The following is a 453,068-nucleotide window of genomic DNA, read 5'->3' as shown; positions in this document are numbered from 1 at the left end:
GGTGCTGCTATGGCAGGTGATCCCCTGGACGCCGACCGTCACCTCGCTCCGGGCGGCCGACCCGGTCTTCGTCGGGCTCGCTGTTCTTTGCCTCGTCGCGTCGCTCATTGCAAAGACTGTCCGGTGGCGCCTGCTCCTGCCCGAGGCATCGCCGGTGACGACGCCGCGCCTTTACCGCATTCTCCACATCAGCTTCCTGCTGAATAACGTCCTGCCGGCAAGACTCGGGGACGTCGCCCGCGTGGCGATGACCTCCCGGCAGCCAGGAATCCGGCTGGGCCACGTCCTCTCGTCGATGCTGACCGAGCGCGTCACCGACACGATCACCCTGATGTTGTGCTTTCTCGCGGTGGCCCCGTTCCTGCCCGTCCCGGCGCGGTACGAGGGTCTCAAGACTGCGGCGTGGGTCGTCATCGCGGGGCTTGCGGTTGCGATCGCAGTCGCTGGGGTTTTCCGCACCCGCCTCAACGCGGTGGCGCATTCGGAACGGCTGCGACGCCGGCTCCCGGCGAACCAGCGCGTCCGGGCGGAAGCGGCATCGTTCGTCGATGGAATCGCCCGGCTGTTTGCCCGCGACCGCGTCGTCCCCATCTGGGGCTGGTCATGGACGGCGTGGGTCGCTGCTTTCGCCATCAACTATCTGCTGATGAAGGCGCTGAACATCGACGCGCCGTTTGCCGTGGCCGTCCTGCTCACCTGCACGACCAACCTGGCGATGCTCCTCCCGAGTTCCCCGGGCGCTATCGGGGTCTTTCATATCGCTGCGACGGCATCGCTGCTCCCCTTCGGCGTTCCTGAGGCGCGGGCACTGAGCTTTGCCATCCTCGCGCACCTGGTCAACGTGGTCCCGGTGAGCCTCATCGGTGCGGCCCTGCTTGTTATCGGGCATGAACGGCTCTCGCCGTGGGCGCTGCGCCGCGAGGCCGAGCTCGCGACGCAGCGGGCAAACGACGGCTGACGCTTACCCCCAGAGCTCTTGGGCTTCCCTTCGGAGCTCCGCCCGGAAATCCGGGTGGGCGATCGAAATCAGCTCTTCGGCACGCTGCCGGTGGTTCTTATCCAGCAGGCGAGCCACCCCGTACTCCGTGATGATGGTGTCCGCGAGGTAGCGCGGGATGGTGACGAGCGTCCCGGCTTCGTGCTTCGCGACAACCTTCGAGATGGTCCCGTCCATCGCGGTCGAGCGCATGACGGTGATGGCGCGGCCGTTCTTGCACATGGCGGCGGCCATGTGGGTATCGGGCTGGCCGCCCGTGCCGTTCACCATGTGGCCGCCGAACCGGTCCTCGCTCGCGATCTGACCGAGCAGGTCCACAGCGATGGCGCTGTTTATCGAGGTCATCTGGTGGTTCTGCGACATGAAGGCCGGGTTGAGGATGATGTCGTGCTGGTGCAGTTCGAAGGCCGGGTTGCCAGCGATGATCTTGAGGTCCTCACCGTCGCAGCCGGTCCACGCCACCGCCACGGACTTCCCCGGGAAGAGCGTCTTCTTCGAGCCGTCGACGATGCCCCGCGCCCACAGCTTTGCCAGGCCCGGTGAGCCGAGTTCCGTGTGGATGCCGAGGTGCTTCGCGTCGTCGAAGGCGCCCGCCAGGAACATCAGCTGGCTCGGCTGGCCGACACCAACCTGGATGGTGTCGCCGTCGCGGATGATCTGCCGCAGGTTGTCGGCGATGGCCTGGGCCGCTGGGTCGACCTCCGCGATGCCGAGCGCCGCCCCGAGGAGCGACGGCGGGAAGGTATGAAACGTCGTTTCGACGAGCGCGAGCTGGTCGGGCGTGGCCCGCTTCATGATGTCGAGCAGCGCCGGCCGGTCCTCCTCTTTCGCAAGAGTGCGGACGCGCTCCTCCATCGCCGGGATGTCGACCGGCTTCATCACGCCCTCGACGAAGGTCTCAATCTCGGAGACGTGCATCCAGACATCGCCGTATACCGGCGTAATGTTCGGGTCGACGATGGCGATGGTGTGCTTGCACCGCTTCGCGTAGCTCTTGCGCTGCCACATGTGCGGCCCGAAGTGGACGTAGCCATGCTCGTTCGGGGGGCTGCACGGGGTGAGGAAGACGTCGGGGATGCGGGCTTCCGGCCGGCCATTGTCGAAGGCCTTCATGCCGAGCATGAAGGTGTTCGGCAGGTAGGTTGCAATCTTGGCATCGTGGGCCGGCCGCATGGCATCGCCGATGAAGAGCTCGATCTCCCGCTCACCTTTGAAGAGGTCCGGGTTGAAGAGGTCCGGGTAGTTGGGAGCGAGGGTGCGGATATTGACGTTGCCGAGCTGCTTTGCCCGCTCGATGAACGCCTGCACCAGCGGGCCGGGGCACAGGATGGTGATGCCGACGAGGTCGCCTCCCTTGATAACCTGCATCGCCTCGTCGAGGGATTTCTGGCGCGACTTGTACTCGTCGCGCCAGTTCTGGTAGCGGACAGCCATAGGGCGCTCCTCCGTGAGATGTGCGGGCGGAAGGACCGCCCGGGCTGACGGGGGATTCTACCTGCCCGCATCGCAAGAGGCAGTTCACCCGGGCCGGTCACTCTGGTAGATTCCGCGTGCCGCCGGGCAGGCGGCAGAGCAGGAGGTGAATCCGATGCAGGCGCTGGATGACGTGCGCGTCCTCGACCTGACGCACCATATCGCCGGCCCCTACGCGACACGGCTGCTGGCCGACCTCGGCGCGGATGTGATCAAGGTCGAAAAGCCCGGAGGCGACATTGCCCGCATGCTCCCGCCCTTCAAAGGCGGCGAGCCCCATCCCGAGCGGAGCGGGCTGTTCTTCTACCTCAACTGCAACAAGCGATCGGTCGTGCTCGACCTGCGCGAACCAGCCGGGAAGGCTGCGCTCGAGGCGCTTGCGAAGCGGTCTCACATCGTGGTCGAGAGTTTCGCACCCGGCACGCTCGACCGGCTCGGGGTCGGTCTCGACTTCTTCCGCCGGATAAACCCTTCGCTGCCGGTGGTGTCCATCTCGAACTTCGGCCAAACGGGCCCCTACCGCGATTACCGGCTGAGCGAACTCACCCTCTACGGGTTCGCCGGCGAGATGTACTCCATGGGCTTGACTGAGCGGGAGCCGGTCAAGATGGCCGGCACCGCTGCGCTGTTCGAATCGGGTGCAGCGGCGTCCGTTGCAATTATGGCCGCGCTCTGGGCAGCAAAGCGGTTCGGCATCGGCCAGCACGTCGACATCTCGCTCGCGGAGACCCATTTCGGGGGAGTCGACCGGCGCCACGCGACTGCTATCGCCTACCAGTTCAGCGGACGGAAGACCATCCGGGCAGCCGGCGGCGGGGCCGGCATGCCCCAGGGCATCTATCCCTGCGCCGATGGGTACGTGGAGTTCACCAACGCAGCGCTCCGGCCGGACCGGGTCGATGATATGCTCGGCCACCCCGACTGGAACCAGCAGCCGCAGTTCCAGGACCCGGTCAAGCGGCTGGACCCCTACGTCATCGAGGAGTGGAACACCTACTTCCTCACCTGGTGCCTGGAGCGCACCAAGCGCGAGATCTGGGCAGAGGCGCGGAGAGCAAAGGTGCTCTGCGGGCCGCTCTTCAGCATGGAGGACCTCTTCGAGGACGAGCATTTCCGCGGGCGCGGCTTCTGGGCACACACGCGCCACCCGGAGCTCGGCGACGTCGAATTCCCCGGCCGCCCGTTCATCATGGGAAAGGGCGGCTGGAAGCTCCGAAGGCCCGCCCCGCTGCTCGGTCAGCACACCGAGGAGGTCCTCCGGGAGGCCGGCCTCGATGACGCGACCATTGCGCAGGTTTGTGCTGCGGGAGGTGCACGATGAGTCCAAAGCCGCTGGAGGGCATCCGGGTCATTGACCTGTGCGTAGTGTGGGCCGGCCCGTTCGCGACGATGCTGCTCGGCGACCTCGGCGCGGAGGTAATCAAGCCTGAGAATCCGTTCGTCTTCCAGCCGATGACCCGCGGGATGATGGCCCGGCCGCCGCAGATTCTGCTTGAGCGGTCGATTGCCTGGAGCGGCGGCCTCCCCCGCAATGAGGTGGGGCCGCGGCCGTGGAACTACAACCCGACGTTCGTCAGCCTCTACCGGAACAAGAAGAGCTTCACCGTCGACCTCCGGCGGCCCGAGGGAAAGGACATCCTTCGCCGGCTGGTCGCCATCTCCGACGTCGTTTATGAGAACAACGCCGTCGGAACGCTGGAGAAACTCGGCATCACGGAGGAGTGGCTCCGTGATACGAACCCGCGACTCATCATCGTACGGGTGCCGGCTTACGGGCTTACCGGGCCCTACAAGGACGCGCGCGCGCTCGGCGTCCACCTCGAGGCGGTGATGGGCCACACCCTCCTCCGCGGGTACGACGACGCCGACCCCTCGGCGAACACGGCCATTTACTCCGGTGACTACATGGCGGGCGCCCAGGGGGCATTCGCGGTGATGGCAGCTCTCTGGTATCGCGACCGGACGGGCGAGGGACAGACGATTGAGATCGCCCAGGCCGAGAACGCCGCCGCGATGTTCACCCACGCCATCATGGACTATTCGATGAACCGGAACGTGCAGTCGGCCATCGGGAACCGCGACGTGCACGGGCGGTACCCGTGCGGTGTCTACCCGGCAAAATCCCCCGGCGACGCGACAACCATGGACGACCACTGGATCGCCATCCACATCGAGAACGATGCCCAGTGGCAGCAGTTCGTGGAGGCGATGGGGTCGCCGGGGTGGGCGCTCGACCCGCGCTTTGCGACCAACGAGGGCCGGGCCGCGCACTTCCGCGAGATCGATGCCCACATCGCCGAGTGGACCCGCGAACGGGACGACTACGAGATGATGCACCTGCTCCAGTCCCGCGGGATCGCTGCGACGCCGGTGCTCGAAGCGTCGCGAATGTTCGACGATCCTCACTTGCGGGCGCGCGATTTCTTCCGGCAACAGACCGTCCGCGACGCGGGGACGCACGAGTACGTTGGTCCGCTCTGGAAGTTCGAAAAGACCCCGGTCGAGTTCTACCAGCCGCCGGTCTGCTTCGGCGAACACAACGAGTACGTCTACCGCGAACTGCTGAAGGTGAGCGACGCCGAGTACGACGCGCTGAAGGCCGGTGGACACATTGCCGAGGAGTACGACCCCAGCGTGCCCTGACGCTGATGCAGCATCGCCCTTCAGTAGAATTCACCGCTGAGACCCTACCCGTGCACGCAGCACCAGGAGGATGACCCATGGCCGACGTTGGACTCCCCGTCGACGAGGTGTACGAGCCGCCGGCCCGCGTCCGCGATGGAGCGCTGGTGGCCGACATGGAGACCTACCGCGAGATGTACCGCCGGAGTGTCGAGGACCGGGACGCGTTCTGGCGGGAGATGGCCGAGCGCTTCCTCACGTTCTCGAAGCCCTTTGACCGCGTCGTGGAAGAGGACCTCCGCACGGGAACGATCGCCTGGTTCATCGGCGGCAAGCTGAACGCCTCGGTGCAGTGCATCGACCGGCACCTGGCGGCACGCGGCGACAAGACGGCCATCCTCTGGGAAGGCGACGAGCCGGGTACCAATCGCCGGGTGACCTACCGGGAACTCTCGGAGATGGTCAATCGACTGGCAAACGCGCTTCGCCGCCGCGGTGTGCGAAAGGGCGAACGGGTTGCGATTTACATGGGCATGGTGCCGGAACTGGCGGCGGCGATGCTCGCGTGCGCCCGGGTCGGCGCCATCCACTCCGTCATCTTCGGCGGCTTCTCCCCGAGGTCGATTCGCGACCGGGTGGACGATTCACGCTGCAAGGCGATCATCACCCAGGACGAGGGGCGGCGCGGCGGGCGCGCGGTGCCGCTCAAAGCGAACGTCGACGAGGCGCTCGCCGAGCCCGGCCATTCGGTGGAGTTCTGCATCGTGTACCGCCACACGGGCACGCCGGTGAACATGGTGGCCGGCCGCGACGAATGGTGGCATGACGCGGTGGCCAACGAGTCAACTGATTGCCCGCCGGAGGAGATGGATAGTGAAGACCCGCTGTTCATCCTCTATACGTCGGGGTCTACCGGGAAGCCGAAAGGCGTCCTCCACACCCACGCTGGTTACCTCGTGCACGTGATGTGCAGCCATAAGTACGTCTTCGATATCCGCGAGGACGACATCTACTGCTGCGCGGCGGACGTCGGATGGATCACCGGGCACAGCTACATCGTCTATGGACCGCTCGGCAATGGGTCCACGACGGTGATGTTCGAATCGATCCCGACCTACCCCGACGCGGGACGGTACTGGGACATGGTGGACCGCCTCGGGATAACCGTGTTCTACACCGCGCCGACGGCGATCCGCGCCATCGCGCGGGAGGGCAATGACTTCGTAAAGAAGTATCGGCGCACGTCGCTGCGCGTCCTGGGCACGGTCGGGGAGCCGATCAACCCCGAGGCCTGGCGCTGGTACTTCAATGTGGTGGGCGAAGGCCGCTGTTCCATCGTTGACACCTACTGGCAGACGGAGACGGGCGGCCACATGATCACCGGGCTCGCCGGGGCGACACCGATGAAGCCGGGCTCGGGCTCGCTGCCCTTCTTCGGCGTCCAGCCGTGTGTGGTCGACGAGGAAGGGCGCGAACTCGAGGGCAACGGGGTGACGGGCCGACTTTGCATGAAGGCGTCGTGGCCGGGGATGATGCGCACCGTCTACGGCGACCACGACCGGTTCGTCCAAACCTACCTGACGGCCTACCCCGGGAAGTACTTCACGGGCGACGGGTGTCACCGCGACAAGGATGGGTACTACTGGATTACGGGGCGCGTCGACGACGTCCTGAACGTCTCGGGGCACCGCCTCGGCACGGCCGAGATCGAGGGTGCGCTCGTCGGGCACCCGGCCGTCGCGGAGGCCGCCGTCGTGGGCTACCCGCACGACATCAAGGGCACCGGTATCTACGCCTACGTGATGCTGAAGGCCGGGTACACGGCTTCGGACGAACTGGCGAAGGAGCTGCGCGACGCCGTCCGCCGGGAGATCAGCGCCATCGCCACTCCCGACAAGATCCAGTTCGTTGAGGGGCTGCCGAAGACGCGCTCGGGCAAGATCATGCGCCGCATCCTGCGCAAGATTGCCGAAGGCGAGCCGGAGAACGTCGGCGATGTCACGACGCTTGCGGACCCGGCGGTCGTGCGGGAGATTATTGCCGGCGCGGGCCAGGCGCGGTAGGCAGGCGTTGCAGGCCGTTCGCGCGGGGCGAACGTTCCTGTTACAATCCGGCCGCAACAAGGACACCGGGCCGAACCGGGTTCGGCGGACCGCGCGGGGCGCGGTCACGACACATCGAAAGGGACGCAGAACGAATGGACCTTGGCCTCAGCGAAGAACAGGAACTGCTGAAGAACTCCGCCCGTGAGTTCCTCGAGAAGGAGTGCCCGGAAGAGCACGTCCGCGCAATGGAAGAGGACGAAAAGGGCTACAGCCCTGAGCTCTGGAAGAAAATGGCGGAGCTCGGCTGGCACGGCCTGATGATCCCGGAGGAGTACGGCGGCGCCGGGTTCTCCTTCCTCGACCTCTGCATCCTCGTCGAGGAGTTTGGGCGGGCGCTCGTGCCCGGGCCGTTCATCCCGAACCAGGTCTGCGCGGCTGAACTGATCCTCGCCGGGACCGACGAGCAGAAGAAGAAGTACCTCCCCAACATCGCAAACGGGACCGCGATCCACACCTACGCGATCACCGAGCCCTCCGGCCGCTGGGACCGCGAAGGCGTCGAGATGAAGGCCACGCAGAGCGGAAGCGAGTACGTGCTCAACGGCACCAAGTTGTTCGTTCCCGATGCGCACGTCGCTGACTACCTGCACGTCGTTGCCTGGAAGCCGGACGGCCGGCTCAGCACGTTCATCGTCCCACGCACGGCAGAGGGCATCAGCATCACCGTCCTCAAGACCATCGCCAGCGACAAGCAGTGCGAAGTGGTCTTCAAGGATGTGAAGGTGCCGGCCGCTGACGTCATCGACATGGACGACAAGACAGCGTCGCGGCTCCGCAACATGGCGACCTGCCTCGAGTGCGCGTATCTGGTGGGCCTCGCCCAGCGCGACTTCGAGATCTCGGTCAACTACGCGAAGGAGCGCGTCCAGTTCGGCCGCCCGATCGGCTCGTTCCAGGCCATTCAGCACAAGGCCGCAGACATGGTGACCGACGTCGACGGCATGCGGTTCATCATGTACAAGGCAGCCTGGGCGACCAGCGAAAACGAAGATTCGCAGGACATGGACACCGCCATGGCCAAGGCCTGGTGCAGCGATGCCAGCCGGCGGGTGGTCGCCCACGGCCAGCAGATTCACGGCGGCATCGGCTTCACCAAGGACTACATCATCCAGCTGTATTTCCGCCGCCAGAAGCGCGCGGAACTCTTCTGGGGCGATGGTGACTACCACCGCGAGCGCGTCGCCCAGATGCTGGAGATCTGAGTCACTGCTTCGGTACAGCATGTGAGTGCGGGGACCCAGCAACGGGTCCCCGCACTGTTTGTCCGGAAATCAGCGGTCCTGCCGCAATCCGGTCTTCAGCGCGCGCGGATGCGGCCGAACATTTGCTCGTAGGCTGCTGCGGGAACAGCATGACCCCGGGGCATGGCCTCATCGAAAGGAGACACGAGTTTGAAGAGATTTGTCCACCTACGGGCCGGGTTCATCCTTGTGCCCGCCCTCCTCGGGGCGCTGCTGCTCGGCGCGTGCGGAGGCGACAGTGACGGAGGCGGAGGAGGCGGCACCGGCTCCGACGAGAAGTTCGTCGCCGATATCTGCAAGGCCGGCGCCCAGTTCCAGGATGACCTGACGAAGCTCTTCGCGAGCCTCGCCAACGTCCAGAGCGAGGAGGAAGCTGTCAAGAAGCTCGCCGAGCCGTTCGAGAGCTTCGCGAAGTCGTTTAAAACCGCGAAGCCCCCATCCGACCTCAAACAGTGGCATAGCGAAGCGAGCAAGTCGCTCGACGAGGCTGTCGCCGCCATGAAGAAGGGCGACGCGAACGCCGCCATCTTCCAGCAGGACTCGCCCTTCCCCGAGCCGCCGAAGGGCGCCGAGGAGCGGCTGAGCAAGATTGCTGCCAGCAATGCCGACTGCCAGAAGGCGGAGCTCTTCACGAACTGAGCCCGACGGCTCCTTACGGCCAATGGCGCGGGACCGGCCCAGGCCGGTCCCGCCTGCTTTTCCTCGAGTTGACGCTTTCTGGTAGCGCGCCCTGGGGCGGGTGACGCATAGTTCCTGACGATGAGGCAGACGACTCCGCCCCTCGAGACCCCGGTACCGCCCAGGCGGATGCGCTCGACGGCGCTCACAGTGGGGCTTGTTGCAGCCTTCACGCTCGCCGTCGTCCTTGCCGCCGGCCAGGTCCGCGAAGGGATTCCGGGGACGGCGCCTGCCGCAGCGGGACTGTACACGACGGTACACGTGCTGACCTGGGCCGGCGATGACGACCTTTCGCCACCTCCACCGGACAGCTCAGCGGCGTTCAGGCTGAATCCGAATCGCTGGGCGTCGTCGGCGTTGCCGGTCGCGGTGTGGTACAACCCCACAGGCGCCCCGCAAGGCATCCCGGTGGAGGATTTACTCCGAAATGCGGTGGACCAGTGGTCGAACATCCCTGGCTCGGCATTCGCATTCTCCTACTCGGGCACGACCTCAGGCGGGTCTGGGGCATGCGATGTGGGCAACCGCCAGCTCGACGGGCGGAACACGGTCACTTTCGTGACCTCCCTGCCAACGGGCACGCTCGGCATCACCTGCACGGTCTGGTCGGGCGGGCCGAACGGCAATCTCGTCGAATTCGACATTCAGCTCAACGCGAACGTCGACTGGGGGCAGAGCGACAGCCTGGGGCCGGGGCAATTCGACCTCGCGTCGACGATCCTGCACGAGCTGGGGCACGGCGCGGGCCTCGGCCACCCCTGCACCGGCAGCAGCAGCTGCACCGATGCTGAGCGACAGGCGGTGATGTACCCGTCGCTCAGGGCGCGTGAGCAGCGGAATGTGCTGAAAGAGGACGACAAAGCAGCAATGGCTGCGGCCTACCCGGGTCCGCCGCCCGAAGGGAGCGGAGCAGTCGGACCGTTCCGGGCCGTGCTCCCCAGCGTGGGCCGCGACTGACCGGCGAGGGCTCGGTCAATCGAGGTCGACGTCATCCCAGCTGTGCGAGTGTGAATGGCCACCCGGTCCGTGGCTGTGACCGTGGCTGTGCCCGTGGCTGTGCCCGTGCGAGTGAGTGTGACCGCCCCACTCGTGGGAATGCCCTTCGGCTCGCTCCCCGTTCCCGCCGTCTTCCCAGGGGGCCGGGCCGTCCTCGACGCCCGGTTGTGCAAGGCCTACGAGAACGAACCGCCCGAACGCCTTCGCCGCCTGCCTGCCGCACTTCGGGCAGGGGATGAACTGGAGAACTTCGGACATCGGCATCCGCTTCTCGGTCCGGGTGCCGCACGACGCGCAGACGTATTCATAGAGTGCCATGGCCCGATCGTCCGCCCCGGCAGCTGGTCCGTCAACGGCCTCGGTCGGGCCGGTAGGCCCACAGCCTGCGCTCCCATGGCGCCGGCGGCACGGTGTCCCACCCGGCCGGGAGTTCGGGAACAGTCCACTCCGCGGGCGGCTGCCAGCCGACCCAACCGCCATCAAACGGGGCTGCCCGCCGCTCAATCGCCGTGATGACCCCGCCCGCCTCGGCGCGAACCGCCCGGGCGAAGTCAGGTGTGAAGACACCCGATGCAACGAGTGCCTCGAACTCATCGAGGTCTTTCCACTCCCAGCGGAAGTCCGGCCAAACGACGATGTCAAGCGCATGGTCGTTGGTGTCGAACCCGATCGCCGTCCGCCGGAACGGCTCTTCGAAGTTGACGTAGTACATCCGGAACCGGCGGCCGGGGTCTTCCCAGGAGCACCAGACGGAATGGGCAGCCCCGGGGAACATCAGCCGCAGCGTCTCCCGCCGCCAGCGCGTGGGGACGAGCCGGCGGGGCTCGCCCGGCGGCCGGTGCCAGGCTCGATATTCAGCGCCGGCAGGAATCCAGAGCGCCACCAGCGCGTCAGTATCGGCGACGACCCGTGCCGGCCAGCTCATGCCAACGGTGCTGTCAGCGCGGGTGATATACCGGAGTGCGACGACGGCTCCCGGCTCGAATCGGTTCACGTTCGGCGATCGTGCCAGCTCCGGGCTGCAGCGAACAGGGCTCAGTAGGCCCGCGGCAAGGGCGTCGGCGTGGCCTTTGGCGGCACTGGCGTTCGCGTCGGTGTGGGCGTCCGGGTCGGCGTCGGGGTGATGGTGGGCGTCGGGGTCGGCGGCTCCGGCGTCGGGGTTGCCGTCGGGGGCGCGGGCGCTGTCGGGGTCGGCTCCGACGGGCCGCCGCCAGGGGTGCCTCCCGACTCAGGAGGTGCGCTCCTGGGCGTGCTCGTGGCCGTCGGCTCGGGAGTTGGCGTCTCCTCTGGCTTTGGGGTCGGTGTGGGCGTGGGTGTCCACGGGATGACTTCCCGGCCCGGGATCTGCACGAAGTCGGCCGGGTCAACGGGATGGCCCTGGTAGCGGATTTCGAAGTGCAGGAAGCCGCCGGGTTCACCGATGCCGATGACGGTCGACTTGCTGACCAGGTTTCCCTTCGCCACCCGAAGACCCTGCAGCCATCCATAGACCGTTGTGAACCCGCCGCCGCAGTCGACCACAACGTGGGTCCCGTACCGCTCATCGCTCCCTGTCGAGACCACCTCACCTTCGCACGCCGACTGGACCGTGATGTTCTTCAGGCCGACGAGGGAAAAGTCGACCCCGGCGTGGCGGAGGCCGTTGCCCCGGTCGGTGCCAAAGTAGTCCTCCACGCCCGCATGGGCGGTCAGGGGAAGCGCGAACCGCTTCCCGCCGGCGATCAGATACTCCCGGATGTCGGGTTTTGGCGGGTTGGCGGCGGGCCGGTAGGTACCTTCTCCCATGCCGCCGGCGCGCGACGACGGGTGGCGGGTAGGCGCCGGGGTGTTGGTTGGGCTGGACCCGGCTGCAGGGCTACCGCCGGCGGTCGGGCTCCCTCCGCCGGGGACCGCGGCCGGCGGAGCATCCTGGCCGCCGGTGAGCTGCATTCCAATGAACGCGAACAGCGCGAGTACAGGAACAGCCGCGAGCAGGTAAAAGGGGGCAAGCCGCCGCTCATTTCGCCGGGACCGGTAGTCCCTGCCGTAAAACCCGCGCCCTGGTGGCATGGCGATTCCTCGGTGCTGCGAGCAGGCCGCCCCGCGGCGGCCGTGGCATCTCGCGAAATTCCTACATCTCAGGTATCGGCGGGGTAGCCCTCGACCGACAGACATGCGGCACGGCGTCTCGGTGGTTTAGGGCGTCCACCGGGCACGCGCATTTCGGTGCCGGTTCGGGTACTATTTCGGCCGACGCTAAAGACCCCGGCACCGCCGGGGAGGGAGAGACGGCACCATGACCTACCGCCCCGCGCGCATGCGCTTCGGCATCTTCCTTGCACCGTTCCACCGGCTGGGCGAAAACCCGACCGTCGCGCTCCAGCGCGACCTCGAGCTCATCGACCACCTCGACCGGCTCGACTACGACGAGGCGTGGTTTGGCGAGCACCATAGCGCCGGCTGGGAACTGATCGCATCGCCCGAGCTGATGATCGCGGCCTCGGCGCAGCGGACGAAACACATCAAGCTTGGGACGGGCGTCAGCTCGCTGCCCTACCACCACCCGTTCATGCTGGCCGATAGGATGGTGCAGCTCGACCACATGACGCGCGGCCGGGCGATGTTCGGCGTTGGCCCGGGCGCGCTGACCTCCGATGCGTACATGCTCGGCATCGACCCAATGACGCAGCGGGCACGGATGGACGAGGCGCTCGGCGTCATCCTCCGGCTCTTCCGCGGCGAAGTGGTCACGATGGAGACGGAATGGTTCACGCTCCGCGAGGCTCGGCTGCAGCTTGCGCCGTACACCCATCCGCATATGCCGGTGGCGGTGGCGAGCACCTTCTCGCCTGCCGGCCCCGTAACGGCCGGCAAGCACGGCGTCGGCATCCTCAGCGTGGCGGTATCCCAGCCGGGCGGCCTCATCTCGCTCTCGAAAACCTGGGAGATGGCTGAGGAGGCAGCGACAAAGGCCGGGAAGACCATCAACCGCGACGACTGGCGCCTGGTGATGCCTATTCATCTCGCCGAGAGACGCGAACAGGCCTTTGCGGATGTCGCCGAGGGCATGATGCGCTGGAACAAGGAGTACTTTGAGAACACCCTCGGGCGGCCGGCCGACCCCTCGAACCCCGGCGATGTCGAATCGACGGTTGCGCGGGGCGGCGCCATCATTGGGACCCCTGACGATGCCATCGAAGCCATTGAGCGGCTGCTGGAACTCTCTGGCGGATTCGGCTGCCTGCTCGGCCTGGCTCACGAGTGGGCGACGTGGGAGAAGACGCTCCACAGCTACGAGCTTTGGGCGCGGTACGTGGCTCCCCGGTTCCAGGGCCAGTACGAACGGATTGCCGCGAGCCAGAAGTTCGTCGCCGACAACCGGGCGACCATCTTCGGCCCCAACGCCGCAGCAATTGGAAAGGCGTTCATCGACGCCGGCGTCCAGCTGCCTGCCGAGATGCTGAACCGGATGCAGCGCGGCAACGTCTAGCCCGCCAAGGTTGCCCGCCCGCCCCCTTGCCCACATGATGGGCCGGGAAAATGAGCATGGTGCGAACGGTCCAGGTCCTCGCGGCGGCAGCGTACACGGCCGCGCTGCCATTGCTGATCGTGACCGCGCCGGTGCGATGGCTGGCGAGCGACGTTGCGGTCTACGAGCGCGGCTTCCGGGCGCACGACTCGGCCGCGCGCACCGAACTGCCACTGGCTGAACTCGACCGGGCAGCCCGCGACATCATCGATTACTTCGAGAACGACGCGCGCGACTTGCGGATTGTCGTGACCGTCAACGGCGTGGAGGAAGCGCTGTTCAACGACCGCGAAGTCGCCCACATGCGCGACGTCAAGCAGCTGCTGCGCGCGCTCTACCGAGTTAACGAGGTCGCGCTTGTCGTGGTTCTCGGGTACATCGCGCTGGCCGTCGTCTGGGCGGGCGAGCGGTCGGTGCGCGGCCTGGCGAAGCTGTCGCTCGGTGGGCTGGCAGCAGGTTCGGTCGTCGTCGGAAGCATTGCGGTGTTCGCGCTCACCGGTTTCGACCAGGCCTGGACCACCTTCCACGAGATTGCATTCCGCAACGACCTCTGGCGGCTCGACCCGGACACGGACCGCCTCATCCAGATGTTCCCGGAACCGTTTTGGCAGGAGACGACCTACCTTGCGGGCGGCGTCATGGCAGTAGAGGCGCTGGCCGTCCTGGCGCTGTGCGCCGGCTACCTTGCCAGGACCCGGGGCGAAGGCAGGTCAGTTCGCTGACGCGCAGGCGCACGCGCCCCCTCCGCAGCACCCCCCGGCGGGTGAATCGGCTGTTGCGACGGCGCCGCGCGGTGCGGCGAACATCGAAAGCACCCGCTCCGCACGGTGGCCGCGCGAGCAGGACGCCGGCTCGTTGACCGCCGACATCGGGCGCCGCTGCTCGAACTTCTCGCGGCAGGTCGGGCAGTAGAACTCGTAGATCGCCATACAGAGAGTATATCGCCGCGAGGCTCCGTTCAGGCGGCGCGGTTGGCCCGCCGGCGGCGAGTCCGCTGGCCGGTTCGGGTGACGGGCTGCTGGCGCGCATTGAGCGCGATGATGCTGGCGGTCCGCCGCTGCCGGCGTACTGGCGGCTCGATAGGCGGCAGGGCGATTGACGACGGGGCCGCGAGCACCGCGCGCGTGATGGCATTGGACGGCTCGACCCAGCCGTCATCGCGCTGACGGCGCAGCAGGGCGTCGACGATCGCCCGGTAGAACCGCATCAGCCATGCCATGGGGAGTAGACGATAACCGGGGGATTCCCCTACTGGCAACCACTCAGCAACTCAGCAGTTTCCCCGCTGAACGGCCTCGAGAAACTCGCCGACGACGGCATTCCACTCGGCGGCGCGTTCGAAGTAACACGAATGCCCGGCCCCAGCGATGACGTGCTCCCGGGCCCCGCTGACGAGCGAAGCCGCTTCGAGAATCATCTCCGGCGGCGTGATGGCGTCGTGCTCGCCGACGACATAGAGGATCGGCACGCCCAGCGAGGAGAGGAGTTCGTGCATGGAGCCGCGATAGCCGGGCGGGGGCGGACCCAGCAGTCCACGGGGCCTCGGCGGATTGAGCGCATTAATCTGCCGGTAGAGCAGGGCCAGGGCGGGCTCTTCCGCTTCGAACCCGGGCGCGAGCGCCTGCTCCCGGAGGCTCGCGCCGCCGCGGTCCTCGCGCAGCTCCTGCTGCATCGCCCTGATGCGGTCGTTCGTGGCGCCGGCGGTCGTCCCGCACAGCACGAGCGAAGCGATGCGCTCCGGCGCGAGGCGGGCGAGCCCTGCCACCGCCCGGCCGCCCATCGACTGGGCAACGATGTGGGCGCGCTCGATGCCGAGATGCTGCAGCAGTGCAAGGAGGTCGGTCCCGAGGGTTGTGCGGCCCACGGCCATGTCGCCCCGCGACAGGCCCCAGCCCCGCGCATCGTACGTCGTCACCCGGTAGCGGGGAGTGAAGGCCGCGACCTGCTGCCACCAGGCCAGGTGGTTGCCGCCTGCCCCGTGGATGAACACAAGGTCTGGCCCGGAGCCGTGCTGCCGGTAGTAGATGTGGGCGCCGTTCACGCGTGCGTAGGGCACAGACCGCAGTCTAACGCGAGCCGGCGCTTCACCGGAGCCGAGGGGATGCGTAGGCTCAGCCCCACATTCAGGAGGTACGCAATGAAGATCGGGCTCGGCATCGGCATCACCGGCAACGAGGGCATCGACGACGTCATCCGACAGATCCAGCGAGCCGAAGAGGCAGGGTTCGATTCTGCCTGGCTTCCGAACATCTTTGGACTGGACGCCATCACCACCATTGCTGTGGCAGGCAGGGAGACATCGCGGATCGAACTCGGGACATTCGTGGTCCCGACATACCTGCGGCACCCGGTCGCGATGGCGCAGCAGGCGCTGACGGCGGCGGCGGCAACTCGAGGCCGCTTTACCCTTGGGATCGGGCTCAGTCACCGCGTGGTCATCGAAGGCATGTTCGGAATGGATTATTCGAAGCCGGTCCGCCACATGCGGGAATACCTGTCAGTCCTCATCCCGCTGCTCGAAGGGAAGCAGGTCCAGTTCCGCGGCGAGGAGTACCGCGTTCAGGCCCAGATTACGGTTCCCGGGGTATCCCGCCCATCGGTGGTCGTGGCGGCGCTGGGGCCGCAGATGTTGAAGCTAGCGGGGCGGCTCGCCGACGGCACCGCGACCTGGATGGGCGGCGCCAGCTATCTCCGCAACACGGCGATCCCGGCAATCCGCACGGCCGCAGCCGAGTCCGGCCGGCCGGTGCCCCGGGTGGTCGCTGGTTTCCCGGTCGCGGTGACGGACTACCCGGACCGGGCGCGTGAGTCGGCGGCCCGCATCTTTGCGGTCTACGGGCAGCTGCCGTCCTACCGCGCCGTGCTCGATGTCGAGGGAGCGGCCGGGCCCGCGGACGTGGCCATTGTCGGCTCGGAAGCGGAGGTCGAGGCCCGGCTCCGCGAACTGGCCGATGCCGGAGTCACCGACTTCAACGCCTCACCGTTCCCGGTCGACGGGGACTCGGACGCCGTTCGCCGGACGATCGAGTTCCTCGCAGCGGCCCGGCGCGAGGGGCGCATCTAAGGCAGGGAGTTTCGCGCCGCAGCAGCGTTCGATACGCTCGAATTGCATGAACGACCACACGTTGCGCGTTCTCGAGTTCGACCGGGTCCTTGACATGCTGGCCGCCGAGGCAGCGTTCAGCATCGGCGCCGAGAAGGCTCGCGCCTTACGCCCGGCAACGACCTGGGCGCGGGCGCGCGAGCTGGCCCAGGAGACGGCGGAGATGCGTCTGCTCGACCAGCAGGGCATCGACATCCCGTTTTCCGGTGCGCGGGACATCCGGCCGCACCTGCGCGCTGCAGCGATTGGGCAGATGCTGGAACCAGGCGCCCTCCTGGAGTGTGCGCAAGTACTCACGACCGCGCGCCGCGCCCGGCTCGTCCTGGAGAAGGTGCGCGACCGCGTGCCAACGCTCGCCGCGATTGGGGACCGCATCGGCGATTTCCGCAGCTTCGCCGAGGAGGTCGTGAGCGCTATCTCGCCGCGGGGCGAAGTGACCGACGCAGCCAGTGACCAGCTGGCGCTCGTACGGCGCGAGCTCCGGGCAGCCGAAGCCCGCCTCGAACAGCGGGCGCAGGCTGCGCTCGCTGATGCCCTGCGCAAGGGTGCCGCCCAGGAGGGCCTCCTCACCGAGCGGAACGGCCGGAAGGTCATCCCGGTACGGTCCGACAGCCGCTCCGCCGTCCCCGGGATTGTTCACGACGTCTCGTCGAGCGGCGCTACGCTGTTCATCGAACCGCTCTCGGTGGTGGAGGCGGGTAACGCCGTCCGGGAACTCCGGCTGGCAGAGGAGCGGGAGGTTCGCCGGGTTCTGCAGCGGCTGACCGACCTGCTCGGCGCGCGGGCTGAGGAAGCCCTTCGCTCGGTTGAGTCACTCGGAGACCTCGACCTGGTCCATGCAAGAGCGCGCCTCGCGCGGAAGATGGGCGCGGCCCTCCCGCCGGCCGGCGAGGTTGACCAATGGTTCGGCCCGGGAGGGTCGACGCAGCTCCGCCGCGCCCGCCATCCCCTGCTGCGCGGCAATGTGGTCCCGATCGATGTGGCAGTCGGTGAGTCGCCGCAAGGGATCCTCATCACCGGCCCCAACACAGGAGGGAAGACCGTCGCCCTCAAGACCATCGGCCTGCTCACGTTGATGGCGCAGGCAGGTATGGGCGTGCCGTGCGACGACGGCAGCCGGGTCCGGTTCTACCCGCGCATTTACGCGGACATCGGCGACGAACAGTCGATCGAGCAGAGCCTCTCTACCTTCTCCTCGCATCTGCGGAACATCATCGACATTCTCGGGGATGCCGACCGCGATACCCTCGTGCTGCTCGACGAACTCGGCGCAGGGACCGACCCGGCCGAAGGAGCGGCCATCGCCCGGGCAGTCATCGAGGAACTGCTCGACCGCGAGACCACCCTCGTCGCAACAACCCATCACGGCGAGCTGAAAGTCTTCGCGCACAGCGACCCGCGGCTTGAGAACGCCTCAGTGGAATTCGACCTCGAGACGCTCAGCCCAACCTACCACCTGGTGGTCGGCCTGCCGGGGCAGTCGAACGCCCTGGCCATCGCCCGGCGGCTTGGACTCGATGCCCGGGTGGTCGACCGGGCCTCACAGCAACTGGCGCCCGGCCACTTCGAGCTGGAGGGGCTGCTCGCCGAAATCCGCACCCAGCGGCGCGAGGCCGAGGCAGCCCGGGCCGCAGCCCAGGCCGCGCGCGAGGAGGCCGAGCGGCTCCGCCGGGAACTCGCACTGGAGCGTGAAGCAATTGAACACGAACGCGCCGCGGTCATCGCCGAAGCGAAACGCGAGGCTGACGACACCCTCGCCCGGATGCGGCGGGAGCTCGAGCAGCTGCGGAGGCGCGCAGCGGAGCGCCAGTTCGACCCGGTGGCTGCCCAGGAGGCCCTTCGGCAGGCCGAGCGCGAACGGGAGCAGCTGGCGCGCGCGGCCGTGGTGCGGCGGGCCGCCGCTGCCTCACCCGTCATCACCCGGGAGGTCGAGCCCGGCGACCTGGTTCACGTGCGGGACATCCCGCAGCTCGGCGAGGCACTGACCGCACCCGGGGAGGATGGCCGGCTCGAGGTGCAGTTCGGCAGCCTGCGGATGAAGGTGAGTATCGACCGGATTGACCGGATCGAGAAGCCGAACCCGGCCGGCGGGAGGGTGGTTGTTCCTGCGGGTCCCCAGGTCAGCCATGAGCTCGACCTGCGCGGGCAGCGGGCCGAAGCCGCGCTGGAGCGGTTCGAGAGCTACCTCGACGCGGCGTACCGCGCGGGGTTGCCGTTCGTGCGAATCATCCACGGGAAAGGCACCGGCGCCCTTCGGGCGGCAATTCGCGAGGCCCTGGCGAGGCACCCGCTCGTCCGGAGTTACGAATCGGCGCCGGCAGCGGAAGGCGGCGATGGCGTCACCATCGCCCTGCTTGCAGGCTAGCGGCCATGGAGCGCCCGCCGCTGCAATCCGGCTTTGATTTCGGCAGCGACGAGCCGACCGTCGCGGGAGGGGCCGATGCCCCGCTGGCTGCGCGGATGCGGCCCCGGACGCTCGACGATGTATTCGGGCAGGATGCTGCAGTCGGGCCGGGGTCGATGCTCCGCGAGCTGACCCGCCGCGGCAGGTTGCCGTCCGTGATCCTCTGGGGGCCGCCCGGCTGCGGGAAGACGACGATTGCCCGGCTCCTGGCCAGCTCCGTCGATGCCGCGTTTGTTCCGCTCTCTGCAGTGACCTCCGGCGTGGCCGACCTTCGGCGGATCATCGGCGACGCCGAGCGCGCCCGCCGCGCCGGGCGGCGGACGGTCATCTTCATCGATGAAATCCACCGCTTCAACCGCGCGCAGCAGGATGTGGTGCTTCCGCACGTGGAAGAGGGGACCATCACGCTCATCGGTGCGACCACCGAGAACCCGTCGTTCGAAGTGGTTGCCCCGCTGCTGAGCCGGGTTCGCGTGGTCCGGCTGCAGCCGCTCAGCGAGGACGCCATCGGCAGCCTGGTCGACCGGGCACTGAGCGACCAGGAGCGCGGGCTCGGCAAACTCGGCCTCGCTCTCGACCCGCAAGCACGGGCGCTGCTCGCGCGGAGCGTGCATGGCGATGCCCGCGCGGCGCTGACTGCGCTGGAGGTTGCTGCCGACCTGGCGCTTGCGCGCAGGAGCGCAACGATTGACGCCGGGGACATCACCGGGGCGCTGCAGGACCGGCGGCCGTACCACGACCGGCAGGGCGACGCCCACTACGACACGATCTCAGCGTTCATCAAGTCCGTGCGGGGGAGCGACCCGCACGCGGCGCTCTACTGGCTGGCCCGGATGATCGAAGCGGGCGAGGACCCGCTTTTCATCGTTCGCCGCATGGTCATCCTCGCGGCAGAGGACATCGGGCTCGCCGATCCGCAGGCGCTGGTTGTTGCCACCGCCTGCCAGCAGGCCGTTCACTTCGTGGGCATGCCCGAGGGCGCGATCCCGATGGCGGAATGCGCGGTCTACCTCGCCCTCGCCCCGAAGAGCAACAGCGCCTACGCCGCTCTCGGCCGGGCCCTCGAGGATGCCCGCGCGACCGCGGGCGAACCGGTCCCGCTGCACCTGCGCAATGCCGCAACGGGGCTGATGGCAGCGTTCGGCTACGGCGCAGGCTACCGGTACGACCACGACGAGCCGGGCCACGTTGCCCGCGGACAGGCGCATTTGCCCGAACGGCTCGCCGGCAGGGAGTATTACCAGCCGGGAGCAGCCGGGTGGGAAGCGACCGCGTCCGAGCGATGGCGCAACCTGCTCGCCGGGCTTCCGCAAGCCGACGCACCACTCCCGGAAGGAGCCGAATCGACGCCAGATGACCGTGAAGATTGAGTTCCTGTACTCGAAAGCAACCGGGCGCAGCCCCGAAGCGGAAGAGGCGCTCCGCCTCGCGCTTGAGGCGACCGACCCGTCCATTGAGGTGACGTACATCGAAGTTGACGGGATGGAGGATGCGCGGGCGAAGCGATTCCTCGGTTCACCCTCAATCCGCGTCAACGGCATCGACGTCGAGTACGGCGAACGGGAGCCGGACGAGTACCAGAGCGGCACGCGCTACTACAACACGCCGCAGGGGTGGAAGCCCTACCCCCATGCACGGCTCATCGCCAACGCAATTCTCGAAGCGCAGACGCGCGCAGGCCGGTAGCTGGTTAGCCGGTATCGAAGGCTGTGACGAGCCCATCGAGATGGCAGGCGTCGTTGTGCCGGGTGAGGACCAGCCGCCCTGTGCGGTCCCGCTCGATGACAGTCAGCGAGCAGTTGCCGACGTGAAAGACACCGCGCCGCACCGGGTCGACGCCGGTCACGATATGGCAGGCGGCGGAGACGATGCCCCCATGGGTCACCGCGACGACGTCACCGTCGAACCGCGTCAGGAAGTCGAGCGCGCGGCGCACGCGCGCCTGGAACCGGTTCCGCCCTTCCTCGCCGGGGAACTCAACGCGCTCCCCTCGCCGCTGCGCCTCGAGGATGCCCGGGTACCGCTCCCGGACCTCGGCAATAGTCAGCCCGGAAGGCTCGCCGATGTCGTACTCTGAAAGCTCCGGCAGCGGAACGGCGGTGCGGCCGAGGGTCGAGCCGAGGATCTCGGCCGTCAGGCGCGCCCGGCGCTGGGGACTGGTCGCAAAGTGGACGACTTCCATGCCGGACAGCCTCGCTGCCAGGCTGCGGGCCTGCAGCTCGCCACGGGGTGTGAGGCCGTAGTCGAGCCGGCCCTGGAAAACCCGGCGCGCATTCCCCTCCGATTCGCCATGGCGAACGAGAAACAGGCGCATCGCTACTCCGTCAGCCGGCGGTAGAGCGCAGGCAGACGGCTGGGCAGCGACTCGATGTCTGCGACCACCTCGTACCCCATGTCTTCACACATGGTCTTCAGGTAGTCATGGCCAGCACGGTCGACGGTGAGGGCGAAGGGGGTGATGCCTTCGCGCTTGGCCTCATTCAGGGCCTGCTTGGTGTCGTGGATGGCGTATTCCTTCTCGGTTCGGTCGCGCCCGTAGCCGTGGTCCTGGGGCCGGCCATCGCTAAGCAGGAAGAGGATTTTGACCTTCGCGTCGGTCTGGAGGAGTTTGTAGGTTGCGTGGCGGATTGCCGGCCCCATTCGTGTCGAGCGAATCGGGACGACCTTGTCAAGCCGGTTCTTGATTTTCTGGTCGAGCGTCTCGTCGAAGTCCTTAATGACGAAAAATTCGACGTTATCGCGTCCGTAACCGGAGAAACCGTAAATACCGTACTGGTCGCCAATCGTCTCCAGTGCAGTCATCAGGAGAACGGTCGACTCCTTCTCAAGGTCGATGATACGCTTCGGCGGTGACGTAAGCTCCTGACGACGTTTCGATACCCACCAGCTCAGATACTTCCGGGGGTCGTCATAGTCGTCATCGTCGAACTGCTTGTCGCGCTTGTTGATTTCCTCGTCAGTGCTGGCGGACATGTCGATGAGGAACGCGACGGCGACGTCGCGCTCGATTTTGTTGCGGCGCCAGTAGATCTTTTCTGTCGGGTTTGCGCCGGCGCGCTTTTCGACCATCCATTCGATTGCTGAGTCGAGGTCGAAGTCCTCGCCATCCGGGAGGCGCTTGATTTTCCGGAACATCTCCGGCTTCATCAGCTCGAACTGCTTGCGGGTCTGGGCGACGAGCCCGGCGTGCTCGCGCAGGGCCTTTTCGTAGAAGCCTTCGTCGCCTTCCTCGAGTTTGGCCTCTTTGACGGCGCACCAGCGTGGCTTGTAATCCTGGGCCCGGAAGTCCCACTCATCGTAGTAGTAGACAGTGACCACCGGCTTGAGCGGCTCTTCTCCCGGGCTCTCGCCCGTCGACTGGTCGCTGGTCGGCTGGCCTCCCTGTTCACCCTTTTCCGAAGCCGGGGTCCCGGCCTCCTTCATCAAATTCGAGAGGAACATGCCGGTGGAGGCGTCGAGGTCGCCTTCGTCCATTGCGTTGAGGTCGATCTCGACGCTCTTCGCAAGCAGCTCGGCGAGCTGTTCCGGGGTCAGCGGCATGGTCTGCTGCTGGCCCGCCTGCCCACCCTGGGCGTTTTCCCGGAGCTTCATCAGCAGGTCAACGAGCTCCGGCTTGAAGTCGCCCCGGAAGTCGATCTCCTGCGGGCTCTCGTACTCCTCGTCGCCCTCGCCGCTGCCGCCGAGCTGCGCCTGTGTGCCCTGTCCACCCTCCTCCCCGGCAGCCTCCATCGGCATCGCCTGCCCGGCCTCCATCGGCTCGACGGAGTCCCAGTCAGCGGGATCGAGGTCATCGCGGATGTTCGGGATGGAGATGGCGATTTCGTACAGCGCAAGGGCCGCCTCCGCGGCGTCCTCCACGGTCGCCGCTGGCTGCTGCACGGCGCGGAGGATGCCCAGGGCACGGCTCATTTCATCCGCGCGCTCACGCGGCCACCGCACCCGGTGGAGGCCGTCGAGGCTGGCGCGGACGAGGTTCTCGACAAAGGCGTTGCGCAGCGGCATCAGTTCAATCTGGGGGCGCCGCTCGAGTTCTTCGGCCTGCATGCGCACCAGCTGCCGCCGGATGCCGCCGTATTCGTGCTTCACCCGCGCATCGATGCGGGCATCTTCCGCGATGGTAAAGAGGTCGCTTGCCAGCTGACGGTCCGGGAAGAGGTCGAAGAACTCTTCCATGTCAGTCGTCGCCGGCCGCTCGCGCTCGCGCGCGAAGGCGACGCGACGGAGCGGGAAGACGTTGCCCGGCCGCCGGAACTCGAAGGCGAAGCTCCCAAACTCGATGTGGGCCGCCTGGTGGGTGGCAAAGACCTTCATGGCGGCGAAGTTGTCTTCCTTCGCGGGGAACCGCTCCATGAGCTCAGGCAGGAAGATTGTTGACCCATCGGTGCTTGCCCGGTGCTCGTCGACCCAGCCGATGCCTTTTTCGGCAAGAGCTTCGGCTGTCTGGATGCTCACATTCCGGCCGGTAAGCGCCTTGCAGTAGAGACGCAGCACCTCGCCGACTCGCGACAGCTCAACGCGTGAGGACAGGTTTTCGAGGATCTCCTCGGCGCGGGTCGACTGGAGGCGGAAGTACGCCTCTCCGCCTTCCTGGCTGACCTGGAGGACGCGCAGCCCGGCCTGCTGCCAGGCTTCGAGCTCGTCAATGCGGATCCGCTGGAGGACAGTCGGCATGACGGTGATGAAGTCCATCGCGGCGAACGGCGAGTACGGGGCGAGCTGCTCGGCGAGCATGATGATCTGCTGATGGTCCGTCGGTTCGAGCTCTCCGAGCGCGTTGGCGGCATCCTCGAAGTACTGGAAGACCGAGCGCTGGTGGCCCCGGGCTGCCTGGGCTGCAAGCAGCAGGAACCGTTCCCGGAGGGGGGCGTGGATCTTTTCGAGGAGCGGAACGCCGCGGTCGAAATAGAGGCGCGAGTCGGCCCACGAGCTCTGGGCCAGCTCGGTCGCGAACGTGATGAACGGGAGCCGGTCGTCCTCTTCCAGCCGGGCGAGCACCGCCGGTGCCGAGGCAAGGCAGGCGCTCGCCAGCTCGTAACTGTGCCGGGCCAGCTCATCGATGAAGATGACCAGCCGGGAGGCCTGGCCCATGCGGATGATGCGGAAGAGCTCGGGCGCGACTTCGTAAAACTGGGCAGCGAGGGAGGAGCTCTTCCAGTTGCCCTTGTACAGCCGCCGGCCGAGCTCGGCCCAGGCGTGCATGTGGCCGGGACCAATCGCCTGCATGGCAGCCGGGGCAGCGCGAAGGAACGACACGGCCAGCGGCGCCGATTCGGCCGCCATCTGCAGCGCGTCGCGGCCGACGGTCTCGATCGCATCCCAGGTCGCCAACTCGGGATAGGCCGTGCCGGCCTTGAAGTACTCGACAGCGGCTTCCCAGCTGCGGAGGCTGAGGGCGGTGAGCTCCATGCCGGTCTCGGCCCAGGCCTGGAGCTGTGAGGGGCTAAGCCGGCCGGCCAAGGCACGGAGGCCGGCTTCGAACTGCTGCTGGAGCGGCGCGGGGAAGCCGGAAAGGCGTTCCTGGTGGCGGGCGAGGAGTTCGGTCACGATGGACATAGGCTGGCTTCGGCGACGACCTCCTTGCCGTGGCGATGCGCTGAGTCGGCGGGGGATGGAGCAAATGCGGAGAAGGTGCGGGTCACTGCTCCCCCGAATGCCGGACGAAATTGCGGGTCGGGTCAGGGTAATCGTAGAAGACGACTTCCCCGGTTGTCGTGTCCCAGGTCGCGCAGGAGAGCTGGAAGTCGTTGCGGTGGTCCCGCGGGTCCCCGGCCGAGCCGGGGTTAATCACCAGAACGTCCCCCACGCGGAGTGCCATCTTGTAATGGGTGTGGCCCACGATGAGCACGTCACAAGGCAGCTCGGCTGCTCGCGCCCAGATCGGTTCGTGCGGGTAGTGGTAGTCCTTCCAGGGCTCCCACGGGGAACCGTGGGTCATCATGACCTTCTTGCCGTCGACCATCCGCTCGACCCGGTACGGCTGCTGCCGGAGCCAGGCCACCAGGTCCTGGTCGACCTTTGGGCTGGAGAGCGCGCGCTGGCCATCGGGGCCGAGCAGGGTCTCTTCGTGATTGCCGAGCACGACCACGGCATCCAGCTCACGGAGCCGGGCGACCACTTCGTTCGACCAGCGGAACTGGAAAACGCTGTCCCCGGCACACCAGAGCTGGTCGAACGGTGCCATCAGCTCAAGCGCCCGTTCGAGGCCCTGGATGTTGCAGTGGATATCGGAGACGATGCCGAGGCGCACAGCTGCCCCTACTCGAAGATGCTCGTCACCACCTCTTCGATGGAGCGCTGCACTTCGGAGTCGTCGGTGAGGGCCCAGGTGATGGCGACCTGGCAGGCGCGCCGAGGGGCGATGCCCTGCGCAATGAGGCGGCCTGCGTAGACCAGCAGACGGGTGCTCACACCCTCGCCGAGCCCGTGCTCCTTCAGGTTTCGCACCTTTTCGCCAAGGCGGGCGAGGTCCATCGCGGTGCGCTCATCGCAGCCTGACTCGCGCGCGATGATTTTTGCTTCGGCGTCGCGCGGCGGGTAGTTGAATTCGATCGCGATGAAGCGCTGCCGCGTCGAGTGCTTCAAGTCCTTGAGCGCGCTCTGGTAGCCGGGGTTGTAGCTGATCACCAGCAGGAAGCCCTCGGCCGCCTCGATCACCTGGCCGAGCTTCTCGATCGGGAGGAGGCGGCGGTAGTCGGTGAGCGGATGGATGAGGACGGTGGTGTCCTTGCGCGCTTCGACCACCTCGTCGAGGTAGCAGATTGCGCCGACCTTGACCGCTCGGGTGAGCGGACCGTCGACCCAGCGGGTGCCGTCGGTGTCGAGAAGATACCGTCCCACCAGGTCGCTGGCGGTGAGGTCTTCGTGGCAGGCGACGGTAATAAGGGGCATCCGGTGCTCAACTTCCTCGCCGGTACGGGAAGAGATTTTCATCATGGGGCGACCCAGCCGGTAGGCCATGTATTCAACGAAGCGGGTCTTGCCGGCACCGGTCGGGCCCTTCAACAGTACCGGGATGCGCTGCCGGTAGGCGGTTTCGAACAGCTGGACTTCGTCGCCGATCGGGAGGTAGTAGGGTTCCTCCTGTACGGTGTACTCCTCGACGGCGTAGATGGTTGCTCCCTGGACAGACCCGTTGTCAGCCACTGGCTAATTCCTCCCGGCTGCTGCCCGCAGCCGTTCCTGAAGTGAATCCCAAGCCTGCTGGATGCGCGCGTTCAGCTCGTCCAGCGTGCCGTTGTTTTCGATGATGACGTCACCCCGGGCAATGCGCTCTTCGTTCGTAAGCTGCGAGGCGATGCGGGCGCGCGCGGCATCAGGGTCAAGTCCGTTGCGGGCGGCCAAGCGCTGGACCGCGATTTCCGGGTCGACCACGACGACCCAAATCTCGTCGACCAGGTCTTCCCAGCCCGCCTCCAGGAGCACCGCCGCCTCGAGGACAACAAGTTCGTTTCCCGCGGCCTCGAACTCGGCGAGCTGCTCGCTGGCAAGCCGTCGGATGCCGGGCCAGACGATATCGGTGAGCTTTTTCAGCTCCTCGGGCCGGCCGAATACCTTGCTCCCCAGCACCTTCCGGTCGATCGTCCCGTCGGCGGCAACCACGTCCTGGCCGAACGTTTCGACAACCTTCTGGTAGGTTTCGGTGCCCGGGTCATAGGTGCGGTGACCGAGGATGTCGGCATCGATGACAGGGATGCCGCGTTCACGGAAGAAACTGGTCACGGTTGACTTGCCGCTGGCGATGCCGCCCGTCAGCCCGATTACGTGCACGAGGGACTCCGGCTGCGATGTCTGAACTACCAGTCTACCGCGACGGTAAGGGGCTCACAAACGAAACGTTATCGGCGGACCGGGTTCCCGTCTTTGTCGTATAGCACCTCAGGGGTCCCGAACTTCCGGTTCAGGTACCCGTACCCCACAAGCGCCAGGGCGCCGCCCACGGCCCCGATGACCACGCCGAGCATCACATCGGACGCGTTGAATCGCACAAAGAGGAAGGCGATGAAGGTCGCGATGAAGCCAAGGAGGAAGGCGTTGACGTAGGGCCGGAGCAGGCGGGGCATGGGTGCATTCTACGCCTTGCGGGCGCGGGCGTAGCGGGCCTCGAGCCGGGCAGCCTCGTCGATGATGTGGCGATAGCGGGCGTGGACCTCGCGGTCGGCGGCGCGCGCGGCAGCCAGGTCCTTCGCCGAAAGCAGGCCGGCACCGGCGAGCGCTTCGAACTCCTCCCGGTCCTCCTCCAGGAGCACGTCTCCGGGGAGCACCCACCAGTCGAGCACGAGGTCGCGGTAGGTGACGCTTTCCGGTGCGATGGCGACGTCGGCCACAGCGTCGAAGCGGTGCGCGATCAGCCGGCCGCTCGGGTCGCGCCAGCGGTAGAGGTTGTAGGGCCGGCGCGCCCAGAAATAGCCGAGAGAGACGGAGCCGGGCGGCACGGAAACCGGGATATCGGGCGGACCGCCTCCGCGTTGCATCTCGAATCGCACGATGACGAAGCCGCGGCCGAGGTGCACGAGCCGGGTCGGGTATTCGCGGCGCTCACCGCCGGGCTTCAGCTTTACTTCGAGGTAGACATCCATCGCAAGGGCGACTCCCGCGGAGTATTCTGCCGCCGAAGACCTGCAGGAGCCCGATGATGTCTGAGCCCGGCTTCTCGAACATCCGTTATGAAAAACGTGATGCGATTGCGCTCATCACCATCAATCGCGAGCAGGCCCTGAACGCCATCGATGCGCAGACCTCGAGCGAGATGTACCGCGCCTGGTGCGACTTCCGGGATGACGATGCGCTCCGGGTAGCAATCCTGACCGGTGCCGGGGAGAAGGCGTTTTCCACGGGGATGGACCTCGTCGCGACTGCACGCGGAGAGAACCAGTTTGAGGGCGGGAAACCGGTGCCCTTCGGGGGCTTCACCCGGCGGATGACGATTGACAAGCCGATCATCGCCGCCATTCACGGCTACTGCCTTGCGGGCGGCCTCGAACTCGCCCTCGCCTGCGATATCCGCATCTGCACACCGGATGCCCGGTTCGGCCTCCCGGAAGTGCGGTGGGCGATTATGCCGGGCGCTGGAGGCACACAGCGACTGCCGCGGGCGATCCCGGCGGCGTGGGCAAACTACATGATCCTGACGGGAGAACAGATCGACGCCGAAACCGCGCTCCGCATCGGTCTCGTTTCCCACATCGTGCCGAAGGACGAGCTGATGGACCGCGCCCTTCAGATCGCGGGCGTCATCTGCGAGCGCGGCCCGCTCGCCGTCCGGGCGGCGAAGGAGGCAATCCGGCGGGGGCTCGATATGCCGCTCGACCACGGTCTCGCGTTCGAAGAGCTGCTGTTGACACGCCTCATGGCCACCGAGGATGCAAAGGAAGGGCCGCGCGCCTTCGCCGAGAAGCGAAAACCGAACTACCGGGGCCGCTGATATGGGCGGGACTCGCGCTCGCCTGCTTCTCGGGTTGAGCGGATGGGTCCTGCTTGTCCTGTTGTCGGGGTGCAGGGAGGAACGTGCGGCGCCTACCATCCCCGGGGTTGTCTCCGTAACCGCTGAGCGCGTGCGAGAGGATGGCCTGGCAACCACACGAACCGCCGTGACCGTCACATTCGATGGCCCGGCGGTCCCCGCCGAGTCCCGGATCCCGCTCGCATCCCATTTCGAGGTTGATGTGCTGCAGGCCGACGGCAGCACGAAGCGTGTGCTGGTCAGGCATGCCGAACGGAGCCCGGCCGACCGGCGACAGGTAGTGCTCGAGGTCGACGCACTTGTGACGAGGGGGAGCACGCTGCGGATTTCGCGGCGGGCGTTCGCTCCGGGCGCCGCCGGGACCATTGATGCTGAGGTGACCGGTGGACTCGAGCCAGTCATCGCGCTGCTGGCATCCGCCGCGCTCACGCCGGCGGACCCAGCGTTCTTCGACCCGCCATCACCGCGCCCGCCGGACCCGGCCGCCGATGACCCCGCCATGATGCGGCTCGAGCTCGAGCGCCACCTCCGGCAGCGGGGGATGGCTGCGGCGAGTATCGTCGAAGCCCTCGCGATCTATGACGCAATCCCGGCTGCGGTCGTGCCGTCCCCGAAACTCCGGGCTGCGCTCGCCGGGCTTGTCGGCACATTCGCCGAACCTGCCCTCGCCGATCTCCTGACAGCACAGAACTGTACCGGGCTCCCGGCAGCGTCGATCGACTTTCGCCCTCCGCCGGGGAGCGAGCGGCTGCTCGCCCGGGTGACCTACGCGGGCAACGGCGCCCGGGTTCTATCGGTCGACCCGGGCCTGCGTGACGAGCGGATCGAGCTCCTCATGCCGCTCCTCGCGCATGAGGCCGTGCACTGCGACCGTTTCGACAGCAAAGTCGAAGAAGTGGCTGCGACGGCCTTCGACACCCTCCTGTATCTACAGCTCCTCGCGGCCGACCCATCACTGGTCAGGGAGCGTACCCGGCTCGCCAGAGAGCTGCGGATTGATGCTCTCGCCTTCATCAACAGTGGAGGTGTGTGGCCCGAGTCGATCGGCGTGCTCCGCTCTCCGGGAGTCATGAAAGTTCTCCCCGACACGAACGCCCCGCAGCGCTCATTCGCGGAATTTGTCGCGCAGGCGTACCCGACGGTCACGACCCTCGAGTCGCCGACGGAACCGCTGGCGGCTGCATACATGACCGTGCTCGCAACCGCAGCGGGGATTGGCGCGGGAGACCCATTCGACCTGCGCCAGCTCGATGACCTGCTCGGCCGGGTGTTTGACATCGCTGACCTGGTCGAGGTCATCCGCGCTTTGGGCCTGGAGCCGGTAACCTGAGGCATAACTGGTTGTCGCGTTAGCACGCCGTCGTGCTAGCATTGGTAGAAATCCCGCGAACGTGGCCGCTCGTATCGAGATGGGGTTGAGGGACCGGCCCGATGAAACCCCGGCAACCTGCCCGGATGGGTAAGGTGCCAAGTCCGGCCTCCCGGGTTCTCCCTGGGGGAAAGATGAGAGCGACTTCGCTCCGAAACACGGCCCACGCGGAACGAGGAGATGCCGAGATGGTTGAGTTCCTGGGCCGAATGGTCATGCTCTAGCCCCTCACGAGGAGGGGCCTCCCGTACCGTCGACGCCGTTGCCCGCCGAGCACTGCGCAGCCGCGCCGGGGCTGCTGCGGGCCCACCGCTCAGGGAGGAAGAGCATGAGCTTTGCCAAAAATCTCCGTTGTCGCGAGTGTCACCGTGAGTACGCGCTCGAAGCGCGACACGTGTGCGACTTCTGCTTCGGGCCGGTTGAGGTTACGTACGACTACGACGCCATTCGGAAGTCGGTTTCCCGGGACCGGATCGAGCGCGGGCCGGCCTCACTGTGGCGCTACCGGGACTACCTGCCGTGCGACCCGGATGCTGCCATCGATATCGGGGCCGGATTTACTCCGCTCATTCGGGCGAAGAACCTGGGCAAGGCGCTGGGATTGAACCACCTGTACATCAAGAACGACACGGTCAACCCGACCTGGTCGTTCAAGGACCGCGTGGTGGCGGTCGCAGCCAGCCGCGCCAGGGAGCTGGGGTACGACAAGCTGGCCTGCGCCAGCACGGGCAACCTTGCGAACAGCGTGAGCGCGCACGCCGCTGCAGCCGGGATGGAGGCTGTCGTGTTCATTCCGCACGACCTCGAACTGGGGAAGGTGCTCGGTTCGAGCATCTACGGGCCGACGCTGGTGAAGGTGCGCGGCAACTACGATGCGGTGAACCGCCTCTGCGCCGAGCTGGCCGGCTCGTACAACTGGGCGTTCGTCAATGTGAATGTCCGCCCGTACTACTCGGAAGGCTCGAAGACGCTCGGCTTCGAGGTTGCCGAACAGCTCGGCTGGCGGGCCCCCGACCATTGCGTCGTACCGATTGCGAGCGGTTCGCTCTTCGTGAAGATTCGTAAGGGGCTCCAGGAGCTCTGGAAGACCGGACTCATCGATGAGCCGAAGACGCGGATGAGCGGGGCACAGGCTGCCGGCTGCTCGCCGGTCGCGACCGCGTGGCAGGAAGGTTCGATGAACTTCCGTCCGCAGCGGCCGAACACGATCGCCAAATCGCTCGCAATCGGCAACCCGGCCGACGGCTATTACAGCCTCGTGCAGCTCAAGGAGACGGGCGGCGCCTGCGGGAGCGTGACCGACGACGAGATCGTTGCCGGGATGAAGCTGCTGGCCGAAACGGAAGGGATCTTCGCCGAGACGGCAGGCGGCGTCACCATCGCCTCGCTGAAGCAGCTGGCCGAACAGGGCAGAATTCACCCTGACGAGCTCACCGTGGCGTTCATCACGGGCGCCGGGTTCAAGACGGTCGAAGCAGTGGCCGAGGCGCTCAACCCGCCGCTCGAGATTGACGCCACGATTGAGAGCTTCGAAGCTGCCTACGGTGCCCGTTTGGCACAGGGAGTCGCCTGATGGCCGTCAAACGTGTCCGGTTTACCTTTCCCGAAAACCTCATCCGGGAGCCGATCATCTACCGCCTCGGCCACGAGTTCCAGGTCATCACCAACGTCCGGATGGCCGACGTTGACGAGAAAACGGGGTGGGTTGTGCTCGAGCTCGAGGGTGAACCGGATGAGATCGAACGCAGCATCGCCTGGGCCCAGGAGCGCGGGGTCCGGGTCGACCCGGTGACGGGCGATGTGGTCGAGGGTTAAGCAGGCCCCTCCGCGTTGCAATCACTATGCCGCATGTGATCAATTTCCGAAGACGCAAGGAAGGAACAGACCGTGCCGATTCATGTCCGCATTCCCCAGCCGCTCCGACCGCTCACCGGGAATCAGCCGACGGTGACGGCGGAAGGAGCGACCCTCGCGCTGCTCGTCGACAACCTCGAGAGTGCCTACCCGGGCATCAAGGAGCGGATGGTCGACGAAGCCGGGCAGATTCGGCGGTTCGTCAACATTTATGTTAACGGCGACGACGTCCGGTTCCTGGACGGGCTCCAGACGGCCCTCAAGGACGGGGACGAGGTGAGCATCGTGCCCGCGGTCGCCGGCGGCGCGTCCTGAGGCCAGCGCCTCAGGCGTTCCGGACCGCTTCTTCCAGCCGCCGCGTTGCCTCCTGGTACGAGGTCCCGGGTTCGAACCGGATCGGCTCGCCGATGCTGACGCGCACCCGCGCCCGCGGGTGGGGCAGCCACTTCCCTTCGTAGAAGCCCGGCCGGAGCACATCGATCCGCATCGGCAAAACCGGGACGCCGGTCTCGACCGCGAGCAAGCCCGTGCCCGACTTGAAGGGCTGCATTGGACCGATGACGGTCAGCTTCCCCTCGGGGAAGATCAGCACGTTCCACCCCTCGCCAAGCATCTTCGCGACGTATTCCAGGCTCTCGCGGACGCCGGACCCCTCTTTGGCGAACGGGAAGGCGTTCCCCAGCAGACTGGCGAAAAAGCCGCGCAACCGGTTTCCGAAGATGTCGCTGGCCGCGGCTGCGATCGCCACCCGGCGCCGGAAGCCGGGGGGCATGCTCCGCAGGAGCATCGCCTGGTCGAGGTGCATGTTGTGGTTGGCGATGATGAGACAGGGCTGCTGAACGGTCGCGAACCGCTCCCGGCCGCGCACCTCCACGCTGTAGCCAATACGGAGGAGCGGGAACACAAAAAAGGAGAGGAGGGCGTGCCGAAGCCACTGGACCGTGCGCCAGCGCGGCCAGGTGGGGAACTTTCGGATGCGCACCTTCCGTTCGCCTTTGGCTACCATGCGCCGAAGCTCACCGATGGTAGTCTGCGGGCCGACGTCGGCATCGTCCACGTAGACGCCCAGCTCGTCTTCAACAGCAGAGAGCAGCTCGACCCGGGCCAGTGAATCGAGCCCGAGGTCTGCCCCAAGGTTCGTCGCATCGTCGAGCGGTGCGTCGGTGCGGCGGAGCGCCGCGATGATGCGGAGAAGCGGGTCGGCAACCTCCTGCTGCGGGGGTGCCGGCGGCGGCTGGTGTTCGCGGAGGTACGCCTCGACCAGCGGCCGGCGCACCTTCAGCGTGTGTGTCCGCGGGAAATCCGGCTCCGGCCAGGTGCTCCAGCCGAGGATCTGCTGGCGCGCATCGAGCTGCTGGTTCGCGCGCCGGACTGCTTCCGCAGCTGACCCTGGCGCGGCCTCCGCAATGACGGCGTGAAGACGAACCTGCCCATCGACGGCGAGCCCGAGGACGACTGCGTCGGTTACGCCTGGCTGCCGCCGGAGGACCGCTTCGATATCCTCCGGGTACACATTTTGTCCGTCGGCGAGGACGATGAGGTCCTTCTTCCGGCCCTTGAGGTAGAGGTAGCCATCCTGCAGGTAGCCAAGGTCACCGGTGCGGTACCAGTCGCCATCGAACGCCGCTGCGGTCGCCTCGGGCGCCTGCCAGTAGCCGATGAAGACATTCTCCCCGCGCGTCAGGACCTCGCCGTCATCGGCGATACGCACCTGCTGGCCCGGCAGCGGTCGCCCGACGCTCCCCACGCGCCGGTCTTCGCGCGGGTTGATGGTGACGATGGGTGCGCACTCGGTCGTTCCGTACCCCTCCACGACGGCGATGCCCATCGCTTCCCACTTGAGCTGGACCTCGGGGTCGAGGGGGGCGCCCCCGCTGGCGACGAAGTCCAGCGCACCACCGAACCGCGAAAGAACAGGGTGGAAGACGAGCCTCCGCCCGCGCGCAGGGAGCGGCTGGGAAATGCGGCGCATCATCCGGAGGAGGCCCAGGCGGCCGTGGGCCGCCGCCTCCCGCTCGATGCCGGCCATCAGCAGGCTGAGCACCTGCGGCACGCCGATAATCACGGTCGGCTTCCCTTCCTGCATGACGCGGCTCAGGGATGCGGGCTGCCGGCTCGCCGGGTAACAGACGGCGGCGCCGGCTGCGATGGGCGCGAAGCAGCCGGCAGTCTGTTCGAACATATGGCTCAGCGGAAGCAGCGACAGCATGCGCGTCCCCGGGCCGATATCGATGACCGACAGGCCGGATTCGACATTGGCGACAATGTTCCGGTGGGTCAGCATCACGCCCTTCGGGTCGCCGGTGGTGCCGGAGGTGAAGATGACTTCTGCCAGGTCGGCTCCCGACAGCGGAGGGCCAAGGAACGGCCCATCGAGCGGCGGGCGCACGCCCTCGAGAACGAGGGCCGGCACCTCGAGCCGGGCAAGTTCCTCGGCCTGGCTTCGTCCGGCGAAAGCTGCCTTCGGCTCAACCCTTGCCACAACGCGGGCAACGAACTCCGGCGAGCTGCGCACATCGAGCGGCACCAGCACGCCGCCGGCGATGAACGTGCCGAACATCGCGGCGACCCACTCGGGCTGGTTCGGGGCCCAGGCGATGACCCGGTCCCCCTTGCTCACTCCGCGGCTGGCCAGCAGGCGGGCCCAGGCGTGCGAGCGTCGCAGCAGCTCGGCGTAGGTGTACCGCGTGGCGCGCACGCCGGCCCGCATCGTCAGCGCCACGCGGTCGGGGTAGCGCGCTGCCGAAGCTTCGAGCAGCTCGACGAGCGTGTTCATGCAGGCAAGGAGCGCGCGAACTCGCGCACCTTCAGGTCGGCGTCACGGACGATGGGCCGGAAATGGCTGAAACAGAGGGTGTCGAAATCCAGCTCCGCCAGCCTGCGGATGGAGGCGGTAGCCTGGGCCATATCACGGGTGAACAGGCGGTGCGGGGGCATGAGCCTGCCGAATCGATACTGCATAGCATCGCCAACAATCAGCACACCGCGCTCGGGGAAGTGAAGGGCGATGGAGCCCGGCGTGTGACCGGGGACGTGGATGATGCGCATCCCGCCAAGCGCCGGGAATTCGTCGCCATCACGGAGGTAGACGTCGATGCGCGCGGGGCCCGGATCGACCCGCAACAGATACGGTTCACAAATCCGCGCAAGCAGGGCGTGCGCGAACGGATTTGGCAGGGGTTCGTCGCTTTCGACGTCGCGCGCCTCAGCCAGGTGAATCCCGGTGCGCGCCGGCACCCACCGCTGGAGTTCAGGGAGGCCGCCGACATGGTCGATGTGCGCGTGGGTGATGATGATGTCGCGGATGTCTTCGGGCGAACGGCCGATGTCGCGGACGGCTTCGAGAATACGCTCCCCCGACCCCGGGGCGCCGGTATCAATGACGGTGATGCCCGCATCGACGACCAGGTACGCGCGGGATGCCCGGGTCCGAACCTGGTAAAGCCCGGGAACGACCTCTATGCAGGGGCGAAAGGGCAGAGGCCTGAGCTCCTGCCACGCGGGACGACGATTGAGGGCTGGTTTGGTCATGCGCCGGAAGGATAGCAGAGGGAGGGGCGGTGCGGTGGCCGGCCGGAGGGCAGATGGAAGCAGAGCAGTAGGAGAAGGGACAGAACCAATTCCGGCCACCGCACCCGGGTGGGACAATGTGAAGGTTATCACGAGCGTCGCGAGCCGGGAAGCGGGCGTCCATTGAAGTTTCTCGAGGAAGCTATCGAGAGCGCGCTCACAGAATTCGAACGGCGTTCGCTTGCGGGCCGGGGACCTGTCATCCACAATCGGGAAACGGAACTCCCCTTCCGGGAGACACGACAGCAGCAAAGGAAGACGTATGGCCATCAATCTCGGCGATAACGAACGCGAAGCGGCATGGCGCAAGGAAGTCCGCGAGTTCATCGAGAAGGAGGCGCCTGCTGCCCTCCGCGCCGGCAGCGAGGGTGGCGGAGAAGGCGGCCTCTTCGCGCGGATGGGCGCCATTAAGGAATGGCGCGACAAGCTGGCAGCCAAGGGCTGGATCGCACCCGCCTGGCCGAAGAAGTACGGCGGTGCTGACATGAGTGTCGTCGAGCAGTTCATCATGAACGAGGAGTTCGCCGAGGCCGGGCTGCCCGCCAACGTCGGCGGCTTCGGCGTGATGATGATCGGGCCGACCCTCATCGAGCATGGCACCGAGGAGCAGAAGGAAGAGCACCTCGGCAAAATCCTGCGGGGCGAGGTGATCTGGTGCCAGGGCTACAGCGAACCCGGGGCCGGCTCCGACCTCGCCAGCCTGCAAACCCGCGCCGTCCGCGATGGCGATGATTATGTCATTAATGGCCAGAAAATCTGGACGACGGGCGCCCAGTTCGCGGACTGGATGTACATGCTGGTGCGCACCGACCCGGACGCGCCCAAGCACCGCGGCATCACCTACCTGCTGGTGGACATGAAGTCGCCCGGCATCACCGTGCGGCCCCTGACGACCCTTGCCGGCACCCAGACGTTCAACGAGGTGTTCTTCGAAGACGTGCGCGTGCCCGTCAAGAACCGTGTCGGCGAAGAGAACCGCGGCTGGTACGTCGGCACCACCACGCTGGACTTCGAACGCTCGTCCATCGGGTCTGCTGTGGGTATCCGCAAGCAGCTCGAGGGGCTGATGCGCCAGGCGAAGCAGGGCAAGGAGGCGAAGTTCCACAGCGACAGCGTGCGGCGCGAGTTCGCCGACCGCTGGATTGAGGCTGAGGTCGCGAAGATGCTGAGCTACCGCGTTGTCTCGATGCAGGCCGCGGGGAAGATCCCGAACTACGAGGCGAGCATGTGCAAGCTCTTCACCAGCGAGCTCAGCCAGCGCATCGCGAACCTCTCCATGCACCTTTACGGGATGTACGGCAACATCCGAAACCGCGCATCGATGGGCTACATGCAGGCGGTTTCCGCGACGATTGCCGGCGGCACCACGGAGGTGCAGAAGAATATCATCGCCACTCGGGGTCTCGGCCTGCCGCGCGGCTAATTTCGGCGCTGTTCGAGCCATCCCACGGCGCCGGGGAAAGGCTTCCCCGGGGCCGTGCTCATTGGGCGGCACACTGTGCTGACGGTCGACGGGACTGGACGAATACGCATAATGGCGGGTGGTGGGCAGGCTGCGTACGCTGGCAACCGTCGCGTGGAGGACGGCCGAATCCCTGGCCCTCGCGGTATCGGCATACCAGTCGGCTGTGACCCTGGCCGGGTACCTGAAGCGGAAAACGGCAGCGGCGCCGGCCGAGCCGCCGCCCGGCTGGCGTCCGCGTTTCGCCCTGGTCGTGTGCGCCCGCGACGAGGAACGCGTCGTAGGACGCGTCGTGGGGGACCTGCTCGGACAGGAGTATCCCTCCGAACTGCGCGACGTCTTTGTTGCGGCGCACAATTGCACCGATCGGACGGCTGAGATCGCGCGGGCCAGTGGCGCGGAGGTGATTGACGTGCACTCGGCGGTCCCCGGGAAGGCGCTGGCCATCCGGGCCGCGCTGGAGCGTATCGGTGACGGCTACGACTTCATCGGCATCTTCGACGCGGATGCGCGGGCTGAACCGGGCCTCCTGCGCGCGATCGCCGGGCGCGGGCCCGGGACCGATTGCCTCCAGGTCGAAACCGTTCCCATCGGCGACCCGGAGTGGACGGCGGAGGGGTACGGGTTCGGCCGCAAAGCCCGCAACCTCTTCTGGTGGCAGCCGCGTGAGGCCCTTGGCCTCGGAACCACAATCAGCGGCTGCGGTTGGTTCATCCGGCCCGAGCTCCTGCGGGAAGAGCTTCCGAAGGTGACGACCCTGACTGAGGACCTCGAGCTGACGGCCCGGCTGGCGCTGCGCGGCGTTCCCGTCACGTATGTCTCCGATGCCCGCGTCGCCGTCGGAGAGGCACGCGACCTCCGTACCTCCGTCCGGCAACGGCTGCGGTGGGTTCGCGGCCACCTCCTCGTGGTTGCGCGGTACTGGCCGGCCCTTGCCCTGCGCGCGGCGCGGGGCGACCTGCGCGCGCTCGACCTGGCGGCCTACCTGCTCGTCCCGACCCGGATGCTCACCCGGCTCGGCGCAAGCATGGTGGCTCTCCATGCGCTTACGCGCCGGGCAGGCGCACTGCCGATGGCCATCGCCCTCCCGGTAACGGCTGCGGAATGGCTGGTGCCCGGCATCATCGCCGTCCGGGAGCGCCTGCTCACACTAAACCGCCGCGGCGTCGAACTCGCGTTGCGGCACGGCGTGCTCAGCCTGCTCTGGTTCCCCATCGGCATCTGGGCCCTGGCAACCGCCCGGGTGCAGGCGTGGGATCCAACCCGGCGGACCCCGGCGGAGGTTTCCGATGGCCAACGCGCGCCCGGACGATAACCTGCTGGGGCTCAGCTGGACAGCCGGCGTGTTCGCCGGGGGCGTTCTGCTGCTGGCGACTGTGCTGTTTTTCGGTATCGCGACGCGGGTGAGCCTGGCAAACGACATCGACGTCGTGGCGCGGGCCGGTATCTCGCGGGTCCTGCGCGGCGGCATCCCGGACCTGATCGACACGTTCGTGCTGATCGTCCTGATGTTCGTCGGGTACGCCGCGGCGCTCTGGGCGCTGGCGCAGGGGTTCCGCTATGCGCTCCCGGCCACCATCGGCGGGATCGTCCTGTGCAGCGCGGCGATGCTCCCGGCGATGCCGCTCACCTCCCCGGACGCCGTGCACCTCGCTGCGGACGTGCGGACGTTCTGGCTGCACGGCAAGTGGCCGGCCGACTTCGGCGGCACCCCTTCGAAGGTCGATGACCCGGTCGCGAACGAAGTGCGGGTCTACCGCGACAGCCCAAGCGGCTACGGCCCGCTCGCGTACGTCATCGGAGGTGCGCCGCTCCCGTTCGTCGGCGATGGATTCCGGGCCAATCTCCTCGGCCAAAAGGTCGTCGCCGGCGTGTTTCTCCTGGCGACGGCCATCACCGCGGCCATGGTTGCACGACGGCTGGGAGGGAACGCCGCTTTCACCGCCGGGTTCATCGGGCTCAACCCGATGATGCTCTGGCAATACCCTGGCGACGGCCATAACGACACGCTGATGGCATTCTTCGGCGTCGTGGCACTCGGCCTTGCGATCGAACCCGGCTGGCGCCACCGGGCCGGAGCAGTTGCTGCCGGCATCGCATCGGTGCTCTGCAAATACGCCCTGCTGCTGGTCGCTCCGCTGCTCGCGGCGTACTGGTTTCCCCGCTGGCGGAAGGCGGTCGTCGCGGCCGCCGCCGGGCTGGGGCTGCTGCTGCTGGCGGCCTACGCATTTGATTTTGCACCAGTGCGCAATGGGACACTCGGTCCGGCCACTGCGGTGGCCCCGACGAATCCGTGGGGCGTGGTCTCGGGGTTGTTCTCACTCGGGGAGCTCGGGAACGACCGCCTGGTCTTGTTCGGCTACGTCATCGCCCTGGCCATCCTTGCTGCCGTAGCAGCGGTACACCCCCTGCAGACGGGCCGGGACCTTGCCTGCGCGGTCGCGCTTGTCGTGGGACTGTTCCTCTTCGCTGCGTCGCCGGGGTATCTGCCGTGGTACCTGGTCTGGTTTCTGCCGTTCGCGGCGATCGGCGCGAGCCGCTGGCAGCTCTGGTGGGCCGCGAGCTGGAGCGCAGCCGCCTTCCTCCCCATCCTGGCGCTGAACTGGCAGATCTCCATCAACCGGGCGTGGAACGTTCCGGAGCCGGTCCGCTGGTCGGTCGTGCTGGCCTGGACCCTGACGATCGTCGCAACCTGGCTCGGCACACGCCTGGGCGGGGGCACGACGCAAGCTTCGGACGCCCGTACGAGGCCGGGACCCCGCTTCAGCCCGCGCAAGCGAACCGACCGCACCGCCCGCCGGCGGGCCGCCCGGGCATCCAGCCGCTAACTGCCGACGCGCCGGGCGCGAATGGCAAGGTCACGCGCGAGCCGGGGATACCGGGCAAGGTCGTCGCGCCGCAGCCGCCAGAGGTCGGACCAGCGGACCGGCGCCAGCCAAATGAAGAGACCGATTGCTGCGAAGCCGGAGACGAGGTAGCTCAGTGTTGTCGCCCACGCGGCCCCGACGAATCCATATGCGGGGATGAGGATCAGGCCAGCCCCGACGCTGATGGCGAGCGCAATGAGTCCGAGCAAAAGGGCAATGCCCGGGCGTCCGAGCTGGTTGGCGAAGTAGTTGTTCAGCAGCGACTGGGGAGCGTAAAGCAGCGTGCCGATGCACAGGATGCGCAGCGGGAGCGCAGCTGCTCGGTAGTCGGGCCCAAAGAGGAACACCACGGCCCAGGGCGCCACCAGCGCGAGCGCGGCCGCCCCGGCTGTCACGATGAGGCCCGTGTGACGCACCCCGGCCGCGGTAATCCGTGCTGCCTCCTCGCGGGATTCCGCCCCCACCCGCGCAAATGAGGCCATCGCGATCGACGAAGAGAACAGCCAAAGCGCCTCAGCGCCGGCGATGGCGGAGGCGTAGATACCGGCCGCTTCGCGGCTATCGAGTGAGACAACGAGGAGCAGGTCGATACGGTAGTTGAGCAGGCCCACTACCCCCGCGAGACCGCTCACTGCCGTAAATCGCAGCATGCCAACGATGAGGTCGCGCCGCGGACGACGGTGCAGCGGCCAGGTCAGCCAGTCCCTGCCCTGGAGCACAAACGGAGCCAGCCCAACGTACTGGGCCAGTGTCCATGCTGCGAGCGCGGCCTCGGCGGTGCGGTTTGACCACACAAGGAGCACCAGCGTGAGCAGGACAAACCCGGCAGCCACTGGCAGGTTCGCCAGGAGGTTGAACCGCAGGAGTCGCCCCTCCCCGAGGACGACGCCGTTCAGGCTATTGCGGACGATGTTCGGCGGCAGGAGCAGCCCGGCGAGCAGCGCGAGCCGCCCGATTTCCCCCGGCACGAGCAGCCACACGGCCACGCCGCATAGCGCAGAGACGGCCGAAGCCAGCAGGGCCAGCAGGAGCGCGTTGCCCGCGACCTCGGCCGGGTCGCGCTTCCGGTTGGCGACGAAATAGCCCGTGGCCGCGCCGAGGCTTGTAATTCCGCCGACAGCCGAGGTGAAGACGACGGCCGAGGCATAGGCGCCGCGGTCCTCGACCGTAAGCGTGCGGGCCGTCAGGACCCCGATGACCGCCCAGAGAAAGGTGGACCCGAAGCGAAAGATGAGCGCGACCAGGCTGCCGGCGGCGATGCCCACGCCGGCATGGTAGCGCCGGCCGGCCTTACGCCACGGGGGAGAGAGCCTCGATGAGCTGTGGACCGACCGACGACGGGGCGAATCGCTCGACGTTGCGGCAGCCCGCGAGCCGCAGCCGTTCCGCCAATCCGGACTCACCCAGTACTCGCGCCAGCGCCCGGGCAAATTCTGCCGCCGGGTCGGCGGAAGCAAGAGAGATGACGATGGCACCATCTCCTGCGATTTCGGGGAGCGCCCCACCATCGCTGCACACCACCGGCAGGCCACAGGCTTGAGCTTCAATGACGGGATAGCCGAAGCCTTCCGCCACGCTCGGCTGGGCCAGGACGTCGCACGCGGAGTAGGCGGCCGACAGGCACTCACCCGAGAGGGGACCCAGCTCAACCAGGCGGCCTTCAGCAATGAGCGCTCGGGCTTTTTGTCTGAGCTGACGGTTGAACCGCTCGCCAACCCGCACGAGGACGGCGCCGCGCATCCGGGGCTCGGACATTGCGTCGATCAGCAGCGGAAGATTCTTGTAGCCGACGGTGTGTCCCACTGAGAGCACACGGGCACCGCCCGGGAGCGGATGCCCATTGCGAGCCAGGGTCTCCTCAGCCACCTCCCGAGGCATTCGTATGAGACCTCCTGGCAGAGCGTTCGGCACAATGCGGGTCCGGGCCGGGGGTACAGAGAGTCGGTCCCGGACATCCCGGGCGACGGAGCCGGAGACCGCCAGCAGGGCATCGGCGGCCCGCAGCCGGGAAAACGGCACCTTCAGGGCGAGTGGTTTCGTCACCCGCTCGAGCCGGCCAGCCCAGTACCGCTCGGGGTCAAGAGCGAGGAGCCCGTGCACTGCCACCACCACGCGGGTGCGGCGGAAGAGCGGCGCATGGTGCGCCAGCGCCACGTCGGCGATGAGGACGCTGTCGATGCCGCCGGCCATGGCTGCCCGAACAGCCGACGCTCTCCGCCATCCCGCGGCGGACGGATGGCGCAAAACATACCACCCCCACCACGGCGCCCTGGCCCGGGTCACGTCCACGCCGAAGTCTCTGAGGATTGTCGCCGTGGTCTCCGCGAAGCGGTGAATGCTGACCCACCGCCATCCCGGGTACGGCTCAAGGATCAGGACGCGCACGGCGTTGAATCGTACGATCGGTGCGGGACGCGTGCCCAGGGCGCAGGTCTGGTAGCATCATACCGAGCGACCCGAGCACATCGGGCCGATGCGGGCGTGGCGTAGTGGCAGCGCGCGACCCTTCCAAGGTTGAGGTGCGGGTTCGATTCCCGCCGCCCGCTCCAGTTTCCCCGAATCGAACACTTCCCAACCGGGTAGACAGAGCCGGGATACAGCCATCTGCTGTGCGACGGCCACGGCCCTGCCTGCGTTGCCGGGGAACCTCCCAAGGCTCCAGAGTGCCCTGAGTTTGCCACCGCTTCTCGGAATATTTGGCTTGCGATCCTCAGACGAGGGCGAGGGCGTCGACCGGTGTGCCACGCAGCGAGAACGGCCCGGCATGGTCTATCCGCACCCTGACGAGCTCGCCGATGCGGGCCGGTGCGTCGAGATGCGTCAGCTTGCCCGTCCGGGTCCGGCCGAACGGCTGCCCGTTCCGGATGCCCTCGACAAGGATCTCCTGTTCCGTGCCGACGTACGCGCGGTTCAGCTCCTCCGAGATGCGGGCTTCGAGTGCTTCGACGCGGTGCAGGCGCTCCGACTTGACATCGGCGGGCACATCATCAGGGAGCTTGCGCCACGCGATCGTTCCTGGCCGCGGGGAGTAGGCCGCCACATGCACTTTGTCGAACCGCACCTCTTCGAGAAGCGAAAGCGTCTGCTCGAAATCGGCTTCGGTTTCGCCGGGGTAGCCGACGATGACGTCGGTGGTGATACCGGCGCCAGGCATCAGCTCGCGCACCTCGCGAATCTTCTCGAGGTACTCCTCCCGCGTGTACCCGCGGCGCATCGATTCGAGGACCGCGTTGCTGCCCGCCTGGACCGGGAGCGAGAAGCACTCCATGACCTTCGGCAGCTCTGCGACCGCCTCGAGGATCGGCCGGGTCATATCCTTCGGGTAGGACGTGAGGAATCGAATGCGGTCGAGCCGTTCGAGCTTCGACAGTTCCCGCATGAGGTCGCCGAGGTCCGGCTGGTCGGGCAGGTCGTGTCCGTACGCCTCGACAGTTTGCCCCAGCAGGGTGACTTCGCGTACACCGTGGGCCGTGAGGTAGGCCACCTCGCGCACGATCTCATCGATCGGCCGGCTCCGTTCCCGGCCGCGCCGGTACGGGACGATGCAGTACGTGCAGAACTTGTTGCAGCCGTGCACCACGGGAACGTACGCCGTTGGCCCCTCGGGCACGGCGTAGGTGCGCGGCCAGAACTCTCCGCCGAGGTCCTCGGCGGGTTCTTCGACGAGCGCCATAATCGGGTCGAACTGCTGGGGCCGGGCGAAGACATCGACCTGCGGGAACCGTTTTTCGAGTTCGTCGGTCTTGAGTCCGACCATGCAGCCCATGACAGCGACCTTGATGCCGGGCCGCTCCGCCTTCAATTGCCGGATGCGGCCGAGCTTGGAGTAGGCGCGGTCTTCGGCGTGCTGGCGGACGCTGCAGGTGTTCAGGACAATGATGTCGGCCCGTTCCATGCGGTCGACCTGCCTGAGCCCGAGGCGCAGGAAGCCGGCGGCCAGCTTTTCGCTGTCCGCCTTGTTCATCTGACAACCGACCGTCCAGAGATAGAAGCGTTGGGTCATGGGAACCAGGTGAAGCGTGGCGGAGGGGGAGGGATTCGAACCCTCGACCGAGTTACCCCGGAACCCGCTTAGCAGGCGGGCGCACTAGACCACTATGCGACCCCTCCAGTGCCGCCTCAGCCTCATTGTATGGCCGGCCGGGGAGTACCGTCACCAGCAGCAGGGCAGACCGTTGCGCAGGCCGGGATACACTCCATCCGTGGCCGTCGCCGTTGTGGTCGTTATCTTCACAGTCCGACAGGACCGCCTCAACGTTCTGCTCATCGAACGGGCGGCGGAGCCGTGCAAAGGAGAATGGGCGCTCCCCGGCGGCCTGCTCCTGCCCGGCGAGACGCTCGACGCGGCAGCCCGCCGGAAGCTGGAGGACGAAACGGGCGTTTCGGATGTCTTCCTGGAGCAGCTGTACACCTTCGATCGCCTGGGCGAAGGGAAGGCAGAGGTGGTCGTTTCGTATTTCGCGCTGGTCGACATCGGGCGGACACGGCTGCGCAGCGAGAGCGAATGGCGCCCGGCGTGGCATCCGGTCCACCCGACGCCGCCGACCGCCTTCGAGAACGACCGGGTCATCGCCTATGCCGAAGAGCGGCTGCGCAACAAGCTGGAGTACACGAATGTCGTGTACAGCCTGCTCCCGGAGCGGTTTACGCTGACTCGGATGCAGCAAACGTACGAGGCGATCCTCGGCGAACGGCTGGACAAGCGGAACTTCCGGCGACGAGTCGTGGGGCTCGGCATCGTGCGGCCCACCGGGCGGTTCGAGAAGCAGGGAGCGCACCGCCCCGCGATGCTGTATGAGTTCACCAGCCGCAAGCCGATGATTCTCTAGCGAATTGCGGGGCGCCGGTTATGCTGTGGCTGTGTTGAGCTGGCCGGGCCACTCGTTCACCGCTTACCGGTTTTCAGACTCGCCTGCTCAGAAACCCAACCCGGGGCGCGGCAGTCGACCTGCGGGCCTGCCTCGAGTTGCGTGGGAGGGCGAAGCGCTGCCGAGTTCGGCTCCAACGCAGCCCTTGTCCCGGGGGAGGCCTCAACCCGGCAAGGAGGCGGTTCACCCTGCTTCGGGTCCAGGCAACTGGCCTGGTCGAACGGCAGCTCCCGCTGGCAGGCCCGGACGGATGGCACCGCTCAGGGGCACACTGGAGTGCCGCCGGGTGCCGCCCGCGAGCGCTGCCGCGGCGGAAACCGGGAGGAGACTTCAGGCCGGGCCAGCCGGGGTGGTGGCGTGAGGCGGCTGTTTCCCGTCACCAGGATCCCGTTGCTGGTCTTCCTCGCTACGATTGCCGGGTGCGGCACCGGCGGCGACAGAGCCGGGCCGCCGGTTGCGTATGTCACCGACGTCGCAGCTGGTGCGGCCGCCGATGAGCGGTCCTCCCCGCGCCTGGCAGTCGCAGCAGCGGCAGACCTGCGGCTCGCGCTCGAGGCGCTTCGCCCCGCCATCGAGGCCCACTGCGCGACGGCTATGACGACGACGTACGGCTCCTCGGGCCAGCTGGCGCGGCAGATTTCCTCCGGGGCACCGTTTGCCCTGTTCCTTTCAGCCGACACGTCCTACGTCGCGGAAGTTGTTCGTTCGGGTCGGGCTGCCCCGGCTTCCGCGGCGATCTATGGGCGCGGCCGCCTGGCAGTCGTTACCCGGGCCGGCGTGCCGTTGCCGTCATCACTGGAGGACCTCTCCGATGCCCGGTATCGGACCATCGCCATCGCGAATCCCGACCACGCCCCGTACGGCCGGGCCGCCTATGATGCGCTTCGCAGCGCCGGCATCCTCGACCGGGTGGAGGGCCGCCTCGTCCTGGGCGAAAACGTCCGCCAGGCGGTGGAATATGTCGACAACGGGAACGCCGATGCCGGAATCGTCGCGCTTGCGCTGGTGATTGGCCGCGGTGCGGACGGTTACCTGCTGGTCCCTCAGGCTCTCCATGAGCCGATTACCCAGGCGGGCGTCGTCATTCGGGGAACAGAGGCCGAGCGTACCGCCCGCTGCGCGCTGCAGTACCTGCTCGACCCCGGCGGCCAGCGGGTGCTGGCAACCTACGGCTTCGAGCCAGCCAGGGAGTAGGTCGTTTGGACACCTGGGGCGACCCGCTCCGGATCTCCCTGCTTGTCGCAGCCTCGGCCACAGCGGCGTGTGTCGCGGTGGGCACGCCGCTCGCATGGCTGATTGCCCGGGCGCGGCCGCCTGTAGCCCAAGTGCTTTCGGCGGCAAGTCTTCTGCCACTGGTGCTGCCGCCGACAGCCGTTGGCTACTACCTGCTCTGGCTCCTGGGTCGCGAAAGCCCGGTGGGCCGGTTCCTGCTTGACGACCTCGGTGTGCAGCTTGTTTTCACGTGGCCGGGCGCAGCGCTGGCGGCAGCCGTGGTCTCGCTGCCGCTCTACGTACGGACCGCGACGGCCGGGTTTGAACAGCTCGACGAGGAGATCCTGTTTGCGGGCCGGACGCTTGTCGCTCCGTGGCGGCTTTTCCTGTTCGTCGTCGTTCCGCTGGCCTGGCCGGCGCTGGTGGCGGCATCGCTCATCGCATTCGCCCGCGCCCTGGGCGAATTCGGCGCCACCGTGGTTGTTGCGTCCAGCATCCCCGGCCGGACGCGGACGCTTCCGGCCGCGATCTACGACGCGCACCTCGCCGGGGACAATCGGCTTGCGAACGAACTTTCGCTCATTGCGCTCATCATCGGGTTCGTGCTGGTCACGCTCCTGACGGTCGCCCTCCACGCCGCAGTCCGGCGGAGCCACGGCCAGGATGCTTGAGGCACGGTTTCGCCTGGAGCGCGGAGCTTTCGAGCTCGAAATCCAGCTCGAAGCGCCTCCGGGTGTCACAGTCCTGTTCGGACCGTCAGGGTCGGGGAAATCGCTCACTCTGCGGGCCATCGCCGGGATTGTCGAGCCCGACGCGGGGCGCATTGCCGTTGAGGGGGCCGCAGTGTTCGACCGCGCGGCAGGCATTTCCGTTCCGCCGCACCGGCGAGGATTTGGGTACGCGGGCCAGCGTCCCGCACTTTTCCCCCACCTGACGGTTCGCCAGAACGTTGCTTTTGGGCTGCGAGACCACAGCCGGGCGGACAAGGATGCGGTGACCTCAGCGCTGCTTGCGCGATTCGGCCTGGCCGGGTTCGAACAGCGGCGGATCGGGTCGCTGAGCGGAGGCCAGGCGCAGCGTGTTGCGCTGGCCCGGGCGCTTGCCCCCGGTCACCGGGTGCTGCTCCTGGATGAGCCGTTCTCGGCCCTGGACGAGGCGCTCCGGCAGGACTTGCGAGTGCTCCTGAACGACCTGGCCCGGGAGCGCGAGCTCGTCATCATCTTCGTGACGCACGATCTGCGGGAGGCGCACCTGCTCGCCGATCGGCTGGCGGTCCTCGATGGCGGCCGGGTGCTCCAGGCCGGGCCCCGCGACGCGGTCTTCCGGGCGCCCTCAAACCGGCGGGTAGCCGAGCTGCTGGGGGCGGTGAATGTGTTCCCGGCCACCGTCATCCGCCGAAACGAGTCGACGCTGGTCTTCACTGCCGCCGGCTGGGAAGGCCTGGCAGCCAGCTGGAGCGGCGACCCGGCACCGGGCCAGGCGGTGGACGTGATGATTCGGCCGGAGCGTGTGGTGATGCGCCGCGGCACTCCGACCGTCAACGCGCTGCCGGCGCGCATCGTTCGGGAGTTTGACTACGGGAACAGCCGCATCCTTCACTTCGAACCAGACGGTGCAGGCCCGCGCCTAGTAGTCGAACTTGCCTCGCGGCCGTACGACGTGCTCGATGTCCGGTCGCGGAAGAGCTGGACACTCGAGCTTCCGCCGGAGGACCTGCACGTTATGCCGGCACCGGCTCCCGCTGCGCGATGACGCAATAGAGCGGGTCCGCACCCGGTCCGGGGCTGAGGTTAAATGCCCTGGGCTGTCCAAATCCCCTGGCATGGGCAAGGTAGAGCGCTATCAGCTCAGCATGGTCGCGGTCGTCGAGAGCGCGCCAGACCGCTACCGCCTTGGTAGGGAAGCATCGGTTCGAATAGGCCACGGCAACAATGCCGCCCGGGACCAGGACCCGGGCAACCTCAGCGAAGACCTCCGCCGGCCTGGTGAGGTACTGGACTGAAAGGGAACAGATGACAGCGTGGAAGGTGGCATCCGGCCACGGGAGCGCCGGCTCGCGGTTCAGGTCCTGGACGACCCGCTCGGTCAGGCGGGGGTTCTCTTCCAGCTCGACGCGGTTCATGCCGAGCCCGGCCACCGGACCGAGCTGGAGCTCCTCCGGGAGGTGGGAGACCCAGCTCGACATCAGGTCGAGCACCTGGCTGCCGGGCGGGATGATGCGGCCGTAAAAGTCGGTCAGCGCTGCCGTGGCCGCGTCGTCGAGATGGGTGACCAGCCGGGGCTCGCGGTAGAAGAGGGCGTCGTCGGACTCGTCCTCGCGCGCGAAGTACTCGGGGCGCAGTTCGGGAAGTTCTTCGGCGGCGTCAGGCACGGGAAGCCGCCAGCGGGGCACCCTGCTCCAGCACGGCCTCGTAGAAGCGGGCGCGCGGGTGGGTAGCGAGGATGCCGTCCGGCATGCCGCCGGCGTGCGCCCTGCGGAAGGCGTCGGACTGGGTCCAGTTGACGAACGCCTGCCGCGACTCCCAAATGGTGTGGGAGATGTAGTCGCCGGGCTCGTCGCCCTTCAGCAGGGCGAAGTGGATGAAGCCCGGGACTTCGGAAAGATAGCTCTCACGGGTCCGCCAGCCGGCTTCGAAGTCGGCCTCGCGCCCGGGATTCACCTTGAACTGATTCATCGCAATGAACACAACGCACCTCCGAGTGCCGCACTGCCGCCAGTGTATCCCAAGGAGCGGAGAACGGAGCGCAAGCCTCACCTGCCGCCGAAACCGCGACGGAGGACCCGCGGCCGGAGCACAGGCCGCAGGGTGACAGCCGGGCCAGACAAGCTTCGAACACCCGACGGGGCCAACCGGGGTGGCGGCGTCTGTTGCACGGGGCGCGGCCGCACCGGCCGCCGAGCGGTTCAAGCCCGGCTCTGCGCCGTGGTGCCGCCTCCACCGGTCTCGCAATCGAGGATACGTCACAGTTCAAAATACCATCCCCCATGCCGGAAAGGCGCTGCGAAGCGGCCATCACCTGGAAGTCAGCGCACGGTCAGCTGGTCGTGGACCGCGCGGGCAACCCGCCTTACGAGTTCCCAGTTCCAGTCGCCCTCGGCCATGACCGCAATCACGTATGCGCCGCGCTCGGTCTGCACGAACGCGACATCACGGGTGGCGCCGGGCCAGGTGCCGGTCTTATTTCCGACGCGGAGCACGCCCGGCATGCCGTCGAGCGCAGCGGGGATTCCGGCCCGCACCTCCTGAGCGGTAAGGAGCTCCAGGGCGTGGTCGCGCTGCGCCGCCGACATCCCGTCACCGCGGGCGATGGCCGCAAGGACGAACGCCAGGTCGCGAGCAGTCGTGGGGAGGCCAGGGTCGTTGACTGAGAACCGCTCAGCCCCGAGCGCGCGGAGTGAAGCGTCGATCTCTCCCGGGCCAAGGAACCGCAACAGAGCGACCGCGGAGGCGTTGTCGGAGAACGTGATCATGGCCTCCAGCGCCTCGCCAAGGGAGACTGTCCCATCGGGTGCGACGGGCAACCGGTCAATGGTGCCGAGGTCTTCGGCGCGGGCCTCATCGGTGACCGGTATGCGGTCGGTGTAGCTGAGGACGCCGGCGCTGACGCGTCGCTCGGCTTCCAGCAGGATGGCGAGCTTGAAGGTGCTGGCGGCGTATCCCGGGAGGTCGGGGTTGAGCCCGCCGAGCCATTCGCCTCCTGGGGTCATCACCGCGACGCCAGTGGATGCCGCTTCGTCTGTCGTGAGGACGGCCCGGATGGCCGCTTCAAGGGCAGCGGCCTGGTCGCCGCCGGACGGGCCGGCGGCACGGGAAGCGTCAACCAAATGCCCGGCGGACCCGCCCGTCCCGGCGGCGCGTGTTCCGGCGCCGGTGGAGTCGGGCACCATGTGCCCGGCGACGACGGCGAGCAGGTAGACGAAGGCTCCGGTCGCGGCGGCCACGGCCAGCAGGAATTCCCATGGTGTCCGTTCAGCTGGACCGCCCGGAGGGGAGGTACGGTTCACCGGCAGGGCCATTGGTTGCCCCCAGGAATGCCCCCGCCGTCGCGATCATACCGCGCCGAGCGCAGGAACGCTGGCGATCGAGCGGAGGCGGCCGTAGCCTTCGGGGCCGTGGAACCGCTGCCGCTCCAGTTCGCCGACATCCTGCGCGCGTACGACCGGGTCGCGCCCGTGGTGCACCGCACCCGGTTCGCGACGAGCCGCCACCTGGACGAACTGACAGGGCTGCGGGTGTTCCTGAAGTGTGAGAACGAGCAGCGGACCGGTTCGTTCAAGATTCGCGGAGCCTACAACCGGCTCGCCCAGCTCTCGGCCAGCGAGCGCGCCCGCGGGGTCGTGGCTGCCTCAAGCGGAAACCACGCCCAGGGAGTGGCGCTGGCTGCCCGCCTGCTCGGCGTGCGGGCGACCATCTTCATGCCGGACGACGCCCCGGCGGCAAAGCTGGATGCGGCCCGGGCATACGGCGCATCGGTTGAGCTGTACGACCGGCGCTCGGCGCTCCCCGCGGACCTCGTGGCGCACTACACAGCCGAAACCGGCGCGGTACCGGTACCGGCGTTCGATGATGTGGCGGTCATGGCGGGACAGGGCACGCTGGCGCTCGAACTGCTGGCAGAAACCGGCCCGCTCGAGGCAGTTGTGGCACCGCTGGGCGGCGGCGGCCTTCTCTCCGGCATCGCGACGGTCGTTCGTACGCTCATCCCTTCAGCGAACGTCTTCGGCGTAGAGCCGGCGGACGGCGACGACTGGGTGCAGAGCCTAGCCGCCGGCCGGCCGGTGCTCATCGACCCGCCATCGACCATCGCGGACGGGGCGCGGACCCGGCAGCCCGGGGAGCTCACTTTCGCCGTTGTCTCGAAGCTGGTCTCGGGGGTCGTGACCGCGACGGACGATGAAATCCGGTCGGCGGTGCGGTTCCTCGCCCTGCGCGCAAAGATGGTCGTGGAGCCGACCGGCGCGCTCGGCGTGGCCGCCCTCATGGCAGGCCGGCTGGCCATTCCGCGCGGCAGCCGGGTCGGCGTGGTCATTTCGGGCGGGAACGTGGACCCCAGGGCGCTCGGGGCGCTCCTCGCAGGGAGCAGGTAAGGGCAGTCAGCCGCGGGACGGCGATGCTGCGATGCAGCTGGTACCCCCGGCAGGAATCGAACCTGCGCCTTCGGCTCCGGAGGCCGACACTCTATCCGCTGAGCTACGGGGGCCTGCCGTTCATGTTATCGCGTGGGGCGGCTCCGCGCACGGCTCAAGGGGGCGCCTCAGGCATTAGCAAATGCGATAAGTGCCGCTCCGAAGAGCACGGCCTGCAGGAGCGCTCCGCTTGTGAAGAGCCAGAGCCCGGCTGCGCGCTCGAAGGCGTGCAGCGCCGCCCCGGCAAGGACGTTGCCGGCGTAGATGGCGGCGGCGAGGTAGGCGATGCCCAGGAGTTCCGACCGGTCACCCACCCGGACGATGCCGCCAAGGGCGGGGAAGGAGAGTTCGACGACCTCCGGCAGCCCGGGGTAGGAAGCGAACACGTACCCGCAGACCACTGCACAGAGTGCGCCGCCAAGCCCGACAGCCCAGAGCGCAACCCGGTCCTGCCAGAGGGGAAGGGCAGCCGGCCCAACGCGCAGCGACCGCTGTTCGCCCCGCTCTTCAACGGGCGCGAGCGCGGCGCGAGCCTGGATCGCTTCGGCAAATGCCGCCTGGTCCTGCACCGTGAGCCCGTATGCCTCGCCGTCGGTGACGACGTACAGCAGCTCCTCCGGCTCAGCGTGCGTCGAGTAGAACAGCGTGTAGCCGACACGCTTCACGTCGCCAGCGCCGACGTGGCAGCCCCACCAGTTGAGCCCCTGTACCTCCGGCGGCTCAAGGGTCCGGCCGGGGACCAGCCGCTGGATGGAGGCGATGGGTACGACGACCCGGCGCCACCCCCAGCGGATCTCGAGGGCGTCTGGACGGATGGTGTAGGCCAGCGAACCTACCGCATAGGCCCAGGCGGCGAACAACAACGCCAGCAGGAAGGCGCCTGCCGCCACGAGCCAGGCGAGAAATGTCTTGAACTCTGGCGAGGCGCCCCACGCGATATTGCCGGCAATCACCGCGACGGCTGCCGCCCAGGCTGCGAAGGCGCCACCAATGATGACGCCCATTGCGCGGGGCGGCCGAAAAACGGTCGCAGTCAGTTCGCGACGCGGATGCGTGCCGGCGTGCACCATGCGCGGTACTTTTCGTTCTTGCCCCGGATGCAGTCGTAGTAGAGCTGGCTGAGCTTCTGGGTGATAGGGCCGGGCCGGCCGTCCCCAATGAGACGGCGGTCGATTTCGACGACGGGGGTGAGGTGCGCGGCCGTGCCGGTCATAAAGACCTCATCGGCGATGTAGAGCTCCGTGCGGTCAATCTCCCGCTCAACCAGCTCGATGCCGAGTTCGTTCCGGGCGAGTTCGATCACACTCTTCGCGGTGATGCCTTCGAGCACGTTATCGGCCGGGGTGGGCGTAATCAGCCGACCGTTGCGCACGATGAAGATGTTCTCGCCGCTGCCCTCGGACACATGGCCGTTTTCGTTGAGCATGATGGCCTCGTCGAAGCCATTGGCGTTGGCTTCGGTCTTGGCGAGGGCGCTGTTGACATAGATGCCCGTCACCTTGGCGCGGGGCGGGATGCCGGTATCCTGGACGCGGCGCCACGTGCTGGTATGGCAGCGCGCGACCTCGGGGAGGTAGGCCGGGAACGGCGTGAGGAAGATGAGGGTGTCGCTTTCAAGGTTATGCAGGCGCACGCCGAGCTGCTCACTCGACAGGTAGACCATCGGCCGCAGGTAGACGTCCTCAGTGAAGCCGCTCCGTTCGACGAGCTCGACCGCGATTTCGCACAGGCGGTCGACCGAGTCATGCATCTGGAGCATGAGGATCTTGGCGCTCTGCTGGAGCCGCTCGAAGTGTTCGCGCATGCGGAAGAGGTAAACCGTCTGGTCCTCTTCGTTCCAGTTTCCCCGGATCCCTTCAAATACCGCCGTACCGTAGTTGAAGGCGTGGGTCATGACGCCGATCTTGGCTTCGCTCAGCGGCACGATTTTTCCCTGGAAGTACGCGTACGGTGTCGGCATGGGTCTCCTCGTCCCGGCGGCCCGGGGTTTCCGAAAGTATACGCCTGCGTTCCGTTTCGGGGCGCCCTACTCGAGCCCGCGGCTGAAGAAGGTGGGCTCCCGGCACTCCGGGATTTGCGGCTCGAGCTGTGCCAGCCGCCGCCGGACGTCGTCGGGCGGCAGCGGCGGCGGTGTAGTAACGACCGACGTCGGGTCTTTCAACGCTGCCTCGAGATAGGCGACAAACTGCCGGTTGTACTCGGTGAGGTCCGGCGGCGGGTCGATTTGCCGCATGGTCGCCGCGAATTCTTCAATGACCGCGGCGATGGCCTCGGGCGTGGTCGCGCTGATGAGTGCATCGGTGACGCGGTCAATGCCAATGCAAACCGCCCGGAGGTAGTCGGTGTCGTTGCCGGTTCCGCGGGGCTCGCTGCCCTCGTCGTCGCCGCCGCACGCAGCGGCAACCAGGAGCACCAGGAGGAGGACGGCGGCAACGAATTGCGAACGCACGGAGGCATGGTACACCGTCCACCGGATGCGGGCGTTCAGGCCCGTTGACGCCCGCGAGACCTTGTCACAGCAGGATGCGTTTCATGGCCGAGCGCGGCTCCCGGCGCCAGTTGACGATGAGCGCCCGTTCGACACCGTCCCGCTCGACCCGCTCGATGCGGCAGCGGTCCCGGCGCGCCAGCGCCGTTGCTGCGCGCCCGCACCATGCCGCGGCACCCTCAGGGGCCGCTGGAAGCGGCGCATCGCCCGGGAAGCCTTCCCAGTGCGCCACGCCGAGCCGGAGCAACCAGCCGAGGATGAGCTCGGCCAGCCCGAGATGGAAGTCACGGTCACCGAAGGTCGCAAGGTAGCGCTCGCGGTTCGAATCGGAGGCAGTCAGCAGGGCAGTCGCACCAAGGTGTGGAAGTGCGAAATCAGAAGCTTCCCGGTAGACCTCGCCCAGCGGCGGGACGCGCGCCAGCGACTCGGCGGAGCGGAAGGGGTGAAGCCGAAATTCTGCCGCGTGGAGGTCGGGCGCTTCGCCGATCCCGTCCCCGTCCAGCCAGCCGGACCACTCTTCGGCCGCCGACTGGAGGTGCGACAGCGCGGCAGCCTCGAAGTCGGCTGCTGCCCGCACCAGCACGGCCGCCGAGGAGTAGTCGCCCCATTCGAGGGCATGGAGAGCCTGGAGGCGTGCGAGCCAGCCGCGTGACCACGGGCCCAAGGACGCTGCCATTACGCGGTTTCGGTACTTCGCGCCGGCGCAGGCCTCGGCGTGCTGCCCTTCGATCTCCAGACCTTCGAGGACGAGAGCGACGTCCTCCCCGAGGACGAAGGACGTCTGGCGGTACGCATCGCTACTCCCGGGCAGGTCAGCGGGCGGCCGCGGAGCGCGGGCGGCCCGGCCGTTGACGCGCGGCGGCGAAATCCTGCGGGCGCTCATGGTCCCGGGTTCATCGCCGCCTGGTAGCGGGCCACTACGGGGTCCTCCAGCCACGCGCCGAGCTGTTCGGCCCGGCCCGGCAGCGCCCGGCACATGTCGACCACATGCATCGGGTCGTGTTTGCACCAGCCGCGGAGGTAGGCGCCAAGGGATACTGTGGCCGGGGGACGTTTCGTGTCGCCGGCGAACCGGATCGGTCGCCCCAGGTCATCGTCGGTTAGTGCAAGGAGGTCCCGCTTGAGCAGGTCGCGCTCCCGCCGGGCCTCTTCCAGGAGCGCTGCGACCGAATGTTCCCGACGCTCCCGGACGCGGTGCTCGTTCCACGCGTCAACATCGAACCGGTTGCCATCGGCAGTGCGGAGGCCGGCGTCTTCGCCCCGCCGGACGGCGCGGAACATCTCGGCAACCGGCGCGTCAATGGTGGCAAGGTGGGCGATAAAGTCGCGGATGAGCCAGGTTGAACCCGGAACGGGCCGCTCAAGCTCTTCCGCGGTCAGCGAGAGGCAGAAGTGCTCGAACCGTGTGCGATGGGCATCCAGTTCAGCCACGATGGCGTCCAGCTGGCTCATTGCGCAGCCTCCGGTTCTGTCGTTTCCGCGTACTCTACCCGCCCGGCGCAACGGCATCGGATTGGGCATTCGCGAGCCGGGGCTCGGAAGGCGGCTCAGGGGCCTTCTTCCACCTCGCAACGATGGCGTCGTCGGCCGCCTCGGGCAGGGCCTCAAGCAGGGCATCGCGCTCGCGGGTGAAGAGGGCAGCGCGCTTCCACAGCTCTGCGAGCGGACCGGCCGGGAGCGTCTCCGGGAGCTGGCCGGCCGCGGCAGCGGCGGCACGGAGCGCAGCGCGGAGCCGTTCGAGCGCGGAATCGAGGGTGGCCGAACCCCCGGACTCCGCGGGGGCGCACGGGAGTTCGGCAGGCATACCATCCCCGAGCCACCCGGCCAGCGCCTCCTCATCCGCGGCCAGCTGCCCCACCAGCCCGGCTACCGTCGTACCGCGGGCCGGTACCGGCCGCTGCCAGGCATCGGGCGGGGCCAGGCTGAGCAGGCGGATGGTGACGGCCTGCTCGTACATCAGGCGGTCGACGGCCGAACGGACGATGACGTGCATGTCAGTGGCGCGACCGCCGGCGCTCGGCGCGGGCCCGGGGCCGCGGGGCAGCGGCCGGTTCACGAGCAGGCGCCGGCCCGAGCTGGGGAATGGCGTTCCAGCCGGCATATTCCGCCTTCCGGCCGAGCTCGCGCTCAATTTCGAGGAGGCGGTTGTACTTGGCGGTGCGCTCGCTGCGCGCCGGGGCGCCGGTCTTTATCTGCCCCGACCCAGTGGCGACGGCCAGGTCGGCGATGAAGGTATCCTCCGTCTCACCCGAGCGGTGGCTGATGACGGTTGTCCAGCCGGCGCGGTGGGCGGCCCCGACAGCCTCGAGGGTTTCGGTCAGCGTGCCGATTTGGTTGAGCTTGACCAGGACGCTGTTGGCGGCCCGCCCCGTGATGCCGCGCCGGATGCGCGCCGGGTTGGTCACGAACAGGTCGTCGCCCACCAGCTGGCAGCGCTGGCCGAGCCGCTCCGTGAGCAGCTTCCAGCCGTCCCAATCGTCCTCGGCAAGGCCGTCCTCAATTGAGCGGATAGGGTACTTCTCTACCCAGGCGGCCCAGTGCTCGACCATTTCGGCCGAGGTCAGGGTGCGGCCTTCCTTGGCGAGCGTGTACGTGCCATCGGCAAAGAGCTCGGTAGTCGCCGGGTCGAGGGCAAGAACGACGTCCTGGCCGGGGCGGTAGCCTGCACGCTCAATTGCCTGCATGACGACAGCGACCGCGGCCTCGTTCCCCGGCAGCGACGGCGCAAAGCCACCCTCGTCACCAACCGAGACGATGTGGCCTGCATCGTGAAGGACCGCTTTCAGCGCGTGATAGATTTCGACGCCCATGCGCAGCCCTTCGGCGAAAGTCGGCGCTCCGACCGGCATCACCATGAACTCCTGGAAATCCGTGCTGTCGGGAGCGTGCTTGCCGCCGTTCAGAATGTTGAACATCGGGACCGGGAGCAGGCGGGCAGTTGGGCCGCCAAGGTAGCGATAGAGCGGGACACCCCACGATTCGGCCGCCGCCCGCGCAACTGCCAGTGAGACCCCGAGGATGGCGTTCGCCCCGAGACGCGATTTGTTCGGCGTGCCGTCGAGTTCGCAGAGGATGCGGTCGACCATCACCTGGTCACTCGCGTCGACGTCAGCGAGCGTCTCAGCGATCGGCTCGTTGACATTGCGGACGGCCTTGAGCACTCCCTTTCCGCCGTAACGGGTGCCGCCGTCGCGCAGTTCGACAGCTTCGTGCGCACCCGTGGAGGCTCCCGAGGGCACCATGGCGACGCCGACCGTGCCGTCATCCAGGGCAACGAGCACGCGAAGGGTGGGATTGCCCCGGGAGTCGAGGACTTCCGAGGCTTCGATGTGTTCGATGTGCATGGCGTTCTCCTTACCCCCGGACCTCGGGCGCGTCGCCCAGTGGGATAAGCGCATCCGGGCTCGGGAGGTAGTCGATGTAGAGGATTCCGTTGATGTGGTCGATTTCGTGCTCGAGCGCCTCGGCCATCAGGTCGTTCTCGGCCTTGATGCGGACGAGTTTGCCGGTGTAGGGGTCGGTACCCTGGGCGACGACGCGCACAGAGCGAGGGATCTGGCCGCGAAAACCGGGGACCGAGAGGCAACCTTCATCGCAGGTCCGCTGCCCGGCCCGCCGTACGATCTCGGGGTTGACCAGCGCGATGGGCTGGTACCGCTCGTCGTGCACGTCGATCACGATCACGCGTAGCGGAACACCGATCTGCGGCGCAGCCAGCCCTACGCCGGGGGCGTCGTACATCGTTTCCCACATGTCCTCGATGAGCTTGTGAATCGAGCGGTCGATGGTGCGGACGCGCCGGGCCGGCTCGCGGAGGACCGGGTCGCCCGCACGGCGGATGGGAATGATGGCCACGTCTCCAGGGCTCCAAGGGTAGGTCGCTGCGCGCCGCTCGCCAGTGTACCGCGGCCCGGAGCTACGGGGGCAGCAAGGACGGACCTCTGGTAGACTTTGCCCGCCCGGCCCGAGCCGGGCTTTCGTGCGCCAAGAACCACCCGGAGAAGCGACGTGCCAGACGCCCCCGCCCTCGATTTCATCTTCCACCCGAAGTCCATCGCCATCGCCGGCGTCTCGGCGAAGGAGGGCGCCGGGTTTGGCGGCGGGGGGTTTGTGGCTTCGCTGCAGGAAATCGGCTTTCGCGGGCCGATTTACCTCATCCACCCGACGGCGCCGGCGATACGCGGCCTGAAGTGCTACCCGTCGCTCCGTGATATCCCCGACGATGTGGACTACGTCATTTCCTCGGTCCCGGCCCGGTTTGTGCCGCAGCTCCTCGAGGACTGCATCGCGAAGGGCGTGCGGGTGCTCCACCTGTTCACGGCCGGGTTCACCGAGACCGGCGATGCGGAGCGGGCCAAGATGGAACAGGCCATCGTCGCCCGGGCGCGCGAGGCCGGGATTCGCATCATCGGGCCGAACTGCATGGGGCTCTACGTGCCGGCTTCGCGGCTGGCGATGATGCCGGGCCAGCCGCCCGAGCCGGGACCGGTGGGCATGGTCTCGCAATCCGGGATGAACGCCGGCGAGTTCGTGCGGTACGCCACGCCGCGGGGCGTGCGCTGCTCCAAGGTCATCAGCTTCGGCAACGGCGCTGACCTCAAGGCTGCCGACTTCCTCGAGTACCTCGCCGACGACCCGGAGACGGGCATCATCGTTTCCTACCTCGAAGGTATCCAGGACGGGCCCCGGCTGGCGCGCGTGATCCGGAGGACGGCGGCCCTGAAGCCGCTGGTCATCCTCAAGAGCGGGCGGACTGAGGCGGGCTCCCGGGCCGCGAACTCCCACACCGCCTCGCTCGCCGGTTCGCTCCAGGTGTTCGACGCCCTGTGCCGGCAGGCGGGAGCCATCCGGGTCGAGAGCCTCGAAGAGCTGACCGACATGGCCGTGACCTTCCAGTTCGTGAAGCGGCTCAGCGGGCCGAATATCGTCGTCGTCGGCGGAGGCGGCGGCGCGAGTGTGCTGGCCGCCGATGACCTCGCTGCCGCCGGGCTGGTGCTCCCTCAGCTCCTGCCCGAGACGCAGGAAGCGCTGGCAAAGGTCACCGACGAGGCTGGCACGAGCATCCGGAACCCGATCGACACGACCTCGGTCTGGGAGGACGAGGGGTTTGAGGCCACCTTCCGGCCGGTGGCCGAGGCCCCGAACGTCGACGTCATCCTCTACCACACCGGCTTCGGCACCGGCCCGATGGCACGCGTGGGCGACGTGCGCACCCGGATGGCGCGCCAGGCGGAAACGCTCGGGCGGGTCCAGCGCGAATCTGGCAAGCCGGTCGTGGTGGCGATCCGCCCGGCCACGAACGTCGAGGGATTCCAGCAGTCGCTCGACTTCCAGGAGCTGTGCTGGCGGGCAGGCCTGGCCACCTACCCGTCGATCGCGCGGGCGGGGGTTGCCCTCGGGCACCTGCTGCGCTGGCAGCGAATGCGGGGCGACATTCCGCCAACTCCCTGAAGTTGATAGACTTGCTCGACAAATGGAAGGCCCCTCCTGGCTCCTGGGGTTCCGCGTCTGCGCCTGGCGAGTCGTCTCGCTCGACGCTGTCACCATGGCTGCCCTCGAGGGCGATGTACGGACCGCGCACCCCGGCGCCGCCATCGTGACCAGCTGCCAGCGGCTGGAGGTGTACGGGTTCGAACCGTGCGAATGCGGCGCTCCGGTACGGCTCGAAGGGTTGGCGGCGCTCGAGCGGCTCGCGGGTGTTGCGGCCGGGCTTGATTCGGTGGTCATCGGCGAGGCGCAGATCGCGGGGCAGGTTCGTGCTGCCTTCCGCGGGACGCGCGGGCCGCTCCGGGCTGCCGCAGATGTGGCGCTGGCCGCAGCCCGCGACGCCCGCCGGGCGTTTCCCAAGCGGAGCCATGCCGGCCACCTGCTCGACCGGGCCCTGGCCACGGCACAGGCTCAGCCCGGCGGACGGCTGCTGGTGCTCGGCACGGGCGCGATGGGTCGGCTCATCGCCGCGCGCGGGCGCGAACTCGGATTCGAGGTCCTGCTCGCAGGCCGGCGCGACCCGGAGATTGGCGTCCCCTTCCTGCCGCTGGCAAACGTTTCCGGGCTGGGACCGGTCGACGTCCTCGCCGGCTGTCTCGGGTCCGGCGCCGGCGCGGTCCGGCTCGAGGCGCTGCCCCCGGCGCGTCTCGCGATCGACCTGGGAACTCCGCGGAATTTCACCGGAGAACCCGCCGGGATGGTTATCCGGCTCGCCGACCTCCTGGCAGACGAATCCCGCAGGCCTCACGCGGTCGCCTTGCGGTCCCGCCTGGCGCAGGCAGTCCGGGCAGCAGTCGACCGGCGGCTGGCACGGGTTACTGAGGACTCCCAGCACCCGATTGGGCGATTCCGCCTGGCCCTCGAGCGCGTGCGCCAGGCAGCGCTTGCCGCCGCCCTGGCGGAACAGCCCACGGCCGACCGTGATGCCCTCGACCGGACCCTGCGCTCGGCGGTCAATCGGCAGTTTCATGACCTCACCGAGCAGCTGCGCCGGGAGCGCGCGTATGACCGGGCGCTCAGGCTCGCTGCAGCGCTCGAGTCCCATATCACCCCGGCCGGTGCGGAGCCTCCGGCGGCGGCGGTGCGCTGACCGAACCGGCAGCAGGCGCCTGGCAGGTCGGACACCAGGTGGTGTAGCGGATATCAACCCCCTGCCGCGCGGAGCGGAGCCGGGTGCCGCAGCGACGGCACGGCTGGCCTGCGCGCATGTAGACGTACATCGCCGGCCTGCGCTGAAGGCCGAAGGCGTTCGGCCGGCCGACGCTGGCCAGCAGCAGGTTGCGGGCCGTCTCGATGAGCTTCAGCAGCTGCTCGTCGCTCAGGTCCCGGACGCGGGCCCACGGGTACTGGCGGCAGCGGAAGAGCGTTTCGTGCTTCCAGATGTTGCCGACCCCGGCCATCACCCGCTGGTCCATGAGCGCGTCGCCGATGGTGAGGTCGGCACGGAGCGGGTCGCGGAACCGCGCAAGCGCCTCGGCCGCATCGAACTCCTCGGCGAGGAGGTCGGGACCGAGACCGGCAAGCGGCCGGTAGACTGGAAGCGCGCGTGTTTCGAGCAGCTCGACCACGGGCGCGCTGAAGTTGACGACGACGGCGTCGTCGACTTCGAGGACGAGGCGGGCCTCCCGCTCAGGGCGGGACCACCTTTGGCCCGGCCGGTAGACGTGCCAGGTGCCGTACATCCGCAGGTGGCCGCGGAGCGAGAGCCCGTTATCGAACTCGATCACGAGGTTCTTCCCAACGGACCGGGCACCCAGGCAGGTCGCACCGATCAGCCGCTCCACCTGCGGAACCGGCCCGGGGCCGTGCGATCGCGCGGCTCGGATCACCTTCCCGGCCAGGGCGCCGTGGACCCGGCCAGCGAACCGGTAGAGGGCGTCACCCTCGGGCATAGGTCATGGTCCCCAGAGCAGCTGGGCGGAGCGTGAGGCCCCGGTAGCCTGCTGCGAAGCCGCGCCGGGCGAGGTGCTCCGCCAGCGGGGATTCGGCGGCGGGCGCCCCGTCGATGCGTTCGATGGCCAGGCCGCGCGGGGCGAGCCATGGGGCGGCCCGGCAGAGGCAGTCGAGCGCGGCATCCAGCCGCTCCTCGCCGTCGGGGTCATCAGCCGGCAGCTGCAGGAGCGACTTTCCCCACCGCTCGAGGGCGAGCACGGGCCGGCCATCCACCAGGATCACGAAGTTCCCGGCAGTGCGGGCAGGTCCGCGGGCGGCGGCATCGCCAGCCGCGGGCCAGGGCAGCAGCTCGCCGTAGGGCTGGGCCGGGTCGACCGCGGCAAGGATAACGGCCTGCAGCCGGTCCGCGGGCTCCCGCTCCGCACGGATGCGGTCGACGGTGCCGGGCAGTGCGAACTGGGCGCCGCCAAGTCCTTCGACGAAATATCCGCGCCGGACGCGGCCGCGCTCTTCCATCTCGCGGAAGACCGGGTAGAGCGCCGAGAACCCGCCGCGGAGTGCCTCAGCGTTCACCGCCTCGCGGGCCGCAACGCCGCGGCGTTCGAGCACGGCGGAGGCCCAGGCGTGGAGCGCCCGGGTCCGGCCGAGCGGGGGCGGGAGGACAGACCACCGACCGGCGGCCTCCGGGGGAAGGCCGCGCAGGCGGCCGCCGGGGGCTGCGCCATCCCGGCCGCGCCGCGCCCACGCGCGGAGTGGAGCGAGCGTGTCGTTGGTGATGAACCCGCCCCAGACGAGGTCCCAGAGCACTCCGAGGACGTCCCGCAGCGGGGCGCCGGTAGCGGCGACGATGTCCGTGAAGAAGAGGGCGCCGCGTTGACGCAGGAGGTCGAGGACTGCCCGGGCAAGCGGGTCGTCCGGCGGTTCGGGAGCGGGCGGGACGAAGGCTGGTAAGCGCTCACGGGCCGCCAGCACAACCTTCCCGTCCTCGGACCGTAGCCGCCCGGCCCCGAACCATGCGACTTCGCCGGTGGCGCAGAGCGTATCCAGCATCGCTGGTGTGTAGTCCTCGACCCGCGCGGGCAGTATCACGCGCTCGAGCATCGATGCGGGGAGCGGGTACCCCTCGAGCTGGGCAATGGCATCCCGGAGCGCATCCAATCCGCGGCGGGGCCGAAGCAGGCCGTGCCAGCCGACGACGAAGCGCGCGTACGTCGCAGCGTCGACCGGCTCAACTTCCTCGCGCAGGCGGGCGATGGCGCGCCGTTTGATGGTCCGCAGCACCCCCACGTCGCACCACTCGGAGCCGCCGGTCCCCGGCCTGAACGTCCCGGCGACCACGCGGCCCTCCCGTTCGAGCTGCCGAAGGGTATCGGCAACGAGGGCGACGGGCAGATTCCAGCGGGAGGCGGGCTGCCCGGTGTCGAAGGGTCCGTGGGTGCGGGCGTACCGCGCCAGGAGCGACGCCAGTGCGCCCTCGGCAGGGGGCGCGAACGCGCCCGGCACACCCTGCGGCAGCGCAACCCCGAGTGCATCCCGGTAGCGCGCCGCATCTTCTGCGGGAATCCAGCGATCTTCGCCGGCGATGCGGACGGCGCAGACCCGGCCGGAGCGAGCGAGTTCGGCAAGCAGCGCACCGGCAAGCCCGGGCTCGGCGATGCGGGCCGCAACCTCGTCGGCCGTAAGGTCGCCGAGGCGGCGGAGGAGGTCGTGGAGGGTGTCGGCATCGGCTGGTTTCCGGGTCGCCGCCAGGGCCTGGAGCTCGAGTTCGACCTCGTCGATGAGGCGCGCGTCGAGGAGGTCGCGCAGGTCGGCCTCGCCGAGGAGGTCGCGGAGGAGCGACCGGTCGAGTGTCAGCGCCTGGGCCCGCCGCTCGGCCAGTGGGGCATCGCCCTCGTACATAAAAGCGGCGACGTATTCGAAGACGAGCGAGCGGGCGAAGGGCGAGGCATCGCGAACGGCCACTTCGCGCACCTCAACCTCGCGCTGCTGCACCCGCTGGAGCAGGCGATGGAGCGCGGGGAGGTCAAAGACATCCTGGAGGCACTCGCGGTAGGTCTCGAGGATGATGGGGAAGGAGCCGTACCGGCTGGCAACCGCAAGGAGGTTGGCTGCGCGGAGCCGCTGGAGCCAGAGGGGCGAGCGCGCGCCGGGCCTGCGGCGCGGGAGCAGGAGCGCGCGCGCGGCGTTCTCGCGAAAGCGGGCGGCGAACAGCGCGGTCGAACCAAGGCGCGAGAGGAGGAGGTCCTCGAGCTCGTCGGGGGCCGGGAAGAACACATCGAGTGGCGGGACGTCCTCGCCGCCGCCGAGCCGGATGGCGATGCCATCGTCACCCCAGATGACCTGCGACTCCGGGAAGCCGGCCTCCGCAAGCCTGGCCTCGATCGTCATCGCCCACGGCGCGTGGACGCGGCCGCCGTACGGCGAGAGGATAACGACCCGCCAGTCGCCGAGTTCGTCAAGGTACCGTTCGACCACGATGCGGCGGTCGGTCGGAAGACAGCCGGTGGCCTCGCGCTCTTCGACGAGGTAGTCGACGAGGTTCCGGGCGGCGCGCTCGTCGAGGTCGGCCTCTGTGGTGAGCCAGCCAATGGCCTCGTCCGGGCTTCGGAACCGCTCGAGTTGACGGGTAAAGGCGCCGACCGCCTCGCCGAGCTCTGCGGACCGCCCGATACCATCGCCCCGCCAGAACGGCATCTTGCCCGGCTGCCCAGGGGCCGGTGAAACGATCACGCGGTCGCGGGTGATCTGTTCAATCCGCCACGTGCTCGCGCCGAGGACGAACGTTTCGCCCGGGCGGCTTTCGTAGACCATCTCCTCGTCGAGTTCGCCGACACGCGGTCCCCCATCTCCGAGGAACACGCCGTACAGGCCGCGGTCGGGGATGGTCCCTGCGTTGACGATGGCAAGGGTCCGGGCGTCACGGCGGGCGCTGATGGTGCCGGTCTCGCGGTCCCAGGTGATGCGCGGGCGAAGCTCGGCGAACTCATCCGACGGGTACTGGCCGGCCAGCATCGCGAGGACGCCTTCGAGCTGCTCACGGCTCAGCGAAGCGAAGGGGTACGCCCGGCGGACCATCCCGAGCAGATCTTCGATGCTGAACTCCTCGACGGCGCACGCCGCGACAATCTGCTGGGCGAGGACATCGAGTGGATTTTTCGGGACCCGGGTTTCCTCGATCAGGCCCTCGCGCATGCGCCGGGTCACCACCGCACATTCGAGGAGGTCGCCGCGGTGTTTCGGCAGGAACCTGCCCCGGCTGACTGCGCCCACCTGGTGGCCTGCCCGCCCGACGCGCTGGAGACCGCTGGCGACCGATTTCGGCGATTCGACCTGGATGACGAGGTCGACCGCACCCATATCGATGCCCAGCTCCATCGAGCTTGTGCAGACGATACCCGGCAGGCGGCCGGCCTTCAGCTCCTCTTCGATGGCCAGCCGCTGTTCGCGCGCGACGGAGCCGTGGTGGGCGCGGAGGAGCTCCGCCCCGGCGAGTTCGTTGACCCGGGCTGCGATGCGCTCCGCAAGCCGGCGGTTGTTGACGAAGATGAGCGTCGATCGGTGTGCCCGGACCTGTTCGAGGATCTCCTGGTAGAAGGCGGGCCAGACTGAGCTTCGCTGCTCCGGGGACAGTTCGCTTTCCGGGACCGGACCGGCGAATTCCGCCGGCCGGCTCAGGTCCTCGAGCGGAACCACGACCTGCAGGTCGAGCGGGCGGCCGCTGCCAGCGTCGACGATGCGGACCGGGCGGTCGCCGCCGAGAAACCGGGCAATTTCGTCGAGCGGGCGCTGCGTCGCAGAGAGGCCGATGCGCTGAAACTCCCGCCCGGTGAGCCGTTCGAGGCGCTCAAGGGTCAGCGCAAGATGCGCCCCGCGCTTCGTGGCTGCCAGGGTGTGGATTTCGTCGATGATGACCGTTTCCGCCGTAGCCAAGACCTCGCGGGCGGCCGAGGTGAGCATCAGATAGAGCGATTCGGGCGTCGTGATCAGGATGTCAGGCGGATGGCGGCGGAGGTCTTCGCGTTCACGGGCAGGCGTGTCGCCGGTCCGCACTGCGACGTCGATTTCCGGGTCGGGTCGTCCATCGCGCAGGGCTGCGAGGCGCAGGCCGGCGAGCGGCGCGCGGAGGTTCCGCTCGATGTCGTAGGAAAGCGCCCGGAGCGGCGAGACGTAGACGACGCTCACACCGGGTCGCACCGGGCGCCCGTCGCGGCCGCGCGGGAGGGGTTCGCGCTGGACGAGGCGGTCGAGGCAGGCAAGGAACGCGGCGAGCGTCTTCCCCGACCCAGTCGGCGCGAGAAGGAGCGTATGTTCGCCGGTCGCGATTGCCTGCCAGCCAAGCTCCTGTGCGCGCGTCGGCCGGGCAAAGGCTGAGGTAAACCAGGACCGGGTGGCCGGGCTGAAGATTGCGAGGGGGTCGGCGGCCGGGGACCTGACCATGGGACGATTGTGCCAGAACTACCCGGTACCGAACAGATGTTCGCCATGCGGCGAGGGCGGAAACCCTACTGCTGTTCGGCCGCGGGTCTTGGCCTGGCGCGGTCGGGCGCGGATTTTGCCGATTTGGACGTTATGGCGTCGGTGATGAAGCCGAGGCGGTGGCGCCGGACATCGTGCTCAGGGTGGATTTCGACGCGGAAGATGGTCTGGTACGGGATGAAGACCTGGGTCGGATGGTCGTGGTCGGGGCTGGAGGTCTGCAGGGCGACCCACTGGTCGCCGACACCGCTGATGCCGTTGACGTAGTGGGTGACACCGTCAATGGTTGTGAGTTCAACGACAGGGACTTCGCAGTTGACCTGCGTGCAAAAGGCGGCAATGGCCGGCGGGAGAACCTTCTCGAAGAAATTTCGATCGAACGGTGCGCCATTTGCGGCGACTGGCGCGGCGGCAGGGATGGCGGCCACGCCCGGGGGCAGGTAAATGATGCGAGATGGCTGGGTCACCGGGGCAGCGTAGCCCTAATGATCGGCGGCTGGCAACCGCGCCCCAGGACGCTCCACAATCCGGACCCGCCGTCGCGGTGCCTGCCGTTCGCAGGTTGGGCAGTGGTAGACGACGCTGATGCCGTGGCCGCATTCGCCGTCGACCAGGGCGAGGTCGGCGTCCGCGTAGCGCTGGCCCCAGTCAGCGAGCGCCCCGACCACGACACCGAGAGCGTGGCCTTTGGCGGTCAGGCGGTATTCGTAGCGGGGCGGGTGGTCGCTGTACGGTCGGCGTTCGAGGACTCTGGCAGCCTCAAGCGCGCGGAGGCGGGCGGTCAGCACTGCTGGAGGGATGCCCTCCACCGATTCGCGCAGTTCATTGAATCGCCGGCGCCCGCGGAGGAGGTCACGGACGATGAGGAGCGTCCAGCGGTCGCCGACGAGCTCGAGCGTGGCAGCAACAGGGCAGCGGACGGCGTCGGCCATGGTAGCCTCCCGGGGTTGGTTGCGTTATGCTACGCGCGCGCAGGGGTAAGTTCAAATAATGAAGTGACCCCCAATCCCGGCGCAGAGACCGCCCCATGCTGCCATCCACCCGCACCATCCTCGACCGTGCGCTCGACGGGCTTCTCCCGACAGAGCCCGAGGCGCTCGCCCTCGCCGATGAGACCGACCTCGGGCCGCTGCTCGAGACGGCCGCAGCGCTCCGCGACCGCGCTCACCTGAACGTGATTTCCTACTCGAGGAAGGTGTTCATCCCGCTGACCCAGCTCTGCCGGGATGTCTGCCACTACTGCACGTTCGCGAAGCCGCCGCGGCCCGGCCAGCGGGCCTACATGACCCCGGAGGAGGTGCTGGAGATCGCCCGTGCCGGGGCAGCCGCCGGCTGCCACGAGGCGCTCTTCACGCTCGGCGACAAGCCCGAGCTGCGGTACCGGGTCGCGCGCCGGGAGCTCGACGAGATGGGCTACCCGTCGACCATCTCCTACCTTGCCGCCATGGCTGAGCTGGTCCAGCGCGAGACGGGCCTGCTCCCCCACGCGAACCCGGGCGTCATGACGCCGGACGAGATTGCGATGCTCCGCCGCGTGTCCGTCTCCCAGGGCATCATGCTCGAGAGCGTGGCGGAGCGGTTGTTCACGGAGAAGGGCGCAGTTCACTACGGCTCGCCCGACAAGCGCCCGTCGGTCCGGCTGGCCACGATTGCCGAGGCCGGACGCCAGCAGGTGCCGTTTACCTCGGGCATCCTCATCGGTATCGGCGAGACCCGCCGGGAGCGGATCGAGTCGTTGCTCGCGCTGCGCCGGCTCCACGAGGAGTACGGGCACCTCCAGGAGGTGATTATCCAGAACTTCCGCGCCAAGCCGGACACCAGGATGGCGAACGCGCCGGAGCCGGACCTTGACGACCTGCTCTGGACGATCGCCGTGGCCCGGATCGTGTTTGGCGGGGAGATGAACATCCAGGCTCCGCCGAATCTGAGCTACGACGACTACCCGCGGCTGGTCGCAGCAGGACTGAACGACTGGGGCGGGGTCTCGCCAGTAACTCCTGACCACGTCAATCCCGAGGCACCGTGGCCCCACCTCGAGCAGCTCCGCCGGCGGACGGCGGAATGCGGCAAGGTCCTCGTCGAGCGCCTGCCGGTCTACCCGGCCTATGCGCTAGACGCCGACCGGTGGCTGGACCCCGCGCTGCGGACGTCCGTCATCCGCGCCATTGACGCCGACGGGTTTGCACGCACGGAGTCCTGGTCACCGGGCGATGCCACAACGCGCCCGCCTGAAGCCGACATCCCGCGCCGGCTCGACCCGGCCCGGCAGATCGATACGTCGACGGCGGAGGTGGGCGAGATTCTCGCGTGGCGGGCGGCGGGCCATGACCTGACCGAAGCACAAATCGAGCGCCTGTTCCGCGCCCGCGGAGATGACTACCACCTCGTTTGCGAAGCGGCCGACGAGCTGCGGCGTGCAGTCAACGGCGACGTTGTGAGTTATGTCGTAAACCGGAACATCAACTATACGAACATCTGTTACTTCCGCTGTCAGTTCTGCGCCTTTGCGAAGGGAAAGCTGAGCGAAAGCCTGCGGGGCGTCCCGTACGACCTGGACACGGCGGAGGTCGCCCGCCGGGTGCGAGAGGCCTGGGAACGCGGCGCCACCGAGGTGTGTATGCAGGGCGGCATCCACCCGGAGTACACCGGCGAGACCTACCTGGATCTGGTGCGGGCGGCAAAATCGGCCGTCCCGGAGATGCACATCCACGCGTTTTCCCCGCTCGAGGTTGCGCAGGGTGCGGAGACGCTGGGCATCTCCGTTCGCGAGTTCCTGCTCCGCCTGCGTGAGGCGGGGCTGGGGACGCTCCCCGGTACCGCGGCCGAAATCCTCGATGATGAAGTTCGCGTGACCCTCTGCCCGGACAAGCTTTCGACCGAGCAGTGGCTCCGCGTCGTGGAGGAGGCCCACCGGGTCGGGTTCAAGACGACATCGACCATCATGTATGGGCACATCGACCGGCCGCGGAACTGGGCGCGCCATCTTGTGCGGCTCCGGGAGCTGCAGAAACGCACCGGGGGGTTCACGGAGTTCGTGCCGCTGCCGTTCGTCCACATGGAGGCGCCCATTTACCTGAAGGGGCGGGCACGCCGGGGTCCTACGTTCCGTGAGGCGGTGCTGATGCACGCTGTCGCCCGGCTCGCCCTCCACCCGTACATCACGAATATCCAGGTCTCCTGGGTGAAGATGGGCGTGGAGGGCGTCCGCGCCTGCCTGAATGCGGGCGTGAACGACATGGGCGGGACGCTGATGAACGAAAGCATCTCGCGCGCCGCCGGCGCCGGGTTCGGGCAGGAGCTGCCGCCGGAGGAGATGGAGCGCACCATCCGGGAGATGGGCCGGACACCCCGGCAGCGCACGACGACCTACGGGAGTGCGCCCGAGGAGCGGGTGATCGCGTCGTTCGGGGCACCGCCGCTGGCCCCCATCGTGCTCACCCCGGTCAAGAAGTACGAACGAAAGCCGGCAGCAGCCGGAGCGGGCGATTAAACCGTTGCGCCTCGGCTGGCGCCGGTCAGCTCGGCCATGAGCTTCAGCGCCTCGGGGTCGCGCGACTGGACGAGCAGCGTGGTGACGCCGGCATCTTCCCAGTCGCGGAAGCGCTCCCGAATGCGGGCCACCGGTCCAACGAGCGACATCTCGTCGGCGAGCTCGTCGGGCACCGCCTCCTCAGCCTCGCGCTTTCGGCCGGCGAGGTATAGCTCCTGAATGCGCTTCGCGGCGTCACCGTAGCCGTATTTCACGGCCATCTCATTGTGGAAGTTCTTCTCGCGGGCGCCCATGCCGCCGATGTAGAGGGCAAGGAACGGCTTCTGCGCGGCGAGCAGGGCGCCGACGTCGTCGCCGATGGCGACCGTGCAGCCGGCTGCGATGTCAAAGTCCTTCCAGCTCTTCCCATTGCCGGCGCGGCGGAATCCTTCTTCAAGATGCGGCCGGAACATCGGCATGCGGCGCGGCGAGAACCAGATGGGGAGCCAGCCATCGGCAAGTTCCGCGGTGGCACGGATGTTCACGGGCCCCATCGTCGCCAGGTAAATGGGGAGCTGCCGGCCGTGGAGGATGCTCTTCAGCGGCTTGCCGAGCCCGGTGGCGCCGGGACCGCGATAGGGCAGCTGGTACTCCTCGCCGTCGAAGGTGACCGGTTCGTCGCGAGCCCAGATTTTTCGCAGAATCTGGACGTATTCGCGCATCCGAACAGCCGGTTTGCCGTACGGCACTCCGTGCCAGCCTTCGACGACCTGGGGACCGCTCAGCCCGAGGCCGACCATCACGCGCCCGCCGGAAAGGGCGTCGAGGGTCGACATGGTCATTGCTGTCATCGCCGGGGTACGGGCCGGGATTTGCATGACAGCGGTGCCGAGGCGGATGCGCGTCGTCAGGGCGGCGATATATGCCAGCGGCGTGACGGCGTCGGAGCCGTACGCCTCAGCCGTCCAGACAGAGTCATAGCCGAGCGATTCGGCGTAACGGATGAGGTCGATGGGCAGGTCGATGCGGGAGCCGGAGTAGCCGATGTTGATGCCAAGTTTCATGGCGTCAATCTTTTCACACTTCGGTCAGCTATCCAAGAAATCGGCTGGTAATCCTGACCGATCAGGCGATGAACCGGTAGCCCTTGCCCCGGATGGTCTGAATCGCGTCGGAGGTGCCGAGCACCTCGCGGAGCTTGCGCCGGAGGTTGCTGACGTGGGCACGGACGAGCGTGCTGGCGCCTGCAGCGTCGTGATACTGCCATACATCGACCAGGAGGTCGCGCGGATGAAGCGTCTCGCCTTCGTGTTCCATGAGGTAGGCGAGGAGCGTCGCCTCGATGTTCGTGAGGTGCACCTGCCGTTCGCCACAGCGCAGGGTGTTGGAGGCGAGGTCCAGGTCGAGGCCACGCTCGTTGCCGCGGTGGCGCGGCAGACCGATCCGCTCGCGCAATGCCTCGCCGATGGCCTCGAGGGGAAAAGGTTTCTTTACGACTGCGCCTTCGATGCGGAAATGGGGACGGCGTGCCCCCTTGTGGAGCAGGTAGATCATCGCCGGCGGTTGCTTTTGGAGGACCTGGGCGAGCCACTGGTTGAACTGCGCGAAGCTGGCCCCGTTCTCGCCCCGCGGTACCCCCTGCACATCGACGATGAGCGCATCGAAAACGGAACTGCCCAACGTCTCCATGGCACGGTCGTAGCTGTCGGCCGTCGCCGCATCATACCCCCGAGCCCGCACGTAGTCGGCGATAGCAGACCGGGTGCGCGGCTCACGACTTATGACAAATACCGATGGCATAGCTGTTATTCGCCGACCTGGCCGACCGGCTGGTAAAGGAGTTGACGCATCTTCGTGACCGGGCAGGCCGGTGTCAAGCTAACGGAAGCCCCAAGCCAGAACATCATCAACGACTCCTCCCGACGGCAGCACCGCGAGGTCACAGGCGTGTCGGCCGGGGGCCGGGCCAACTGCGGGTGAGAGCATATCGCCCCGGCGTTTGCCGGGTCCTGCATGCTTTCATTAGGGTGCGCTGGCTCCGCTCAGCACGTAGTCAACGTCCTGGAGCCCGTGCACACGGGCCTTGATGATGCGGTGCGGCGCATCTCGTTCGACCCAGGCGAACTGGGTTATGGTGGAGGTGCTGATGCGCACCTTCCAGGTACGGAAGGTGCCCGCAGGTACGGTGACTTCTTCTTCGCCCTCGACACGCAGCCTGACATCGAAGACCGCACCGGTCGCGGCCGAAACGTTTCGGTAGGTGCCCTCGTAGCCGGTCTGGAGGTCGATCCCGCGAACCAGCCAGAGCATGGATTCATCGTCGTAATAGGCCGGGTCGGGGTTCTTCTCCGTCGCCCGGGGCAGGTCGCGCTCAGTTTGGCGGACCTTGCCGTTGTCGTTCGCTTCAAACTTCACTACAGGGTATGCGTACGTCGCTGTGAACGAGATGCGGCGATTTTTTTCGGCGTCGGTCTGCACGCGCGTTGACGAGATTGGTTCAAGGGTCTGGGCCTCGACGGTGGCGATGCCGTCATCGCGATGGGGCCCAGGCTCATCGGAGCAAAGCCGGCTGAGCCTGGTCACGCCCGGCTCGAACTCGACGTCGGTCTCGAGGACACAGGTCCCGTACGGTTCGCGCCCGCTGGCGAGCAGGTCGTAGACAAACCGCTCGTCGGCGGTCCATGGCGGGCCGAGGAAGACCCGCTCGGCCGGCGGGTCTTCGGAGGCGGTGCAGGCAGCGAGCAGGGCGCCGGCCAGGGCGAGGGGCAGGGCAAGAGAGGGAAGACGATTCAATGTACCGTTGCTCCAGCGACACGTGAAATTCTGGCGAGCGCCTCGTCGATGTCTGTGCGGCTGACGTCGAGGTGCGTCACCATGCGGAAGCGGCCCGGACCGAAGCTGACGGCGAGAACGCCCGCCTGTTCGAACTTCCGCAGCCAGTCGTCGACGTCGCCCTGGAGGACCTCGACAACCACGATGTTGGTCTGCGGAGGAACAGGGCGGAACGGCCCGATGGCTGCGAGTCCGCTGGCGAGGTGTCGGGCGTTAGCGTGGTCATCAGCGAGCCGGCCAATGTGATGGTCCAGCGCATACAATGCGGCCGCAGCAAGCACGCCTGCCTGCCGCATGCCACCGCCCAGCAGCTTGCGGAACCGCCGGGCACGGGCGATGAACTCGCGGCTCCCGCAAAGGACGGACCCGACGGGCGCCCCGAGTCCTTTGGAGAAGCAGAAGGAGACTGAATCGCATGGCGCCGCGAGAAGCTCGACAGGCGTCCCCAGCGCAACCGAGGCATTGAACATGCGGGCGCCATCAAGGTGCACGGCCACGCCGCGGGCACGGGCGACCCCGGCCAGTTCGGCCGTGGCGGCAGCGGAGAGCGCCGCGCCGCCGCAGCGGTTGTGGGTGTTCTCGAGGCAGAGCAGGCGGGTTCCGGGGGAATGGATCGTCTGCGGGCGGATGGCCCGCTCGACCTCATCGGGCGCGAGACTTCCGTCCGCAAGATTGGGCAGGGTACGGGTCACGAGCCCGGCGACGCGTGCAACGCCCCCGACCTCGTACTGAAAGATGTGGGACTGGTCGCCCAGGATAACTTCATCGCCCGGGGTGGTGTGCGCGAGGAGGGCGACCAGGTTCGCCATAGTACCGCTGGGAACGAAGAGCGCGGCGTCCTTGCCAACCAGTGCTGCGGCGCGGGCCTCGAGGCGGTTGACCGTCGGGTCATCGCCGAAAACATCGTCGCCGACTTCGGCAGCAGCCATCGCCGCACGCATGGGCGGCGTCGGCCGTGTGACCGTGTCGCTGCGCAGGTCGATGACCCTGGTCACCGGGAGCGGCGCTCCCAGAGGGTCTGATAGTGTGACGCCCCGGTGATGGCGGCGATGACTTCCTTACGCTCGAGTGCCATGAGCTCTTCGAGTGCACGCGCGCAGGCGTCCGTCGTTTCATCGGAGCCGAGCGAGGAGGCGCGGTCGACGAGGCGCTGCCAGGCTCCGCTCGCTAGCAGGACGGGGACCGACCTCGGCCAGTGGAACGTCATAACACGTTCAGGAAGCGGGAACTCCGGGCGCAGGCGCTTGATGGAACGGAACCGCTCTTCGACCGACTCGGCGCGGGGCACGACCCTAATAAGCGGTTCGATGCCTGGGCGAGTGCGGAAATCGACGAGCAGGCGACGATCAATGAAGTGGAAGCGAACGACGAGGACATCGGCCGTGTCGATGACCCGGAAAACTTCGTCGAGGTCGACGCCGTACTCGTCACTCATCTTCAAGCCCCGCGGGCGGCCCAGGGACGCCCGTTGTCGGCGGCCCGGCCGCATATCCAGTGGTCGGGGTGCCGCGATTCGAACGCGGGACCTCCTGGCCCCAAACCAGGCGCTCTGCCAAGCTGAGCTACACCCCGCTGCCGACAAGGGTACGCTGGCAGCGGGTTCCGCGCGAAACCGTGTCGGCGTGGTGGCGGAGAGGGTGGGATTCGAACCCACGGTGGGTTGCCCCACGACCGTTTTCAAGACGGTTCCCTTCAACCACTCGGGCACCTCTCCATCCACCATTGTACCGATGGGCGGCCCGAGGCGCCCGGTTAGCACTCTTGACACGTGAGTGCTAACCGGCCGAACATTGGATCACGTTGATCCCCATCTCGAGGTGCGCCGTTGCCGACCTACGAGTACCACTGCCCGGCCTGCGATGCGACGTATGAGCTGCGCCAGGGTTTCGATGCGCCTACCACGCACCCGTGCGAAGAATGCGGCAAGGGCACGGCCAAGCGCGTGCTTCACGCCCCCCCGATCGTGTTCAAGGGTAGCGGCTGGTACATCACTGATAGCCGGAACAAGTTATCGGCGGTGAACGACAGCGAGTCCTCGGGCAGCGAGGCAACAGTCGGCTCGGCATCGGAGTCGACCGGAGAGGCGGCGGCAGCGTCCTAAGCTGGTTGCGGAGGTCGACGCTTCTGTCATGCCCCCGGCGGCGGATATACTCCGCCCATGGCGCGTGAGGTCCAGCCGGTCCGCACTCCCAGGACCCCCGAGGCCATCGCTACCCGCGACCGAATCCTCAAGGCGGCGCGCGAACTGTTCAGCGAACGCGGCTTCGATGGTACGTCAGTGCGGATGATCGCGAACCGGGCGGGCGTGAGCGACCCGGCCGTTCACTACTATTTCCCCAGCAAGTACGACCTCTTCCGGGCGCTGATGGTTCAGCCCGACTACCGCACCCCGCCGGTGGCACGCTCGCTGGATGAGGCGGTCGACGTGCTCTCCGCGATGTTCGACTGGTGGGCGGAGAACGCTCCGCTTGTCCGCATCCTCACCCAGCAGCAGCTCCGGGGCGACCCGGAAGCCATCGAGTACTTTCACGACGGCGAGGCCCGTTACCGGGCCGAGGTGGCATCCATCCTAGGCTCGGCCGGGTACGAGGGGGATTGCGAGACAGCGGCGGACCTCCTTTTTCATACCCTCTCGGGGTTCATGTGGGATGCGGTCATGACGTACGGCAACGCCGCAAGGGAGGTGCTGGCCCAGCCCGTGTTCAAGGACCGTATCCGGTTCGCCATCCGCTGCGCCCTCGGGATGGAGGGCTGCTGTGGCGGGTGAACGCGAGGCACGCGGGTTCGAGGCCCACGCAAACGATACACCGCGGGACGACACGCGTGCCCGCATCCTGGCGGCAGCGATGGAGGCCTTCGCCCGGGACGGCTTCGACGGGACGTCCGTGCGCTCGATCGCGCGGCGCTGCGGCATATCGGACGCCGGCGTGTTCTACTACTTCCCGACAAAGCGTCACCTCCTCGAGGCGCTCTGGAACGAGGCTCCGGCAGGGTCGTTCCCGGTTGGCGAGCCCGGGGCTCCGCTGACCGCCGAACGGCTGGCGGAGCTGGTGCGCGCGACGATTCACATCTCGGCCGAAAACTTTACGTACCTCCGGCTGGTTGCACGGCAGGCGCTGAGCTCCGATGAAACGGCGATTGCGCTCCGCAACGCGTCGCGCGCTCGGTGGCGGACGGCGCTCATGAAGCATTTCCAGGCAGCGGGGCCGCACGCCGCAGAACTCGTCGAAACGTTCGCAGCTGCAGTCACCGGGTACCTGTTGCGGCTGGAAATCGAAACGGGCGACGCGTTCCCGGAGGCCGTGCGCGATGAGCGGTTCCAGGGACGGGTCATCCGCGCGGTCCAGCGGCTCCTCCCGGTAGCACCCGGCGAACCCGCGGCTGCCGGCTGATGCGGGCGGTGATCCAGCGCGTCCGGCGGGCAGCGGTGTCGGTCGCCGGGGAGCAGGTTGCCAGTATCGGACCGGGGATGGTCGTGCTGCTCGGCATCGCCCGCCATGACGACGCGGCGACGGCCGCGCGACTGGCCGGGCGAGTTACAGGGCTCCGAATCTTCGATGATGGTGCCGGGCACATGAACCTCGACCTGGCCAGTATCGGCGGGGCCGTACTCTGCATCAGCCAGTTCACCCTCTACGGCGATGTGCGCCGGGGGCGCCGTCCATCATTCGAGGCTGCTGCGCCTGCGGAGCAGGCCAGGCCACTCTATGAGGCGTTCGTCGCTGCCATTCGCGCGGCCGGCATCCCTTGTGAGACGGGCGTCTTCGGTGCGGAGATGCAGGTCGAGCTGGTCAACGACGGCCCGGTGACCCTCATTGTCGACTCCGCCGACCTCGAGCGGCCGCGCCGGGCTTGACCGGAACGCAGCCCGGCGCCCAACGTTCACTTCATTCACTTCGCACCTGCTGCCCGGAGGAGTTCCATGCGCATACGCCAGCTGCTCGTGAAGACCTTGCGCGAGGCGCCGGCAGAGGCTGAGCTGCCCAGTCACCGCCTGCTGCTGCGGGCGGGGCTGGTGGTGCCGCTCGCGGCCGGGCTGTACTGCTTCACACCGCTCGGCTGGCGCGTGGTCCGGAGCATCGAGCGGATTATCCGGGAAGAGATGAACCGTTCCGGCGCGCTGGAAGTCCACCTCCCTGCGCTCCACCCAATCGAGCTCTGGGAGCAGAGCGGCCGGGCGGCGCTCATGGGCCAGACGCTGTTCCGTCTCTTCGACCGGAAGGAGCGAGAGTTCGCCCTCGGACCGACTCACGAGGAGGTCATTTCATACCTCGCGTCGCGCGCTATCCAGAGCTACCGCGACCTGCCGGTCACGCTCTACCAGATTCAGACAAAGTTCCGCGACGAACCGCGGCCGCGCGGCGGGCTGATCCGGCTGCGCGAGTTCACCATGAAGGACGCCTACAGCTTCGATACCGGCTGGGACACCCTCGACGCCTCGTACGATGCCGCCTTCGCAGCCTACCAGCGCATCTTCCGCCGGGCCGGGGTGCCGGTCATCCCGGTTGCTGCCGACTCGGGCGCCATCGGGGGTAAGGACTCGCAGGAGTTCGTCTTCCTGACCGAAAGCGGCGAGGACACGATCCTGCTCTGCCCGGGCTGCGGGTATGCCGCGAACGCCGAGAAGGCTGAGTTTGTCCCGGCCCCTGCCGTCCCCGGCGAGCCGGCGCCGATGGAGCGCGTGCACACCCCGGGCAGGCGGACCATTGCCGAGGTCGCGGAGTTCCTCGGTGTGGAGCCCCGGCAGACATTGAAGGCGGTGTTCTACAAAGCCGACGGAAAGCCGGTCTTCGTGGCAATTCGCGGCGACCTCGAGGTGAACGAGGTCAAGCTGAAGAACGCCCTCGGTGCGCGCGAGGTTGAGCCGATGGACGAGGCAACTGTCCGGGAGCTCGGGCTGGTCGCCGGGAGCGCTTCGCCGGTCGGCGTTTCAGGCATCCCGGTTATCGCCGACCGGAGCGCCGTCGATTCCCCGAACCTGGTCGGCGGGGCGAATGAGCCGGATTACCACCTCCGGAACGTGAACCACGGCCGCGACTGGCAGGCGACGCTGGTCGCCGAGATCGCGCTGGCGCGGACGGGCGACGCGTGCCGCACGTGCGGCCAGGCCCTCGAGACCCGCCGGGGGATCGAAATGGGCCACGTCTTCAAGCTCGGCACGCTCTACGCCGAGAAGATGGGGGTGTACTACCTCGACGAGCACGGGGAGCGCCGGCCGTGCGTGATGGGCTGCTACGGCATCGGCGTGGAGCGCCTGCTTGCGGCGATCATCGAAGCCAACCATGACGCCGACGGCATCCGCTGGCCGTGGGAGGTCAGCCCGTTCGACGTCCATGTCGTTGTTATCGGCGCCGGGGAGGCGGCGGTCGATGCCGCGCTTTCTGAGCTTGAACAGGCGCTCCAGAGATCGGGCCTCGAGCCGCTCATCGACGACCGCGACGAGTCGCCCGGCATCAAGTTCAAGGACGCGGACCTCCTCGGCATGCCGATGCGGGTGACGGTGAGCCCGCGGGCCCTGGAGCGCGGCGGCGTCGAAGTACGCGACCGCGCGACGGGCGAAACCCGGGTGCTCAGCCCTGCCGATGCGGCAGCCGCGATCGCCGCGGCCCGCTCCAAGGCGATCGAAGCGGGCCGCTGAATCGTCCGGGGTAGGCCGGGGTTAGTCGCCGCCGGCGAGCGCAGGCTGACGGATGAACTCGTAATCGTCGGGGTTCGGCTCGCGCGTCTGCTGCCAGTACTCGATGAGGTTGAACGGCCAGTTCTGGGCCGACCGCCCCTTCTCGTTGCGGTACCAGCTGTTGACCGTGGCCACGCCCCAGACGCGCTCGAGGTTGCCGCGGTCGATTCGCTCGTTATAGGCATCGTGGACATCCTTGCGGACGTCCAGGGCGCGCTCGCCGCGGTCGAAGAGCATCTTGAGGCAGCCCATGACGTACTGCACTTCGCACTCGGAGAAGTAGATGATGCTGCCGTTGACGACGATGTTGGTGTTCGGGCCGTAGAGCATGAAGAAATTCGGGAAGCCCGGCACGGTGATGCCGAGGTAGGCGCGGGCGTCGCCGTCCCATTCGCGGTGGAGGTCCTTCCCGCCGCGGCCGAGCACGCGCATGGGCGTAAGAAACTTCGAGGCCTGGAATCCGGTGCCGTAGATGAGCACGTCGGCCTCGTAGAGGGTTCCGTCCGCGGTTACGACGCCGGCCTCGGTCACCTCGCGGATCTTGTCGGTGATGAGGCGGACATTGGGACGCTTGAGCGTCGCCGCCCAGATGCCGTTATCCAGGATCAGGCGCTTGGCGGCGGGCGGGTAGTCCGGCATCACCTTGGGCAGCAGGTCGGGCCGGTCCGCGAACTGCATCTGCAGGTAGGCGGTCAGCAGCTGGCGGAGATTCTCGTTCTCAGGGCCGACCGAGCGGGACTTGTCGGGCCAGTTAGGGTCGACCTTTGCGGCAGCGAGGAGGCCGTCGGTGGTGTTCCAGAACAGCCAGAACCGGTACCAGTGGGCGTAATGGGGCACGTGCGTGAAGAGCCACCGGAGGCCAGCCGGGACCTCATCGTGATAGTGCGGCACCGGCACGTACCAGTTGGGCGTTCGCTGGAAGATCGTGACTTCGCCGGCGACCTTTGCCACTTCTGGGATGAACTGGGCGGCGCTCGCCCCGGTCCCGATGACGGCGACCCGCTTGCCGGCGAGGTCGACGGAGTGGTCCCAGCGGGCAGAGTGGAACTGTGGACCGCGGAACCGCTCGAGGCCCGGGATATCGGGTATCTTGGGGCGATTCAGCTGGCCGACGGCGCTGATGACCGCGTTGGCGCGGAGCTCTTCTTCGGTGCCATCAGCCCGGCGGACATGGACGACCCACTCGGCGCGGTCCTCGTCCCACTGCAGGAGGGTGACCTCGGTGTTGAACTGGACGTGCTCGCGAACGCCAAACTCGCGGGCGCATTCCTGGAAGTACTCGAGGAGCACGGGCTGCGTGGAGTAGTGGGTCGGCCAGTCGTTCTTCTGGGCGAAGCTGTAGCTGTAAAACGCGTTCGAAACGTCGACACGCGCGCCCGGGTAGGTGTTCTCCAGCCAGGTGCCGCCGATGTCGTGGTTCTTTTCGAGGATGGTGAAGGGGATGCCCGCCTGCTTGAGACGGATGCCGGCGAGGATGCCGGACATCCCTGCACCGATGATGATGACGCTGAACGGAACCGAGGGGTCCTTCCGCCAGGCGGGAGCGCGGGGGTCCTGGCCCTCGGGCGCGAGTTCTTCGAGCAGGAGCGGGACGTAGTCCTCGGAAACCGGAGAGCCGGTCATCCACGCCGTAATCCGGAGCAGCGCCTCCTCGACCGGGACCTCGCCGGAGACCTGGCCGTCCCGGAGCCGCTTGAGCGCTTCGAAGGCGACCTCCTTCGCCTCGGCCTGCTGGGCGGGCGTCATGCCGCCCTGCTGGACTCCCGGTGCAACGCCCGGCGGCCGGAGGGATTCACGCAGGATGGAAAAGTCACCGGTAGCCTGTGCAAGGGCAGGCAGCAGCGCCGGGAGGAAGGCGTCCTCGAGGGCGGCGCGCAGTTCATCATCGGTGGCGACGAGCGGTTCAATGGGGCGGCTGATAGGCATCGGTGCTGTCTCCTTCTCACGGCGGCCGGGGCCGCGGTGCTTCCGCGGAAAGGTTAGCGTCTCCCGAAGGATTTTGCTCGTGACGCGTGTCCGGGCCGGCACAGTTTCGCGCGCCGGGCGGCATTTCGCTCCTGACCGCAGCGAAACGTCGAGTGGTGGGCCCGCCAGGATTCGAACCCGGGACCGATCGGTTATGAGCCGACTGCTCTCACCGCTGAGCTACGGGCCCTCCGCCGGGCATGATAGCAGCAGCGCCTGGCCGGAGCTGGCCGGGCGGGCTACCAGCGACGGCCCTTGCCGCCTTTGCGGTCGTTCCAGCCGCGTCCACCGCGGCCGCCGCCACGGTCCATCGGCTCGAAATCGCCCCAGCTCCCGAAGCCGCTCGAGCGAGGCTCCCGGGGAGCACTGCGGCCCCCGGAAGATGCGAGGCCGCGGGGCTGGGGCTGGAAGCAGTCGCTGCAATAGACGGGACGCCCGGTGGTCGGCTCGAAGGGGACCTTCGCGACCTTGCCGCAGGAGGCGCAGACGGCGTCGTAGAGCTGACGCGGCGGCCGGGAGTCGGCAGCAGCTGAGCTTCCGCCCTGCTGGGCCTTGCGGGCTCGACGGCAGGACGGGCAGCGCCGCGGTTCCTGCGTGAACCCCTTGGATGCGTGGAACTCCTGCTCGCCAGCAGTAAAGGTGAAGGACGCTCCGCAATCGATGCAGGCGAGCGACTTGTCGGCAAACGACACTCGATGACCCTCCAAGATGTGGTGGAACCTGCGGTCATCGAGCGTTTCCGGGACTGGCGAGAATGACCTCTCCGTGAGGCCGATGGAACCTGGTTACCGCTTGGAGGGTAACAGGTTCAGGCGGAGCGTGTCATTAGCGCGAGCCGCCAGCAGCCCGCGAGGACCGGCAATTCGGCCGGAACGCTGCTCCGGGCGTATACTTGCGATTGGCCATCTCGTTCAGTGCCGCTCCGGGCCCAACGGTCTCCTCCTGGGGAGAAGTCGCGGACTCCGGCCGGATGGCCCCCCGCGGAGGCAGCGCGGGAAAGGGCCCAAGTACCGCCACACGCAACGTGGAAGGAGGCTTGGGACATGGGCACCGGTCCGCCACGCAATACCCGGTGATTCGCAGCCCGCCGGCCGCTCAACCTGCCGGCCGATTCCGTCCTCAATTCGCCGCGACTCACCCTGGAGGTCACAGTGGCTCACCCTGATTCGTTTGGTGCAAAACGCCGCCTTGAAGTCGGCGGCACGAGCTACACCATCTTCGCGCTCGACGCCCTGCGCGACCGGGGATTTCCCGGCGTCGACCGACTCCCGTTCTCTCTGAAGATCCTGCTCGAAAACCTGCTCCGGCTGGAGGACGGGCGCGCGGTCACCGCCGAGGACATCGCCGCACTTGCCGGCTGGCAGCCGAATTCCGGTGCCGACCGCGAGATCGCCTTCACGCCGGCCCGCGTCCTGCTCCAGGATTTCACCGGGGTCCCGGTGGTGGTCGACCTCGCCTCGATGCGCGACGCGATAGTCGCACTCGGCGGCGATCCCGCGCGCATCAACCCGCTGCAGCGGGTCGACCTCGTCATCGATCACTCAGTCCAGGTCGACTACTACGGCCGCCCCGATGCGTTCGAAAAGAACGTCGAGCTCGAATTCGAGCGGAACCGGGAACGCTACCAGTTCCTGCGCTGGGGTCAGCAGGCGTTCCGGAACTTCCGCGTGGTGCCCCCGGGGACCGGCATTGTGCACCAGGTGAACCTGGAATACCTCGCCTCGGTCGTCTTCCAGAACGAGGTTGACGGAGAGCTGCAGGCGTACCCCGATACCCTCGTCGGCACGGACTCGCACACGACGATGGTGAACGGCCTGGGGGTGCTCGGCTGGGGCGTCGGCGGCATCGAGGCCGAGGCGGCGATGCTGGGCCAGCCGGTAGCGATGCTAATCCCCGAGGTGGTCGGCTTCCGGCTGACGGGCCGCCTCCGCGAGGGGGCAACGGGCACCGACCTCGTCCTCCGGGTGACGCAGATGCTGCGCGAGCGGGGTGTTGTCGGGAAGTTCGTGGAGTTCTACGGGACCGGCCTGACGGGCCTGCCGCTCGCGGCCCGGGCCACCATCGCCAACATGGCGCCTGAGTACGGCGCCACCATGGGCTTCTTCCCCGTTGACGAGGAGACGCTGGCCTACCTTCGCTTCACCGGCCGGGACGAGCATCTCGTTCAGCTGGTGGAGGCGTACTGCAAGGCCCAGGGGCTCTTCAGGACCGATGAGACCCCAGACCCGGTATTTTCGGAGACGCTCGAGCTGGACCTCGGCGATGTCGAGCCGTCGATCGCCGGGCCGCGACGGCCGCAGGACCGCGTTCCCCTGCGGCTCGCGAAAGCCGACTGGGAGAAGAACCTCTCGGCAATGGTCCCGCCCGAGAAGCGGGCCGCCACGGCGGTGGTCGGGAACGGGACGTCATTCGAGCTCCGGCACGGGTCAGTGGTCATCGCAGCGATTACGAGCTGCACAAACACCTCCAATCCCGAGGTGATGCTTGGCGCGGGGCTGCTCGCACGAAAGGCGGTCGAACGCGGGCTTTCGACCCCTCCCTGGGTGAAGACGAGCCTGGCGCCGGGTTCCCAGGTGGTCACCGAGTACCTCGCTGAGGCCGGGCTCACGCCCTACCTCGACCGGCTCGGCTTCCAACTTGTCGGCTACGGGTGCACGACCTGCATCGGCAACTCCGGTCCGCTCGACCCGCGTATCAGCGACGCGATCCGGGAGAACGACCTTGTGGCCGTGGCGGTTCTCTCGGGGAACCGGAACTTCGAAGGACGCGTCAACCCGGACACGCGGGCGAACTACCTCGCTTCGCCGCCGCTGGTGGTCGCGTATGCGCTGGCGGGGCGGATAGATATCGACTTCGCCACCGAGCCTATCGGAACCGGCAGCGACGGCACGCCGGTCTTCCTCGCTGATATCTGGCCATCGCAGGCTGAGGTCGAGGAGGCGATTCGCACATCGGTCCGCTCCGAGATGTTCCGCAGGAAGTACGCCGATGTATTCAAAGGCGATGAGCGGTGGCGAAATCTTCCGACGCCCTCGGGCGACCTCTTCGCGTGGGACCCGAAGTCGACGTACATCAAGCGGGCGCCCTACTTCGACAACCTGTCGCTCGAGCCGACGCCGCTGACCGACATCGAAGGCGCCCGCGTGCTGGTTATGGTGGGCGACTCGGTCACGACGGACCACATCTCGCCGGCCGGCAACATCAGCCCGAACAGTCCGGCGGGGGTCTGGCTCCGGGAGATGGGCGTGGCCAGGGAGGACTTCAACCAGTACGGCGCGCGCCGGGGCCACGACGAGGTGATGGTGCGCGGCACCTTCGCGAACATCCGCCTGCGCAACCTGCTCGTTCCCGGCAGTGAAGGTGGCGTGACCCGCCATCTGCCGGACGGCGAGGAGATGACCATCTTCGATGCGTCGTTGAAATACCGGGCGGAGGGGGTGCCGCTCATCGTGCTCGCAGGGAAGGAGTACGGGGCCGGCTCTTCCCGCGACTGGGCGGCGAAAGGCGTGAAGCTACTCGGGGTTCGAGCCGTCATCGCCGAATCGTACGAACGCATCCACCGAAGCAACCTGGTCGGCATGGGCGTCCTTCCGCTTCAGTTCCTGCCCGGGGAGAACCGGGAGACGCTTGGTCTGAGCGGAACCGAGGTGTACACCATCCGCGGCATCGCGCAGGGGCTTGCGCCGCGCGCGCTGCTCGATGTCGTTGCCCGCGGGGACGACGGCAGCGAACGGACCTTTAAGGTCGTGTGCCGAATCGATACGCCGGTGGAGCTCGACTACTACCGGCACGACGGCATCCTGCCGTACGTCCTGCGCCAGATCGCGGCCCAGCCCGCCAGCTAACCCGGGAGCAGCACCATGGAGAAGATCAAAGTCCTCAGTCCGGTCGTCGAGCTCGACGGCGACGAGATGACGCGCATCATCTGGCGCTTCATTAAAGAAAAGCTCATCCTGCCGTACCTCGACATCAAGCTCGAGTACTACGACCTCGGCATCGAGAACCGGGACGCGACCAACGACCAGGTCACCGTCGAAGCTGCGTACGCCATCAAGAAGTACGGCGTCGGGGTGAAGTGCGCCACGATCACGCCGGACGAAGCACGGGTCAAAGAGTTCAACCTGAAGCAGATGTGGAAGTCTCCGAACGGGACGATCCGCAACATCCTCGGCGGTGTGGTCTTCCGTGAGCCGATCATCTGCCGGAATATCCCGCGGCTCGTACCGGGTTGGACGAAACCGATTGTGATCGGGCGCCACGCGCATGGCGACCAGTACCGCGCGACCGATTTCCGGGTGCCAGGGCCGGGTACGGTCACGATCAGCTGGACGCCGGCGGACGGCGGCGAACCGATGCAGTTCGAGGTCGCAACGTTCGACGGCCCAGGCGTGGCGATGGGCATGTACAACTTTGATGACTCGATTCGCGACTTCGCCCGCGCCTCGTTCCGCTACGGCCTGGAGCGAAACTACCCGGTCTACCTTTCTACGAAGAACACGATCCTGAAGGCATACGACGGCCGCTTCAAGGACATCTTCCAGGAGGTGTTCGACACCGAGTTTGCGGAAAAGTTCAAGGCGCGCGGTCTGACCTACGAGCACCGGCTAATCGACGATATGGTCGCCTCAGCGCTGAAATGGGAGGGCGGCTACGTGTGGGCGTGCAAGAACTACGACGGTGACGTCCAGTCCGACACCGTGGCCCAGGGGTTCGGGTCACTCGGACTGATGACGTCGGTGCTGCTCACGCCGGACGGAAAGACCTGCGAGGCGGAAGCCGCCCACGGGACGGTGACCCGGCATTACCGGGCCTATCAGCGGGGTGAGAAAACCTCGACCAACCCCATTGCGTCGATCTTTGCATGGACCCGCGGCCTTGCCTTCCGGGCGAAGCTGGACGGCACGCCAGAGGTCGCGCGGTTCGCGGAGACGCTCGAACGAGTCTGCGTCGAGACGGTCGAGAGCGGCAAGATGACGAAAGACCTCGCCATGCTCATCTCGCCGGACACACCGTGGCTCACCACCGAAGAGTTCCTCGACGAACTCGACCGTGGCCTCCGGGCGAAAATGGCAGCCTGGACGAACGCCTAAGCTGGTCCTCCTGCCAGCTGGCGGACGAACCAGATTCCCCCTTCCGGCCCCTCACCATGGAGGGGCCGGAAGCCCATTCGCATCCAGAAGTAGACGGAGAGTCCGAACCGCGGGTGCGCGCGCGCCCGGAGACGGGTCCAGCCCGCCTGCCCGGCGGCGAGGGCAAAGAGCCGGGCTGCCTCCGAGCCGGCGCCATAGCCGCGCTCCGCTTCGTCGATACAAAGCTCCCAGGCGATCAGTTCGCCCGGTCCGCCAGGCAGCACGTCCAGGCGGCCGACACGGCAACCATCCTGCAGCCGGACAATTGCCAGGCTGCCGAGACCGGCCGGCTCGAGTGCAACCCGTTCACCTCGGATGGCAAGCTGCTGTGCAAGCTCAGCCACGTGAGAGCCACTCCTCAATGGCGGAGGCGACTTCATCGGTCGAGCCACGGAAGCGGGTGCACCGCGGGAGCGAATCGATAAACTGGCGCCCGTACCGCTTCTCCCAGAGACGGCGGTCGAATACTGCGACAACGCCGCGGTCGCGCCGGTCGCGGATGAGCCGGCCGAACCCCTGGCGGAAACGGAGGATGGCCGCCGGGACCTGGTACTGGTTGAACGGGTCGTCGTACTGCTCGGCGCGGGCGCGGCCGACGGGGTCGGTCGGCACATCGAAGGGCAGGCGGGTGATCATCACAAGCGAGAGCGCATCGCCGCGGATATCGACACCCTCCCAGAAGCTGGCGCTTCCGAGGACGAGGGTTTCGGGATTTTCGCGGAGCTGTTCGGTAATCCACCTGGGGGTGCCATCGATGCCCTGGGCGAGGACCACGATGCCGGACGGCTCGAGCATCGGGCGGACGAGCCCGGAGACATGCCGCAGGAGCACATTTGAGGTGAAGAGCGCAATCGCGCGGCCGCGGGAGGCGAGGGCGAGCGTCCCGATCGCGCGGGCGAGCCTGCCGGGGAAGTCAGGATGGTTCGGCTCGGGAAGGTCGTCGACTGCAGCGAGCAGGGCGGCGCGCTCGTAGTCGAACGGGGACCCGAGTTCGAGCATGCGCGGCGAGTCAAGGCCGAGGCGGCCGGCCGCGAACGACATGTCGTGATTGGCGCTCAGGGTTGCGCTGGTTGCGACCACGACGCGGCGGGGTTCGAAAAGCTGTTCGCGGAGGAGCGGTCCGACATCCAGAGGCGCCATATGAAGCGAGCCGATCCCTTCGGGCTCACGGGCGGCCCAGGTGATCGTCTCCGGGCCGGCCGGGTTGACGAGCACCTCACCGAGCGCGCGAACATCGCCGATCTTCCGGAAGGCTGCCCGGAACTCGGCGGCGAGCTCGTCGGACAGTTCAACCGGCGCCTTGGCAAGCAGCTTCGCAGCCTCTTCGCCGGCGCGTTCGATGCGCTCGAGCTGGGCATGGAGCGCCTGCCAGCGCTCTTCGGCCTCTTCCCAGGCGGGCTCGCGCCTGACGAGGGGTGTCAGCAGAAGGCGGTCGCCGTCGCCGTCACGGGCAGGGAGGGCTCCCACCGCCCGGAAAAACGGGCGGGCTGCCTCGCGGGCCGCAGCGACGAGCCCGGCCAGCGCCCTGGCAGAGGATGCGTACGGCTCGCCATCGAAAGAGCGCAGGAGCATGACGGCGCCGCCCTCCCGGTGGTCGCGAGTGCCGGGCCGATGGATAGCGTCGAGGGACTCGGTCAATTTCCGAAGCGTGAGCGTTCCGCCGAACTGCTGGGTCGCGACGTCCTCGAGGTTGTGCGCCTCATCAACAACCAGGTGGTCGAATTCGGGAATCGCGCTGCCTTCCGATGCGAGGTCGGCGAGCAGCAGCGCGTGGTTGACGATAACCAAGTGCGCCGATTCCGCGAGCTTTCGTGCCCGCCAGAGGAAGCAGTTGCCTTCGCGGACGTGGCGATGCTGGCGTGAAAGGCAATCAGCCTCGGATGCGGAGAGGCGAGCCCAGGCGGCCGACTCCTCAGGACCGAGCCGGAGTTCAGACCGGTCGCCCGTTTCCGTCTGTTCCAGCCAGAGGAGGATGCTGGCGCTGAGCCGGGCGACGTCCGGGTCGCGCGTGCCGGCCACGTAACTTGCCGCCCAGCGGGCGTAGCACAGGTAGTTCCCGCGTCCCTTCAGGAGAGCGACCCGGAGGTCCTCTGGTGCATTGATGAAGCCTGCTGCAGCCAGCGCCCGGCGGAGCACGGGGATGTCCTTCTGGATGAGCTGCTCCTGGAGCGCAATGGTGTTGGTACTGACCACGACCCGGCGGCCGTTCCGGATGGCATCCAGCGCGGCTGGCACGAGGTAGGCGAGGGACTTCCCGACGCCTGTCCCGGCCTCCACGAGGAGGTGTCCGCCCTCCACGAATGTTTCGCGGACCGCCTCGGCCATGGCGAGCTGCTCATCGCGGTGCTCGAACCCCTGCACCACGCGCGCAAGGCCGCCGAAGGCCGCCTCCAGGTCCTGCCGCCGGATCGGTTGCGGCGGATTCCGCGAGGTAAGCACGGGGACGGGACGGAATGGCGGAGGCGCCGGCAGCCCACTGCGGGGTGCCGGCGATGCCTCGGCGCCGCCAAGGGTGCGCCCGAGCGCCGGCGCATCGGTGAGCACCAGCCGGCCAAGCTGCGCGCGCCGGGCCGGGTCGAGGCGTTCGGCGAGCTTGCTGAGCTCGAGGAAGACCCTGGCCGCCAGGCGGGCATCGGCCAGCGCGCGGTGCTGGTCGGTCACCGGAAGGCCCAGGGCTGCAGCTACCTCGCCAAGGGTAAAGTTCTTCAGGTCGGGCAGGAGGAGGCGGGCAAACTCCGCGGTGTCGATGGCATCAGCGTGCTGCAGCACGCCCGAGTTGCGAAGGAACTCGAGGTCAAATTCAATATTATGTCCAATAATCACGGCGCCATCGAGGAACCGCACGAGGTCGTCGCGGACCTGGTCGAGCGGCGGCGCGGACGCGACGAGGGCGTTCGAGATGCCGGTCAGGCGCTCGATGAACGGCGTGAGCCGCCGGCCGGGATTGACGAGGGTGCTGAACTCGGCTTCGACGCCGCCGGCCGTGAACCGCACGGCGCCCACCTCGATGATGCGGTCGCGCTCGGGCTCGAGGCCGGTGGTTTCGAGGTCGAGCGCCACATAGGTTGTCATGGTTCGAACATCCGTACTGATGGCATCGCCCAGTCTACCGGGCGGAATTGAGAGGCGCGACGTTAACCAGCTTCTTCCCCGCGGACGACACCTGCTGCCGCATCGCGCATTGAGGGGCGGATCGGCGGTGCGTAGACTACGGGCCACTTCGCGGGCCGGAGGAGGTTCACGTCGATGAAGGTGTATCCCACCGAAGCCATCCGTAATGTGGTCCTGGTGGGCCACGGGAGCGTCGGCAAGACGAGCCTTGCCGAAGCAGCGCTCTATGAGAGCGGCGCCATCACCCGGCTCGGCTCCGTCCAGGACCAGAATACGGTCACCGACTACGACGACGATGAGCACCGACGGAAGTTCAGCCTGAACCTTGCGCTGGCGCCGCTCGAGTGGGAGGGCCGCAAAATCAACATCATCGATACCCCCGGGTACGCCGATTTCGTGACGGAGGTCATTTGCGGGGCACATGCCGCGGACCTGGCGGTGGTGGTAGTTGACGCGGTGGCGGGCCCGGAGGTTGGAACCGACAGGGTGTGGAGCATCGCCGAGAAGCTGGGGCTGCCGCGCCTCATTGTCATCAACCGGATGGACCGGGAGAACGCAAACTTTGCACACGTCCTCGCGGCACTCCAGCAGCGATGGGGGCACCGTGTGATGCCGCTCCAGCTCCCCATCGGGGCGCACGATTCGTTCAGGGGCGTCGTGGACCTCCTCCACATGAAGGGCTACGTGAACGAGCAGGCCGACGAAGTTGACGTGCCGGATGAGCTGCGCGAGGAAGCGGAGCGGCTCCGGGCGCAGCTGATCGAGGGCATCGTCGAAACCGACGAAGAGCTGATGACCAAGTACTTTGCCGATGAGGAGCTCTCGGAGGACGAACTTCGCCGGGTGCTCCACGGCGGCCTGGACCACAACCTGATCTTTCCGGTGGTCTGTGTCTCGGCAACGAAACTCATCGGTGTGCGGCAGCTGCTCCACACCATCGCATTCAGCGGCCCATCGCCCGCCGACCGTGACCCGATCGAGGCCGGCGGCATCAAGGTCACGGCCGACCCCTCGGCGCCGCCGGTCGCGCTGGTATTCAAGACAGCGGCGGATCCGTTCGTGGGCCGGCTGAGCTACCTGCGCGTCTTTTCGGGGCGGGTGACCGCCGATTCCCACCTGTGGAACGCGAATCGGCAGGCCGATGAGCGGCTCGGAACGCTGTACATGCAGCGCGGCAAGGAACAGGTCCCGGTGCAAGAGATTGTCGCCGGCGATATTGGCGTCGTCGCCAAGCTTGCGCATACGGGGACCGGCGACACGCTCGGCAGCCGGGAGCGGCCGGTCACGCTTCCCCCGATGCAGTTCCCCGCACCGGTATTCAGCATGGCCGTCCGGCCGGTCGGCAAGGCCGCGGTCGATAAGCTCGGACCGAGCCTGCAGCGGATGGTCGAAGAGGACCCCGGTCTCCGCCTCGACCGCGACCCCGCGACCGGTGAGCTCATCCTCTCAGGCCTGGGCGACGCCCACCTCGAAGTCACCGTTGAACGGCTGAAACGGAAGTTCAATGTCGAAGTTGAACTGGCGCTGCCGCGCGTCCCCTACCGGGAGACCGTCACGAAGAAGGCCTCGGCGGAGTATACCCACAAGAAACAGACTGGCGGCCATGGCCAGTACGGCCGTGTGCTGCTCGAAGTTGAGCCGCTGCCGCGTGGCTCCGGCATCAGGTTTGCCGAACGGGTCGTGGGCGGCGCGGTGCCGAAGGAGTTCATTCCGGCAGTCGAAAAGGGCGTCATGGAGACAGCTGCCGGCGGCATCATCGCCGGCTACGAACTGACGGACTGCCAGGTCACCCTGGTCGACGGCAAGCACCATCCGGTGGACTCCAACGAGATGTCATTCAAGCTCGCCGCGTCCCAGGCACTGAAGGAGGCCGTGCAGGGTGCGGGGCCGATTCTCCTCGAGCCGATTATGCTGATTCGGGTGTATGTCCCGGACGAATTTGCCGGCGACATCGTGGGCGACCTGAACACGAAGCGCGCCCGCATTCATGGCATCAACCCGGACGGCGGCATGAGCGTGATCGAGGCAGAGGTCCCGCTGGCGGAGGTGCAGCGGTATGCGTCCGACCTCCGGTCGCTCACCCAGGGCCGCGGGGTGTTTGAGCTTACCTTCGACCACTACGGCGAGGTGCCGGCGAACATCGCCCAGCGTGTCATTTCCGAGCACAAGAAAGCGCTTGAGGAGGCCCACGCCCACTGACTGCCCGGAGTCCGTCGGGCGTCAGGGACTGCCTTCGGCAGTAACGTTCGGCAGGATGCGCCTGAACGGGAACTGCGGCGGGCCGCTGGCGGAGCCGGAGCGCTGTACTGTCACCGTGATGGTGACCGGCTGAAGCGTGCCGAGGAGCGGTTCGATGAGGACCGTCCCGCCCGTCGCCCCCTGTGGGAGGAGAGCCGGATTAATGCGGATTTCGAGCACGGAGTCCAGACCGGCCTGGACAGACCGCGGGCTCGTTGACACGACGACCGGGAGGTCTTTTCCGATAGCGACTCCGCCATCGACGACGCGGCCTGGCGGATCGTTCGGGTGGCGGACCACGAGCCAGGCCGCTGACGTGCGCACCCGGAATGGGCCGATGCCCGTCCCGAGATTACGAACAGTCAGTGACGCCGCCGTGGAGCTGCTCGCCGTCACCTGGAGCGTCACCGCTCGCTCGCCGATGACCTGGAGCTTCGGTGCGCCGAGGAAGGCACCGGCCAGCGGTGGGGCAGGCGCCGGGGTCGGGTCCGTGTGCGGCGTGATGCCCAGTTCAGGAATCGTGGTGGGGAAATCCATGGCGGCACAGCCGCCGGCGAAACCTCGGTCAGCGCACTCGCTGTAGGCGGCGGGCGCGAACGCCGCTGCGACCGCGGGCACCGAGAGGGAGGGCATCGCAACCTCGAGTGGCGGCCACATGCGGCCGGCGGGGTTGACGGGTGCATCGGCGGCCGGGGGCGGCTGCACCTTGACCAGGTATTGCCCCGCCGACCAACCGGTGACCTGCCCGTTCGTCACCTGCCACCAGGTGATGCCGTCCAGTTCCTGCGGTCCGCCGACGATGGTGACTCGGGTCTCCTCGGGGAGGCAGGTGAGCGGCGGGTTTGCGGCCGGGGCCGGACGGACGTTGAGACACTGGCCATCGGCGCGGACGACGGCGGTGTCTCCAACAGCCAGGGACGGGGAGGACGGGGGCTGGTCCGGCCCCCCCGGGGCGAGCGGCGGCGGGTAGCTCTGGCCTTTCGGCACCGGAGGGTAGCGGACGCAGCCGTAGACTTTCTCCTGGTAGGTGTAATCGCCCCAGGTGAAGGTGCCGAAGCCGGGCGCGTTGGGATCGTTGCAGTGCCAGACCTCACCCCGGAGGGGGTTACGGTTTGGATTGAGCGGGTGGTTGATGAATGCGAAACCGTTGTAACTCCAGACTGCGTAGTACCAGTCCTCGAGTGCAGCGGGGTCGCCATTGCCGGCCACGGGCCGGAATTCCGGCGCGGAGTTCCATTTGTCGGCGAAGATGCGCACCCCTTCGGCGAGGTTGAAGAGCGGGTGCGTGCCGATCATCGCCTGGCGGGCCGACGGAACCCGGATGTCGAGGGCCGGCGGCGAGGCGAGGTGGCCCATTCCCGTCGTGATCTGGCCGAGCCCGTATCCGCAGTCGATGGCCACGAGGACCGGGCCCACTCCGCCGTACGGGACGGAGCCACCGGCGTGTGCCCAGCCGGACTCGACCCAGACCATCGCCTTGTAGAGGCTCGGCGGGACAGTGGCTTCGTGACTTCGAGGCTGACGAGCATTGCGCGGGCCAGTTTCGAGCCCGGGATAGCTGACGTCGACCCACTCGCCCGAGGGCAGCCGGTATGGCGGGGGAACAGCCAGGCCGGCGGCGGCCAGCTCAATCATGTGGTTGTACACCGTGACGTAGTCTTCGTACTCGTAGGTATCAAATCCGAAACCGTAGTTCGGCACGTGACACGGATAGTGGTCGGCATGGGCGGACTGGCGTGGAACCGTCGCAGCCAGCGCCAGGAGGCCGAGCAGTCCGCCCAGCAATACGGACCTCAACGCCGCGCCCATCCGAGGAATCCTTCGAACCCAGGGATGGCGGCCCGGCCGGCGGGCCCGATGACCTGCAGCTCCGGCCGCCCGGGCGACGCGAAACTCGAGCCGTTCCAGTGCATCACAACCAGGTGCGAGCCGTCGGGGCTGTAGCCGAGGGGCACGTCGAAACCGGGAGCGTCTCGAAGTGACTGGGCAGAGGCATCGCCCATAACGACGTCGTGGCGTGGCACAGCGCCGAATGTCGGGCTTCCGCCGGGCGCCCAGGCAGCTCCAAGAGCTTCGATGCCGGGAGCGGAAAGCGCCTGTGCCCGCGCCGCGACCGCGCCATCGAGCACTGCCACCCGCGCGCTGTACCTGACACCCGAGTCGGTCGAGACCTCGACGAAGGCGATGGCTGAACCATCCGGGGCAAGCGCCCAGTCGCGGGTAATCGACGTCGACAGGTGGAGCAGGTCCTGTCCGTCGGCCTGGAGCGTGGAGCCGCGCGCGTCAACTGCCACCGCCAGCAACCGCCCGTCCTTCCAGCCGACCGGCGCCAGCGCCAGGGCGGCCTGTGACCAGCGGAGGCGGACCGCGCCGTCGAGGCGCACTTCGAGCAGGTCGACTGCTGCGCCGCCGCTCGAGGGGGCAGCACTTGGGCGGGTCACGATGACGGCGTCCCCGGTGGTGGTCCACAGCGGCATTTGTAGAGGGTCGATACCGGAGACGAGGCGTTCCGCGACCCCGCGCTGGAGATCGACGACAATAAGCGACGCGTGGGGCTGAACCGGCGAGCCGCCGTCGACTACAACGAGGGCTGCGAAACGCCCGGAGGGGTCGACGGCCCCCCGGGTCCGAAAACCCTCGAGGTGGGGGACGCGGGCGATTTCGATGGGACTGGCCGGCTGATCGACCCGTACGGCCGCGATGACATCGACCGAGCCTTCGGTCCGCGTGACGAGGGCGTAGGTGCCGGGCGGCGCGGCTGCAAAGGCCGAGCCGGGCCCCTGTTTCGCATCGCCGGCGATTATGCCCCAGAGGATAGGGCCGATGGCGAGCACAGCGACGAGCCCCGTCAGAACAAGGACGAGCCGTGCCAGGCGACCCGTGCCGGGTTGGTGCCGGGTTCGGTAACGGACGGGGGAGACGGGTGTCGATGCCATTACTCTCCCCTCACCCAGCCAACGAACGACGCGGCCGGGACGTCGGTAAGCAACTCCCGGGATTCAGGCGAGGCTATCCAGAGGGCCGCCTCCGGGCGGGAGGAAGGGTCGGTGCCGGCGCCGACGGTGGAGATGACAACGTAATCGCCGAGCGGGGCATAGGCGTGGGGAATGACCCAAGCTGCAGAAGGGTTCGGGTCTTCGAGCTGGAGGGAACCCCCGGGCCCACCGAAAACCGGGAGCGGGTTGCCCGGCTGCCACGCGGCGCCGACCTGGTTCCTGCCGGATGGGAGCGCCGTCACCGCGCCGGTGGCGATGGTCAGCGTCTTGCCGATATAGGTCCGCGAGGAAGCGCTCAGGATGTCCACAAAGGCGACGCGCGAGCCGTCGGGGCTGAGCGCCCAGTCGCGGGTTCGGCCGGGCGAGAGTTCTGCGACTCGCTCGGTGACGCCGCCTCTGGCCATCCAAAGGCTCGAACCGGACTGGTCGACGACGACGATGTAGAGCCGGCCGCCATCGAGGCTGTAGCCCAGCGGGACAACCTGGAACGCACCAGTAAAGCGGGCAAGCTCGGACAGGCGCAGCGTGCTGGGGTCGACCTCAATGACACGCACCGCTCCCGGTTCGGCGGTCGCGGTGACAGCGAATTTCGAGCCATCGCGCGCCCAGGCAAGCGAGGAAAGGTAGTCGAACCCGCCGTCCGCCACGCGTACGGTGCCATCGAGCTCGACCAGCGAGAGCGTCGCCGCGCTCCCCCGCGTGCCGTCGACGGCGAGAACGGCTATGCGGTCACCGGCTGGCGAGGCTGCGCCGCGCGCGTGGAGCCCGGTGAAGGTGTACGGAAAGGTGGCGATGATGCGGGCGGGGGCGCCCTGCGCCAGGGCGCGGACGCGGAGATGGTCGGCACGCAGGGCGGGGTCCGGCTCAAGGTAGGCGACGGCGCGGATCTCCGATGCGGGGATGGCCGGGAGTGCTGGCCCGTCGGTTGAGACAGGCCGGGAGGACGACGCCACCCATGCGCCGATCCCCGCGACCACCGCGAGGACGGTGAGCACGAAGGGAACGAGCGTTCGGGACGAGCCGGGAATTCGACGCAACCCGGGAGCGAGCACGCGGCAACCTCGCGCTTGCGGGCGGATAGTCCGCCCTGGTCTTACACCGGGTCTCGACACCCCGGCGCTCGGCCACCTGGCAAGGCGGTCGGTACACCCCGCAGTACCGCCGGGTACGCCCCGAGAGGCGTGCCAGCACCCCTCGTACGGAAGGGCCGTGGGGCGAACGTAACAAGGGCCCCCGGTCCCGTCAATGCGGATTTCCCACAACGTTTTCCTGACGGCGGCCAGTGTAGCCCTGCCGTATGCTAGCGTTCGCCTGATGATTTGGTATCTCAACGCGCTCCAGGACAACCCTGCAGTTTTCTTCGTCTACGTTGCGGCGTGGCTGGTCGCGATTCTCACCGGCCTCGCGTTCCATGAGTTTTGCCACGCCTGGACCGCCTACCAGCTGGGTGATGACACGGCGCAGCGGAACGGCCGACTGACGCTCAATCCGCTCGCCCACCTTGACCCGGTCGGATCGACGCTCCTGCTCCTCTTCGGGTTCGGGTGGGCCAAGCCGACCCCGGTGAACCCCTGGCGGCTGCGGACCGGGCCCCGGCAGGGGTTCGCGCTGGTTGCGCTTGCGGGGCCGGCCTCGAACTTCTTCTTCGCGGCGCTGGCGGCGATTCCGATTCGTTTCGGGCTCGTCGAGACCGCCTTTCCAAGCATCGAAGCCGTCATCCGGCGGGGCTCCGGCGAGGATTACCTCTGGCTGTTCCTGTCGTTCATCATCACACTGAACGTGCTGCTGGGGATTTTCAACCTCATTCCTATCCCGCCGCTCGATGGGTTCAAAGTGGTCACCGGCATCGCTCCCCGCGAGGTCGCGCAGGCGCTCGAGCAGCTCGCACCTTGGGGCCCGGGCATCCTGATGACACTCATCGCGTTCGGCTTTCTGACCGGGTTCAGCCCGCTCGGCTGGCTGATTGGGCTGGTATATGACGACGTGCTCCGGGTCATCGTCGGCAGCTGACGGCGCGACCAGGGGAACCGTCGAGAACCGCCGTTGTGGTAGCCTACAGGGAGCGGCAGGAGGCACGGCCTGCGCGTTCGCGGGTGGGTTCCATGGCTGAGAATCGCATCGCCATTATCGGCACCGGCCTCATCGGCGCCTCGATCGGGCTTGGCCTCGCAGCGCGGCCGAACCGGAACTACGAAATTGTGGGCGTCGACCGCGACCGCAGCCACGCCCGGACGGCGAAGAAGCTCGGAGCACTCGACCGCGAGGTCGGGTCACTGGAGGAGGCCGTCGACCGGGCAGGGATGGTCATCGTTGCCACGCCGGTGATGGCAGCGCGACGCATCCTCGAAGACGTCGGGCGTTACCTGGTGCCGGGAGCCGTCGTGACTGACGTGTGCAGCACCAAGGCGGAGGTGATGCGCTGGGCGGCCGAATATCTCCCGGAGAACGTGCACTTTGTTGGCGGCCATCCGATGGCCGGGCGGGAGAAAAGCGGACCGGAGGCGGCCTCTGCGACGCTCTTTCAAGGGGCCACGTGGGCCGTGACCCCGTCACCGCGTGCCGACGAGCGCGCGGTGCAGGCCGTCCTCGGGCTGGTCGAAGCGCTCGGGGCAGTCCCGCTGTACATCGACCCGGCAGAACATGACCAGTACGCAGCCGCCGTCAGTCATGTGCCGCTCCTCGCATCGGTCGCGCTCTTCCGCATGGTGCGCGACAGCCAGGGCTGGGAAGATGCCGCACTCCTGGCAGGCCCGGGCTTCCGGGATGTCACCCGGCTCGCGAGCGGCGACCCGACCATGGCCCGGGACATCATGCTCACGAATCGTGAGGCGGTTCTCCACTGGATCGGGCGGCTCCAGCAGGAACTCTCCACGATCAGGGCGGCGCTCGAAGCCGGGCCGGAACCAGTCTTCGACCTTTTCAAGTCCACGCAGCTTGATCGGGATACGTTCATCCAGAACCCGCCGCAGCGGCGGCGCCCCGAGGGGATCGAGCCGCCCTCGGCCCGCGACGCCATCGGGCGGATGTTCGTGGGCGGTCTCTACGACAAGATCAAGGAGACCACCGAGCGGCTACCGGCCACACCGCGCGATGATGCTGACCTCAAGCGCAAGCTTGGCATTGAGGACGACCGGCTGTGAGAGTGAGCCGGCCGGCCCGCGTGCGGGCCACCATTCACGTCCCGCCCGATAAGTCGGTCTCGCACCGGGCGCTCATCTTCAACGCGGTCGCAACCGGGCGGGCAACCATTGAGCGGATTCTCGATTCCGATGACGTCCGGTCGACAGCGCAGTGCCTCGCGGCCCTCGGCGTGCCGATCGAGTGGCCGGAAGGCTCCCAGGTTGCGCACGTGACCGGGCAGGGGCTTCACGGGCTGTTCGAGGCCGAGGACGTCCTCGACTGCGGCAACAGCGGGACGACGATGCGCCTGCTGCTCGGCCTGCTCGCCGGGCATCCGATCCTTTCAGTCCTCACGGGAGACAGCTCGCTCCGGTCTCGGCCCATGGGACGGGTCATTGCGCCGCTCCGGGCGATGGGAGCGAGCCTGGCGGCTCGCCGGGGCGATACTCTCGCACCGGTCGTCGTCAAGGGGGGCAGTCTCCGCGGAATCGCCTACCACTCGCCGGTCGCAAGCGCACAGGTGAAGTCGGCCGTTTTGCTCGCGGGGCTCTACGCCGAGGGGGAGACCGCAATCACCGAGCCCAGCCGCTCGCGTGACCACACCGAACGACTGCTCACCGCGATGGGCGCGCCCCTGGCGATCGACGGGCTGACGGTCCGGGTGCGGCCGGCAGAGCGGCTGAGCGCTGTATCGGTCCGGGTGCCCGGGGACATCTCCAGCGCTGCGCCGTGGCTGGTGCTCGGCGTGTGCCATCCGGATGCAGAGATCGTGCTCGAAGGCGTCAACGTCAACCCGACGCGGACCGGCATCCTCGACATCCTGCGGGCGATGGGGGCCGACCTCGAACTGGTCGAGGAGCGGACCTCCGGGGGCGAGCCGGTCGCCGACATCGTCGTGCGGTCGAGCCAGCTCCGGGCGACGTCGGTCAGCGGTGAGCTCGTCCCGCGGGCAATCGACGAGCTTCCGCTCGTGGCGCTGGCGGCGTGTTTCGCTGAAGGGACAACCGTTGTACGAGATGCCTCTGAGCTCCGGGTCAAGGAGTCTGATCGCGTGAAGGCCGTCGTCGATGCGCTCGGGCGGCTCGGCGCCGAAATCCGGGAACGCGAGGACGGCTTCGAAGTCGATGGCCCGGTCCGGCTCCGTGGAGCGCGCGTCCATGCGCACGGCGACCACCGCATCGGCATGCTGGGCGCAATCGCCGGCTGCCTCGCCGAGGGCGAGACGGAAGTGCTCGACGATGCGGTGGGCGTCTCCTACCGGACGTTCTGGGACGACCTCCGGACGGCCACTTCAAGCGAGGCAGTCTCGGGATGAGCGACAAGCCGCTCGTCGTTGTTTTGCATGGTCCTTCCGGTGCTGGCAAAGACACCGTGATTGCCGAGCTGAAAAAGCGTCTCGGCATCCACCGGGCCACAAGTTCGACCAATCGCGCACCCCGGGACGACGAACGCCACGGCGTCGACTACTACTTCATCAGCGACGCCGAGTTTCGCCAGAAGATTGCGAACGGCGAGTTCGCAGAATGGGCGGAGGTGTACGGCGATCTAAAGGGGCTGGAGCGGTCGGAAATCGAAGGTCCGCTCGCCGAGGGCCGGGACGTCATTATCCGCACCGACGTCCAGGGGGCGCGGACGTGGCGGAAGAAGCTCGAAGGCGCCGTGTTCATCTTCCTGATGGCGGAGGACAGGGAGGCGCTTCGGGCGCAGCTCCTCGGGCGCGGCAGTGAGGATGCGGAGAGCCTGGCCAGGCGCATCGCGGCCCTCGAAGACGAGCTCGACGACATCGAGAACAATGATTACGTCGTCATTAACCGGCACGGGCGGCTCCAGGACACGGTGAACGAGATTGCAGAAATCATCCGGCGGGAGAAGGCGAATCCGAATCGGCCGCCCGCGCGGCTCATCGGGTGACCCCGCCTCGGGAAGGCACGTAAGATCCGCGCAACCCCTGCACCCGGAGACGCACCGATGGACCCTGCGCTCGCCCAGCTGTTCAGCCTTGACGGCAAAGTCGCCCTGGTGACGGGGGCGTCGAGCGGGCTTGGGGTAGCCTTCGCGCGGGGGCTCGCCCGGGCCGGGGCGAATGTCGTCGTCACGGCGCGGCGACAGGAGCTCATCGAGCAAACCGCTGCGATGCTGCGGCGATACGGCGTTGAGGCCGAGGCGTACCCGGCGGACATCACCGACGAGGAGCAGTTCGAGCGGCTGTTCGAACGGACCGTCGAGCGGTTCGGGCGGATCGACATTATGGTCAACAATGCCGGCTACACCGACCGCTCCGGCCTGCGGCACGACCTCGGCAGCTTCAAGCGGATGCGGTCCGTGGTCGAGCTGGACCTGCTTGCGACCATCAACGGCTGCCGCCTCGCTGCCCGGCAGATGCTGGCGCAGGGCACTGGCGGGGTCATCATCAATATCAGCTCCATCCTTGGGCGGGTTGGAAGCGAGTTCCGGGCAGCGTCCTACCACGCGGCCAAGGGCGGCGTCGACGCGCTCACCCGGGTGCTGGCGCTGGAGTATGCACGGGAAGGCATCAGGGTGAACGCCATCGCGCCGTCGTACTTTGACGGCACGGAGCTGATGGGCAAGGTTTTTGAATCGACCCCGGGCACGCGGGACCACGCGATTTCCCGAACGCCGATGGGGCGGCTCGGCCAGCCGGAGGACCTTGAGGGAGCGATTATCTACCTGGCTTCGGATGCCTCGAAGTTCGTGACCGGGCACATCCTGTACGTGGACGGCGGCTGGACTGCAGGCGGCGGCTACCATCAGATCGCCCCGCCGTGGGAGACCGAGCCGGGCCACCAGCGGCTGGGGTAGCACTCGCGCCAGAGCAATGGGCAGCGTTGCTGGTGAGCACGAAGAAGCCCGGGCTTTCCCGGGCTCCTGTGCGGCTGACCTGGCGACCCCGAGCGGATTCGAACCGCCGATCTCCACCTTGACAGGGTGGCATGTTAGACCACTACACCACGGGGCCAGACTCGCTCATGTTACGGTCGCGCCGGCTCCCGGGCAAGCCGAGTTTGCCCCGGGAACGCTGGCTTCGAGGACCTCACGGGCCGCGTCGAAGATGCGCCGGGCGACGGGTGCACCGGGGCAGTGGGACTCAACCGGGCGCCCCTCGAACTCGCCGTAGTAGCGCGTGAACAGGCTATCGCGGCCAGGAGCAAGCCGCGCAGACACTTCGGCGAGGGCCGCCCGCTCGGCGGGGCCCGGCGCCCAGCCGGGGCTGCCGTCATCCGTCCAGCAGCAGGACGCGAGGAGCGCCTCGACCGCATCGATGCCAATGCGGATGGCGGCGAACCCGTCATCATCGATCGCACCGGAGTGCCGGGCGTCTTCGAGCGCGCGGTCAGCGGCGGCACGCCACGCACGAACGCCGCCGACGCCCTCCGGCGCGAGGAGCTGGAGCGCTCCGGGAGACGAAAGCGCGGGGACCCGTTCGACCGCATCCAGCACGGACCCGGGCAGCCCGGGCGGAACTTTCGAGAGGACGATACGTTCGCCACCGACTGCTGCGAGGCGCCGGCCGTGGTCGGGTCCGAGAAGCCCCTCGAGCCAGTCTTCGAACCCAGGGAGGTCGGCGATGCTCATCCCGGTACTTACCCACAGCGCATGGAGTTTCGCTTTGAGGCCCACGACCCAGCCCGGGCCAAAGCCCGTACTTGCCGTCGGTCGTTGACAGTCTTGCGTGGAGACCGGGCGACGGGCGCCGTCGGCATCGTACACGGTCTTCGGCGGCGCTGTGCACCTGTACGAGGCATGGGCGCCGCGTGGATTTGGCGGCTAGCCTCCGGCGAGCATCCGCCGAAGGTCGCCGATGGCGGCGTGCGGGCCGTCGCCCCCGGCGGCGGCAATCCGGGTCGCGAGTTCCCGGACGAGGCGGTTCGCCGGGGTCGGGACGCCATGGAGCGCACCGAGCAGGACGATCTCGCCGTTGAGGTAGTCGACTTCGGTGACGGTGTGCCCTCGGAGCACGCTCTGAAGGGTCGAACTCCCGGCCCGGCCTTCGCCCGTGACCGTTACCGAGCGGTAATGGCGGGTGACACGCTCGGCGTATTCGGCGGGGGAAACCGCGCGGATGCCGGCAGCCTGGTAGCAGGCCTCGCCTTCGGCGCGCAGCAGGGCAAGGAATTCGCCGACCTCGCCCCCTGCACCCCAGGAGCTGGTCCCGAGGATGACGTCGAGCCCATTGCCAAGGTTCAGCAGCAGTTTGCGGTACTTGAGGGCCAGGGCATCGTCGACGGCCTCGCTGCGGAAGCCGGCACCGTCGAGCGCGCCGCAAACAGCGCGAATCAGCGGGTCGGTGCCCCGGGGGTAGCGCCCAGCGTGGAGGCAGCCGCTGAGCGGCGCTCCAGAGGCGACAACGACTCCCGGCTCGAGGTGCACGGCCGGGAGCGCGACGAGCATTGCGTAGACATCGGTAAACCGGCGTGCTGCGAGGCGCTCGTTCTCGACGCCGTTTTGGGCGCATATTACCGGAACCCGGCAGCCGACCCATCGTTCCAGCTCGACGAGTGCGGCCGCGGTGTCCTGGGTCTTCATGCACAGGAGGACAACGTCGCCAGCGCGCCACGCCACCTCTGCGGGGCTTCCCGCAGCAGGGATGCGCAGCCGCCGTTCGCCCTCCGGCGTGCGGAACAGCAGGCCTTCCGAGCGGATGACATCGAGGTGACTGCCGCGGCAAATGAGGACCACCTCGTGCCCGGCTTCGAACAGGCGGGCGCCGATGGTCCCTCCGACGGCGCCGGCACCATAGACGACGAAGCGGGTCACCGCTCGCTTCCCCCGGCGTGGTCGGGGGGCAGATCGGCCGCGGGCCGGGGAACCGGGGCCGGCCGGAGCGCCTCGAAGGCCGCCTGCAGCACGATGAGGCCCAGCCCGGCGAAAAGAACAAAGTCGCCCAGGGAGTAGATGTTGGTCCCGTAGAGCGGCAGGTCGACGATGTATCGGTCGGAGAGCCAGAAGAAGCGGATTTCGTCGCGCCGAAGGACGATGTCTTTCCCGTGGTTGGTCTGGCGCCCGATGTCAGCTTCGGTGACTTCCGGGAAGGCGCCGGAGCGCTCGATGATGGCGTAATCGATTGGCATCGCTCCCCCGTGAGCCATCATCGGAATGAGGTTGAACAGGATGCCGGCGGCAACGAGCCAGGCACCGATGAAGCGGCGGAAATGAAGCGCAAGGCCAGCAAGGGCGATGGTGGTGACGAGGAAGAGCAGCCGCCGGGCGGCTCCGGCGGCGCCGTCGAGCGGCATGTACGAGATGGCGAGCTGCTGGGCGAGGAAGATGGCGGCAGCGACCCCGAGGACAGCCAAATCGCCCGCATGGCGTTTCATGCGGGCGATTGTCGCGAATTTCCTGACCGGCTGCAGGGGCCCCGTTACCCCCGCGGACTACCAGGACTGATAGGGGGCCGCGCCAGCGAGGGCGATGATGGCGAGCGCCGAAACGGAGATGGCGAGGGAAACGAGGCGGCGAGTCACGAGCGGGTTCCTCCAGGACCGTGTTGTCGGGCCCGAAGGTAAGCACCCGGTTATCGCGAAATTCTCGCGAGCTGCACAGCCGGCCCGGGATTACACCGCTACGCCGGCCGCGATGGCAGCGCGCAGCTCGAAGAAGCGCTCGGGCAGGGGCTCGCCCAGCTCCTGCTCGTACAGCTCGGCATACTGGTCGATGAAATGCAGCGCCTGGACCGCCTGCCCGGCGCGGCTCCGGTAGCGGGCAAGCTCGTAGGCGGCCTCTTCGTTGAAGCGATCGTTGCGGAGGATGCGTTCGAGGCAGAGAACGGCCGACTCGAAATCGTTCCGCGCGGCGAAGTACCCGGCGAGCGCAGCAAGGGACGCGTGCGCCGCTTCGTGCAGGCGCGCGCGCACCCCCGCCGCCCATTCGGACTCGAACACCTCCGCGAACGGACCCTCGTAGAGCTCGAGCGCCTCCTGGAAGGCGAGGGCCCGCTCCTTGCTGCCCGGCTGCGCCCGGTGGGCCCGCTCGACGGCAGCCTCGAACTTCTCGACGTCCCACTCGAACTGGCCCTCAGGGTTCAGGAGATATGCACCGTCCTGCTTGATGACGCAATCCTGGTAGAGAGCACGCCGGACCCGGTAGAGGTTGGAGTGGAAGGCAGAGTTGCACTTCTCCCGCGGCAGCTCGGGGTAGAGCATTTCAACCGCCTGCTCCTTGCGGATGCCATCGCGGTGCGCGAGGAGAAGGAAGAACAGCTCCTTCGCACGGATGCTGGCCCACTGCTCGTCGCTTACCTGCCGCCCGCCAACGGTGACCGCCACGCGCCCAAGACTCCGCGCCACCACGCGTGGGAACCGGCCAGTGCCGGGCTCGGGCTCGGGTTCGGCGGCATCGCCGCTGACGAGGAAGCTCTGTCGCTCGAGGATGTCGCGGAACCAGCGACCTGCAGCAGGGCGGGAAGCAGCCCACTGGGCGAACATCGGGTTCTCGCGGACGAGCGGGATGAGGGATTGCGTCATCCACGGCTGGCGGATCGCTTCAGCGCACTTCGCGAGTGAATCCTGGGCTTCGGCGCGCCGGTTCGCGCGGAACTGGGCCATGGCCACCCGATACCAGCCGGCGGCCGCCATCGGCGCGACGTCCATCTGCTCGAACGCCTCGGCGGCTTCACGGGCCAGGGAGACAGCTGAGGCGGCGTTCCCGGCCGCGAGATCGACGGCGGCCTGGCGAAGCCGGCAGTACGCGATTTCGTAGGGGTTGCCAGAGGCGAGCGCCACGAGCATTGCCCGGCGCGCGAAGAAGTCGGCCTGCTGGAGGTCGCCCTGGCCAAGGTACGCAGCAGACAGGCCAGCAATGGCGAGCGCTGCAAGTGTCTCGTCGAGGGCCTCGTTGGCGCAGATGCGAATAGCCTCCTCGAAGTGCTCCTGCGCCTTGCGGAAATGTCCGAGGGCGAGTTCGGCATCCCCGAGGGACCCGGTAGCATACGCGACGTTCCGGCGGTTGCCGCAGGCGATGCCTTCGGCCACGGCCTCTTCGAGGACGGCGACGGCGCTCCGGAAATCACCGGCGTCGAGATGCGCCATCCCGAGGTTGTTCAGGGTCCAGCCGAGATTGGACGAGCGCCCAAGGGCACGCCAGCCCTGGGCCGCACGAGTCAGCATCGTTACCGCTGCGGGCGCGTCGCCGTGCATGGCGAGGGCCTGGCCGAGCGTTGAACGGGCGAGCAGGTCGAGGGGTGAGACCTGGTGACGCTCGGCCTCATCGATAGCCAGGCGGAGGAGCTCTTCGGCGCGCTGGAAGTTCCGGGTAACACTGAGCTCTATCTCGGCGCGCTGGAAAACGACTTCGGCGCGGAGTGCCGCATCGCCGGACCAGTCGATGGCACGGAGATGTTCGGCCTCGGCAAGCAGTTCCTCGTGTCGGCCGAGGAGGCGGAGAGCACGCAGGCGGGCAAGGTGTGCATGGATGCGGGCCGGGCCACACGCCCCCGGTGCGGCAATCAGCTGCGCCGCGAGACGAAGCGCCTCATCGGGGTCGCCGATGTGGGCTTCGACCCGCGCTTTCAGGGCATGCAGGAGAGGAGACCGTTCAAGCGTGGCATGTCCGAGCGAGGCAAACGCTTCCTTCAGGAGGGAGAAGGAGCCGCGAATGATCAGGTGGTGCCCGTAGCGGGTCAGCAGGTCGGCGAGCTGCAGCTCCGTGCCCTGGACCCGGGCCATCTCCACCGCCTCGGCGTACCGCGCCATCCTGGTGAGGGAGGAGAGCACGCCCTCCATGGCCGATTGGAATCCTTCGGGGTCGGTGGCAGCAAAGTCGTCGGCGATGAACTGGCGCAGGAGCGGGTTCAGGCGGAACTCCCGGGCCGAGAGGTGTTCGCAGAGGAAGTCGCGCCGGTTCAGCCACGCGACGAGGTCCCGCCAGGCGCGGAGGCCGAACTCGATTTCGACGAAGGAGCGTTCAATCGAGGGTTGAAGCGCCAGGCGGTGAAGCATCTGGCGGAGGTTGGCCGGGACGCGGGACCAGACTTCGCTGGCGAGGTACCGATGGAAATCAGCGGGGGAAACCCCTGGGACGGCATCACCGGCAAGGGTCGCCATCACGCCAACCGGCCAGCCCCCGGTCTGCTCGAGCACGTGCCGCGGGTCCGCCCTGGCGCCGGTGACATCGATGGCGGCCCGGACCTCATCGGCCGAGAAGGCGAGCACGGTGGCATCGATGACCGTTACCTCGCCGGTCGCGACCCGTTCGTTTATCGACGGGAGGAACGGGAGTTCGCGGCCGACCAGCACGACCTCATGTCCATCGCTCATCGCCTCGATGAGCCAGCCGAGGAGATGGAGGGACTCGTGCGAGTCGGCGAGTTCGTGCACGTTATCGATGACGAGAAGGATCGGGCGCGGCGTCGATGCGGCGACGTCGTGCACAGCGGCTCCGATATATGCCTGCAGGTCGCTCAGCCGGAGGGCGGTCGGCGGAGGGGGAGCAAGCCGGTTGCGGTAGAGCGCGCAGCCGAGCTGGTGGGCGAGCGCCTCGGGCGCGTGGGCGGTGCTGTCGAGCGACACCCATCGCGGTTCGTAGTCGACTTCCTCCAGCGCGAGGGCCACGGCCGTCGACTTGCCGTAGCCCGCCGGGGCAATGACCCCAATGACGCCATTGCCTATCGCTTCCTGGATGCGGCCAACAAGGCGCGGCCTTGGGACGAGACGACGCGGGAGGCGAGGAACGGCAATCCGCCCACCGGGGTTTGCGCGGGGCCGCGTCGAGGTCGTGAGCGTTGCCGTCATGTTCCTGCGCAATGGTACGCCGGCAAACGGCGGGTCGCCAGACGGTTTCCGTTGACGTTGATCGTCAACCGGGTGTTATGGTGAGAGCGCCAGCGCCCCCGCTGTTGGTGATGCCCATGCGATGGTTGTTTCTGCCTGCGCTCGCTGCCGGGACGGCCCTGCTCGCTGCCGCTGCCGCCCTCCACGCACCGGCCAGGGCGGCGGGCCCCTGCGGCACAAGTCACGACGCCCTCGACGCCGAGGAGACGCAGTTCATCCAGCTCGTGCAGGCTTGGCGGGACCAGCGCGTCTCGCCGTCGACGCCGCTCCAGGTTTCGGGCGCCCTGAACGCCGCCGCGGCATGGTTCGCGCAGTGGCAGGTCGACAACGGCGCGCCGGGCGGCCACACCGATGGTTTCGGGCGCTCCTGGCCGCAGCGGGCCCTCGACTGCGGCTATTCGGGCACGACCTCGTCAGGTACGCCTTACGCGTACGGGAGCGGCGAAGGCATCCGCGCGTACGCGGCGAGCCAGCCGCTGGTCATCAGCGCGGCCCAGGCGGCAGCGGACATTACCTATCCGGGGAGCGGAGCCTGGGCGTCAACGCCATCGTCGTCGCTCCCGTTCAAATGCGTTGGGGCAGCCAGGGCATCCAGCGCGGACGGCCGGCGGGTTGCCTGGGTCATCGTGATCGCGCAGTACCCCGCAAACCAGCCGTGCCCGGGAGCAGTGACCCTGCCCCCGGCTTCGCCGAGCGTCACCTCGACGCCGACTCCGACCCGGACGCCGACATCAACGCCCACCGCGACACCATCACCCACGCCCACACCGGGCCCGCGGGGCGACGGCGCGTCAGTCACGATCTGGCAGGGGTGGAACCTGGTGATGCTTCCAGCCGGGCCGGTCGAGCAGGTGCTCGCCAGGGCTTCGGGGTGTTACGCGGCGGTGTACCGGTTCGACGGGGAGCAGTGGCGGAGGTACATCCCGGGGGCGCCGGGGTACGTCAATTCGCTGCGTGTACTTGACGGCGGGCCGGCCTGGGTCGCCGGCACCATGGCCAACTGCGGACTGATCCTGCTCTGACTCGGGGATGAGCTACAGGGAGCCGGGGAGCACCGTAAACCCGGGGGAGTTCGCGATGGCCTGGCCGAGCGTCGCCAGGGCAGCGACACACACGAGGGCGATGAGAGCGAGGATGAGGGCGTACTCGGCCAGTCCCTGCCCTTCTTCGCGGGCGTGCGCAGCGGAGCGGGCAGCGAGCCAGGTAGCGAGTCGTTTCATGCAGGCAACCCCCCGGGTAGTCTCTCCCTGCAAAGAAGTTCGGCCCTTCCCGACGGTTGGAGCCGGGCGGGGCCGGGAGAGATTGCGTAACGCAGCCGTGAACCCGGTTTACCTGGGGTTTACATCAACCGGGGCGGAGTAAGCCCGGAGCGCTGCCGCCACCGCAATCGGGACATCGGTGATAACCGTGGCCACGCCGGCGGCCCACAGCCGCTCGAGCGTCGGCTGCACCGGATCGCGCTCCTGCAGCGTCCATGCAGCGAGTTCGATGCCGTGCCGGGCCAATTCGTCGCCGAGCGCAATGCCCAGGTCGGCGATACGGAGCACCGTCCCGATGTCGACCATCCACTCGATGGCCGCCGGTACGAGACCGCGCAGCTCTTCTAAGCGGGCTTCGAGGTAATCCTGAGGTGTTGTGTATGGGTTGCGGGCGAGAGGCGAATCGTCCCAGAAGCCATGAATTCCGCGCTGGCGCGGATACGGCGCCTGGCGCCGGCCGGGGGTGTAGTTGAGGAAAAGGGTCGGGTCGAAGGCAACCGGGACACGCGAGAACTTGCGCAGGTTCCAGGGTGACTGGGAGCCGACGACCACCTGCGACGCAACGGGGGCGAGGGCCTGCTCGAGCCGCTTGACGCGGTCCGGCGAGATTGGGCGGCTCAGCTTGAGGTCGACCTGCAGCATGGTCGACGAGCCCCGGATTGCATCGACGACCTCTTCGAGGAGCGCAAGACTTTCTCCGGCGGAGCGATAGGTGAGCGCGCGAAGTTCCAGGGTGGTGTGGTCGGCGATACGGCCAGCGCCGGTGGTCTGCGCATCGAGCGACGCGTCGTGGAAACAGACGAGGCCGTCGTCCGCTGCGAAGCGGACATCGACCTCGAGGCGTGGAACGCCGGCGGCAACACACTCCTGGACAGCTTCGAGCGAGTTGGGGGCGTGGTCTCCGGAGAGCGTGGCGGAATGGCAGCAGATGGTGCGCTGCCGGCCCGCGACCCCGGGGAGCAATGCGCGCCGCAACCCTTCGTCGTCGCCGTCCACGGTAGCAGCCTACGCCGGCGGGGGTTAACGAACGAGGATAATGCCGCACCCACCCGGGCGGGATGCTGGACCCGGATAGCGGGGCGAGGTAACGTAAAGGCAGCGGTATCGGCACGTCGCGAGTTGCCGCGACGCGAAAGGCCCGTGATATACTCCCGCGCGTCCTGAGGGGGCCGCTAGCTCAACTGGCAGAGCAGCTGACTCTTAATCAGCCGGTTGGAGGTTCGAGTCCTCCGCGGCTCACCAGCTCCCTGTACGACCGCCGGGCAGCCACGGGGCCGCCCGGGCACTTCGTGGGGAAGTGTCGGAATCGGCAGACGAGCATGACTTAGGATCATGTGCCGCAAGGCGTAGGAGTTCGAGTCTCCTCTTCCCCACCACTCGAGCTCAGCCGGGCGGCGAGTACCGGTCACTGCCGGCAATGCCGGGCGCGAAAGGAGAAGGGATGCCGCTACTCGAGGTCAAAGACCTGCGCACGTATTTCTACACGCAGGAGGGCGTCGTCAAGGCGGTCGACGGCACCTCGTACGTGGTCGAAGAGGGGGAGACCCTCGGGCTCGTCGGGGAATCCGGGTGCGGAAAGAGCGTTTCGGCGCTCTCGATCCTTCGGCTTATTCCGCAGCCGCCCGGCAAAATCGTCTCCGGCGAGATCATCTTCAAAGGGCGCGACCTCCTGAAGCTCGACGAGGACGAAATCCGGAAGGTCCGCGGCAATGAGATCGGGATGGTCTTCCAGGAGCCGATGACCTCGCTCAACCCGGTCCTCACCATCGGGCGCCAGCTGACGGAGACGCTCGAGCTTCACATGAACCTCCACGGCCAGGCGGCTCGCGACCGCGCCGCGGAACTGCTGGAAATGGTCGGCATCCCTGAGGCGAAACGCCGCCTGGACGATTACCCGCACCAGTTCTCGGGTGGGATGCGCCAGCGCGTCATGATCGCCATGGCGATGAGCTGCAACCCCAAGCTGCTCCTCGCCGACGAGCCGACGACGGCGCTTGACGTGACGATCCAGGCGCAGATCCTCGAAGTCATGAACCGGCTGAGCCGGGAGTTCGGGACGGCGGTCATCATCATCACCCACAACCTCGGCGTGGTGGCACGCTACGCCGACCGGGTGAATGTGATGTACGCGGGCCGGGTCATCGAGACCGCCTCCGCGGTGGAGCTGTACCGGAATCCGAAGCACCCGTACACGGTCGGGCTGCTCAACTCCGTGCCGCGCCTCGATGAGCGGCGCAAAGAGAAGCTCATTCCGATCGAAGGCCTTCCGCCGGACCTCGCGCATCTCCCGCCGGGCTGCCCGTTCTACCCGCGCTGCGCGTGGCGGGTGGACCGCTGCCGCGAAGAGTATCCGCCCTTCAACCTCGTAGGCGAGAAGCACTACGCCGCCTGCTGGGAATCTGAACGTGTCCGCCGGGAGGTGCCCGTTGGCGCAGCAAACTAGCTCCACCGCACGGCAGGGTCGCGCCGCCATCGGCGATACCCTCGTCAAGGTCGATGGCCTGAAGGTCTACTTCCCTGTGACTTCGGGCATCATCTTCCAGCGGAAGGTTGCCGACGTCCGCGCTGTGGACGATATCTCGTTTGAAATTCGACGCGGCGAGACGCTCGGGCTCGTGGGTGAGTCGGGCTGCGGCAAGAGCACGACCGGCAAAGCCATTCTCCAGCTGATCCGGCCGACGGAAGGGTCGGTGATTTTCGACGGAACCGACCTGACGAAGGTGAAGGGCGGGGAGCTGCGCCGCTTCCGCCGGCGGATGCAGATGATCTTCCAGGACCCTTACGCGAGCCTGAACCCGCGCATGTCCGTGGGGAGCATCATCAGCGAGCCACTGACCATCCATAAGCTGGCGAGCGGCAAGGAAAAGAAGGAGCGGGTGCAGCAGCTGCTTCAGACGGTTGGCCTGAACCCGTATTTTGCGAACCGGTTCCCGCACGAGTTCTCGGGCGGCCAGCGCCAGCGTATCGGTATCGCCCGCGCGCTTGCCGTGCAGCCGGACTTCATCGTGTGCGACGAGCCTGTCTCGGCGCTCGACGTGTCGATCCAGGCCCAGATCATCAACCTGCTGCAGGACCTGCAGGACCAATTCGGGCTGACCTACCTGTTCATCGCCCACGACCTTTCGGTCGTCCGGCACATCTCGGACCGGGTCGGCGTCATGTATCTCGGTCACATGATGGAGCTGACGGACCGGGACTCGATTTTTGAAAACCCGCTTCACCCGTACACCAAGGCACTCCTCTCCGCGGTCCCGATCCCGGACCCGGACGTCGAGCGGAAGCGCGAGCGGATCATCCTCCTCGGCGACGTTCCGAGCCCGCTGCGGCCACCGCCCGGCTGCGTCTTCCACACGCGCTGTCCGATCGCTATCGACGAGTGCCGCGCCCGGCGCCCGGAGTGGCGGAACGTGGGCACGGCCGATCGCGAGCACTGGGTCTGGTGTCACCGGGTGTAGCGTCGGAAGATTGTGCGGAGCTGACCTCACCGTAAGGGGGCTCCATGGTGGAGCCCCCTTTCTGGTTGCCCGGCGACCGGCAGGACGAGGCAGTATCAGGCGGGCGCAGGCTGGAGCGCCCGGTTCACACGCGGCATGACCTCGCGGGCGAGGACCTCCATCGACTGGCGCCACGGCCCGGGCTGGTCGGCGTAGTCGAACCCGAGGACGAGCAGCGTCCCAAAGCCGCCCACCTGGCGGTCCATTTCCAGCAGCTTTTCGGTAACCGTTTCGACCGAACCGACCAGCCAGCCGTGGTCGACGAAATACTCGGGCGTGAGGTCAGCAGGGGAGACGTTCGGGTCGGACGTCATCCATTGCGCGAAATCGAACGCGCGGAAGAGGGGCAGCAGGTATTCGCGCTCCTGCCGCCCCATGTTCCCTTCGAGGCACCAGCGCCGGGCTTCGGCATCCGTCTCAGCGACGAACACCTCGCGAACGATGCGCCAGCTGGCACGGTTGGGGTCGCGCCCGGCCGCTCGCGCGGCTTCTTCGTACACCTCCCAGTGGGTGGAGATGTAGTGAGGGCTGAGATTGAGGCTCATGGGGATAAAGCCTCGCTCGCCGGCCAGCCTGAGGGTATCTGAGCGGGGGCTCAACCCTGCGATGCCGATCGGCGGGTGGGGTTTCTGGAACGGCTTGAGGTGGTGGTAGAGCAGGCCATCAACCATTGGCGGGGGAACGTGCACGGTCCAGTACTGGCCTTCGTAGCGCATCTCGCCCTCGGCCTCCCAGATGCGGAGGATGATCTCGAGGGCCTCGGCGGTCATCCTGCGGTTTTCACCGGCCGCACCGTCCACGTTGAAGAGGTGCCAGTCGGAGGGCAGGCCGCTCGACCCGATCCCGAACATGAATCGCCCCCGGGCGAGGTGGTCCAGGTAGGCGACGCGCGCGGCGAGCTCCGCCGGGTGGTGGTAGGGGAGCAGGTGCGCGCCCGGCGCCAGCTTGATGCGGCTGGTCTGGAGGAGGGCCTGCGCGATGAGCAGGTCCGGTGCGGGGACAGGCTCCCAGATGGCCGTGAAGTGCTCGCCGATCCAGGCCTCGTCGAAGCCCAGCTCGTCGGCCCACCGGATCATCTGCAGGTCCCATTGGGCGCCGTCGTATGGAGAGCGCTCCGGCGGATGGGTAGGCATCATGAAGAGTCCGAGTTGCATGGTCACCTCCGCCGGCGAGCCTAGCACACGATAGCCGTGTTCAATACTGGTGATGCGAATTTTTGACAGACGTCAAGGTGTTGGCGTGGGGGTCGCCACTGGGGTCACGGTCCCCGCAGGACCGGTCGGGGTGGACGTCGGCGGCGGGGTGCCTGTCGCTGGTGTGCGCGTCGGGCTCGGCGAGGGAGCCGGCGAGGGAGAGGGGACAGGGGACGGCTCCCGGGTGGGCGTGGCTGTCGGCTCGGGTCGCGGCGTCGGGGTCGCCGTCGGCTCCGGCACACTCGTCGGGACCGGGGTGGGGACCGGGGTCGGCCCGGAGGGGCGTTCATCTCCGGTAATCAGGGCGGCTCCGAGAACACCCAGGCCGATTGCGAACAGGACCACGCCGGTCACTGCCAGAACGGTGTACCAGGCCGGGCCGCTGCGCCCGCGGTGCGGCGAGGCGGACCCTCGCGGAACCCTGGCGGTCGGATGCCCCCGCAGCCGCGGTGGCCGGCCCGGCGGCACGGAAGGAGGCGCGCTCCCTGCGGCAGCAGGAGGGTTGACCCCGGCGAGTGCTGCTCCAAAGGTCTCCATACCCGGAAAGCGGGCAGCCGGTTCGATCGCCAACCCGCGGGCCAGGACGGCTTCGAGAGCGGCGGACGCACCGGGCGCGAACCGCCGGAGCGGAGGGGCGGGCGCAGCGAGCCGCTGCCCGGCGACGGCGGCCGGGCTGACCCCCGACCACGGGAGGCGACCCGCGGCAGCCTCGTAAAGGGTGAGCGCGAGGGCGTACTGGTCGGCTGCGGGCGAGGGCCGCTCGCCCTGGATCACCTCCGGGGCGAGGTAGGCGATGGTACCCAGGATGTCGTTCGCCATCGCCGGCGAAAGGGTGCGCCCGAGCGTTTCGGCCACGCCGAAATCGGCGAGCTTGGCGACGCCCTGCTCATTGAGCAGGATGTTCTCCGGCTTGACGTCGCCGTGGACGACGCCCTGTGCGTGGGCGTAGGCGAGCGCAGATGCCACCTGGCGGCCAAGCCGCACAACCTCGCGCTCAGTCAGCCGGCCCTGGGTGGCGATGAGCTGGCGCAGCGTGTAGCCGTGGACGTATTCGGTCACGATGTAGCGGCGCCCGGCGAACTCACCCGCGTCGTACACTGCGACGATGTTCGGGTGCTGGAGCCGGGCGACCACGCGGGCTTCGCGCTCAAAGGCAGCCACGGCCTCGGGGTCGATTGCCTCGGTGAGCGCGGAGTGGAGCGCCTTGACCGCGACCCAGCGGCCGAGACGGAGGTCCTCTGCGAGCCAGACCTCGGCCATGCCGCCGGTTCCGAGCAGCCGCTCGAGGCGGTATCGTCCCTCAATGATGTCCGCTGCTGAGAGCGTCAGGTGATCCTCCGGCACGCGTTCTCCCGGGAACGGGCGGTCGAGCTCGCGCTCCTCACCGGACCGCTGCTGCTGCTCGGGATCGGATGGCGGTCGCTCGCGGCCGCCGGGTTTGAGCTGCCCGGGAGCATGGCTCGCATCGTAACGCAGGCAGCGCTTTGCGTGATCGGGATGCACGCTGCGTCGCGCCTGGTTGCGCCGCGGGCCCGGCCCGAGCCGTTGCCCCTCGTCGCGCTGGTCGCTCTGCTGGGCATCGTGATGGTAAGCCGGCTGGCGCCGGCTTCGGCATCGCAGCAGGCGAACTGGCTCACTGTCGGGTTTGCCGCCTTCACGATGGGGCTGGCAGCCGGCCGCATGCCCAACCGTCTCCGCTCGCTGACGTACACGAGCGGCCTGCTGGCAGTGCTGGTGCTTGTTGCGACCGGCCTCTTCGGGGAGACCATCAACGGTGCCCGCCTGTGGGTGCGGGTTGCGGGGCAGTCGGTGCAGACCACCGAGTTCATCAAGGCGTTCCTCGTCCTGTTCCTTGCCGGCTACCTCGCGGACGCCGGCGGTGCGCTCAGCCGGCCGCTGCCCAGGGTTCGCAGTGCGGCCGTGCCGGGTGCGGTTTACGTGCTGCCGCTGGCGCTCGTCCTGGCGGGGGCCATCCTGGCGCTGGCGCTGCTCCGCGACCTCGGGTCGATTGCGCTGCTGCTCTTGCTGGCCGTGGCGCTGGTGTACCTTGCTACCGGGAGGGTGGCGTTCGCCGCCGCCGGCGCCGGGCTGGTCGTCGCAACCGGGGTGATCGGATATGCGGCGTTCGGGCACGTCCAGGCGCGCATCGACGCCTGGCTTGACCCCATGGCTGACCCCGCGGGGTCCGGCTACCAGTCGCTCCAGGCGACGTATGCCATCAACGCCGGGGGGATCCTGGGCATCGGCCTCGGCCGGGGGATGCCGGACGTGGTCCCGGCATCATCGACTGATTATGTCTATGTTGCAGTTGCCGAGGAGCTGGGGATGGCCGGCGCGGCCGGCGTCGCCCTGGTCTACCTGGCGCTGCTGCACGCCGGGCTGCGGGTGGCTGCCGAGGCACGCGATAGCTATTGCCGGCTGCTCGCGGCGGCGGTTGCGCTGCTCGTCGGAATCCAGGCGGCCGTCATCATTGGCGGCAACCTGCGGCTGATCCCAACGACAGGCATCACGCTGCCGTTCGTCAGCTACGGCGGGTCGAGCCTCGTGGTTAACCTCGGCCTGGTCGGGCTGCTTCTGGGACTTTCGCACACCGCCAGGGCAGAATCGGTTTCGCCTGCCCCTTAAAGGCGCACAAGGCGGACGTTGTAGATGCCGTCGATCGCCTCGACCTGGGCCAGCTGGTCCGGCGTGGGCTCTTCATCGACAGCGATGAGCATGAGTGCCCTCCCCCGGCGCGCCCGGCGGCCGACCTGCATGGACTGGATGTTGATGTCGAACTGCCCGAGGAGCGTACCGACGCGGCCAATCATCCCGGGCCGGTCCTCGTTGTCGCAGACGATGATGCACATCCCGCGCTCGGGGGCAATGTCGACATCAAGCCCGTTGATGAGAACGATGCGCGGCTGGCCGCGCTCGACCGTGCCGGAGACGGCGACCTCGGCCTGGGTGGTGCGAACCCTGACGCTGACGAGGTTGTGGAAGACCTCGTGGGACGCGCGCGTCGTCTCACGGATATCCCAGCCGCGCCCGGCCGCAACGAGGTGGGCGTTGACGATGTTGACGTTCTCTTCGCTGATGGGCCGGAGCAGGCCGCGGATGACGGCCGCGCGGAGGGGCGTGGTGTCATGCTCCGTGATCTCGCCGTAGTACTCGATTTCGATCGCCTCCAGCTTGCCGGTCACGAGCTGGGTAGCGACCATGCCCAGCTGCTCGGCGACGCCCATGTACGGGCCGACCACCTGCAGCGTCTCGGGGGCGAGGAGCGGGGCGTTGACGGCGTACCGGGCAGGGCGCCCTTCGAGCACGTCGATAATCTGCTCGGCCACATCGATGGCAACGCGCTCCTGCGCTTCGGCGGTCGAGGCGCCGAGGTGCGGAGTTGTGATAATGCGCGGGTCCCCGAGCAGGGGGTTATCGGGTGGCGGCGGCTCGGCAGTGAACACATCGACCGCGGCGCCGGCAACCTTACCGTTGCGGACCGCCTCGGCGAGCGCCGCCTCATCGATGATGCCGCCACGGGCCACGTTGATGATGCGTACGCCGTCCTTCATCCGGGCGATCTCGGCAGCGCCGATCATCCCCTGGGTGGCGGCGGTGAGCGGCGGGTGAACCGAGATGAAGTCGGAAAGCATGAGGAGCTGCTCGAAATCGACTGATTCAACGCCAAGCGCGCGCGCCCGCTCGACCGGCACGAAGGGATCGACGGCGAGGACGCGCATCTCCATGGCAACGGCCCGCCGCGCAACTTCGGAGCCGATTTTCCCGAGGCCGACAATGCCGAGGGTCTTGCCGCGCACTTCGGTGCCGATGTAGCTCTTCCGGTCCCACTTGCCGGCGCGCATCGATGCATCTGCCTGGGGGATGTGGCGGGCGAGCGCCAGGAGGAGGGCGATGGTGTGCTCAGCCGCCGCGATGGTGTTGCCCTGGGGGGCGTTGACGACGATGACGCCCCGCTCGGTGGCGGCGTCGAGGTCGATGTTGTCAACGCCGACACCTGCGCGGCCGACGACCTGGAGCTTCGATGCGGCCTCAATGACCGGCCGGGTGACCTTCGTCTCGCTGCGCACAACGAGGGCCTCGTAGTCAGGGATGGCAGCGATGAGTGCGTCCTGCTGGAGGCCGGTGCGCACGTCAACGTCGGCCACCCGGCGCAGCAGTTCGATACCCTCCGGTGCGACAGGGTCAGCGACGAGGACGCGGGGACGGCGAGGGGCGGTCATTGGGTGCAGCTTCTCCTTTAGGGTGGCAAGGGCGAGTTCGATGGCGGGCGGAATGCGGGTCTTGCCGGCTTCCCAGCGGCTGATAGTGCCCTGGTCGACGCCGAGGGCCTCGGCGAGAGCGCTTTGCGAGAGGCCAAGCGCGTTACGCTCGGCGATGAACTGTTCGGGGGTCATGGCGCTATGCAGTATGCATGACGAAGGCCCGGTCATGCAAACTGCATGACCGGGCCCGGAGGCAGGGCCGCGCGGGTGCAGCTAGACCCGGGCGCGAGCCTCAGCGAGAAGCTTTTCGACGACGTCGAGCGCCTCAGCGACATCGGCCTGATGCACCCAGCCGAGATGCCCGACGCGGAAGATCTTGCCCTCGAGTTTGCCCTGGCCGCCGCCGAGAACGACCCCGAACTCCTCGCGGGCGCGGCGGCTGATCGCCTTGCCGTCCACACCCTCCGGCCACCAGACGGCGGTCACGGTGTTCGATGCGTACCGCTCATCGACTGGGACGAGCTTCAGGCCCATGGCTTTCACGCGTTCGCGGGTATAGTTCGCGACCGCCTCGTGGCGGGTGAAGATCCCCTCGAGCCCCTCGGCGCGCATCAGCTCGAACGCCTTGTCGAGTGCGTAGTAGACCGACATGGCCGGGGTCCACGGATTCTGGAGTTTCGCAAGCGAGTCACGCGTTTTTGCTGCATCGAAGTAGAAGCGTGGCATCTTCGCCTCGGCGTTGGCGGCCCAGGCGCGCTCGCTCATGTACACGAAGGCAAGGCCCGGCGGCACCATCCAGCCCTTTTGCGACCCGGAGACGACGACATCGAGCCCCCAGCGCTCCACCGGGCACGGGATTGAGCTCATGCTGCTGACGGCATCGACGAGGATGAGCCGGTCCCGGGCGCGGACTTCGCGGGCGATGGCTTCGAGCGGGTTCGTCACGCCGGTCGAGGTTTCGTTGTGAGTGACCAGGACGGCCTTGATCGACGGATCGTCGTCGAGCATCCGCGCGATGACGGCGGGGTCGGCCGCTTCGCCCCATTCGGTGGCGTAGCTGACCACATCGGCGCCGTACGCCTTGGCAATCGACTTGAAACGGTCGCCGAAGGAGCCGATGGAGACCGAGAGCACGCGGTCGCCCGGGCTGAGGGTGTTGACGATGGCGGCTTCGAGGCCGCCGGTTCCGGAGGTCGTGAACGAAAGGACATCGGTCGAACTGCCGAAGACCCAGTTCAGGCCATCGGTGACACGGCGAAGGATCTGCGCGAACTCGGGGCCGCGGTGGTTCATCATCTGCCGCGCACCCGCCGCGAGAACCTCCTCTGGGCAGGGCGTTGGGCCGGGGATCCGCAGGTTCACAGTCAACTCCGGAGAAGTGGTGCGTTCATCGTCAGCGGTCATCGGCGATGGGTCAATCGAAGATGGACGGGCATTCCATCGGCATATTCGAACTCGCTGTCTGCATCGCGCTGTGCAGTCGCTTGTACGACCCTCGCGAATGTCTGAGTTGACCGGCAGACGAACTCAGGCATATAGTCCGCCGAAAGTTACGGATTTCACAACCCCCGCTATGACGCTCGAAATTCCCGAAGTCGTCATCAACCGCCTGCCGGTGTATGCGCGCGCACTGGCCGACCTCGCAGCGCGCGGGGAAACGGTCGTGAGTTCGCAGGCGCTGGGCGAGATGCTCGACGTGACGCCGGCGCAGATCAGGAAGGACCTGAGCTACTTCGGCCGGTTCGGGAAACAGGGTCGCGGGTACAACGTGCAGGGGCTGCTCGCCAAGCTGCGGGAGATTCTCGGCATTGACCGGCAGTGGCGGGTCTGCCTTGTTGGCGTGGGCCGGCTTGGCCAGGCGATTGCCGAGTACGGCGGGTTCGGACCGCAGGGATTCCAAATCGTGGCAGCCTTCGATGCGAACCCGGACGTCGTGGGCAAGCAGGTCGGCGGGGTCACTGTCCGGCACATCGACGACCTGGACGCCTACCTTCGTGCGAACCGGGTCGATATCGGCATTGTGGCGGTGCCGGCGTCGGAGGCGCAGTCGGTAGTCGATCGGCTCGTCAATGCCGGCATCAAGGCAATCCTGAACTACGCACCGATTACGGCGCACGTGCCGCGCGATGTCACCATCCGGCATATCGACCCGGTGCTGGCGATGCAGAGCATGACCTTCTACATCAAGCGGAGCGAGAGCAGCGGGGCGAAGTAGGCGGCACCCACGTGCCGGTTGACGGCGAGCGGCGGGCGATTCCCATCTGTATTGACACCGTTCCGGGACAGGCGCAACAGTAGCGGGAGCGCCGCCCCGGCGCGGAGTGGAGCTATGGAGCGGAAGCTCACCGCCCGCGAAGAGCAGATCGTGCGGCTGATCGCCGCAGGGAAGACGCGGAAAGAGACCGCCAGGGAGCTCGGGATTTCGCCGCACACGGTTCGCACACACCTCCAGCGGACCTACTCCCGGCTGGGCGTGCGGTCCAACGTCGAACTCGCGAACTGGCTGGCGAAGCAGGACGACGGGGTGCTGCCCGGACAGGAATACGACAACGATCGGACTTCCCGCCAGCACGGGCCGCGCCTACCGTGGCGGGCGATGGATATCGCGAGAGTGCTCCGCGAGCGCCGGACCATGTTCCTCCTCGGGACCGCGGCAGCCGCCGCCATCGCCCTCCTCGTGGCCGTGAGCGGGGGCGGAGAAGAGCCGGCCGGCGGCGTGCTGCCCGAGCTGGATGTCCGGCAGTCGGCGGTCGCGGAGGATGCAGGGGTCACAATCGCGGCGCGGCGGTCGCATTTCAGCGGTACCGCAACCGTCCTCGAGCTGGAGGCCCGGCTGGAGGGCACCGAGACCGCGGCGCGCCTGGCGATCGAACCGACCGGCATCAGCTGGAGCGGCGGGCCGCTCCCGGACGGGTACGGCTGGTGGAGCGCCCCGGCCGGCTCGCCGGGCATCCTCCGGCTCACGCCGGCGGTGCCCGGCCAGGAGGCCTCGCTCGAGATCCGCCGCATTACGGTGTTCTCGGCGGAAGCCAGTACGCCGGAGGTGCGCAACGGCACCTGGAAGCTGGCGCTGGACCTCCCGGCCGACCTCCCGAAGCGGGTGCGCACTGAATACCTGCGGGGAGCTTCCGTCACCGACGGGGGTGTTACCGTCACGCTCGAAGGGGCAGTGCGCTCTACCTCTGGAACGCTCATTACCGTCCGCATTCAGGCAGCGGGCCCGGTGAGCCATGTCGGCGAGCCGACCATGGTCGTCGACGGGAAGGTCCTGTACGGAGCTCTCGCGGCTACTCGCGAAGAGGGAACCCTGCTGACGTACACGTTCCCACCAACGCCGTTTGGGGGCGGCGTGGAAGTGCGGTTCGGGCCGTTCGAGGCGCATGGAACGGCCGAGCTGGCGAGCGGCTCAGTAACCATCGACCTCGGGGCGGTGCTGCGGCGGGCAAACGTGACGGCGCCCCTCTCGCCGCGCGAAACCATCCCGATCCCGCCGACCGACGTGCTGCGGCGGGACGGACGCGACCTGACGCCGCGCTGGGTGGGCTTCTCCTGGGGGATGACTGAGAACAGTGGGCCCGGCGGTCCGACACGGACCCATTACAGGTACCTGGTACTGGCGTTCGAGGGCATCCTCGAGGACCCGGTCGGCCCGAGGGCGGAATGGACCGCGGTAACGGCAGCGGGCAAACCCATGCAGGCCGGAGGGTGGGGAACGGGCTACTCGAAGGATGCAACCGGCACTATCTGCTGCCCCCGCACCGAGATTACCCTCACTTATGACGATTTCAACGACCTGCTGGGTCCGGTGACGATTACCTATCGCGGGGCCGCCGCGCCGATCATCCGGGGAGACTGGCGCCTCAAACTGGAGCCCTGACCATCGAGGCTCGAGGCGCAACCGGGAGCGCGCCCCTGCGCAGCCGAAGGGCGGGGCCGCCCCCGGTCAGCGCTGGTCGGCCTGGGGGAACATCCCGACGAGGTTCTCCTCCTCGGTCGGCAGGCTGCGCTTGATGACGTCGAGGTGGTCGAGCGCGATTCCGGCGCCGATGGCGACGCACTCCAGTGGGTTATCAGCCACGTAACACGGGACGCCGGTCTCCTGGGTCAGCAGTTCATCGAGGTGACGCAGGAGGGCGCCGCCGCCGGTGAGCACGATCCCGCGGTCGATGACGTCGGCGGCGAGCTCGGGCGGAGTCTTTTCGAGGACCGCCCGGACCGTCTGGACGATCGTCCCGAGGCAGTCCTGGATCGCCTGAGCGATCTCCGTCGAGGTGAGCGAGATTGTCTTCGGAAGGCCGCTGAGCTGGTCGCGGCCGCGGACTTGCGTGGCGAGCCCTTCATCGAGCGGGAGGGCGCTGCCGATGGCGATTTTGATCTCCTCGGCGGTCTTCTCGCCGATGATCAGGTTATGTCGCCGGCGCACGTAGGCCATGATGGCCTCGTCGATGCGGTCGCCGGCCATGCGGACCGACTCCGAGACGACGATGCCATACAGCGAGATGACCGCCGCCTCGGTGCGGCCGCCGCCGATGTTGACGACCATGTTGCCGCGGGCCGTGCCGATGGGAATCCGTGCGCCGATCGCGGCGGCGAGCGGCTCGGGGACGAGGTGGGCCGGCTTGCGGGCACCTGCCTGCTCTGCGGCATCGCGGACCGCGCGCTGCTCGACGCTGGTGACGCCAGCGGGGACGGTTACCATGACCTCGGGGCGGATGAGATTGAACCGCCCGGTGATGAGGCCGATGAAGTAGCGGAGCATCGCCTCGGTGGTGAGGTAGTCGGCGATGACTCCGTCGCGCATCGGCCGGATGACGCTGATGGAGCCGGGGGTGCGCCCCTGCATCGCGCGCGCTTCGTTGCCGACGGCGACAATGGCATTGTCGCGGTTATGGCGCGCGACAACGCTCGGTTCATTGACGACGATCCCCTGGCCTTTGACGTAGACCAGGATGTTTGCGGTGCCGAGGTCGATGCCAACTTTTTTCGGGGCGAGGAACTCGAAGGCCATCAGGCTCGTTCCACCTCGACCCCCATGGTACGCAACTTTTCGTCGAGCCGCTCATATCCCCGGTCGAGGTGGTAGATGTCATCGATGATCGTGGTGCCCTGGGCGACGAGCGCTGCCAGCAGGACGGCAGCGCCGGCGCGGACATCGAGCGCGCGCACGCGGGTGCCATGGAGCTGGGTCGGACCGGAGACGATGGCCGACGAGCCGGTGGACACGATTTCGGCGCCCATTTTGCGCAGTTCGCTTACGTAGAGCATGCGGTTGTCGAACACGCGCTCGTGGATGATCGACACGCCGTTTGCCTGTGTGAGGAGCGCGCCGAACGGCGCGTGGAGGTCGGTGGCGAGCCCGGGGTATGGCAGAGCCTGGAAACTGACGGCGCGGATCGGCCGCCCGCCCCGGACGTGCATGCCGCCGGGTTCCGTGGTGATTTCGGCGCCTGCCGCGCGGAGCTTATGGAGGAGGGCATCCATCACCTCCCATGGCGCCTCATCGAGAAAGAGCTCGCCGCCGGTCATCACCGCGGCGATGGCCCAGGTCCCGGCTTCGATCCGGTCGGGCATGATGCGCGCCCGGACACCGTGCAGCCGCTCAACGCCATCAATTTCAAGCATCTGGGTGCCGACGCCGGTGATGCGGGCGCCCATGGCATTGAGGAGGTGGCAGAGCTCCTGCACCTCAGGTTCGGTCGCGGCGTTGACGATGGTCGTCTTCCCGCGTGCGACGACGGCCGCCATCATGACGTTTTGGGTGCCCGAAACCGACGGGTAGTCCATGAAGACGCGGGTACCGGTCAGCCCGGCCGGAGCGCGCGCAACGAACCGTTCGCCTTCGCGGGTGACGGCAGCACCCATCGCCTCGAACCCGGACAGGTGCACATCGATCGGCCGCTGGCCGATGACGTCGCCGCCGGGAGGGGCTGACGCAGCGAACCCGTAACGGCCGAGCAGGGGGCCCATCACCTGGAATGAGGCCCGATTTTCGCTGATGAGCTCAGTCGGCGCTTCGAAGGTGGCGACCCGCGCAGCGTTCAGGAGGAGGGACCCGTCGGGCAGCCGCTTGACTACGGCGCCGAGCGCCCGCAGGAGGTCCGCGAGCGAGTCGACATCGGAGATGTAGGGGACGTTCTCGAGGATGACGTCCTCGTCGGTCAGAAGGGCGGCGCACATCGCGGCGAGGGCGTGGTTCTTGGCGCCGGAGATGCGGACGCGACCGTGCAGGACTGCCTCACCCTGCACGATGTACCGTCCGCCGCGGACTCGTGTGGTCATGTCGATGGCCAGTCTAGGGCGCCCGGTCGCATGAGGCGAACAGGACGCCGCACCGGAACGCGCAGCTAGGCAGGCCCCGCCGTCGCGCCGGGGGCTACACCTGTGGGCGGCCAGTGGTCCGGCGGCGGCGCTGCTCGGCGACGCGGAGGCGGAGGAGGGCGCGCTGGAGGGCAGCCTGGGCGCGGGCGAGGTCGACATCGCGGTCAGCCTGCTCGCGGTAGCGCCTGATGCGCTCTTCGGCGCGCCGACGGGCTTCTTCGGCGCGGGCGATATCGATCTCCTCGGCAGCTTCCGAGGCGTCGGCCAGGATGGTGACGTGGTCGTTCCGGACTTCGAGGAATCCGCCGGTCACGACGAACGCTTCTTCCTGACCGGCCCGGCGGATGATCATTTCGCCGGGCTCGAGCGTCGTCATCAGGGCAGCATGCTTGGGATAGATGGCGAGCTGCCCTTCGGCACCCGGGACGATGAGGGCATCGACGCCCTGTTCGACGCGGACCACGCGCTCGGCCGTAATGAGTTCGACCGTGAGCGGCATCGGTTACTCCTGAGCCAGGCGCCGGCCTTTTTCGACCGCGCTATCGATGTTCCCGACCATGTAGAACGCCTGCTCGGGCAGGCCGTCGTGCTTTCCTTCGAGAATCTCTTTAAAGCCGCGCACGGTTTCGCGGACCGGCACATACTGGCCCGGGTTGCCAGTGAACTGCTCGGCGACGAAGAAGGGCTGAGTCAGGAAGCGCTGGATCTTGCGCGCGCGGGCAACCGTCAGCTTGTCTTCGTCGGAAAGTTCGTCGATGCCGAGGATGGCGATGATGTCCTGCAGGTCCTTGTAGCGCTGGAGAACGCGCTGGACACCGCGTGCAACCTCGTAGTGCTCCTGGCCGACCACGCGAGGCTCGAGGGCGCGGGAGAACGAGGCCAGCGGGTCCATGGCCGGGAAGAGCGCCTGCTCGGCGAGGGAACGCTCCAGTGCGACGACGGCGTCGAGGTGGCCGAAGGTCGTGGCCACACCAGGGTCGGTGTAGTCGTCGGCGGGTACGTAGATTGCCTGGAACGACGTGATCGAACCTTTCTTCGTGGAGGTGATGCGCTCCTCGAGTTCGCCCATCTCGGTGGCGAGGGTCGGCTGGTACCCCACAGCCGAGGGCATGCGGCCGAGGAGGGCGGAGACCTCCATGCCCGCGAGGGTGTAGCGGTAGATGTTGTCGACGAAGAAGAGGACGTCGCGCCCCTCTTCGTCACGGAAATATTCCGCCATGGTGAGGCCGGTGAGGGCGACGCGCAGGCGCACGCCGGGCGGCTCATTCATCTGGCCGAAGACCATGGCCATCTTGGCGAGCACGCCGGATTCCTTCATTTCATGCCAGAGGTCGTTACCCTCACGGGAGCGCTCACCCACGCCGGCGAAGACGGAGTAGCCGCCGTGCTCGCGGGCAATGTTGGAGATGAGCTCCTGGATAACGACGGTCTTCCCGACGCCTGCGCCTCCGTACAGGCCAACCTTCCCGCCGCGGACGAGCGGGGCGATCAGGTCGATGACCTTGATGCCGGTCTCGAGGACGGAGGGCGCGGTCTCCTGCTCCTCGAAGGTCGGCGGGTCGCGATGGATGGGCCAGCGGGGTGCGTCGTCGGGCGCGGGGAGGTCGTCGATCGGCTGGCCAAGGACGTTGAACATGCGGCCGAGCGCCTTCGGACCGACGGGCACCGAGATCGGCGCGCCGGTATCGACCGCGCGGACACCACGGCGAAGGCCGTCGGTCGAGTCCATTGCGAGGCAGCGCACCCAGTTGTTGCCGAGGTGCTGCTGGACCTCAGTAACGAGGACCGAGCCATCCTCGCGGATGATATTCACCGCGTTGAAGAGCGCCGGGAGACGGTCAGGCGGGAACTCGACGTCGATAACGGTACCGATGATTTGGACAACGCGACCTTCGGTAGCAGTCATGACCATGCGTAGACCTCCGCGAATGTAGGAACGGGCGTGGGGTGCGCCGTGTTCATGCGGCAGCCCCCGTGAGAAGTCCCAGGTCGACCTGGGTCAGCGATTCGAATTCCCGGTCGGGGTCGGGGAGCGGCAGCCCTCGGGTGTACGGGGTGCGAACGGCCCAGACCGTCATGCCGGCAGCGCGTGCCGAGAGGATGCCTGCGGGCGCATCTTCGAACGCCAGGCAGCGTGCCGGTGGGACCTCGAGTCGTCGGGCAGTGAGCGCATAAATCGCCGGGTCGGGCTTCCCTTCCGCGACATCGCTGCCGGTCACCACTACCGAGAAGGCGTCGAGCAGGCCAATTCGCGCGAGGCAGGCTTCGACCCAGGGCTGAATCGAAGACGAGGCAACTGCGAGCGGCACGCCAGCCCGCTGCAGCGCGCGGACCAATTCGACGGCGCCCGGCAGCGGTTCCGCTTCTGAGCGGTACTTCTCCAGCATGATCTCGCGGTAGAGAGCCGAGTATCCATCGAGCGGCCGGCGCAGCCCGAGGTCGCGCGCCATATCCCGCCAGCCTGTCTTGGTTCCCATGTACGGCTTGTACGCTTCGAGGGAGATGGAGAGGCCCTCTTCGGCGAGGAGCTCGTTGACAGCGCGGAAATGCAGCGGCTCGCCGTCCACGAGGACGCCGTCCATATCGAAGATGACCGCTGCAAACCCGGCCAGTGTCAACCCTCCAGCGCGGCGGCGCCGCCGACGATGTCGAGCAGCTCCTTGGTGATCTGCTCCTGGCGTGCCTTGTTGTAGGTGAGCGTCAGGTCACGGGTGATTTCATTTGCGTTGTCCGTCGCGTTCTTCATCGCAACCATCTGCGCGCTCTGGAAGCTGGCGGCGTTCTGGAGCACCGCTTCGTAAATTTGCATCTCGACGTAGCGCGGCAGCAGCTGGGCAAGCACCCGGTCAGGCGACGGCTCGAAGATGAAATCCTGGGCGAACGTCGACGCGCCCGCCTCGTCCTCCTCCATGCGCGGCGGCTCGATTGGCAGCAGCTGACGGATGACCGGCCGCTGCGTGGCCGTCGAGACAAACTCGGGGTAGCTCACGTAGACGCGGTCGAACAGGCCGGCGAGGTAGTCGTCGATCACGAGCCGTGCGATGGGCGCGACCTGCGCCTGGCCGGGATAGTCGCCGAGGTCCGTGAACTCTGCGATGACGTTGACGCGGGCGCGGATGAAGAAGTCGCGGCCCTTCTTGCCGACGGCGATGACTTCGACAGGCTCGCGCTGAGTCGCAACGAAGGTACCCGCGCTCCGGTTGAGGTTTGAATTCAGGCCACCGCAGAGGCCGCGGTCGGGCGTGATGTGCAGGAGCGCGATGTTCTTGACTTCGCGGGTGACGAGGAGCGGATGTGCCGGTTTTTCCGGGTCGACGGTCGCGGCCGCGAGGCCGGCAATGACGGTCCGCAGCTTCTCGGCGTACGGCCTGGCCTGGAGCGCGCGGTCCTGGGCGCGACGCATCTTAGAGGCAGCGACGAGCTGCAGCGCGTTCGTGATCTTCGCCGTGTTCTTGACGCTCTGGATGCGTCGTCGGAGCTGCCGGATGGTGGCCATAGTTCCCTACGTTCCCTTCGCGGTGACCGTCTGCCGGGCGTGAGGTTCGCCTAGTACGGCACCGTCTCCTTGAAGGTCTTGATGACGTTCGTGATGCGCTCCTGCAGTTCGGGCGTCATCACCGGGTTCGCCTGGATTTCGTCCATGAGCGCCTTCTCGTTGCTCGCAAGGTACTTGCGAAGCTCGTTCTCGAAGGAGCGGATTTTCGGGACCGGCACATCGTCCAACATGCCGCTCGTGAGGGCGTAAATCACGAAGACTTCCTCAGCGAGGCTCAGCGGCTGGAACTGGTCCTGCTTGAGGATCTCGGTGGCGCGCTGGCCGCGCTCGAGCTGGCGGCGGGTGGCGGCGTCGAGATCGCTGGTGCCGAACTGGGCGAAAGCGGCGAGCTCCCGGTACTGCGACATCTCGGCCTTGAGGCCTGCGGAGACCGCCTTCATCGCCTTCGTCTGGGCCGCCGAACCGACGCGGCTCACCGAAAGACCGGTGTTGATCGCGGGCCGGATGCCGGCGTTGAAGAGGTCCGTTTCGAGGTAAATCTGGCCGTCCGTGATGGAAATGACGTTTGTCGGGATGTAGGCCGAGACGTCGTTTGCCTGCGTCTCGATGATTGGCAGTGCGCTGAGCGAACCACCCTTCTCAAGACGAGCCGCCCGCTCGAGGAGGCGGCTGTGGAGGTAAAAGACGTCGCCCGGGTACGCCTCGCGGCCAGGCGGCCGGCGCAGGAGAAGGGACATCTGGCGGTACGCCCAGGCGTGCTTGCTCAGGTCGTCATAGACGATCAGCGCGTCGCGGCCCGATTCCATGAACTCCTCGCCCATGGCACACCCGGCATACGGGGCGAGGTACTGGAGCGCGGCCGACTCGGAGGCATTGGCGGCGACGACGATGGTGTGCTCCATCGCGCCGTACTCTTCGAGCATGCCGACGACCTGGGCGACCTTGGCCGCTTTCTGCCCAATCGCAACGTAGATGCAAATGAGGTCGCCGCCCTTTTGGTTGATGATCGTATCCAGCGCGATCGCGGTCTTACCGGTGGAGCGGTCGCCGATAATGAGCTCACGCTGGCCGCGGCCGATTGGGAACATCGCGTCGATCGCCTTAATGCCTGTCTGCACCGGGACCGAGACGCTCTTCCGGAGGGTTACACCAGGCGCGATGCGCTCAACGGGGCGTGTCTTCGTCGTATTGATGGGCCCCTTGCCGTCGATCGGGTTGCCGAGCGGGTCGACTACTCGCCCGATGAGCGCATCGCCGACCGGCACCTCGATGACGCGGCCGGTGGAGCGAACTTCATCGCCTTCTTTGATGCCCGAGTAGTCGCCAAGAATTACGGCGCTGACCGATTCCTCTTCCAGGTTCAGCGCGATACCCATCGTCCCGTTCGCGAACTCGAGCAGCTCGGAGTACATCGCTCCTGAGAGCCCGTGGATCCGAACGACGCCGTCGCCGGCTTCGATGACGGTGCCGACGTCGGTGGCGGTGACCTTCGAACCAAAGTGTTCGATTTGCTCGCGAAGGATGGACGCGATTTCTTCAGCGCGAACTGCCATACGGCACTACCCCTTCCTGACTGCCGTGCCCGTCACCGGGCACCCTCCAGTTCACGACGCAGCAGCTTGAGCCGCGTCCGGATGCTTCCATCGATAAGGCGGTCGCCGACACGGATGATGGCGCCCCCGATGATGGTCGGGTCCACCTTTGTCGTCGCGATGACCTTTTTCCCGAACCGTTCGCTGAGCTGGCGCTCGATCGAGGCGACGCGTTCGGCCGGCAGCTCGACAGCCGTGGTGACTTCGGCATGGGCGATGCCCTCGTAGTCGTCGGCGAGCCGGTTGAAGGCATCGGCCACGGCGCGGGCGTCGAGTGACCTCCCCTTCTGCACCAGTAGTTTCGCCAGGTTCATGACCAGCGGCGAGACGACCAGGACACGCTCGAGGGCCGCAAACTTTTGCTCTAGCGGGATTTTCGGGTCGGCGAGCATGGGTGCGAGCTGGGATTCACTCAGCACCGTGGCGACATCGTTGACCTCCGACCGCCAGGCCGAAACTTCGCCGCGGTCGCGGGCGAGTTCGAAGGCAGCCTGTGCGTAACGCCGTGCCGCAGCGACGTTCGCCATCGTCAGTTCCCGCTGAACCGGGACTCGGCCAGCGTTTCTTCGATGACACGCTGGTGAGCCTGGGGGTCGAGCGACTGGTTGATGACCTTTTCCGCCGCGGCGACGGTGATGGCGGCGAATTCCCGGCGGAGCTCGGCAATAGCCCGGTCCCGTTCGAGCTGGATTTCGTTGCGGGCCTTCTCAAGGGCGGCCTCGCGCTCGCGTGCGGCCTGCTCCTTTGCCTCGGTCTCGATGCGCGTCGCGATCGCCTGAGCGTTCGCAACGATCTCCTGGCCCTCCTTCCGGGCGGCCTCGAGCTGCGCCTGGATGTTGGCCTGCGCAGACGCTGCCTCGCGCCTCGCGATCTCAGCGGCGTTGAGCCCCTCGGCAATTCGCTGCTTCCGCTCGTCGAGCATCCGCAGGACAGGCCGGTAGAGGGTAAACCGCAGGATGACCAGCAGGATGGAGAAATTGACCAGCTGGGCTACGAGGAGCGGGACGCTGATACCGAGGGCGGAAAATGCCTCGCCCATGGCGAAACCCCTTTCGTGCGCCCGGCCGCGTTTGCAGCCGGGGAGGCCGGACTAGATGACGAACGCGATGATGAGCGCGGAGAGGAGCGCGTAGATGCCGATGGCTTCGGCGAACGCGACCGCCAGGATCATATTCGTCTGGATTGCCGCGCGGGCCTCTGGATTGCGGCCAAGGGCTTCCATGGCCTTGCCAGCCAAATTGCCGATTGCGAGCGCGGGGGCGATGCCACCGACCGCCATGGCGAGCGCTGCGCCGATGGCCTTCGCCGCGTCGGTCTCAAGGATGACGAGGAACGGCAGGTAGCTGAGAAGGTTCATGACTGATATGCCTCCGTTGCACCTTCCTGAGGTGCCATGATCTGGGATACTCGCGAACAGGCGTTAGTGCGCCTGGACTGCCCCCGGTTCAAGGTGGTGCGCGGTCTCATGCCCCTCTCCTCCGTGGTGGTCGCCGTCGTGGTGCTCCTCATCACCGTGATGCTCCACAGCGCCGACAGCGAAGACGAGGAGCAGGAGGGAGAAGACGATCGCCTGGATGAGGCCGACGAACAGCTCGAGCCCATAAATGCCGAGCGGAGCGACGAACGGCGCCAGGAATGTCAGGATCAGCAACAGAACACCGCCGGCGAAGATGTTGCCGAAAAGACGGAATGAGAAGCTGATAATGCGGATGAACTCTGAGATCAGCTCAAGGAGTCCGACAAATGTGAGAACCGGGTTCTTCAACGGGCTGATGAAGAACTTGCCGAGGTAGCCGATGCCGAGCGACTGGAACCCCCAGAATTCGATTGCAAGGAAAGCGAAGATTGCAAGAGCAAGGGTATTGTTCAGCTCACTGAAAGCTGCGCGGAAGAACGGGTACACTAGCGCAATTTTGTCGCCCGGGAATTCGAGGGCGGTGAAGGTGACGCCCAGCGCATGGCTGGTTACGCCGTGGTGTTTCTCGCCGTCCTTCGCGTGCGCGTCCTTGTCCGCGGCGATGAACTTGGGAGCCTTCGGGTCCGCCTGGAGCGCGGCGAATGCCGCCTCCACATCCTCCCTGGAGGCGTGCCCCTCGCCATGCGCAGCATCGGACTGCGCCTCGAAGTCCGTGTAGAACTCGGCGAGGGCCACGATGTACCGGTCCACGACGTCAGCTGGGTCGTCGCCTTCGTGAATTTCGAACTTGAAGGTCCTGGCGCCGGGCGCGGCGACTCCGACACCACCGGCATCCTCCATCTGCCAGGCGAGGAAATGCTTATTCTTGTCGAAAACCTTTCCCTTCTCGGCTTTCTCCTGAATTTCGTGGAAGATTTCGTGACCGTAATCCTTGGTCCAGCCGATGGATTTAAAAATCGGCGTCAGAGCGATCCAGTTGGCTACGAGAATGAACAGGAAAAAGGTGCCGACGACGGGGAAAAAGCGCCGGGTGTTCTTCTCACCGGCGATTTCTTCAACCTGACCGTAGAGGAATTCGATGATGGATTCGATAAAGTTCTGGGCACCGGAGGGGATGAGCTTCATGCTCCGCGTCATGAGGAAGGTGCCGAGGATGAGGACGGCCATCGCCAGCCACGACGCCATTAGGGTGGAGGTTATTGGCATGAAGCCGACCTTCCACACCACCTCGCCAGGGATGACGATGTGGGGTTCGGGCCCCGCCGCGACGAAAAAGCCGGTCGCAAGGACCGCAAGGACGACGACAGCGATGAGGATGATCTTCAAGCCGACCTCACTCCGGTGGCTCGTCGCCGAGCCGGCCCATCAGGGGCTGGAGCATACGGTAGCCGCCGATGAGTGCAACAGCTAAGCCGATGACAATCCCGATGAGCGTGAATGTGGGCTCGAGGCCGGTCCGGTCATCGGCCCACCGGCCGATGACCACCCCGAGGATAACGGCGGTCGCGAAGAACCACCCGGCTCCGAGCAGGCTGGCTGCAGGAACGAGCCACCTGTTCATGCACCATCCCGGGAGCGTCCGGTCTCAAGACCCCGCGCATCATAGAGTGATTGTGAAGCAATGCGCAAGCGGACCCGGGAAATAACTGGCCCGCCAGGGAGGCGGGCCACGTTACTAGCGCTTGCCGAGGTCATCGAGGTCAAGCCCCTCGATGAACTCCTTGAAGACGCCCAGCTTTTCGAGCTCCTCGGGGTCGGCCGGTTTCGTCTCTTCGAGCGGGCGGGACGGCGCTGACCGCTCTTCGCTCTCGTCATTCTCCTCGAGGATCACTCCGGCGCGGTCGAGCACGGACTCTTCAGCGAATATCGGCGCATCCACCCGGACGGCAAGCGCGATCGCATCTGAGGGTCGGCTGTCGACTTCGAGCGTTCGGCCGTTCACGTCGAGGACGATCCGCGCGTAGAAGGTGTCGTTCTCGAGGTCGTTGACGACGATATAGGCAACGCGGGCGCCGAGCTGCTCGATCATATTCCGGAGCAGGTCATGCGTGAGGGGCCGGGCCACTGCGACATCCTGGAGGCGGACGGCGATGGCGTCGGCTTCGGCGGGCCCAATCCAGATAGGGAGGTAGCGGTCTGAGTCCTTCTCGCGAAGGATGACGACGCGCTGGTAGTTCATGAGGCTCAGCCTGATGCTTTCGATGCTCAGCTCTCTCATGTGAGCCCTCCCGGGAGGCTGCGGGTGATATCCTCCCAGCCTCGATGATAGGTTCGCGCGGATCGGGCAGTCAACGATGCGAAAGGGCGGCCAGCCGCGGCCCGCTGTCGGCTCCCCTGCCGCTGCGGAGGTTCGCTACGGCGACGGCGCCGATCGCGAGCGCCACGATGGCGAAGACGGGCCCGACGCCGATGACGTCGCTTAAGGCGCCGGCCGCTACAACGGGAATCGATGAGGCGACCGCGGCCATGGCCGCCTGTGTTGCGCCGACCCGACCCCGAAGGGTCAGGGGGACCCGGTCATCAATGACGGTCTGGGCGGCGACCGACACGACTGCGTAGGCGAATCCGAGCGGCAGCATGACTGCCATGGCTAATACGCCGCCACCATCGAACCGGCCGATGGAGACGTTATTCAGCCAGGCGAAGAGACCGAAGCCGCCGAGGAATGCGGCGAGCTGGTTGACAATGGCCAGCAGGCCAAGGCAGGTGACGAAGACGATGAATCCGGAGCTGCTGAGCAGCGAGTGCGGCACGCGCCGGGCGAGCAGGCCCGCAATCCGCAACCCGGCGGCAACACCGATTACTGCGGGCAGCAGGACGATGGCGCCAAAGTCAATGCGGACGCCGAGGACGTCGGTGATATACGTCGGGATAAGGCCGCTCAGGATGATGACGGTCGCGGAGATGAGCGTCAGCTCAACGGCGGCGTGCAGTACGGCGCGGTCGCTACGCATCGCGCGCCAGCCTGCAGTCCACCAGCGGCCGCCGGGCTCCCCACCGACCTCGCGACGCGCAGGCGCGGCCGTGCTTCCGATCAGCAGCGCCTGGACGGCGGCAATGGCGAAGAGGCCTGCACCGAGAGCGAAGAGGGCATCGCGCGATTCAATCAGGCGAAGCACCACCGGTGTCACGACCCCGAGGCCGATTGCCTGGGCAGCACCACCGACGGCCTGGCTAATGGCATTGGCGCGGGCGAGGTCGTCTTTGCGGACAATAGCCGGGAGGATCGCGCTTTCGGCTGTGCCCGCGAATTGCGACGTCGTGGCGAGCAGGACGGCGAAGGCGTAGTAGCTGAGCGTGCTGCCGCCCTCGCGCAGGAAGGCCAGGCAGATGAGCACGCGGGCGACATCGGCAAGGACGACGATGAGCCGTTTGGGGAGGATATCGGCTGCTGTGCCGGCCACGATCCCGGCGACTGTCGAGGGGACAACCAGGGCGAGCACGAGGAGCGAGGTGTACACCGCTCGCCCGGTCTCCTCGGTGATGAGGAGCACGAGACCGAAGTTCAGGGCGTTTTGGGCGACCCGGGATGAGAACCGGGTGTAGCTGAGCATCCGGAACGGACGCTGCTGCCACAGCGGGACTGCCGGGTGTCCGACGGTCTCAGTCCGCATGGCGGGCACGCCCCTTGACCCTGCTCTCGAACTTTCTCCGCTCGAGGAGGACGCGACGTCCGCAGGTGAGGCACTCGATGCCGATATCGGCGCCGACACGGTATATTCGCCATTCCCAGCCGCCGCAGGGATGCTGGCGCTTCATCCGGACAACGTCGCCCTCGGCGAGGTCAACGTCCATCTCGAGCGGCACGAAGCGCGTCGCGCAGAGCGCAGGCTGCGTCAGCGGCTGCCCCCGGGCTTGAGCCTGCGTAGAGGATGCTCCGCGAGGCATTGACCAGGACATGACCGTGGCGGTAGCCGGCGGCGCGGATGACGTCTTCGGGCGTCCCGCCCTGGGAGCCGACGCCCGGGATGAGCAGCGGGAGTCCGGGGACGAGTTCCCGCACGCGCGCCAGCTCAGCGGGGGCAGTCGCGCCGACCACGAGCCCGGTGTTCGCGCCCCACCCGGCGACGGTTGCGGCGACGTACTCGAAGAGCGGCGTGCCATCGGCGAGCTGGAGCGACTGGAAGTCCCTGGCGCCAGGGTTCGACGTGCGGCAAAGCAGATAGACACCCCGGTCGCCGTAGGCGAGGAAGGGCTCGACCGAATCACGCCCGAGGTAGGGATTGACCGTCACCGCGTCAAAACCCCAGGCCTCGAACAGGGCACGGGCATAGGCTTCGGCCGTCGAACCGATATCCCCGCGCTTTGCGTCGCCGATGACCGGCACCTCGCCCGGGATGGCTTCGAGGGTCATTTCCAGCGCTCGAAGGCCAGGGACGCCCCATTGCTCGAAGAAGGCGACATTGGGCTTGTAGCAGGCGGCATAAGGCAGCGTGGCGGCGATGATGTCGCGGAGAAAGGGGGCGACCTCCTCAACGCGGTGACGGCGAAAGTCGGGGTCCAGGCCGACGCAGACGAGCGAGTCGAGCGCGCCTGACCGTTTTTCCAGCCGTTCAAAAAATGTCATGGCACGGCCTCCTCTGTCGCCGGCGGAAAGCCGAGCCGGGCCATGCGTTGCCGAAAGTCCTCCGGGTCCTGGCTCACGATGAGGTCGATACCGCCCGGCCCGGGGCCAAGCGCATCCATCTCCCGCAGCAGGTCGACCGCCCGGCGGGCGACAGGCTCGGAGGTGTCGACGAGGGTGACACCGGGGAACTCCTCCGCGATGACCGGGGCGAGGAAGGCGTAGTGGGTGCACCCGAGGACAACGGTGTCGGCGCCGGCCGCAATTTCGGGCCCGAGGAGTTCCCGAAGGCGTGCGCGGACGGCAGGGGAGGTGTGGACTCCCTGTTCGACCGCCTCGGCGAGCCCGTGACCGGCGACCCTGGCCACCTGCGTTCCGCGCCCATATTCGTCAACGACGCGCCGCAGGAGTTCGCCGTCGAGCGTCCCCGGGGTCGCAAGGACGACCACCCGGCGGCTTTGCGACCGCCGGGCAGCGGGCTTTACGCCGGGGACCATACCGACAAACAGCACGCCGGGGAAAGCCTCCCGGAGGTCTGCCAGGGCGGCAGCGGAGGCCGTGTTGCAGGCGACGACGATCAGTTTGACGTCGCTCTCCAGCAGGCGATGGGTGATGGCGAATGCCCGCTTTCGGACCTCAGGGGCCGGCCGTGGGCCGTACGGAAACCAGGCCGTATCGGCGAAGTAGAGGACGCGCTCGGCAGGGGCGAGCTCACGGAAGGCGCGGAGAACGGCGAGCCCCCCAACGCCGGAATCGAACATTCCCACGGGCCTTTCGTCCATCGGTGGCAAGGGTACCACGGGCAGGTTGCTGGCCCTCGTCCAAATCCATGCACGATAGTTGGCCTGATGGTTTCGGAGCTTGACGTCCTGCTTCTGCCGCCGGCGCACCAGTGGCCGGCCGCCGATGCGTACGCAGTGGTCGATGCACTCAGAGCGACGACGACGGCGGTTCTGCTGCTTCATCATGGGGCCAGGGCCGTTATCGCGGCCGAGAGCGAAGCCGGGGCGAGGGCAGTCGCGCAGGAACGGGGCGCGCTGCTGGCCGGAGAGGTTGGTGGGCTGCCGCCGCCCGGGTTTGACATGGGGAACAGCCCGGCCGAGGTCGGGAGCCATGCGGTCGCCGGCCGGGAGGTCGTGCTCTTCACCACGAACGGCACGCTTGCCCTCTGCGCCGCTGCGGCGAGGGGCCCGGCTGCAGCCGCGTGCGCGCTCAACGCGGCGGCCGCTGCACGATGGCTGGCGGAGCGGCATCGGGTTGCCATCGTCTGCGCGGGGGAAGAACACGGGACGGTCTTCGCCCTGGAGGACCTGGCGGCCGCCGCCTGCATCGTCCGGGCGCTGGTCGCTGCGCGGCCCGACCTCGAACTCGGGGATGGGGCACGGCTGGCGCTGATGCTCCCGGACCCCGTGACGGCCATCGGAGCGAGCGCGCACGCGGACGCGCTCCGGGCACTGGGCCTCGGGGAAGACATCGCTGCAGCGCAGGCGGTCGACACGGTACAGCTCGTGCCGGTCGTCACGGCCCTGGGCGCCGGGTGGGTCCGCCTGGAACCGGTCCGCGCCTGACATCCCTCCAGCGCCGCTCGAGCTCGGCCAGCTCGGCGGGTCCGGGCTCGCGGCCGCCGTAGCGCGCCGATTCGAAGGCCCGGGTGATGTCGTCGGTCACCTCAGTCATGAAGGTCTGGTGGAGGACCGGGGCAAACTCGTGCGGGGTTTGCGACGGCTGGCGGGGACGTCCCCGGTGTTCGGCATCATCGAGCACCTCCAGGTAGAGGCGCGCAGCGGCTGAGTCGCCGGGGGACGGCCGCCCTCCCGCGCGGCCGCGGAACAGCGCACCAAGCATCGACCGGAGATCGTCGCGAAGGCTCCCGGCGGCGCCAGCAGGGGCAGACGCTTCGCGGAGCCGGGCGTAGCGGCGCCGCGCCCGTGTCCAGGCGAGGACGATGCCGGCGACCAGGCCGACAAAGGCCAGGAGCGCCAGCGTGCGGAGGCCGAACAGCCCGATCTGCTCGGCGACCGAGGTGTCGCCGGCGGGCTCGTCCCGAGACTGCTGGCCCGCCTGTTCGATGGCGCGGTTCAGTCCTTCGAAGGGGTCGATGCCGCCGAACAGGCGCTCGAAGATGGCCGTGAGCACCCAGGCGACGGGCGTCAGGACGACGATCAGCACCGCCTCCACGGCAGCGCCGAGGGCCGGCAGGACGGTCGGGCCCAGGAGCCTGGCCGCGACACCGAAGATCAGAAAGCCCACGACCGCGATCGCGCCCACGCCGCCGAGCAGGGCGCCGGCGAGTCCTCCTGACCGAAGGGTGCCGAGGGTCGCACCCCCGAGCGCGAGCTGCGCACATGCCAGGGAGAGGACGGCAACCGCGAAGAACGCGGCCGTGAGCGTTGCGAGGTCGCCGGCGCGGGAGGAGCCGGCGCCCAGGACCGCGGCGGCGATGACGATGGCAAAGGGAATGAAGAGCGTCCGGGGGTGCCCTTCGAGGTCGAAATCCTGGTCGCTCCGGATGGCGCCGCGGGCCCAGGCCGCCGCAAGGACGAGCGTGGCGGCGATGGCCGGTGCGCCCGAACGCATCGTCGACTCCGGCTCGCGGTAAAAGTCGGGGAGCCAGCGGAACGTCCAGGCCGAGAAGTCGCCCGTTGTTGCGAGGCCCGCAGCCGTGTAGACGACAGCCAGACCCAGCCCGAGCAGCGCAGCCGTCGCGCGGCCCTCGTCGAGGGTGGCACCGACCACCCGCGGCAGGACGAACCCGGCCCCCAGCACGGCGAGCACTGCGGCGAGCCCGGCAGCCGGTGCGTCAGGGCCGAACATGAGGCTGACGAGCAGCCCGAGCACGGCGAGGGCCAGGGCATCGGCGAGGAGCGCCAGTGCGATCGCCGCCGCGCCGATCATGCGAGGGCCTCGGCCGGCTGAAACGCGGCAGCGACCCGCTCCACCGTCACGCCGGGGATGTCCGCGCGGGCAGCGCGGTCGGTCGTTGCCAGGAGATGGACGCGGTGCCCCTCGGCCGCCAGCCGTGCCAGCGCCTCTGCGAGCGGCGCCGGGACGAGCGCGGCCACGGCGATGAGCGTCGAACCTGCTTCGATGCGACCCATCTCGCGGCGGATGGCGCCGGCGAGATCGCCCATGGTGAGCGGCTGCACGACGGCTAGGGCTTCGAGGAGACGAACGAGCTGGTCGCGCGAACGGGACGGCGGCAGGCGGATAGGGCGATCGGCGTCGGGGTAGGCACCGTTAGCGAGCAGGCCCACCGCGTAGCGCGCGCCGGCAGCCCAGGCGATGACGGAGGCAGCGACGGAGACGAGCCGTTCGAGCTCATCGGAAAGGTAGCCCTCCCAAGCGTGCTCGAGGGTATCGATGTTGAGGAGCACGTAGAGCTGCCGGGTAGCGGAAGGCTCATAGACCCGAGAGCGGAGGTCGCCGGCCCGGGCCGTGGCCTTCCAATCGATACGCCGGAGGGGGTCGCCGGGGCGGAACTCGCGAAGACCGGCGATGCGCAGCGGGTCTTCGAAGATCCGCTCGCCGCCGCGCGCATCGCCGAATGGCCGCTCCGCGGGCAGGCCCAGGTCGGGCAGGCGGTACACCCGCGGATAGACCACCAGGTGGTCCAGTTCGGTGTCTTCGGTCCGGGCGGGCCAGGCCCCGAGGATGTCGGAAGAGCGGATGGATGCCGGCCCGAGCTGGTGGTAGCCGCGGCGGGCCGCGGTGAGCGTGAAGGTCCACCGTTCGACGGCATACCAGCCGATGGCGCCCCGGCGGACGAGGTAGTGGAGGCCCGGCACCGCGGACGCGGCAAGCCGTTCCCCGGCAGCGCGGAGATGCTCGCCCAGTGCGAGGCGCCACTCGAACCAGGGCAGTGGCAGGGGCTTACGGTTGACGAGCCTGACCTCGAGCTCGACCGGCTCGTCGATGAACACGCGCCGCTCCGCGAGCGAGCGCCGGAGTTCGAGGCGGTCGAAGAGGTGGTTCGACCACCAGCGGGAGGTCACCCCGAGCGCCATCGTTCCGAGCCCGACCATGGCGACGAGCGGCAGCCCCGCGCCGAAGCCGATGATGAAGAGCAGCCCACCAAGCAGGGGCCACGAATCGCGGAAGGGCATGGTCAGCCCTCCAGCGGGACCGGGACACGCTCGACGACGTCGGCGAGCAGCTGCTCGACATCGCGGCCGCGGAGCCGGGCCTGGGTCGAGAGGATGAGGCGATGGGCCAAGACCGGCCCGGCCAGGGTTTTCACGTCATCGGGGAGCACGTAGTCGCGCCCTTCGAGCGCAGCATGGGCCCGCGCGGCGCGGAAGAGCGCCAGGGCTGCGCGGGGACTGGCGCCGAGCTCGAATGCAGGTTCAGCGCGGGTGGCCTGAACCAACCGGACGATGTAGCGGCGGACCGGCGGCGCGACGTAGAGCCGCTGGAGCCGGCGCGCGAGCGTGACGAGCGCCGGGGCATCGATGACTGGGGCGAGCGCCTCGAGCGGGCTTGCAGCTTCGAAGCGCTGGAGGATCCGGTCCTCGTCCTCTTCGCTGGGGTAGCCGAGGCGGAGGCGCAGGAGAAAGCGGTCGAGCTGGGCTTCGGGCAGCGGGAACGTGCCTTCGAGTTCGACCGGGTTCTGGGTGGCAATGACCAGGAAGGGCGAGGGCATGCGGACAGTGGTGCCCTCGACGGTAAGCTGGCGCTCCTCCATCGCCTCGAGGAGAGCGGCCTGGGTCCGCGGAGTCGCGCGGTTGATTTCGTCGGCGAGCACGATCTGGGCGACGAGTGGCCCTTCGCGGAAGACGAATTCGCCGAGCTTCTGGTTGTAGTACGTGATACCGGTGATATCCGACGGCATCAGGTCGGGCGTGAACTGGATGCGCCGAAAGGAGCAATCAAGCGACCGTGCGAGCGCCTTGGCGAGCGTTGTCTTCCCGGTCCCGGGCACATCCTCGAGGAGGATGTGGCCCTCGCAGAGGAGCGCCACGAGCGCGAGGTCAACGACGCGGTGGTTGCCGACGATGACCCGTTCGATGTTGGCGCGGAGGCGCTCGGCGGTGTCGCGCACCTGTGCGACCTCGGCGGGAGACAGGCGGTCCGGTTCGGGAGATTCGGCCATCGGTGGCGGGATGGTACCCGGTTCGGCGGAGGGCCGCGAATGCCCGTCGCCGGGCGGCCCCGTAGACTGCTGCCGTGCGAGACGTTACGGCGGTGTCCCTCGGCGACAATAGCGTCTACCTGGTCACCCTCGATGGCGCGCGCGTACTCATCGACACCGGGCCGGACTTCCGCGGTGCTGCAGCAGCGATCGAGGAGGTACTCGGGCGCAGGCTGCCTGACGTTGTTGTCGCGACGCACGGCCACCTCGACCACGCCGGTCTCGGGGCGTGGTGGCAGGCGCGCGGCGTGCCGGTGGCGATGCACCGGCTGGACTGGCCGCTTGCAACGGGCGAGGAGCCGTCAGCCGAGGAGTTCGCCGCCCTCGAACGGTTCGTGCAGGACTGCGGAGCGCCTGCCGACGTTGCGCTGGAGGCGCTGGCCGGCATCGAGGCGCGGCGGCGGTGGTCGGCTGAGGCGCGGAGCGGCGACTACGGCCCCGCCGGGAGAGACCGGCGTTGGCCGACAGGACTGCGGTACGTTCCTTTCACTCCGTCTAGAGGTCTTGAGGCGGCCGTGGTGCCCGGGCTCGAGCTGATTCACCTGCCGGGGCACACGCCTGGCAACGCTGTGGCCTGGGTGCAATCGGAAGGGTGGCTGTTCTCGGGCGATCAGCTCCTGCCAGGGCTGACGCCGACGCCGGCACTCCAGGGACATCACGGAGCCGGCGGGCCGGACTGGCGGCTGCGGAGCCTGCCGCTCTTTCTCGACGGTCTCCGGCGGATCCGGGAGCTGGCGCCGGTGCGGTGCTTTCCCGGGCACGGCGAGCCGTTCGGCGACGTGACCGCCGTGGTGGACACGAACCTCGCGCAGACCAAGCAGCGCGCCGAACGGGCGCTCGACATCCTGCGGGCGGCCGGGCCCTGCACGGTTTACCAGCTCGCCGAGGCGCTCTACCCTCGGGCGGTCCGGCGGCGCTTCTGGCAGATTGTGGCGACGGTCCAGGGGCTGCTCGACCTGCTCGAAGCCCGGGGACAGGCGGTCAACGACGGCGTTCGCTGGGAAGCGGCTCAGGCAGCGAGCGCTTCGCGCTCCTGACCCGGTTCGACAAGTTCGGCGCTCATGAGCCAGCCGACCAGCTCATCCCGGTGCTTGAGCACAACCCGCCGGGCAGCGCCGGGGATGCGCACCAGTTCGAACTCCTCGGGCCGGGCCGTCGTGACCTCTTCGACCGCATCGACGAGGAGCGCAGCCGCACCTTTGCCAGCTGAGACGACGATGAGCCGCCGGTCGGGCGAGGTCTCCGCGTGGCCGAGGCCGAGGCGCGCGGCGAGGTCGATGACCGGGACCGCGTTGCCGCGGACCTGCGTGAGACCGAGGACGTGCGGAGGCGCCCCGGGAGAGGGCGTCAGCGAGCCTGGCACGAGGATTTCGCGGACATCGTCGATGGGAAGCGCCTGGAGCGTCCGCCCAACGCGAAAGATGACGCACTGGACCGGCGCCGAAGGAAGAGCTGCTTGTGCCATGACATCCGACCTCCCGCCGCGGTTATCGGATGGCCGCAGGCGCCGATGGAGGCTCCGGACGGCCGTTTGCTAGGATTGTCACGTGGGGTTTACCGAACTCGCCAACGCACGGCTTGAGACGATCGGCTTCCGGTCGACGGCGCCAAGGAGGGCCGTGCTGCGGGCAATCGAAGCGGCGGGCGCCCCGTTTACGGTGGAGGACCTTTTGGCAAGCCTCCCTGATGTCGGGCGGGCGACGGTGTTCCGCACGATCAAGCTCCTGCACGAGCTGGACCTGCTCTGCCGTGTGCCGCTCGAAGACGGAAGCGTCCGCTACCAGCTGAGCGAGGGCGGACATCATCATCACCTCGTCTGCCGCGGCTGCGGGCGGTTCACCGAGTTCACAGACCTCGAACTCGACGCCCGGATCCAGGAACAGGCGCGGGCGCATGACTTTATTCTCGAAGGGCACGCCGTCGAGCTGTACGGTCTGTGCCGCGAGTGCCGCGGGCAGGGCGCATAGGCCGGGGTGGCGGAATGGCAGACGCAGCCGGCTTAAACCCGGCGGCCGCGAGGCATGTGGGTTCGAATCCCTCCCCCGGCAGAACCCCATCCCGGGCTTGACGCGATATCTCGATGGTGAGGGCCGGCGCCGGCCGCAGGGCAGGCACGGGCGGGCGCGCTCTGCCCGGCTGAACCAGCGGGCTGGCGGGTCGAGCACCGGTCCGGGCCCGGCGCCGGCCCTTCAGGCGCGCACTTTACTCCCATGCAGGAATTGGATAAGGCGCTTATGGCAAATCCCAGGGGTGAATGTTCGCGTCGCGAATTATGGCGACCGGCGGCCGCTACGGGGTGCCCGCATGGGGAGCGACGTCGCCCTCGTAAGGCGTGGCCGAGTGCGCGACCTGGCGGAAGGGCTCGAACATGGTATCGAAACGGCGCACCTCGGCCGGACGCCGAATGCCCTGGTGTTCGCAAGCTGACCCGACTGAGCAGCTGGCGCAGCAGTACTTCCGGCCGGCCATAATGTGCGGCGGAGACGTGTAGACTGCATGGCAGCGGATGCAGCGCTGAGGCTCGGCGTTCGTCATCGGGCTCCCCGGGATGTCGATTCGCTCACATTCTGCGCAGGCACGGCACTCCGCGAAAGTTGATCAATCGCGCAGGTACCAATGGTTCGCATCAACCGCGTTTACACCCGAGCCGGGGACACCGGCACCACCGCCCTGGGGGGCGGCCAGCGCGTTCCGAAGGAGAGCCTCCGCATCGAGGCGTACGGGACAGTCGACGAGCTCAACAGCGTGCTTGGGGTGGCAATCGCCTCCGGGCTCGATCCATCGATGCGGGAGCGGTTCCACATCATCCAGCAGGTGCTGTTCAACCTCGGGTCCGATCTCTGCATCCTCGAGGAGGATAAGGAGCGGCTGCCGGTGCCGCGGGTCGAGCCGCGGCACGTCGAACAGCTGGAGGGCTGGATCGACGAGTGGAACGATGCGCTGGAGCCGCTCACGAGCTTCATCCTGCCTGGAGGGGACCTCGCGGCGGCCCAGCTCCACGTCGCGCGGACGGTTTGCCGCCGTGCCGAGCGGGCGGTGGTGGCGCTCTCGCGGGAGGAGCCGATCGGCGCGGAGGTGATCCCGTTCCTGAACCGCCTCTCAGACTTCCTCTTCGTCGCGGCCCGGTACCAGGCAAAGCTCGCCGGTGTGGGCGACATCCTCTGGGACAGCCGGAAGTACTGAGGAGGCGGCGACGATGGGGCCATTCGAGGGAAAGGTCGGCGTTGTGACCGGGGGCGGCACCGGCATCGGACTGGCATGCGCCCGGGCAATCGTCGAAGGCGGCGGGAGGGTGTTCCTTGCGGGCCGGCGCGAGGCGGTCCTCCGGGCGGCGGCCGAGCAGCTCGGACCGGCTGCAGGTTACGTCGTGTGCGACGTCACCGACGACGCGTCAGTCGCTGCCGCGTTCGCGAGGCTCGAGGAAGCCGCCGGGGCACTCCACCTGGCCGTCAACGCAGCGGGCACTGGAACGGTCGGGAGCGTCCTGAATGGGCCGGTCAGCGAATTCACGCGTGTGCTGGAGACAAACCTGACTGGCGCCTACCGGGCGATGCAGCACGAGGCGCGGCTGATGGCCCGCTCCGGGGGCGGGAGCATCGTGAACATCAGCTCGATTGCCGGGACGCACACGCACCGGTGGATGACGGCATACTGCGTGGCCAAGGCGGGGCTCAACATGCTCACGCGCTGCGCCGCGGACGACCTCGGTGAGCTGGGTATCCGGGTGAATGCGGTCGCTCCAGGGCTGGTGCCGACCGACCTGGCGGCGGGGCTCATCGCGAACGAGGAGACGGTAGCGGAATACCTCCGGAGGATGCCGCTGGCCCGGCTTGGCACGACTGAGGACATTGCGAATGCCATTGCCTTCCTCCTGAGCGAGGAGGCGAGCTGGATTACCGGAATGGTCGTGGCAGCCGACGGAGGCCACCACCTCCGCCAAGGGCCCGACCTGCTCCACCAGTTCCGGCCGCTGTTCGAAGGCGTCGCCGGCAGCCCGGCTCCGGGCCGGGCTTGACACGCCCGCGGCCGGCCCTACGCTAAGCCTGCCCGGCAGCCCTACACCTACCGGCCGGGAAACAAGGAGTGCACAGGAATGGCGGATCTCAAAGAAGCGGCAGAGCAGTTCGCGAAGGACCTCGTGAACCAGAACATCGCGGGCCTCATGATGGCCTTCACCCCAAACGGGATGGGGCAGGCGATGGCTCTTCAGTCGCAGATGCAGGCTGCGGGCGGCCCACAGCCGACCGGAACCCCGACCGTTACGGTGGAGCTGCAGGGCCAGGAAGGCGACGACCACCTGGTGGACATCGTGATGTCGTCGGATGCCGGGACCCGCACCATCGCGACCCGCTGGAAAGACGTGGCGGGCTCGTGGAAGGTTGACGGCATCGCGCTGAAGGCCTGACCGGCCGGCGCGCGGTTGTGTCACCGGGCCGCCCGCGTGGGCGGCCTTTCGCATGCCTGCAGGGTCGGCCTGCTACCCTAGGTGGCATGGCGGAGACTCTGACTGGAGCGCGGCCGCTGCCCTGGCCGCAGCGTGTTCGGCGGTTCATCGACGTCGGCTGGACGTTCCTCGTCATCTACCTCACGTACAAGCGGCTGCAGAAATTCCCGGCGCGGGACCCCGAGGAACGCGCCCGGCGGCTTTCTAACGCGCACCTGGCGAATGCCCGGCGGATTTATGCGCTCGCGACGCGGATGGAGGGACTGCTGATCAAAACGTGCCAGTTCATCTCGAGCCGGGCCGACGTCGCACCACCGGAGTACATCAGCGTGCTCAGCCGCCTGCAGGACCGGGTGCCAGCGCGCCCGTTTCGCGAGGTTGCCGAGCAGGTACGACGTGAACTGGGCGCACACCCGGATGCCATCTTCGCTGAGTTCTCGCGGACACCCATCGCGTCGGCGTCGCTGGCCCAGGTGCACCGGGCGCGGACGAAAGACGGCCACGATGTTGCCGTCAAAGTGCAGTACCCGGGCATCGACCGCATCCTTGAGACTGACCTGCGCAACATTTCAATCCTCGTGCGAATCCTGGCCCGGATTGAGCCGAACTTCGATTTCCGGGTGATTATGGATGAGCTGAACCGGCAGGTGCCGCGGGAGCTCGATTTCATCCTCGAGGGGCGGAGTGCGGAGCGAGTGGCCCGCAACCTCTCGCACCGGCGCGACATCCGGATTCCGAAGGTGTACTGGCAGTACACCGCCCGGCGCGTACTGACGACCGAGTTCATTGAGGCCACGAAGATTTCGGACATTCCGGCGCTCATCGCCCAGGGCATCGACCCGAATGATGTGGCGCTCATCATGACGGAGGCGTACTGCGAGCAGATTCTCGTGCACGGCTACTTCCACGCGGATCCGCACCCGGGCAATCTGCTGGTGCTGCCGGGGCCGGTAGTCGTGTTCATCGACTTCGGGCTCTCGAAGGAGCTCCCGGAGGACTTCCGGCTCAACTATGCGCGGCTGGTGGTGGCGATGATGCGGCAGGATGAGCGGGAGATGGTGGAGGCGTTCCGGGCCATTGGCTTCCGGACGAAGTCGGACGACCCGGAGACGCTCATCGCGCTGGGGCGGTCATTCTTTGAGGCAGCAGGGCCTGAGCAGAAGCCCTACATCGACGCGGATGTGATGCCCGAGGTCAACGAGCGGCTGGCGCGCATCCTGAACGCCAACCCGGTCACTGAGATCCCTGGGGAAATTTTGCTGATTTTCCGCGTGCTCGGGCTGATGAGCGGGCTGCAGAAGCGGCTGGACAGCCGGGTGAACATGTTCGAGACGATTACGCCGTACGCCGAGGAGCAGGCAAGGCTGCTCGAAACGCGCGGGGCGGGAGAAGCGGCAGGCTGAGTGGTCACATGAGCCAGCCGGCGATGGCGCGGAAGAGCGCCGTCGCGCTATCCCAGCCGAGGTAGAGCAGCGCGGCGGCCTGGACGGCAACCACGAGCCCGAGCGCTGCGACGAGGATGTTCCCGGCCAGGTTGCGGCGCCGCTGAGCGGCCCGGGCTTCCCGCTCGAGCCGCTCGAGTTCTGCGCGGAAGAACGCGCGGTCGTATTCGCGGCGGAGTTCAGGCTTCGAAAGCACCGCGTAGGCCTCGTTGAGGCGCTGCATCGCCTCCCGGGCGGAATCGTCGTACTGGGCCTGGCGCATCAAGTCGTCCGAGAGGCGCGCGTAGGCGGCCTCGATGCCCGCAAGGTCAGCCTTTGGGGGCAGGTTGAGGATCGAGTAGTAGTCGACCAGCCGGGGCTCGGCCATTGCATGCCCTCCCTACGGAAATAAGACGGCAGGGCGCAGGCAAAGATGAAGGCCTCGAGCGGCCGGGGAAAAAGAGTTCAGGGGGTACGGGCGAGCCCGGCGATGTAGTAGCGCACCTGGCGGAGCGGCGTCTCCCGGTCGATGGGCGCGCCGCCGAAGACGTGCGCGAGGATAAACATGTTGAGGATGCCGGTAATCGCGGTCGCGCAAACAGGAACCGCGTCGGAGCGGAGTTCGCCGGCGGCCATGCCCCGGGAGAGGATTTCGTCGAGCGGGAGGCGCACCCGTTCCCCAAGCGCATGGGAGAACTCGGCCATGGGCACGCCGCCGAGTCCGAAAACTTCTCGCAGGACGAGCGCGATGATCTCCTCCTGCTGGAGGAAGTAGTCGAGATACCGCTCGCAGTAGGCGAGCACCTGCTCCGCGACCGGCGCTTCGGCCGGGAGCTGGTTTCGAATGGTTTCCGCCATCTCTTCGAGAATCTGGCGAACGATGCTGGCGTAGAGCCCTTCTTTCGACCCGAAGTAGTAATAAATCATAGGCTTCGTCGTGCCAGCATCTTCTGCAACTTCGCGCAGCGAGGTGGCAGCGAAGCCTTTCTGGGAAAAGTGGCGCAACGCACTCGCGAATATACGGTCGCGAACGTCGGATTCTCTCGCCTGGTCCTGGCCAGGATGCGACGACACGTGCAGGCTCCAGCCGTGATCTGCGGGGACGCGCGGGCAGGCTGAGTATACGCTGGGGCCTGCGATGGGTCATGCCCGGCGACTGGCGCCGTGGTCGCGCCCGGTGTATGCTCACGGAAACCCTTTAAGGTGGTCCCGTGAGGCCACTAAGGGAGGAGGTGCCGGCATGGCCGGCCTAAAGCTGCCTGTGATGCATTGCGCCTGCTCCGTGGACCGGGGGAGGCGTTTTTCGTGAGCGGCGTCCGATACCTTGGTCCGGACGAAGTTGCGCGGACGGTGCGGCGGCTGGGACACGAGATCATCGAGAGCAACCGCGGCACTGAAGGGCTGGTGCTGGTTGGGCTGCTCTCGCGCGGGTACCCGTTGGCCCGGCGGCTTGCGGCCGCGATTCGTGATTTCGAAGGCGTGGAAGTGCCGGTAGGCGCCCTGGACATCGGGCTGTACCGGGACGATGTTGCACAGCGCGGGACGCCGCCGCCGGTGCGGCCGTCGGATATCCCGGTATCCATCGACGGCAAAACCGTGGTGCTGGTCGACGACGTGCTGTTTACCGGCCGCTCTGCTCGGGCGGCGCTGGACGCGCTGCTTGATTTCGGCCGGCCGGCGCGGGTTCGCCTGTGTGTGCTCGTTGACCGCGGGCACCGGGAGCTGCCGATCCGCCCCGACTTCGTCGGGAAGAACATCCCCACTGCGCTGGTGCAGCGGGTACGGGTGCGGCTGAGCGAAACCGACGGCGAGGACGCGGTTTACGTGTACGGCGGGGAGGACGGCGATGCTTGACACGCCCGCGCGCGAGACAGGCACCGGCAGCGGTACCACCTGGACGCGGAAGGATCTGCTGGATACGGACTCGCTCTCGCGGGAAGAGATTGACCTTGTCCTTCAGACCGCGCGTGGCATGAAAGAGGTGCGCTCCCGGCCCGTGGCGAAGGTCTCAACGCTGCGTGGCGTGACCGTCGCGACCCTCTTTTACGAGCAGAGCACGAGGACGCGGGCCACCTTCGAGGTCGCGGCAAAGTCGCTCGGCGCGGACGTGGTGAACCTCACGGCATCAGGGTCATCGGTCGAAAAGGGAGAGTCGCTCATCGACACCGTGCGGACACTCGAGGCTATTGGCACGGACGTCATCGTCATGCGCCATTTCCGGTCGGGGGCGCCCTACCTCGCGGCCCGGCACACCGGCGCCAGCATCATCAACGGCGGCGACGGGACCCACGCGCACCCGACGCAGGCGCTGCTCGACCTGTTCACGATGGTGAACCACCTCGGCTCGGTGGAAGGCCGGCGAGTCGTCATCGTCGGGGACATCCTGCACTCGCGCGTCGCACGGTCGAATGCATGGACGCTGCTTCGCCTCGGAGCGGAAGTGACACTCTGCGGTCCGGCCACCCTGCTTCCGCGGTGGTTCGTGCCGGAGGTCCCCGGCGGCGGGCGGTGCACGGTAACCACCGACTTCGACCGGGCGATCGAAGGGGCCGACGTGGTGATGGCGCTGCGGATGCAGAAGGAGCGGCAGCAACGCGGGCTGATCCCGTCCCTCCGGGAGTACATCGCGGGGTACCAGGTGAACGCGCGACGGCTGGAGCGCGCCGCGCCGGGCGCGCTGCTGATGCACCCGGGACCGATGAACGAGGGGATTGAGCTTTCGCCTGACGTGGCCCACGGCGCCCAATCCCGCATCGAAGAGCAGGTTGCTAATGGGGTGGCCGTCCGGATGGCGCTGCTCTACCTCATCGCCGCGAGGAGCCGCTCATGAACGACATCCTGCTGATCCGCGGCGGACGCGTGCTCGACCCGGCTCGGGGGCTGGATGCCGTCCTCGATGTGCTCGTGGCGGACGGCGTCGTTTCGGCGATCGGGCCGGCGCTGGAAGCAGCCGGGGCTCGGGTGCTGGACGCCGGCGGCTGCATCGTTGCACCGGGCTTCGTCGACCTTCACGCGCACTTGCGCGAGCCCGGCTTCGAGCAGAAGGGCACCATCGCGACGGAGACTGAGGCGGCGCTGCGCGGGGGGTTCACTACGGTGTGCGCGATGCCGAATACCCGCCCGGCGCCCGATTGCGGGCCGGTGCTGGAGAGCATTCTCGACCTGGTGCGCCGCCATGCGCGCGTGCGGGTCTTCCCCATCGGCTGCGTGACGCGGGAGCGGGCCGGCAGGGAGCTCGCCGAGCTGGCGGAGCTTGCTGCGGGCGGAGTTGTGGCGCTCAGCGACGACGGGAGCCCGGTTGCCGACCCGCGCCTGATGCGCAACGCGCTGGCACTGGCAGGGACACTCGGCCTGCCGCTTTCGGAACACTGCGACACCCCGGAGATGCACACGAACGGCGCGATGAACGAAGGCGCAGTCAGCGAGCGGCTGGGGCTGCCAGGCCAGCCGGCTGCAGCGGAGGCGACGGCAGTCGCGCGGAACATCGAACTCGCCGCCGCGACAGGCGCCCGGCTCCACATCGCTCACGTAACAACGGCGCGTGCTGTTGAGCTGGTCGCCGAGGCGAAGGCCCGGGGGCTGCCCGTCACGTGTGAGGTGACGCCGAGCCACCTGTTCCTGACCGAGGCAGCGGTCGCCGGTGACGGCCCGGAGCCGGCCTACGACACGAATGCCAAGATCAACCCGCCGCTGCGGACCGAGGCGGACCGGCGGGCGCTGCTGCGCGGGCTCGAGGCCGGCGTAATCGACGCCATCGCAACCGACCACGCGCCGCACGCGGTGGAGGACAAGCTCGTCGAATTCGAGGACGCGGCGTTCGGCATCAGCTGCTTCGAATCGGCGGCCGGGACGGTGTTCACACTGGCGGTCCGCGGGGAGCTGCGCATCGAGCGCGCCATCGCGGCGCTGACGAGCGGTCCGGCGGCGTGCTTTGAGCTGACCCGGCGCGCACCGGGCATCGGCCGGCTCGAGCCGGGCGTCTCGCGGGACGTGGTGGTGATCGACCCGGCGGCAGAGTGGGTTGTCGACCCGGGCGCCTGGGCTTCGAAAGGCAAGAATACTCCGCTCGGCGGTCGCCGGCTTACCGGTGCGGTCCGGGCAGTCATCATCGACGGAACGCTCAGGTGGGAGCGGGAGGTTGCCAGTGTCTAACGCGTGGCTCGTGCTCGCGGACGGGACGGCCTACCCGGGCCGCGCCGCCGGCATCGAAGGGCACGCCGACGGCGAGGTGGTATTTAACACCTCGATGACGGGGTACCAGGAGATGCTGACCGACCCCTCCTACGCCGGGCAGCTCCTCGTGCTGACGTACCCGCTCATCGGCAACTACGGCATCGACGAGCGGGTGGAGGAGTCGGCACGGATCCAGCCGGCGGGCCTGATCGTCCGCCAGGCGACCGCCCAGCCGAGCCACCTGCGGTCGCATCGTACGCTGCGGGAGTACCTGGAGGCGCGCGGCGTGGTGGCCATCGACGGCGTGGACACCCGGGCGGTTACGCGGCGGATACGCCGGCACGGCGTGATGCTTGGCACGATCACCACTCACGAGACGCCTGAGCAGGCGCTCGCCCGGGTCCGCGACCTGCCCGGGTACGACGACATCAACTGGGTGGCTTCCGTCACGACGCAGCGGGTTTACGACTGGTCCATCCCGCTCGGCGAAGGGAAGTACCGGGTGGCGCTGCTCGATGGCGGCGTCAAGCGGAACATCATGCGGATGCTGGAGAAGCGTGGCTGTTCGATCCGGGTGTTCCCGGCGGACACGCCGGCGGACGAGATTCTCGCGCTCCACCCGGACGGGGTCTGCCTATCGCCGGGACCGGGTGACCCGCGCCTGCTCGACGGCATGGTGCGTGAAGTAGGGCGGCTCATCGGGCGGGTGCCGGTGTTCGGTATCTGCCTGGGCCACCAGGTGGCGGCCCGGGCGCTGGGCGCTGGGACGTACAAGCTGCCGTTCGGGCATCGCGGCGGCAACCACCCGGTGAAGGACCTCATCTCAGGGCGGGTAACCATCACCGCTCAAAACCACGGTTATGCGGTTGACCCGGATGGGCTGGATTCGAGCGCGTTCGTCAGCCACATCAACCTGAACGATGGGACGGTCGAGGGCATTGCGTCGAGGAGGGACCCGCTGATGACCATCCAGTACCACAGCGAGGCCTGCCCGGGGCCGCTCGACAATGACTATATCTTCGACCGATTCGTCGAATTGATGGCCACTGCCAAAGGAGGGGTACGATGACCCGGGCCACGGAAATTCGGCGGGCGACTTCCGCCGACGCGGAAGGAATCGCCGCCATTCTGCGCGGCATGGGCTCCGAGAACGTGGGGCTGGAGGGGCCGTTCGATGCGGCACGTGTGGAGGCCTGGCTGCGCCGCCTCGGCGACGACGGGGCGCTGTTTGTGGCCTATGACGGGAGCATCCCCGTCGCGTTCGGGGCGCTCGACTTCGACACCGCCGACCCGGGCACGGGGCTTCTCGGCGTCTGGGTGCTGCCGGACCATCGGCGGCGCGGCATCGCGACCGACCTCGCAGAGGCGATTCTCGAGTTCGCCCGGCAGCGCGGGTATCGGCGGATTCGCGGACGACTGCCGGAGGGCAACGAACCAGCCCTCAGTTTCCTTTCGAGTATCGGCGCCATGGTGCCGCTCCGGAATCCGAACATGCGCTTCGAGCTGCCGCTCTAAGGGGCAGCCGATGGCAGGGACCAGCGCCATGACCGTTCGCCGGCGAAATACCGCGCCGATCCGGCCCCGGAAGCGAGCTCCGGCTGCCGCAGATTTCGCGTTCGCCTTCGCGAGCGCGACGCTGGTCATCGCCGGCATCTTCGCGGTGGCGAGCTTCACCGGTCCGGGCTTCGCGGGAGGCGATGCGGGCGCAGATCTGGCGCGGTTCTTCGCCGCATCGCTCGCGATTGCTTCCGTCTGCGCGATGCTCATCGGGACGCTGCTGGTCTCGGGCGCGCCGGACGCACGGGACCATGTGCTGGCCCCGGTGGTCATCGGCGGGGCCATCGGAGTATTGGAGGCGCTGGTCTTGCTTCGGCCGGCGCCCGAGCTGCTGCCGCTGCCGCTTGCGCTGCTGCTATTCGTCCCGCCCCAAGTCCGGGGCATTCTCTTCGGCCGTCGGGGGCGATGAGGATGACCGGGTCTGCACTGCATGCCCGCGCAGCGGCACGGGTTCTCGATGGCCGCATGCGGCTACTGCAACTTCCCGAGGGAGAGAACGGTTGAAACCTTCGAGCGTGCTGATCATCGGCTCCGGCCCGATCGTCATCGGGCAGGCCGCGGAGTTTGACTACGCCGGGACGCAGGCGTGCAAAGCGATGCGCGAGGAAGGCGTGCGCAGCATCCTCGTGAACTCGAACCCGGCCACCATCATGACCGACCTGGACATCGCCGACGCCGTGTATATCGAGCCGCTGACGGTCCCCGTGCTCGAGCGGATCATCGCCCGCGAACGCCCGGAGGGGCTCCTGCCCACGCTTGGGGGCCAGACCGGCCTGAACCTGGCAGTCGAGCTCTCGAAGGCCGGCATTCTCGAGAAGTACAACGTCCGCCTGCTGGGGACGCCGCTGGATGCGATCCGCCGGGCAGAGGACCGCGAGCTCTTCCGCGAGATGCTTGCCAAGCTGGGCGAGCCGGTGCTGGAGAGCGAAATCTGCCACACCGTTGAGGAGTGCGTCGCAGCGGCGGAGAAGATTGGGCTGCCGGTCGTGGTGCGGCCGGCGTACACGCTGGGCGGGACCGGCGGCGGCATGGCCTTCACGATGGACCAGTTGCGGGCCGTGGCCGCGTCGGGGCTTGCGGCGAGCCCAATCACGCAGGTGCTCGTCGAAAAGAACCTGCTGGGCTGGAAAGAGATCGAGTACGAGGTGATGCGGGACAGCGCAGGCAACTGCATCACCATTTGCAACATGGAGAACATGGACCCGATGGGCGTCCACACGGGCGACTCCATCGTGGTCGCCCCTTCGCAAACGCTGAGCGACAAGGACTACCAGATGCTCCGCTCGGCCGCACTGCGGATCATCTCCGAGCTGGGCATCGAGGGCGGATGCAACGTGCAGTTTTCGCTGGCGCCGCGCAAGGACGTGTGCGACTGGAGCGGTGACCCCGATAACCCGTTGCCGTACTACGTGATCGAGGTCAATCCCCGTGTGAGCCGCTCCTCAGCGCTGGCTTCGAAGGCGACGGGCTACCCGATCGCCCGCGTTGCGGCGAAGATCGCCTGCGGGCGGACGCTCGATGAGATTCCGAACGCGGTCACAAAGAAGACAACTGCCGCGTTCGAGCCTGCGCTCGATTACGTGGTGGTGAAGATCCCGCGGTGGCCGTTCGATAAGTTTGCGCTGGGCGACCGGACGCTCGGGACGCAGATGAAGGCGACCGGCGAGGTGATGGCCATCGACCGAACGTTCGAGGCGGCGCTGAACAAAGCGGTGCGTTCGCTCGAGGTTGGCGGCCGGAGCCTGCTCTGGGAGCGGCCGGAGTGGCGGGAGATGGCGGAAATCCCGGTGCACGCGACGGATGAGCGGCTCTGGGCACTGATGGCGGCGCTTCGGCGGGGCGAGGACGTGCTCTCGCTGGCGCGGCGGTCACGCGGGGTGGACCCGTGGTTCCTCGAGCGGCTGCAGAACATCGTGCAGATGGAGCGCCGGCTGCTCGAAGAGCCGCTCCACCCGGACCTGCTGCGCGCGGCGAAGCAGATGGGCTTCAGCGACGAGATGGTCGCGCAGCTGGCGGACCGGCTGCCGGAGCAGATCCGGGCGCTGCGGCACGAGTGGGGGATCCGGCCGGTGTACAAGATGGTCGACACGTGCGCGGCCGAGTTCGACGCCGAGACGCCCTATTTCTACAGCACATATGAGGTTGAGAACGAGGCGACGCCGGAGGCAGGGAAGGGCGCGCTCGTGGTGGGCAGCGGCCCGATCCGGATTGGGCAGGGCATTGAGTTCGACTACGCGAGCGTACACGCGGCGTGGGCGCTCCAGGGCGCCGGACTGCGGGCGATCATGGTCAATTCGAACCCCGAAACCGTCTCAACCGACTTCGACACCTCGGACCGGCTGTACTTCGAGCCGCTCGATGAGGAGTCTATCCGCGACATCATCGAGAACGAGGGCGCCGGGCCGGCGGGGACGCCGCCGAGCATCGTGCAGTTCGGCGGGCAGACCGCGATCAATATCGCCGGGCCACTGCGGCGGGCGGGGCTGCCGATTATCGGCTCGGACGCAGAGGCGATCGACATCGCGGAGGACCGGCGGCGGTTCGAGCGGTTCCTGCAGGACCTCGGCATCCCCCAGCCACCGGGGGCTGCGATTACGACGCTCGAAGAGGCGATGAAGACCGCTCAGCAGATCGGTTATCCGGTGCTGGTTCGGCCGTCCTATGTGCTCGGCGGGCGGGCGATGGAGATCGTCCAGAACGCGACGGAGCTGGTGACCTTTGTGGGCGCCGCAGCTGAGGTTGCGGCCGGGAAGCCGATTCTGATCGACAAGTTCCTCGAGGGCGCAGAGGTGGAGGTCGACGCCATCTGCGATGGCGAGCGGGTGCTGGTGCCGGGCATTATGGAGCACATCGAGCGAGCCGGCGTGCATTCCGGTGATTCGATGGCCGTGTACCCGCCCGTGCACCTCGATGAGGAGGAGAAGGCGGTCATCGTTGACTACACGCGCCGGATCGTGCTCGGGCTTGGGGCGATCGGCCTGACGAACATCCAGTACGTGGTGCTCCCCCGGCGGAGGGGCGAGCCGCCGCGGGTGTTCGTGCTCGAAGTCAACCCGCGCGCGAGCCGGACGGTGCCGTTCCTTTCCAAGGTGACCGGCGTGCCGATGGTGCAGCTCGCCGTGGGCGCGATGCTCGGCCGCAGGCTCGCAGAGCAAGGGTACCCGGACGGACTCTGGCCGGAGCGGCAGCTCTATGCCATCAAGGCGCCGGTGTTCTCGATGTCGAAGCTTACCGGGGTCGACACGTACCTCGGACCGGAGATGAAGAGCACTGGCGAGGTGATGGGGGTCGACCGGACGTTCGAGGCTGCGCTGGCGAAGGCGCTCATCGCGGCGGACCTGGCTCTGCCGCAGCAGGCGTCGATCCTGCTGAGCATTTCGGACCGCACGAAAGCCGACGCCCTGCCGCTCATCCACCAGCTCGCGGAGGCCGGCTACCGGCTGTATGCGACCGAGGGCACGAGCCGGATGATCGAGGCGCTGGGCCTGCCGGTGACAACCGTGACCAAGGTGTTGAGCGGGGGGCACCCGAACGTGGTGGACGTCATCATGGACGGCACGGTGCAGTGCGTGATCAATACGCCCGAGGGCCGGATGACTGGCTCGCTGCGCGATGGTTTCCACATCCGCAGGGCAGCGGCCGAGCGGCGGATCCCGTGCTTCACGTCGATCGACACGGCGAGGGCGGCGATCCAGGCGCTTGCCCGGCCGACCGCGTACAGCGTGGCGACCGTGCGGGAGTACCTCGGTGCAGATTGATGATGCCGTCATCCTGGAAACGCGCCCGGCCTGGGAAGGCGCGTGGATCACCTGGTTTCACTCGCCCGCGCTCGCGCGCAGCGTGCAACCCGGCCAGTTCGTCATGGTGCACTGCAGTGCCGAGCGGACTGACCCGATGTTTGCGCGGGCGTTCAGCTATTACCGGGTCGATGGCGACCGGTTCGCGCTTTGCTACGCGGTGGTCGGGCGGGGCACCCGCTGGCTGAGCGAACGCCCGCCGGGGACCGTGGTGCGGGCGTACGGGCCGCTCGGGAACGGTCTGCGGCTCCCGGGGGCGTCATCGAACCTGCTGCTGATCGGCGGGGGCGCAGGCATTGCGCCCCTGGTGGACACGGCCTACCGTGCCGTGGCTGCGGGACATCACGTGGTGGCCATGATGGGCGCCCGTTCGGCCGCGCACCTGCTGCCAGCCTCTGAGTGGCCGCGCGAGGTTGAGTACGTCGTCGTCACGGAAGACGGCTCAGCCGGGCCGAAGGGCTACGTGACGGAGCACCTGGGGAAGTACCAGGAGTGGGCAAACCGGATCTACGCGTGCGGCCCGAACCCGATGTTCCAGGCGCTTGCAGACGTGCTGCGGGGCAACGGCCGCAGGCAATCCCCGGAAATTCTGATGGAGGAGAACATGCCCTGCGGGTGGGGGATGTGCTACGGCTGCGCCATCTTTACAAAACGGGGCGTCCGGCTCTGCTGCAAAGACGGCCCACGCTTCAATCTGTTCGACGTGTTCTAGGAAACCGGCGCGGCCTGGAGCGCTGCCTGCAGGTCGCGGAGGGCCTGCTCGGCGATCTGCATCATGACCGCGACCCGCGAGCCCGGGAACAGGTATTCCTGCACCGTGGTGCCGACGGGCCCGGCGACGGCGATGACCACCGTGCCCACCGGCTTCGGCGAGCGGCGGCTGCCCTGTGGGCCGGCGATGCCGCTTTCGGCGACCGCCCACGCGCAGCCGAGCGCGCGGCGCAGGGCTTCGGCCGTCGCGGTCACCCACGGAGCGCTGACGGCGCCGTGCTGGCGAGCGATTTCGACTTCCAGGCCCAGCTGGGTCCAGCGGTGGGCGCCGGCATAGGGGATGAGGCCGCCGTCGTACCAGCGCGAGGCGCCCGGAACGCTGAGCAGGCGGGCGCTCACGAGCCCGCCGGCGGTCGTCTCAGAAACGGCGACCTTTTCGCCGCGGGCGACCAGGAGCTCCCCGATGGCGGCCGCGAGCGGATCGTCTTCGAGGGGATATCCGGCCACAGCAGCTCCTTTCGGCCGCAGGTGCGGCGTCCTGTATCCTTCCGGGCATGCCGGAGTACCAGGTCAAGATTGTCGACGCCTTCACGACGCGGCGCTACTCGGGGAACCCCTGCGGGGTCATCACGCGCGCGGAGGGACTGACGGACGCCCAGATGCAGGCGATTGCCCGCGAGCTGAACGCGAGCGAAACCGCGTTCGTCTTCCCATCGCAGCGGGCAACGTTCCGGGTGCGGTTCTTCACGCCGCTCCGGGAGATTCCGCTGGCGGGCCACCCGACGATTGCGACGATGCATGCGCTGGTCGAGGAGGGGCGTATCGACCTTTCCGGCGGGCCCGTCCGGGTGACGCAGGAGCTGAACATTGGGCTGCTGCCGGTGGACATCGGGCTCGATGACGAGCGGAACGTCCGCGTCGTGATGACGCAGGCGCGCCCGGAGTTTGGGCGGCGGCTCGACCGGAACGTCTTTGCGGACGCGCTGGGCATCCGGCCTTCCGACATCCTTTCGGACGTGCCGGTCCAGGTAGTTTCGACGGGGACGCCGCAGGCGATGGTACCGGTCCGGTCGCTGGAGGTGCTGCGGGCGCTGCGGCCGAACATGCAGCACCTGAGCGACCTCGAGGCGGTTGGACACTACTTCAGCGTGCACGTGTTTTGCCTGGAGACCTTCGAGCCGGGCCACCGGGCGCATGCACGGCACTTCGCGGCAAGCGCGGGCATTCCCGAAGACCCGGTGACCGGGAGCGCCACGGGGGCGATGGCCGCGTATCTCTGGAAATACGGGCTGGTGCGCGAACCGCGGTACACGGTCGAGCAGGGGCACATCATGGGCCGGCCGGGGCTGGTCGAGGTCGAAGTCGACGCCGAGGGCGAGGAGCCGGTCGGTATCCGCATCGCCGGGACCGCGGTGACGGTGCTGCGCGGGTCGATGACGGTGTGAGCCGGCGTCGTTCGCGCCCGCCATCGCGTCTGCTAGGCTCGAAGGCAATGGAGCCGGCAGAGATGGATGCGGTCGAAGCCCGGCTGAGCCGCGGCCAGTTTCTCGAGTGCCGGCCGGTCTGGTATTCGTCGAACTCGGTGTTCCTGGGCCGGCTGGACTGCGGCGATGCCAGCCTGCTCGTGATCTACAAGCCGCGATCCGGGGAGACCCCGCTGTGGGACTTTCCGGAAGGGACTCTGTACCGCCGCGAGGCGGCGGCCTACCGACTGGCCCGCCTCCTTGGATGGCCGCTGGTGCCGCCGACGGTCATCCGGGAGGGGCCCGCGGGCATCGGCTCGGTCCAGCTGTTCATCCGGCACGACGCGGAGAAGCACTATTTCGTGCAGCGGGAGGACCCGTCGCTCTGGCCACAGCTGCAGCGGCTCTGCTTGTTTGACGCCATTGCGAACAACGCCGACCGGAAAGGCGGCCACTGCCTGCTCGATGCATCGGGGCACGTGTGGGCGATCGACAACGGCCTCTGTTTCAACGAGCAGTACAAGCTGCGGTCGGTGATCTGGGACTGGGCCGGGGAGCCGATCCCGGGGGAGCTGCTTGCGGAACTGGAGGCCGGCCTGGAGCGGCTGCGGGGGGATTCGGCCGAATCGGCAGCGCTGCGCGGCCTGCTGAGCGAGCGGGAGTTCGAGCAGACCATCCGGCGGGCGGAGCAACTGGTCCGCGCCGGTGTGTTTCCGCTCCCCGGGCCAACCCGGCACTACCCGTGGCCGCTCGTTTGACCGGGCGGTAGCCAAGGCTTGCGCGGGCTCCGCCGGCGTTCGTAATGTGTAGCGCGCCCCGGAGGGTCAGACGCGTTCAGGAGGCTTTGCGATGTTCCCCAGCACCATGATGGACATCCCGCTGACGGTGCAGAACATTTTCTGGAGGGTCGAGCGGCTCTTCTACGACAAGCCGCTGGCGACGTACACGGAATCCGGCGAGGCCATCCGCTCAACGTACGGTGAGCTGGCACGCAATGTGCACCGGCTGGCCAGCGCGCTGGCGAAGGAGGGCGTCCGGGAGGGCACGCGGGTGGGCACCTTTGGGTGGAACACCCAGCGGCACCTTGAATGCTACTTCGCGATCCCGTGCATGGGGGCGGTGCTGCACACGATCAATGTTCGGCTGTTCGCCGACCAGCTGGAGTACATCATCGCCCACGCAGAAGACGAGGTGATCTTCTGTGACCGGTCGGTGCTGCCGATACTCGAAGGCCTGGCCGGCAAAATCCCGACCGTCCGCCTGGTGGTGCTGATGAACGACGGCCCGGAGCCGACCGGCAAGCTGCCGCGGACCGTGGATTACCACGAGTTTCTCGCATCGGGGGACGACCACTTTGCCTGGCCGACGCTGGACGAGCGGGCGGCAGCGGCCATGTGCTACACCTCGGGGACGACCGGCAACCCGAAGGGCGTCGTCTATTCGCATCGTTCGACGATGATCCACTCGCTCGTGGCGGCGCTGCCGGACTCGGTCAACATCTCCGAGGTCGACACCCTGATGTACGCGGTGCCGATGTTCCATGCGAACGCGTGGGGCCTGCCGTATGCGGCTGCGAATGCTGGCGCCTCGCAGGTGTTCTCGGACCGTTTCCTCGACGCTGAGCGGGTCGTGAACCTGCTCGACCGCGAAGGCGTGACAATTTCGGCCGGGGTACCGACGGTTTGGCTGCCGGTGCTTAACCTGCTCGACCAGACGGGCAGGAAGCTTCCGAAGCTGCAGCGGGTGCTCTGCGGCGGGTCGGCTGCGCCGCCGGCGCTCATCGCCGGGCTGCGCCGCCACGGCATCCGGCTGGTCCATGCCTGGGGCATGACGGAGACGTCGCCGCTGGCGTCGTTGACGCGGATCCGTTCGACCATGCTGGACTGGCCAGAGGAGAAGCAGCTCGAGGTTGCGGCGAAGCAGGGAGTGATTGTCCCGACGCTGGAGTGGCGGATCGTCGACCTCGAGACCGGCAATGAACAGCCGTGGGATGGGAAGTCGATTGGCGAGCTGCAGATCCGTGGGCCGTACATTACCGGGACGTACTACAACGACCCGACGGCGAGCGAGAAGTTCATGGACGGCTGGCTGCGGACCGGCGACGTGGCGACCATCGACCCGCTCGGCTACGTCCAGCTCGTTGACCGGACGAAGGACCTGGTGAAGTCGGGCGGCGAATGGATCTCGTCGGTGGAGCTGGAGAACCTGATCATGGCGCACCCGAAGGTCCTGGAAGCGGCCGTCGTGGGGCTCCCGCACCCGCGCTGGCAGGAGCGGCCGGTGGCCGCCGTCGTCCCCAAGCCAGAGTACCGGGGGCAACTGACCGCCGACGAGATCCGGGAGTACCTCGCCGACAAGGTCGCGAAGTGGTGGCTCCCGGATGAAGTGGTGTTCCTCGATGCACTGCCCCGCACGAGCGTCGGCAAATTCGCCAAGAACCAGCTTCGCGACCAGCTGGCCGACGTCGCGAAGCGCTGGTCGGCGTCGGCCACCGCCTGAGATGGCCCAGGCCGGCGAGGAGCACCTGGCAGGAGCGGAGCCAGCTCCCGGGGACGCCTGCACCGTGAGGCGTCCGCGTGGGTGAGGTGCAGGCAGCAGCACCACGCGGCGTCCTTACCACCCGGATGGTGGGAAAGCGACGCCGGCCTGCTGTCAGCAGCGGTGTTGCGCGGCTTGCCCTCGGGTTTGGGGCGGTGCTGCTTATCGGCACGCTTATCCTGACAACGCCGCTCGCATCGGAAGAACGCGACTGGGTCAACTTCAAGGATGCCCTTTTCACAGCGGTCTCAGCGATTTGCGTGACCGGCCTCACGGTCGTCGATACGCCGACCCACTGGAGCACGCTGGGTGAGGTCGTCATCCTCGTGCTCATTCAGATTGGCGGCCTGGGGTACATGGTGGGCACCACGGTGGTGATGTGGGCGCTGGGGCGCCAAATTGGCATCCGCGACCGGAACATGCTGCGCCTCTATTACGGTGCGCCGAGTCTGCATGAGACCTTCTCGTTCGCGCGGAGCGTCGCCCTGTTTACGCTCATCGCCGAGGGCGCGGGGGCACTTGTGCTCTGGGGTGCGTTCCGGGCCGAAGGGGTACCGCCGAACCAGGCTGCGTGGTGGGGACTGTTCCATTCGGTCTCGGCGTTCAATAACGCGGGGTTCAGCCTCACCGGGCACGATATGACGCCCTATACGGATAACCCGGCAATCCTCGGCACGCTGATGGTGCTCATCATTCTCGGCGGCATCGGGTTTCTCCCGGTGGTCAACCTGCTGCGCCGGCGGTCGTTCAACAGGCTTCCGCTCGACAACAAGCTGATCTACCTGACGAGCGCGGCGCTGCTGATTTTCGGGATGCTCTTCACGGCGGCCGTTGAGTGGCGGAATGAGGAGACGCTCGGGGAGCTCAGCCCGGTGGAACGGCCGGTGGTCGCGCTCTTCCAGAGCACCAGTGCCCGAACTGCCGGGTTCAGCGCCATCGACATGTCGCAGCTCCACGACCAGACGAAGTTCGCGACGATCGGCCTGATGTTCATTGGCGCTGCCGCCGGCTCCACGGGCGGCGGACTGAAGGTGGGCGCGTTTTCCCTCCTGTTCGCGGTGATGGTTGCGACCATCCGCGGCAACGACGAGGTTTCGGCTTTTCGGAAACGGGTGCCCCAGGCCGTCATCCAGCAGGCGACCACGCTGGCGCTCTACCACGTGGCGCTCTTGTTCGTGTTTGGGCTGGCGCTGACGTTTACGGTTGACCGTCCGTTCATCGACGTGCTGTTCGAGGCACAGTCGGCGATTTCGACGGTGGGCCTCTCGACTGCCGGGACCGTGAACTTCGGCGCGGATGGGCACCTGGTCCTGATCCTGGCGATGCTGGCCGGCCGGTTCAGCCCGGTGATGCTCGTGCTGTACATGACACGGCCGCATCGCAAGGTGCCGTATCACCATCCCATCGATAGCGTGAGGTTGAGCTGACCATGAACGTCGCGATCCTCGGTCTTGGACGGTTCGGTTCGCAGTTGGCGGAGGAGCTGGTCGCCATCGGCGTGGAGGTGCTGGCGGTCGACCGAGACGATGCCCGCGTCAACGAGCTGTCCGAGACGGCGACGCTGGCAGCTGCGGGAGACCTTTCGGACTTCGAGTTTCTGCAGAGCCTGGCGCTCGGCGACTACGACTCGGTGGTCGTCGCGATTGGGTCGGAAGTTGCGACGTCGGTGCTGCTGACCCTGACGCTGAAGCGGCGGTTGAAGCTGAAGCACGTGGTGGCGAAGGCGAGCACCAACGACCACGCGGAGGCGCTGCGGCTGGCGGGGGCCGACCTGGTGATTTCGCCGGAGCAGGAGGCGGCAATCCGGCTGGCGCACACCCTCGGGCCCTCAAGCCACCTCGAGGAGTACATGTCGCTGGGGCCTACGTATGGAGTGGCGAAACTCAAGGCACCAATCAACGCGGTTGGGCGGACAATCGGGTCGCTTGAAGCGTTCACGCGCCACAACGTGGTGCTGCTGGCGATGGTCCGGAACGACCTGGTGACGTTCAGGCCGGACCGGGATGTGGTGGTTGAGGATGGGGACGTGTGGCTTATCGCAGGCGAGGACGAGCAGCTGCGGAGAGCGGGCAGCTGAGGGGCGTGGCCTGTGCGGCAAGATTCTGAAGACCGGGGATGGTGGTTGCCGAGCAGGGATTCGAACCCCGACCATAGGCTCCAAAGGCCCGTGTGCTACCGTTACACCACTCGGCAAGGCGGGGGCGGCTGGTGCCGAAGGTGGGATTCGAACCCACACGAGCTTGCACTCAGCGGTTTTTGAGACCGCCGCGTCTGCCATTCCGCCACTTCGGCTGCCGTTGCCCATGATACCCGGTACCCGGGAGGACAACAGAAACGCCCGCCGTGCGGGCGGGCGTCGGGTCTTCGCTGGAGCGGAAGACGAGGTTCGAACTCGCGACCTCCTCCTTGGCAAGGAGGCGCTCTACCACTGAGCTACTTCCGCCTGACGGTTTGGATTATAGCATGCGTCCGGGCTCCGCCAAGGCCGCGGGCGGGCTCTCAGTCGCCGAGGAGCGTGGTATAGCCAAGGCCGATAACTTCTTCGACGTACTGGCTGCGCCAGCCCGGGTCGGGGATCGGCACGCCGTGCTCGCGGAACCAGCGGTGGAGCTGGAGGTACTCTTCTTCGAGGCGCATCCGCCACGCGTCCTCTTCGCGGAAGAGTTCGGGGTCGACCTCGTGGAGCCCCTTCTTCATATCGTCGTAGCTGACGTCGGTCTCTTCTTTCCAGTATGTGGAAAGGTAGTCGATGGAGTCCTCGAGGTTCCGGCGGCACTCCTCGAGCATCATGGTCATCATGCCGGTCTCATCCATCAGTTCGCCGTTGACGCGATGGATGCGGGCGCAGGACTCGCACACGACGACGAGCTTGCGAGCGTCGCAGTCCGTCTTATCGGTGCAGTCGCGGCAGCGGGCGGCGAATTCGGCGGCCGAAGGCTCGCGGGTGTAGCCAACGACCATCTCGTCGCCGAGCGCACCGCAGGCCTGGCAGGCGAGCTTCTCAGAGAGAATCTCGTTGATGGTCTTGTCCCAGTCGAGCTGCATGGGATTCCTCCGGGAATGGAGCGGCAGAGCCCGCTCACAGTTCCAGTGTATACCAGCCCGCCTGCCCCGGCATTTCTTCGATGCCGACGGTGAGGCGCCGGATGTGCGTCGCGCCCTGCAGCTGGAGCGCCTCGAGGAGACGGGCGGCGAACCACTCGGCGATGCACTCAGCGGTGGAGTTGGGTATCGGAAGCGGGAGGACGTCGCTGGCGGGGAAGCGGTAGGTGCGGCCGCGGTAGCTCACTTCCCACGCGTCCGGCTCTTCGCGGATTTCGAGGTGGCGGCTGGCGCGCTGGAGGAGGAATTTGTGGTCGAGGAGTTCGGTGAGTTCTCGGGCGGCGCGCTTCACGGCGCTGAAGTCCCAGACCCAGGCGTCTTCGGTCAGCGGGCCCTCAAGTTCGATGAAGACGTCGTAGTTGTGGCCGTGGAGGGGCTCGCAATCGCCCGAGAAGGTGGCCATGTGTGCTGCGGCGAACCGCAGGCGGTTCCGTTCGACCGTGACCTTGCGTGACGTGTGCATGCCCCCCATGGTACCTGCCCTGGGGTGAACGGGGCGCATTGCCGCAATCCGTCCCGTTCGTCACAATCCAGACGAGGCGCCAACCGGCGCAGGAGCCTGCCGCGTGACAATCATCGCTGTGACTGCTGCCCAGCCCGGTGCGGGAAAGACCGGCGTTGCTGCCGCAATCGCCCGCGCGCTCGCCTACAGCGGAAGGCCGACCCGGCTTGTCCGGCTGGCGGAGCCTGGCAGCCGCGCGGCCGAGGATGCGCGGTGGTACAGCGGGCTGGAGTTCGCGCCGGGCAGCCCTGCTGAGCCGCTTGCCGACGTTCCGGAGGTCGCCGCTGGCGAAACGCTGGTCGTCGAGTGCGGGGCCGGCGCGGCCCCGGCCGGGGCAGTCGTGGTCGCTGTGACCCGCGGCGCGGGGGCCGCTGCTCCGCCGGCGAATGCCGCGGCGGTCGTTCAGCTCGCCGTGCCAGGTGTGCGCGGCGTCCAGGCCCAAAGCGGCCGGCCACTGCACATCCAGGTAGGCGAAGACCGCACGCTGGCGGGATTTGCGCTCGACGAAGCGCTCCGGTGGCTCCACGCGGAGGTGCTCCTGCCGGGTGAGCTGCCCGAGGACACAACCTCAGACCACCTGGTCATCGCGCCGATCGGCTCGGACGCTGGGCAGCCGTACTTTCTCCGGTTCCCTTCGATGACGGTTGTAGCGCGGTTCGACAGGACGGATATGCACCTGGCGGCGCTGCGGGCTTCGCCCAATGCACTGATCCTCACGGGAGGCCGAAACCCAAGCGGCTACACGCTCGACGCAGCGAGTGCCAGCGGCGTACCGATCGTACTTTCGCGGACCGACACGGAAAACACGGTCATTGCGCTGGAGCGCGTTTTCGAGGGGACTCGATTCCGCGGGGAGCGGAAGCTGGACCGGATGAGCGAACTGCTGGCAGGAACGGGACTGTTCGAGGCGCTGCTCCAGCCGATACCAGCGACGGCCTAGCTGTCGTCAACGCTGGCGCTTTGCGCAGGGGATGCATTCCGGCTGCACGGGAAACAAGGACGACGCGGGGGCAAAACGGGAGCGATCTAACCGCCGATGACTGGACCGTCATCGGGGGCCTGGCCCGGCTGCGGCGCTGCGGTTCCGCGGGCCCCGAAGGGGTCGCGGTTCGGCCGCGGCTGCGGCGCAGGAGCCGGTGGAGGAGCGGCCGGGCGGGCCGGCTGGGGCGCAGGACCGCGCGGCGCGGGAGCGCGGGGAGCAGGCGCGGCCTGGCCGCTGTACTGGCGCGGCTGCGGCGGGCGCACGGGGCGCGCGCCGAAGCCCTCGCGCGGGGGCTTTTCGAGGCCGCAGTAGGGACAGGCGACCCACGCGTAGCTCAGCGGCCTGCCGCACTGGCGGCACGGCTCTTTCAGCTGCGTTCGGCAGGACGGACAGACGAGGAAGTCGTCCTGGACGCGGCGCTTGCAGGTGGGGCAGGCTTTTTGGTCCTCGAGTTCCTGGAGGAGCGCTTCCTCTTCGAGGGAGCGTTCGTACAGCTCCGCGAGGGTGTAGCGGGGCCTGACGATCAGGTAGACCCAGTGGCCCGGGAGGAAGAAGAGGAGGACGAGGAGCACTGCGACGGTCTGGAGGACGGGGTCGCGGGTGCGCTGGCGGATGTCGCGGTAGGTCCAGAAGACGAGTGCGACCCAGATGGCTGCGAGGTAAATGACCAGCAGGGCCAGCACGTAGCGGACGGTAGCTTCCCAGGAGCCCCCGGGCCACGAATCGAACATGTTCAGCTCCGGCTCGGGCACCAGCCCGGCAACACCTTACCGCAGGCGGCAGCAAGACGCAGCGCCCGAATCGCTCAGCCGGGTGATCGAATGCTAGGATGCGGGAGTGAGTGCACCGACCGGGACGGCCGATATCCTCGCGGGGCTGAACGACGCGCAGCGGGCGGCTGTGACGCACGGTGACGGTGCACTGCTGATCCTGGCCGGCCCCGGGAGCGGCAAGACACGGGTCATCACCCACCGAATCGGGTGGCTAACCAGGGAGCGGAGGATTCCGCCGTGGCACATCCTGGCGGTCACCTTTACGAACAAGGCCGCCCGGGAAATGCGCGAGCGGGCCGCGCGGCTGATTGGAGAGGACGCGGAGGCGGTCCACATGGGCACGTTCCACGCGATGTGCGCGCGGTGGCTGCGGGTCGATGGTGAGGCAATCGGGGTACCGCGCGAGTTTGCCATTTACGACGATTCGGACCAGCTCGGGGTGGTGAAGCAGGTGCTTGAGGAGCTGCGCATCGACCCCCGGCAATTCGCGCCCCGCTGGGTCCTCTCGCGGATATCTGCGGCGAAGAGCGAGATGTTGACGCCGGAGGCGCTGCTCGCGCGCGTTCGGACGTACCAGGAGGAAGTGACGGCGCGCGTCTACGAGCGCTATGAGGCTGCGCTGCGGCGGGCCGGGGCGCTGGACTTTGACGACCTGCTGCTGCGAGCTGTGGACCTTCTCCGGGTGCCGGCAATGCGGGAGAAGTGGGCGGGGCGGTACCGGCACGTGCTGGTCGACGAGTTCCAGGACACCAACCCGGCGCAGTATGTGCTGGCGCGCGAGCTGGCGTCGGTGCACCGGAACATTACGGTGGTGGGCGACCCCGACCAGGGGATCTACTCCTGGCGAAGCGCGGATATCCGGAACGTCGAGCACTTCCGCCGCGACTTCCCCGAGGCCACGGTGGTTCTCCTTGAGCAGAACTACCGGTCGACAGCGCCCATTCTCCGCGCCGCGGAAGCCGTCATTGCGCGCAATCCCGGCCGGCATCCCCGGCGGCTCTGGACCGAGCGGACCGGCGGCGAGCCGATCGTGACCTACGAGGCGTACAACGACGAAGAGGAGGGCGAGTTCGTCGCGCGGGAGGTCGGCAGGCTCGTCGCGGCCGGGCGGAGCTACCGGGACATTGCAGTGCTCTACCGGACGAACGCCCAGTCCCGACCGTTCGAGGAGGCCCTCGTGCGGCACCGGATTCCGTATCGGCTGGTGGGCGGTGTGCGGTTCTACGAGCGGCGGGAGATTCGCGACCTGCTCGCGTACTTCCGGGTCATTCACAACCCCGCAGATGAGGCGAGCCTGGGCCGAATCATCAACGTGCCCGGCCGCGGCATCGGCGAGCGCACGGTGGATCGGCTCCGCGAGCTGGCTGCGGCGCAGGGCACGAGCCTTTGGGAAGCGTGCCGCCCGGCAGCCGAGGGCCGGGCCGAGGGTATCGGGGGCCGCGCCGCGGCGGCCCTGCGCGGGTTCGTCGCCACCATGGAGGAGCTCAGGGAGCACCGGAACGAGCCGCTGGGTCGGCTGTTCGAGCGGCTGCTCAACGCCGTGGGGTACGTGCGCTACCTCCAGGAAGGCGATAATGCGGAAGAGCGGCTGGAGAATGTGCTCGAGCTGCAGGCCCTGCTGGCGGAGTATGAGGAAGCGGCCGGCGAGGGGAACGACCTTGCGACCTTCCTGCAGGACGTGGCGCTGGTGACCGACCAGGACATGCTCGACGGGCGCGGCCAGGGCGTGACGCTGATCACGCTGCATGCGGCGAAGGGGCTCGAATTCCCGGTGGTCTTTCTTGTCGGTATGGAGGAGGGCCTGTTGCCGCACATCCGTTCCTTCGAGGACCCGCAGCAGATGGCCGAGGAGCGGCGCCTCTGTTATGTAGGGATGACCCGCGCAATGGACGTGCTATATGTGACGCGGGCTTACCGCCGGATGACGTTCGGGGCGACCGCGGCGAATCCTCCGTCGCGCTTCCTTGCGGATATCCCGGCTGAGGTGCGGAGGCCGTACGGAACCGGCACGCGGGAATACGCCGAGGCGGCTGCATCGCCCGCCCCGGCCGACGACCTCGAGCCCGCGGAGACGCCGGTGTTCGCGATCGGAACCCGAGTGGTGCATCCGAAGTTCGGCGAGGGCGTGGTGGCCGATGCGCGGGTAAACGGCGGCGATACCGAGTATGTGGTTGAGTTTGATACCGCCGGGACGCGGCGGCTGCTGCAAAGCTACGCAAAGCTGAGGGCATTGTGAGCAACGGACTGCTCTTTCTTGTACCGACCACAGCGGACGAGTGGGGCGACTGGTTCCGGGAGAACGGACTGACCATCGCCGCGGTCATCGGCGGGCTCCTGGTCATTCGGCTGGTGGTTCAACGTGTTGTGAGCCGTGTGATCAGGTCGGCCTCCCTGCGGGCGGCGAAGGCCCGCGCTGAGGACCCGGAGGTTGTCGAGCGGCGGGTCGATACTCTGCTCTCGACGCTGGGCTGGCTGTTCAACATCTTCCTGGCGTTTCTCGGCGCGGCAATCGTGCTCGACCAGCTCGGCGTCCAGGTCTCGGCGCTGATTGCCGGTGTTGGTGTCGCCGGGATCGCTATCGGCCTCGGCGCGCAAACGCTGATCAAGGACGTCATCAACGGGCTCTTCATCCTCGTCGAAGGACAGTATGCGGTCGGCGATGTGGTGCGGGTGGCGGGGGTCAGCGGGCAGGTCGTTGAGATTACGCCGAGGCGGACGGTGCTCCGGGATCTGGACGGAAACGTGCACATCATTCCCAATAGCGCCATCACCGTGGCCACGAACATGACGTCCGGGTTCAGCCGCATCAATCTCAACATCCTCGTCGCGTACGAAGAGGACCTGAGTCGTGTAGTCCCGGTTATCAATGAGGAGTGCGAGCGGCTGGTTGCGGACCGGCCCGACGACTTCCTGAGCACACCGGCGGTGGTGCGCGTCGACCGGCTGGCGGAGGACGGAGTGGAGCTGAAAGTCGTTGGCGACGTGAAGCCGTTCAAGCAGTGGGAGCTGATGGGCGAGCTGCGGCGCCGGGTGAAAGACCGATTCGACCGGGAGGGCATCGAGATCCCGTATCGGCACGAAGTGCAGGTGCCCCCCGCACCCGGCCGCGCCCGCGTGCGGCAGCGAGGGAAGCAGACGGAGCAGACCCGCGCCCTGGGATCTAGCCTACTCGGCCGGGGCAGCCCCGCGGTGGGACCGCTCGGCCCGGACGTGGCGCGGGTCGAGCGGCTCCCCGCAGCCGCCACAGACGAGCCGGGCTCCGAGGACATGGCCGCACTGGTGGGTGAGGGTCAGCGGCGGCCCTTCCGGCCCGGCCATCCAGCGGTCGCCCCACGAGAGCATGGCGACGAGCACGGGGTAGAGGTCGCGCCCCTTTTCAGTCAGGCGGTACTCGCAACGGGGCGGCCGGTCCTGGTACTGGCGGCGCTCGAGGACGCCATGTTCGACGAGGCGCTGGAGGCGGGCCGCCAGGACGTTGCGCGCAATACCAAGCCGCTGCTGGAAGTCGTCGAAGCGGCGGACGCCGTTGAAGGCCTCGCGGATGACGAGCATGGTCCACCATTCGCCGATCACCTCAAGGGTGCGAGCGACAGAGCAGGGCATCTCGGCGAAGCTGGTGCGGCGCATGGCGGGAGCATACCACACCGGCATGGCAAAGTTGCTGCCAGCAACCGACCCTGCGATTCGTCCGGCAGGAGAGCCCGGAGTAAGCTTTGCGCAACGCAACCCCATATTCGGAGCAGAGCATGAGCTACGACCCGCGAGCCCACAGCCGCATCCTCGTCGATGGCCCCGACCGGGCCCCGGCGCGTTCGTACCTGAAATCGGTCGGGTATACGACAGAGGACCTGAAGCGGCCGCTCGTGATGGTCGCGCATTCGTGGATCGGCACGATGCCGTGCAATTTCAACCACCGCGAGCTGGCGTCGGAGGTGATGTCGGGCATCTGGGCGGCCGGCGGCACGCCGATGGAGGTCAACACGGTTGCGATCTCCGACGGCATCTCGATGGGCACGGAAGGGATGAAGGCCTCGCTGGTCTCGCGCGAACTGATTGCGGACTCGATCGAGCTCGCGGCGGTCGGGTACTCGTTCGACGCGGCGGTCATCATCGTGGGCTGCGACAAGACGATTCCCGCGGCGGCGATGGCGCTGGCCCGCCTGAACATCCCGGGGCTGGTCCTGTACGGGGGTTCGATTGCACCCGGCAGGTACCGCGGGCGCGACATCACCATCCAGGACGTCTTTGAAGGGGTGGGGCAGCACGCTGCGGGCAAGCTTTCCGAAGAGGAGCTTGAAGAAATTGTGGACGCCGCCTGCCCCGGAGCGGGGGCCTGCGGTGCCCAGTACACCGCAAACACCATGGCTACTGTCATGGAGTTTATGGGGCTTTCGCCGATGGGCAGTGCGACCGTGGGCGCGACCGACAGGCGGAAGCGGAAGGTGGCGTTCCAGGCGGGCGAGCTCGTGATGAAGGTCCTAAACGACGGCCTCCTGCCGCGCGATATCCTGACCCGGCAGGCGTTCGAGAACGGCATCATCTGCGCGGCTTCGACGGGCGGGTCGACCAACGCGGTGCTGCACCTCCTCGCCATCGCGCACGAAGCCGGCGTGCCGCTCGACATCGACGACTTCGACCGCATCTCGGAGCAGACGCCGCTCATCGGGGACCTTCGCCCAGGCGGCCGCTACGTTGCGCTCGACATGGACCGGGCCGGCGGCACGCGATTGCTGGCGAAGCGGCTGCTCGAGGCCGGCAAGCTCCACGGCAACGTGATGACCGTGACGGGGCGAACGATCGCGGAAGAGGCAGCCGAGGCGGTCGAAACCCCGGGCCAGGATGTCATCCTCCCCGTTGAGAAGGCGCTCAAGCCGACCGGAGGGCTGGTCATCCTCAAAGGCAACCTCGCGCCGGAGGGCTGCGTCATCAAGGTCGCGGGACACGAGCGGATGTACCACGAAGGTCCTGCCCGGGTGTTCGAGTGCGAGGAGGATGCGTTCCACGCAGTGACGGCGCGCCAGATCCGGCCCGGCGATGTGGTGGTTATCCGGAACGAGGGGCCGAAGGGCGGGCCGGGCATGCGTGAGATGCTCGGCGTGACCGCTGCACTGGTGGGCGAGGGCCTCGGCGAGTCGGTTGCGCTGCTGACGGACGGGCGCTTCAGCGGCGCGACGCGCGGGCTGATGGCGGGGCACGTGGCACCCGAGGCGGCAGTCGGCGGGCCGATCGCGCTGGTGCGGGAAGGGGACATCATCAGCTTCGACGTTAAGGGGCGGAAGCTGACGCTCCATGTGGATGCGGCGGAGCTCGAACGGCGCCGGGCGGAGTGGAAGCCGCGCCCGCCGAAGTACACGCGCGGGGTGTTCGCCAAGTACGCGGCCCAGGTTTCGAGCGCCTCCAAAGGCGCGGTAACGTCCTGACGCTGGCCGAGCGACTGCGCTATCGGCCCTGCACGCGGAGCTCGGCGGCAGCTGGCACCATCGCACCGGGGTAGGCGCCCGGGTCAATCTCCGGCATGTCGTGGGCGAAGACCCCGCCTCGGGTCGGCACGGTCCACACGTGGAGCTGCCACGGAGTCCGGGCAGTGAATATGCCCGGGCACTGCTGGCGGCTGGCGACCGTGCGGACGCCATTGCCCACAAAGCAGAGGTTTTCGTGGTAGTGCCAGGCATCGAGCGGGCCGAAGTACGAGGGCGACTCTTCCGTGACCCCTTCGGCAAGGAACATTGCGCCGACGAGGCGCCACGTCCCATCGAGACGCTTCGTGTACAACAGCACCTCGGGGCGAGCGGGGTCCATTTCGTGTCCGTCGCGCTGGTAGTCGAGCTTGATGAAATGGGCCGCGATGCCGGGCAGGTCCTGGGTGATTTGTATGTAACCGTCGGCCATGGCCCTCCGGATGTCTTCGTAGGGTGTGATGTTCGCGCGGAGTTCAACGACGAATGCGGCTGCGGCCGCGAGCTGTTCAGCGGTTACCGGGACCTCTTCGTGGTGATGGTGAGCCGAACCTTCACCCATGGGATTCGAGTCACCGGGGCCATCAGCGGCGTGGGTATGGCCATCGGCGGAGGCGACAAATTTTGCCGCTATGGCCGGGCCAACTGCCCGGGCGAGCGCTGGATCGAGGACGACCACCTGCGCGGGGTCGTGAAGATGGCTTCCGTCGTGAATGTGCCCGCCGCTGTCGGCGCGGGAAGCGAGCCAGATTGACCCGGCAGCGGCCACGCCGACCACCGGGAGGCCGGTCCCCCGGAGGAGCGAGCCCCAGGGGCCGTCGCCGCCGATGTTCCGTTCGTTCAGCCAGGCGACCGCGACCCCCAAAAGGCAGGCGGCCATGATGGCCGTGCCGGCGACAATCATGAGGTGAGACGGGTTGGCGAGGGAGAGGACATCCTCGCGCTGGGCGAGGGTAGCGTCGCGCGAGTGGCGGTAGACGTCCCAGCCGAGCCCTGCGAGATGGAGTGCCAGGCCGGAGATTGCGCCGAGCCATAACGTTCGGTAGTGCATCGTTCCACTCCTCGCGGGGGAGGGTACGCGAATGGCGTTCGGGGGGAAAGGGCCGGAGCGCGAATGAGCGCGGGCCGGTATGCTTCGACCACCACGACGGGGCTCCCGACGGACCATGCCGATTCGCCGCCTCCTGATCGCGAACCGCGGGGAGATTGCCCTGCGAATCTTGCGGGCCGCCGCCGAGCTCGGCATTGAGACGGTCGCCGTCGCCCCTGCGGACGACGCAGCAAGTCTTCACCTGCGCCGGGCGGACCGGCACGTTCTGCTGCCGGGCGCGGGGGTCTCCGCCTACCTGGACATCGCGGCCATCGTGCAGGCTGCCGCGGAGTCGGGCTGTGATGCGGTCCACCCCGGGTACGGTTTCCTGAGCGAGCGCGCGGATTTTGCCGCGGCGTGCGAGGGAGCCGGGCTCATCTTCGTTGGGCCGCGGCCGGAGACGCTGGGGGCACTGGGCGACAAGGTGGCCGCCCGGCGGCTGGCGATGGCCTGCCGCGTGCCGGTCGTCCCGGGGACTGGCGGTGCCGTCGACGTCATGCAGGCACGGGAATTCCTGGCCAGCCTCGATGGGGCGCCGATGCTGCTCAAGGCTGTGTCCGGCGGGGGTGGGCGGGGTGTGCGGGTGGTCCGCGCGCCGGAGGAGCTCGAGGCGGCATTCGCCCGGGCCAGCTCGGAGGCGGCGGCTGCGTTCGGCGACGGCTCGCTGTATGCCGAGCGGTTCATCGAACGTGCGCGGCACATCGAGGTGCAGGTCGTCGGCGATGGAGCGGGCGGGGTCACCCATGCCTGGGAGCGGGAGTGCAGCCTGCAGCGCCGGCACCAGAAGGTAGTGGAAATCGCGCCGGCGCCGGGGCTCCCGGAGGGACTGCGGGAGCAGCTGGTCGCCGCGAGCGTCTCCATGGCGCGCCAGCTCCGCTACCGCGGCCTTGGGACGTTCGAGTTCCTCGTCGATGCCACGCGCCCGCTCGACAGCGGGTCACCCTGGTACTTCATCGAGGCGAACGCCCGGCTCCAGGTGGAGCATACGGTGACTGAGGAAGTGACCGGCCTGGACCTGGTCGCGCTGCAGCTCGCTATCGCCGGGGGCGCGACCCTGGCCGAGCTGGGCCTCGGGGATGGGCCCCCGGCACCGCGCGGCTTTGCCATCCAGGCCCGCGTGAACGCGGAGCGGATGACCGCGACCGGGCTGGCCTATCCAGCCGCGGGGACGCTCACTGCGTTCGCACCGCCGGCGGGACCATTCGTGCGCGTGGACACGGCCGCGGCGGCGGGCGCCAGCATCAGCCCGGCGTTTGATTCGCTGCTGGCGAAGGTGGTCGTCCGCTCGCCGGCACCAGAGTTCGGAACGGCCGTCGCCCGCCTCCGCCGGACGCTGGGCGAATTCGAGGTGGCCGGCGTGGAGAGCAACCTCGGTTTCCTGCGTGCGCTTGCTGAGCGGCCGGAGCTGGCCGCGGCCGACCTGTACACCCGGTTCATCGATGACCACGCCGCGGAGCTGGTCGAGCGCGCTGCGCAGCTCGCGCCAGAGGCGCCGGAGGCTTCCCAGGCCGGTGGCCAGGTTGCGGGAGCCCGCATCGACACGAGCGACCCACTGGCGGTGCTTGACTACGGGAAGCGGCAGACCGCTGCGTCGCGGCCTGAGCCGCAGCCGGTCGCCGAAGGCGAAGAAGCAGTCCGCGCGCCGCTCCAGGGCACCGTCGTCGCGGTCCAGGCAGAGCCGGGGCAGACGGTGCGGGCCGGGCAGGTGGTGGCGGTGATGGAAGCGATGAAAATGGAGCACGAGGTGACGGCGCCGTGCGCGGGGACGGTGGTGCGGGTCGAGGTTGGGGAAGGGGTGCCGGTCGTCGAGGGCGCAATCCTGCTGACGATTGCGCCCGGTGAGGCCGATGGCGCGGCCGACACGGGAACCGAGGAGGTCGACCTCGACCGGATCCGGCCGGACCTCGCCGAGGTGCTGGAGCGGCGGGCACGAACGCGCGATGAACGGCGGCCGGAGGCGGTGGCGAAGCGGCATGCGACGGGGCATCGCACGGCGCGGGAGAATATCGCCCACCTGTGCGACCCGGGGACGTTCATCGAATACGGGCCGCTGGTCCTCGCCGCACAGCGGGCGCGCCGCTCGCTTGAGGAGCTTATCGAAAAGACGCCTGCCGACGGCCTGGTCACCGGCGTGGGGAGCGTCAACGGCGAGCTGTTCGGGGACCCTGCGAGCCGGTGCGCGATCATGGCATACGACTACACCGTGCTCGCGGGCACGCAGGGCGGCCAGAACCACCGCAAGACGGACCGGATCATCGACGTGGCCGAGCAGGGCCGCATGCCGTTCATTCTCTTCGCCGAGGGGGGCGGGGGCCGGCCCGGGGACACGGACATTGTCGCGAGCGCGCTGTCGCCGCCAACCTTCACCCGATTCGCCCAGCTTTCGGGGCTTGTGCCGATGATCGGCATCACGACGGGGCGGTGCTTTGCCGGCAACGCAGCGCTGCTCGGCTGCTGCGACGTGGTGATCGCGACTGAAGATGCGAACATCGGGATGGGCGGCCCTGCAATGATTGAAGGCGGCGGCCTCGGCATCTATGCGCCCGAGGAGATAGGACCGACGTCGGTCCAGGTGCCGAACGGGGTCATCGACATCCTCGTGCGCGACGAGGCCGAAGCGGTCGAGGTTGCAAAGCAGTACCTCTCATACTTCCAGGGCAACCTGCCGACCTGGGAGGCCGCCGACCAGCGCCTGCTTCGGACGGTGGTGCCCGAGAACCGGCTCAGGGTGTACGACGTACGCAAGGCGATTCGTCTCGTATTCGATACGGGGTCGGTGCTGGAGCTCCGGCCGCGGTTCGGGGTCGGGATCATCACAGCGCTGGCCAGGCTGGAGGGGCGGCCGGTGGGTGTGGTGGCGAACAACCCGGCGCACCTCGGCGGAGCCATCGACTCGGATGGGGCGGACAAGGCAGCACGCTTCCTGCAGCTGTGCGACGCGTTCGACCTGCCGGTGGTCTACTTCTGCGACACGCCGGGCATCATGGTCGGGCCGGAAGTGGAGAAGACGGCGCTGGTTCGGCACGCGGCGCGGCTGTTCCTCACCGGGGCAAACATCAGCGTGCCGACGTTCACGGTCATCCTGCGCAAGGCGTACGGGCTCGGTGCAATCGCCATGGCGGGCGGGACGTATCACCGGCCTCTCTTCACGGTGGCGTGGCCCACGGCCGAGTTCGGCGGTATGGGGCTCGAAGGCTCGGTGAAGCTGGGCTACCGGAATGAACTGGCCGCAATTGCGGACCCGGAGAAGCGGCGGGAATTCTTCGAAGCGATGGTGGCCCGCGCCTACGAGCGGGGGAAGGCGCTCAACCAGGCATCGCTGTTTGAAGTGGACGACGCGATCGACCCGGCCGAGACGCGGGACTGGCTGACGGGACTCCTCCGCTCGATTCGGCCCGGCCCACCCCGGACCGCCAAGAAGCGCCCGAACATCGACGCCTGGTAGGGCTGCGACACAAAGCCGCGAACAGCCCCAGGTGACACCGGCTGCACAGCAGCCGGATTGCGGGGCAACTCCTGACTGCACCCATCTGAGCTGCGGAACCCGGCTCATTTGAGACCGTCTCTCAATTCAGGCGTTGGCATGCTCGAGGGCCATGTCAACGCTTCCGCTTTCGCCTGCATCGGCTGCCGTGACGGATGCGAGGGCGCGCGCCCTGGCCGCCCGGGGCAGGTTCCTCGCCAGCATGGGCGTGCTCGCCATCGTCCTGTTTATCGTGACCATCGTGGCGACTGCACTGGGGCCTGTCTCCATTGCCCCGCTGCGCGTCTGGAACATCATCGCTGCGGAGCTCGGGCTCCCGATCGGCTCGGTTGACAGCCAACGCGACGTCGCGGTTGTGATGCAGCTACGGCTCCCGCGCATCCTCCTGGCCGCCATCTGCGGCGCGGCGCTGGCCGTTGCCGGTGCGGCCCTCCAGGCCGTGTTCCGAAATCCGCTGGCCGAGCCGGGGGTTACCGGCGTGTCGTCGGGGGCGTCGCTTGGGGCGGTGGCGGTGCTCTACTGGAACCTCGATGCCTGGCACCCGCTGGTGCTGCCGCTCGGCGCCTTCTTCGCTGCAGCTGCGACCGTTGCCGTGGTGTATGGCATCGCCGCGGGGACGAACCGTTCATCAGTGGCGACGCTGGTCCTGGTAGGGCTCGCGATCAACGCGTTCCTGAGCGGCATTGTCAGTGCCTTTGTGGCGAATGCCCGGAACGAGCAGGAGATCCGGAGCATCATCTTCTGGCTCCAGGGCGGGCTCGAGGCACGGACGTGGGAACATGTCCGGCTTGCGCTGGCCCCGGTGCTGGTCGGCGTCGCCGGCCTCATCGCGGTTGGGCGCGACCTGAACCTGTTGCTCCTCGGCGATGACCTTGCGACGAGCGCCGGGGTAGCTGTGCGACCGGTTCGGTGGCTCATCCTGGGGCTGTGCGCGCTGGTGACCGGTGCGGCGGTGGCCGTAACCGGGGTCATCTCGTTCGTCGGCCTGGTGATTCCGCACGCCCTTCGTCTCGTCATCGGGACCGATAGCCGTGTCCTTCTGCCGGCAAGCGCGCTGGCGGGGGCTTCATTCCTCGTCATCTGCGACACGATTGCGCGGATGGCCTTCCAGCCGGTCACGCTCCAGGTAGGGGTCGTGACATCGCTCATCGGTGGTCCGCTCTTCCTGGCGCTGGTCATCCGGACCCGCAAGGAGTTTGCCCTGTGAGCGAACCCGTTCTGCTCGAGGCGCGGGAAGTTCGCGTGGCCTACGACGCGCGCGAAATCCTGAAGCGGCCGTCGCTCCAGGCCGCTGAGGGCGAGCTGATTGGCCTGGTCGGGCCGAACGGCGCGGGGAAATCCACGCTGCTGCGGGTGCTTGCAGGGCTGCTCTGGCCTTCTGACGGGTCGGTGTTCCTGGATGGGCGGCCGATGGCGGAGCTATCGCGCCGGGAGCGTTCACGGCTCATCGGTTACGTGCCGCAGGATGTCCGAATCGACTTCCCGCTGACGGCGGAGCAGGTCGTGCTGCTCGGCCGGCACCCGCACTCCCGTCGACTCTCGACGGATTCCGCCCACGACTACGCGCTGGCAGCGCTCGCGCTCGAGCGGGTGGGGATGGCGGCCTACCGTGACCGGAAGGTTTCGACGCTCTCGGGCGGCGAGCGCCAGCTGGTCATGCTGGCCCGTGCGCTGTGCGGCGAGCCGCGGGTGCTGCTCCTCGACGAGCCGGTCTCGGCGCTCGACCTGAAGCACCAGCTCCTGGCGCTGGCAATCGTACGGGAGACGGTGGACGAGGGAGCAGCCGGTGTTGTTGTCCTGCACGACCTGAACCTGGCGTCGCGGTTCTGCGACCGGGTGCTGGTGATGCACCAGGGCCAGATCAAGGCGGCCGGGTCGCCATCGGAGGTGCTCCGACCGTCGCTCCTGAGGGAGGCGTACGGCGTCGGCGTGGCGGTGCGGCACGATGATCTCATCGGCCGGCCGTCAGTCGTGGCGGTGCGCCATCGTCACAGCAAGCCGGTAGCGGTAACGGGAACCGAGGCCACGCTGCCTCGCGCACTCGGTGCGCTCTTCCGGACCGGCTGTATCGACGTCGTCGTGCTCGCACCGGCAGGCTCGGCGGCGGCGCTTTTTGCCGGGGAGCTCGGGCTGCGGGTGCACGACCCGAGCAGCGCGCTCCCGCCGGACCTTGCCGGCCTGACCGTCATTGCGGTCGGCGAACAGGCCATGCACCTGCCTGCCGGGGCGGGACCGGTCATGCGGGTCGACGGGCCGGACGCGCTCCTGGAGCTTCTCGACACCGTTCACAACCGCCCGGCCGAGTCGAGCGTCGATGCCTCGACTGGGGCGGCGTCTGACTTCGGGCGGGCCATTCTGCATCCAAAACTCGACCATTCAGAGGTGACACGATGACGCGATTTCGCAGGTTTATCCTCATGCCGGGTTTGATCGCCGCTGCCATGCTGCTCGTGGCCGCATGCGGCGGCGACGACGATGACACAGGGAGCGCCGAATCAGGCAGCCGGCCGAACCCAACCGCGACAGCGCCCCTGGCCGGTGCCGCTCCTTCGCCAACGGCGACTCCCGCATCGGCGTTCCCGGTAACGATTGAGCATGAAGGCCGCTCGGTAACGATTAAGGATCGGCCGAAGCGGATCGTCGCCCTTTCGAACGACGTGGCCGACATCGCGCTGCGGCTGGCCGGCCCGGAACGGGTCGCGGCGTTGCCCGCCTCGAACGGAACTCCTTCGCTCGCGGCCGGCGCGGCGATGGCCGGGAGTGTCGCGACGAAGTTGCCGCCGGGAACGAATCCGGAGCCGGAGCAGATCCTTTCGCTGAAGCCGGACCTCGTGCTCATCACGACGCGGCATGGCGGCGAGCAGGATGCTGCCAAGCTCCTCGAACAGGTGAACGTGCCGCTCCTCATCTTTGCCCACTGGGGGAAGCCGGAGGAGATTGCGGAGAACGTCCGGGTCATTGGGAAGGCCGTCGGCGAAGTTGAGAAGGCAGAGCAGCTCGTCAAGGAGATGGAGGCGGGCATGGAGCGGGTCAAGAAGGCCGTCTCCGGCGTGCAGACGAAGCCCCGCGTGGTCGCCTTCTCCGACCAGGCGAACCGTCCGTTCCTCATCGGAAAGTCGGGCGGCGGCATTACACCGACGCTGATTGCGATGGCCGGGGGTGAGCTGGTGGCCGACCAGGGAGGCCCGGCCCAAACCGAGCGGGTCGTGGCGCTGAACCCGGACGTCATCGTCATCATCGACGTCTGGGGCAAGGGGCTGGAAAACTACCGGAGCATTCTTGACGCACCCGCCATGCAGGCGCTGCCGGCGGTGAAGAACAACCGGATCATCGTTCTGCCCGCGTGGCAGGCCTTCCTGCCCACGGACCAGGTGTGGGTGGGGCTGGAGGCGCTGGCGAAGGCGCTCCACCCGGAGGCGTTCAGGTCGTGAGCAGGCATCTGCGCTGCGTGTTTTTCGGGTTCGATTCGCACCGGGCGCTGCCCGTGCGGGCGGGTGTGGAGAAGGCCCGGGAGCTGTACGGCCTGACGGTCGAGGCGGCCTGCTACGACCGGGAGGCGCTCCTGGAGCGATCTCTCGAGGAAGCCGCTGCACTGGCGCAAGCCGCCGATGCCGTGTTCGTGGCGAGCCTGGCGGACGATGCCTACCTGGAGCACGCGCGGGTGCTCGCTGCGAACTGCGAACGGTTTTATCCGAGCGCGCCGAACACCCTCGACATCGCGGGAATGGCCCGGGTTCCCGGTCTCCGGCTCGATGACCCGGCCGCCATGGGCGTGCTGGCGCAAGCAGCGGGCGCCATGGCCGCCGCGGGGAAGCCCGTCCCCCCATTCCCGGGGCTCATTGCGACAGTGCTGCCCCAGGTTGCCCACCTGCTCCCTGCGGAGCTGACCGCGGTCCGGTCGCTGGGACGGGTGCTGCAGGCGATGCTGAACCTTTCGCCGGAGAACGTGGCGCTGGCATTCGCCGCGATAGCTGCGGAGCAGGGATTCGACGGTATAGCGGACCCCGGGTGGCCGGAGGTTTTCCCGGCCTGCGGGTTCTGGCACCCCCGGGTTGGGCTCGCCGCCACCTGGGCCGAGTTCGAGGCGCGCCGCGCCGCCGTCACCGCGCCGCCGGCCGCTGCTGGCCGGGTGCTGCTCGTTGTCTTCTCGACGCAGGTGACATCGGGCAACCACGCCCATCTCGATGCGCTCATCGCGGCGCTCGAACGGGAAGGGCTGGACGTCGTGCCGTGGTTCGGCGCGCTCGATGCTGCCGGGCGCGTGGATGAGGTGCTCCAGGTCCCGGGCATCGACCTCGTTGTCAACGCCTCGGGGTTCACGCTGACCGGTACGCACGGGCAGCCAAACGTCGCCGGTGACGTCCAGCTCCTGAACGCCTGGGATGTCCCCCAGGTCAACGCGGTGCCGCTGCTTTTCCAGACGGTGGAGAGCTGGCGCGAGAACCCGATGGGCCTGGCGCCAATGGCGATGGCGATGCAGGTCGCGGTTCCGGAGCTCGAGGCAGCGCTGGCACCGAGGGTGTTGGCCGGGCGCACGGAGGAGGACGACCGCATGGAGGCGGTTGACGGGAACCTGCAGCGGATCGCGCGGCACGCACGGCGGCTGGTTGAACTCCGGAAGCGCCCGAACGCCGAGAAGCGGGTGGCGATCATCATCTTTTGTGTTCCACCCGACGGCGGAGCGGTCGGTACTGCTGCGTACCTCGACGTTTTCGCGTCACTGTACGCCTTGCTGGAGCGGTTGCGGGACGAAGGCTACACGGTAGAGGTTCCGGCCTCGGCGGAAGCGCTTCTTGAGACGCTCGTGAATGACGAGGCAGGCGCGAAGCGGACGGGCGTGGCCATCGCCGACTGGTACCCGGCAGCGGAGTACGTCCGGGCGGCGCCGGAGCTGGAGCGGGTGAGCCGGCAATGGGGCCCGGCCCCCGGGGACGTGGATACTGACGGGGTAGCGCTCGCGATCCGCGGGGCGGTCCTCGGCAACGTGGCGATCCTCGTGCAGCCGGACAACGGGGGATACAGCGACCCCATCGGGCTCCTGTACAGTGCCGACGCGAGTCCGAGCCACAGCTTCACGGCCCTGTATGACTGGGTCGCCCGCAAGTTCCGGGCAGACGTCATCCTGCATTTTGGGACGCACGGCGCGCTGGAATTCATGCCCGGGAAACAGGCGGGGCTTCTCGCGAGCGACTTCCCCGACGCGCTCATCGGGGATACGCCGCACATCTACTACTACTGCATGAACAACCCGGCAGAGGCCGCTATCGCGCGGAGGCGTTCAGCGTCCGAGATAGTGAGTTATCTAAGCCCGCCCGTGGCCCGGGCAGGCCTGTACGGTGCGCTCGAGGCCGCTCGTGACGCTCTCCTGGCAGCTCGGGAGGAGCCGGCGGATGCGCAGCGGCTCGCCGCCCTCCGGGCGGCTGTCGAGGCGGCTGGACTCGATACGGTCGTGCCTGCGACGGACAGCGAGGAACCGGGGAGATACCTGGAGCAGGTGTCGCGCGCGCTCGATGAACTGGAGCAAACCCTCATTCCGCTCGGGCTGCACGTCCTCGGGCGGGGCATCGCGCCGTCTGAAGCGATTGACATCTTGAGCGCCGCCTGCGAGTACCCGCTCAACGGCGAGAGTGGGCAGAGCCTGCTCGATGCGGTTACGGCGGTGACAGGGGATGAACGGGCTGCCCGCGAGGCCGTGGCCCAGCTGGCCGGTGCAATTGCCCGCGGCGAGCCGCCCCCGACCGGCAGCCCCTGGACGGAACTCGAGCCCGGATTTCTCGCCCGGTGGCACCGTTATCTTTCGGACCGACTCGGCCTGCTGGATGCCGGGAACGAACTTGACGGACTGGTGCGGGCGCTCTCGGGCCGCTACATCCCGCCGTCGCCAGGGGGCGACCCGGTGCGGGAGCCAGATGCGCTCCCGACGGGCCGCGGACTGGTTGCGCTCGACCCGTACCGGGTCCCGACGCTGCCGGCGATCGACGCAGGGACCCGACTGGCTGACGAGCTGGTGCAGGCAGCTCTGCGGGAAACGGGCAGCTACCCGGAAACCATCGGGGTCGTGCTGTGGGGGCTCGAAACCATCAAAGCCCGGGGTGAAGCGATCGCGCAGGTTTTGCGGCTGATCGGTGTCCGGCCCGCCGCGGACTCCTTTGGCCGGATGACACGATTCGAGATCGTCCCGCTGGATGAGCTGGGGCGGCCGCGCATCGATGTGCTGCTCACTGTCTCTGGCATCTTCCGCGACCTGTTCCTGCCTTCGACCGGACTGCTCGACCGGGCCTTCCGGGCGGTCGCCGAGCTGCCGGAGCCGCCGGAACTGAACTACGTCCGAAAGCACGTCCTGGAGACGGCGGAGCGGCTTGGCGTGAGCTTTGCGGAGGCATCGGCCCGGGTGTTCTCGCAGCGGGCAGGGCGGTACGGGACCGGCGTAAACGACGTGGTGCTCTCGTCGCAGTGGGAAGATGCCGACCAGCTGGCCGAGGTGTTCTCCGACTCGATGGCGTTCGCCTATGGGGAGCGCCATGCTTCGCGAACTCTACCGGCGGTATTCCGCGAGCTGCTCGGTACGGTGGAAACGACCTTCCAGAACGTTGATTCGACGGAGGTCTCGCTTTCGGACGTGGACCATTATTTCGAGTACCTCGGCGGCCTGACCAACGCAGCGCGGGCAGCGAGCGGGAGGGAGCCCGTGGCGCTGGTTGCGGACACGTTCCGGCGAGACGGGCGGGTTCGCACGCTGCGCGAGGCGCTCTGGCTGGAAACGAAGACGCGTCTCCTGAATCCGAAGTGGCGGGAGGCGCTGCTCGAGCATGGCTACAGCGGAGTCGCACAGGTCGCCACCCGCCTGGACAACACGTTCGGCTGGTCGGCGACGACTTCAGCGCTTGACGGGAGGCTCTTTACCGAGGTTGCGGAGACATATTTGCTCGACGACGAACTCCGGGAGCGGATGGCCCGGGAGAATCCCCTGGCTGTCCGCCGCATGGGCGAGCGGCTGATCGAGGCGGCGCGGCGCGGTACCTGGGATGCCCCAGCAGAGGTGCTCGAGCGTCTCGAAACGGCTGTCGCAGCTCTCGACGACGCCATCGAAGGGGTTGCTCTCCATGCAGGCTAGCGGCGGAGCGGAGGGAGTTTATTTTCCCTTTTCGGCGATTCTCGGGCAGGAGGAGCTGAAGCTGGGCCTGCTGCTGAATGCAGTCGACCCGCAAATCGGCGGATTGCTCGCACTCGGCGACCGGGGCACCGGGAAATCGACGACGGTGCGTGCCCTGGGCGAGATGTTGAGGCTGGCGAATATCGCCGCACCGGTCGTTACGCTGCCGCTGGGGGCGAGTGACGACCGTGTGCTTGGAGGACTCGACCTGGAAGCCGCGCTGGTGCGGGGCGAGAAGCGGTTCGCGCCAGGGCTGCTGGCCGAGGCGGACCAGGGCTTCCTGTACATCGACGAGGTCAACCTGCTCGACGACTACCTGGTGGACCTGCTGCTTGACGTTGCGGCCAGCGGGGTGAACCACGTGGAGCGGGACGGGCTGAGCGTGACGCACCCGGCGAGGTTTGTGCTGGTGGGCTCTGGAAACCCGGAGGAGGGCGACCTTCGCCCGCAGCTGGAGGACCGCTTCGGCCTGGCCACATGGGTGCGCACCATCACCGACCTGGAGACCCGGAGGGAGATCGTCCTTCGCCGGCTTGCGTTTACCGACGACCCCGTGGGCTTCGCTCAGCGGTTCCGAGAGGCGGAGCGCGAACTGGCAGAACGGGTGCGTCTCGCGCGGGAACGCGTCAGTACGGTTGCGCTTCCACCGCCGGCGCTGGAGGCGGTGGTCAATGTCGTCGTCAGTTCGGGTGCGACGGGGCACCGTGGCGAAATTGTGCTCGCCCGCGCGGCCCGGGCCCGGGCAGCCCTGGAGGGCAGGGAGGAGGCGGCGCCTGCAGACGTCGCAGCCGTGGCGGCAATGGCGCTGCGCCACCGGATGCGGCGTGAACCGTTCGACACCCCCGAAAGTGTCGACAATCGGCTCCGAGAGACCCTCGCTGCGCTGGGGCTGGCGGAGTGAATCCCGCCGATTGGGACGGCGGAGTCGACGAGGCCCTGGCGGTATTCGCGGCCGACCCTGAAGTTGGGCTGGTTTTGGCCGGGGATGCCTGGGGGTGCGAGCAGGCGTTCGCCGCGATTGGTCGCCGCCTGCAGGGCCGGAGGCGGATTGTGCGCGTGGGGCCGGCCGACACTCCCGAATCCCTCGCTGCGGTTGAGGTGACCGGCAGCGACCGCCTCGTTCGCGCTGCAGCCTGGGGAGAGCTTGACCCGGCCAGCGCGGCGCTGCTGCGGCGCGCCCCGGCGCTAGCGGTGGTCGGCTCGGTGCCTCCGGCCCTGGCGTCGCGGTGTGCCCTGGTCGTTGCTGTCCAGGTTCCGCAGGGGGCCGCCGCGGCCAATCTGGACGGCGAGAACCTCCGGCTGTCGGACGGCCCCGCCGGGACCGCGGCAGGGGCGTTGCTTTCCGCGGAAGAGGCAGCCAGGCTGGCGACCGCCATGGCCCGGGATTTCGGGCTTGCCGACCATGAGCTGGAGTACCGGGCAGCCCGGGCTGCCCTGGCCGCATCGAGGCTGGGCCTGGACCCGGCCTCGGTTCTCGCCCGGTGGGTCTTCGGCCCGCGTGCCGTGCCCGTCGAACCGCCGAGTCCGCCGCCAGCTGCGGACCGTCCGCAGGAATCGAGCGAAGGGGACGGGGCCCCCGAGGGCGCCGGGGACGCCGGCGAGACCGTCCTGCCGCCCGTCGATGCGCCGCCGCCGGAACGCGCCGCCTGGCCGCGGCGCCGAGCACGCCGCCAGCTTCCGGGGCGGCACGGGCCTCCGGCACCTGACCGGGCGCGCGGGCGTCCTGGCCGGACGCGCCCGTGGAACAGGGGAGCCCGGCCTGACGTGCCGGCGACGCTCGCGTTCGCGCTGCCGCGGATGGCGCTCCGGGGGTGGCGACCCGGCGAACCGCCGCGGCTTTGGCCCAGCGACCTTCGGCAGCGTGAACGGCGGCGACGTGCCGGGGTTCTGCAGATGATCGTGATCGATGCCTCGGGCAGCATGGCACACGAGGCGATTCGGCGAGCAAAAGGAGCAGCAATTGCCACGCTGCGCGGAGCTTATGTCGACCGGCGAACTGTCGCCGTCGTTGTTGCCCGCGGACGCTCGGCGTACCTCGACGTGCCCCCGACGCGCTCTACCGGGCGGGTGGCGGCAAGCCTTCGGCGCCTGCCGGCCGGTGGGGGAACGCCACTCGCGTCGGCATATCTGCTGGCGTGGCGGCTGGCCCGCCGGGCCGAGCCGGCGGCAGTCGAGGTGCTGGTGTTTACCGATGGCCGACCAAACGTGCCGCTGGAGCCGGGCGGCGACCCGGCGGAAGATGCCCGCAGGGCGCTCCGCGTGCTGGAGACAGCCGCTGCCCGCGTGCGAGTCGAGACGGTCAGGCGAGGGGTCCAGAAGGCGCGCGCCAGCTGAGATTTGGTATCATTTCGGCGTGAGCGCTCCGTTGAATTCACCTGCCCGGCAGTCCGACGTCGACCAGCTTCCGGGTGAGCGGCGGTTCATCAGCGCTGGCCGACCCGTTCGGGTACCGCCGGGGTTTGTAGCGATCGTCGAGCAGGGCGTTGTCCGGCTGGAAGTCATCCATGACGACGGGAGCAGCGCCATCATCGGTTTCGCGGGCCCTGGCGAAGGGCTGGTGCACCACGTTGACCGCTTCTGCCATGTGCACCCGGTTGCCCACGACGACGTGATGCTCGAGCTTGTGCCAATCGCCGCAGGTGACCGCGTGCAGGCGGCGCTTGCCGCGCGGCTCCACGCTTCGGAGGCGTGGCTGTCGATGCTTGCCCGCCACGGTGTGGCGGAGCGCCTGCGCGCGTTGCGACAGCTGTTGGGAAGCACCCCCGGGCTGGGCCTCCCCTTACTGAGGTCGCTCACTCGCGAGCAGCTGGCGATGGCGACGCTCAGTTCGCGCGCCAGCATTGCGCGGGCGCTGCGGGCGCTGCGCGATAGCGGGGGATGAGGGGGCAATTGCCCGGGGCGGTGTTCAGTACACGCCGGGGACGAGGCGCCAGCGGACGCGTGCGGCATAGGCGTCGTAGTCGCTGGTCGCGCGGAGCACGCGCTCTTCGGCCTGGATCCGGAGCACCTGGAAGACGACCACTGTTGCGAAGACGACGGCGTTCCACCACCAGAAGTTGGCCAGGAGGAAGCCCGCGAGGGTGATGTTGTGGCCGAGATAGATGGGGTGGCGGACAAGCCGGTAGGGCCCGACGGTCTTGAGCCCGCGGTTTGCGGCGACGATGCCGAAGCTTCGGCCGAGCGTCGCGAAGCTGACAATCACCCAGGTGAGCCCGACCACCTGCATCGCGATGCCGTAGCCTTCGAGCAGACCCCCGCTCGGGTGGGGACGGGAAGCGAGTGCGAACCAGCCGCCAATGGTGGCGATGACCCAGTCGTACACCCTCGGAGAGGTGTAGATGGGCCGGCGGCGGGTGAGGAAGATGCCGATGAGCAGGGCCTGCTCAATCGCGAAGAACGCGCTGGCAGCTGAGTGGCCTTCGAGGGCGGAGCGGCCGTGCGCGTAGAAGAAGAGGGCGCTTACCACGACCAGCGCTGCATCCTGTGCCATTGAAGCGCGACGTTTCCACGGTTCTGGTCGCCGGGGCGCAGAGGCCGCGAGCGGCTGGTCCATCGTTCATCTCCCTGTCGGTCCGCGTTTGGAGGGCCGTCATTTCCTAAGGTCGGCAGGGAGTCTCCCGGGGTGCAGGCTCCGGCCTCAAATGGCGCGAGGGGGGCGAAGCAGTTGCACGTGGGTGACGGGGCTTATGGCGGCGCGGAGACCCGTCGAAGTTGCGAGTAGCTCCACCGATGGTGGCGCCCCGCCGGAAGGCGACCGACGCGACGGCCAAACCCGCAAGGGGTTCGCGGAGGTTCGACGGAAGGCTCCGGGCCGGGCGGCCCGCAGGACGGACGCCGACTATCGAGGGCGAACACACCCGGGGCAGGGACCCCACAACGAGAGGTAGGAGAACCGACATGTCGAAGCTTCGCAATTGGGCCGTCAGCAAGGTCGCCGCGTGGCAGGCGCGCGACGAGGAAGGCCAGGGTCTCGCCGAATACGGCCTGATCCTCGCCCTCATCGCCATCGTCTGCATCGGCGCCCTCACGCTCCTCGGCGGCAACATCGCCAACGCGCTCAACAACGTCGCTGGCAGCATCTAGTTCGCAGGGCCGGTGACGCCGGCCGGCGACCAGCACAAGGGAAGGGGTGGGGCACGACGGTACCCCACCCCTTCTGCCATCAGGCAGGAGTCCGCGGAATGCTGAATGCGGCAGAAGAAACCAGGGACCAGGGAACGGTAGAGCCGGGCGCGCCCCGGCGTTCGGCTGTGCGGCGGCTACTGCGGCGGCTCCGCGAGACAGAGACCGGGCAGGCGCTGGTGGAGTTCACCATGATCCTGCCACTGTTCGTGCTCCTGTTCATGAGCATGGTGGAGTTCGGGCGGGCGTTCCATACGTGGCTGCTGATTACCAACGCAGCGCGCGAGGGTGCGCGGATTGCCGCCGTGCAGTCAGATCTTTCGACGGTGCAGAACCGGATTTATGACAGCTTCTGCGCGAACTATCCCAGCCAGTGCAACATCGACCCCACACGGGTGACGATCACGACAACGAATGTCCAGGGTTCGCGCGGATCGATGGTGCAGGTTGATGTGGCCTACGACTTCGAGTGGGTCACCCCGATCGGCGACATCGTGAACCTGGTTTCCGGCGGCACGCTTTCGGACCTGACAATCCGGTCGCATGCCTCCATGCGGCTCGAGTAATGACCGCTGCGCAGCAGAAGGGAGGAGGCGAGCCATGATGCGTTCGCTGATTCGCAGAGTTTTCGGGGAGGAGCGCGGGCAGGCATTGCCGCTGTTCGCGCTCTTCCTGCTCGTATTCCTCGGTTTCGTGGCGATGAGCATTGATGTCGGGCGGTACGTCTGGGCGCGGACGCAGATGCAGGCGGCGGTGGATGCGGCGGCGCTGGCCGCCGCGCAGAGCATGCCGAGCGAGACTGATGCCGCGGCTAAGGCAACTGAGTACTGGCTGGACAACAGCGGGTTCATCCGGAGCCAGGGCACGAATGTCCAATTTGCGGTGACGTACCCGGAGGGCAACAAGGCGGTCCGGGTCCAGGCGCGTGCAGATATCCCGACGTGGTTCGCTCGTCTCTTCGGGGTCGACCACTGGACCGTTTCGGCATCGGGCGATGCGGAATCGCAGGTGCTCGACATTGCCGTGGTCTTCGACATCTCCGGTTCGATGTGCTTCGACAGCTTCCGCCAGGTCGAGAATTCGGGGTCGTACATGATGAGCCCGGGCCGGCTGACGCCGGCAGGAGGGTTCGCGTTCCCGCGGCTTGCGGCGAACATCAACTCGACGCAGACGACGATCCCGCTGAACGACGTCCGGATTTTCGCGAGCACGAACGCGGCCACGAACCGAAGCAACTTCGGAACGACGTTCAACACGACGACGCCGTACTGGAAGGTTTCAGTCGGCTCGAACGCGACCTCCGTGCCCACATCCGCAAGCCTGCGGCCGGGGATCATCATGATCGATAACGAGCTGATGCGGATTACGGGCGTCAACACCAGCAACAACACGCTAACGGTTATCCGCGGCTACCGGAACGAGGCGACCGACACCAACACCGTTGCGACCTCGCACGCGGCAAACGCGGAGGTGTGGGCCAACCGCACCGGGTACAGCAGCACAAGCGATTACTGCCAGCTCGCGAGCTACTACACGCCGACGACAACGCAGAACGGGCCGCACCAGCCGTTCGATGCCGCGATCGATGCAGCAAAGTACTTCACGACGCTGTTCGACGAGCAGTACGACAAGATCGGCTCGGTGCGGTATTCGACGAGAGCAGCGATCAGCCAGAACCTGACGTCAAACTTCAGCGCGGTGCGTGACAGCCTGGATGCCATCCTCTGGCCGGCCGGGGCAACGAACATCCCGCACGGCATTGCTGTCGGGAGGCAGGTCCTGGACGGCCCGGGGAAACGCGCCAACGCTGTCCGCGTGCTCGTGCTGGTGACCGACGGCATCGCGAACACGTACTGCGGAAGCGCGACGTACAACCCGGCAAACTACAACTCGACGTCGTGTACGACAGGCAGCGGGATTCCCGCGGCCGAGGAGCACGCGCGCCGGGAAGCGCAACGGGCCCGGAACGGCGACATCATCATCTTCACGATCGGCCTCGGGAACGACCTGAACACGACGTTCCTGCAAGACATCGCCGCCATCGGCGGCGGCAAGTTCTACCACGCCCCGACAACCGCTCAGCTCGACGAGGCGTTCCAGGCGGTCGCCGAGCAGACACACATCGCGCTGGTCCGGTAGAGCCAACGCCGGATGCTCGAGCGACATCCCCGCCTCCATCGGCGGGGATGTCGCTTTCCCGGCGGATTCGTGCGGCGGTCTGTAGGTGAACCGTAAGGCCGCCGATATAGCAAGGGGAGGAGTGCTCACGTGAACAGATCGATTGCAGCAGCCACCAGCAGTTCGAGCCGGAATCGCGGCGTGCTCTTGCTCGCCTGCGCCTTCGGGCTCCTGAGCGCACTGCTCGTCTTTGCCTTCCTGAATGGACGCGGGGACGGGCAGGACCTGGACAGCCGGATTTTCGCAGGCGAGGGGGCTGAAACCGTCGTCGTCCTTACCCGGAACGTCGCCGTCGGGGAAAAAATCACCTCCGACATGCTGACCACGCGCACCATCCCTGCCGCGGCGCTCCTGCCGGGTCGGGTGAAGGACAGCGAGCTGTCATCGCTGGTCGGCAAGGTGGCAACGGCGCCGATGTACGCTGGCGAGCAGGTCATCGACGCGAAGGTCACCACGTACGTCGGGCAGGACACGCTGGCGTACAAGGTGCCGCAGGGGATGCGGGCAATTTCGCTCCAGGTGCCGCACGAGGCGTGGATTGCAGCCGGACTGCCGCAGCCGGGCGACCGTGTGGACATCCTCGGCATCACTACGCTGAGCAAAGTGGACCCCCTGACCGGCGAAGAGAAGCCGAACGTTGTCGCGGGGTACATCGCCCAGGACGTCGAAGTCCTGGCCATTGCGCAGGCGGTCGTCAAGACCGTGCCGAAGGTAGATGCCGGAGGAAGCGGCGCGGGCGACCCGGCAGCCACAGAGGCGTCTGCAACGACGTCCGGCGCGGTGAAGCAGGAAAACGCGACGTACGAGAAGGCGATCTCCATCACGCTGGCCCTGCCGCCGGACCTGGCAGCCAAGGTGGCGCTTATCGACGCGATGCGAGACGACGTGGGCCAGTACCGGATTCTGCCGCGACAGAAGGGTGATGCGGACCCAATTACGGGAAAGCAAGTGTGGACGTACGACGACCTGTTCCCGGTGCGGTGACGCGGCTGGGGTGAGTGCTCTGCGGGCGCGGCCTGGCCGCCGCGCCCGCGCCAGTATCAGATGACGAAGGCCCCTGGTGGTCGCCGGGGTGCAGACGGTGGAGGAAACGACGACGATGGCACGAGTACCGCAGCTTCTCGTGGTTGACCCCGACCGGGAGAGCTCGGCAGAGCTGGCGAAAACGCTGCAGATGCTGGGCTTCGGGATTCTCGGGACCGCCGGGTACGGTGTGGAGGCGTTCACGCTCTGCTTCCAGATGCGGCCCGACCTGGTGCTCATGCGGATCGAGGAGCCGCTGGTGCGCCCGGTACAAACGCTTTCGCGAATCAACGATGGGCTGCCCGACCTGCCGATCATCGTGTTCTCCACCGAAGCGAACATCCGCCTGATGCGGCAATCGATGGTGGGCGGGGCCTCGGACTACCTGGTTGAGCCGCTGGACCCAGAAGAGCTCGAAAGCTCGATCATGAAGGTGCTCGAGAAGAAGGAGCGGGAAATGATGCGCCGCCGCGGCGAGCTGGCCGACCCGGTCGCGCAGGGAACTATCATCACCGTCTTCGGGGCCAAGGGCGGCATCGGTAAGACGACGATTGCCTCGAACCTGGCGGTAGCGCTGGCAACGGAGGCGCACCAGACGGTGGCCCTGGTGGACATGGACACCCGGTTCGGGGATGTCGCCATCACGATGGATATCCCGGTTGAGCGGTCAATCGCCGACCTGGCCCGGAACCTCGACAACGTCGACCGGAACACGCTGCGGGAATATCTCGTCGAGCATGAGTCGGGCGTCCGGATTCTGCCGGCGCCGACCCGGCCGGCGGACTGGCGGAACCTGACGTCGGCGCACATCCGCGACGTCGTCGATGTTCTTTCGCAAACGCACGACTTCGTGATCCTGGATACGCCCGGGACATTCAACGAGATTGTGGCGGCGGCGATCGAGGTGGGGACGATGATCCTGCTCATCACGACACTCGACATGGCCAGCATCAAGGACACCGTCCTGGCGCTCGAGATGCTGCACGAGCGATTCGGAAATGACGATGAGCGGATCAAGGTGGTGCTGAACCGGGCCGGTGTCGACACGGGGGTCCGGGAGAAGGATGTTGAACGAACGCTGGACACAGCCCTGTGGTGGAAGATTCCGCAGGACAACGAGGTGGTGAAGGCGGCGCAGCTCGGTCGGCCGATTGTGCTGAGCCGGCCCAACAGCCGGGTTGCTGTGGAGATTCGCGAGATTGCACGGGCGCTCGCAGGGATCCGGGCGCGCTCGAAGGCGAAGAAGAGCGGCGGCCTCGGGAGCCTGTTCGGGGGCCTGTTCAAGAAGAGCGCGTAGGAGACCACGCACAGCGAGAGGATGAGCCATGCCGGATGACATTCGCGACCGACGAGCAGCTGGAGATGGCGAACGCCCGGCATTCGGCTGGGGCGCCCGCCGGCGAATCCTCCCGCCGGGCCAGTTCGGGGCACCGGCGCCGGAGGCGAAGGGGCCTGCCGGCCCGGGCGCGCCACCTCCAGGAAACCCCGAGGCTCTGAAACTCCGACCCTCGGGGCAGCTGGGACGGCCGACCACCGGTAAGCCGTGGGGACACATTGAACCGGCGGCACCGCCACCGCCGCCCCCGGGTATCCCGGGGCAGCAGCGCGGGGGCGCCATGCTGCGTCCCGCGGCCCCGGCTCCGCCGCCGCAGGATGCCGCGGCAGGGCCCGGCGGTGCGCTGCGGCCGGTCCGGCCCGTGCAGGTGGATGCGCCAGCCGGCCGCGCGGCGGGCGCCAATGCGGTCGCCGAGGCGACGAAAATCCGGCTGCATGAGCTGCTTATCGAAGAGCTCGAGCACGGTGCGCTGGAGGGACTGGCGCCGGAGCAGCAGCGGGAAGCGGTCATCAAGGCTGCGCGGGAGCTGCTCGTTCAGGAGGGACTGCAGCTCGGGGGGATGCCGCGCGACGAGCTGCTCGAGGCGGTAGCTGACGAAGCGCTCGGGCTGGGCCCCCTGGAGCCCCTGCTGCGTGACCCCTCCATCTCGGAAATCATGGTGAACGACATCGACAAGGTGTACTTCGAGCGGGAGGGCCGGATCTTCAGAAGCCCGGTGCGGTTCCGGGATAAGGCGCACGTGATGCGCATCATCGAGCGGATTGTGGCGCCATTGGGCCGGCGGATCGATGAATCGAGCCCGATGGTGGACGCCCGCCTGCCTGACGGTTCGCGCGTCAACATCACCATCCCGCCGGCCTCGCCGAAGGCTCCGACGATTACGATCCGGAAGTTCCGCGCCGACAAGATGCGGATGGCGGACCTGATCGCGGTCGGGGCGCTGAGCGAGCAGACCGCGGAGTTCCTGGCCATGTGCGTCCGGGCGCACCTGAACATCGTCATCAGCGGCGGGACGGGCACCGGCAAAACGACGTTCCTGAACGCGCTCTCGGCATTCATCCCGAACACGGAGCGCATCATCACCATCGAAGACCCGGCCGAACTCCGGCTGCAGCAGGACCACGTCATTACGCTCGAGGCGCGGCCAGCGAGCATCGAAGGGAAGAACCAGATCAAGCAGCGCGACCTGGTGCGCAACTGCCTGCGCATGCGGCCGGACCGGATCATCGTCGGCGAGGTGCGCGGCGAAGAGGCCTTCGACATGCTGCAGGCGATGAACACGGGTCACGACGGGTCGATTTCGACGATTCACGCGAACAACCCGCGCGAAGCCCTTTCCCGTCTCGAAAACATGGTGTTGATGGCGGGGATGGATTTGCCTTCGCGGGCGATTCGCGAGCAGATTGCCTCAGCTATTCACATCTTTGTCCAGCTGAGCCGCCTCCAGGACGGTTCCCGCAAGGTTACCCACGTGACCGAGGTCAGCGGCATGGAGGGCGACACGATCACGCTGCAGGACATCTTCCTGTTCAAGCTGGACCGCGTGGACGAGGACGGGAAAGTACACGGGTCGATGCGGCCCACCGGGATCCGGCCGGGGTTCGCGCACAAGTTCGCCATTGCCGGCATCGAACTGCCGAACAACCTGTTCGGCACCGGGGAAGGATGGTAGGCGGCATGCTGATTCTCGTGGCGCTTTCCACCGGGGCGTTCGCGACGCTCCTGGTTCTCTGGCTCTTCGGGTTCGGCGCCTCGAGCGTCGAAGCGTCGGCGCGGCTGAAGAAGCTGCGGGAGGTCGAAGCCCAGCTCCCGGCGGAGACCCGGGCACGGCTGCGGCGTCGGACTGCGGTCAATTTCGCGGGCATTACCCTCATCTCGGGGAACATCGCTGCGAACTGGTCGCGCGACCTGGAGCGGGCGGGGCTGACGCTGAACGCGAAGGAGTACTTCACCCTCCGGGTGGTCGTGTCCGTCCTGTTCGCCTTCATGGGCGTGGTGCTCCTTCCGCTGCCGATTCTCGGCCTGATGCTGGCGCCCATTGGCTGGTTCCTCGTCGGGTTCTGGTTGAAGCGCCGGATTTCCAGCCGCCTTCACAAGATGGAGGGGCAGCTGGTGGAGCTCCTCCAGATGCTCTCGAGCGGCTTGCGGGCAGGGTTCGGCCTGCTGCAGGCGATGGAGGCAGCCGCGGAGCAGATCCCGGCGCCACTGTCGGTAGAAATCCGGCGGACCCTTCGCGACACGGCGATGGGCGCCAGTGTGGAGCAGGCGCTCCAGGCGTTGAATGACCGGATCGGCAGTCCTGACTTCGACATCGTGATTACGGCAATCCTGATCCAGCGGAGCGTCGGCGGGAACCTGGCGGAGATTCTCGACAACGTGGCGCACACGATGCGTGAGCGGGAGCGGATAAAGGGGGAAATTCGCACGCTGACGTCGCAGCAGCGCCTCACGGGATACGTGATCGGCGGGATTCCGATCGCGCTCCTGGTCATCTTTTACATTATCAGCCCGGATTTCACGGGGCTGCTGTTCACTGACCCGCTTGGACGGCTGATGCTGATGGGAGCGTTTATCAGCGAGGTCATCGGCTACCTCATCATTCAGAAGATTGTGAACATCGAGGTGTAGCGCGATGGAGCTGCTCATTGCCTTCAGCACGTTTCTGTTCATCACGCTCATGACGTATGGGCTGCTCTATCGCTCGAGTGGGAACTCAGCGATGGACGTCCGGCTCGGGGGCCTTCGGTATACCCGGCCGGCCAAGGAGGCGCTGCCTGATCCCGAAGCAGCCTTTACCCAGCGCGTCATCAAACCGCTGGTCGCCAGCGTCAACCGGCAGATCAACGCGATTCTGCCGTCGTCCATCGAAGAGCGGGTCGAGATGGCGCTCGTGCAGGCGGGCCTTCGCATCAAACCCGGGCAGTTCATCGTGCTGGTCGCCATCTTTGCAGGGTTGCTGCCGCTGCTCGGGCTGGTGTACGCGATGAGCGCCGGGCTCGATGCACAGCGGACGCTGCTGGTGTTCGTCGTATTGAGCGGACTGGGGCTGTACGCGCCGCGGATCTTCCTCCTCGGCCGTATTCGGCGCCGCCAAAAGGAGATCTGGAAGTCGCTCCCGGACGCCTTCGACCTGATTACGGCATCGGTGGAGGCCGGCCTGGGTATCGACGCGGCGTTCACCAGGGTGATCGAGAAGGTGAAGGGGCCGTTCGCGGAGGAGCTGACCAGGACGATGCGCGAGGTGCAGATGGGGCGCGCCCGGCGGGACGCCTTCCTCGATATGGCCGACCGCACCGGCGTCGACGAACTGCGTCAGCTGGTCAACGCGATCGTCCAGGCCGAGGCGATGGGCATCTCCATCGGCAGCGTCATCCGGGTTCAGACCGGCGTCATCCGCACGAAGCGGCGGCAGCGAGCTGAGGAGGCTGCCTTCAAGGCGCCGATCAAGATGGTCTTCCCGCTCGTCTTCTTCATTTTCCCGGCAATCATGATCGTCATCGGCGGGCCAGCCATTATTCAGCTGAAGAACCTGTAGTCAGCCGAAGCGGTCGAACCAGAGCAGGACAATAACGGCCCCTGCTGCGAGGTAGGGGCCGTAGCTGTATGTTGCGCCCCTGCCCCGGAGCAGGATGAGCACCGCTGCGACGACGCCGGCGAGGAGGATGCCGATCAGCAGCGCCGTCATGACCGCGGGCCAGGCGGTCAGCAGCCCGATGAGGAGGATGAGCTTGGCATCGCCGATGCCGAAGGCCGTCTCGCGGGAGCGGGCAGCGGCCCCAGCGAGCCCGCCGAGAAGGAGGAGCAGCGCCGCGGCACCGAGACCGGCTGCTCCCCCGAGAAGCACGTCCCAGGTCGAGCGGTCCTGCCAGAGCGGGGCGGCAGCGAGCGCCGCCAGGATGCCCGGGTAGACCAGGAGGTTTGGGATGCGGCGCCGGTCGAAGTCGGTGGAGCTGACGGCGACCAAGAGCAGGCAAAAACCGGCGGTGAGGAACTGCTGGAAGCCGCCTGGACTTCCCGGGCGAAACGCGAGGGCCGCGACGAGAGCCCCGGCCGGAATCGTGAAGGCACGGAGCGCGAGGAGGCGGCCGCCGACCGCAGGGTCCTTGCGGAACCGGGGCTCGCGGTAGCAGCGATGCTGGACGGCCGGAAACCAGAAGCCGGCGACCGCACCGGCGAGCCCTGCAGCGAGCTGTGGGAGCCAGTCCACGGGCGGACTATGGGGGCTCCGTCACCTAGCGGCAATTGCCAGCAGGTATCAGGACGGGGGCGACTCGAGGTCGGCGCGGAGTTCGGCGAGGAGCTCGGGCGACACCTCGACGTAGGGGCCACCGAGCCGGTCGTTCCAGCGTGCTGCAAAGGCGAGGACATCGGCATCGGGCGCGGGGACTGTGCGGCGGGGAATGAGCGGAGAGGCGCCGCCGCCGAGCGCTTCGAAGGTGGTCTCCTCAAGCAGGACGGCAAGCGCATCCCGGAGGTGCTGCCGGGTGATGGCTGCATCCAGCCGAAAAGCGGCAAGGGACGACGCGGTAGAGAGGAGGTCGGCGAGACGGATGGAGGGCGGCTCGGGGGTCACGGCAGGTCAGTTGTCGGTGTCCTCGAGCTGGAGGTCGCGCTTGCGGCGCTGGCTGCCGGATTCGACAAATCGTTCGACCGCTCGGGCGAATTCAATGAGGTCGGAGGTGGACATGCTCTCCATCAGCCCAGCGGCGTATTCGCGCAGTTCTTCGCGCAGGGACTCAACCACGGCGCGGCCGCGGGGCTCGAGCCAGATACAGATGCTGCGGCGGTCGTTCGGGGCGACCTCGCGGCGGATGAACCCGCCGCGTTCGAGGCGTTCGAGCAGCGCGGACACCGATGGGCGCGTGACATAGAGCCGTTCTGCCAGCTCGGCATTGCTGAGGCCCTCCTGCTCGGAGAGGTGACCGAGCAGGCGGAGCTGGGTCACCGTGAGGTTTTCACGGTCCCAGAGGGTAAGGCGGATGGGGTCGAGCAGTGCACTCGCCCGGAAGAGCGCGGAGATGGCGCGTTCAAGTTCCGGGGGGCGGGGCTGTCGTTTCACGTGGCTCCTCCGGTTTTCGCGAATTCCGCCCGTGTCCCCGGCAGGATTCTGGAGGGAGCCGCGAGGACGTGCAAATGCCTGGATGCGATGGAGCGGTACCGGGGAAGTTCGCACGGCGCTAAGGATTCTGCTAGACTCGCGCGACACAGGGAGGTTTCGAATGAAGTTCGGGATTTTCTACGAGCACCAGCTGCCCCGGCCGTGGGACGACGGCGCGGAACTGAAGCTGTTCCAGGATGCGCTCGACCAGGTGGAGCTGGCGGACCGGCTGGGGATTGATTTCGCCTGGGAGGTGGAGCACCACTTCCTGGAGGAGTACTCGCACTCGTCCTGCCCGGAGGTGTTCCTGGCGGCGGCCAGCCAGCGGACCAAAAATATCCGGCTCGGGCACGGGATTAAGCTGATGCCGCCGAACTACAATCCGCCGGCCAGGATCGCTGAGGAGATTGCGACGCTCGACCTCGTCTCGAACGGTCGGGTGGAGTTTGGGACCGGCGAGTCGGCCTCGCGGGCGGAGCTGGAGGGGTTCAACATCAACCCGGCCGAGCGGCGGGCGATGTGGCTCGAGACGACCGAACAGGTCTGCAACATGATGGCGATGGACCCGTACCCGGGCTACCAGGGGAAGTACTTCTCGATGCCGGTGCGGAACGTGGTGCCGAAGCCGGTCCAGAAGCCGCACCCGCCGCTCTGGGTGGCGTGCTCGAACCGGGACACCATCCACCTTGCTGCGCAGCTTGGGATCGGTGCGCTGACGTTCGCCTTTGTCGACGCGGCAGAGGCAAAGAAGTGGGTGGACGACTACTACGAGACGTTCAAGCGGGAGTGCGTGCCGATCGGCCACACCGTGAACCCGAACATCGCCATGGTGACAAGCTTTTCGATTCACCATGACCGCGAGGAGGCGTTCCGCCGCGGCTTCGACGGCTTCAAGTTCTTCCAGTTCGGGCTCGGCCATCATTATGTCTTCGGGCACCACAAGCCGGGCCGGACCAACATCTGGGCGAACTACGAGAAGGTGAAGGCTGCGATGGGCGCCGAGCAGCTCGACTTCCTCGGCGGCGGCACGGACGGCATCGGGACGCCGGAGGACCTGCGCCAGCACCTGCGAAAGTTCGCCGATGCGGGGGTCGACCAGACGGTCTTCATCCAGCAGGGCGGGAAGAACCGGCACGAGCACATCTGCGAGGCCCTCGAACTGTTCGCCGCTGAAGTGATGCCGGAGTTCAAGGAAGAAGAGGAGCGCCGGCAGAAGCAGAAGATGGACGAGCTTGCCCCGTACATCGAGAAGGCGATGCAGCGCAAGCAGTGGATGCGCGAGCTGACCGATGACGAGATCCCAACGTACGCGGCGTACGGCGCCATGATTGCCGAGGTCGATACCTCGAACCTCGAAGGCGCGGCGCGGATCCGCGCGGAGCGCTGGAAGAAGATGCGCGAGGTGCTCGCGAAGGTCTAGAGGCAGCGCCGCGAATGGAAGGCTGGTGGCCCTTCCCGCCCCGGGAGGGCCACCGCGCTTTCCGGAATTGCCTCAACGAGGGCCGGCTCAGTCAGCGATATCGGGGGTCCGCTTTGGCGGGGGCGACCCGAGACCGCCCATCGGCGTGAGCTTCGACATATCGATGTCGAGCAGGTATGGGCCATCGGAGGCAAGCCCGCGTTCGAGAGCGGCGCGGAAGGCGGCTGGCGAATCGACCGCCTCGGCAGGAACCCCCATGCCCCGGGCGACCTGAACAAAGTCCGGCGTTGCGAGGTCGACCCCGAACTGGCGGCCCTCGAATGTGCGGGCCTCGATCGTGCGGAGGACGCCGTAGCCGTGGTCGTTGAAGACGCACACTACGACGGGCACGCGGTACTGCGCGGCGGTCGCGAGCTCGCCGATGTTCAGCATGAATCCCCCGTCGCCCTGGATAACGACTGCGGGCCGGCCGGCTCCGATGGCGGCGCCGATTGCGAGCGGCATGGCGGGCCCGATAGCGGCAGACGTCGGGTAGATGGACGTTCGCGGCGCAAGGATCGGGAGCAGGCGGTTGCCCCAGAGGTAGGCCGGGACGGTGGCGTCGCGCACGATGAGGGCGTCGCGGGGGGTAACCTCGCGGATGGCGTCCATGATGGCTGCGTAGTCGGGGCCGATTTCGCGTCGGATTTGGGCCCGAGCCGCCTCCTTCAGCTCGGCAGCCCTGGCAGCAAAGGCAGGCTCTACGCGGACACCAGCGAGGTCGCGGACCAGTGCGGCCAGCGCGAGGCGCGCATCGCCGACGACGGCGACGTCGGCAGTGTAGTTTCGGCCGATGACGCCCGGGTCGGCGTCGATGTGGATGAGCCGTCCTGGCCAGCGCAGCGACCAGTTGCGCGTCGCGCCGGCCTGGAAGCGGGTGCCGACGGCAAGGATGACGTCGGCCGTATCGAACAGCTCCTGGAGCGCCGGGTGGGCTGAGAGCGGGCCGAGCGCGAGGGGGTGGTCCTCCGGGATTGCCCCGCGCCCGTTCGCGGAAGTGACGACCGGCGCGCCGAGCGACTCGGCGAGCGTCTGGAGTTCGCCTTCTGCCCCGGACGCGAGAACGCCGCCGCCTGCCCAGATGAGGACCCGCCGGGCGCTGCGGAGGATGTCGGCAGCCCGGGCGAGGGCGTCGCGGCCGGGGCGGACCCGCGGCCAGCCCTCGATGTGGGGGATATCAACCTCGGCGCGGCCATACTGCAGGTCGATCGGGATTTCGACGGCACCGGGAGCGGGGCGGCCGGTTTGGATGTCGCGGGCCACGGCGATAATCGTCTCAGCGATCTCCTCGGTGCGGCGCACGCTTTCCGCGCGCCGGGTGACGGTCCGGAGCATGGGCAGCTGGGCTTCTGCTTCGTGGAGGAACCCCTTGCCCTTGCCGTAGTAGAGCGACTCGACCTGGCCGGTGATCAGGAGCACACGGCTCGAAGCGAACTGTGCTTCGTAAAGGCCGGTCATGGCGTTGGTGGTGCCGGGGCCGGTGCTGGCGATGGCCACGCCAAGCTTCCCGGTTGCGCGGGCGTAGCCATCGGCGGCGTGGACTGCGCCCTGTTCGTGGCGGACGGCGACCGGGGTGATGCCGCCAAGGCGGTGGATGGCATCGTAGATGGGAATGTTGTGGACGCTGACGATACCGAAGACGTGCTCGACGCCAAGGGCGCGCAGGGCTTCGTAAACGGCTTCGCCGCCGGTCATTTCGCGCACGGCTGCCTCCGGGGCACAGGTAGTGGCCCGGACGCTACCGGCGCCCGGGCGGGGGTGTCAACGCAGCAGTATCACCAGCGGAAGGCGCCGGCGCGCCAGTCGGCCTCATAGTACGGAGCCACATGCGTGCCGGGGGGAATGATGCGGTCGATGGCCTTCCGGTCCTCATCGGTGATGGTGACCTCAAGGGCGCCGAGGTTGTCCTCGAGCTGCTCCATGGTCCGCGGGCCGATGATCGGGCTGGTGACGCCGGGCTGGTGCATGCACCAGGCGAGCGCCAGCCGGGAGAGCGTTGTGCCCTTCTCACGAGCGAGCGTTTCGAGCGGCTCGATCACATCCCAGACCGCATCGTTCATTCGCCGGCGGTAGAGGGGGTTGGCATCGAGGTTGGCGTAGCGGCTGTCCTCGGGTGGGGGCGCGTCACGGCGGTATTTGCCCGTCAGGAGCCCTCCGGCGAGCGGGCTCCAGGGGATGATGCCGAAGCCGTACGCCTGGGCCATCGGCAGGAGTTCGCGTTCGATGCGGCGGTCGAGAAGGTTGTATGGGGGCTGCTCGCAGACGAACCGCTCGAGCCGGTACTCCTTGGCAACCCAGAGGCTTTCGACCAGCTGCCAGGCGGCGAAGGTGCTGCTGCCGATGTACCGCACCTTGCCGGAGCGGACGAGGTCATCGAGCGCGCGCAGGGTTTCATCAATCGGGACATCGGGCTGGGGTCGATGGACCTGGTAGAGGTCGATCCAGTCGGTCTTCAGGCGGCGGAGGCTGGCTTCGCACTGCTCGATGATGTGGCGCCGGGTATTCCCCATGGCGTTCGGGTCTTCGCCCATGCGGCCGTGGACCTTGGTTGCGAGGATGACCTGGCTGCGGCGGCCGTTGCGCTGGAGCGCTTCGCCAACGGCTTCTTCGCTGCGCCCCTGGTTGTAGACGTTGGCGGTATCGATGAAGTTGATGCCGGCATCGAGGGCGCGGTCGATGATGGCTGCCGAATCGGCGGGTGAGGTTTTGCCGCCGAACATCATGGCGCCAAGGCAGAGGGGGCTGACGCGAATGCCGGTCCGGCCGAGCGGTCGGTAGTCCACCTGGAACACCTCCGGGGAGTGCTGTGGGGGCAGCGTACGCGAAGCGCATCTGACCGGCAGCACCCGGGGTCCGGGGGAGGTGCAGTCGGGGGCGGACCGGCAGGTCAGCGTCCGGGCCGGTCTCTGCCCGTGCGTTCGACGAGGGCGCGGAAGAATTCGAGGCGTTCGGGCGTCACCTGCTCCGGCGCGAACCGCCACGTCCAGTTGCCTTCCGCGCGGCCGGGATGGTTCATGCGGTGGCTGCCATCAAGGGCAAGGAGGTCCTGCATCGGGATGATGGCGGTTTCGGCGACGCTTTCGAGGGCCGTGCGGACGAGGTCGTCGACGATGCGGGAGCCGTCGATGCCGAGTTCGCGGCGGACGTTGTCCCGCTCCCATTCGGGGAGGTTGGTCCACCAGCCGAGGGTGGTGTCGTTGTCGTGGGTGCCGGTGTAAACGACCTGGTTCTCACGGTGGTTCCGGGGCAGGTACGGGTTGTCGGGGTCGCCGCCGAAAGCGAACTGGAGGACAGCCATCCCGGGGTAGCCAAGCGCGTCGCGGAGCGCGCGGACGTCGTCGGTGATGATGCCCAGATCTTCAACGATGATGGGGGGGCGACCGAGGGCACCCTCAAGGGCGTCGAAGAGGGCACGGCCCGGGCCGGGCACCCAGCGGCCGTTGACGGCGGTCGGTTCGTCCGCGGGGATGTGCCAGGCTGCGACGAAGCCGCGGAAGTGGTCGACCCTGAGCGCATCGAAGAGGTCCAGGGCACGGCGGAAGCGGGAAATCCACCAGGCGTAGCCATCGGCGCGCATGGCATCCCAGTCGTAGAGCGGGTTGCCCCAGCGCTGCCCGGTGTCGCTGAAGGCATCGGGCGGGACTCCAGCGACGACGGCGGGGTTGCCGTCGGCATCGAGGAGGAAGAGGGGGCGGTGGGCCCAGTGGTCGGCGCTGTCGCGGTCGACGAAGATTGGCATATCGCCAATGAGCAGGATGCCCCGCTGCCGGGCAGCAGACCGGAGTTCCTGCCACTGGAGGTCGAAGACGTACTGCAGGAAGCGGTGGAACTCGACCTCGTCGGCGAGGGTGGTGCCGGGCGTCGGCCGCGAGGGCGGGTAATTTCGGTACTCGGCCGGCCACTCCCACCAGGGCTGGCCGGTGAGTTCACGCAGGGCTTCGAACAGGGCGTAGTCATCAAGCCACGGGTGGGCCGCGGCAAACTCGGCGAGGCGCGGCCTGCACCCCTCGGCGACGAAGCGTTCGAACGCTCGCCGGAGACGGGGGAGCCGCGCCGCCCGAAGACCCGCGAAGTCGACCCGGTTCGGGGTCCCGAAATTCGGAAGTTGCGCGTCTTCGGGTGTGAGCCAGCCGCGGCGGCCGAGCCATTCGAGGTCGATCAGGCGGTCGTCGCCGGCGAACGCAGAGCGGCCGGCGTAGGGCGAATCGTAGGGGCCCGGGGGGCAGACGGGCAGCATCTGCCAGGCGCGCGCGCCGGCCCGGCTGAGCAGGTCAAGGAAGCGATGAGCCGGTGCGCCGAGGGTGCCGGGGTGGGGGAGGGAGGTGGCGTGGAGCAGGATGCCTGCGAGACGCTGGCCCATCATTCCGGGAACGCCAGGCGCTCGAGTTCGGCCAGGGAGAGCCGGGCGACGCGGCGGCCGTGCTCAAGGAGTGCCGTCACATCGCCGCGGGCCTGCGCCGCTTCCAGCTGCGCGAAGGTGAAGGGCTCCCCGGGCACGGGGAAGTCGACGCCGGGCTGGTCCTCGACCACAAGGAACACGCCGGTGTTGGGGCCGCCCTTGTGGAGCTGGCCGGTCGAGTGGAGATACCGGGGGCCGAAGCCGACGGTCGTCGCCACGCGGAGGCGGTCGCGAAAGGCGTGGCGGGCGCGCTCGAGGCGGCCCGCGGTCGTCCGGTCGCGCGGAAGATAGGCGAGGATTGCGAGATAGTCGCCGGGGCGGATGCTCGCGAGGACGTCGGCGGGTGCCGGCGTCACGGGTTCTGGAGCAGCGCCTTCAAGGAGCCGGCGGGCAAGCCGCTTCGCTTCCTCAACGTTCGGCTGGTCGAAGGGGTTGATGCCGAGGATGTGCCCGGCGACGGCGGTGGCGAACTCCCAGCGGAAGAACTCGGCTGCAAGGTCGAGGGGGCCGATGGCAGGGAGCCTGACCACAGGGTGGCCGGAGGCTTCGAGTTCGTCGAGCCCATCGAGCGGGCCATACGCGACGAAGAGGCGGTCGTTGCCGTAGACCGACGGGGGACCGATCCGCTCGCCTTCGACGGGGAGGACGCCGCGGCCGTGCTTGCCGGTCGACTCGGCGACAAGCTGCTCGATCCAGTGGCCGAGACCTTCGACCTGCTGGGGCAGGAAGAGGGTGAGCTTGTCGCGGCCGGCGAGCGCAGCTTCCGTCACGACGGCCCCGAGCCAGGCGCCGGGGTTCGCGGCTGGGTCCGGGTCCTGGCAGGCGCGGGCGACCGGGCCGAGGCGCCCGAACATGCCGGGGATATCGACGCCGCAGAGGATGGCCGGGACCAGGCCGAAATACGACAGCGCGGAGAAGCGTCCGCCGATGTCGGGCGGGTTGAGGAAGAGCCGTTCGATACCGAGCCGGTGGGCCTCGGCCTCGAGGGGCGTGCCGGGGTCGGTAATGACGATGTAGCGGTGCGGGTCGGGGAGGCGTTCCCGGAAGAAGGCGAACTGGCTGCGGGTCTCAATCGTCGTGCCGGACTTGCTGGAGACAGCGATGACCGTGGCGGCGAGGTCGAGGCGTGCCAGGAGCGCGTCAAGCTGCCGCGGGTCGGTCGAATCGAGGAGCTCGAAGCGGAGTGCATCGGGCGAGGGTCCGAAGGCTGTTGCCATGACCTCGGGGGCGAGGCTGGAGCCGCCCATGCCGAGGAGGAGCAGGGTGGTGGCTCCTTCGGCCCGCAGCGTTTCCCGGAGGGCGGTGATGGCCGGGAGGCGGGCGAACATCTGCTGGTGGACCGTCAGCCATCCGAGCCGGTCGGCGCACTCGGCGGGTTCCGGCTGCCAGACGGTGTGGTCGCGCGCCCAGATGCGGTCGATGATGCGGTCGCGTGCGAGTACGCCAAGGCGGGCGTTGACGGCCGATTCCAGTGGGGCCGGGAGCATAACGCCTCCGGGGAGGTGGTGCTCCCTAACGATAGCGGAGGCGAGATGAACGGGCAGGGCGCGCGATGGGCAGGATGACCTGCTCGCCAGCCACAACGGCGCGCTCGCGGGGAACGACACCGGTACGCGGCGGCAGACGGTGCGGCAGCGGACGCGGCTTCCGGTAGGGGAGCGGCTCGGCCGATGCGTACATTCCATGAGCACGTTACGACAGGTCCGGAGAGAAAACTCGGGCCGAGCGGTGACAGGCACGGGACGGAGCGGTGACAGGCCGGGGGCTGCTCCACCGGGGAAACGCCGGGGGCGGAGCCATGGCGATATCCGGGTTTCTCTGGAGTGCACAGGAGGTCCGGGTCTGCCGACTATCACAACAGGCGGCCGACTCCGCAAAGGTGCACGGCAGGGCCGGGGGACGTGGCGATGCAGCAGCACATCCGCATCTGTCAGCACTGCGGGACGCCGTACGACTGGCGCCGCTCGCCGAGTGCGTTTCTGAAGATGACCTATTGCGGCAGCCTGTGCGAGAAGGCGGACCTCGGCTTCACGATTGAGACGCTGCTCCGCGATTTCGAGTACGTACGAGGAGAGTGGCGGGCGCTCCTCGCCGCGTAACCGGCCAACGAGCCCGGCGGCATCCCCGGGAGGAGGGAGGTAAGCGAGGCCACCGGGTCGCTTTACGAAACGGACTCGGGGCCCCTACGCTGGATCTCGGAAGGCAGCCGACCAGCGAGGCGGCGAAGCCAGCAGAGGAGGCACACCAATGGATACGCCCATCGGACCCGGCCCGACCGGGATGAACCTGAACAACATCCGCGTTTGCGCACGGTGCGGCCTCCGCTATGACTGGCGGAAGTCGCCGAGCGGCATGAAGATGACGTACTGCTCGTCGCTCTGTGAAAAGGCGGACCTCGGCTTCACGGTCGAGGCGCTCATCCGCTGGGAGCGCGAGCCGACGGAAAAGGAGCCGGTGGCGCCCGCCGGGGAGTGACCGTCGGCAGGTTGGAAGCAGCACGCGGACCCGGCGCTTTCGCCGGGCCCGTTGTCGTCCGGGGAGGCGCTGCGAGCTGGCTATTCGAGCGTGAGCGGCGTGTCGTCACGATTGGCCCAGTCGCGCATCGAGCCGTCGTACACCCGGATGTTGTCGAAGCCGACCAGTGACATCGCGAAGGCAGCGTGGGCGGCGCGGATGCCGCCCTGGCAGTAGGTGATGGTGGTGCGGTCGCGGGAGAAGCCGGCCTCGGCGAGGAGCCGGTCAATCTCCTCGGCCGGGAGGAAGCGGCGGAGGTCGCCTTTCTCGACGAAGTTGAGCCACTCGAGGTGCTTTGCGCCGGGGACGCGTCCGACGCGGCGGTTGCCGCGGTCATTGGTGCCGTTCCATTCCTCGTCGGTCCGGGCGTCGAGGATTTGGCAGGAAGGGTCGCCGATGTGGGCCTTCAGGTACTCAGCATCAGCGATGAGGTCGGGATTGGGGCGGGCCACGAACGTCGCAGGCGCAGGGCGGGCGGCGTGGAAGGTGATTGGACGGCCTTCGGTCAGCCAACGGTGCCAGCCGCCGTTCAGCACCCGCACCTTCGTATGGCCATAGTAGTTGAGGACCCACCACATCCGCGCAGCGAGGAGGGCGTTGTTGTCGTCGTAGGGCACGACGAGGGTGTCGTTGGAGACGCCGAGGCGGCCCATGAGCGCTTCGAATTCTGCCGGGGGCATGACAAAGGTGCCGTGGTCCGTGCCCGGCGGGCCGGACTCCTTCAGGTAATAGTGGACCGGGAGGTGGACCGCTCCGGGTATGTGGGCGCGGCGGTAGGCTTCGAAAACGGCGCAGTCGATGACGCGCACGCCGGGGTCGTCGAGGTGGTCGATGAGCCAGTCGGGCTCAACAAGGAGCTCGGGACGGGCGTATCCCATGGCAGTCCTCCGGTGGCGATGCCCCGGAGTCTACGCTGGCGGTGCGCCGTTCGTCAGGGCGGCGTGGGCGTCGGCGTGGGCGTGACCTGGTTGTTCGGAGCGCCGCCGAAGGGGGTCGGCGTCGCCCCGGGGAAGGGAAGCCCGGACTTTCGAACGTTGATGTACACGACGAGCGAGAGGCCCTTGCCGTCGTTGGTTGAGAGACGGAGGGTGTAGACCCCATCTTCGAGGTCCGCGATGCGGATGGTGCCGAGGGGGCCGTTCTCCACTTTGGTCGTACCTTCCCCGATGGTTGTCCACTCGGTCGGGGTCGAGGATTTGCCGAGCTCGAGCTTCCAGTTCTTGAGGTTCGGGGGATTGACGGTGCCAAGAACCTCGGTGTCAGCGGAAATGGTTCGGCCGGTGGTGATGTTGTTGATGGCGATGGCGGCCAGGCCGGTGCTCTTTTCCTTCGGTGCAATCGGGATGTTGCGCTTCTGAGCGAGTTCCTCGGCGAGTTCGGGCTTGAACGCAGGCAGTTTGACGAACTTCTGCACCTTGCGGAACTCGGCGGGTGTCTGTTCAGTGGCGAGGAGCCCGTTCCGGCTGTCTATCTCCTTCTCTTCGCACTGGGATTCGTAGGTAACGTCGGTGCGGACCCAGGCCACGACCACCTGGTCGCAATACTTGAAGTCGGGGCCCAGGTTGCGGTCGGTGGCCGGGGTCGGGAAATCGCGCTGGGCGACGTTCCGCGGCTGGAGGTCGGAAAAGCCTTTGCCGATGTCGGGCACGCCGCGGGCAGCGAGGGCCTCGTGGTAGTAGCCCATCCAGTTCTTCCAGAGGCGGACGGTGGTGTTTGCTGCCGCAAACTGGCGGTCGTTGACGAGCTCGTTCGTGGCGTTGCCGACCCAGACGGCCGTGGCCGCGTGGCGGGAGTAGCCGGTCATCCAGGTTTCGAGGGTATCAGCGGCAGAGGCCGGGCCCTGCTGGGTACCGGTCTTGACGCCGGAGGGGATGCGCTGGCCATTGGCGAAGAAGTCGAGGCCGAGGTCGTTATTGCTTCCGCCGCACCCCCAGATGATGAAGCGGGCGGTGCAGTCGGACATGATGGTGTGAAGGAGCCAGACGGAGCCGGCATCGACGACCTGGCGGGTTTCGGGTTCGCCCTGGCGGAAGATGACGTTGCCGTCCTTGTCACGGACTTCGAGGATGACGACGGGATCGAGTTCGCGGGTACCCTCGATACGGAGGTAGCCCTTCTCGAACTGCAGCTTCTGCTCGAGCGCCAGTTCGTAGTTCGCACCGGTGTCGAGGGCGGTGCTCTTCAGGTCGCTGACCTTGACGTAGCGGGCGAGGGTCGGGACGCCGACCATCTTTCCCATGTTGGCGATGGTGGCATCCATGTAGGCCATGTCGATGGCGCGGATGTTCGCGCCGCCCGTGGCGATGGAGGCGCCGTAGGTGACATCTGGGTGCGAACGGAAGGTCGGGTCGAAGCGCTGTTCCAGGGTGGTGATGCCGAGCGCTTTTGCGATTTTGATGACATTGTCGACGCCGGCCTCCTGGGCGGCACGGAAGGCGGGGACGTTCTGTGAGCCGCCGAGGGCGGCCCGTGCTGAGATGAGGCCCTCGCTCTTTTCGGCATCGCGGCGGGGGTTTTCGATAGCGGTGCCCTCGACCGTGAGCGGGCTGGTGTCCCAAAAGATGCTCATCGGGGCTTTGTTCAGGACGTCGAACCAGGCGAGATAGACGGCGGGCTTGAAGGACGAACCCGGCTGGTTGATTTCGTTGAGCTGGTCGATTTCGCCGGCGACGCGCCGGTCGGAGCGGTAGGAGGGATCGCGGTTCGGGGCGTAGACGATGACCTGGCCGGTCGAGGGTTCGATGGTGACGATGGCGGCGTTATGGCACTCGCAGCCGGCTTCGAGACCGGCGGCGATGAACCCGCGTGCCATTTCCATCGCCTTCGCCGTGAGCTCCCAGTCAAGCGTCGTCGTGACCCTGTAGCCGGCCATGTGGACACTGGACTTGCAATCGGAAGCGGGCGGGAGTTTGGGCAGAATGCCGGCCTCGCACATGCGGACGAGCCGGGGCTCGACCTGGTTATCGACGAAGGCCTCGGCCCGCTGGGGATTGGAGCCGAGATAGACGCGCACCTCCTCAGCCTTCGCGGCGGCGGCCTGCTCAGGGGTGATACGGCCGTGGCGGACCATCAGGTCGAGCACGTCCTCCTGGCGCGCCTTTGCTTCTCCGCCGACGATTGCGCGCCCCAGTTCGTCGGTGATGCACTCGCCACGGTCGTCCTTGACGCAGTTGAGCCGCGGATGGTAGGCGGTGGGGGCCTGCGGAATGCCGGCAAGGAGGGCGGCTTCGGCGAGGGTGAGCTCTTTGGCGGGCTTGCGGAAGTAGCCCTGGGCGGCAGCTTCGACGCCGATGTAGCGGTCGGCGTAGCTGATCTGGTTGAGGTACCAGGTGAGGATCTGCTCCTTCGTGTAGTCCCGTTCGAGTTCGATGGCGTAGGCGATTTCGCGGAGCTTACGGTCGAGGGTGCGTTCGGCGGTCACGCACGCGTTCCGGTTGTCGCCGTCCTCGGCGACCGAGGGGCAGATATAGACGTTTTTGATGAGCTGCTGGGTGATGGAGGAGCCACCCGTGCCGGCGCCAAAGTCGTTGAGGATGTAGTTCTCATAGGCTGCCCGGATGAGGCCGCGGAGATTGACTCCGGGGTGTGTCCAGAACGCATTGTCTTCGGTGGAGACGGTGGCCTCGATCATCCAGGGCGAAATCTGGTCGAGCGTGACCGGGTTGAGGAGCTGGGCATTTGGGTTGGAAAGCGTGGCCAGCAGGACGCCGTTTTCGGGGCCGCCGCGGTCATAGATTTCCGTTGGGACTGATGAAACTTCGAGCAGCTTCTGCTCGATGGGAACGTAGTCTTTCGCGTAGGAGTTGTAGATGGTGAAGAGCGCGCCGAGCCCGGCCGCGGCGCAGACAGCGCCGAAGCCGATGAGCGCGAGGAGCGCGATGATGATGGGGCGCGCGCGGCTCCCGTCGCCCCGGCGGCGCTCACGGAGGCGGCGGCGCACAACGATGCTGTTCATCGCGAGGCACCCCCTGCGGGGAGGAGGCAGATGCCCTGCATCGCACCCGAGGGTAACAGACGGCCGGGGCTGACAACACGGGCGCGGGTAAGGACCGCTTCCCCTATCCTTGACGGCATGGCGCTCACCCGTGACGACGTGCTGCATATCGCCCGGCTCGCCCGCATCGCGCTCAGCGATGACGAGGTTGAGCGGTTCCGGGCACAGCTCTCCGGCATTCTCGACCATTTCGCGGCGCTGGCCGCGGTCGACACCGATGGAGTGGAGCCGACCGCCCACCCGTTGCCGCTGGCGAATGTGATGCGCGAGGACGTCATCGAGCCCTCCCTCCCGCGCGACGACGTGCTGGCCAACGCGCCCCTGACCGAAGATGGTTACATCCGTGTTCGGGCGGTGCTGGAATGAGCGAGCTGTGGAGGCTGACCGCCCACGAAGCACACGAGGGGCTGCGCCGACGGGAGTTCACGAGCGTGGAGCTCACAGAGTCGGTGCTGGAGCGGGTGGCCCGGGTCGAGCCGACCATCAACGCGTACATCACGCTCACCGCTGAGCTGGCGCTCGAGCAGGCGCGGGAAGCGGACGCAAAGCTGGCAGCGGGGACCGCCACGCCGCTCACGGGCATCCCGGTCGGGGTGAAGGACCTGATCGTCACGAAAGGGGTGCGGACGACGGCGGGTTCGAAGATGCTCGAAAACTTCATCCCGCCATATGACAGCCACGTCTACGAGAACTTACGCCGGGCCGGCGCGGTGATGATCGGCAAGTGCAACATGGACGAGTTCGCCATGGGCTCGTCGACCGAGCACTCCGCCTTCGGGCCCACGCGCAACCCCTGGAACCCGGAGCTGGTGCCGGGCGGCTCGTCCGGGGGGTCGGCAGCCGCGGTGGCGGCCGGCGAATGCCTCGTCGCGCTCGGCAGCGATACCGGCGGGTCGATTCGGCAGCCGGCGGCGCTCTGCGGACAGGTGGGGCTGGACCCAACCTACGGCCGCGTCAGTCGGTACGGGATTATCGCGTTCGGGAGTTCGCTGGACCAGGTCGGGCCTATCGGGCGGGACGTAGAGGACGTGGCGACGATGCTCGACTGCATCGGGGGCCACGACCCGCGCGACAGCACGACCAACCCGGAGCCGATGCCGGACCTCCGCCACTATCTCGGCCGGGATATCCGGGGCATCCGCATCGGGGTGCCGAAGGAGTACTTCATCAGCGGGATGGAGCCCGGGGTCGCTGCGCGGATCGAGGAGGCGCTGGCGCTCTTTGAATCGCTCGGCGCGGTTGTGGACCGGGAGGTTTCGCTGCCGAGCACCGAGCATGCCCTTGCTGTGTACTACCTCATCGCCCCGAGCGAGGCGTCGGCGAACCTGGCGCGGTACGACGGGGTGAAGTACGGGTTCAGCGACCGCTCGGCACCGACGATGTGGGAGAACATGGAGCAGACCCGCGCGAAGGGCTTCGGCAACGAGGTGAAGCGGCGGATCATGCTCGGCACCTACGCGCTCAGCGCGGGGTACTACGACGCGTACTACCTGAAGGCGCAGAAGGTCCGGACGATCATCAGCCGGGAGTTTGCAGAGGCGTTCCAGAAGTTCGACGTGCTGGTGACGCCGACGTCTCCGACCGTCGCCTTTCGGCTCGGCGCCAAGGTGGACGACCCGTTTGCGATGTACCTCAACGACATCTACACCCTTCCGGCCTCGGTAGCGGGACTGCCGGCAATCAGCGTGCCGTGCGGGTTCAGCGACGGCCTGCCGGTCGGCATGCAAATCATCGGGAATTTCTTCGATGAAGGCCGCATCCTGCAGGTGGCCCATGCATATGAGCAGGCATCGGGCTACCGGAACCTGCTGGCGCCGGTGGACTGAACGCGACGGACCCGCGACCCCGGGTGAAGCGGCTGCGGGGCCGCGGTGCTGGCTGCGGGCCCCGATACGGGCCGCGTGCGAGGGCCGCTGATGCTGCGGGCGGGGATGGCAATGACCGCGGCCGGCGCAGCTGCAGGCGCGCTGGACCCTGCCGGCCTCGGGTGGCTGGGGTGGACGGCTGCGGGGCTGGGATTGGTCGTGGCGCTCTACGGTCTCGCCCGCCGGGCGCAGAGGCGGTCCTTTTCCCGAACCCTGGAGAGCCTGCGGGCACTGCCACCCGGGGCGTTTGAAGAACGGGTCGCGGCCTGGCTGCGCCGTGGCCGGTGGGAGGTCGAGGTGGTTGGCGGCCCGGGCGACGGCGGTGTGGACCTCCTGGCCCGGAAGGGGTCCTCCGTAGCCGCCGTACAGTGCAAGCGGCTGGCGGGCGACGCAGCGGTGAGCGCAGGCGTGGTGCGCGAGCTCTATGGGGCAGCTGTCGCCGCGAGAGCCACCCTGGCGGTACTGGTCACGACCGGCCGGGTCTCACCGGCCGCGCGGCAGTGGGCTGCCGAGCGAGACGGCGAACCGCGGCTGGTGCTGATCGATGGCGAGGCTGCCGCAGCAGCGGCCCGGACCGGCAGGCTGCGGCTTTGAGGCATGGCTAGAGGGGCGGCTCCCGGCGATGCCAGTCGGTGGCGCACTCGTAGGAAAATGCGGCCCGGATAAGCGTGGGTTCGTCGAACGGGCGGGCGGCGAGCTGGAGGCCGATGGGAAGGCCTTCGCTGGAGAAGCCGCAGGGGATGCTGATGGCGGGCACGCCTGCGAGGTTGAACGGCATCGTCAGGGAGGCGAAGGCCGCGCCGGTGCTGAGCTGGACGCCCTCCACCTCGACCGGGTCCTCGCCGATGCGTGAGGCCGGGCGCATGGTCGTCGGCGCGGCGAGGAGGTCGACCGACTGGAGCACGCGCCGCACCCCTTCTTTGATGCGGTAGCTGTCGAGGTAGGCGGTCGCAAGGTCGAGGGGCTCCGGCAGCGGCTGAAGGAGGATGTTCCGGAGCTCTTCGCTGTATGCCTCCGGATGCTGTTCGAGATATGGCGCGTGGTAGAGGCGGCCTTCGACGTTCACCAGGCGCCAGGCAGAGATGACCTGCTCGCGGGTGAAGCCGGAGTCGACGTCCTCAACGACGGCGCCGAGCGAGCGGAAGGTTTCCAGGGCCTCTTCGACGGCGACCAGGACTTCGGGGTCGAGCAGGCCGAAGAACTGGTCGCGCGGGACGCCGATCCGCAGGCCGCGGACGTCGGGAACGAGCGCCGCGCGGTAGTCGGGCACCGGCACGGGCACGGTGGCGAAGTCGTCGGGGTCGTAGCCGGCGATCGCCCGGAGGAGGAGAGCGGCGTCTTCCACCGTGCGGGCGATGGGACCGGCGTGGTCGAACTGCCAGGACATGGGGATGATACCGGCCCGGCTTACCCGGCCGAATGTCGGTTTGAGCCCGACACACCCGCAGAGGGCGGCAGGAATGCGGATGCTCCCGCCGGTGTCGGTCCCAAGGGTGCCGAGCGCAAGGCGGGCAGCGATGGCGGCCCCGGAGCCGCCGCTCGAGCCGCCGGGTATGCGTTCCGGATCCCACGGGTTGCGGGTCGGGCCGGTGTGGGGGTTGTTGGTGGTGGTGCCCCAGGCGAATTCGTGGGTGTTGGTCTTCCCGAGCAGGACCGCGCCAGCCTCGCGCAGCATAGCGGCCGCGGCTGCATCGCGTTCCGGGATACGGCCGCGGAGGACGGCCGAGCCGGCAGCCGTTTCGATGCCGGCGGTGTCGTAGAGGTCTTTGAGTCCGACGGGGATGCCATGGAGCGGGCCGCGGTAGATGCCGGCCTGCAGCTCTTCCTCCGCGCGGGCAGCGTCGGCCTGGGCCCGCTCGGCTGTCACCAGGACGAAGGCGTTGAGCCGGGGATTGAGCCGCTCGATACGTTCGAGGCAGGCACGGGTGAGCTCGGTGGGGGAGAGTTCGCGGCGCTGGATAGCGCGGGCGGCCTCGGCGATGGTCAGGCTGGCTGGGTCGGTCATCGGCGCAAACCTGCAGTTGGGGAATGGGGCCTGTCAATCAGGCTTCGAGGTAGCCGTGGCGGGCGAGCCACTGGAGGGCGGCGGCAAGGGCGACCCTTGCGGTGGCGAAGGATACGCCGGCGGCGCGAACGGCGTCATCCCGTGCGGCGGGTGCCAGTTCTTCGACAATGAGGCGGGCGAGCTGGTCGTGGTCGCGGGTGCCGTCCAGGTAGGGAAGCAGCGCGAGCGGAAGGGGCGGCACCTCGTGGACGGCGTGGGTGAGGGCCACGGGCATGGTGCCTTCGCGGGCGGCCTGGTGGCGGGCCATGGCGAATGCCCGGGGCCGCGGACCAGGGCGGGAAACCGGGCTGGCCGGTTCGACTTCGAGCTGGAGGCCGCCGTGGAAGAACAGCCTCAGCAGCTTCGGGGCTGTGCGCTCCCAGAAGCGGCGCGGGTCGACCGCTGCGGCGAGCTCTTCGGCGGGGACGGCAGCCGGGCGGCGGTCGGCGAGGTAGCGAACGGCTTCAAGGAGGTCGGGGTCGCGCAGGGCGAGGATGCCACCGGGGTGGGCAAGCTTGGGCAACGCAGGGTCGAACCGCTCCTCGCCGGGGCCGATGAAGTCGCCGAGCAGGCGGAGACTCAGCCCGCGTAGGGCATCCGGACGCGGAGGCCGGACGAGCTGGATGCCCTCGCTGCACAGCAGGGACTCCCGGAAGGTGCGGCCGTGGACGAAGTCGAGGAGCTGCTCCCGCTCGATGTGCCCCCGTGCGAGGGATGCGAACTCCCGGGCGATGCCGGGAGCGAGGTCGGGCAGGGCCATCCGGAGGGGCCATGCGTCGCCGAGGTACTGGAGCCCGGCAGCGGCAGCGTGGCCGACGAAGTCGGCGAAGAACACCGGGGTGTTTGTCGGCTCGAGGTGCTCGTGGGCGACATAGTCATCGGGGCGGTCGGCGATGAAGTCGAGCTCACGGGCAAGTACGCGGGCATAGAGGGGGCCGCCGGGCAGTCGCGCTTCGAGGTCGAGCGAGGTGCGGACCACAATCTCGGCCATCGCCCGGGCATGAGCGACGAGACGGTCGGGCGGGGCATCGAGGTTGCGGGTTGCGAAAACCATCAACTCGCGGAGGGGCTGGCGCAGGAACCACCCCGGGTAGCAGTTGTAGCTGACGAAGGCGATGCCGTTCGGCGCGAGGAGTTCCCGGCAAAGTGTGAGGAGGCGGTCGCGGACCGGGGCTTCGACCCACGAGTAGACACCGTGGGCGATGATGTAGTCGAACGTTCCCAGCTCCGGGCCGACCTCCAGGATGTCGCGGAGGTCGAACCGCACGTCTTGGAGGCCGAGGTCGGCGGCGACCTGGCGGGCGAACTCGACCTGGCGGGGCGCGTTATCGATGCCGATGCAGGCAGCGCCCGGGAGACCGGCGGCGATGGCGTTGAGGTTTTCGCCGATGGCGGAACCGAACTCGAGGATGCGGGCAGAGGCGACGGGCGGGGTATCGAGGCCGAAGAGCCGGCCAATCGCGGCGAGACGCCGGGGGTGGGAGGCTTCGACGGCGGTACCCTCGTAGGGGATGGCGTCGTAGCTGATGACTGGCACCTCGACGACCAGTGTACGCAGGCCGGGAACCGGGACGCGAGACGGGCAAGAATCGGGGAACGCCCGGTATTGACGTTATGAACGGGAGCCGGGAGAGTTAGGGGGCATGGTTCACGCCACGACGCTCGCCGCGCTCCTTGCTGCTGCCGCCGCTGCGGCTGCGCGTGCGCGCCGGTAACGGGTGGCGGTCAGGCCAGCACGTCGAGAACAACCGCAGGAAGGCCGCCCCCGGGCGGCCTTCTCCGATATGGAAGGCTGGCGGGGGCAAGGAGGAGCAGTCGACTATGACCGCTGAGACCGGCACCCGAACATCCCCCGACCGGTACATCTCGCGCCGCATGCAGGCCGTCCCTCCAAGCGGGATCCGGCGGTTTTTCGACCTGCTGAGCACGATCGAGGATGTGATTTCGCTGGGCGTGGGCGAGCCCGATTACGTCACCCCGGAGCCGTTCCGGCGGGCCGCAATTGCGAGCATTGAGCGGGGCGACACGCACTACACGTCGAATTACGGGTTGCTGGAGCTGCGGGAGCGGCTCGCTACCCATATCGAGCGGCTGTACGGCGTCCGGTATGACCCGCGGAGCGAGATTGTGGTCACCTCAGGTTCGAGCGAGGGACTCGACATCGCAATGCGGGCCCTGATCGACCCCGGCGACGAGGTCCTCTGCGCGGACCCGAGCTACGTGGCGTACATGCCGGTCACGGTGATGGCCGGGGGAGTCTTCGTTCCGGTGCCGACGCGGCAGGAGGACGACTTCCGGCTGCTGCCGGGCCCGCTCGAAGCGGCGGTCACGCCGCGCTCGCGCGTGCTGCTGCTCGGCTACCCGGCGAACCCCACCGGGGCAACAATGTCGCGGGAAGACCTCGCCGCGGTCGCCGACATTGCGGAACGGTACGACCTTGCGGTGATTAGCGACGAGCTGTACGACCGGATGACCTACGAGGGCGAGCACACGTGCTTCGCCTCGCTGCCGGGAATGCGCGAGCGGACCGTGCTCCTCGGGGGGTTCAGCAAGGCGTATGCGATGACGGGGTGGCGACTCGGCTGGGTGGCGGCGCCAGCGCCGATTGCCGAAGCGCTGATGAAGGTGCACCAGTACGTGATGATGTCGGCGCCGACGGCGTCGCAGTACGCGGCCATTGCAGCCCTGGACGAGGGTGAGGCGTTCGTGGCCGAGATGGTGGCGGAGTACAACCGGCGGCGCAGGCTGATCGTCGACGGGTTTCGGGCGGTCGGGCTCCCGACGTTCGAGCCGCGGGGCGCCTTCTACGCGTTCCCGGACATCCGGGTGACCGGGCTGACGAGTCTCGAATTCAGTGAGCTGCTGCTGACCGAGGAGCGGGTCGCCGTGGTGCCGGGCAGTGCATTCGGGGCCTGCGGCGAAGGGCACGTGCGTGCGTGTTACGCCAGCAGCTTTGAGCAGATTGAGCGCGCACTCGAGCGGATCGGCCGCTTTGTCCAGCGGCACCGGGCGGAATAACGTTTTCCCTGCCCTGCTGATTGCCGCGCAGAAAGGGAATAGCGAGCCCCAGTCGAACGACCTCCCACGCATACACCGGGCTGATGGTAGGATTCGGCTCCATCGATAGACCCGAGAAGGAGGCTGGAGGATGGCTGCTCGATGGTTGCGCCAGACAGGGGTCGCGGTGGCGGCAACAGTGATGCTGGCAGCGGCAGGTTGCGGCGGCGGGGGCGAAGACAGGCCCGAAGTCAAACTCGAAAACGTGAACCCGAATGTTTCGACACCGGCGGCCGCGGAAGAGCGGCCGGTGCAGGAGATCAAGGTCACCGACCAGGGCTGCGACCCGGCGAACGTGACCATCAAGGCGCGGACACGGGTTATCTGGAAGTGGCAGAACACGTCGACGCCGATCGCTATCCTGCTGGCCGGCCAGAAGTCTCCGGAGCAAACGTCGGGCGAATACCAGCGCGATTTCGACCAGGGGGGTCTGAGCTTCCCGTACCAGTGCGGGCCGACGACGGGGCGTATTGTGGTCGAATAGCGGCAGGCGGGAACGGCCGGTGCGCGGCGCGGTTCAGAGCCCGTAGCGGTCTGGCCGGGTGCGAAGCCATTCGCCGACCATCTCGCCAATCATGATGCTGGTGAGATTGGTGTTGGCGCGCGGCACCGTGGGCATGATGCTGGCATCGGCGACAACGAGACCTTCGGCGCCGTGGACGCGGCCGTACTGGTCGACGACGGCGCCGGGGTCGTCCGCGGGGCCCATGGGGGCAGTCGCGCAGGGGTGGTACCCGCTGGCTGCGAACCGGAGCAGCAGCTGACCGATGACCTCATCGGAGAGGTCGCGGGTCACGTCCGGAAATACGATGCGGTCGACCAGCGCGCCGAGCGGGCCGGTCGTGACGAAGCGCAGGGCATCGCGGAAGCAGGCAATAAGCCTGCGACGGTCCTCCGCGTCCTCGCAGAAGCGGTTTTCGATAACCGGGGCAGCGTGGGGATCGGCCGACGCCAGGCGGAGGGTGCCGGTGCCGTTGACCTGCTCGAGGACCGCAGCGACGGCGAATGACTGAAGGGGGCCGCCGCCGCGCGGGGAGAACGAAAACGCCTCGACCTGGAGGTCGTTGCGGAACGGGCTGCCGGGGGCGGTGTACCGGAGGATGGTCTGCACGAGCGGCTGGTCGGGGTCGAGGATCGCAGGGTCGCGGACGGTCGCCACGACAGCGAGCGCCGGGTGGTCGCTGAGGCGGGTGCCGACGCCGGGGGCGACGCGGACGGGTTCGATGCTGAGGCGGGCGAGCTCCGCGGCCGGGCCGATGCCGGAGCGCAGCAGGATGGCCGGCGAATGAATCGCGCCGGCGCTGAGGACGATGAGCCGGCCGCGCAGGGTCTCCACCGTGCCGTTGCGTTCGACCTCGATTCCCTCCGCCCGGCGGCCCTCGAAGAGGACCCGGCGGGTGAGCGTCAGCGGGAGGATGCGGAAGTTCGGACGGGCCCGGGCGGACGCCAGGTAGCCGATTGCGGTGGAGATGCGCAGCCTGCCGATCTTGTTCATCGGGTGGGGGCCGGCGCCCCAGGAATCGGGCGCATTGGCATCGTCGCAGTGGGGGTAGCCGAGTTCGGCAGCAGTTTCGAGCCACGCCTGGTGGACCTTCGTGAGTTCGTCCCAGCGGTAGCGGCGGATGGTGATGGGGCCAGCGTCGCCGTGGTAGGGTCGGTCGCCGAAATCGAGGTCGCGCTCGAGGCGCCGGAACGCGGGCAGAACCTTCTCCCACGCCCATTCGGGGTTGCCGGCGGCGGCCCAACCATCGTAGTCCTCGGGGACTCCGCGGAGGGCGATTGTGGTGTTGACGGCGCTCGAGCCGCCGGTGACGCGGCCGCGCGGGAAGGGGTGTCTGCGCCCGGCGGCAGTCGGCTGGTAAGCGAGGCCCCAGTCGTGGGCGGTATAGGAGTTGTTGTGGCTGTTGACGAGGTCGAACGGGAGCCGGGAGAGGTCCGGGTAATCGGGACCGGCCTCGACCAGCAGCACGGAGCGGCGGGGATCTTCGGATGCGCGGGCGGCGATTGCGGCCCCGGCCGAGCCGGCTCCGACGACAATGACATCGAAGGGTTCATCCATGGCTGCCTCCTCGGCGTGGGACTGTACCGGCCGGGCCGGTGGGATGCACGGACGGGTTCCCGTACAATCCGCACACCATCCGTTTCCGCGAGGCGTTCATGTCGTTCGAATCTGTACTGGCGCAGGCGCGCGCCGAGGGACGCACCCTGCTGACCGAAGTTGAGGCGAAATCGCTGCTGCAGGAGGCGGGCGTTCCGGTAGCCACCACGACACTGGCCCGCACCCGTGAGGAGGCCCAGGAGCAGGCCGAGCGGCTCGGCTACCCGGTCGTTCTGAAAATCGTCTCGCCGGATATTGCGCACAAGTCGGACGTCGGGGGCGTGAAGCTGAACCTGGCGGACCGCGAGGCGGTGGGGCAGGCCTTCGACGACATCGTGGCGAGCGCAAGCCGCGCTATCCCGGGCGCCCGCATCACCGGGGTGGCGGTGCAGCACATGGCGCCCCAGGGCACCGAGGTGATCATCGGCATGACCACTGACCCGCAATTCGGCCCGGTGATGATGTTCGGGCTGGGCGGCATCATGGTCGAGGTGCTGAAGGATGTCTCCTTCCGGCTTGTGCCGCTCGAGGAGAAGGACGCCCGCGAGATGATCGACGAAATCAAGGGGCGGCCGGTGCTTTCCGGGGTACGCGGGCAGCCGCCGGCTGACATCGATGCGCTAACGCGAACGATCCTGAAAGTATCCGATTTTGTAGAGCAGCACCCGGAGGTGAAGGAGCTGGACCTCAACCCGGTGTTCGCCTACCCGGACGGGGCGCTCGCAGTGGACGCCCGCATCATCATCGGCGAGGCATAGGCAGGCAGGGGCCTGCCGGGAGGGCAGCAGCATGGCGGTTCCTGGGCACCGACTCGACCGGATGTTCAACCCGAAGGTGGTGGCCGTTATCGGCGATAAGGGGCCGGGCTATATGTGGCTCCACAACAATCTGCCGCTGAAGGAACGCGGGGGCCGCCTGTATTCGGTCCAGCTGGATGAGAAGGAGATCCCCGGGATCGAAGCGCTCGGGGTCCAGAACTTCAAATCGGTGCTGGAGGTCCCGGAGCCGATTGACTACGCACTCGTTGCGGTACCACGGCAGGTTTCGCCGTACGTTTTGAAGGATCTCATCGCGGCAGGGGCGGGCGGAGCCGGGTTTTTCACCTCGGGGTTCGCGGAGACGGGCGAGGAACTCGGCATCCGGCTGCAGGAGCAGCTGGCGAGCATGGCGCGAGAGGCAGGCTTCAATCTCGTGGGTCCGAACTGCATGGGGCTGTACCTGCCGAAGGCCGGGGTGCGGTTCAACGTCGACGCCCCAGTCACCGACGCGGGCGAAATCGGCTTCCTGAGCCAGTCGGGGACACACGGCATTATGTTCAGCCTGGTCGCGGCTGCGAACGGGATGTACATCAGCAAGTGCGCCTCGTTCGGGAACGCCATCGTGCTCGATGTCTCGGACTACCTCGAGTACCTGATGCTCGACGACGAGACGAAGGTCATCGGGATGTACGTCGAGGGGGTCAAAGACGGCCGGCGGTTCTTCGCCACGCTGAAGGAAGCGTGCCGGCGGAAGCCGGTGGTGGTCTGGAAGGGCGGCCAGACGGAGGCGGGGGCCCGGGCGACGATGTCGCACACGGGGTCGCTGGCAGCGCCGCAGGCCGTGTGGGACGGGATGATGCGCCAGTGCGGGGCCATCACCACGAACAACCTCGACGAGACGATCGATGCGATGAAGATGCTTCTGCGGGCGAAGACGCCGCGCGGCGACGGCATGGCGCTGCTGGCGCAGACCGGCGGCCAGTCCGTTTCGATGACCGACGCGTTCGCGAAGGCGGGCCTTCGGGTGCCGCGGTTCACCGACGCCACGTACACCGCGCTCGGGGAGTTCTTCAACATCGTCGGGGGGAGCTACCAGAACCCGCTGGATATGGCCGGGACGATCCAGGGGAACATGGAGACGCTCGACCGGATCCTGCGGATTGTGGATGCCGACCCGAACGTCGACGGCATGGCGATGGAGCTCTCGGCGCTGTTTGCCGCCCGGCAGTGGAAGGCGAAGCCGGAGACACTGGACCGCACGATCGCGACGCTGGCGGACCACATGGCGCGCTCTGAGAAGCCGTTCGTGGCAGTGCTCCACCCGGCCCACGAGGCGGAGTACGTGGCAAGCATCATGCCCAAGTTCAACGAGGCGGGCGTGCCCGTCTTCCAGAGCTTCGAGCGGGCTGCGGCCGCATACCGCCGGGCGCTCGACTTCGCGCGGAGGCGGGGGCCGTCAGCTATCGCCGGCTCCGCCGAGGTTTGAGAGGCTCCGCTCGGCTTCGTCGACGCTTTCGAGCTTCACGATTCCGCGCTTGAGGGCGTAGCGGATCAGGTCGGTGCGGGACCGCGCCTTCAGCTTTTCCATGATGTGGGCTTTGTGCGCCTCGACCGTCTTGACGCTAACGACCAGCTCATCGGCGATCTGCTGGTTGGTGCGCCCCTCAGCGATGAGCTGGAGCACCTCGCGCTCGCGGGGCGTCAGGGTGTCGAGCGAGCTCTTCCGCTCGGGCCGGCGGGCCTGGAGCTGGAGGTCAGCAATATCGAACGCCTCGGAGAGGGCTGCGGAGTAGTACTGGTTGCCGCGGTGGACGGTCTGGATCGCAAGGATAAGCTCGGAGACGTCGGAGTTCTTGACGAGGTAGCCGGAGGCGCCGGCGCGGATGGCGCCGGTGATCTGCTCTTCGTCCACGAAGCCGGAGAGGATAACCACCTTCGTTGACGCCGATGCGCGCTTGACCTGGCGGGTGGCTTCGATGCCGTTCAGCCCGGGCATGACCACGTCCATCAGGACGACGTCGGGGCGAAGCCGCTCAACGGCGAGGAGGGCTTCGCGGCCGTTTTCGCAATCGGCGACGACTTCGATACCAGGATGGGATTCGAGCAGCATGCGGAGGCCCTGCCGGATGACAGCGTGGTCGTCGACGACGAGCACACGGACGGGCCGCGAACCGCTGGCGGGGCTCCCCTTCCCGGTCGAGCGGTTGGTGCTCATGCGGGCGACTCCTTCAGGGCGGGAAGACGCCCCGGGTGCAGAGCGCCAGTCTACTCCGTCTGTGTTGCCTGCCAAGGGGGCACACCAGCGGGCCGCGCCGGACAGTCGGCGCAGCGGTTGAAGCGGCGGCTCGGCGGTGCGGGTTCGCAGCCGAAGAGGTCGAGGAGGCGGTACAGGGTCCAGAGGGGGAGGCCCATGACACCGCAGTAGCAGCCTTCGAGGCGGGCAACGGGCCCGACGTTCTCGTGCTGGATGGCGTAGCCGCCGGCCTTGTCGAGGGTGCGGCCGGATGCCGCGTAGGCCTCGACGACGTCGTCGGGGAGGTCGGCCATGAAGACGGTCGAGATTTCGTGATCGATTGCCGTCCCTTCCGGGGCGACAAGGGCGACGGCGGTGACGACCTGGTGGGGCCGGCCCCGGAGTTCGCGGAGCATGGCGGCGGCCTCGGCGGTATCGGCTGGCTTGGCGTAGAGGTGCAGGCCGCGAAAGACGACGGTGTCGCAGCCGATGACGACCGCATCGCGGTAGCGGCGGGCGACGGCCTCGGCCTTGGCGTAGGCGAGCTGGCGGGCGCAATCGACGGCATCGCCGGCCAGGTCCTCGGCGATGTCGGCGGCATCGACGGTAAAGTCATCAAGCAGGGCGGCCAGCAGCTCCCGGCGACGCGGCGAGGCGGACGCAAGGACGACGTTCCGGCTCATGCGGCGGGCCACTCCAGCCGGCTGACGCATTCGATGTGGCCGGTCTGGGGGAACATGTCGAGCGGTGTTACGTCGGTCAGGCGGTACCCGCCGTCGACGAGGACACGGAGGTCGCGGGCGAGGGTGGCCGGGTTGCACGAGACGTAGACGACGACTCTCGGCCGGAAGGCGGTGATAGCGGCGAGGACGGGCGGCGCGCACCCCGGCCGGGGCGGGTCGAGGACGATGGCGTCGGGGTGGTCCTCAAACGCCGGGAGGATGTCTTCGACCTTGCCGATGCGGATGCGGGCGTTTTTCACGGGCGCGAGGTTGACCTTCGCGTCGCGGGCAGCGCTGTTGGACTCCTCGATGGCGACGACCGAATCGAAGCGGTCGGCGAAGATGCGCGCAAAGGTACCGACGCCAGCGAACGCATCGACCAGCAGACGGCCCCGGGAGGGGAGGGCCTCGCCGACCAGGCGGACCATCTCTTCGGCCTGGGCAGTGTTGACCTGGAAGAACGCCGAGGCGCTGACGACGAAGTCGTGACCGGCCAGCCGCTCGAGGTAGCTGGTTTGCCCTGTCGGGAACGGGACTCCCGGGACCGCGGGGTTGACCAGGAACGAGCCGGTGGCTGCTGAGTGACGGACCTGGATTTGATGGAGACCGGCGCCGTGCCCCTGGAGCTGGGGGAGGATTTCGTTGACCCAGGGGTCGGCGATTGGGCAGTGCTCGACCTTCAGGAGCCCGTGACCGCGGCGGGAGATGAATCCGACGTCGCCGAATTTCCTGCCGGTCGAGAAGCGGACGTGGTTGCGGTACCCCCAGGGCTCCCGGGCGCCGACGATGGGCCGCACGACGTCGTCGCCGAGGCCGCCGATGCGCTTGAGCTGTTCGCGGACGACGGCCTCCTTCGCGCGGAGCTGGGCGGGGTAGGCCATGTGCTGGAGCTGGCAGCCGCCGCATTCGCCGAACAGCGGGCAGCGGGGTTCGACCCGGTCGGGCGAGGGCTCCAGCACGCGGGTCGTGACGGCCTCGAGGTAGTCGGGGTACTCGCGTTCGACAACGGCTTCGACGAGTTCACCCGGGGCCGCAAACCAGGTAAAGACGACCCGGCCATCGGGCGCGCGGGCGAGGGCGGCGCCGCCGAAGACGAGGCTTTCGGCCCGGAGGGTGAGCGTGAGCTGCTCGGGTGGTGTCTTCCAGCGGTGACCGCGACGGGGCATAGGGTCAGGGTAGGGGCCGCCGGGGACACGCGCGAGGGGCGGGACGGGGCGGCGCCGGAGTGGCGCCGTGGCCGCTGCCGGCGTATGCTAACAGCTGCGTGGGCGGTTAGCTCAGATGGTTAGAGCGCTGCGTTGACATCGCAGAGGTCACTGGTTCGAATCCAGTATCGCCCACCAGCCCACGCACTCATCGCTCCGCCGGCGCCCGACGCGCCGGCGTTTTGCTGAGCGGCGGCGGCCGCCCCGGGGGCCCGGGCACCATCGGAGGGGGTTCGAGGTATGGCGAGGCGTGCCGCGGGGCGCCTGACGGAGCGGCGCGGTAGACTCGGGGACATGCACCGGTTTGTTGTTCTTCTGATGCTCGCTGCTGTCATTGGCGCGCTAGCTGCGGCGCCCGGCGCGCCGTTGCGGACTGTACGGGCCGAGGACGGCCCTGTTTCGATGGTGATCGAGCCGCAGCTCGATGGCAGCCAGTTTGTGACGGTCGTGTTCCACGCGCTCGACCGCGACGGCTTTTGCCAGCCACCGCCGGGCGCGGTCAGCCTGCACCCGGTGCTCAACATGCCGGTGGATTTCATCATCGAGGCGGGGGACGGGATTATCATCGAGACGAGCTCGGGCGGGATTGCCCCGGGACGCCAGGCAACCGGCGTCCGCACATTCTCGACCGCGGCGAATGCCGCGGCCGGGAGCCCGGTACGGAGCTTCCCGCCGCTGCGCGACGGGGTCACCGACGAGTGCCAGGCGTGGGTGCGGATTTCGCAGAGCATTCCCGGACCGCTCCGTGTGCTGGTGCTGGCGCCGGGTGACGGCGGCGGACAGGTCGGGTGGGTGGTCGAGGCAGGCCGGGACGCCTCCACGACCGTTCCGCTCCAGTTCCGCTGGACCCTGGTGACCTGGACCGGCCCGGCGACGACGCCCGCGCAGGCGCTCGAGGGCGTAAGCGGCGCGCAGGTGACCGCCATCTACGGATGGGAGGCGGCGAGCCAGGCGTGGCTGGCGTACTTCCCGGCGGGTGCGAATGTGCCCGGGGCGAACACCCTCACGTCGCTCGAGCCGGGGAAGGCATACTGGGTCGCCATCGCAGGACCGGGGGGCGGCTCCTGGCGGATGCCCTCGGCCCGTTGACGCTCGTGAGCGCCCGGGGCTAGCCTGCCCGGACGCCCCCGTGGGCCGGAGGTTTCCATGCCTGGATATGGTGTGATTCCCGCGCTCCGGTTTCGCGACCTCGAGGAAGCGGTCCGGTTCTACGTCGATGTGCTCGGCTTCGAGCTCCAGCGCGGAGACCTGGCGGAGGGCAATATCTCAGTACGCTACGGCGACGCGCAGCTGATGCTGGAATCGGCAGCTGCAGCGTTCTACGGCACGGCGTACAACCAGGCGATCCGCGAGCGGGCAGGAACCGCAGGCCCGAACGCCCTCTACATCGAAGCGGAGCGGATAGACACGCTCGCGCAACGGGCAGCCTCGGCAGGGGCGCGGATACTTGACCCGCTGGCTGAACGGCCGTGGGGACAGCGGGAGTTCACCGTGGAGGATCCGGCCGGGAACTGGCTGACCTTCTGGCAATCCCTGGGCGGCGGCTGACGCCCGCGACTAATCAATCGCCTCGGGGAGCGAGAGCCGGGCGAAGGCGAGTTCCGCTTCCTGGCGGGCGGCGCGTGCAATGTCGCGGGTGAACCGGGCGAGGCGCGATCGGTCCATGAGGGCGTCATCGCCCGCGCCGAGCAACTGCCACGCCTCCACGAGGATGCCACGGAGTGCCTGGTCAATGGCGCGGCCGGCAGGAAGGAGTTCGGGCTCCAGTCCACCGCCAGGCTCGAGCTCGCGGGCGAGTGTGTCGAGGCGGAACTCAATGGCGAGGGCGCAATCGCGGATGGCTTCGCGGACGGCCCGGGGGTCGCGGGCCGATTCGAGCCGGCGCACGGCGCCCAGCAGGGAGTCGACGATGCGCGGGGCGGCAGATTCGGACGCAGCCATGGTGCCTCCTCGAAGACCGGAAGACCCGGTTCCGGCGCCGAATAGGCCGGAGCGGGCCGGTACGGCGGGATGGCACGATGCTAGCCGACCGGGATGGCCAGCGCGTCATCGGCAGGCGGCCAGCGGCGAAAACGTAACACAACTGGAACAAACGGCCCTTGCCGCGGGCGCCGCTGGCCGACGGAGGGCGACGGTGGCGTCAGCGGAGCAGGCCGCGCTCGGCGAGGATGCGCTTCATGGTAGCGCCGATATCGGCCGGGGAATCCGAGACGACGGCGCCGGCGGCGCGGAGGGCGGCCTTCTTGTTCTCGGCCTTGCCGTCCTCGCCGGAGATGATGGCGCCGGCATGGCCCATGCGGCGGCCGGGAGGCGCGGTCGCGCCGGCGATGAAGGCGACGACGGGCTTCCTGACGTGCTCCTTGATGTAGGCGGCGGCCTCCTGCTCGGCGGAGCCGCCGATTTCGCCGACGAGCACGATGGCGTCGGTATCCGGGTCTTCGTTGAGCATGCGGACGGCCTCTGCCTGGCGGGTGCCGATGATGGGATCGCCGCCGACGCCGATACAGGTGCTCTGGCCGATGCCCTCGGCGGTGAGCTGCGCAACGACTTCATAGACGAGGGTGCCGGAGCGGCTCACGACGCCGACGCGGCCGGGCATGAAGACATCGCCGGGCATGATGCCGACGCGGGTCTTTGTGCCGGGCGTGATGACGCCGGGGCAGTTGGGGCCGATGAGGATGCTGCCGGTCGACTGGAGCGCTGCCTTGACGCGGACCATATCGAGGACCGGGATGCCCTCGGTGATGCAGACGATGAGCGGGATTTTCGCGGCGGCAGCCTCGAGGATGGCATCGGCGGCGCCGGGCGCGGGGACGAAGATGATGCTGACGTTGGCCCCCGTTTCGCGGACGGCCTGGTCGACCGTGGTGAAGATAGGAACGCCGTCCTGCTGTTCGCCTCCGCGTTTCGGGTGGATGGCGGCGACGACATTGGTGCCGTAGGCGATGGAGCGGCGCATGTGGTTGGCGCCTTCGGTGCCGATGCCCTGCACCAGCAGGCGGGTGTTCTGGTCGACGAGCACTGCCATGTGGCGAATTCCCGGGTAACGCGATTTCCGATTTCCGTCCGCGCGACGCGATGCCGGCTCAGGGTGGGTTCGGATGCCCGGGAAAGCATACCGGCTGGTGCTGCTAGGAGCGACCGGCGCCGACCGGTGCCGGGGCGTGGTGTGCGGGCGGGCGCTGGGCCTCCATGAGGCGGAGCAGCTTCTTCCATTCCGGGCCGGCGAGCTGGCGGTAGACCGACGGGAACTTTGCGCGGAGCTCCTCGGCGTGGGCGCGATAGCGCTCGGCGAGCATGCCCATGGCCATGAGGGTGCCGGGTTCGAGGCGGCGACCTGCACTGGCGGCAAGTTCTTCCAGCATCTCGATGGCCACGTACGCATCCTGGTGGAGGCCAAGCAGGTCCTGGAGCGCGGTCACGCGGGCGCTGAATTCAAGCGCCGGCTTGCCGTAGATGCCGTTGCCGACGAACTCGAGGGCGTAACGGAGCTTCTTGGCTTCGATGCGGAGGAGGTGGTAAGCCTCCGGCGGGGAGGTCTTCTTAATGCGGTCGCCGAGTTTGCGGACCTTCCGGTAACGGCGCTCGACGAGGTCGGGCGCGACGGCAAGGACCGGGGTGCGGCCCGGGGCGAACGACTTCGGCGGCCCCGCGCGGAGGGCGGCCGCAAACCGGGCGCAAAGCCGTTCGTAACGGCGCGAATCGAGCACCTGCAGCATCCGGCGGCGGGCGGCGGCACGCCGCTTGCGGAGGAGCGCTTCGATGCCGTCGAGCAGGTGCACGCGGTCGGGCGGGAAGCTGGCGCGCCACTCCGCCATCCGTTCGAGCTGGACATCGAGGTCGCGGACCTCGCCGAGGGCGCGGGCGACCTGCCCGAATTCGTCGCGGAAGGCGAGCATGCGGGGTGTGAGGAAGGGGCGGAAGGTGGCCATCGCAGCGCGCAGGCGGCGGGTTGCGACACGCATGTCATGGAGCGCCTCGATGTCCTCGCCGAGTCGGGTGCCGGGCTCGTTAAGCAGGAACACCCGGAACTGGCGGCGCAGCACGGCGTAGGCGACCTGCCCGACGGTCATGGACGGTTCGACCGTCTCCGGGCCGAAGGACGGCGGCTCGGGCGGGCGCCGGCCGGTAGCGACGAGCGCGGCTTCGAACTTGGAGGTGGACGCGGGAGCGAGGCTGCAGGCGGCCACGAGCGCATCGACGAACGGGCGAGCGCGCTCGAGGGCGTCGGCATCGACTTCGACCTCGACGCGGGAAAGCCGCACGGGCTCGTCGTCCGTCACGGGGATAGTGGTGTCATCGAGGGCGATTTCGCCAAGGGGGCCGTCGGCATCGGAAAGGCCGAACCGCTGGCGGGAGGTGAGCAGGCGGAAGAGGGGAACGAGCGGCTGGCGGCCACACAGGGCGCGGAGCGCCTCGCCGGCCTCACCCGGGGCCGACTTCGGGTCCGTGTCTGCCGCAGGCAGCACCGCGGTAATCTCGCGCCGGGTGCGGATGCCGTCGCTGGCGGCGGCCATCGACTTGAGCGTCAGCTCAGCGCCATCGCCCATTGAGCGTACGCGGCAGGTATACCCTGCGCGGTGGATGCGCCAGTCCGGGGTATCGAGATAGGTGTCGTCGAGGGACTGGGTGCTGCGGGGCTCGACGGTGTAGCCGGGCACGGGTTCCGACTGGAGCCAGCGGAGCACCGGCCGGGTATCGAGGGCGGCAAACTGCCATTCGACTTCGAGGGACGAGGACGTCACCGGGCCATGATACCGGCGGACAGGTAATGGCGTGGAGATGGGTCAGGCGCGACGAATGGTCAGGCCCCCATCGACCGGAAGGGCGACGCCGGTAACGAAGGAGGCCGCCGGCAGCGCCAGCGAGAGGGTCATGTGGGCGACCTCCTCAGGCAGGCCGTAGCGGCGGAGAGCGGTGCGCTGGCGGGCGTACTTTTGTTTGTCCTCTTCGGGGATGGCCTCCGTCATGCCGGTGCGGATGGGGCCGGGGCAGATGCAGTTGACCGTGATGCCCTCTTTGCCGAACTCGAGGGCGAGCGAGCGGGTGAGCCCGACGACGCCGTGCTTGGCGGCCGTGTAGGCGCTGTGGCCGGGCGTGGCGCCGAGCCCTTCGGTGCTGGCGATGTTGATGATGCGCGGGCTGGACGAGCGACGGAGGTACGGCAGGGCGGCGCGGATTGTGTACGTCATCGAGGTAAGGTCGACGGCGAGGGTGCGGGCCCAGACCTCGTCGTAGTTTTCTGCCTCGAGCGGGACGGCGGCGGAGACGCCGGCGTTGTTGACGAGAATGTCGAGGCCGCCAAATTCGCCGACGACCTCGTCGATGAGGCGCTGGACGGCGGCCCGGTCCGCGACGGCGCAGGCCCAGGCCCGGGCGGTGCCGCCTGCGGCGCTGATTTCTGCGGCGACGGCCTCGACGGGGGCCTTGCTGATGTCGACGGCGGCGACGCGTGCGCCTTCGTCGGCGAAGAGGATTGCGGTGGCGCGGCCCATGCCGCTGCCGGCGCCGGTCACTATGGCGACTTTGCCTTCGATCGAGCGGCTGAGCTGGCTGAGACGCGGCATGACAGCCTCCGGGGCGGACTTACGCGAGGTCTACCCGCACCGGGGCGCGGTTGCAAGCGGTTGCGCGGGCGGGCTTGCGCCAGCATGCTACCGGCACAGCTTACGCCCCTGCAGGAGACAGAAGACCCATGGTGATGGCACTCGACGGCATCAAGGTGCTGGACCTTTCCCGGCTGGCGCCGGGCCCGCATTGTTCGATGCTGCTGGCGGATTTTGGCGCGGACGTGACGCTGGTGGAGGCCGTGCCCGGCGCTTCAGCCAAGCTCGGCACGACGGGAGTTCGGCGGAGTGAGGCTGCCGAGCGCGCTGCTGCGTTCAATGCCCTCGGGCGCGGGAAGAAGTCGATCGCACTGAACCTGAAGGAAGAGGAGGCGCGAAAAATTTTTTACCGCATGGCCGAGGGCGCGGATGTGGTCATCGAGGGGTTCCGGCCCGGGGTGGTGAAGCGGCTCGGGGTCGATTACGACAAGCTGTCAACCATCAATCCACGGATCATCTTCTGCTCGATTTCGGGGTTCGGCCAGACGGGGCCGTACGCGAACCTGGTCGGGCACGACATCAACTACATCGCGATCGGCGGCGCCCTGGGGGTGACGGGGCGGCCGGGGCAACCCCCGGCGATCCCGGTAAACCTGCTGGCCGACTTCGCAGGCGGCGGCCTGACGGCCGCGTTCGCCATCTGCCTGGCGATTATCGCGCGGGAGAAGACCGGGCGCGGCCAGTACATCGACGTGGGCATGAGCGACGGGGTGCTCTCACTGATGACGAGCGCATTCAGCCATTACTTCTCGACCGGGCAGCCGATTCGGCCGGGCGAGTACCTCCTGAACGGCGCGGCGCCTTTCTACAACACGTACCGGTGCAGCGACGGGCGGTGGTTCTCGATCGGGAGCATCGAGCCGCACTTCTGGGAGAACCTTTGCCGCGTGCTCGGGACCGAGGACCTGTTGCCCCACCAGTTCGACCAGGCGAAGTGGCCGGAGATGATCGAGCGGTTCGCCGGGATCTTTGCGACGAAGACGGCGGACGAGTGGATGGCGGTTATGTCGCAATACGACATCTGCGCGGCGCCGGTGCTCGAGATGGAGAACGTGGTGACGAATGAGCACAACCTGGCCCGGGGGATGGTGATCGAGCTGGACTCGCCCATCGGGAAGGTGAAACAGATCGGGGTTGCGCCGAAGCTGAGCGATACGCCCGGGATGCCGCGTTCGACGGCGCCGCTCATCGGGCAGCACACGGACGAAATCCTCGGCGGGCTCGGTTTCACGGCCGAGCAGATCGCCGACCTCCGCAGCCGCGGGGTGGTGGGGTAGGTATCCCTCCGGGCTCCGGGACAGACAGCGCGGCCGCTCCGTGGGGGAGCGGCCGCGTGCCATCGCGGGCGCGTGCCGGCAGGTCAGCAGACGCCGCAGCCGCACCCGTCCTCTGATGCTGCGGGCTTGCGTGCGGTAACCGCCGCAGAAGCGATGCCCTTGCCGCCGGGGTATTCGGTGGCCACGGAGGCGACGTCGACGAAGCCGGCTGCCCGGATGTGGTCGAGGTACTCCGCTTCGAGCAGCGCCCCGGCGATGCAGCCGGCCCACTTTTCCATATCTGAGCGGATCTCCTGCGGGACGGGGCGGGTCCAGACGATGTCGGAGACCTGTAGCCGGCCGCCGGGCTTCAGCACGCGGAAGGCTTCGCGGAAGACGCGGGGTTTATCGGGCGAGAGGTTGATGACGCAGTTGGAGATGATGACATCGACCGACTCGTCGGCGACCGGGAGGTTTTCGATTTCGCCGAGGCGGAATTCGACGTTGGACGCGCCGACCTTTTCGGCGTTCTTGCGGGCGAGGCGAATCATCTCGGGCGTCATGTCAACGCCGATAACGCGGCCGGTGGGGCCCACCATCTTCGCCGCGAGGAAGCAGTCGATGCCGCCGCCAGACCCGAGGTCGAGCACGACCTGGCCCGGTTCGAGGGCGGCGATAGCGGTCGGATTGCCGCAGCCGAAGGCAACGTCGGTGACCGTCGCCGGCAGGTCCGAGATATCCGCGTCCCGGTAGAGGTCGGCGATGCGGGAGATGACGGCGTCATCCCGGGCGGGGCTTTCCTCGCCGCAGCAGGAATTCTCGGCGGGGGCAGCAGGGGAGCAGCAGGAGGCGGAATCGACGAGCGGGAGCTCCTCGACCGTCTCGGCGCGCTGGAGGACGGGCAGCACGCGGGTGGCGTAGGCGCGTGCGACCTGTTCGCGGATTTCGTCGGGGCCGGGTGTGGACACTGAGTGCCTCCAGGGAAGGATGGTGCAATCGTAATTTTCCGATGTCGGTGCTGTCAACGGAAATTTCCGATATCGGCAGCGGCAAGCGAGCGGACAAAGTCGCCAAGGCGACGCCAGTCGTCGAGCTGTCGCTCAAGGGGGCGATGGATGGCCGCACGGGCGCCCGGGTGATACAGCGGGAACAGCGCCAGGCCGCCCCAGTCGCGGGGGCGGGCCGCAGCGTCGCCGAGCCGCGCACCGTGGGGCCGGAGCTGTTCGAGCGCGGCGAGGGCGGTGGTCCCGAGCGGGACAATCACCGCGGGGCGGACGTGGTCGACGGCTGCCGCCAGCCAGGATGCGCAGGCGCGGACTTCGGCGCCTGAAGGGCGGCGGTTGCGGCCGCGCGAATCCAGGGGGAGGCAAAGGACCGCGTTCGTAACTGCGACACTGGATGGGTCGAGGCCGGATGTTGCGAGGAGGGCAGCGAAGCGGGCGCCAGCCACATCTCCGACGAAGGGCCGCCCGCTGCGGGCCGCACCGAGCCGCCCGGGGGCCTCGCCGACGAAGAGGACGGGTCGCGGCCCGGCGGGGAGATCGAGGACGGCCGAGCCCGGGACGACGCCGGGGCAGCGGCGGCAGGCGCGGCAGCCTTCGAGCGGAGGTGCGGGCTGGAAGGGTTCATCGAAGGCGGCGTAGGATGCGCCCATCTTGACGGAGGGTTCACGCGTGGAGCCTCGGATTGTTGCGACCGGCCTGGAGTTTCCCGAGGGGCCGGTGGCGCTGTCGAACGGCGATGTCATCGTGACGGAGATTGCGGCGGGGCGGCTCAGCCGTGTCAAGCCTGACGGGACCGTTGAGCTGCTGGCGGTGACCGGCGGCGGGCCGAATGGCGCCGCACTCGGCCCAGACGGCGCGCTGTACGTCACGCAAAACGGCGGTTTCCAGTGGCACCGCCGGCCGCTGCCGGACGGCTCGATGGGGCTCTTCCCCGGGGAGCAGCCCGCGGACTACACGGGCGGGGCGATCCAGCGGGTGACGCTCGCCGGCGAGGTGAGCACCCTGTACACCGAGTGCAATGGCATCCCGCTGAAGGGGCCGAACGACCTGGTCTTCGACCGCGAGGGGAACTTCTACTTCACCGACCTTGGGAAGAACCGGCCCCGCGAGAAGGACCGGACGGGGGTGTACTACGCCTCGCCGGACGGGAAGTTCATCCGGGAAATCATCTTCCCGATGGAAGGGCCGAACGGCATTGGGCTGAGCCCCGACGAAAAGACGCTGTACGTTGCCGAGACGCCGACGGGGCGGGTGTGGGCGTACGACGTGCAGGCGCCGGGGCAGGTGGCGAACGGCCGGGTTATTGGGACGGTGCCGGGCGCGCCGCCGTTCGGCTACGCCTTCTGCGACTCGATGTGCGTCGACGCGGAGGGCAATGTAATCGTGGCGACGATCCTGAACGGCGGGCTGACGATGTTTTCGCCCGATGGGTCAACGGTGCGGCATTTCCCGTGCCCCGACCTGCTCACGACGAATGCGTGCTTCGCGCCGAACCTGACGTCGCTGTACGTGACCCTCAGCTCGACCGGGCGCCTCGGCGTGTTCGACACATGGCCGACGAAGGGGCTGAAGCTGAACTTCGCCATCTGACGTTCCTCTCGGCGGGCCCCGGCTTGCGGCACATCATATCTTTTCGTCGTTCCTTGTCCGACAAATCGTTGGAGCCGACGATAAGCGCTTCCGCCGGGGCGCGGCGTGCCGCACGATGCGAGTGCAGCCATGGCGATTGCCGTCACGCTCCTCTCGCACAGCCCCGACCCGATCCGGTCGCTGTACATGGCGTACCGGACGTGCTACTCGTCGCTGACGCCGCAGCAGGTCGCCGCGCGCATCGGAGACGAGCGGATCTCGCGGGAAACGATGCTTGCGTTTGTGGAGGAGCGGCTGAAGACCGGGCACACCTCGCCGCTCGAGCAGGTGTGGTTCGAATTCGCCATCTCAGGCGTGAGCCGGGCGTTCTCTCACCAGTTTGTCCGGCACCGGGTCGGCATCAGCTTCGAGCAGCAATCGCAGCGGTATGTGACCTACAAGGGCGGCCGGTTCCCCTACACCGTGCCGGAGACGGTCGAGAGGGCAGGGCTGGCCGGGGAAATGGAGCGGCTGTTTGAGGAAGCGGGGGCCCTGTACGAGCGGATGGTGGCCGCCGGGGTGCCCGCCGAGGATGCGCGGTTCTTGCTGCCAAACGCGACGAACACGAACTTCAAGGTGACAGTGAATCTGCAGTCTCTGCTGCACATCTGCGACCTGCGGCTGTGCACGCGGGCGCAATGGGAGTTTCGAAAGGTTGCAGCCCTGATGCGGGCTGAGGTGATGAAGGTTGAGCCGGTGCTGGGGCGGATGCTGCAGCCGAAGTGCGGGGAGCGGCGGCTCGGCTACTGCGACGAAGACTACGAGGCGTGGGAAGCATGCCCGATTGGGCGGGTCCGCCCGCACAAAGAGTTGCTGTTCAAGGTCTATGAGTCGTACCGGCGGGGCGAACTGCAGCCGCTCAGGGATGAGGATTTCCGCACGATCGAGTCAGCCGCGGAGCTGCAGCCGGATAGCCCGGGTGACGGCGGAGCCGCTAGCGGGTGATCAGGGGGCCACGGTTCGGAAGGCTGGGGCCGGTGGTGCTCGGGGTGCTGGGCGCGGTGTCGGTCGGCGCCGGTGTCCTGGCCGGACGGGAGGGGCTGGTCATCATCGGCGTGGTGGCGCTGGCCGGCGTGGCGGTCGCCGGCGGGCCCGGGACGCTGGGGCGCCGGGCTGAACGGGAAGATGAGGGCAGAGCTGGCGACCCCGGCCGGTAGAGGGTGCGCAACCGGACGGCAACGACATCGTCACGACACCGGCAGGAGCACTGCGGCCGGCTAACGTATGGGGCGATGGGCCAGGGGCCGATCCTGAACACAGGGGGTCCGCAGTATGCGGAAGGTGAGCCCCCGGGGAGTTCCCTGTGGTCGCGCTCGTGGCTGTTCCAGACCTTGGACGGGAGATGGTCGGCGGGCTGGTCGCGGAGTGGTATCGGCCGGACGGCGCGGAGGTTGCGCCCGGCGAGCCGGTCTGCCGGCTGGAGTGTGAATTCATCGCGTTTGAGATTGAAGCGGAAGGCGGGGGGGTCCTTCGGCACCGCCGGCCAGCGGGGAGCATCGAACGGAAAGGCGCAATCCTCGGGGTCATTGTGGGCCGGGGGGAAGGGCTGCCACCGGAGGAAGAGCTGCGCGCCTTCGAAGTCGGCGCCCTGGCAGGCGGCAGCCGGCCGGCAGGTGATCCGGAACCGGAACCCGGGCCGGGTGCGGGCCATCGGGCGGTTGCGAGCGCGGAACCGGCAGTCGAGTCGAAAGAGGGGCCTGAGCAGGCGCCGGTGGTGCTCCCCTTCCCGGGACGGGGAGCGAGGACCGCGGCCGGCCGCATCGACCCGCTTGCAGAACCGGGGGGAGCCATCCCGGGGCTGCCGCTCTGGGACGAAGAGGCCGAGGCCGCACGCGCGGACGCCGAGGCGGGGTCCGGGCCCGGGGCAGCCGGCACGGTCGAGGACCGGGCCGACCGGTTCGAACAGATTGCCGAAACTGCAGCGGCAAGCGCGGAGGTCCTGAGCGCGCATGTGTGTGTTTCGTGGACGCGTGCGAAGGAGGCTGTGGCGGCACTCGGCGACGAGTGGCAGCCGTTCGGGCCGAAGCCGACGGTCGAGGACCTGGCCGTCCGCGCGATTGCCCGCGCGCTTGCCGAGGCGGGGCTGGAGGCGGGCCCGGCCGGGGTCGTGGTCGTCGAGCCCGAGACGGACCGTTCGTACGCGATCGAACACCCGCTCGATTCGGAATTTCGGGCGATGGTGCAGGCGCGGGCCGACGGCGGGGGCTCCTTTGAGCGGGCGGAATGGGTGGTCGTTTCGCTGATGCCGCTCGGGGTGGAGCGGCTGGAGCCCCGGCTTTCGGGCCTGCGGCTGGCATTCGGGCTGGGGCGGGCCCGGACGGCCAGGGCACGATCACGATGCGCTACGACAGCATGCTGTTCGGGGAAGGGGACGCTGGACGTGTCCTTGCTCGGGTACGCTCGTTGGTGGAAAACCCGTTCCGGCTCTGGGGGTAGGAGAACCGTGGAGACTGCAGAGGCAGCAGGACGTGCGGTGGCGGTGTATCACCTGGGCACGACGAGCTACGGGGAAGTGCACCGGTTGCAGCAGCGGCTGCAGGCTGCCCGCCGGGCCGGCTCCGGGGTGGACACGCTGCTGCTCACAGAGCATCGGCCGGTCTTTACCCTCGGGCGAAGCCATCCGGTCCCGAATCTGCGGGTCGCGGAAGACGTGGTCCGACAGTACGGCATCGAGATCGTCCCCACCGAGCGGGGCGGTGACATCACCTACCACGGACCGGGCCAGCTGGTGGCATACGGCATCATCGCGCTGAAGGGCTGGGGCATTGGCGTGACGGAGTACGTCAGCGGGCTCGAGGAGACGGTGATCGGCGTGCTGGCGGACTGGGGCCTCCGCGGCGAGCGATCGGTCCGCGGCCGGGGGGTCTGGGTGGAGGGCCGGAAGATCGCGTCGGTCGGGCTACATGTGCGCGGTTGGGTGACCATGCACGGCATTGCCCTGAACGTTGACACCGATTTGGAGCACTTCGAGCTGATCAACCCCTGCGGGATGGCTGACGTCGAGGTCACGACGATGGCGGCAGAGGTCGGCCGCCAGGTTGCGCTCGACGAGGTGGCAGAGGCGTTCGTGTTTCACTTCGGGCGGGTGTTCGACTGTGCGGCGAAGCTCCAGCCGATCCCGGGACGGGAGAGGGCGCAGCGGGGCAGGTGATGCCCGTGCTCCAGAGCTCCGATAGGGGCGGCCTCTGATCTTTTCGTGAGGATTGGAACCTCAACGCGTGGAGCCGCGTTTACTTCATGCAGGAAGGCATCACCCCGATGGCAGGCATCGTCAACGCGCTCGCACTGTTTGCAACGCTCTACGCAGCGGTCATCCTCATGCGGGTTGCGGGCTGAGCGAGACCGCGCTCAGCCGGCGTAAGAGGCGACGGCTTCGTCACTGAACTCGGCGTTGGAGTAGACGCGCTGGACGTCCTCAAGGTCCTCGAGGGCTTCGATGAGGCGGAGCGCCTGGTGGGCCGTTTTCTCGTCGAGTTCGATGGTCGTCTTCGGGACCATGGCGAAGTCGGCGTTTTCGACCTGGAAGCCGGCAGCCTCGAGCTGCTTCCGGACGGATTCGAGGGAGGCAGGGTCGGTGCGGACTTCGATGACGTCGCCCTGGACGTCGACATCTTCGGCGCCGGCGTCGATTGCCTGGAGTGCGACTTCATCGGGGTCGCGGCCTTCGAGCGGGATGGTGATGATGCCCCGGGGTTCGAATTGCCAGGCTACGGAACCGGTTTCGCCGAGGCTCCCGCCTGCGCGGCTGAACTGGTGGCGAACTTCGGAGACAGTCCGGTTGCGGTTGTCCGTCAGGGCGGAGATGAGGATCGCGATGCCGCCGGGTCCGTAGCCCTCGTAGGTGATCTCTTCGAGCTGGTCTTCGCTGGCGCCGCCGGTGGCCTTCGCGATGGCGCGTTCAATGTTGTCGTTGGGCATGTTGGCGGCGCGGGCGCGCTGGATAGCGAGGCGGAGCTTGAAGTTGCCGGCCGGGTCGGGGCCGCCCTGCTTGGCCGCCTGCATGATTTCGCGGGTGAGCTTGGTGAAGAGGGCGCCTCGCTTCTGGTCGTTGGCGCCCTTCTGGCGCTTAATTTGCGCCCACTTCGAATGGCCTGCCATCGGTCGTGCTCCGGTGGTGGGGTGACGTGGTGTGCCTCCGAGTGTACCGAGGGGAGCACCTTGCAGCGAAACCGGACCTGTGGGGGAGTTGCCGGGGCAGCAGCGGTCTCAAATGGCGCGAATGCCGTCGACTGCAAAGCCGGCCGCGACGACCACCGCGAGGCCGGCAAGGAGGCGTGGGAGCCCATCGGCCAGTGGCGCTGCGGCTCCGAAGCGGGCGACGGCAAGACCAAGGCAAAGGACGACGGCAGCGAGCGACCCGACGATCGCCAAGCCCGCACTCTCGCGCGAAGCAACGACGATGACGGCGCTGAGCCCGGCCGGGCCGAGGAGCACCGGCACCGCAAGGGGGACGAGGTCGGCGTAGCGCGAAGCCGGGTCGTAGTGGAGGCGGAGCGGCCCGAGGGCGAGGGTCGCCGCGCCCGAGGCGGCGATGATCACGGCGGCGGCAACAAGGAAGGACTCCGGTTCGACCGAAAGCGCCTCGAGGATGTCCCCTGCGAATGCAGCAGCAAGGGCGTAAATCGCGAGGGAGAGGGTGCCGGCGGTGATGATGTGCCGGGGCGGGGGTCGTTTTCCGTCGAGGCGGGCCGCCGCGGCAAAGGGGTTGACGGCGGCAATGATGGCGATGACAGCGAGAAAGGGGGTCATGGCGGGTCCTTGCCGGAGAGGATGAGCGAGGCGAGAAGCAGGGCCGAGAGCGCGTGCTGCTGGTCGTCCATGCGGGTGACGCCTTCGGTGAACCAGGCGCCCGTCGCGCGGACGGGGGAGGGCGCTGCCGCAGCTCGAGTGCCGGAGACCTGGCGGTCGCGGAGCATCCCGGCAACGCAGGCGAGGCGTTCGTCGATGGCGGGACGGAGATGGGCGAGGCGCGGGTCGGCGTCGGCGGCCTGGCGGAGGCCGGCAAGGCCTTCGCCCCAGGTGCCCATGCCGGCAGCGCGGGCCTGGCGCCCGCGGAAGAGTCGGGAGAGTACGGTATCCCGCCGGGCGGATTCTGTGCGCACCAGCAGGCCGAACCGGGCGGCAAGGGCTTCGAGGTAGCGAACGTCGGATTCGGTGAGTCCCCAGGAAGCCATTTCGCCGAAGCCATAGGCGGCCCACTGGTCTGCCCACGGGGGGTATTGGAGATTTTCGACGCGGTCGCGATCGTCGGCGAGGTAGCGGGCAGTTCGGCGGGCAGGGGCATCCCATCCTTCGCCGGGGAAGATGCGGTGCATGAGGGTCAGCGCCCAGAACGCTTCCCCGGTCGCGTATTTTGAGCGCTCGCCCGGCACCGGCTGGAGCGCGACGGGGTCCCAGCGATTCAGGAAGGCGCCGTCGGGGAGCTGGAGGACGAGCATTCCACGGGCGAGCTCGCGCATGAGGCCGTCGTAGCGCGGGTCTTCAGTGGCGATTCGCCGCTGGAGGAGGCTGGCAAGCATGAGCGCGGTGGCACCGAGGCGCACACTGCCGTTGCCGGGGTCCCGGAGCGCTGCCCAGTCGGCGTGGCGATAGAGGTTCCGGGACATCCAGTCGAGGCCACGATCGGCGGTGGGCAGCACCGACGGGTCGCCTGCGGCGGCGAGCTGGTAGAGGGCCATGGTGACGCCGGCGTGGCGGACAACGTTGTAGCCGGGAAGGTCGATGTCGCGTTCGATGGAGTACTCGTACACGTAGGAGCCATCGGGGTACTGGTTCGCCTCGATCCATGCGGCGGCGAGGCGGGCTGCGTCGAACGCTTCGGAGGGCGTGACTGCAGGGCAGTGTTGCGGGGCAAGGAGGGTGATGCGGAGGGCCACGGCCCCAATCGCCCAGGCGGCAACAGTGAGCAGGAGCGGCCGCTTCATGGGCGGAGGAATGTACCAGCCACGACGGTACCGATGCTACGGTGCGGCAGCCTCAGCAGCGCGGCAGAGCCGGTCCATTACGGAGAAGAGCTGCTGGCCGCGAGGTGTGAGGTCGTAGAGCGTCGAAGGGGGGTAGGTGTGTTCGACGGTGCGCTGGACAAGCCCGGCTGCCTGTAGATCCTTGAGCGCGAGGGTGAGCGCCCGGGGCGTGATGCCGGGGAGTTCGGCGCGGAGCTGGTTGAACCGGGTGGCCCCGCGGCCGACGGCGACGAGGACGAGCATCGGCCATTTCCTGAGGGCAAGGTCGACGAGGTCCATGGCGAGGACGGCTTCGACGGCCTCAACGCAGGCCGCGCCGACGGCCACTCCGGCGGGCGTGAGGGAGCAGCGGGCACTGCGTGGGGCCGGTTCGCGCTGGATGACGCCGGCTTCTTCGAGTCGGCGGAGGGTTTCGGCGAGGGTGTCGCGGGCGGCGTTGAAGGCTTGCTGGAGCTGGGCAACCCGCTGGGGGCCATCGCGGTAGAGGCGCGCGACGGTTGGGACGGACCAGCGGTGGTGAAAGAACCGGATTGCGGGGAGGAGCGACAACAACGAGCACCCTGCGAGAGGAGCTGTCAGCATCGAGTTTGTACACCGGGTATACTCTAGTTGCAAGGCCGCGCGGGAGGCGACAGGAGGCTTGCCAAAGTACAGCGGCAGCTTCATACTTAGAGCTTGATCCGCCGCGGCGGATCGTTTTTGTGTTGGAATCCGCTGGGGTTCCCGGGAGGTCTCGCCCGGGTGGCGCAACGGCAGCGCATCCGATTTGTAATCGGACGGTTAGGGGTTCGAATCCCCTCTCGGGCTCCAACACAAACGGCCCGGCAGCGCAAGCGGCCGGGGATGCCATGGAGAGATGGCCGAGTGGTTAATGGCAGCAGACTGTAAATCTGCCGCGCTTCGCGCTTCGTAGGTTCGAATCCTACTCTCTCCACCAATCAGCAATCTGCGACCGGCGGCGCAACCGCCGGGTATCTGGCCCTCATAGCTCAGCAGGCAGAGCGCGTTCTTGGTAAGAACGAGGTCTCCGGTTCGAACCCGGATGAGGGCTCCAGTGTGGACTCCCGGCGGCGCCGCCGCCGTTCCAAACCAGGCCCGGAGGGCAGAAGGAACCCATGGCGAAGGCGAAATTTGAGAGGACGAAACCGCACGTCAACGTTGGGACGATCGGGCACGTTGACCACGGGAAGACGACGTTGACGGCGGCGATTACGAAGGTGCTCTCCCTGAAGGGGGAGGCGGAGTTCCGGCCGTTCGATTCGATTGACAATGCGCCGGAGGAGCGTGCGCGCGGGATCACGATTGCGATTGCGCACGTGGAGTACGAGACGGACAAGCGCCACTACGCGCACGTCGACTGCCCGGGCCATGCGGACTACATCAAGAACATGATCACGGGCGCGGCCCAGATGGACGGGGCGATCCTGGTGGTGGCGGCGCCCGAGGGGCCGATGCCGCAGACGCGGGAGCACATCCTCCTGGCGCGGCAGGTGGAAGTGCCGGCGCTGGTCGTCTTCCTGAACAAGGTGGACATGATGGAGGACCCGGAGCTCCTCGAGCTGGTCGAGCTGGAGCTGCGGGAGCTGCTGACCTCGCAGGGCTTCCCGGGCGATGAAGTGCCGATCATCCGCGGCTCGGCGCTGAAGGCGCTGGAGTCGACCTCGACCGACCCGAACGCGCCCGAGTACAAGTGCATCTGGGAGCTGATGGATGCGGTCGACAACTACATCCCGACGCCGGTGCGGCCGCTCGACAAGCCGTTTTTGATGCCGATCGAGGACGTCTTCGGCATCAAGGGGCGCGGCACGGTGGTGACCGGCCGGATCGAGCGCGGGGTGGTGAAGGTCGGCGACGAAGTGGAGATCGTCGGCCTGCGGGAGACGAAGAAGACGACCGTCACGGGCGTCGAGATGTTCAAGAAGATGCTGGACGAGGGCCAGGCGGGCGATAACGTCGGCTGCCTCCTGCGCGGCATCGAGCGGGATGAAGTGGAGCGCGGGCAGGTGCTCTGCAAGCCAGGGAGCATCAAGCCGCACACGAAGTTCGAGGCCCAGGTGTACGTCCTTTCCAAGGAAGAGGGCGGGCGCCACACCCCGTTCTTCAACGGCTACCGGCCGCAGTTCTACGTCCGCACCACCGACGTCACCGGCACCATCCACCTGCCCGAGGGCGTCGAGATGGTCATGCCCGGCGACAACATCACCATGACCGTCGAACTCATCCAGCCCGTCGCCATCGAAGACGGCCTCCGCTTCGCTATCCGCGAGGGCGGCCGCACCGTCGGCGCCGGCGTCGTCACCAAGATCCTCGCCTGAGGGCGGGCCTTTGGGCAGGAGGGAGAAGCCATATGGCGAAGAACAAGGGGGACCGGATTATCATCCACCTCCAGAGCACGGAGGGGCCGGTGTACCGGTACACGACCCAGAAGAACCGCCGGAACGATTCGGGCCGGCTTGAGCTCAAGAAGTACCACCCAGGGCTGCGGAAGCACGTCCTCTTCAGGGAGACGCGGTAACGTCCATGGCACGAGCACAACGCCGGCGCGCGGCGACCGCAGCGCCGGGCGATTCCCAGCCAGCCGAAAGCCCGCGCCCGGCTACCCGGCCGTCGCTTCCGCGGCCCCCGGCGGCGCCAGGGCCTATCGCGCGGCCTGAGACGCCGAAGCGCAGCCCGTTTGGGTTTTTGAAGCGGCTCCAGCCGCGCTTCGTCGCCGATATTATTGCCGAGCTGCGGAAGGTGACCTGGCCGTCGTTCCAGGAGACGCGCTACCTGACGATTGTGGTCGCCATCGTTGCGGTGGTGATGGGGCTGTTCCTGGGAGCGGTGGACCTGCTCTTCGGCTGGATCATCGAGAGGCTGTTCTTCTAACGATGACCGACGAACAGAAGCCGATTACTGCGCTCTCCGGCATCAGTCCCAGCCAGCCCGCGAAGCGGCCGGCGCGGCGCCGCAAGACTGAGGACGAACTCGAGCAGGAGCAGCTCACCGACGAGGAGATCAACGCGCCCGGGCGGAAGTGGTACTTCGTGCACACGTACAGCGGGCACGAGAACAAGGTGCGCAACGCCATCAAAGCGACGGTGGAGCGCATGGACGCCGGCGACAAGATCTTCCATGTGGTTGTCCCTACGGAGGATGAAATTGAAATCCGCGACGGCCAGCGGCGGACCGTGAAGCGGAAGCTCTACCCCGGCTATGTGCTGGTGCAGACCATTGAGCTAAAAGAGGGCGACCCCGCTTCGGATGCAGCGTGGCACCTCATTCGCAATACGACCGGCGTGACGGGGTTCGTCAGCTCGGGCACGCGGCCGGTGCCGCTGTCGCAGGAGGAGGTGAACCATATCCTCCGCGCGATGCGCATGGAGCAGCCGCGCGTCCGGGTGGCCTTCCAGCCGGGACAGTCGGTGCGCATCGTTGACGGCCCGTTCGAGGATTTCGTTGGCGTTGTGGACGAGATCAACACGGAAAAGGGCCGCGTGAAGGTCATCGTCAACATGTTCGGGAGGGAGACCCCGGTGGAGCTGGACTTCCTCCAGGTGGAACGGGTCTAAGCGAGAGCGCACGGTGCCCCTTGTGGGCCGCCGTCTGTAGCACGCCAGACCGCCCCGGCCGGAATCGGCCGGGGCGGTTGCTTTTTTGATGTGTGCGACTCTGCGCCAGGAGGGGGTTTGCGCCGGAAGGGCGCCGGGTGAGGCCCCGGGAGGGCGTTGCGGCATCCACTGCGCGGGCGCCACCGCCGGGAGATCGCGACCGGCCTGTTAGAAGCCGGCGCGGCCTCCGCGGCCCCGGAGGCGCGGGTCGAGGACGTCGCGAAGTGCGTCTCCCGCCAGGTTGAAGCCGAGAACGACCATTGTCAGGGCCATGCCGACGATGAAGGCCATCCAGGGGTCGGACGGACCGTTCCGACGGCCTTCCTCGACCATCTTGCCCCAGGAGATGCGCGTTGGGTCGCCCAGCCCGAGGAAGGCGAGCGTGGCTTCGACGAGGATGTAGATGCCGATCGAGCTGGTGAACGTGACGATGATCGGCGCCGTGATGTTGGGGAAGATGTGCCGCATCATCACGCGGAGGTCGCTGGCGCCGATGGTGCGGGCGGCAAGCACGTAGACCTCTTCGCGCACGGCAAGCACGGCACTTCGCACAACACGGGCGGAACTGGCGGTGCCTAAGATGCCGAGCGCAATGGTGTTCACGGTGAGTGTGGGGTTTGCGACGACCTGGCCAAACAGCAGGAGCAGGACGAGCGGCGGGAAGGCCTGGAGCGTATCGACGATGCGCTGGATGAAGAAATCGACGAAGCCGCCGAAGTAGGCACTGGCGAGACCGACGATGGTTCCGCTAATCGTGGCGATGAGGGCAGCGCCGAGGCCGACGTAGAGGGCCGTGCGCGAACCATGGACGATACGCGAGTAGAGGTCGCGGCCAAGTCCATCGGTACCGAGCCAGTGGTCGGCGGTGGGGCCGCCGAACTTGATGGGGATGTCGTTTTTTTCGAGTTTTTCGGGCGGGTACTGCAGGCGGACGGTGGGGTCAATGAGCGCCTTTTCGGCGAGCTCGGGATCGTACTCCGGGTTGGGAGCTTTGAAGATCGCCTCCGGGTCGTAGCGGTCGACGACGTCGGCAAAGAGGGCGGCGAAGACACAGAGGGCAATGATGAAGACCCCCACGCCGCCGAGGGGCTTATAGCGGAAGAAGCGGCCGATATGGACGAGCGCCCGAACGAGCATCGGGCGGTCGCTGAGGCTGCGCGGCATACCGAGGGTGCCGGGGCGATCGAGGATTGCCTGTTCCTGGGCCATGGCAGCTTCTCCTAGGAGTACCGGATGCGCGGATCGAGGACACCGTAGAGGAGGTCGATCGCGAGGTTGACGAAGACGACGAAGGTGGCGATGACGAGGACGAAGGCCTGCACAACGGGCACGTCGCGGGCGACGATGGCTGCGAGAATGCGCCTGCCGACCCCAGGGATGGCAAACAGGTTCTCAAAGACGACGTTGCCGGAGAGGAGCCCCGCAAAAGAGAGACCGAGCACGGTCACGACGGGAACCAGGGCGTTTTTGAGCGCGTGGCGGATGATGACGACGCGTTCGCGGAGGCCTTTGGCCCAGGCGGTGCGGATGTAGTCCTGGCGGAGCACTTCGAGCATTTGGGAGCGGAGGAGGCGCATGACGCCCGCGCCGGAGGCGAGCCCGCCGACGACGGCGGGGATGATGAAGAGGCGCAGACTGGCAGCGGGGTCTTCCCAGAGCAAGGGGGCGGTGCTGATGGGCACCTCCCAGAGGCTCCACCGTATGACGTAGAGGAGCGCCATGGTTGCAATCCAGAAGTTGGGCATGGCGAGGACGAGGATGGCAAAGACGCGCAGGACGTAATCGACGATGGAGTCCTGGCGGATGGCCGAGATGATGCCGATAGGGATGGAGGTGAGGATGGAGATTGCGAGCGACATGAGCGCCAGCTGGAGGGAGTACGGCAATCCCTCTTTCATGCCCTGGAGGGCGGACTCGCGCGTCTGGTAGGAGATGCCGAAGTCGCCGCGGAGGAGGTTCCCGAGGTAGATGAAGTAGCGCTGGACAACCGGCTTATCGAGGCCGAGGTCTTTGCGGACGGCGTCGATCTGCGCCTGGCGGAGCGCCGGGTCGGTCGAGGTCGGGTCCTGGGCAGCGATGCGCTGGGCCACGAAATCGCCGGGCAGAACGCTTGTGGCGAAAAAGACGAGCGTGGCGACGAGCCAGATGACCGGGATATTCACCACTACCCGGCGGAGAATGTACGTCCTCACTCTCGGTGTCCCCCTTCTCCCTGTGAACGTGCACTGCGGGCCGAGCGCGGATTGTACCGCGTCTCGGCCCGCAGCGGAGCGAGTTGTTGCTAGGCCGGCCGGCCCTGCCAGGTCGGGTCGGTCTGGTCGAACCACCACTGAGTGCCGTACTGGTGCTGCTGGACGAAGGCCACGGCCTCAGGGTACTTGAGGTAGTTCCAGCGGAGGGACGAGTTGACGGCGACCAGGGTGTACGGGATGCCGGCGCCGTAGTTCTTGATGAGCTCGCGCATGACCTCTTTGGAGAGCTCCTGGCGCTTGGCGATGTCGAACTCGACCACGGCCTGGGCGGTGAGCTGGTCGACCTTGTCGATCTTGACGCCGAACTGCTGGAACTGCGGCTGGCTCGAGTTGTACTGGAGGTAGTTCAGGAGCGTGGGCTCGGGATCGGACACCTCGGTGATCCAGCCGAACCAGATGTTGTTCTTCCCGTTGCCGTACTCCTGCTTGACGATCTTGCCGGTGATGGTTGCGTAGGGCTCGATCTTGGCAACGAAGTTGTTGCCCAGCACCTTCTTGAGCTGGTTGGTGATGAGGGCGGCGCCGCCGGAGTAGAGGCCCTCCCAGATGTCGGGGATGTCGACGATGATGTCCCCAAGGGCGGGACCGCCGCCGGCTTCCCACATCTTCTTCGCCTCGGCCTCTTCCTTCGCGCGGTCCTCAAGGTAGCCGGGGTAGGTGATGAGCTCTTTCTCGGTGATGGCGAAGGCCGCCTGGGTCGGCGGGACGTTCCCCGAGAGGACGGCCTTGCCCTGGAGGAGCGATTGGATGATGGCGCGGCGGTCGAAGGCGCGGAAGATGGCGCCGATGAGGTTCGGGTTGTTCCACGGGGCGGCGCCGCCGTAGTAGGTGCCGGCCTGGGGGTTGCCGCTGAAGATTTTGACCTCGTGGATTTGGCCTTCGTACCGCTTGAGGAGGTCGTGGATGACCTGGTTCTGGGTTGGGGTGAAGGCATCGAGCTGCTTCTGCTCGAAGGCAGCCTGCTGGGCCGACTGGTCGGTGAAGAGCGGGAGCCACTTGACGCCATCCCAGTTGACCTGGGTGTGGAACTTCTCATGGCGGACCCATTCGGAGTCGCCCTCGGCGGACCACTTCTTCAGCACAAATGCGCCGGTCCCGATGACGAGGTCGGCCTTCATGTTGGCGTAGTCCTTTTCGAAGGCGCGGACGGCTTCAGGGGCCTGGACCTTGGCGTAGGAGCCGGCGAGGGTTGTGAGGAAGAAGGGGTCGGGCTTCGAGAAGGTCACGCGGACGGTCTTGCTGTCGACGACTTCGACCTTATCGACATTTTGGAAGGCCGACTTGCGGTAGAAGTTGGGGTCGTCGGTGCCGTCGAGGAGCTTGCCGTTCTTGTTGCGGTTGATGAAGAAGGCGACGTCTTCGGCGTTCGCCTGGCGGCCGTTCACGGGCGGCTTATCGTGCCAGAAGACGTTGGAGCGGATGGTGAAGACGATGGTGTTGGGGTCGGGCTGCTCCCACTTCTCAGCGAGGCCGCCTTCGAGCTCGGCTTTGGTGAAGCTCTTCCACTGGGTGACCCCAAGGTTGGTCATGCCCATGAGCCAGGCGACCGGCGAGAAGCGGCTGCGATCGACGTCGAAGGTGTCCCACGTGTTGTTGGCGGAGACGAAGCGGGCGACGCCGCCCTTCTGCGGGGTCTGCGCCGCCGAGGTCGGGCTTGCGGCGGGCGACCCGGTACCGGCGGGCGCGGTCGAGGAGCCGCTGCCGGTATCGTCGTCATCGTCGCCGCAGCCGACGAGGCCGAGGGCTGCCGCTCCGATGCCTGCGGTTGCGGCGCCGCCGAGGACACGGCGCCGGCTGATGCCCTGGCGGGCCAGCTTTCTGGTCCAGTAGTTGTCGGACATTGAGATGAAGAATCCCCCCTTGCTGGTGTCGCCCCGCGTCGATAGCGCTCATCGGGCCTATCGAACACGGATGGGCGATTCGGGGAGTATACGCACGAGGGCGATTCGGGGAAGCTGTCTTTCCGGTAAATCGAGGTTTACCGACGGCAAACGGTTTGCCGCGCGCGAAGGACGGTCGGGGCACGGGACGGGTGATTGTTCGAGAGGCGGGACGGCGCGATACTTGGTAGTTGGCCCGCTCTGCAGGGGCGGGACTCGTGGAGGCGCGACCTGCGCCGCTTGAACACAAGGAGACTCCGTTGGCGAAGAAAGTCCGGGCAGTGTTGACACTGCAGCTGCCCGCCGGGAAGGCGAACCCGGCGCCGCCGGTCGGCCCTGCGCTGGGCCAGCACGGCGTGAACATCATGGAGTTCTGCAAAGAGTACAACGCTCGGACGCAGGACAAGATCGGGCTGATCATCCCGGCCCAGCTGACGGTCTACGAGGACCGCTCGTTCACCTTCGTGCTGAAGACGCCGCCGGCGGCCGATTTGCTCCGGCGGGCCGCGGGCATTGAGAAAGGGAGCGGCAATCCGCGGCTCAACAAAGTGGGCCGGGTGACCGTGGAGGACATCCGCAAGATTGCGGAGACCAAGCTGCCGGACCTGAATGCGAACTCCATCGAAGAGGCGATGCGCATCATCGAAGGGACGGCGCGGAGCATGGGCATCGAGGTGGTCGACTAATGCCGAAGCACGGGAAGCGGTACCGCGAAGCCGCCGCCAAGGTCGACAAGTCGCGGTTTTACGGTGTTGACGAAGCGATTGCCCTGGCGAAGGAGATCCACCCGGCACGCTTCGACGAGACGGTGGAGCTCCACATCAAGACGGGCCTGGACCCGCGCCATGCTGAGCAGCAGATCCGCGGCTCGACGGTGCTGCCGCATGGGCTCGGCAAGGTGATGCGCGTGCTGGTGTTTGCCGAAGGGGAAGCCGCGGCGGCAGCGCGCGAGGCGGGTGCGGATTATGTCGGGAGCGATGACCTCATCAAGCAGATCGAGGGCGGATTCCTCGACTTCGACGTCGCGATTGCGACCCGCGAGATGATGGGCAAGGTGGGGCGGCTCGGCCGCATCCTCGGCCCGCGCGGCCTGATGCCGAACCCGCGCTCGGGGACGGTTGTCGGCGCGGAGGACATCGCCAAGTCGGTCCAGGAAGCGAAGCAGGGCCGTGTCGAATTCCGGCTTGACCGCCTCGCGAACATCCACGTGCCGCTCGGCAAGGTGAGCTTTGAGGACGAGAAGCTGAAGGAGAATATGGCTGCCGTGATCGAGGCGGTGAATGCTGCCAAGCCGAAGGAGGCGAAGGGGCAGTACATCCGGAGTGCGACGCTGACGACGACGATGGGGCCGGGAATTCACCTCGACCTTGCGCAGACGTTGTCGCTGAAGCTGACGTAGACCGGAGGGGAACCCCGGGCGGGAGCGCCTTCAAAGACGAGGCCCCGGCCATGTTGGCCGGGGCCTGTACCGTGTGCTTCCGGGCGGCTCGTCAGTGCGCCGGGGCGGCGTGGCCGCCGTGGGCGTCGCCGTGACCGTGGGCGTCGTCATCGGCCGGCAGGTCGCGTGAACGCATGATGGAGATCGGGGCGACCCATTCGGGATTCTCGGGGAAGCCGCCCACCTGCCTTTTCAGCAGGTAGAGGACACCGAGGACCACGGAGAAGACCGCGACACCGGCCAGGGACCACAGGACGACCGGGAGGACGTCAACGCCGGCGCCGCCAGACTGGACCATTGGGTCGGGCGAACCGTGGCCATCATCCGCGGCTGCCGGGACGACGAGCGCAGTGGCGAGGAGGAGGGCGACGAGGGTGGCGGAGATGACGCGCGTCTTCATCGGTGTGGAGTGTAGCAGCGGGGGCCGTGTGGGCCAGCGCGCGGAGGCATAAAAATAGGGCCGGTGGATGTGTGGAGCGGACACGACATCCAGCGCGACCCACCTGTTGTTTAGCACCTGCTAAGCCCCTGGCGCAAGCGGGTGAGGCACGAAATTTGCCGAAATAACGAAATGTTGACATTTGGTGCCGCTGGACCGCGGCGATGGGGCCGAATGGCCATCGGCAGGCCTGCCCCTGGGGGGCAGAATCCCGGCAGTCGGCACACGGAGGAAGGACGATGCGTGCACTGGTTCCCCTCGACGGCAGCGAGACGGCCCTGGCGATCATGCCGGCGGTGCGCCGCCTGGCGGAGATGGCGCCCGGGATCGCACTGCACCTGGTCACGGTGCTGGACCCCCAGGCCGTGCGGGGACGCATGGAGCGGCCGGTCACGGAGCCGCTCGGGGCGGCGGTTGGGACCGCAACCATCCGGATCCCGGCCCCGCGGCTCATTGAGAGCCACGGGGAAGCGATCGCCCGGAAGTCGATCGAATGGCGTGAGAAGCTCGAGGAGGTTGCCAGGCGGGAGCTGCCCGGGACGGACACCCACGTCCACATCGAGTGGTCGCACCACACGGCGAAGGCGATCATCGAGCTGGCGAACGAGCTGGACGTCGACGTGATCGCGATGGCCACCCACGGGCGTTCCGGGCTCTCTCACCTTCTGGCAGGGAGTGTTGCCGAGGAGGTGATCCGCGACAGCGGGCGGCCGGTCCTGGTGGTGCGGGGGAGATAGGCGACCTCAGCCAACATGGCGGGGAGCCGTCGTGCCGGAAAGGCCGCCGGCGGACGGGAGCCGGGGGTCAGATGGTGCTGATGGCGCGCTCCCGGTCGAAGGCGCGCACAACCAACCGCCAGAGTCCAGCGTCGATGGCAGCGAGTACCACCGCCATGGTCAGCCACGTGAGGAGCGATGGTTCGATGGTCCGCGTGACGACGAGAAGAACCGGGAGCATCGACGGGAGGAGGATGAGCCCACTCAGGTGCTCGGCGATGCGCACGTCCTTCGAGCGGGCGGAGAAGAAGAGCCCGGTCATGGTCGAGAAGAGCGCGAGGAGCGGGGCCGCAAGGAGCATGCCGAGCGGCCAGGCCGGGTCGAGCGCCGGCCCGCGAACGGGCGGTTCGACGATTGCGGCCACAATGGCCATGTACAGGATGAAGATGCCGAAGGAGGCGGCGAGGGTCGGGAGGAGGATGGCGATAACCTTGCCGGCGAGGAGCTGCCGGTCGGAGAGGGGGAGGGTGAGGAGCGGTTCGAGCGTGCCCTGGTCGCGCTCGCCGATGATGCTGTAGGCGGCCATGGTTGCAGGCATGATGACCGGTGCCAGGAAGAAGCAGAACATCGCCTGTCCGACGGCGAAGTCGGGGCCGCCGATCGCCCGCGCTGGGTCGTAGAAGAGCAGGTTGAGCACGGGGAGCACCAGGAAGGCGACCGGCAGGATGGTGGCGGTCAGGACGATCATGCGGTGGCGGCGGAGTTCGCGGAGCTCTTTGCGGGCGAGGGCGCGGACGGGCGGCTGGATGGTCAGCAGGCTCATGCGGCGAGGCTCCCGGGGAGCGGCTGGCTCATCAGTTCGAGGTAGGCCCGTTCGAGGTCGCCGGCGGGGCGGACGGCGACGATCCGGGCGCCGGCGCTGACGAGCCGGGCAACGAGGTCGGGGGTGTCGCGCTCGGCGTTGAGCAGGCGGCAGCGGAGGGCCGAGGCACCCCACCAGACTTCACGGACTGCGGGGAAGGACTCTACGGCGCGACGGACGGGCGCATCCACGACGCCGGCGAGTTCGACTTCGACGATGTGGCCGAGGAGGGCAGCGCGGACCTGCAGGGGCGTCCCCAGCTGGAGGAGGCGGCCTTCGCGGAGGATGGCGACGCGGTCGCAGAGGCGCTCGGCTTCGGCGAGCCGGTGCGTGTTCAGCAGGACTGCGGTCCCCTCGCGGGCGAGGTCGCGGATGAGCCCCTCCATGGCCGCGGCCGCAGAGGGGTCGAGACCGCTCGAGGGCTCATCCAGCAACAGCACGGGAGGCCGGTGGACAATCGCGCGGGCGAGGGCGACGCGCTGCTTCAGCCCTTTCGAGAGACTGCCGACGAGGTCCTCGCGACGGTCGGCGACGCCGGCGAAGGCGAGGGCGCGCGCGACGGCAATTGCGGCGTCGGGCAGCTGGTGGGCTTCGGCCCAGAAACGGACGTTGGCCTCGACGGTCTGGCGGTCGTAGAGGCTGGGACGCTCGGGCATGACGCCGATGCTGCGGCGCACCTCCATCGGCTGGCGGGCGACATCCCACGAGAGGATGCGAGCGGTGCCGGCGTGGGGCTGGAGGAGGGTGGCGAGGATGCGGAGGGTGGTTGTTTTGCCCGAGCCGTTCGGGCCGAGCAGGCCGAGGACTTCGCCGCGTTCGACGGAGAGGGTGAGGCGATCGAGGGCGAGGCGCTCCCCGAAACGACGGGAGACTGCCTCGCACTCGATGGCCGGTCCCGCGCCCTTCACACCGGGAGAATCGGCGGCGGAGGGCCAGTTCTCCAGTCAGCGGGCCATGCGGCCGCCGTCAACGGGGATAATCGTCCCGGTGAGGTAGCTGGCGTCGCTGCTGCAGAGGAAGGCGACGAGGGCAGCAACTTCTGAGGGTTCGCCGTAGCGCCCGAGCGGGTTGGTGGCTGCGAGCTGCTGGTGGACCGCTTCGGGCTCGTCGGGGTTGATGCCGCGTTCGAGGGCGCGCATCATGCGCGTTTCAATCGGCGACGGACAGACGGCGCAGACCCGGATGCGCATGGGGGCAAGCTCAAGAGCAGCAGTTTTCGTCATCCCGACGACGGCGTGCTTGCTCGCACCGTAAGCGATGATGCCCGGCGTGCCGCTCAGGCCGGCGACCGAGGCGGTGTTGACAATGACCCCGCCGCCGTTCGCGGCCATGACCGGGGCGACGTACTTCATGCCGAGCCAGACGCCTTTGACGTTGACCGCGAGCACGCGGTCGAACTGGTCCTCGGGGTAGTTCAGCATGGGCCCAATCCAGCCCTCGATGCCGGCGTTGTTGAAGAAGGCATCGATGCGTCCGAAGCGGTCGCGGGCGGCGGCGACGTACCGTTCGACATCGGCCGAGCGGGTGACATCGGCGGGGACGGCGACGGCGCGCGCACCCATGGCTTCGGCAGCGGCGGCGACTTCGTCGAGCGCGGTGCCGGGCAGGTCCACCGCGACGATGCTGGCGCCCTCCTGCGCGAAGCGCTCGACGGCGGCGCGGCCGATCCCACCGGCTGCGCCAGTGATCACGGCGACTTTCCCTTCAAAACGGCGTTCCATGGGACCTCCAGTGCTTCAGGGTGCGGATTTCTCGAGCGGGTCGCGGAGGGCGACGGGCGATGATGCGAGCGGTGCGCGGCGCTCGCCGCGGAAGAGGGATGCGACGATGGCGGCCGCTGCGGCGAACCCGGCGACGAGGAAGGCCGCACGGACGCCGGCGACGATGGCTGCTTCGGGCAGGTCGGCAATGCGCTCAGGGCGGTAGCCTGCGGAGGCCGTGGCGACCGCGACAAGGACCGCGCTGGCGAGCGCGAGGCCGACCGCGTTGCCGATGTTGCGGGCCGTCGCGACGCTCGCCGAGGCGGTGCCGAGCCGGTCAGGCGGCACGCTGTTCATGATGGTGGCGCTGTTCGGCGACATGAAGATCGAGGTGCCGATGCCGACGATGGCGAGCCGCGCGACGATGCCGAGCGCGGAGGTTTCGGCGGTGATGGTGGCGAGCGAGAGGAGCCCGAGCGACACGAGGGCGATGCCGAGCGTGGCCTGGTGCGTGACGCGGTGGCGGTCGCTGATTCGGCCGCTGAGCGGCGAAAGGAGCAGCATCATGAGGGGAACGGTGGCAACGATGAGCCCGACCCGCCCGGTGGAGTAGCCTTTGACCTCCTGGAGGTAGAACGGCAGGAGGAAGGTGACGGCGGACTGGCCGGCGAAGTTGAGGGCCAGGCTGCTGACACCGACCGAGTAGGCCCGTATGCGAAAAAGGGAAAGCGCAACGACGGGGCTGGGCGTGCGCGCCTCGACCCGGAGGAAGGCAACGAAAGCGACCACCCCGGCAGCTCCGAGGCCGAGAATTGGGGCGGAGGTCCAGCCCCAGGCCTGTCCGCGGTTGACCGCGACGAGGAAGGCGCTGAGGGTGATGAACAGGGCGAGGGCGCCGGGCACGTCCATGCGGCGACCGCTGACGGCGGCTGCGGGCGCGGAGGGGCGGATGACCAGCCATGCGAGCAGGAGCGCGACGATGCCAATCGGCACGCGGAGGGCGAAGATGGCGTGCCAGGAGAAGGCTTCGAGGATGAGGCCGCCGAGGATCGGGCCGGACATGAGGCCGGCGCCGACGACGGCTCCCGTGGTGCCGAGCGCCTGGCCCCGCTGCTCCGGGGGAAAGGCTTCGCTGACGATGGCGTTGCCGTTGGCGATGGCGAGGGCCACCCCGACAGACTGGATGAACCGCATTGCCACGAGCTGTTCGAAGGTCTGGGCGATGCTGGCGAGGGCCATGCCGATGGTGAAGATGGCCCAGCCGACGATGTAGACCCGTTTCCGGCCGTAGAGGTCGCCGGCGCGGCCGGCGGTGAGCGTGAGTCCGGTGACAACAAGGCTGGACACGAGGGCGGCCCAGACGACGGTATCGGGGGAGCGGTCAAACTCGCGGGCGAGGGTGGGGAGCGCAACGTTGACGATGGAGAAGTCCATCGTGGCCATGTAGGTGCCGAAGGCAACGGCAGCCAGGACGCGCCAGCGGTACTCCACGGGTCGGACTCTACGCGGGCGCAGCCGGGTCCTCAACGGCGGCCGTGCGCGCGGGACACTCGATGAGCGGGCAGCGCTCGCAGGCAGGCCGGCGGGCCGAGCAGGTGCGGCGCCCATGCTTGATGAGGAGCATGTGGAACGGGTAGTAGTCAGCGGGATCGACGAGCGCTTCGAGGAGGTCGTGGGCACGGTCGGCGGTCGCAGACGGAGGGACGAGGCCGAGGCGCTTGGCGACGCGTTCGACGTGGGTATCGACGGGCAACGCCGGGCGGCCGAGCGCGAACAGGAGGACGCACGCGGCCGTCTTGGGTCCGACCCCCGGGAGGGCACGAAGCCAGGCGCGGGCCTCTTCGAGCGGGAGGTCCCGGAGGAAGCCGAGGTCGAAATCGGGCGAGCGTGCCTCGACGGCGCGCAGAGCGGCCTGGATGCGGGGGGCCTTCTGGCGGGCGAGCCCGCCGGGCTGGATCGCGTGCACCACCTCCTCGAGCGGCGCCTCAGCGATGGCTTTCCAGGACGGGAAGCTGCGCATCAGGGCGATGAACGCGCGCCCGCTGTTGGTATCGGAGGTGTTCTGGCTGAGGATGGTGAGGACCAGCTCGGCGAGGGGGTCGCCGCTCGGCTGGAGGACGGGCATGCCGTAGACCGGCGCGAGGCGCGCGATGATGCCGCGGGGGTCCATCAGCGGGCGCGGTCCTGGCGGGCGAGGCGGCGGGCCGCGATGCCGGGAAGGAGCGGGACGCGGGCAGCTTCGCGGGCGTAGGTGGATTCGCCGCGCTGGACGGCGAAGAAGGCGCTCCAGAGGTACGGGATGGCGCGGGTGGCGCGCATCCAGGGGCCGGGGTATCGGCCGAGCATGCCGTAGAACATGTGGGCAATCACCCGGGCGGCGCGGAGCTCGGGCATGATCTCGCGGTCAATGTCGTCCTGGTAGCGCTGGAGCGGTACTCCCGAGGAGAGCGACCGCAGGACGGCGCGGGCAGCGATGCGCCCGGACTCGATGGCGTAGGAGATGCCCTCCTGAGTGAACTCGTCGGCGAGGCCGGCGGCGTCGCCGGCGAGGAGTACCCGTTCGGACGCGATGCGCTCGCGGCCGCGACGGAAGCGAATTTTGTGGCCGCGGGCGATGTCGACAGGCGCGCCGTCGAGCCCGAGGCGGCGGAGGTAGGCGGCGACGTGAGACTTCATCTCACCGGCCTGTCCGGGGGGCAGGACGATGCCGATGGAGAGGACTTCGGCCTTTGGGAAGAGCCACGCGTAGCCCCAGGGGCGGTAGCCCAGGTCGATGAACGCTGTGGCGCGGTTGGCGCGGACCCGGGCTGCAGGTGCACGCACTTCGACCTCGTAGGCGGCGCACTCGGCCAGATCGGTCCCGAGGCCGGCCATCCGGCCGACCGGCGAGTGGGCGCCGTCGGCGGCGATGAGTATTTCAGCGCGGGCGGAAAAGCCGTCTTCGGCGCGGGCGGTCACGCCTGTGGGGTCCGGTTCGAGCGCGCGGATGGCCGCGCGGGGGCGGAATTCGGCGCCGGCCCGGCGCGCGTAGTCGAGAAGGAGGGTGTCAAATCGCTCGCGCATAACCATTGCGGCGAACGGCTCGCCGGAGTCGCGGACGAACCGGCAGCGGCCGTGGAGGGAGATGTCGAGGAGGGCCACCTCGTCTTCGACGACGGGGTCGATGGGGAACGGAAGGAGCCGGGAAGTGCGGCGGGGGATGCCGCCGCCGCAGGCCTTGTAACGGGGGAATTCGGCCTTATCGAGGACGAGGACCCGCGCGCCCGCGGCGGCGAGTTCGCGTGCGGCGGTGCTCCCGGCAGGCCCGGCGCCGACTACGATGGCATCGAACTGGGCTGGCACAGTTTGGACTGTACCGGGAGCACGAACAGGCGAGAAGGGTGGGGCTTACTCGGGGGTGTTTTCCCAGTCGCGCCAGCTGCCGCGGCGGCCTTCGGCTTCGAGGTAGTGGCCCTTGCCGAGCGGTTTGACGGGGGGCGGCTGTTCGAGGCGCTTGAGGAGAACCCAGACGCCGAAACTCAGGGCCGCCATGACCGACGTGAGCAGCGCGAGCCGCTGCATGCCGCGCGCTTCGGCGCCATCCCAGGTGTCGTAGGCCTGGCGGGCGAGCTCCAGGGCGCGGGTGCCGTCGCCGGCAGCGAGGGCGTCCTCGGCGGCGCGCAGCTTCGCCCCCGGGTCGGCGAAGAGCATGCCGACGCGGCCAAAGAAACCGGGGCTGAAGGACGCCTGCTTCTCCTTCGCGAGGGCGATGAGTTTCGCCGCGGCGTCGGCGTTGACGCGGCCGGTGACACCCGCGGAGGCCGCGGCGCGCGCGCCGGTGAAGTCGCCCTGTTCGTACAGCTCGCGGGCCTTCGTGATGGCCTGGCGGAAGGGCGAATCGGCGGGTTCGCCGGCGAGCTGGGATTCGGCGGCCTGGATGGCGATAACGGCCTGGCGCTGGTCCTCGACCAGGCGGGCGGTTTCGGAGAGCCGTGCGCGGCCCCACGATATGGCGACGGCGTCGGGGGTCGCCAGGCCTGCCCCGGCGGCGAGTTCAGTGGCGGAGCGGTAGGCAGCGATGATGGTGTCGGCCTGGGCGACCTGGGCGGCGATCGGACCGAAGACCCAGGCGATCAGGTTGTTGTAGATGTCGGAGGGGATGCCGGAACCGAGCCCGGCCTCGGCTGCGCGGCCGCGGAGCCCGCGGACAAGGTCGTGGGCGGCGCGGCGCTCGGCGAGCAGCGGCTTTGCCGTTTCAGGAACAAAGACCCAGTCGAGGAAGAGCTGGTCGAGGTTGCGGTCGGAGAGGAATTCGCCCTGGTCCATGAACCAGCCCTCTTTGAGGCGCCAGAGGGCGGGCTCGTCATCGATGCGGGAGAGGACGGCGGTCATATTCTGGCGGCCGCCGATTGCTTCTTCGTAGGCGAACCAGAAATCGCCGGAGCGGCCGTACCAGTAGGCGGCCGGGCCGCCGACGGCGGTCGAACCCCAGGTTGCGAGCGGCTCGTTGATGCCATACGACTTCCAGTCCGTGGGGCGGACGGCCACGCCGAGCTGCGGAGCGACGACCCGGGTGGCCCATTCGGCGAGTCCCTCCCAGAGGAAGGGGCGGGCGAGCTGGGTGTTGCCGGCCCACTGGTGGGCGAGCTCGTGGATGGTGACCTCGTCGTCGATGCCGCCGGTTTCGTGCGAGAGGAGCACCTGCCCGACGCCGGAGAAGGCGACACCCGCGATGCCGTAAGCGGCAATGTGGTAGGACTGCCGCATCGTGACGTCGGTATAGGGGTACTTGAAGCCAAAGAGCGATTCGAGGACGGGGAAGGCCTGCTTTGCGACGGCGAACTGCCGGGCCGCCCAGTCGGCATCGCGGCGGAAGAACTTCAGGGTCATCGTGACCTGGCGGCCTTCGGGCATGGTTACCGGCTCGGAAAGGACGCCGCGGCGGGTCTCGTCGGTGACCGACAGGGCGAAGGCGGAAAAAACGCCGGGGTCGAACCGCTGGCGGCAACGTTCGTCGAGGGCGGCGCAGCGCTCGAGGATATCGGGGTCGTCGGCCGAAAGGGCGATGAGGAAGACGTTGCCGCAGACCCAGCGCTGGAGGCCGGCGTTCTTCACCTCGGACGGCTGGTCTTTGCCGACGAGGCAGCCGGGGTCGAGGACGTTGTCACCGGACTTCGGGACATCGACGAAGACCCACGAACCCGGCCCCTGTCCGATGAACGGCACTTCAATGAGGCCGGGCTCGAGCGTCATGAGGGGACCGGAGGTATTGGGGAGGGTGTAGGCGGCTTCGAGGGTGAGGCGCCGTTTCGGCTGGAGGGGTTCCGGGAGTGCGACGGTGGCGATGGCGGTGCGTTTCGCCGCTTCGTCGCCTGGGTCAAGCGTGAACTGGACGGGAGCGCCGTCGCGGGTAATGGCAAGGTCGCTCGCGTGGGGGAGGATGTAGAGAGGAACGGCGGTGATGCCGTTCTGCGACTGGTTGAGGAACTCGACGCGGACGTGGACGCGGACCGTGCCGGCGGGCGTATCGAGGCGATAGACCGTTTCGGAGGCGGAGACGAGCCCCTGCGCCTGCTGCGCGGAGGCCGGTGGAGCACCAACGAGCCCGGCCGCGGCAGCACACACGGCGACCAGCAGCGCGAGGACGCGAGTCTTCATACCGGGAAGTTCGACCGTCGGAACGGCAACGCGCAGGGGTCAGTTCACGAGGACGCCGCCATCGACCGGGAGGACGACTCCGGTGACCCACCGGGCCTCGTCAGAGGCGAGGTAGACGGCGGCCCATGCGATATCCCAGGCGGTGCCTTCGATGCCAAGCGCGGTTGACTTGCGGCGCGCCTCGCGGACTGATTCCGGCATGCCGCGGGCGGAAACCATGGGCGTGTAGGCGGGGCCGGGCGCGATGGCGTTGACGCGGATGCCGTCGCGGCCGTGGTCGGCGGCCATGGCGCGGGTCAAGGCCTCGACGGCGCCCTTGGATGCGGCATACGGGGCCAGACCGCGTCCGCGCTGCGAGGCAATCGAGGAGATGTTGACGATTGCGCCGCCGCCCGCGGTGGCGAGCATTGCCGGGATGGCGTGCTTGCTGGCAAGAGCCATGCTGGTGACATTGACTCGCATCTGGAGCTCCCACTCTTCGAGCGTGACCTCGGTGATGCGCTTGGCGATGCCGATGCCGACGTTGTTGACGAGGATGTCGAGGCGGCCCCAGCGCCCGAGGGCGCGTTCGACCATGGCCCGGCAGGCGGCTTCGCTGGTGACGTCGGCGGCAAAGGGCTCGGCCTCGCCGTGCTCCTCGGCGATGAGGCGAGCGGTGAGCTCGGCAGCCTCGAGGCGGCGGTCGACCAGCAGGACACGGGCGCCTTCGCGGGCGAAGAGCACGGCCGTAGCGCGTCCGTTGCCGATGCCTTCGGTCTGGGAGCCGGCGCCAGTGACAATGGCGACCCTGCCGTTAAGCCTGCCGGCCATGGACACCTCCCGGGGGATGAGCTGCCGGATTGCAGCAGGCGTAGTCCGGAAGCCCGCGGGCTTCTAGAGTCGTGGCGATGACCACGTACCGGTGCGAGGCATGCGGCGAGCCGTTCACGCTCCCGGCCTCAGTCCGGGCGAAGTACCCCAACTGGCAGCCGCGGCTGTGCCTCGCGTGCCGCAGGCGCTCCAAGCGCGGAACCGCGGCAGCCGGGGACGGTTCGAGACCGGCCGCGGCGGCCTCCCGACCTCCCGAAGCTGCACCCGAGGAGGACCCCCAGACGGGCATCTTCACCGACGGCGCCTGCCAGGGGAACCCGGGACCCGGCGGCTGGGGCGCGGTCTACGTCCGGGACGGACGGGTCATCGAGGAGCGGCACGGTTTCGAACCCGCGACGACGAACAACCGGATGGAGTGGACCGCGATGATTGCGGGGCTGGAGATGGCGCCGCGGGACGAGCCGATCACGGTCTATTCGGACAGCCAGCTGGTGGTGCGGACGCTCAATGAGTGGGCGAAGGGGTGGGAGGCCCGCGGGTGGAAGCGGAAGGACGGGCCGGTGATGAACCTCGACCTTGTGCAGCGGGCGTGGGCGCTGAAGCAGCAGCTTCCGCTGGTGCGGGTGGCGTGGGTGCGCGGGCATGCGACGTCGCGCTGGAATGCCTACGCCGACGAGCTGGCGACCTCGCACTTCCGGAAGGACGCCTGAGCGGGGAGCCGAAACCTCCACCGGGCCGTCACGGCTTCGGCCCTGTGCCGTTCGGCCGGGTGCGGTGAGACTGGGGCCATGGATAGCGGCGTATTCGAGGGACCGGACGGGCGGGAGGTCCTCCGTGAGATTGTGGCGGCGCTGGAGGCTATCGTGGTGGCGCTGCAGGCCGAGCGGGCGGCCGGCGAGCCCGGCTACGCGATGCGCGAAGCGGTGCGCCGGGTGGTTACACTGCGGCAGCGCCTGGGAGAGCGCTCAGGACGCGGCGGCTGAGCCGAGGAGTTCGTCGGCGGCAGCAAGATTGGCGGGAGTAACGCCACCGAGCATGGCAGCAAGCTCGGCCCGGCGGGCCTCCCCGGCAACCTCGCGGACCTCGGACCAGGTGTGGCGCCCGTCGGTGCGCTTTTCGACGACGAAGTGGCGGTCGGCAGCGGCGGCTACCTGCGGGAGGTGGGTGATACAGAGGACCTGGTGCCGCGCGGCGAGGCGCCGCAGGGCGCGCCCGACGACCGCGCCGGTCCGGCCGCCGACGCCTTCGTCGACTTCGTCGAGGACTTCGAGCCGGCCCTCGGTAGCCTGGCCGAGGGCAACCGTGAGGGCGAGGAGGAAGCGGGAGGTTTCGCCGCCGCTGGCGACGGTGCCGAGGGGCCGCGGGGGTTCGCCGGGGTTGAAGGAGGCGAGGAACTCGACGCGGTCGACGCCGGCCTCGGTGAAGGCGCGGGGGGCCGGTTCCGGCGAGGGCGCGGCGGCTTCGTCCGCGGCGCCGGCGACGACCTCGTAGTCAGGGAGGGCGACGAGCGGCCCGGCCGGGTCGTCATCGCAGGTGAAGGCGACGGCCAGGCGGGCGCCGGTCATGCCGAGGAGGTCCAGCTCGGCAGCGATGGCACCGACAAGCGCACCGGCGGCGGCTCTCCGGCGTATCGAGAGGTCGGCAGCCTGGCGGCCGAGCGTCTCGAGGAGGCGGGATTCGGCGGCCTCGAGCTCCTCGAGCGAGGCGCCGGCCCCGGTGAGGTCGGCGAGCTGGCGGGCTGCAGTGTCTCGGTAGGCGAGGACGGCGGCGATGGTGTCGCCGTATTTGCGCTGGAGCCGCGCGAGCAGGTCGAGGCGTTCGGTGACGGCGGCGAGCCGCTCCGGGTCTTCATCGAGCGCATCGCGGTAGGCGCGGAGGGCGCGGCGGAGGTCCATGCTGGCGGTTTCGAGGATGCCGGCGAGGTCGGCAAGGTCGGCAGCGCCGGGGTCGCGGCCGGCGATGACGCGCACGGCGGAAAGCACCTCGCCGATTGCCGGTTCATCAAGGGCGGCGAGCGCGCGTTCGGCTCCCTCGCGCAGGCGGGCGGCGTTGCCGAGGCGCGCCTGCTCGGCGCGGAGCGATTCGTCTTCACCGGGGACGGGCGCGGCGGCGTCAATCTCGGCAACTTCGAAAGAGAGGCGCTCGATGAGCCGCTCGCGCTCGCGGGCATCGGAGCGGAGGGAGGCGAGCTTTCGGCGGACCTCGCGGAGCTCGCGGACGGTAGAGGCGAGCGCTGTGCGGTCGGCCTGGAGGCCGGCAAACTCGTCGAGCGCGGCAAGCTGGACCGCCGGCCGGAGGATGGCGAGCTGCTCGGACTGGCCGTGGATATCGAGGAAGCCCTCGGCGAGGGCGCGGACGTCTTCGTAGCGGGCAGGCTGGCCGTCGATGCGGTAGGTCGAGCGCCCACCGAGGGTGAGTGTGCGTTCGATGACCGTCGGCCATCCGAGGCGGAGCGCGGCGCGGACGGTCGCGCGGTCGGCGCCGGCGGCGATGACCTCGCGGCCCATTCGCGCGCCGAAGGCGAAGGCGATGGCATCGACGACCAGCGACTTGCCGGCCCCGGTTTCGCCGGTGAAGACGGTCAGCCCGGGGCCGAGGTCGATGGCGACGTTGCGGGCAACGGCGAAGGAGGTGATTTCGAGCTGTTCAAGCACTGGGGTTCATGGTGCTGGAGAGCTGCATTTCGAGCTTTTCGGCGAGTTCGGCGTAGAAGCTGGACGGCTCACGGAAGCGCACGAAGCGGGTGACATGGGGGCTCTGACGGACGACGATGCGCACGCCTGCGGCGACCGGCTCGTCCTCCTGGCCGTCGATGCTGAGGATGGCGCCCTGTTCGCTGGTGACGGCCATTTCGATGGTTGAATCCGGCTGGAGCACGAGCGACCGGCCGAGGGCGAGGTGGGCCGAGACCGGGGTCAGGACGAGGTGGTGCTCGGTGGGGGCGAGGATGGGGCCGCCCGCGCTCAGCGAGTAGCCGGTGGAACCCGTTGGCGTGGCGACGATGATGCCGTCGCAGCGAAAGATGGCGAGGCGGGCGCCATCGATGTGGACGTCGACGTAGACGGGACGCCCGGGCGAGCGGCGGCTGACAACGATGTCGTTCAGGCCATCGAAGGAGTGGAGGGCGGCGCCATCGGCCATGACGTCGGCGTGGACCATGATCCGCTCTTCGAGGCGCCAGTCGGCGGCGATGATTCGCTCGATGGCGTTGAAGAAGTCGCGCGGGCTCATGTCGGTGAGGAAGCCGAGGCGGCCCATATTGACGCCGAGGATCGGCGTGGCGTGCGGGATGACAATGCGAGCAGTGCGGAGGACGGTGCCGTCGCCGCCGACGCAGACGATCAGGTCGGAGGCGGTGATGGCATCGCACGGGGGCGGGCCCCAGGCATCGAAGACGCCGGCATCGATGCCGCGACGGCCGAACTCCTGCGCGACCTGGCGGGCAAAGGCGAGCGCGCCTTCGCTCCGGGGGGCATGGAAGATGACGGCGCGGCGCAGCATCAGGCAACTCCGGCGGGCGGGGTGCGCAGCAGTACAAGGAATTCGGTGTTGCCGTCGCCCCCGCGAATGGGCGATGGAATGATGCCACAGGTTGCCCAGCCGTGGGCGGCCGCCCAGGCGAGGAAGCGCTCGCGGACGCGGTCGAGCACGGCCGGGTCGCGGATGACGCCGCCTGGAGGGACGTCGGCGGGGCCAGCTTCGAACTGGGGCTTGAGGAGGGCGATCACGGGGGTCCCCGGCGGAACGCGCGCCGCCACCGAGGGGAGGACCTTTTGGAGGGAGATGAAGGAGAGGTCGGCGACGACGAGGTCGACCGGCGGGAGCGGCGGGAGGTCGCGCGCGTTCACGCCTTCGAGGAGGATGACCCGCGGGTCTTCGCGGAGCCGGCGGTGGAGCTGGCCGCGCCCGACATCGATGGCGATGACGCGGGCGGCGCCGTGCTGGAGGAGGCAGTCGGTGAAGCCGCCGGTTGATGCACCGAGGTCGAGGCAGGTGGTGCCAGCGGGGTCGATGCCGAATTCCCGGAGGGCGGCCTCGAGCTTGAGGCCGCCGCGGGAGACGTAGCGGAGCGGTTCGACCACCTCGAGCGGCGCGGCAGGGTCGAGCGGTTCGGCGGGCTTTACGAGCGTGCGGGTGCCGGTGCGGACCCGGCCGGCCATGATCAGCTGGCGGGCCTGCTCGCGGGATTCGGCGAGGCCGCGCTGGACGAGGAGGAGGTCGGCACGGACGCGGGCCACGTTCAGAGGCTACACCGCGGCGGCGTGTACGGTGGGAGCGGGTTCCCGTAGAGTTGCCGGCACGAGATTGGAACACGAGGTGACGTTGCGATGGCCGAGCTGACAGGGGCCCAGATCGTGGCGAAGGCGCTGAAACAGCAGGGCGTGGAGTACATGTTCGGAGTGGTCGGCATCCCGGTGGTGCCGATTGCGGTCCATGCACAGCGCGAAGGCATCAAGTTCTTCGGGTTCCGGAACGAGCAGGCTGCGAGCTATGCGGCGGCGGCGATCGGCTACCTGACCGGGCGGCCAGGCGTCTGCCTCGCGGTGTCGGGGCCGGGGATGGTGCACGGGATCGCGGGGATGGCGAATGCCTGGGCGAACTGCTGGCCGATGATCCTTATCGGCGGAGCGAACGATTCGTACCAGAACGGGCAGGGCGCATTCCAGGAGGCGCCGCAGATCGAGACGGCGCGGCCGTACGCGAAGTACGCGGCCCGGCCGGACAGCACGCGACGAATTCCGTTCTTCGTCGAGCAGGCGGTGCGGGCGACCATCTACGGGCGGCCGGGCGCGGCGTACCTCGACCTGCCGGGGGACCTGATTACTGGGAGTGTCGACGAGAGCGAGGTCCATTTCCCGCCGCGCTGCCCGGACCCGCCGCGGACCCTGGCGCCATGGGAGAACATCGAGCGGGCGCTCGAGGCGCTGAAGTCCGCAGAGCGGCCGCTGGTCATCGTGGGCAAGGGAGCGGCGTACGCGCGGGCCGAGGAGGAGGTGCGGAAGTTCATCGATGCGACGCAGCTGCCGTTCCTGCCGACGCCGATGGGCAAGGGGGTCGTGCCGGACGACCACCCGCTGGCGATTTCGCCGGCGCGGTCGTTCGCGCTGCAGAACGCGGACGTAGTGCTCCTGCTCGGTGCGCGGCTGAACTGGATCCTGCACTTTGGCCTGCCGCCACGGTTCGACCCGAAGGTGCGCGTTATCCAGGTGGATATCGCTGCAGAGGAGATCGGGAATAACGTGCCGGCTGAGGTGGCGCTGGTCGGCGACGCGAAGGCGATTGTCGGTCAGATGAACGAGGCGCTGACCCGGGCGCCCTGGCAGTACCCGGCGGAGACCACGTGGTGGACCGGCCTGCGGAAGAAGATCGAAGAGAACGCAGCCACCGTGGCGGAGATGATGGCCGACGAGTCGGTGCCGATGGGGTACTACCGGGTGTACCGCGATATCCGGGAGTACATCCCGCGCGACGCAATCATCGTCAACGAAGGTGCGAACACGATGGACATCGGGCGGACGCTGATGCCGAACTTCTACCCGCGGCACCGGCTGGATGCCGGCTCATTCGGGACGATGGGCGTCGGCGTCGGGCAGGCGATTGCGGCGGCTGCGGTTCACCCGGACAAGCGGGTGTTCTGCATCGAAGGCGACTCGGCGTTCGGCTTCAGCGGGATGGAGGTCGAGACGGCGGCGCGATACGGGCTGAACAACATTGTGTTCATCATCATCAACAACAACGGCATCGGGGGCGGGCCGGACGAGCTCGACCCGACGCGGGTGCCGCCGAGCGCGTACACCCCGAACGCGCATTATGAAAAGATGGCCGAGATCTACGGCGGGAAGGGCTTTTTCGTGACCCAGCCCTCGGAGCTCCGGCCTGCGCTGGAGGCCGCGCTCGCCTGCGACAAGCCGGCAATTGTGAACATCATGATCAGCGCGCGGAGCCAGCGAAAGCCGCAGCAGTTCGCGTGGCTGACCCGATAGGACCGCGATGGGAAGCGACCTCGACCTCGTGGACTGGGAGCGGCTGACGCCGGAGGAGCTGGGAGCGGCCTGCCAGCAGGCGATTGACGCCTGCGACGCGGGGGTCGGTGCGATCGTGCGGCTGGCGCCGGGCGAGCGGACCTATGCCAACACGATGCTCGCGCTCGAAGATGCGACCGAGCCGGTAGCGCTGGCGTCCGGTGCGTATGCGTTCCTCGCGTACGTTTCGGCCGACGACAGCCTGCGGGTGGCGGCGCGCGAATGGGATGAGCGGCTGGACCGATATCTCGTCGGGCTTGCGTTCCGGGAGGACCTGTACGAGGCGGTGCGGCAGTTCGCGGAGAGCGACGAGGCGCAAGCGCTGACGGGCGAGGACGCACGGTACCTCGCGTTCGAGCTGCGCGACTACCGGCGAAACGGTTTTGGGCTGCCGCGGGAGCAGCGGGAGCGCGTCCGGCAGCTCATGGACGAGCTGGCGGTCATCGGCATCCAGTTCCGGAACAACATCGACGACTACGAGGACGGCATCGAAGTGACGCGGGAGCAGCTCGCGGGGATGCCGGAAGCGTGGGTCGAACGGCTCCGGACCGTTGAGCGGGACGGAGTTGTTTACTACCGCGTGTCGCTGGACTACCCGGAGATCCAGCCGTTTATGGCGAACTGCCCGGACAGCGAACTGCGGAGGCAGCTCTTCGAGAAGGACCAGCGGAAGGGCGGGCGCCAGAACGTTGAGCTGCTGGAGCGGGCGCTCCGCCTTCGGCAGGAGGCGGCGGAGCTGTTGGGCTATGCCTCGTGGGCCGACTACCGGACGGAGACGCGGATGGCCGGCACCCGGCAGGCGGTGGAGGAGTTCCTCGCGGACCTCCGTGCGAAGGTCGCCGTCAAGGCGGAGCGCGACCTTGCGGAGATGCGGGCGTTCGCGAAGGAGCGGACGGGCTCGGACCGGGTCGAGATTTGGGACTGGCGGTACTGGCACAACGAGCAGCTGAAGTCCCGGTACGCATTCGACGACTTCGAGGTCGCGCAGTACTTCCCGCTCGACGCGGTGGTCGATGGGCTATTTGCGGTGTACCAGCAGGTGCTGGGCGTGCGGTTTGCGGAGAACACAACGGCGCCGCGCTGGCACCCGGAGGTGCGGGCGTTCGACATCAGCGACGCAGAGGGCGGGCCGCCGTTCGCGCGGTTCTACATGGACCTGTTCCCGCGGCCGAACAAGTACGGGCATGCGGCGGCATTCACGCTGCGGCGGGGCCGGCGGCTGCGGGACGGGAGCTACCAGAAGCCGGTCAGCGCGATTGTGGCGAACTTTACGAAGCCATCGGCGACGCAGCCGTCGCTGTTGCGGCACAGCGAGGTGGTCACGTTCTTCCACGAGTTCGGGCACATCATGCACCAGACGCTTACGCGGGCCGAGCGGGCGCGATTTAGCGGGACGCAAACGGAGCGGGATTTCGTCGAGGCCCCGAGCCAGATGCTGGAGCACTGGTGCTGGGAGCCGGAGGTGCTGGCCTCGTTTTCGCGGCACTGGCAGACGGGCGAGCCGCTGCCGCGGCACCTGGTCGACGCGATGGTGGCCGCCAAGAACCTGAACAGCGGGATTATGGCGGCCCGACAGATTTTCTTCGCGACGCTGGACCTGCGGTACCACTCGCCCGGGTTCGATGGCGACTCGACGAGGCTGGTGGAGGAGCTGCACCCGATCACAGGATTCCCGTACACGCCGGGGACGCACTTCCAGTCGGGGTTCGGGCACCTGTTCGGCTACGACGCGGGGTACTACGGCTATCTCTGGTCGCATGTGTTCGGCGACGACATGTACACGCTGTTCGAGGCGGCCGGGCCGCTGAGCGCGGAGGTCGGAAGGCGGTACCGGAGGACGATCCTCGAGCGCGGCGGTTCGGTCGACGGCCAGGTGCTGGTGCGGGAGTTTCTCGGACGGGAGCCGAGCAACGAGGCGTTCCTGCGGGGCCTTGGGCTCACCTGAACGGGCGGGCTGGAGGCGTGCGAGCCGGGAGCGCAAGCAGGAGGGCGAGGCCAATCGCAAGCCCGATCCAGCCGAGAACTGCGAACCCGATGAACGCGATTGACCGGTGCCGGGCCCGGGCGACGAGTCCAAGGATGAACGCCGGCGGCAGGAGGTAGGCCGCGACACCAATGTAGAAGAGCGTTTCTTCAGGGCTCATGCGCTGTGCTGGCGTGAAGCCGGGCGGGCGCGATGGGCCGCGACCCAGTCCCGGGCGAGGAACCGAAGATACGCTGCTCCGAGCAGGGAGCCCGCTGACGCGGTGTAGACCACGTGGGTGACCCAGTGTTCCGTATCGCTTCCGGCCGCGATGCCGTGCACGAGCCCGAGCGCGAACGCAGCATAGCCTGCACGGTGGATGAGGTGCCAGGCTCTGCGCGGGAGGAACCCGGCGAACCAGGTCGAGAGCACAACGGCAGCGAGCAGCCAGGCGGCGACGACGCCGGCGGCGACGGCCAGCGGGCGGTACGGGGCTGTAAGGGGAACGAGGGCATCCCAGGGGTCGAACGCGATGTACCGGTCGAGGACCAGGGCGCCGGCGTGGACGATGGTGTAGGCGAGGGCGAGGGACCCGGTCACGCGGTGAAGTTCGAGCACAGGGACCTGGGCCTCGATGCCGGGGTGGTACTTGAGGCTGACGCCGACCCCGGTGAAGACAGCGGCCCAGAGGAGCACGTAGGCTGCCCATGCGGAGGCCCTTGCGGCGTCCCAGGTGGCGGTTTCGCCTCCCAGCTCCCATTCGCGGGCGACGCCAACAGCGGCGATCAGGCCGAGCGAGAGTGCAATCGTGAGCCAGCGTGTCATCAGCTGGCCCTCGACTTCCGGGTTGGTGCGGGAGCTGGAGCCGTCTCTGTGGCACCCGGCGGCGTACCGCCTGCGGCGACGGCCGTCGGCGATGGCGCGGAGGTCGCGGCGCCCACCGGTGATGGTGGCACCGCGGCCGGGGGAGGGCCCGGGTCGTCGTTGCCGCCGGCGTTGCCGGTCCAGCTTCCGTACGCCGCCCAGCCGATGGCAAACGCCGCGACAGAGGCCGCGGAGGCTGCCAGGGTCAGCCAGTGCTGGTGTTCGCGGGCGAAGGGGTTGGCGCGGCGAGGGGGCATGCGTCACATCCTACTGCAGCAAAATTCATGTTTTGGCCGCCGTCGGCGCCGGAATGCGCCACAGGGCGGCAAACGGGGCGATCCTGCGGGGCTCCTGGGCGCGCTAGCGGCCTTCACGGGCCCGGGGGCACCAGCCCGGGCGCTCGCGGCCAAGGCATGGCGGCACGGGTGCATCTCCGGGCGCCAGGCCGACGGAGCAGTGTCCGCGTCAACCTCCGGGGCGCGGTGACGATGCAGTGGTGCAGGGCGCGGGAGCCGGACACGCGTAGATTCCTTCACCAAGAGGATGGCGCAATGAGCGGCAGAGGTGACGGGGGAGCAGCGCCCCGCGGGCATTCGGTAAAGACCGGGGCGAAGGAGGTGCGCCCGCGGGATGGCGCGAAGCTCGCGGGGGGCGCGGCCGGCGTGTCGTAGAATCACGGGCGTGGAGCTGCAGGGTTACATCCGCACCATCCCGGATTTTCCGCGGCCGGGGATCCTGTTCCGCGACATCACGCCCCTGCTGGGGAACGCCGCCGCCTTCCGCGCAGCCATCGATGCGATGGCTGCGGCTGCGGAAGCCGTTCAGCCGGGGGCGATCGTGGGGATTGAGTCGCGAGGCTTTCTGTTCGGCGCACCGATCGCGGACCGGCTGGGGCTGCCGTTCGTGCCGATTCGGAAGGAGGGGAAACTGCCGGCCGCACGGCTGACGGTCGAGTACGCGCTGGAGTATGGCGAATCGCGGCTGGATATCCACCAGGACGCGCTGGAAGCCGGGACGGCGGCGTACATTGTGGATGACGTGCTGGCGACCGGCGGGACAGCACTCGCAGCGGCGAAGCTGGTCGAACTGGTTGGCGGGCACGTGGCCGGGGCCGGGTTCCTCATCGAGCTCCGCGGGCTGGGCGGGCGCGAGCGGCTTGGGGCGTACCGGGTCGACGCGCTGCTTTCCTTCGAGGAAGCGTGAGGTGCGTGCGCCGGTCGCGGTCGTTGCGTTCGAGCGGCCGACGCTGCGGGTGCTGGACCAGACGCTGTTGCCGCAGGAGGAGCACTGGCTGGAAATCGGTGACCTCGAGACGCTGGAGGAGGCGATCCGGAGCCTGCGTGTGCGGGGAGCGCCCCTGCTGGGGCTGTGCGGGGCGGCCGGGGTAGCGATTGCGGCCGAGCGGGACCCCGGCGACGCGGCGATCCGGGAGGCGGCAGCGCGCATCGGGCGGGTGAGGCCCACCGCAGTTGAGCTGGCAACGGGTGCGGCGGCCTGCGCAGCAGCGGTGCTGGGCCGGGCACCGGAGGAGCGCGCGGCGGCAGCGTGGACATTCTGTGCGGAATACCTGGCCCGGCGCCAGGCCGAAGACGAGGCGATTGCGCGGAACGGGCTGGCCGTGCTTCCGCCGGGCGACGTGCTCACCCACTGCAACACCGGGACGCTCGCCACCGGAGGCATCGGGACGGCGCTGGGTGTGATCAGGGCGGCCTTTGCTGCGGGGCGGCTGGCGCGCTGCTACGTGACGGAGACGCGTCCGCTGCTCCAGGGGGCGCGCCTGACGACGTGGGAGCTTGTGAAGTCCGGCATCCCGGCCGTGCTGCTGCCGGACACGGCGGCTGCGGCACTCATCACCTCCGGGAGGGTGTCCGCGGTAGTGACCGGAGCGGACCGGATTGCGCTGAACGGTGACACAGCGAACAAGGTCGGCACGCTCGGGCTGGCGCTGGCGGCTGCGCACGCAGGGGTTCCGTTTTTCATCGCCGCGCCGGTGAGCACGGTCGACCCGGGGTGCGCGGATGGCTCGGCGATCCCGATTGAGTTCCGCAGCGCGGAGGAGGTCGGGGGATTTCGCGGCCAGCGCTGGAGCCCGGGGGGCATCGAGGCGTGGAACCCTGCGTTCGACGTGACGCCTGGCGGGTTGATCGCGGCGATCATCACGGAGCGGGGCATCGCCAGGCCGCCGTACGGGCCGGGGCTCCGGGCGCTGTTCGAGCACGCAGCTTCGGGGTTTGGCACATGACAACAGAGAAAATTCCGCTGGCAGTCATCGGCGGGTCCGGCTTTTACGAGATGCCCGGGCTGACGGACATCGAGGAGGTGGAGGTCGCGACGCCGTTCGGTGCGCCGAGCGACCGGATCCGCATCGGTACGCTGGAGGGAACGCGGGTCGCGTTCCTTGCCCGGCACGGGCGGCAGCACACGATCCTGCCTTCGGAGCTGCCGCAACGGGCGAACTTCTGGGCGCTGAAGTCGCTCAGTGTCGAGCGGGTGATTTCGGTGTCGGCAGTCGGGAGCCTGCGGGAGTCGATGGTCCCAGGGCACCTGGTGGTGCCGTCGCAGCTCATCGACCGGACCTGGGGCCGGCCCTCGACGTTCTTCGGCGACGGGCTGGTGGCGCACATCAGCTTCGCGGAGCCATTCTGCGGGCGGATGCGCGCGGCGGCGCTGGAGGCCGCGAGGGCGGCCGGGGCGACGGTGCACGACGGCGGCGTCTACGTGGTGATGCAGGGCCCGGCGTTCTCGACACGGGCCGAAAGCGAGCTGCACCGGGCATGGGGCGCAGATCTCATCGGCATGACGGCGCTGCCCGAGGCGAAGCTGGCGCGCGAGGCTGAGCTTTGCTACGCGACGCTCGCCTGTGTGACGGATTACGATTGCTGGCATGAGGCCGAGGAGGCGGTCGATGCTGCGACGGTGTTCGCGACACTGCAACGGAACGTGGCGGTGAGCCAGGAGGCGGTCCGCCTGCTGGTGCAGCGGCTGCCTGAGCGGCAGGGGTGCCCATGCGCGACGGCGCTGGATGCGGCTATCGTTGGTCGGCGCGAGGCCGTACCGGCAGACGTTCGTGAGCGCCTGGCTCCGATCCTTGCGCGGTGGCTCGGAGGCGGGGCATGAGCCTGCTCGTTGCCGGGTGGGTGGCGATCGACGAGATCGAGACGCCGTTCGAGCGGCGGGAGGGCTCGCTCGGGGGATCGGCGACGTGCGCGGCGCTCGCGGCATCACTCTTCACCGAGGTGCGGCTGCTGGCGGCGGTCGGCGAGGACTTCCCGGAGGAGATGCGAAAGGCGCTTGAGCGGCCTGGCATCGACCTTGCCGGGCTGGAGGTGGTACCTGGCGGTGAGACGAGCCGGTGGGGCGGGCGGTATCACTACGACATGAACAGCCGCGACACGCTGTACACGGTGCTGGGCGTGAACGCGAACTGGGCTCCGAAGCTGCCGGCCGGGTGGGACGATTCGAGCGCGCTGTTTGCGGCGGCGGGCGACCCGGTGCTGCAGCATCGGCTCATGGCGATGGTGCCAGGGGCGCGGGCGCGCATGGTCGACACGATCAAATTCTTCATTGACGGAGCCCGGGATGAGCTATTGAAGGCGATCCGGGCAGCCGACTTCGTGTCTATCAATGAGAGCGAGGCGCGGGAGCTGGCCGGTACGCCGAGCATCGCGAAGGCGGGAAGGGCGCTCCTTGAGGGGGGAACGAAGGCGGTGATTATCAAGCTGGGGGAATATGGGGCGGCGTACATCAGCGGGGAGGACTACTTCGTGGCGCCCGGCTACCCGCTTGAGGAGGTTGTTGACCCGACCGGGGCGGGAGATGCGTTCGCCGGCGGGTTCCTGGGCTACCTCGATTCGGTAGCCACGGTAAACCAGCGTGAGATTCGGCGGGCGATCATCTACGGGTCAACGGTGGCGTCGTTCTGCGTTGAAGGCTTCGGGCCATCGCGTCTGCTGACGCTGGAACGGGACGAGGTGGAGCAGCGGTACCGGCAGTTCCGGGAGCTGACGCACTTCGAGGTCGATGACTAATGGCGGAGCGGGAGCTGCGGCTGCAGGGGGTCCCGGCGCGGCGGCTGGACTACGTGGTGCGGCAGCTGCGCGACCCCGACGAAATCCGGCCGCTGCTACGGGCGCGGGTGGAGTACACCGCGTACGCACTCGGGCAACTCGAGCCGGAGCTGTTTGCGCGGACGCAGTGGTACCTGGCGCGGGGAACGACGGGGGTGGGGCTGGTGCTGCACAGCAGAGGCGGGCTGGGTGATGCCACCTTCGTGATGGGCGACCCGGACGCGGTGCATGCGACACTGTCGATCCACCCGGGCACGGCCCAGACGTATATCACGTGTCAGCCGCAGCACCTCGAGGTGCTCAAGCGGGTGTACCGGCTGGCGACGCAACAGCCGATGGTGCGGATGGTGGTGACGCGCGAGCGCTTCCGGCCTGTGCGGGAGCCCGAAGCGGTTCCGCTGAGCGGGGTGGACATCCGGAAGATCAACGCCCTGTACGGGAGCGAGAACGGGCCGAGCTACTACATTCCGGAGCATATTGATGCGGGGGTGTACCGGGGGATCGTGATGGGAGGGCGGCTCGTGGCGATCGCGGGGACACATGTCGTGTCGCGGCAGGAGGGCGTAGCAGTGGTCGGCAACGTCTTCACCCACCCGGCCTACCGGGGGAGGGGGTACGCGACAGCGGCGACCAGCGCCGTGACCGAGGCGTTGCTGGAACACTGCGATTATGTCGTTTTGACCGTTGACCCGAGGAACACGCCGGCGGTCGCAGCGTACGTACGACTGGGCTACCGGGAGGCGTGCCAGCTGCTGGAGGCGAGCGCGACGCGGCGGGACCCATCGGGGCTGGGGGCGAGCCTGCGACGGCTCCGTGCTGCTATCCGGGGCCGGAAGTATGATGGTGCCTTCGTAACCCTGCACGATTAGCGTGGTGTTCAAGACCACCGAGGAGCCCCGGTTTGTCGATCCCGTGTGACATTGCCAATCCCCGCCTTGCGCCGGAGGGCGTTCGGCGTATCGAATGGGCCGCGCGCGAGATGCCGGTATTGCGGCTCATCCGCGAACGGTTCCAGCGGGAGAAGCCGCTGCGCGGCATCCGGATGACAGCCTGCCTGCACGTCACGACGGAGACTGCGAACCTGGCGATTACGCTGCGCGACGGCGGCGCCGACCTGCGGCTGTGCGCGAGCAACCCGCTTTCGACGCAGGACGACGTGGCGGCGGCGCTGGTGGAGGAGTACGGCATCCCGGTCTTCGCGATCTGCGGCGAGGACAACGCGACGTACTACCGGCACATCCACCAGGCGCTGGAACACGGCCCGCAGCTGACGATGGACGACGGCGCGGACGTGGTGGCGACGCTGCACAAGGAGCGGCGCGACCTGCTGGCAGGGGTGGTCGGCGGGACGGAGGAGACGACGACGGGCGTCATCCGCCTGCGGGCGATGGCGGCCGCGGGGGCGCTCGGCTACCCGATCCTGGCGGTGAACGAGGCGGACACGAAGCATCTCTTCGATAACCGGTACGGGACGGGCCAGTCGACCGTCGACGGCATCATCCGGGCGACGAACATTCTGCTCGCCGGGAAGGTGTTCGTGGTGGCCGGGTATGGCTGGTGCGGACGGGGCGTGGCATCGAGGGCGCGGGGCATGGGCGCACAGGTGATCGTGACGGAGGTCGACCCGGTGAAGGCGCTGGAGGCGGTGATGGACGGCTACCGGGTGATGCCGATGGCCGAGGCGGCGAAGGTTGGCGACATCTTCGTGACGCTGACGGGCGACATCAACGTGATTGACCGGCAGCACCTCGAAGCGATGAAGGACGGCGCCATCCTCGCCAACAGCGGCCACTTCGACAGCGAAATCAATCTGAAGGCGCTCCAGGCGATGAGCGAGGGGAAGCGGCAGGTGCGGCCCTCGGTGGACGAGTACCGGCTGCAGGACGGGCGAAAGCTGTACCTGCTGGGCGAGGGGCGGCTGGTGAACCTGGCAGCGGCCGAGGGGCACCCGGCGGCAGTTATGGATATGTCGTTCGCGAACCAGGCGCTGGGTGCTGAGTGGATCGCGCAGAACGCGCAGAAGCTCGAGAAGAAGGTCTATGAGATTCCGCACGAAGTGGACGAAGAGATCGCGCGGCTGAAGCTGCACGCGATGGGCGTCCAGATCGACTACCTGACCGAGGAGCAGCAGCGCTACCTCTCGAGCTGGCAGGAAGGGACCTAAACCGGGAGGGCCCAGAGACCGCCACCGGTCGCTGCTACGAGCCCTTCCGCCTCGAGGGCGGCGAGATATTCGGCGAGCCGGGGGCGGTGGGGTTCGGGCAGGATGGCGGCGAGCTCCGCCTCGTCTGCGGGGCCGCTGCGGAGGCGGTCGACGAGGCGGCCGCGGGCGAAGCGGGCAGTCGTTTCAAATCGGACAGCAGGCCGGCGTGCGGAGGCTTCGGGCGGCGGGCAGCCGGAAGCCCGCCAGGCGCAAGCCAGTGCGAGCGGGCACCCGCCGCAGTCCGGATTGCGCGCGGTGCAGACCAGGGCGCCGAGGTCCATGAGCGCGAGGTTGTGGTCGCGGACACCGGTGCGAGGAAGGAGGGCTTCGGCAGCAGCCCGGAGCCGGTGGGCCGGTATCTCGCGCTGGGATGGGGCGCCCAGGACGAAGCGCGCTACCACACGGGCGATGTTGGTATCGAGGACGGCTACGGGCTCATCGCGAACGAAGGCGCGGAGGGCTGCTGCTGTGTAGGGTCCCACGCCGGGGAGGGCAAGCAGCTCGCGAGGCTCCCAGGGGAAGGCGCCGGCGTGGCTTTCAACGACGGCCCGGGCGGCAGCGCGGAGGGCGAGCGCACGGCGGTTGTAGCCGAGCCCGCGCCAGGCGGTGATAACGTCGGCGGGGGCGGCAGCGGCCAGGGCATCGAACGTGGGCCAGCGCTCGAGCCAGGCGTGGTAGTACGGGAGCACGCGTTCGACCTGGGTTTGCTGGAGCATGACCTCGGAAACGAGGACCGCGTAGGGGTCGCGGATTTGCCGCCAGGGCAGATCGTGGCGGCCGTTGGCGGCGTACCACGCGGCGAGGGCTTCGCGGGCGGCCTGGGCGTCAGACGTCGCGGATGTCGCGGTCATCGGCGTTCATCCGCGTCATGCGTTCGAGCGCCTCGTCGGAGAGGAGGAGGTCGAGGAAGAGGGTGCGTTCGAGGGCGAGCCCTTCGTCGCGGGGGACGGCACCGGCGGTGCGCACCAGCCGCTTGATATGGGCGACGGCGCGCGCCGGCAGGGCAGCGATTTCGGCGGCGAGCTGGTGTGCCCGCTCGAGGGCGCGGCCCGCCGGGACCAGCTCGTGGACCAGCCCGAGGCGATGCGCTTCGGCGGGACCGACGGTGCGGCCGCGGAGGGTCATTTCGAGGGCGCGGGCTGTGCCGACGAGCGCGGGAAGCTTCTGGGTTCCGCCGGCGCCGGGGAGGATGCCGAGGCGCACTTCGGGCAGGCCGACCTCGTACTGGCCTTCTTCGGCGATGCGCAGGTCGCACGAGAGTGCGAGTTCAAACCCGCCCCCCATAGCGAAGCCGTTGATGGCCGCGATGACCGGACGGGACGTCGCTTCGAGCCATCCGAAGACGCGGTCGATGTCGCGCGGGGGGACCGGCCGGGCGGGGTCGACGGCGACGCCCCGTTCGCGGAGCTGGCGGGCGAGCGTTTCCAGCTCGCGGACGGAGTAGTGGCGGATGAAGACGCCGGGGACGCCGCCGGTGATGACGATGGCGCGGACGGCCGGGTCGGCGTCGAGTTCAGCGGTGGCGGCATCGAGTTCGGCGACGGTCGCGGCATCCATGAACCCGTGCGGCGGGTTCGTGATGGTGATGGTCGCGACATTGCCGGAGCGTTCGACGGAAATCTGCGGCACGCTAGTCCTCCTCGTCGTCGTCCTCTTCCTCCTCGTGGCCGTGCCCGCCGATGAGCGATGGGACGAGGGCGACCTGGGTCGAATCGGTGCGCGGCTTGCGGGGCGGCGGGACGGAGCGGAGGCGTTCGTTGAGGGCAGCGAGGTCGGCCGGGCTGGCGCCTTCGGGCGCGACGACGGCGACGACGCCGGAGTCGCGGAGGACGCGCAGGTCGGCGGCCGAGGCGGCGAGGTCGACGGTGACGACGAGGCCGGTATTCGAGAACGAGGAAAGGCGGACGAGGCCGAGCTGCTCGGAGAGCTTCATGGGGCCGTGGGCGCGCTGGACGAAGAGGCCGTCGAGGCCGAGTGGGCCGAGGGCGCGGAGGGTGTTGTCTTCGATGGATTCACCGGCAGCGACGAGATGGCCCATCTTCTCGACGTCGACGGCGGCGGAGTCGGTGGTTTCGAGCGGGCTGATGACAAAATCGCAGCCGGCCTCGCGGAGCGCCTCGGCTTCGGCGACAGAGAGGACGGGCAGGGAGACGCCGGCGGCGACTTTCGGGCCGGCGATTTCGCGGAGCTGGGCGGCGGCGAGCGAGGCGGAGCCGGCCTGGAAGATGACGGCATCGGCGCCGGCATCGAGTGCGGCCCGGGCCTCGGCGGCAGTGCGGACGGTAGCGACAAGCGCCATGGCGCGGGGCTGCTCGCGCGTGACGCGGCCGAAGCCGATCGACGGGCCTTCACGGCGCTGGATGCGTGCGAGGATCTTCTGGAACTGGCTCATGGCGCCTCCGGTTCGGGGGTAGTGAGGGGAAGGGCGGCACGGATGATCGTGCCGCGGGCGAGGATTACACGGATGGCATCGGGCTCGGCGAGCGCAGCGAGGTCGACGAGGGGGTCGCGGTCGAGCAGGAGGAGGTCGGCATCGAGCCCTTCGCGGATGCGGCCGGTGCGGTCGGCGAGACGGAGGAGGTCGGCGGCCCAGGCGGTTGCGGAGAGCAGGGCAGCGGCATTCGAGAGCCCGAGGCGAGCCATGCGCAGGAGCTCCTGGGCATTTTCGCCAGGGCGGTTGAACGGCGTGCCCTGGTCGGTGCCCATGGCGATGCGGACACCGGCGCGGACAGCCGCGCGGAAGCTCTGCTCGTGGGATTCGAGGACCTGCCATCCTTTTTCGACCATGTAGGCCGGGACGCCGGCTTCGACGCCGCGGTGGGCGATCTGCCAGGGGGCGGTGAGGGTCGCAACAAGGTACGTCCCGCGCTCAACCATCATGGCGACGGCTTCTTCATCGAGCCAGACACCGTGCTCGATGGAGTCGACCCCGGCGAGGATGGCGTTCTTGATGCCATCGGTGGCCTGGGCGTGGGCGCCGACGACGCGGAAGGCCTTGTGCGCCTCTTCGACGCCGGCGCGGAGCTCTTCGAGGGTGAAGCTCGGCGAGCGGGGGTCGACCCCTGGGGTCATGACGCCGCCGCTGGCGAAGAGCTTGATTGCCGCGGCACCTGCGCGGAGCTGCTCGCGGACCTTCTTGCGAACGTCGTCGGGGCCGTCGGCTTCGACGGCGATGAAGCCGTGGCCGTGGCCGCCGGTCATCGTGACGCCGTAGCCAGCGGCGAGGATGCGCGGACCTTCGAGCAGGCCGGCATCGACGGCTCGCGCCAGGTGGATGTTGAGGTGGTCGGCTGCACCGAGGTCGCGGACCGTGGTCACGCCGGCGCGGACGGTTGCTGCGGCGTTGCGCTCGGCCTTCCAGGCGCGGATGGCGAGGGGCTCGGTGCGGATGGCGGCCAGTTCGTTGGGGTCGCCACCGGAGGTGAGGTGGACATGGCAGTCGATGAGGCCCGGTACGAGGAAGCGGCCCTGCCCGTCGATGACGAGCGCCCCAGCAGGGACGTCCGACAGCGGTTCGGCGAGGATGCGGTCGATGCGGCCCTCACGGCAGAAAACGGACAGGCCCCGCCGGAACGTGCGGGCGACGTCATCGAAGACGGCGACGTTGCGGAGAAGGACGGGCTGAGGGGCCACGCCGGCAATTGTTCCACGGACCGAGGGCGGAGGCGAACTGGCGGCCGCTGGCGGGGGCCGGTAGAGTCCGGAGCCGGGAGGAACGACGAATGAACATGCGCGTCCAGCTCGTCATCGACGAGTTCAACCGGCATCGCCGGCAGTTTGAGCACCTTTGCCGCCAGCTCACTCCGGAGGAGCTGCAGCGTACCGTGCCGGGAAGCCACTGGACGGTGAAGGACTACATCGCCCACCTGTGCACGATCGATGGGCTGATTGTGCCGCGGTTTGCGGCGATGGTTGGGCGGCAGGCGCCGCTGCCGGATACGCCGATCCCGAACCCGTTCGATATCGACGACTGGAACGAGGCGGCGGTGCGGTCGCGGGCGGAGCGCGGCATCGAGGAGCTGCTGGCCGAGGCGGCGACGCACCGGGAGCGGCTGCTGCGGGCGGTGGCGGAGTTCACTGATGCCCATCTCGACCAGGAGATCCTCTACGGGGGCGACCGGAAGGCACTCGGCATTCCGCCCTCGAGGGTGCGGTTCGGCGGGCTGCTCTGGGGAGTGGCGATCCACGACCCGACCCACACCCGGGACATCCTCCGGGCGCTGCCCCACCGGGCGGAGGAGCCCTGGATCCAGGAGTGGCTGGGGAGCGTCAGCGACGCGCTGGTGCCCCAGGGGGTCCGGGAGCAGCGGGTCTGAGGCGAGGTCTGTTGTTCAGCCGCAGACGAAGCGGTAGATGTCCGCGGCCGCGCGGCCGGCCTGGACATCGAAGGCGGCGTAGAGGCTGGCGGCCGCCGCGGATGTTTCGAACGGGTGGGTGAGCCCAGTTTCGTGCCCCGACCCTGGGGAAGGAAGCCGAACGGGCGAGACTGACGTAGGCTTGAGGAAACGCTGAGGAGGTTTGGCGATGGCGAAACAGTGGGCACAGCCGCCGGCGATGGTGATCGACCCGGCGAAGACGTACCGGGCGACGATCGAGACGACGGCAGGGACGATGACGGCGGAGTTCTTCCCGGCGGAGGCGCCGAAGACGGTGAACAACTTTGTCTTCCTCGCGCGGCAGGGGTTTTACGACGGGGTCATTTTCCACCGGGTCATCCCGGGGTTCGTTATCCAGGGCGGCGACCCGACCGGAACAGGACGGGGCGGCCCGGGCTACCGGTTCGAGGATGAGCCGGTGACCCGGCCATACCTGCGGGGCACCATCGCGATGGCGAACGCGGGGCCGAACACGAACGGCAGCCAGTTTTTCATCATGCATGCGGACTACCCGCTGCCGCCGAACTACACCATCTTCGGGCAGCTGACGGGCGGTGAAGAGGTGCTGGATGCTATTGCGACGGCGCCGCGGGGTCCGCAGGACCGGCCCGTAAACCCGGTGACGATTACCCGGGTAACGATCGAGGAAGCGTAGGCGGCGCGGGTCGTCCAGGGTAGCGGGGGTGGAACGGAGCAGCACCCGGGCCAGTTTCGCGGCAGTGCGGCAGCTGGTGCTGCCGGTCGGGGCCGCGGTGTTTGTGCTGGCTGCGCTCGCGGCGGTCGTTGCAGCGGCCCGGCAGACCGGGAGCGGAGACGCTCCGCCAACGCCCGGGGCCATGCAGCTACCGCGGATCGCGGCCTATGCGACTTTCACGGTCGAGCGGGTCGAGCCGGGACGGCTGGTCGTCTCAGGCGGAAGTGTGTCGGAGCTTCCGGTCGGGGCGGAAACGCGCGCGTGGCGGCTCGAACCCGCTGATGCGGACGCTGTGCAAACCGGCGCGGCGATCGCCATCATCGGGGTGCCGAACGAGGTGCGGAACGCTGCAATCCGGGCGATCATCGTGGGCGACCCCGGCAGCCCCGGGCCGGCGGGGCCGTTCGGCGGGCACGAGGCGCTCGGGGAACGGTTCGCGTTGCCGATGGTCGTGGGAACGGTGGTACGGGTCGAGGAGGGTCGCGCGGTCATCCGGACCGGGGCCGGCGAGGCAACCGCCTGGCCTGGGGAAGGCGCACCGGTGTTCCGCGTTCGGGAGGTGGAGGTTGACGACATTCGGCCGGGCGACCGGGTGGGCGTGCTGTTGGACCGCGACGGGCGGCCCGACCCGGGCCGGGGCCTGCTGGTGATGCGCGGGGAGTAGCGGCTATTCGGTGCGGAGCGCCTGGGCGTCGGAGGTCCGGGCGATGAGGCGCACGGCGACGACGAGCGCAAGGAGGAATGCGAGCCCGACCGCGGCGAGGCTGCCGGAGACGAGCAGCCAGTCGGTGCGGAGGAGGTAGGAGGGCTCGGCGCGACGCCCGGCTTCGTCGACGTCGAGGAAGGAGAGCATGCGGGCAGCGACCTGCCGGCCGAGCATCGTCCCTGCGAGGACGCCGACGACAGCGACGAACGCGTATTCGACGGCGAGGACGCGGGCAACGCCGCCCCGCGAAAGGCCGAGCGAGCGGAGGACGGCGAACTGGGTTCGCCGCCGCCGGACGACGAGCCAGAGCGAGACGAGGAGCGCAACTGCGACGAGCAGGAGGACAGCGCCGAAGGAGAGGTAGAGGATACCGGCCCCGCCGGCGGAGATGAGCGGGTTCCGCTGGAGGCGGGCGAGTTCGCGGTCGCGGTTGGTGACGAGGCCAAAGCTGAACGGCTCGCCGCGAAGGACCTGCTCGAGCGCAGCGACATCGGCGCCGCCGGGCGGCTCGAGCCACGCCTCGTTGAAGCCGCGGGGCGCCGACGAGCCCGCCAGCCCGAGCCAGCTGATGAGCTGGTCGCGGTTGAACACGATGCCGGGTCCGGCCGCGGACGGGAGGGTGGGGAAGGCTTCGACCTCGCCGACGACGCGAATCGGCACGGTGACGTTGGCGACTGCGACCATCCCCGCGGCTCCGACCGCGAGCCCGGTTGCGTCGACGAAGGAGCGTGTCGCGATGACCGGGAGGGGAACGTACGACTGGGTGCGAACGAGGCCCCAGATCTCGGTACTCTGGCCCGGCGCACGGCGGAGACGGCCGACCTGGCCGGGGCGGGAATCACCGGCTGCGAGCTCAAAGACGTCGGGCACGTTCAGGCGCGCCGGGAACGGCGTCCAGCCGGGATTGGGACCATCGAACGTGTCGAGGACCGTGGCGACGCCGGCGGTGGTGGTTGCGGTCAGGTTGTCGAACTGGATGGTGAGTTCGAGGGTGTTGAAGCGGTTGCCCGGTTCGGTGATGACGAGGCCGGCGAGGATGAGCGGTTCGGGCAGCTGGCCCTCGTAGGCGCGGGCAATGGGTGCACTGAGGGTCCGCCAGTCGCCGGGTTCGATGGTGCCGAACTCGATGAGCTGGTGGTACCCGGCGGCGTCGCGGACGCGTGCCCAGAGGGTCATCTGGTTCGGGGTGGAGGAGGCACGAACATCGACCGAGATCGCCGTGGTGCCCGGCGGGAGCTGGATGCCGCGGAGCGGCTCGGGCGGGCCGAGGGCGGCCATGAGGTCGCGGAGCGGGCGTGCGGCGAAGTCGTCGCGGAACCAGAGGAGGAGCGGGGCATCGTCGGGGTTGACGCCGAGTGCCTGGAACGTGCGGCCGCTCAGCCCGGCGGCCGCGGGCCCGGCAGGCAGGCGGAGGACGGCTGACGCCAGCGGGACACCAGTCCTTTCGCGCAGGAGTGCGTCGGCGGCGGCGCCGTCCTGGCCGAGGTCGGCGCTGCCGGTGGAGACGGCGCGGAGGCCGGCGCCGGCCTGGAAGCGGGCGCGCTCCTCGAAGGTGGCGGAGGCGGTGGTTGCGTAACTGGCGGCGAAGGTACCGACGGCGATAGCGAGAGCGAGCAGGAGGGCGAGGCGGGCTGAGTGGCCGGGGTTTCGGGCGACCTGCCAGAGTCCGAGGACGACGGGTGCGGAGGCTTCGCGGCCGAGCAGGCGGGCCAGGAGCCGGGTCGCGATGGGGTAGAGCCGGAGCAGCAGGGCGGCAGCGGCGGCCACCAGGAGGGCGGGCGAGGCGAGCAGGAGGGGGTCGGAGGTGACGCCTCCGGTGGGCGAAGGCTGAAAGACGCTCCCCCGCTCCCGAAGTTCCCAGAGCAGGAGTGCTGCCACCGCCGCAAGCGCAACATCGAGGTAGTACCGCTGGGCGAGCGGGCGCCCGGGACGGGCCTCTTCGCGCCGGCGGGCGACAGCCGACGTGCGGGCAGCAAGCAGCGACGGCGCGAGCAGGGCGGCGATGGAGACACCCACGCCGGCAGCGGCGTAGGCGAAGGCGACCGGCGGCACGGAGACGGGCAGGAGCGCACCGCCGTTGACGGGCTCGAAGGTGGGCGTGAGCCCCAGGAGGGCGGTTCCTGCGGCGGCCACCAGCGGGGCAGCGAGGAGGATGGGCGCGCCGATGATGAGCCCCTCGGCGAGGGTGATGATGCCGATCTGCAGGACGGTTGCGCCGCGGCTGCGGAGGAGGGCGACTTCATCGGACAGGTGCTCGACGATGACCAGCGAGACGAGAATGACGTAGAAGATGGCAACAGCCGTGATTTCGAGCAGGAGGATGGTGAGCGGCGTCTGCTGGTAGGTTTGGGAGCGGCCGTACTCGCGGAGCACATTGCCGAGCGGGCTGAAACTGGCGCCGCCGAGCGGTTCGAGGTCGTAATAGAGGGCGGAAAGGTCATCGCGGGCGCGGTCGAATGTGAGGCGGGAGAGGGATTCCGGGCGGGCGTAGGTGTGCCAGGCGGTCGCGGCGCCGTAGGCGGGGAAGACGGCTCCAAAGCCCTCGAGGAGGGTCTCCTCAGGGACGAACATGGGGACGACGGGGCCGTTCCCGGGAAGCAGGCGATACGGGGTGAAGAACTGGCCGACCGGGACGACCCAGAAGGAGTCATCGGCGAGACGGGGCTCGACGATGGCGGTGATGACGGCCTCCAGGGTGTAGGTGACGCCTGCGGTTGGCGTGCAAGGCGGGGGCGGAGGTCGGTCTTCTCGCGGGATTTCCCGGGCACAGGTGTCGAAGTCTTCGACGAGGGCGATGCGCTGGCCGACGGCGAGCCGGGCGGCGCGGGCAGCATCGCGCGAGATTGCGACTTCGATGGCCCGGCCGGGCGCGGAGGGACGCGGGAGGACGCCTTCGAGGACCGTGACGTGCTCTTCGTAGCCGGTGAGCGACTGGAGCTGACCGATCGGCGCCTGGGGGTTGAGCGATTCGCCGGGGAGGGCGACGAAGAAGCGCGGGCCGACCAGGACCCGTGACTGCGACGGTGAGAACCAGCCGATGCGCTGGTCAATGCGGCGTTCGACGGCCTCGCGGAGGGCGGCGCCCTCGGGCGTGCCGAGCGGCACCCAGGGAAAGGTGACGCGGTTGCCGGGCGCCTCGCCGAGGCGGTCACGGACGGTGAACGTAAGGCCGAGGTCGGCCATGGTGCGGGCGTAGATGGGGGCGGCGGCGAGCAGGGACGCGGCCATCAGCATGCCGAGGGCGAGCACCGCAAGGAGGCGCCAGTTTCGGCCGGAGCGCCGTGAGAAGAGCCGCCAGGTTGCGAGTGCGTTCCGCATCGCGGGAACTGTACACGAGCGGCGGGCCGGGCGGCGCCGCTTTGCGAGGGCGCACCAAGTCCGGTAGGTTTCGGGCCGAGATGCGAACGGCATTCGTCGTCCTGGCGATGGTGGTGCGGCGCGCGCTGGCGAACCGGCGGCTGCTGGCGACGGTGCTCGTGGGCGTCGTGATGGCATCGGCGCTGATGGCGAGCGTTGTGCTCTACTCTGACGCGGTCCGGGACCTTGGCCTGCGGTACGCACTGCGGAACGCGGAGCCGACGGAGCGGAACGTGCGCGTCGTGACCTCTGGCCGGCCAGCGCTGGAGGACTACCGTCGGCGGCGCGAGCAGGTGGACGTGTTGCTGGAGCAGTACCTGGGAGGCGTGCTCGAGGGGGTTGTGCACTTCGGGCGGACCGCAACGTTCTACATTGCGAAGCCCGGCGCCCCGGTGCCGGAGGATGCGAACCGCCCGCGCGGGCATTTCCAGTTCGCCGACGGCCTGCGCGAGCACGTGGAGGTGGTCGAGGGGGCGTGGCCGCGCCTGCCGACCGGCGCCGGAGATTCGCGACCAGAGGTGGAAGCAGCGATCGGGAAGGAAGCGGCGGACCGCATCGGGGTGCGGGTCGGCGATGCGTTCGACCTCTATCCGTTCTGGCGGGAGGACGTCGCTCCGGTGCGCGTTGTCGTGACCGCGATCGTCGCGCCGCGCGACCTCGACGAGCCGTACTGGTTCGGGCGGACGGACCGCTTCGCGCTCGAGACGTCGTGGGATACCTATCCGTTCTGGGTCGACGAAGCGGCGGTCGCGGAGACGGTGGCGCCGTACCTGCCGGACATGGACAGCACGCTGGAGACCTACGGGTTCGTCGACATTGGCGCAATCGATGCCCGCAACGCGAGGGCGGTAGAGGGGAGGACGCGGGCGCTGGGGCTGGTGTTGCGGGAGGCGATACCAAACGTGGTGTTCGAGACGCGCCTGGCGGAGGTGATCGGGAGCTACCAATCGAAGCTGTTTTTCACGCGGCTGCCGCTGTTTGCGCTCATGCTGCAAATCGTCGGCATCGCGCTGTACTACCTCGTGATGGTGTCATCGATGCTGGTCGAGCGGCAGCACGGCGAGATTGCGCTGTTCCGTTCGCGCGGCGGGAGCCCGGGGCAGGTGGTCGCGGTGTACGGGATCGAGGCGGCGCTCATCTGCGGGGCCGGTGCGCTGGCGGGGCCCTTCCTTGCGACGGGGGCGATCGCGGTGCTCGGTTACACGCCGCCGTTTGCGCCGCTGAGCGGCGACGCCATGCTGGAGGTGCCGCTCTCAGCGACGGCATTCCTCGCGGCGGGGGCCGGCGCGGCGCTGGCGTTTGCTGCAATGCTCGTCCCGGCGTGGCGGGCCTCGCGCTCAACGACGATCGATTACAAGCACAGCCTGGCGCGGCCACAGACCAAACCGGTCTTCCTGAAGTACTACCTCGACCTGGCGCTCATCGGCGCTGGGGCGTTCGTGTTCTACCAGCTGCGGGAGCGCGGCTCGCTGGTCACCGAGCGGCTGTTCGGGGAGCTCTCGGCGGACCCGCTGCTGCTCCTTTCGCCGACGCTGTTCATGGTCATGGTGGCGCTGGTGTTCCTGAGGCTGTTTCCGCTTGCGCTGGGGGCATTCGCGTGGGCCGGGCGGCGGTGGGAGAGCGCAACGGTGGCACTCGGCCTCACGCGGATGACCCGCGCCCCGCTGCAGTACAACCGGCTGATCCTGCTGCTCCTGCTGGCGACGGCAGTGGGGATGTTCGCCGCCGGCTACCGGGCCACGCTGGAGCGCGGCTACGACGACCGGGCTGCCTACGAGGCGGGGGCGGAGTCGCGGCTGACGGATGTGCGGAACCCGGCGAATGTGCCGGAGGAGGTGTTCGTCGAGCGAGTCCGGCAGGCGACGGGGGCGGAGACGGTTTCGCCGGCAAGCCGGCTGACGGGTTCGTACATGCTCTCGGCGTTCCAGGGGGTAAGCCTCGAAGTGCTGGGCGTCATTCCCGGCGAGTTCGAGGAGGTAGCGTTCTGGAGGGACGACTTCGGGGAGGCAGGGCTTGGGGAACTGCTCGGCCGGCTTGCAGTCGACGTTTCTGGCCGGGCGCGGGGCCCGGAGGTGCCGGTTGGTGCGCGGTGGGTCGGAGTATGGGCGCGCGTGCCGTATGGGGAGAACCAGCTGCGGCTCGGGCTGCGGCTGCGCGACCCGAACGGGACGTTCTGGGACTACACGCTTGTCCCGACAGACCGGGAGGCCACCGACAGCTGGCGGTTTTTCGTGGCGGATTTGGCACAGCCGTCGCAGGCGAGGTTCGGGGCCGGGACACGGTACAGCACGGCGGCGCCGAAGGAACTCGACGCGGTGTACGTCCGGACGGCCGGTTCGCCGCCGCCGGTGGCGGAGCGGGCGATCATCCTTGTCGACGATGTGATGGTATTTGGCGGGGTGCAGTGGAGCGTGCCGGACGGGGACGGCTGGACAGCGGTGGAGACGTTCGATTCGTTCGAGCGGTGGCAGCTGATTACCGGGCAGGCGCAGGCGGACCCGGGCGCGGTCTCGTTCGCACCGGGTGCCGGGCGTGACGGGGGCAACGCCGCGCGCATTGCGTTCACGCGGGGGCAGGGACAGGGGCCGCTGTTCGGCTTCCGGGCGGCGCGGCCGGCCATCGCCCTGCCGGTGCTGGCAGAATCCCGGTTTCTCGAGCGGGCAGGGCTGGATACAGGCGACGAACTGACCATTTATGTGAATCGGCAGTATGTGCGGGCGCGGGTGGCCGGGCGGTTCGACTACTTCCCCGGGCATGACCCGGGGAAGAGCGACTACCTGCTGGTGGCGGCGCTGCCAGCGCTGCAGGAGCTGGCCGCGGGCGTGCCCGGGCTGGCCGATGCCATTTTCCCGAACGAGGCGTGGCTGCGGGGTGCGGACCCGAAGGCAATGACGCGGGAGGCGCTGGCAGAGCGCGGGGTGCAGGCGGAGGGGGTGCTCGACCGGCGCGCGCTGCGGGCAGCGCAGGAGGCCGACCCGCTCGTGGCCGCGAGCTGGGAAGGCATCCTGTTCCTGTCGTTTGGGGCCGTGCTGGTGCTGACCGGGCTGGGGTTCGCGGTCTACGCGACGATGGCGGCGCAGGCGCGGGCGCTGGAGTTCGCCATTTTGCGGACGATGGGCTTTTCAAGCCGACAGGTATTGGGGCTGGTGAGTTTCGAGCAGCTGTTTGTGATTGCGGCGGGGGTAGCGGTCGGCACGGTTCTTGGGTTCCCGCTGGGCCGGCTGATGATCGGGTATCTTGGCGTGACCGAATCGGGCAGCGAGCCGGTGCCGCCGCTCGTTTCGCAGGTGAGCTGGCCAGCCGTGCTCACGGTGTACGTTTCGCTGGCGGCCGTGTTCGCGGCGACGATAACGGCGCTGGCTGCGGTCTACTCGCGGCTGGCAGTCCACCGAGCGTTGCGGATCGGGGAGGTGTAGATGGAGCTGGTGCCGACGTACGCGACTGAACCGGGGTCCGAAGGGGACGACCTGTATATCCGCTGTGAGGACCTGTTCAAGATATACAAGACGGCGAACCTCGAGGTGGTAGCGCTGCGCGGGCTGGACCTGAAGGTACGGCGCGGGGAGTTCATGGCGATTGTCGGCGCGTCGGGTTCGGGGAAGTCCACGCTGCTGAACATCCTGGCCGGGCTGGACACGCCCTCGGCGGGGCGGTGTTACGTGGGCGGGCAGGACCTCCTGACCATGTCGAGCAAGGAGATGGTGCGGTACCGGCGGCGGCAGGTTGGCTTCGTTTGGCAGCAGACGGGAAGGAACCTCGTGCCGTATTTGGACGCGGTGCAGAACGTTGAGGTGCCGATGGTGCTGGACGGGGTGCCGCCGCGGGAGGCGCAGGAGCGGGCAGTCCGGCTGCTCGAGATGGTGCTCATGGGGCACCGGCTGCACCACCGGCCGGAGATGCTCTCAGGGGGTGAGCAGCAACGGGTATCGATCGCGGTGGCGCTGGCGAACAATCCGCCGCTGCTGCTGGCTGACGAGCCGACCGGGGAGCTGGACTCCGTAGGCGCGGACACGGTGTACGAGGTGTTCCGGACGCTCAACAAGGAACTGGGAACGACCATTGTGATTGTGACGCACGACCCCGACATTGCGGCGCGGGTGGACCGGGTAGTGGCCATCCGCGACGGCCGGACGAGCAGCGAGATTTATCGCCGGGTGCGATTCGAAGGCACGGAGGCAAAGGTTTCGCACGAGGAGTACGTGCTGGTCGACGCGGCGGGACGGCTCCAGATCCCGCGCGAGTATCTCGATGAGCTGGAGATTCATGACCGGGTGCGGGTCATTCTCGGGGAGGGTCGCATTGAAGTCCTGCCGGACGGGAGGCGGAGGGTGCGGCCGAGGGGGGCGGCGTGGTGAGCCAGGGAGCATCGGTTGAGCTGCGGTCGGTGTCGCGCCGGTTCCGGGCGGGCGGCGAGGACGTGTGGGCGGTGCGGGAGGTTTCGCTGTCGGTGCGGCCCGGCGAGTTTCTCGCGCTGGTCGGCCGCTCAGGTTCGGGGAAGACGACGCTGCTGAACCTGATTGCGGGGCTGGACCGGCCGACGAGCGGCGAAGTGCTGGTCGACGGGGCGCGCGTCGACCAGATGAGCGACCGGGAGCTGGACCGGCTGCGCCGGGGGACGATCGGGTTCATTTTCCAGTCGTTCGGGCTGCTGCCGCTGCTGTCGGCGCGGGAGAACGTGGAGCTTCCGCTGCGGATAGCGGGTGTCGGCTACCGGGAGCGGCAGAAGCGGGTGGACGAGGCCCTGGCGTTCGTGGGACTGAAGAAGCGTGCGGAGCACCGGCCGTACGAGCTTTCGGGCGGGGAGCAGCAGCGGGTGGCGATCGCGCGGGCGCTGGCGGCGAGGCCGCGGCTGATCCTGGCGGATGAACCGACGGGCGAGCTGGACTCGGCGACGGCTTCAGTGGTGTTCGGGCTGCTGCGTGACCTTGCGCGGATGGAGGGCATCACGATTATCACCTGCACCCATGACCGGTTGGTGATGGAGATGGCTGGCCGGGTGGAGGAGCTCGCCGACGGGCGGCTGGTGACGGAGGGGCGGCGGGAGGTGCTGGAGCGGACGCTGGCGCGGGAGCGGAGCCCCTTTGCGGCAGCGCGGTCCGCGCCGCCGGGGGAGGCGCCGACGGGGTCGGGGCTGTCGTCGCTGATCGGCGCGGATTATTCGCAGTTTCGGCGGCCGGGCTCGGCCGGGGGTGCTGCGGGCACGCCGGGACAGGAGGTCGACGAGGAGCAGGCCGAACGCTGAGCCCTGGCCGGCACGGGCTCGGCGAGCATGTGGGCTGTAACCAGCCGGGCATGTAAGAACTTTGCTTGCCGAAGGTCGTAGTTCCTGGGTGCGTCCGGCACTACGACGAGTGGGAGACGTTGCATGCTGCTGCGTGTTCTTCGAACCGGGGTCGCACGGGCCGCGACTGCCGTGCTGGTGGCGGCGGGAGTCGCCGCGGGCGCGTGCTGGGGCGGGGGCAGTCCGCCGGTCTCCTTCTGCGTTCCGCCACCGGCGGACCTGGTTGCCTGGTGGCCGTTCGATGAGACGTCGGGGAACGTTGCGCACGACATTGCGGGGTTCCCGAACGACCTGGCATTCATGAGCGGCTCGTACGTGCCTGTAGCGGGAAAGGTTGGGGGCGGATGGCAGCTCGGGCCGGCGATGACCCTTGCATGGGCGGCGTCGCAGGCGGACCTGCAGGTCGGCTCCGGGAACTTCACGATCGAGACCTGGGTGCTGCGCTGGAACACCGTGTCGTCGATTTCGACGATCCTGGCAAAGCGGGACAGCTCAGGGACGGGGTACGGACTTATCGCTGCGAACGGCCAGGCGTACCTCCGGCAGAGCGGCAGCAACAGCAGCCCGCCGCCAACGAGCGGGTCGATATCGACCGGCGGATGGCGGCACCTGGCCGTGACGGTGGACCGGACAGCGAACGTCGTGCGATGGTACGTCGACGGCCAGCAGGTAGCGACGGGACCGGCCACGACGTGGTTTTCCGGGAATTTGGATACGAACGCTCCCGCCGAGGTCAGCACGGGCGGTGCGGACATCCAGCTGGACGAGCTTTCGCTCTACAAGCGGGCGCTGACTGCGAACGAGATCCAGACGATTTTCCAGGCGGGCGCGAGCGGGAAATGCAAGCCGGCTTCGGTGACGCCCACGCCCACTCCAACGAACACGCCGACGCCAGTGGCCCTGGGCACGGTAGGAATCGGCGGGGGGCTGCCGGTTACGGTGGTGCCGCCGGGCGGGACGCCGACGCCGGCGGGGACGGTGCCGGCGTTTGCGACGGTCGGCCCGAAGCAGACACCAACGGCGACGCCGACACCGACCGGGATGGTCCCGGCATTCGGCACGGTAGGGCCGAAGCAGACGCCCACCCCGACGAAGACGCCGACGCCGACAGCGACACCAACGAAGACACCGACCCCCACGGCGACGCCGACCAAGACGCCGACGCCGACGGCGACACCAACGAAGACACCGACCCCGACGGCGACACCAACGCTAACGCCGACACCGACGCCAACCCCGACCCCGCTCGACGGGACGCTCTGCGTGCTGAAGTTTTATGACATGGACCAGAACGGGGTGCAAGGTACGAATGAGCCGTTCCTGCAGGGATGGACATTCACCATCGCCCAAGGGAGCACGGTGCTCGGGTCAGTTACGACCGGGGGAGCCGGGACGCCCGGGGTGTGCGTAAACCTGCCAGCCGGGCAGTACACCGTGACCGAGGTGGTGCAGACGGGCTGGTTCCCGACAACGCCGAATCCGCAAACGGCGACCGTGGTGGGCGGGCAAACGGTCACGCTGCTGTTCGGGAACGGGCGGAATTAGCGCATCGCGCCAGCGGGGTTGGGAAGGGCGACTGCGACTCAAGAACGTTTGTTCTATACTGGCGGGCGTGGCCGCGTACGCCGAGCTGCATGCGCATTCGTGCTGGTCGCTGCGGGAGGGGGCGAGCACCACGGACGAGCTGATCGACCGGGCGCTCGCCCTCGGGTACGCAGCGCTGGCGCTGACGGACCACGACAACCTGTACGGGGCGATGGAGTTTGCGCAGGCGGCCCGGGCGCGGGGGCTGAAGGCGATCACCGGGTGCGAGGTGACGGTGCGGGGGGCGGGGCCCGGGGGTGCGACCGCGGAAACGTCGCACCTGACGGTGCTTGCGGAGAGCGTGGAGGGATACCGGAATCTCTGCCGGCTGCTGAGCCGGGGATACCGGACGTACGGGAAGGACACGCCGCAGGTGGAGGAGACGTGGCTGTTCGAACAGGGCGCGGGACTGATTGTGCTCTCAGGCTGCCGGGATTCGGCGCTGGCGCGGCTGGCTGCGGCCGGCGAGGAGCGGGCGGCGCGGGAGCTGGCCGGCCGCTACCGCGACGTGTTCGGCGACCGGTACCTGATTGAGCTGCAGGACCACGATGTATACGGCGACCGGCGGCGGAATGCGGTGCTGGCGCGGACAGCGGATGCGTGCGGCATCCCGGTGGTTGCGACGAACAACGCGCACTACCACGTGCGGACCAGGCACCGGCTGAACGATGTGCTGGTGGCGATTCGGCACCGGCTGACGCTGGACACTTCGCATACGGAGCGGCGGCCGAATTCGGAGTTCTACCTGAAGCACCCGGAGGAGCTGGCCCGGCGGTTCGCCTGGCGGCCGGACGCGCTGTTGAACACGGTTGCGACGGCGGAGCGGTGCACGTTCGACCTGACGCGCGACCTGCCCTACCGGCTGCCGGATTACCCGGTGCCGGAGGGTGCGACGCTCGACAGCTTCCTGCGCGGGGTGTGCGAGCGGGCGTTCCGGCGGAAGTACCCGCCTTCGGACCCGTATGCGGCGGAGGCGCGGGAGCGGCTGGAGCGGGAGCTGGCGCTCATCGAGCGGCACGGGCTTGCGGGGTTCTTCCTCGTGTACTGGGACATCCTGCAGCTGGTGAACGAGGTGGCGGCAGAGCTCCCCGGGCGCGACCCGCGGCTGGCGCCGGATGAGCGGCCGGTCGGGCGCGGACGGGGGTCGTCGGTGAGCTCGATCGTGTGCTACCTGATCGGGCTTTCGCACATCGACCCGGTGCGGAACAACCTCTACCTGGAGCGGTTCCTGAACGAGGAGCTGCATTCGCTGCCGGACATCGACCTCGACTTCCCGCGGGACATCCGGGATGCGCTGCTGGAGCGGATCTATGACCGGTACGGGCCGGAGCACGCGGCGCTGGTGGCGGCGTTCCCGACTTACCGGTTTCGGAGCGCGGTGCTGGATGTGGGGAAGGCGCTGGGGCTGCCGGAGCCGGTGCTGGCGAAGATCAACCGGCTGGCGGGGCCGTTCGCGGACGCTCGGGGGCTGGCAGAGCAGCTGCGGAAGGTGCCGGAGCTGCGGCACCTGGTGGATGCGCCGATCTGGCGCGACCTGGTGGAGCTGGCGGGGCAGGTTTCGGGCTTCCCGCGGCACATCGGGCAACACGTGGGGGGTGTGGTGGTCTCGGCGGAGCCGATTTCGTCGGTGGTGCCGGTGGAGCCGGCGCGGATGGAAGGGCGGTATGTGTGCCAGTGGGACAAGGATTCGGTCGACGACGCACGGTTCGTGAAGATCGACTTCCTTGCGCTGGGGATGCTCTCGGCAGTGGGGGAGTGCCTGGACATCATCGAGGAGGAGCGCGGCGTGCGGGTGGACCTGGGGCGGATCCCGCACGACAGCCCGGAGATTTACGCGGCGATCCGGGAAGGGGACACGATGGGGGTGTTCCAGATCGAGAGCCGGGCGCAGGTGCAGACGCTGCCGCGCACGCAGCCGCGGAACCTGGACGACCTGGCGGTGCAGGTGGCGATCATCCGGCCGGGGCCGATTATGGCGGGGGCGTTCCGGCCGTACATGGAGTACCGGGAGCGGCTCGCACGGGGGGAGACGATCGAGGTGGATTACGGTCACCCGGAGCTGAAGCCGCTGCTCGAGCACTGCCTGGGCGAGACGCTGGGGCACGTGCTCTACCAGGACCAGGTGCTGCAGATTGCCTGCGCGGTGGCGGGCTTCACGCCGGGGCAGGCCGACCGGCTGCGGCGGGCGATGAGCCGCAAGCGCTCATCGGAGGCGATGCAGGCGCTGGCGGAGGAGTTCCTTGCCGGCGCGGCGCGGATGGGGGTGAGCCGGGAGGCGGCGGAGGTGGCGTTCGAGAAGATGGCGGCGTTCGCAGCGTTCGGGTTCCCGAAGAGCCATGCGGTGGCGTTCGCGCTGCTGGCATACGAATCGGCGTGGCTGCGGGTGCACTACCCGGCGGAGTACTACTGCGCGCTCTTCAACGCGCAGCCGATGGGCTTCTACCCGGTCGAGGTGCTGACGCAGGATGCGGAGCGACACGGGATCCGGGTGCTGCCGCCGTGCGTCAACCGCTCGCGGGCCGGGGCATGGCCGGAGGAGGGGAACATCCGGCTCGGGCTGCAGCAGGTGAATGGCATCGGCGGGGGATGGCAGGACCGGCGGCAGCACCGGCGTCTTCCGGACTACCGTTCGCTGCCGGAACGGATCGTGGAGGAGCGGGAAGCGAACGGTCCGTACCGGTCGCTCCGCGACCTGCTGGTGCGGACGGGGATAACGCGAGAGCAGGCAGAGATGCTGATCCAGGCGGGCGCGCTGGAGTGCTTCGGGCTGGCGCGGCGGGAGCTGCTCTGGCAGCTGGGACTGCTGACGGAAGCGCGGATGCCGCAGCCGCCGCACCCGGCCGCGGGAGCACGCGCCAGGCAGCTTGCGCTGGCGCTGCCGACGGAGCAGGACATGGCGAGCCTGCCGCCGCTGGAGGGCTGGGAAGAGCTGGCATGGGACTTCGAGCGGCTGGGGCTCAGCCCGGGGCGGCACCCGATGGCGCTGGTGCGGCCGCTGCTGCACGAGGGCATGATCACGAGCCGCCACCTCGGCGGGGTGCGGAACCCGAACCGGCTCCCGCAGGGGATGGTGGTGGAGATTGCGGGAATGGTGGTGACGCGCCAGCGGCCGGTGACGGCGAGCGGGGTGATGTTCATGCTGCTCGAAGACGAGTTTGGGCTGGCGAACGTGGTGGTGCACCGCGGGCTGCAGGAGCGGCAGGCGGAGCTGGTGCGGATGGAGCCGTTCGTGATCGTGCGCGGGCGGGTCGACAACGAGCAGAGCGGGTTCCCGAACATCGTGGCGGAGTCGTTCCGGCGGTGTCCGCTGCCGGGGTTCATCGAGCGGCCGCAATCGCACGATTTCGGCTAAGCCGCGGCCGGGCGACCGCAGGCAGTCAGGGCGTGAGGACCATCTGGGTCTGGGTGACCAACGCGAGGAGGCGGCCGTCGGGGTTCCGGATGGCCGTCTGCCAGGTCTGGGTGCGGCGGCCGCGGTGGAGCGGAATGCACTCGGCGGTGATGGTAGTGCCCGCGAGGGCGGGGGCGAAGAAGTTGGTCTTCGACTCGATGGTGGTTGTGCCGGCATCGGGCGGGAGGTTGAGGACCGTGCCAACGGCGCCGAGGGTATCGGCGAAGGCCATGAGGACGCCGCCGTGGCAGATGCCCGGGACGGTGCACAGCTCGTCGCGGACCGTCAGCTCGGCGGTCACGCGGTCGGGCTCCGCGGACGTGAGCCGGATGCCGAGGACGCCGGGGAAGAACGGCTGGATGCGCTGCTGGAGCACGGCGGACTGGTCGCTGGACATGGAGGAGCCTCCTCTTGCTGGGCGCGGCAGATGCGCCAGCAAGGATGCACGACGGAGCCGGGACCCGGGAGTACCGGCCGGCAGCCACGGAGGCGGGCCGCCGGCTGCCGGTCACGGGGCGGCGGAGTAGGATGTGGGCGATGGTAGTCCCTTCCTTCACCCGCGCGCAGCTGGCGGCGGGCGCCCCCGGGCCTGAGACTGCTCTGACGATCGGCGTGCTCGACGGGGTGCACCGCGGGCACCAGTGGCTGCTCGGCCGGCTGCGCGAGGAGGCCCGGAGGCGGGCGCTTTCGCCGGGGGTGGTGACCCTTCACCCGCACCCGGTGACCGTGCTGCGGCCGGAGGTCCCGCCGTGCTACCTGACGTCGCTCGAGGAGCGGATGGAGCTGATCCGGGCGGCGGGCGCCGACTGGGTCATCCCTTTGACCTTCACGAGCGAAGTCTCGGAGGTGACTGCCGAGGAGCTGGCGGGGGCGTTTGTGGAGCTGCTCCGGATGCGGCTGATGGTGCTGGGGCCGGATGCGGCGTTCGGGCGGGGTGCGCCGAAGGACACGGTGGAGCGGATGCGGCGGCTGGGCGCAGAGCTGGGCTTCGAGGTGGTGCAGGTGGAGCCGCTGATGCACGACCACGAACGGTACAGTTCGACGGCGGTGCGGGCGGCGCTGGCGGCCGGCGATATGGACCGGGTGACGGCGCTGCTGGGGCGGCCGTACCGGCTTTCGGGGCCGGTTGTGCGCGGATTCGAGCGGGGCCGGACGATCGGGTTCCCGACGGCGAACATCTCGGTTGCAGCCGACCGTGCACTGCCGGCGCTGGGCGTGTATGCGACGCGGGCGAGCGTGGCCGGGCACCGGCTGATGGGCGCGACGAACATCGGGCGACGGCCGACCTTCGACGCGGGGCATGTGTCGATCGAAACGCACCTGCTGGACTTCGAGGGCGACATCTACGGGGAGCGGATGGACCTCGAAATCGTGGCGCGCATCCGGGGCGAAGTGAAGTTCGCCTCGGCCGATGCCCTCAAGGCGCAGATCGCGGAAGATGTTCGGGAGGCGAGACGGCTGCTTGCCGGCGCCTGAGCATTCCCACGCAGACTGGACGCGCACGCATGGCGAGGACGATGGCCCCGGTCGACGAGCAGCTCGAAGTCCTGATGAGCGGCGTCGATTACGGCGACCCGCTGCTGAAACAGCAGATGGAGCGAGAATTGCGGGAGCGGCTCGAGGAGGACCGGCCGCTGCGGGTTTACCTCGGCGTGGACCCGACGGCCAGTTCGCTGACGCTAGGGCACTGCGTTCCGCTGCGGAAGCTGCGGCAGTTCCAGCAGTTCGGGCACCACTGCATCTTCCTCATCGGCGACTACACAGCACTGGTGGGCGACCCGAGCGACAAGAACAAGCTGCGTCCGATGCTAACGCCTGAGCAGATCAAGGCGAACGAGGCAACCTACTTCGAGCAGGCTGCCCGCATTCTCGACCCCGAAAAGACGGAGGTGCGCCACAACTCGGAGTGGCTGAGCCAGCTGAGGTTGCCTGACATCATCCAGCTAATGGCAAAGTTCACGGTGGCGGAGATGCTGCGGCGGGAGAATTTCCGGCTGCGGTGGGAAGCGGGCGACCCGGTCTACCTGCACGAGTTCCTGTACGCACTGATGCAGGGATACGACGCCTATGCGCTCGCCTGCGATGTGCAGGTTGGCGGGACGGAGCAGCTGTTCAACCTGATGGCGGGGCGGAAGATCCAGGAGGATGCGGGGCAGCGGCCGCACGTGCCGGTCACGCTGCCGATCCTCGTGGGGCTGGACGGCAAAGAGCGGATGTCGAAGTCGAAGGGGAACCACATCGGTGTGGACGACCCGCCGGAGATCCAGTTCGGCAAGGTGATGTCCATCCCGGACGAGGTGATTGAGCACTACTTTACGCTGGGCACGAACCTCCACCCGGCGGAGGTGCAGGCGATCATGGCGGCGATGCGGTCGGGCGAGCGGAGTCCGATGGAGACGAAGAAGCTGCTCGCCCGGACGATCGTGACGGAGTTCTGGGGTGAGGAGGCGGCGAAGCGGGCGCAGGAGCACTTCGAGCGGACGGTGCAGCGGAAGGAGGTGCCCGAGGACATTCCCGAGTACCGGGTGCGGGAGGGCGAACTGCTGCTCGACGTCGTGGTCGCGAGCGGTTCGGCTCCGTCGAAGCGGGAGGCGCGGCGGCTGTTCGAGCAGCGGGCCGTGACAGTGGACGGTCTGGTGGTTGAGCCAACGACGCCGGCGCGGCCGGGGACGGTGGTGCAGGTCGGGAAGCGGCGGTGGGTCCGGCTCGTTTAGCCGTCTGCCGGGGGCGCAGGTGAGCGGCGCCGGAGGGCGCCCACCGCGAGCAGCAGGCCGACGATAACGAGGAGCGCGCCGAGGGCGATCCCGGCGATGGCGTAGCCTCGCTGGTAGCGGAATTTTGTGCCGAACTCGACGGTCGCATCGACGCCGGGTTGACCATCGGCCCGCAGGATGACGAAGACGTAGTCGCCGTTCTGCGCCGACCAGGTGAGGTCGAGCGGGGCGTCGCCGGAGACGCTGGCGGTCCATGCGAGGGCATTGGCGGGCGGGGCAAGTGCGTCTCCGGCGCCGACCGCAGTGCGGCGAAGCTCGAGCGGGTCGTAGCGGATGCTGTCGACAAGTTCGCGGCGCGCCGTTGCGAGGTATGGGTTGGCGGCAGCGGCGGGTGCGATGCCGAGGAAGAGGCCCCTGCCCTCGCTTACGCGGATGCGGACGGTAATCGAGTTGTTGCGGATGCCGCTGCTGCGCCCGGCGAGCTCGGCGGTCGAGCCGACGAAGCCGGCGGTCGAGGTGGTCAGGCGGGCGGGGCCGCTGAGGAGGTAGTCGCCCTCGTCGAGGGAGCGGAAGGAGGCGAGGCCGGAGGCGCCGCAGGCCGCCCCCGCGATGAGCGCAGCGAAACCGAGCAGGAGGAGGAAGAGTCGCACAGGCCGGGGATGATGCTACGGGGCGGGGGCGCCGGTGGCGAGCGGGGCGGCGGGTGTCAGCGGTTGCGCCAGGAAGGCGGGCGCTTTTCGAGGAAGGAGCGCATGCCTTCCTGGGCATCTTCGGACTGGGAGGCGGCGGCCATGAGCTCGACGGCGTAGGCGTAGGCGTCGTGCTGGTTCATTTCGACCTGGGTGTAGAAGCCGAGCTTTCCCACGCCCTTGGAGAAGGCGGAGCCGCGGGTGGCGCGCTGGAGGAGTTCGAGGGTTGCGGATTCGAGGAGCTCGGCGGGGACGACGCGATTGACGAGGCCCCACTGGAGGGCGGTGTGAGCATCGATGGTGTCGCCGGTGAGGGCGAGTTCGAGCGCGTGCTTGCGGGCGATGCTGCGGCTGACGGCCACGAGCGGGGTATGGCAGAACCAGCCGCCTTTGCCGCCGGGGGTTGCGAAGGCGGCTTCTTCGGAGGCGACGGCGAGGTCGCAGGTGGCAACGAGCTGGCAGCCGGCAGCGGTGGCGAGGCCGTGGACGCGGGCGATGACAACCTGGGGGATGCGCTGCATGGTTTCCATCAGGTCGGTGCAGGTCCAGAGGAGTTCGCGCATCTCCTTGAGGCCGGCGCCCGCCATTTCGGAGAAGTCGTGGCCGGCTGAGAAGACGGGCCCGTTGCCGGCGAGGATGACGCCGAGGGCATCGGACTCGCCGACGTTCCGGAAGGCGTCGCGGAGTTCGCGGAGGTGCCCGAGCGAGAGGGCATTGCGCCGCTCGGGGCGGTTCATCGTGATGGTAACGTAGGGCCCTTTACGGTCGACGAGGATGTACTGGTAGGTCACGGCGCCACCTCCGGGATGGTGGGAGGATGGTAGCGCGGGGAGGAGGTGCGAAGGTAGTGGTACCCCCGGCAGGAATCGAACCTGCGCACATGGTTTAGGAAACCACTGCTCTATCCGCTGAGCTACGGGGGCCTGACCGCGCCTGACACTCGTAGTGTCGCAAATCGTCACGCTTGGCGCTGCACCCGGGGAGCCGCGCGGGGGGCGGAGGCGGCTATGCTGGGAGCTGCGTGAGGCCGGCCGGGCCGGCGACGCGTGGCAACAGGAGGGCGCAACGATGGAGCTACAGAGCCGCTACCGCGGGGTGATGCTGGGGCTGGCAGCGGGCGATGCGGTAGGGACGACGGTGGAGTTCCGGCCGCGCGGCAGCTTTGCGCCGGTGCGCGACATGGTCGGCGGCGGGCCGTTCGGGCTGAAGCCGGGGGAGTGGACCGACGACACGTCGATGGCGCTCTGCCTGGCCGAGAGCCTGGTGAGCTGCCGCGGCTTCGACGCGGCCGACCAGATGCGGCGGTACTGCCGCTGGCGGGATAGCGGCTACCTCGCGAGCAACGGGCGCTGCTTCGACATTGGGTTGACGGTGCGTGCGGCGCTGCGGCGGTTCGAAGCGACGGGCGACCCGTTCGCGGGGAGCGCGGACCCGCAAACGGCGGGGAACGGCTCGCTCATGCGGCTGGCGCCGGCGGTGCTCTTCGGGTATCCGGACGCGCGCGAGGCCGAGCGGCTGGCAGCGGAGAGTTCGCGGACGACGCACGGCGCTGCGGAGTGCATCGATGCGTGCCGGCTTTTCGCGCGGATGCTCTGCCGCGCCCTCTCCGGGGCGCCGAAGGATGCCGTGCTGCTGGGCGATGCCGAGGAGTTTGCCGGGGAGCCGGCGATTGCGGCCATCGCCCGGGGCGGCTACCTGAGCAAGTCAGAGGCCGAGGTCCGGGGGAGCGGCTACGTGGTCGAGAGCCTGGAGGCGGCGCTGTGGGCCTTCGCCGGCGCGGATTCGTTCGAGGAGGCGATCCTGCGGGCGGTGAACCTCGGCGACGATGCTGACACGACGGCGGCGATTACGGGGCAGCTTGCTGGGGCGTACTGGGGCGTGGACAGTATCCCGGGGCGCTGGAGAGAACAGCTGGCGTTGCGCGACGTCATCGAACGGCTCGCGGATGACCTGCTGGCGGCGGCGGTGGCGCAGAACGGTGGCAGGTAGTCGGGAGTTCGTACACCCGGGGCGGATACGACATGAGATGTCGCGGCAATGTCGCACACTCGTCGCGGTCGTTCGCCGGTGGGTGGCACCGCGGCGCGGGCGGCCAGATCCTCGCGGAGGTGTTCGCAGATGGCAGATGAGCAGACGACCAATGAAGCTGCCGGCAGCGAGGCCGCCGCGCCGGCAGAGCGGCCGGTGGTGGGGGCCCGGCTTCGCCGGAACGACATTGCGCTTTTCGTCCCGAAGGTAAAGCCGCTGGTCCAGGCGATGCGGTCGCTGAAGGTGGCGCGGTACGACTGGCGGAACCAGCAGTGGACGATCCCGCTGCGGAAGGCGCCAGACGCCTACCGGGCGCTGGAGGCGGCCGGGGCCGACGTGAGCGCGCTGGCGTCGCTGGTGGGCATCTCGGCGATCCGGCAGGTGGATGCCGAGGAGATCATCGTGAAGTTCCCCGAGCTCTTCCCGCACCAGCGGGAGGGGGTTCGGTTCCTTGCTTCGTCGCGGGGGGCGATCCTCGCGGACGACATGGGCCTGGGGAAGACGCGCCAGGCGATCATCGCACTGGGTGAGCGGCGGCCCGACGGGAACTTGCTGGTCGTCTGCCCGGCTTCGCTGAAGCTCAACTGGCGCCGCGAGATCCAGATGGTGTACCCGGATGCGGAGGTGCGGATTATCAACGGGCCCGACCCGGTGATCCCGGCGCGGTGGACAATCATCAACTACGACCTCCTGGCGCGGAAGCGGCCGGAGATTGTGGCGAACCTGTGGTCGGGGGTGATCTTCGACGAGGCGCACTACATCAAGAACGCGACGGCGGCGCGCTCGAAGGCGGCGCTGGCGATCGCGGAGCGGATTGAGGACTGCTACCTGTTGACCGGCACGCCGGTGATGAACCGGCCGATTGAGCTGTTCAACCTGCTGCGGGCGATCGACCACCCGCTCAGCGTGAGCTACATCGAGTTCGGGAGGCGGTACTGCGACGGGAAGTGGGACGGGTACGGCTGGGATTTCAGCGGGGCTTCGAACCTGGATGAGCTGAAGGCGCGGACGGAGGGTTCGATCCTGGCGCGGCGGAAGGAGGATGTGCTCGACCTGCCGCCGAAGCTGCGGAGCGAGGTGCCGGTCCCGCTCGACCCGAACAAGTACCGCGACCTGGAGCAGCAGTTCGTTGGGCTGGCGCAGCAGCAGCGCCAGAAGTACCACGGGAACGTCCGCTGGAACGAACTGCTGCCGGTGATGACGAAGCTGCGGCACGCCGTGGCGAAGGACAAGGCGAAGCATACGGCCAGGCTCGTCCGGGATGCCCTGGAGCAGGGCGAGAAGGCGATTGTCTTCACCGGGTTCAACGCGGTAGCGGACGCGCTGCAGGCCGAGTTCGGGCCGGCTGCGGTGCGGCTGACGGGCGACACGTCGCAGAAGGCGCGGCAGGAGGCGGTTGACCGGTTCCAGAACGACCCGGAGGTGCGGGTGTTCATCGGGAACATCCTGGCGGCGGGGACGGGCATTACGCTGACGGCGGCGACGCAGGTGTTCTTCAACGACCTCGACTGGGTGCCGGCGAACCACCTGCAGGCGGAGGACCGGGCCTACCGGATCGGCCAGAACCGGATGGTGAACGTGTACTACGTCTCGGCGCCGGGGACGTTCGACGAAGTTGTGTGGTTCGTGCTGAAGCGGAAGCTAGCGGTGCTGGACCAGCTGGACTTCTCGCAGCGGGGTTCGGCGCCCGAGGCCGGGGATGCACGGGACGAAATCCTGCAGGCGTTGCTGGAGCAGTTCGCCGGCTTCGAGACCGCGGCAAGCGCGGAGCGCTGGCTCAAGGGACAGGGGAAGGAGGTGTAGGCAGGCCGGAGGGCAGCTGCTCACTGGTAGGCCCGGAGAGATTCGAACTCTCGACCAATGGATTAAAAGTCCACTGCTCTACCGCTGAGCTACGGGCCCAGAGTCATTATCAGGCCGGAACGCCGGAGGGGCCACGACGATGCGCGGCCCCTCCGGTGCTGTTTTGCCGGTGCAGGATTGCGCTACTCGATGACGACCAGGACGTCGCCCTCGGTGACGCGGGCGCCTTCGGAAACGGGGACCTCTTTGACGGTGCCGTCGGCCGGCGCTTTGATTTCGTTCTCCATCTTCATGGCTTCGAGGATAAGGAGGACATCGCCCCTCGCGACGACCTGGCCGGGCTTCACATTGATACGGACGACCTTGCCGCTGATCTGGGCCGTGACGGCGCCTTTGACTGCAGCTTTCGCACCGCCGCCAGCGGCGGCCGACGCTGCGGCCCGCTCGCGGGGCGCGGGGCCACCGCCGAGGCGGCCTTCCCATTCAACCTTGAAGGGCCGGTAATCGACCTGGACCTCCATACCGCTCTGGCGCTGGTCGGGCGGGGGAAGCTGGACGCGATACGGGACGGTGCCGGCAGTGACGGTGAGGTACCCGGCGTCTTCGCGGACCGTCACCGGGTATTCATGGCCGTCGACGATGACACGGTCGCCGCGGACTTCAACCTCGTAGGTGCGGCCTCCGATGGTGACCTTGGCCATTGGCGGTTCCTCCTTAGCGCATCTGGCGGAGGCGCCCGAAGGAGCGCCAGTTGCTGGTGTCGCCGTTGGGGACGATGACAGGCGCGGACGCGGACGCGGCCTGCTGCTTCTTCTCGGAGATGGTCATGGCGCCGACGACGGCAGCGACGAGTTCGCGCTCGGGGCCGCCGCCCTCTTTCCGCCACTGGAAGAATTCGCGTGCAACCTGGGGGAACATGACGTAGCTGAGCACGTCTTCGATGCTTTCGGCGAGGTCGGCGATTTCGGCCTTCGCCTTTTCCATCTCGGGCTCAAGGTCGTCAGCCGGCCGGTGGTCGATGGGCTGCTCGTCGCCAAGGATCTGCTTGAGGACGTCGGGCGCGATCGGCACAGTGGTGCGGCCGTACATGCCCTTTGCGAGGTTGCGGGTCTCGCGGGTGACGGTGGCGTAGCGCTTGCCGGTGAGGACGTTGAGGACTGCCTGGGTGCCGACAATCTGCGAGCTGGGGGTGACCAGGGGCGGGTAGCCGAGATCGGCGCGGACGCGGGCGTTTTCCTCGAGGACTTCGGGGAGCTTGTGCTCGGCGCCCTGTTCGCGCAGCTGGCCGACAAGGTTGGAGATCATGCCGCCCGGGACCTGGTGGGAGATAACGCCGGCGTCGACACCAAGCAGGCCGGACTCGAACTTCCAGTACTTCTTGCGGACGCCGCGGAAGTAATCAGCGAGCTGGCGGAGCTTCTCCATATCGAGGCCGGTGGCGTGCTCCGGGTCTTCGGCGAGGGCAGCGACGAGCGTTTCGGTCGCGGGCTGGCTGGTGCCGCCGGCGAGTGGGGAGATGGCGCAGTCGATGACGTTGGCCCCGGCCTGTACGCCCATGAGGTAGGCCATTTCGGAGAAGCCGCCCGTATCGTGGCAGTGCATCTGGATGAGGATGTCGGGGTGGTTCTGCCGAATCCGCTCGACGAGGGCTTTGGCCATCATGGGCGTGAGGAGGCCGGCCATATCCTTGATGGCGATCGAGTCGGCGCCCATTTCGATCATCTCGTCGGCGAGTTTTGCGAAGGACTCGACGGTATGGACGGGCGAGGTGGTGTAGCAGATGGCGCCCTGGACGTGGCCGCCGGCCTTCTTGACGGCGCGGAAGGCGGTTTCGAGGTTCCGGGTGTCGTTCAGGGCGTCGAAGATGCGGAAGATGTCCATGCCGTTCTGGACGGCCCGGTCGCAGAACTCGTAGATGACGTCATCGGCGTAGTGGCGGTAGCCGACGGCGTTTTGGCCGCGGAGCAGCATCTGGGTGGGCGTTTTCTTGAGCCGCTTCTTGATTTCGCGGAGACGCTCCCACGGGTCCTCTTTCAGGAAGCGGAGGCAGGTATCGAAGGTGGCGCCGCCCCAGCATTCGATGGAGTGGTAGCCGATGGAGTCCATGAGCTCGAGGACGGGGATCATGTCCTCGGTGCGCATGCGGGTCGCGAGGAGCGACTGGTGGCCATCGCGGATGGCCGTTTCCATGATGCCGACTTTGGCCATGTCTTCGTTCCGCGGGGAGAGTGTGAGGAGGAGTTGGCCCTTCCGCTGCTAAGGGTACCCACTGGCCGGTCTTGTGGCGATTGCGACGGGAGCGGCCGGGCGCGAATGCGGTAGGCTTGCGCGGCAAACCGTTTTGCTGCGGAGGGAGCAGAGCCAGTGGATATTGCGAAGCTGTTCAGCCTGGAAGGAAAGGTTGCGCTGGTGACCGGCGGGAGCCGGGGGCTCGGGCGGGAGATGGTACTGGCATTTGCGCATGCCGGTGCGGATGTGGTCATCGCGAGCCGGAAGCTGGAGGCCTGCGAGCGGCTGGCGGAAGAGGTCACGCGGGAGACGGGCCGGCGGGCGCTTCCCGTGGCCTGCCACGTTGGTGAATGGCAGCAGGTGGAGCGGCTGGCGCAGGTTGCCTATGACGAGTTCGGACGGGTGGACGTGCTGGTCAACAATGCGGGGATGTCGCCGATTTACGACCACGTGGCGAACGTGACCGAAGCGCTTTATGACAAGGTGCTCGACGTGAACCTGAAGGGGCCGTTCCGCCTGACGGCGCTGGTGGGGACACGGATGGCCGAGGGGAACGGCGGCTCGATCATCATGGTATCGAGCACGGCCTCGCTCCACCCGACGGCGGACGTGATCCCGTATGCAGCGGCGAAGGCCGGGCTGAACGCGATGACGGTTGGGTTCGCGCGGGCGTTTGCGCCGAAGGTGCGGGTGAACTGCATCGTTCCGGGGCCGTTCCTGACGGATATTTCGAAGGCGTGGGATATGGAGGCGTTCAAGGAGCGGGCGCGGACGTCGATCCCGCTCCAGCGCGGGGGCGAGCCGCACGAGATTGTGGGGGCCGCGCTCTACCTTGCTTCGGACGCATCGAGCTACACGACGGGGTCGCTGCTGGTCGTTTCAGGCGGGAGCGGAATCTAGGGCTGCCCGGCGGCGGCGTGGCGGAGCGGTTATGATGGGCGGGCTTTGCCGGGCCGCGGCTGACCGCTCCCCGGCGACCGAACGACTAAGGGGGCAGGTGCAGCGCGATGGCCGTTGATTTCGAGATACCAGAAGACGCCAAGGCGATCCGCCAGAAGGTGCGGGAGTTCGTGCACAGCGAGTGCATCCCTGCGGAGAAGCGGCTCCTCGATGGGGAGCCATATAAGGAGGTGCTGGCGGAGCTGCGCCAGAAAGCGCGGGCTCAGGGGTTGTGGTGCCCATTCATCCCGAAGGAGTGGGGCGGGATGGGGCTGGGGCCGCTGGCGAACGCGCTGGTGCAGATGGAGCTTGGCGAGAGCTACCTTGGCGCGCTGGCGCTGAACACGCAGGGTCCCGATGACGCGACGATGCTGACCATCCTCACCTACGGCACGGACTACCAGAAGGAGAAGTTCCTGAAGCCGCTGCTGAACGGTGAGAAGCGGGTGTGTTATTCGATGACGGAGCGGGCGGCCGGTTCCGATGCGACCGGGATGAAGACGACCGCCGTCCGCGACGGCGACAACTGGATTCTTAACGGCGAAAAGTGGTTTTCGAGCGCGGCGAGCGTGGCCGACATCGCGGTGGTGATGGCGAAGACGGACCCGGATGCGCCGCGGCATCAGCAGTTCAGCACATTCATCGTGGAGCTGCCGAACCCGGGCTACCGGATCATCCGCGACATCCCGACGATGGCGGTCGAGGGTCCACTGACGCACATCCTCGGCGGCGGGCACGCCGAAGTGAAGATCGAAAACCTCGTGGTGCCGCATGAGAACCTGCTCGGCGGGCAAGGGAACGGCTTTACTATGGGGCAGCACCGGCTGGCGTACGGGCGGCTCCGCCACGGGATGCACAACGTGGCGATGGCGCAGCGCGCGCTCGACATGGCGGTGGCGCACGTGACCCAGCGCGAAACGTTTGGGCGGCTGCTGGCCGACCGGCAGGGGGTGCAGTGGATGCTGGCGGATTGCGCGAGCGAGCTGTACATCGCGCGGCTGATGCTCCTCCACATCGCCTACAAGGCGGAGAAGGGGCTGGACATCCGGCACGAGAACGGCATCGCCAAGGTGTTCCTGGCGAATATGGTGCACAAGGTGGTCGACACGGCGATCCAGCTGCATGGGGCGCTCGGGTACAGCCTCGATACGCCGCTGGCACGCTGGTATACGTCGATCCGCTCGCAGCGGCTGGTCGACGGGCCGGACGAGGTGCACCGCTGGACGACGGGGCGGAACGTGATCAAGGCGTACCGCGAGCACGGGACGACGGCACCGGCCTGCGGGGGTGACCTGCTGTAGCCTGCCCGATCAGGGGGCGCCGAGCCGCTCGAGGAGGCCCTCGACCTGGACACCGGTGATGGGGCGGACGACTCGCCCTGCGCCGGTCCAGTAGGGCCACTTCCAGTCGCCGGTGGCGCGGGGCTGCTGGACCGGGAAGAGCAGGGGGCGGTCTTTGCTGGCGAGCATGAGGTGGTAGTGCTCGCCGAGGGGGACCGTTTCATTGACCAGCCCAACCCAGCAGGTCATGTCGCCGCCGGGGAGGGCGAAGGTGGTCCCGAAGTAGCGGTAGTGGCCGCCGACTGGCCGGGAGGCGCTCGCCACGTAGCGGACGGCGGGGCCGAAGCGCATGCGGAGGGCGGCACCGATGAGGGCGTGGAGGCGATTCGTGGTGAGCGCCTCATCGAGGGGGACTTCGCCGAGGCCCAGGATGTCTTCGAGGATGAACTGGCGGAACTGGGCTGCGATGGGGTCGGGGTCGCCTTCGAGGGCTTCGACGACCTCGTACCAGGTAACGGCTGCCCAGGGCGGGGGTACGTCATCGCGAGGGAGCCCGAGCATGACAAAGGCAGGCGGCGCGGACCACTCGCGGGCGACGGCTTCCATGGCCGGGAGCTGGGATTCGTCGGCGCCGGGCTCGACCTGCACCTCGACGACGACGCGGCGGCCGCCTTCGTAGGTGAGGAGGAGGTCGGCGATGCCGGCATCGGCGAGGCGGGGCTGGACTTCGACGAGGGCCAGGGGCTCGCCGCCGACCCCCGCGGCCTGGGCGAACAGGGCGTTCAGCATCCGGTGGCCGCCCCGGAGAAAGTAGGCGAGGGCGCTGGTGCAGTAGTTCTCGAAGGGGCTGGCCCTGGACCCCGCACGGTAGGCCGAGAGCATGGTAAAGAGGTTGTCGGACATCAGCTCCAGTATGCACGGCGCGGGGGCGGGCCCGCACCCGTCAGACGCGGCGGTAGACCCGGACGTCGTCGCCGTCGACCTCGATGCGGTCGACGACATCGCGAAGGGCGGCCTGGAGGTCATCGAAGGGGAGGGCGTCCCATTCGCGGAGGAGGCGTTCACGCTGGAGTTCGAGGTGGCGACGGCGCTCGGCTTCTGACTCGTGGGCGTGGATGCGCTCCCGGGCAGCGGAGAGCTCGGCAGTGAGCTGGCGGTGCTCTTCGGCGAGCTCGACGCCGAGGGCCTTCATTCGCTCGATGGAGATGTGGCCGTGGGCCGCATCGGCGACGAGTTCTTCGACCTGCCGGCGGTTGCGTTTGATACGCGACTCGATGCGGTCGAGCTGTGACATCAGTTCGAGGGCGTAGGAATCCACGTTGCCGGCGACGCGGACGCGGGGGCCGGGGTGGTCGTCGCTGGCGAGTTTTTCACGAACGCAGGCCTCGAGGTCGGCGGCGCGGCGGGTGTTGTAGCCGCAGGCGCTCTGGTTCGTGCGGGATTCGCACTGGTAATAGCGGTAGGTGGCGCTGCGGGTATCTCCGGAGCGGGTGAGCCAGGTTTGGCGGCGGCTGACGCCGATCATCTTGTTGCCGCAGCGGGCGCAGAAGACGAGCCCGCTGAGGAGGAAGGGTGTGACGGTGCGCTGGCGTGCGGGGGCGTGGCGGGACTGGAGGCGGTCCTGCACGCGGCGGAAGTCCTCGGGGGAGACGAGCGCGGGGTGGGTGCCGGTGACGGTGGTTCCGAAGCGGGAGTAGTGGCCGAGGTAGGCACGGTTGCGGAGGATGTCGCGGACGGTGACCATGCTCCAGCGGCCGCCGCGGCGGGTTGGGATGTTCTCCTCGTTGAGGCGGCCGGCGATCTTCCGGATGCCGAGGTTCTCCTGCAGGTAGAGGCGGAAGATGTAGCGGACGACCACGGCTTCTTCCGGGACGAGTTCGAGCTTTCTCCGGGGCCCGACGCGGTAGCCGTAGGGCGGGCGGCCCAGGACCTCGCCGCGCACGGCTTTGCGGCGCATGGCGGAACGGACCCGCTCGGAGATGGGCGTGCCTTCGCCACGCTCGGCCCAGGTATCGACGAGCGCCTTGAAGGCGTCGGCGCCATTCGCGGAGAGGAGTACGGCAGCCCCGGCATTTTCGAGCTCGAGAAGGCGGAGGGCGGCGACACCGAGGTCGGGGCCGAGGGCAGAGAGCGCATCGATGACGACCACCGTGAAGGCTTTATCGGGGCGGCCGAGGAAGTCGAGGAGCTGGTCGAAGCCCGCGGTCGAAGCCTCCTCGGGGTCGGCGAAGGTGGCGATGACCTCGTAGCCGGAGCGCTGGCAGAAGTCGAGGAAGGCGCGGTTCTGCTCGCCGATGCTGCGTTTCTGCCCGTTGCGGCGGGCGGTAGCGGAGAAGTAGCCGATGGCCTGCATGGGGCGCCTCAGCCGATGAAGAGGATGCGCTCGCAGTTGGGGCACTGGGCGAGCGTGGCCGGGTCGAACGCTTTGCGGCGAACGCTTTCGGGTATGGCAACCCGGCAACGGGAGCAGGTACCGCCCTGGATGCGGGCGACGGCGCTGCCGCGACGGCGGCGGATTTCGTCGTAGAGGCGGAGCGAGGCGGGGTGGATGCGGGCAGCCTGTTCGGACCGGCGGGCGACGGAGGCTTCGAGGGAAGACGTGAGCTGACGGCGGCGGGATTCGAGGGCGGCGACCTCCTGCTCACGCTCGCGGCGGGCGGCGGCGAGGGCGGCTTCGGCCGCGCGGCGGGCAGCATCGGCGGCTTCAAACTCCTCCATGACGGCCAGCAGCCTGTCTTCGAGCTGGCTCCGCTGTGCCTTGAGGAGTTCGAGCTCGTGCTGGATGGCGGTGAGTTCCTTCGGGTTGCGGACGGAGCCGTCGTAGAGGCGCTTCTCCTCGGGGGCGATTTTGGCGTCGAGGGCGGCGACGTCGGCTTCGAGCGCGCGCTGGGCGCGGCGGAGGTCCTGGTAACGGGCGTCGGCTTCTGCGAATGCGGCCTCAGCGGCGGCGAGGGTTTCGGAATGGGCAAGGCGGACGTCGATATCTGCGATGGCAGCCTCGAGACCGGCGACCTCGTCGTCGATCTCCTGGAGCGTGCAGACGTCGTTGATGAGCGACATGCGGCGGTCCCCCGGGCAGGGCTAACCCTAGCGGCAAAGCCTAGGGGCCGGGGCGGGCGGGCTCAATGGTGATCCGGGGCTTGCGGTCGAATCATCACGTTTGGACCGAACTTATGGCGTATCGGGGGCAGGGCCAGTGCGCGGCATCTACCGGAGCGGTGCGGAATGGGGTTCAATGGATGAGAGTCCACCAGGAGGGGCGGGGGATGCGTTTCAATGTTGCGGGGCTGCTGAAATCCGAGGTTGGGGCGAGCCGGCGGCATGACATTGAGCCGGAGGAGCCGGTTCACCGCGGGACGGTGCTGATCACCCGGGTGCCGCGAGGGGTGCTCGTGCGGTGCGAGGCGGACGTGTTCATCGAGGCGCAGTGCAGCCGCTGCCTGGTGCCGTTCGCGTATCCGGAAACAGTGCGGTTCGAGGAGTTTTACCGGCAGCAGGTCGACCTTGTGGACGGGCACCGAATGGAGATGATCGAAGGGGAGGACGAGGACACGTTCGTCATCGGACTGAACAACGAGGTCGACATTAGCGAGGCGGTCCGGCAATATACGGTGATGGCTGCAGCCATGCAGCCGCTCTGTCGGCCGGACTGTCCGGGGCTGTGCCCCGAGTGCGGGACGGACCTGGGGATGGAGACCTGCCAGTGCGAGCGCGCACCGATCGACCCGCGATGGGCGAGGCTGCTCACACTGCAGACCCGGAAGCATGGGTAACGACCTGAAGGAGAGCCGTTATGCCGCCGCTGCCCAAGCGGAAATACGCAGCTTCGCGCCAGGGGAAGCGCCGCTCGCATCTGAAGCTGAAGATGCCGCACATCATCGACTGTCCTCGGTGCAAGAGTCCCCGGCTGGCGCATCACGCCTGTCCGATCTGCGGGACATACCGGGGCCGGGAAGTGATTCAGCTGCCCGAGCCGGATCTCGACTGACGTTCGGAGCTCCGGCTCTGGAACCGTTCCTGATTTACAGCGACCCGGTTCGCAAGGACCGGGCGTTTGTGTTCCCGGGGCAGGGCGCCCAGGCTGTGGGGATGGGCAAGGACCTGTATGAACAGTTCCCCACGGCGCGCGCGCTGTATGACCGCGCGGACGAGATTCTCGGGTTCCGGCTGAGCCGGCTCTGCTTCGAGGGCCCGGAAGAGGAGCTCCAGCAGACCAAGAACGCGCAGCCGGCGATTGCGGTGACGAGCCTCGCGCTCCTGAAGGTGGCGACCGAGGTAACGCCGCAGCTGCTGGAGCGGCCGGCCTTCGTGGCGGGGCACTCGCTCGGAGAGTACTCGGCGCTGGTGGCGGCCGGTGCGCTGCCGTTCGACGAGGCGGTGCGGCTGCTGCGCATCCGGGGTGAGCTGATGCAGGCCGCCGGCGAGAAGAACCCGGGGACCATGGCGGCGGTGCTCGGCCTCGACCTGACCGACTGCGAGGAGATCTGCCGGGAGGCGGGCGCCGAGGTGTGCAACGTGAATGCGCCGGGGCAGATCGTCATCGGGGGACGGCGCGAGGCGGTGGTGCGCGCGCTGGATTACGCCAAGGCGCGCGGTGCGGTGAAGGTCATCCCCCTCAGCGTGAGCGGGGCGTTCCACAGCTCTCTGATGCGGCCGGCGGCCGACGGGATGGTGCAGCCGGTGGCGACGGCCTCGCTGGCGGACCCGGCTATCCCGGTCGTGCTCAATGTGACGGCGACGCCGACGCAGGACGAGCTTGCGATACGGCACGAGCTGGTGGACCAGGTGTGCCGACCCGTGCAGTGGAGCAAGACGGTGGAGTTCCTGGGTGCGCAGGGGGTCGAAACGTTCATCGAGTTCGGACCGGGGCGCGTGCTGACGGCGATTATCAAGCGGATGCTGAGGAAGTCGACCTGCATCAACGTGAACGACGCGACTTCGGTGCGGGTGCAGCTCCCCGATGGGTGACCTGGACGGCAAAGCGGCGCTGGTGACCGGCGGGAGCCGGGGTATCGGCCGGGCAATCTGCCTGGAGCTGGGGCGCCGGGGCGCCCGGGTCGCGGTGAACTACCGCGCAAACGCCGAGCTGGCAGAGGAGGTGGCGGCCGAGATCCGGGCGATGGGCAGCGAGGCGTTTGCCGTGGGGGGCGATGTCGCGAACGGCGACGACGCGGCAGCGATGGTCAAGGCGACCGTCGAGCGGTTCGGCGGGCTGGACATTCTTGTGAACAACGCGGGCATCACCCGCGACGGGCTGCTGATGCGGATGAGCGACGAGGACTGGGATGCGGTGCACCAGGTGAACCTGCGGGGCGCCTTCCTTGTCACCCGGGCTGCGCTACGGCCGATGCTGCGGGCACGGGGCGGCCGGATCATCAACATCACGAGCGTGGTGGGGGTGATGGGGAACGCGGGCCAGGCGAATTACGCGGCGGCGAAGGCGGGGCTGATCGGCTTTACGCGAGCGCTGGCGCGGGAGGTGGCTTCCCGGGGGATCACCGTGAACGCCGTCGCGCCGGGGTTCATCGAGACGGACATCATCCAGGGCATGAGCGAGCAGGCGGTCGCGTGGGCGAAGTCGCAGATTCCGCTTGGGCGGCTGGCGGGGCCGGAGGAGGTCGCGCCGCTGGTTGCGTTCCTTGCAAGCGACGGGGCTGGCTACATCACGGGGCAGTGCATCCACGTTGATGGCGGTATGGTGATGGCGTGACCGCCAGCCCCTACCGGCTGATTCGACAGCTGGCCATTGAAGCGCTCTACGAAGCTGAGACGTCGGGGCACCCGGCCGAGGCTGCGTTCCGGCGCCGGCTGCGCGAGGAGCGGGAATCGACGCCCTCGCTGCGGGGCGAGGAGTGGGAGAAGCGCGGGCTGGCAGCGATCCGGGGGGTGCTGGGCCTCTTGCCGGAGCTGGACCGGTACATCCAGGAGGCGGCACCGAAGTACCCGGTGAGCACGCTGGCCATCGTTGACCGCAACATCCTGCGGCTTGCAATATGGGAACTCGTCTCGGACAATTCGGCGCCGGTCGCGGCTGTCATCAATGAGGCCGTCGAACTGGCGCACCGGTATGGAGGCGACACCTCGCCGAGCTTCGTGAACGGCGTGTTGCGGACGGTCAGTGAACGGCTGCGCCAGGTCGCTGAGAGCGCTGGCAGCGCCGGGAACCCGGAGCCGGAACGCGCGGCGAAACCTACGGACCCTACCGAGTAAACGTCAACCCAGGAGAGACCAGGACCGTGGCAACCGTATTCGAACGTGTTCGCAAGATTGTCGTCGAGCAACTCGGCGTGGAGGAGGACGAGGTCGTCCCGAGCGCTTCGTTCGTGGATGACCTGAACGCCGACTCGCTGGACCTTGTCGAGCTGATTATGTCGCTCGAGGAGGAGTTCGCGAACGACGTTGCCGGGCTCGAGATCAGCGATGAAGACGCTGAAAAGATCGTGACCGTGCAGGACGCCGTAGACTACTTGAAGGACCACGGGGTCGAAGACAAGTAACAACGCCGGCGCCGGCCGGGGCGCGGGCCGCCCCCGGGGAGGTACGCGTGGAGTTCCTGGGCATCGGCTACCAGGAGTTATTGCTCATTCTGGTCCTGCTGCTGGTGGTAGTGGGGCCTGAGCGGTTGCCGCAGATGGCGTACCAGATCGGGCGGGCGGTGCGGCAGATGCAACTGTACGCGCGGGCCGTGCGGGACGAGTTTCGCGACGAGATCGACTACCTTGACGAACAGTACCGGACGATGCGGGGGGAGATTGCCCTGGCTCAACAGACCCTCCGCGAGGAGCAGGCGAAGCTGAACGAGGGACTGGCAGAGGTCGACGCGACGCTGCGGGCCGCGGAGGCCGAAGCCGGGAGCGCGCTGGCGGCGGCGCCGCGTCCAGAGCCGGACGGGGCAGGGGACCCGCCGGCTGCTGCAGGGCCAGGCGGGGCCGCATCGCCGCCGCTGGTGTTCTGACGCGCCATGGTAGCGGAACCGCTTCGCGACGTTGGCACACCGGCGGCGACAGCCCAGGAGGAGAGCGGCTTCCACGGCGGCCCGGAGATGACGCTGCTGGAGCACCTGAGGGAGCTCCGCTACCGGGTAATGGTCAGCGGGGTGGCGGTGCTGATCGGCGTCATCATCTGCTTCTACTTCTGGGAGACGATCCTGGGGTGGCTGGTTGCCCCGGCGAGGGAGCGGGTGGAGGACTTCCAGGTTTCGAGCTTCTCGCCCACCGACCGGATCGGCATCATCGTGAAGATTGGGCTGTACGGGGGCGTCATCCTCGCCTCCCCGGTCGTGATTTACCAGCTGCTGGCGTTCATCATCCCCGGCCTGACTCCGAAGGAGCGGCGGATCCTGCTCCCGGGCATCATCGGTGGGGCGGGGTTCCTGCTCGCGGGGATGGCGTTCGCGTACTGGGTGATCCTGCCGGCTTCGCTGGGATTCCTGCTCGAGCTGGGGAGCGACGAGATTGCGAACGTTATCGGCATTCGGCAGTACGTGGACTTTGTGACGCGCATCGTGTTCTGGGTCGGGATCTCGTTCGAGCTGCCGATGGTGCTGGCGATTGCCGCGAAGCTGGGCCTGGTGCGGGCGCGTCAGCTGCTCGGGTTCTGGCGGTACGCGGTGATCGTGGTGTTTATCATCGCTGCCATTGTGACGCCGACTCCCGACCCGATTACGCAGACGTTCGTGGCCGGCCCGCTGCTCGGGCTGTACTTCATCGGCATTCTCCTGGCATGGGCGGTGCAGCCGAAACAGAGGCCGGCAGGGCTGCCGCGATGAGCCGGCGCGCCCGGTGGTCGGCCCTGGCCGGGTTTTCGGGCGGCGTGCTGAGCGGGCTGCTCGGGGGCGGCGGCGGCGCGGTGATGGTGCCGCTGATGACCGGTCCGCTGCGGATGCGCCAGCACGTTGCCCATGGGACATCGCTGGCGGTGATCACGGTGACGGCGGCTGTGGCGGCGGTGCTGTACGGGCTGGCGGGGCACTTCGACTGGCTGCTCTTTGCCGGGCTCACGGCGGGTGCGGTGACCGGGGCGGTCGCCGGGGCGCGGCTGGCCCTGCGTATCCCGGCGCTGCGGCTCCGGCAGGCGTTCGGGGTGTTCCTGCTTGCGGTTTCGCTGCGGATGCTGCTGTTCGCGCCGGCGGGCGGGTGGCTTGAGCCGGGGCCATTCGCCGAGTTCGGCCTGGCGGGGGCGATTGGGCTGAGCGGCGGGCTCGCGAGCGGTGCGCTGGGAGTCGGCGGCGGCGCGATTTTCGTGCCGGCGATGGTGCTTGTGCTGGGTACCGAACAGCATGAGGCGCAGGGAATCTCTCTGGTTGTGATTGTTGTCGCCTCGACGATGGCCGCGCTGACGCATTACCGGCAGGGGACCGTCGACACCGAGGCAGCGCGGTGGCTCCTGCCCACGGCGATCCCGGGGGCGGTTGCAGGGGCGGGGCTCGCAACCATGCTCAGCGGGCGCGGCCTGCAGGTGGTGTTCGCGGTGGTGCTTTCGGCGATCGGCGTGCAGATGCTGACGACGGCGACGCGGCGCCTGCGGGCGGCCGGGGGCACAGCGGGGGTGGCGCCGGAGGGAGCGCGGCCGTGATTTCAAAGGAGGAGCGCGCTGCGGAGCTGTACGAGGTCATCCGGGCGTGCCGCCTGTGCGCGCTCGCGGAGACGCGGACGCACGCGGTGCCGGGGGAGGGGCCGCTCGATGCGGAGGTGATGTGCATCGGGGAGGCGCCGGGCCTGAACGAGGACCGGCAGGGCCGTCCGTTCGTCGGGGCGGCCGGGCAGTTCCTGACCGAGCTGCTCGCTGAGGCGGGGCTCCGCCGCGACGAGGTGTACATCTGCAACGTGCTGAAATGCCGGCCGCCGGGGAACCGCGACCCTCTGCCGGGGGAGATTGCGGCGTGCGCGGAGTACCTCGACCTGCAGATTGACCTGGTGGACCCGCTGGTGATCGTGACGCTGGGGCGCTTTTCGATGGCGCGGTGGTTCCCGCAGCAGACGATTTCGCGGATTCACGGGAAACCGAAGGTGGTGGACGGCCGGTATATCGTGCCGATGTACCACCCGGCGGCAGCGCTGCACCAGGGGGCACTGCGGCAGGTGCTTGTGGAGGACTTCCGCAACCTCCGCGGGGTCATTGCGCGGGCGCGGCGCGGGGAATTCCAGGATGCGGGTGCCCCCGCCGCCGTTTCCGCGGCGCCGGAGCCACGGGAGGCTCCGGGGCCCGGGCCCGGTACACGGGCTGACGGGCCAGCGGCTTCGCCAACGGCCGTTGCGGCGCCGGAACAGCAGGGCCGTACTTCGGATGCACGCCGACCGGCTGAGGCACGGCGGCCGGACCGGGAAGCCCCCGCGCCCGAAGAGCCACGTCAAATCTCATTTTTCGATCAGGACTTATGACTTCCAAGACGACACTTCGCGTGATTCCGCTGGGCGGCCTCGGAGAGATTGGCCGCAACATGATGCTGCTCGAGTACGGGGACGACATCATCGTCATCGACGTCGGGCTGATGTTCCCGGAAGAGGAGATGCTCGGCGTCGACCTCGTCATCCCGGATTTCACCTACCTGCGGGAGCGGCGGGAGAAGGTCCGGGCGGTGTTCCTCACCCACGGGCACGAGGACCACGTGGGCGCGCTGCCCTATTTCCTGCGGGAGTTCGACGTGCCGGTGTACAGCACGCGGCTAACCGACGGGCTCATCCGGGTGAAGCTGCAGGAGCACCGGCTCCTCCAGAAGGCGAAGACACACGTGGTCGAACCGGGGCAGGTGATCGAGGCCGGCGTCTTCCGGGTGGAGTTCTTTACGGTGGCTCACTCCATCCCCGATGCCTGCGGACTGATTATCCAGACGCCGCTCGGGCCGGTAGTGCACACGGGGGACTTCAAGCTCGACCACACGCCGGTGATGGACCAGCACACCGACCTCATCCGCCTCGCCCAGGTCGGCGCGGAGGGCTGTCTGCTGCTGATGGCGGACTCGACCTACGCGGAAGTCGATGGGTACACCCCGAGCGAACAGCTGGTCGGCGAGGCGCTGAAGCAGATCATGGTGAACGCGCCGGGCCGGGTGATCGTCGCGACATTCGCGTCGCTGATTTCGCGGGTGCAGCAGGTGATTGATGCGGCGGTCTTCACGGGGCGGAAGGTGTTCGTGACGGGCCGCTCGATGATCGACAACGTGGCGATGGCGCGGCAGCTCGGGTATCTGCAGGCGCCGGAGGGGACCATTGTCGGGGTGGAGGAGATGCGCAACACCCCGCCCGCGAAGCTGGTGGTGATCACGACCGGGAGCCAGGGCGAGCCGACGAGCGCTTTGACGAAGATGGCGAACGGCGACCACCGGCACATCCAGATTGTGAAGGGCGATACGGTGGTGCTTTCGGCCTCGCCGATCCCGGGGAACGAGCAGGCGGTCTACCGGAACGTGGACAACCTGTTCAGACTGGGCGCGGACGTGCTCTATAACCGGGTTTCGAATATCCATGTCCGCGGGCATGCCAGCCGGGAGGAGCTGAAGATTATCCAGGGGCTGCTGCAGCCGGAGTACTTCGTACCGATTCATGGGGAGTACCGGCACCTGGTGGTGCATGCGCGGCTGGCCGAGTCGGTTGGTGTGCCCCAGGGGAACGCGTTCGTGCTGACCGACGGGGATGTGCTTGAGATCGACGAGGAGGCGGCATGGCTCGGCGAACGGGTGCCGGCAAGCTACGTGTATGTCGACGGGCTCGGCATCGGCGATGTCGACCAGCACATCCTGCGCGACCGTGCGCATCTTTCGACCGACGGCGTGGTGGTGGTGATTGTGACGGTTGAGAAGCAGACCGGGGCGCTGGATCGGCCGGCGGAGATTCTGGCCCGCGGATTCCTGGACCTTGAGGAGCGGGAGGACCTTGCCGAGCGCACCCGGGAGGTGGTGGCAAAGGCGCTGCAGGGTGCCGAGCACTACGCGGAGTTCGGGGACATCAATACGCGGATCCGGGACGCGGTCAGCAAGTTCCTCTATGATGAGACGCGCAGGCGCCCCATGGTGCTGACTGTGACAGTCGAGGTCTAGGTCGGCACACTACCCCGGGCGCCAGGGCCGGGACCAGCGGGGGGTTTTCGGCCGGCAGCTGAGGAGTGCAGGTCGATGGCGGCACGCACGACGAAGAGCCGGGCCCGCCCTGTGCGCTCCCCCTCCCGGCGGAGCGGGCGCGGTGCTGCGCGGACACGGACCGGTTCGATTGCACTGATTCGCCGCTGGTGGAAGGCCGCCGCGGGAGCCACGGCCACTGCCGGGTTCGCGGTTTGGGTGGCCTTGTTCGATGGCGCGGCGGCGCTGGAGCGCGCCCGCGATGAGGTCCTCCGGGTGATCGGCTTCGGCATGCTCGTGCTCGCCGGCTGGGCGGTGTACGGTGCGGCTGCCAGCTGGCGGGGGTGGTATCTCGACAGGCGGCTTTTTGCACGGAGAACCGCAGGGGCGGCCGCCCTCGGGCTGTTCGTTTGGGGGCTGCTCGGGCTGAACGAGGCGCGCTGGGCGGTAGGGACGGTGGACTTCTCGGAGGTCAGCCTCGGCGGCCGGTTCGGGCAGGCGCTGGTGGCCGGGCTGCTGGGCAAGGTGGCCTGGGTGAGCCTGTTTGTCATCGCTGCGGTGCTGCTGGCGCCGGGCCCGAGCCGCTGGGTGGCTGTGCATGTGCCGCTCTGGCTCCAGGAGGCGTGGGAGCGGCGGCTGCCGCACCGGGCTGCGGCCGCTGTCGGGAGGTGGATTGCATTCATTTTCCGGAGGCCGGAGCGCGAGGAGGAGATTGTCATCGGCGCCGGGGAGTTTGTGCCAGCGCAGGCAGCCGGTCCGCCGCTGGAGGCGCCGCCTGTCGTCTTCCGGCCGCGGATCGAGCCCGGGGCGCCGGCTTCGACAGTCGGCACGGGCGCGGCTGCGGCGTTTACGACGGTGCCGGCCGAGGCGCCCGCGCCGCCGGAGCCTGAGCCGGAAGCCGAGGAATTGCCTTCCGCCTTCGCGCAGGATGCGGCGGGCAGCCCGGCCGAGCCGGAGCCGGAAGAACCGGAGCAGCTCGGGCTGCCGCTGGAGACGCGAAGCGGGTGGCACCTCCCGGCGATGGAGCTGCTGAATCCGCCGCAGCCGAGCGCCAGCCGGCGTCACGACAATGCCGCCCGGGCGCAGCTGATCGTCGACACGCTGGCGAGCTTCGGGGTGGACGCGACGGTGGTGGAGATCAACGAGGGGCCGACGGTGACGCAGTTCGGGGTGGAGCCGGGCTGGGAGGTCCGCTACAAGGAGGTTCCGCTGCGGGACGAGAACGGGAAGCCGATTGTGGGGCCCGACGGGCGGCCGAAGACCGAGCGGGTGGAGGTTTCGCGGACGCGGGTGCGGGTGAACAAAATCACGGCGCTGCAGAACGACCTCGCACTGGCCCTGGCGGCGCCGAGCCTGCGGATCGAGGCGCCGGTGCCGGGGCGGGCGATTGTGGGGATCGAGGTACCGAACGACAGCGCGACCGTTGTGACACTGCGTTCGGTGATGGAGACGAAGGAGTTTGCGGAGCTGGCGCGGAAGTCGAAGCTGGCGATTGCGCTGGGGAAGGGCGTGGCAGGCGCGCCAGTGGTGGCGGACCTCGCGACGATGCCGCATCTGCTGATTGCCGGGGCCACGGGCTCGGGCAAGAGCGTCTGCATGAACGCGATCATCGCCTGCATCATGATGAACGCGACGCCGGACGATGTGCGGTTTGTGATGGTGGACCCGAAGCGGGTGGAGCTGGTGGGGTACTCCGGCATCCCGCACATGGCGTTCAGCGAAGTGATCGTGGACATGGACAAGGTGGTGGGCGTGCTGCAGGCGGTGGTGGGGGAGATGGAGGCGCGGTACAAGAAGTTCGCCGAGCTGGGCGTGCGGAACATCGAGGGGTACAACAAGCATCCCCGGACGCTGAAGAAGCTGCCGTACTGGGTGGTCATCATCGACGAGCTGGCCGACCTGATGATGGCCGCGCCATTCGAGGTGGAGAAGCTGATTTGCCGGCTTGCGCAGCTCGCGCGGGCGACAGGCATCCATTTGATCGTCGCGACGCAGCGGCCGTCGGTGGATGTTGTGACGGGGCTCATCAAGGCGAATTTCCCGACGCGGATTGCGTTTGCGGTCACGTCGCAGACCGACTCGCGGACGATTCTCGACATGGGCGGAGCGGAGAAGCTGCTGGGGCGGGGCGACATGCTCTACCTGCCGCGCGATGCCGGGAAGCCGATCCGGATCCAGGGTGTGTACCTCTCCGACGCGGAGGTCGAGCGGCTGGTGACGTTCTGGAAGGACGACCGCTTCCGGTCGCTGGCGCCGGAGACGGCAGATGCGCTGCTGGAGGAGGCGCTCGCGGCCCAGAACGGCGGCGAGGCGAACATCGAGGTCGAGGAGGACGACCCGTTGGTCATCCAGGCGCGCGCCCTTGCGGAGAAGCACCAGCGCATCTCGCCGGCGTTGCTGCAGCGGCGTCTCCGGGTGGGATACCTGAAGGCCGCGAAGATTTTGGAGCTGCTCGAGGCGGAAGGCGTTGTCGGGCCGCGGGAGGAGGGCGACTCGCGCCGGGTACTTGCCCGGGCGGGCACGGACGACGATGGCTGATAGACTGGAGCGAGCGTGAAGGGGATTCGGAGCATTCTGCGCCGGGGGGAAGAGCACCCGGAGGCCGGGGAAGGCCGCCAGCCGGAGCGGTGCCTCGCGTGCGGCGCGCTGCTGGAGGGCTCGCGGCTGTATGAGCGGTACCGGGTGTGCCACGCGTGCGGGTTTCACTTCCACCTCACGGCGCTGGAGCGGATTGCGACGCTCGCCGACCTTGGGACGTTCCACGAGGACGACCGGGGGATTTCGGCGATCGACCCGCTCTCTTTCCCGGGCAGCGGGCGCCACTCCTACCGGTCACGGGTTATCCAGGAGCAGCGACGGACCCGGCTGACGGAGGCGGCGGTCACGGGCCGGGCCACCATCGGGGGTCACGATGTCGTCATCGGGGTTGTCGATTTCGCTTTCCTGGGTGGCTCCATCGGTGTAGCGGCCGGCGAACGGCTGGCCCGGGCGTTTGAGCGGGCGCGGGCGCGGCGGGTCCCGGTTGTGCTGGTGTGTTCGACCTCGGGCACGCGGATGCAGGAGGGGCTTTTGGCGCTGATGCAGGGCCCGCGGATTGCGGTGGCGGTTGAGCGGTTCGCGCGCGAGGGGCTCCCCTACGTGTGCATCCTCACGGACCCGACGACCGGATCGGCCTACACGGGTTTCATTAACCTGGCGGACATCCTCATCGCCGAGCCGAATGCGCTGGTTGGCTACGCCGCGCTGCGGGCACTGGAAGAGACGACGAAAAACGGCCTCCCGGAGGGGGCGCACACCTCGGAGGCGCACCTGCGGCATGGACTGCTGGACGCGGTGGTGGCGCGCCCGCAGCTCCGGGAGACCGTTGCGGGACTGCTTGACCTGCTTTCGCGGGGGCGGCTGGCGGAAGGAAGCCCAGGCGGACAGGGAGGGCACCTGCATCACACCCCGCGGCCTGCCTGGCAGCAGGTGCAACTTTCGCGCCATGAAGACCGGCCGACGGCACGGGAATTTATCGAGCGGATGACCACGGCGTTCTTTGAGCTGCGGGGCGACCGGAGCGGGACCGACGACCCCGCGGTGGTTGCTGGCATCGGCGCCATTGACGGGGAGGCTGCGGTGTTCGTGGGGCAGGTGCGGCCGCATGGCAGCGAGGGGAACGGGCTGATCGGGCCGGCCGGCTTTCGGAAGGCTGAGCGTGCGTTCCGGCTCGCCTCGCGGCTGAGGCTGCCGGTGGTGACGCTGGTCGATACGGCTGGAGCGGACCCCTCGCTGGCGGCGGAGGAGGCCGGGCTTGGACATGCGGTGGCGCGGTGCATGGCGGCGATGCTGGCTGTGCAATCGCCGACAGTTGCGGTGATTACCGGGGAAGGCAATTCCGAAGCCGCGATGGCAATGGCGACGGCCGACCGGGTGCTGATGCTCGACAACGCGGTGTACGAGGTCGTGCGCCCGGAGGATGCAGCGGCGGTGCTCGATGGGGGGCCTGCGGAGGTTGCAGAGCGGCTGCGGCTGACGTCGCACGACTGCCTGCGGCTCGGGATTGTCGACCACACGGTCCCGGAGCCGGGGGAAGGGGCGCATACGAACCATGCCGAAGCCGCGGCGCTGCTCCGGCGGGCGATCACCCGGGAGCTGGCGCGCCTGCGGCGGATGCGCCAAAAGCGGCGTTTGGAGGCGCGATATGCGCGCTACCGGGAGACCGGCTCGACCCACAGCCGGATCCGCGGGCGGCTGGAGCGGCGCTGGGCACACCTGCAGGACCGGATCGGCGGGGCGGTGGACCGGCTCCGGGGGCGGGCCTTCCGGCGGCGGGCAGATTTTCCGGACGAGGGCATCCCGGTCTAGCGTTTCGCGGCCGCCGGTTTACCGGTGGGGGTGAACGGGGGAAACTCCCGTAATCGGCGCTGCGAGGGAGTGCCCTGGAACCTACTGACCCCTTGCTGGTGATTCTCGGGTTTATTGTCGGGGCGTTCGGAACGCTTGTCGGAGCAGGCGGCGGGTTTGTGCTGGTGCCGATTCTGCTGCTCATCTACCCGGACGAGGACCCTGAGCTGCTCACGGCTATCTCGCTGCTCGTGGTGTGCGTGAATGCCGCCTCCGGATCAGTGGCGTACGGGCTTCAGCGGCGGATCGACTACCGCTCGGGGTGGTGGTTCGTGCTGGGGACGTTCCCGGGGGCGGTAGCGGGTGCGGTCGTTGTGGGGTTCGTGCCCCGCCGGCTTTTCGACGCGATTTTTGCCGCGGTGCTTGGCGCCGTGGGGGTTTACCTGCTGGCGCGGCCCCAGGTGCAGGCGATCGCAGAGCCAGTACGGGGCCGCGGGGTCGTCCGACGGATGGTGCGGGACGCCAGCGGGAACACGTTCGTGTATTCGTACCAGCTCTGGAAGGGGGTGCTGATTAGCGCGGGGGTTGGGTTCCTGAGCAGCCTGCTCGGCATCGGGGGCGGGATCCTGCACGTGCCGATTATGGCGACGGTGCTCCACTTTCCGGTTCATATTGCCACCGCAACATCCCAGTTCGTACTGATGTTCATGGCGGCTGAGGGGTCGGCTGTCCACGTGCTCCAGGGGGTCATCGGGTGGGACCGGTCGCTGGCGCAGGCTGTGCTGCTGGCGGCCGGGGCGGTCCCGGGTGCGCAGGTCGGGGCGCGGCTGGCGCACCGGCTCCGGGGCAGCTCCATTCTCCGTGCGCTGGCGGGCGCGCTGCTTCTGGTTGCGGTCCGGCTGGGGCTGAAGGCTGCAGGTATGTGATGCGACCCGTTCGAATCGGGAATTTGCCGGGTTACCCGTTGGGGAGGGGGTGCCTATACTCGGTGAGTGCCGATACGGCGGAGGAGAACGCGTGACCGCCATCGCGACTGAGTACGAGGTCGTCATCGGCCTCGAGGTGCACTGCCAGCTGAAGACGGCGAGCAAGATGTTCTGCGGGTGCAGCGCGGACTACGCAGGCGCTGAGCCGAACACGCACGTGTGCCCGGTGTGCCTGGGGATGCCCGGTGTGCTCCCGGTGATCAACGAAAAGGCGATTGAGGGGATTGTGCTGACGGGGCTGGCGCTCAACTGCACCATTGCGCCGTTCAGCAAGTTCGACCGGAAGAATTACCCGTACCCGGACCTGATGAAGGGGTACCAGATTTCGCAGTACGACCTGCCGATCTGCCGTGACGGGTGGCTGGAGATCGAGGTCGACGGGGCTCGGCGCCGGATCGGCATCACCCGGGTGCACATGGAGGAGGACACGGCCCGCCTGCTCCACCGGGTAGACCCGGTGACGGGCGAGGCGTACAGCCTGATCGATGTGAACCGCTCCGGGACGCCGCTGATGGAGATTGTGAGCGAGCCGGACATCCGGAGCGCGGCGGAAGCGCGGGAGTATCTTGTGCGGCTGCGGCAGGTCCTCCGGTACATCGGTGTGAGCGACGCGAACATGGAGGAGGGGAACTTCCGCTGCGACGCGAACATTTCGGTCCGCCGCCGGGGCGACACCGCCTTCGGGACGAAGGTCGAAATCAAGAACATGAACAGCTTCAGGGCTGTGCATGATGCGCTGCTCTACGAGGAGCGGCGGCAAATCGCGATCCTGGAAGCCGGCGGGAAGGTCGAGCAGGAGACGCGGGGCTGGTCGGATGAGCGGCAGATGACCTTGAGCCAGCGGAGCAAAGAGCACGCGCACGACTACCGGTACTTTCCGGAGCCGGACCTGCCGCCGCTGAAGCTGGGGGCGGCGTTCGTCGAGCGGGTGCGGGCGCGGCTGCCGGAGCTGCCGGCGGCGAAGATTGCGCGCTACCGGGCGCTGGGGCTGAGCGACTACGAGGCGACGACACTGGCGGAGGAGCGCCCGCGAGCGGAGTACTTCGAGCGGCTGATGGCTGCCCTGAGCGGCGATGACGCCCGCAGGGCGAAGCTGGCGGCGAACTGGATGCTCGGCGAGGTTGCGCGGTGGCTGAACGCGAACCAGGCAGAGATTGACCGGTTTCCGCTTGCGCCGGAGCAGCTCGCCGGGCTCATCGAGCAGGTGGCGAACGGCACCATCACGGCGCTCGTAGGGAAAGACGTGTTCGAGCAGATGGTGGCCACGGGCCAATCTGCGGATGCGATCATCGAGCAGCAGGGGCTCGCGCAAATCAGCGGGGAGGACGAACTGGCAGGACTGGTTCGCAGGGCGATCGAGGCGAACCCCCGGGCAGTCGCCGACTTCCGCGCTGGCAAGGCAACGGCGATGAAGTTCCTCGTCGGGCAGGTGATGCGGGAGACCAAAGGACGCGCGAACGCCCAGGTGGTGCAGGAGCTGCTGGAACGGGAGCTGGAGAAATGATCAGGCGACCTCGCACTTTCGGCACCGGGTGGTACACTTGCCGGCCATGAGCTGGAGCCGCATCCGGGACCACTCTGCGCTGAAGTGGCTCTATCCCGGGATGCACATCAAGCGGTGGCTGGTGCTGCTGCTGTTCGGCGTGGTCCTGATGGGCCTCGGCATTGCCTACATCCTGCGGGAGGCGTACCTCCAGGCACCGCTGCCTGGGATTTTCTACTACCTGACGCTGCAGTTTATCCCGCGGTGGATGCGCGGCCTGCTGTTCATCACTGCGTCGCTGGGGACGGTAGGGCTGGCGGTCTACAAGCTGAACCAGTCACTCCTGTACGCCTTTGTGCGGCCGGACTGGCGGGACCAGAACCTTGCCGAGGCGATCTATGCCAAGCGGTTCCTGAGCCGCGGGCCGAGGATTGTCGCAATCGGGGGCGGCACGGGGCTTTCGACACTGTTGCGGGGATTGAAGAACTACACCAGCAACCTGACGGCGATTGTCACGGTGGCGGATGACGGCGGGAGCACGGGGCGGCTGCGGCAGGAGTTCGGCGTGGTGGCGCCGGGCGACCTGCGGCAGTGCATTGCGGCGCTGGCGGAGGCGGAACCGCTGATGTCGAAGCTGTTCCAGTACCGGTTTACGAACGGAACCGGGCTGGAGGGACACTCCTTCGGCAACCTGTTCATTGTGGCGATGTCGGAGGTGACGGGGAACTTCGAGGCGGCGATTCACGAGGCGAGCCGGGTGCTGAACGTGCGGGGGACGATCCTGCCTTCGACGCTCGAAGACGTGACATTGAGCGCGCGGACGCATGAGGACGAGGTGGTCCACGGGGAGCACAACATCACGGAGCGCGGGGCAGCCATCCGCGAGGTGTATCTGAACCCGCCAGACGCGGAGGCGCACCCGGACGCAGTGCGTGCCATCCTCGAGGCCGACATGGTCATTATTGGGCCGGGCAGCCTGTATACGAGCGTGCTGCCGAACCTGCTGGTCGAGGGCATCCGGAAGGCGGTTCAGCAGACGTCGGCGCTGCGGGTGTTCGTCTGCAACGTGGCGACGCAACACGGGGAGACGGACGGGTTCGGCGTTGCGGAGCACGTGGAGGCGCTGGAACGGCACGCCGGGCAGGGGATTGTGCAGGTGGTGCTGGCGAACAACAACATTGCAGCTGAACTGCCCGAGGCGTGGCACGCGGAGGCGGTGCGAGTATCGATGGAGAAGCTCCAGGCGCACCCGGGGATCCGGGTGATCGAGGCTGACGTGGTGGCGGAGGAGAACCGATATCGGCACGACCCGCACAAGCTCGCGGCTACGATCATGCGGCTGTACGATCAGCGCGATACGTTGAACATCGAATCGCGGCGGGCGCTTTCGCGGGAAGAGCCCGTCGTGCTGGTACGGTAGGCACCGATGCTGATGAACCTCTTCCAAATTCTCGTTTCGACGCTCCTCATCCTCGTGGTGCTGCTGCAGGTCAAGGGGAGCGGGTTCGGTGCTGCGCTCGGCGGGATGTCGGGCGGGTCGGTCTACCGGACGAAGCGCGGCCTTGAGCGGACCCTCTTCCAGGCGACGATTCTGCTTGTCATTGTCTTTATCTTCGTCTCGTTCCTGAGCGTGGAGTGGCAGTAGCGGGCTGATGGAAGCGGACGGACGGGCGCGTTCGCGCCTTGCGTTCGTAGTCATCGGCAGCATCGCAGCAGCGATGCTGGCGGCGGGAATCGCGCTTGGCCTGCGGGTTTCGGGGAACGAGTCGGTGGTGCTGCCCGGGGCGGTCACCTACAGCGAGGCAGTGGCCGGCACGTGGCAGCGGGTCAACCCGCTGTTCGCAGGGGCGAACGAGGTGGACGCGGACCTCTCGGCGCTGGTGTTCTCCGGCCTGGTGCGGGTGGCGAAGGACGGGAAGGTAATCCCGGACCTTGCGGCGGACCTGCCGGAAGTTTCGGACGGGGGCGCGACGTATACCTTCCGCATCCGGGCAAATGCACGCTGGCACGACGGTGCCCCGGTGACGAGCCGGGATGTCGCGTTTACGGTACGGCTGCTGCAGGACCCGGACTTCGATGACCCGGCGATGGCCGAGGGATGGAACGGGGTGACGGTGGAGACGCCGGATGTGAGCACGGTCGTGGTCCGGCTGCGGCAGCCTTCGGCGCCGTTCCTTGCGCGGAGCGCGACGGTCGGCATCCTGCCGGAGCACCTTCTCGGCGGCAAAGGCGTCCAGGCGCTGGAGAGCGACCCCTTCAACGCGCGGCCGGTGGGCAGCGGGCCGTACCGGCTGGAATCGCTGGACGCGCAGGCGGCGACGCTGGCAGCGAACACCTCGTACCACCTGGGGCGTCCGGGCATTGACCGGATTGTGCTGCGCTTCTACCCGGACGAGCCGCAGGCCATCCGCGCGTTTGCCGCCGGGGAGACCGACGGCCTCTACCTGCGGGGGCCGCGGACACGGGCGGAACTCGACGAAGTCCGCGGGGTCGGAGGGAAGAGCGTCCGCGTAGTAACGAGGCCGGTGCTGGCGATGCTGTACCTCAACAACTCAAACTCGCTGTTCCGGGACGAGCGGGTGCGGCAGGCGCTTTCGCTTGCGGTGGACCGGAAGCAGCTGGTGGACGAGGTCTTCCAGGGAGTGGGGAAGGTGACGGCGTCCCCGGTGGTGCCGGGGACGTGGGCGTACGATGCGGACAGGGATACCAGCGCTCCGGACCTGAGCCGCGCGCGGATCCTGCTGCAGGAGGCTGGCTGGACGCCCCACCCGACGACCGGGATCCTGGTGCGGCAGGGGCAGGAGTTCCGGTTCACCATCCGGACGGACAACGCTCCGGAACGGGTGGCGCTTGCGAACGCCGTCGCGCGTCAGCTCGAGCCGCTGGGCATCCGGGCGACGGTTGCGAGCACGACGTTTTCCGTGCTGCGGCGCGATTTTCTGCAGGAGCGGAAGTATGAAGCCGCGGTGGTCTTCTGGGACCAGGGGCCGGACCCTGACCTGTACTTCGGGTGGCACAGCTCGCAGCTGGGCGCGGCCGGGCTCAACCTGGCGAACTTCGAGGACGCGGTGGTTGACGAGCTGATTGCGCGGGGCCGGACTTCGACCGACCCGGAGGTCCGGCTCGATTCGTACCGGCAGCTGCAGGACGTGTGGCAGGGGATCCAGCCGAGCCTAGTGCTGGGGGCAACCGGGGCGGTGGTGGTTCACCCGAACTGGCTGCGCGACGCGGAGCCGGGTGTGCTGTTTACGAGCGCGAGCCGATTCGTCGACGTGCACCGGTGGCGGCGATGAGTGCGCGGCTGGCCTTCTTCGGCTCGCCGGCCTTCGCGGTGCCCTCGCTGCGGGCGCTGGCCTCGGCGGGGTACGAGCTGGTCCTCGTGGTGACACAGCCGGACCGCCCGGCGGGGCGCGGGGGTCGGCTGACACCACCGCCGGTGAAGGCGGCTGCCGAGGAGCTCGGGCTCCGGATTGTGCAGCCGACATCGGTCCGGGGTGAGGCGTTCCGGGAGGAGCTGGCGGCGCTCGGGCTGGATGCCGCGGTGGTGGCGGCCTACGGGAAGATTTTGCCGCAGGGGGTGCTCGATACCGCCCGGCGGGGGTTTGTGAACGTGCACGCGTCGCTACTGCCGCGGTGGCGTGGGGCATCGCCGGTGGCGGCGGCCATTCTCGCGGGTGATACGATCACCGGAGTGAGCATCATGGAGATGGTCCTGGAGATGGACGCGGGGCCGGTCATTTCACGCGCGGAGGAGCCGATCCTCCCGACGGACACGACGGGTTCTCTGGAGGCGCGGCTGGCGGAACTGGGAGCGCGCGAGCTGGTGCAGGTGCTGCCAGACTGGCTCGCCGGGCGGGTGACCGTGCAGCCGCAGGACCCCTCGCAGGTGACGACCTGCGGGCTGATCCGGAAGGAGGACGGGCACCTGCGGGCGACGATGACAGCGGCCGAGGCTGAGCGGGCGACGCGCGCCTACGACCCGTGGCCGGGCGCGTACATTATCTACCGGGGCCAGCCGCTGAAGTGCTGGCGGGGGAGGGTCGCTGCGGGGCCGGAGGCAGCGCCCGGGTCGATGACCGTGTTTGACGGCGAGCCGGCGGTGCGGTTCACGGACGGCTGGCTGGTGCTGACGGAGGTGCAGCGGCCGGGCGGCCGACGGACGAGCGGGCGGGCCTTTGTGGCCGGGGAGCGCGGCAGACTCGCGCCGGAGGCGGTGCTGGCATGAGCGGAGGCCGGCAATCGCTGTACGGCATGCTCCCGGCGGAACTGGAGGCGCTGCTTGCGGAACGCGGGGCGCCGCGGTACCGGGCCGACCAGGTGCTCCGTGCGGCCTACCGCGGGTTTGCGCAGGCGTTCGCGGAGATTCGGCAGCTGCCCGCAGAGCTGCGGGACTGGCTGGCGGAGCGGCTGGAGCTTTCGCCGGCGCGCGAGGTGCGCAGGGTTGTGAGCGATGACGGCCTGACGACGAAGCTGCTGCTCGAACTGGGCGACGGCACGCTCATCGAGACCGTCCTGATGCAGTACCCGCCATCCAAACCGGGCGCCCACCCGCGCTCGACGGTGTGCGTATCGACGCAGGCCGGGTGCGCGATGGGGTGTGTGTTCTGTGCGACCGGGCAGATGGGGTTCGAACGGAACCTGAAGGCGGCAGAGATTGTCGCGCAGGTCATCCACGTGGCACGGCTGCTTGATGAGCGGGGCCAGCACGTGACGAACATCGTCTTCATGGGGATGGGCGAGCCGCTGGCGAACTATGGCGAGACGATCCGGGCAGTGCGGGTGCTCACCGACCCCCGGTGCTTCGGCATCGGGCAGCGGCACATCACGATTTCGACGGTCGGCGTCATCCGCGGGATTGACCGGCTGGCGGGCGAGGGGCTGCAGGTCGGGCTGGCGATTTCGCTCCACGCACCGAACGATGCGCTCCGCCGGCGGCTGGTGCCCACGGCCGGGCCGCATTCAGTAGGCGAGCTTGTGGCGGCGGCGAAACGGTACTTCGCGGCCACGGGACGGCGCGTGACGTTCGAATACGCGCTCATCGCGGGTGAGAACGACAGCGACGCGACCGCGCTGGAGCTGGCGCGGCTGGTGCGCGGGACGGGGGCGCACGTGAACCTCATCCCGGTCAACCCGACCGCAGGAGGCTACCGACGTCCATCACGGCAGCGGGTGCTGGCGTTCGAGCGGATTCTGCGCGAGGCGGGCGTGAACTGCACGGTGCGGGTGGAGAAGGGAACGGAGATCTCCGCGGCATGCGGTCAGCTGCGGACGGACGCGGCGAAGGGCACGCTGATCGCCCTGGACGAGGTCAGGGAAGCAGCTTCCGGGCGAGGGCCCGCACTGCCGAAACGAACAGCTTCCCCAGCACCATCCCGAAGCCGATAGCGACCGCGGAACGCATATCGAGCAGGGTGTGGACTTCTCCGCGGACGACGGGGGAGATCAGCACGCCGGCACGGACCTGGTCGACGGCGACGGAGCGGCCGACGACTATGCCGGCGTCGGACTGGCGGATGGTGCCGCGGTCGAACGTAGCGACACCGACGGCAGAGCGGGAGATCTCGACCTGTTCGGCTGTGACGCGGCGGATGGCGCTACGGTCTATGGCAAGGGGCGCCACTGGGGCGTCAACAGGGGGGAATTCGCGGTCATCTTCGCGGGCGGGTTCGAGCGCCATTGGGGGCACCGTAGATCGCGGGGCGTGAAGGCGCAATTCTAGGCTCATGCGGACCGATGACTTTGCCTACGACCTGCCGGACGAGCTGATTGCGCAGGAGCCTGCGGAGCCCCGGGACTCGGCGCGGCTGATGGTGGTTGACCGGGCCGCCGGGACGATTGTCCACCGGGTGGTTCGCGACCTCCCAGAGCTGCTGCGCCCCGGCGACCTGCTGGTGGTGAACGACACGCGGGTGATGGCTGCGCGGCTCTTCGGGCGGCGGGAGGACACGGGCGGGCAGGTGGAGATCCTGCTGGTGCGGCCGTTGACCGACACCCGCTGGGAGGTGCTGATGAAGCCGGCCCGCCGGGCTGCGGAGGGGCGGCGGTTCGTCTTCGATTCGCATGAAGGGGCCTTGGCGGCGGTGTGCGCCGGGCGCTCGGGTGAGGCAGTCGTGCTGGAGTTCGAGCGGCCGTTCGACCCGGCGCGGGTGGGCGAGGTGCCCCTGCCGCCGTATATCCGGAGCTTCCGGGGCGACCCGGAACGGTACCAGACGGTATATGCGCGCGAGGCGAAGAGCGCGGCGGCGCCGACGGCGGGGCTGCACTTCACGCCGGAGCTGCTGGAGCGGCTGCGCGAGCGGGGGATTGAGCGGACGGCGGTTACGCTTGAGGTTGGGCCCGGGACGTTTAAGCCGGTGAACGTGGACGACCCACGGGAGTTCGACCTCCACGCGGAGCATGTGACGGTGCCGGAGGAGGCGGCTGCGGCCATCCAACGGGCGCGCGCGGAAGGGCGGCGGGTGGTGGCAATCGGGACGACGGTGGTGCGGACGCTGGAGCACGTGGCGCGGGAATGCGGGGAGATCCGGGCGTACGCGGGCTGGACCTCGCTGAAGATCCTGCCGGGGGACGCGTTCCTGGCGGTCGACGTGCTGATGACGAACTTCCACCTGCCGCGGTCCACGCTGCTGATGCTCGTCTGCGCGTTTGCCGGGTACGACCTCGTCATGGAGGCGTATCGGACTGCGGTGCGGGAGCGGTACCGGTTTTACAGCTTCGGCGACGCGATGCTCATCCTGTGAACGGAATTCGTCGGCGACCGGTTCAGCCGATGAGGCCGTCTTCCCTGAAGGCTGCAATTTCGGCGGGCGAGTAACCAATTTCGGCGAGGACTTCGTCAGTGTGTTCTCCGAGGGCCGGCGAGGCGCGCTGGATGCGGGTGGGGGTTGCGCTCATCTGGACCACGGGTGCAGGTCCGCGCACCGGGCCGAGCAGGGAATGGTCGTACTCCTGGATGTAGCTGTTGGCGACAACCTGGGCGTCATCGAACAGCTCTTCGATGAACCGCACCGGCCCGCAGGCGATGTCGAAGGCGTCGAGGTAGGCGAGCCACTCATCGTTGGTTTTATCGAGGAACTTTGCCTCGCAGATGCGGACGAGTTCGGCGCCGACTTCGGCGAGGCGGGAGGTATCGAAGCCCGGCTCGTAGCGCGGGTCGGTGATGCCAAGCGCCTCGCGGAAGCGCGCGCGGGGAGCCGGGCCGAGGCAGCCCACGACGAGGTAGGAGTCCTTCGTCTTGTAGGGACGGTAGTAGATGTTGCCGGAAAGCTCAGGCGCGAAGCGGCGGCGTTCGGCGATGATCTCGGCCATGGAGGCCCCGCGGGCACGCGCCTCGGCGAGGTGGGCGAGCTTTTCGTGGCGGACCGGCTCATCGATGGCGACGATTTCGCGGGAGCCGGCCTGGAGGGCGAGGGCCGAGAGGAGGAGGCTGGAGTTGATAGCCTGGCCCTCGCCGGTTCGCTGGCGGTGGTAGAGGGCGGCGGTAATCGCCCAGGCGAGGGCGAAGCCGGTGACGACATCGGCGGGTGCGAAGGCGACCGGCATGGGGAGCCCGTTCTGGAGGTTGGGGTTGGAGGTGCTGAGGCCGCTCATGGCCTGGGCGACGATATCGTAGCCGCGGCGCATGGCGTCGGGGCCGTGTTTGCCGAAGGCGGTGTTTTCGGCATAGATGATGGCCGGGTTGATGCGGCGGGCGGAATCGTAGTCGATGCCGAGCGCCTCGGGGACGCCGGGCCGGTAGTTCGTGATGAGGACGTCGGCCCAGGCGATGAGGCGGTCGCGGATGGGTCCGGTCCGCGGGTCTTTGAAGTTGAGGGCGATGCCGCGCTTGCCGCGGTTCTGGACGAGGAAGTTCTTGCTTTCTTTCGGGATGATTTCGGCCTGGAGGCGCCAGGGTTCGCCTTCGATGGGCTCGACTTTCACGACATCGGCGCCCATCTCGGAGAGGAGAGAGGCGGCGAGCGGCCCGGCGATGATCTGGGTGCAATCGAGGACGCGCACGCCTTCGAGGGCTCCGGCCATAGATGTGCTCCATGCGTGGGATACAGTGCGCGGATGATACAGGAGCGGGGAGCCGGGAGCCGGGAGCGGGGAACGGGGAGCGGGGAGCGGGGAACGGGGAGCGGGGAGCCGGGAGCCGGGAGCGGGGAACGGGGAGCGGGGAGCCGGGAGCGGGGAACGGGGAGCGGGGAGCGGGGAGCCGGGAGCGGGGAACGGGGAGCGGGGAGGCTGGAGGGCGGGGGTCGGCGGTGCGATGATTGGCGGGCGATGGCAGGCAGCGACGTAAAGAGGGTGGGGCTGTGTGCTGCGTGCCGGTGGAGCCGGCGCGTGGTGAGCGGCAAGGGGTCGGTGTTCTGGATGTGCGAGCGGTCGAAGGTTGACCCGCGGTTCCGGAAGTATCCGCCGCTGCCGGTGCTGGCCTGCCCGGGGTTCGAAGAGGGGGCGGCTGCCGGTGGGGAAGTCGACGACCTGCGATAGGCAGAATTGCGGAAACTCTCTGGTCTTTTGCTTGACGGGTGTGTTACGTTACGCGTCCGGCTGAAAGCGGGGCAGCTACCGGCGGGGTAGCCGTCGCGGAAAAAGCCAGGGGCTCGATGCCATCTCCCATTGCACCGAGCCCCCGCTTCCCGAGAGGGGAGTGTCCTTCCGGGCTTTTTGCGCGTTCGGTTAGGTAGTTGCCTCCTTTCAGCCTCTTTTGTTGCGTGCTACTTGAGCCGGGCGACGCGGCCGAATTCGTCGCGTTCGAGGTTGAGCGAGCGGAGGTTGCGGCGGAGGAAGGCGGGGAGTTCGGCATCCTCCATGCTGCTGACCCCGGGCAGGTTGAATTCGCGAAGGCGGGTTGCGGAGGACTCGACCGGGTCGCCGATGGTGGCGACGCGCGGGGTGAAGCCGGTCGCGATGACGGTGATGTGCACCTCGTCGCCGACGCGGGGGTCGACGACGGTGCCGAAGATGATGTTGGCGGCCGGGTCGACGACTTCGGCGATGGTGCGGGCGGCGGCGTCGAGCTCGCGGAGACCGAGGCTGCCGCTGTGGGTGACGTTGAAGAGGACGTTATGGGCGCCTTCGATGGACTGGTCGAGGATGGGGCTTTGGGTGGCGGCGCGGGCGGCCTCAACGGCGCGGTTTTCGCCGGAGCCCTTTCCGACGGCGAGGAGGGCGGGGCCGGCCTCGCTCATGATGGTGCGGACGTCGTTGAAGTCGAGGTTGATGGAGCCGTTCTGGCTGATGATGTTCGAGATCGACTGGATGGCCTGGCGGAGGACGTCATCAGCGGTTTCGAACGCCTCTTCGACGGTGGCGTTCGGCGGGCAGATTTCGATGAGGCGGCCGTTCGGGATGGCGATGAGGGTATCGACCTTGTCGCGGAGCCGGGCGATGCCCTCTTCAGCCTGCTTCATGCGGCGGGCGCCTTCCCAGGGGAAGGGTTTGGTGACGACGCCGATGGTGAGGGCGCCGCAGTCCTTGGCGATCTCGGCGACGATTGGGGCGGCGCCGGTGCCGGTGCCGCCGCCCATGCCGGCGGTGACGAAGACCATTTCGGTGCCGCGGAGGAGGTCGTAGATCTCGTCGCGGCTTTCGTCGGCGGCACGCTCGCCGCGGGTGGGGTCGCCGCCGACGCCGAGGCCTTTGGTGAGTTTTTCGCCGATGCGGAGGCGGGTCGGCGCTTCGGAGGAGGCGAGGGCCTGGGCGTCGGTATTGCAGGCGATGAACTGGACGCCGGGGATCTTGGCGCGAACCATCCGGTTGACGGCGTTGCAGCCGCCTCCGCCAACGCCGATGACTTTGATATCGGGCAGCAGGTCGGTGTCGTAACGCATGCTCATGTCGGTTGTCCTTCCCTTCTGACGAATGAGGCTGAGGCTGGCGCTGGGTGGTGGTTCGGCTGCGGGTTACTGGGGAATGAGCGACCTCCCGATGCTGAGGATGCGATCGAGGAGCCCGCGCCCTCTCCCATCGAAGGCGGGGCCGGGGAGTTCACCGGGTCGTTCGCGGTGGGCGAGGGCGTAGCGAACGAGCCCGATGGAGGTAGCGAAGGCGGGGGTTCCGATGAGGTCGGAGAGGCCGGTGTAGCCGTGGGGACGGCCGAGGCGGGCGGGGAGGTCGAGCCGGGATTCGGCGACCTCGGGGAGGCCGCGGAGCTGGCTGCTGCCGCCGGTGAGGACGAGGCCGGCGGCGATGCGATCGAGGTAGCCGACGCGCTTCAGTTCGACCCCAATCATCTCGAGGATTTCCTCGGTGCGCGCCTGGAGGATGGCGCAGACGTGTTCGAGGGAGACAAGTTTGGTGGACTGGGTACCGAAGGCCTGGATTTCAACGTTCTCGCCGGCCATGGAGGGGTCGGCGTAGGCGGCGCCGACGGTGCACTTCACGGTTTCGGCGCTCTCCCAGGGGCAGCGGAGGACGCGGGCGAGGTCGGCAGTGAGGTGCGAGCCGGCGATGGGGAGGCAGGCGGTGTGGGCGACGGACCCTTCATCGAAGACGGCGATGGAGGTTGTGCTGCCGCCGATATCGACGAGGGCGACGCCCTGCTGCTTCTCCTGCTCGGTGAGGACGCTTTCGGCGGAGGCCAGGCTCTCGAGGATGATGTCATCGACCTGGACGCCGGCGCCTTCGACGCACTTGGTGAGGTTCTGGATGGCGGAGACAGCGCCGGAGACGATGTGCACCTCCGCGTCAAGGCGGGAGCCGTACATGCCGACGGGGTCGCTGACGGGCTCGGTGCCTTCTACCCAGTAGGTGCGCGGGACGACGTGGATGACCTGGCGGTTGGTGGGGATGGCGACCTGCCCGGCGGCTTCAAGGACGCGGGCGCGGTCGTCGGGAGAGATTGGCCGGGTTCGGTCGGGGATGGCGACGATGCCGCGGTTATTCTGGCTGGAGATGTGGCCGCCGGAGATGCCGACGACGGCGGAGAGGATGCGCATGCCGCAGGCCTGTTCGGCCTTTTCGACGGCGATGGCGATGGCTTCGCGGGCGCTCTGGATGTTATCGATGACGCCGCGCGAGAGGCCGGCAGCCGGCGCGACGCCGACGCCGAGGATGCGCGTTTCGCCGGTTTCGGAGATGTCGCCGACGACGACGGCGACCTTGGTTGAGCCGACATCGATGGCTGCTACGGTGGAGCGTCGACGCATGGTTCCCCCTTTCCTCAGCTTCCTCTACTGCAGCACCGGGCGGTTCCCGTAGCGCAGGTCGACGGTTGTGTAGGAGATGTTCCGCTGGCGGGCTTCTGCGGCGAGCGCGGCCCAGACGGCGAGCTTGTAGGCGATGGAGCTGGAATCGCCGAAGAGGGCGATTTGCCCATCGGCGGTGGTGACCTGGACGCCTTTGCCCTTGATGAAGGCGACTTCGGCGACGGTGGTGCCGAGCTGGCGCGGCAGGCGTTCGTAGATTTCGGCGGCGGCATCGACGGCCTGGTAATCGACGCGGTCGCCGACGAGGCGGGTGCCAGGTTCGGAGCTGCGGATGGCGGGCGCACCGGGGCCGAGCCGTTCGCCGACAGCGAGGACGACGCCCTCGCGGTCGATGAGGTAATCGACGCCGGCCTGCTCCCAGGTGCCCCAGGGGCGGCGCTCCTCGATGATGATGCGGATGGTGGAGGGCCAGTCGCGCTCGACACGGACGGCGGCGACGAGGGGCAGCTCGTAGAGCAACCGCTGGACGGCGGCGAGGTCGGCGGTGAACATGCTCTCCCCGAGGAGGCCGGTGCGGCTGATGACCGTCCCCGGCGACATCCGCTGGGTGCCGACGACCTCGACGTTCGAGACGCGGAAGTACGGCGCCCGGTAGAGCCATGTGCCGCCTGCGACGAGCCCGGCGAGGACGACGATGCTGCCCGCGGTAAGGAGGAGCCGCCGCCCGGGGCGCCAGCGCCGGCGGGGCCGGGGCGCGACGACACCTTCTCCGATGACGAACTGGCTCCTGCGGACGATGGTCCGGGGTCGGGCTTCGCCGACGGCCGGCCGGGTGCGGCGGACGATACGGCGGACGACGCCGGGCTGGGGGCCGCGGTTGCGTCGGATGATCATGGCCGCGGTCTCCGGGCGTGGCGTTCGAAGGCGAGCTCGAGGATGCGGGTCAGCAGCTCGCGGTAGGGCAGGCCGGACGCTTCCCAGAGCTTAGGATACATGCTGATGCTGGTGAACCCGGGGATGGTGTTGACCTCGTTGGCGATGAGGCGGTCGCCGGGGGTGAGGAAGAAGTCGACGCGGGCGTAGCCTTCACAGCCCATGACGCGGTACATGCGGAGGGCGAGTTCGCGGGCGTCCTCGGCGACGGCCCGGGTGACCGGGGCGGGGATATAGAGCTCGGTTTTGGAGGCGGGGTCGTACTTCGAGTCGTAGTCGTAGAACTCGCGGTCGGGGACGATTTCGCCGACGACGGAGGCCTCGGGCTGCTCATTGCCGAGGACCGAGCATTCGAGTTCGCGGCCGGTGATGGCCTCTTCGACGACGACCTTGTCGTCGCAGGCGAAGGCGGCGGCGAAGGCGCGGGGGAGGTCTTCGCGGGAGCGGACTTTGGTGATGCCGACGCTGGAGCCGCCGTTGGCCGGCTTGACGAAGCAGGGGTAGCCGATCGCGTCTTCGATGAGGGCCATAGACGTATTTTGGTGAAGTGTATACTCCCATGATCGGATGACGGAATAGCGGGCGACGGGAATCCCGGCTTCGCGGAAGAGCGCCTTCATGAGCGCCTTGTCCATGCCGATGGCGGAGGCGGCGACACCGGCGCCGGCATAGGGCATGCCGGCCATTTCGAGGAAGCCCTGGAGGGTGCCGTCTTCGCCGAAGGTGCCGTGAACGAGCGGGAAGGCGACGTCGCAGGAGGCGAGGGCGGCAAGGGCCTCGGCAGCGCTGAGGAGGGGTCGGCCGAGGCCGTGGAAGGCCCGGGCGCCGGATTCGAGGGCAGCGCGCGTTTCGTCCGGGGTGAGCCAGTCGCCGGAGCGGGAGATGCCGATGGGGACGGCCTCCCAGCGGGCGGGGTCGAGGGCGGCCATGACGCTGCGAGCCGAGACGATGCTGACTTCGTGCTCGCCGGAGCGGCCACCGAAGATGACGGCGACGCGTTTGCGGGTCATGTCCACGCCCCCACGAACTCGACTTCGGGTTCGAGGGTGATGCCGAAGGCCTCGAAGACGCGCCGGCGGGCCTCGTCGATGAGCCAGCGGAGGTCGGCGGCGGTCGCATTCCCCTCGTTGACGAAGAAATTGGCGTGCTTTTCGGAGATAGCGGCGTCGCCGCGGCGCATTCCGCGCATGCCGACGGCATCGATGAGCTTCCAGGCGGGTGCCTCGGGCGGGTTTTTGAAGGTGGAGCCAGCGCTCCGCCCGCGGGGCTGGGCCGCCAGCCGCTTCGCGTCATAGGCGGCGGCGCGGCGGAGGAGTTCGGCCGGGTCGCCAGGGGCGAGTTCGAGTTCGCATTCGAGCACGGCGCGGCCGCGGAGTTCGCCGCGGGTGAAGCGGCTGCCCCGGTAGACGAGGTGCAGGTCGGCGGCGTCGACCCACTCGGCGCGGCCGCCGGGAAGCTGGAGGCGGACGCGGCGGAGGACATCGGCGAGGCAGCCGCCGTAGGCGCCGGCGTTGTAGACGACTGCCCCGCCGAGCGTCCCGGGGATGCCGACCGCCCAAGCGAGACCATCGAGGCCACGGCGGCACATCCGCCGGGCGAAGGCGGCGAAGCTGGCCCCGCTTTCGATGCGGACGGTGGTGCCATCGAGGGACTCGGCGCGGGCGCGGTTATCGATGACGAGACCGCGGATGCCGGCGTCGGCGACGAGGATGTTGCTGCCTGAGCCGAGGATGAAGACCGGCACATCGGCATCGGCGGCGGCAGCGGAGGCCGCGGCCAGGGCATCGGCGGAGCGGACCGTGAGGAAGAGGTCGGCCGGGCCGCCGACGCCGAAGGTGGTGTGGCGGGCGAGGGGCTCGGCCGTGCGGAGCTCGCCGAACCGGGAGACCTCGGCTGCGAGCCGTTCGATAGCGCTCATCGGAGGGCCTCCAGCAGCCGCGGGCCGACCTCGTTGACATCGCCGGCGCCGATGGTGAAGACGACATCGCCGGGCCGGGCGATTTCGAGGGCGAGGCGGACGGCAGCATCGAAATCGGCGGCGTAGCGCGCGGGCGGCTCGGTGATGGCGGCGGCGAGGTCGGCGGCGGAACGGCCGGCCTCGGGGGCCTCGCGTGCGGCGTAGGTTTCGACCACGACCAGGGCATCGAGCCCGGCGAAGCAGGGCAGCCACTCGTCCCAGAGGTAGGCGATGCGGCTGTAGGTGTGCGGCTGGTAGATGCCGATGAGGCGCCGGCCGGGGAAGGCGGCGCGCGCGGAGGCGACCAGGGCGCGCACCTCGGTCGGGTGGTGGGCGTAGTCATCCATCACGGTGATGCCGCGGGCCTCGCCGACGTGTTCGAAGCGGCGGCGGGCGCCGCGGAAGGCGGCCACGGCCTCGCGGACGGCGTCGAAGGGGACGCCGAGGTGGAGGGCGACGGCGGCGGCAGCGGTGGCGTTGCGGACGAAGTGGATGCCCGGGACGCGGACCTCGAGCGTGCCGAGGGGTGTGCCGCCGCGTTCGAGGGTGAAGCGCCCGCCGGCCGGGGAGAGTTCGATGGCGTCCGCGCGCCAGTAGCGGGTCCCTTCGGTGCCGTAGGTTTCGTGGCGGAGCGGTTCATCGCCGAGGACGTCGCTCACGAAGCGGGCGCCGGGGTCATCGGCGCAGGCGAGGAGGAGGCCGCCCGGCCTGACCCGCCGGCCGAAGGCGACGAACGCCTCGACGTAGGCTTCGGGCGTGCCGAAGTCGTCGAGGTGGTCGGGCTCGACGGTGGTCACGACGGCGATGTCGGGTGTGTATTCGAGGAAGGCGCGGCGGTACTCGTCGGCCTCCACGACGGCGACATCGCCGGCGCCCCAGGCTGCGTGGCCGCCGAGGTCGGGGCATTCGCCGCCGAGGAGGTACATGGGCTGGCGGCCGGCGCGGGCGAGGATGACGGCGATGAGCGACGAGGTTGTGGTCTTGCCGTGGGAGCCTGCGACTGCCACGAGCCGCCTGCCTTCGAGCAGGCGAGCGACCATCTCGGCGCGGAGGAGCACCGGGATGCCGCGGCGGTGCGCCTCGACCAGCTCTGGGTTGTCGGGCCTGGCTGCGGCGGTGGTCACAACGAGCTCGGTTTCGGGCGGCACGTTTGCGGCAGCGTGGCCTTCGAACACGCGTGCGCCTCGACGTTCGAGGTCGTCGGTGAGGTGCGACCGGCGGAGGTCGCTGCCGGTGACCGGGACGCCGCGTTCGAGAAGCAGGATGGCGATGGCGGACATGTGGATGCCGCCGATGCCAACGAGGTGGACCGGGCCGAGGAGGCCGGGTGCGGTCACCGGGCAACCTCCATGACAAGGCGGGCGATGTCGGCGGCAGCCGAGGGCCGGGCGAGGGCGCGGGCCGCGGCACGCATCGCCTCGAGGCGGGCAGGGTCGTCGAGGAGTTCGGCGATGCGGGTGCCGAGGGCGCCGAGGTCGGACTCGTCGAGGATGACGGCTGCGCCGTGGTCGGCAAGCCAGCGGGCGTTGTCGCGCTGGTGGGCGCCGGCGAACGTGCCGGGCACGAGGATGGAGGGGAGGCCGGCTGCGGGCAGCTCGCCGAGGATGGATGCGCCGGCGCGGACAACGCCGAGGTCGGCGGCGAGCATGACGGCCGGGAGATCGGCCCGGAAGGCAGCCGGACGGTACCGTTCGGCGAGGTGGGGCGGGAGCGCGGCGCGGGCCCGCTCCGCCATTTCGAGGCCGGCCTGGCCGGTGACGTGGATGAGGTGGGCGCGGTACAGCACCGCCTCGAGCGCGGCGAGAACCGCATCGTTCAGGACGCGGGAGCCCTGCGACGCGCCGGCGACGACCACGAGGGGCTCGGCGAGGGGGACGTCGACGGCGGTGCGAGCGGCAGCCCGGTCGAGGGTGAAGAACTCGGGCCGGACCGGGTAGCCGGTCACGACGGTCCTGCCGGCCGGCAGGTGGGCCAGGGCGGCGGGCGTGGTGGTCGCGAGTCGGGTCGCGAAGCGGCGTTCCGCGCGGACCGCAAGGCCGGGCGCGACGTCGGGGAGGAAGACGACCAGCGGCCGCCGGAGGAGCCATGCGGCGAGGCTGACGGGGAAGCTCCCGTAGCCGCCGGTGCTGAAGACGACATCTGGACGGAGGCGGCGGAGGCGCTGGAGCGCCGCGAGGGTTCCGCGGGCAAGGGTTGCGAAGCTGCGCACGAGGCCGACGGGAGTCCGCCCGCGGATGGGCGCGGCGGGCACCTCGTGGAATTCGAGGCCGGATGCCTCGACAGTGGCGCGTTCGCCGCGATTGGCCGGGCCGAGGAAGACGAGGCGGGGCGGGGGCTCCATGGCCCGGAGCGCACCGGCCACCGCGATGGCGGGGTAGAGGTGGCCGCCGGTGCCGCCGCCGGTGAGGACGATGGTCGTCACGGCTCCTGCCCCCTGCGGATGATGGCGCCGCGCGGCCGGCGGTCGACGGGGTGCTGGTCGAGGTAGCCGCCGCGGTCGTTGCCGTAGCGGGAGATGCTGACGAGCACCCCCATAGCGAGGAGCAGGGCGGCGAGGGCGTTGCTCCCGTAGCTGACGAACGGGAGGGGAACGCCTGTGAGCGGGATGACGCGCAGGATGCCGCCGATATTGAGGAAGGCCTGGACCGCCACCCAGGTGGTGATGCCGGTCGCGACGAGCTGGCCGAATTCATCGCGGGCGCGGCGAGCCACCTGGTAGCCGCGAATCATGAGCAGGATGTAGAGCGCGAGCATCGCGAGACCAGCAAGAAGGCCGAGCTCCTCGCCGACAATGGCGAAGATGCCGTCGGTGTGGCTTTCGGGGAGGTAGAAGAACTTGGCGCGGCTGGCGCCGAGACCGAGCCCGGTGAGTCCGCCGTTACCGATGGCGATGAGCGCCTGGAGGGTTTGGAAGCCGATGCCGTCGGGGTCCTTCTCGGCGTGGAGGAATGCGGTGATGCGCTCTGCCCGGTAGCCGGCGCCGAGTGCGAGCACGGTGATGGCGACGAGGCCGCTGCCGAAGAGCGAGAGCATCTGGAGGAAGGTGGCACCGGCGACCCAGAACATGGTGACGGTGATGGCGAGGATGATGAGCGTGGTGCCGAGGTTGGGCTGGAGGAGGATGAGGGCGCTGACGGTGCCGATGATGAGGACAAACGGCACGAGACCGTGTTCGAAGCTGCGGAGGCTGCCTCCGCGGGAGGCGAGCCAGGCCGCGAGGTAGATGGTCACGGTGAGCTTGGCGAATTCGGCCGGCTGGAGGGTGAGTTCGCCGACGCCGATCCAGCGGCGGGCGCCGCCGCCCTCAACCCCGACGGCGATGACCGCAATCAGCAGGAGAATGGTGAGCGCCATGAGCGGCAGAGCGAGCGGGCGGAGCCTGCGGTAATCGATGCGCGCCATGACGAACATGCCGACGGCACCGCCGATAGCCCAGACGCCCTGGCGGAGGACATAGGAGTAGGGGTCGCCGAAATCGACGAGGCTGCGGACGAAGGAGGCGCTGTAGACGGCGACGAGGCCGAATGCCGTGAGGATAGCGACGATAGCGACCAGCAGGTAGTCCGGGCGGCCGGGGTTCCATTCACCAGTTCGGGCAGCTATGGCGACACCTCCACCGTGAAGCCCGGGAGCTGGCGGACCAGCTGGCGGAAGTGTTCGCCGCGGGCTTCGAAGTTGGGGTAGCGGTCGAAGCTGGTGCCGGCCGGTGCGAAGAGCACGACGTCGCCCGGGCGGGCGAGGCCAGCGGCAGCCGCGACAGCATCTTCGAGCGCATCGACCAGGACGGCGACGTCGACCCGGTCGGCGAGGGCGCCATGGAAGAGGGGGCCTGCTTCACCGAAGCAGACGACGGCCCGGCAGCGCTGCGCGGCGGCCTCCTGGAGCACGTCGAGCGGGAGGTGCTTGTCACGGCCCCCGAGGAGGAGGACGACGGGCTCGTCGAAGGCACGGAGGCCGGCGACGGTCCGTTCGGGGCTGGTGGCGATGGAGTCGTTGACCCAGGTTGCGCCGCCAGCGCGGCCAACGACTTCGAGGCGATGGGGCACGCCGGTGAAGGTGCGGATGGCGCGGGCCATAGCGGTGACGGGCCAGCCGGCTTCGGCGGCGATCGCGCAGGCCATCACGGCATTTGCGAGGTTATGCCGACCCCGCATGCGGACGTCGGCGACCGGTACGACCGGCGTAACCCGGGAGCTGCGACGGATAACGATCTCGCCGCCGTCGATGAAGGCCCCGTCGAGCTGGAGGGGCGCCTCGATCGAGGTAGCGACGAGCCGGCCGCGGACGGAGGCCATGAACGCCCGGGTCACAGGGTTGTCCTGGTTGAGCACGGCAACGTCGTCACGGGACTGGTGGGCGATGTGGTTGCGCTTGAGGCCGACGTACTCGTCCCAAGAGAACTGGTCGAGATGGTTGGGGGTGACATTGGTAACGGCCGCAATGTGCGGGGAGCGGTCGGTGTACTGGAGCTGGGTATGGCTGATCTCGAGGATGACCGTGGTGGATGGCCGGATCTCGTCGAGGTGTGCGAGGAGGGGCTCGCCGATGTTGCCGCCGAGGACGAACTCGATGCCGGCTTCGCGGGCCATGGCGCCGACGAGGGCGGTCGTGGTCGACTTGCCGCTGGAGCCGGTGATCCCGATGGTACGGCCGGGGCAGAGCTGGAGGAACAGCCGCATTTGCGAGGTAATCGGGATGCCGAGTTCGCGGGCGCGGGCGAGGGCGGGGTTGTAGCGGAGGATCGACTGCGATACCGCGACGAGGCCGAAGCCGGCGGGGTCGAGCAGCGGCTGCCCGATAACGACGCGCTCGACGCCCTCGGGCGGGACCGCGCCCGCAGCGGCGAGGGCTGCTTCGTCGCGGGTGTCGGAGATGGTGACCCGTGCGCCATGGGCGACGAGCCACCGGGCGAGGTCGCGGCCCTCGATGCCGAGGGAGTAGACGAGGACGGGGAGCCCTTCGAGGGGCGGGAGGTCCGGGCTGCGGGGTACCGGCGCGGTCATCGTTCGGGCACCTCCAGCGCGAGGGCGACGCCGAGCATGGCGGCGGCGATACCGATGATCCAGAAGCGGGTGACGATTTGGGTCTCGGCCCAGCCGATGAGTTCGAGGTGGTGGTGGAAGGGGGCGCGGCGGAAGATGCGCCGGCCGGTGAGTTTGTAGGAGCCGATCTGGAGGATGTTGGAGCCGGCTTCGAGGACGAAGATGATGCCGATGAGGGGGAGGAGGAGCCACTGGCCGGTCATGAGGGAGACAACGGCGAGGGAGGAGCCGAGGGCGAGGGCGCCGGTATCGCCCATGATGACGCGGGCGGGGTGGGCGTTGTACCAGAGGTAGCCGAGGTTGGCGCCGGCGATGATGAAGGCGAACGTGGCGACGAATTCCTGGCCCTGGATGAAGCCGATGATGCCGTAGGCGATGAAGGCGATGAGCGTGGTGCCGCCGACGAGACCGTCCAGGCCATCGCTGACGGCGACCGCGCTGGTGGTGGCGACGATGATGGCGGCGGCGAGCGGGATGTAGAAGAGCCCGAGGGCGTAGCTCCCGACATAGGGGATGTTGATGGACTCGACCTCGATGTACCGGTACAGGACGATGGCTGCGCCGAGGGCAAAGACGGCAGTGAAGCCGAGCTTAAACCGCCAGGAGAGGCCGCCCTGGCGCCGGTCCTGGAGGGTGCCGAGGTCATCGACGAAGCCGGCGGCGGCGGTGACGGCGATCATGCCGAGCGGGAGGAGGATCGACTGGTGGTTCCACCAGTCGACGGCGACGGCGGTAACGATCAGCGTGGGCAGCCAGATGATGAAGCCGCCGAAGGTGGGCGTGCCGGCCTTCTTTTGGTGCTCGGGGAGGTACTCGGAGATCTGCTTGCCAATGCGGCGGCGGCGCAGGTAGCGGACGATGGGCTCGCCCAGTGCCAGCGCCATGAGGAAGGTGATGAACCCCGAGTACAGGGCGTGGATCACGGCTCGCCTTCCAGCAGGGGGATGAGGGTTTCGAACTCCTGCGAACGGGAGGCTTTGAGCAGGACGGTGTCGCCCGGGCCGAGCATGCCGCGCACGAAGCGCCCTGCCTCAGCTTTGTCGGCGAACCAGTGGACCTGGGCCATGCCGGCATCGCGGGCAGCCTCAGCCATGGCGCGGCAGGTTTCGCCGACGGCGACCAGCACGTCGGCGCACTCTGCGGCGAGGGCGCCGGCGGCGCGGTGCTCCTGCGCCTCGAAGTCGCCGAGTTCGGCCATCTTGCCGAGGAGGGCGATGCGCCGACCTGTGGCATCACGAAGCAGACGGAGAGCGCCGGCGAGCGAGGCCGGGCTCGAGTTGTAGCGGTCGTCGAGGATGGTGGCGCCGGTGTCGCTGCGGCGGACGGTGATGCGCCGGTCGGGGAGTTCAGCGGTGGCGACGGATTCGGCGACGGCGTCGAAGTCGAGGCCGAGGGCGATGCCGGCGGCGATGGTGAAGAGGGCGGCAGGGATGGTGTGGAGGCCGGGGAGCGGCGAGGTGACACGGACGGAGCGCCCCTGCCAGCTGACGGTAAAGGCGGTGCCTTCGAGGCCGCGGGCTTCAACATCGGTGACGACGAGGTCTGCTCCGGAGCCAGGGCTGCCGAAGCCGATGACGCGGCAGGGGAGCCGCCGCGCCTCGGGGGCGATGCGCGGGTCGTCCATATTGAGGATGGCGGTGCCGGAGGCCGGCAGGGCGCGGGCGAGCGACAGCTTTTCCTCGGCGATGGCTTCGATGGAGCCGAGTTTTTCGATATGGGTGAGGCCGATATTCAGGACACCGCCGACTTCGGGGAGGGCGATGGAGGCGAGGTAGGCGATTTCGCCGCGGGAGTCCATGGCGATTTCGAGGACGGCGACCTCGTCGTCGCGACGGAGGCCGAGGAGGGCGAGGGGCAGGCCTTCGCGGGAGTTGTAGTTGCCGCGGCGGCTGTAGACGCGGAGGTGCTGGCCGAGGACGGCGGCAGCGAGGTCCTTGGCGGTGGTTTTGCCGACCGTGCCGGTGACGCCGACGACCCGGGGGTTGCAGGCGAGCCGCCAGGCGCGGGCGAGCTCGCCGACGGCCTTCGTCGTGTCGGGTGCGACGACGATGGTGCGGCCATAGGGGACCGAGGTGGGCGGACGCGAGCAGATGACCGCGACAGCCCCGGCGGCGAGGGCGGCATCGACGTAGGCGTCGCCGTGGGTGCGTTCGCCCGGGAAGGCGCAAAAGAGCTCGCCGGGGCGGACGGTGCGCGAGTCGGCGGAGCCGCCGGTTACCTCGGCGGTGACGCCGGGGATGACGCGGTAGCCCAGGCGGGCCATCTGCTCGGCGATAAAGTCGGTGGTGAGGTGCGCTGTCATCGTTGCGGGCTCCGTGCGCCTTTTTCCGGGGGCACGCCGAGGTAGCGGAGGGCTTCATCGACATAGCGGGCGAAGATGGGACCGGCTGCCTGGGTGCCCGTGAGGAGGTTGCGGTTCTGATCGAGGCGGACGAGGACAAGAAGGCGCGGTTGCTCGAGGGGGGCGAAACCGATGAAGGAGACGATCTGCTGGTCGTCGGTGTAGGTGCCCCAGACGGGGATGTTGGCTGTGCCGGACTTGCCGCCTGCGGAGTACCGCGCCGGGTTGCGGCCCCAGCCGTCGGGGTCCTGGGCAACGACCTCTCCCATCATCTGGCGGACGGCATCGCTGGCGGCGGGCGAAATGACGCGGCGCACGACAGTGGGCTGGAGGTCGATGCGGGTGCCGTCGGGGAGGATGCGCCCCTTGACCACGCGCGGGGTGACGAGGTTGCCGCCATTGATGCAGGCAGCGACGGCCTGCATCACCTGGACTGGGGTGACGCTGATGGATTGCCCGAAGGACTGGGTGGCTACGTCGACGGGAGAGTATCCGGGGTCTTCGGGGCGGCGGAAGAAGCCAGACGCCTCGCCGGGGAGGTCGATGCCGGTTGGCTTTCCGAAGCCGAAGGATTCGAGGTAGGACTGGAAGAGCCGGGTGCCGAGCTTTTGCTGCATGAAGACAGCGCCGGAGTTGATGGAGTGCTGAAGCACGCCGGTCATCGTCTGCGTGCCGTAGACGCCGTCGTCCCAGTTCTTGAGGCGCACCCCCTCCACATCCACGACCCCATTATCCACGTAGGTGGTTTCGGGGGTGACGACGCCGGCATCGATGGCGGCTGCAGCGGTCACGACCTTCATGACCGAGCCGGGTTCGTAGGTGTCGGTGACGGCGATGTTCTTGAAGGCGCTCTTCTCTTCCGTCGACGCCTCGAGGTCGGCTTCGAGGGTGGAGTAGCGGACGGAGGGGAGTGTAGCGAGGGCGTAGATGTCGCCGGTGTAGGGGTCCATGACGATGATGGTGCCGCCAGAGGCGCGGTTCTCTTTGACGGCAGCGGCGAGGGTCTCTTCGGCGAGGCGCTGGAGGTAACGGTCGATGGTGAGGATAAGGTCGTCGCCCGGGACGGGCTCAGTGGCGATGTACTGGCCGTAAGGGATGGGGTCGCCGAGGGTGTCACGTTCGTAGACGGCCCTGCCGGGGCGGCCCTGGAGGATGTCGTTGTAGTAGGCTTCGATGCCGGCGAGGCCGGTGTTATCGAGGCCGGTGAAGCCGAGGACGGCGGCAGCGAGGTCGCCTTCGGGGTGGATGCGGGCGGTGTTAGGGAGGAGGACGACGCCGGGGAGGCCGGCGTCGATGAGCTGGAGGCCGAGTTCGTACTCGAGGTCGATGGCGATGCGGACCTCGACGGCCTCGGAGCTGGCCAGCCTGGATTCGATGGAGGCCCGGGGAACTCGGGTGATGGCGGCAACTTTTTCGATGACCCGGGCGCGGTCGGCGGGCTGACGCCAGGCCCGGGTATTGAGATAGACATCCCAGGTATCGACGGAGACGGCGAGGACGCCGCCGTTGCGGTCGAGGATGGCGCCGCGGCGGGCGTAGACGGTGGAGCTGCCGAGGAGTTCGCTGCGGGCCTGGGCGGCGTAGGCGTCGTGCTCGAGGACCTGGAGCTGGACGAGGCGCGCGGCGAGGAGGGCCCCGAAGAGGCCGAGGAATACCGCCGGGAGCCACACGCGGCGGGTGGGCCGCGCTTTTTGGATGCTCATCCGAACGCGCCTCCGGCCGCCGGTTGCGACGGCGGCGTGGTGCTGGCTACCAGGGCCGCCAGCTCAGCAGGGACTTCCACCAGGGTTCGGCCGGAGCGGGTTTTGGCTCCGGGGCGGGGAGATACTCTGCTGGAAGTTTCGCCGGCGCGGGGCCGGGTTCCTGGACGGTGATGAAGACCGGGTCGGCTGCGCGCACCATGCCGATCTCCTGGGCGCGCCGTTCGATTCGGGCCTGGGAGGTGAGGCGGGCGACATCGGCTTCGAGGAGTGAGATTTCGGCGCGAAGCCTGGCCTGCTGGCGCTGCGAGGCCTGGATATCGAAGCCCTGGGACGTGACGAAGCTGTTCTGGAGGACGGGGAGCAGTGCTGCGAAGAGGAGGAAGGCAAGGGCGGCGATGAGGCCCAGGTTGATACGGAGGCCGCGTACTGGAACGCCGAGCGGACGGCCGATGCCGCCGAGGGGATGGTGAATAGCGGCCATGGTCAGCTGCTCCGTTCGGCCGCGCGGAGGACGGCGCTGCGGGCGCGCGGGTTTCGAGCGACCTCAGCGGGGGAGGGGCGAACTGCCCGGCGGGTGAGGATGCGGAGGGTTGGGCGGTGCCCGCAGCGGCATTCCGGGAGGCCGGGCGGGCAGATGCAGGCTGTGGCCTCGCGCTGGAAGTAGCGCTTGACGATCCGGTCTTCGAGGGAGTGGAAACTGATGACCACCAGCCTCCCGGGGTGGCGGTCGGCGTTTCCAGGGTCGAGCAGGCCGTGGGCGAGCGGAAGTACCAGGCGAAGGCTGTCGAGTTCACCGTTCACCTGGATCCGGAGCGCCTGGAAGACTTTGGTGGCGGGGTGATTTGGGGTGCGTCTCCCCGGGCCCCCCACGGCCTGCCCGACGACACTGGCGAGCTGGGTGGTCGTCCGCAGCGGCTGGCGGGCGCGCGCGGCCACGATGGCCCGCGCGATGCGCCGCGCCCGGGGCTCTTCGCCGTATTCGAAGAAGAGCGCTGCGAGCGACGCTTCATCCCAGGTGTTCACGATGTCGGCGGCGGTTGGGCCGCCGGCCGATGGATCCATGCGCATGTCGAGGGGGCCTTCGAGGGAGAAGGCGAATCCCCGGCGGGCGCTTTCGACCTGGAAGGATGAGAAGCCCAGGTCGAGGAGGATGCCATCGGCGGCCGTGACACCTGCTTCCGCGGCGACCCTGTCGAGTTCGCGGAAGTTCGCGTGGACGAAGCTGACCCGCCTCCCAAACGGTGCCAGCCTCGTGCGCGCGAACTCCAGCGCCTCGGCGTCCTGGTCGATGCAGAGGAGTCTTCCGCCGGGGCCGAGCCGGCGGGCGATGGCCTCGGCGTGGCCGCCGAGCCCGGTGGTGCAGTCGATATAGGTGCCATCCTCCCGGACGTCGAGCCAGTGGAGGGCTTCGTCGAGGAGGACCGGCTGGTGGATGGGGAGCGAGGATGTCATGACGACCACGTTACGCTCCTCCCCCTGAGCTGGCGGCAGCTGCTGCGAAGCCGGAGGCTGCGATCTCGGCGCGAGCGCGCTTGCGTGCTGCCTCCCGTTCCTCGTAGACGGCCGCGTTCCAGATTTCGATGCGGCGCCCGACGCCGACGACCTTGACCTCGCGGGAGCCCTGGCTGATGCCGGCGCGGGCGGCGAGGTCGTCACGGAGGTTGACGCGTCCCTGTCCGTCGAGCTGGACGGGCCAGAAGGTGGAGTAGAAATCGCGGCGGGCATCTTCGGCGATGGGGTCGCCCTCGGGGAGGGCGTCGAAGATGGCGGCCTGCCGTTCGAATTCTTCGAGGGTGTAGACGTGGATGCACTGGTCGGCGCCGGCGCCGATGTATGCGCCGGCCTTGAGGGCATCGCGGAAGGCCGGGGGGATGGGCACCCGTCCCCGGTCGTCCAGCGTGTAGTCGTAGGCGCCTGAGAAGCGCGTGAGCATGCCCTCATTGCCTTTCCGGGGGCTGATGGGCGGGTGTTCCCTTCGCAGGGCGGGAGCATTCCAAGCTCCCCATTTTTCCCCACCTGACCCCCGCGAGCATGGTAGGTTCCCCCCGATGGCCTGTCAATACGTTTTTTCCGTCCACCCGGCGGAGCCGCCGGGGTAGGATTGGGGAGATGGCGCGCGTGGCGGTGCTGACGGTTTCGGACCGGGGAGCAGCCGGGGAGCGGGAGGATGCGGGCGGGCCGCTCATCGCGGAGCTGGCGCTGGCAGCGGGGCACGAGGTGGTGGCGCGGGCGATCGTGCCAGATGAGCAGGAGCAGATCGCGGCGACGCTGCGGGCGTGGGCGGACGGGGGCGCGGCGGACGTCATCATTACGACGGGCGGGACGGGGCTGACGCCGCGGGATGTGACACCGGAGGCGACGCTGGCGGTGGCGGAGCGGGAGGTGCCGGGCATCGCCGTGGCGCTGGTGGTGAACGGGCTGCAGCACACGCCATTTGCGGCCCTGACGCGGGGGGTTGCGGTGACGCGGGGCAGGACGCTGATTGTGAATCTGCCCGGGAACCCGAAGGCGGTCCGGCAGGGGATGGATGTGCTGCTTCCGCTGCTGGGGCACGCGGCGGAGCTGCTGCAGGGGCCGGTGGAGCACGGCGGCTGAGGGTGCGCGGCGGAGTCCTGCTTGCCAGCCGGGCCGCGCTGGCGGAATGTTGAACTCGATGCGCATCGATGTGCTGACGCTGTTCCCGGAGGCGTTCCGCGGCCCGCTGGATGTTTCGATTGTGAAGCGGGCGCGGGAAGATGGGCTGCTCGACCTCCACATCCACGACATCCGGGAGCATGCGACGGACCGGCACCGGACGGTTGACGACTACCCGTTCGGCGGGGGCCAGGGGATGGTGATGCGGGTGGATGTGCTGGACCGGGCGCTGGAGCACGTCCGGGCGCAGGCGCCGGAGCGCGGGCTGGTGGTGTACCTCACGCCGGCGGGCGAGCGGCTGAACGACCGGATCGTGCGCGAGCTGGCGGCAGAGCCGCGGCTGATCCTCGTCTGCGGCAGGTACGAGGGGGTCGATGAGCGGTTCGTGGAGCACTGCGTGGACCGGGAGATTTCGATCGGGGACTACGTGCTGACGGGCGGCGAGCTCCCGGCGATGGTGCTGATTGATGCCGTGACACGCCACATCCCGGGGGCGCTGGGTGATGCGGTGTCGCCGGAGGAGGAGTCGTTTGCGGATGGGCTGCTGGAGCACCCGCAGTACACGCGGCCGGCGGAATACCGGGGCTGGAGGGTGCCGGAAGTGCTGCTGAGCGGACACCACGCGAAGATCGCAGCGTGGCGGCGTGAGCAGCGGCTGGCGCGGACGCGGGAGCGGCGGCCGGACCTGCTGGAGGGCGCGGAAGGGGAGCGGGCGCCCTGGCCGGGGTCAGGCGCGGCGGATGAGGTCGACGAAGGAATCGTTTGAAAGGGCGCCGCGCCGGGCTGCGCGGATGCGGGCGATTGCCTCGTCGGCGGCGAACCCGAGGCGGCGAAGGAGGAGGCCGGTCACGAGCCCGCTGCGGTTCATGCCGTGGGAGCACATGATGTAGACGGCTGGAGGGGCAGCGCCGGGGTCGATGACGGCCTCGGTGAGGCGGTCGACGACGGGGAGGATGTGCCGGGAGGGGAGGAAGCGGGCTTCGAGGTCGGCAAAGACGCAGGAGAGATGGGCTGCGGCGGCGGCCCGGTAGGTGCCGGGCATTTCCCCGGCGCAGTCGACGAGCCAGGAGGCGCTGATGGCGGCGGGGTGAATGGTCTCGCCCTGGAGGGTGTGGGCGCCGCCCATCCAGATGGAGGTGTGGATGTAGGGGATGGCTCCGCCGGGCAGGACGAGACTGGCGCGCGGGCGGAGGACGGGCGGGAGGTGTTCAAGTGATGAGTCTTCGAGCATCACTCACATGGTACGCACGAGGGGGATCCAAGGCAGCTGCAAGCAAGCGCTTACATGAATCTGCTACCATCGAGGATGATGGATGCGACGGCCGAGCGACTGCTGACTGCTGCGCGCGAGGTGTTCGAAGAGGAGGGTTTCCGGGGTGCGACGACCCGGAAGATTGCAGCGCGCGCCGGCGTGAACGAGGTGACGCTGTTCCGGCATTTCGCCAGTAAGGAGGAGCTGATTGGCGCGGCGCTGGAGCATGGCCACCGCACGGCGATGGCGCGGCTGGACGCCGTCGCGCTGCCGGAGCAGCCGGAAGACCTCGACGCGGAGTTGCGGCCGTACCTGCGCCACGTGCTGGCGGCCTTCAGCGCTGCGGGCCGGGGTGTGCGGACGGCTCTCGCGGAATGGGAGCACCTGCCGGCGTACCATGCCTGGCTGCTCGGGCCGAGCGAGCGGGTGATGGCCGATATCGAGCGGTACCTTGCGGCAGCGGCAGCCCGCGGGCTGGTGCGGCCGGGCGCCGACCCGGCGGCAGCGGCCCACCTGCTGGTGGCGACGCTGTTCATGCACGGGCTGCTGCCCCCGCTCATGCCCGCGCACTTTCCGCAGGGCCCGGGCGCAGGCGCGGACGCGTGCATTGACCTGGTCCTCGAAGCACTTCGACCCCCGGAAAAGGAGAGTGGTTGATGATTGGTTTCCTTGAGATTCGGCGTCGGAAGCTCCAGTTCGCACTGGTGGGCGTGATTGTGACGCTCATCAGCTACCTGGTGCTGATGATCAACGGCCTGGGCATTGGGCTGAACGAGCAGGCGGGCCGGGCGCTGCGGAATTTCGATGCGGACGCCATCGCCTATTCGGACCGGGCGGGCCTCAGCGTGATCCGGTCGGAGCTGAGCGCGGAGACGGTGGCGCGGATCACGGCGGAATCGGGTGCGCGCGAGGCTGCGCCACTGGGCTACATGGCCGTGAACTACCGCCGCGAAGACGGCAAGGTGAAGTCGGCGGCCGTGCTGGGATACGACCCGGGCACGATCGGGGAGCCTCCGGTGAAGGCCGGGCGGGCGCTGACAGCGGATGACCGCACGGGGTTGCTGGCGGACCGCCTTTTCCTGAAGGCGTCCGGACTGAAGGTTGGGGACACCGTCAGGCTGTCTGTTCGGCTGGAGGAGCGGGAATTCACGATTCTTGGGGAGCTGAACGAGGGTTCGTTCTTTTTCCAGCCCGCGGTCTACATCCTGCGCGGCACGTGGCAGGAGATGAAGTACGGCGGCATGAATGCGGCGGCACCGGCGGCTTCGATTGTCCTGTTGAAGGGTGACGGCCTGCCGGGGAAGCGGGGAGAGGGCTGGGAGGCCGTCTCGAAGTCGACCGCGTTCGCAAATATCGAAGGCGTGGCGGGACAGCAATCGACGGTGCAGGCGCTGCAGGTGTTCGGCTACCTGATCGGCGGGCTGGTCATTGGGGTGTTCTTCTACGTGCTGACGCTGCAGAAGACGCCACAGATCGGCGTGCTGAAGGCGGTGGGCGCGACGAGCGGGTTCATCTTCCGGCAGCTGCTCATCCAGGCGCTGCTGGTGGCGCTCGGGGGGATCGTGATTGCGGTGCCGCTTGCGTGGCTGACGAACCGGGCGCTGCAGCAGGCGCCGGACGCAGTGCCGATTGCATTCACGACACAGACGTTCGCGGTGACGGGCGGGCTGCTGCTCGTGATGGCAGTCGTGGGGGTGCTGTTCTCGGGCCGGCAGGTCGCGAAGGTCGACCCGATTATTGCGCTCGGCCAGCAGCAGTAGCGAGCAGGGTCCAGGGAAGAACGGGAGGAACGCATGAGCATCCGGCTGAAGGTGCAGGATTTGGACAAGGTGTACGGCGAGGGCGAGCGGGCGGTGCATGCCGTGCGGGGCGTGAGCTTCGAGACGGAGCCCGGCGAGTTTGTGGCGATTGTGGGGCCGAGCGGCTCGGGGAAGACGACCATGCTGGCGATGATCGGCGGGCTGCTGACGCCGACGCGCGGGAGCATCGAGGTGAACGGGCAGGATATCGCGCGGCTGAAGGGGAAAGAGCTTGCCGAGTACCGGCGGCGGAAGGTGGGGTTCGTCTTCCAGGCGAACAACCTGCTCCCGTACCTGACAGCGCGGGAGAACCTGCTGGTGATGGCGCGGATCAACGGCACGGACCTGAAAACGGCCGGGGCGCGCGCGGACCAGCTGCTGGAGGAGCTGGGGCTGGCGGCCCGGCGGAACGCGCTGGCGACGGAGCTGAGCGGCGGCGAACGGCAACGGGTGGCGATCGCGCGGGCGCTGATGAACGACCCGGAGCTGGTGCTGGTGGACGAGCCGACGGCGAGCCTCGACTCGGCGCGGGGCCGGCAGGTGGTGGAATCGCTGATTGCCGAGGTGAAGGGGCGCGACAAGCTGGGGCTGATGGTGACCCACGACATGGCGATGGCGGCGCTGGCCGACCGGGTGCTGGAGATGCACGACGGTCAGCTGGTTGCCCATACGGTGGGCGCCCGGGGCTGACCTTCGGCCGCGGGCGGCGTACCATGCGCTGCATGCCGCGGGCGATGCGGGTGATGACGCGTGTGGCTTGAGCTCGGGACGGCGCTGGCCGCGTTTGCGGTGGCGCTGCCGCTGACAGGCGCGCTGCGCCTGCCGACGAAGCGGGGCCGCCGGGGCGAGGTGATGCCGCGGATCGGCGGCATCAGCATCCTCGCCGGGTTTTTGGCGGCGCCGTTCATCATGGCCGCGTTTTCGGACCAGGCGCGGGAGTTCGTGAGCGAGGACCGGCGGCAGTTCCTGATGCTCGGAGTGTGCGGCGGCATCGTGTGTGCGATGGGCGCGCGGGATGACTTCCGCGACCTGGACTGGCGGTTCAAGCTCGGGACGCACGTGCTGGCGGCGCTGGCGCTCTACCTCTCGGGGTTCCATGTCGAGAAGATGACGCTCCCGGGCGGAGAGGCCGTCTCGCTGGGGCTGCTCGACCCGGCCGTGACGGTGGCATGGATTGTGCTGGTGACGAACGCCGTGAACCTTGTCGACGGGCGGGACGGGGTGGCTGCCGGGATGGCGGCGATGGTCTCGGCGACGATGTCGTACATTGCGTGGGACCTCGGCCACGACCTGATTGCGATGCTCTTCGCAGCGCTGTGCGGGGCATGCCTGGGCTTCCTCCCGTTCAATCTCGGGAGGGCGCGGCGGTTCCTCGGGGATTCAGGGGCGTACTTCCTGGGCTTCACGCTGGCGGGGCTGAGCGTTGCGGGGTCGCTCGACGAGACGGGGCGGGTGCCGCTCTATATCCCGCTCGTCGCGCTGGGGCTGCCGGTGCTGGATACGGCAGTGGCATTCCTTCGGCGCTTCCTGGACGGGCGGCATCCGATGCATGCCGATTTCGACCACTTCCATGACCGGATCGAGCGGCTGCTCGGGTTCACGGGGCTGCGGGTGACGCTGGCGGTCTACGCGCTGACGGCGGTGTTCTGCGGGGCGGCGCTGCTGGCGCACACGTGGTACAAGAGCGTCGGGTCGGCCGTGGTCAGCGCCGCAGTCCTGGCGTTTGGTATCGGGCTGGTGCTGGCGCTGGGGTACGGGCGCACGATGTGGAACTCGGCGCGGATGCTGGCGTGGCGGGGCCGGGCGCCGGCGCCGCGGGAGGGCAACACGGGGTGAACATCTTCTTCGATGTCGACCAGACGCTGGTGCACATCGACCAGCACACGAACGCCCTTCGACCGGGCGCGCGGGAGGCGATGCAGCGGCTGAAGGCGGCCGGGCACCGGGTGTACGTCTGGAGCGCGGCCGGGTTAGCGCATGTCGAGCGGGTGGTGCACCTCCACGGGCTTTCGGAGTGGGTGGACGGGATGTTCGACAAGGACCCCCGGGTTGAGCCGCGGCCGGATTTCATCATCGACGACGACTGGTTCCTGGTGGAGAAGTACGGGGGCCACTGCGTGCGCCAGTACCGCTCGGTGGACCCGGAGGACCGGGAACTCGAGGCGGCGCTCCAGCGGCTGGCCGAGCTGGGCCACCTGTAGGGTGGGCGATGCGCGGCCTGTTCCTCCAGCCGTTTGATGGCGGGAGCCACCGGGCGTTCCTGTCAGGGCTGCTGGCCCACACCCGGCTCGACTGGGAGGTGCTGGCGCTGCCGGGCAGCGAGTGGCGACGACGGATGCGGCGGGGTGCGGAGGAGCTGGCGCGGCAGTTCGAGCAGCTGCGCGGGGCGTTCGACGTAGTTGTTGCGACGGATATGGTCGACCTCGCGGAGTTCCTCGCACTGACGCGGCGGCGGCTGGGCGGGACGCCGGCGATGGTGTACTTCCACGAGAACCAGGTGACGTATCCGCGGCTGCGGGGGACGAAGTTCAACTCGTGGTTCGGGCAGATTAACTACCGGAGCGCGCTGGCGGCCGATGCGGCGGCGTTCAATTCTGAGTTCCACCGGGCGGACCTGCTGGGGGCGTTCAGGCAGCTTGAGCGGGAGCCGAACAACTGGCTCACGGCGGAGGGGATCGCGGCGGTCGCGGCGAAGAGCCTGGTGCTGCCGGTCGGGGTGGAGCTCGGCTGGCTCGAGGGCCAGGAGGAGCGCGGGAAGCCGCGGACGCTCCTGTGGAACCACCGGTGGGAGTTCGACAAAGCGCCGGAGCTGTTCGAGCGGGCCGTTCGGCGGCTGGCGGATGAGGGGGTGCCGTTCCGGCTGATCATCGCCGGCGAGCCGGGGGAAAACCCGAGCCCGGCGATGTGGCGCATCCGTGAGACGCTGGCCGACCGCATGCTGCACTTCGGGTTCGCGGCCACGCGGGAGGAGTATGCGCGGCTGCTGCGGATGGCCGATATCGCGGTGAGCACGACGCGGCACGAGTTCTTCGGTATTGGGATGGTCGAGGCGATGGCTGCCGGGTGCATCCCGTGTGCGCCGCGGCGGTATGCCTACCCGGAGCTGGTGCCGGCGGAGTATCACGACCTTTTGTGGGAGGATGAGGCAGGGCTGATGATGCGGCTCCGGGCGCTGCTCACGGGCCCGCTGCCGCCGCGGGAGCCGTTCATGGAGGCTGCACGGCGGTTCGCGTGGGAGCGGGTCGGGCCGATGTGGCAGGAGGCGCTGGAGGCGCTGGCGGCTGGCGCGATTCCCGGGAGCGCAGCCCTGCGCCTAAGATGAGGCGATGAGAACGCGCCTCGGGCGCTCGTGGAGAGCGGTGCCGGGTCCGGTCCGGGCGTCCGCTGAGGTGGTGGTCGCGGCGGTGCGCGGGTATGTTGAGGACGAATGTACGACCTACGCCGCCGCGATCGCGTACTACGCAATCTTCTCGATTATCCCGCTGGGCCTGATCACACTTTCGGTCTTCGGGCTGTTTGCGGACCGGCAGGCGATTGTGGACTGGGTGTTCGAGCAGGTGCCGCTGCGGGAGACGGAGGACGTGCGGGCAAACGTTGAGGAGATTGTGCGGCGGGCGCAGCAGTTCAGCCCGGCGAGCCTCGGGTTCGGCCTGGTGTTCCTGACCTGGGCATCGAGCGGGATTTTCGGGGCGGTGCGGAACGGGCTGAACGCGACGGCGCATGCGAAGGTGAGCCGGCCGTTCTGGCGGGGAAAGCTGATCGACATTCTCCTGGTCATGGTGGTTGGCGCGCTGGTGGCGCTTTCGGTGGCAGCGACGGCGATGGCGCGGGTGGTGGTGGCGCGGGTGGACGGGGCCGCACCGTTCCCCATGGACCGTGCGCTGATGACTGAGATTGTGGGGCTCGTGCTGGCGCCGGTCGTGACGTTCACGATGTTCCTGGTGCTGTACCGCGTGACGCCGGCGGCGCGGCCTGCGTGGCGGGATGCGCTGGCGGGGGCGGCCCTTGCGACGTTGCTGTTCGAGCTTGCCAAGAACCTGGTGGCCGTGGTGATCGCCCAGTCGAGCTTTTCGCGCGACACGGCCATCTATGCCGGCTTTGGGACGGCGCTGGCGTTTTTGCTGTGGATGTATGTGAACGGGTCGATCCTGCTGTTCGGGGCGGAGTTCGGGCGGGCGCTGCGCCGGCGGCGGGAGGCGCGGGCTGCAGCCGGTGCGCCGGCGCCGGAGCTGCTGGCGGCGTGGAGCGGGCATACCGGTTCGGAACTTTCGCAACATTGAAGTTGCGAAAGTCCCAGAAGTCGGCTAGGGTGGAAGCATGCAGGGGACGCGCGACCGCATTCTCGCCTACATCGTGGAGCACCGCGGCGCCCGCGCGGAGACGCTGGCCGAGGTGTTCGACATTAGCGCGGCAGCCGTGCGGCGGCACCTCGACAACCTGCGGGCCGATGGGCTCGTGGAAGCGCGGACCGTGAAGCAGGCGACCGGCCGGCCCTACTACGCCTACTTCCCGACGGAGAAGGCATTCGGGACGATTCCGCCGGCCTATGCGGACCTGATGGCGCGGATGCTCCGGGGCCTGGAGCAGCGGCCGGACGTTGTGGCCGAGGTGCTGGCGGATGTGGCGGAGTCGCTCGCATCGCGCCACCGGGACGAGATCCCGGACGGGGCGGCGGTCGAGGAGATCGTTGCGCGGGTGACCGAGGTGCTGCGGCGCGAGGGGATTCTCGAGGAGTGGCGGCTGGAGGCGGACGGCATCCACCTGGTGAACACCTCGTGCCCGTACCACGTTGCCGCGCAGATTTCGGACCTGCCCTGCGAGGCGGACCGGAAGGCGATCGAGCTGCTGCTCGGACGCGACGTCGAACAGCTCCATCGGATTGTTGATGGAGCTCCCTGCTGTGAGTACCTGGTCCGGCCGACGCCTGGCCAGCGGCAGATTATCGAAACCGTCGACCTGCGATAGGCGACAAAGGAGAAGAAGCTGATGACCGCACTCCTGGAGATCCGCGACCTGCGGGCCTCGATCGGTGACAGGGAGATCCTGAAGGGGCTCAACCTCGTCATCAACGCCGGCGAAATCCACGCAATCATGGGCCCGAACGGCTCCGGCAAGAGCACGCTGGCGAACGTCCTGATGGGCAACCCGGCCTACACGGTGACGGGGGGTGACATCCTGTTCAAGGGCGAGTCGATCCTGGAGATGTCGCCCGATGAGCGGGCGCGGAAGGGGCTGTTCCTGGCCTTCCAGTACCCGGTGCCGATCCCGGGCGTGACGCTGGTGAACTTCCTGCGGCAGGCGGTGAACGCGGTGCGCGGCGAGGAAGTTCCCATCCGGGAATTCCGGGAGAAGCTCTTCAGCAAGATGGAGCTGCTGAAGGTGGACCAGGACTTTGCCCGCCGGTACGTGAACGATGGTTTCAGCGGCGGTGAAAAGAAGCGCGCCGAGATGCTGCAGATGGCGGTTCTCGAGCCGGCGATGGCGATCCTGGACGAGACGGACTCGGGCCTGGATATCGACGCGCTGCGGACGGTGGCCGAGGCGGTCAACAAGCTGATGAACCCGAACATGGGGCTGCTGCTGATTACCCACTATCAGCGGCTGCTGAACTACATCCGGCCGCAGTTCGTGCATGTGCTAGTCGACGGCCGCATTGCACGCTCAGGCGGCCCGGAGCTGGCGGAGTACCTGGAAGCCCGCGGGTATGACGAGTTCCTCGCGGAGCTTGCGAAGGCATAACCCTCGCCGGGGCGGAGCTGCCCCCCCGCGCGTCATCGAGAGGAGAAGAGGGGAAATGACGACGGCACCTGAAGCGATCGTTGGCGAATACAAGTGGGGGTTCTACGACCCGGAGGAGGCGCTGTTCAAGGCGAACAAGGGCCTGAGCCGGGAGATCGTGAACATCATCTCGGACATGAAGGGCGAGCCGCAGTGGATGCGCGAGTTCCGGCTGCGGGCGCTCGAGATCTTCTGGCAGAAGCAGGACCCGCCCTGGGGCAGCCCGCAGCTGAAAGAGATCAACTTCGACGACATCCACTACTACGTGAAGGCGACCGACCGGGACGAGCGCTCGTGGGATGACGTGCCGGAGTACATCCGGCGGACGTTCGACCGGCTCGGTATTCCGGAGGCGGAGCGGAAGTACCTCGCGGGCGTTGGCGCGCAATACGACTCCGAGGTGGTGTACCACAACATCCGCGAGGACCTGGAGAAGCAGGGCGTCATCTTCCTCGGCACCGACCAGGCGCTGAAGGAGCACGAGGATATCTTCAAGGAGTACTTCGGGACGGTGGTGCCGCCGGCCGACAACCGGTACGCAGCGCTGAACAGCGCGGTGTGGAGCGGGGGCTCGTTCATCTACGTCCCGAAGGGCGTGAAGGTGGAGATCCCGCTGCAGGCGTACTTCCGCATCAACACCCAGAACATGGGGCAGTTCGAGCGGACGCTGATCATCGCGGACGAGGGGAGCCAGGTGCACTACGTCGAGGGGTGCACGGCGCCTATCTACCGGAGCGACTCGCTGCATAGCGCGGTGGTTGAGATCATCGTGAAGCGAGGCGCCCGGGTCCGGTACACGACGATCCAGAACTGGTCGAACAACGTGTACAACCTGGTGACGAAGCGCGCGGTGGCGTACCAGGACGCGGTGATGGAGTGGGTGGACGGCAACCTGGGTTCGAAGCTCACGATGAAGTACCCGAGCGTGTACCTGATGGAGCCGGGCGCGCACGGCGAGATTCTTTCGCTGGCGTTTGCCGGGAAGGGCCAGCACCAGGACGCCGGCGGCAAGATTGTGCACGCGGCCTCGAACACGACGTCGACGATCATCTCGAAGTCGCTCAGCAAGGACGGCGGCCGGACGAGCTACCGGGGCCTGCTGAAGGTCTACGAGGGGTGCGAGAACGTGAAGTCGACGGTGCGGTGCGACGCGCTGCTGCTGGACGAGGAGTCGCGCTCGGACACGTACCCGACGATGGAGATCGACGCGCCGGACGTGCACATCCAGCACGAGGCGTACGTTTCGAAGCTTGGCGAAGACCAGCTGTTCTACCTGATGAGCCGCGGGCTTTCGGAAGAGGCGGCGGCGAAGATGATCGTGAACGGCTTCGTGGAGCCTATCGTGAAGGAGCTCCCGATGGAGTACGCCGTGGAGCTGAACCGGCTCATCGAGCTGCAGATGGAGGGTGCGGTCGGCTGAGGCCGGCCCACCCGCCGACCCCCGCGATGGAAGCCCGGCACGGTGCGTGCCGGCGGAGGAGTTCTATGACATCGACAACCGAGGAACTGGTCCGAGTTGCGCCTGCGGCACGGGCGCTGGGCGAACAGCTGGGCGACCCCGCCTGGCTGGCCCGCCTGCGCGCCGAGGCTGCGGCGCTGGCCGATGCACTCGACTGGCCGGACAGTTACCAGTCGCGGCCGTGGAAGTACTACGATGCGCGGTCGATCGACCTGGCGCGCTACCCGGTCGAACAGGATGAATCGATTGCAGTCGAGGCCGACGACGCCGTCACGGTCACGACGCACGGGTTCGCCGAGGGGGCGACGGCGGAGCGGCTGTCACAGCGGCTCGGGACTGCGGTATCGCCTGGGACGGACCGCTTCACCGCACTGCACTACGCGTTCCTCCGCGAGGCGGTTATCGTCGATGTGCCGGCGAATGCCGAGCCGGCGACGCCGGTGCGTATCCGCCGGTCGGTGAGCGGCGCGCAGCTGACGACGCCGCACACGGTGATTGTGACGGGTCCGAACAGCCGGGTGACGGTGGTCGAGGAGTACGCCTCGGACGATGCGGAGACCCTTGCGATTCCGGTCGCGGAGATTTTCCCGGGCCCGGGCTCGGAGGTTCGCTACTACGTTGTGCATCGCTGGGGGCCGGCGACCCGGTCATTCGGGTACCAGCGGATGCTGGGCGCGGAGCGGGATGCCGCCTTCCAGAACCTGCAGCTCGTGCTGAGCGGGCGGGTGGTGAAGGGGCAGATGGAGTCGTCGCTCCTCGGCCGGGGCACCGCGAGCGAGCTGCTGGGCCTGGCGTACGGGCGCGGCGAGGAGTACGTCGATTTCTACACGCTGCAGGACCACATCGGGCCGGACACGCGAAGCGACCTGCTGTACAAGGCGGCGCTGCGCGATTCGGCGCGGTCGGTGTACTACGGGCTGACGAGAGTCGGCGTGGAGGCGAAGAACGCCGATGCGAACCAGGAGAACCGGAACCTGCTCCTGAGCAAGACGGCCCGAGCGGACAGCGACCCGGTGCTGGAGATCCTGACGAGCAATGTCATCCGTGCGTCGCACGGGGCGACGGCCGGGCCGGTGGACGAGGAGCAGCTTTTTTACCTGCAGACGCGCGGCATCCCGCGCCCTGTCGCCGAGGGGATGCTCGTGTGGGCGTTCCTCGAGGAGGTGATTGGGCGGGTGCCGGAGGGCGGCCTGCGGGAGGAGCTCCTTGGGATGCTCGAGGCGAAGGTGAGGGGCAGCTGATGGGCTGGACTGCCGCCATGGCAACAGACGCGGTGGCGCCGGGCACGGCGAAAGTGTTCGAAGCCGGGGGACGGCGGATCGCCGTCTGCAACACCGGCGACGGGTATTACGCAATCGACGACGTTTGTACCCATGACGGCGGCCCGCTCGACCAGGGGCAGCTGAGCGGCAAGGAGATAGAGTGCCCACGGCACGGGGCGCGGTTCGACGTGACGACCGGCCGGGCGCTCTGTCTGCCTGCTGTGCGGCCGGTGCGCACCTACCCGGTGCGCGTCTCGGACGGCGTGATCGAAGTCGAGCTGCCCACCTGAAGGAGGTGCCCGGTGCTTGACGTACGGCGTATTCGGCAGGACTTTCCGATCCTGCGGCAGCAGGTCAACGGGCGACCGCTCGTGTACCTCGATAATGCGGCGACGACGCAGAAGCCGCGGCAGGTGATCGAGGCGCTCGTACGGTACTACGAGACATCGAACGCCAACATCCACCGGGGCATCCACACGCTAGCGACGCGGGCCACCGAGCAGTACGAGGATGCGCGGCGGAAGGTGGCGCGGTTCATCGGGGCGCGCGGCCCGGAGGAAGTGGTGTTTACCCGGAACGCGACAGAGGCGATCAACCTTGTCGCGCGGGCGTGGGGCGATGAGCATGTCGGCGAGGGCGACGAAATCGTCCTCACGCTGATGGAGCACCACTCGAACATCGTGCCCTGGCAGCTGCTGGCGCGGCGGAAGGGCGCGACGCTGCGGTACGCGGGCATCACGGGCGACGGGAACCTCGACCTGGACGAGCTTCGGCGACTCATCGGGCCGCGGACAAAGCTGGTGGCCGTGACGCACATGTCGAACGTGCTGGGGACGATCAACCCGGTCGCGGACATCGCGGAGATGGCGCATGCGGCCGGGGCGCTGCTGCTCGTTGACGGCGCGCAGAGCGTGCCCCACCTGCCTGTCGACGTCCAGGAGCTGGGGGCGGACTTCCTCGCGTTTTCGGCGCACAAGATGCTGGGGCCGACGGGGGTGGGGGTGCTTTGGGCGCGGGCGGAGCTGCTGGAAGCGATGCCGCCGTTCCTGGGCGGGGGCGACATGATTGCGGTGGTGCGCCCGGAGAGTTCAACGTGGGCGGAGCTCCCGCACAAGTTCGAAGCCGGGACGCCGAACATCGCGGACGTCATTGCGTTCGGAGCGGCGGTCGACTACCTCGCGGATATCGGGATGGCGAACGTCCGGCGGCACGAGGAGGAGCTGACGGAGCTGGCCCTCGAGCGGCTGCGGCGCGTGCCCGGCCTGCGGGTGTTTGGGCCGGCGGCGGCATCCGAACGGGGCGGTGTGGTGAGCTTCTCGATGGAGGCGGCGCACCCGCACGATGTGGCGACGATCGCCGACGGGTACGGGGTGGCGATCCGGGCTGGGCACCACTGCGCGCAGCTGCTGATGCGCGCGCTCGGCGTGCCAGCGACGAGCCGGGCGAGCTTCAGTATCTACAACGGCGCCGACGACATCGAGGCGCTGGTCGAGGCGCTCGAAGGGGTGAATCGCGTGTTCGGAGAGGGACGTGAGCGAGCCGCCGTTCGATGACCTGTACCGGGACCTGATCCTGGACCATTACCGGCGGCCCCGGAACCACGGGCCGCTGCCAGCGCCGACCGCGCAGGCGGAAGGGGTGAACCCGGTGTGCGGCGACGAGATTCATCTCGACCTCGCGGTCGATGACGGGGTGCTCGCGGACCTCGGCTTCTGGGGGCAGGGGTGTTCGATTTCGCAGGCGAGCGCCTCGATGCTGACGGAACGGCTGAAGGGGCGCCCGCTGGCCGAAGCCGAGGAGGTTGCCGGGAAGGTACGATCGATGCTGGTGGAGGGCGCACCGCCGGACCCATCGCTCGGCGACCTTGAGGCGCTCGAGGGGGTTGCGAAGCTGCCGGTACGGGTGAAGTGCGCGCTCCTCGCGTGGAACGTTTTGCTTGAAGCGCTGCGGCAGGCGAAGGCCGCCGCACAGGAGGAACGACATGGCTGAGACCGAAACGCCGCAGGTGCCGACCTACGAACAGCTGCGGGAGAAGCTCCGGGAGGTGAAGGACCCGGAGATCAACATGAGCATCGTGGACCTTGGGCTGGTGTATGACATCCAGTACGACAACGGTGACGTGCTGGTGACGATGACGCTGACGAGCCCGGGGTGCCCGCTCGGCCCGATTATCCGGGGAGAGGCGTATGCCAAGCTGCGGGAGCTCCCGGGCGTGAAGGACGTCGACGTGCAGATCGTCTGGAACCCGCCGTGGGATCCGCGGACGATGGCGAGCGAGGACGTGAAGATGGCGCTCGGGATCTGGTGACGGGAAGGGGTCAGCGCCCCTTCCACTCCGGGTCGCGATGTTCGAGGAAGGCGCGGACGCCTTCTTTGAAGTCCTCACTCGCGAAGAGGCGGGTGATGGTGGCCGTGCTGTCGGCCAGGTGGTCCATGGGGTCACGGGTGAGGGACTGGTAGAGGAGCCGCTTCGTCTCTGCGATGGCGAGCGGCGAACCACGGGAGACCTCGTGGGCGAAGGCGAGCGTCCGCTCCATCAGCTCGGCGTCGGGCACGACCTCATGAACGTAGCCGATGTCGAGGGCGCGGGTCGCGGAGATGATTTCCCCGGAATAAAGCAGGTAGGCGGCGTTTTGCAGGCCGACGATGCGGGAGAGGAGCCAGGTGCCTGCGGCGGTATCCGGAATGAGGCCGCGGTGAACGAAGACCCAGCCGAAGCGGGCGGATTCGGCGGCGATGCGGAAATCGCACTGCGACGTGAACTCGACGCCGACGCCGATGGCGACGCCGTTGACGGCGGCAATGGTGGGCTTGGGGATTGAGGCGAAGGTCCAGGGGGCGGGACGGTTTTCGCTGTAGGCGCGGCCATAGGTTTCGGCGCGGCCGGCGGTGGGCGGCTGGCCGGAGAGCTGCTGGAGGTCGGTGCCTGCGCTGAAGGCGCGGCCGGTGCCGGTGAGGATGAGGGCGCGGACGCGATCGTCGGAGCCGGCCTGGCGGACAGCGTCTTCGATGGCCCCGAGCATTTCGTAGGTGATGGCGTTCATCTTTTCGGGGCGGTTGAGGCGCAGGACGGCGGTGGAGCCTTCGAGGGTGTATTCGACGTCGGGCACGGGCAGGGGCCTCCGCGGATTGCTGCGGATGGCACGATACGGGATTTGCCGGGGCTTCGCGACGTCCGGTCGGCTACTTGCCGCCGGCGACAACGACGGCTTCGCCGGGCTCCGGTTCGGGGACCACCGCCGTGCGGACGGGCAGGCCACGGCTGCCTTTTTCGGCGACGCGGTAGACGAGGCCCCTGCCGGAAGCGAGCTTCCACTGGGCGTGGAGGGCCGGCAGGCTTGCGAAGAAGAAGGTGATGACGGCCATGAGCGGCCACATCAGGAGCCCGGTGAGGTAGACCCAGCGGGACACATAGGCCGGGCGCGGGCCGCGAGTCCGCAGCTCGAAGACGATCATGACCAGGAGCGGGAAGAGGCAGAGGCCGACGAGGATGCCCGGGAGGTTGAGCCACATGGTCGGCTCGAAGATGCCTTCGGGGCCGATGCGGAACCAGCGGGACGGTTCGAGGAGGTGCTCCGGGTGCCAGCCGGTGCCCGGGACCGGGTACCGGTGGACCCACCAGCCCGGGAGGGGGGCATCGAATTGAGCTGCGAAGCGGGACGGCAGGAAGATGCCGAGAGTGACGATGTACCACTGGGCAGCCCAGAGGACGTGGACTTTCGTGACGGCCCCGGCGAGGACAAGGCGGCGGCGCCAGGAGAGCGGGGACCGCGGGTGCATGGCGGCGCGCCAGGCGTAGGGAATGTCGCTGGCGCCCCAGGCGTGGCGGACCGACTGGGCGTAATGGGCTTTCAGCGTCTTCCAGTAGCCATCGGCGAGGACGCAGTCGTTGCCGAGCGGGAGGAAGAGCGGCTCGACGTTGACGTCATCGCCCAGCGTGTAGGCGCACTTGAGGTAGAGGTGCCAGTCCTCGGGGATGACCTCTTCGTCCCAGTAGTCGACTTCGTGGAGCATCTGCCAGGAGAGGGAGTAGCAGCTGGTCGGGAAGCGGACGCTGCCGGGGATGAGAAGGTTGGAGGTGCGGTTGATGCCGGAGAGGCCATCGGGAATGCGGAGGGGGGCGGGGATTTCCCAGATGTTGTTCGAGTTGAAGATGGTGGGCTGCCAGAAGGTGCGGTAGGGCTTCTTCGCTGCCAGGAAAAGGTAGTTGAGGGCGGCGAAGTGGGAGGGATGGAAGACGGCGTCGGCGTCGCAGCTGGTGACAGTGTAGCGGCGGATGTCGTCGCCGCCGTTTTCGATGAGGCGGATGTGGGCTTCGCGGGCGGCCCAGGCTTCGTTGGAGCCCTTGCCAGGCGTTTCGCCGGGGAGGCCGGCCGGGTGGAAGGTGGCGAAGATGTCGGCAAAGACGCCGGGGTAGCGGGCGATAAGCCGAGCGGCCTTTTCGCGGGCGCCGGGTTCGCGGTCCTCCATGGCGAGGACGACGACCAGCTGGCTGGCGACCGACTGGGCGGCGAGGGAATCGATGGTCCGGGCGAGTCCCTCTTCGGACTCTTTGTAGTTGGGGATGATGACGAGGTGGCGGGGCCAGGTCCAGCGGTTGGGGAGGCCCGAGCGGGCGATGTGGGCGGCGTATTTGGCGCGCCAGTCGGTCGCTTTCCAGTGCTTGATGCGGCGGAGGCCGATGGCGCAGGCGATGGCGACGGAGTAGCTGCGGAACAGCCAGTAGACGAAGAAGGCGACGCTCAGGACGGCGAAGAGGAGGGGCGCCTTGAAGGGCCCCCAGAAGATGAAGCTGATGAGGAGGAGGGAGAGGGCGAGGGGGATGGCGTTGCCGAGGCGCTCCCAGAGCGGGGAGCTGGCGTAGACGGAAAGGACCGGCTTTTCGCCGCGAGATTGCGCCGGAACGGCGGAAACGGAAGGCCTGGAGACCATATGCGGGGTGGCCTCGAACAAGGTCTTCCTACGCCGCCGAGGTTAGCTGCCGGGCTGCGGCCGGAGATAGCCGCTCCGCCGTCGCCGGGTTGTGGTGCCGGCCGGGCGGATTCGCCCCGAGAACTGGTTCCCCCGTTCTGCCCGGAGGGGCAGACTAGGCGCTGCGGGCGACGAGCCCGCTTCAGGCATCGTTCGCCCGGTACGCGTAAGCGTCAAGACCCCCGGGCGGCAGCAGATGGACGGAGGAGAGCATGGCAAACGAGCTGCAGGTTCGCGAATCGCTCATCGGCGACATCCGGGAAGTCAATTTCTGGTTCAGGTGCGGGGAGGAGCTGGTGCCGGGGGTGGCCTACCTCCCGGCGGGCACGGAGGAGCTGATGCCGATGGTGCAGATTCAGCACCCGGGAATGGGGAGCAAAGAGGATTACTGGGTGAGCGAAATCGGGATGCGGTGGGCGAAGCGCGGGTGGGTGTGCGTGGGACTGGATGCTCCGCTCCACGGCGAGCGGCAGACGCACGACCCGATGGCGCTCTTCCGCCAGCCGGAGCGGTATGAGGCGTTTCGTGCGCAATTTGCTGCGGAAGTTGGGCGGATGCTCGAGCTGCTGCCGGGCGTGCTGCCGATTGATACGGGGCGGCTGGGATATGTGGGCTACTCGCTGGGGAGCATGATCGGGATTGCGGCCGTGGCGCGGAGCGGTCGCTTTCGGGCGGCTGCGTTCTGCCTGGTGGGCGAGGGCGGGCTCGCGGGGAGTGCGGCCGGGCCGGATTCCGACGTGGCGCGGCTCGGGGGCGTCGCGGTGCGAGTCATTGGGAAGACCGCCGACGAGCTGATTCCGCGGGAGCGGACCGAGGCGCTCTATGCGGCGCTGCCGGGGGAGAAGGACCTGCAGTGGCTCCCCGGCGGGCACTTCGAGATTGGGCCCGACGTGGTGCGGCTTGCGGAAGAGTGGATGGTTGCGAAGCTGTGAGCGGCGGCAGCGGCCTGCGGTGCCGATGCGTATACTCGCGAGCACTGCATACCGGCACTGGAGTTCGCCATGGGGAACATGATCGATGGGGGCGAGATTATCGCCCGGATGATCAAGCAGGAGGGCGTGAGCCACATCTTCACGCTCTCCGGGGGGCACGTCCAGAACATCTACGAGGGCTGCCTGAACAACGACATCGGCATCATCGATACGCGGCATGAGCAGTCGGCCGGGCATGCGGCGGACGGCTATTCGCGGATCACGTTCAAGCCGGGCGTCGCGGTGGTGACGGCCGGGCCTGGTGTCACTGACGTTGTGACAGCAGTAGCGAACGCCTACCAGGCGTCGAGCCCGATGGTGGTGATCGGCGGGCGGTCGCCGCTTCGGCAATACGACATGGGTTCGCTGCAGGACATTGAGCTGCTCGATGTGATGAAGCCGATCACGAAGTGGGCGCAGACGGTCTACGAGACGCGGCGGCTCCCGTACTACATGGCGATGGCGTTCCGTGAGGCGATGACGGGCAGGTACGGGCCGACGTTCCTGCAGGTGCCTTCGGACGTGCTGTTCGGGCGGGTGGATGAAGATTCGCTGGAGTGGCCGCGGAACTACCGGGTGACCGGCGAGATCATGGGCGACCCGGAGCTCATCAAGCAGGCGGCGCAGCTGATCCGGGAGGCGGAGAAGCCGATGGTCATGGCCGGCTCAGGGGTGTTCTGGCACCGGGCGCACCGTGAGCTGGCGGAGTTCGCGCGGGCCGCGGATGTGCCGGTCTACACGAACGCGATGGGGCGCGGCACGCTGCGGCAGGACAACCCGAACTTCTTTTCGCTGTCGCGCAAGCCGGCCTTCGCACAGGCGGACGTCATCGTCATCCTCGGGACGCCGATCGACTTCCGGCTGAAGTACGGGCGGCCGCCGGCGTGGAACCCTGCGGCAAAGGTCATCCAGATTGACATCGATCCGCGGGATATCGGGCGGAACCGGGACTTCACGATCGGTATCGAAGCGAACATCCGGCAGGCGCTCCTCCAGCTTACGTCGGAAATTGGGAAGGCGGAGCACAAGGAGTGGATGACGTACCTGCGGGGGCTCGAGAACCAGGCCGATGAGCAGCGGTCGTACTTCATGAACTCCGATGCGGTGCCGATTCACCCGCTCCGGCTGTGCAAGGAGATTGCGGAGTTCGTGGATGACGACACGATCGTGGTAGGGGACGGGGGCGACATTGTGGCGCTTGCGGCGAGCGTGCTGCCGATCAACAACCCGGGGCAGTGGATGGACCCGGGCCCGTTCGGAACGCTCGGGGTCGGGACCGGGTTCTGCATGGCGGCGGCAGTTGCGGCGCCGGAGAAGAAGGTGCTGATGGTGAACGGCGACGGCACCTTTGGGCTGAACGGGTTCGATTTCGACACGTTTGTGCGGTTTAAGATGCCGATCGTTTCGGTGGTTGGGAACGACCGGTGCTGGCACCAGATTTATGTCGGGCAGAAGGCGCAGTACGGGGAGGGCCGCACCCCGGCGACAGTACTGGGGGACAATGCGCGCTACGACAAGGTGGTGGAGGGCCTCGGCGGCCACGGGGAGTTCGTGGAACACCCGGAGCAGATCAAGGCCGCGATCGAGCGGGCATTCGCCAGCGGGAAGCCGGCGTGCGTGAACGTGATCATGGACCCGGAGCCCGCGGGGGTGAAGGGCGGATACGAGTTCAAGTAAGCCTGCCGGGCACCGGCAGGGAGGTGGGCAGTATGGACCACATCGTGGTGGAACGGGACGGGCGGGTCGCGGTGGTGACGCTGAACCGGCCGGAGGTGATGAACGCGCTCAACCGGCAGATGTATGCCGAGCTGGAGCAGACGTTCCGAGAGCTGCACCGCGACCCGGACGCCTGGTGCATCGTGCTGACGGGCGCAGGGCGGGCGTTCTGCTCGGGCGACGATGTGAAGCAGATCATGCTGGGCGAGCAGCGCGAGGAGACGGTGACCCGGTTGCGCGAAGTGAAGCCCCGCCCGACGCCGGCGGCCGCGGCCATCCTCGAGTGCGACAAGCCGGTAATTGCGGCCGTGAACGGCCCGGCGGTCGGCTGGGGGATGGACCTGGCGCTGTTCGCGGATATCCGGATTGCGTCGGAGCAGGCGAAGTTCGGGGAGCTGTTCATCAAGCGGGGCCTCGTGGCCGACCTCGGCGGGCTGTGGCGGTTGCCGCAGCTTGTCGGGCCCTCGAAGGCGGCGGAGCTGCTGTTTACCGGGGACGTAATCAGCGCGCAGGAGGCGCTGGCGATCGGGCTGGTGTCGCGGGTGGTTCCCCACGAGGAGCTCCTGCCGGCGGCAATGGGCCTGGCGAGGAGAATTGCGGCGAACCCGCCGATCGCGATGCGCTACATGAAGGAAGGGCTGCGGCGCTCGCGCCACGCCACGATGGATGAGATGGGCGAGTTCATCGGGAACGCGCTCGCCTACCTCTTCACCACGGAGGACCACCGGGAGGGCGCCCTGAGCTTTGTCGAACGGCGGGAGCCCGTCTTCAAGGGGCGGTGACCGGGGGCCGGCCGATCAGCTGAGACGGCCGGTGATGTAGTCGGTCATCGCCCGGATGTGGTCTTCCTGGTGGATGGTGACCCAGCGGAGGAGGTCGCCGATGGAGATCATGCCGACGAGGCGGCCATCTTCGATGACGGGCAGGTGGCGGAACCGGCGGCCCGTCATGAGCTGCATGGCCTCCTCCACGTGCCACTCAGGGGAGATGGTTACGGGGTCGCGGGTCATGACCTCGGCGACGCGGGTGAGGGCAGGGTCGCGGCCGGCGTCGACGACCCTGCGGAGGACGTCGCGTTCGGTGAAGATGCCGACGGGCCGTTCGCCTTCGACAACGAGGAGGGCGCCGATGCCCTTTTCGTTCATCTGGCGGACGGCCTCGGCGACGGTGGCGGACCGTTCGACGGTGTAGACGTGGCGGCCCTTCTCGGCGAGGACACTGCTGACGAAGCCGTACATTGGGACCTCCTTGCCGGATGATTCCCAGTATACGGGCCTGTCAAGCGCCGGTTTCGCGGCTGCGGCGGAGGTTGGGCAGTTTGAAGTTGTCCCAGGTGACCACGCGCTCGGGGGTGACGACGACCCAGCGCCAGTTGCGGCCGCGGGCGGTGGCGTCGTTCCGGCGGGGCTCGGCGGGTTCGCCGTGGCCGCCGGCGTACTTTTTGCCCATTTGCCAGCGGACCTCTTCAAGGTGGGGGTCGGCGGCCTCTGCGGCGGCGTCTTCGAGGACGCGGCCCGTGCCCTGGAACATGGCGCCCTGGAGTTCGGGGAACCGCTCGTTGCGGTCGACGAGGACGGTGCAGGTGGGGTTGCGGCGGAGGTTTTCGACCTTCTGGCCGCGGCAGTAGGTGTAGATTTTGCCGCCGGCCCAGCCGAACCAGAGCGGGGTGAGGTTGATGCGGGTGCCCGGGCCGATGGTGGCGATGCGCATGTTCCAGGTGGTGAGCATGAGCTCGTCGAGCTCTTCGGGGGTGAGTGCGAGTTCCTTCGGGATGGGCATGGAGGGGCCTCGTCTGGAGTGGTGCGAGGTGCTATCCTACAGGCGAAGCGGGCGGGTGTGGTTCAATGGCAGAACGCGACCTTCCCAAGGTTGAGACGCGGGTTCGATTCCCGCCATCCGCTCCAGAACGGTGAACGACGGCGCCCCGCGGGAGTCCCGGCGGGGCGTTTTTCGTCAGGGTACGAAGGGTCGGTCAGGCGACGGCGGAGCGGGAGTTCTCAGCGGGAGCGGGGTGCTGTGGTCGGGCGCGCACGGCGACGGCGAGGCTGGCGCCGGGCTCGTGGTTGCGCGCCGCGACGAGGTCGCGCTGGGCACGGCGGAGGAAGTCGCGGACTTCGAGCTCGCCTTCGTAGCCGGTGAGCGAGACGACGGGCGTCAGCCGGGTGGCGTGGTCGTTGGGGATGCAGGCGGCGAGGGCCGGGAGGAGCGCATCGGCCTTCATGGCGGTCGTGGCGATGCGGTCGTCGGCGATGATAGCGGCGAAGATCGGGCCCTGGAGGTGGGCGACGAAGTCGCCTTCGCCGACGGCGTGGCGGAGCGCCCGGGCGACAGCGGGCAGGAACCGCTCTTCGGGGTTTTTCAGGGTTTCGAAGCCGGTGATATCGGTGAGGGCGAGGGAGAAGCCGCGGCCGTTGCGGACGGAGCGCATCATCTGGCGGCGGAGTTCGAAGACGAAGTGGCGGCTGTTGGGCAGGCCGGTGACCTCGTCTTCGTAGATGCGGCCGCGGAGGCGGTCGATTGCGCGGTGGAAGCGGCGCCCCTGTTCGGATTCTTCGTACCAGAACTGGAGGTGGACGACGATGAAGAGGAGGGTGGTGAAGCCGAGCACGAACCAGTTCGTGCCGCCGCCGCGGGCGATGACGGTTTGTGCCTGGACGCAGAAGACGAGGAGCCAGACTGCGAACGTGGCGGGGCGGAGCAGCCGGACGGCGAGGGGGGTTTCGACGGAGCCGAGGGCGGACTGCTCGGCTGGCGGCAGGAGGAAGGCGTTGAGGACGGGCGGTTTATTCATGGGCGGCCCCGTTGGGTCTCATTGAGAGAGATCGAACGGGGCGCCAATCCCAAACAGGGAGCGTTTGTAAACGGTGTGTAATTCGTGGAGGGGCTAGCGGCGGGGGGCCGGGAGGGTCATCAGGTATTCGTGGATGGCTTCGGCGGCACGGCGCCCGTCGGCGAGTGCGGTGACGACGAGGTCAGCGCCGTTGACGTTGTCGCCGCCGGCGAAGACGCCGGGCCGGGTGGTGCGGCCTTTCTCGTCGACCTGGATAAGGGCCTTTCGGTCGGTCCGGATGCCGGAGGTGGTCTGCGGGACGACGGGGTCGGCACCGTAGCCGATGGCGATGACGACGGCGTCGGCGGGGATGACGAATTCGCTGCCGGGGACAGGGATGGGCCGGCGGCGGCCGGTCTCGTCCGGTTCGCCGAGCTGCATGCGCTGGCATTCCACGGCGCGGACACGGCCGTGTTCATCGCCGAGGATGCGGGTAGGCAGGGTGAGCATTTCGAAGCGGACGCCTTCTTCGCGGGCGTTCTTGCGCTCCTCCTCGCGGCCGAGCATTTCGGCTTCGGTGCGGCGGTAGACGCAGGTGACGTTCTGGGCGCCGAGGCGGACGGCGGTGCGGACGCAGTCCATGGAGGTATCGCCGCCGCCGATGACGACGACGTCATTTAGCTTCGGCAGGGGGGTGCGGAGGCGCTCGGGGAGCATTTCGGGGGCGAGGTTGCCGCGGACGAGGAACTCGGTTGCGGAGTAGACGCCCTCGAGGTCTTCGCCTTCGATGCCCATTTCGTTGCCGACGCCGGCGCCGGTGCCGATGAAGACGGCGTGGAAGCCCTGCTGGAAGAGTTCGTCGATGGTGATATCGCGGCCGACGTAGGTGTTGCAGATGAACCGGACGCCCATGGCTTCGAGGTGGGCGATGTACTCGTCGACGATGTTCTTGCGCATTTTGAAGTTGGGGATGCCGTAGACGAGGACGCCGCCGGGCTCGGGCCAGTATTCGTAGACAGTGACGCTGTGGCCTTTATCGGCGAGCTGCTCGGCGACGGCGAGGCCGGCGGGGCCGGAGCCGATGACGGCGACCTTGAAGCCGGTGGGCTCGGGCATGTAGCGGGGCATGGGGTAACCGCCGAGCTGCTGGCGCTGGTAGTCGGTGCAGAAGGCTTCGAGTTTGCCGATGGTGACCGGCGGCTCCTGGCGGCCATCGGGCCGGATGGCGAAGCCGACGACGCAGGCGCCCTCGCAGAGCTTTTCCTGCGGGCAGAGGCGCCCGCACATCTCGGGGAGGTTGGAGGTTTCGCGGAATTTATCGGCAGCGCCGAGGATGTCGCCGGCTTCGATGAGGGCGAGGGCGCCGGGGATGTCGTTGTGGACCGGGCAGGCTTCCTGGCAGGGCGCGGAGGGGCACTGGATGCAGCGCGAGGCCTCGATGCGTGCGGCGTTCAGGTCGAACCCGAGGTAGGTTTCCTCGAAGTTGCGCTTGCGTTCTTCGGGGTCCTGCTTCGGAACGGGCTGAACGCTGATGGCGAGGCGGCGGGCGACGTCGTTGGCCATGCTTCTCCGGTGCCGGGATTGCGGCGTTACTCCAGGGTTCCCTGATCGTACCCGAGGGGCGGGAGGAAGTGAACCGGGGGGCGTCCGGTGTTCAGGCACCGGCGGTGCGCTGCTGCTGGAACTCGCGATCGGCGCGTTTGCCGCGATAGACACGCATATCGATGGCGCGGGTGACTTCGGGCTGGAGGCGGAAGAGAAGCCGGGGCTCGGTTTGCATGTTGGCAAAGAAGGCTTCGACTGCGGGGGCGTTGGCGGGGTCGCCGCGGCCGATGTACTTCTCAACGAGGAGCCGGGAGATGGGCCAGATGTCGAACTCCGGGAGTTCGAACGGGGTGACGCGGCCGTCGAATTCGACATGGCCGGTAAGCGGGGGACCGGATTCGATGCAGAGGGAGGCGCGGGAGTCGCGCAGGAGGTGCTTGCACCAGACGCGGTTGTAGGTGCCGGTGATCCAGATGCCATCGTCGCGGTGGAGCCACCAGACGGGGACGGTATACGGCATGCCGTCGCGGCGGAGGGTGGCGATGACGCCGACGGTCGGCAGCTGGAGGAATTCGGCGAGGGTTTCAGGCGTCATCCGGGGCATGGGCGGCGGGCTCCTCGGGAGCTGGCGGCGCGGGTTCCGCGGGCGGTTCGCGGAAGGCGGCCATCAGGATGCGGTCATCGTACCGTCCATCGACCCAGGTGTGGGCCCGCTGGCAGCCTTCGACGGCGAACCCGGCGGCTTCGAAGCAGCGGCGGGCTCGTTCGTTTGACGCCGGTACAGCGAGCCAGATCTTGCGGAGGTTGCGGAGGCGGAAGGCGTATTTGAGGAGAAGCCGGACAACGTCGCGGCCGTACTTGCGGTTGATGTAGTCGCGGTCGCCGATGGTGATGCGGAGTTCGGCGGTGCGGGCAGCCTCGTCGATGTTCCGCAGCATGCAGTGTCCGATGATCTTGCCGCCCTGGACTTCGATGGCGAACCACGAGGGGCGCGGCGACTGGCCGGCGTAGAGGGCTTCGAAGCGCTCGGCGAGGTGCTCGGGGGTGAGCGGGACGGGCACATCTTCGCCGCCGAGGAGCTGGAGTTCGACATCGTTATGGAAATCGAGCAGCCGTTCGAGGTATTCGCGGCGCATGGGCCGGAGGATGGTGCGTTCGCCTTTGAGCATGGCGGGGCCGCCCCCTGGGGGATGTTCGTGGGGTTGCTACCGGGAGGTATCGGCCGGGCGGGCGCCGGGGAGCAGGGGGCAGCGGGGCGACCGAAGGGGCGTGATCGGGGAAACTCCAGTCTGTGCCGAACCACACCGTTCTTCCGAAAGGCCGACTGCGTGCCGAGATTTTCCGCGCGGCGCGGCCGGACCTGCGCTTCCGGCTTTTGGTCTGGTTCTCGTGTGTGATTGCGACGCTGGGGCTGATTGCGGATTCGCCGGCGGTGGTGATTGGCTCGATGCTGGTTGCGCCGCTGCTGGGGCCGATTATGGCGCTCGGCCTGGCTTTGCTGGGCGGGGCCCGGAAGGAGCCGCTTCCGCCGCTGTGGGCCCTGGGGGAGGGAGTGGTGGCAGCGATCGTGCTGTCGTATGTCATTGCCGAGCTGCTGCGCGCTTCTCCATTTGCCGTCCTGGAGACCATTCCGGGCGAAGTACAGGCGCGGACGCGGCCGAATCCGCTGGACCTTGGCATCGCGCTGGCCGGGGGTGCCATCGGCGCCTACAGCCTGGTGCGGATGCGTGCAGCGGAGGCACTTCCCGGGGTGGCGATCGCGACGGCTCTCATGCCGCCGCTATGCACGATCGGCATCGGACTTTCGCTGGGCGACCGGGGCGTCTGGGGCGGCGCGATGCTGCTCTTCGCCACGAACCTGAGCGCAATCCTGACGGCGGCTGCTGTCGTGTTTTTGCTGAGCGGGGTCCGGCACAAGACCCCGACGCATCCCGGGCCCCGTTTGGTGGTTGGCGCGGTCCCGGTGGTCGTCCTTGGTGTGACGCTTGCGGTTCTGACGACGCGGGCAGTCCAAGAGGCGAGGGAAGAGGACCACCTAACCGCAGCGGCGCGAGAGGCTGTCGTGAACCTTTTCCCGTCAGGCTCTGTAGAGAAGGTGTCGCGATCGTCCGGGGACGATGGGAGCGTACGTGTGCGGGTGGAGGCGCAGGTTGACCGGGAGCCGACCATCACCGATGCGGAGACGATCCAGGCGTACCTCGCCCAGCGGACGGGCAAGCGGATTCAGCTCATTTTCGTCACGACGCCTGTTCTTGTGCTCGACCCGCGCAACCCACCGCCCCCGGACGTGCGGCTCCTGACACCGACGCCGACGCCCACGGCGACTTCGACGCGCACGCCGACCCCCACAGCGACTCCGACGCGCACGGCGACCCCTCCCAGGACGGGGACCCCGGGAGCCACCTCATCGGAGCTGCGGACGCCGGGGCCCGGCGGCGGCGCAGCGGGTGAGCCCGGACGGAACGCGTCGACAACTCCGACGAGGAGTTCGACGCCGGGGCCGACGCCCTAGCGGGCGGCGTCGGCGGCGGTGCCGATGAGTTCGTAGCGCGGGGGTTCTTTCCACTCCGCGGTCGGGGGGTTCTCCTGCCTGCGGAGCTCTTCGCGACGCTTTTGCGTCTCGAGTTTGCGGGCTTTGGCGATGAGGAGGTCGCGCTGGCGCGCGTGCTCTTCGGCGCGCTGGATGGCGCGAGGGGACGGCGGACGGCGGGGGATGCCGGGATACTCGCGGATGCGGCCCTCCTCGGCGAGCTGTTTGAGGTGGGCGCGGACGTTGTTGTCGGCGGCGCGCCGCAGCCGCGGGTCGATATCGGGGTAGAGCTGGAGCATGATGTCCCAGCTGGAGAGGGCGCCGCCGCCTTCGAGCACCTGGAGGATCTGGCGTTCGCGCATGTCGCGGTGGTCGATGTACATCTGGAGGCGCTCGCGGGGGTCGCGGACGATGCGGCCGTGGCCGGGGCAGATGACGCGGAGGTTCGGCAGTTCGAGGAGGCGCCGGAGGGTGCGGCGATAGCTGGCAAGGTCCCAGACGGTGGTGGTGGAGCTGCCGAGGAGCGTGTCGCCGGTGAAGAGGACGCCTTCTTCTTCGATGTAGTAGCAGAGGGAATCGACGGAGTGGCCCGGGGTCGCGAGGACCTGCACGCGGACGCCGCCGTCGAGGTCGATGATGTCGCCGTCGCGGAGGGCCTGGACGTCGCGGGGGATGCGGCCTTTGAGCAACGGGCGGCCGTTTGCGGGAATGGCGACCTGCGCGCCAAGCTCCTCCTTCGCCCACTTGAGGTTGCCGGAGTGGTCTGCGTGGTGGTGGGTGATGGCAGCGATGGCGATTTCCTCGCGTTCGACGGCGGCGAGGTAGCCCTTGAGGAACCAGCGGTAGCGGTCGATGGCTTCGCCGGAGTCGATTGTGAGGGCCTGCCGGCCGGGTGCGCCGACGAGGTAGATGCAGGTGAATTCGGGGTGCATCGGATTGTCGTCGGGGACGAGAACCGCGCGGACGGACGGCGAAATCTGCATGGGCTGGCAACCGGGGAGCGGGATTGGGGAAGTGTACGGGAGGGGTGGCGCCCCCGGCAGGATTCGAACCTGCGGCCAAACGCTTAGAAGGCGTCTGCTCTGTCCTCTGAGCTACGGGGGCCTGGCGCCATTGTACCGGTGCGCCGCCCGGGGGCGGCTCGCGGGGAGCCGGCAGCGGGGGTAAGCTCAGCGGCCAGACGGGTGCAGGAGGGTCTGACGATGGCGCTGGAGCAGTACCTCGCGGCGAGGCCGGAGGACGTGGGCATCGACAGTGAGAAGCTGGAGGCGGTGTTCGCGCGGGCGAAACGGGACGTCGACGACGGCACTCTGAAGAGCGCGCAGGTTGCCGTGGCGCGGGAGGGCCGGCTGGCGGGCGTCCGGACGTTCGGCACCGTGCGGCACGAGGGGCGCGAGGAGGAGGTGCCGGCGACCAGCGACACGCTCTACACCATCTTCAGCTGCACGAAGGCGATTGTCGGGGCCGCGACGTGGGCGCTCTGCGAGGACGGGCAGCTCCGGATTGAGGAGCGGGTGGCAGCAATCATTCCGGAGTTCGGCACGAACGGAAAGGACCAGATCACGGTGGAGCAGGTGATGCTCCACGTTGCAGGATTTCCGTACGCGCCGTTTTCGCCGCTCGACTGGGATGACCGCGAGCGGCGGCTGCAGCGGTTTGCGAGCTGGCGGCTGAACTGGGAGCCGGGCACGCGGTTTGAGTACCACGCGACGAGCGCGCACTGGGTGCTTGCAGAGATTATCGAGCGGCGGACGGCGAAGGACTTCCGGGCGTATATCCGTGAACGGGTCCTCGAGCCGGCGGGCGTGGAGGAGCTGTATATCGGCCTGCCGGCGGAGGAAAACCGGCGGGTGGCTGACGTGCGGCATCTCATCCCGCCGACGCCGCCGCCGGGCGGCTGGGGCGAGGTGACGCCGGAGGCGATCCTCCAGTTCAACCGGCCGGAGGTGCGGGCGGTCGGGGTGCCGGGCGGCGGCGGGATCGGCGGAGCGGCGCAGCTGGCGCTGTTCTACCAGGCGCTGGTGAATGGCGGCGTGGGGCCGAGCGGGAGGCGGGTGCTGAAGCCGGAGACCATCGAATGGGCGACCGTCGTCCGGACGAAGGAGCACCACCGGGTGCCGATCCTCGATTACCCCGTAAACCGAGCGCTGACGGTGGTGGTCGCCGGGGACGACGGCTTCATGCACCTGCGGGGGTTTGGGCGGACGGCGTCACCGCGGGCGTTCGGGCACGGCGGTGCCGGCGGCCAGATTGGGTGGTGCGACCCCGCGACCGGGATTTCGGTCGGCTACTGCACCGACGGGTTCCTCGACGAGGTGCAGCAGGGGCGGCGCATTACGGCGATCAGCTCGCTCGCGGCCCAGTGTGCGGCCGAATAGCCGCACGGCGGCCCATGCGGGGCGGTGATCAGCCGCCGGGATCCCTGTCCGGCGGACTCCAGAAGCGGGGGTCGCGCTTTTCGAGGAGGGCAGCGACGCCCTCGCGGAAGTCGGGGCCGGCGGTCAGTTCGTTGAGGAGGCGCCGGGCTTCGGTGACGGCAGGGCCAATGCCGCGGTGGAGATCGAGGTAGACCTGGCGGCGGGTTTCGCGCAAGGAGGAGGGGGCCACGGTGCGCGCGAGCGTGCGGGCGTACTCGTAGGCCGCGGGGAGGAGCTCATCCGGCGGGAGGACGCGATGGACGAGCCCGAGCCGCTCCGCCTCTTCGGCGAGGAAAATGCGGCTGGAGAGGAGGAGCTCCATCGCGGGGGCCAGGCCGATGAGGCGCGGCAGCAGCCAGGAGAGGCCGTATTCGGCGGGGAGGCCGAGCTTCCCGTGGGCGGTGGTCAACTTCGCGCCGGCGGCGGCGAAGCGGATATCGCAGAAGCAGGCGAGGACGAGGCCGACGCCTGCGGCGGGGCCGTTGATGGCCGCGATCGTGGGCTTCGCGAGGCCGAAGTGATAGGCGAAGTCGTGGTCGAACTCGGGGTGGACGCCGAATCCGGGCCGCGGGATGTCGGGCGGGGTGCCGGGGTCGTAGCCGCCTTTCTCGACGTGTCCTTCGAGGGCGCGGGCATCGGCGCCTGCGCAGAATCCGCGGCCGGCGCCGGTGACGACGATGACCCGGACGGCAGGATCGGCGTCGGCCTGCGCAAGGCACCAGCGGTACTCGGTGTGCATCCGCCCGGTCCAGGCGTTGAGCCGTTCGGGGCGGCTGAGGGTGATGGTCGCGACGGGACCATCGACCTCGAAGCGGGTGACTTTTAGCTCCATGGGCGGATTGTACCGGGAGTGTTCGTGCAGCCCGGGTACACTGGAATTGATGGGAATTTCACCGGGGACGGAACGTGCGCGTGAGCTTCCGCAGCGGGTGGCGCGGCCAGGTGGGGGTGCGCTGCAGTACTGGGGCTGGCGGGCGGCACAGGCGACGATTGGGCGGACGCCGGCGCCTGCGGCATACCGGATTGCCAGCGGGCTGGGCCACGCTGCGTACTGGCTCTGGCCGCGGGGCCGGCGGGCGATGCGGGGAAATTTTGCCCGGGTGCTCGGCACGGCCGAGGGCGGGCTGGTCGACCGGGTAGCGCGGGCATCGCTGGCCGCGTATTTCCGTTACCTGGTCGACTTCATGCGGCTGGGAAACGGGGCCGCGCGGCTTCCGCGGGTTGAGGGGGAACGGGCCTTTGCGGCGCTCGACCGGCTGCTGGAGCGCGGACGGGGAGCTGTCATCGTCTGCATGCATTATGGTAACTGGGACGCCGGGGCGGCCTTCGCGGCGTCGAGGGGCTACCCGCTTACGGTCGTGGCCGAGGGTTTCGGCGACCCGCGGCTCGACGCGCTGGTGCTTGGGACGCGGGAGCGGCTGGGCATGCAGGTGATCCGGGCGGAGCGGGCGGGGCCGTCGATGGTGCGCGTGCTGAAGCGGAACGGGCTTTTGGCGCTGCTCATCGACCGGCCGGTGCCGGGTGAAGGGGTGGAGGTGGAGTTCTTCGGCGAGACGGTGGAGGTGCCCGCGGGCCCGGCTCGGCTGGCGCTGGCGACGGGGGCAGCGCTCGTGCCGGTTGCATTCCGGCGGCTGGACGCGAACGGGGAGCGGATGGAAGTCGTGGGCGACTTTTCAATCGTCCCCTGCGATGAGGCGCGGCCGGAGTGCGTCCGGGCGCTGACGCAGCAGGTGATGCGGGTGCATGAGTCGTTCATCCGGGAGCGGCCGGAGCAGTGGTACATGTTCCGTGCGTTCTGGCGGCGCGAAGCCGCGGCAGGAGCGACGGGGGCGTGAGCCTGAGGGCGCTGATGATGCGCGTGGCGGCGCAGACTGCCGGGAGAGTACCGGGAGTCGCCTATCCGCTTGCGCCGGTGGTTGGGTGGGCAGTGTGGCACGCGAGCCCTGCGACGCGACGGAGGGTCATCCGGAACATGCTGCCGCTCTGCGACGGGGACCCGCGGCGGGCGCGGCGGGAGGCCCGGCGGGCGCTGACGCATGTGCAGGCCTACTTCCTCGACCTGGCGACCCTGCCGCACCGGGATATGTCGCGGTTTGAAGCGGAGCACCTGGAGATTTTTCACGGGCAGCGGCTGGAACTGCTGCGGAGCGGCGAGCCGGTGCTGCTCGTCAGCGCACATACGGGAAACGCCGAGCTGGCGATCCAGGCGCTGACGTACCGGGGGCGGTCGTTCGTCGCGCTGGTGGAGCGGCTGGAGCCGCGGGACTGGGCGGAGTATATGTTGAAGCTGCGGTCTTCAGCCGGGGGGACGTTTCTCGAGGCGGGTTTCGGGGGTGTGCGGGCCTGCATCGAAACGCTGCGGAACGGGGGAGTGGTAGGGGTGATGGGCGACCGCGATATCCAGCACACGGGGGTCTGTGTTCGGCTGTTCGAGCGGCCGGTGAAGCTGCCGCGTGGGCCGTGGGAGCTTGCGCGGAGGACCGGCGCGATTGTTCTTCCGATTTTTTCGAGCCGGAAGCGCGGGGATCAGTTCCGTATCGACGTCGAGGAGCCGTTCCGGGTGGCGGAGACCAGCGACGCGGAGGCCGACATCCGGGAAGCGGCGGAGCGGTTTGCGGGCCTGCTGGAGCGGCACCTGCGGCGCGACCCGGGCCAGTGGGCCGTGCTGGAAGACTTTTGGAGGGTGCACGCCTGTGGGGAAGGCTGACCTCCACCTGCACTCCCGTGTCAGCGACGGCTTCGCGTCGATCGAGCAGCTGCTGGAGTGGGTCGAGCATGCGACGGACCTCGATGTCATTGCCGTGACAGACCACGAGGACGTCCGCGGCGGCCTGCGGGCGCGCGAGCTGGCCGCCCGGCGGGGCTACCGGTTCGAGGTCATCCCGGGTGCGGAGATTACGACGCTGCAGGGCCATGTGCTGGCGCTCTTTGTGGAGCGGGACCTGCCAAGCTTCCGGGGGGTAGAATCGACGCTCGCGATGATCCATGACGCGGGCGGTATCGCCATTGCGCCGCATCCGCTGAGCTGGCTGACGCGGTCGGTCGGCCGGCGGACGCTCGACAGCCTGTGGGCGCGGGGCGAAGCAGGGGTGCACTTTGATGCGATTGAGCTGGCGAACCCGAGCCCGGCAGGCGTGCGGACAGGGGCGAAGGCTGCCCGGCTGAATGCGGAGCTGTGGCGTTTGCCGGCGACGGGGAGCTCGGATGCGCACCACCTCGAGCACGTAGGCAGCGCGTGGACGGAATTTGCCGGGCGGACGGCTGAGGAGCTGCGGCAGGCGATCGCGGCAGGAGAGACGCGGGCGGTGATGCGTCCGCCACCGGCGGTGCCTGCCGGGCGGCTGGCGCTCGGGCTGGCGTGGGGCTATACGGCGACGCCGCGCAAGGTGGTGCGGATGCTGGGAGGGCGCCGGTGAAGATTGCGCTGGTGAGCCCGTATGACTGGTGCGTCGAGGGCGGGGTAAAGACGCATATCCGGCACCTTGCGGCGTCGTTCCGTTCGTGGGGACACGAGGTGGTGATCTTCGCGCCAGCCTCCGACGCGGAGCGGGTACGGGACGAGGTCCACGTGATGGGGCGGCCGTTTTCGATGCGGGTCAGCGGTTCCGTTGCGCGGATCACGTTTGCATGGAAGTCGCCAGAGGTGAAGCGGGTGCTGCAGGAGCACCGGTTCGATGTGGTGCACCTGCATGAGCCGCTCATGCCGCTGCTTCCGTACTACTTCTTGCGGCACTCGCACGCGGTGACTGTGGGCACGTTCCATGCGGCGAAGGAGGGCGGCAATCGGTTCTACGGGTACACGACGCCGCTGACGCGGCGGTGGTTCCGGAAAATCGAGGGGAAGATTGCGGTTTCGCCGGCGGCGGCGAAGCTGGTGAGCCGGTACTTCCCGGGGTACTTCAACATCATCCCGAACGGGATCGATTACGAGCACTTCGCCGGGCCGGCGGAGCCGTTCCCGGAGTTTATGGACGGCCGGAAGAACATCCTGTTCGTGGGGCGGCCGGAGAAGCGGAAGGGGCTCAAGTACCTGCTGAAGGCGTATCTGCGGATCCGGCAGCAGGAGCCGAACACACGGCTGATTGTGGTCGGGGCGGGCGATTTTTCGCGGTACGAGCGGGTGATGGCGCCGTTCCCAGACGTCGTGTTCCGGCCGAACGTGCCGTACGCGGACCTGCCCCGCTACCACAAGAGCTCGACGGTTTTCTGCGCGCCCAACACGGGGAACGAGAGCCAGGGGTATGTGCTGCTGGAGGCGCTGGCGGCCGGCGACGCAGTGGTGGCGAGCAACATCGAGGGGTTCGCCGGTGTGATGACGAACGAGGTGGAGGGACTGCTGGTACGCCCGAAGGACCCGGACGCCATCGCGGCCGCGGTGCTCCGGCTGCTGCGGAACCCGGGGCTGCGGGAGACGTTCGGCGCGCGGGGTCGGGAGCTGGCGCGGCACTACAGCTGGGACAACGTCGCCCACCGGGTGATGTCGTACTACGAGCGGCTGCTCTACGAGCGGCAGCAGGTGGCGGAGACGCGGGCGCGGCGGGCTGCGCTGGCAGGGTCGGGCCGCTGATGGGCGTGACGCTACTGCCGACGCGGCTCCCGAAGGGCGTGCAGGATGTAATCGGCCGCTCGGTCGGAGGGCTCGGGATTACCCCGAACATGATTTCGCTGGCGGGCGCCGGGGGGAACGTCGCTGCGGCGATACTGGTTGCGCGGGGGGAGCTGCTGGCCGCGGGGCTGGTCTACCTGCTGTTTTCGGCGCTGGACCTGGTGGACGGGGCGGTGGCGCGGGCGACGGGGAAGGCGAGCCCGTTCGGGGCGGTGTTCGATGCGGTGCTCGACCGGGCGAGCGAGGCGGTGGTGCTGGCGGCCTGCGCGTGGTACTTCTCGGAACGCGGTGAGCAGTGGCAGACGGCAGCCTGCTTTGCGGCGCTCCTTGGGAGCGTATCGGTGAGTTACCTGCGGGCGCGGGCGGAGGTGGCCGGCGTCCCCATGCGGGAGGGCCTGTTCCGCCGGCAGGAGCGCGTGGCAGTGCTGGGGCTGGGGCTCGTGCTGGGCTGGCTGACGGCTGCGGTAGCGGTCCTTGCCGTGCTTTCGAACCTGACAGCGCTGCAGCGAGCGTGGATGCTGGCGCGGGCGTTCCGGGACGAGCGCGGCTGAGCGTTCGGCTCGATCGTCGCGGGGCGGCGTGCGAGGATGGAGGCATGAACGAACTGCAGGCACGCGCGCGCGAGCTCTCGGACCGGATCTCTGACCTCCTGGTGCGTCTTTGACATCGCCAGGGATGAAGCTCGCGTAGCAGAACTCGAACAGCAGACCTTCGCACCCGGCTTTTGGGACGACGCAGCGGCTGCGCGGAAGGTGATGCAGGAGCTGGCGGCCCGGCGTGATCGGGTGGAGACATGGCGCGGGCTGGAGCGGCGCGCCCGTGAGGCGGGTGAGCTGCTTGAACTGGCTGCAGCGGAGGACGACGAGCAGACGGCCGAGGAGGTGCGGCACGAGCTCGACGCCATCGAGGCGGAGCTCCGGCGGCTCGAGTTTCAGCTGCAGCTCTCCGGGCCGTACGACATGCGGAACGCCATCCTGGCGGTGCACGCCGGCGCAGGCGGGACCGATTCGCAGGACTGGGCCGAGATGCTGCTGCGGATGTACCTGCGCTGGGCTGAGCGGAAGGGGTTTGAGACCGAGATTCTCGACCTGACGGAGGGCGAAGAGGCTGGCATTAAGAGCGCGACGATCGAAGTTCGCGGGCCGTACGCCTACGGCTACCTGAAGAGCGAGCGCGGCGTCCACCGGCTGGTGCGGCTTTCGCCGTTCAACTCAGCGGCGACGCGGCAGACCAGCTTTGCGAAGGTCGAGGTGATGCCGGAGGTGGACGAGGTTGGCGAAATCGAGATTAACCCTGACGACCTGAAGATTGACGTCTTCCGCTCGAGCGGAGCCGGCGGCCAGAACGTGCAGAAGAACTCGACGGCGGTGCGCATCACGCATATCCCGACGGGGATTGTGGTGACGTGCCAGAACGAGCGGTCGCAAGCGCAAAACAAGGAGAGCGCGATGAAGGTGCTGGAGGCGCGCCTGCTCGAGCTGGAGCTGAACCGGCAAGAAGAGGAAAAGGCGCGGCTGAAGGGCGAGCACGTTGACGTTTCGTTCGGGAGCCAGGTCCGCAACTACGTGCTCCATCCGTATAAGCTGGTGAAGGACCTGCGGACGGGGTACGAAACGACGGATACGACGGCCGTGCTCGATGGCGAAATCGACCCGTTCATCGAGGCGTATCTGCGGTCGCAGGTCGGGCAGGAGGTGGCATGAGGCGCGGGGCGCTGGCTGCGACGGCGGCGCTGCTTGTGCTGGCGGCGGCCGCCGGGCTGCCGCCGCGGGGAGCGGCTTCAGCTGCAGTGATCGAATCGATGACGGTGGAGAACGGCTATCCGCGGACGCTGACGTTCCGGGTGACGGCACGGGCGGACGTTGATATCACCGACGCGACGCTGTCGTACGCGATCAAAGGCCGGGGGACCCTGGCCCTCGGGAAGCCGGACAGCCTGGAGCGGGGGAAGACGGTGACCGCCGAAGTGGTGCTCCAGGTGAACTCGGGGCAGAGTTACATCCCCGTCGGTTCGGAGTTCACCTATTCGTGGGAGGTTCAAACGGCGGACGGGCAGGTGACGCGCAGCGAGGAGCGGCAATTCCTGTACCTGCCGCCGGACCGCCAGTGGCAGTCGGTGGCGAACGACTTCATGGTGGTGTACTACCACGGCGACCGGGAGACGCTGGCACGCGCATACCTGAACGCCGGAGCGGACACGTACGAGCGGATCGGGCGGCAGCTGTACGGAATTACGCTGACGACGCTGCCGGTGAAGGTGATCCTGTTCGCGAACGAGGCGGAGATGGACCCGGCGCGGCCGGGCACGGGCGGACGATTCGATGCGGCGGTGACGACCTGCGGCACGAAGGTGACGAACGATATCCTCCTGATGATCCCGGTGCCGTGCGGCTCGACCGACCGGACGGACACGCTGCGGCACGAGCTGGGGCACATCCTGAACGACATCGCGGGGCAGGGTGCGCTGGCGAAACTGCCGGCGTGGCTGGACGAGGGCGCGGCAGTGTACGCGCAGTCATCGCCCGGGGATTACGAAGGGGCGTTCCGGGCGGCGGTGCGGGCCGACCGGCTGATCCCGTTCAACCAGATGGTGGTGCCGACCAGCAACCCGCAGCTGGTGGGGGTGTTTTACGGCCAGGCGTACTTCATGGTGAAGTTCCTGGTCGACCGCGAGGGGCCGGGGAAGTTTGCAGAGCTGATGCGGACGATCAAAGGCGGGGTGCGGTACGACCAGGCGATCGAGCGGGTGTACGGGCTGACGATGCAGCAGTTCGAGGACGCGTTCCGCGCGGCGTATGGGCTGGCGCCGCGCTCGGCGCCGACGGCCGCTCCCACTGCCGCGCCGACGCAGCGACCGCAGCAGGCGCAGCCGACTGCCGCCCCGACGAAGGCGCCGGCCCAGGCCGGCGGCGGCACGGGCGGGGACTCCGGGATCGACCGTGGGCTGCTGATCATTCTCGGGCTGGCGGTGCTGCTGGCTTTGGCGGCGGTGTTCAGCTGGCTGGTTGCGATGATGCTGGCGAACAACCGCGAGCGGGGGGCGGGGAGCGGCCCGGGAGGACCGGGGCCCGGCGGGAGCCCGGGACCGCCGACGGCCGGGGGAAGGTAGGCCGGCGGGCGCATGGCCCTGGCCGGTTCGCCGTGGCCAGAGAAGAGAGAAGAATGACGGCCGCCCTGTTGCGCAGGACGGCCGTCGCAGCGTTTTGCTGGTGGGCGGGTCAGCCGCGCGGGAGCCCGAGGCCGCGGGTGGCGATGATGTTCCGCTGGATTTCGCTGGTGCCGCCTTCGATGGTGTTGGCGACGGAGCGGAGGTACATGTACTTGATGCGGCCGCGCAGCGGGGGCTTCGGACCATCGGTCTTGGCATCGAGCTGGCCGTAGAGGCCGAGGACCTTCATGCCGGTGCGGTAGATGCGCTGGTTCAGTTCGGTGCCGTAGAGCTTGGCGACTGCGGCTTCGTGGCCGGGGGCGACGCCTTCCTTCGCCTGGATGGAGACGATCTTGAAGCTCATCATCTGGGCGACGCCGGCCTCGACGTAGCGCTCGACCAGCTCGTGGCGGATAGCCGGGTTGTGCGCGAGGGTGCTCTGCCCGTTGGTCGTGTTTTCGCGGGCGAACTTGATGAGGTCTTCGACGGCCTGACGGGCGCCGACCGAGCCGCCGATGTTGGAGCGCTCGAAGGAGAGGGTGGTCTGGGCGAGGTACCAGCCGCGGTTCTCCTCGCCGATGATGTTCTCGCGGGGGACGCGAACGTCTTCGAAGAAGACTTCGTTGAACTCGTGGGTGTAGGCGAGGTTGACGAGCGGGCGGACGGTGATGCCCGGGCTCTTCATATCGACGATGAAGTAGGTGATTCCGCGGTGCTTGGGGGCATCGGGGTCGGTGCGGGCCAGGAGGATCATGTATTTGGCGAGGTGGCCGCCGGACGTCCAGATCTTCTGCCCGTTGATGATGTAGTCGTCACCGTCGCGGACTGCGCGGGTCTGGAGTGCGGCGAGGTCGGAGCCTGCGCCGGGTTCGGAGTAGCCCTGGCACCAGATGTCTTCGCCGCTGAGGATGCCGGGGAGGTACTTCTTTTTCTGTTCTTCGGTGCCGTGGACGATGAGGGTGGGGCCGGCAAAGCCGACGGCGATGCCGCCGGGGCGGGGGAGGCGGGCTTCGGCGAGCTCCCAGTTGAAGATGAACTGCTGCATGACGGAGAGGCCGGCACCGCCGTACTCCTTCGGCCAGGCAGGTGCGACCCAGCCGCGGGCAGCGAGGGCCTTCGTCCATTCCTTGCTGCCGCCAAAGAAGGCGCGTTCGCCGTCGTCGTCGCGGATGCGCGCCTTGTGGCCTTCTTCTTCGATGAATTTGCGAACTTCGGCGCGGAACGCGGCCTCTTCCGGCGTGTCTCGGAAGTCCATGGAACAACCTCGTGGATGTGGTGACACGATTGTACACGCGTGTCGAAAAACGGGCTGTGGGCTGCCTCGGAGCGGCTGCGGCGGGCAGCGGGTAGGATCAGGCGCATGCCGATGACAACCTTCACTCCACCGACTCGCATTCTGATGGGCCCGGGCCCGAGCGGGGCGCACCCGCGGGTGCTGGCAGCGATGACGCGGCCGCTGCTCGGCCACCTCGACCCGGATTTTCTCCGCGTGATGGACGGGTGCCGGGCGATGCTGCGGGAGGTGCTCCAGACGGAGAACGAGGTCACAATTGCGACGCCGGGAACCGGCACCAGCGGGATGGAAGCCGCGGTGATGAATCTCGTGGAGCCGGGCGACCGGGTGGTAGTCGGCATCTGCGGGTACTTCGGGGAGCGGATTGCGCAGATGGCCGAGCGGGCCGGGGGCGAGGTGACGCGGGTGCAATCGCCCTGGGGCCAGCCGGTTGATGCGGCCGTGGTGGAGGCTGCGGTGCGTGCGGCGGGCGGGGTGAAACTGCTGGCCATTGTCCATGCAGAGACATCGACGGGGGCGGAGACGCCGGTCGAGCCGTTCGCGCGGATCGCCCGGGAGCACGGTGCGCTGCTGCTGGTGGACTGCGTGACGTCGCTGGGGGGGATGCCGGTGCGGGTCGACGCGTGGGGCGCTGATGCGGTGTACTCGGGGACGCAGAAGTGCCTGAGCGCGCCGCCGGGGGTAGCGCCGCTCACGCTGTCGCCGCGGGCGTGGGATGCGGTGCGCCGCCGGGAGACGCCGTGCAATACGTGGTACCTGGACCTGCAGCTGCTGGAGGCGTACTGGGACGAGCGGCGCGTGTACCACCACACAGCGCCGATTTCGATGGTTTACGCACTGCACGAGGCGCTGTCGCTCGTACTCGAGGAAGGGCTGGAGACGCGCTGGGCCCGGCATGAGCGGAACGGGCGGGCGCTGCAGGCCGGGCTGGAGGCGATGGGGCTCACGCTGCACGCGCAGGCGGGCTACCGGCTGCCGGTGCTGACAACGGTGCGCATCCCGGAGGGGGTGGAGGACACGGCGGTGCGGGGTGCGCTGCTCCACCGGCACGGCATCGAAATTGGCGGAGGGCTCGGGGAGCTGAAGGGCCGGGTGTGGCGTATCGGGCTGATGGGCGAAAGCTCGACGCCGGGGAATGTGCTCCTGCTGCTCAATGCGCTTGGCAAGCTGCTGCGGGAGCAGGGATTCAAGGCCGACATCCGGGCCGGGCTGGATGCGGCGACGGAGCGGCTGGGCGGGGGTTAGCGGGCAGCCGGCGTGGGCGGGCGACCAACGCCGAGATAGCGGACACCCGCGGCCTCGATGGCGGAGCGGTCGAGGGCGTTGCGGGCGTCGACGATGACGGGTGCGACCTGGGCCCATTCGAGGCCGGCGTAGGCGCGGTGGTAGCTGTGGACGATAGCGGCGTCGTAGCCGCGGAGCGGTTCGGCGGCGCGCCGGAAACCGAGCGAGGCGATGCCCTCGGGGGACAGCAGCGGGTCGTGGCCTTCGACGGCGGCGCCGAGTGCTTCGAGCTCCCGGCGGAGGTCGACGGCGTTGGTGTGGAACGTGACGGCGACATCGGGCCGGAAGGTGAGGCCGAGCACGAGCACGCGGCGGCCTTCGAGTCCGCCGAGGAGTGCGGCGAGCCGGCGGACGACGTAGCCGGGCATGGCGTCGTTGACGGCGCGGCCGAGGGCAGAGAGGGCGGAGGGGCCTTCGCCCTGCATGAGGAAGCGGGGGTAGACGGGGATGCAGTGGCCGCCGACGCCGGTGCCGGGGACGTGGATGTGGGAGTAGGGCTGGGAGTTGGCCGCGCGGATGACTTCGGCGATATCGAGGCCGTGGACATCGGCGACCATGGCGAGTTCGTTTGCGAGGGCGATGTTGAGGTCGCGGTAGGCGCCCTCGGCGAGCTTGGAAAGCTCGGCGGCTTCGGCGCTGGAGAGGAGGAGGACCTCGCCGCCGAAGGTCTGGCGATAGAACTCAGCGGCGAGCCGGCCGCCTTCGGGGTCGACGCCGCCCACGACCTTCGGGTACTTCGTGAGGTCCTCGATCACACGGCCCATGAGCAGGCGCTCGGGGGAGAAGGCGACGTGGAGGTCCTGGCCGAGCCGTCGGCCGCCGGCTTCGAGGCGGGGCGCGAGGATGCGCCGGGTGGTGCCGACGGGCAGGGTGGTGTCGAAGATGCAGAGGGCGCCGGGCCGGAGGGCAGGGGCTGCGGTGTCGACGGCGGCGAGGAGGTGGGAGAGGTCGGCGCGGCCGTCGGCGTCGACATCGACGCGAACGGCGAAGAGAACTACGTCGGCGTCGGCGACGCCGGCGGCGGTGTCGGTCGTAGCGCGGAAGGAGCGGTCGGCGATGGTCCGGGCGAGGAGTTCGCGGAGGCCGGCTTCGTCGGGGAGGGGGTTTTCGGCGCGGTTGACCCGTTCGACGTGGGCAGCATCGATATCGCAGCCGGTGACGCGATGGCCGCGGGAGGCGATGGTGACGGCGAGGGGGAGGCCGATGCGGCCGATGCCGACGACGGCGACGTTCATGGGAGGGTAGCGACCTCATCGAGGCTGACCGGCAGGCCGGTCTCGCCGGAGCGGACGAGCGCCTCGGCGACGGCAAGGGCGGCGATGCCGGCGCTCGCGGGCACCGGGGGCGGGCCGCCGGCGAGGATGGCGTCGCGGAAGACCTCGAGTTCGACGCGGAGGGGCTCGCGGTTGTTGATCGGGTAGCGGGTCATCGGGCCTTCGGTGACGGAGGCGTAGACGCCTTCGCGGGCGGCGGCGGCGTAGTTTTCGTAGAAGCAGAGCACCTGGGCGGCGTAATCGACGGTGAACATGCCGCGCTCGCAGAGGACGGTGAGCGAGCGTTCTTTGGTGGGGGTGAGCCAGTTGATATCGAGGAGGCCCATCGCGCCGCCGCGGAAGCGGAGCATGCCGGCGAAGAGGTCTTCGTTGCCGGTAGCGATGTGGGAGCGGGACTCGGCGTAGACGCGCTCGACCTCGTCGTCGAGGAGGTAGCGCATGATGTCGATGTCGTGCGGGCCGAGGTCGTGGATGACGCCGACGTCGCGGATGCGGTGGGGGAAGGGGCCGACGCGGCGGGCGCGGACCTGGAGGACGCGGCCGCCCTGGCCTTCGTCGAGGCGGCGCTTGAGTTCGCGGACGGCGGGATTGAAGCGTTCGATGTGGCCGACGGTGAGGAGGACGCCGGCGCGCTCGGCGGCGTCGGCGAGGCGGCGGGCGGCGGCGAGCGTCGCCGCGATGGGCTTTTCGACGAGGACGTGGGCGCCGGCTTCGATGCAGGCCATGGCGACCTCTTCGTGGAGGCCAGTGGGGACGACGACGCAGACGAAGTCGGGGCGGGTTTCGGCCAGCAGTGCGGCGGTGGATTCGAACCCGGGAATGGGGCGGCCCTGGACGGCCTTGCGGACTCGTTCGGCATCGGGGTCGGCAACGGCGACCAGCTCAACGCCGGGGGTATCGGCGAGGACGCGGACATGGTTGGCGCCCATGGACCCGAGCCCAATGACGGCTGCGCGGAGGGTGCGGCTCACGGGTTCGAGGGTACCGCGCCGCGGACAGAGGTGCACGGGCAGGTCTGCCGGTATCAGCCGTGGAGGCGGTTGAGGGTGGCCGCGATGAATTCGACGTCCTCGGGCTGGAGCCCGGGATGGACGGGAAGGGAGAGGACCTGGGCGGCGGCTGCCTCAGCGACGGGGAAGGCGCCCTCGCCGAGGCCAAGCTCGCGGATGATCGGCTGCTGGTGGATGGGCACCGGGTAGTGGATGGCAGTGCCGATGCCGGCCTCCTGGAGCTGCTGCTGGAGCTGGTCGCGGTCGCGGGGGACGCGGATGGTGTACTGGTGGAAGACGTGGCGGTCGCCGTCGCGGACGCGGGGGGTTTCGAAACCGCGGATGAGGCTGCTGAGGCGCTCGGCGTTGGCGATGCGGGCACGGGTCCAGCCCTCGAGCTGCTCAAGCTGGGCGAGCCCAATGGCGGCGTTGAGATCCTGCATGCGCCAGTTGAGACCGAAGAGGTCGTGCCGGTAGCGGACCTCCTGGCCGTGGTTGCGGATGAGACGGGCGCGGCGGGCGATTTCGTCGTCGTTGGTGGTGATCATGCCGCCTTCGCCGGTGGTCATATTTTTGGTGGGGTAGAAGCTGAAGCAGCCGGTACCGAAGGTGCCGACGCGGCGGCCGGCGTGTTCGGCGCCGTGCGCCTGGGCGGCGTCTTCGATGAGTGCGAGGGAGAAGTCCTCTGCGAGCTCTGCGAGTTCGCTGATCCGCGCCGGGTGGCCGTAGAGGTGGACAGGCAGGATGGCCTTCGTCCGCTCGGTGATGGCGTCTTCGACCTTCTCGGGGTCGAGGTTGAGGTCGAAGGGGTCGATATCGACGAAGACAGGGGTAGCGCCGCTGGCGATGATGCTGGTCGCAGTAGCGATGAAGCTGAAGGGGGTGGTGATGACCTCGTCGCCGGGGCCGACGCCGTGCGCCTGGAGGGCGACGACCAGGGCAGCGGTGCCGGAGTTGACGGCGATGGCGTGGCGGGCGCCGATATAGTCCGCGAAGGCGCGCTCGAAGGCTTCGACGCGGGGGCCAGCGGCGAGCTGGCCGGAATCGAGCACCTCCAGGACGGCACGCTTCTCGGCTTCGCCGATGAAGGGGCGGGCGACGGGGATGAACGGGCGGGGGACGGTCGTCATGGGGACTCCGGGCCGGGGGCTGGTTCGAGGATAGCGGGCGATTCGCTGGCGAGGCGGTAGCGGCGCCCGCAGGCGGGGCAGGCGAGGTCGGCGCCGAGGGGGCGGGCGCAAACGCAGGCCCAGCCGACCTGGCGGGCGGGGTTCCCGGCGACAAGGGCAAAATCGGGGACGCTGCGGGTGACGACGGAGCCTGCTGCGACGAGCGCCCAGCGTCCGATGACCAGGCCGGGGAGGACAACGGAGCGGGCGCCGATGGCCGCGCCGTAGCAAATGCGGGAGCCGGAGAGTTCCCAGTCTGCGGCGCCTTTGAGGGTGCCGTCGGGGTTGATGGCGCGCGGATAGCGGTCGTTGGTGAGGACGACTTCGGGGCCGATGAAGACGCCGTCTTCGAGGGTGTTGCCTTCGTAGACGCAGGCGTAGTTCTGGATTTTGCAGTTGGCGCCGACGGTGACATCGGCGCCGATGTAGACGCCTTTGCCGATGATGCAGCCGGGGCCGATGACCGCACGTTCGCGGACCTGGGCGTGGTGCCAGATGCTGGCCCCGGGGCCGACCGTGGCGGCGGGGGAGACGTCCGCGGTGGGGTGGACACGCGGCTCGCTCACGAGGGGAGGGCCTCGCTTTCAGGGGCGTCGGCGGCGGCGTCTTCGCGGGAGAAACGGCGGGCGACGAGGTGGATGCGGCGGCGGACCTCCTCGGGGTCGTTCCACATGACCTGCCGGATTTCGTCGATGAGGCGCAGGATTTCGCGTTCGGTGACGTCGACGTTCGCGGTGAGGCGCATCACTTTGGGGTGCGAGGTGGGCTGGAGGTGTTCGAAGTCGGCGACGAGTTCTTCGCGGAGCTTTTCGCCGGGGCGCGGGCCGGTGAAGACAACTTCGATATCTTCACCGGGACGGAGCCCGCGGAGGCGGATCATGCGCTCGGCGAGTTCGAGGATGTTGATTTCCTCGCCCATGTCGAGCATGTAGATATCGCCGCGACCGCCGAATGTGCCGGCCTGGATGACGAGGGAGACGGCCTCGGGGATGGAGATGAAGTAGCGCTGCATCTCGGGGTGCATGACGGTGACGGGGCCGCCGCGCTCGATCTGCTTCATGAAGGTGGGGACGACGGAGCCGCGGGAGCCCATGACGTTGCCGAAGCGGACGGCGGCGAAGCGGGTGTGTGCGGATTCGCGGGCGAGGGCGATGACGAGGAGCTCGGCGATCCGCTTGGTGGCGCCCATGACGCTGCTGGGGCGGACGGCCTTGTCGGTGGAGATGAGGACGAAGGTGCCGACCTGGAATTCGCGGGCGGCGCTGGCGCAGTAGAGGGTGCCGAGCACGTTGACGCGGAAGGCCTCGGCGGGGTGCTCCTCCATGAGCGGGACGTGCTTGAGGGCGGCGGCATGGTAGACGAGGTTGGGGCGGGTGCGGGCGAAGATGTCGCGGACCCGGGGCTCGTCGGTGACGCTGGCGACCCAAAGGCGAATCGCGGTCTCGGGCGAGACGCCGGCGAGCTCGAGGGAGAGGTCGTGCAGGCCGGTTTCGTTGTTATCCAGGAGGTGGAGTTCGCGGGGGCGAAAGGTAAGCACCTGGCGGCAGAGCTCGGAGCCGATGGAGCCGGCGGCGCCGGTGACGAGGACGACGCGGTCGCGGACGGACTGGCTGCAGGCAGCGAAGTCGACCTGGACCGGTTCGCGGCCGAGGAGGTCGTCGAGGGTGATTTCGCGGAGGGTGTCATGGCCGTGGCCGAGGACCCAGTTATCGACACCGGGGACCATGCGGACCGGGATGTTGAGCCGCTGGCAGGTGCCGACAATCTGACGGACGAGCTGGCCGCTGGGCCGCTCGAGGGCGATGGCGACGATTTCGGCATCCATGCGCTCGAGGACGTGCTCGAGTTCGGCGATGGTGCCGTGGACCTTGAGGCCGTGGATGCGGTGGTGGAGGAGCTTTTCGTCGTCGTCGACGAAGCCGACGGGCTGGTAGGGGAGCGACGGGTTGGCCTGCAGTTCGCGGGCGAGGAGCTGGCCGGTATGACCGGCGCCGACGATGAGGAGGCGGCGTTCACCGGTATCGACCCACGGGAGGCGGACCAGCAGGCGGGTCCGCATCTTGACGACGGCCATGCCCGGGAAGACGAGGGCGCCGGTGATGAGGATGACGGAGAGGGGGAGGAGGCGCTCTTCGAGCCAGAAATTGATGCCGAAGAGGAGGAGCGTGACGAGCAGGACAGGCCGGAAGAGGCCGATGATGTCGCCGATGCTGCCGTAGGCCCAGACGGTGCGGTAGACGCCGAAGACATAGTTGCCGAGGACGTAGGCGCCGGCGATGAGGGGGAAGACGCGGACGACGAACTCGGCGTTGCGGCGGGGCACCTCGGCGTCGAAGCGGAGGAGCATGGCGCAGGCGAGGGCAGCACCGACGACGAGGACATCGAGGGCGATGGCGAGGAGGGTGGCGAGCGGGTCGCCGGGAGCGAGACGGCGGATGGCGGAGAGGGGACCGGCGTGGCGGTTCATCGGGCGCCGCTCCCCTTGAGAACTGCGAGGAGCGTCTTCAGCAGGATGGCGATATCGCCGCGGAGGGAGTGGTTATCCACGTAGGCGAGATCGTAGGTAATCGTTTCGTCATAGGTCAAATCTGATCGGCCGTTAAGCTGAGCGAGCCCGGCGATGCCGGGGAGGACCTCGTGGCGGCGGTGGTAGTGGGCCGGGTACTGGGCGACGATTTCGGGGATTTCGGGGCGGGGGCCGACGAGGCTCATCTCGCCCTTAAGCACGTTGAAGAGGTTCGGGAGCTCATCGATCGAGGTTTTCCGGAGGAAGGCGCCGAGCCGGGTGATGCGGGGATTGGGTTTATCCGGGGGAGAGAAGACGAAGGTGCGGAAGTCGTCGATGACGTAGCGGTCTTCTTTGCCGGGACGGGCGTGGCGCATGGTGCGGAGCTTGTACATGGTGAACGGCCTGCCGTGGAGGCCGATGCGCTGCTGGAGGAAGAAGGGATTGCCGCCAAGGTCGATGGCAAGGAGGAGGGCGGCGAGGAGCATGACGGGGACCCAGAGTGGGGCGGTGACGAGCACGAGAGTGACATCGAACAGGCGTTTGCCCACGGTTTCAGCCTATCCCCGGGCGGGGCTACGGGCACGAGGAGCGCGGGCGTTTCCGTTCGTTACCGGTGAAGGAGGACGACGGCGACGGCAGCCATGGCCTCGCCGCGGCCGACGGCATCGAGCCCTTCGCCGGACTTGGCTTTGACGCTGACGGCGCCGATTTCGATGCCGGCGATCTCGGCAATCCGGGCGCGGATGTGGGGGATGTAGGGGGCGAGCCGGGGGCGCTCGGCGCGGATTGTGGCGTCGATATTGCCGAGCTCCCAGCCGGCCTCGCGTGCGAAACGGAGGGCGGTGCGGAGGAAATCGGCGCTATCGGCATGGGCGTAGCGGGGGTCGCTCGGGGGGAAGTAGCCGCCGATGTCGCCGAGGGCGGCGGCGCCGAGGATCGCGTCGGTGATGGCGTGGAGGAGGACATCGGCATCGGAGTGGCCGCGCAGGCCGGGGCCCTCTTCGATGATGACGCCGCCGAGGACGAGCGTGCGGCCGTCGTCGACGGGGTGGAGGTCTTCGCCGATGCCGACGCGGATGTTCACCGGGCAGCCTCCCGGTCAGCGAGGAGGCGGGCGGCAATTTCGAGGTCGAGCGGGCGGGTGACCTTGAGGTTGTCGTAGGAGCCTTCGACGACGGCGCATGCGAGGCCGAGGCGGCTGAGCATGGCGGCGTCGTCGGTCTCGTCGTTATCGGACATAGCGGCTGCGTCGAGCCAGGCCTGGCGAAGGACGACCTGCGGCGTCTGGGCGGCCCAGAGGAGGGAGCGGTCGGGGTGGCCGACGATGCGGCCGCCACGGACCTCTTTGATGGTGTCGGTGACGGGGATTGCGGCGATGGCGCCCGGGAGCCCCTGCGCGGCCTCGATGGTTCGCTCGATGAGCGCGGGCGTCACCAGCGGACGGGCGCCGTCGTGGATGGCGACGTAGCGGGTTGAACAGGCGCGGAGGCCGGCCTCGACGCTGTCGCGGCGGCGGGCGCCGCCCGGTACCACGCGGAAGCAGGCGCGGGAGCACCAGGTGCGTGCGAGGTGCTCGAATTCGGCTTCGCGGCCGGGTGCAGCGACGATGACGAGGCAGCCGAGGCCGCGGACGGCTTCGAATGCAGCGAGCGACCAGCCGATGAGGGGCCGCCCGGCGAGCTCGCTGGTGAGCTTGTCGGCGCCGCCGAAGCGGGTGGAGGCGCCGGCGGCGACGATGACGGCATCCGTTGGCATGCCCTTGAGTATCGCCGACCTCCGGTCCGCGGTCAGCCGGGGGTGAGCTATGGAAGGGAGGCGCCGGCTGCTACGATGGGATCTTGCCTGCGGTGCATCTCACCCACTGCAAGGAGGAATTGCTGATGCCGACGGTTGCGATCGACGGACTGCTCGCCCGGGTTTCGAAGCCCTCGCGCTACACGGGCGGGGAGTGGAACAGCGTGGTGAAAGACTGGGAGGCAGCGAAGGTCCGGATTGCGCTGGCCTACCCTGATGCGTACGACATCGGGATGTCGAACATGGGGCTCGGCATCCTGTACGACATCCTGAACCGGATTGAGGATGTCGTCTGCGAGCGGGTCTTCGCGCCATGGGACGATATGGAGGCGGAGATGCGGCGCGAGGGGGTTCCGCTCTGGAGCCTCGAGACGCGGCATCCGCTGCGCGAGTTCGACCTGGTGGGGTTCACGTTCCAGTACGAGATGACGTACACGAACGTGCTGAACATGCTGGACCTCGCGGGGATCCCCGTGCTTGCGCGGGAGCGGACGGACGAGGACCCGATCGTCATCGCGGGCGGCAGCGGGGCGTTTAACCCGGAGCCGATGGCGCTGTTCATCGATGCGTTCGTGATCGGCGAAGGTGAAGAGGTGGTGGTGGAGCTGGCGGACCTCGTGCGGACCTGGAAGCGGGAGGGGACACCGCGGGAACAGCGGCTGCGCGACCTCTTGCGGGTCCCCGGCGTGTACGTGCCGGCGTTTTACGAAGCGCGGTATGACGACGCCGGGCATTTCCTGGCGCTGGAGCCGTTGGTGCCCGAGGCGCCGCGGGTGATCCGCCGGCGGATTGTGGAGAAGCTGCCACCGCCGCTGGTGAAGCCGATTGTGCCGTTCCTGCAGACGGTGCACGACCGGGCCGCGGTCGAGATCCAGCGGGGCTGTACGCAGGGCTGCCGCTTCTGCCAGGCAGGGATGATCTACCGGCCGACGCGGGAGCGCTCGCCAGAGGAGGTAGTGCAGGCGGCGGCAGACCTGATGGCGAACACCGGGTACGACGAGCTGTCGCTCCTTTCGCTGAGCACGACGGACCACAGCGAGATTGTGCCGATGGTGCAGATGCTCACTGAGCGGTTCCCGAACCTGAAGGTGAGCCTGCCCAGCACGCGGGTCGATACGTTCTCGGTCGATGTGGCGAACGCGATTGCGAAGGGCAAGAAGCACACCCTGACGCTGGCCCCTGAGGCGGGTTCGCAGCGGCTGCGGAACGCGATCAACAAGCTCGTGAGCGATGCGGACCTGCTGGGCGCCGCTGAGAACGCGTTCCAGCGGGGCTGGACGGGCATCAAGATGTACTTCATGGTCGGCCTGCCGACGGAGACGATGGAGGACGTGGCGGGGATTGTGGAGCTGGGGAAGCAGGTGAAGGCGATCGGGAAGAAGTACGTCGGCGGGCGCGCGCGGGTGCGGGTGAGCACGAGCAACCTCGTGCCGAAACCGCATACGCCGTTCCAGTGGGCGCGGCAGGATACGGCCGAAGAGCTGGAGCCGAAGCACTTCCTGTTGAAGGACGGCTGCCGGGCTGCCGGGGTGGAGTTCAGCTGGAACGACCCGCGGGACAGCTTTATTGAGGCGGTGCTCTCGCGGGGCGACCGGCGGGTCTCGGAGGCGGTCTACGAGGCATGGCGCCGGGGCGCGAAGTTCGACGCGTGGAGCGAGCATTTCAGCTTCGAAACCTGGCAGGCGGCGTTTGCGGCCGTGGGGGTGGACCCGGCGTGGTTCGCGCACCGGGAGTGGGATACGCGCGAGCCGCTGCCCTGGGACCATATCGACTGCGGGGTGACGAAGGCGTACCTGCGGGGGCAGTGGCTGGCGGTGCATTCGACGAAGACGGTGGGCGACTGCCACCACGGTGCGTGCAACGTCTGCGGTATGCAGAACTTCGATGCGCTGCGTGGGGAGAAGGGCGTTGCGGATTGCGTGGTGAAGGTGGGGAAGCTGGCGGAGCTGCGCCGCGGCGCGCGGAAGTACGAAGGGGAGCTGCTGGAGCTGGTGTAGCCGGCTGCCCGGGCAGGATGACCGGGGGCGGGGCCGAATGGCCCCGCCCTCGGTTGTGGTGGGTTGTGCCGGCCTGTGGAGAGCCGGTTTACTCGTCGTCCTCGTCGGAGTCGGCGCCGATGAGCATGTCGTCATCGTCGTCGCCGACGTCGTCCTCGTCCTCGAGGAGACCGACGGCGGAGCGACGCTGGCGGGAGCCGGCCTCGCGCTCGGCCAGGCGGCGCTCGAGCTCGTACTCCTCTTCGAGGAGGAGCGCCTCGGGGACGTCGAGGTCGCCGAAGGTTTCGCGCTTGGGCACGACGATTTCGGCGCGGGCCGGGATGAGCTTGCCGATGATGACGTTCTCCTTCAGGCCCTGGAGCCGGTCGACGGCGCCTTCGATGGCGGCGTTGGTGAGGACGCGGGTGGTTTCCTGGAAGGAAGCGGCCGCGAGCCAGCTGTCGGTATTGAGGGAGGCCTTGGTGACCCCGAGGAGGACGGGGGTCGCCGTCGCGGGTTCGCCGCCCTCGGCGATGATCTGGTTGTTGATTTCGTCGAACTTGCGGCGGTCGACGAGGTCGCCCGGGAGGAGGCCGGTGTCGCCGGGGTGGTCGACCTTCACGCGGCGGAGCATCTGCCGGGTAATGACCTCGATGTGCTTATCGTTGATGTTGACGCCCTGGGACTTATAGACCTTCTGCACTTCCTCCACCATGTACTTGCGGACGGCGTCGCGACCCTGGATGTGGAGGATGTGCTGGGGGTTCTTGGCGCCTTCGGTGAGCTGGTCGCCGGCGTAGACCATCTGGCCGTCTTCGACGAGGAGGCGGGCAGCAGCCGGGATGGGGTACTCGCGCTCTTCGCGGTCTTCGTAGACGACCTGGACCTTGTTCTTGCCGACGACGCGGACGGTGCCGCCGATGCGGGAGACGATGGGCTGTGCGGGCAGCGGCGCGTCGGCCTGGTCTTCCCGGGCGGGCGCCTGGGCGAGGGCGGCGCCGGCGACGATCCGTTCGCCGTCCTGGACGAGGAGTTCGGCTTTTGCGGGGATGTCGTACTCCTCGACGAGGGTATCGACGTTGGTGACGCGCACGATGCGGCGGTCGTTCTCGACGACGATTTCGACGATGCCGTCGATTTCGCTGATGATGGCCTCGCCTTTGGGTGCGCGAGCTTCGAAGAGCTCTTCGACGCGCGGGAGGCCGCTGGTGATGTCGGTCTGGGATGCGACACCGCCGGTGTGGAAGGTGCGCATGGTGAGCTGGGTGCCAGGTTCGCCGATGGACTGGGCGGCGATGATGCCGACGGCGGTCCGGAGCTTGACCAGTTCGCCGCGGGCGAGGTCGCGGCCGTAGCAGAGCTGGCAAAGGCCGCGCTCGGCCTCGCACGACATGGGCGTGCGGACGAAGACGCGCCGGATGCCGCGACGGTCGATTTCATCGGCGACGGCCTCGGTGATCTCCTCATTGCGATGGCAGAGGACCTCGCCGGTGGCCTCGTCGACGATGTCGATGGCGGCGTAGCGGCCGACGATGCGGGCGCGGAGCGGTTCGAGGTCGTCGCGGCCGTCGGCTTCAATCCAGAGGCCGGACGTGGTGCCGCAGTCTTCTTCGAGAATGATGACGTCCTGGGCGACGTCGATGAGGCGGCGGGTGAGGTAGCCGGAGTCGGCGGTGCGGAGGGCGGTATCGGCGAGACCTTTGCGGGCGCCGTGGGTGGAGATGAAGTATTCGAGGACGGAGAGGCCTTCGCGGAAGGAGCCGCGGATGGGGAGTTCGATGACCTTGCCGTTGGGGTCGGCCATGAGGCCGCGCATGCCGGCCATCTGGCGGATCTGGGTGATGTTGCCCTTGGTGCCGGAGGAGGCCATGTAGTTAAGGGAGCCGTACTCCGACATGTGCTCTTTGATGGTCTTTTCGATCTTCTCGGTGGTTTCCTGCCAGATTTCGACGGTGCCCTGGTAGCGTTCCTCCTCGGTGATGAGGCCCATCTGGTACTGCTCCATGAGGGCATCGACCTTGCGGTCGGCTTCGGCGAGGAGTTCGGCCTTGTTCTTGGGGACCTGGATTTCGTGGACGGCAATGGTGATGCCGGAGAGTGTGGCGTAGTGGAAACCGACGGCCTTGATCCTGTCGACGATTTCGCCGGTGCGTTCGCCGCCGAGGGCGCGGTAGCACATGGCGACGACCTTGCGGAGGTTCGGCCGGTCCATCGTCTGGTTCTGGAACGGGATTTCCTCGGGGAGGACCTCATTGAAGAGGATGCGCCCGACGGTGGTCTCGATGATGTGCGTGCCGCGCGTGCCATCGGGGCGAGCGGGCGGTTCGGTGATGACGCCACCTTCGCCCATGACGGCGCGGTCGGTGCGGACACGGATGGGCGCGCGCATGTCGATGATGCCGAGGTCGCAGGCGAGGCGGGCTTCTTCGAAGGAGCCGTAGAGGCCCTGGACCGGGCGGCCATTTTCTTCGCGGTAGGCGCCGCGGCCGCTCCGGTCGATGTCGGTCATGTAGTAGCAGCCGAGGACCATGTCGAGGGAGGGGGCGACGATGGGGTCGCCGCTGGCCGGCGAGAGGAGGTTCTTGGTCGACATGAGGACCTGGGTCGCCTCGGCGACGGCCTCGCGGCTGAGCGGGACGTGGACGGCCATCTGGTCGCCGTCGAAGTCGGCGTTGAAGGCTGCGCAGACGAGCGGGTGGAGCTGGATGGCGGAGCCTTCGATGAGGACTGGCATGAAGGCCTGGATGCCGAGGCGGTGGAGCGTGGGTGCGCGGTTGAGGAGGACGGGACGGTTTTTGATGACCTCGTCGAGGACGTCCCAGACTTCAGGGCGGGCGCGTTCGACGATGCGTTTGGCGCTTTTAATGTTGTGGGCGAGGCCCTTGGCGACGAGCGAGTGCATGACGAACGGCTTGAACAGCTCGAGCGCCATGCGCTTGGGGAGGCCGCACTGGTGGAGCTTGAGCTCGGGGCCGACGACGATGACGGAGCGGCCGGAGTAGTCAACGCGCTTGCCGAGGAGGTTCTGGCGGAACCGGCCCTGCTTGCCCTTGAGCATGTCGGAGAGGCTCTTGAGCTTGTGGTTGCCGGAGCCTGAGACGGCGCGGCCGCGGCGGCCGTTATCGATGAGGGAGTCGACGGCTTCCTGGAGCATCCGCTTTTCGTTGCGGATGATGATCTCGGGGGCGCCGAGGTCGAGGAGGCGCTTGAGACGGTTGTTTCGGTTGATAACGCGCCGGTAGAGGTCGTTGAGGTCGCTGGTGGCGAAGCGGCCGCCATCGAGCTGGACCATCGGGCGAAGGTCCGGCGGGAGGACGGGGAGGACCTGGAAGATCATCCACTCGGGGCGGTTGCCGGAGTTGCGGAGGGCCTCGACGACGTTCAGGCGCTTGGTGGCCTTCTTTCGGCGCATGCCGGAGGCGACGAGGATCTCCTGCTTGAGCTTGGCGCGGAGGGCATCGAGGTCGAGGCGCTGGAGGACGTGGAGGACGGCCTCGGCGCCCATGGCGGCCTTGAAGACGTGGCCGAACATTTCCGAGAGCTCGCGGTAGCGGTTCTCGGTGAGGAGCACGATTTCGTCGTCGCGGACGGGGTCGCGGAGGGATTCGAGGTCGCGGAGGCGCTCTTTGAACTGCTCCTCGACTTCTTCGCGGATGGCACGCTCCTTCTGCTGAAGCGGATGGAGCTCGTCGTAGAGGGCCTGCTTCGCGTCTTCGAGGGCGGTATCGGCGAGGAGCGATTCCTGCTCCTTCAGCTTGGCGGTCTCCTTGTCGAAGGCCTCGAGCTTCTTGCGGCCTTCGCGTTCGACCTTGCCGACCTGGGCTGCGGTGACTTTGACGCCGGCTTCGAGGATAACGTCGCCAAGGATTTCGATGGGGGCTTCGAGGATGCTGCCCTTTGCGGCGCTGACAGTTTCAGCGGCGCGGAGGACGGCGGCCTCGAGGGCATCGCGGGAGATTTTCCGTTCGGCCTCGATTTGGGCCTGCCGCTCGGCGACTTTTTCCTGGAGTTCGCGGTTTGCGGCCTCGAGCTGGGCTTCGAGCTGCTCGCGACGGGGGCGGATTTCGGCGAGGCGCTCGGCGAGGAGCTCGTCGAGTTCGCGCTGGAGGCGGCGGATTTCGAAGTTTTTCGCCTCTTCGTCGACCTCGGTGATCATGTACTGCGCGAAGTAGAGGACGCGCTCGAGGTTCCGGGGGGAGATATCGAGGAGGAGGCCGAGCTTGGAGGGCGTCCCTTTGACGAACCAGATGTGGCTGACAGGGCTGGCGAGCTCGATGTGGCCCATGCGCTCGCGGCGGACCTTGGCGCGGGCGACTTCGACGCCGCACTTATCGCAAATGATGCCCTTGTAGCGGACGCGCTTGTACTTGCCGCAGTAGCACTCGAAGTCTTTGGTCGGGCCGAAAATCTTCTCGCAGAAGAGCCCGTCTTTTTCGGGCTTGAGGGTGCGGTAGTTGATGGTTTCCGGCTTGGTGACTTCGCCGTAGCTCCAGGAGCGGATTTGTTCCGGGCTGGCGAGGGCGATCCGCACCTGGTTGAAGTCATTAACCTCGAGCATTAAAGAAATCCTCCTCGCGTTCGAAACCGGTCAGGTTGAGGCCGAGCTCGGGCAGGTCGCTGGACGAGTCTTCGATGAAGGAGACGGAGCTGCCTTCGTCGTTGGAGACCTCGACGGCGAGGCCGAGGCTCTGGAGTTCTTTGACGAGGACCTTGAAGGACTCGGGCACGCCCGGTTCGAGGACGTCTTCGCCCTTGACGATGGCCTCGTAGGTTTTGACGCGCCCGACGACGTCGTCGGATTTGACGGTGAGGAGCTCCTGGAGGATGTGGGCGGCGCCGTAGGCTTCGAGCGCCCAGACCTCCATTTCGCCGAAGCGCTGGCCGCCGAACTGGGCCTTCCCGCCCAGGGGCTGCTGGGTGATAAGGCTGTAGGGGCCGGTGCTGCGGGCGTGGATCTTGTCCTCGACGAGGTGGATGAGCTTGAGCATGTAGATGTAGCCGACGGTGACCGGCTGGTCGAAGGGCTCGCCGGTGCGGCCGTCGTAGAGGCGCATCTTGCCGAAGAGCGGGGGCGGCACATTGGTGGCGCGGTAGACCTCTTTGGCGAGCTCATCGAGCTCCTCGCGGGAGTAGCGGCCCCGCTCGATGGTCGGCTGGCCGGTTTCGGCGCGGTGGCGGTTGAGCCAGATTTCGAGGCAGGCGCGGGCGGGTGCGCCGTCCTCCGGGCTGGTGTAGATGGCGTCGGGGTCGTAGCCCTGCTCGGCGATCCAGGCCTTGAGCCGTTCGGGGTCGAAGCCGCGGTCGCGCGGGTCGACATAGTAGTAGGCGCCGGCCTCGTGGGCCATCCAGGCGAGGGCAAGGGCGTCGTCGATCTCGTAGTCGCGGGCGCCATCGAAGACCGGGCTTATAGCGCGGAAGCCGAGGGTGTTGGCGGCCCAGCCGAGGTGGGTTTCGAGGACCTGGCCGATGTTCATGCGGCTGGGGACGCCGATGGGATTCAGGATGATATCGACCGGGGTGCCATCCTCGAGGTAGGGCATGTCCTCGCGCGGGAGGATGCGGCTGATGACGCCCTTGTTGCCGTGGCGGCCGGCCATCTTGTCGCCTTCGGAGATTTTGCGGCGCTGGGCGATGGAGACGCGGACGAGCTTGTTGACGCCGGCGGGGAGGCCGTCGTGGTTGTTGCGGTCGAAGACTTTGACGTCGATGACTTTGCCGCGTTCGCCGTGGGGGACGCGGAGGGAGGTGTCCTTCGTTTCGCGGGCCTTTTCGCCGAAGATGGCGCGGAGCAGCTTTTCCTCGGCGGTGAGTTCGGTTTCGCCCTTGGGGGTGACTTTGCCGACGAGGATGTCGCCTTCACGGACTTCGGCGCCGATGCGGATGATGCCGTCTTCGTCGAGCTGGGCGAGGGCGTCGTCGCCGACGTTGGGGATGTCGCGGGTGATCTCTTCGTCGCCGAGCTTGGTCTGGCGGGCTTCGACTTCGTGCTTTTCGATGTGGATGGAGGTGAATTTGTCTTCGCGGACGAGGTTTTCGGAGAGGATGATGGCGTCTTCGAAGTTGTAGCCCTCCCAGCTCATGAAGGCGCAGAGGATGTTCTGACCGAGTGCGAGGTCGCCGCCCTGGGTGCTGGAGCTATCGATGATGGGCTGGCCGGCGGCGACGCGTTCGCCGCGGAAGACGATCGGCCGCTGGTTGAGGCAGGTGCCCTGGTTGGAGCGGGTGAACTTGGTGAGGCGGTAGGTGCGGCAGGCGCCACCCTCGTCGGTATTCAGGACCGGGTCGTCGTAACGGATTTTGATGTGGGTGCCGGTGGCTTCGAGGACTTCGCCGGGGCCCTCGGCGAGGATGACGTGGCCGGAATCGACGGCGGCGCGGCGCTCCATGCCGGTGCCGACGAGGGGCACCTCGGGGCGGACGAGGGGGACGGCCTGGCGCTGCATGTTGGCGCCCATGAGGGCGCGGTTGGCGTCGTCGTGCTCGAGGAAGGGGATGAGCGCGGAGGCGACGGAGACCATCTGCTTGGGGGAGACGTCGATGTAGTCGACTTCCAGCGGCGGGACGGTCAGGAACTTTTCGAAGAGGCGGATTTCGACGCGCTCGTCGATGAAGTGGCCGTCGTCGTCGATGCGGGTGTTGGCCTGCCCGACCTTGAATTTGTCCTCTTCGTCGGCAGTGAGGTAGACGATTTCGTTCGAGACCCAGGGCTGGATGAGGACGGTGCGCCCGGCGGCGGCGAGTTTTTCGGCGAGGGCGGCATCGATGCGGGTGCCGGCGGGAGCGATGACGTTGCCGTCGCGGTCGAGGGCGTCTTCGCGGAGGATGCGGCCGACGAGGTTGGGGTTATCGGAGAGCATCTCGCGGTAGACGCGGCGGTAGGGGGTTTCGATGAAGCCGAATTTGTTGAGCCGGGCGTAGGTTGCGAGGGAGCCGATGAGGCCGATGTTGGGGCCTTCGGGGGTTTCGATGGGGCAGATGCGGCCGTAGTGGCTGTGGTGGACGTCGCGGACGTCGAAGCCGGCGCGGTCGCGGGAGAGGCCGCCGGGGCCGAGTGCGGAGAGGCGGCGCTTGTGGTTGAGCTCAGAGAGCGGGTTCGTCTGGTCCATGAACTGGGAGAGCTGGCTGCCGCCGAAGAACTCCTTCATGGCCGCGACGACGGGCCGGATGTTGATGAGGGCGCTCGGGGTGGCCTCTTCGGGGTCGGTGATGGTCATCCGTTCGCGGACGACGCGCTCCATGCGGAGGAGGCCGACGCGGAACTGCTGCTGGATCAGTTCGCCGACGGCGCGGACGCGGCGGTTGCCGAGGTGGTCGATATCGTCGTGGTGGCCGCGGCCGTTGTTGATGTTGATCTGCTCGCGGATGATGGCGACGAGGTCGTAGGGGCGGAGCCAGCGCTGGTCGGTGGGGTCTTCGAGCTCGAGGCGCTTGTTGAGCTTGTGGCGGCCGACCCGGCCGAGGTCGTAGCGGCGGGGGTCGAAGAAGAGCTGCTTGAGGAGGTTGCGGGCGTTGTCGGTTGTGGGCGGGTCGCCGGGGCGGATTTTGCGGTAGAAGTCGAGGAGGGCGTCGTGCTTGTTCTGGACGCCTGGGTCGCGCGGCTCCTTTTCGAGGGTGGCGCGGATGTACTGGCGGATGTCGCTGGTGTCGACGGCCTCGAACATGGCGAGGATGCGCTCGGCGGTGCCGAGCTCCTGTTCGAGGTCGCGGAGGGCGGCTTCGCGGGCGCGCTCGTCGCCGGAGTCGACGGCCTTCCAGTACTTTTCGAAGCGGGGGTTGTCGCGGTCGCCGGGGACGAGGCCGGGGACGTCGATAGCGCGGATGAAGGTGGTGACGGGGACCTTGCGCTTCCGGTCGACTTTGACGTAGAGGACGTCGCGGTTGGAGGTTTCGAATTCGAGCCAGGCACCGCGAGCGGGGATGAGCTTGCCGTGGCAGAGGCGCTTCCCGGTGGCCGGGTCGGTTTCGATGGTGTAGTAGACGCCGGGGGAGCGGACGAGCTGGGAGACGACGACGCGCTCGGCGCCGTTGATGATGAAGGTGCCCCGGTCGGTCATGAGGGGGAAGTCGCCGAAGAAGAGGCGCTGCTCCTTGATTTCACCGGAGTCTTTGACGCGGAGCTCGACATCGACGAAGAGGGGCGCGGCGTAGGTCATGTCACGCTCGCGACATTCGTCCATGGAGGCCTTCGGCTCGCGGAACTCGTACTCGCCGAAGATGAGGTCCATCCGGTTGCCGGTGAAGTCCTGGATTGGGGAGAGCTCGTCGAAGAGTTCCCGAAGGCCTTCCCGCTTAAACCATTCGAAGGAATCGATCTGGATGCGGATGAGGTTGGGGAGGTCGAGGACTTCGGGGATGCGGCCGTAGGTCTTAACGGCGAGTGGGGCAACAGTGCCCCCCGGGACCACGTGACGCGAAGTGGTCATCCTGTGGCAACTCCTTCAGGACTGATGGGGCGAATGGCACAGTGCGGCGCAAAGCCGCGGCGCGAAGGGACTGGGGGATGCGATGGGCATAGGAAGCCGGCTACCATCGTACGGCGCTCGGGGAGATGGCGTCAACGGCTTCGGCTGAACCAAACAGGCGCCCTACCCACAGGCGGACGTGTTCTGCGGGGGTTCACATGGCGTTCGGACGACCAGAGGATGCCGCGTCCGCGGCGTTTTGTCCAGCCCGGCAAGGGGACCAGGTGTGTAGCCCGCGGCTCGACTTTTCGCATGGACCAGCCAGACAGCGGGGCTCCGCAGAGCGCTTTCGCATCGAGCCGGGGGGCCGGTTAGTTGTACCAGGACCACTCGTGCTGCCAACGAGAGTTCGCGGAGATGTCGCTGTAGCTCCCGGTGGAGGAGTACGTTCCGGTATTCCGAGAAGCGCCATCGGCTCCCTGATGCAGGTGGATCCCGCTGGACGTGCAGGTGCTCAGGTCTCCGTTGGGGTACGGTGCAACTGAAGTGCCTATCGTGTGGGAAGTGTACTGGTAGGAAGTGCTGCCGGTGATCGCATAGGTATAGCCGTCCGTGCCAAAGAGCGACGTGTGTGTGTAGAGCTCGTCCCCTCGCCAGGTGCCGATTGGGTATTCAAGGCGGACGCGCACGCGGAGACATGCCGAGTTGTTGATGGACTTGGTGGCGTAGTAGGCAGTGCCGGTCCCGGCGCCCCGGAACGCCCATGTCCGGAAGTGCACGGCGGACGAGTTGGACCAATCGAGCGCTTGAAGGTCCCCAGCGGTTCCACACGGGGACGAGGTCCCATGCCAGAGGCAAGTGATGTACCCGTTGAGGCTCGCAGGACCCGGGTTCACCCGCGCGACGGTAAGCGTCGCTGCGGAAATCCGGCCGGGGGCGGTCCCGAACCCCAACGAGAACGAAATTATCATTACCGCTACAAAGCAGGAAACGCGAATTGTGGAACCTGCAGTCATTGAACGACCCCGGAAGCGATGGCTATGGCGGTATCGATGCTGAGATTCCCGGTACGTACCACCGTGAGCACACCGCCGGCGTATACCAGCACCTCGGCGTCGCCCAGCCCTTCGTCCAGGATTGGGTGGCCAATAGCTGCTGGAAAGCCGTTAATCGAGCCGGCTTGCCAGCGCGCAGCGGCGATGCTCGACGCCTCTGCGGGCTCGCCGATGAACCGCATTATCTGGATGGTTCCGCCCCTCGGGATGTCCCAGTACGATTCACCGCGAGCCAACCGCTCATTGAGATCGTCGGCCACCGGGAGTGCGTAGACTACCTCGGCAAAAGCCACTTCCTGGCCGCACATAATCGCGAGTGTTGACCTGATCGTTGCCCCGGCAGGCAGGAACCGGGGCGAGATTTCCACGCGGGTTCCCCGAGACTGGTCAAAGTCAACCTGGACCGGGGGGCGTTGAGTCTCACAAGGCCCGCCCCGCCGCTGCACGGTCGGGCCAACCTCTATTCCGTTGATGCGCTGGTCGAATCGGGGGAGCTTCGCGTCCTGATTTACCCATTTGATCAGAAGCTCGGGACGCGTGGGGTCGGGGGTTTCCCCCGGCGCGGGGGTTGCGTTCTCGATACCTGCTGGGAGAGCGGGCGGGCCGGCGGTCGCAGGTTCGCGCTCACCAAGCACCCGCCCTACCCAGAAAGCAAGTGTTGCAACCGCCAGCAGCGTTGCGCCCAGCAGAAGACCATTTCGACCTCGCCGCAATATCGACGCCTCCCCCTCACCCCCAGCGGAGCGTAGCTGCGGGGGGCTCACGTAGCGCTCTGACGCTCAGAGGGTACCGTGTCACGGGCGTTCTGTCTAGCAGCCATGACCCGGAAAAGGAACCGAAAGACCTTCGGGGACCCCGGACGGCATGTTCGGATTCCTGGGGACTGGGCCGCCGCCACGCCGGTATTCGAGGCAACAGAAAGGGGGCGTCACGCAGTCGGCGTGACGCCCCCGCAGGAGCGCTGGCGCCCTGGGCGGTTTATGCCACCGGAGCGGGTTCGCGCACAGGCTCGATCTTGAGCTGGCCGTCCTGGGCATCGATGCGGACGATATCGCCGCTGGTGAACTCGCCGGCGAGGAGCATCTCGCTGAGGCGGTCTTCGATGTTGTCCTGGATGACGCGGCGGAGCGGCCGGGCACCGAAGACCGGGTCGTAACCCTTTTCGCCGAGCCAGTCTTTGCCGGCCTCGGTAACTTCGAGGCGGACACCCTTCTGATTGAGCGTCTTCTCGACCTTCTTGAGTTCGTTGTCGACGATCTTCCGGATGTCTTCCTTGGTGAGGGAGCGGAAGACGACGGTGCTGTCGATGCGGTTGAGGAACTCGGGCTTGAAGACGTTCTTCAGCTCGGTGAGGACCTTCTCCTTCATGCGCTGGTAGCGCTCTTCGTGGGTCTTGACCTCATCGGTGGTCGTTGCGAAGCCGAGGGAGGTGTCCTTCTTGATGAGGTCGGACCCGACGTTGGAGGTCATGATGATGATGGTGTTGCGGAAGTCGACCTTCCGCCCTTTGGCATCGGAGAGGCGGCCCTCATCGAAGATTTGCAGGAGCAGGTTGAAGACTTCGGGGTGCGCCTTTTCGATTTCGTCGAGGAGGACGAGGCAGTAGCTCTTGCGGCGGACGGTATCGGTGAGCTGGCCGCCGTCGTCGTAGCCGACGTAGCCGGGGGGCGCGCCGACGAGCCGCGAGACGGCTCTCCACTGCACCCGCCTCGACCTCCAGCCCACCGGCCGCACCCTGCTACAGGCCGCCGAGTTGGCTGCGGAAACCGGGGAGTAGGCGCGGCTTCGCGGTAGCGCCAGTAGGCGTTGGCTGCGGCGATCGTCGCGAACTCAAGGGCGACGACGTGGCCGGCGGCGGTGAGGGAGTCGGCGTTGCAGGCGTAGGCGGAGCGCAGGGCCGAGCGCATCTCGTCGTCGGGCTACATCGCCTTGATGGTCAGGCGCGCCATGCGGATGGCGAGTTCGCGGACGGACTCGGGACCCGGGGTGATAAGGGAGTTTTCGGGGACGAGCAGGGCATGCGACCTTCTTTCATGTTGGTGAGCCATTGTTGGCATTCCAGCTAGAGGGTTGCAACAGGCGACGCGCCGAGCGCATGTCGCGGTTCCAGCGCATGAAGAGCGCGGGGAACGAGGATGTAGGCGACGAGCAGCACTGGCTGGCCTAGGTGTTCCCGGCCTGCTCCGACGAGATGAGCTGCCAGTTTCCGGACGTGTCCTTCTCGAACACGAGGTGGAAGATGTAGTCGCTCCCGGCCACGCCGACGTTCACCTCGAAGCGCTGGCCCTGGTCCGACTCGCGGGTGTGGCACCACTCAGGGGTGTCGCCGCGCGGCTTCCATTCCCCGGGGCATTCGCCGATGTAGACGCCGCCCTGGTCATGAACGAAGGCTTCGATTCCGCTCTGCACGCCGGGCGGGAGCGTGGTGGTGCTGCCGTTCGAGGAAGGCGACGCGGCGGGGGTGACGCTGGCAGTGGTTTCGGACGGCGGTGCTGGCGCGGTGTCGCGGCTCCCACCACCGCCGCAGGCGGCGAGGACCGGAACGGCGACGGTCAGGATGGCGATCAGGACGAGAATGCGGGCATGAGCCATCAGTAGGTGATCCAGTGCAACCAGTTTTGGGACGAGTCACCCGTCGGGTTTATCTGCACGCCCGGAACCGAGGGATCATCGTCGGCATCAACCGCCCAGTTGGTCCACAAGAAGGGCGCATTGTGCGTGCCGCTCTGGTGCAAATGGCTTCCAGTGGAGTTGCAATTGCCGGTTCCCGGGCCCGACACGACTGAACCGATTGGTTGGATAGTCCAACCTCCGCCGCTTACGTAGAAGCCAGTGCCGAAAGTTTGGCTAACATTGACCTGAACGAAATTCACGTAGCCAATCCAAGTCCCGACAGAGGAATCGGGATACGGGACCCACAGCGCCACGTCCGCCCCGGGACAGGCACTGGTCCCGTATTGGTGATTGGTAATGACGCCATAGGCGTAGCCTGACCGGGTGTAGGACTGGAAGTAGACTGCTGCGCCCCCGGTTGCGCCGGTGGTGTTCGTCAGGTCTAACGCGGTATTGTTCGGGTGATTTCCTTCATCACAGTGCCAATACGCGGTTCCGCAAGCGTGCGGATGGTACGTGAGGGTGGCCTCGGTTGTGGCCATTCCCACGATCACACGAATGTCTCCGCTTGCCGCGTTAGCAGGGCTGGGGAGCGCGACCGCCGATGCCACGGCCAGCAGCATGAGGGCAATGCCCGTTGCCAGCCGGGGATAAAGACTGGTGGGCATGCTACTCACCTCCGACAAGCCTGGCAGCCAGGTCAATGAGCCTGTCTTGACCCATGGAAGGCGACCGTAGAACGATCTCCTGGCCTTCCAGCCATACGCGAACGTAACCAACGTTGGGGGCAGGGCCAGCCGAGGGTTGTTCAACGATAGCCGGTCGGCCAGCGATGGTGGTGGTGAAAACTTCCAGGGGGCTGTCCGTGGGATAGAGGTAGACATCGAGCGGCAACATCCAGTCTGGGACGGCAGCGGAAGAGACGATGAGCGCATCACCGGCATCATTTTTCCAGTAGGAATCAATCCCGATGACCTGCCCGTCGCGGACGGTTCCTCGCTCGCTTGAAACGGAAAACCCTGGGAGCGGCTCGAAATAGAGCGCAGAGCGACGAAGGACGTCCGGCGACGAAGTCTCCGCAAAGTCTCGCGCGCCGGTGTCACCAGGATAGGTCCGCTCAATGTAGAGAGTGCCCGGAGGCAGCAGCCGATACGGCCCGACCTGTTCTGCCCCTCCCGCGTACGGCCTCGCCGGATTCTCTAGCCAGGTCAGTTGTCCGGTCTGTCCCGACGGCCCGCGCTCCGGGCCCGGCACCTCGTCAGACCAGCCGCGGGGGCCGTCCGCCGCAGCCAGCGCGGTAAGCATGACTGAGAACGCGATCGCCAATGTCACGACAGCAAGCAATGATGTTACCCGCATAACGCCACTTCATCAGGATGAAATTGGCGGCAGTCTGGCTCATTGAAGACTAACTGTCAAGGGGCTTCCTTTACGTGGCGGAGAAACAGACATACGAACGAGGGGCGCGGTTTGCACCGGCCCCTCGTGTTGGGTGTGTTGACCGCCGGGGGTTAGCCGACGGGCTGGGGTTCGCGGACGGTTTCGATGGTGAGTTCGTCCGCATCGGGGTTGCGGTCGACCTTGACCCTGTCGCCGGTGCCGAAGTCGCCAGCGAGGAGCATCTCGCTGAGGCGGTCTTCGATGTTGTCCTGGATGACGCGGCGGAGCGGCCGGGCACCGAAGACCGGGTCGTAGCCCTTTTCGCCGAGCCAGTCTTTGCCGGCCTCGGTAACTTCGAGGCGGACACCCTTCTGATTGAGCGTCTTCTCGACCTTCTTGAGTTCGTTGTCGACGATCTTCCGGATGTCTTCCTTCGTGAGGGAGCGGAAGACGACCGTGCTGTCGATGCGGTTGAGGAACTCGGGCTTGAAGACGTTCTTCAGCTCGGTGAGGACCTTCTCCTTCATGCGCTGGTAGCGCTCTTCGTGGGTCTTGACCTCATCGGTGGTGGTCGCGAAGCCGAGGGAGGTGTCCTTCTTGATGAGGTCGGACCCGACGTTGGAGGTCATGATGATGATGGTGTTGCGGAAGTCGACCTTCCGCCCCTTGGCGTCGGAGAGGCGGCCCTCATCGAAGATTTGCAGGAGCAGGTTGAAGACTTCGGGGTGCGCCTTTTCGATTTCGTCGAGGAGAACGAGGCAGTAGCTCTTGCGGCGGACGGTGTCCGTGAGCTGGCCGCCGTCGTCGTAGCCGACGTAGCCGGGGGGCGCGCCGACGAGCCGCGAGACGGTGTGCTTCTCGCTGAACTCGCTCATGTCGAGCTTAATCATGTTGTCCTGCGAGCCGAACATGAACTCGGCGAGGGCGCGGGCGAGCTCCGTCTTGCCGACGCCGGTGGGGCCGCAGAAGAGGAAGACGCCGATTGGGCGGCGCGGGTCTTTGAGGCCGGCGCGGGCGCGGCGGACGGCGCGGGCGATGGTTTCGATCGCTTCGTCCTGGCCGATGACGCGGCTGCGGAGGGCTTCCTCCATGCGGAGGAGGCGGGCGCTTTCTTCGCTGGCGATGCGGGCGACCGGGATGCCGGTCCACATCGAGACGACTTCGGCGACGTCCTCGTCGGTAACGACGGGGGTCGCGATGCCGGCGTCGCCCTCCTCCCACTCGCCCATCTCGCGGATTTTGTCCTGGAGCTTCACTTCGCGGTCGCGGAGCTCGGCGGCGTACTCGTACTGCTGGGCAGCGATCGCCTGCTCCTTTTCGCGGCGGAGGCTTTCGAGGCCCTTCATCGCTTCTTTGAGGGATGGCGGCGTGGCTGCGCGGCGGATGCGGACGCGGCTGGCGGCCTCATCGATGAGGTCGATCGCCTTGTCGGGCAGGTAGCGATCGCTGACGTAGCGGGCCGAGAGCTCGGCGGCGGCCACGAGGGCAGCGTCGCTGATTTTGAGCTTGTGGTGCTCTTCGTAGCGCGGGCGGATGCCCTTGAGGATTTCGATGGCTTCTTCGACGGTCGGTTCTTCGACCATGACCGGCTGGAAGCGGCGCTCGAGGGCGGCATCGCGCTCGATGTGCTTGCGGTATTCGTCGAGGGTGGTGGCGCCGATGCACTGGAGCTCGCCGCGTGCGAGCGACGGCTTGAGGATGTTGGCGGCATCGACGGCGCCTTCGGCAGCTCCGGCGCCGACGAGCATGTGGAGCTCATCGATGAAGAGGATGCAGTTGCCGGCGGCCTTGATCTCCTCGATGACCTTCTTGAGGCGCTCTTCGAACTCGCCGCGGTACTTGGTGCCGGCGACGAGGGAGCCGATATCGAGGGTGAGGAGGCGCTTGTTCTGGAGCGTCTCGGGGACATCGCCGGAGACGATCCGCTGGGCGAGGAGCTCGGCGATGGCGGTCTTGCCGACGCCGGGCTCGCCGATGAGGACCGGGTTGTTCTTGGTCCGGCGGGAGAGGATCTGGACGACGCGCTCGAGTTCGTTGGAGCGGCCGATGACGGGGTCGAGCTGGCCGTTGCGGGCGGCAGCGGTCAGGTCGATGCCGAGCTGGTCGACGGTGGGAGTGCGGCTGGCCTGGCGGGCGCCTGCGCCGGAGGTCGCGGCCTGGGGCGCGCTCTGGCTGAGTATGCGGGTGGTTTCGGCGCGAACGCGCTCGAGGTTGACGCCGAGGCTTTCGAGGACGCCGGCGGCGATGCCTTCGCCCTCGCGGACGAGGCCGAGGAGCAGGTGTTCGGTGCCGATGTAGCTGTGGTTGAGGCGGCGCGCCTCATCGACGGCGAGCTCGATGACCTTTTTTGCGCGCGGGGTAAGCCCGATTTCGCCGAGGACGGTGCGGTCGCCGCGGCCGATGATGAACTCGACGGCAGAGCGGACTTTGTTGAGCTCGACGCCGAGGTTGGCGAGGACCTTGGCTGCGACACCGTCGCCTTCGCGGACGAGTCCCAGGAGGATGTGTTCGGTGCCGATGTAGTTGTGGTTGAAGCGGTGTGCTTCTTCCTGGGCGAGGGTCAGGACGCGCCGCGCCCGTTCTGTGAATTTGTCAAACCGATCGGCCATAGGTGTACTCCCTTCCCCTGGGTGCGCCCAAAGAACGTCTAGGAGCCGTCAGCAGTTTCCTCCTCTGTTGCGGCTGGTGCTTCGGCGGGGGCCGTTTCCGACCCCTCATCATTATTGTGCGGCATTTGATCGGGGGACGTCTCCCCGGTGGAAACCCGAGTTTCGGTGTCGCCGGCCCCGGAGTCAGCGGCCGCCTGGGCCTCGGCAGGGGGTGCCGCTTCGGCCGCCTCTTCGGCGGCTGCCGGGGCAGGGGCGGACGCCTCGGCTGGAGCCGGGGTCTCATCTTTCGGCGCGAGGCCGGCGACCTGGGCGACCGTCTCGGCGATGCCGTTGCCGGCCTCGGCGTTTTCGAGGGCCTGCGCGAAGGCAGCGGCGAAGGCTGACATCGGCTCGGGGTCGCGGGCAACGGCCTGTTCGATGGCCTCCTGCGCGGTGCGCGGCTCGCGCCGGGCGGGCTGGGCAGAGGTGTCGCGCGGCGGGAGGCCGAACTGCTCGCGCACGTCGTCGGGGTAATCGATGACGGAGCCGTTGGCGTCGAAGACGAAGCCCATGGCTTCGGCATCGCTGCGGGCCTGGCGGAGGCTCAGGCCAAGGCGGTGGCGGTCCTTTTCGATGCGGACCAGCTTGACCGGCACAACGTCGCCTTCCTTGACGACTTCCTTCGGGTGCTGGATGCGCCGGTTGGAGAGCTCGGAGATGTGAATGAGCCCTTCGACCGGGCCTTCCAGGCGGACGAAGGCGCCGAAGGGCATGAGCTTCGTGACGCGGCCGATGAGGATCTGGCCGATGACGAGCCGGTCGACGGTCGTGTCCCAGCGCTCGGGCTGGGCGCGCTTGAGCGAGAGCGAGATCTTTTTGTTCTCGCGGTCGACCTTGAGGACGTAGGCCTGGACTTCGTCGCCGACCTGGAAGAGGTCTTTTGCTTTCTTGCCGCGCTCCCAGGTGAGCTCGGTCATGTGGGCGAGGCCGTCGGCGCCGCCGAGGTCGATGAAGACGCCAAAGTCGGTGATGGAGGAGACGCGGCCGGTGCGGATCTGGCCCTCTTCGAGCTCCTCCAGGACGCGGTCCTTTTGCTCCTTGCGGATTTCGGCCATGGCGGCGCGCTCGGAGAGGATGACGCGGTTCCGCTTGCGGTTGAGTTCGACGACCTTGAGCTTGATGACCTGGCCGACGAGGCTGGCGAGCTGGTTGGCGGCGTCGGGGTCATCGCGGCGGACGGATTCGACCTGCGAGAGCGGGACGAAGGCGTTGACGCCGTCGACGTTGACGAGGAGGCCTCCGCGGTTGTGACCGGTGACCTGGGCTTCGAAGATTTCGCCGGATTCGAACCGCTTCTGGAGGGTTTCCCAGCCCTCTTCGCCACGGGCGCGGTCGAGGGAGACGATGGCGTGGCCTTCGGCGGTGGAGGGCTGGAGGACCATGACACGGACGGTGTCGCCGGTTTTGAGGCGGCTGGCGCCGTCGATGCCAAGAGACAGCATTTCGTTGTGGGGGATGACGGCCTCCATCTTGGTGCCGACATCGACGATCAGGCCATCGGGCGAGGCGCCCATCACCATGCCCTCGATAATTTCGCCACGGCGAAGCTGGCCGCCCCCGGACTGGGCGGCTTCGAGGTCGAGGAGGGCCCCCATGTCCATTTCGGCTTCAGGGGGGGTGGTGGGCTGGGCGGTATCTGCTGACAAGTGCGGCTCCGTCTGGGGGCACGTATCCCATCTGCTGGGTGTACGCGCCGGGGTGAAGTGAGGGATCTCAGTTTGGATTGTATCGCGGCGGATCCGTGGAGGGAATCGACCGCGCGGGCCCCGCGCGGGGCGGGGACTATTGAGGAGAACGCCGTGAGGTGGAGGCGGGTTACCTGGCGCGGGCGGCTCCGCTCAGCCGTTGGCGGCCCAGAGATGCGAAAACCGCCTTGCGGCGGCTTCGAAAAGTACCCGGCGGCGGCCTATTTTCCCACCCGGTTGCCCGGGCAGTATCGTCAGCGCTGAGGCGTTTCACTTCCGTGTTCGGGATGGGAACGGGTGGGTCCACCTCGCTCTAGCCACCAGATGCCATGATTATGGGCGGGGCCGGCCGGATCGTGCAAGTCGCCGGTTGCGGGAAGGGCGGAGAGGGGGCACGCTCCCCGGCATGCGGGTGCTGATTGCGTTCGCACTCGGCGCGCTGGCCGGTGCAATCGGCGTGGTGCTCTGGTTCACGGTCGACCCGGACTTCGAGGCACAGACCGAGGCCGTGGCCGGGGGCGGCAACATCGCCGTGGCGTTCGACGAGCGGGCGCTGGCGGCGATCATTGCGCAGGAGCTTGCGACCCTCCCGGGTGTGCGTGCGCGGCCGGTGGTCGAGGTGGAGGTGCAGCAGGAGGGGCTCGTTGTGGTCACTTTTGCCATCGGGAGCCAGGGCATCGGCGCGCGGGGGTCGATCAGCTTCGACCCGAATGTGGCAGACGGGCGGCTGCGGCTCGATGTGGCGGGCGCCTCGCTCGGGGGGCTGGCGGCGCCGGAGGCGGTGGCGGCGCTCATCGAGCCCCCGCTGCAGGCGCGGCTGGACGAGGCTGCCGGGTCGCTTCCGTACCGGCTGGTGGCCATCCGGACGACGGACCGCCGCCTGACGCTTGACCTGGCCATCGACTGACGGGCGGCTAGATGCCGGTGCTGACGCCGATGAGCCTGCCGATGCCGAAGGTGATGGCGGAGGCGGCGAGGCCGAAGCCGAGCATGCGCGCGCCGGAGAAGAGGATGCCGCGGCCGGTATAGAGGGTGATGGCAGCGCCCACGCCGAACAGGCCGACGGCGCTGGCGATTGCGCTGGCCGCGACGCCGACGACGCCGCCGACGATGAGCCACGGGAGGACGGGGATGATTGCGCCGGCGCTGAAGGTGAGGAATGAGGTGATGGCAGCGACCCAGGCGTTCCCGGCCTCATCTTCCGACATGCCGAGCTCTTCGCGGGCGAGGGTATCGAGGGCTTTTTGGCGGTTGGCCATAATCCGGTTTGCTGTGGCGCGCGCTTCTTCTTCGTCGAGCCCTTTGGCGCGGTAGATGAGGACGAGCTCCTCGAGTTCTTCATCGGGCATGAGCGTGAGCTCGTCGCGCTCGATTTCGAGCTGGCGGGCGAAGGCTTCGGCGGAGCTGCGTACGCTGATCCATTCGCCGAGGGCCATGCTGAGGGCGCCGGCCAGGAGTCCGGAGAGACCGGCAAGGAGGACGACGTCTCGGCCGGGGTTTGCGCCGGCGACGCCCATGACGAGTGAGAGGTTGGAGACGAGCCCGTCGTTGGCGCCGAGGACCGCGGCGCGAAGGGCGTTGCCGGTGCCGGCGCGATGGCGGCCTTCGAGCCTTGCGATATCGACGTCGATGGGCCGGCTGCGGGTGGAGCGGGCGAGCTCGCGGAAGAGGCGGGCGTGTGAGCGCTCGTCACGCGGGAGGTCGGCGGCGACGGCCTCGGGCTGGTCGTCGTACATGGTGTAGGCGGAGCTTTCCATGCGGGCGACGATGGGGCTGACGGCGGCGGTGCCGAATCGGCGGGCGAGCCAGCCGAGGATGCGGACTCTGAACGAGGGGCGGAAGTCGGGAACCTCGGCCCCGACCTCGCGGAGCCTGGCGACCCAGAGGTCGCGGTGGCGCTCCTCACTGGCGGCGAGGCGGAGGAAGACCTCGCGAAGGTGGGGGTCGCGCTCAGCCGCGGCAAGGGCGCGGTAGAGCGCGATGCCATCGACTTCGTCGCGGAGATTACGTCGGTAGCGTTCGATGTCAGCGGGCGTGGCGGTCATATAGAACGATTCTAAGTTTGGACACTGACAATGCGCGCGTGGGGATGCTGCCCCGCGGGATTAGGCCGTGCGAACCGGGACCAGGTCAGGATGCGGGGCTGAGCAACCATCCCCAGAAGCCGGCGGGCCGGTGTTCGGCGAAGCGGAACCAGGTGCCTTCGCGGCGGAGGTGCTCGATTTCGGCGGCGAGGGTCATGCCGGCGTCGCGGACCCAGATGCCGCCGCCACGGGTGCGCTCATCGAGGACCGTGAAGCCGCGTTCCCGCCAGTCTTCGAGCCAGCTTTCGAGCGGGAGGCCGGCGGGGAGACCGGGCACGGCAGGGGCGGTGACCGGGCGGGACGCGGAGGGCGCCGCGTCCGGGGCTGGCGGCGCCGGAGCGCTGCGAGCGCCCGGACGCGGCGCCGGGGGAGGCGGGACATGCTGCCAGGGCTGGAGGAGGCTCTCGAAGAGGCGGTCCTCGGCGGAGGCCGGCACCGGCGCTGCCGGGGGCCGCGGCGCGGGCGGCAGGCGCAGCGAGACCAGCGGGCGCGGCGGTTCGGGGTGGAGGGGCGGAGCTGCGGGCGGCGGGGCTGCCTGCGCCGGGGCGGGCACCACCGGCGGGCTGGTGTGGGGAAAGGGGGCCGCGGCCGGCACGGGCACGGCAGCGGGATGGTGCAGGGCGGGCGAAGTCCGGGGCAGGGTGCCTGGCCCGGGGCCGGCGCCGTTCGGGGAGGCGGTCGCCCTGACGGGGAGGGGCATCCCCAGGGCGGTGGCGAGCCTCGGAGCGATCGCCTTGAGGGCCTTTGTCTCTATCTGGCGGATGCGCTCGCGGGTGAGGTCGAAGCGGCGGCCAATCTGCTCGAGGGTCAGCGGGGGGCCGACGAAGCCGAAGCGGAGCTCGATGACAGCGCGGGCGCGGGCATCGAGGGTTGCGAGGACCTCGTCGACCGCTTCGGACACGGCACGGGCCTCGGCGAGGGCGGCGGGGTCGGGGGAGGCCGGCGAGGGGAGGAGGTCGCCGAGGACCAGCCCATCGCGGTAGGCATTGGGCCGTGTGTTCGCGGGGGAGATGGTGGTATCGAGCCGCAGGCAGGGGAGGAGGGTGCCGCTCATCGGCGGTGGAAAGATGGTGGCGACGCGTTCGAGGGTGTCGTCGTGTGAGCTGACCGGCACGGGAATCACCCGGCAGGGAGTCTAGCGGCAGCGGGCGCCGGTGTGGCGGCCCGGGCAGAAAGACGACAGCGTTTGTCGCGGTCGGGGAGCGGCTCGGGGTCAGACCTTGCGATTAAAGGCAGCTGCGGCAGCCTCGACGCCGGAGGCGATGATGGTTTCGACGGCATCGGCGGCGCGGTCGGCGGCAGCTTCGAGGAGTTCGCGGTCGGCGGGAGCGGGCGGCGAGAGGACCCAGTCAGCGACGATGTCGGGGTCCCAGGAGGGCTCGCCGTCGACGGTGGGGCGGCCGATGCCGATGCGGACGCGGATGAAGTCGAGGCCGGCGTGCTGGGCGATGCTTTTGAGGCCGTTGTGGCCGCCGTGGCCGCCGCCGGCACGGACGCGGAGCTGGCCGACCGGGAGGTCGAGTTCGTCGTAGACGACGATGGTGCGGGCGAGGGTGCAGCCGGTCCACTGGAGCGCCTGGGCGACGGCCCGGCCGCTGGCATTCATGTACGTCTTGGGCTTGACGAGGGCGACCCGCTGGCCCTGCAGGGTGCCGACGCCGATGTGGAGGAGAGAGCCGACGGACTTCGGCTGGGTGCCGACGCGTTTTGCAAGGCGGTTGATGACCCAGAAGCCGACGTTATGGCGCGTCCGGGCGTACTCTTCGCCGGGGTTGCCGAGGCCGACGACGAGCCAGTCGGCGGCGAAGCGCGGTCCGGGCGCGGCGGGGCTCCTGCGGAACGGCATGGGTGGAGTGTGGCACGGGTGTTCCGTTCGCCCAACGGCGGGAGCGGGATTGCGTAGAATCGGGGCATGCCGCTGGTCGAGATTGTGACCGACCTGGTGTTTGGAGGGCTGTACGGGGCGCTCCTCTGGGTGATTGCCCTGGCTGCCGCAATTCCCTACGCGGTGTGGCAGGGCATCCGGCGGCTGAGCCGGGCAATTGGAGGGAACAACCATGGCGACGCGTGAGCAGGTGGATGAGCTGCTGGCGAAGATGGCGGCGGAGCGTGCGAGCCTGATCCGGGTGGCGGAAGGGCTCAGCCCGGAGGATGCGCTCCGGGTGCCGGTCGATGCGGAGGGGGAGGAGCAGTGGACTGCGCTGGAGCAGCTCGCCCACCTGTGCGAGATGGAGCGGACGTACGACGCCTGGGTACGGGCTGCGCTGCGGGAGGAGAACCCGGACCTTTCGAAGGTGCCGTGGCAGACGGTGCCCATCCCGGTCGAGGAGGCGAACCGGTACACCGTGGCGGACCTCCTGCGGCAGCTGGAGCTGGAGCGGCAATACACGCTGGGGCTGATCGACGGGATGCGGCTGGAGGATTTCGACCGCGTTGCGACCAGCCCGATGTTTGGGACGCTGACGGTACTGCAGTGGCTGCGGTCGTTCTACCGGCACGACCGGCAGCACACGGCGCAGATCCTCGGGCGGCAGAGCGACTACCAGCCGAACTTCAAGGGGCGGGAGCCGAACCAGCGGAGGGCGCGGCTCGAGCTGGTGGCGCGGCGGCAGCAGGGCCTGGGCTGAGCCGGGCGGTCAGGCGGAGCTGCGGAGGCGAGACTCCTCGCCCGGGAGCGGGGCAAGCTCGACCGGGATGACGGTGCGGCGGCCGCAGAGCGCGCATTCGCGGATGCAGATGGCGCGGGCACGGACGTCGACGAGGTAGCGCCACTCGTGACGGCAGGTGCCGGTTGTACGTTCCATGACGCCAGCATGGGGAGGTGAGATGAACGAATCGTTTCCGGCGAGCGGGGCATGGCAGGTTGGCGTGCGGGCTGCAGGTGCAGCCGTTTGCGTTGCCCGGGGCGGTGAGGCGGCCCTATAGTACCGGGCAGCCCCATGCTCATCGACATCCACAGCCACACGTGGCCGCGGTCGCACGACAGCGTTTTGAACCCGGACGACCTGATTGTCCGGGCGAAGGCGGCAGGGCTGGACGCGATTGTCTTCACCGAGCACGACACGGTATGGGACTACAAGGCGATCGAGGAGCTGCGGGCGAAGCACAACTTCCTGGTGCTCGCCGGGGTGGAGATTTCGACCGACGACGGGCACATCCTGGCGTTCGGCATTGATAAGTACGTGTTCGGGATGCACCGGTCGCGGGAGCTGGCGGCGTACGTGGAGAAGGTGAACGGGGCGCTGATTGCGGCGCACCCGTATCGGCGGCAGATGCCGTGGTTTTCGCGGAACGACGATGAGTACCGTGCAGCGCTGGAGAAGGCCGCGCGGAACCCGGCGTACCAGTACGTGCAGGGGCTGGAGGAGATGAACGGGCGGGGTTCGGACAAGGAGAACGAGTTCTCGCAGCGGCTGTGCGAGATGATGCACCTGCCGGGGACGGGCGGGACCGATTCCCACGCGATCTCGGACATTGGCAAGTGCGCGACGTATTTTGAGCGGGAGATCCGGGACGAGCGGGAGCTGATCGAGGAGCTGCGCGCCGGGCGGTTCTATGCGGTGGACCTGCGGACGGGGAAGCCGATCGCGGTGCGCGATGCGCGCCGGGAGCGGATGCGGGAGTAATCCCGCGCAGGTCGTCATGGCCGGGATGCCGGGTTGACCGCTCTTCTTCACAGACGGCGGGGCCGAATAGTAGTATGCGAGACGCCCACGCGGCAGGAACGCAGCACCCCTGACGGGAGAGGAGCCCCGAATGGCCTACGTAATCACGGAACCCTGCATTGACGTCCAGGACCAGGCATGCGTCGAGGTCTGCCCGGTCGACTGCATCCACTTCGACGAAGGCGAGGACCGGATGCTGTACATCAACCCTGACGAGTGCATCGACTGCGGTGCATGCGAGCCTGCCTGCCCCGTGACGGCGATCTTTGCGGAGGATGACGTGCCGGCGGACCGCGCGGTGTACAAGGAGATCAACGTGCTCTGGTACAGCGACAAGGCGGCGGCGCGCGCGAAGGTGAACGAGCTCAAGCCCCCGGCCTGACCTGGAGCCCCGCGGCAACCGCGAAGCAGGGAGCCAGCCGTCAACGGCTGGCTCGACTTTTTGGCTGCGGAGGCTTGACCCTGCCGAGCCCTCGGCTAGATTGGAGCTGTTGCGCCACGTATGGAGCGTGGCGGAGAGGGTTATTGCCATGGCTGAACGCGTCACGATCGAGGCGGCGCCCCGCACCGTCCTCGGAAAGAAGGTAAAGCAGCTCCGGGCCGAGGGCCGGCTGCCGGCGAATGTGTACGGGAAGGCGATTCCGTCGCGGGCGATCGAGATTGATGCGCGCCAGTTTGCGCGGACGATCAAGTCGGCCGGGCTGCGGGCGATGATCGAGCTGAAGGTGGCGGGCGAGACGGAGCCGCGGTACGTGATCCTGCGCGGGATTGCGCGGGCGCACGGGACCGGCGAGCCGATCCATGTCGACTTCTTCCAGGTTGACCCGGAACGGCCGATCACGGCGAACGTGCCGCTGCGGCTTGTCGGCGAGGCGCCGGCAGTGCGCGACCTTGCGGGGACGCTCCTCCCGGGCATCGAAATCGTGTCGGTGCGGTGCCGCCCGCTCGACATACCGGACACGATCCCTGTCGACATCGCGCCGCTCAAGGGGTTCGACTCGGTGCTGACGGTGGGCGACATTACGCCGCCGCCGGGCGTCGAGATCCTGACGGACCCCTCGGTGGTGGTGGCGACGGTGGCGAAGCCGCGCATTCGCGGCCAGCGCGGCGGCTAATCCCAGGGCGCTGTGGCCGAACGAAGCTACCCGGCAGACCAGGCGGAGGCAGGGCTGCGGCTGTTCCTCGGCTGGTTCGGTCCGCACTACGCGCGCAGCACGTCGGTTGAGGACGCCAGTTCGGACGGGACCACACTGACGGCGACGGTCGTCGTCGGGCGGAGGTGGTCGCTGCGGACGACCGTGGTGAACACGTTCGGGCCCGATGCGACGGTGGCGTGGGAGGCGGCGCGGGCGGCGCTCGAGCGGCGGCTGGATGCGGAAGGTCGGCCTCTGGCGGTCTGGGTGCCGCGGGGGGCCAGCTTCCCGACCGAGGAGCCGGGGCTCTCGCAGTTCGTGCTGAGCCTCGACGGGGCCAGGCGCCTGGATGACGGCCGGCTGGAGTTCTGCAGGCCGGTGAACCTCTACCTGCGGCGGGTGGCGACAACGGGCTCGGTGGTGACGGCGCTGGGCGGGCTGGCCGGGCACTGGGCGCAGTTCACGAACCGCGTGCCGGGGACGTTCCAGCTGAATTCGAACGAGCTGTTCCGGCTGCCGGCTTCGCAGGAAGAGCGGCAGGAGCTGTTTGACCGGATCGTGCTGGCGTCGCAGCAGCCGGAGGTGGATGACACGGTGGTGGTGCCGGCGCGGGACTGCTGGACGGCGAACGACCTCGGGGGCGGCGGGGCGTGCATCCTGGGGACCCCTGCGCCGGAGAACGACGCGTGGAGTGCGTCGCTGCGGCGGAATCTGCGCCGGCTGGTGAAGGCGGCGAACGAGGCCCCGGCGACGGGTGCGGATGCGCGCGCGCTGGTCGTGCTGGGGCCGGCAACGTACGCCGAGGATGAGAAGCTCTCGTGGGCGCTGCGGGGCATGGACCCGACACTTTACGCGGGGTTCGACATCCTGGCGGTGATTGCCGACGGTGTGGTGAAGCCGATCCTCCAGCCGGGGCGGTCGGTGCTGCCGTGGGATGCTCCGCTGCGCTGAGGCAGGCAGGCGCCGTTCGCCCGGCCGGGGCATGATCTGCGGAGCACACCGGCAGAGGAGGGCTGGATGACCATCCGGCGCGTGGGGTTCATCGGACTGGGGATTATGGGCGGCCCGATGGCGGCGAACCTGCTGGCCGCCGGCTACGAGCTGACGGTCTGGAACCGGACGGCGGCGAAGGCCGAGCCGCTGGCCGCTGCTGGGGCGCGCGTCGCGGGGTCGCCGGCGGAGGTGGCCGCCGCCTCGGAGCTGACGTTCACCTGTGTGACGGCGTCGGCCGATGTGGAGGCGGTGGTGCTCGGGCCGGGCGGTGTCATCGACGGGGCGGCGCCGGGCAGCATCGTCGTCGACTGCTCGACCATCGCCCCGGCCACGGCGCGGAAGGTGCATGCACAGCTGGCGGAGCGGGGCGTTGCGGCGCTCGATGCGCCGGTTTCGGGCGGCGATGTGGGCGCAAAGGCGGGGACGCTCGCGATCATGGTTGGCGGGGATGCGGAGACGTTCGAGCGGGCGCTGCCGGTGCTGCGGGCCATTGGCAAGACGATTGTGCACGTGGGGCCGCCGGGGGCCGGGCAGGTGGTCAAGCTCTGCAACCAGGTCGCGGGCGGCCTGAACCTGCTGGCAATGGCGGAGGCGATCAGCCTGTGCCGGCGTTCAGGGGTGGACCCGGCGAAGATGCTCGAGGTGGTGTCGGCGGGGGCGGCGGGTTCGTGGATGCTGCAGCACCTGGGTCCGCGGGCGGTAGCGGGCGACTTTGCGCCGGGGTTTATGGTGGACCTGATGCAGAAGGACCTGGGGCTGGTGCTGGACGCCGCGCACGAGACGCACACGCCGCTGCCGGGTTCGGCGCTGGTGCGGCAGCTGTTCGAGATGCTGCAGGCGAGGGGACGCGGGCGGGACGGTACGCAGGCGATCGTGGAGGCGCTGGCGCTGCTGGCCGGCGAGACCGGCTAGGCGACCGAGGGGCCGTCGCTGTCGCCGTTGCGGCGGAGGAGCGAGACCACGGCTGCGCCGCGGGGCCGGTCGGCGAGCTGCCGGTCGGCGGCGGCGAAGAGGTCGGCGGCATCGCAGTCGACGCCGGTCGCGACGCCGAAGGCGAGGGAGATGGGGACGAGGTCGGCCCATTCGTCGAGGTTGCGGCGCTCGACCTCCTGGGCGATGCGGCGGGCGATGAGGCGGCCGACGGTGAGGTCGGCGCCGGGGAGGATGATGCCGAAGTCGTCGCCGCCGATGCGGGCGGCGAAGTCTCCGCCGCGGATGCAGTGGTGGATGGCGGCGGCGGCCCTGCGCAGCATGTCGTCGCCGGCGTCGTGGCCGTGGGACTGGTTGACGACGCGGGTGCCGACAAGGTCGGCGAGGATGAGGGTGACCGGCTCGCGGGTGCCGCGGCGTGCGCGGCACTCCTCGCGGAGGCGCTCGTCGAAGGCGTGGCGGTTGAAGAGGCCGGTGAGGTGGTCGGTGCGGGCTTCGCGTTCGAGCCAGCGGACCATGGTGTCGCGGCGGCGGAGGGTGCGGTTCTCTTCGACGGCGACGGCGAGGCGAAGGGTGAGCTGGGCCTCATCGAGGCTGCTGAGTGTGAGGAAGTCGTGGGCGCCGAGCTTGAGCGAGGGCACGGCTTCGAGGGCGGGGTCCTGGTCGAGGAGGAGGACGACGGCGACGTCGGGCCGGCGTTCGCGGAGGGCTCGGACCAGGGGTGCGGCCGGGTCGTGCCAGAGGCGGGCGGAGACGAGCGCGACGTCGAAGGCGCCGCCGTCGAGCAGGCGGCCGGCCTCCTCAACGTCGCGCGCAGCGTGGGGCACCAGGCGGGGCGACGCCTCGAGGAGCTTCCGCAGGGTGCGGATGTGGGCGATGTCCTCATCGACGATGAGGACGCGGAGCGTGCGGGGCGTGCCCGGTGGCGGAGCGGCTCGGCTGGTCATGCTGGGGTTCCTGCTCTGAGTATCGGCAGGTGCTCGACAGAAGAAGAGGCCCGCCGGGAGGTGCCGGCGGGCCGTTCGATGGCCCGGGAAGGGGTTGCCGCTAGAAGTCGCGGCCGGGGATTTTGATGTCGTCGGCGGGCGGAGCGGGGTTGGCGATGCCGGCCATAAGCTGGGTAGGCACGAGCATGCGGAGCTCATCGAGGGTCCATTTGCCGTGCTTGTAGATGTTGCGGAAGGGGGGATAGAGGTCGGCGAGGAGGCCGATATGCCCGCCGGCGACCTGGAAGATGCGGCCGTTGATGTTCCACGCCTCGTCGAGGAGGAGGTAGATGGTCATCGGGGCGACCATGTCGGGTGTGCGCATGGCGGCGGCTTCTTCGGCGGCGCGGTTGGCGGCGGCCTGCGGCGGGCCTCCGGCGGCGGCGATGCCGCGCTGGGCGCGGAGTTCGCGGGCGCTCTGGGGCACGGTGGCGGTGAGCCGCGTGGCGGCCCCGGGCGCGATGCAGTTCACGGTGACGCCGTAGCGGCCGAGGTCGCGGGCGGCGACGCGGGTGAGACCGGCGACGCCGGCCTTGGCGGCGCCGTAGTTCGCCTGGCCGGAGTTGCCCTGCAGGCCGGAGACCGAGCTGAAGTTGACGATGCGGCCGTAGCGCTGCTGCCGCATGAGGACGGAGGCGGGCTTGATGGTGGTGAAGTGGCCCTTGAGGTCGACGCGGATGACGTCGTCCCACTCTTCTTCGGTGAGGTTGAAGATCATACGGTCGCGGAGGATGGCGGCGAGGTTGATGAGGCCGTCGAGGCGGCCCCAGGTATCCAGGGCGGTGCGGATGACGCTTTCCCCGCCCTCCATGGTTGAGACGTCGGCGAAGTTGGCGACGGCTTCGCCGCCCATTTTTTTGATTTCCTCGACGACCTGTGCGGCGGGCCCATCGTCGTGGCCGGTGCCGTCGGGATTGACGCCGGGGTCGTTGACGACGACGCGGGCGCCTTCGGAGGCGGCGAGGAGGGCGCACTCGCGGCCGATGCCGCGGCCGGCGCCGGTCATGGCGATGACTTTGCCCTCGAGGAGGTTGCCCATGGGTTGTGCTCCTTCTGCGGCGGAATCAGCGGCGCCGTCAGCTGTTGATGATGACCGTGGCTGAGCCGGGGGTGGTCTTCTTGCCCTCGGGGTTTTCGGTCCAGATCTCGAGGTCGACGAGCTTTTGGCCGTTCTCTTCGTATTTGCGGGTGACGATGCCCCTGCAGAGGATGTCCTGGTTCGGGTAGTCCATGCCGCGGTAGCTGCAGCCGAAGCGCTTGATCTTGCCGTTGCCTCCGAGCCAGTCGTGGAGGAGCTGGCCGAGGAAGGCATGCTTGAGTGCGCCGTGGACGATGATGTCGCTGAGGCCGGTGCTCTTGGCGAAGTCTTTATCGTAGTGAATCTGGTAGAAGTCCCCGGAGGCTGCTGCCCAGAGGACGAGCTGCTGAGTGGAGCAGTTCTTCTTGAGTTCGGGGATGGCCATGCCTTCCGTGATTTCGTCCCATTTCGCTGCCATTGCGATGCCCCTCCGGGTTAGTAGCGGATGCTGGTGCCGGTCATGATGGCGACGACTTTGCCATCCTGGTTGGTGTAGACCGTTTTGGTGGTCGTGATGAGCATCTGGCCGATGCTGCCCTCTCGCTCTTCGTAGGAAGCGACGTGGGAGCGTGCGGTCAGGACGTCGCCGGCGCAGATGTCGTCGAAGTACTCGATGTCGGTGCCGCCGTTGAGGACGCGGGTGAGCGGGCGGGACGGCTGGGGGCCGATGTCGAAGCCGCGGCGGCCGCCGGCGCGCGGATTGTAGACGGGGGTGCCGAGGTAGCCCGGCGGCACGACGAGGCTGCGGTAGCCGGCGGCTTTGGCGGCGGCTTCGTCGTAGAAGATGGGGTCGGTGTGGCCGACGGCGCGGGCGAACATGCGGATGGAGGTTTTATCGACCTCGAGGGTGAAGGGCTCGGACTCCTTGCCGACGTGGGCGCGCATCTCATCGGTGATGAGCGGCGTCTTTTCCTGTGTCACGGGGCCAACTCCGCGGGATAGTTTGTGCGCGGGGAACGATACGCGAGCGGGAGCGGCGCGTAAACGGGAGGCGGACGGTATTCCCTGCGGCGGAGGGCGCGGCTAGAATCCGGCGAATGGCGTTTCTCTCGTTTCCTGAGGGTTTCCAGTGGGGCGTCGCGACGGCGGCGTACCAGATCGAAGGCGCCGTCCGGGAGGACGGCCGGGGTGTGACGATCTGGGACACGTTCGTCCGGCAGCCGGGGCGCGTGCAGAACGGCGACACGGGGGATGTGGCGTGCGACCACTACCACCGGTACCGCGAGGACATCGAGCTGATGGCGAGCCTCGGTATCCAGACGTACCGGTTCTCGCTGGCATGGTCCCGGATTTACCCGTTCGGGCGGGGCGCGGTGAATGAGCAGGGGCTGGCGTTCTACGACCGGCTGATTGATGCCCTGCTCGAAAAGAACATCGAGCCGGCGATCACGCTCTACCACTGGGACCTGCCGCAGGCGCTGCAGGACCTCGGCGGGTGGATGAACCGGGAGACGACGGATGCGTTCGCGGCGTACGCGAAGACGGCCTTCGACCGGTTCGGCGACCGGGTGACGCGCTGGATTACGCTGAACGAGCCGATTGTGTTCACGGAGATGGGGCACCGCACGGGTGTGATGGCGCCGGGCATCCGGGACCTCGGGGCGTATGCGCGGGCGATTCACCACGCGCTGCTGGCGCACGGGAAGGCGGTGCGGGTCTTCCGCGAGGGCGGGTATCGCGGGGAGATCGGCATTACGAACGCCAACACGTACTACGAACCGGCGGACGACTCGCCCGAGACTGCGGCAGCGGTGGAGCGGGCGCGCGACTTCGACACGCGGCTGTTCCACGGGCCGGTCTTCGGGCGCGGGTACCCGGCGACGGTGGTGAAGCATTTCGCCGAGCGGGGCGTTCCGCTGCCGATTGAGCCGGGCGACATGGAGGTCATCGCGACGCCGACGGACTTCCTCGGGGTGAACCTGTACTCGCGCGGGCTCATCCAGCCGGCGAACAACAGCGTGGGGTTCACGTACGCGCCGCCGCGGCTGCCGCTCCTGCCGATGGGGTATGAGGCGGCGCCCCATGCGCTCGGGGCGTTCGTGCGGTGGGTTTCGCGGGAGTACGACCGGCCGCGGATCTCCATCACCGAGAACGGGGTCTGCGACAACACGGAGCCGGACGCCAGCGGCGTGATCGACGACACCACGCGACAGGAGCTGCTGCGCGGCTTCCTGGCGGGGCTGCACGGGGCGATTGCCGACGGCTGCGACGTGCGGGCCTACTACCAGTGGTCGCTGATGGACAACTTCGAGTGGGCGTTCGGCTACAGCAAGCGGTTCGGCATCGTGTACACGGACTACCGGACGCTGGCGCGGATCCCCAAGAAGTCGGCGGAGCTGTACGCGCAGATCATCCTCAGGAACGGCGTGGAAGTCTGAGACCAGCCCCGCTCAGAGGAGCTGCTCAATCGCTTCGATGACCTCGGGCGCGTCGGGCGGGGTGCGCGGGTCGAACTTCGCGACGACGTTGCCGTCGCGGTCGACGAGGTACTTCTGGAAGTTCCAGAGGACGTCGCCGCCCAGCGGCGCGGGGAGCGAGGTGAGAGCCCGGTAGAGCGGGTGCATGCCTTCGCCCTTGACGGAGATCTTCGCGAAGAGGGGGAAGGTGACGCCGTAGTTGAGGTCGCAGAAGGCGGCGATCTCCTCGTTGGTGCCGGGCTCCTGGCCCATAAAGTCGTTGGCTGGGAAGCCGAGGATTTCGAAGCCGCGGTCGCGGTAGCGTTCGTAGATGGCCTGGAGGGCGGCGTACTGGGGGGTGAGGCCGCACTTGCTGGCGACATTGACGAGCATGAGGACATTGCCGCGATACCGTTCGAGCGGCTCTTCCGTGCCGTCGATGCGCTGCATGGTGAACTCCAGGACCATCGAACAACCTCCGCGGGCGAACGTGCCCCGGCGATCGTAACAGGGCGCTCGGGAACGGCGCCTGCGGGGCTCAGCCGGAGGCGAACCAGGAGACGATGCGAACGGGGACAAACCGGACGAGGGGCAGGGCCTCGAGGTCCATCGTGCGGTACTGCGGATAGCGCGCGCGGAGGGCCGCGAGCGCTTCGGGCCAGCAGTCACCCCGTTCGAGGACGACGGCGTCGACATCGAGGCGGACCCACGCGAGGCGCGACCAGTCGGCATCGTAGCGGTCGACGAGGAGGGCCGCGCGGGGGTCGCGCCGGAGGTTAGCGATGCGGGCGAGCCTGCCGGGGCGCTTCGGCTTTTCGTCGACGGACATGGCGAGAACGTGCCCGGCCGGCTCATCGAGCAGCGCGAAGCAGACCGGGACGAGGTGCGGGCGGCCGTCACTGCTGATGGTGGCGAGCCGGGCGACCGGTTCGGATGCGAGGAGGGCGCGCTCGCGCGGGCCGAGGCGGGCGCCGGGCATGGCGGAAGGGTAGCGAAATGCGGTCAATGAGGGCGATGGGGTAGAGTGCGGGCATGACGCGCCTAGTGCTTGCGGCGGATTTCGGAGGCACGCACCTGCGGGCGGCGATTGTGGATGAGCGGGGCGAGGTGCTGTTCCGGGAGGACCACCCGACACCGCCGCAGGCAAGCCCTGGGGAAGCCGTTCAGCTGGTGGTGGACCTGCTGGCGCGGACCGTGGAGGCGTCAGGTGCAGCGCCGGCGGCGGCCTGCATCGCGACGGCGGGGCTGATCAACGCGAACGAGGGGAAGGTCATCTTCGCCCCGAACATCGCGGGGTTCCGGAACGTGGTGCTGACGACGCCGGTAGCGCAGCGGCTGGGTATCCCGGCGTACATCGAGAACGACGCGTCGGCGGCGGCGCTCGGGGAGTACCGGTTTGGGGCGGGACGAGGGACGCGGCACCTGCTCCACGCGACGCTCGGGACAGGCATCGGGGGCGGCATCGTCATCGATGGGCGGCTGTACCGCGGCGCGCAGGGGCTGGCGGGGGAGATCGGGCACATCATCATCGACCCGGCGGGGCCGCGGTGCACGTGCGGGTCGCGCGGCTGCCTCGAGGCGCTGGTGAGCGGCGTGGCGTTCGCGGCGCGGGCGCGGAAGCTGCTGGAACAGGGGAAGTCGGCGGTGCTGAAGGAGCTGGTGGGGTACGCGGAGCCGACCGCGGTGCACCTGTTCGAAGCTGCGAAACGGGGGGACCGCACCTGCGAGGCGGAGATCCGGAACGGCGGGCACATCCTCGGGCTGGGGCTGGGGAGCCTCGTGAACGTGCTGAACCCGGACGCGGTGACGCTCTCGGGCGGACTGCTGGCGATGGGCGAGATGCTGCTGGGGCCGATGCGGGAGGCGATGGGGTCGATGGCGTACGGGCCGGCATCGGGGGCGCTGGTGCGCATCGGCGAGCTGGGGGAGAACACGGGCTTGCTGGGCGCGGCGGCCGTCGCGTTCGAGCGGCTGGAGGGGGATTAAGCCGGCTAGCCGAGGTGTTCCCGGAAGAAGTCGGCGATGCGGCGCCAGCTGTCCTCAGCGGCGACGGGATTGTACGCGACCTTCATGGGGCCCCAGGCACCGAGTTTCGCGATGAGACCGCTGTGGCGGTTCATGTACGAGTGGCCAGCGTCGGGGTAGATGACAACGTCGTGGGGGATGCCGAGGTGTTCGAGGTGCTCCTGCAGCCGGCGGCCCTGCGGCGCGAAGAGGCGGTCGCGGCCGCCGTAGCCGGCGACGATGGGGCAGGCGTCGTCGAGGGCGGAAGGGTCCTTCGGGACGGAACCGTAGAAGACGGCTGCGGCGCGGTACGGCGCGCGGGCAGCAAGGAGGAGGGCGAAGCCGCCGCCCATGCAGAAGCCGATGACGCCGAGGCGGGCCGGGTCGACCCCGGGGCGGGCGGCGAGCCAGGCGCGGGCAGCTTCGAGGGCTTCGAAGGCAGGGCCGGCGCCGCGGGAGAGGTCGCGGAAGGCGCGCATGATGCAGAGCGGCCGGGGGCCGAGGGCGGCGAGCAGGTCGGGGGCGAGGGCCACCCAGCCGAGGGAGGCGGCGCGGCGGGCCTGGGCGCGGATGTCGTCGTTGAGGCCGAAGACCTCGTGGATGACGAGGATGCCCGGGCGCGGCGCCGGGGACGGGTCATCGGGCGCGGCGAGGAAGGCGGGCATGGCCCCGGCGCCGGCGAGCGGGATGCGGTGGTGCGATTCCATGGTCTGCATGGTGCCGGAGCGGCCCGGGAAAACGCGAACCGCCCGGCGAGGGATGCCGGGCGGGCTGCACAGCTGATTCGCGGAGGAGGGGCTAGATGCGGCCCGCCATGGCGCGGAGGCGGCGGATCCGCTCATCCAGCGGCGGGTGGGTGCTGAAGAGGTTGGCGAGCCCTTCGCCGCGGAACGGGTTGGCGATGTAGAGCGCGGAGACGGCCTCCTGGGCAGGGGTAGGCTCCATCGGCACGGCAGCGATGCCCATCTTCAGCTTTTCGAGTGCGCTGGCGAGCGCGAGGGGGTCGCGGGTGACGCGGGCGCCGGTCTCATCGGCGGCGTATTCACGGGAGCGGCTGATGCCGAGCTGCAGCAGGGTTGCGGCGATGGGTGCAACCAGGATGACGAGCAGAGCGACGAGCGGGTTTTGGTCGCGGTCGCGGCCGCCGAAGATGGAGGACCACATGAGGACCTGGGCGATCATGGAGATGGCGCCGGCGATGGTGGCGACGATAGAGCTTGTGAGGATGTCGCGGTTCTTGACGTGACCCATCTCATGGCCGATGACGGCGCGCAGCTCGCGCTCGTTCAGGAGGCGGAGGATGCCGGTGGTGACAGCGACGACAGCGTGCTGGGGGTCGCGGCCTGTTGCGAAGGCGTTCGGCGAGGCGTTTTCGACGATGTAGACGCGGGGCATGGGCATGCCCGCGGCGCGGGCGACCTCGCGGACGATCTGGAAGAGGCGCGGGTGTTCGGCTTCGGTAATTTCGCGGGCGCCGGCCATGGCGAGTGCGACGCGGTCGCTGAACCAGTAGGCGAAGAAGTTCATGACGCCGGCAAGGAGCAGGAAGAAGATGGCTCCGCCTGTGCCGCCGATGAATCCGCCTACGGCCACGAGGAGACCGGTGAGGGCAGCGAGCAGGATGGTGGTTTTCAGGAAGTTCATTTTCGAGAAATGGCTAACCTCCTCGATCAAATTATAGGCGCCGGCCGCTGCGCCTGACGGGAAAGGCCGGGTAAGGGAACCCGGAGCAGGCTGGCTGCTCTGGGGATCGAATTTGCACCTGTGTTCCGTACTGAGTGTACCGGCCCGGAGACCGGGGCCGGAAGTTACCTGTACAGGGGGTTCTCATGAAGGTCTTTCGATGGCGGTCGCTGATGCTGCTGGCGGGTGCGGCAGTCGCTGCGGCCGGTATTGCCGCGTGCGGCGGCGACGATGACGATGCGGAGCCGACGCCGTTGCCGACCGCGCCGGCAGCGGCCGGGGACATCGTCGAGACGGCAGTCGCCACCGGGAACTTCACGACGCTGGCGCGCGCCCTCGAAGCGGCCGGCCTTGTGGAGACGCTCAAGGGCGAAGGGCCGTTCACGGTGTTTGCGCCCACAGATGAGGCGTTCGCTGCGCTGCCGGCCGGGACGCTTGACCAGCTGCTGGCGAACAAGGATGAGCTGACGAAGGTGCTGACCTACCACGTGGTGGCGGGGAAGGTCACCTCGGCGGACGTGGCGAAGCTGACTGAGGCGACGACGGTCGAGGGCTCGAAGCTCCAGATCAAGGTCGAGGGCGGCACGGTGATGATCAACGACGCAACGGTGACGACCGCGGACGTTATGGCCACGAACGGCGTCATCCATGTGATCGACCGGGTGCTCATCCCGGAGTAAGGCCCGGTTTCCCGGAAGCACACAGCGGGGGCTCCGTCCGGAGCCCCCGCGTTTGGTTTGCCCTGTGGGGGGCGCCGGCGTCAGCGGGCCATGCCGTGGAACTCCGGATTGGGCAGGACGCCGGCGCCGCTCATCAGCCGATTGGTGAAGTTGAACATGGCTGTAACTTCGACGATGTCCCAGCAATCTTCGTCGGAGAAACCGAGGGCGCGGAGTTCGTCGATGTCGTCTTCGGTGACGGTGACGGGGTCGAGGGTAAGTTTCACGGCAAAGTCGAGCATGGCCATGTGCTTTTCGGAGAGGCCGGCCTTGCGGTAGTCGAGGGTGATGCGGTCGCCCTGGACGGGGTCCTTGAGGATGGCGCGGAGGGCGAAGCCGTGGGTGGTGAGGCAGTAGAGGCACTGGTTCTGCATCGAGACGACGACAGCGATCATTTCGCGCTCGGCCCTGCCGAGGCCGGGGGTGGGCTCCATGACGGACTGGTAGTGGGCGTACCACTTGAGCATCCGGTCGCCGCGCCAGGCGAGGGCGCGGAAGACGTTGGGGACGAAGCCCATGCGCTCTTCCATCTGGTCGAATAGGGCGCGGGCTTCATCGGAAAGCTGGTCGCGCTCGAGGACGGGGAACCAGGAGATGCGTTCGCTGCTCATGGAGGGAGCGTGCGACGGCGCGACGCGGACGTCAACGGCAGGTCAGTTGACGCGGGGGTCGGCGGGGGCCCAGGCGAAGAGCTTGAGCCTCCCGGGCTGGCGCTGAAGGACGCGGCGCCAGAGGGTGGCGGGGTCGGGGTCGAAGGCATCGCCTTCGAGGGCGGGGACAACGAACCAGGCTTCTTCGGCGATTTCGCGGTCGAGCTGGCCGGGGCTCCAGCCGGAGTAGCCGGCGAAGACGCGGACCGATGCGAGGTCGGCCTGGTAGTCGTCGAGGGGGCGGGAGAGGTCGAGCAGGGCGGCGTCGCCGACGACGCGATTGGCCGGGGCTGCCCCGGGGCGGAAGCGGCCGAGTGCGATGGCGGCGGTGGGTTCGACCGGGCCGCCCTGGAAGACGACGGGCGGGTCGGCGGCGAGACCGGCGAACTGGGGGAGGTGGTCGGCGACGGGGGCCTCCATCACGGGGCGGTTGAGGACGAGGCCCATGGCGCCATCATCGTCGTGCATGCAGACAAGGACGACGGTGCGGAAGAAGTTAGGGTCGACAAGGGAGAGGGAGGCGACGAGGAGCTTTCCGGCGACGGATTCGGCCACGGGGTGATCTTCGCCGAGGCGGCGGCATGCCGCCAGCGGGCTGTTTCAGGGCGCCAGGGGGCTGGCTGCCGGGGCGCCGAGCTGGATGACGCCGCGGGCTGCGAGGGCTTCGATTTCGGCCTCACTGAGACCGAGTTCCGCGGCGAGGGTTTCGCGGGTGTGCTCACCGAGGAGCGGAGCGCGCTGGAGCTCGACCTCGGAATCGCTCAGGTGGATCGGCGGTGCGAGGAGCTGGAACTCGCCGACGGTGGGGTGCTGGATGGTCCGGATCATGTTGCGGGCGCGGAGGTGGGGGTCGGCGAGGAGGTCTTCGGTGTCGTAGACGGCGCTGCAGGGGACGCCGGCGGCGGCGAGGTGCTGCATGGCTTCGAACTTGGTGCGCTGGCGCGTCCAGCCGGCGATGATCTCCCAGAGGGCGTCGCCGTTGGCGTGGCGGTCGCGGACGGTGGCGAAGCGGGGGTCCATGCCGAGCTCGGGCATGTCGATGGCGGCGACCAGGGCGTCCCACATGCGGGTGGTGACGACCATTATGTAGATGTAGTCGTTCGGGCCGCCGGGGGCGCAGGGGTAGAGGTCGGTGGGGACGACGGTGCGGTTGCCGCGGCGCTGGATGGGGCTGGAGCGCCACTCGCGCTGGGACATGGGCTCGCGCATGAAGTTGGCGATGACCTCCTGCATGGCGATTTCGACGACCTGGCCGCGGCCGGTGCGCTGGCGCTGGACGTAGGCAGCGAGGATACCGAGGGCAGCGTGGACGCCGGAGCCGGTATCGCCGAAGGTGGCGCCGGGGCGCATAGGCGGGCCGTCGGGGTCGCCGGTCACGCTGAAGGCACCGCCGGCGGCCTGGGCGATCATGTCGAAACACTTGTAGCCGGCGTACGGGCCGGAGGTCCCGAAGCCTTTGATGGTGGCGTAGATGATGCCGGGGTTGCGTGCGCTGAGGACGTCGTAGCCGAGGCCGAGCTTCTCCATGGTGCCGAGCGTGAAGTTTTCGACGACGACATCGAACTTCGGCACGAGGCGAAGGAAGAGGTCGCGGCCTTCGGGGGTATCGAGGGCGATGGCGACGCTCTTCTTGTTGTTGTTGAAGGAGAGGAAGTAGTAGGAGTCGCGGCCCTTCCCGGCGACATTGCGGCCGGGGTCGCCGACGCCAGGGCGCTCCACTTTGACGACCTCGGCGCCGAGCCAGGCGAGGTACTGGGTGCAGGTGGTCCCGGCTTCGTACTGGGTGAGGTCGAGGACTTTGATGCCGTCGAGCGCTGCCATCTGGGGCCTCCGGGTGGAGATGGCGGGGAGTGTAGCAGGGAGCGGAGGGTTCAGGTGGCCGCGGGCGGGTCGCCGGACCCCGGCGGGGGCGGCGATTTCCGCCGGCGCTCGAGGAAGCGGCGGATGGGGCGGGCGAGGGCGGCGCCGATCATCCCAACGGAGACACCTGCGAGGCCGCCGAGGACCATCCAGGGAACGACGGAGCCGCCGTCGCCGCTTTCGTCGACCTGGATGCTGGACGCCGGGCGCGCGCCTGGAGGGGACGTCGTGCCGGCGGCGGTGCCGGCCGAGGACGCGCCGGCGACCGCCCCGGTCCGCCGGGCCGGAAAGGCGTTCGGCTCGCCGGGAGTCGGGCGGGAGGTAACCGCCCAGAGCCCTGGGTCGGGTTCGGCAAGGGGATCGCGGAGGCCGAGCGTCTCTCCGGCTTCCGGCGCGGGCGGCGCGGGGTCGAAGACGTCGGTACGGCTTCCGAAAGAGAGTTCGTCGACGATGCGGCCGGAGGGGTCCCGGAGGCGGAGGACATCGCCGGCATTGCCGGGGCCGTTGCCGATTTCGCCGTCGGGGACACGCACGACGGGAACCGCCGGGTCGAACGTTGCGGCGGAACCGGCAACGACGGCGTAGCCGCCGGCAGGGATGACGAGGGAGGGGAGGGTATCGGACGAGGCCGCGTCGGCGATGACCCAGCCGGCGAGGTCGACGTCGCCGGGGCCGGGGTTGAACAGCTCGACCCATTCGTAGGGCGCGTCGCGGCCGGATTCGGGCGAGTCGCTCATGAACTCGGTAATGCGCACCGAGCCGAGCGACGGACCGGCAGCCTGGGCCTGGGCGGGCGGCGGCGCGGGGGACTGGCCCCGGCTCGAGGGCCGTGGGGTCGGGGAGGGTTTCGGGGTCGAGGCCGCGCCAGAAGCCGCCTTCGTCGGAGCGGCGGTTGCGCGCGGCGCGGGCGTTGGCGTGGGCGGGGGTTCGTCGACCTCGCCGAACCACGCGTCGTCGAAGCAGGCGGTTGCGGCAGCGCTGCCGGGGCGGAGCATGAGCCGGACGCGGGCGGAGCGGGCGTCGGCGGGCGCCTGGAGCGGGCCGGTCGCGAGACGTACCCAGCTGCCCGAGGCGGGCTCGCTATCGGACTGGTCGCCGCCGGTGCCGGAGCCGTCGGCGGAGGTGTACCAGGTGACCCGGATGAAGGCATCGCCGCCGGTGGCCGAGGCCCAGGCGGCAGCTTCGTACCAGGCGCCGCCCTCGACGGGTACGGACTGGTAGAGCCACTTGGTCGAGGAGGTATCGGAATCGAGGCAGCCGGCGTAGCGGCCTTCGTAGGCATCGGAGGAGGCGCGGAGCTCGCCGCCGACTTTGGACCAGTAGGCCGGCCTGCCGGACTGGACCACCTCGAAGTCGCCGTTGCGGAGGAGGCCCCCGGAGGCGGAGCCGGGCGGCAGGGTGGGGGTGGCGGTTGGGGGCAGGGTGGGCGTCGGCCGGGGCGTGCTCAGGCGGGGCGGCGTCGGGGTTTTGGTGGGGGTCGGGGTTTTCGTCGGCGTTGGCGTCCGGGTCGGGGTTGGAGCGCGCGGGGTGCCGCCGGACGCGCCGTCCCCGGCGCCGGTACCGGCATCACCCGCGGGGGTCGGGGTTGGGGTAGCGGTGGGCGTCGGGGTTGCCGTCGGCGTCGGTGTCGGGCTGCCGGCTGATTCGACAAGGCTGGCTTCGACGAGACCGACGGGTGCGCCGACCTGGCCGCGCAGCTCGATGACGAAGATTGCGAAAAGGGTGCCGGGGGGCGCGGACGGCGTCATGACATCGAGGCGGAGATTCGCGCTGAGCTGGTACTCGGGGGAGGAAACGGTCGCCGCGGCGATTGGGCCTTCGGTTTTCCAGAACTCGAGGCGGAGGCGGGCCGTGACGCCGGTTTGGCCGGAGAGGCGGACAGCGGCGTCGTAGCGGTTGCCGGGCTCGGCAGGCGCGACCTGGGAGACGGTGGCCCGGTCGAGGGTGAGGCGGAAGGCGTCGCCGTCCGGTTCGAGCCCGTTCAGGCTCCAGGCGTCATCGACGGGCGGCTGGAAGGCGGGGTTTTCGAGCAGGTTGCCCCCGGCTGCGGCGCGCCGGGCGCCGGGGCCGGCAGGCAGCAGCGAGGCGGTGACGAATGCGAGGCACGCCAGCAGGAGAAGGATGGTTCGTCCGCTCCGCGGCATCCGGGTTCCTCCCGCCACGAGAAGAGGTGGGGGAACTGTAGGAGAACAGCGGGAACGGCGACAAGCCGGTGCCGGCGAGCGGCGTGCGGGCCCGCGGCGGGGACCGGGGTGCCGGGCGGCTTCCCCGGAGGCAGCTGGCGCCGGTAGACTTCGGCGGCCGGGCGCACTGGCGTGCCGGGACCGGAAACGCAGGAGGAGCTGGCATGGATATCCGCGGGGGCGTGGTGATCGTCACGGGGTCGGCCACAGGGGTCGGGGCGGCGTGTGCGAAGCTGCTGGCGAGCAAGGGCTGCAACGTGGTCATCAACTACACGAAGTCGGAGGCGGAGGCGCGGGAGACGCAGGCGGCCTGTGAGGCGCTCGGGGTCGAGACGCTGCTGGTGCAGGCGGATGTCGCGAACGACGTGGACTGCCGTCGGATGGCGCAGGCAGCGATCGACCGCTGGGGGCGGATCGACGGGCTGATCAACAACGCCGGGACGACCAAGTTCGTAAACCACACCGACCTGGAGGGGCTGACAGCGGAGGATTTCCTGCGGATCTACGCGGTGAACGTGGTTGGTGCGTATCAGATGACCCGGGCGGTGGCGCCGCAGATGAAGGCACAGGGACGGGGCGCCATCGTGAACATTTCGTCGATTGCGGGGGTGATGGGGATTGGGAGTTCGATTGCGTATGCGGCCTCGAAAGGGGCGCTGAACACCATGACGCTCTCGCTGGCGCGGGCGCTGGGTCCGGAGATCCGGGTGAACGCGATCTGCCCGGGGTTCATCCAGGGGCGGTGGCTGCGGGGCGGGCTCGGCGATGCGGCGTACGAAGCGGCGCTGGCGCAGCAGGAGCGCACGACACCGCTGCGGCGGGCGGGGACGCCGGAGGATATGGCGCAGGCGGCGGTCTGGTTCATTGAGGGGGCCGACCTGGTGACCGGTGAGCTGCTGATTGTGGATGCCGGGGCGCACCTTGGCGCGGCGCCGCTCATCGCGCGGTGACGCAGGGTCGGCGCCCGCTTGCGCCGCGCCCGAAAGCAGTGTGGAGTGGAGCCATGGTGCAGGAACGGCTCCAGAAGATCCTTTCGAACGCGGGCGTGGCGTCGCGGCGCAAGGCCGAGGAGCTGATCCTCGCCGGGCGGGTGCAGGTGAACGGGCAGGTGGTGACGACGCTCGGCGCGCGGGCGGACCTCGACGTCGATGAGGTGCTGGTTGACGGGGAGCCGGTGCGGCGGGACCGGTACCGGTACTTCATGCTGAACAAGCCGCGGGGCATCGTGACGACGGCGCGGGATGAGCAGGGCCGGGAGACGGTGCTGGACCTGGTGCCGATCGGGGACGTGCAGCTCCACCCGGTGGGGCGGCTCGACCGGGAGAGCGAAGGGCTGGTGATTGTGACGAACGACGGGCACCTGACGGACCTGCTCACGCACCCGCGCTACGGGGTCGAGAAGGAATACCTCGTTGGGGTAGATGCGCCGGTGCCGGCGAAGGACATCGAGCGGATGGTGCGGGGCATCACGGTCGACGGCGAGCGGCTGCGCGCGGCGTCGGTTAGGCCGGCGGAACCGCCCGGCGACGCGGAGCCCGATGCCGGGGCCGGCGCGTGGCTGCTGGTGACGCTGCGGCAGGGGAAGAACCGGGAGATCCGGCGGATGCTCGCTGCGCTGGGACGGAAGGTAGTGGTCCTGCGGCGGCTGCGGGTGGGGCCGCTGCGGCTGGGCGACCTCGGGAGCGGGGCGTTCCGGGAGCTGACGGCAGACGAGGTGGCGGCGCTCTACCGGGCAGGGCGGGCGGCGCAGGCGGCCGGCGAGCGGGCGGCCGATGGGCCGGAACGGAGCGGTCGTCTACCATCGCGGCGATGAAGCAGGACGCATGTATCCCGTGGCCGATCGCCATCGATGGGCCGGCCGCCTCGGGCAAGAGTTCGCTCGGGATGGCGCTGGCGCGACGGTTCGGCTACCTGTTCCTCGATACGGGACTGATGTACCGGGCGGTGACGCTGGCGGCGCTCGAGGCGGGCGTGCCGCCGGAAGATGCAGCCGCGGGCGAATTTGCGCGGTCGCTCGACATCCGGGCGGAGGCAGGGGCCGAGACGCGGATTTTCGTCGGCGGGCGGGATGTGACCGGCCGGCTGCGCGAGCCCGAGGTGGAGCACCACGTGAGTGCCTACAGCGCGCTGCCGTCGGTGCGGGCGGCGATGGTGGCGGCGCAACGGGCGATTGCGGCGCAGGGGCCGTCGATTCTTGCGGGGCGGGATATTGGCACGGTGGTTCTCCCGGATGCGCCGGTGAAGCTGTTTCTCGAGGCGTCGCCGGAGGCGCGGGCGGCGCGCCGGAGCCGGCAGGCGCACGAGTGGGGGATGGCGCAGGAAGCGGCGGAGGCCCGGCGCGACATCGAGCAGCGGGACCGGCTGGACAGTTCGCGGGCGGCGAGCCCGCTGCGTCCCGCCGCGGATGCCGTTGTGATTGACACCACGGACCTCACGCTGGAGGAGGTCATCCGGTTTGCGCTGGAGCTGCTGGGATGCGACTGAAGCTGCCGAAACTGCGCTGGGAGACGTTTGTCCCGCCGTTCTACTGGGCGTGCACGTACCTGCTGCGGGGCGCGCTCTGGCTGGTGGTGCGCTGGGAGGTGCGCGGCCGGGAGCACGTGCCGATGGAGGGCGGGCTGATTGTAGTGTCGAACCACCTGAACAATGCGGACCCGCCGATCGTGGGGGCCGGCGTCGCGAAGCGGCGGATCCGGTGGATGGCGAAGGTGGAGTTGTTTCGGTATCCGTTCGGGGTGATCCCGCGGCTGTGGGGCGCCTTCCCGGTGCGGCGGTTCGAAGCAGACCTCGGGGCGATGCTCACTGCGGAGCGCATCCTTCGGCAGGGCGGCGTGCTGGGGATGTTCCCGGAGGGGACGCGGTCGAAGACGGGATACTTCGGCACGCTGCACCCGGGGACGGCGCTCATTGCGCTGCGGACGGGGGCGCCGGTCCTGCCGTGTGCGGTGACGGGAACCGAGAAGTTGCGGAATCCGCTGGTGCTGCTGCGGCGGCCGCGGTTCACCGTGACGATTGGTGAGCCGATCCGGGTGGAGGCGGTGAAGCGGCCGACGGAGGAGCAGGTGAGCGCCCTCACGGAGCGGATCGCGGAGGCGATCCGGTCGCTCTTACCGCCCGGGTACCGCGGTCCCTATACTGGCGGTGAGGGTTCAGCACCCGGGGAGACCGATGGTCCAGATCATCCGCGCGAGTGACATGGGGTTCTGCATGGGGGTGCGGCGCGCCGTGCAGATTATGGAGAGCGAAGCGTCGCCGGAACGCCCGGTGTTCAGCGTGGGGGAGATCGTGCACAACCCGCACGTGGTGCGGGCGCTGGAGCGGAGCGGCGTCGTGCAGCTCCCGGGCCCGGACGAGGTCGAGGGGGATATCGGCAAGGCGACGGCCGAGCGGGTGAAGGCCGGCAGGGTTGCGATTACGGCGCACGGCGTGGGCGAGCGGGTGGTGCGGGAGCTGGAGGCGAGCGGGCTGGAGATTATCGACACGACGTGCCCGATTGTGACGCGAGCGCAGCGCTACGGGCAGAAGTTCGCCCGCGAAGGGTGGCACGTGCTGATTTACGGCGACCCGGGGCACAAGGAGGTCCGCGGGATCCTGGGGTGGACGTTCGGACAGGACGGTGAGCCGGGAGCGACCGTCGTGCCACAGTCGGATTACGAGAGCCTGCGCCGGCTGGTGGAGGAGTTTCCCGGGGGGTTCCCGAACAAGATCGGGGTGATGGCGCAGACGACGCACAAGATGGAGGACTTCGCCCGGTTTGTCGCGAACCTGATGCTGCTGCGGCGGGATTTCAACTTCGAGCTGCACGTGGTGAATACGCTCTGCCATGCAACGACGGGGCAGCAGGAGGCGGCCGCGGCGCTGGCGAAGGAGGTGGATGTGATGATCGTGGTGGGCGGCAAGAAGAGCGCGAACACGCGGCACCTGCGGGAGGTGGCGGAGGAGCAGGGGACGCGCGCCTACCACATTGAGGGGCCGGAGGAGCTGCAGGCCGACTGGTTCGCGGGCGTGGAGCGAATCGGGCTAACGGCAGGGGCTTCGACGCCCGATTTCTCGGTCGACGCGGTTGAGGCGCGCATTCGCGAGCTGGTCGGAGCGTAGGGAGCAGGCGGCCTCGCCAGGGCACCGTGCATAATCGTGTTGTGAGGAACACACCAGCGCCGGGGATCATCAGCGGCGTTCGGCCGGGTTCCCTGGCGGACCTCGCCGGGCTCGAGCCGGGCGACGCGGTGGTGCGAGTTAACGGGCGGGTGCCGCGCGACGTGGTGGATGTGCAGTTCTACGCTGCCGAGGCGGAGGTGGAGGTGCTCGTTCGGAAGGCGAACGGCCTCGACGACCTGATTGTGTTCGAGAAGGAGATTGATGAGGACATCGGGTGGGAGTTCGAGCGGGCGACCTGGGACGAGGTGATCCTCTGCAACAACAACTGCTTCTTCTGCTTCCTCAAGGGGCTGCCGAAAGGGATGCGGAAGACGCTGTACGTGAAGGACGACGACTACCGGCTGTCGTTCCTGCACGGCAATTTTGTGACGCTGACCAACCTGACCGAGGACGACTGGGCGCGCCTGGAGGAGCAGCGGCTGAGCCCGCTCAATGTGTCGGTGCACGCGACCGACCTGGAGCTGCGGCGGCGGATGCTGGCGAACCCCGATGCCCCGGACATCCTCGGGCAGCTGCGGCGGCTCGGGGAGCTGGGCATCCAGGCGCACACGCAGATTGTTCTCTGCCCGGGGGTGAACGACGGGGAGCACCTCGCACGGTCGATTGCGGAGCTTGGGGCGCTGTACCCGACGGTGCTGACGATCAGCGTGGTGCCTGTGGGGGCGAGCCCGCGGCTGGAGGAGTGGGCGCTGGAGCGCGACGGCATCCCGCTCGAGCGGCCCACGCCGGGCTATGCCCGGCAGGTGATCGAGCTGATCCGCCCATTCCAGCGGGAGTTTCGGCGGAGGTTCGGCGCGACGATTGTGCAGTGCAGCGACGAGTACTACATGACCGCCGGGCTGCCGGTGCCGCCGGCGCGGGCCTACGACGGGTTTCCGCAGTACGAGAACGGGATCGGCATGGTGCGGCGGATGCTGGATGACTGGGCGCGGACGCGCCGGCGATTGCAGGTGCGGGGCGTGCCCCCGGGGGTGGCAGGCCGCCGGGCGGTGGTGGGAACGGCGCGGCTGATGGCGCCGACGCTGGCGGCGATCGCGCGGGAGTTCTCCGAGCTGACGGGGGCAGCGGTGGAGGTGCGAGGGGTGACGAACCGGGTGTTCGGGGAGCGGGTGAACGTGAGCGGGCTGGTGTGCGGCCAGGATTATGTGGAGCAGGTCCGCAGCGAGCGGGCGCCGGACTGCTACATTTTGCCGCGGCCGAGCCTGGACTACTTTGGGGAGAAGTTCCTTGATTCGATGACGGTGGAGGAGGCGGAGGCGGGGCTGGGGGCGCCGCTGGGGTTCGCGAGCGCGTGGTCGGAGGTGGTGCGGATCCTGGCGGAAGGGCCGCGTCGGCCGGGCCGGAACGCACGGAACAACGGGCGGTTCTGGGCGGAGCCTGCGCCTGCTGAGGCTGCCGGGGCCCGGTAAATCGCCCGGGAAAGCCGGGGATGGTATCTTCGGCCACGAGGCCCGCGGCCCGTGCTGCCGCGGAGAGCGGGCCGAATCCCCCTACGAGCCGAGGCCAGGATGACCGAACAGTTGACCGCTGAGCAGAAGCTCCAGCAGTTGATCGCCCTGAAGGAAGCTGCCGCGCTGGGCGGCGGCCCGAAGCGGATCGAAGCGCAACACGCGCGCGGGAAGCTGACGGCGCGGGAGCGCATCGACCTGTTGCTGGACCCGGGGACGTTCGAAGAGCTGGACATGCTGATGCGGCCGCGGGGTTCGCTGGCGGGCGGCAACGTGGAGGCGGTGGTGACGGGCTGGGGCAAAGTCGACGGGCGGCCGGTGTACGTGTTCTCGTACGACTTTACGGTGGCCGGCGGGTCGCTGAGCGAAGCGGTTGCCGAGAAGATTCTGAAAGTGATGGACCTCGCGATGATGACCGGCGCGCCGATCGTGGGGGTCCAGGACTCGGGCGGGGCGCGCATCCAGGATGGGCCGGACAGCCTGCGGGGGTTCGGCGAGATCTTTGCGATGAATACGCTGGCGAGCGGGGTAGTTCCGCAGATTAGCGTGATTATGGGGCCGTGCGCGGGCGGCGCGGTGTACAGCCCGGCGATCACGGACTTCGTGTTCATGGCCGAGGGCTCGAGCTACATGTTCATTACGGGCCCCGACGTGGTGAAGTCGGTGACCGGGGAGGAGGTAACGCAGGAGACGCTTGGCGGCGCCGACGTGCATGCATCGCGGAGCGGTGTGGCGCATTTCGCCATCGCGGGCGAGGAGGCGACGCTGGCGGAGGTGCGGCGGCTGCTGTCGTTCCTGCCATCGAACAATGCGGAGGACCCGCCGTTTGTGCCGACGAATGATGACGTGAACCGCACGGAGGAGGATCTGCTGACCATCGTGCCGGCGGAGCCGAACCGGCCCTATGACGTGCGGGATGTGATCGAGCGGATTGTTGACGACGGCGACTTCATGGAAGTGCAGCAGGCGTTCGCGCCGAACATTGTGATCGGCTTTGCCCGGATGGGCGGGCGGAGTGTGGGGTTTGTGGCGAACCAGCCGATGCACCTGGCGGGTTCGCTCGACATCAATGCGAGCCGGAAGGCGGCGCGGTTCGTGCGTTTCTGCGATTGTTTCAATATCCCGCTGGTGACGCTGGTCGACGTGCCGGGCTACCTGCCGGGCACGTCGCAGGAGTACAACGGGATCATCACGCACGGCGCCAAGCTGCTGTATGCGTACAGCGAGGCGACGGTGCCGAAGGTGGCGGTGGTGCTGCGGAAGGCGTACGGCGGGGCATATGTCGTTATGTCTTCGAAGCACCTGCGCGGCGATATGAACTTTGCCTGGCCGACCGGGGAGATTGCGGTGATGGGGCCGGACGGCGCGGCGAACGTGGTCTACCGGGACGAGATTGCGAACGCGCCGGACCCGGAGGCGAAGCGGAAAGAGCTGATCGAGGAGTACCGGCAGAAGTTCGCGAACCCGTACATCCCGGCGGGGCGCGGGTTCATCGATGATGTGATTGACCCGCGGCAGACGCGGCCGAAGATCATCCGTGCGCTGGAGATGCTCCAGAACAAGGCAGACCGGAACCCGCCGAAGAAGCACGGGAACATTCCGCTGTAGGCCTAGGCAGGCTGCCGGGACGGGTTTTGGGGGAAGCTCCAGCGCGAGAAGCGGGGAACTCCCCGATGCCGGCGGGGTGGCCGGGCCCCGACACTGTGGCGAGAACGGGTCCGTCGCAGGAGGTACGCCATGCCGGAGGCTCGCCAGGTGGGCGTGGATGTGGTTGCCGCTATTGAAGCGCTGCCGCCGCTGCCAGCGGTGGCACTGCGGGTGATGCAGGTGGCGCAGGACCCGAAAGCGTCGGCTTCGGACCTGGCGCTGGTGGTTTCGGCGGACCCCGGGCTGAGCAGCCGCATTCTGCGGGTGGTGAACTCGGCGGCGTACCGGCGAATGCGGGAAGTCACGTCGGTGCAGCAGGCGCTGGTGACGCTGGGGTTCGTCCAGGCGCGCAACCTGGCACTGAGCGGGGCGATTGCGGGCGCATACGCGCCGGATGCGCTGAACGCGCTCTTCCGGATCGAGACGTTCTGGCGGCATTCGCTAGCGGTGGCGTTCAAGGCCGCGGAACTGGCAGGGCAGGGGCGGCGGGTGGATGTGCCGAGCGCGTTTACCGCGGGGATTGTGCACAACATGGGGAGGCTGGCGCTGTTCTACCGCGACCCGGCGCTGGTCGACCAGGCGGTTGCGCGGGCGATGGCCGAAGGGCGGACGCTCGAGGAGGTGGAGGCGGAGCTCGGGTTCGACCATGCGGCGGCGGGCGAGCTGCTGGCGCGGAAGTGGAAGCTGCCGGAGGCGATCTGCGAGGCGATCGGGCGGCACCATGAGCCGCTGGATACGAACCAGACGCTGGCGGGCTGCGTGGCGATGGCGGACCGGTATGTCGTGGAGCACGGCCTGCTGCCGGGATACGTGTTGCCGCCGGAGCCGGGGACGGTGCGGGTCCCGGCGCCGGAGTTTGCGCAGCTGATGAAGCAGGTCGATGCCCTGATGGAGCTTGTCACCGGGGAGCCGGTGGGAGTGCGGGCGGCATAGGCTGCATCGGGTGATGCGGGGAAATGCATCAGTTTCGACTATAGCTCGAGGTTGAGCTATTCACATTCTCGAGACCTTCGGCTAGGCTAGGGGTCTCATTCCTCCGACGCGAGTTTGGATCCAGCAGCCATGGCGATTTCCCCGGCACCCAGCAATGCAGGCAGCGCAATCATCGGGAACGCTGCCGAGGTCCATCACAACCTTTCGGTCCCGGTGCTGTACGAATACGCCGTGCGGCGGCGGGAGGGGAAGCTGCTCCAGGGCGGGTCGTTCGCGGTGTTCAGCGGCGAACGAACGGGGCGGAGCCCGCAGGACAAGTTCGTGGTGAAGACGCCGGAGATTTCGGAGCACGTGTGGTGGGGGAAGCACAATCAGCCGCTGCCGGTGGAGACGTTTGAGCGGCTGCTTGCGAAGGCGATGCAGTACCTGCGGGGCCGCGAGATTTTCGTGCAGGACACGGTGGTCTCGCAGGACCCGGCGCACCGGAAGACGGTGCGGGTGATTACGGAGCAGGCGTACCACTCGCTGTTTGCGCGGACGATGTTCATTCCATCGGAGAAGCGGCCGTTCGACGAGAAGGCGGACATCACGATCATTCACTGCCCGTTCCTGCATCTTGGAGGGGAGGCCGATGGTGTGCGGAGCGATGCGGTGGTGGCGCTGAACCTGACGGAAGGGATCATCCTGATCGCCGGGACGGCATACGCGGGGGAGATGAAGAAGGCCGTGTTCACGGCGATGAACTACTACCTGCCGCTGGAGGGGATCCTCTCGCTGCACTCGGCGGCGAACGTGGACCCGCGGACGGGGAAGTCGGCGCTGTTTTTCGGGCTTTCGGGCACGGGGAAGACGACGCTGAGCACGGACCCGGAGCGGCTGCTGGTTGGGGACGACGAGCACGCCTGGACGGAGCGGGGGATTTTCAACATCGAGGGCGGGTGCTACGCGAAGACGATCCGGCTTTCGAAAGAGGCGGAGCCGGACATTTTCGAGCAGACGCACGAGTTCGGGACGATCCTGGAGAACGTCATCTTCGACGAGGAGACGCGCGAGGTCGACCTGAACGATGACAGCATCACGGAGAACACGCGGGGCAGCTACCCGCTGGAATCGCTGAAGCATGTCTACCTGGAGCCGGTCGCGCCGCACCCGTCGCACGTGATTCTTCTGACGGCGGACGCCTTCGGGGTGCTGCCGCCGGTGGCGCGGCTGACGCCGGAGCAGGCGCTCTACCACTTCCTCTCGGGGTATACGTGCAAGCTGGCCGGGACGGAGGTGGGCCTGAAGGACCCGGAGGTCACGTTCAGCCCGTGTTACGGCGCTCCGTTCATGGCGCTGAACCCGACGGTATACGCGGAGCTGCTGGAGCAGCGGCTGCGGATGACGGGGGCGCAGACGTGGCTGATCAACACGGGCTGGACCGGCGGGAAGTACGGGGTCGGCAAGCGGATTGCGATCCAGGAGACGCGGAAGATGGTGCGGGCCGTGCTGAACGACCTGCTGGCCGGCGCAGAGTTTCGGAAGGACCCGGTGTTCGGGTTCGAGGTGCCGCTGCGGGTGCCGGGTGTGGATACGCGGCTGCTGGACCCGCGGGCGGCGTGGGCCGACCCGGAGGAGTACGACCGGGTGTACCGGGGGCTGGCGGAGCGGTTTGCAGCGAACTTCGAGCAGTTCCGTTCGCTGGTGCGGCCGGAGGTTGCGGCGGCCGGGCCGTGAGCGGCGGGGCGGTTCGACCGAGGGAGGGAGCCTCCGTAGAATCGAGGCAGCGCCACAGCGGAGGTCGGTATCGCGTGACCGTCAAGGAGCTCAGCCGGCTGCGCCACCAGGGGACGGTGGCGGAGATTGCGAAGGTCAAGTTCCCGTATCCGAACGATGAGTTCCCGGACTACGAGACGATCGTGAATGTGCCGACGCCGCGGCTTTCGGTGGGCGAGGCGAACGGCCGTGAGCTGGTGCCGGACATCGTGGTGGTGCACAAGCCGGGCCTCTTCCTGCGGATGATGGCGGAAGTGGAGATGCCGGACACGGTGAACGATGAATCGGCGGTGCAGGACTGGCTGCCGATGTCGAAGATTGGGCCGCTCTACCTGTACGTGCCGGTCGGCATGGTGCCGGAGACGAAGAAGCTGCTGAAGAAGCACAAGATTTCGGTGGCGGGCATCCGGACGTGGCGGTTCCGGCCGGTGTGGGGGCTGGAGGTCGTCGAGGTCCCGTAGCGCCACGCTGCGAGACGGTCAACGAACGGCCGCCGGGGCTCAGGCCCCGGCGTTTTGGCGTTTCCGTTCGCGGAGGTAGTAGCGGAGGGCGAGGACGAGCGTTCCTGCGGTAATGATGGGGAGGATGACCCCGAGCATGACGAGGCTGTAGGTGTCGAGGGCGTCGTGGCCGCTGGCGTCGAGGAAGAGGTAGAGGGCGTAGGCGGCGTAGAGGCCGAGGAGGAGCGCGCCGTTGGCGCGGGTAATGATGTAGCCGGTGAAGAAGATGGGGAGGGCGGCGACCGCGACGGCGGTCATGACGGGGAGGTCGAAGCTGGCGGCGGAATCGGCGACGGGGATGCCGCCAGAGGACACCGTTGCGGTAGCGCCGAGCACCGCCATGAGGTTGAACAGGTTGCTGCCGACGGCGTTGCCGACGGCGATGTCGCGCTCGCCGCGGGCGGCTGCGACGACGGAGGTTGCGAGCTCGGGCATGGAGGTGCCGGCGGCGACGATCGTGAGGCCGATGACCAGTTCGCTCACGCCAAGGGCTTCAGCGATGTCGACGGCGCCGGCGGTGAACCATTCGGAGCCAAGGACGAGCAGCCCGAAGCCGGCGACGACGAGGACGATGTCGAGCGCAACGGTGCGCGGCGTGACGGGGCGGCGCCCGATTTCGGCTTCGTATTCGTCCTGGACCTCCCGTGACTCGTTGCGGCTCTTCCGGATGGCCCACCAGGTGTAGGCCACGACGCCGGCGAAGAGGAGGGCGCCTTCGTACCGCTGGATGCTGCCATCGAGGGCGAAGAGCATGACGATGAACGAGACGGCGATCATGAGCGGGACTTCGAAGCGGACGAGCTGCTGGTGGACGATGAGCGGTGCAGCGAGGGCGGAGGCGCCGAGGATGACGAGGATGTTGAAGATGTTGCTGCCGACGACGTTGCCGATTGCCAGGTCAGGCGTACCGCCGAGGGAGGAGGAGACGCTGACAGCGAGCTCGGGGGAGCTGGTGCCGAAGGCAACGACGGTGAGGCCGACAACGAGGGGCGAAATTCCCATGGCGACGGCGAGGTGGCCGGCGCCACGCACGAGTCCTTCGGCGCCGACGATGAGCATGGCGATGCCGGCGACGAACGTCAGCAGGGAAAGGAGGTCCATCCGTACCCCAGTATCACCGGGCAGCCGTCGACGGGGAACCGCGGCGGAGCTTCAGGGGAGCCGGTAGCGCTGAACGTCGCGGTAGCCATCCCAGAACGGGGATGGGACGGGGCCGACGGTGCCGGGCCGACGGAAGGTTTCGCCGACCTGCTGGACCCAGGGGACGACGCCGCGGAAGCCGCCGCGGAGGATGGCCTGCTGGAGCCCGGCGAAGGCGGCGGAGTCGGCGGGGTCGGCTGCCAGGAGGTTCGAGCGCTCGGCGAGAGCCAGGGCGTGGCCGTAGAGGTGGAGGAGGAGTTCGCGCGGGTCGGGGGAGGGGAGCGGCGGGCTCCAGCCGAACCAGAAGGCGGCGCGGCCGTTGCCGTAGGCACCCTCCTGCACGCGGCGGGCGATGGTGGTGTAGGTCTCGATTGCGGGGCGGAACTGCGGCCCGAGCACGTCGTTCAGGCGGGTGATGACGATGGCGCTGGCGGCATAGCGGGGGTCGAAGATGGAGGGGATGTCGACCGTGACGGTGCCCAGCGACGGCCCGCCGGCTGCCTCCCAGCGCTCGCGGGCGGCCCGGGCATCAGCAGCGGGGTCGGCGGCGTAGCCGGGGAAGGGCGCGAGGCCGGAGGGCTGAAGTGCAGCGGTGCAGCATGGGGGAAGAGGACCGGAGGGGCTGGCTCGCCCGGCGAAAAGCGCTTGAGTGAGCCAGCCGCGGTTGAGCGCAGCCGAGACGGCCTCGACGAGGCGGGGGTCGGACCACGGCGGCCCGGCGATGGTGAAGGTGGAGAGGACGAGTTCTCGATGGTAGCGGGGAAGCTCCTGAATGCCGGGGAGGGCGCGCGCGGCAGCGGCGTCGCGGGGGTCGATGGCGGGGAATTCGTCGAGTTCGCCGGCGCGGTAGCGTTCGAGGACGTTCAGCGGCGGGCTGATTGCCAGCTCATCGAGGAGGGGCGAACGGTGGCCGGAGGCGTGGGCGCGGAAGCGGGCCGCGGGGCCATCGAAGCCGGCGAAGACCCACGGGCCGCATCCAGCGAGGAGAGATGGGTCGAGCGGGTCGGAGGGGGCCGACGGGCCTTCGAGGACGTCCGGCGGCTGAACGAGGGCGAATTCTCCGGCGAGGGCGGGGAGCAGGAGCGGGGACGGGCGGTCGAGGGCGAGGCGGACGGCGGCGGGGCCGGGCGTTTCGACGCGGGCGACGTCGAGCAGGGCAGCGGAGCGATGCGCCCGGGGGGCATCGCCCGCGCGGGCGATGGCGATGACCCGTGCGAGGTGGGCCTGCACCTCGGCGGCCGTCACGGGGCGGCCGGCCAGGGGCGGGACGTCGTGCCAGCGGGCGCGGGGGTCGAGACGGAGGACGAGGGTAAGGGGGTCGGGCTGCTCCCAGGCCGCGGCGAGGTCGGGGCCGAGGACCGCAGCGGCGGGGTCGGCCCACTGAATGAGCCGGGCGTGCGCCCGGCCGAGCAGTTCGACGACGGAGGGTTCGCCGGAGCGGGCAGCGTCGAAGGTGTCGAAATCGAAGCTGGCCGGGGCAGCGATGGACAGGCGGCCGCCGCGGGGAAGCGGCGTATGGGCGGGTGTGGCGGCTGTGGCGCCGGAGGCGGGCGGCGCGGCCGAGGGCCGGGGCGGCGGGGCTCCGGGGCGGCGCCGGCGCGACTTTGCGACCGCGCCGGCGACAGCCCCGGCCCCGGCGAGCGAGCCGGCGCTGATGAGGAGCGCGCGGCGGGAGAGCCGGGTCATCGGCGGGCGAGTTCGTGGGAGTGGCCGGGGTCGAAGAGGGCCGCGTCGGGGGCGGAGCAACATTCCATGGCGAGGTGGAGCGCCGGGGTCTCGGGCTGGAGGGTGACGTGGACGATGCCGAACCGCTCGCGCAGGAGTGCGGCGAGGTCGGTAAGGACGTGCTCGGTGCAGCCGGCATCGGCGAGTTCGACGTGGGCGCTGAGGGCGGGGAAGGAGGGGGCGATGCTCCAGACGTGGACGTCGTGGAGGTCGAGCACGCCGCGCACATCGCGCGCGGCTTCGGCGATGGCGCGGGGGTCGAGGCCGGGAGGCGCACTCTCGAGGAGGATGGCGGCTGCCTGCCGGAGGAGACTGATGGCGCGGGGGAGGATTAGGGCCGCGATGAGGAGGGCCGCGATGGCATCGAGCGCAGGGGTGGCGCCGAGGGCGATGGCGGCGGCGGAGAGGATGACGAGGACCGAGCCGAGGGCATCGGCCATCGCTTCGAGGGCGGCGCCGCGGATGTTGAGGTTGTCGTGGCTGTGGCCATGGAGGATGCGGAGGACAAGAAGGTTGACGGCGAGGCCGGCCACGGCGGTAGCGAGGACCGGACCGGTGCGGATGTCGTGCGCGCCGTCGAGCCGGCCAAGGGACTCGTAGATGATGAAGGCGGCGATCCCGGCGAGGAGGGCAACGTGGAGCGGGACGGCGAGGACCTCGGCGCGGGCATAGCCGAAGGTGCGGCGGGCATCGGGCGGGCGCGCGGCGATGGTCGCGGCAGCGAAGGCGAGGCCCAGCCCGAGGGCATCGGTGAGCATGTGGCCGGCATCGGAGACGAGGGCGATGGAGCCGAAGGCGACGCCGACCACGGCCTGTGCGGCGGCGAAGAGCAGGGTGAGCGAGAGCCCGAGGAGGAGCGCCCGGCGGCTGGTGTGCGCGGCTGCCACGACCCCATGGTAGCACCGGCCGCGGCGCCGGTTGGCCTCGGCCGAGGCCGGCATGGCCGGGCGGCCGACCGGGAGGTAGAGTGGAGGTGGAGGCGGCAGCTGCCGCCGAGGGTTCGTCACTGGCTGGTGAACTCGCGGGCGTGACGGCCGCGGTCGCCGAGGAGCTGGCCCCGCTGCTCCGCCGCGGGGAGGGGAGCGTGCGCCTTTCGGTCCCGGAGGGGGCGCGCGCGTACATCGCGGCGGCGCTGGCGAGTGGTCACCCGGGGCCGGTGCTGGTCGTGGCGCCGACGCCGCTGGCGGCGCAATCGCTTGCGGACGACCTCGAACTGCTGAGCGACCGCCCGGTGCTGCGGCTGCCGCAGCGGGACGCCCTGCCGTATGAGTTCGTGCGGGACGACGCTTCGGCGGGCGTCGAGCGGGCGCGGGCGCTGCGGGCGCTGGCCGGTGATGCGCCGGCGATCGTGACGGGCTCGTGGGCCGGGGTGACGGAGCACGTAGCGCCGCCGGCCCCTGAAGCCGAGGACCTCCGGCTGGAGGCTGGCGCGGCAGCGAAGCCGGGCGAGGTGGCGGCGTGGCTCGAGGCCGCCGGGTATGCCATGGAGCCGCTGGCGGATGCGCCGGGGACCGCGGCGCGGCGGGGCGGGCTGATCGACATCTTCCCGGCCGGGTTCGAGCGGCCGGTGCGCATTGAGTTCTTCGGCGACACCGTGGAGAGCATCCGGCTGGTCGACCTCGCCACGCAGCGGAGCGCGGGGCGGCTCGATGTGCTCCTCGTGCCGCCGGTGTCGACCTCGCTGGGCGCGGGGAAGGCGGCCGCGCGCGCGCTCGCGGAGCGGCTGGAGGCGACCGGGGCGGAGTCGGAGGCGGTGATCGAGCAGGTGGAGGCGGTGGCCGCCGGCGGCAGGACGGAGTACCACCAGTTCCTCGAGCCGATGCTGTATACGTCGACAGTGCTCGACCACCTCGGACCGGGCGCGCTGGTCGTGGTCATCGACCCGGAGGACGGGAGGCAGGCGCTCGAGCAGGCGCTGGAGTACGAGCGGCGGGCCCGGGCCGAAATGGAGGCACGCGGGGCGATTCCACGGGGACTTCCGGACCTGCGGGCGGAGCCTGGGGCGGCGGCTGCCGGGCTGCTCGAGCGGGCAGCGTACGTGCTGGAGCGGTTTGGGACATCGGAACGGGGTGCGCGCGAGCTGCCGGTAAGCACGGCGCCGGGGTTCGGCGGGAAGCTGCGGGTGGTGGCGCAGCAGGCGGAGGCGTGGCGGCGGGAGGGGCGGCGGGTGGTGGCGGCCTCCCTGCAGGCGCTGCGGCTGGCTGACGTGCTCGAAGAGGAGGGCGTCGCCTGTGCGAAGACGCGCAGGCTGGCAAGCGCGCCGGAGAGCGGGAGCGTGACGCTCGTGCCGGCAGCGGTTTCGGGCGGCATCGTGACGGCGGCCGGGACGGTAGTGCTAACCGATGCGGAGATCTTCGGATTCCGGAAGCGGCGGAAGCCGACGCGCCCCCACCACGCGGTGAAGTCAGACCTGCTGGAGACGCTGGAGGTCGGCGATTATGTCGTCCATGCCGACCACGGGATTGCGCGGTACGGGGGGCTGGTGCGGCGCTCGATGGACGGCGTCGAGCGGGAGTACCTCGAGCTGCAGTACGCCGAGGGCGACCGGCTGTATGTGCCGGCGGACCAGCTGGAGGCGCTGAGCCGGTACGTCGGCCCGAGCGACCATCCGCCGGCGCTGACGCGGCTGGGGACGCAGGACTGGGCGCGTTCCAAGCGGCGGGTGAAGCAGGCGGTTGTGGAGATGGCCCACGACCTGCTGGAGCTGTACGCGAAGCGGCAGCTCGTGCCGGGGCACGCGTTCAAGCCGGATACGCCGTGGCAGATGGAGATGGAGGCGTCGTTCCCGTACGTCGAGACGAATGACCAGCTGGCGGCGATTGCGGAGGTGAAGGCGGACATGGAGCGGGCCCGGCCGATGGATCGGCTGATCTGCGGGGACGTGGGCTACGGGAAGACGGAGGTGGCGGTCCGGGCGGCGTTCAAGGCGGTGATAGATGGGAAGCAGGTGGCGGTGCTGGTGCCGACGACGGTGCTGGCCGAGCAGCACGGGGCGACGTTCCGGGAGCGGATGGCGGGCTTTCCGGTGCGCGTGGAGGTGCTGTCGCGGTTCCGGTCGGCGGAGGAGCAGCGACGGATCCTGGAGGATCTGGCAGCGGGCGAGGTAGACATCGTGATTGGGACGCACCGGCTGCTGCAGAAGGACGTGGCGTTCAAGGACCTTGGGCTGGTGATCATTGACGAGGAGCAGCGGTTCGGGGTGAGCCACAAGGAGCGGCTGCGCCAGATGCGGGCCGAGGTGGACACGCTGACGCTCTCGGCGACGCCGATCCCGCGGACGCTGCAGATGTCGCTCGTGGGCATCAGGGACATGAGCACGATCATGACGCCGCCGGAGGAGCGGCAGCCGATCCGGACATATGTGCTCGCGTGGGATGACACCATCCTGCGGGAGGCGATCGAGCGGGAACTGCAGCGCGGCGGGCAGGTGTTCTTCGTCCATAACCGGGTGCAGGACATTGAGCGGGTGGCGCGGCGGGTGCGGGAGCTGGTGCCGGAGGCGCGGGTGGCGATCGGCCACGGGCAGATGCCGGAGGAGCAGCTGGAGCGTGTGATGCTGGAGTTCCAGGCAGGGGAGCATGACGTGCTGGTCTGCACGACGATCATCGAGAGCGGGCTGGACATCCCGAATGCGAACACGATCATCATCGACCAGGCGGACCGGCTGGGGCTTGCCCAGCTGTACCAGCTGCGCGGGCGGGTCGGGCGGTCGGCGAACCGGGCGTATGCGTACCTGCTGTACGACCGGGACCGGGTGCTGAGCGAGGCGGCGCAGAAGCGGCTGGAGGCGATTTTCGAGGCATCGGACCTGGGTGCGGGGTTCCAGCTGGCGCTGCGCGACCTGGAGATCCGGGGCGCCGGGAATGTGCTTGGCACGGAGCAGAGCGGGCACATCGCGGAGGTGGGGTTCGAGCTGTATACGAAGCTAGTGGCTGAGGCGGTGGCGGCGCTCAAGCGGGGGATGGGCGAGGCTGTCGCGCCGGCTGCGGAGCCGGAGCCGCCGGCGCCGGTGGTCGACCTGCCGGTGAGCGCGCACATCCCGGAGAGCTACGTGGCCGACGTCCATGCGCGGCTGAACATCTACCAGCGGGTGGCGAACCTGCAGACGGCGGAGCAGGTGGCGGAGATGCACGACGAGCTGCGGGACCGGTTCGGGCCGCTGCCGCCGGCGGTTGAGAACCTGCTGTACGTCGCGCTGGTGCGCAACCTTGCCCGGCGGGCGGGGGTCGAAGCGATCAAGACGGATGAGCAGATGTTCCACCTCTACGTGCGGGGCGGGACGACGCCGGAGCTGCGGGCGCGGGTGGAACGGCTGGGGCTGCGCTCGGTGCTGGTAGGTCCGCGGCAGGTCCGGGTGGACCGGGTGGGCGCGGGGGAGGGATGGATGCCGCTATTGGTGCGGATTTTGCGGGCGATGGCGCCGGCCGGGGAGCGGGCGGCGGCGGGGAGTTCGTGAAGCTTCGTTGACAGCGTTTTTCGGCAGGCGAACAATACGGTGCGGCGAGGCCCTGGCCCCGGGGCGTGTTCGCTGTGAGCGGAAGGACTCACGGGCAGCGCAGAAGAAGGAGGTCGAGGATTGGCAGAAGCGACAGCAACGCAGGGCGAGATTCGCCCACTGGTGCCACACCTGACGCTCGGTGAGACCCGCGATCAGGATTACCTGAACGGCTCCGTCTGCAAAAAGTGCGGGACGAAGTACGTGGGGCCGCGGCTGTTCTGCGGGGTGTGCAGCAGCGACGGGCCGTTCGAGACGGTTCGGCTGGCGGACACGGGCAGCGTGTACGTCTGGACGATCATTCACCAGGCGACGCCGTACGTTCAGGTGCCGTACATCGCAGCGGTGGTCGACCTGGACGGGGGCGGCAGCGTCAATACGAACATCGTGGGGATCGAGCCGAAGCCGGAGAACATGCGATTCGGCATGCGGGTGAAGATGTTCACCGAAAAGGTTTCGGAGGATAAAGAGGGCAATTCGTATATTGCCTACCGGTTCAAGCCGATCGAGGAGGGCCAGTAGGCCCGGGCGCGCGAAGGAGGTACGAGGATGCGCGAAGTAGCAATTGTTGGCGTTTCGATGATCAAGTTCGGCCGCTATGCGGACCGGGACTTTGCCCAGCTTTCGGCGCAGGCCGTTCTGGAGGCGCTGAAGGACGCGGGCATGGAGATGAAGCAGATTGAGGCGCTGTACAGCGGCAACCTGTACCAGACCTCGGGCTCCGGGCAGCGGATCCTGCAGCAGGTGGGGCAGACGGGCATCCCGGTGGTGAACGTGGCGAACGCCTGCGCGACGGGTTCGACGGCCTTCCGCGAGGCGTACTTCGCGGTGGCCTCGGGCGCGTACGACGTGGTGATGGCGGTCGGCTCGGAGCAGATGGGGAAGCAGGGCCTGCTGGGCTCGCGGGGCGACCCTGCGACGAGCCTGGAGGGGCGCGTCGGCTCGTACATGATGCCGGCGGTGTTCGGCATGGCGGGCATGGAGCATTCCCGCAAGTACGGTACGAAGCAGGAGCACTTCGCGCTGGCGAGCGTGAAGAACCACTGGCACAGCACGATGAACCCGCTGGCGCAGTACCAGAAGGAATCGCCGCTGGATGAAGTGCTGAACTCCCGGATGATCGCCTACCCGAACACGCTGCTGATGTGCTGCCCGACGGGCGACGGCGCAGCGGCGGCGATCCTGACCACGATGGAGAAGGCGCGGCAGTTCACGACGCAGCCGATTAAGATTGCGGCGAGCGTGCTGACCAGCGACCCGTTCACGGAGCGGGACCTGACGCTGCCGGACATCAATACGCTGACCCGGAACGCGGCGAAGCTGGCGTACGAGCAGGCCGGGATTGGGCCGGAGGACCTGGACCAGGTCGAGCTGCACGACTGCTTCGCGACGGCGGAGCTGCTGCACTACGAGAACCTCGGCCTCTGCGGCGAGGGCGAGGCGGCGGCCCATGTCGCCAGCGGCATCCCGTGGCTCGGGAACAAGGTCCCGACGAAGTACGAGGAGGACGTGGCGCCGTTCCGGGACAAGACCTACCAGCCGAAGACGAAGGCGGTGGTCAATGTTTCCGGCGGGCTGCTCTCGAAGGGGCACCCGCTGGGGGCGACCGGTGTCGCGAACATCGCGGAGATTGTCTTCCACCTGCGCGGCCAGGCCGGGGCGCGGCAGGTTGAGGGCTCGAAGGTGGGCCTGGCCCACGTTATCGGCCTCTGCTCGGCCTGCACGATTCACATCCTGCAGAAGTAAGCGCGCTCTGCACGACGCGCCACGCTCGGGCCCCTCGCTGTGCGAGGGGCCCGTTCCGTATGCGGAAGTGGTGGGCGCCGCGGTCGACGGGGCGGCGCGTGGGCCGCACCATAGTCCCTGTGACAGCGAATGAACCGCCGGACGTGGTGCTCGCCGCTTACGGGCTCGCCGGGGCACCCTCGACGCCGCTGGACGGCGGCGACGCGTGGGCGGTCCGTGCGGAGCCGCCGGTGGTGGTGAAACGGCGCCGGCTGCCCGCGAACGGCGCCGGCACGGAGTGGGAGGCGGAACTGCGGC

418 protein-coding genes, 21 tRNA genes, 1 rRNA gene, 5 pseudogenes and 2 riboswitches (2 of these 447 cut by a window edge) are annotated in these 453,068 nt (G+C 68.4%); of the genes and pseudogenes, 223 read left to right on the top strand and 222 right to left on the bottom strand.

Annotated elements, in window-relative coordinates:
- Window positions 1-958: the 3' portion of a lysylphosphatidylglycerol synthase transmembrane domain-containing protein gene (locus A9A59_RS08675; RefSeq protein WP_165772609.1), read on the top strand. 56 nt of this gene lie to the left of the window's left edge; only the last 958 of its 1,014 coding nucleotides appear in the window; the start codon falls outside the window, past its left edge; the stop codon is at window positions 956-958.
- Window positions 959-961: 3 nt separating this feature from the next.
- Here the strand turns inward: A9A59_RS08675 and A9A59_RS08670 are convergent, their stop codons facing one another.
- Window positions 962-2,431 carry an acetyl-CoA hydrolase/transferase family protein gene (locus A9A59_RS08670; protein ID WP_098503893.1) on the bottom strand — a complete coding sequence of 490 codons (1,470 nt, stop codon included), beginning with the start codon at window positions 2,429-2,431 and terminating at the stop codon, window positions 962-964.
- Between the two features lie 154 nt (window positions 2,432-2,585).
- Here A9A59_RS08670 and A9A59_RS08665 point away from each other — a divergent pair, with 154 nt between their 5' ends.
- The 6 genes from A9A59_RS08665 to A9A59_RS08640 all read left to right on the top strand — a co-directional run bounded on the left by A9A59_RS08665 (window position 2,586) and on the right by A9A59_RS08640 (window position 10,073).
- A complete protein-coding gene (locus A9A59_RS08665; protein ID WP_133117573.1) occupies window positions 2,586-3,791 on the top strand; it encodes a CaiB/BaiF CoA transferase family protein in 1,206 nt (401 codons plus the stop codon).
- Window positions 3,788-5,113, top strand: a complete 1,326-nt coding sequence (locus A9A59_RS08660) for a CaiB/BaiF CoA transferase family protein (protein ID WP_098503891.1) — start codon at window positions 3,788-3,790, stop codon at window positions 5,111-5,113. The genes A9A59_RS08665 and A9A59_RS08660 overlap by 4 nt, the downstream gene beginning before the upstream one ends.
- A 77-nt stretch (window positions 5,114-5,190) precedes the next feature.
- A complete protein-coding gene (gene acs, locus A9A59_RS08655) occupies window positions 5,191-7,155 on the top strand; it encodes an acetate--CoA ligase (RefSeq protein WP_098503890.1) in 1,965 nt (654 codons plus the stop codon).
- A gap of 134 nt (window positions 7,156-7,289) precedes the next feature.
- Window positions 7,290-8,399 carry an acyl-CoA dehydrogenase family protein gene (locus A9A59_RS08650; RefSeq protein WP_098503889.1) on the top strand — a complete coding sequence of 370 codons (1,110 nt, stop codon included), beginning with the start codon at window positions 7,290-7,292 and terminating at the stop codon, window positions 8,397-8,399.
- Between the two features lie 189 nt (window positions 8,400-8,588).
- Window positions 8,589-9,077 carry a hypothetical protein gene (locus tag A9A59_RS08645; RefSeq protein ID WP_133117572.1) on the top strand — a complete coding sequence of 163 codons (489 nt, stop codon included), beginning with the start codon at window positions 8,589-8,591 and terminating at the stop codon, window positions 9,075-9,077.
- Window positions 9,078-9,197: 120 nt separating this feature from the next.
- Window positions 9,198-10,073 (top strand): matrixin family metalloprotease, encoded by an 876-nt coding sequence (locus tag A9A59_RS08640; protein ID WP_098503887.1) that lies wholly within the window; start codon window positions 9,198-9,200, stop codon window positions 10,071-10,073.
- A 15-nt stretch (window positions 10,074-10,088) separates the two neighbouring features.
- On the opposite strand, the gene A9A59_RS14110 is transcribed toward A9A59_RS08640, so the two are convergent.
- The 3 genes from A9A59_RS14110 to A9A59_RS08620 are packed head-to-tail and all read right to left on the bottom strand — an operon-like array spanning window position 10,089 to window position 11,897.
- Window positions 10,089-10,430, bottom strand: coding sequence for an FmdB family zinc ribbon protein (locus A9A59_RS14110; protein ID WP_165772608.1), 342 nt, complete (start codon window positions 10,428-10,430; stop codon window positions 10,089-10,091).
- Between the two features lie 31 nt (window positions 10,431-10,461).
- Window positions 10,462-11,106, bottom strand: coding sequence for a ribonuclease FAU-1 family protein (locus A9A59_RS08630; RefSeq protein ID WP_098503886.1), 645 nt, complete (start codon window positions 11,104-11,106; stop codon window positions 10,462-10,464).
- 41 nt (window positions 11,107-11,147) lie between these two features.
- Window positions 11,148-11,897, bottom strand: coding sequence for a murein hydrolase activator EnvC family protein (locus A9A59_RS08620; RefSeq protein ID WP_165772607.1), 750 nt, complete (start codon window positions 11,895-11,897; stop codon window positions 11,148-11,150).
- A gap of 490 nt (window positions 11,898-12,387) precedes the next feature.
- Between A9A59_RS08620 and A9A59_RS08615 the strand changes: the two genes are divergently transcribed.
- Together A9A59_RS08615 and A9A59_RS08610 are read left to right on the top strand one after the other, a co-directional pair.
- Window positions 12,388-13,581 carry an LLM class flavin-dependent oxidoreductase gene (locus A9A59_RS08615; RefSeq protein ID WP_098503884.1) on the top strand — a complete coding sequence of 398 codons (1,194 nt, stop codon included), beginning with the start codon at window positions 12,388-12,390 and terminating at the stop codon, window positions 13,579-13,581.
- 56 nt (window positions 13,582-13,637) lie between these two features.
- Window positions 13,638-14,342 carry a TIGR01906 family membrane protein gene (locus tag A9A59_RS08610; RefSeq protein WP_165772606.1) on the top strand — a complete coding sequence of 235 codons (705 nt, stop codon included), beginning with the start codon at window positions 13,638-13,640 and terminating at the stop codon, window positions 14,340-14,342.
- Here A9A59_RS08610 and A9A59_RS08605 read toward each other — a convergent pair.
- From A9A59_RS08605 to A9A59_RS08595, 3 genes are read right to left on the bottom strand one after another with little or no spacing between them, the layout of a single operon-like run.
- Entirely contained in the window at window positions 14,331-14,549 is a 219-nt protein-coding gene (locus tag A9A59_RS08605; RefSeq protein ID WP_098503882.1) for an FmdB family zinc ribbon protein, read from the bottom strand. The genes A9A59_RS08610 and A9A59_RS08605 overlap by 12 nt on opposite strands.
- Window positions 14,550-14,578: 29 nt before the next feature.
- On the bottom strand, window positions 14,579-14,839 hold the full coding sequence (locus A9A59_RS08600; RefSeq protein ID WP_098503881.1) for a hypothetical protein: 261 nt from the start codon (window positions 14,837-14,839) through the stop codon (window positions 14,579-14,581).
- Window positions 14,840-14,890: 51 nt separating this feature from the next.
- A complete protein-coding gene (locus A9A59_RS08595; RefSeq protein ID WP_165772605.1) occupies window positions 14,891-15,676 on the bottom strand; it encodes an alpha/beta fold hydrolase in 786 nt (261 codons plus the stop codon).
- An 81-nt stretch (window positions 15,677-15,757) separates the two neighbouring features.
- Here A9A59_RS08595 and A9A59_RS08590 point away from each other — a divergent pair, with 81 nt between their 5' ends.
- Genes A9A59_RS08590 through A9A59_RS08575 form a run of 4 tightly spaced genes read left to right on the top strand, consistent with a single transcriptional unit; the run spans window position 15,758 to window position 20,813 of the window.
- On the top strand, window positions 15,758-16,684 hold the full coding sequence (locus A9A59_RS08590; protein WP_098503880.1) for a TIGR03564 family F420-dependent LLM class oxidoreductase: 927 nt from the start codon (window positions 15,758-15,760) through the stop codon (window positions 16,682-16,684).
- 46 nt (window positions 16,685-16,730) lie between these two features.
- Window positions 16,731-19,088, top strand: a complete 2,358-nt coding sequence (locus A9A59_RS08585; RefSeq protein WP_165772604.1) for an endonuclease MutS2 — start codon at window positions 16,731-16,733, stop codon at window positions 19,086-19,088.
- A gap of 5 nt (window positions 19,089-19,093) precedes the next feature.
- Window positions 19,094-20,497, top strand: a complete 1,404-nt coding sequence (locus tag A9A59_RS08580; protein WP_098503878.1) for a replication-associated recombination protein A — start codon at window positions 19,094-19,096, stop codon at window positions 20,495-20,497.
- A complete protein-coding gene (locus tag A9A59_RS08575; protein ID WP_098503877.1) occupies window positions 20,481-20,813 on the top strand; it encodes an alkylmercury lyase in 333 nt (110 codons plus the stop codon). Before A9A59_RS08580 ends, A9A59_RS08575 begins: the two co-directional genes overlap by 17 nt.
- Before the next feature lie 4 nt (window positions 20,814-20,817).
- Here A9A59_RS08575 and A9A59_RS08570 read toward each other — a convergent pair whose 3' ends face one another.
- The 7 genes from A9A59_RS08570 to A9A59_RS08540 all read right to left on the bottom strand — a co-directional run bounded on the left by A9A59_RS08570 (window position 20,818) and on the right by A9A59_RS08540 (window position 27,703).
- Window positions 20,818-21,441, bottom strand: a complete 624-nt coding sequence (locus A9A59_RS08570; RefSeq protein WP_098503876.1) for a histidine phosphatase family protein — start codon at window positions 21,439-21,441, stop codon at window positions 20,818-20,820.
- 2 nt (window positions 21,442-21,443) lie between these two features.
- Window positions 21,444-24,680, bottom strand: coding sequence for a nitric oxide reductase activation protein NorD (locus A9A59_RS08565; RefSeq protein WP_098503875.1), 3,237 nt, complete (start codon window positions 24,678-24,680; stop codon window positions 21,444-21,446).
- A gap of 82 nt (window positions 24,681-24,762) precedes the next feature.
- Entirely contained in the window at window positions 24,763-25,374 is a 612-nt protein-coding gene (locus A9A59_RS08560; RefSeq protein ID WP_165772603.1) for a metallophosphoesterase family protein, read from the bottom strand.
- A gap of 8 nt (window positions 25,375-25,382) precedes the next feature.
- Window positions 25,383-26,270 (bottom strand): CbbQ/NirQ/NorQ/GpvN family protein, encoded by an 888-nt coding sequence (locus tag A9A59_RS08555; RefSeq protein WP_278286847.1) that lies wholly within the window; start codon window positions 26,268-26,270, stop codon window positions 25,383-25,385.
- A 3-nt stretch (window positions 26,271-26,273) separates the two neighbouring features.
- The gene (coaE, locus tag A9A59_RS08550; protein WP_165772602.1) at window positions 26,274-26,894 is read right to left on the bottom strand and encodes a dephospho-CoA kinase; all 621 of its coding nucleotides are present in this window, start codon (window positions 26,892-26,894) and stop codon (window positions 26,274-26,276) included.
- A 68-nt stretch (window positions 26,895-26,962) separates the two neighbouring features.
- Entirely contained in the window at window positions 26,963-27,187 is a 225-nt protein-coding gene (locus tag A9A59_RS08545; protein ID WP_098503872.1) for a hypothetical protein, read from the bottom strand.
- Between the two features lie 9 nt (window positions 27,188-27,196).
- Window positions 27,197-27,703, bottom strand: a complete 507-nt coding sequence (locus tag A9A59_RS08540; protein ID WP_098503871.1) for a ribonuclease FAU-1 family protein — start codon at window positions 27,701-27,703, stop codon at window positions 27,197-27,199.
- A gap of 56 nt (window positions 27,704-27,759) precedes the next feature.
- On the opposite strand from A9A59_RS08540, the gene A9A59_RS08535 reads away from it, so the two are divergent.
- From A9A59_RS08535 to A9A59_RS08515, 5 genes are all read left to right on the top strand, one after another.
- Complete coding sequence (locus A9A59_RS08535) at window positions 27,760-28,548, top strand: enoyl-CoA hydratase/isomerase family protein (RefSeq protein WP_165772601.1); 789 nt, start codon at window positions 27,760-27,762, stop codon at window positions 28,546-28,548.
- Between the two features lie 166 nt (window positions 28,549-28,714).
- On the top strand, window positions 28,715-29,917 hold the full coding sequence (locus tag A9A59_RS08530; protein WP_098503869.1) for a hypothetical protein: 1,203 nt from the start codon (window positions 28,715-28,717) through the stop codon (window positions 29,915-29,917).
- Window positions 29,918-29,985: 68 nt separating this feature from the next.
- Window positions 29,986-30,097, top strand: a riboswitch (SAM riboswitch).
- Between the two features lie 187 nt (window positions 30,098-30,284).
- The gene (thrC, locus tag A9A59_RS08525; RefSeq protein ID WP_098503868.1) at window positions 30,285-31,529 is read left to right on the top strand and encodes a threonine synthase; all 1,245 of its coding nucleotides are present in this window, start codon (window positions 30,285-30,287) and stop codon (window positions 31,527-31,529) included.
- The gene (locus A9A59_RS08520; protein ID WP_098503867.1) at window positions 31,529-31,771 is read left to right on the top strand and encodes an NIL domain-containing protein; all 243 of its coding nucleotides are present in this window, start codon (window positions 31,529-31,531) and stop codon (window positions 31,769-31,771) included. Before thrC ends, A9A59_RS08520 begins: the two co-directional genes overlap by 1 nt.
- A gap of 72 nt (window positions 31,772-31,843) precedes the next feature.
- Entirely contained in the window at window positions 31,844-32,125 is a 282-nt protein-coding gene (locus tag A9A59_RS08515; protein WP_098503866.1) for a ubiquitin-like small modifier protein 1, read from the top strand.
- A 10-nt stretch (window positions 32,126-32,135) separates the two neighbouring features.
- Here A9A59_RS08515 and A9A59_RS08510 read toward each other — a convergent pair whose 3' ends face one another.
- Window positions 32,136-34,586: an AMP-binding protein gene (locus A9A59_RS08510; RefSeq protein ID WP_098503865.1), complete on the bottom strand. Its 2,451-nt coding sequence runs from the start codon at window positions 34,584-34,586 to the stop codon at window positions 32,136-32,138.
- Window positions 34,583-35,341 carry an MBL fold metallo-hydrolase gene (locus A9A59_RS08505; protein ID WP_165772600.1) on the bottom strand — a complete coding sequence of 253 codons (759 nt, stop codon included), beginning with the start codon at window positions 35,339-35,341 and terminating at the stop codon, window positions 34,583-34,585. The genes A9A59_RS08510 and A9A59_RS08505 overlap by 4 nt, the downstream gene beginning before the upstream one ends.
- A gap of 301 nt (window positions 35,342-35,642) precedes the next feature.
- Here A9A59_RS08505 and A9A59_RS08500 point away from each other — a divergent pair, with 301 nt between their 5' ends.
- From A9A59_RS08500 to A9A59_RS08490, 3 genes are all read left to right on the top strand, one after another.
- Window positions 35,643-36,803: an acyl-CoA dehydrogenase family protein gene (locus tag A9A59_RS08500; protein WP_098503863.1), complete on the top strand. Its 1,161-nt coding sequence runs from the start codon at window positions 35,643-35,645 to the stop codon at window positions 36,801-36,803.
- 121 nt (window positions 36,804-36,924) lie between these two features.
- Complete coding sequence (locus tag A9A59_RS08495) at window positions 36,925-38,157, top strand: glycosyltransferase (RefSeq protein WP_165772599.1); 1,233 nt, start codon at window positions 36,925-36,927, stop codon at window positions 38,155-38,157.
- On the top strand, window positions 38,132-39,670 hold the full coding sequence (locus A9A59_RS08490) for an MptA/MptB family glycosyltransferase (protein ID WP_098503861.1): 1,539 nt from the start codon (window positions 38,132-38,134) through the stop codon (window positions 39,668-39,670). The genes A9A59_RS08495 and A9A59_RS08490 overlap by 26 nt, the downstream gene beginning before the upstream one ends.
- Here A9A59_RS08490 and A9A59_RS08485 read toward each other — a convergent pair.
- Both A9A59_RS08485 and A9A59_RS08480 read right to left on the bottom strand, forming a co-directional pair.
- Window positions 39,667-40,974, bottom strand: a complete 1,308-nt coding sequence (locus A9A59_RS08485; RefSeq protein WP_165772598.1) for an MATE family efflux transporter — start codon at window positions 40,972-40,974, stop codon at window positions 39,667-39,669. The two genes, A9A59_RS08490 and A9A59_RS08485, sit on opposite strands and share 4 nt — an antisense overlap.
- A gap of 25 nt (window positions 40,975-40,999) precedes the next feature.
- Window positions 41,000-42,094: a glycosyltransferase gene (locus tag A9A59_RS08480; protein WP_098503859.1), complete on the bottom strand. Its 1,095-nt coding sequence runs from the start codon at window positions 42,092-42,094 to the stop codon at window positions 41,000-41,002.
- A gap of 90 nt (window positions 42,095-42,184) precedes the next feature.
- Here A9A59_RS08480 and A9A59_RS08475 point away from each other — a divergent pair.
- A tRNA-Gly gene (locus A9A59_RS08475) sits at window positions 42,185-42,258 on the top strand.
- A 161-nt stretch (window positions 42,259-42,419) separates the two neighbouring features.
- Here A9A59_RS08475 and miaB read toward each other — a convergent pair.
- Window positions 42,420-43,712, bottom strand: coding sequence for a tRNA (N6-isopentenyl adenosine(37)-C2)-methylthiotransferase MiaB (gene miaB / locus A9A59_RS08470; RefSeq protein WP_098503858.1), 1,293 nt, complete (start codon window positions 43,710-43,712; stop codon window positions 42,420-42,422).
- A 17-nt stretch (window positions 43,713-43,729) separates the two neighbouring features.
- Window positions 43,730-43,819: transfer RNA gene (locus A9A59_RS08465), tRNA-Ser, on the bottom strand.
- A gap of 92 nt (window positions 43,820-43,911) precedes the next feature.
- Here A9A59_RS08465 and A9A59_RS08460 point away from each other — a divergent pair.
- From A9A59_RS08460 to A9A59_RS08445, 4 genes are all read left to right on the top strand, one after another.
- The gene (locus A9A59_RS08460; protein ID WP_165772597.1) at window positions 43,912-44,538 is read left to right on the top strand and encodes an NUDIX hydrolase; all 627 of its coding nucleotides are present in this window, start codon (window positions 43,912-43,914) and stop codon (window positions 44,536-44,538) included.
- A gap of 396 nt (window positions 44,539-44,934) precedes the next feature.
- Window positions 44,935-45,771 (top strand): molybdate ABC transporter substrate-binding protein, encoded by an 837-nt coding sequence (modA, locus tag A9A59_RS08455; RefSeq protein WP_165772596.1) that lies wholly within the window; start codon window positions 44,935-44,937, stop codon window positions 45,769-45,771.
- Window positions 45,772-45,776: 5 nt separating this feature from the next.
- Window positions 45,777-46,460: a molybdate ABC transporter permease subunit gene (gene modB / locus A9A59_RS08450; RefSeq protein ID WP_098503855.1), complete on the top strand. Its 684-nt coding sequence runs from the start codon at window positions 45,777-45,779 to the stop codon at window positions 46,458-46,460.
- Window positions 46,453-47,541: an ABC transporter ATP-binding protein gene (locus tag A9A59_RS08445; protein ID WP_098503854.1), complete on the top strand. Its 1,089-nt coding sequence runs from the start codon at window positions 46,453-46,455 to the stop codon at window positions 47,539-47,541. Before modB ends, A9A59_RS08445 begins: the two co-directional genes overlap by 8 nt.
- Here the strand turns inward: A9A59_RS08445 and A9A59_RS08440 are convergent.
- The 3 genes from A9A59_RS08440 to A9A59_RS08430 all read right to left on the bottom strand — a co-directional run bounded on the left by A9A59_RS08440 (window position 47,510) and on the right by A9A59_RS08430 (window position 49,732).
- Window positions 47,510-48,160 (bottom strand): class I SAM-dependent methyltransferase, encoded by a 651-nt coding sequence (locus tag A9A59_RS08440; protein ID WP_181950231.1) that lies wholly within the window; start codon window positions 48,158-48,160, stop codon window positions 47,510-47,512. The two genes, A9A59_RS08445 and A9A59_RS08440, sit on opposite strands and share 32 nt — an antisense overlap.
- Entirely contained in the window at window positions 48,153-48,476 is a 324-nt protein-coding gene (locus tag A9A59_RS08435; RefSeq protein ID WP_098503853.1) for an antibiotic biosynthesis monooxygenase family protein, read from the bottom strand. Before A9A59_RS08435 ends, A9A59_RS08440 begins: the two co-directional genes overlap by 8 nt.
- 338 nt (window positions 48,477-48,814) lie before the next feature.
- Window positions 48,815-49,732, bottom strand: a complete 918-nt coding sequence (locus A9A59_RS08430) for a serine hydrolase (protein ID WP_133117566.1) — start codon at window positions 49,730-49,732, stop codon at window positions 48,815-48,817.
- Window positions 49,733-49,903: 171 nt separating this feature from the next.
- Here A9A59_RS08430 and A9A59_RS08425 point away from each other — a divergent pair, with 171 nt between their 5' ends.
- The gene (locus A9A59_RS08425; RefSeq protein ID WP_278286846.1) at window positions 49,904-50,878 is read left to right on the top strand and encodes a threonine ammonia-lyase; all 975 of its coding nucleotides are present in this window, start codon (window positions 49,904-49,906) and stop codon (window positions 50,876-50,878) included.
- Window positions 50,879-50,916: 38 nt separating this feature from the next.
- Here A9A59_RS08425 and A9A59_RS08420 read toward each other — a convergent pair.
- From A9A59_RS08420 to def, 9 genes are all read right to left on the bottom strand, one after another.
- Window positions 50,917-50,991 (bottom strand) — tRNA-Arg (locus A9A59_RS08420).
- 54 nt (window positions 50,992-51,045) lie between these two features.
- Entirely contained in the window at window positions 51,046-51,987 is a 942-nt protein-coding gene (locus A9A59_RS08415) for a PH domain-containing protein (protein WP_098503850.1), read from the bottom strand.
- Window positions 51,951-52,877, bottom strand: coding sequence for a branched-chain amino acid transaminase (locus tag A9A59_RS08410; RefSeq protein ID WP_098503849.1), 927 nt, complete (start codon window positions 52,875-52,877; stop codon window positions 51,951-51,953). The genes A9A59_RS08415 and A9A59_RS08410 overlap by 37 nt, the downstream gene beginning before the upstream one ends.
- 66 nt (window positions 52,878-52,943) lie before the next feature.
- Window positions 52,944-53,366, bottom strand: a complete 423-nt coding sequence (locus tag A9A59_RS08405; RefSeq protein WP_098503848.1) for a hypothetical protein — start codon at window positions 53,364-53,366, stop codon at window positions 52,944-52,946.
- A gap of 64 nt (window positions 53,367-53,430) precedes the next feature.
- Window positions 53,431-54,288, bottom strand: coding sequence for a hypothetical protein (locus A9A59_RS08400; RefSeq protein WP_098503847.1), 858 nt, complete (start codon window positions 54,286-54,288; stop codon window positions 53,431-53,433).
- Window positions 54,285-54,857, bottom strand: a complete 573-nt coding sequence (locus A9A59_RS14105) for a DinB family protein (RefSeq protein WP_165772595.1) — start codon at window positions 54,855-54,857, stop codon at window positions 54,285-54,287. The genes A9A59_RS08400 and A9A59_RS14105 overlap by 4 nt, the downstream gene beginning before the upstream one ends.
- Before the next feature lie 34 nt (window positions 54,858-54,891).
- Window positions 54,892-55,398 (bottom strand): hypothetical protein, encoded by a 507-nt coding sequence (locus A9A59_RS14100; protein WP_165772594.1) that lies wholly within the window; start codon window positions 55,396-55,398, stop codon window positions 54,892-54,894.
- Window position 55,399: 1 nt separating this feature from the next.
- A complete protein-coding gene (eno, locus tag A9A59_RS08390) occupies window positions 55,400-56,749 on the bottom strand; it encodes a phosphopyruvate hydratase (RefSeq protein WP_098503845.1) in 1,350 nt (449 codons plus the stop codon).
- A 10-nt stretch (window positions 56,750-56,759) separates the two neighbouring features.
- Entirely contained in the window at window positions 56,760-57,260 is a 501-nt protein-coding gene (gene def, locus A9A59_RS08385) for a peptide deformylase (protein ID WP_098503844.1), read from the bottom strand.
- Window positions 57,261-57,413: 153 nt separating this feature from the next.
- Here def and A9A59_RS08380 point away from each other — a divergent pair, with 153 nt between their 5' ends.
- Together A9A59_RS08380 and A9A59_RS08375 are read left to right on the top strand one after the other, a co-directional pair.
- Complete coding sequence (locus A9A59_RS08380; protein ID WP_165772592.1) at window positions 57,414-58,856, top strand: acetate--CoA ligase family protein; 1,443 nt, start codon at window positions 57,414-57,416, stop codon at window positions 58,854-58,856.
- 22 nt (window positions 58,857-58,878) lie between these two features.
- A complete protein-coding gene (locus A9A59_RS08375) occupies window positions 58,879-59,982 on the top strand; it encodes a glutamyl-tRNA reductase (protein ID WP_165772591.1) in 1,104 nt (367 codons plus the stop codon).
- On the opposite strand, the gene A9A59_RS08370 is transcribed toward A9A59_RS08375, so the two are convergent.
- The 4 genes from A9A59_RS08370 to A9A59_RS08355 form a co-directional block, all read right to left on the bottom strand.
- Entirely contained in the window at window positions 59,939-60,784 is an 846-nt protein-coding gene (locus A9A59_RS08370) for an Fpg/Nei family DNA glycosylase (RefSeq protein ID WP_098503842.1), read from the bottom strand. The genes A9A59_RS08375 and A9A59_RS08370 overlap by 44 nt on opposite strands.
- Window positions 60,771-65,222: an Lhr family ATP-dependent helicase gene (locus A9A59_RS08365; protein WP_098503841.1), complete on the bottom strand. Its 4,452-nt coding sequence runs from the start codon at window positions 65,220-65,222 to the stop codon at window positions 60,771-60,773. The genes A9A59_RS08370 and A9A59_RS08365 overlap by 14 nt, the downstream gene beginning before the upstream one ends.
- Before the next feature lie 65 nt (window positions 65,223-65,287).
- Window positions 65,288-65,728 (bottom strand): hypothetical protein, encoded by a 441-nt coding sequence (locus tag A9A59_RS08360; protein WP_098503840.1) that lies wholly within the window; start codon window positions 65,726-65,728, stop codon window positions 65,288-65,290.
- 15 nt (window positions 65,729-65,743) lie between these two features.
- The gene (locus tag A9A59_RS08355) at window positions 65,744-66,193 is read right to left on the bottom strand and encodes a winged helix-turn-helix transcriptional regulator (protein ID WP_098503839.1); all 450 of its coding nucleotides are present in this window, start codon (window positions 66,191-66,193) and stop codon (window positions 65,744-65,746) included.
- A gap of 95 nt (window positions 66,194-66,288) precedes the next feature.
- Between A9A59_RS08355 and cofH the strand changes: the two genes are divergently transcribed.
- Complete coding sequence (gene cofH / locus A9A59_RS08350; protein ID WP_098503838.1) at window positions 66,289-68,751, top strand: 5-amino-6-(D-ribitylamino)uracil--L-tyrosine 4-hydroxyphenyl transferase CofH; 2,463 nt, start codon at window positions 66,289-66,291, stop codon at window positions 68,749-68,751.
- Here cofH and A9A59_RS08345 read toward each other — a convergent pair.
- From A9A59_RS08345 to A9A59_RS08310, 7 genes are all read right to left on the bottom strand, one after another.
- Window positions 68,748-69,794 (bottom strand): LLM class F420-dependent oxidoreductase, encoded by a 1,047-nt coding sequence (locus A9A59_RS08345; protein WP_098503837.1) that lies wholly within the window; start codon window positions 69,792-69,794, stop codon window positions 68,748-68,750. The two genes, cofH and A9A59_RS08345, sit on opposite strands and share 4 nt — an antisense overlap.
- A gap of 61 nt (window positions 69,795-69,855) precedes the next feature.
- On the bottom strand, window positions 69,856-70,410 hold the full coding sequence (locus A9A59_RS08340) for a winged helix-turn-helix domain-containing protein (RefSeq protein ID WP_165772590.1): 555 nt from the start codon (window positions 70,408-70,410) through the stop codon (window positions 69,856-69,858).
- Window positions 70,411-70,752: 342 nt separating this feature from the next.
- Window positions 70,753-71,523, bottom strand: a complete 771-nt coding sequence (locus A9A59_RS08330) for a DUF3108 domain-containing protein (RefSeq protein ID WP_098503834.1) — start codon at window positions 71,521-71,523, stop codon at window positions 70,753-70,755.
- Window positions 71,520-72,503, bottom strand: a complete 984-nt coding sequence (ltaE, locus tag A9A59_RS08325; RefSeq protein ID WP_423242397.1) for a low-specificity L-threonine aldolase — start codon at window positions 72,501-72,503, stop codon at window positions 71,520-71,522. The genes A9A59_RS08330 and ltaE overlap by 4 nt, the downstream gene beginning before the upstream one ends.
- A 50-nt stretch (window positions 72,504-72,553) precedes the next feature.
- A complete protein-coding gene (locus A9A59_RS08320; protein WP_098503832.1) occupies window positions 72,554-72,997 on the bottom strand; it encodes a S1 domain-containing protein in 444 nt (147 codons plus the stop codon).
- Between the two features lie 60 nt (window positions 72,998-73,057).
- Window positions 73,058-73,134, bottom strand: a tRNA-Pro gene (locus A9A59_RS08315).
- A 54-nt stretch (window positions 73,135-73,188) separates the two neighbouring features.
- Window positions 73,189-73,276 (bottom strand) — tRNA-Ser (locus tag A9A59_RS08310).
- Window positions 73,277-73,387: 111 nt separating this feature from the next.
- Between A9A59_RS08310 and A9A59_RS08305 the strand changes: the two genes are divergently transcribed.
- The 5 genes from A9A59_RS08305 to A9A59_RS08285 all read left to right on the top strand — a co-directional run bounded on the left by A9A59_RS08305 (window position 73,388) and on the right by A9A59_RS08285 (window position 77,200).
- Window positions 73,388-73,663 (top strand): FmdB family zinc ribbon protein, encoded by a 276-nt coding sequence (locus A9A59_RS08305; protein ID WP_098503831.1) that lies wholly within the window; start codon window positions 73,388-73,390, stop codon window positions 73,661-73,663.
- A 57-nt stretch (window positions 73,664-73,720) separates the two neighbouring features.
- A complete protein-coding gene (locus A9A59_RS08300) occupies window positions 73,721-74,329 on the top strand; it encodes a TetR/AcrR family transcriptional regulator (protein WP_098503830.1) in 609 nt (202 codons plus the stop codon).
- Window positions 74,319-74,954 (top strand): TetR/AcrR family transcriptional regulator, encoded by a 636-nt coding sequence (locus A9A59_RS08295; protein WP_098503829.1) that lies wholly within the window; start codon window positions 74,319-74,321, stop codon window positions 74,952-74,954. The genes A9A59_RS08300 and A9A59_RS08295 overlap by 11 nt, the downstream gene beginning before the upstream one ends.
- Window positions 74,954-75,418 (top strand): D-aminoacyl-tRNA deacylase, encoded by a 465-nt coding sequence (gene dtd, locus A9A59_RS08290; protein WP_098503828.1) that lies wholly within the window; start codon window positions 74,954-74,956, stop codon window positions 75,416-75,418. Before A9A59_RS08295 ends, dtd begins: the two co-directional genes overlap by 1 nt.
- A 66-nt stretch (window positions 75,419-75,484) precedes the next feature.
- Window positions 75,485-77,200 carry a proline--tRNA ligase gene (locus A9A59_RS08285; RefSeq protein WP_098503827.1) on the top strand — a complete coding sequence of 572 codons (1,716 nt, stop codon included), beginning with the start codon at window positions 75,485-75,487 and terminating at the stop codon, window positions 77,198-77,200.
- 21 nt (window positions 77,201-77,221) lie between these two features.
- Here the strand turns inward: A9A59_RS08285 and A9A59_RS08280 are convergent, their stop codons facing one another.
- The 3 genes and pseudogenes from A9A59_RS08280 to A9A59_RS08270 form a co-directional block, all read right to left on the bottom strand.
- Entirely contained in the window at window positions 77,222-79,165 is a 1,944-nt protein-coding gene (locus tag A9A59_RS08280) for a flavin-containing monooxygenase (protein WP_098503826.1), read from the bottom strand.
- A gap of 153 nt (window positions 79,166-79,318) precedes the next feature.
- Window positions 79,319-79,394 (bottom strand) — tRNA-Ile (locus A9A59_RS08275).
- A 202-nt stretch (window positions 79,395-79,596) separates the two neighbouring features.
- Window positions 79,597-79,896 (bottom strand): annotated as a pseudogene (locus A9A59_RS08270) (zinc-ribbon domain containing protein); the annotation flags it as partial.
- 459 nt (window positions 79,897-80,355) lie between these two features.
- Here A9A59_RS08270 and acnA point away from each other — a divergent pair.
- Window positions 80,356-83,049, top strand: a complete 2,694-nt coding sequence (gene acnA, locus A9A59_RS08265) for an aconitate hydratase AcnA (protein ID WP_098503824.1) — start codon at window positions 80,356-80,358, stop codon at window positions 83,047-83,049.
- 15 nt (window positions 83,050-83,064) lie between these two features.
- Entirely contained in the window at window positions 83,065-84,294 is a 1,230-nt protein-coding gene (locus tag A9A59_RS08260; RefSeq protein ID WP_098503823.1) for an NADP-dependent isocitrate dehydrogenase, read from the top strand.
- Here A9A59_RS08260 and A9A59_RS08255 read toward each other — a convergent pair.
- Entirely contained in the window at window positions 84,291-84,677 is a 387-nt protein-coding gene (locus tag A9A59_RS08255; RefSeq protein WP_098503822.1) for an N-acetyltransferase, read from the bottom strand. The genes A9A59_RS08260 and A9A59_RS08255 overlap by 4 nt on opposite strands.
- Window positions 84,670-87,405, bottom strand: a complete 2,736-nt coding sequence (locus tag A9A59_RS08250; protein ID WP_098503821.1) for a helicase C-terminal domain-containing protein — start codon at window positions 87,403-87,405, stop codon at window positions 84,670-84,672. Before A9A59_RS08250 ends, A9A59_RS08255 begins: the two co-directional genes overlap by 8 nt.
- 174 nt (window positions 87,406-87,579) lie before the next feature.
- On the opposite strand from A9A59_RS08250, the gene fusA reads away from it, so the two are divergent.
- Entirely contained in the window at window positions 87,580-89,643 is a 2,064-nt protein-coding gene (fusA, locus tag A9A59_RS08245; protein ID WP_098503820.1) for an elongation factor G, read from the top strand.
- Window positions 89,644-89,664: 21 nt separating this feature from the next.
- On the opposite strand, the gene A9A59_RS08240 is transcribed toward fusA, so the two are convergent.
- Genes A9A59_RS08240 through A9A59_RS08230 form a run of 3 tightly spaced genes read right to left on the bottom strand, consistent with a single transcriptional unit; the run spans window position 89,665 to window position 93,673 of the window.
- Complete coding sequence (locus A9A59_RS08240) at window positions 89,665-91,479, bottom strand: SH3 domain-containing protein (RefSeq protein WP_133117565.1); 1,815 nt, start codon at window positions 91,477-91,479, stop codon at window positions 89,665-89,667.
- Window positions 91,476-92,618, bottom strand: a complete 1,143-nt coding sequence (locus tag A9A59_RS08235) for a hypothetical protein (RefSeq protein ID WP_133117564.1) — start codon at window positions 92,616-92,618, stop codon at window positions 91,476-91,478. Before A9A59_RS08235 ends, A9A59_RS08240 begins: the two co-directional genes overlap by 4 nt.
- Entirely contained in the window at window positions 92,618-93,673 is a 1,056-nt protein-coding gene (locus tag A9A59_RS08230) for a hypothetical protein (RefSeq protein WP_098503817.1), read from the bottom strand. Before A9A59_RS08230 ends, A9A59_RS08235 begins: the two co-directional genes overlap by 1 nt.
- A gap of 319 nt (window positions 93,674-93,992) precedes the next feature.
- On the opposite strand from A9A59_RS08230, the gene A9A59_RS08225 reads away from it, so the two are divergent.
- The 5 genes from A9A59_RS08225 (at window position 93,993) to A9A59_RS08205 (ending at window position 98,618) form a co-directional block, all read left to right on the top strand.
- Complete coding sequence (locus tag A9A59_RS08225) at window positions 93,993-94,688, top strand: site-2 protease family protein (protein ID WP_098503816.1); 696 nt, start codon at window positions 93,993-93,995, stop codon at window positions 94,686-94,688.
- Between the two features lie 92 nt (window positions 94,689-94,780).
- Window positions 94,781-95,818: a prephenate dehydrogenase gene (locus A9A59_RS08220; protein ID WP_098503815.1), complete on the top strand. Its 1,038-nt coding sequence runs from the start codon at window positions 94,781-94,783 to the stop codon at window positions 95,816-95,818.
- Between the two features lie 2 nt (window positions 95,819-95,820).
- Window positions 95,821-97,113, top strand: a complete 1,293-nt coding sequence (gene aroA, locus A9A59_RS08215; protein WP_278286844.1) for a 3-phosphoshikimate 1-carboxyvinyltransferase — start codon at window positions 95,821-95,823, stop codon at window positions 97,111-97,113.
- A complete protein-coding gene (gene gmk / locus A9A59_RS08210) occupies window positions 97,110-97,709 on the top strand; it encodes a guanylate kinase (protein WP_098503813.1) in 600 nt (199 codons plus the stop codon). The genes aroA and gmk overlap by 4 nt, the downstream gene beginning before the upstream one ends.
- A gap of 57 nt (window positions 97,710-97,766) precedes the next feature.
- On the top strand, window positions 97,767-98,618 hold the full coding sequence (locus tag A9A59_RS08205) for an SDR family NAD(P)-dependent oxidoreductase (protein WP_098503812.1): 852 nt from the start codon (window positions 97,767-97,769) through the stop codon (window positions 98,616-98,618).
- Between the two features lie 80 nt (window positions 98,619-98,698).
- Here A9A59_RS08205 and A9A59_RS08200 read toward each other — a convergent pair.
- The 5 genes from A9A59_RS08200 to A9A59_RS08180 form a co-directional block, all read right to left on the bottom strand.
- Window positions 98,699-98,775, bottom strand: a tRNA-Asp gene (locus A9A59_RS08200).
- A gap of 8 nt (window positions 98,776-98,783) precedes the next feature.
- The gene (locus A9A59_RS08195) at window positions 98,784-99,392 is read right to left on the bottom strand and encodes a hypothetical protein (protein WP_098503811.1); all 609 of its coding nucleotides are present in this window, start codon (window positions 99,390-99,392) and stop codon (window positions 98,784-98,786) included.
- Between the two features lie 192 nt (window positions 99,393-99,584).
- On the bottom strand, window positions 99,585-100,574 hold the full coding sequence (locus tag A9A59_RS08190; RefSeq protein WP_098503810.1) for a ketopantoate reductase family protein: 990 nt from the start codon (window positions 100,572-100,574) through the stop codon (window positions 99,585-99,587).
- Window positions 100,571-101,134 carry a DUF5317 family protein gene (locus A9A59_RS08185; RefSeq protein ID WP_098503809.1) on the bottom strand — a complete coding sequence of 188 codons (564 nt, stop codon included), beginning with the start codon at window positions 101,132-101,134 and terminating at the stop codon, window positions 100,571-100,573. The genes A9A59_RS08190 and A9A59_RS08185 overlap by 4 nt, the downstream gene beginning before the upstream one ends.
- A gap of 237 nt (window positions 101,135-101,371) precedes the next feature.
- Window positions 101,372-104,545, bottom strand: coding sequence for an AfsR/SARP family transcriptional regulator (locus A9A59_RS08180; protein ID WP_098503808.1), 3,174 nt, complete (start codon window positions 104,543-104,545; stop codon window positions 101,372-101,374).
- A gap of 116 nt (window positions 104,546-104,661) precedes the next feature.
- Between A9A59_RS08180 and A9A59_RS14265 the strand changes: the two genes are divergently transcribed.
- A complete protein-coding gene (locus tag A9A59_RS14265; RefSeq protein ID WP_133117563.1) occupies window positions 104,662-105,606 on the top strand; it encodes a hypothetical protein in 945 nt (314 codons plus the stop codon).
- Between the two features lie 12 nt (window positions 105,607-105,618).
- Here the strand turns inward: A9A59_RS14265 and A9A59_RS08170 are convergent, their stop codons facing one another.
- Both A9A59_RS08170 and A9A59_RS08165 read right to left on the bottom strand, forming a co-directional pair.
- Window positions 105,619-105,804, bottom strand: coding sequence for a Flp family type IVb pilin (locus A9A59_RS08170; RefSeq protein ID WP_098503806.1), 186 nt, complete (start codon window positions 105,802-105,804; stop codon window positions 105,619-105,621).
- Between the two features lie 108 nt (window positions 105,805-105,912).
- The gene (locus A9A59_RS08165; protein WP_098503805.1) at window positions 105,913-106,839 is read right to left on the bottom strand and encodes a glycerophosphodiester phosphodiesterase; all 927 of its coding nucleotides are present in this window, start codon (window positions 106,837-106,839) and stop codon (window positions 105,913-105,915) included.
- A 170-nt stretch (window positions 106,840-107,009) separates the two neighbouring features.
- On the opposite strand from A9A59_RS08165, the gene A9A59_RS08160 reads away from it, so the two are divergent.
- The 4 genes from A9A59_RS08160 to A9A59_RS08145 all read left to right on the top strand — a co-directional run bounded on the left by A9A59_RS08160 (window position 107,010) and on the right by A9A59_RS08145 (window position 109,298).
- Window positions 107,010-107,085: transfer RNA gene (locus tag A9A59_RS08160), tRNA-Lys, on the top strand.
- 49 nt (window positions 107,086-107,134) lie between these two features.
- A tRNA-Leu gene (locus A9A59_RS08155) sits at window positions 107,135-107,219 on the top strand.
- Window positions 107,220-107,284: 65 nt separating this feature from the next.
- Entirely contained in the window at window positions 107,285-108,286 is a 1,002-nt protein-coding gene (locus A9A59_RS08150) for an ABC transporter ATP-binding protein (RefSeq protein WP_098504842.1), read from the top strand.
- Window positions 108,270-109,298, top strand: a complete 1,029-nt coding sequence (locus A9A59_RS08145; protein WP_098503804.1) for an ABC transporter ATP-binding protein — start codon at window positions 108,270-108,272, stop codon at window positions 109,296-109,298. Before A9A59_RS08150 ends, A9A59_RS08145 begins: the two co-directional genes overlap by 17 nt.
- 95 nt (window positions 109,299-109,393) lie before the next feature.
- Here A9A59_RS08145 and A9A59_RS08140 read toward each other — a convergent pair whose 3' ends face one another.
- The gene (locus tag A9A59_RS08140) at window positions 109,394-110,491 is read right to left on the bottom strand and encodes an LLM class flavin-dependent oxidoreductase (protein ID WP_098504841.1); all 1,098 of its coding nucleotides are present in this window, start codon (window positions 110,489-110,491) and stop codon (window positions 109,394-109,396) included.
- Between the two features lie 72 nt (window positions 110,492-110,563).
- On the bottom strand, window positions 110,564-111,874 hold the full coding sequence (locus A9A59_RS08135; RefSeq protein WP_133117562.1) for a serine/threonine-protein kinase: 1,311 nt from the start codon (window positions 111,872-111,874) through the stop codon (window positions 110,564-110,566).
- Here A9A59_RS08135 and A9A59_RS08130 point away from each other — a divergent pair.
- Complete coding sequence (locus A9A59_RS08130; protein WP_098503802.1) at window positions 111,860-113,155, top strand: FtsW/RodA/SpoVE family cell cycle protein; 1,296 nt, start codon at window positions 111,860-111,862, stop codon at window positions 113,153-113,155. The two genes, A9A59_RS08135 and A9A59_RS08130, sit on opposite strands and share 15 nt — an antisense overlap.
- Here the strand turns inward: A9A59_RS08130 and serA are convergent.
- Both serA and A9A59_RS08120 read right to left on the bottom strand, forming a co-directional pair.
- The gene (gene serA / locus A9A59_RS08125; RefSeq protein WP_165772589.1) at window positions 113,152-114,924 is read right to left on the bottom strand and encodes a phosphoglycerate dehydrogenase; all 1,773 of its coding nucleotides are present in this window, start codon (window positions 114,922-114,924) and stop codon (window positions 113,152-113,154) included. The two genes, A9A59_RS08130 and serA, sit on opposite strands and share 4 nt — an antisense overlap.
- Window positions 114,925-115,005: 81 nt before the next feature.
- Complete coding sequence (locus A9A59_RS08120) at window positions 115,006-116,136, bottom strand: pyridoxal-phosphate-dependent aminotransferase family protein (protein WP_098503800.1); 1,131 nt, start codon at window positions 116,134-116,136, stop codon at window positions 115,006-115,008.
- A 169-nt stretch (window positions 116,137-116,305) separates the two neighbouring features.
- Here A9A59_RS08120 and A9A59_RS08115 point away from each other — a divergent pair, with 169 nt between their 5' ends.
- Window positions 116,306-116,947 (top strand): redox-sensing transcriptional repressor Rex, encoded by a 642-nt coding sequence (locus A9A59_RS08115; protein ID WP_098503799.1) that lies wholly within the window; start codon window positions 116,306-116,308, stop codon window positions 116,945-116,947.
- Window positions 116,948-117,061: 114 nt separating this feature from the next.
- Window positions 117,062-118,609, top strand: coding sequence for a response regulator transcription factor (locus A9A59_RS08110; RefSeq protein WP_098503798.1), 1,548 nt, complete (start codon window positions 117,062-117,064; stop codon window positions 118,607-118,609).
- 66 nt (window positions 118,610-118,675) lie between these two features.
- On the opposite strand, the gene mreB is transcribed toward A9A59_RS08110, so the two are convergent.
- The 17 genes from mreB to murI form a co-directional block, all read right to left on the bottom strand.
- Window positions 118,676-119,740 (bottom strand): rod shape-determining protein, encoded by a 1,065-nt coding sequence (gene mreB / locus A9A59_RS08105; protein ID WP_098503797.1) that lies wholly within the window; start codon window positions 119,738-119,740, stop codon window positions 118,676-118,678.
- The gene (gene murA / locus A9A59_RS08100) at window positions 119,740-121,011 is read right to left on the bottom strand and encodes a UDP-N-acetylglucosamine 1-carboxyvinyltransferase (protein WP_098503796.1); all 1,272 of its coding nucleotides are present in this window, start codon (window positions 121,009-121,011) and stop codon (window positions 119,740-119,742) included. Before murA ends, mreB begins: the two co-directional genes overlap by 1 nt.
- A gap of 94 nt (window positions 121,012-121,105) precedes the next feature.
- Window positions 121,106-121,549: a F0F1 ATP synthase subunit epsilon gene (locus A9A59_RS08095; RefSeq protein ID WP_098503795.1), complete on the bottom strand. Its 444-nt coding sequence runs from the start codon at window positions 121,547-121,549 to the stop codon at window positions 121,106-121,108.
- Window positions 121,550-121,552: 3 nt separating this feature from the next.
- Window positions 121,553-122,956 carry a F0F1 ATP synthase subunit beta gene (gene atpD / locus A9A59_RS08090; protein ID WP_098504840.1) on the bottom strand — a complete coding sequence of 468 codons (1,404 nt, stop codon included), beginning with the start codon at window positions 122,954-122,956 and terminating at the stop codon, window positions 121,553-121,555.
- Window positions 122,957-123,008: 52 nt separating this feature from the next.
- Window positions 123,009-123,668 (bottom strand): HAD family hydrolase, encoded by a 660-nt coding sequence (locus tag A9A59_RS08085; RefSeq protein ID WP_133117561.1) that lies wholly within the window; start codon window positions 123,666-123,668, stop codon window positions 123,009-123,011.
- Window positions 123,665-124,546 (bottom strand): ATP synthase F1 subunit gamma, encoded by an 882-nt coding sequence (gene atpG, locus A9A59_RS08080; RefSeq protein WP_098503793.1) that lies wholly within the window; start codon window positions 124,544-124,546, stop codon window positions 123,665-123,667. Before atpG ends, A9A59_RS08085 begins: the two co-directional genes overlap by 4 nt.
- Window positions 124,547-124,596: 50 nt before the next feature.
- On the bottom strand, window positions 124,597-126,099 hold the full coding sequence (atpA, locus tag A9A59_RS08075) for a F0F1 ATP synthase subunit alpha (protein WP_098503792.1): 1,503 nt from the start codon (window positions 126,097-126,099) through the stop codon (window positions 124,597-124,599).
- A gap of 32 nt (window positions 126,100-126,131) precedes the next feature.
- Window positions 126,132-126,665, bottom strand: coding sequence for an ATP synthase F1 subunit delta (gene atpH, locus A9A59_RS08070; RefSeq protein ID WP_098503791.1), 534 nt, complete (start codon window positions 126,663-126,665; stop codon window positions 126,132-126,134).
- Window positions 126,666-126,667: 2 nt separating this feature from the next.
- Window positions 126,668-127,177: a F0F1 ATP synthase subunit B gene (atpF, locus tag A9A59_RS08065; protein WP_098503790.1), complete on the bottom strand. Its 510-nt coding sequence runs from the start codon at window positions 127,175-127,177 to the stop codon at window positions 126,668-126,670.
- A gap of 51 nt (window positions 127,178-127,228) precedes the next feature.
- Entirely contained in the window at window positions 127,229-127,495 is a 267-nt protein-coding gene (locus A9A59_RS08060; RefSeq protein ID WP_098503789.1) for an ATP synthase F0 subunit C, read from the bottom strand.
- A gap of 63 nt (window positions 127,496-127,558) precedes the next feature.
- Window positions 127,559-128,881 carry a F0F1 ATP synthase subunit A gene (locus tag A9A59_RS08055; protein ID WP_098503788.1) on the bottom strand — a complete coding sequence of 441 codons (1,323 nt, stop codon included), beginning with the start codon at window positions 128,879-128,881 and terminating at the stop codon, window positions 127,559-127,561.
- 7 nt (window positions 128,882-128,888) lie between these two features.
- Window positions 128,889-129,116, bottom strand: a complete 228-nt coding sequence (locus tag A9A59_RS08050; protein ID WP_098503787.1) for an AtpZ/AtpI family protein — start codon at window positions 129,114-129,116, stop codon at window positions 128,889-128,891.
- Between the two features lie 114 nt (window positions 129,117-129,230).
- Window positions 129,231-129,773 carry a bifunctional nuclease family protein gene (locus A9A59_RS08045; RefSeq protein ID WP_098503786.1) on the bottom strand — a complete coding sequence of 181 codons (543 nt, stop codon included), beginning with the start codon at window positions 129,771-129,773 and terminating at the stop codon, window positions 129,231-129,233.
- A gap of 70 nt (window positions 129,774-129,843) precedes the next feature.
- A complete protein-coding gene (locus tag A9A59_RS08040; RefSeq protein ID WP_098503785.1) occupies window positions 129,844-131,169 on the bottom strand; it encodes an MFS transporter in 1,326 nt (441 codons plus the stop codon).
- Window positions 131,159-131,350 (bottom strand): DUF951 domain-containing protein, encoded by a 192-nt coding sequence (locus A9A59_RS08035; RefSeq protein WP_098504839.1) that lies wholly within the window; start codon window positions 131,348-131,350, stop codon window positions 131,159-131,161. Before A9A59_RS08035 ends, A9A59_RS08040 begins: the two co-directional genes overlap by 11 nt.
- Window positions 131,340-132,122: an orotidine-5'-phosphate decarboxylase gene (gene pyrF / locus A9A59_RS08030; RefSeq protein ID WP_098503784.1), complete on the bottom strand. Its 783-nt coding sequence runs from the start codon at window positions 132,120-132,122 to the stop codon at window positions 131,340-131,342. The genes A9A59_RS08035 and pyrF overlap by 11 nt, the downstream gene beginning before the upstream one ends.
- Window positions 132,119-132,901: a glutamate racemase gene (gene murI, locus A9A59_RS13755; protein ID WP_165772588.1), complete on the bottom strand. Its 783-nt coding sequence runs from the start codon at window positions 132,899-132,901 to the stop codon at window positions 132,119-132,121. Before murI ends, pyrF begins: the two co-directional genes overlap by 4 nt.
- Window positions 132,902-132,967: 66 nt before the next feature.
- On the opposite strand from murI, the gene A9A59_RS13750 reads away from it, so the two are divergent.
- Entirely contained in the window at window positions 132,968-133,687 is a 720-nt protein-coding gene (locus A9A59_RS13750; RefSeq protein ID WP_133117559.1) for a 2-phosphosulfolactate phosphatase, read from the top strand.
- Here A9A59_RS13750 and A9A59_RS08020 read toward each other — a convergent pair.
- Genes A9A59_RS08020 through A9A59_RS08010 form a run of 3 tightly spaced genes read right to left on the bottom strand, consistent with a single transcriptional unit; the run spans window position 133,638 to window position 137,208 of the window.
- On the bottom strand, window positions 133,638-135,014 hold the full coding sequence (locus A9A59_RS08020; protein WP_098503782.1) for a DUF4129 domain-containing protein: 1,377 nt from the start codon (window positions 135,012-135,014) through the stop codon (window positions 133,638-133,640). The two genes, A9A59_RS13750 and A9A59_RS08020, sit on opposite strands and share 50 nt — an antisense overlap.
- Window positions 135,011-136,222 carry a DUF58 domain-containing protein gene (locus A9A59_RS08015; RefSeq protein ID WP_098503781.1) on the bottom strand — a complete coding sequence of 404 codons (1,212 nt, stop codon included), beginning with the start codon at window positions 136,220-136,222 and terminating at the stop codon, window positions 135,011-135,013. Before A9A59_RS08015 ends, A9A59_RS08020 begins: the two co-directional genes overlap by 4 nt.
- A gap of 2 nt (window positions 136,223-136,224) precedes the next feature.
- Window positions 136,225-137,208, bottom strand: coding sequence for an AAA family ATPase (locus A9A59_RS08010; protein ID WP_098503780.1), 984 nt, complete (start codon window positions 137,206-137,208; stop codon window positions 136,225-136,227).
- Window positions 137,209-137,282: 74 nt separating this feature from the next.
- Here A9A59_RS08010 and A9A59_RS08005 point away from each other — a divergent pair, with 74 nt between their 5' ends.
- On the top strand, window positions 137,283-138,284 hold the full coding sequence (locus A9A59_RS08005; protein WP_098503779.1) for an MBL fold metallo-hydrolase: 1,002 nt from the start codon (window positions 137,283-137,285) through the stop codon (window positions 138,282-138,284).
- On the opposite strand, the gene A9A59_RS08000 is transcribed toward A9A59_RS08005, so the two are convergent.
- Window positions 138,257-138,712, bottom strand: coding sequence for a chemotaxis protein CheW (locus A9A59_RS08000; protein WP_098503778.1), 456 nt, complete (start codon window positions 138,710-138,712; stop codon window positions 138,257-138,259). The genes A9A59_RS08005 and A9A59_RS08000 overlap by 28 nt on opposite strands.
- A gap of 82 nt (window positions 138,713-138,794) precedes the next feature.
- On the opposite strand from A9A59_RS08000, the gene A9A59_RS07995 reads away from it, so the two are divergent.
- The 6 genes from A9A59_RS07995 to A9A59_RS07965 all read left to right on the top strand — a co-directional run bounded on the left by A9A59_RS07995 (window position 138,795) and on the right by A9A59_RS07965 (window position 143,094).
- Window positions 138,795-139,214 (top strand): Fur family transcriptional regulator, encoded by a 420-nt coding sequence (locus A9A59_RS07995; RefSeq protein WP_098503777.1) that lies wholly within the window; start codon window positions 138,795-138,797, stop codon window positions 139,212-139,214.
- Window positions 139,215-139,295, top strand: a tRNA-Leu gene (locus tag A9A59_RS07990).
- Between the two features lie 568 nt (window positions 139,296-139,863).
- Window positions 139,864-140,430, top strand: coding sequence for a cob(I)yrinic acid a,c-diamide adenosyltransferase (locus A9A59_RS07980; protein WP_098503775.1), 567 nt, complete (start codon window positions 139,864-139,866; stop codon window positions 140,428-140,430).
- 13 nt (window positions 140,431-140,443) lie between these two features.
- Window positions 140,444-141,262: an SDR family NAD(P)-dependent oxidoreductase gene (locus tag A9A59_RS07975; RefSeq protein ID WP_098503774.1), complete on the top strand. Its 819-nt coding sequence runs from the start codon at window positions 140,444-140,446 to the stop codon at window positions 141,260-141,262.
- 78 nt (window positions 141,263-141,340) lie between these two features.
- Window positions 141,341-141,652 carry a hypothetical protein gene (locus A9A59_RS07970; RefSeq protein WP_098503773.1) on the top strand — a complete coding sequence of 104 codons (312 nt, stop codon included), beginning with the start codon at window positions 141,341-141,343 and terminating at the stop codon, window positions 141,650-141,652.
- A gap of 86 nt (window positions 141,653-141,738) precedes the next feature.
- Window positions 141,739-143,094 (top strand): ABC1 kinase family protein, encoded by a 1,356-nt coding sequence (locus tag A9A59_RS07965; protein ID WP_098503772.1) that lies wholly within the window; start codon window positions 141,739-141,741, stop codon window positions 143,092-143,094.
- A gap of 4 nt (window positions 143,095-143,098) precedes the next feature.
- On the opposite strand, the gene A9A59_RS07960 is transcribed toward A9A59_RS07965, so the two are convergent.
- Window positions 143,099-143,500 (bottom strand): J domain-containing protein, encoded by a 402-nt coding sequence (locus tag A9A59_RS07960; protein ID WP_098503771.1) that lies wholly within the window; start codon window positions 143,498-143,500, stop codon window positions 143,099-143,101.
- Between the two features lie 77 nt (window positions 143,501-143,577).
- Window positions 143,578-144,117 carry a TetR/AcrR family transcriptional regulator gene (locus tag A9A59_RS07955; RefSeq protein WP_165772587.1) on the bottom strand — a complete coding sequence of 180 codons (540 nt, stop codon included), beginning with the start codon at window positions 144,115-144,117 and terminating at the stop codon, window positions 143,578-143,580.
- A gap of 300 nt (window positions 144,118-144,417) precedes the next feature.
- Between A9A59_RS07955 and pyrR the strand changes: the two genes are divergently transcribed.
- The 8 genes from pyrR (at window position 144,418) to A9A59_RS07920 (ending at window position 153,351) form a co-directional block, all read left to right on the top strand.
- The gene (gene pyrR, locus A9A59_RS07950) at window positions 144,418-144,966 is read left to right on the top strand and encodes a bifunctional pyr operon transcriptional regulator/uracil phosphoribosyltransferase PyrR (RefSeq protein ID WP_098503769.1); all 549 of its coding nucleotides are present in this window, start codon (window positions 144,418-144,420) and stop codon (window positions 144,964-144,966) included.
- The gene (locus tag A9A59_RS07945) at window positions 144,959-145,942 is read left to right on the top strand and encodes an aspartate carbamoyltransferase catalytic subunit (protein ID WP_098503768.1); all 984 of its coding nucleotides are present in this window, start codon (window positions 144,959-144,961) and stop codon (window positions 145,940-145,942) included. Before pyrR ends, A9A59_RS07945 begins: the two co-directional genes overlap by 8 nt.
- Window positions 145,939-147,264, top strand: a complete 1,326-nt coding sequence (locus A9A59_RS07940; protein ID WP_098503767.1) for a dihydroorotase — start codon at window positions 145,939-145,941, stop codon at window positions 147,262-147,264. The genes A9A59_RS07945 and A9A59_RS07940 overlap by 4 nt, the downstream gene beginning before the upstream one ends.
- Window positions 147,257-148,354, top strand: a complete 1,098-nt coding sequence (gene carA, locus A9A59_RS07935) for a glutamine-hydrolyzing carbamoyl-phosphate synthase small subunit (RefSeq protein ID WP_098503766.1) — start codon at window positions 147,257-147,259, stop codon at window positions 148,352-148,354. Before A9A59_RS07940 ends, carA begins: the two co-directional genes overlap by 8 nt.
- Window positions 148,351-148,800 (top strand): GNAT family N-acetyltransferase, encoded by a 450-nt coding sequence (locus A9A59_RS07930; protein ID WP_098503765.1) that lies wholly within the window; start codon window positions 148,351-148,353, stop codon window positions 148,798-148,800. The genes carA and A9A59_RS07930 overlap by 4 nt, the downstream gene beginning before the upstream one ends.
- A 28-nt stretch (window positions 148,801-148,828) precedes the next feature.
- Window positions 148,829-149,251, top strand: coding sequence for a hypothetical protein (locus A9A59_RS14335; RefSeq protein WP_278286841.1), 423 nt, complete (start codon window positions 148,829-148,831; stop codon window positions 149,249-149,251).
- Between the two features lie 91 nt (window positions 149,252-149,342).
- Window positions 149,343-152,600 carry a carbamoyl-phosphate synthase large subunit gene (gene carB / locus A9A59_RS07925; protein ID WP_278286840.1) on the top strand — a complete coding sequence of 1,086 codons (3,258 nt, stop codon included), beginning with the start codon at window positions 149,343-149,345 and terminating at the stop codon, window positions 152,598-152,600.
- Entirely contained in the window at window positions 152,590-153,351 is a 762-nt protein-coding gene (locus A9A59_RS07920; RefSeq protein WP_098503763.1) for an iron-sulfur cluster-binding protein, read from the top strand. The genes carB and A9A59_RS07920 overlap by 11 nt, the downstream gene beginning before the upstream one ends.
- Here the strand turns inward: A9A59_RS07920 and A9A59_RS07915 are convergent.
- A complete protein-coding gene (locus A9A59_RS07915; RefSeq protein WP_165772586.1) occupies window positions 153,348-153,857 on the bottom strand; it encodes a CinA family protein in 510 nt (169 codons plus the stop codon). The genes A9A59_RS07920 and A9A59_RS07915 overlap by 4 nt on opposite strands.
- 47 nt (window positions 153,858-153,904) lie before the next feature.
- On the opposite strand from A9A59_RS07915, the gene A9A59_RS07910 reads away from it, so the two are divergent.
- The 5 genes from A9A59_RS07910 (at window position 153,905) to A9A59_RS07890 (ending at window position 159,428) form a co-directional block, all read left to right on the top strand.
- On the top strand, window positions 153,905-154,795 hold the full coding sequence (locus tag A9A59_RS07910; protein WP_098503761.1) for a PhzF family phenazine biosynthesis protein: 891 nt from the start codon (window positions 153,905-153,907) through the stop codon (window positions 154,793-154,795).
- Window positions 154,796-154,842: 47 nt separating this feature from the next.
- A complete protein-coding gene (locus A9A59_RS07905; protein ID WP_098503760.1) occupies window positions 154,843-155,571 on the top strand; it encodes an SCO1664 family protein in 729 nt (242 codons plus the stop codon).
- Window positions 155,572-155,662: 91 nt separating this feature from the next.
- The gene (locus tag A9A59_RS07900) at window positions 155,663-157,312 is read left to right on the top strand and encodes a long-chain fatty acid--CoA ligase (protein ID WP_278286839.1); all 1,650 of its coding nucleotides are present in this window, start codon (window positions 155,663-155,665) and stop codon (window positions 157,310-157,312) included.
- 128 nt (window positions 157,313-157,440) lie between these two features.
- Window positions 157,441-158,778, top strand: coding sequence for a TrkH family potassium uptake protein (locus tag A9A59_RS07895; RefSeq protein ID WP_165772585.1), 1,338 nt, complete (start codon window positions 157,441-157,443; stop codon window positions 158,776-158,778).
- A 2-nt stretch (window positions 158,779-158,780) separates the two neighbouring features.
- Complete coding sequence (locus A9A59_RS07890) at window positions 158,781-159,428, top strand: potassium channel family protein (protein WP_098503758.1); 648 nt, start codon at window positions 158,781-158,783, stop codon at window positions 159,426-159,428.
- A 42-nt stretch (window positions 159,429-159,470) separates the two neighbouring features.
- On the opposite strand, the gene A9A59_RS07885 is transcribed toward A9A59_RS07890, so the two are convergent.
- The 5 genes from A9A59_RS07885 to A9A59_RS07865 all read right to left on the bottom strand — a co-directional run bounded on the left by A9A59_RS07885 (window position 159,471) and on the right by A9A59_RS07865 (window position 160,916).
- Window positions 159,471-159,544, bottom strand: a tRNA-Gln gene (locus tag A9A59_RS07885).
- 13 nt (window positions 159,545-159,557) lie between these two features.
- Window positions 159,558-159,643 (bottom strand) — tRNA-Leu (locus A9A59_RS07880).
- Between the two features lie 76 nt (window positions 159,644-159,719).
- Window positions 159,720-159,794, bottom strand: a tRNA-Gly gene (locus tag A9A59_RS07875).
- 56 nt (window positions 159,795-159,850) lie between these two features.
- Window positions 159,851-160,396, bottom strand: a complete 546-nt coding sequence (locus A9A59_RS07870; RefSeq protein ID WP_098503757.1) for a hypothetical protein — start codon at window positions 160,394-160,396, stop codon at window positions 159,851-159,853.
- A gap of 34 nt (window positions 160,397-160,430) precedes the next feature.
- A complete protein-coding gene (locus A9A59_RS07865) occupies window positions 160,431-160,916 on the bottom strand; it encodes a 6-pyruvoyl trahydropterin synthase family protein (protein ID WP_165772584.1) in 486 nt (161 codons plus the stop codon).
- Between the two features lie 103 nt (window positions 160,917-161,019).
- Here A9A59_RS07865 and A9A59_RS07860 point away from each other — a divergent pair, with 103 nt between their 5' ends.
- A complete protein-coding gene (locus A9A59_RS07860; protein WP_133117557.1) occupies window positions 161,020-161,895 on the top strand; it encodes a DRTGG domain-containing protein in 876 nt (291 codons plus the stop codon).
- Window positions 161,896-161,981: 86 nt separating this feature from the next.
- Here A9A59_RS07860 and A9A59_RS07855 read toward each other — a convergent pair whose 3' ends face one another.
- Entirely contained in the window at window positions 161,982-162,689 is a 708-nt protein-coding gene (locus A9A59_RS07855) for a zinc ribbon domain-containing protein (RefSeq protein ID WP_098503754.1), read from the bottom strand.
- Window positions 162,690-162,774: 85 nt separating this feature from the next.
- On the opposite strand from A9A59_RS07855, the gene A9A59_RS07850 reads away from it, so the two are divergent.
- Complete coding sequence (locus tag A9A59_RS07850; protein ID WP_098503753.1) at window positions 162,775-164,946, top strand: ATP-dependent helicase; 2,172 nt, start codon at window positions 162,775-162,777, stop codon at window positions 164,944-164,946.
- Window positions 164,943-165,764 (top strand): annotated as a pseudogene (locus A9A59_RS14460) (mechanosensitive ion channel family protein); the annotation flags it as partial. The gene A9A59_RS07850 and the pseudogene A9A59_RS14460, both read left to right, overlap by 4 nt.
- A 111-nt stretch (window positions 165,765-165,875) precedes the next feature.
- Here the strand turns inward: A9A59_RS14460 and A9A59_RS14455 are convergent.
- Entirely contained in the window at window positions 165,876-166,337 is a 462-nt protein-coding gene (locus A9A59_RS14455; RefSeq protein WP_133117556.1) for a winged helix-turn-helix transcriptional regulator, read from the bottom strand.
- 119 nt (window positions 166,338-166,456) lie between these two features.
- Between A9A59_RS14455 and ilvD the strand changes: the two genes are divergently transcribed.
- Window positions 166,457-168,130, top strand: a complete 1,674-nt coding sequence (gene ilvD / locus A9A59_RS07840; RefSeq protein WP_098503751.1) for a dihydroxy-acid dehydratase — start codon at window positions 166,457-166,459, stop codon at window positions 168,128-168,130.
- 19 nt (window positions 168,131-168,149) lie between these two features.
- Here the strand turns inward: ilvD and A9A59_RS07835 are convergent, their stop codons facing one another.
- On the bottom strand, window positions 168,150-169,217 hold the full coding sequence (locus A9A59_RS07835; RefSeq protein ID WP_098503750.1) for a hypothetical protein: 1,068 nt from the start codon (window positions 169,215-169,217) through the stop codon (window positions 168,150-168,152).
- A gap of 115 nt (window positions 169,218-169,332) precedes the next feature.
- On the opposite strand from A9A59_RS07835, the gene A9A59_RS07830 reads away from it, so the two are divergent.
- The 8 genes from A9A59_RS07830 to A9A59_RS13735 all read left to right on the top strand — a co-directional run bounded on the left by A9A59_RS07830 (window position 169,333) and on the right by A9A59_RS13735 (window position 182,774).
- The gene (locus A9A59_RS07830; RefSeq protein WP_098503749.1) at window positions 169,333-172,701 is read left to right on the top strand and encodes an acetyl-CoA carboxylase family protein; all 3,369 of its coding nucleotides are present in this window, start codon (window positions 169,333-169,335) and stop codon (window positions 172,699-172,701) included.
- Window positions 172,702-172,852: 151 nt separating this feature from the next.
- A complete protein-coding gene (locus A9A59_RS07825; protein WP_278286838.1) occupies window positions 172,853-173,947 on the top strand; it encodes a FecCD family ABC transporter permease in 1,095 nt (364 codons plus the stop codon).
- The gene (locus A9A59_RS07820) at window positions 173,944-175,134 is read left to right on the top strand and encodes an ABC transporter ATP-binding protein (protein WP_106427069.1); all 1,191 of its coding nucleotides are present in this window, start codon (window positions 173,944-173,946) and stop codon (window positions 175,132-175,134) included. The genes A9A59_RS07825 and A9A59_RS07820 overlap by 4 nt, the downstream gene beginning before the upstream one ends.
- Complete coding sequence (locus tag A9A59_RS07815) at window positions 175,131-176,171, top strand: ABC transporter substrate-binding protein (protein ID WP_098503746.1); 1,041 nt, start codon at window positions 175,131-175,133, stop codon at window positions 176,169-176,171. The genes A9A59_RS07820 and A9A59_RS07815 overlap by 4 nt, the downstream gene beginning before the upstream one ends.
- Window positions 176,168-179,854 (top strand): cobaltochelatase subunit CobN, encoded by a 3,687-nt coding sequence (locus tag A9A59_RS07810; protein ID WP_133117555.1) that lies wholly within the window; start codon window positions 176,168-176,170, stop codon window positions 179,852-179,854. Before A9A59_RS07815 ends, A9A59_RS07810 begins: the two co-directional genes overlap by 4 nt.
- On the top strand, window positions 179,844-180,794 hold the full coding sequence (locus tag A9A59_RS07805) for a magnesium chelatase ATPase subunit I (RefSeq protein WP_098503744.1): 951 nt from the start codon (window positions 179,844-179,846) through the stop codon (window positions 180,792-180,794). Before A9A59_RS07810 ends, A9A59_RS07805 begins: the two co-directional genes overlap by 11 nt.
- Window positions 180,791-182,227, top strand: a complete 1,437-nt coding sequence (locus tag A9A59_RS07800; protein WP_098503743.1) for a VWA domain-containing protein — start codon at window positions 180,791-180,793, stop codon at window positions 182,225-182,227. Before A9A59_RS07805 ends, A9A59_RS07800 begins: the two co-directional genes overlap by 4 nt.
- A gap of 19 nt (window positions 182,228-182,246) precedes the next feature.
- Window positions 182,247-182,774, top strand: coding sequence for a Crp/Fnr family transcriptional regulator (locus A9A59_RS13735; protein WP_133117554.1), 528 nt, complete (start codon window positions 182,247-182,249; stop codon window positions 182,772-182,774).
- A gap of 24 nt (window positions 182,775-182,798) precedes the next feature.
- Here the strand turns inward: A9A59_RS13735 and A9A59_RS07785 are convergent, their stop codons facing one another.
- Window positions 182,799-183,383 (bottom strand): methyltransferase family protein, encoded by a 585-nt coding sequence (locus tag A9A59_RS07785; RefSeq protein ID WP_165772583.1) that lies wholly within the window; start codon window positions 183,381-183,383, stop codon window positions 182,799-182,801.
- Window positions 183,384-183,790: 407 nt separating this feature from the next.
- Here A9A59_RS07785 and A9A59_RS07780 point away from each other — a divergent pair, with 407 nt between their 5' ends.
- The 8 genes from A9A59_RS07780 (at window position 183,791) to A9A59_RS07745 (ending at window position 192,087) form a co-directional block, all read left to right on the top strand.
- Complete coding sequence (locus tag A9A59_RS07780; protein WP_098503739.1) at window positions 183,791-183,976, top strand: Flp family type IVb pilin; 186 nt, start codon at window positions 183,791-183,793, stop codon at window positions 183,974-183,976.
- 98 nt (window positions 183,977-184,074) lie between these two features.
- Window positions 184,075-184,581: a TadE/TadG family type IV pilus assembly protein gene (locus tag A9A59_RS07775; protein ID WP_098503738.1), complete on the top strand. Its 507-nt coding sequence runs from the start codon at window positions 184,075-184,077 to the stop codon at window positions 184,579-184,581.
- Window positions 184,582-184,615: 34 nt separating this feature from the next.
- Window positions 184,616-186,154: a vWA domain-containing protein gene (locus tag A9A59_RS07770; RefSeq protein WP_165772582.1), complete on the top strand. Its 1,539-nt coding sequence runs from the start codon at window positions 184,616-184,618 to the stop codon at window positions 186,152-186,154.
- 129 nt (window positions 186,155-186,283) lie between these two features.
- Window positions 186,284-187,177, top strand: a complete 894-nt coding sequence (gene cpaB, locus A9A59_RS07765; RefSeq protein WP_098503736.1) for a Flp pilus assembly protein CpaB — start codon at window positions 186,284-186,286, stop codon at window positions 187,175-187,177.
- Between the two features lie 115 nt (window positions 187,178-187,292).
- Entirely contained in the window at window positions 187,293-188,513 is a 1,221-nt protein-coding gene (locus tag A9A59_RS07760) for a CpaE/TadZ family protein (RefSeq protein WP_133117553.1), read from the top strand.
- A 319-nt stretch (window positions 188,514-188,832) separates the two neighbouring features.
- Window positions 188,833-190,224, top strand: a complete 1,392-nt coding sequence (locus A9A59_RS07755; protein WP_098503734.1) for a TadA family conjugal transfer-associated ATPase — start codon at window positions 188,833-188,835, stop codon at window positions 190,222-190,224.
- 5 nt (window positions 190,225-190,229) lie between these two features.
- Window positions 190,230-191,180, top strand: a complete 951-nt coding sequence (locus tag A9A59_RS07750; RefSeq protein ID WP_165772581.1) for a type II secretion system F family protein — start codon at window positions 190,230-190,232, stop codon at window positions 191,178-191,180.
- A gap of 4 nt (window positions 191,181-191,184) precedes the next feature.
- Window positions 191,185-192,087, top strand: coding sequence for a type II secretion system F family protein (locus A9A59_RS07745; RefSeq protein WP_098503732.1), 903 nt, complete (start codon window positions 191,185-191,187; stop codon window positions 192,085-192,087).
- Here A9A59_RS07745 and A9A59_RS07740 read toward each other — a convergent pair whose 3' ends face one another.
- The 3 genes from A9A59_RS07740 to A9A59_RS07730 are packed head-to-tail and all read right to left on the bottom strand — an operon-like array spanning window position 192,088 to window position 193,611.
- The gene (locus tag A9A59_RS07740) at window positions 192,088-192,759 is read right to left on the bottom strand and encodes a prepilin peptidase (RefSeq protein ID WP_098503731.1); all 672 of its coding nucleotides are present in this window, start codon (window positions 192,757-192,759) and stop codon (window positions 192,088-192,090) included. It lies immediately after the preceding gene.
- A gap of 48 nt (window positions 192,760-192,807) precedes the next feature.
- Complete coding sequence (locus tag A9A59_RS07735; protein ID WP_098503730.1) at window positions 192,808-193,125, bottom strand: hypothetical protein; 318 nt, start codon at window positions 193,123-193,125, stop codon at window positions 192,808-192,810.
- Window positions 193,126-193,131: 6 nt separating this feature from the next.
- Window positions 193,132-193,611 carry a MarR family winged helix-turn-helix transcriptional regulator gene (locus A9A59_RS07730; protein ID WP_165772580.1) on the bottom strand — a complete coding sequence of 160 codons (480 nt, stop codon included), beginning with the start codon at window positions 193,609-193,611 and terminating at the stop codon, window positions 193,132-193,134.
- A gap of 160 nt (window positions 193,612-193,771) precedes the next feature.
- Here A9A59_RS07730 and A9A59_RS07725 point away from each other — a divergent pair, with 160 nt between their 5' ends.
- On the top strand, window positions 193,772-195,070 hold the full coding sequence (locus tag A9A59_RS07725; RefSeq protein WP_098503728.1) for an LLM class flavin-dependent oxidoreductase: 1,299 nt from the start codon (window positions 193,772-193,774) through the stop codon (window positions 195,068-195,070).
- A gap of 87 nt (window positions 195,071-195,157) precedes the next feature.
- On the opposite strand, the gene A9A59_RS07720 is transcribed toward A9A59_RS07725, so the two are convergent.
- The 4 genes from A9A59_RS07720 to A9A59_RS07705 all read right to left on the bottom strand — a co-directional run bounded on the left by A9A59_RS07720 (window position 195,158) and on the right by A9A59_RS07705 (window position 200,995).
- Window positions 195,158-196,804 carry a thiamine pyrophosphate-binding protein gene (locus tag A9A59_RS07720; protein WP_278286930.1) on the bottom strand — a complete coding sequence of 549 codons (1,647 nt, stop codon included), beginning with the start codon at window positions 196,802-196,804 and terminating at the stop codon, window positions 195,158-195,160.
- An 80-nt stretch (window positions 196,805-196,884) separates the two neighbouring features.
- Window positions 196,885-197,892 (bottom strand): aldo/keto reductase, encoded by a 1,008-nt coding sequence (locus A9A59_RS07715; protein ID WP_278286837.1) that lies wholly within the window; start codon window positions 197,890-197,892, stop codon window positions 196,885-196,887.
- A 104-nt stretch (window positions 197,893-197,996) separates the two neighbouring features.
- Window positions 197,997-199,469 carry a 4-alpha-glucanotransferase gene (gene malQ, locus A9A59_RS07710; protein ID WP_278286836.1) on the bottom strand — a complete coding sequence of 491 codons (1,473 nt, stop codon included), beginning with the start codon at window positions 199,467-199,469 and terminating at the stop codon, window positions 197,997-197,999.
- Window positions 199,469-200,995, bottom strand: a complete 1,527-nt coding sequence (locus A9A59_RS07705; protein ID WP_165772579.1) for a glucose-6-phosphate isomerase — start codon at window positions 200,993-200,995, stop codon at window positions 199,469-199,471. Before A9A59_RS07705 ends, malQ begins: the two co-directional genes overlap by 1 nt.
- A 420-nt stretch (window positions 200,996-201,415) precedes the next feature.
- Between A9A59_RS07705 and A9A59_RS07700 the strand changes: the two genes are divergently transcribed.
- Complete coding sequence (locus A9A59_RS07700) at window positions 201,416-201,607, top strand: hypothetical protein (RefSeq protein ID WP_133117552.1); 192 nt, start codon at window positions 201,416-201,418, stop codon at window positions 201,605-201,607.
- A gap of 148 nt (window positions 201,608-201,755) precedes the next feature.
- Entirely contained in the window at window positions 201,756-201,983 is a 228-nt protein-coding gene (locus tag A9A59_RS07695; protein WP_098503722.1) for a hypothetical protein, read from the top strand.
- Window positions 201,984-202,063: 80 nt separating this feature from the next.
- Here the strand turns inward: A9A59_RS07695 and A9A59_RS07690 are convergent, their stop codons facing one another.
- Together A9A59_RS07690 and A9A59_RS07685 are read right to left on the bottom strand one after the other, a co-directional pair.
- Entirely contained in the window at window positions 202,064-202,900 is an 837-nt protein-coding gene (locus tag A9A59_RS07690; RefSeq protein ID WP_098503721.1) for a sulfurtransferase, read from the bottom strand.
- 53 nt (window positions 202,901-202,953) lie between these two features.
- Window positions 202,954-205,977: a transglycosylase domain-containing protein gene (locus A9A59_RS07685; RefSeq protein WP_165772578.1), complete on the bottom strand. Its 3,024-nt coding sequence runs from the start codon at window positions 205,975-205,977 to the stop codon at window positions 202,954-202,956.
- 117 nt (window positions 205,978-206,094) lie between these two features.
- Between A9A59_RS07685 and gatC the strand changes: the two genes are divergently transcribed.
- The 3 genes from gatC (at window position 206,095) to A9A59_RS07670 (ending at window position 208,475) form a co-directional block, all read left to right on the top strand.
- Window positions 206,095-206,382 carry an Asp-tRNA(Asn)/Glu-tRNA(Gln) amidotransferase subunit GatC gene (gene gatC / locus A9A59_RS07680; protein WP_098504837.1) on the top strand — a complete coding sequence of 96 codons (288 nt, stop codon included), beginning with the start codon at window positions 206,095-206,097 and terminating at the stop codon, window positions 206,380-206,382.
- Complete coding sequence (gene gatA / locus A9A59_RS07675; protein ID WP_098503719.1) at window positions 206,379-207,842, top strand: Asp-tRNA(Asn)/Glu-tRNA(Gln) amidotransferase subunit GatA; 1,464 nt, start codon at window positions 206,379-206,381, stop codon at window positions 207,840-207,842. Before gatC ends, gatA begins: the two co-directional genes overlap by 4 nt.
- A gap of 105 nt (window positions 207,843-207,947) precedes the next feature.
- Window positions 207,948-208,475 carry a restriction endonuclease gene (locus A9A59_RS07670; protein WP_165772577.1) on the top strand — a complete coding sequence of 176 codons (528 nt, stop codon included), beginning with the start codon at window positions 207,948-207,950 and terminating at the stop codon, window positions 208,473-208,475.
- Between the two features lie 7 nt (window positions 208,476-208,482).
- Here the strand turns inward: A9A59_RS07670 and A9A59_RS07665 are convergent, their stop codons facing one another.
- Both A9A59_RS07665 and A9A59_RS07660 read right to left on the bottom strand, forming a co-directional pair.
- Window positions 208,483-209,886, bottom strand: a complete 1,404-nt coding sequence (locus tag A9A59_RS07665; protein WP_098503717.1) for an amidase — start codon at window positions 209,884-209,886, stop codon at window positions 208,483-208,485.
- Window positions 209,887-209,923: 37 nt separating this feature from the next.
- On the bottom strand, window positions 209,924-211,462 hold the full coding sequence (locus tag A9A59_RS07660) for a class I SAM-dependent methyltransferase (RefSeq protein WP_098503716.1): 1,539 nt from the start codon (window positions 211,460-211,462) through the stop codon (window positions 209,924-209,926).
- 284 nt (window positions 211,463-211,746) lie between these two features.
- Here A9A59_RS07660 and A9A59_RS07655 point away from each other — a divergent pair, with 284 nt between their 5' ends.
- Both A9A59_RS07655 and A9A59_RS07650 read left to right on the top strand, forming a co-directional pair.
- Window positions 211,747-212,943 (top strand): pyridoxal phosphate-dependent aminotransferase, encoded by a 1,197-nt coding sequence (locus tag A9A59_RS07655; protein WP_098503715.1) that lies wholly within the window; start codon window positions 211,747-211,749, stop codon window positions 212,941-212,943.
- Between the two features lie 130 nt (window positions 212,944-213,073).
- Window positions 213,074-213,466 (top strand): cupredoxin domain-containing protein, encoded by a 393-nt coding sequence (locus tag A9A59_RS07650; RefSeq protein WP_133117549.1) that lies wholly within the window; start codon window positions 213,074-213,076, stop codon window positions 213,464-213,466.
- A gap of 33 nt (window positions 213,467-213,499) precedes the next feature.
- On the opposite strand, the gene A9A59_RS07645 is transcribed toward A9A59_RS07650, so the two are convergent.
- The gene (locus A9A59_RS07645) at window positions 213,500-215,041 is read right to left on the bottom strand and encodes a GMC family oxidoreductase (RefSeq protein ID WP_098503713.1); all 1,542 of its coding nucleotides are present in this window, start codon (window positions 215,039-215,041) and stop codon (window positions 213,500-213,502) included.
- A 98-nt stretch (window positions 215,042-215,139) separates the two neighbouring features.
- On the opposite strand from A9A59_RS07645, the gene A9A59_RS07640 reads away from it, so the two are divergent.
- A complete protein-coding gene (locus A9A59_RS07640) occupies window positions 215,140-215,838 on the top strand; it encodes an acetate--CoA ligase family protein (protein ID WP_098503712.1) in 699 nt (232 codons plus the stop codon).
- Window positions 215,839-215,869: 31 nt separating this feature from the next.
- Complete coding sequence (locus tag A9A59_RS07635; RefSeq protein WP_098503711.1) at window positions 215,870-217,324, top strand: CoA-binding protein; 1,455 nt, start codon at window positions 215,870-215,872, stop codon at window positions 217,322-217,324.
- Here the strand turns inward: A9A59_RS07635 and A9A59_RS07630 are convergent.
- From A9A59_RS07630 to A9A59_RS07620, 3 genes are read right to left on the bottom strand one after another with little or no spacing between them, the layout of a single operon-like run.
- Entirely contained in the window at window positions 217,295-218,053 is a 759-nt protein-coding gene (locus A9A59_RS07630) for a response regulator (protein ID WP_098503710.1), read from the bottom strand. The two genes, A9A59_RS07635 and A9A59_RS07630, sit on opposite strands and share 30 nt — an antisense overlap.
- 50 nt (window positions 218,054-218,103) lie before the next feature.
- Window positions 218,104-218,754, bottom strand: coding sequence for a Maf family protein (locus tag A9A59_RS07625; RefSeq protein ID WP_165772576.1), 651 nt, complete (start codon window positions 218,752-218,754; stop codon window positions 218,104-218,106).
- Entirely contained in the window at window positions 218,751-219,959 is a 1,209-nt protein-coding gene (locus A9A59_RS07620; protein WP_098503708.1) for a class I SAM-dependent RNA methyltransferase, read from the bottom strand. Before A9A59_RS07620 ends, A9A59_RS07625 begins: the two co-directional genes overlap by 4 nt.
- A 100-nt stretch (window positions 219,960-220,059) precedes the next feature.
- On the opposite strand from A9A59_RS07620, the gene A9A59_RS07615 reads away from it, so the two are divergent.
- The 3 genes from A9A59_RS07615 (at window position 220,060) to A9A59_RS07605 (ending at window position 221,546) form a co-directional block, all read left to right on the top strand.
- Window positions 220,060-220,136 (top strand) — tRNA-Val (locus A9A59_RS07615).
- 156 nt (window positions 220,137-220,292) lie between these two features.
- Complete coding sequence (locus tag A9A59_RS07610) at window positions 220,293-221,087, top strand: hypothetical protein (protein ID WP_098503707.1); 795 nt, start codon at window positions 220,293-220,295, stop codon at window positions 221,085-221,087.
- A gap of 72 nt (window positions 221,088-221,159) precedes the next feature.
- Window positions 221,160-221,546, top strand: a complete 387-nt coding sequence (locus A9A59_RS07605) for a VOC family protein (RefSeq protein WP_165772575.1) — start codon at window positions 221,160-221,162, stop codon at window positions 221,544-221,546.
- A gap of 9 nt (window positions 221,547-221,555) precedes the next feature.
- Here A9A59_RS07605 and A9A59_RS07600 read toward each other — a convergent pair whose 3' ends face one another.
- The 4 genes from A9A59_RS07600 to A9A59_RS07585 all read right to left on the bottom strand — a co-directional run bounded on the left by A9A59_RS07600 (window position 221,556) and on the right by A9A59_RS07585 (window position 225,565).
- Window positions 221,556-221,939 carry a hypothetical protein gene (locus tag A9A59_RS07600; RefSeq protein WP_098503705.1) on the bottom strand — a complete coding sequence of 128 codons (384 nt, stop codon included), beginning with the start codon at window positions 221,937-221,939 and terminating at the stop codon, window positions 221,556-221,558.
- Between the two features lie 199 nt (window positions 221,940-222,138).
- Window positions 222,139-223,026 (bottom strand): succinate--CoA ligase subunit alpha, encoded by an 888-nt coding sequence (gene sucD, locus A9A59_RS07595; RefSeq protein ID WP_098503704.1) that lies wholly within the window; start codon window positions 223,024-223,026, stop codon window positions 222,139-222,141.
- 103 nt (window positions 223,027-223,129) lie between these two features.
- Window positions 223,130-224,743, bottom strand: coding sequence for a CYTH and CHAD domain-containing protein (locus A9A59_RS07590; RefSeq protein ID WP_098503703.1), 1,614 nt, complete (start codon window positions 224,741-224,743; stop codon window positions 223,130-223,132).
- Window positions 224,744-224,785: 42 nt separating this feature from the next.
- A complete protein-coding gene (locus tag A9A59_RS07585; protein WP_098503702.1) occupies window positions 224,786-225,565 on the bottom strand; it encodes an SDR family NAD(P)-dependent oxidoreductase in 780 nt (259 codons plus the stop codon).
- Window positions 225,566-225,693: 128 nt separating this feature from the next.
- Here A9A59_RS07585 and A9A59_RS07580 point away from each other — a divergent pair, with 128 nt between their 5' ends.
- Entirely contained in the window at window positions 225,694-226,881 is a 1,188-nt protein-coding gene (locus tag A9A59_RS07580; protein WP_098503701.1) for a CaiB/BaiF CoA transferase family protein, read from the top strand.
- Window positions 226,882-226,964: 83 nt separating this feature from the next.
- On the opposite strand, the gene arsM is transcribed toward A9A59_RS07580, so the two are convergent.
- A complete protein-coding gene (arsM, locus tag A9A59_RS07575) occupies window positions 226,965-227,828 on the bottom strand; it encodes an arsenite methyltransferase (protein WP_278286832.1) in 864 nt (287 codons plus the stop codon).
- A 53-nt stretch (window positions 227,829-227,881) separates the two neighbouring features.
- Window positions 227,882-228,514 (bottom strand): uracil-DNA glycosylase, encoded by a 633-nt coding sequence (locus A9A59_RS07570; protein ID WP_165772574.1) that lies wholly within the window; start codon window positions 228,512-228,514, stop codon window positions 227,882-227,884.
- Between the two features lie 19 nt (window positions 228,515-228,533).
- Here A9A59_RS07570 and A9A59_RS07565 point away from each other — a divergent pair, with 19 nt between their 5' ends.
- The 4 genes from A9A59_RS07565 (at window position 228,534) to lipB (ending at window position 232,644) form a co-directional block, all read left to right on the top strand.
- Window positions 228,534-229,454, top strand: coding sequence for an SMP-30/gluconolactonase/LRE family protein (locus A9A59_RS07565; RefSeq protein ID WP_098503700.1), 921 nt, complete (start codon window positions 228,534-228,536; stop codon window positions 229,452-229,454).
- A gap of 129 nt (window positions 229,455-229,583) precedes the next feature.
- A complete protein-coding gene (thyX, locus tag A9A59_RS07560; RefSeq protein ID WP_098503699.1) occupies window positions 229,584-230,438 on the top strand; it encodes an FAD-dependent thymidylate synthase in 855 nt (284 codons plus the stop codon).
- Window positions 230,435-230,650 carry a hypothetical protein gene (locus tag A9A59_RS07555; protein WP_133117548.1) on the top strand — a complete coding sequence of 72 codons (216 nt, stop codon included), beginning with the start codon at window positions 230,435-230,437 and terminating at the stop codon, window positions 230,648-230,650. Before thyX ends, A9A59_RS07555 begins: the two co-directional genes overlap by 4 nt.
- Window positions 230,651-230,796: 146 nt before the next feature.
- A complete protein-coding gene (gene lipB, locus A9A59_RS07550) occupies window positions 230,797-232,644 on the top strand; it encodes a lipoyl(octanoyl) transferase LipB (protein ID WP_133117547.1) in 1,848 nt (615 codons plus the stop codon).
- Window positions 232,645-232,841: 197 nt separating this feature from the next.
- Here lipB and A9A59_RS07545 read toward each other — a convergent pair whose 3' ends face one another.
- From A9A59_RS07545 to A9A59_RS07530, 4 genes are all read right to left on the bottom strand, one after another.
- On the bottom strand, window positions 232,842-233,591 hold the full coding sequence (locus A9A59_RS07545; RefSeq protein ID WP_098503696.1) for a YebC/PmpR family DNA-binding transcriptional regulator: 750 nt from the start codon (window positions 233,589-233,591) through the stop codon (window positions 232,842-232,844).
- 108 nt (window positions 233,592-233,699) lie between these two features.
- The gene (locus tag A9A59_RS07540) at window positions 233,700-234,242 is read right to left on the bottom strand and encodes a sulfite exporter TauE/SafE family protein (protein ID WP_098503695.1); all 543 of its coding nucleotides are present in this window, start codon (window positions 234,240-234,242) and stop codon (window positions 233,700-233,702) included.
- Complete coding sequence (locus A9A59_RS07535) at window positions 234,239-235,417, bottom strand: hypothetical protein (protein WP_098503694.1); 1,179 nt, start codon at window positions 235,415-235,417, stop codon at window positions 234,239-234,241. Before A9A59_RS07535 ends, A9A59_RS07540 begins: the two co-directional genes overlap by 4 nt.
- A gap of 36 nt (window positions 235,418-235,453) precedes the next feature.
- Window positions 235,454-236,005, bottom strand: a complete 552-nt coding sequence (locus tag A9A59_RS07530) for a winged helix-turn-helix transcriptional regulator (RefSeq protein ID WP_165772573.1) — start codon at window positions 236,003-236,005, stop codon at window positions 235,454-235,456.
- Between the two features lie 186 nt (window positions 236,006-236,191).
- Between A9A59_RS07530 and A9A59_RS07525 the strand changes: the two genes are divergently transcribed.
- The 7 genes from A9A59_RS07525 to nusG all read left to right on the top strand — a co-directional run bounded on the left by A9A59_RS07525 (window position 236,192) and on the right by nusG (window position 239,007).
- Window positions 236,192-236,266 (top strand) — tRNA-Thr (locus A9A59_RS07525).
- Window positions 236,267-236,306: 40 nt separating this feature from the next.
- Window positions 236,307-236,393: transfer RNA gene (locus tag A9A59_RS07520), tRNA-Tyr, on the top strand.
- A 41-nt stretch (window positions 236,394-236,434) separates the two neighbouring features.
- Window positions 236,435-236,510, top strand: a tRNA-Thr gene (locus A9A59_RS07515).
- A gap of 61 nt (window positions 236,511-236,571) precedes the next feature.
- Window positions 236,572-237,771, top strand: coding sequence for an elongation factor Tu (gene tuf, locus A9A59_RS07510; protein WP_098503692.1), 1,200 nt, complete (start codon window positions 236,572-236,574; stop codon window positions 237,769-237,771).
- Window positions 237,772-237,803: 32 nt separating this feature from the next.
- Complete coding sequence (rpmG, locus tag A9A59_RS07505; RefSeq protein ID WP_098503691.1) at window positions 237,804-237,971, top strand: 50S ribosomal protein L33; 168 nt, start codon at window positions 237,804-237,806, stop codon at window positions 237,969-237,971.
- A gap of 167 nt (window positions 237,972-238,138) precedes the next feature.
- Window positions 238,139-238,324: a preprotein translocase subunit SecE gene (secE, locus tag A9A59_RS14090; protein ID WP_165772572.1), complete on the top strand. Its 186-nt coding sequence runs from the start codon at window positions 238,139-238,141 to the stop codon at window positions 238,322-238,324.
- A 128-nt stretch (window positions 238,325-238,452) separates the two neighbouring features.
- Window positions 238,453-239,007 carry a transcription termination/antitermination protein NusG gene (nusG, locus tag A9A59_RS07495; RefSeq protein ID WP_423242396.1) on the top strand — a complete coding sequence of 185 codons (555 nt, stop codon included), beginning with the start codon at window positions 238,453-238,455 and terminating at the stop codon, window positions 239,005-239,007.
- Between the two features lie 207 nt (window positions 239,008-239,214).
- On the opposite strand, the gene A9A59_RS07490 is transcribed toward nusG, so the two are convergent.
- The 3 genes from A9A59_RS07490 to A9A59_RS07480 all read right to left on the bottom strand — a co-directional run bounded on the left by A9A59_RS07490 (window position 239,215) and on the right by A9A59_RS07480 (window position 243,139).
- Complete coding sequence (locus A9A59_RS07490; protein WP_098503688.1) at window positions 239,215-240,255, bottom strand: ABC transporter permease; 1,041 nt, start codon at window positions 240,253-240,255, stop codon at window positions 239,215-239,217.
- Window positions 240,256-240,266: 11 nt separating this feature from the next.
- Window positions 240,267-241,238: an ABC transporter permease gene (locus A9A59_RS07485; protein ID WP_133117546.1), complete on the bottom strand. Its 972-nt coding sequence runs from the start codon at window positions 241,236-241,238 to the stop codon at window positions 240,267-240,269.
- Window positions 241,239-241,327: 89 nt separating this feature from the next.
- On the bottom strand, window positions 241,328-243,139 hold the full coding sequence (locus A9A59_RS07480; protein WP_098503686.1) for an ABC transporter substrate-binding protein: 1,812 nt from the start codon (window positions 243,137-243,139) through the stop codon (window positions 241,328-241,330).
- 299 nt (window positions 243,140-243,438) lie between these two features.
- Here A9A59_RS07480 and rplK point away from each other — a divergent pair, with 299 nt between their 5' ends.
- Both rplK and rplA read left to right on the top strand, forming a co-directional pair.
- Entirely contained in the window at window positions 243,439-243,864 is a 426-nt protein-coding gene (gene rplK / locus A9A59_RS07475; RefSeq protein ID WP_098503685.1) for a 50S ribosomal protein L11, read from the top strand.
- Window positions 243,864-244,577: a 50S ribosomal protein L1 gene (gene rplA, locus A9A59_RS07470; protein WP_098503684.1), complete on the top strand. Its 714-nt coding sequence runs from the start codon at window positions 243,864-243,866 to the stop codon at window positions 244,575-244,577. Before rplK ends, rplA begins: the two co-directional genes overlap by 1 nt.
- 91 nt (window positions 244,578-244,668) lie before the next feature.
- On the opposite strand, the gene A9A59_RS07465 is transcribed toward rplA, so the two are convergent.
- The gene (locus tag A9A59_RS07465) at window positions 244,669-245,016 is read right to left on the bottom strand and encodes a hypothetical protein (protein ID WP_098503683.1); all 348 of its coding nucleotides are present in this window, start codon (window positions 245,014-245,016) and stop codon (window positions 244,669-244,671) included.
- 278 nt (window positions 245,017-245,294) lie between these two features.
- On the opposite strand from A9A59_RS07465, the gene A9A59_RS07460 reads away from it, so the two are divergent.
- Window positions 245,295-245,792: a universal stress protein gene (locus A9A59_RS07460; protein WP_165772571.1), complete on the top strand. Its 498-nt coding sequence runs from the start codon at window positions 245,295-245,297 to the stop codon at window positions 245,790-245,792.
- A 67-nt stretch (window positions 245,793-245,859) separates the two neighbouring features.
- Here the strand turns inward: A9A59_RS07460 and A9A59_RS07455 are convergent, their stop codons facing one another.
- From A9A59_RS07455 to A9A59_RS07420, 8 genes are read right to left on the bottom strand one after another with little or no spacing between them, the layout of a single operon-like run.
- Window positions 245,860-246,594 carry an ABC transporter permease subunit gene (locus A9A59_RS07455; protein ID WP_098503681.1) on the bottom strand — a complete coding sequence of 245 codons (735 nt, stop codon included), beginning with the start codon at window positions 246,592-246,594 and terminating at the stop codon, window positions 245,860-245,862.
- Complete coding sequence (locus A9A59_RS07450) at window positions 246,591-247,541, bottom strand: ABC transporter ATP-binding protein (RefSeq protein ID WP_106427068.1); 951 nt, start codon at window positions 247,539-247,541, stop codon at window positions 246,591-246,593. Before A9A59_RS07450 ends, A9A59_RS07455 begins: the two co-directional genes overlap by 4 nt.
- Before the next feature lie 36 nt (window positions 247,542-247,577).
- A complete protein-coding gene (locus tag A9A59_RS07445; RefSeq protein WP_098503679.1) occupies window positions 247,578-248,354 on the bottom strand; it encodes an SDR family NAD(P)-dependent oxidoreductase in 777 nt (258 codons plus the stop codon).
- 15 nt (window positions 248,355-248,369) lie between these two features.
- Complete coding sequence (locus A9A59_RS07440) at window positions 248,370-249,824, bottom strand: MFS transporter (RefSeq protein ID WP_165772570.1); 1,455 nt, start codon at window positions 249,822-249,824, stop codon at window positions 248,370-248,372.
- Between the two features lie 10 nt (window positions 249,825-249,834).
- Window positions 249,835-250,503, bottom strand: a complete 669-nt coding sequence (locus A9A59_RS07435) for an endonuclease III domain-containing protein (protein ID WP_098503677.1) — start codon at window positions 250,501-250,503, stop codon at window positions 249,835-249,837.
- Window positions 250,503-251,675 carry a geranylgeranyl reductase family protein gene (locus A9A59_RS07430; protein ID WP_098503676.1) on the bottom strand — a complete coding sequence of 391 codons (1,173 nt, stop codon included), beginning with the start codon at window positions 251,673-251,675 and terminating at the stop codon, window positions 250,503-250,505. Before A9A59_RS07430 ends, A9A59_RS07435 begins: the two co-directional genes overlap by 1 nt.
- A gap of 45 nt (window positions 251,676-251,720) precedes the next feature.
- Window positions 251,721-253,970 (bottom strand): gluzincin family metallopeptidase, encoded by a 2,250-nt coding sequence (locus tag A9A59_RS07425; protein ID WP_098503675.1) that lies wholly within the window; start codon window positions 253,968-253,970, stop codon window positions 251,721-251,723.
- A gap of 39 nt (window positions 253,971-254,009) precedes the next feature.
- Window positions 254,010-254,780, bottom strand: coding sequence for an SDR family NAD(P)-dependent oxidoreductase (locus A9A59_RS07420; protein WP_098503674.1), 771 nt, complete (start codon window positions 254,778-254,780; stop codon window positions 254,010-254,012).
- A gap of 77 nt (window positions 254,781-254,857) precedes the next feature.
- Between A9A59_RS07420 and A9A59_RS07415 the strand changes: the two genes are divergently transcribed.
- Window positions 254,858-255,490, top strand: coding sequence for a ribonuclease H family protein (locus A9A59_RS07415; RefSeq protein ID WP_098503673.1), 633 nt, complete (start codon window positions 254,858-254,860; stop codon window positions 255,488-255,490).
- 78 nt (window positions 255,491-255,568) lie between these two features.
- On the top strand, window positions 255,569-255,763 hold the full coding sequence (locus A9A59_RS07410; RefSeq protein WP_098503672.1) for a hypothetical protein: 195 nt from the start codon (window positions 255,569-255,571) through the stop codon (window positions 255,761-255,763).
- Here A9A59_RS07410 and A9A59_RS07405 read toward each other — a convergent pair.
- From A9A59_RS07405 to A9A59_RS07395, 3 genes are read right to left on the bottom strand one after another with little or no spacing between them, the layout of a single operon-like run.
- Window positions 255,746-257,434: a DNA repair protein RecN gene (locus tag A9A59_RS07405; RefSeq protein WP_098503671.1), complete on the bottom strand. Its 1,689-nt coding sequence runs from the start codon at window positions 257,432-257,434 to the stop codon at window positions 255,746-255,748. The two genes, A9A59_RS07410 and A9A59_RS07405, sit on opposite strands and share 18 nt — an antisense overlap.
- Window positions 257,427-258,281: an NAD(+)/NADH kinase gene (locus tag A9A59_RS07400; RefSeq protein ID WP_098503670.1), complete on the bottom strand. Its 855-nt coding sequence runs from the start codon at window positions 258,279-258,281 to the stop codon at window positions 257,427-257,429. Before A9A59_RS07400 ends, A9A59_RS07405 begins: the two co-directional genes overlap by 8 nt.
- A complete protein-coding gene (locus A9A59_RS07395) occupies window positions 258,281-259,018 on the bottom strand; it encodes a TlyA family RNA methyltransferase (protein WP_098503669.1) in 738 nt (245 codons plus the stop codon). The genes A9A59_RS07400 and A9A59_RS07395 overlap by 1 nt, the downstream gene beginning before the upstream one ends.
- A gap of 90 nt (window positions 259,019-259,108) precedes the next feature.
- On the opposite strand from A9A59_RS07395, the gene oxc reads away from it, so the two are divergent.
- Window positions 259,109-260,764: an oxalyl-CoA decarboxylase gene (oxc, locus tag A9A59_RS07390; RefSeq protein WP_098503668.1), complete on the top strand. Its 1,656-nt coding sequence runs from the start codon at window positions 259,109-259,111 to the stop codon at window positions 260,762-260,764.
- A gap of 7 nt (window positions 260,765-260,771) precedes the next feature.
- Window positions 260,772-262,748, top strand: a complete 1,977-nt coding sequence (locus tag A9A59_RS07385) for a M3 family metallopeptidase (RefSeq protein ID WP_098503667.1) — start codon at window positions 260,772-260,774, stop codon at window positions 262,746-262,748.
- Here the strand turns inward: A9A59_RS07385 and A9A59_RS07380 are convergent.
- From A9A59_RS07380 to A9A59_RS13730, 3 genes are read right to left on the bottom strand one after another with little or no spacing between them, the layout of a single operon-like run.
- A complete protein-coding gene (locus tag A9A59_RS07380; RefSeq protein ID WP_098503666.1) occupies window positions 262,741-262,947 on the bottom strand; it encodes a hypothetical protein in 207 nt (68 codons plus the stop codon). The two genes, A9A59_RS07385 and A9A59_RS07380, sit on opposite strands and share 8 nt — an antisense overlap.
- Window positions 262,944-263,591, bottom strand: a complete 648-nt coding sequence (locus A9A59_RS07375) for a ferric reductase-like transmembrane domain-containing protein (RefSeq protein WP_098503665.1) — start codon at window positions 263,589-263,591, stop codon at window positions 262,944-262,946. Before A9A59_RS07375 ends, A9A59_RS07380 begins: the two co-directional genes overlap by 4 nt.
- A complete protein-coding gene (locus A9A59_RS13730; protein WP_133117545.1) occupies window positions 263,591-263,887 on the bottom strand; it encodes a hypothetical protein in 297 nt (98 codons plus the stop codon). Before A9A59_RS13730 ends, A9A59_RS07375 begins: the two co-directional genes overlap by 1 nt.
- A gap of 424 nt (window positions 263,888-264,311) precedes the next feature.
- Here A9A59_RS13730 and A9A59_RS07370 point away from each other — a divergent pair, with 424 nt between their 5' ends.
- From A9A59_RS07370 to ahcY, 6 genes are read left to right on the top strand one after another with little or no spacing between them, the layout of a single operon-like run.
- Window positions 264,312-264,833: an adenine phosphoribosyltransferase gene (locus A9A59_RS07370; RefSeq protein WP_098503664.1), complete on the top strand. Its 522-nt coding sequence runs from the start codon at window positions 264,312-264,314 to the stop codon at window positions 264,831-264,833.
- A gap of 1 nt (window position 264,834) precedes the next feature.
- A complete protein-coding gene (gene mtnA / locus A9A59_RS07365; protein WP_098503663.1) occupies window positions 264,835-265,872 on the top strand; it encodes an S-methyl-5-thioribose-1-phosphate isomerase in 1,038 nt (345 codons plus the stop codon).
- Window positions 265,869-266,747, top strand: coding sequence for an S-methyl-5'-thioadenosine phosphorylase (mtnP, locus tag A9A59_RS07360; protein WP_098503662.1), 879 nt, complete (start codon window positions 265,869-265,871; stop codon window positions 266,745-266,747). The genes mtnA and mtnP overlap by 4 nt, the downstream gene beginning before the upstream one ends.
- Window positions 266,744-267,658, top strand: coding sequence for a PfkB family carbohydrate kinase (locus A9A59_RS07355; RefSeq protein ID WP_098503661.1), 915 nt, complete (start codon window positions 266,744-266,746; stop codon window positions 267,656-267,658). Before mtnP ends, A9A59_RS07355 begins: the two co-directional genes overlap by 4 nt.
- Window positions 267,658-268,566 carry a GNAT family N-acetyltransferase gene (locus tag A9A59_RS07350; protein WP_098503660.1) on the top strand — a complete coding sequence of 303 codons (909 nt, stop codon included), beginning with the start codon at window positions 267,658-267,660 and terminating at the stop codon, window positions 268,564-268,566. The genes A9A59_RS07355 and A9A59_RS07350 overlap by 1 nt, the downstream gene beginning before the upstream one ends.
- 38 nt (window positions 268,567-268,604) lie before the next feature.
- A complete protein-coding gene (gene ahcY / locus A9A59_RS07345) occupies window positions 268,605-269,861 on the top strand; it encodes an adenosylhomocysteinase (protein WP_098504834.1) in 1,257 nt (418 codons plus the stop codon).
- On the opposite strand, the gene A9A59_RS07340 is transcribed toward ahcY, so the two are convergent.
- From A9A59_RS07340 to A9A59_RS07330, 4 genes are read right to left on the bottom strand one after another with little or no spacing between them, the layout of a single operon-like run.
- Window positions 269,858-270,751, bottom strand: coding sequence for an HhH-GPD family protein (locus A9A59_RS07340; RefSeq protein WP_098503659.1), 894 nt, complete (start codon window positions 270,749-270,751; stop codon window positions 269,858-269,860). The genes ahcY and A9A59_RS07340 overlap by 4 nt on opposite strands.
- Window positions 270,726-271,529 (bottom strand): enoyl-CoA hydratase/isomerase family protein, encoded by an 804-nt coding sequence (locus tag A9A59_RS07335; protein ID WP_165772569.1) that lies wholly within the window; start codon window positions 271,527-271,529, stop codon window positions 270,726-270,728. The genes A9A59_RS07340 and A9A59_RS07335 overlap by 26 nt, the downstream gene beginning before the upstream one ends.
- A gap of 1 nt (window position 271,530) precedes the next feature.
- Entirely contained in the window at window positions 271,531-272,292 is a 762-nt protein-coding gene (locus A9A59_RS14085; RefSeq protein ID WP_165772568.1) for a hypothetical protein, read from the bottom strand.
- Window positions 272,289-273,533, bottom strand: coding sequence for a metal-dependent hydrolase family protein (locus tag A9A59_RS07330; RefSeq protein ID WP_165772567.1), 1,245 nt, complete (start codon window positions 273,531-273,533; stop codon window positions 272,289-272,291). The genes A9A59_RS14085 and A9A59_RS07330 overlap by 4 nt, the downstream gene beginning before the upstream one ends.
- An 89-nt stretch (window positions 273,534-273,622) precedes the next feature.
- On the opposite strand from A9A59_RS07330, the gene A9A59_RS07325 reads away from it, so the two are divergent.
- From A9A59_RS07325 to A9A59_RS07315, 3 genes are all read left to right on the top strand, one after another.
- Complete coding sequence (locus A9A59_RS07325) at window positions 273,623-274,216, top strand: DinB family protein (RefSeq protein ID WP_098503656.1); 594 nt, start codon at window positions 273,623-273,625, stop codon at window positions 274,214-274,216.
- 208 nt (window positions 274,217-274,424) lie between these two features.
- Window positions 274,425-274,931: a peptidylprolyl isomerase gene (locus A9A59_RS07320; protein ID WP_341454948.1), complete on the top strand. Its 507-nt coding sequence runs from the start codon at window positions 274,425-274,427 to the stop codon at window positions 274,929-274,931.
- A 28-nt stretch (window positions 274,932-274,959) separates the two neighbouring features.
- Window positions 274,960-275,634 carry a hypothetical protein gene (locus A9A59_RS07315; RefSeq protein ID WP_098503655.1) on the top strand — a complete coding sequence of 225 codons (675 nt, stop codon included), beginning with the start codon at window positions 274,960-274,962 and terminating at the stop codon, window positions 275,632-275,634.
- A 3-nt stretch (window positions 275,635-275,637) separates the two neighbouring features.
- Here the strand turns inward: A9A59_RS07315 and A9A59_RS07310 are convergent, their stop codons facing one another.
- Window positions 275,638-278,994, bottom strand: a complete 3,357-nt coding sequence (locus tag A9A59_RS07310; RefSeq protein ID WP_098503654.1) for an FtsX-like permease family protein — start codon at window positions 278,992-278,994, stop codon at window positions 275,638-275,640.
- 80 nt (window positions 278,995-279,074) lie between these two features.
- Between A9A59_RS07310 and A9A59_RS07305 the strand changes: the two genes are divergently transcribed.
- The 5 genes from A9A59_RS07305 (at window position 279,075) to A9A59_RS07285 (ending at window position 289,250) form a co-directional block, all read left to right on the top strand.
- Complete coding sequence (locus A9A59_RS07305; protein ID WP_098503653.1) at window positions 279,075-282,449, top strand: ABC transporter permease; 3,375 nt, start codon at window positions 279,075-279,077, stop codon at window positions 282,447-282,449.
- Window positions 282,450-283,388 (top strand): ATP-binding cassette domain-containing protein, encoded by a 939-nt coding sequence (locus A9A59_RS07300; protein ID WP_098503652.1) that lies wholly within the window; start codon window positions 282,450-282,452, stop codon window positions 283,386-283,388. It begins immediately after the preceding gene.
- A complete protein-coding gene (locus tag A9A59_RS07295; protein ID WP_098504832.1) occupies window positions 283,385-284,275 on the top strand; it encodes an ABC transporter ATP-binding protein in 891 nt (296 codons plus the stop codon). Before A9A59_RS07300 ends, A9A59_RS07295 begins: the two co-directional genes overlap by 4 nt.
- 123 nt (window positions 284,276-284,398) lie before the next feature.
- Window positions 284,399-285,859: a LamG domain-containing protein gene (locus A9A59_RS07290; protein WP_098503651.1), complete on the top strand. Its 1,461-nt coding sequence runs from the start codon at window positions 284,399-284,401 to the stop codon at window positions 285,857-285,859.
- 67 nt (window positions 285,860-285,926) lie between these two features.
- Window positions 285,927-289,250: a DNA polymerase III subunit alpha gene (locus tag A9A59_RS07285; protein WP_165772566.1), complete on the top strand. Its 3,324-nt coding sequence runs from the start codon at window positions 285,927-285,929 to the stop codon at window positions 289,248-289,250.
- Between the two features lie 25 nt (window positions 289,251-289,275).
- Here the strand turns inward: A9A59_RS07285 and A9A59_RS07280 are convergent, their stop codons facing one another.
- Window positions 289,276-289,686, bottom strand: coding sequence for a PaaI family thioesterase (locus tag A9A59_RS07280; RefSeq protein ID WP_098503649.1), 411 nt, complete (start codon window positions 289,684-289,686; stop codon window positions 289,276-289,278).
- 140 nt (window positions 289,687-289,826) lie between these two features.
- Here A9A59_RS07280 and ribF point away from each other — a divergent pair, with 140 nt between their 5' ends.
- Window positions 289,827-290,765, top strand: a complete 939-nt coding sequence (gene ribF, locus A9A59_RS07275) for a riboflavin biosynthesis protein RibF (RefSeq protein WP_165772565.1) — start codon at window positions 289,827-289,829, stop codon at window positions 290,763-290,765.
- A gap of 29 nt (window positions 290,766-290,794) precedes the next feature.
- Entirely contained in the window at window positions 290,795-292,003 is a 1,209-nt protein-coding gene (tyrS, locus tag A9A59_RS07270) for a tyrosine--tRNA ligase (protein ID WP_098503647.1), read from the top strand.
- Here the strand turns inward: tyrS and A9A59_RS07265 are convergent.
- The 3 genes from A9A59_RS07265 to A9A59_RS07255 form a co-directional block, all read right to left on the bottom strand.
- Window positions 292,000-292,653, bottom strand: coding sequence for a hypothetical protein (locus A9A59_RS07265; RefSeq protein ID WP_098503646.1), 654 nt, complete (start codon window positions 292,651-292,653; stop codon window positions 292,000-292,002). The genes tyrS and A9A59_RS07265 overlap by 4 nt on opposite strands.
- Before the next feature lie 56 nt (window positions 292,654-292,709).
- Window positions 292,710-293,429: an enoyl-CoA hydratase-related protein gene (locus A9A59_RS07260; protein WP_098504831.1), complete on the bottom strand. Its 720-nt coding sequence runs from the start codon at window positions 293,427-293,429 to the stop codon at window positions 292,710-292,712.
- Between the two features lie 111 nt (window positions 293,430-293,540).
- A tRNA-Arg gene (locus tag A9A59_RS07255) sits at window positions 293,541-293,615 on the bottom strand.
- Window positions 293,616-293,760: 145 nt separating this feature from the next.
- Here A9A59_RS07255 and A9A59_RS07250 point away from each other — a divergent pair.
- Together A9A59_RS07250 and A9A59_RS07245 are read left to right on the top strand one after the other, a co-directional pair.
- Window positions 293,761-294,681 carry an ADP-ribosylglycohydrolase family protein gene (locus A9A59_RS07250; protein WP_098503645.1) on the top strand — a complete coding sequence of 307 codons (921 nt, stop codon included), beginning with the start codon at window positions 293,761-293,763 and terminating at the stop codon, window positions 294,679-294,681.
- A 129-nt stretch (window positions 294,682-294,810) separates the two neighbouring features.
- On the top strand, window positions 294,811-296,523 hold the full coding sequence (locus A9A59_RS07245; RefSeq protein ID WP_165772564.1) for a DEAD/DEAH box helicase: 1,713 nt from the start codon (window positions 294,811-294,813) through the stop codon (window positions 296,521-296,523).
- A 24-nt stretch (window positions 296,524-296,547) separates the two neighbouring features.
- Here A9A59_RS07245 and A9A59_RS07240 read toward each other — a convergent pair.
- The 3 genes from A9A59_RS07240 to A9A59_RS07230 form a co-directional block, all read right to left on the bottom strand.
- A tRNA-Lys gene (locus A9A59_RS07240) sits at window positions 296,548-296,622 on the bottom strand.
- A gap of 83 nt (window positions 296,623-296,705) precedes the next feature.
- Window positions 296,706-297,224 carry an acyl-CoA carboxylase biotin carboxyl carrier protein subunit gene (locus A9A59_RS07235; protein WP_098503643.1) on the bottom strand — a complete coding sequence of 173 codons (519 nt, stop codon included), beginning with the start codon at window positions 297,222-297,224 and terminating at the stop codon, window positions 296,706-296,708.
- Window positions 297,225-297,237: 13 nt separating this feature from the next.
- Window positions 297,238-298,731, bottom strand: a complete 1,494-nt coding sequence (locus A9A59_RS07230; protein ID WP_098503642.1) for a pyruvate carboxylase subunit B — start codon at window positions 298,729-298,731, stop codon at window positions 297,238-297,240.
- 156 nt (window positions 298,732-298,887) lie between these two features.
- Between A9A59_RS07230 and A9A59_RS07225 the strand changes: the two genes are divergently transcribed.
- On the top strand, window positions 298,888-299,652 hold the full coding sequence (locus tag A9A59_RS07225) for an SDR family NAD(P)-dependent oxidoreductase (protein WP_098503641.1): 765 nt from the start codon (window positions 298,888-298,890) through the stop codon (window positions 299,650-299,652).
- A 107-nt stretch (window positions 299,653-299,759) separates the two neighbouring features.
- Window positions 299,760-300,992: an acyl-CoA dehydrogenase family protein gene (locus A9A59_RS07220; RefSeq protein WP_098503640.1), complete on the top strand. Its 1,233-nt coding sequence runs from the start codon at window positions 299,760-299,762 to the stop codon at window positions 300,990-300,992.
- 9 nt (window positions 300,993-301,001) lie between these two features.
- Here the strand turns inward: A9A59_RS07220 and A9A59_RS14080 are convergent, their stop codons facing one another.
- From A9A59_RS14080 to A9A59_RS07205, 3 genes are read right to left on the bottom strand one after another with little or no spacing between them, the layout of a single operon-like run.
- Window positions 301,002-301,874, bottom strand: a complete 873-nt coding sequence (locus A9A59_RS14080; RefSeq protein ID WP_098503639.1) for a hypothetical protein — start codon at window positions 301,872-301,874, stop codon at window positions 301,002-301,004.
- A gap of 40 nt (window positions 301,875-301,914) precedes the next feature.
- Window positions 301,915-303,324, bottom strand: a complete 1,410-nt coding sequence (locus A9A59_RS07210) for a recombinase family protein (RefSeq protein ID WP_098503638.1) — start codon at window positions 303,322-303,324, stop codon at window positions 301,915-301,917.
- An 8-nt stretch (window positions 303,325-303,332) separates the two neighbouring features.
- On the bottom strand, window positions 303,333-304,031 hold the full coding sequence (locus A9A59_RS07205) for a zinc ribbon domain-containing protein (RefSeq protein ID WP_098503637.1): 699 nt from the start codon (window positions 304,029-304,031) through the stop codon (window positions 303,333-303,335).
- 206 nt (window positions 304,032-304,237) lie between these two features.
- Here A9A59_RS07205 and A9A59_RS07200 point away from each other — a divergent pair, with 206 nt between their 5' ends.
- The 20 genes and pseudogenes from A9A59_RS07200 to rlmN all read left to right on the top strand — a co-directional run.
- Window positions 304,238-304,744, top strand: a complete 507-nt coding sequence (locus A9A59_RS07200; protein WP_165772563.1) for a YceD family protein — start codon at window positions 304,238-304,240, stop codon at window positions 304,742-304,744.
- A 20-nt stretch (window positions 304,745-304,764) separates the two neighbouring features.
- Window positions 304,765-304,959: a 50S ribosomal protein L32 gene (gene rpmF, locus A9A59_RS14450; protein WP_098503635.1), complete on the top strand. Its 195-nt coding sequence runs from the start codon at window positions 304,765-304,767 to the stop codon at window positions 304,957-304,959.
- A 68-nt stretch (window positions 304,960-305,027) separates the two neighbouring features.
- Window positions 305,028-305,939, top strand: coding sequence for an ACP S-malonyltransferase (gene fabD / locus A9A59_RS07190; protein ID WP_423242390.1), 912 nt, complete (start codon window positions 305,028-305,030; stop codon window positions 305,937-305,939).
- Window positions 305,932-306,681, top strand: coding sequence for a 3-oxoacyl-[acyl-carrier-protein] reductase (fabG, locus tag A9A59_RS07185; protein WP_098503633.1), 750 nt, complete (start codon window positions 305,932-305,934; stop codon window positions 306,679-306,681). The genes fabD and fabG overlap by 8 nt, the downstream gene beginning before the upstream one ends.
- Complete coding sequence (nusB, locus tag A9A59_RS07180) at window positions 306,678-307,181, top strand: transcription antitermination factor NusB (RefSeq protein ID WP_098503632.1); 504 nt, start codon at window positions 306,678-306,680, stop codon at window positions 307,179-307,181. Before fabG ends, nusB begins: the two co-directional genes overlap by 4 nt.
- Before the next feature lie 26 nt (window positions 307,182-307,207).
- Window positions 307,208-307,468 (top strand): acyl carrier protein, encoded by a 261-nt coding sequence (gene acpP, locus A9A59_RS07175; protein WP_098503631.1) that lies wholly within the window; start codon window positions 307,208-307,210, stop codon window positions 307,466-307,468.
- 47 nt (window positions 307,469-307,515) lie between these two features.
- Window positions 307,516-307,926 (top strand): Sec-independent protein translocase protein TatB, encoded by a 411-nt coding sequence (tatB, locus tag A9A59_RS07170; protein WP_098503630.1) that lies wholly within the window; start codon window positions 307,516-307,518, stop codon window positions 307,924-307,926.
- A 6-nt stretch (window positions 307,927-307,932) separates the two neighbouring features.
- Entirely contained in the window at window positions 307,933-308,739 is an 807-nt protein-coding gene (tatC, locus tag A9A59_RS07165; protein WP_098503629.1) for a twin-arginine translocase subunit TatC, read from the top strand.
- Window positions 308,736-309,545: a sulfite exporter TauE/SafE family protein gene (locus A9A59_RS07160; protein ID WP_098504830.1), complete on the top strand. Its 810-nt coding sequence runs from the start codon at window positions 308,736-308,738 to the stop codon at window positions 309,543-309,545. The genes tatC and A9A59_RS07160 overlap by 4 nt, the downstream gene beginning before the upstream one ends.
- Window positions 309,542-310,120 (top strand): annotated as a pseudogene (locus A9A59_RS07155) (uracil-DNA glycosylase family protein); the annotation flags it as partial. The gene A9A59_RS07160 and the pseudogene A9A59_RS07155, both read left to right, overlap by 4 nt.
- 227 nt (window positions 310,121-310,347) lie before the next feature.
- Window positions 310,348-312,006 (top strand): ribonuclease J, encoded by a 1,659-nt coding sequence (locus A9A59_RS07150; RefSeq protein WP_098503628.1) that lies wholly within the window; start codon window positions 310,348-310,350, stop codon window positions 312,004-312,006.
- Window positions 312,007-312,081: 75 nt separating this feature from the next.
- The gene (locus A9A59_RS07145) at window positions 312,082-314,562 is read left to right on the top strand and encodes a DNA translocase FtsK (protein ID WP_165772562.1); all 2,481 of its coding nucleotides are present in this window, start codon (window positions 312,082-312,084) and stop codon (window positions 314,560-314,562) included.
- Window positions 314,563-314,577: 15 nt separating this feature from the next.
- Window positions 314,578-316,371, top strand: a complete 1,794-nt coding sequence (locus A9A59_RS07140) for a carboxyl transferase domain-containing protein (protein ID WP_098503627.1) — start codon at window positions 314,578-314,580, stop codon at window positions 316,369-316,371.
- Window positions 316,372-316,469: 98 nt separating this feature from the next.
- On the top strand, window positions 316,470-317,276 hold the full coding sequence (locus tag A9A59_RS07135; protein WP_278286929.1) for a sulfite exporter TauE/SafE family protein: 807 nt from the start codon (window positions 316,470-316,472) through the stop codon (window positions 317,274-317,276).
- Window positions 317,277-317,367: 91 nt separating this feature from the next.
- Window positions 317,368-318,840 (top strand): Asp-tRNA(Asn)/Glu-tRNA(Gln) amidotransferase subunit GatB, encoded by a 1,473-nt coding sequence (gene gatB / locus A9A59_RS07130; protein ID WP_098503625.1) that lies wholly within the window; start codon window positions 317,368-317,370, stop codon window positions 318,838-318,840.
- A 46-nt stretch (window positions 318,841-318,886) separates the two neighbouring features.
- Window positions 318,887-320,239, top strand: coding sequence for a gluconeogenesis factor YvcK family protein (locus A9A59_RS07125; protein WP_098503624.1), 1,353 nt, complete (start codon window positions 318,887-318,889; stop codon window positions 320,237-320,239).
- A 6-nt stretch (window positions 320,240-320,245) separates the two neighbouring features.
- The gene (secG, locus tag A9A59_RS07120) at window positions 320,246-320,464 is read left to right on the top strand and encodes a preprotein translocase subunit SecG (protein WP_098503623.1); all 219 of its coding nucleotides are present in this window, start codon (window positions 320,246-320,248) and stop codon (window positions 320,462-320,464) included.
- Window positions 320,465-320,471: 7 nt separating this feature from the next.
- A complete protein-coding gene (locus A9A59_RS07115; protein ID WP_098503622.1) occupies window positions 320,472-322,112 on the top strand; it encodes a peptide ABC transporter substrate-binding protein in 1,641 nt (546 codons plus the stop codon).
- The gene (gene fmt / locus A9A59_RS07110; protein ID WP_133117544.1) at window positions 322,109-323,044 is read left to right on the top strand and encodes a methionyl-tRNA formyltransferase; all 936 of its coding nucleotides are present in this window, start codon (window positions 322,109-322,111) and stop codon (window positions 323,042-323,044) included. The genes A9A59_RS07115 and fmt overlap by 4 nt, the downstream gene beginning before the upstream one ends.
- Window positions 323,041-324,093, top strand: a pseudogene (rlmN, locus tag A9A59_RS07105) (dual-specificity RNA methyltransferase RlmN); the annotation flags it as partial. The gene fmt and the pseudogene rlmN, both read left to right, overlap by 4 nt.
- 34 nt (window positions 324,094-324,127) lie before the next feature.
- Here the strand turns inward: rlmN and A9A59_RS07100 are convergent.
- Window positions 324,128-324,496 carry a hypothetical protein gene (locus tag A9A59_RS07100; RefSeq protein ID WP_098503619.1) on the bottom strand — a complete coding sequence of 123 codons (369 nt, stop codon included), beginning with the start codon at window positions 324,494-324,496 and terminating at the stop codon, window positions 324,128-324,130.
- Between the two features lie 46 nt (window positions 324,497-324,542).
- On the opposite strand from A9A59_RS07100, the gene queA reads away from it, so the two are divergent.
- On the top strand, window positions 324,543-325,559 hold the full coding sequence (gene queA / locus A9A59_RS07095) for a tRNA preQ1(34) S-adenosylmethionine ribosyltransferase-isomerase QueA (protein ID WP_098503618.1): 1,017 nt from the start codon (window positions 324,543-324,545) through the stop codon (window positions 325,557-325,559).
- A gap of 22 nt (window positions 325,560-325,581) precedes the next feature.
- Here queA and A9A59_RS07090 read toward each other — a convergent pair whose 3' ends face one another.
- The gene (locus A9A59_RS07090) at window positions 325,582-326,838 is read right to left on the bottom strand and encodes a CaiB/BaiF CoA transferase family protein (RefSeq protein ID WP_098503617.1); all 1,257 of its coding nucleotides are present in this window, start codon (window positions 326,836-326,838) and stop codon (window positions 325,582-325,584) included.
- 306 nt (window positions 326,839-327,144) lie between these two features.
- On the opposite strand from A9A59_RS07090, the gene A9A59_RS07085 reads away from it, so the two are divergent.
- A complete protein-coding gene (locus tag A9A59_RS07085; RefSeq protein WP_278286826.1) occupies window positions 327,145-327,294 on the top strand; it encodes a hypothetical protein in 150 nt (49 codons plus the stop codon).
- Between the two features lie 227 nt (window positions 327,295-327,521).
- Here A9A59_RS07085 and ftsZ read toward each other — a convergent pair whose 3' ends face one another.
- The 15 genes from ftsZ to A9A59_RS07010 all read right to left on the bottom strand — a co-directional run bounded on the left by ftsZ (window position 327,522) and on the right by A9A59_RS07010 (window position 343,863).
- Complete coding sequence (gene ftsZ, locus A9A59_RS07080) at window positions 327,522-328,643, bottom strand: cell division protein FtsZ (protein WP_098503616.1); 1,122 nt, start codon at window positions 328,641-328,643, stop codon at window positions 327,522-327,524.
- 66 nt (window positions 328,644-328,709) lie between these two features.
- Window positions 328,710-329,954 carry a cell division protein FtsA gene (ftsA, locus tag A9A59_RS07075; protein ID WP_098503615.1) on the bottom strand — a complete coding sequence of 415 codons (1,245 nt, stop codon included), beginning with the start codon at window positions 329,952-329,954 and terminating at the stop codon, window positions 328,710-328,712.
- A gap of 24 nt (window positions 329,955-329,978) precedes the next feature.
- Complete coding sequence (locus tag A9A59_RS07070) at window positions 329,979-330,848, bottom strand: cell division protein FtsQ/DivIB (RefSeq protein WP_098503614.1); 870 nt, start codon at window positions 330,846-330,848, stop codon at window positions 329,979-329,981.
- Complete coding sequence (locus A9A59_RS07065) at window positions 330,845-331,897, bottom strand: D-alanine--D-alanine ligase family protein (RefSeq protein WP_098503613.1); 1,053 nt, start codon at window positions 331,895-331,897, stop codon at window positions 330,845-330,847. Before A9A59_RS07065 ends, A9A59_RS07070 begins: the two co-directional genes overlap by 4 nt.
- Window positions 331,894-332,805 (bottom strand): UDP-N-acetylmuramate dehydrogenase, encoded by a 912-nt coding sequence (gene murB / locus A9A59_RS07060; RefSeq protein WP_098503612.1) that lies wholly within the window; start codon window positions 332,803-332,805, stop codon window positions 331,894-331,896. Before murB ends, A9A59_RS07065 begins: the two co-directional genes overlap by 4 nt.
- The gene (murC, locus tag A9A59_RS07055; protein WP_098503611.1) at window positions 332,802-334,181 is read right to left on the bottom strand and encodes a UDP-N-acetylmuramate--L-alanine ligase; all 1,380 of its coding nucleotides are present in this window, start codon (window positions 334,179-334,181) and stop codon (window positions 332,802-332,804) included. The genes murB and murC overlap by 4 nt, the downstream gene beginning before the upstream one ends.
- Window positions 334,178-335,266: a UDP-N-acetylglucosamine--N-acetylmuramyl-(pentapeptide) pyrophosphoryl-undecaprenol N-acetylglucosamine transferase gene (locus A9A59_RS07050; protein ID WP_098503610.1), complete on the bottom strand. Its 1,089-nt coding sequence runs from the start codon at window positions 335,264-335,266 to the stop codon at window positions 334,178-334,180. The genes murC and A9A59_RS07050 overlap by 4 nt, the downstream gene beginning before the upstream one ends.
- Window positions 335,263-336,399: a putative lipid II flippase FtsW gene (gene ftsW / locus A9A59_RS07045; RefSeq protein WP_278286928.1), complete on the bottom strand. Its 1,137-nt coding sequence runs from the start codon at window positions 336,397-336,399 to the stop codon at window positions 335,263-335,265. The genes A9A59_RS07050 and ftsW overlap by 4 nt, the downstream gene beginning before the upstream one ends.
- Before the next feature lie 44 nt (window positions 336,400-336,443).
- A complete protein-coding gene (gene murD / locus A9A59_RS07040) occupies window positions 336,444-337,847 on the bottom strand; it encodes a UDP-N-acetylmuramoyl-L-alanine--D-glutamate ligase (RefSeq protein WP_098503608.1) in 1,404 nt (467 codons plus the stop codon).
- Complete coding sequence (gene mraY / locus A9A59_RS07035) at window positions 337,844-338,809, bottom strand: phospho-N-acetylmuramoyl-pentapeptide-transferase (RefSeq protein WP_098503607.1); 966 nt, start codon at window positions 338,807-338,809, stop codon at window positions 337,844-337,846. Before mraY ends, murD begins: the two co-directional genes overlap by 4 nt.
- Window positions 338,806-340,188, bottom strand: coding sequence for a UDP-N-acetylmuramoyl-tripeptide--D-alanyl-D-alanine ligase (locus A9A59_RS07030; protein WP_098503606.1), 1,383 nt, complete (start codon window positions 340,186-340,188; stop codon window positions 338,806-338,808). The genes mraY and A9A59_RS07030 overlap by 4 nt, the downstream gene beginning before the upstream one ends.
- Window positions 340,185-341,930 carry a peptidoglycan D,D-transpeptidase FtsI family protein gene (locus A9A59_RS07025; protein WP_098503605.1) on the bottom strand — a complete coding sequence of 582 codons (1,746 nt, stop codon included), beginning with the start codon at window positions 341,928-341,930 and terminating at the stop codon, window positions 340,185-340,187. The genes A9A59_RS07030 and A9A59_RS07025 overlap by 4 nt, the downstream gene beginning before the upstream one ends.
- Window positions 341,931-341,976: 46 nt before the next feature.
- Window positions 341,977-342,411, bottom strand: coding sequence for a septum formation initiator family protein (locus A9A59_RS07020; RefSeq protein ID WP_098503604.1), 435 nt, complete (start codon window positions 342,409-342,411; stop codon window positions 341,977-341,979).
- 2 nt (window positions 342,412-342,413) lie between these two features.
- A complete protein-coding gene (gene rsmH, locus A9A59_RS07015) occupies window positions 342,414-343,382 on the bottom strand; it encodes a 16S rRNA (cytosine(1402)-N(4))-methyltransferase RsmH (RefSeq protein ID WP_098503603.1) in 969 nt (322 codons plus the stop codon).
- Window positions 343,383-343,392: 10 nt separating this feature from the next.
- The gene (locus A9A59_RS07010; RefSeq protein WP_098503602.1) at window positions 343,393-343,863 is read right to left on the bottom strand and encodes a division/cell wall cluster transcriptional repressor MraZ; all 471 of its coding nucleotides are present in this window, start codon (window positions 343,861-343,863) and stop codon (window positions 343,393-343,395) included.
- Between the two features lie 176 nt (window positions 343,864-344,039).
- On the opposite strand from A9A59_RS07010, the gene A9A59_RS07005 reads away from it, so the two are divergent.
- Both A9A59_RS07005 and trmD read left to right on the top strand, forming a co-directional pair.
- Window positions 344,040-344,525, top strand: coding sequence for a MogA/MoaB family molybdenum cofactor biosynthesis protein (locus tag A9A59_RS07005; RefSeq protein ID WP_098503601.1), 486 nt, complete (start codon window positions 344,040-344,042; stop codon window positions 344,523-344,525).
- 58 nt (window positions 344,526-344,583) lie between these two features.
- Window positions 344,584-345,330 (top strand): tRNA (guanosine(37)-N1)-methyltransferase TrmD, encoded by a 747-nt coding sequence (gene trmD / locus A9A59_RS07000; protein WP_098503600.1) that lies wholly within the window; start codon window positions 344,584-344,586, stop codon window positions 345,328-345,330.
- On the opposite strand, the gene A9A59_RS06995 is transcribed toward trmD, so the two are convergent.
- Window positions 345,292-345,795: a protein-tyrosine phosphatase family protein gene (locus tag A9A59_RS06995; RefSeq protein ID WP_098503599.1), complete on the bottom strand. Its 504-nt coding sequence runs from the start codon at window positions 345,793-345,795 to the stop codon at window positions 345,292-345,294. The two genes, trmD and A9A59_RS06995, sit on opposite strands and share 39 nt — an antisense overlap.
- A gap of 78 nt (window positions 345,796-345,873) precedes the next feature.
- Here A9A59_RS06995 and A9A59_RS13725 point away from each other — a divergent pair, with 78 nt between their 5' ends.
- The 15 genes from A9A59_RS13725 to A9A59_RS06920 all read left to right on the top strand — a co-directional run bounded on the left by A9A59_RS13725 (window position 345,874) and on the right by A9A59_RS06920 (window position 358,422).
- Window positions 345,874-346,473, top strand: coding sequence for a TetR/AcrR family transcriptional regulator (locus tag A9A59_RS13725; protein ID WP_278286824.1), 600 nt, complete (start codon window positions 345,874-345,876; stop codon window positions 346,471-346,473).
- Window positions 346,473-347,576 carry an ABC transporter permease gene (locus tag A9A59_RS06985; protein ID WP_098503597.1) on the top strand — a complete coding sequence of 368 codons (1,104 nt, stop codon included), beginning with the start codon at window positions 346,473-346,475 and terminating at the stop codon, window positions 347,574-347,576. The genes A9A59_RS13725 and A9A59_RS06985 overlap by 1 nt, the downstream gene beginning before the upstream one ends.
- Before the next feature lie 33 nt (window positions 347,577-347,609).
- Window positions 347,610-348,305, top strand: a complete 696-nt coding sequence (locus A9A59_RS06980; protein WP_098503596.1) for an ABC transporter ATP-binding protein — start codon at window positions 347,610-347,612, stop codon at window positions 348,303-348,305.
- 60 nt (window positions 348,306-348,365) lie between these two features.
- Window positions 348,366-349,451, top strand: coding sequence for an MraY family glycosyltransferase (locus tag A9A59_RS06975; protein WP_098503595.1), 1,086 nt, complete (start codon window positions 348,366-348,368; stop codon window positions 349,449-349,451).
- On the top strand, window positions 349,448-349,816 hold the full coding sequence (locus A9A59_RS06970; RefSeq protein WP_133117543.1) for an HAD family hydrolase: 369 nt from the start codon (window positions 349,448-349,450) through the stop codon (window positions 349,814-349,816). The genes A9A59_RS06975 and A9A59_RS06970 overlap by 4 nt, the downstream gene beginning before the upstream one ends.
- Window positions 349,817-349,824: 8 nt before the next feature.
- Complete coding sequence (locus tag A9A59_RS06965) at window positions 349,825-350,937, top strand: tRNA-queuosine alpha-mannosyltransferase domain-containing protein (RefSeq protein WP_098503593.1); 1,113 nt, start codon at window positions 349,825-349,827, stop codon at window positions 350,935-350,937.
- Between the two features lie 4 nt (window positions 350,938-350,941).
- The gene (locus A9A59_RS06960) at window positions 350,942-351,895 is read left to right on the top strand and encodes a YihY/virulence factor BrkB family protein (protein ID WP_098503592.1); all 954 of its coding nucleotides are present in this window, start codon (window positions 350,942-350,944) and stop codon (window positions 351,893-351,895) included.
- A gap of 37 nt (window positions 351,896-351,932) precedes the next feature.
- Entirely contained in the window at window positions 351,933-352,580 is a 648-nt protein-coding gene (locus tag A9A59_RS06955; protein ID WP_098503591.1) for a helix-turn-helix transcriptional regulator, read from the top strand.
- Between the two features lie 21 nt (window positions 352,581-352,601).
- A complete protein-coding gene (sufC, locus tag A9A59_RS06950; protein ID WP_098503590.1) occupies window positions 352,602-353,354 on the top strand; it encodes a Fe-S cluster assembly ATPase SufC in 753 nt (250 codons plus the stop codon).
- A gap of 55 nt (window positions 353,355-353,409) precedes the next feature.
- A complete protein-coding gene (gene sufB / locus A9A59_RS06945; RefSeq protein WP_098503589.1) occupies window positions 353,410-354,813 on the top strand; it encodes a Fe-S cluster assembly protein SufB in 1,404 nt (467 codons plus the stop codon).
- Window positions 354,814-354,878: 65 nt separating this feature from the next.
- On the top strand, window positions 354,879-356,093 hold the full coding sequence (locus A9A59_RS06940; protein WP_165772561.1) for a SufB/SufD family protein: 1,215 nt from the start codon (window positions 354,879-354,881) through the stop codon (window positions 356,091-356,093).
- A gap of 17 nt (window positions 356,094-356,110) precedes the next feature.
- Window positions 356,111-356,404 carry a non-heme iron oxygenase ferredoxin subunit gene (locus A9A59_RS06935; protein ID WP_278286823.1) on the top strand — a complete coding sequence of 98 codons (294 nt, stop codon included), beginning with the start codon at window positions 356,111-356,113 and terminating at the stop codon, window positions 356,402-356,404.
- A gap of 12 nt (window positions 356,405-356,416) precedes the next feature.
- Window positions 356,417-357,667: a cysteine desulfurase gene (locus tag A9A59_RS06930; protein ID WP_098503586.1), complete on the top strand. Its 1,251-nt coding sequence runs from the start codon at window positions 356,417-356,419 to the stop codon at window positions 357,665-357,667.
- Entirely contained in the window at window positions 357,645-358,103 is a 459-nt protein-coding gene (sufU, locus tag A9A59_RS06925; protein WP_098503585.1) for a Fe-S cluster assembly sulfur transfer protein SufU, read from the top strand. The genes A9A59_RS06930 and sufU overlap by 23 nt, the downstream gene beginning before the upstream one ends.
- A complete protein-coding gene (locus A9A59_RS06920; protein ID WP_278286822.1) occupies window positions 358,096-358,422 on the top strand; it encodes a metal-sulfur cluster assembly factor in 327 nt (108 codons plus the stop codon). Before sufU ends, A9A59_RS06920 begins: the two co-directional genes overlap by 8 nt.
- 10 nt (window positions 358,423-358,432) lie before the next feature.
- On the opposite strand, the gene A9A59_RS06915 is transcribed toward A9A59_RS06920, so the two are convergent.
- Window positions 358,433-359,224 (bottom strand): enoyl-CoA hydratase/isomerase family protein, encoded by a 792-nt coding sequence (locus tag A9A59_RS06915; RefSeq protein WP_098503584.1) that lies wholly within the window; start codon window positions 359,222-359,224, stop codon window positions 358,433-358,435.
- A 73-nt stretch (window positions 359,225-359,297) separates the two neighbouring features.
- A complete protein-coding gene (locus tag A9A59_RS06910) occupies window positions 359,298-361,067 on the bottom strand; it encodes a glycosyltransferase family 2 protein (protein ID WP_133117542.1) in 1,770 nt (589 codons plus the stop codon).
- Window positions 361,063-361,217, bottom strand: a riboswitch (cyclic di-AMP (ydaO/yuaA leader). Its footprint overlaps the gene before it by 5 nt.
- Before the next feature lie 80 nt (window positions 361,218-361,297).
- Here A9A59_RS06910 and A9A59_RS06905 point away from each other — a divergent pair.
- The 3 genes from A9A59_RS06905 to A9A59_RS06895 all read left to right on the top strand — a co-directional run bounded on the left by A9A59_RS06905 (window position 361,298) and on the right by A9A59_RS06895 (window position 364,554).
- Window positions 361,298-362,017 carry an alpha/beta hydrolase family protein gene (locus A9A59_RS06905; protein WP_098503582.1) on the top strand — a complete coding sequence of 240 codons (720 nt, stop codon included), beginning with the start codon at window positions 361,298-361,300 and terminating at the stop codon, window positions 362,015-362,017.
- Between the two features lie 69 nt (window positions 362,018-362,086).
- Window positions 362,087-363,733: a thiamine pyrophosphate-binding protein gene (locus A9A59_RS06900; RefSeq protein WP_278286821.1), complete on the top strand. Its 1,647-nt coding sequence runs from the start codon at window positions 362,087-362,089 to the stop codon at window positions 363,731-363,733.
- A 32-nt stretch (window positions 363,734-363,765) separates the two neighbouring features.
- On the top strand, window positions 363,766-364,554 hold the full coding sequence (locus tag A9A59_RS06895; protein WP_098503581.1) for an enoyl-CoA hydratase/isomerase family protein: 789 nt from the start codon (window positions 363,766-363,768) through the stop codon (window positions 364,552-364,554).
- A gap of 15 nt (window positions 364,555-364,569) precedes the next feature.
- Here A9A59_RS06895 and A9A59_RS06890 read toward each other — a convergent pair whose 3' ends face one another.
- Both A9A59_RS06890 and A9A59_RS06885 read right to left on the bottom strand, forming a co-directional pair.
- Window positions 364,570-365,010 carry a CBS domain-containing protein gene (locus tag A9A59_RS06890; RefSeq protein WP_098503580.1) on the bottom strand — a complete coding sequence of 147 codons (441 nt, stop codon included), beginning with the start codon at window positions 365,008-365,010 and terminating at the stop codon, window positions 364,570-364,572.
- Between the two features lie 40 nt (window positions 365,011-365,050).
- The gene (locus A9A59_RS06885; protein ID WP_098503579.1) at window positions 365,051-365,551 is read right to left on the bottom strand and encodes a pyridoxamine 5'-phosphate oxidase family protein; all 501 of its coding nucleotides are present in this window, start codon (window positions 365,549-365,551) and stop codon (window positions 365,051-365,053) included.
- A gap of 51 nt (window positions 365,552-365,602) precedes the next feature.
- Between A9A59_RS06885 and A9A59_RS06880 the strand changes: the two genes are divergently transcribed.
- Window positions 365,603-365,676 (top strand) — tRNA-Gly (locus A9A59_RS06880).
- A 68-nt stretch (window positions 365,677-365,744) separates the two neighbouring features.
- Here the strand turns inward: A9A59_RS06880 and A9A59_RS06875 are convergent.
- From A9A59_RS06875 to A9A59_RS06860, 4 genes are all read right to left on the bottom strand, one after another.
- Entirely contained in the window at window positions 365,745-366,563 is an 819-nt protein-coding gene (locus tag A9A59_RS06875; RefSeq protein ID WP_098503578.1) for a GGDEF domain-containing protein, read from the bottom strand.
- A gap of 93 nt (window positions 366,564-366,656) precedes the next feature.
- Window positions 366,657-368,105: an NADPH-dependent glutamate synthase gene (gltA, locus tag A9A59_RS06870; protein ID WP_098503577.1), complete on the bottom strand. Its 1,449-nt coding sequence runs from the start codon at window positions 368,103-368,105 to the stop codon at window positions 366,657-366,659.
- Window positions 368,106-368,196: 91 nt separating this feature from the next.
- Window positions 368,197-368,682 carry a pyridoxamine 5'-phosphate oxidase family protein gene (locus tag A9A59_RS06865; protein ID WP_165772560.1) on the bottom strand — a complete coding sequence of 162 codons (486 nt, stop codon included), beginning with the start codon at window positions 368,680-368,682 and terminating at the stop codon, window positions 368,197-368,199.
- A complete protein-coding gene (locus tag A9A59_RS06860; RefSeq protein WP_098503575.1) occupies window positions 368,672-369,256 on the bottom strand; it encodes a GNAT family N-acetyltransferase in 585 nt (194 codons plus the stop codon). Before A9A59_RS06860 ends, A9A59_RS06865 begins: the two co-directional genes overlap by 11 nt.
- 122 nt (window positions 369,257-369,378) lie before the next feature.
- Between A9A59_RS06860 and A9A59_RS06855 the strand changes: the two genes are divergently transcribed.
- On the top strand, window positions 369,379-370,599 hold the full coding sequence (locus A9A59_RS06855) for a DUF389 domain-containing protein (RefSeq protein ID WP_098503574.1): 1,221 nt from the start codon (window positions 369,379-369,381) through the stop codon (window positions 370,597-370,599).
- Here A9A59_RS06855 and A9A59_RS06850 read toward each other — a convergent pair.
- A complete protein-coding gene (locus tag A9A59_RS06850) occupies window positions 370,596-371,600 on the bottom strand; it encodes an MBL fold metallo-hydrolase (protein ID WP_098503573.1) in 1,005 nt (334 codons plus the stop codon). The genes A9A59_RS06855 and A9A59_RS06850 overlap by 4 nt on opposite strands.
- A gap of 45 nt (window positions 371,601-371,645) precedes the next feature.
- Window positions 371,646-371,721, bottom strand: a tRNA-Arg gene (locus A9A59_RS06845).
- Window positions 371,722-371,819: 98 nt separating this feature from the next.
- Here A9A59_RS06845 and A9A59_RS06840 point away from each other — a divergent pair.
- Window positions 371,820-372,995: a serine hydrolase domain-containing protein gene (locus A9A59_RS06840; RefSeq protein ID WP_098503572.1), complete on the top strand. Its 1,176-nt coding sequence runs from the start codon at window positions 371,820-371,822 to the stop codon at window positions 372,993-372,995.
- Between the two features lie 28 nt (window positions 372,996-373,023).
- Here A9A59_RS06840 and A9A59_RS06835 read toward each other — a convergent pair whose 3' ends face one another.
- Window positions 373,024-373,866, bottom strand: a complete 843-nt coding sequence (locus A9A59_RS06835) for an enoyl-CoA hydratase-related protein (protein ID WP_098503571.1) — start codon at window positions 373,864-373,866, stop codon at window positions 373,024-373,026.
- A 49-nt stretch (window positions 373,867-373,915) separates the two neighbouring features.
- Here A9A59_RS06835 and A9A59_RS06830 point away from each other — a divergent pair, with 49 nt between their 5' ends.
- The 7 genes from A9A59_RS06830 (at window position 373,916) to A9A59_RS06800 (ending at window position 380,749) form a co-directional block, all read left to right on the top strand.
- Complete coding sequence (locus A9A59_RS06830) at window positions 373,916-374,869, top strand: lysophospholipid acyltransferase family protein (protein WP_165772559.1); 954 nt, start codon at window positions 373,916-373,918, stop codon at window positions 374,867-374,869.
- A complete protein-coding gene (locus A9A59_RS06825) occupies window positions 374,866-375,741 on the top strand; it encodes a lysophospholipid acyltransferase family protein (protein ID WP_133117541.1) in 876 nt (291 codons plus the stop codon). The genes A9A59_RS06830 and A9A59_RS06825 overlap by 4 nt, the downstream gene beginning before the upstream one ends.
- Window positions 375,728-376,450, top strand: coding sequence for a PHP domain-containing protein (locus A9A59_RS06820; protein WP_098503569.1), 723 nt, complete (start codon window positions 375,728-375,730; stop codon window positions 376,448-376,450). Before A9A59_RS06825 ends, A9A59_RS06820 begins: the two co-directional genes overlap by 14 nt.
- The gene (locus A9A59_RS06815; protein WP_165772558.1) at window positions 376,447-377,601 is read left to right on the top strand and encodes a glycosyltransferase family 4 protein; all 1,155 of its coding nucleotides are present in this window, start codon (window positions 376,447-376,449) and stop codon (window positions 377,599-377,601) included. The genes A9A59_RS06820 and A9A59_RS06815 overlap by 4 nt, the downstream gene beginning before the upstream one ends.
- The gene (locus A9A59_RS06810) at window positions 377,601-378,191 is read left to right on the top strand and encodes a CDP-alcohol phosphatidyltransferase family protein (RefSeq protein ID WP_098503567.1); all 591 of its coding nucleotides are present in this window, start codon (window positions 377,601-377,603) and stop codon (window positions 378,189-378,191) included. Before A9A59_RS06815 ends, A9A59_RS06810 begins: the two co-directional genes overlap by 1 nt.
- A gap of 44 nt (window positions 378,192-378,235) precedes the next feature.
- Window positions 378,236-379,343, top strand: a protein-coding gene (gene prfB / locus A9A59_RS06805) for a peptide chain release factor 2 (protein WP_098503566.1) whose coding sequence is annotated in 2 segments (ribosomal slippage) — window positions 378,236-378,301 and window positions 378,303-379,343 — 1,107 coding nt in all. Because the reading frame shifts where the segments join, the coding sequence is not laid out codon by codon here.
- Window positions 379,340-380,749 carry a peptidase MA family metallohydrolase gene (locus A9A59_RS06800; protein ID WP_098503565.1) on the top strand — a complete coding sequence of 470 codons (1,410 nt, stop codon included), beginning with the start codon at window positions 379,340-379,342 and terminating at the stop codon, window positions 380,747-380,749. Before prfB ends, A9A59_RS06800 begins: the two co-directional genes overlap by 4 nt.
- Before the next feature lie 109 nt (window positions 380,750-380,858).
- Here the strand turns inward: A9A59_RS06800 and A9A59_RS06795 are convergent, their stop codons facing one another.
- The gene (locus A9A59_RS06795; RefSeq protein WP_098503564.1) at window positions 380,859-382,043 is read right to left on the bottom strand and encodes an acyl-CoA dehydrogenase family protein; all 1,185 of its coding nucleotides are present in this window, start codon (window positions 382,041-382,043) and stop codon (window positions 380,859-380,861) included.
- 105 nt (window positions 382,044-382,148) lie between these two features.
- Between A9A59_RS06795 and A9A59_RS06790 the strand changes: the two genes are divergently transcribed.
- Complete coding sequence (locus tag A9A59_RS06790) at window positions 382,149-383,327, top strand: pyridoxal-phosphate-dependent aminotransferase family protein (RefSeq protein WP_098503563.1); 1,179 nt, start codon at window positions 382,149-382,151, stop codon at window positions 383,325-383,327.
- Here A9A59_RS06790 and A9A59_RS06785 read toward each other — a convergent pair.
- From A9A59_RS06785 to ispD, 8 genes are read right to left on the bottom strand one after another with little or no spacing between them, the layout of a single operon-like run.
- The gene (locus A9A59_RS06785; RefSeq protein ID WP_098503562.1) at window positions 383,324-384,601 is read right to left on the bottom strand and encodes a nucleotide sugar dehydrogenase; all 1,278 of its coding nucleotides are present in this window, start codon (window positions 384,599-384,601) and stop codon (window positions 383,324-383,326) included. The genes A9A59_RS06790 and A9A59_RS06785 overlap by 4 nt on opposite strands.
- A complete protein-coding gene (locus A9A59_RS06780) occupies window positions 384,598-385,611 on the bottom strand; it encodes a Gfo/Idh/MocA family oxidoreductase (protein WP_098503561.1) in 1,014 nt (337 codons plus the stop codon). The genes A9A59_RS06785 and A9A59_RS06780 overlap by 4 nt, the downstream gene beginning before the upstream one ends.
- 53 nt (window positions 385,612-385,664) lie before the next feature.
- A complete protein-coding gene (locus A9A59_RS06775) occupies window positions 385,665-386,759 on the bottom strand; it encodes a DegT/DnrJ/EryC1/StrS family aminotransferase (protein ID WP_098503560.1) in 1,095 nt (364 codons plus the stop codon).
- The gene (locus tag A9A59_RS06770; RefSeq protein WP_098503559.1) at window positions 386,756-387,364 is read right to left on the bottom strand and encodes an acyltransferase; all 609 of its coding nucleotides are present in this window, start codon (window positions 387,362-387,364) and stop codon (window positions 386,756-386,758) included. Before A9A59_RS06770 ends, A9A59_RS06775 begins: the two co-directional genes overlap by 4 nt.
- Window positions 387,361-389,265 carry a polysaccharide biosynthesis protein gene (locus A9A59_RS06765; protein WP_098503558.1) on the bottom strand — a complete coding sequence of 635 codons (1,905 nt, stop codon included), beginning with the start codon at window positions 389,263-389,265 and terminating at the stop codon, window positions 387,361-387,363. The genes A9A59_RS06770 and A9A59_RS06765 overlap by 4 nt, the downstream gene beginning before the upstream one ends.
- Window positions 389,262-389,855: a sugar transferase gene (locus tag A9A59_RS06760; protein WP_098503557.1), complete on the bottom strand. Its 594-nt coding sequence runs from the start codon at window positions 389,853-389,855 to the stop codon at window positions 389,262-389,264. Before A9A59_RS06760 ends, A9A59_RS06765 begins: the two co-directional genes overlap by 4 nt.
- Window positions 389,856-389,914: 59 nt before the next feature.
- Entirely contained in the window at window positions 389,915-390,391 is a 477-nt protein-coding gene (gene ispF / locus A9A59_RS06755; RefSeq protein WP_278286820.1) for a 2-C-methyl-D-erythritol 2,4-cyclodiphosphate synthase, read from the bottom strand.
- Window positions 390,388-391,062 carry a 2-C-methyl-D-erythritol 4-phosphate cytidylyltransferase gene (gene ispD, locus A9A59_RS06750; protein ID WP_098503556.1) on the bottom strand — a complete coding sequence of 225 codons (675 nt, stop codon included), beginning with the start codon at window positions 391,060-391,062 and terminating at the stop codon, window positions 390,388-390,390. The genes ispF and ispD overlap by 4 nt, the downstream gene beginning before the upstream one ends.
- A gap of 125 nt (window positions 391,063-391,187) precedes the next feature.
- On the opposite strand from ispD, the gene A9A59_RS06745 reads away from it, so the two are divergent.
- Complete coding sequence (locus A9A59_RS06745) at window positions 391,188-393,098, top strand: TIGR03960 family B12-binding radical SAM protein (protein ID WP_133117540.1); 1,911 nt, start codon at window positions 391,188-391,190, stop codon at window positions 393,096-393,098.
- 88 nt (window positions 393,099-393,186) lie between these two features.
- Here A9A59_RS06745 and rpoC read toward each other — a convergent pair whose 3' ends face one another.
- The 12 genes and pseudogenes from rpoC to rrf form a co-directional block, all read right to left on the bottom strand.
- The gene (gene rpoC / locus A9A59_RS06740; protein ID WP_098503554.1) at window positions 393,187-397,635 is read right to left on the bottom strand and encodes a DNA-directed RNA polymerase subunit beta'; all 4,449 of its coding nucleotides are present in this window, start codon (window positions 397,633-397,635) and stop codon (window positions 393,187-393,189) included.
- Complete coding sequence (rpoB, locus tag A9A59_RS06735; protein ID WP_098503553.1) at window positions 397,622-401,500, bottom strand: DNA-directed RNA polymerase subunit beta; 3,879 nt, start codon at window positions 401,498-401,500, stop codon at window positions 397,622-397,624. Before rpoB ends, rpoC begins: the two co-directional genes overlap by 14 nt.
- 991 nt (window positions 401,501-402,491) lie before the next feature.
- Window positions 402,492-402,902, bottom strand: coding sequence for a hypothetical protein (locus A9A59_RS06725; protein ID WP_133117539.1), 411 nt, complete (start codon window positions 402,900-402,902; stop codon window positions 402,492-402,494).
- A 610-nt stretch (window positions 402,903-403,512) separates the two neighbouring features.
- A complete protein-coding gene (locus tag A9A59_RS06720) occupies window positions 403,513-404,238 on the bottom strand; it encodes an AAA family ATPase (protein WP_278286819.1) in 726 nt (241 codons plus the stop codon).
- A gap of 101 nt (window positions 404,239-404,339) precedes the next feature.
- Window positions 404,340-404,441, bottom strand: a pseudogene (locus tag A9A59_RS14445) (hexameric tyrosine-coordinated heme protein); the annotation flags it as partial.
- Between the two features lie 12 nt (window positions 404,442-404,453).
- Complete coding sequence (locus A9A59_RS14325) at window positions 404,454-404,582, bottom strand: hypothetical protein (protein ID WP_278286818.1); 129 nt, start codon at window positions 404,580-404,582, stop codon at window positions 404,454-404,456.
- A 115-nt stretch (window positions 404,583-404,697) separates the two neighbouring features.
- Window positions 404,698-405,126, bottom strand: a complete 429-nt coding sequence (locus tag A9A59_RS06710) for a hypothetical protein (RefSeq protein WP_098503549.1) — start codon at window positions 405,124-405,126, stop codon at window positions 404,698-404,700.
- Window positions 405,126-405,815: a hypothetical protein gene (locus A9A59_RS13720; protein ID WP_133117538.1), complete on the bottom strand. Its 690-nt coding sequence runs from the start codon at window positions 405,813-405,815 to the stop codon at window positions 405,126-405,128. Before A9A59_RS13720 ends, A9A59_RS06710 begins: the two co-directional genes overlap by 1 nt.
- Window position 405,816: 1 nt before the next feature.
- Entirely contained in the window at window positions 405,817-406,479 is a 663-nt protein-coding gene (locus A9A59_RS06705) for a hypothetical protein (RefSeq protein WP_098503548.1), read from the bottom strand.
- A 179-nt stretch (window positions 406,480-406,658) separates the two neighbouring features.
- Entirely contained in the window at window positions 406,659-409,136 is a 2,478-nt protein-coding gene (locus A9A59_RS06700) for an ATP-dependent Clp protease ATP-binding subunit (RefSeq protein ID WP_098503547.1), read from the bottom strand.
- Between the two features lie 38 nt (window positions 409,137-409,174).
- Complete coding sequence (locus A9A59_RS06695) at window positions 409,175-410,821, bottom strand: 30S ribosomal protein S1 (protein WP_133117537.1); 1,647 nt, start codon at window positions 410,819-410,821, stop codon at window positions 409,175-409,177.
- A 247-nt stretch (window positions 410,822-411,068) separates the two neighbouring features.
- A 5S ribosomal RNA gene (gene rrf / locus A9A59_RS06690) occupies window positions 411,069-411,185 on the bottom strand.
- An 81-nt stretch (window positions 411,186-411,266) separates the two neighbouring features.
- Here rrf and A9A59_RS06685 point away from each other — a divergent pair.
- On the top strand, window positions 411,267-411,767 hold the full coding sequence (locus A9A59_RS06685; protein WP_098503545.1) for a hypothetical protein: 501 nt from the start codon (window positions 411,267-411,269) through the stop codon (window positions 411,765-411,767).
- 7 nt (window positions 411,768-411,774) lie between these two features.
- Here the strand turns inward: A9A59_RS06685 and A9A59_RS06680 are convergent, their stop codons facing one another.
- The 3 genes from A9A59_RS06680 to pth all read right to left on the bottom strand — a co-directional run bounded on the left by A9A59_RS06680 (window position 411,775) and on the right by pth (window position 414,790).
- Complete coding sequence (locus A9A59_RS06680; RefSeq protein ID WP_098503544.1) at window positions 411,775-412,905, bottom strand: VIT1/CCC1 transporter family protein; 1,131 nt, start codon at window positions 412,903-412,905, stop codon at window positions 411,775-411,777.
- 85 nt (window positions 412,906-412,990) lie between these two features.
- Window positions 412,991-414,067 carry a sigma factor-like helix-turn-helix DNA-binding protein gene (locus A9A59_RS14320; RefSeq protein WP_098503543.1) on the bottom strand — a complete coding sequence of 359 codons (1,077 nt, stop codon included), beginning with the start codon at window positions 414,065-414,067 and terminating at the stop codon, window positions 412,991-412,993.
- A 90-nt stretch (window positions 414,068-414,157) separates the two neighbouring features.
- Complete coding sequence (gene pth, locus A9A59_RS06670; protein ID WP_098503542.1) at window positions 414,158-414,790, bottom strand: aminoacyl-tRNA hydrolase; 633 nt, start codon at window positions 414,788-414,790, stop codon at window positions 414,158-414,160.
- A 66-nt stretch (window positions 414,791-414,856) separates the two neighbouring features.
- Between pth and A9A59_RS14070 the strand changes: the two genes are divergently transcribed.
- Window positions 414,857-415,015, top strand: coding sequence for a hypothetical protein (locus tag A9A59_RS14070; protein WP_165772557.1), 159 nt, complete (start codon window positions 414,857-414,859; stop codon window positions 415,013-415,015).
- Entirely contained in the window at window positions 415,002-415,571 is a 570-nt protein-coding gene (locus A9A59_RS06665) for a DinB family protein (RefSeq protein WP_098503541.1), read from the top strand. Before A9A59_RS14070 ends, A9A59_RS06665 begins: the two co-directional genes overlap by 14 nt.
- Before the next feature lie 9 nt (window positions 415,572-415,580).
- Here A9A59_RS06665 and A9A59_RS14065 read toward each other — a convergent pair whose 3' ends face one another.
- Window positions 415,581-415,748, bottom strand: a complete 168-nt coding sequence (locus A9A59_RS14065) for a hypothetical protein (protein WP_165772556.1) — start codon at window positions 415,746-415,748, stop codon at window positions 415,581-415,583.
- 135 nt (window positions 415,749-415,883) lie between these two features.
- Here A9A59_RS14065 and A9A59_RS06660 point away from each other — a divergent pair, with 135 nt between their 5' ends.
- From A9A59_RS06660 to A9A59_RS06640, 5 genes are all read left to right on the top strand, one after another.
- Window positions 415,884-416,570, top strand: coding sequence for a CehA/McbA family metallohydrolase (locus A9A59_RS06660; protein ID WP_098503540.1), 687 nt, complete (start codon window positions 415,884-415,886; stop codon window positions 416,568-416,570).
- A gap of 130 nt (window positions 416,571-416,700) precedes the next feature.
- Complete coding sequence (locus tag A9A59_RS06655) at window positions 416,701-416,991, top strand: 4Fe-4S dicluster domain-containing protein (RefSeq protein WP_098503539.1); 291 nt, start codon at window positions 416,701-416,703, stop codon at window positions 416,989-416,991.
- Window positions 416,992-417,139: 148 nt separating this feature from the next.
- Window positions 417,140-417,724, top strand: coding sequence for a 50S ribosomal protein L25 (locus A9A59_RS06650; RefSeq protein WP_098503538.1), 585 nt, complete (start codon window positions 417,140-417,142; stop codon window positions 417,722-417,724).
- Window positions 417,725-417,736: 12 nt separating this feature from the next.
- Entirely contained in the window at window positions 417,737-418,693 is a 957-nt protein-coding gene (locus A9A59_RS06645; protein ID WP_098503537.1) for a hypothetical protein, read from the top strand.
- A 66-nt stretch (window positions 418,694-418,759) separates the two neighbouring features.
- The gene (locus tag A9A59_RS06640) at window positions 418,760-419,647 is read left to right on the top strand and encodes an NAD(P)-dependent oxidoreductase (protein WP_098503536.1); all 888 of its coding nucleotides are present in this window, start codon (window positions 418,760-418,762) and stop codon (window positions 419,645-419,647) included.
- On the opposite strand, the gene A9A59_RS06635 is transcribed toward A9A59_RS06640, so the two are convergent.
- The 4 genes from A9A59_RS06635 to A9A59_RS06620 all read right to left on the bottom strand — a co-directional run bounded on the left by A9A59_RS06635 (window position 419,644) and on the right by A9A59_RS06620 (window position 422,650).
- On the bottom strand, window positions 419,644-420,612 hold the full coding sequence (locus tag A9A59_RS06635; RefSeq protein ID WP_165772555.1) for a GGDEF domain-containing protein: 969 nt from the start codon (window positions 420,610-420,612) through the stop codon (window positions 419,644-419,646). The genes A9A59_RS06640 and A9A59_RS06635 overlap by 4 nt on opposite strands.
- A gap of 100 nt (window positions 420,613-420,712) precedes the next feature.
- Window positions 420,713-421,690, bottom strand: coding sequence for an SDR family NAD(P)-dependent oxidoreductase (locus tag A9A59_RS06630; protein WP_098503534.1), 978 nt, complete (start codon window positions 421,688-421,690; stop codon window positions 420,713-420,715).
- A gap of 37 nt (window positions 421,691-421,727) precedes the next feature.
- Window positions 421,728-422,147, bottom strand: coding sequence for a MaoC/PaaZ C-terminal domain-containing protein (locus tag A9A59_RS06625; protein WP_098503533.1), 420 nt, complete (start codon window positions 422,145-422,147; stop codon window positions 421,728-421,730).
- 17 nt (window positions 422,148-422,164) lie between these two features.
- Window positions 422,165-422,650: a MaoC family dehydratase N-terminal domain-containing protein gene (locus A9A59_RS06620; protein WP_098503532.1), complete on the bottom strand. Its 486-nt coding sequence runs from the start codon at window positions 422,648-422,650 to the stop codon at window positions 422,165-422,167.
- A 116-nt stretch (window positions 422,651-422,766) separates the two neighbouring features.
- Between A9A59_RS06620 and A9A59_RS06615 the strand changes: the two genes are divergently transcribed.
- Window positions 422,767-424,107, top strand: a complete 1,341-nt coding sequence (locus A9A59_RS06615; RefSeq protein WP_098503531.1) for a GH1 family beta-glucosidase — start codon at window positions 422,767-422,769, stop codon at window positions 424,105-424,107.
- Between the two features lie 12 nt (window positions 424,108-424,119).
- Here A9A59_RS06615 and A9A59_RS06610 read toward each other — a convergent pair whose 3' ends face one another.
- Entirely contained in the window at window positions 424,120-424,593 is a 474-nt protein-coding gene (locus A9A59_RS06610; protein ID WP_098503530.1) for a glutathione peroxidase, read from the bottom strand.
- A 70-nt stretch (window positions 424,594-424,663) separates the two neighbouring features.
- Entirely contained in the window at window positions 424,664-425,104 is a 441-nt protein-coding gene (locus A9A59_RS06605; RefSeq protein WP_098503529.1) for a TIGR03668 family PPOX class F420-dependent oxidoreductase, read from the bottom strand.
- A gap of 53 nt (window positions 425,105-425,157) precedes the next feature.
- On the opposite strand from A9A59_RS06605, the gene A9A59_RS06600 reads away from it, so the two are divergent.
- Window positions 425,158-426,111, top strand: a complete 954-nt coding sequence (locus A9A59_RS06600) for an ROK family protein (RefSeq protein WP_098503528.1) — start codon at window positions 425,158-425,160, stop codon at window positions 426,109-426,111.
- 5 nt (window positions 426,112-426,116) lie between these two features.
- On the opposite strand, the gene A9A59_RS06595 is transcribed toward A9A59_RS06600, so the two are convergent.
- Both A9A59_RS06595 and A9A59_RS06590 read right to left on the bottom strand, forming a co-directional pair.
- Window positions 426,117-426,836 (bottom strand): dienelactone hydrolase family protein, encoded by a 720-nt coding sequence (locus A9A59_RS06595; protein ID WP_098503527.1) that lies wholly within the window; start codon window positions 426,834-426,836, stop codon window positions 426,117-426,119.
- A 91-nt stretch (window positions 426,837-426,927) separates the two neighbouring features.
- Window positions 426,928-427,773, bottom strand: coding sequence for a zinc metalloprotease HtpX (locus tag A9A59_RS06590; RefSeq protein WP_098503526.1), 846 nt, complete (start codon window positions 427,771-427,773; stop codon window positions 426,928-426,930).
- Between the two features lie 185 nt (window positions 427,774-427,958).
- On the opposite strand from A9A59_RS06590, the gene A9A59_RS06585 reads away from it, so the two are divergent.
- On the top strand, window positions 427,959-428,492 hold the full coding sequence (locus A9A59_RS06585; RefSeq protein WP_278286817.1) for a fasciclin domain-containing protein: 534 nt from the start codon (window positions 427,959-427,961) through the stop codon (window positions 428,490-428,492).
- A gap of 80 nt (window positions 428,493-428,572) precedes the next feature.
- Here A9A59_RS06585 and A9A59_RS06580 read toward each other — a convergent pair whose 3' ends face one another.
- Genes A9A59_RS06580 through A9A59_RS06565 form a run of 4 tightly spaced genes read right to left on the bottom strand, consistent with a single transcriptional unit; the run spans window position 428,573 to window position 433,185 of the window.
- Window positions 428,573-429,142, bottom strand: a complete 570-nt coding sequence (locus tag A9A59_RS06580; protein ID WP_098503524.1) for a peroxidase-related enzyme — start codon at window positions 429,140-429,142, stop codon at window positions 428,573-428,575.
- Window positions 429,143-429,184: 42 nt separating this feature from the next.
- Window positions 429,185-429,736: a YqgE/AlgH family protein gene (locus A9A59_RS06575; RefSeq protein WP_278286816.1), complete on the bottom strand. Its 552-nt coding sequence runs from the start codon at window positions 429,734-429,736 to the stop codon at window positions 429,185-429,187.
- 45 nt (window positions 429,737-429,781) lie between these two features.
- The gene (locus A9A59_RS06570; protein ID WP_098503523.1) at window positions 429,782-431,002 is read right to left on the bottom strand and encodes a CaiB/BaiF CoA transferase family protein; all 1,221 of its coding nucleotides are present in this window, start codon (window positions 431,000-431,002) and stop codon (window positions 429,782-429,784) included.
- A gap of 50 nt (window positions 431,003-431,052) precedes the next feature.
- Entirely contained in the window at window positions 431,053-433,185 is a 2,133-nt protein-coding gene (locus A9A59_RS06565) for a lamin tail domain-containing protein (RefSeq protein ID WP_098503522.1), read from the bottom strand.
- Between the two features lie 203 nt (window positions 433,186-433,388).
- On the opposite strand from A9A59_RS06565, the gene A9A59_RS06560 reads away from it, so the two are divergent.
- From A9A59_RS06560 to A9A59_RS06515, 10 genes are all read left to right on the top strand, one after another.
- The gene (locus A9A59_RS06560; RefSeq protein ID WP_098503521.1) at window positions 433,389-434,174 is read left to right on the top strand and encodes an SDR family NAD(P)-dependent oxidoreductase; all 786 of its coding nucleotides are present in this window, start codon (window positions 433,389-433,391) and stop codon (window positions 434,172-434,174) included.
- Window positions 434,175-434,227: 53 nt separating this feature from the next.
- Window positions 434,228-435,037, top strand: coding sequence for a pseudouridine synthase (locus A9A59_RS06555; protein ID WP_098503520.1), 810 nt, complete (start codon window positions 434,228-434,230; stop codon window positions 435,035-435,037).
- Window positions 435,034-435,708 (top strand): (d)CMP kinase, encoded by a 675-nt coding sequence (cmk, locus tag A9A59_RS06550; protein ID WP_098503519.1) that lies wholly within the window; start codon window positions 435,034-435,036, stop codon window positions 435,706-435,708. Before A9A59_RS06555 ends, cmk begins: the two co-directional genes overlap by 4 nt.
- Complete coding sequence (locus A9A59_RS06545; protein WP_098503518.1) at window positions 435,699-436,418, top strand: lysophospholipid acyltransferase family protein; 720 nt, start codon at window positions 435,699-435,701, stop codon at window positions 436,416-436,418. The genes cmk and A9A59_RS06545 overlap by 10 nt, the downstream gene beginning before the upstream one ends.
- Window positions 436,393-437,322 (top strand): 4-hydroxy-3-methylbut-2-enyl diphosphate reductase, encoded by a 930-nt coding sequence (ispH, locus tag A9A59_RS06540; RefSeq protein ID WP_098503517.1) that lies wholly within the window; start codon window positions 436,393-436,395, stop codon window positions 437,320-437,322. The genes A9A59_RS06545 and ispH overlap by 26 nt, the downstream gene beginning before the upstream one ends.
- Window positions 437,323-437,363: 41 nt before the next feature.
- A complete protein-coding gene (locus A9A59_RS06535; RefSeq protein WP_098503516.1) occupies window positions 437,364-438,791 on the top strand; it encodes a DUF512 domain-containing protein in 1,428 nt (475 codons plus the stop codon).
- A 99-nt stretch (window positions 438,792-438,890) separates the two neighbouring features.
- The gene (locus A9A59_RS06530) at window positions 438,891-440,438 is read left to right on the top strand and encodes an acyl-CoA carboxylase subunit beta (RefSeq protein ID WP_098503515.1); all 1,548 of its coding nucleotides are present in this window, start codon (window positions 438,891-438,893) and stop codon (window positions 440,436-440,438) included.
- 129 nt (window positions 440,439-440,567) lie between these two features.
- Window positions 440,568-441,410 (top strand): HDOD domain-containing protein, encoded by an 843-nt coding sequence (locus A9A59_RS06525; protein ID WP_098503514.1) that lies wholly within the window; start codon window positions 440,568-440,570, stop codon window positions 441,408-441,410.
- A 129-nt stretch (window positions 441,411-441,539) separates the two neighbouring features.
- On the top strand, window positions 441,540-443,126 hold the full coding sequence (gene pckA / locus A9A59_RS06520) for a phosphoenolpyruvate carboxykinase (ATP) (protein WP_098503513.1): 1,587 nt from the start codon (window positions 441,540-441,542) through the stop codon (window positions 443,124-443,126).
- A 74-nt stretch (window positions 443,127-443,200) separates the two neighbouring features.
- On the top strand, window positions 443,201-443,626 hold the full coding sequence (locus A9A59_RS06515; protein ID WP_098503512.1) for a hypothetical protein: 426 nt from the start codon (window positions 443,201-443,203) through the stop codon (window positions 443,624-443,626).
- A 39-nt stretch (window positions 443,627-443,665) separates the two neighbouring features.
- On the opposite strand, the gene A9A59_RS06510 is transcribed toward A9A59_RS06515, so the two are convergent.
- The 3 genes from A9A59_RS06510 to A9A59_RS06500 are packed head-to-tail and all read right to left on the bottom strand — an operon-like array spanning window position 443,666 to window position 447,417.
- Window positions 443,666-444,766, bottom strand: a complete 1,101-nt coding sequence (locus tag A9A59_RS06510; RefSeq protein WP_098503511.1) for a calcium/sodium antiporter — start codon at window positions 444,764-444,766, stop codon at window positions 443,666-443,668.
- A gap of 51 nt (window positions 444,767-444,817) precedes the next feature.
- Window positions 444,818-446,491, bottom strand: a complete 1,674-nt coding sequence (locus tag A9A59_RS06505) for an ABC transporter substrate-binding protein (RefSeq protein ID WP_106427066.1) — start codon at window positions 446,489-446,491, stop codon at window positions 444,818-444,820.
- The gene (locus A9A59_RS06500; RefSeq protein ID WP_165772554.1) at window positions 446,488-447,417 is read right to left on the bottom strand and encodes a cation diffusion facilitator family transporter; all 930 of its coding nucleotides are present in this window, start codon (window positions 447,415-447,417) and stop codon (window positions 446,488-446,490) included. Before A9A59_RS06500 ends, A9A59_RS06505 begins: the two co-directional genes overlap by 4 nt.
- 86 nt (window positions 447,418-447,503) lie before the next feature.
- On the opposite strand from A9A59_RS06500, the gene mfd reads away from it, so the two are divergent.
- The 4 genes from mfd to A9A59_RS06480 all read left to right on the top strand — a co-directional run.
- A complete protein-coding gene (gene mfd, locus A9A59_RS06495; RefSeq protein WP_098503508.1) occupies window positions 447,504-450,986 on the top strand; it encodes a transcription-repair coupling factor in 3,483 nt (1,160 codons plus the stop codon).
- Window positions 450,987-451,106: 120 nt separating this feature from the next.
- Window positions 451,107-451,547, top strand: coding sequence for a Zn-ribbon domain-containing OB-fold protein (locus tag A9A59_RS06490; protein WP_098503507.1), 441 nt, complete (start codon window positions 451,107-451,109; stop codon window positions 451,545-451,547).
- A gap of 27 nt (window positions 451,548-451,574) precedes the next feature.
- Window positions 451,575-452,771 (top strand): thiolase C-terminal domain-containing protein, encoded by a 1,197-nt coding sequence (locus tag A9A59_RS06485; RefSeq protein WP_098503506.1) that lies wholly within the window; start codon window positions 451,575-451,577, stop codon window positions 452,769-452,771.
- A 119-nt stretch (window positions 452,772-452,890) separates the two neighbouring features.
- Window positions 452,891-453,068, top strand: partial view of a phosphotransferase enzyme family protein gene (locus A9A59_RS06480; protein ID WP_165772553.1) — the 5' end (the start) only. 791 nt of this gene lie beyond the right edge of the window; only the first 178 of its 969 coding nucleotides appear in the window; it begins with the start codon at window positions 452,891-452,893; its stop codon lies beyond the right edge, outside the window.

The organism is Tepidiforma thermophila (genome assembly GCF_002563855.1).
Classification (GTDB): domain Bacteria; phylum Chloroflexota; class Dehalococcoidia; order Tepidiformales; family Tepidiformaceae; genus Tepidiforma; species Tepidiforma thermophila.
This window is presented reverse-complemented; position numbering and strand designations above follow the sequence as displayed.

Bases quoted from the DNA above. Each gene is read 5' to 3' on its own strand.
- A9A59_RS08670 (WP_098503893.1), bottom strand. From the start codon at position 2,431: ATGGCTGTCCGCTACCAGAACTGGCGCGACGAGTACAAGTCGCGCCAG.
- A9A59_RS08665 (WP_133117573.1), top strand. From the start codon at position 2,586: ATGCAGGCGCTGGATGACGTGCGCGTCCTCGACCTGACGCACCATATC.
- A9A59_RS08660 (WP_098503891.1), top strand. From the start codon at position 3,788: ATGAGTCCAAAGCCGCTGGAGGGCATCCGGGTCATTGACCTGTGCGTA.
- acs (WP_098503890.1), top strand. From the start codon at position 5,191: ATGGCCGACGTTGGACTCCCCGTCGACGAGGTGTACGAGCCGCCGGCC.
- A9A59_RS08650 (WP_098503889.1), top strand. From the start codon at position 7,290: ATGGACCTTGGCCTCAGCGAAGAACAGGAACTGCTGAAGAACTCCGCC.
- A9A59_RS08640 (WP_098503887.1), top strand. From the start codon at position 9,198: ATGAGGCAGACGACTCCGCCCCTCGAGACCCCGGTACCGCCCAGGCGG.
- A9A59_RS14110 (WP_165772608.1), bottom strand. From the start codon at position 10,430: ATGGCACTCTATGAATACGTCTGCGCGTCGTGCGGCACCCGGACCGAG.
- A9A59_RS08620 (WP_165772607.1), bottom strand. From the start codon at position 11,897: ATGGGAGAAGGTACCTACCGGCCCGCCGCCAACCCGCCAAAACCCGAC.
- A9A59_RS08615 (WP_098503884.1), top strand. From the start codon at position 12,388: ATGACCTACCGCCCCGCGCGCATGCGCTTCGGCATCTTCCTTGCACCG.
- A9A59_RS08610 (WP_165772606.1), top strand. From the start codon at position 13,638: ATGGTGCGAACGGTCCAGGTCCTCGCGGCGGCAGCGTACACGGCCGCG.
- A9A59_RS08605 (WP_098503882.1), bottom strand. From the start codon at position 14,549: ATGGCGATCTACGAGTTCTACTGCCCGACCTGCCGCGAGAAGTTCGAG.
- A9A59_RS08600 (WP_098503881.1), bottom strand. From the start codon at position 14,839: ATGGCATGGCTGATGCGGTTCTACCGGGCGATCGTCGACGCCCTGCTG.
- A9A59_RS08590 (WP_098503880.1), top strand. From the start codon at position 15,758: ATGAAGATCGGGCTCGGCATCGGCATCACCGGCAACGAGGGCATCGAC.
- A9A59_RS08585 (WP_165772604.1), top strand. From the start codon at position 16,731: ATGAACGACCACACGTTGCGCGTTCTCGAGTTCGACCGGGTCCTTGAC.
- A9A59_RS08580 (WP_098503878.1), top strand. From the start codon at position 19,094: ATGGAGCGCCCGCCGCTGCAATCCGGCTTTGATTTCGGCAGCGACGAG.
- A9A59_RS08575 (WP_098503877.1), top strand. From the start codon at position 20,481: ATGACCGTGAAGATTGAGTTCCTGTACTCGAAAGCAACCGGGCGCAGC.
- A9A59_RS08570 (WP_098503876.1), bottom strand. From the start codon at position 21,441: ATGCGCCTGTTTCTCGTTCGCCATGGCGAATCGGAGGGGAATGCGCGC.
- A9A59_RS08565 (WP_098503875.1), bottom strand. From the start codon at position 24,680: ATGTCCATCGTGACCGAACTCCTCGCCCGCCACCAGGAACGCCTTTCC.
- A9A59_RS08545 (WP_098503872.1), bottom strand. From the start codon at position 27,187: ATGCCCCGCCTGCTCCGGCCCTACGTCAACGCCTTCCTCCTTGGCTTC.
- A9A59_RS08540 (WP_098503871.1), bottom strand. From the start codon at position 27,703: ATGGATGTCTACCTCGAAGTAAAGCTGAAGCCCGGCGGTGAGCGCCGC.
- A9A59_RS08535 (WP_165772601.1), top strand. From the start codon at position 27,760: ATGTCTGAGCCCGGCTTCTCGAACATCCGTTATGAAAAACGTGATGCG.
- thrC (WP_098503868.1), top strand. From the start codon at position 30,285: ATGAGCTTTGCCAAAAATCTCCGTTGTCGCGAGTGTCACCGTGAGTAC.
- A9A59_RS08520 (WP_098503867.1), top strand. From the start codon at position 31,529: ATGGCCGTCAAACGTGTCCGGTTTACCTTTCCCGAAAACCTCATCCGG.
- A9A59_RS08510 (WP_098503865.1), bottom strand. From the start codon at position 34,586: ATGAACACGCTCGTCGAGCTGCTCGAAGCTTCGGCAGCGCGCTACCCC.
- A9A59_RS08505 (WP_165772600.1), bottom strand. From the start codon at position 35,341: ATGACCAAACCAGCCCTCAATCGTCGTCCCGCGTGGCAGGAGCTCAGG.
- A9A59_RS08500 (WP_098503863.1), top strand. From the start codon at position 35,643: ATGGCCATCAATCTCGGCGATAACGAACGCGAAGCGGCATGGCGCAAG.
- A9A59_RS08490 (WP_098503861.1), top strand. From the start codon at position 38,132: ATGGCCAACGCGCGCCCGGACGATAACCTGCTGGGGCTCAGCTGGACA.
- miaB (WP_098503858.1), bottom strand. From the start codon at position 43,712: ATGACCCAACGCTTCTATCTCTGGACGGTCGGTTGTCAGATGAACAAG.
- A9A59_RS08445 (WP_098503854.1), top strand. From the start codon at position 46,453: ATGCTTGAGGCACGGTTTCGCCTGGAGCGCGGAGCTTTCGAGCTCGAA.
- A9A59_RS08415 (WP_098503850.1), bottom strand. From the start codon at position 51,987: ATGGTGCACGCCGGCACGCATCCGCGTCGCGAACTGACTGCGACCGTT.
- A9A59_RS08410 (WP_098503849.1), bottom strand. From the start codon at position 52,877: ATGCCGACACCGTACGCGTACTTCCAGGGAAAAATCGTGCCGCTGAGC.
- A9A59_RS08400 (WP_098503847.1), bottom strand. From the start codon at position 54,288: ATGAGCGCCCGCAGGATTTCGCCGCCGCGCGTCAACGGCCGGGCCGCC.
- A9A59_RS14105 (WP_165772595.1), bottom strand. From the start codon at position 54,857: ATGAGCCAGCTGGACGCCATCGTGGCTGAACTGGATGCCCATCGCACA.
- A9A59_RS14100 (WP_165772594.1), bottom strand. From the start codon at position 55,398: ATGCACGTCATCGTCCGTTCGGCCGTCGACCGCCTGATGTACGAGCAG.
- eno (WP_098503845.1), bottom strand. From the start codon at position 56,749: ATGCACATCGAACACATCGAAGCCTCGGAAGTCCTCGACTCCCGGGGC.
- A9A59_RS08375 (WP_165772591.1), top strand. From the start codon at position 58,879: ATGGAAGGCCCCTCCTGGCTCCTGGGGTTCCGCGTCTGCGCCTGGCGA.
- A9A59_RS08370 (WP_098503842.1), bottom strand. From the start codon at position 60,784: ATGCCCGAGGGTGACGCCCTCTACCGGTTCGCTGGCCGGGTCCACGGC.
- A9A59_RS08365 (WP_098503841.1), bottom strand. From the start codon at position 65,222: ATGGTCAGGTCCCCGGCCGCCGACCCCCTCGCAATCTTCAGCCCGGCC.
- A9A59_RS08355 (WP_098503839.1), bottom strand. From the start codon at position 66,193: ATGGCCGACGCCGTCCGCTGCCCTGTTGCTGCCACGCTCGAGCTCGTC.
- cofH (WP_098503838.1), top strand. From the start codon at position 66,289: ATGCTGCCATCCACCCGCACCATCCTCGACCGTGCGCTCGACGGGCTT.
- A9A59_RS08345 (WP_098503837.1), bottom strand. From the start codon at position 69,794: ATGAAACTTGGCATCAACATCGGCTACTCCGGCTCCCGCATCGACCTG.
- ltaE (WP_423242397.1), bottom strand. From the start codon at position 72,503: ATGCGTGCGGCGATGGCTGCTGCCGAAGTCGGCGACGATGTTTTCGGC.
- A9A59_RS08320 (WP_098503832.1), bottom strand. From the start codon at position 72,997: ATGAGTGACGAGTACGGCGTCGACCTCGACGAAGTTTTCCGGGTCATC.
- A9A59_RS08300 (WP_098503830.1), top strand. From the start codon at position 73,721: ATGGCGCGTGAGGTCCAGCCGGTCCGCACTCCCAGGACCCCCGAGGCC.
- dtd (WP_098503828.1), top strand. From the start codon at position 74,954: ATGCGGGCGGTGATCCAGCGCGTCCGGCGGGCAGCGGTGTCGGTCGCC.
- A9A59_RS08285 (WP_098503827.1), top strand. From the start codon at position 75,485: ATGCGCATACGCCAGCTGCTCGTGAAGACCTTGCGCGAGGCGCCGGCA.
- A9A59_RS08280 (WP_098503826.1), bottom strand. From the start codon at position 79,165: ATGCCTATCAGCCGCCCCATTGAACCGCTCGTCGCCACCGATGATGAA.
- A9A59_RS08260 (WP_098503823.1), top strand. From the start codon at position 83,065: ATGGAGAAGATCAAAGTCCTCAGTCCGGTCGTCGAGCTCGACGGCGAC.
- A9A59_RS08250 (WP_098503821.1), bottom strand. From the start codon at position 87,405: ATGACAACCTATGTGGCGCTCGACCTCGAAACCACCGGCCTCGAGCCC.
- fusA (WP_098503820.1), top strand. From the start codon at position 87,580: ATGAAGGTGTATCCCACCGAAGCCATCCGTAATGTGGTCCTGGTGGGC.
- A9A59_RS08235 (WP_133117564.1), bottom strand. From the start codon at position 92,618: ATGGCATCGACACCCGTCTCCCCCGTCCGTTACCGAACCCGGCACCAA.
- A9A59_RS08225 (WP_098503816.1), top strand. From the start codon at position 93,993: ATGATTTGGTATCTCAACGCGCTCCAGGACAACCCTGCAGTTTTCTTC.
- A9A59_RS08220 (WP_098503815.1), top strand. From the start codon at position 94,781: ATGGCTGAGAATCGCATCGCCATTATCGGCACCGGCCTCATCGGCGCC.
- gmk (WP_098503813.1), top strand. From the start codon at position 97,110: ATGAGCGACAAGCCGCTCGTCGTTGTTTTGCATGGTCCTTCCGGTGCT.
- A9A59_RS08205 (WP_098503812.1), top strand. From the start codon at position 97,767: ATGGACCCTGCGCTCGCCCAGCTGTTCAGCCTTGACGGCAAAGTCGCC.
- A9A59_RS08195 (WP_098503811.1), bottom strand. From the start codon at position 99,392: ATGAGCATCGCCGACCTCCCTGGGTTCGAAGACTGGCTCGAGGGGCTT.
- A9A59_RS08185 (WP_098503809.1), bottom strand. From the start codon at position 101,134: ATGAAACGCCATGCGGGCGATTTGGCTGTCCTCGGGGTCGCTGCCGCC.
- A9A59_RS08180 (WP_098503808.1), bottom strand. From the start codon at position 104,545: ATGACGGCAACGCTCACGACCTCGACGCGGCCCCGCGCAAACCCCGGT.
- A9A59_RS14265 (WP_133117563.1), top strand. From the start codon at position 104,662: ATGCGATGGTTGTTTCTGCCTGCGCTCGCTGCCGGGACGGCCCTGCTC.
- A9A59_RS08170 (WP_098503806.1), bottom strand. From the start codon at position 105,804: ATGAAACGACTCGCTACCTGGCTCGCTGCCCGCTCCGCTGCGCACGCC.
- A9A59_RS08150 (WP_098504842.1), top strand. From the start codon at position 107,285: ATGCCGCTACTCGAGGTCAAAGACCTGCGCACGTATTTCTACACGCAG.
- A9A59_RS08140 (WP_098504841.1), bottom strand. From the start codon at position 110,491: ATGCAACTCGGACTCTTCATGATGCCTACCCATCCGCCGGAGCGCTCT.
- serA (WP_165772589.1), bottom strand. From the start codon at position 114,924: ATGACCCCCGAACAGTTCATCGCCGAGCGTAACGCGCTTGGCCTCTCG.
- A9A59_RS08120 (WP_098503800.1), bottom strand. From the start codon at position 116,136: ATGACCGCTGACGATGAACGCACCACTTCTCCGGAGTTGACTGTGAAC.
- A9A59_RS08115 (WP_098503799.1), top strand. From the start codon at position 116,306: ATGACGCTCGAAATTCCCGAAGTCGTCATCAACCGCCTGCCGGTGTAT.
- A9A59_RS08110 (WP_098503798.1), top strand. From the start codon at position 117,062: ATGGAGCGGAAGCTCACCGCCCGCGAAGAGCAGATCGTGCGGCTGATC.
- mreB (WP_098503797.1), bottom strand. From the start codon at position 119,740: ATGGCCTTCGAGTTCCTCGCCCCGAAAAAAGTTGGCATCGACCTCGGC.
- murA (WP_098503796.1), bottom strand. From the start codon at position 121,011: ATGACCACACGAGTCCGCGGCGGACGGTACATCGTGCAGGGTGAGGCA.
- A9A59_RS08095 (WP_098503795.1), bottom strand. From the start codon at position 121,549: ATGCCGCTCACGGTCGAACTCATTACGGCCGAGCGCGTGGTCCGCGTC.
- atpD (WP_098504840.1), bottom strand. From the start codon at position 122,956: ATGACTGCTACCGAAGGTCGCGTTGTCCAAATCATCGGTACCGTTATC.
- atpG (WP_098503793.1), bottom strand. From the start codon at position 124,546: ATGGCCACCATCCGGCAGCTCCGACGACGCATCCAGAGCGTCAAGAAC.
- atpA (WP_098503792.1), bottom strand. From the start codon at position 126,099: ATGGCAGTTCGCGCTGAAGAAATCGCGTCCATCCTTCGCGAGCAAATC.
- atpH (WP_098503791.1), bottom strand. From the start codon at position 126,665: ATGGCGAACGTCGCTGCGGCACGGCGTTACGCACAGGCTGCCTTCGAA.
- atpF (WP_098503790.1), bottom strand. From the start codon at position 127,177: ATGGGCGAGGCATTTTCCGCCCTCGGTATCAGCGTCCCGCTCCTCGTA.
- A9A59_RS08060 (WP_098503789.1), bottom strand. From the start codon at position 127,495: ATGAACCTTCTCAGCTACCTGCCGTTCCTCGTCATCCTTGAGACCGAC.
- A9A59_RS08050 (WP_098503787.1), bottom strand. From the start codon at position 129,116: ATGAACAGGTGGCTCGTTCCTGCAGCCAGCCTGCTCGGAGCCGGGTGG.
- A9A59_RS08045 (WP_098503786.1), bottom strand. From the start codon at position 129,773: ATGAGAGAGCTGAGCATCGAAAGCATCAGGCTGAGCCTCATGAACTAC.
- A9A59_RS08040 (WP_098503785.1), bottom strand. From the start codon at position 131,169: ATGCGGACTGAGACCGTCGGACACCCGGCAGTCCCGCTGTGGCAGCAG.
- A9A59_RS08035 (WP_098504839.1), bottom strand. From the start codon at position 131,350: ATGGACGTTGACCTCGCCGAGGGCGACGTTGTCCGGATGAAGCGCCAG.
- pyrF (WP_098503784.1), bottom strand. From the start codon at position 132,122: ATGACATTTTTTGAACGGCTGGAAAAACGGTCAGGCGCGCTCGACTCG.
- murI (WP_165772588.1), bottom strand. From the start codon at position 132,901: ATGGACGAAAGGCCCGTGGGAATGTTCGATTCCGGCGTTGGGGGGCTC.
- A9A59_RS13750 (WP_133117559.1), top strand. From the start codon at position 132,968: ATGGTTTCGGAGCTTGACGTCCTGCTTCTGCCGCCGGCGCACCAGTGG.
- A9A59_RS08020 (WP_098503782.1), bottom strand. From the start codon at position 135,014: ATGATCGGCGCGGCGGCGATCGCACTGGCGCTCCTCGCCGATGCCCTG.
- A9A59_RS08015 (WP_098503781.1), bottom strand. From the start codon at position 136,222: ATGCCCTTCCGCGATTCGTGGCCCCTGCTTGGTGGGCTGCTCTTCATC.
- A9A59_RS08010 (WP_098503780.1), bottom strand. From the start codon at position 137,208: ATGGCCGAATCTCCCGAACCGGACCGCCTGTCTCCCGCCGAGGTCGCA.
- A9A59_RS08000 (WP_098503778.1), bottom strand. From the start codon at position 138,712: ATGGCACAAGCAGCTCTTCCTTCGGCGCCGGTCCAGTGCGTCATCTTT.
- A9A59_RS07980 (WP_098503775.1), top strand. From the start codon at position 139,864: ATGGTTCGCATCAACCGCGTTTACACCCGAGCCGGGGACACCGGCACC.
- A9A59_RS07975 (WP_098503774.1), top strand. From the start codon at position 140,444: ATGGGGCCATTCGAGGGAAAGGTCGGCGTTGTGACCGGGGGCGGCACC.
- A9A59_RS07970 (WP_098503773.1), top strand. From the start codon at position 141,341: ATGGCGGATCTCAAAGAAGCGGCAGAGCAGTTCGCGAAGGACCTCGTG.
- A9A59_RS07965 (WP_098503772.1), top strand. From the start codon at position 141,739: ATGGCGGAGACTCTGACTGGAGCGCGGCCGCTGCCCTGGCCGCAGCGT.
- A9A59_RS07960 (WP_098503771.1), bottom strand. From the start codon at position 143,500: ATGGCCGAGCCCCGGCTGGTCGACTACTACTCGATCCTCAACCTGCCC.
- A9A59_RS07945 (WP_098503768.1), top strand. From the start codon at position 144,959: ATGCTTGACACGCCCGCGCGCGAGACAGGCACCGGCAGCGGTACCACC.
- A9A59_RS07940 (WP_098503767.1), top strand. From the start codon at position 145,939: ATGAACGACATCCTGCTGATCCGCGGCGGACGCGTGCTCGACCCGGCT.
- A9A59_RS07930 (WP_098503765.1), top strand. From the start codon at position 148,351: ATGACCCGGGCCACGGAAATTCGGCGGGCGACTTCCGCCGACGCGGAA.
- A9A59_RS14335 (WP_278286841.1), top strand. From the start codon at position 148,829: ATGACCGTTCGCCGGCGAAATACCGCGCCGATCCGGCCCCGGAAGCGA.
- A9A59_RS07910 (WP_098503761.1), top strand. From the start codon at position 153,905: ATGCCGGAGTACCAGGTCAAGATTGTCGACGCCTTCACGACGCGGCGC.
- A9A59_RS07905 (WP_098503760.1), top strand. From the start codon at position 154,843: ATGGAGCCGGCAGAGATGGATGCGGTCGAAGCCCGGCTGAGCCGCGGC.
- A9A59_RS07900 (WP_278286839.1), top strand. From the start codon at position 155,663: ATGTTCCCCAGCACCATGATGGACATCCCGCTGACGGTGCAGAACATT.
- A9A59_RS07890 (WP_098503758.1), top strand. From the start codon at position 158,781: ATGAACGTCGCGATCCTCGGTCTTGGACGGTTCGGTTCGCAGTTGGCG.
- A9A59_RS07870 (WP_098503757.1), bottom strand. From the start codon at position 160,396: ATGCAGCTCGACTGGGACAAGACCATCAACGAGATTCTCTCTGAGAAG.
- A9A59_RS07865 (WP_165772584.1), bottom strand. From the start codon at position 160,916: ATGCACACGTCACGCAAGGTCACGGTCGAACGGAACCGCCTGCGGTTC.
- A9A59_RS14455 (WP_133117556.1), bottom strand. From the start codon at position 166,337: ATGCGCCGCACCAGCTTCGCCGAGATGCCCTGCTCTGTCGCTCGCACC.
- ilvD (WP_098503751.1), top strand. From the start codon at position 166,457: ATGAGCTACGACCCGCGAGCCCACAGCCGCATCCTCGTCGATGGCCCC.
- A9A59_RS07835 (WP_098503750.1), bottom strand. From the start codon at position 169,217: ATGCACTACCGAACGTTATGGCTCGGCGCAATCTCCGGCCTGGCACTC.
- A9A59_RS07830 (WP_098503749.1), top strand. From the start codon at position 169,333: ATGCCGATTCGCCGCCTCCTGATCGCGAACCGCGGGGAGATTGCCCTG.
- A9A59_RS07825 (WP_278286838.1), top strand. From the start codon at position 172,853: ATGTCAACGCTTCCGCTTTCGCCTGCATCGGCTGCCGTGACGGATGCG.
- A9A59_RS07815 (WP_098503746.1), top strand. From the start codon at position 175,131: ATGACGCGATTTCGCAGGTTTATCCTCATGCCGGGTTTGATCGCCGCT.
- A9A59_RS07805 (WP_098503744.1), top strand. From the start codon at position 179,844: ATGCAGGCTAGCGGCGGAGCGGAGGGAGTTTATTTTCCCTTTTCGGCG.
- A9A59_RS07785 (WP_165772583.1), bottom strand. From the start codon at position 183,383: ATGGCACAGGATGCAGCGCTGGTCGTGGTAAGCGCCCTCTTCTTCTAC.
- A9A59_RS07780 (WP_098503739.1), top strand. From the start codon at position 183,791: ATGTCGAAGCTTCGCAATTGGGCCGTCAGCAAGGTCGCCGCGTGGCAG.
- A9A59_RS07775 (WP_098503738.1), top strand. From the start codon at position 184,075: ATGCTGAATGCGGCAGAAGAAACCAGGGACCAGGGAACGGTAGAGCCG.
- A9A59_RS07770 (WP_165772582.1), top strand. From the start codon at position 184,616: ATGATGCGTTCGCTGATTCGCAGAGTTTTCGGGGAGGAGCGCGGGCAG.
- A9A59_RS07760 (WP_133117553.1), top strand. From the start codon at position 187,293: ATGGCACGAGTACCGCAGCTTCTCGTGGTTGACCCCGACCGGGAGAGC.
- A9A59_RS07755 (WP_098503734.1), top strand. From the start codon at position 188,833: ATGCTGCGTCCCGCGGCCCCGGCTCCGCCGCCGCAGGATGCCGCGGCA.
- A9A59_RS07750 (WP_165772581.1), top strand. From the start codon at position 190,230: ATGCTGATTCTCGTGGCGCTTTCCACCGGGGCGTTCGCGACGCTCCTG.
- A9A59_RS07745 (WP_098503732.1), top strand. From the start codon at position 191,185: ATGGAGCTGCTCATTGCCTTCAGCACGTTTCTGTTCATCACGCTCATG.
- A9A59_RS07725 (WP_098503728.1), top strand. From the start codon at position 193,772: ATGAAGTTCGGGATTTTCTACGAGCACCAGCTGCCCCGGCCGTGGGAC.
- A9A59_RS07720 (WP_278286930.1), bottom strand. From the start codon at position 196,804: ATGACCGGCGGCGAAGCCGTTTACGAAGCCCTGCGCGCCCTTGGCGTC.
- malQ (WP_278286836.1), bottom strand. From the start codon at position 199,469: ATGGGCCAGCGTCTCGCAGGCATCCTGCTCCACGCCACCTCCCTCCCC.
- A9A59_RS07705 (WP_165772579.1), bottom strand. From the start codon at position 200,995: ATGCTCCCGGCCCCACTGGAATCGGCCGTCAACGCCCGCCTTGGCGTA.
- A9A59_RS07700 (WP_133117552.1), top strand. From the start codon at position 201,416: ATGCAGCAGCACATCCGCATCTGTCAGCACTGCGGGACGCCGTACGAC.
- A9A59_RS07695 (WP_098503722.1), top strand. From the start codon at position 201,756: ATGGATACGCCCATCGGACCCGGCCCGACCGGGATGAACCTGAACAAC.
- A9A59_RS07690 (WP_098503721.1), bottom strand. From the start codon at position 202,900: ATGGGATACGCCCGTCCCGAGCTCCTTGTTGAGCCCGACTGGCTCATC.
- A9A59_RS07685 (WP_165772578.1), bottom strand. From the start codon at position 205,977: ATGAACAGCATCGTTGTGCGCCGCCGCCTCCGTGAGCGCCGCCGGGGC.
- gatC (WP_098504837.1), top strand. From the start codon at position 206,095: ATGGCGCTCACCCGTGACGACGTGCTGCATATCGCCCGGCTCGCCCGC.
- gatA (WP_098503719.1), top strand. From the start codon at position 206,379: ATGAGCGAGCTGTGGAGGCTGACCGCCCACGAAGCACACGAGGGGCTG.
- A9A59_RS07670 (WP_165772577.1), top strand. From the start codon at position 207,948: ATGGCAATGACCGCGGCCGGCGCAGCTGCAGGCGCGCTGGACCCTGCC.
- A9A59_RS07665 (WP_098503717.1), bottom strand. From the start codon at position 209,886: ATGACCGACCCAGCCAGCCTGACCATCGCCGAGGCCGCCCGCGCTATC.
- A9A59_RS07655 (WP_098503715.1), top strand. From the start codon at position 211,747: ATGACCGCTGAGACCGGCACCCGAACATCCCCCGACCGGTACATCTCG.
- A9A59_RS07650 (WP_133117549.1), top strand. From the start codon at position 213,074: ATGGCTGCTCGATGGTTGCGCCAGACAGGGGTCGCGGTGGCGGCAACA.
- A9A59_RS07645 (WP_098503713.1), bottom strand. From the start codon at position 215,041: ATGGATGAACCCTTCGATGTCATTGTCGTCGGAGCCGGCTCGGCCGGG.
- A9A59_RS07640 (WP_098503712.1), top strand. From the start codon at position 215,140: ATGTCGTTCGAATCTGTACTGGCGCAGGCGCGCGCCGAGGGACGCACC.
- A9A59_RS07635 (WP_098503711.1), top strand. From the start codon at position 215,870: ATGGCGGTTCCTGGGCACCGACTCGACCGGATGTTCAACCCGAAGGTG.
- A9A59_RS07630 (WP_098503710.1), bottom strand. From the start codon at position 218,053: ATGAGCACCAACCGCTCGACCGGGAAGGGGAGCCCCGCCAGCGGTTCG.
- A9A59_RS07625 (WP_165772576.1), bottom strand. From the start codon at position 218,754: ATGAGCCGGAACGTCGTCCTTGCGTCCGCCTCGCCGCGTCGCCGGGAG.
- A9A59_RS07620 (WP_098503708.1), bottom strand. From the start codon at position 219,959: ATGCCCCGTCGCGGTCACCGCTGGAAGACACCACCCGAGCAGCTCACG.
- A9A59_RS07610 (WP_098503707.1), top strand. From the start codon at position 220,293: ATGCACCGGTTTGTTGTTCTTCTGATGCTCGCTGCTGTCATTGGCGCG.
- A9A59_RS07600 (WP_098503705.1), bottom strand. From the start codon at position 221,939: ATGGCTGCGTCCGAATCTGCCGCCCCGCGCATCGTCGACTCCCTGCTG.
- sucD (WP_098503704.1), bottom strand. From the start codon at position 223,026: ATGGCAGTGCTCGTCGACCAGAACACCCGCCTGCTGGTGCAGGGCATC.
- A9A59_RS07585 (WP_098503702.1), bottom strand. From the start codon at position 225,565: ATGCCGCGTCTCAGCCAGCTCAGCCGCTCGATCGAAGGCAAAGTCGCC.
- A9A59_RS07580 (WP_098503701.1), top strand. From the start codon at position 225,694: ATGGTGATGGCACTCGACGGCATCAAGGTGCTGGACCTTTCCCGGCTG.
- A9A59_RS07570 (WP_165772574.1), bottom strand. From the start codon at position 228,514: ATGGGCGCATCCTACGCCGCCTTCGATGAACCCTTCCAGCCCGCACCT.
- thyX (WP_098503699.1), top strand. From the start codon at position 229,584: ATGGCGATTGCCGTCACGCTCCTCTCGCACAGCCCCGACCCGATCCGG.
- A9A59_RS07545 (WP_098503696.1), bottom strand. From the start codon at position 233,591: ATGGCAGGCCATTCGAAGTGGGCGCAAATTAAGCGCCAGAAGGGCGCC.
- A9A59_RS07540 (WP_098503695.1), bottom strand. From the start codon at position 234,242: ATGACCCCCTTTCTCGCTGTCATCGCCATCATTGCCGCCGTCAACCCC.
- A9A59_RS07535 (WP_098503694.1), bottom strand. From the start codon at position 235,417: ATGAAGCGGCCGCTCCTGCTCACTGTTGCCGCCTGGGCGATTGGGGCC.
- tuf (WP_098503692.1), top strand. From the start codon at position 236,572: ATGGCGAAGGCGAAATTTGAGAGGACGAAACCGCACGTCAACGTTGGG.
- rpmG (WP_098503691.1), top strand. From the start codon at position 237,804: ATGGCGAAGAACAAGGGGGACCGGATTATCATCCACCTCCAGAGCACG.
- A9A59_RS07490 (WP_098503688.1), bottom strand. From the start codon at position 240,255: ATGGCCCAGGAACAGGCAATCCTCGATCGCCCCGGCACCCTCGGTATG.
- A9A59_RS07480 (WP_098503686.1), bottom strand. From the start codon at position 243,139: ATGTCCGACAACTACTGGACCAGAAAGCTGGCCCGCCAGGGCATCAGC.
- rplA (WP_098503684.1), top strand. From the start codon at position 243,864: ATGCCGAAGCACGGGAAGCGGTACCGCGAAGCCGCCGCCAAGGTCGAC.
- A9A59_RS07465 (WP_098503683.1), bottom strand. From the start codon at position 245,016: ATGAAGACGCGCGTCATCTCCGCCACCCTCGTCGCCCTCCTCCTCGCC.
- A9A59_RS07460 (WP_165772571.1), top strand. From the start codon at position 245,295: ATGCGTGCACTGGTTCCCCTCGACGGCAGCGAGACGGCCCTGGCGATC.
- A9A59_RS07455 (WP_098503681.1), bottom strand. From the start codon at position 246,594: ATGAGCCTGCTGACCATCCAGCCGCCCGTCCGCGCCCTCGCCCGCAAA.
- A9A59_RS07445 (WP_098503679.1), bottom strand. From the start codon at position 248,354: ATGGAACGCCGTTTTGAAGGGAAAGTCGCCGTGATCACTGGCGCAGCC.
- A9A59_RS07435 (WP_098503677.1), bottom strand. From the start codon at position 250,503: ATGGACCCCCGCGGCATCATCGCGCGCCTCGCGCCGGTCTACGGCATG.
- A9A59_RS07425 (WP_098503675.1), bottom strand. From the start codon at position 253,970: ATGAAGACTCGCGTCCTCGCGCTGCTGGTCGCCGTGTGTGCTGCCGCG.
- A9A59_RS07420 (WP_098503674.1), bottom strand. From the start codon at position 254,780: ATGGCCGGCAGGCTTAACGGCAGGGTCGCCATTGTCACTGGCGCCGGC.
- A9A59_RS07415 (WP_098503673.1), top strand. From the start codon at position 254,858: ATGACCACGTACCGGTGCGAGGCATGCGGCGAGCCGTTCACGCTCCCG.
- A9A59_RS07410 (WP_098503672.1), top strand. From the start codon at position 255,569: ATGGATAGCGGCGTATTCGAGGGACCGGACGGGCGGGAGGTCCTCCGT.
- A9A59_RS07400 (WP_098503670.1), bottom strand. From the start codon at position 258,281: ATGCTGCGCCGCGCCGTCATCTTCCATGCCCCCCGGAGCGAAGGCGCG.
- oxc (WP_098503668.1), top strand. From the start codon at position 259,109: ATGGCCGAGCTGACAGGGGCCCAGATCGTGGCGAAGGCGCTGAAACAG.
- A9A59_RS07385 (WP_098503667.1), top strand. From the start codon at position 260,772: ATGGGAAGCGACCTCGACCTCGTGGACTGGGAGCGGCTGACGCCGGAG.
- A9A59_RS07380 (WP_098503666.1), bottom strand. From the start codon at position 262,947: ATGAGCCCTGAAGAAACGCTCTTCTACATTGGTGTCGCGGCCTACCTC.
- A9A59_RS07375 (WP_098503665.1), bottom strand. From the start codon at position 263,591: ATGACACGCTGGCTCACGATTGCACTCTCGCTCGGCCTGATCGCCGCT.
- A9A59_RS13730 (WP_133117545.1), bottom strand. From the start codon at position 263,887: ATGCCCCCTCGCCGCGCCAACCCCTTCGCCCGCGAACACCAGCACTGG.
- mtnP (WP_098503662.1), top strand. From the start codon at position 265,869: ATGACAACAGAGAAAATTCCGCTGGCAGTCATCGGCGGGTCCGGCTTT.
- A9A59_RS07355 (WP_098503661.1), top strand. From the start codon at position 266,744: ATGAGCCTGCTCGTTGCCGGGTGGGTGGCGATCGACGAGATCGAGACG.
- A9A59_RS07350 (WP_098503660.1), top strand. From the start codon at position 267,658: ATGGCGGAGCGGGAGCTGCGGCTGCAGGGGGTCCCGGCGCGGCGGCTG.
- A9A59_RS07340 (WP_098503659.1), bottom strand. From the start codon at position 270,751: ATGACCGCGACATCCGCGACGTCTGACGCCCAGGCCGCCCGCGAAGCC.
- A9A59_RS14085 (WP_165772568.1), bottom strand. From the start codon at position 272,292: ATGAGCCAGTTCCAGAAGATCCTCGCACGCATCCAGCGCCGTGAAGGC.
- A9A59_RS07325 (WP_098503656.1), top strand. From the start codon at position 273,623: ATGAACATGCGCGTCCAGCTCGTCATCGACGAGTTCAACCGGCATCGC.
- A9A59_RS07320 (WP_341454948.1), top strand. From the start codon at position 274,425: ATGGCGAAACAGTGGGCACAGCCGCCGGCGATGGTGATCGACCCGGCG.
- A9A59_RS07310 (WP_098503654.1), bottom strand. From the start codon at position 278,994: ATGCGGAACGCACTCGCAACCTGGCGGCTCTTCTCACGGCGCTCCGGC.
- A9A59_RS07305 (WP_098503653.1), top strand. From the start codon at position 279,075: ATGCGAACGGCATTCGTCGTCCTGGCGATGGTGGTGCGGCGCGCGCTG.
- A9A59_RS07300 (WP_098503652.1), top strand. From the start codon at position 282,450: ATGGAGCTGGTGCCGACGTACGCGACTGAACCGGGGTCCGAAGGGGAC.
- A9A59_RS07290 (WP_098503651.1), top strand. From the start codon at position 284,399: ATGCTGCTGCGTGTTCTTCGAACCGGGGTCGCACGGGCCGCGACTGCC.
- A9A59_RS07280 (WP_098503649.1), bottom strand. From the start codon at position 289,686: ATGTCCAGCGACCAGTCCGCCGTGCTCCAGCAGCGCATCCAGCCGTTC.
- ribF (WP_165772565.1), top strand. From the start codon at position 289,827: ATGGTAGTCCCTTCCTTCACCCGCGCGCAGCTGGCGGCGGGCGCCCCC.
- tyrS (WP_098503647.1), top strand. From the start codon at position 290,795: ATGGCGAGGACGATGGCCCCGGTCGACGAGCAGCTCGAAGTCCTGATG.
- A9A59_RS07260 (WP_098504831.1), bottom strand. From the start codon at position 293,429: ATGAACCGCCCCGAGCGGCGCAATGCCCTCTCGCTCGGGCACCTCCGC.
- A9A59_RS07250 (WP_098503645.1), top strand. From the start codon at position 293,761: ATGGAGCTACAGAGCCGCTACCGCGGGGTGATGCTGGGGCTGGCAGCG.
- A9A59_RS07245 (WP_165772564.1), top strand. From the start codon at position 294,811: ATGGCAGATGAGCAGACGACCAATGAAGCTGCCGGCAGCGAGGCCGCC.
- A9A59_RS07235 (WP_098503643.1), bottom strand. From the start codon at position 297,224: ATGGCCAAGGTCACCATCGGAGGCCGCACCTACGAGGTTGAAGTCCGC.
- A9A59_RS07230 (WP_098503642.1), bottom strand. From the start codon at position 298,731: ATGGCCAAAGTCGGCATCATGGAAACGGCCATCCGCGATGGCCACCAG.
- A9A59_RS07220 (WP_098503640.1), top strand. From the start codon at position 299,760: ATGGCCGTTGATTTCGAGATACCAGAAGACGCCAAGGCGATCCGCCAG.
- A9A59_RS14080 (WP_098503639.1), bottom strand. From the start codon at position 301,874: ATGTCCGACAACCTCTTTACCATGCTCTCGGCCTACCGTGCGGGGTCC.
- A9A59_RS07210 (WP_098503638.1), bottom strand. From the start codon at position 303,324: ATGCAGGCCATCGGCTACTTCTCCGCTACCGCCCGCCGCAACGGGCAG.
- A9A59_RS07205 (WP_098503637.1), bottom strand. From the start codon at position 304,031: ATGTCGCTCATCAACGACGTCTGCACGCTCCAGGAGATCGACGACGAG.
- A9A59_RS07200 (WP_165772563.1), top strand. From the start codon at position 304,238: ATGCGTTTCAATGTTGCGGGGCTGCTGAAATCCGAGGTTGGGGCGAGC.
- rpmF (WP_098503635.1), top strand. From the start codon at position 304,765: ATGCCGCCGCTGCCCAAGCGGAAATACGCAGCTTCGCGCCAGGGGAAG.
- fabG (WP_098503633.1), top strand. From the start codon at position 305,932: ATGGGTGACCTGGACGGCAAAGCGGCGCTGGTGACCGGCGGGAGCCGG.
- tatC (WP_098503629.1), top strand. From the start codon at position 307,933: ATGGTAGCGGAACCGCTTCGCGACGTTGGCACACCGGCGGCGACAGCC.
- A9A59_RS07160 (WP_098504830.1), top strand. From the start codon at position 308,736: ATGAGCCGGCGCGCCCGGTGGTCGGCCCTGGCCGGGTTTTCGGGCGGC.
- A9A59_RS07150 (WP_098503628.1), top strand. From the start codon at position 310,348: ATGACTTCCAAGACGACACTTCGCGTGATTCCGCTGGGCGGCCTCGGA.
- A9A59_RS07145 (WP_165772562.1), top strand. From the start codon at position 312,082: ATGGCGGCACGCACGACGAAGAGCCGGGCCCGCCCTGTGCGCTCCCCC.
- A9A59_RS07125 (WP_098503624.1), top strand. From the start codon at position 318,887: ATGAGCTGGAGCCGCATCCGGGACCACTCTGCGCTGAAGTGGCTCTAT.
- secG (WP_098503623.1), top strand. From the start codon at position 320,246: ATGCTGATGAACCTCTTCCAAATTCTCGTTTCGACGCTCCTCATCCTC.
- A9A59_RS07115 (WP_098503622.1), top strand. From the start codon at position 320,472: ATGGAAGCGGACGGACGGGCGCGTTCGCGCCTTGCGTTCGTAGTCATC.
- fmt (WP_133117544.1), top strand. From the start codon at position 322,109: ATGAGTGCGCGGCTGGCCTTCTTCGGCTCGCCGGCCTTCGCGGTGCCC.
- A9A59_RS07100 (WP_098503619.1), bottom strand. From the start codon at position 324,496: ATGGCGCTCGAACCCGCCCGCGAAGATGACCGCGAATTCCCCCCTGTT.
- queA (WP_098503618.1), top strand. From the start codon at position 324,543: ATGCGGACCGATGACTTTGCCTACGACCTGCCGGACGAGCTGATTGCG.
- A9A59_RS07090 (WP_098503617.1), bottom strand. From the start codon at position 326,838: ATGGCCGGAGCCCTCGAAGGCGTGCGCGTCCTCGATTGCACCCAGATC.
- ftsZ (WP_098503616.1), bottom strand. From the start codon at position 328,643: ATGAGCATGCGTTACGACACCGACCTGCTGCCCGATATCAAAGTCATC.
- ftsA (WP_098503615.1), bottom strand. From the start codon at position 329,954: ATGCGTCGACGCTCCACCGTAGCAGCCATCGATGTCGGCTCAACCAAG.
- A9A59_RS07070 (WP_098503614.1), bottom strand. From the start codon at position 330,848: ATGATCATCCGACGCAACCGCGGCCCCCAGCCCGGCGTCGTCCGCCGT.
- A9A59_RS07065 (WP_098503613.1), bottom strand. From the start codon at position 331,897: ATGACCCGCAAACGCGTCGCCGTCATCTTCGGTGGCCGCTCCGGCGAG.
- murB (WP_098503612.1), bottom strand. From the start codon at position 332,805: ATGAGCGCTATCGAACGGCTCGCAGCCGAGGTCTCCCGGTTCGGCGAG.
- murD (WP_098503608.1), bottom strand. From the start codon at position 337,847: ATGACCGCGCCGGTACCCCGCAGCCCGGACCTCCCGCCCCTCGAAGGG.
- A9A59_RS07030 (WP_098503606.1), bottom strand. From the start codon at position 340,188: ATGACAGCGCACCTCACCACCGACTTTATCGCCGAGCAGATGGCCCGC.
- A9A59_RS07025 (WP_098503605.1), bottom strand. From the start codon at position 341,930: ATGAGCATCCAAAAAGCGCGGCCCACCCGCCGCGTGTGGCTCCCGGCG.
- A9A59_RS07020 (WP_098503604.1), bottom strand. From the start codon at position 342,411: ATGGCCGCTATTCACCATCCCCTCGGCGGCATCGGCCGTCCGCTCGGC.
- rsmH (WP_098503603.1), bottom strand. From the start codon at position 343,382: ATGACATCCTCGCTCCCCATCCACCAGCCGGTCCTCCTCGACGAAGCC.
- A9A59_RS07010 (WP_098503602.1), bottom strand. From the start codon at position 343,863: ATGCTCACGCGCTTCTCAGGCGCCTACGACTACACGCTGGACGACCGG.
- A9A59_RS07005 (WP_098503601.1), top strand. From the start codon at position 344,040: ATGGCGCGCGTGGCGGTGCTGACGGTTTCGGACCGGGGAGCAGCCGGG.
- trmD (WP_098503600.1), top strand. From the start codon at position 344,584: ATGCGCATCGATGTGCTGACGCTGTTCCCGGAGGCGTTCCGCGGCCCG.
- A9A59_RS06995 (WP_098503599.1), bottom strand. From the start codon at position 345,795: ATGCTCGAAGACTCATCACTTGAACACCTCCCGCCCGTCCTCCGCCCG.
- A9A59_RS13725 (WP_278286824.1), top strand. From the start codon at position 345,874: ATGGATGCGACGGCCGAGCGACTGCTGACTGCTGCGCGCGAGGTGTTC.
- A9A59_RS06985 (WP_098503597.1), top strand. From the start codon at position 346,473: ATGATTGGTTTCCTTGAGATTCGGCGTCGGAAGCTCCAGTTCGCACTG.
- A9A59_RS06980 (WP_098503596.1), top strand. From the start codon at position 347,610: ATGAGCATCCGGCTGAAGGTGCAGGATTTGGACAAGGTGTACGGCGAG.
- A9A59_RS06965 (WP_098503593.1), top strand. From the start codon at position 349,825: ATGCGCGGCCTGTTCCTCCAGCCGTTTGATGGCGGGAGCCACCGGGCG.
- A9A59_RS06960 (WP_098503592.1), top strand. From the start codon at position 350,942: ATGAGAACGCGCCTCGGGCGCTCGTGGAGAGCGGTGCCGGGTCCGGTC.
- A9A59_RS06955 (WP_098503591.1), top strand. From the start codon at position 351,933: ATGCAGGGGACGCGCGACCGCATTCTCGCCTACATCGTGGAGCACCGC.
- sufC (WP_098503590.1), top strand. From the start codon at position 352,602: ATGACCGCACTCCTGGAGATCCGCGACCTGCGGGCCTCGATCGGTGAC.
- sufB (WP_098503589.1), top strand. From the start codon at position 353,410: ATGACGACGGCACCTGAAGCGATCGTTGGCGAATACAAGTGGGGGTTC.
- A9A59_RS06940 (WP_165772561.1), top strand. From the start codon at position 354,879: ATGACATCGACAACCGAGGAACTGGTCCGAGTTGCGCCTGCGGCACGG.
- A9A59_RS06935 (WP_278286823.1), top strand. From the start codon at position 356,111: ATGGCAACAGACGCGGTGGCGCCGGGCACGGCGAAAGTGTTCGAAGCC.
- A9A59_RS06920 (WP_278286822.1), top strand. From the start codon at position 358,096: ATGGCTGAGACCGAAACGCCGCAGGTGCCGACCTACGAACAGCTGCGG.
- A9A59_RS06905 (WP_098503582.1), top strand. From the start codon at position 361,298: ATGGCAAACGAGCTGCAGGTTCGCGAATCGCTCATCGGCGACATCCGG.
- A9A59_RS06900 (WP_278286821.1), top strand. From the start codon at position 362,087: ATGGGGAACATGATCGATGGGGGCGAGATTATCGCCCGGATGATCAAG.
- A9A59_RS06895 (WP_098503581.1), top strand. From the start codon at position 363,766: ATGGACCACATCGTGGTGGAACGGGACGGGCGGGTCGCGGTGGTGACG.
- A9A59_RS06890 (WP_098503580.1), bottom strand. From the start codon at position 365,010: ATGTACGGCTTCGTCAGCAGTGTCCTCGCCGAGAAGGGCCGCCACGTC.
- A9A59_RS06885 (WP_098503579.1), bottom strand. From the start codon at position 365,551: ATGCCCATCCCGAAGGAACTCGCACTCACCCCCGAAGAGCTCGACGAG.
- A9A59_RS06875 (WP_098503578.1), bottom strand. From the start codon at position 366,563: ATGAATAAACCGCCCGTCCTCAACGCCTTCCTCCTGCCGCCAGCCGAG.
- gltA (WP_098503577.1), bottom strand. From the start codon at position 368,105: ATGGCCAACGACGTCGCCCGCCGCCTCGCCATCAGCGTTCAGCCCGTT.
- A9A59_RS06865 (WP_165772560.1), bottom strand. From the start codon at position 368,682: ATGACGCCTGAAACCCTCGCCGAATTCCTCCAGCTGCCGACCGTCGGC.
- A9A59_RS06860 (WP_098503575.1), bottom strand. From the start codon at position 369,256: ATGCTCAAAGGCGAACGCACCATCCTCCGGCCCATGCGCCGCGAATAC.
- A9A59_RS06850 (WP_098503573.1), bottom strand. From the start codon at position 371,600: ATGCAGATTTCGCCGTCCGTCCGCGCGGTTCTCGTCCCCGACGACAAT.
- A9A59_RS06840 (WP_098503572.1), top strand. From the start codon at position 371,820: ATGGCGCTGGAGCAGTACCTCGCGGCGAGGCCGGAGGACGTGGGCATC.
- A9A59_RS06835 (WP_098503571.1), bottom strand. From the start codon at position 373,866: ATGGAGCTAAAAGTCACCCGCTTCGAGGTCGATGGTCCCGTCGCGACC.
- A9A59_RS06830 (WP_165772559.1), top strand. From the start codon at position 373,916: ATGGGAATTTCACCGGGGACGGAACGTGCGCGTGAGCTTCCGCAGCGG.
- A9A59_RS06810 (WP_098503567.1), top strand. From the start codon at position 377,601: ATGGGCGTGACGCTACTGCCGACGCGGCTCCCGAAGGGCGTGCAGGAT.
- A9A59_RS06800 (WP_098503565.1), top strand. From the start codon at position 379,340: ATGAGGCGCGGGGCGCTGGCTGCGACGGCGGCGCTGCTTGTGCTGGCG.
- A9A59_RS06795 (WP_098503564.1), bottom strand. From the start codon at position 382,043: ATGGACTTCCGAGACACGCCGGAAGAGGCCGCGTTCCGCGCCGAAGTT.
- A9A59_RS06790 (WP_098503563.1), top strand. From the start codon at position 382,149: ATGCCGATGACAACCTTCACTCCACCGACTCGCATTCTGATGGGCCCG.
- A9A59_RS06785 (WP_098503562.1), bottom strand. From the start codon at position 384,601: ATGAACGTCGCCGTCGTCGGCATCGGCCGCATCGGCCTCCCCCTCGCC.
- A9A59_RS06775 (WP_098503560.1), bottom strand. From the start codon at position 386,759: ATGACGACCGTCCCCCGCCCGTTCATCCCCGTCGCCCGCCCCTTCATC.
- A9A59_RS06765 (WP_098503558.1), bottom strand. From the start codon at position 389,265: ATGAACCGCCACGCCGGTCCCCTCTCCGCCATCCGCCGTCTCGCTCCC.
- ispD (WP_098503556.1), bottom strand. From the start codon at position 391,062: ATGCCAACGGATGCCGTCATCGTCGCCGCCGGCGCCTCCACCCGCTTC.
- A9A59_RS06745 (WP_133117540.1), top strand. From the start codon at position 391,188: ATGCCGACGGTTGCGATCGACGGACTGCTCGCCCGGGTTTCGAAGCCC.
- rpoC (WP_098503554.1), bottom strand. From the start codon at position 397,635: ATGCTCGAGGTTAATGACTTCAACCAGGTGCGGATCGCCCTCGCCAGC.
- rpoB (WP_098503553.1), bottom strand. From the start codon at position 401,500: ATGACCACTTCGCGTCACGTGGTCCCGGGGGGCACTGTTGCCCCACTC.
- A9A59_RS14325 (WP_278286818.1), bottom strand. From the start codon at position 404,582: ATGGCTCACCAACATGAAAGAAGGTCGCATGCCCTGCTCGTCCCCGAA.
- A9A59_RS06710 (WP_098503549.1), bottom strand. From the start codon at position 405,126: ATGGCTCATGCCCGCATTCTCGTCCTGATCGCCATCCTGACCGTCGCC.
- A9A59_RS13720 (WP_133117538.1), bottom strand. From the start codon at position 405,815: ATGCCCACCAGTCTTTATCCCCGGCTGGCAACGGGCATTGCCCTCATG.
- A9A59_RS06700 (WP_098503547.1), bottom strand. From the start codon at position 409,136: ATGGCCGATCGGTTTGACAAATTCACAGAACGGGCGCGGCGCGTCCTG.
- A9A59_RS06685 (WP_098503545.1), top strand. From the start codon at position 411,267: ATGCGGGTGCTGATTGCGTTCGCACTCGGCGCGCTGGCCGGTGCAATC.
- A9A59_RS06680 (WP_098503544.1), bottom strand. From the start codon at position 412,905: ATGACCGCCACGCCCGCTGACATCGAACGCTACCGACGTAATCTCCGC.
- pth (WP_098503542.1), bottom strand. From the start codon at position 414,790: ATGCCGTTCCGCAGGAGCCCCGCCGCGCCCGGACCGCGCTTCGCCGCC.
- A9A59_RS14070 (WP_165772557.1), top strand. From the start codon at position 414,857: ATGCCGCTGGTCGAGATTGTGACCGACCTGGTGTTTGGAGGGCTGTAC.
- A9A59_RS06665 (WP_098503541.1), top strand. From the start codon at position 415,002: ATGGCGACGCGTGAGCAGGTGGATGAGCTGCTGGCGAAGATGGCGGCG.
- A9A59_RS14065 (WP_165772556.1), bottom strand. From the start codon at position 415,748: ATGGAACGTACAACCGGCACCTGCCGTCACGAGTGGCGCTACCTCGTC.
- A9A59_RS06660 (WP_098503540.1), top strand. From the start codon at position 415,884: ATGCTCATCGACATCCACAGCCACACGTGGCCGCGGTCGCACGACAGC.
- A9A59_RS06655 (WP_098503539.1), top strand. From the start codon at position 416,701: ATGGCCTACGTAATCACGGAACCCTGCATTGACGTCCAGGACCAGGCA.
- A9A59_RS06650 (WP_098503538.1), top strand. From the start codon at position 417,140: ATGGCTGAACGCGTCACGATCGAGGCGGCGCCCCGCACCGTCCTCGGA.
- A9A59_RS06640 (WP_098503536.1), top strand. From the start codon at position 418,760: ATGACCATCCGGCGCGTGGGGTTCATCGGACTGGGGATTATGGGCGGC.
- A9A59_RS06635 (WP_165772555.1), bottom strand. From the start codon at position 420,612: ATGACCAGCCGAGCCGCTCCGCCACCGGGCACGCCCCGCACGCTCCGC.
- A9A59_RS06630 (WP_098503534.1), bottom strand. From the start codon at position 421,690: ATGGGCAACCTCCTCGAGGGCAAAGTCATCGCCATGACCGGCGCCGGC.
- A9A59_RS06625 (WP_098503533.1), bottom strand. From the start codon at position 422,147: ATGGCAGCGAAATGGGACGAAATCACGGAAGGCATGGCCATCCCCGAA.
- A9A59_RS06615 (WP_098503531.1), top strand. From the start codon at position 422,767: ATGGCGTTTCTCTCGTTTCCTGAGGGTTTCCAGTGGGGCGTCGCGACG.
- A9A59_RS06610 (WP_098503530.1), bottom strand. From the start codon at position 424,593: ATGGTCCTGGAGTTCACCATGCAGCGCATCGACGGCACGGAAGAGCCG.
- A9A59_RS06605 (WP_098503529.1), bottom strand. From the start codon at position 425,104: ATGCCCGGCGCCCGCCTCGGCCCGCGCGAGCGCGCCCTCCTCGCATCC.
- A9A59_RS06600 (WP_098503528.1), top strand. From the start codon at position 425,158: ATGACGCGCCTAGTGCTTGCGGCGGATTTCGGAGGCACGCACCTGCGG.
- A9A59_RS06595 (WP_098503527.1), bottom strand. From the start codon at position 426,836: ATGGAATCGCACCACCGCATCCCGCTCGCCGGCGCCGGGGCCATGCCC.
- A9A59_RS06590 (WP_098503526.1), bottom strand. From the start codon at position 427,773: ATGAACTTCCTGAAAACCACCATCCTGCTCGCTGCCCTCACCGGTCTC.
- A9A59_RS06585 (WP_278286817.1), top strand. From the start codon at position 427,959: ATGAAGGTCTTTCGATGGCGGTCGCTGATGCTGCTGGCGGGTGCGGCA.
- A9A59_RS06580 (WP_098503524.1), bottom strand. From the start codon at position 429,142: ATGAGCAGCGAACGCATCTCCTGGTTCCCCGTCCTCGAGCGCGACCAG.
- A9A59_RS06570 (WP_098503523.1), bottom strand. From the start codon at position 431,002: ATGGCAGCGCTCGACGGCATCAAAGTCCTCGACCTCACCCAGTACGAA.
- A9A59_RS06565 (WP_098503522.1), bottom strand. From the start codon at position 433,185: ATGCCGCGGAGCGGACGAACCATCCTTCTCCTGCTGGCGTGCCTCGCA.
- A9A59_RS06560 (WP_098503521.1), top strand. From the start codon at position 433,389: ATGGATATCCGCGGGGGCGTGGTGATCGTCACGGGGTCGGCCACAGGG.
- A9A59_RS06555 (WP_098503520.1), top strand. From the start codon at position 434,228: ATGGTGCAGGAACGGCTCCAGAAGATCCTTTCGAACGCGGGCGTGGCG.
- cmk (WP_098503519.1), top strand. From the start codon at position 435,034: ATGAAGCAGGACGCATGTATCCCGTGGCCGATCGCCATCGATGGGCCG.
- A9A59_RS06545 (WP_098503518.1), top strand. From the start codon at position 435,699: ATGCGACTGAAGCTGCCGAAACTGCGCTGGGAGACGTTTGTCCCGCCG.
- ispH (WP_098503517.1), top strand. From the start codon at position 436,393: ATGGTCCAGATCATCCGCGCGAGTGACATGGGGTTCTGCATGGGGGTG.
- A9A59_RS06530 (WP_098503515.1), top strand. From the start codon at position 438,891: ATGACCGAACAGTTGACCGCTGAGCAGAAGCTCCAGCAGTTGATCGCC.
- A9A59_RS06525 (WP_098503514.1), top strand. From the start codon at position 440,568: ATGCCGGAGGCTCGCCAGGTGGGCGTGGATGTGGTTGCCGCTATTGAA.
- pckA (WP_098503513.1), top strand. From the start codon at position 441,540: ATGGCGATTTCCCCGGCACCCAGCAATGCAGGCAGCGCAATCATCGGG.
- A9A59_RS06510 (WP_098503511.1), bottom strand. From the start codon at position 444,766: ATGGACCTCCTTTCCCTGCTGACGTTCGTCGCCGGCATCGCCATGCTC.
- A9A59_RS06505 (WP_106427066.1), bottom strand. From the start codon at position 446,491: ATGACCCGGCTCTCCCGCCGCGCGCTCCTCATCAGCGCCGGCTCGCTC.
- A9A59_RS06485 (WP_098503506.1), top strand. From the start codon at position 451,575: ATGCGCGAAGTAGCAATTGTTGGCGTTTCGATGATCAAGTTCGGCCGC.